The sequence below is a fragment of the Pseudomonas sp. T1.Ur genome (assembly GCF_023516725.1).
Classification (GTDB): domain Bacteria; phylum Pseudomonadota; class Gammaproteobacteria; order Pseudomonadales; family Pseudomonadaceae; genus Aquipseudomonas; species Aquipseudomonas alvandae.
The window spans coordinates 2276860-2738232 of the sequence record NZ_JAMGSN010000001.1 but is presented as its reverse complement, the minus strand read 5'-3'; the positions used below and the strand labels follow the sequence as shown (position 1 = coordinate 2738232).

The following is a 461373-nucleotide window of genomic DNA, read 5'->3' as shown; positions in this document are numbered from 1 at the left end:
TGAGCGAAGAAGATGACGTTGCCCAGGACCGGGAATTGCAGCTGGAACAAACCATGCTCGGCGAGTTGCTGCAACTGATGACCGACCCCGCCTGCGACAAACAGCAGCGCACGCCAAGCTCCACACGCAGCTACATCGTCGAAAAGTGCCATCGCCTGGCGACCGCGCAGCTGAACAACGTGCCCAGCGTCGATGAATTGTGCCAACGACTCCAGGTAAGCCGGCGCACCGTGCAGAACAGCTTTCGCGCAGTCGCCGAGACGACGCCGATCAATTACCTGCGTTCCGTCAGGCTCAATGGCGTACGCCGGACGTTGATGTCGACCCGGGCGTCCCATCTGTCGATCGGCGATGTCGCCGCCCAGTGGGGCTTCTTTCACCTCAGTCATTTTGCCGCCGAATACCAGGCCCTGTTCTCAGAGTTGCCATCCCACACCGCCCGCGCTGCCATTGCCGATTACGCGCGTGCCGATTTGGGTTAATGAGGCACTGAGGGAGAGGCATAGGATCGACTCCGGCGTGCGGCACCCACGATAAGGCTATCCCGTCGTGGTCCGCGCCGATCCTGCAGCGAATACCTCATCCCATAAGGTCAACAAGACATGAGCGTACCTCTCCTGGTCAACAGCTCCACCGAGCTCAAGCGTGGCGCCCTGGGTGTCGGCTTCATCATCTTTTTCGTGGTCTCGGCGGCGAGCCCGCTGAGCGTCATTGCCGGCGGTTTTCCCATCGGCATCATGCTCGGCAACGGCGCGGGTACTCCGGCACTGCTGATCCTGGCCTTGCTCGTGCTACTGGCGTTTTCGGTGGGCTACACCACCCTGGCCCGACATCTCACCCACGCGGGCGGTTTCTATGCCTTCACCTCCGTGGGCCTGGGCGGAATGGCCGGTGGCGCAGCGGGGGTGCTGGCGATGTTTGCCTACAACATCCTCCAGGTCGGCTTGTACGGTATGTTCGGCGGTGTCGTCAGCGGCACGATGCAGGGTATGTTTGGCCTGCTGCTGCCCTGGTGGGCGTATTCGCTGATGGCCATGGCCAGCGTCGCGATCCTCGGGTACCGCAAGATCGATCTGTCTGCCCGGGTGCTGTCAGTCATCGTGGTTGCTGAATACCTGGCGATCCTGGTCCTGGATTTCGCCATCCTGAGATCCGGGGGCGACAGCGGCATCAACCTGGACGCGTTCGATCGCGGCCATGTGTTCAGCGGCACACCGTCCATCGGCTTGTTGTTCTGCTTCGCGGCGTTCATTGGGTTCGAAGCCACCACGATCTACGGCGAGGAGGCGAAGAATCCCCAGCGAACCATTCCGATTGCCACTTACTGCTCGGTGTTGTTGATCGGCGGCTTCTACGCGCTGTCGGTCTGGTCGATGGTGGTGGGCGTAGGCGCGGACAAGATTGTCGCCACGCTCCAGGCCCTGCAGGATCCGACGACGTTTATCTATGGCCTGTCCGACCATTTCGTCGGTCCCTCCCTGACCCAGGTCATTCGTGTGCTGTTCATGATCAGCATCTATGCCGGATTGCTCGCCTTTCATAACGCCGCAGCCCGCTACTTCTTCGCCATTGGCCGTGATGGCTTGCTGCCGAGCCGGTTGGGCACGACCCACCGTGTCCACCAGAGCCCCCACATGGGCTCGGCGTTGCAGAGCTTGATCTCCGCCGTGGTCGTGCTGGTTTTCGCCGCGATGGACGCAGATCCGATCCTGCAACTGTTCGCCTGGCTGTCCAACCTGGCGACGCTGTGCGTGATCCTGCTGATGGCGCTCACCTCCGCCGCGGTCGTCGTTTTCTCCCTGCGTCATCCCGAACTGAAGCTGGGGCTCTGGCGAGGGGGCCTCTTCCCCGGTTTTTCTTGCCTGGTGCTGTTGGCGGTACTGGTGATTGCCGTGGTGCACTTCGATGTACTGACGGGGGCCAGCAAGGCGCTGTCCTACAGCCTTTGCGCCATTATCCCGGCTGCCTTGCTCGTGGGCGTGTTCCTGGCGGCTCGCCTGCGGGAGGCGACGCCGCAGCGGTACCTGGCATTGGGTTGCCACAAGCTGTAGCGGCTCCGATGATCCGCTAGCAAAATTAATGAACATGGTGGGGTTCGCGGTCCTGGTGCCGGTCACGCTGGCCTACAACACGTGGGGGTTCTGGGTGTTTCGCGGTAAGGTCAAGGCGGAGTCACCGCAGGAGTAGTCGGTTGATTTGGCTTGAGGTCCAGCATGTAGAGAGCGTACAGCAGCCCCGGTAGGTGGCTGCTGTTGATGATGCGCTCTTTTTCAGGGCTTGGTCTTGCCGAGTTGCTTGCCCGTCTCAGTGACGATAGCTTGAAGACCCAGCTCGTTAATCTTCTTCCAGTCGCTGTCTGTGGCCAATTGCATGCTGTCACGAGTGTTGGTTGTCACTTCCAGCGGCACGGTGCCCGGCGCTTCGATTTTCAGACGGGCTTTGTTGTTCACGGCCACGGTGAAGGCGCCAGGAGAGAACCACGACCAGTATTCGATGATGTGTACATTGACCGGCGTAGCGCTCGGCGTTGGCGTGGTCACGATTTGATAGCCTGCCTGCTGATAAGCTGTGGCCACAGCATTACCTACCAGTTGTGACACGGTCCGCCCGGAAGGAAGCACCACATCACCAAGCCCTTTGCCAAAACCGTTGCGTTTGCGGCCGATGGCTCGCTCGGTGACGCTGGAGTCGTTTACTTCATCGTTTTTGAGGGAAGGAATATCCGCGCTGCGTGGCTTGATTTCGAAAACCCGTTCATCCAATGCATTGATGTAAATCTGCTGGCCTTGGCCTGAAGCGGCCACTTGCGGTACCGGGCCGATTACATCTACCTCGGAACGGTTGGTCACGCATCCTGCGAGTGAAGCGAGAACGATAACGGCGGCGGTGGTTTTGAAATACGACATGAGTGCTCCTCTGCGGTGGGGTCTTCCTTGGGCCCTGGTCGTTTTCGGGCGCCAGGGCATAAGAGTGTCTTGCGGTTTGCGAAAAAGGGTTGAGAGCGCGGCGCTACAGGCTATCCGGATCGCCAAAGAACATCTGAATACGCGAACGCAGCCAGCGCTCCCCCGGGTCGTTGTCCTGTGACCCGCGCCAGGCCATGTGCAGTTCAAAGCTGCGCACCGGGATCGGCGGGTCTTCGGCACGGACGCCGCCGGCGGCGGTCAGTGCGTCGGCGGTGTAGTCGGGGACGATGGCGATGATGTCGGTGCCTGACAACAGTGTGCTCAAGCCGTTGAACTGCGGCACGGCCAGCACCACATGGCGCTTGCGGTCGAGTTTTTCCAGTTCTTCATCGATGAACCCGCTCAAGTCACCTGCGAAGGACACCAGGGCGTGGGGGCGGGCACAGAACTCGTCCAGGGTCAGCCGTCCCGGCGCGGTGTCGGCCCGTAGCACTTTGGGCATGCTGCGCCGCAGGACCTTGCGCTTGGCATTGGCCGGCAGGTCTTCGGTGTAGCTGACGCCGATGGAGATCTCGCCGGATGCCAGCAAGCCCGGCATCAGGATGTAATTGACCCGGCGCACCACCAGCACGATGCCTGGCGCTTCGGCCCGCAGGCGCTTGAGCAGCATCGGCAGCAGGGCGAACTCGGCATCGTCAGACAGACCGATGCGAAACACCGAGGTGCTGGTGGCCGGGTCGAATTCCGCCGCCCGGCTGACCGCCGTCGAAATCGAATCCAGGGCCGGAGAGAGCAGGGCGAAGATCTCGACCGCCCGGGCCGTGGGTTCCATGCTGCGCCCGGTGCGCACGAACAAAGGATCATCGAACAGGCTGCGCAGGCGCGACAACGCGGCGCTGATGGCCGGCTGGCCGAGAAACAGTTTCTCGGCGGCGCGGGTCACACTGCGTTCATGCATCAATGTTTCGAACACGATCAACAGGTTCAGGTCGACACGACGCAGGTCATTACGATTCATCTGGGGTCCTGGCAGATTCGGCAAGCTTGACGTGGACGGCCATATGGGAACAATGGCCGGCATGAATCTTACGGGGAAAGGCTGGTACTCTGCATTGGGTAAATGCATTTTCTTAAGGATAAGGCTTACAGGACTGGTTCGGTTTTCTTGCTGCGGAATCAATGACAGGCATGTCGACTATTAATAGCCACTGATGGTCTTGGGTACAAAGCCCGGATAGAGTTCATGGCATTAGAGGTTACTTTGACGAGGTTTGCGATGTCCCGCACGATCCGTTTTCACAAGTTTGGTGGTGCCGAGGTGCTCAAATGCGAAGAGCATGCGGCGGCTCTTCCTGCGCCAGGAGAAGTGCAGGTCCGTGTCGAAGCGATCGGCATCAGCTGGTATGACACCCTTTGGCGCCAGAACCTGGCGTCCTCCCAGGCCCGCCTGCCATCAGGGCTGGGACATGAAATGGCCGGCGTGGTCACTGCCGTCGGCGAGGGTGTCGACGATCTGGCCGTGGGTGACAAGGTCGCCAGCTTCCCCGCCGAGAGTCCGAACGATTACCCGGTGTACGGCGAGGTCATCGTATTGCCGCGCACCGCCCTGACCCGTTATCCCGACGTGCTCAGCCCGATCGAAGCCGCCGTGCATTACACGCCGCTGCTGATCGCCTATTTCGCCTACATGGACCTGGCCAGGGTCAAGCCTGGGCAATTTGCCCTGGTGACCGACGCCAGCCATTGCGCCGGCCCATCCTTCGTACAGCTGGGCAAAGCCCTGGGTGTGCGGGTGATCGCAGCCACCAAGACGGCCGACGAGCGTGAATACCTGCTGTCGCTGGGGGCTGAAAAGGTCATTGTCACCGAAGAGCAGGACTTGCTGATGCAGATCAACAAGCTCACTGACAGCCGTGGCGTCGATGTCGTGTTCGACGGCCTTGGCGGGCCGCAGATGTCGCTGCTCGGCGATGTGTTGGCACCCCGTGGAAGCCTGGTGCTGTATGGCCTGCAAGGCGGCAACCAGACGCCATTCCCGGCCTGCGCGGCGTTCCAGAAGAACATCCAGTTCTTCGTGCACTGCATCGGTAACTTCACTGGCAAGCCGGAACTGGGCATTGTCCAGGACCAGGTGGCGTTGCAACGCGCGTTGCGCGACATCAATCAACTGACCGCCGACCGCGTACTGTTGCCACTCAAGACTCGGGTGTTCCCGTTCTCCGAGTTCGTCGAGGCCCACCGCTACATGGGCGAGTGCCCTTGCCGTGAGCGCGTTGCCCTTCAGATCGTCGATCCCGCCTGATCTGCCCCCTTGCGCAAGAGTCATTGTCTACGGCTCTTGCGCGATCTCCCGCCGAATCGGCCCAGTATTTCTCCTGTCATCGCGCCCGCTTGACGCCGAGCGTAGCTGCGCCTGGACGTGCGTTGTCGAGGCTGCTGCCCAATCGCCCAAGATCACTGACCTGCAAACCCAACTGAACTGGTTTTTGCCGTCAATCTGTATCTTCTAATCATTATTTAAGTCTTGATAATTGAACGCTTGTTTCTATCAAGGATGAATTCATGGCGAGATATAGATATCTAAAGTTCATGCCTGCAAGTGCATGGTCTGGCCGCATTCTGTCTGCTTTAAACCTATCTATCAATATTCGGAGGGCATGCGTCGGCGCATGCGGAGTTGCGGCTAGGTTTGTTCTTTATTTTACGTATCCATTGTCTGTAGGGCGCTGTAAGAAGTTTCCTAGGACGCTACTTGAATGCGGCGATGCTCAATAAAACAAGGGGGGTAAAGGAGAGGTGCCTCAAGCAGGTAGGACGACTTTTATATGTGTGACAAATAATTACCAGAGGCAAGGTGTGAGCGGACTGCTAATACTGTTTGCAATAACAAAGTCTTTCATCCAGGCCAGCCCGCCTTGCAATCCGGTCGGTGCGGGTGTGGCGCCGATAATCGAATTTCCAGGTAAATGGCTATGAGTGCAATTCATGAACAGGCAATGACCTACGTATACCAACAGATGTTGCAACGTTTGCTGGATTTCTATTCCCGCGCGGAACGCACCGCCATACAGCTTTTGGTTCAGCGTCTGATCGTGGCAGCTGGCGGCGCCGAGCGCGTCGGCGATTATCGTGTGCTGATGGTCCAGAATGGCAGCCGGGAAAGCTTTTACGTCCTGACGGCCTTGCGGGCGGCGCAGCTGACCATCGCGGGCCGGTATCCGGCGACGTTCGGCCTGCGCGTCGTGACTCCCCGTATGGGCGATATCTCACAAGCCACCCTGGAAAACATTCATCATTGCTACAGCGCGCTGTTCGTCTACGACGACCCTCGCGTGGAGCTGTTGATGGCCGACAACCGTGAAGTGACCTCCTTCAATCATCGGAAGCCGTTATCGACGGCAGCGCGGGATGCCAACCGTACGGACCTGTTGATGTTCGGCCATCTTCGCTCGCCTGATAGCCTCTTGGGCCTGGGCGACGAGGGCTACCTGGCGATGGCGGAGTTCTACAGGAACATGGCGCGCTGGGGGGCGGGGGTGGATTCATGGGTCAGCAGCGACACGCCACGGCAGCAGAAGCAGTTCATGGTCGGGCTTCAGCGTGCGTCCAGGAGATTCGGCCTGGTCATTGATCCGAGCGGTGGTTTCGATGGCCTCTTTGCACAGCTCGATGCCATGGGTGGCGAGCTTTTCCGACAGTTCTACGGCCAGGAAAACATCGAGCCATGGCGTCCCGAAGGGCGTTTCGAGGCGTGTCGACGGTTGGGGCGCGTCAGCATCGATGATCTGATCGTCGATCGGCTGGAAGAGAGCAGTTGGGCGTTGTTCGGGGAGTTCCTGGGAGTGCGACCCGATGGGCTCATCGCACCGACGCTGGATCATGAATACCTCAGCCCGTACCTGTCGGCTCATTTGTATGGCCTGCAAGCCTGTTACCTGCAAGGACGCAGCTATGAGCATGGGTATGGTGATTATGTCCAGCGCACGATCATGCTCATGCATCGCAAGCAACTGCCCATGCATGTCTGCCAGCAGGTCCAGGAACTGTTCGGTTCGCCTTCGGTCATGCCTGAGCGCCGCGCCCAGGCCGCCGCCGAGGCACAGGAAACCTTGGGGCTTAGCGAAACGCAGTTGGTGTGCATGTTGTATGCGCCCTTTATCGAAAACGGCGCGGGCCTGGAAAATTACTTGCGTTGTTGCCATCCCGACATGCTGTTCGCCCTGCCGGAGCTGCGCAGCGCCATAGAGGGTGGGCCCGCCACTGAGGAGGCGAAGCAATGGTTGTACGAGATCAGCGGCCTGTCCGTCGCCTTGCTCAACAAGGTGTACCAGTCCCCCATTGCTGTGGCGGAGCAGCCAATCGTGACCGTGTCCGCCCGCCGGTCTGTGCCTGAGGTGCCCGACTCGAGCGAGGACGAGCAGGGCGTCCATGACCTGTACGAACGCTGGGCGCGCTGAGGAAGGAGGCTTGAGGGATTTCGTTTTCAACACCGAGGCTGGGCCGGCAGTGGCACGTTTCATGGGGCTTGCCTTATGAAGGGAAGTCGTGAACCCGATTTTGCCTACCAGGCGGTCTACAGGTACCTGACAAACCTGATCAATGAACTGGGCGCCGATCCTCGGGTGCGCTTGCCGTCGTTGCGCCAATTGGCCGAGCGATTGAGCGTGTCCATATCCACCATCCAGTACGCATATTCCTTGCTGGAAAAGGAAGGGCGAGTGTATTCGATCGCCAAATCCGGCTATTACGCGTTGCCAGTGCCTTGTGTGACCGCCCTGGGTGACGGTGACGACTTGCTCGAAACCTTGTACGTCAATGCGCGTCGGCCAGGCATGCTGGTGCTGGGGGCTGATGAACCGGCGTCATTGCAGTCGCTGGACAGTCCACTCCTGTTGCTTGAGCGCGAGTTGTTGCGCCAGTACCCGCGTGCATCCCAGATGCCTTCGCAGCCCTGGGGCGAGCAGGAGCTGCGCATGGCGCTGGCGGCTCGCTACACCTCTTCGCCCGCCCGATGCTGGAGCGCCGACGACGTCTATATAGGCGCTGACCTGCGTGGGGTGCTGGAAATCCTGATCGCCGTGCTGACATTGAAAGGGGCGACTGTCCTGGTTGAGTCGCCCTGTGACTGGACTGTCCTGCGTTTGCTCCAGGCGGCCGACATCCAAGTCATCGAGCTGCCATTGATGGCGGGCGGGGACGTTGATGTCGAACAACTGGAACAGTTGCTGGCGAGCGAAACAGTGCCGCTGGTGGTGCTGTCTTCGGTCCTGAACATGCCCATGGGCACGGTGAAAAGTGAAGCCAACCGTCGAGAGGTGGCGCGTCTGCTGGAGCGGTGCGGTACCTGGGTGCTGGAGAACGACAGTTACACCGATCTCGTGTTCGAGCCAGGCAGCCCTCCGTTCCGGGACCTGGTGGATCCGGACCGGCTGATTGTCTACTCCACGTTCGAAAAGACCATCGGTCCCGAGGCGCCCTACGGTTATGTGCTGTCGCGGCAACTGACATTGAAGCTGCAACGACAATTTCTCTTGCGTGCGTTTCGCCTGTCGCCGATTCGCCAGAAAGCGATCGCGCGCTTGTATGGCAACGGTCGGATCGACCAGCACCTGCTGGTGTTGCGGCGCCTACTGCGGGAAAACGCTGCTTCGACAATAGAATTGATGCGTGATCGGCTGGGCGACTGCCTGCATTGGGTCGAGCCCGAAGGTGGCGCAACGGTGTGGGCTAGGTCATCGCGACAGGTCGACCTGCGTGGGGTATTCCAGCGATTGCTTGGCAGGCGCATCGTCATCGCGCCGGGGGAGTTGTTCAGTCTCCAGGGCCTCTACAGCCAGCATTTGCGCCTGACCCATGCATTCCAGGGGGCGGACGATCCGGACGCCGCGTTCCATGCGTTGGCCGAAGCATTGAGGCATGAACAATCATGATCGCAGGGCGATGGATCGAACCCGTCGCGTCATGGTCGAACTGTCAGTAAACTGCACCCATTTTCGAGCCACTCCATTCCGAGGTTTTGCATGACAGTCAGTCCATTTGCGGGCAAGCCGGCACCGGCAGAGTTGTTGATCGATATCCCGCGACTGGTGACGGCCTATTACACCGGCCGGCCCGACGCATCGGTGGCGACCCAGCGCGTGGCTTTTGGCACCTCGGGGCATCGCGGCAGTTCTTTCGACCTGGGTTTCAACGAGTGGCACGTGCTCGCCATCAGCCAGGCAATCTGCCTGTTCCGAGAAGCCCATGGCATCGACGGCCCGTTGTTCGTCGGTATCGACACCCATGCACTCTCCACGCCTGCGGGCGCCAGCGCGTTGGAAGTGCTGGCCGCCAATGGCGTGACCGTGATGATCGCCGAAGGTGACGAGTACACCCCCACGCCAGCGGTTTCCCATGCCATCCTGTGCTACAACCGCGGCCGCACCACTGGCCTGGCCGACGGCATCGTCATCACGCCGTCCCATAATCCACCGCAGAGCGGCGGCTACAAGTACAACCCCACCAATGGTGGTCCGGCAGATACCCATATCACCAAGTGGATCGAAGCCAAGGCCAACGAGCTGCTGGCCAACCAGTTGGCGGGCGTCAAGCGCATCAGCTACGAGCAGGCGCTCAAGGCCGAGACCACCCACCGCCACGATTTCCTCAATACCTACGTCGCCGACCTGGTCAATGTCATTGATTTCGATGCCATCCGCGAAGCTGGCTTGCGCCTGGGCGTAGATCCATTGGGCGGTGCAGGGGTGCGCTATTGGCCTGCGATCGCCGAGCACTATCGCCTGGATCTGGAAGTGGTCAATACACAGGTGGATTCGACGTTCCGCTTCATGACAGTCGACTGGGACGGGCAGATCCGCATGGACCCGTCGTCCAGCCACGCCATGCAAGGGTTGATCGGCCTGAAGGAGCGTTTCGATGTGGCCTTTGCCTGCGACCCGGATCACGACCGTCACGGCATCGTGACGCCAAGCGGCGGCCTGTTGGCGCCGAACAATTACCTGGCGGTGTCCATCGATTACTTGTTCCAGAATCGTCCCCAGTGGCGGGCTGACGCCGCCGTTGGCAAGACGGTGGTCAGTAGCGGCCTGATCGATCGGGTTGCCAAGCGCCTGGGCCGACGCCTGTATGAGGTGCCGGTGGGCTTCAAGTGGTTCGCCGATGGGCTGTTCGATGGCTCCCTTGGCTTCGGCGGCGAAGAAAGCGCCGGGGCCTCGTTCCTGCGCAAGGATGGCGGAGTGTGGAGTACCGACAAGGACGGCCTGATCCCGGCATTGTTGGCTGCGGAGATGACAGCTCGCACCGGGCGTGATCCAAGCCAGGCCTACCGCGCCCTGACGGATGAATTGGGTGAACCGTTCTCGGTGCGTGTCGATGCCAAGGCGAGTCCTCAACAGAAGGCGTTGCTGAGCAAGCTTTCGCCGGATCAAGTCCAATCCACCGAGTTGGCGGGCGAGACGATCCAGAGCATCCTCAGCCATGCGCCAGGCAACGACCAGGCTATCGGCGGATTGAAAGTCATGACCGAAAATGGCTGGTTTGCGGCGCGTCCATCCGGTACCGAGGACATTTATAAAATCTACGCCGAAAGCTTCGTCAGCGACGATCACCTGAAACAATTGGTGGTCGAAGCCCAGGCGTTGGTGGACGGTGCCATTTCCGGGCAGTAACTGAGCGTCGTATCGCGACCAAGCTCGTTCCCATGCAGCCATGCATATCCTTGTGGGAGCGAGCCTGCTCGCGAATGCGTCGCCACGAAGCGCCGCGATACCAACCTGCCATACCACTTTCACTTCATCGCCTAAATCCCTGAGATACAAGCTTTTGGCTGGAAACCGCTAGCGAATCCAGACACCATAGTCGCCATGGTTCTGAACACCGGAGTCCCCAGCGTGTCGCTACACAGTCCCGATCTGCCCCCTGATCTCCTGCCCTTGGCCCAGATGCCCTGGTTCAAACGCCTGGCTGCGCGTTTTTTCGGCCACGGCCTGACGCGCCTGCGCGCGCAACACCGCGCATCATGGCTACACGGGCAGGCCGACGGCTTTCGCAGCGGTCATACCGCCGGTTTTGACTATGGCTACAAGGAAGGCAGGGCCGAGGGGCTGGAAGCGGGGCGCCAGGTCCTGTTGATCCGCGACTCCCGTAGTACCGAGCACCCGGCCCCGCAAGTCGATGACCTGTTGTTCGACGATTGGCGATTGCCGCTGACCGCCGAGCTGAAGAAACGCATCAAGGCGGACGTGGCGCGATTGCTACCAGCCCATGCGCAGCCCAGCAGCGGGCAATGGAAAATGATTTTCAGCGACACGCCGGCCACTTCAGTGGTGGCGGGCGCAGGCGCGGGCAAGTCAACGACCCTGGTGCTGCGTATTGTGCTGCTGTCGCAGTACCTGGGGTTCGAACTGGGCTCAATGACCGTGGTGACGTTCACCCGGGAATCGCGAAAGGACTTTATCCAGAAACTCATCGAGATGTTTGCCCTGTGGGGGCGCACGGTCAGCCAGAAGGAAGCCCGGGAGCTGGTGCGCACCTTCCACTCGCGTATCTTGCCCATGGTCCGCAGCCTGCCGGGATTCGAGCGGCTCCAGGCCTTCGAGACCCTGAGTCACCGCGCCGGAGCGGATGACGATGACGCCGGCAATCCGTTCGATTTGCGCATCAACGATGCCCAGCGCCAGCAGCTCAATGCCTGTTATTACAACCTCTATCAGCGTGACGAGCGTTTCCGCGAGTTGATCCAGCCGCTTTCCCATCATGCCCTGCAGCTCAAGGAACTGGAGCGCGACCACCCGGATGTGCAGAAACGCGTGGCCGTGACGGAATTGGCCGCCCAGCGCGATGAAGCGCTCTGCGACGCAATCGAAGACCTGTGGTTTCGTGCGGGGGCTTGGCCGATCAAAGGCATCGAGCCGAAACGCCAGGTGTTCGAAATCAATGGGGCGAGATTTTATTGCCATGGCTACATCAAAGCCCTTGATGCCTGGGTGATGCTGGGATTCGATCCGCGGGAGAACCCGCAGCTCAGCCGTCCCGGTGCCAAGCTGAGCGTGCGTGCGGAATGGGCCGTAAAGCGCACCTTGTTTCAAGCTTTCTGTCGTAAACCGCTGATTTGGCTTGATAAATACGACGACTTAAAACGCCTGTTGTCCACCGTGGCTGGGGATGCCAGCGCGGGTCCCGGGTTTGACTACAAGGTCAAGGGCGAGCTGGCGTCGGCCCCTTTGCTGGACTGTTTTGTTGCGGCGGCGGGCTTTATCGAGAACCTTGGCCTGGATGTACCTGAAGCCGTGGGCAGGATGTGTTTTTCCAGTAACGACCCGGATCGGTATTTCTTCGAGGCGTTGAGTCGTTTCTGGCGTGCGTTCGAAGATCATCTGCTGGATCAATCGCCTCCGGTCATGACCTATAACCGGATGTTTGCGTTGTTCAGCGAACACTCTCCGGAAAACTTCAAGCTGCTTGATGACACCCTGTTGAGGCCGTTGTCGCATTTGATGATCGACGAATTCCAGGACGTTTCGCCGCAGATCGTGTCCTGGCTAAGGGCGAGCCTGCGGGAGGTGCGCAGCCCTGCATACCGGGCGAGGCGCCCAGCGTTCTTCCTTGTTGTGCGTGGGCGATGACTGGCAGTCGATCTATGGCTGGCGCGGCAGCTCGCCGAGTTTTTTCATGGATTTCAACAAGCAGTTCCCGTCGCCGGCCAACACCCGGGTGATGCTCACCGACAACTACCGCAGTCACCAGCACATCATTGACGCGGCTGAGCACATCGTACGCGGAGCGGCTGCTATCCCCGGCAAGAAAGCCAAGGCCAGCGGCACGCCTCGTCCGCCAAGCCCGGTGACGGTGTTGGACAGGGACGATGAAGGCTTGGCACGACGGCTCGATGAACACTACCGCAACGGCGATTCGATCTTGATGCTGTATCGAAGAAGTAGCGATAAGCTGCTGATAGATAAGCATATTGGTTCGATAGTTAATGTGGATTCTAGCTTGCCCTACCCGCAACGGCGCCTCAGGCAAATGACTTATCACAGCGCCAAGGGGCTTCAGGCGGATGCGGTATTCCTGCTCGGGGATTGCCAGCACCTGACCAGCTCGCCCTACAAGAATCAGGTCTACCGGATGGCCGGGTTGGGACAGGACGGTGACGCGCAACCCTATGATGCAGCGCAAAAGGATGAAATCCTGCGCCTGGCGTATGTAGGTATCACGCGGGCGGTTCAGCATTGCTATTGGTACGTCGACGGCCAGGATAGCCAGGCGGCCAATGCACCCAAGGCGTCGGACCGGATTGGGGTGGGCAAGCCGTTTTTCAACGATCATCGCCGTGCTCGCGGCTGATACGCTGGCGACCGTTCGGTGACCCACAAAAAAGCCCACATGAAAATGTGGGCTTTTTTTGTCAGGAGGCAAATCGTCGCAAGCCAACCGGCGGCACAAAGGCTTCAAGCTCGGCTTCCACCGCTTCGATGATTCGCTCCACGTCGGGGGCATTCATCACCGTCGCGCAGGGGATGCCGGCGATTGCAATCATGGTTTCGCCGCTGGCACGGTCAAACAGCCGGGCGACCATACTGCCTGGCGCGTCCATGCTGGCCTCGAAACCCATGGGATGGAAATGCCAGCGCATCAACTGGCAGGCGTTGGGGAACGTAACCTTGCTGAAAGATCCTTTATTCATCTGTAGCCCGCCTTCTTCATCAAGCGCTTCCGTTTGCTCATGTCAGGAAGGAAGAGCCCTCATGGCTCTACCAGTGAGAACTAAAAATAGCACCTGAAAATGAACGCCACGTGGATTTTTTCAGTCCGTTTGGCGATTGGTTCATTTTTTTTGACCTGCGTCATGACCTAAGGACAAATGTTCAGAGTGCCATCATGGTCGTCCCGCAGTGTCCTGAAGAGCAGCCAATGGCTCTGGCTCGCGGTATTTGAAGGCGATGAAGCCTGCCAGCACCATCAGCGAAAGGGCGGCGGCGAAGGTGACGTGCAGCCCGTCGGCAACAGCCTGGGGAGAGGCGGAGGGAGTACCGTTGGTCGGCAACAGGGCCGCGAAGACTGCGCCGAGTACCGCTGCGCCACTGAAGAAGCCGAGGTTGCGCGATAAATTGAGCAGCCCGGCGATCACGCCGCGTTGGCTGGCGGGAATCTCGGCCATTACCGCCGCATTGTTTGCCGTTTGGAACATCGCGTAGCCCAAGGTCGTTACCGTGATCGCCGTGACGTAACCGGCGATGCCAAGCGCCGGGGGAACCAGCGACAGCAGCAGGCAACCACCCGCCATGGTCGCCAACCCCAGGAGGCGCATGGGACGCCCCCCAAACCGATCGGCGAGGCGACCGGCAGGCATGCCGGCGAGGGCGGCGACGGCTGGCCCGACGGCCAATACCAGACCGACAATGGCCGACGGGAGCCCCAGCGCGATCGACAAGTAGAATGGCCCCACCAGCAAGGTCGCCATCATGACCGTTGCCACCAGCGCGCTGGTCGCCAGGCCCGATACCAGCAAGCGATCGCCGAACATCGTCAGCGGGATCAGCGGCGATGGGCGCCGACGCTGCGTCCGAACGAACCATCCACCACTCATAATGGCCGCCGCCAGCAAGCTGACATTCAACCCACCGAAATGCCCGCCACCCAAGGTCATGGCCAAGGCGTAGGCGCCAAGGGCTGCGGCGAGCAAAAGCGTGCCCGTGACGTCGAAACGCACCTTCTCGACATGGGCGGCTTGCCCGGCGGGCAGGGACCGCCAGGCCAGCAGTAAGGTCACCAGCCCGAGCGGTACGTTGACCAGGAACAGCGCCTGCCAGCCAAACCCGGTCATCAATACGCCGCCCAGGGAAGGGCCCAGCGCGGTGCCTACCGCGGACAGCGTGGCGAGCAGGCCCATGGCGCTGCCAACCCTGGCCTTATCGACCGTTTCGCCGACCAGGGCCAGCGTCAGCGTCATCATGATGGCGGCCCCCAGCCCTTGCAGTGCCCGGGCGGCGATCAACAGCCACAGCGACGGCGCGAGGCCGCACAATGCTGACGCAAGCGTAAACAGCGCGATTCCCGCCAGTAACAGCTTGCGTCGGCCAATCAAGTCGCCCAGGCGTCCGAGGCTGACGATCAGCGTGGTGATCGCCAGGAGATAGGCCAGTACCACCCACTGAACGTGCTGGAATGAGGCGTCAAACGCTTGGGCCAACACTGGCAACCCCACGGCGGTGACGCTGGCACCCAGCGACGCCAATAACGTTGACAGCGCCAGGCTGGCCAAGGCCTGGCGCGCGGGAGCAAGCGGTTGCGGGCCGCTCGTGGGTGGCAGGCTTGGTTTCGTATCGGCTGGTTTCATCATGTTTCCTCGCAATCCGGTTCGCCTATAAAGCGCTGCGAGAACGGTACGCGGTGGCATAACATGGCGGAAGACGCACGAGTTGCATGTTATAGCTGCATGAAACGCTATCCATCCTATCCAGGGGCCCGATGATGTCCGCTACCGATCTCAACTTGCTTGTCACGCTGGACGCGCTCTTGTCTGAAGGCAGTGTGGCCGGTGCCGCCCGGCGGCTGCAGCTCAGCCCTTCGGCCATGAGCCGGGCCTTGGCGCGGTTGCGCCAGGCCATGGGTGATCCATTGCTGGTGCGGGCGGGGCGCGGATTGGTTCCGACCCCGCGAGCGATCGAGTTGCGTGAGCAAGTCAGCCAATTGGTGCAGGGCGCTCAGGCCGCGCTACGTCCGGTGCAGGCCACGGACCTTCGGAGGGTGAATCGAACCTTCACGTTGCGCACCCGGCAAGGCTTCGTGGAAAACTTCGCGATCGAGCTGATCGAGCGGATTGCCCGGCAGGCGCCGGGAATAAGGCTGCGGTTTGTCGAAAAGACCGACAGGGACAGCACGGCGCTGCGCGAGGGCAGCGTGGATCTGGAGACCGCCGTCGTAGACGAAGACACCCGCCCGGAACTGCTGACGCAAGGGTTGTTCGGTGACCGTATCGTTGGCGTCGTGCGAGCAGGGCATCCCCTGAGCAGGATCGACGTAAGCGCCGCTGATTATGCGGCGGGCGAGCACATTGGCATTTCCCTGCGTGGCTTGGAACACGGCTCCATCGACCAGGCCCTTGGCGCCTTGGGTTTGTCCCGAAGCCTCATCACCACCGTGCCGGGTTTTTCCACCGCGCTGGGGTTGGCGCGGTCCAGTGACATGATCGCCAGCGTGCCGGAACGCTACAGCACCCGTTTGCGCCTTGGCATGCACACGTTCGCGTTGCCGTTCGTGCTCCCCGGCTTTACGGTAGCCATGCTCTGGCATCCGCGCATGGACGCCGACCCCGTGCATCGCTGGATAAGGAGCTGCCTGCGAGAAGTGTGCGCGAGCACGATCGAACCGTTGTGAAAAGAGCGGTGGTCAGGTGGATAAAAAAAACCTTCATCGAGAGGGATTCGATCAGTCTCCCTTGCGTATCGTTGCCACTTCGTCGGCGCGGACCCGGACTTTCTTGCCCGAAATGTCTTCGAACTCATAGAAGCCATCGGCGGTGCGGGTATTGGGCGTGTCCTCGGTCAAATACTGGGTGCCGTTCTGCAGTGTCACCACGGTGGGTGTCGAACAGCCGGCCAAAGCCAGGAACGCCATGGCAGCCAGGGGCAGGCCCAGAAACCTGATGTTCATAATCCATAACCTCTTGATCAGAAGGGCGTGGCCGGTCTGATTCGACCGGGCCATCACTGAGTTAACCGCCATTTGTCCCGCTTGCCGTAGGAAAGTTCATCGCCGCTTGAGGGATTTCACCTTTAATACTAGGAGACCGCTCATCTTTTGCAGTTGCCTGGGCCCTCGGTAGCTGATATCTGTACGCATAACCAGTATCCAACCTGTGTGACGCCCGCTCCCGTGACAGCCAACCCCCTCGACGATCCCTTCTACTACCTGAACAACTTCCAGCGCGTACTCGCCTGGCTAAGCCAGCGTTACGCGGATGTGCTCAGCGTTGAAGAACAGCAATTCATCGATGCTTTCGCGGCATTGCCGCGTTCGTCCCAAGGCCTGCTGGTGCGGCTGGTAATGCGCAAGGGCCTGCATTTTCGCCACAGCAAGCTTCACTACGCGGAAATCGGCGAGATCAGCGCCGCCGTAGCGCCGTTGTTGGCCCTGGGCTGGGTCGAGGAACAGGCCAACCTGAGCCTGGCCGAGTTGTTCGATGTGCTGCTCAAGCCGGAAATTCTCTTGTGCCTGGGCCACTTGATCGAACAGCCCAAGGCCAAAAAGGCCGAGTGGTTGCTGGCCCTGGCCGATTGCTTCAGCCAACCCCAGCCATTTCGCGACTGGTGCCCACAGCTTGAAGAACGACTGTTCAGTATCACGGTCATGGACCTGTGCGATCGCCTGCGATTGATGTTTTTTGGCAACCTCTACCAGGACTGGTCGGAGTTCGTGCTGGCGGACCTGGGCATCTTTATTTATGAAACCGTCGAGTTCAGCGCCGAGTCCCGGGGGCTGCGCAGCCGCCAGGACATCGATGCCTGCCTGTTCTTGCATGACTGCCAGCAACGTTTCGAAACCGGCGAACCGCTCGAAACGATCGTCGATCACGTCAGCGCGTTGGCCTTGGACAATCCGTGGCTGGAGCGACGCCGGGGTAAATTGCTGCTCCAGATGGGCCAGCATGGCGAGCGTATCGGCGATTTTGCCTTGGCGTTGTGTATTTATCGCGACTGCACTTATCCCGGCGCGCGGCTGCGGATGATTCGTGTGCTGGAGCGCATTGGCGAACACACGCTGGCCCTGGAACTGGCCGAGACGGCGGCGCAATCGCCGCAAAGCGCGGCGGAGTGCCAGGCCTTGCTGCGGATCGTGCCCCGGCTGCGACGCAAGCTGGGTGGGCCGCCGGTACCGCGCGCCGTCGCCCGGGAAGTGGAGCGGTTGGATCTGCATTTGCCTCGCGTCGATCCCATGTTGTCGGTGGAATATTGCGTCCAGGCCCACCTGCACGAAGAAGCCGCTCCGGTGCACTACGTCGAGAACAGCCTGGTCAATTCGCTGTTCGGCCTGCTGTGCTGGCCGGCGATTTTCGCGCCGCTGCCGGGGGCTTTTTTCCATCCGTTCCAGCGCGGGCCGGTGGACCTGCTCAACGAGGATTTCCATGAGCGCCGCGCCGAGCTGTTCGCGGCGTGCTTCGCCGAGTTGGATGACGGTCGCTACCGGGACACCATCCGCCGTCGTTACGTGCAAAAGTGGGGCGTACAGTCACCGTTCGTGTTCTGGGGCTCGCTGTCCGAGGCGCTGCTGGACCAGGCCCTCGACTGCCTCCCGGCGGAACACCTCAAGCACTGGTTCAACCGCCTGTTGCTGGACATCAAGGCCAACCGCGCCGGCATGCCCGACCTGATCCAGTTCTGGCCGCAGCACAAGACCTATCGCATGATCGAAGTCAAAGGCCCCGGCGATCGCTTGCAGGACAACCAACTGCGCTGGCTGGAGTTTTGCCATGAGCACCGGATGCCCGTCGCCGTCTGTTACGTGCAATGGGCGGAGCAGGGTGCATGACCGATCTGCCGAGCTACAGCATTGCCGTGCGGGCGTTGTGTGAGTTCACCGCCAAGGTCGGCGACCTGGATCTGCGCTTCACGCCGTCTCCCACCGCGCTGGAGGGGATTGTCGGCCACCGCACCGTGGCCTCGCGGCGCAGCGAGGGTTATCAGGCCGAGGTCAGCCTCGAGGGCGTCTACCACACCTTGAGGGTCAAGGGCCGGGCAGACGGCTACGATCCTGGGCGTAATTGCCTCGAAGAGGTCAAGACCTACCGGGGCGACCTGGGCAAGCAACCGGACAACCATCGCCAGTTGCATTGGGCCCAGGCGAAGATCTACGGCTGGCTGATGTGCCAGAAATTGCAGTTGCCGAAAATTGACGTCGCGTTGGTGTATTTCGACATCGTCAGTGAAAAGGAAACCTGCCTGACCCACAGCTTCGAAGCATCGCAGCTCCAGATATTCTTCGAACAGCAGTGCGCCCTGTTCCTGGCCTGGGCCGAACAGGAAATGCACCACCGCCAGGCGCGCAACCGAGGCGCCCAGGCCCTGGTATTTCCCCATGCCGGCTTCAGGCCCGGGCAACGGCACCTGGCCGAGTCGGTGTTCAAGGCCGTCAGCACCGGTCGTTGCCTGATGGCCCAGGCGCCGACCGGGATAGGCAAGACCGTTGGCACGCTGTTCCCGATGCTCAAGGCTTTGGCGCCCCAGCGACTGGACAAGGTGTTCTTCCTCACGGCGAAAACCCCAGGACGCAAACTGGCCCTGGACGCGGCCCGGCTGATTACCGACAGCGCCCCGGCAATGCCATTGCGGGTCTTGGAGATGATTGCCCGGGACAAGGCCTGCGAGCATCCGGACAAAGCTTGCCACGGCGAATCGTGCCCGCTGGCCCGTGGCTTTTATGATCGCCTGCCACAGGCCCGTGCGGCGGCGAGCCAGGTAACGCTGCTGGATCAGGCGGCCTTGCGCGACATCGCGCTGGATCACGACATCTGCCCGTACTACCTGAGCCAGGAAATGGCCCGTTGGGCCGACGTGGTGGTGGCTGACTACAACTATTACTTCGATTTCAGCGCCTTGCTCTTCGGCCTCGCCCAGGCCAATGGCTGGACCGTCGCCACCCTGGTGGACGAAGCCCACAACCTGGTGGAGCGCGGACGGCAGATGTACAGCGCGACCCTCGACCAGGCGGCGTTGACGGCACTGTTGAAGACCGCTCCCGAGCCGCTGAAGAAAGCCCTGCAGAAGGTCAATCGCCAGTGGAACGCCCTGCATGCGCCGCAGATCGCCGTTTACCAGGCCTATGAAAAACCGCCGGACAAGTTGCTCCAGGCATTGGGAGCCTGCACGACCGCTATCGGTGATTACCTCAACGACCATCCGCAGGGGTTGGACAGTGGCCTGCAAGCCTTCTATTTCGACGCCTTGCAGTTCGGCCGGGTCGCCGAGTCATTCGATGAGCACTTCCTGTTCGACATCCACAAGCGCGAATCCGCGCGCCAGCGCAGCCTGTCCGCCTTGTGCCTGCGCAACGTGGTGCCGGCCGGTTTCCTGCGGCCAAGGTTCACCGCGTCGCGCAGCAGCGTACTGTTTTCCGCGACGTTGAGCCCCCGACGCTACTACGCCGACATGTTGGGTACGCCAGCGGACACGGTGTGGATCGACGTCGAATCGCCGTTCCAGGCCGAACAACTGGATGTCCAGGTGATCAGCCGGATTTCCACCCGGTTTGCCCACCGCCAGGCCTCCCTCGAGCCGATCGTCACGTTGATGGCCCGCCAGTTCGATGAGCGTCCCGGTAATTACCTGGCGTTCTTCAGCAGCTTCGATTACCTGCAGCAGGTGGCGGGATTGTTTGCCGAGCGATTCCCACACATTGCCACCTGGAGCCAATCGCGCGGCATGGGGGAAGCGCCCCGGCAAGCGTTTGTCGACCGGTTCATGGAGCGCAGCCAGGGCATCGGCTTCGCCGTGCTGGGCGGCGCGTTCGGCGAAGGCATCGACCTGCCGGGCTCACGCCTGATCGGTGCATTCATCGCGACCTTGGGGCTGGCCCAATTCAACCCGGTCAACGAGCAGATCAAGCAGCGCATGGCGGCCATTTTTGGCGATGGTTATGACTACACCTATTTGTATCCTGGCTTGCAGAAGGTCGTGCAGGCGGCTGGCCGCGTCATTCGCACCCAGCAGGATCGCGGGGTGGTGATGCTGATCGATGACCGGTTCGCAGAGGCGAAGGTGCAGCGGTTGCTGCCGCAGTGGTGGTCGGTCAAATCGGAACAACGCGCCCCAACCCGTGGGGGCGAGCCTGCTCCGGGCGGCGTTCCGACGAAGACGCCAGCACATCCAACATCGCTGCAAGCTGATCCTCCGCTTTCGCGAGCAAGCTCGCTCCCACAGGGGTAGTGGGTGTTCAGGAGCTTTGTATTAAGCGCAGGACCATTGTGGGGGCGAGCCTGCTCCGGGCGGCGATCCGACGAAGACGCCAGCACATCCAACATCGCTGCAAGCTGATCCTCCGCTTTCGCGAGCAAGCTCGCTCCCACAGGGATAGCGGGTGTTCATGAGCTTTACGTTCAGCGCAGGACCATTGTGGGGGCGAGCCTGCTCCGGGCGGCGTTCCGACGAAGACGCCAGTACATCCGACATCACTGCAAGCTGATCCTCCGCTTTCGCGAGCAAGCTCGCTCCCACAGGGATAGCGGGTGTTCATGAGCTTTGCATTCAGCGCAGGACCATTGTGGGAGCGAGCTTGCTCGCGAAAGCGGCCGCATATTCAGCACTGACGCAAGCTGAACAACTGCTATCGTCGGATCGCCGCCCTGAGCAGGCTCGCGCCCACTAGGATCCTATAGCCACACATAAATCAGGTTTTTCCTGACGCGACACTTGTTCCATACTCCACGCAAATTCCCTCGGATGCCTCGGCCGACATGCTTGAGAACGACCCCAAGACCCCTCGCATCAACGAAGAACAGCGCTTTCGCCTGTTGATCGACGCGGTGGTCGACTATGCCATCTACATGACCGATCCGTCGGGCATCATCACCAGTTGGAACTCCGGCGCCCGGCGCTTCAAGGGCTATGAAGAGTCGGAAATCCTGGGGCAGCATTTTTCCCGTTTCTACACCGACCAGGACCGTGCCGACGGCCTTCCGCAACGCGCCCTGGACACGGCCGTGCGCGAAGGGCGCTTTGAAGGCGAAGGCTGGCGCGTGCGAAAGGACGGCACGTTGTTCTGGTCCCATGTGGTGATCGATCCGATCATCGACAGCCAGAGCGGCACATTGCTCGGCTTCGCCAAGATCACCCGCGACCTCACCGATCGCAAGATGGCCGAGGAAACCCTCAAGCAAAGCGAACAGCAGTTTCGTCTGCTGGTGCAGAGCGTCACCGACTACGCCATCTACATGCTTGACCCTGACGGCCGCGTGACCAACTGGAACCAAGGCGCGCAGCGCATCAAGGGGTACCTGCCGACCCAGGCCATCGGCCAGCACTTCTCGATGTTCTATACCCCCGAGGACCGCGAGGCGGGTGAGCCGCAGCGCGCCCTGAGTGTTGCCGCCACCGACGGTCGTTTCGAAAAGAGGGGGTGGCGGGTGCGTAAGGATGGCACGCGGTTCATGGCCCATGTGGTCATCGATGCGATCCGCAGCGACACCGGCACCTTGCTCGGATTTGCCAAGATCACCCGCGATATCACCGACGCCACCAAGGCCCAGGAGGCACTGGAGCAAGCCCGCGAGGCCCTGTTCCAATCGCAGAAACTTCAGGCCATCGGACAACTCACCGGGGGCATTGCCCATGACTTCAACAACCTGCTGACGGTGATCCTCGGTAACCTGGAGATCGTGCGCAAGCGCATGCCCGACGAGCCGAAGCTCGCCCAGTTGTTGGATAACGCAACCCAGGGCGCGCTGCGGGGTGTTTCGCTGACCCAGCGCATGCTGGCCTTTGCCCGCCGGCAGAAACTGACCTCCGAACCGGTGGAATTGGTCGCGCTGGTGCAGGGCATCAGTGGCTTGCTGCAAAGCTCACTGGGACCGTCGATCCATATCCAGGCCCAATTTGCCGAGGCCTTGTCGCCGGTGCTGGCCGACGTCAACCAGTTGGAACTGGCGATCCTCAACCTGGCGACAAACGCCCGGGACGCCATGCCGCAAGGCGGTCGTATACTGATCCAGGCGCAGGAAAGGTTGGGAGAGGAGGTCGGGGCACCGGACAGGCAGCTGGCGCCTGGACGCTATGTCTGCCTGGCGATCACCGACGAAGGCGAGGGGATGGATGAGGCGACACTGGCCTTGGCCGTCGATCCGTTTTTTACCACCAAGGGCGTCGGCAAGGGCACCGGCCTGGGGCTGTCCATGGTCCACGGCCTGGCCGAGCAGTTGGGCGGCCGGCTGATGCTCAAGAGCGAAAAAGGCGTCGGTACCACCGCTGAGCTGTGGCTGCCGGTGGCTGGCGACGCGGTAGCGGACAAGCCAACGGCCATGGAAACTGCGGCGCCGCCGGTCAATGGCCTGAAGGTACTGGTCGTGGACGATGACAGCCTGGTCCTGACCAGCACCCGGTTGCTCATCGAAGACCTTGGCCATCAGGTCGTTTGCGCGTCGTCGGGCGCCCAGGCACTGGAACTGTACGAGCGTATCCAGGATTTCGACCTGGTGATCACGGACATGGCCATGCCTCAGATGGACGGGGCGCAGTTGGCGAGATTGCTGCGCGACCGCCAGCCGACCCTGCCGATCATCCTCGCCACTGGCTACGCCGAACGGCTGGAGGGCTTCGCTACGCAACTGCCACGATTGATCAAGCCGTTCAAGCAAATTGATCTGGTGCAGGTCATTGGGCAGACGATGAAGTAAGTGTCCATCAGCGGCTACCGGGTGTTTTTCCTGAACCCGCGCAAATTCATCGCGCACAGGCAGAACTGCAGGACGATCAGCGCGTAGGCGCTTGTGTGCAGGCCCCAGATGACCCAAAGGATGTTGCTGACGATAAAACAACTGAACCCCGCCACTCGCCGACGGGGCTGGCGCGAGCCGATCAGCCAGGCGGCCAGTACGGTGACCGCCATCGCTGGCCATTGGACCCATCCCAGGTAATCCACGCTTTTTTCCTCTTGCCTTTGATGTTCTACAGACCTTGGCGATGGCGTGGAATGCGGTTTTTTTTAAACGCTTTCAGAACGGTCCCAGTTTGAGCGGGTATTGAATGACGATGTACAGCCTGTCGATGTCATCGCCGGCCTGGGCGCTGTTGGCGCGGTGAGTGACGTGGGAGAGCTGCAGCGACAGGTCCTTGGCCGGGCCTGACGGCACGACGTAGCGCAGGTCGAGGTCGCGTTCCCAATGGCGACCGCCGTCGCCCTGCTGCGGGCTGAAGGTTGCGGAATCGCTGTCGAACGGATTGTAGGCGCCGCCCTCGGGGGCATGGCTGCCATCGATCCCGCTTCCCCTCACGTAACGGGCCATGAAATTCAGGCCGGGGATGCCGAGGGCTCCCAGGTCGAGGTCGTAGCGCGCCTGCCAGGAGCGCTCGCCCGGGCCATTGAAATCGGCATACTTGATCGAATTGGCGAGGTAGATGGAGTCGCCGCCGACGAAATCGAAAGGCGTGTCGCCGTGGACTTGCTGATAGGCCAGGGTGAATGCCTGGGCGTCGAGCCGGTATTTGCCGGAGAGGCTGAAAGCGGTGTTGTCGATGCTGCCCGCACTGGCCCGACCCTGGTCGCGGGTGTAATACAGGTTGCCGTCGAGAAACAGGTCGCCAACCGTCGAATGCAGATTGCCGTAGTACTGGCGCCAGGTGTCGCTCAGTTCGGAGGCATAGAGCGCGCCACCGACCGTGCGGTCGCTGAACAGATCGGCGCCGATGAAGTCGATGCTGGCGTGGCGGGTGGTCGCCCCGTAGCCGGAAAAATCGCCCCTGGCGGTGGACGCGTCCTGATTCTTGAATGCATTGAAATGGCCGGCCTGCAAATCGACCCCGTCCAATTCCCGACTGGTGAGCAGCGCGCCGCTGGCGTATTCCGGTTGCAGGCGTTTGTCCGCTGTATCGAATACCGGCGTCGCCACGGTCATCTCACCGAGTGCCAGGGTGGTGCGCGATACCTTGAGTTTCAGCGCGCCGCCGGCACTGGAATATTCATCCTCGCTACGACCGTCGTCGTCCAGCGGCAACAACCCGGTGCCGGCATGGCCCTTGCCGCCGTCCAGCTTCAAACCCAGGAAACCATGGGCGTCGACGCCTACGCCGACGGTGCCTGGCGTGAAGCCGGACTCGAACGTGGCGATGAATCCCTGGGCCCATTCCTGCTTGTAGTTCTTGCCCGACGGGTTCGGGGAGCGGTAGTCGTTGTTGAGGTAGAAGTTGCGGCCGAGGACCTCCAGCGATGCCCCGTCCAGGAATCCCGGCGCGGTTTGTGCGGCCATCGCCGGGGCATGCCCGGCGAGCAAGGCGAGGAGCCAGAGCGGCTTCAAGGTGGTTGTCGTTTGCCTGGCGGCGAGGGCGTATTTTAAGGCGGGCGGCATGCGTGGTTTCCGTGTGAAAGGATTGAAGAGCCGGACTAGGCGGGTTGCGCGCGCAGCACCCGCGACCGCCAGGCAAACGGACTGATGCCTTCGCTGTGGGTGAAGATGTGGCAGAAATGCGCCTGGTCGCAAAAGCCGCATTCCTGACTGATTTGCGTCAGGGTCAGGTCGGTGGTCTGCATCAGGTGCTTGGCCCGGATAATGCGCTGGGCACGGATCCAGGCTTGTGGGGACTGGCCGGTGCTGCACTTGAACGCCCTGGAAAAATGGCTGCGGGACAGGGCGCAGGCTTCGGCCAGCCGGGCAATTTCCAAGGTGTCGCTCAGGCCGTCGAGAATCATCGCCTTGACCCGTTTCTCTCGCCAGGGAGAGAGACCTCCCGTGGTGGTCCGGCGTGCGGGACTGATGGGTGCGCTGGCGGCGACGAGCGATGCATGGGCCATGAGATGAATTCCGTGTCCACGGGAGACGTGCAGGCGTACCGCACGATCGGGTATGCGCCTCCCGCTTCAAAAAAGTCTGAACGAAGAGGCATTCTTGGTGAGGTCACGTGGACGCGCGAGTTAAACGTTGTTAATTGCGTTCACCTCGGCGTCGCCGGGTAACAAGTCAGCACATGGCTGCAATTTCCCGGGAGCAGGCGCGTGCATGATCGGCACCGTCTGGCTGCCGGAAGGGTGGCCGTTTGCTGATTTGCTCAAGGTGAAGCTATGAAACGATCTCTGGTGCGCACATTCCGCGGGGCTGGCCTGGCATTGGCCTTGACGTCCGCCGTCGCCATGGCCCAGGCGCCGCTCCAGGGCACCCAGGTGCCCGGCTACTACCGGTTGGCGGTGGGCGATTACGAAGTGACGGCGCTGTTCGACGGCTATAACGATCTGTCGCCCAAGCTGCTCCAGGGGATGACCCAGGATCAGGTCCGCGCGTTGCTGGCACGGCGCTCGATTGAAACGCCCGGCGTACAGACCGCGTTCAACGCGTTCCTGATCAATACCGGCAAGCAACTGGTCCTGGTGGACACCGGCGCCGGCCAATGCATTGGCGCCACCGCTGGCATGCTCTCGGCCAACATGCGCGCCGCTGGCTATCGCCCGGAGCAGGTCGACGCCATCCTGCTGACCCATTTGCACCTGGACCACGTCTGTGGCCTGGTGGATGACAAGCAACAACCGATATTCGCCAACGCCACGGTCTACACGGCCAAGGCCGAAGCCGACTACTGGCTCGACCCACAAGCGCTGGTCAAGGCGCCCGTTGGTGCCCGCGAGTTCTTCAAGATCGCCCAGGATTCCACCGCGCCCTACGTCGCGGCCGGTCGCTTCAAGACATTCGCCAACGGTCAGGCACCGGTGCCTGGCGTCGATGTCCAGCTCGAGGCCGGGCATACCCCGGGCAGCACCACCTATCGCTTCACGTCCAATGGCCAGAGCATCCTGTTCATGGGGGACCTGGTGCATAACCTGGCGGTGCAGTTCGAACACCCCGAGGTGTCGATTCGTTTCGACGTCGACAATCAGCAAGCCATCAAGAGCCGCGCCAAGGTGTTCAAGGACGCGGCGACCAGCAAGACCTGGGTCGCGGCGGCGCATCTGCCGTTTCCGGGCGTGGGCCACATCACCGCGGTCGACAAGCATTTCCAATGGGTGCCCGTCGAATACGGGCCTTACCAGCGGGCGGCAAAGGTGCCGATGATCGAATAAGCATTTGATTTGCGACAGCGGTCACACGATCAACGGGCCTGACAGCGCTCCAGAAAGCGGGGCCCGTGCCGACTCAAGGGGTATTGCCTATAGTTTCTGCTTCACAGGGACGCCCGCTGCCGCAACGGAACATGATCATGACCCCACCTCCATCCTCTCCAACCTTCCGGTCCCTTGGGTGCGCTGAATGCCGCGACCATGAGGCGCTGGGGTTCGATTTCACCATGGCATTCCAACCCATCTTCAATGTCCGCACGCGGTCCGCGTTTGCCTATGAGGCGCTGGTCCGGGGCGTTAACGGGGAATCGGCAGCCCATATCCTGGGGCTTGTGAATGACAGCAACCGTTACCGATTCGACCAGGCGTGCCGTGTAAAAGCGATCGAAGAAGCCGCGCGGCTGGGGATCCTCGACATTCCCGATTGCCTGCTCAGCATCAACTTCCTGCCCAACGCCGTGTACCGGGCCGAGACGTGCATACGTGCGACGTTGGAGGCCGCGCGTCAAAGCAATTTCCCGTCGAACCGGCTCATGTTCGAAGTCACGGAAGGCGAACGGGTCGATGATCCCGACCATCTCAAATCGATTTTCCAGGAGTACGAACGCCAGGGTTTCACCACCGCCATCGACGATTTCGGTTCCGGCTACTCCGGGCTCAACCTGCTGGCACTGTTCCAACCCCAAGTGCTGAAGATCGACATGGCGTTGACCCGAGGCATCGACCAGGACCCTGTCAAACAGGCGATCGTCGATGGGATCCTCCTGGTTGCGAATCGGTTGGGGATTACCGTGATTGCCGAGGGCGTCGAGACGCCGGAAGAAAGCGCCGCACTGCTGGCGCTGGGCATCGAGCTGATGCAGGGGTTCCTGTATGCGCGGCCTGAGATCGGTCGGCTGGCGGTGGGGCGGTTCGATTGACCGTGAGGTGGTCCCTGTAGGAGCTGCCGAGCGAAGCGAGGCTGCGATCTTTGGATCAAAAGATCGTCCGAACGCGGCCCGAGGCTTCGCCAGCTCCTACAGGGTATGTTTCAAGGTCGGGTTGAGGCTGACGGTGCTGGCGACAACGGCGGCGTCCGTGGCGGAATCATCCGTTTCGATCCCAGCGACTCGAAGGCCGAAGCCAGTTGCAACAGCTTCGAGTCGTCATAGGCCTTGCCGGCGAACGTCAAGCCCACGGGCATGCCGATGTCCGCCATGACGCCCATCGGCACGGTGACGGTGGGCACGCCCAGGTGGCGGATGGCGAGGTTGCCGTTGGCGACCCAGACCCCGTTGCTCCAGGCGATGTCGGCGGACGCTGGGTTGACGTCCGCATCCGCTGGCCCGACGTCCGCCACGGTGGGGAAGATCACCGCATCCAGGCCCAGCCGTGCCATCCAGTCTTCCAGGTCGATCCGGCGAGTTTCTTCGAGGCCGCGCAAGCCCTCGGGCAGGGTGGGGATCTGGTCCCACGGCGTGATGCCGCGCTGGGCCATCTTCACGTACTCGTCCATGCCGGCGGCCAGGTCGTCCTCGCGGTTGGGCAGGGTGCCGGGGTCGTGGGGGAAGATCAGCGGTCCGTCGACGTCCGCCAGGCGATTGAGTTTCGGATCGCCGTTGGCCCGCAGGAAGTCATCGAACGCCCAGGCCGACAGGTCCCACAACTCATGGTGCAGGAATTCCTTGGACACCAGGCCACGGGTGAACACGGTCGGCGCGCCGGGACGGTCGCCCTCGCAGTTGGACACCAGCGGGAAATCCACCTCGATCACTTCGGCGCCTCGGGCCTCCAAGACTTTGCGTGCGGCTTCCCACAGGGCAATCACCGAGGGGCGCGTGATGATGCGCTGCCCCGTCGGGCCACCGATGCCGGGTTTCTCGGCGGTGCCCGCCTCGGGATCGGCGTTGATGTACATGCGCGGCACGCCCAGGCGTACGCCCGCCAGCGTTTCCGGTTTGGCGGCAAGGCTTGAATAGGAGGCGGGACGAACCGAATCGACGGGTGGAATCGGCACCCAGGGTTGCAGGCGCCACAGGTCGCCTCGGGTCTCAGGGTCGTTTGCCACCACCACGTCCAGCACTTCGAGTAGGTCGGTCATGGTCCTGGCGTAGGGCACGACCACGTCCATGGTCGGCGTCAGCGGCCAGTTGCCGCGCACCGAGATCACCCCGCGCGACGGCGTATAGGCACACAAGCCATTGTTCGAGGCCGGGCCGCGTCCGCTGGACCAGGTTTCTTCCGCCAGGCCGAACGCGGCGAAACTGGCGGCGGTGGCGGTGCCCGCACCGTTCGAAGAGCCCGAGGCGAAAGGCGCCGTGAGGTAGGCGGCGTTATAGGGGCTTTCGGCGCGGCCATACACGCCACGCTGCATGCCGCCGTTCGCCATGGGTGGCATGTTGGTCTTGCCCAGGCAGATGGCCCCGGCGGCGCGCAGCCGCTCGATGGTGAAGGCATCGCGATAGGCGATCAGGTCCTTGAAGGCCGGGCTACCCGAGGCCGCGGTCAGGCCCTTCACCAGGTAACTGTCCTTGGCCGTGTAGGGAATGCCGTCGAGCGGACCCAAGGTCTGGCCCGCGGCGCGACGGGCATCGGACGCCCTGGCTTCTTCCAATGCAGCGGGGTTGCGAACCACCACGGCATTGAGTGCGGTGGGCGTTTCGGGGCCGTCGTAGGCATCGATCCTGGCCAGGTAGGCCTGGACCAACTCGACCGCCGTGGTCTGGCCGGATTCGAGCGCGGCCCGGAGTTGGGCGATGGAGACTTCGGTGATTTCAATCATGCTGTGACCGCTGCGGCTGTTGAATGACGTGAGGCGAGGCTCGGTTCGAACGGAGTTCTGGTGGCTTCACGTCTTTCGAAATGGGTTCTGACATCGGGTGGAGACTGTACTACGAGCGTGGCCCGGGGGCACGCCATCGAACGAGAATAACTGCGCAACGTGGCGAGAGAGCTTGCTCCCGCTGGGCTCGGTAGGAGCTGGCGAAGCCTGCGATCTTTTGATCTTTTGATCTTTTGATCTTTTGATCTTTTGATCTTTTGATCTTTTGATCTTTTGATCTTTCGCTTGAAATTCAAGTGTCCTTGGAAAGATCGCAGCCTCGCTTCGCTCGGCAGCTCCTACAGGCTCTGCGGGAGCAAGCTCCCTCGCCACGGGGGGAGCGTTGCCAGCGATTAGTGTGCAACTGGGCTTTCGCTCGTATGCGGAAAACCCTATATTCGCGCCACCCTCTATGAGCCCCTACCATGACTATCAAAATCGGCATCAACGGTTTCGGTCGCATCGGGCGCCTTGCCCTGCGTGCGGCCTGGGGCTGGCCTGAGTTCGAGTTCGTGCAGATCAATGATCCGGCGGGCGACGCAACGACCCATGCCCATCTGCTCAACTTCGATTCGGTGCATGGCCGCTGGCACCGTCAGGCCGACGCCGAGGGCGACAACCTGGTCATCGACGACCAGCGCATCATGGTCACCGCCAACAAGGCGATCGGCGACACCGACTGGTCGGGTTGCGATGTGGTGATCGAGGCCAGCGGCAAGATGAAGACCGTTGCGGTGCTCCAGGCTTATCTCGATCAAGGCGTAAAGCGTGTGGTGGTCAGTGCTCCGGTGAAAGAGCCGGGCGCGTTGAACATCGTCATGGGCGTCAACCATCAATTGTTCATGCCGGAACAGCATCGCATCGTGACCGCCGCGTCGTGCACCACCAATTGCCTAGCGCCCGTGGTGAAGGTGATCCACGAAAAACTCGGCATTCGCCACGGTTCTATCACCACCATTCATGACTTGACCAATACCCAGAGCATCCTTGACCAGCCGCACAAGGATCTGCGCCGCGCCCGGGCTTCGGGCATGAGCCTGATTCCCACCAGCACCGGCTCGGCCACCGCCATCGCCGAAATTTTCCCAGAGCTGCGCGGACGCCTCAACGGCCATGCCGTGCGCGTGCCGTTGGCCAATGCGTCGCTGACCGATTGCGTCTTCGAGGTCGAGCGTCCCACCACGGTCGAGGAAGTGAACCGCTTGCTCAAGGACGCCGCTGAAGGCGCGCTCAAGGACATTCTCGGTTTCGAAGAGCGTCCACTGGTGTCCATCGACTACCGCACCGATCCGCGTTCCTCGATCATCGATGCGCTGTCGACCCTGGTCATCAACGGCACCCAGGTCAAACTCTATGCCTGGTACGACAACGAATGGGGCTACGCCAACCGTACCGTCGAACTCGCCCGGATGGTCGGCCTGGCGGGCTGAGGAGCCGCGATGAAAGTCTTGTCGACCCTTGCGCCGGAAGTGCGGCAGTACTTGCTCGTCACGGGCAATTACTGGGCGTTCACCTTGACCGACGGCGCCCTGCGCATGCTGGTCGTGCTGCACTTTCACGCCCTGGGCTACAGCCCTTTGCAGATTGCCGCGCTGTTCCTGTTCTACGAATTCTTCGGCGTGATCACCAACCTGCTGGGCGGCTACCTGGGCGCTCGCCTGGGCCTGAACCGGACGATGAACGTCGGCTTGGGCCTGCAAGTCGTGGCGCTGCTGATGCTGACGGTGCCTTCCGCGTTGCTCACCATCGCCTGGGTGATGAGCGCCCAGGCATTGTCGGGAATCGCCAAGGACCTGAACAAGATGAGCGCCAAGAGCTCGATCAAGCTGTTGGTGCCGGGTGGGCAGCAGGGCAGGCTTTATCGATGGATCGCGATCCTCACCGGCTCGAAGAACGCGCTCAAAGGCGTCGGGTTTTTCCTCGGTGGGGCGCTGCTCGCCGTGCTCGGATTCCAAGGGGCGTTGCTGGCGATGGCGGCGGTGCTGGCGCTGATCTGGGTCGGTAGCCTGATCCTGCTGAAAAAGGACCTGGGTAGGGCGAAAGCCACGCCGAAGTTTCGCGACATCCTGTCCAAGAGCCGCGCGATCAACGTGTTGTCCGCCGCGCGGATGTTCCTGTTCGGCGCCCGGGACGTGTGGTTCGTGGTGGCCTTGCCGGTTTACCTGAGCAGCGTCTTTGGCTGGGATTTCTGGACAGTCGGCGGTTTTCTCGCCGCCTGGGTCATCGGCTACGGCATCGTGCAGACCCTGGCACCGAACCTCACTGGAAAGAAGCGCGGGCAAGTGCCGGATGGACGCGCCGCGTGCCTCTGGGCGCTTGCGCTGGCGGGTCTCCCGGCAATCATCGCCCTGGGGCTGTCTCATCAAGCGGTGCTGTTGGGCGGGCTCATGGTCTTCGGTGCGCTGTTCGCGGTGAATTCGTCGCTGCACAGCTATTTGATCGTGGCGTATGCCAAGGAAGACGGTGTATCGCTGGACGTGGGTTTCTACTACATGTCCAACGCCCTCGGTCGGTTGGCCGGGACGGTGCTGTCCGGCTGGGTTTATCAAGGATACGGGTTGGCTGCATGCCTCTGGGTCTCCAGCGCATCCGTGCTGCTGGCTGCGCTGATTTCGCTGGCGTTACCTCGTCACATGTCTCCAATGTCAGTCAATCGATCAAACTGAGCAGGGCCCAACGGCCATGCCGGTTCTGCAGCGACAGTTCAAGCGCTGTGGCTGTCGGGTGCTGAACCTGCCGACTTGAGGGGGGTGGGAGCGAGCCTGCTCGCGAAAGCGGTGGGTCAGTTGGCAATAACAGTGAATGTGCCAAAGTTTTCGCGAGCAGGCTCGCTCCCACAGGATTTTGCGTCGTCCTCTCACCCTGCCCACTTTGACAACGCGGGCGGGTTTTCGCAAAAGCGACCCGATGCTAGCGCCAAGTTACGACGCACGGCGAGCGGCAGGTTCTTGACAGCAGGGTGGCAAGGGACAAATACTGCCGCCTAAATTCATATAGATGACTAGATAACAAGGCGAATAAAATCTTATGAACACGCTATCCAGCGATACCCGCCTGCCGCTCTACCAACGTTTGCGCGACCAGTTGGCCGAGCAGATCGCCAACAATCGCTGGCGTCCGGGAGAGGCGATTCCTACTGAGGCGGCGCTTTCAGCCGAATACGCGCTGTCCACCGGGACGGTGCGCAAGGCGATCGATGCGTTGGTTGCCGAGGGCATCCTGGAGCGCCAGCAAGGGCGCGGTACCTTCATTCGCCGGCCGCAGTTCCAGTCGTCACTGTTCCGTTTTTTCCGTTTTCAATCCGCTTCCGGTGAACGCCGGGTTCCAGAGAGCCAGATCTTGTCGGTAGAACCCGTGGCGGCGCCTTCGGCGGTGGCCCAGGCGTTGGGATTGCCGGTGGACGCGCCGGTCATCCGCATTGTCCGGCTGCGTCTGCTGGAGGTGGCGCCGGTGCTGGCCGAGGAGATCTGGCTGCCGCGCAGTCGGTTCCAGGCGCTGCTGGAGATCGACCTGAGCCAGAAGGGCCCGCTGCTTTATCCGATCTATGAAGAAACCTGCGGGCAGGTCGTGGCCTACGCGCAAGAAACGCTCACCGCCGAGTCGGTCAACGAGGTGTACGCCCGTTTGTTGCAGGTCCCGGTGAACAGCCCGGTGGTAGTGATCGAGCGCCTGGCGCGGGATTACGCCGGCAACCCGCTGGAGTGGCGCCGTTCCCGCGGGCATGCCGAGCATTTCCGCTACAGCGTCGAGATCCGCTGACCTTGCCGGGCTAGCGAATCCTGCGGCGACCAGTCGGTCGTCGCTGCCCTTGTCGTTTTGTTGTTCCTGACTGGCCTTGCAGCGGCACGGTACGCGCTCGGCTGCCTTTCGTTCCATTTATAAGGATAAAAATCATGTTCAGCTGGTATCGCCAAATCACTTCGCGGGAGCGTAAAACGTTTTGGGCGTGTTTCGGCGGATGGTCGCTCGACGCGCTGGAAGTCCAGATGTTCGGCCTGGCGATACCGGCGCTGATTGCCGCGTTCGCCTTGTCCAAGGGCGATGCCGGATTGATCAGCGGCGTCACGCTGGTCACCTCGGCCCTGGGCGGTTGGGTCGGCGGCACGTTGTCCGATCGTTATGGTCGGGTGCGCACGCTGCAATGGATGATCTTGTGGTTTTCCTTCTTCACGTTCCTGTCGGCGTTCGTCACCGGTTTCCACTCGTTGTTGATCGTCAAGGCCTTGCAGGGCTTCGGCATCGGTGGCGAGTGGGCCGCCGGCGCGGTGTTGATGGCCGAGACGATCAATCCAAAATACCGCGGCAAGGTCATGGGCACGGTCCAGAGTGCCTGGGCGGTGGGCTGGGGACTGGCGGTCGGGGTCTTTACGCTGATCTATTCGTTCGTACCGCAGGACATGGCCTGGCGGGTGATGTTCATCGTCGGCCTGCTGCCGTCGTTCCTGATCATCTGGGTGCGCCGCAACGTCGAAGAGCCGGACAGCTTCCAGCGCCTGCAAAAGGAACAGGCCATCCCGCAGAGTTTCTTCAAGTCCCTGGCCGGCATCTTTCGTCCCGAGTTGATTCGCGTCACGTTGTTCGGTGGATTGCTCGGGCTGGGCGCCCACGGTGGCTATCACGCGGTGATGACTTGGCTGCCGACCTTCCTCAAGACCGAGCGCAATCTGTCGGTGCTTAACTCGGGTGGCTACCTGGCGGTGATCATCTTTGCCTTCTGGTGCGGTTGCGTGGTCAGTGGCTTGTTGATCGATCGCATCGGCCGACGCAAGAACATCCTGCTCTTCGCGTTGTGCTGCGTGATCACGGTGCAGTGCTACGTGTTCATGCCGCTGAGCAATACCCAGATGCTCTTCCTGGGCTTTCCGCTGGGCTTCTTCGCGGCGGGCATCCCGGCGAGTCTCGGGGCATTCTTCAATGAGCTGTACCCGGCGGACGTACGCGGTGCCGGCGTCGGGTTCTGCTACAACTTCGGCCGGGTGCTGTCGGCGGTGTTCCCGTTCCTGGTCGGCCACATGAGCGACTCGATGTCCCTGGGCTCGGCCATCGGCATCGACGCCGGCATTGCCTACGGCGTGGCGGTGCTTGCGGCGCTGTGCCTGCCGGAAACCCGAGGCCGGAGCCTGGAAGCCACTGCGCCCGCGGCGTCCGACCTGGCCCCCGGCGGCGAGCGCGCCCGGGCCTGATTATTTCTTATTTACGCTAGATGAAGACTCATGGTTGATCTCACCAAGACGCCGGTTACCGGCATCGATTGCCACGCTCATGTGTTCAGCCGGGAACTGGAGTGGGCGGCGGTGCGGCGCTACACACCGGACTACGACGCCACGCTCGGGCAATACCTGGGTCATTTGCAAACCCACGGTCTCAGCCACGGCGTGTTGGTCCAGCCGAGCTTTCTCGGCACGGATAACCGCTACCTGCTGGCCGCCCTGCGGCAGGCGCCGGAGCAGTTGCGCGGGGTTGTGGTGGTGGAGCCGGGTATCGGCCGCGCTACGCTGGAGCACATGGCCCGGCTGGGGGTGGTCGGCGTTCGCTTGAACCTGATGGGCAAGGCCTTGCCCGATTTTCGCGAAGCCGCCTGGAAGGAATTGCTTGGCGATCTCGCGACATTGGGCTGGCACGTCGAATTGCATGCCCCGGTGGCGGAGCTGCCAAGCCTGATTCGTCAGCTGATTCCGTTTGGCGTGCAGGTGGTCATCGACCATTTCGGTCGCCCGGATGCGCGTCTGGGCATCGACCAACCCGGTTTTGCCGAGTTGTTGGCGCTGGGGCTCGGCGGACACGTATGGGTGAAGGTCTCGGGCATCTATCGGCTGGCGGGGACGGACCGGCAGAACCTGGAATTTGCCCGTGCCGCGCTGGCTTTGCTGGAGCAGAGTTTCGGCCGCCAGCGTCTGGTATGGGGCAGTGACTGGCCGCACACACAACATGAGGCCAGCGTCGGCTTCGATACCGTGACGCAGCAGCTGCGGGCGTTGGAGTGTGCGGGTCCGCTCATGCGTGCGCTGATGGTCGAAACACCGCGTGCATTGTTCGGGTTCTGATGTCAGCGGAGGTGCCGTCGAATTTTCCTGAACTCGCGGGTTGGATAGGGATCTAGAATCCATTGCAGCTGCATGAAAAAATCCGCGCCGGCGTATGAAAGGATTTATCCGGGCTGGGATCGCGCCTCGGGTTTTGACCGCAAGCGCTGTGTAGCAGGCATTCAGCCAGGCGGATTGAGGATCAGTAATGTCGAATATTGAAGCGTTTCCCCTGGAGACGCGCACGCCGAGCGAGTACGAAAGTCTCGTGTCCATGGGGGCCAACGCGCTCGATGCGATTCCCGGCGCAGTGTATCTCTGCGACCGCCAGGGCTGGCTGGTCCGCTACAACAGCGAGGCAGCAACCCTGTGGGGACGCACGCCAATAGTGGGTGAGGGCGGCGACCGGTTTTGCGGTTCCTATCGTCTCTACCTGCCCGACGGTACGCCGCTGGCGTTCGAAGACTGCCCGATGGCGTCGGCGCTTGAAGACGGCGCGGCGACGCGTAACCATGAAGTGCTCATCGAACGTCCGGACGGAACGCGGATCGTGGCACTGGTCAACATCCGCGCCTTGAAAGATGCTCATGGAATCATTCAAGGGGCAATCAACTGTTTCCAGGACGTCTCGGCGCACCACGCCCTGGAGCAAGAGCTGCGGCGCAAGAATGCCGACCTGGAAGACTTCTTCGAAAACAGCGCCGTCGGCCTGCACATCGTCAGTGGCGACGGCATCATCCTGCGTGCCAACAAGGCCGAATTGGCCCTGCTGGGGTATTCGGCGGACGAATACATTGGCCGGCCCATCGCTGATTTTCATGTCGATGAACCGGTGATTGGAGACATCCTGGGCAAGTTGAACAGTGGCGAGTGCCTGGAAAGCTATCCGGCGCGATTGAAGGCCAAGGACGGTTCGATCAAGTACGTCACCATCACCTCCAACGGTCGGTTCGAGGACGGCAAGCTGTTCAATACGCGCTGCTTCACGGTTGACATGACCTGTGTCCACCTGGCCGAGGCGGCGCGCCAGGAGAGCGATGATCGGCTGTCCGCGACGTACGAAGCGGCAACGATCGGGATCGCCGAGTCGGGGGCGGACGGCCGACTGCTGCGGGTGAACGATGCCCTCTGCAACATGCTCGGTCGTTCGCGGGAGGAGCTGCTGGACATGACGTTCCTGGACTACACCCACACCGACAGCCACGACCAGGACGCGGCCCTGTATGCACGCCAGGTGGCGGGCGAGCTGGACCATTACGTGCTGCGCAAGCGTGCCTTCAAGCCTGATGGCGAGACCGTCTACCTGGACATCCACAGCTCCTCCGTGCGGGATACGCATGGCGGGTTCCGCTATGGCGTGCGGGTACTCCAGGACGTCACGCTGGCGCGGCGGATGGAAAACCAGGTCCGTGAAAGCGAACGGCACATGCGCAATCTGCTCGAGGCACTGCCGGCGGCGGTCTACACCACCGACGCCCAAGGACGCATCACCTTTTTCAACCGGGCGGCCATCGAATTGTCGGGGCGCACGCCTCAATTGGGCGACCTGTGGTGCGTGACCTGGAAATTGTTCAACACCGACGGAAGCTTCCTGCCCCACGACCAATGCCCGATGGCCGTCGCCCTGAAGGAAAACCGACCGATACGCGGGGTCGAGGCCATCGCGGAGCGTCCCGACGGCAGTCGCGTGCCGTTCACGCCATACCCGACGCCGCTGCACGATGCCGAGGGCAACCTGGTGGGTGCGATCAACATGCTGGTGGACATCACCGAGCGCAAGCAGGCCGAAGACCGCCAGAAAACCCTGATCGACGAGCTCAACCATCGGGTCAAGAACACCCTCGCCACCGTGCAATCCCTGGCGGCCCAAACCTCACGCAACGCAGAAAGCGCCAAGGAGGGCTACAACCGCTTCGAGGCACGCCTGCTCGCCTTGTCGCGCGCTCACGATCTCCTGACTCGGCGGCACTGGGGGCAGACGCCCCTGGCGTCACTGGCCCAGGAAGTATTGCTGCCGATATTCGGCGCCGAGCCCGGCCGTGTCACGATCGAAGGCGATGCCATCGATGTCGATACCCGCGTAGCGCTCAGCCTCACGATGACCCTCAACGAACTGGCAATCAACGCCCTCAAGTACGGCGCGATGTCCGTCGAGACAGGCAGGCTGTCGGTGAATTGGAACGTCCAGCCGCAATCGAGCGGTGTGTTGCTGACCGTCGATTGGCGCGAGCAGGATGGACCGCCCGTATCGTCGCCAGAACACGAAGGGCTGGGTTCGCGATTGATGAAACGCTGCATCGAGCGCGACCTGGGCGGGATATTCGTGCTGACCTATGCCCCAGAGGGCGTTCTCTGTCGCTTCTCGTTCACGGTCATTGAGCATTGCGCATGACCCTCTTTGCGGGTATCAGGGTCCTGCTCGTGGAGGACGAAGGCACGGTCGCGATGTTGATCGAGGAAATGCTTGAGGACCTGGGATGCGCGGTGGTGGCGTCCGTGCCACGCCTCGCCCTGGCTCGAGAGAAGGCAGCCACGGCAGAGGTCGACCTGGCGATCCTGGACGTCAATCTCGCCGGGGAACGGGTCTTCCCGGTGGCTGAAATCCTGCGTGGGCGTGGGGTTCCGTTCCTGTTCAGCACCGGATACGGCGCGAGCGGCCTGCCCGAGGAGTTTGCGCAGTGCCCGGTGTTGCACAAGCCGTTTTCAGAAAACGAATTACAGCTGAAGATAGCCCTGACATTAAAAAAACCAACACTGTCCAAGGAGCAACCATGAGTTTGTACGGCCAATACGATTCGCAGAATATCTTCGCGATGATTCTTCGCGGCGAAGCACCTGCCTACAAGATCTACGAGGATGCCGATGTATTGGCCTTCCTGGATATTTTCCCCCAGTCGCGCGGCCATGTGCTGGTCATTCCCAAGGCGTCCCAGGCACGCAACATCCTCGAAGTGGAACCCGCTGTCCTCGGCACGTTGATGTCAGCCGTGCAGCGCCTGACCCGCGTGATCGTCGACGAATTGCAGCCGGACGGTGTGCAGATCGCTCAGTTCAACGGCGCACCGGCCGGGCAGACGGTCTATCACATCCACGTGCACATCATTCCGCGCTGGGAAGGGCAGGCGCCCGGCGCTCACGGGCAAGGGAAGGCCGATCCGCAGGAGCTCGAGGCGTTGCAGGCGCGGTTGGTGGAGCGTATTCGTTCGGCGGGCTGAGGCCGTAGCGCTTGCCTGGTTTGGACGCTAACATCCGCGCTGACCTCCCAACACCGCGGACCCCACTCGATGAAATTGCGCCTGCTGACCGCTGCCTTGTTTTTCGCCTGCACCCTGGCCCATGCCGCCGAGCCGAAAATCCCCCAAGCCCTGGAACAGCAGGTTGGGCACTTGGTGGCGTTGCTCAAGGACAGCTACGCCACCGGTTACCCCGAAGCGACGCTGGTGCAGACCCTGGACACCGGCGAGGACAGCCAGGTCACGCTCGCGGTCTTTACCCTCGAGGGCTTCGGGATGGGTAACAACTACAGCCAGTACCTGGCGGTCTTCAATCCCGAGGAGAACGAAGAAGGCGTGCCGCATTACAGCCTGTTGGACGTGATGCGCATCGGCGGTGACAGCTGGCGGGCGATCGATAAGCTGGACGCCAAGCTGGTCAGCGACCCGGCGGGTGAGCAGACCTTGATCGACATCCCCGTGATGGAAAACACCGACGACGATGCGCCGAATTTCCCCAGCAGGGCGGCGGTCATCCACCTTTCACTGGACGGCTCACCCTCCCTGCGGTTGATGGAGATCAAATAAGGCGATTTTGTGATGCCGCTATTGCAGCGGAACATACACATCGGTTTGCCATTGATCCTGTGGCGTCTCCGGGTAGACGCTCAGGTAGTGGAAGAACAGCGGCTGGTCCCGCAGCTCCTCGCCGCTCGCCGGAAGCCAGTCGCGGTAGATCGGGTAGACCGTTTCGCCGATGTGATCCGGTGAGCCCGCGTGGCGAACCACGACATAGCGGCCGCCGGGTATGACAAGCGGCTGGACGCCAAACTCATTCGGCGCCACGTCCTCGTCAATCTCGCCACAGATCGCGAAGCGGAAGGCCTGCGGCGGTGTGGTATCGGGATTGCCATAAGGAATGCCGAAAGTGCGGCTTGTCGCCACCGGCGATTGTCCGCTGCGCATGCGCCACTCGATGAACTGGCGCACGCTTTCGTTGACGAGCCCGGTCGGTCCGCGGTGCTCAAGCGCTGCTACCTTGATTTCAGGGCATTCGACGATTCGAACGTGCATGAGGATATTCCTTGAGAAATGTGGGATGGCAAACACCGTATTCCAGACCTGCCAGTTCGGGTTCTTCCTGAACACACTCGGCGCCATGCCGAACGCTCGCCCGAACGCCCGGCAAAACGCCTCGGGACTCTGGAAACCCGCATCCAGTGTCGCGTCCAGCACCGAGTAACGTGGGTTTGCGATCAGGCGATGTGCCGCGCGTCGCAGTCGCATCAGTTGCACATAACGTGAAACGGGTACGCCCGCGAACGCAGTAAACTGCCGATGGAAGTGAAACACCGAGAAGTTCGCCACATCACTCAACGCCTTCACCGACAGATCCCCTTCGAGATTGGCATCGATGTAGGCCAGTACGGCCTCGAAGCGTTTTGTGTACGCGAAATCGCTCGATAGTTCAGGCACGGAGAAAAGCTCTTGGAAGTGCGGTAGGCGTAGGGTCGACGATTGGCCATGGGCCTGCCTAGCCGCGTTTGCTCAAAAGAGCGTAGCTCGGCCGTCGAGGTTGGGGGCGTTCGCCAACGAGCGTCAATGACGATCAGGGTTTATACGGATTTATGTAGTTTTGATATGAGTCCTATGCCATTGGCACGGTTTATCGATCAATGCTGCGTGGGTAGTTTGTTCTCGACGATATCCATCGAGAGGCAACCCAATGAAGGCAAGCACCTTGTATTTCGCGTTATGCGCGGCGGCGCCTTTTGCCGACGCCGCCGGCCAGGAAGGCGCCGGCGGGGCGCGCACGTCACAGCAGATCAGCCGAGCGGGCAGCCAGGCCTCGGCCGCAGGGCCTGAGGATTATTTCACCGGTCGCGTGCGGGTTGATCCGTTGTTTCCTGCCACAGGCGAATTCAATGCCTCCGCGGCCTACGTCAGCTTTGAACCTGGCGCGCGCTCGGCTTGGCATACACATCCCGCCGGCCAGCGATTGGTGGTGGTATCCGGCGTTGGCCTGACGCAGGAGTGGGGCAAGCCGGTGCAGCAGATTCGCCCGGGAGACGTGATTGTCTGTCCGCCGGGCGTCAAGCATTGGCACGGCGCTGCGCCAGACAGCGCCATGACCCACCTGGCCGTGACCGGCACGGTGGATGGCAAGAATGTGCAATGGATGGAAAAAGTCAGCGAAGAGCAATACGGAACCGGCGCAACACCGACGCCGCCGACCGCGCCGGATAACGTGACGGTTTCACAAACCCTGTCGGCCAAGCAGCAAGCCATCCCGCTGATTGCCGCCGCCATGGCGACGAGCAACATGCCGGCGCTCAATACCGCATTGAATCAAGGGCTGGATGCGGGCCTGACCGTCAGCGAGGCCAAGGAAATCCTGGTGCAGCTCTACGCCTACAGTGGTTTCCCCCGTAGCCTCAACGCGCTGGGTGAACTGATGAAAGTCGTGGAGGCGCGCAAGCAACGTGGCGTGCAGGACGAGCCGGGGCGTGAACCCGCTGGCTCGATTCCCACCGGCGACGCATTGCTGGCGGCAGGCAAGGCCAATCAGACGCGCATTGCCGGCGCCCCCGTCCAGGGGCCGTTGTTCGACTTCGTTCCGGTCATCAACCAATACCTGCAGACGCATTTGTTTGGCGATATTTTCGAACGCGACAATCTGGACTGGCAAAGCCGTGAGCTGGCGACGGTCGCCGCGTTGGCGGTTACCCCTGGCGTGGAGTCACAACTGCGCTCGCACATGGCCGCCAGCCTGCGAGTCGGCCTGAGCGCGGCGCAATTGCGGCAAGTGATCCAGTTATTGGAAGAGCAGGGCGACGCCGCTGCGGCCAAGCGTGCTGCTCAAGCGTTGGACGCCAGTCAGTCCTCGTAACGCAAGGCGTCGCGCAACAGCGTGAAGGCCGGCGAATTCTGGCGGCGGCTGGGGTAATAGAGGTGATAGCCGGAAAACGGCTCGCACCAATCCTCCAGCACGCGGATCAACCGGCCTTGCGCCACGGCGTCCTCTACCAGATCCTCAGGCATGAAGGCCAGGCCCAATCCCTGGATCGCGGCCTCCAGGCGCATGGCAATCGTGTTGAATACCAGTTGGCCTTCCACCCGTACTTGCACTTCCTGAGCGTTTTTCTCGAATTCCCAGACGTAGAGGCCACCATGAGTCGGCATGCGCAGGTTGATGCAATTGTGGGCCGTAAGGTCATTGGGGGTCCGAGGCACGGCGTGCCGGGCGAAATACGCCGGGGAGCCCACGACTGCCATGCGCATGTCCGGGCCGATGCGCAGGGCGATCATGTCCTTGGCGACCTGGGGACCCAGCCGCACCCCGGCGTCGAAACCCTCTGCGACGATATCCGTAAAGCCGTAGTCAACGATGATTTCGATATTGAGGTCGGGATTGTCGGGTAACAGCTTGGCGAGAACGGGCTGCAAAACAGTGATTGCCGAGTGCTCGCCCGTGGTGATGCGCAACTTGCCGGCCGGCTTGTCGCGAAACTCACTGAGCATCGCCATTTCCTGGTCGATCTCCTCAAGCCTCGGCGCGACCACCTGCAATAGTCGTTCGCCCGCTTCGGTCGGCGCGACGCTGCGCGTGGTCCGCGACAACAACCGGACCCCCAGGCGGTCCTCCAACTGACGCATCGCCCGGCTCAGCGCGGGTTGCGACATGCCGAGCTTGGCGGCGGCGCGGGTGAAGCTGCGCTCCTGGGCGACGACGGAGAAGATGGCGAGTTGGTCGTAGCGTTCTGTGGTCATTGATCCGCCTCGGGTATGAGCAGGCAGGGATTATGAACAGGAATGGCTGGAATGACCCAGCCCCGAATCATCGAAAACGCAGGGCTACGTACATTCCACATGCACGCGGTAGCGAATATGTCGATCAAACCGGTCTTCGGGGTTTTCGTAAGCTTCCAGTTTTTCCAGGAATCCGGTGCGCTCGAGACTGGCCAGGTCGTCGAGCGTCCAGTCAAAAGGGAAATCGCCGGAGAACGTCTTGCCTTGATGTTCAATCCAGTGATCGACCGGGAAGGGCATGTAGCCGAGCCATTCGGATTGATAGGTGATTTGGTCGCAGTCGCCTGCGATCACAATGGCGCGGATCCGATGCTTGATGAAGGCTACACGTTCATCCATGGTTTTTCCGATCCTGGTTGATGCTCGAATTCATTTCAGATTGTTCTGGAAGAAACTCGTCAACTTGTCAAACGGAATCAGATCGACCCGATCATACAGATCAACATGCCCGGCCCCAGGAATGATCACCAGTTCCTTGGGCTGGCCGGCGAGCTTGTAAGCCTCTTCGCTGAACTCCCTGGAATGCGCATCGGCGCCGGCAATGAACAACATCGGGTGAGGCGAGATGGTCTCGATGTCATTGAGTGGGTAGAAGTTCATGAACTTGATGTTGCTGGTCAGCGTTGGGTGCGTGGTCAGGTCCCTGGACGAGCCGGAGGGTGTGAACTCGCCGCGCGGGGTGCGGTAGAAGTCGAAGAACTCCCGTTGGATCGGGTGAGTATTGTCATCCAACTGATGCACCGTACCGCTGGTGTACAGCGTTTCGCCGCCAGCGAACTCCACACTGCGCTGCTGTGTCGCTTGAGCGATGACGGCCCGGCGCTGATCGAGCGTCTGGGAATGCTTCAACCCGTTGCGATTGACGCCGCCCATGTCGTACATGCTCACGGTGGCGATGGCTTTCATGCGCGGGTCGATCTTGGCGGCGCTGATGACGAAGCTGCCGCTGCCACAGATGCCAATGGCGCCAATGCGTTCCTTGTCGACGAAGGGCTGGGCGCCGAGGAAGTCCACCGCCGCGCTGAAGTCCTCGGCGTAGATGTCCGGCGAGACCGCATTGCGCGGCTGGCCCGCGCTTTCGCCCCAGAAGGAAAGGTCCAGGGAAAGGGTTACGAAGCCTTTTTCCGCCATCTTGGTGGCATAAAGATTCGCGCTCTGCTCCTTCACCGCGCCCATTGGATGGCCCACGACAATCGCCGGATTGCTTGTCTTGCCGTTGAGTTTTTTCGGGATGAACAGGTTGCCTGCTACCTTCATTTGATACTGGTTCTTGAAGCTGACCTTTTGCACGGTGACTAGGTCGCTGGTGTAGAAGTTGTCTGCGCCGTTGGACATATCGGCTCCTATTGCTGAAAGGGAACTGAACAGAAGGGTTAATAAAACGATGATCTTTTTCATGGGGAATCCTGTCGGTGCGCAGTAGTCAGTTCTGGGAAAACGTCACCTGAACACCCCGTCGGCCCAGCGCTTGCGCCAGTTTTGCGGCATCGCCTATATGCCCCAGGCGGGTGTAGGCGTAGGTCGAGTCGAAGGTCGTATAGAAGACGACCAGGGTGTCGGTGCCGTACAGCATCAGGTCGCCGTTGCGGATCGTTCCCGGCTTGCTCGCTTGGGCGGGGAGCGTCTGGGGAAGGGAGGCGTATTTCTCGTTGCGGTTGAGATCATTCATCTCCAACGTCAGCGGTAATAACGTGACAAATGCACGGGTGGCCGCGTTGTCGGTCAAGGTAATGGCAAAGCGTTGTTCGCCCACGGTCATCCACATGTCAGGTCGCTCCGTTATCGAAGGTGCCGATGCGGCATCGGAGATTGTCCCGTAGCTGCCAAGCACCCAGGCTGACGCCAGCAAACCCAGCCAGACCGGTCTCATCGCGATGCCCCGAATTCGTTTCTGTTCATGGAAACAATGGTGACGCGCGGACACTTGCGCGACTAGCTAATGAATGCTTAAAGAGGCTATAAGCAGGGCTAATCAATAGCGTTTGAAGTGTTTTGCCATGGTCAGAAGAAATCTCAACGATCTACTGTCTTTCGTGACGGTGGCGCGCGAAGGCAGTTTCACCCGTGCCGCCAATGCACTGGGCGTTACCCAATCGGCGCTGAGCCAGGCCATCAACGGCCTGGAGTCACGCTTGCAAATCAGGCTGCTGACGCGGACCACCCGCAGCGTTTCGCCAACCCTCGCCGGCGAACGCTTGCTTCAGGCCATCGGCAATCGCTTCGACGAGATAGAGACCGAGCTGGACAGGCTCACGGAGCTGCGCGACAAGCCCGCCGGTACCGTACGCATTACCTGCGGCGATCATGTCCTGCGCACGACCTTGCTGCCGAAGCTGACCGGGCTGCTGCACGAATACCCGGACATCAACGTCGAGTTTGATGTCAGCTACGGGTTCCGCGACATCGTTGCGGACCGTTTCGACGCGGGTGTGCGCCTGGGCGACACCATCGACAAGGACATGGTGGCCGTGCCCATCGGCCCTCCCTTGCGAATGGCCGCCGTGGCTTCGCAAGCGTACTTCGCCAGCCACGCCATCCCCGGGCATCCCCGCGACCTGGTGAACCATCGCTGTATCAACCAGCGCATGCCGACCTCCGGCGGGCTTTATGTCTGGGATTTTGAGCAACGCGGCAAGCAAGTGAACGTGCGCGTGGACGGCCAGCTCATCTTCAATACGTCGACGCACATCGTGCAGGCGGCAGTGGCCGGGCTGGGCATTGCCTACCTGCCGGAAGAAGAATTTGAACCGTACCTTCAGGAGGGCCGGTTGGTTCGCGTCTTGGAAGACTGGTGCCCGCCGTTTCCAGGCTACTATCTGTACTATCCCAGCCGACGGCAGCCTTCGCCTGCGTTTACCCTGGTTGCGAATGCATTACGCAACGTTTGAAAACAAACGCTACGCCAGTCAGCCGGAACCTATGCATCGTCTCAAGCGGGGTAGATCGATAGGTCATTTCGGCGTGGGAATTCTGGTCAGGATGTGTTGCTTTTGTGGCGAGACGGGAGTCCTTTTTCTTGGAGATCTATGCGCTGGTAAGAACTGCTGCTGCACTGAAACCGGGCGCTCCAATACCTCTAAAGAAACGTTACGGCTTGGGGCAAGCCGTAACGTTTAGTAACTCACATACTAGCCCTTATGAGAATCTCGATATCCACCAGGCAATATAGGTTTCAAGGTGATTGTTTGACCATGATATGTATTACAATCCTTGGTGGTTGGTCAGGTGTTTTACAGTCAATGTCTCGGACTTACTTGCTGGATGCCTTTCGAATACCGCGTCTGATGCTTTCGGAAAGTAGGAAATGGCAAATAATCGTTCATTTATAAAGCTGAATTGCGCAGGGTCAGTGTGTTGTCTACTTTGTAGTTGGGCACTTCAAATATTTTCAAAGAGAATCTTTTTCGCAGAAAACCGCTGTTTTTTCTGAGCTTTCTAGAATTACAGGCTTGTAGCCTTCCGTCTTAAGAAAGCTCAACGTCTGATCAACAAAGCTGCAGCTAATTAAGTTATTTATCAGCGGAGGTGGAGAACCCTCGCAAGCGCGTTCAATATTCACGGGTTCTTGGTATCTGAGTCCAATGGCAGCAAAAAACACAGTCGCCAGAGCAATCAGTGCTAATGTTTTTTTTGACGCTTTAAGAATATTAATAGTATGCACCTTCAGAGCTTGCCTCTGTCCTTAAAATTCCATTGTTAAAAAATGCCATGCAACTTTGGGGGGCAGTTTTCAGGAGAGTTGTTGCCCTTGGCTGCGCATATGCCTGCTTGATTGTTAAAGTCATCCATGGCTCTCTCGCTGGGATTTTGCCCAAAATTTGATATGTCATTTGCCCAGCCTGCTAACTGACTTACTGTTTCTCCTCAGTTCGATGAGGCGATCATGCAGGATGCAACACAATGTCTGTACGCATCTTGAGGCCCATTGTGCATGCCTGGCAATTTACTATTTTGCGCTTCGGCTTCAGCTTTTGCGGACCACTCAAAAATAGATTCCAAGCCTAATGGGTCAACGTGTTCTCTAGTTTCGCTTCGCGGATTTGGTTCTGGTTGGATCTATTAACATTCTCTTGGTATACCCTCCATTGGGTCAGGTAGGCGCTCAGGATTAAATCTATCCAATATTTCAAGGGGGGGCGGGTAGACGTAGGGTAAAAAGACCGAAGAATTTTTTAAACCGCCTCATGACGAGGCGGAATTGGATGTAGGATGCATTCTGGAGTCGATATAAGTATCAGAGTGAAGCGATCAATCTTCGCAAACAAATGATGTATGGGTTAAGTCGACAATCGTCATGGCAATTAGATCTTCGCGACTGAACGCCTCAGATGTACCCGATTGCATGTCGCTTATTGTCGCGCAGGAATATCGGTATTCTACCCAGTCCAAAAGCAGCGCTTTGACGTCAGAGTACAGGATCTTTACTGGTCCATTTGGGTTCTTGTTATCGTCATAGACTGCTGACCAGTTCTGTTCAGTGTCGTAATGTTTGGTTAGCCAGAGTTTTCCATAATCAGTGGCTACACATATTGAAGTTGTCCCGCCGTCGGAAAATGCTTGAATGTCGCAGACATCAAAATTTCCATTTCTCTTGGAAAGTTCCGAAATTACATAGGTTGGTTCTAAATTTTCGGCTAGGCAGATTTGTGCGAATAGCCCGACTAATAGATATCTGAATGGCTTCATGGGTGGCTTCTCGGCTCAAAATGCTTCATTGTGCCTGGAGTGCTTGGTCTTCCTAGCCAGTCAATGTTTTTTGGTCCGGCGGAGCCATCCAAGTTGTAATAATAAAAAGTAGTTGGTGCGGAAACGCTTGCTTCTAGAATATTTGCTAGCTCCTGCGCTATCGGGGTTTGCCCCGCTCCAGTGTTACAGGATCTCAACTCTATAGGCATCTTCGGAGTGTATTGTCCGCTAGCAAGAATTCGCTCAGCTAGCTGTCCGGCGTTCAGCGAATTTCTGATGCCTTGCCTGTCGTCATGGACTTTAATCTCGTTGCCATGGCCGTAAATAATTAACGTGCCTGGCTTGTCTTTGTCTTTTTTATAGGCGTTGTTTATGATGTGGTCTTTTTTGGGGTTGGAAAGGTTGAGCTTCTCCAGGCCATAAAAGTCTACATAAGTAATAGGGTTTCCTTCGACATACCCAAAGGCATTTAGCCCGCCGTTCAACCCAATCGGATCACTCTGCACATAGCGTCCAGTCTTCGGGTCGTAGTCACGAAAATAGTTATAGTGGAGTCCAGTCTCGACATCGTAGTACTGACCGGGAAAGCGCAGATTGATTTCCAGTTGTCCGCCGGCTTCCTTTGTACCAAATGCATCGGAAACCCACTCCCATACCTTGGTTCGCGCCGCGTTCGTTGCGATCCGCGGTGTGTTGAGGTGGTCGCTATGGAGGTAGAACTCGGCGCTGTTTGCTGGCGCGCCCGTTGCACCGTAGCTCACACTGATCCCGCCCAAGGGCACTCCTTCGAGCCAGATATAGAACTGACTTTTCAGCTTCTTGCCTTGCTTGTCGTATAAATGCTCGCCAAGAAGTTCGTCATTTAATCCGTAGATAAACGTTGTGGTGCCTTGAGAGGTGATTTTCTGGCTGCGTTGGCCGAGAGCGTTGTAGCGGAACCGAGCCTTGACAGCACCCTTGATTTTCACTTTGCTCAGGCGATTCTGCTCGTCGTAGGAAAACTGACGATTGGCGCGGTCTGCGGTCAGGTTGCCTGCCGCGTCGAAATCTACCGAGTGGGTGCCTGCATGCGTCAACCGATTATTGCTCGCCCCATACTGATAAGACGTGCCAGCGGTGACACGCAACTCGCCGTCAATCAATGTGCTGAGTGCTTTTCGGGTGCGGTTACCCGCGGAATCATAAACGTAGGTCATCCGGTTGAAAGCAGTAGATTCTCCTATCAGGCGATCCAGTGGGTCATAGCTGTAGTCATGGTTGTCGACTGAGTCGCGTTGCATTTGAGTCATGTTTCCCTGGCCGTCGTAGGTATAGGCATTACTCTGGCCTGCAACGGTTTGAGCGGTCAGCCGGTAGTCCAGATCGTAGGTACGTTGAAGCGTAGTCCCGTTGGCCCAGGTCAGGTTTTTAAGCGGACCGAAAGGTTGATACGTGATGTTGCTGGCGAACGCGGTCGGCTGCCCCGTGCCGCGTCGGATCTGGACTTGGCTGATTTGTCCTGCGGTGTTGCGCGAGTAGACGATGCTGAAACCTGTTGGATAATCGATCCTGCTCAACCGATTGGCGACATCGTATCCATAGCCGATTTGTTCTGGCTGAGTCGCTGTGTTTGCAGGCGCTGTTTGCCTTTGGGTTGTAACGTTGCCTTGGGCGTCGTAGGTGTAATTCAGCACCCCGTTGACGTCCTCCACGGCTGTCAGTCGGCCGATGCCTTTGTTACCGGCGGCAATTGAATCGTAGTGGAACTGAACGTCCAGTGCCGGGTTCGTCGGATAGCGGCGGGCGGTCAGGCGATTGAGCGCATCGTAGGTAAAAGTCGTGACCACACCACGCGCGTCCACTTGTTGCGTCACGTTGCCTGCGGCATCGTGCTGGTAGTGAGTGGCGCCGCTGTCAGGGCTGTTTATCCGCGTCAGGTTTCCCAGGCCGTCATATTGATATTGAGTGGTTACACCACGTGGGTCGCGGACTTGCGTGAGGTTATCTTGAAGGTCGTACTCAAGTTGAGTGATGCCATTTAGCGGGTCAGTATTCGTCACCAATCGGTTCAGTGGGTCAAAGGCTCGTTGATGGCTGTGATCGCGGGGGTTGGTCAGCTCGATTGGATTATCGTTGAGGTCGTACTGTGTCCGGCTTGTCTGGCCGGCCGCACCCACTGAGCGCAGCAAACGCCCCAGTTCGTCATACACCCATTGATGTTGTTTGGTCAGATGACCGGTCTTGTCCTTGATTCGTACCGCAGTCCGGTTCCCCATCGGATCGAGATCAAATTCGATCTGCTCCCCTGCGTTATTGGTCACTCGAATGAGCCGCCTTGCCTCGTCCCAGGTGTAAGTCGATAAGCTATTGTCTGCGCGGATGATCTTGGTGATGTCGCCCACGGCATTGTGTTCAAAGCGAACAGTGCCGGTAGCGGTACTCAACGACCTTACCCAGCCTTGCGGTGAATAGGTCAGGTTTGTAAGAACATCATTGGAATCGACAACTGTCTTAGGTTTGCCGGTGGTGTCAAAGTTGGAAAACGTGGTGGTGTGCCCGAGCGCGTTGATAATACGCGCCAGACGTCCTTTGGGATCGTATTCGTAGCGGGTAATGTCGCTTACATCTGTCCGGGGGCCGTTCGAAGACTCCAGCAGCCCTTGAGTGGTGTAGGTAAACGACCAGCCTCGTTCGGCAGCTTGGCAAAGAGGAAGGGTGGTAGTGGTTGCGCCCAAAGCGAGAGCGAACAGAGCAACCTTGCATGTCAATGTGTTCATATTCAGATCCTTCTGAATTAACGTGAAATGATTGTTTTACTGAGCTGGCGCCCTTGAGTGTCGTAGGTGTATTGAATGGAGCGATCCGGTTCGTTGATGCGCACTGGGGAATACAGCGTTGGGTGCCATTCGGTGGTGATCGTTCTTGCTTGAGAAGTGCCGCTCGCTTCCGTGCGAGAGGTTTCCAGACCACGGTCGTTGTAGAGGTAGGTGGTTATATTGCCATTGTTGTCTGTTTTTGTTGTCAGCAGACCGCGGGTGTCGTAGGTGAACGTTGAGTTGCTATCGGGACAGTTGACCGATGGAAAACCTGTAATGGATTTGATGCGTTTGATGCCTTGAGTCACGTCAAATTGATAGTGCGTCTGCTTGCCCAACGCGTTAGTGACCGTGGACGATCCATCACTGTTGTAACTGACCAGAACTTTTTCAGCTCCAGCAGCATGCTCACTTGAAGTGGCGCGTCCTTGTTCATCATAGGTCCATGTGGCGTAACGCACCCCGCGTTCATCGATAATGCCGGTCAGCAGTCTGCTGTCGTTGGGGTCTTGATAGAGGTATTGTTTGTTTTCAGTGTGATTTGGATGTTTTTTGGTCATCGAAGTAAGTTGTTTGTGATTATTATAGGTGTAGCTAATATTTACGTTGTCCGCCGTGACGGTAAGAGGTTGTTTGTTTACGTCCTCAGTAAACGTTAAGGTGTTGCCAAAGCCATCGGTGACAGTTGCGACGGTATTTAAGTATGTGATGTTCAGTGTGCTGCCTGATTTGATAAGCGTTATGAGCCTTCCGTCACCGTCAAACTCATATGCATGGTTGTTAGAGGCATGATAAATCCAACGGTTTGAGAGGCGGGTGAGCTTGCCTGTTTCTGGTGGTTTACCCTTATACGACGCACCTTCCTTTTCGAAGTGGGAGCGATTTCCGTCATGATGAATAAGCGTGATCAGGTTCTCTTCAAAACTTAATCTGGATGAATAGCCATGTCGCCATACTCCGTCGGCGCTTCTGTAGGACTTTGAAAACTCGAGTGGATTTAAAGCTGAATGTGAGTTCGAAACAGAGTAGTCATTTTCGAATTGTGTTTTATAGCCTGTTGCGAAATTTATCGGATTTCCTGTGAGGCTTAAAGGGCAGCTGTTGTCCACCCCTTGGGCTTCGCATTGTTCAGTGAATTTATTAAAAATTTTACCGGCTTCGCATGAGTTGCCATGCCTGTATATCGATATGGCTAGATTGTCCTCCGGTCCGTCACCATAGAAAAGGTTACAGGTCCATTGGTTTTCCCATGAGGTGGGAGTGGCAGAGCCGTATTCATACAGTTCGTACCCAGTGTTTTCGTGCAGAAATCGACAGGCCAGTTCTGGGGATAGATGATTTTTCTGTGGTCCCTTCCAGTCCCAAGCTTCTGGTTGTATGTGCCAATAATACTCTGCGAATGTGTCCAAGCTGAGGGCGAGCAGTAAGAGGGATAGAGCACATGAGCTCAGTTTTCTAAGTAACATTTGGCGTCCTTGCGTTTTTTGGGTTGTTTAAATTCCTTGAATGATCTCTTGATGCGAGACTGTGAAACGATACATATATAGTGCGTCTGTAACTTTATGTTGTTGCCTGGCGAAGCGCGTTCCACACCAACAGTCTGGAAAACGCCCAGTAGCTGCCCATTCCCACCGATAGCTGAGGATCGCCTAAACTCACTTGTGCATTTGCCTTCCGTGGATGCAGGACAACTTTTCCCGTCTGGTCGCTTTCAGAACACGTTTAGTCGTCCATGTGCAATCGCCACCCCCCGGGAATGGCAAGCTGTGAAGATGCCCCGGACCCAGTGCGCCAAAGACACTTGGCCGGAGAGCGAGAATGGCGATCGGAATGCCACGCTACCGTGACGTGGGCCGCACGCCGCCGCCAAGACTCCGAACGAACAGCGCCACGCGGCGCTGTCGTTCGAGATGCCGAGGTACGTTTATGCCTGATGAGACGCTTCACCTGCCTCTGATCCACTGCGTGCTGGCGCGCGAGAAGGACACCCCCGGTGCCTTGTTGCCGATCCTCCATGCCATCCAGGAAGGTTGCGGGTACGTTCCCGACGCCGCCATCCCTGAAATCGCCCATGCCCTCAACCTCAGCCAGGCTGAAGTGCGCGGCGTGATCAGCTTCTACCACGACTTTCGCACCTCGCCACCGGCGCGCCACACCCTGCGCCTGTGCCGGGCCGAGTCGTGCCAGAGCATGGGGGCCGAGGGCCTGGCGGCGCAGTTGCGCGAACAGCTTTCGCTGGACGATCACGACACCAGCGCCGACGGGGCCATCAGCCTGCGACCGGTCTATTGCCTCGGCGCCTGTGTCTGCTCGCCGGCCCTGGAACTGGATGGGGAACTGCACGCACGGCTGACCCCAGAGCGCCTGCGTCAATTGGTGAACGGCTGCCTGGAGGATGGTCCATGCTGACCCTCTGCATTCCCCGTGATTCAGTGGCCCGTGCCGTTGGTGCGGACAAGGTGGCCGATGCGCTGGTCCGCGAGGCCGAGCGGCGTCAGTTGCCGCTGGAGGTGTTGCGCACCAGTTCCCGTGGGCTTTATTGGCTGGAACCGTTGGTGGAGCTGGAGACGCCTGAAGGACGCTTGGGGTTTGGCCCGGTCACGGCCCAGGACGTACCGGGCCTGCTCGACGCGCTGGCGGGTGATCCTGGCAGCCATCCATCGGCATTGGGATTGGTTGAGCACATTCCCTACCTCAAGAGCCAACAACGCCTGTTGTTTGCCCGTGCCGGCATCACCCAGCCGTTGTCCCTCGACGACTACCGCGCCCAAGGCGGCTTCCTCGGCCTGGCCCGGGCGATCCAGACGGAGGGCACCGAGGTGGTTGCCCAAGTGCTGGATTCCGGCCTGCGTGGCCGAGGCGGCGCGGCGTTCCCGGCGGGCATCAAGTGGCGCACCGTGCGCGACGCCCCGGGGCCGCAGAAATACGTGGTCTGCAATGCCGACGAAGGCGACTCCGGCACCTTTGCCGACCGCATGCTGATGGAAGGCGACCCGTTCCTGCTGATCGAAGGCATGATCATCGCCGGCATCGCCGTGGGCGCGACGATGGGCTACATCTACGTGCGCTCGGAATACCCGGACGCCGTCAGCACCCTGAACCAAGCGCTGCGCATCGCCCGCGAGGCCGGTTACCTGGGGGTGGATGTGGGTGGCAGTGGCCGGGCCTTCGAACTTGAAGTCCGGGTCGGCGCCGGCGCCTACATCTGTGGCGAGGAAACCGCGCTGCTCGAATCCCTCGAAGGCAAGCGCGGCACCGTGCGCGCCAAGCCACCGCTGCCGGCGTTGCAAGGGCTGTTTGGTTTGCCGACGCTGGTGCATAACGTGGTGACGCTGGCCTCGGTGCCGGTGATCCTGGAGAAAGGCGCGCAGTTCTATCGTGACTTTGGCATGGGCCGTTCCCTGGGCACCATGCCGTTCCAATTGGCCGGCAACGTGCGTCGTGGCGGCCTGGTGGAGCGGGCGTTCGGCCTGAGCCTGCGCGAATTGGTGGAAGAGTACGGCGGCGGCACCGCCAGCGGTCGTCCGCTGAAGGCGGCGCAAGTCGGCGGGCCGTTGGGTGCCTGGGTGCCGCCGGCGCAGTTCGATACGCCGCTGGACTATGAAGCGTTCGCCGCCATGGGCGCGATGCTCGGCCACGGTGGCGTGGTGGTCGCCGATGACAGCCTGGACATGGCCAGGATGGCCCGGTTCGCCTTGCAGTTCTGCGCCGAGGAATCCTGCGGCAAATGCACGCCGTGCCGCATTGGTTCGACCCGTGGCGTCGAGGTGGTGGATCGCCTGCTTGCCAGCACCGATGCCAATGCCCGCCAGGAACAGGCGTTGTTGCTGCATGACCTCTGCGACACGCTGCAATACGGCTCGCTCTGCGCCCTCGGTGGGATGACGTCCTACCCCGTCGCCAGTGCCCTCAAGCATTTCCCCGCCGACTTCGGTCTGGCGACTACGGAGGCCGACCAATGATCACTCTCTTCGATCCAGCCAGCGACATCGACCTGGGCACCCCGGCCCGCGAAAGCGACGTGCAGGTCAGCCTGACCATCGACGGACGGGAAATCAGCGTTCCCTCCGGCACCTCGGTCATGCGCGCGGCGGCCTTGCTTGGCACGACCATTCCCAAACTGTGCGCCACTGACAGCATGGAAGCCTTCGGTTCCTGCCGCATGTGCCTGGTGGAAATCGACGGCATGCGCGGCTACCCGGCCTCCTGCACGACGCCTGTGACCGCCGGCATGGTGGTTCGCACGCAAACGACCAAGCTCGCCACGCTGCGCCGCAACGTGATGGAGCTGTACATTTCCGACCACCCGCTGGACTGCCTGACGTGCCCGGCCAACGGCAACTGCGAATTGCAGACCGTGGCGGGGCAGGTGGGCTTGCGCGAGGTGCGCTATGGCTACGAAGGCGCCAATCACCTCGCCGAAGCCAAGGACGTGTCCAACCCGTATTTCGATTACGACCCGAGCAAGTGCATCGTCTGCAGTCGTTGCGTGCGTGCCTGCGAGGAAATCCAGGGCACCTTCGCCCTGACCATCAGTGGACGGGGCTTCGATTCCCGGGTGGAAGCGGCCGGCGGTGACAATTTCCTCGATTCTGAATGCGTGTCTTGTGGCGCCTGCGTCCAGGCCTGCCCGACGGCCACGCTGATCGACAAAAGTGTGGTGGAGATCGGCCAGCCGGAGCGCAGCGTCATCACCACTTGCGCCTATTGCGGCGTGGGCTGCTCGTTCCGCGCCGAGATGAAAGGCGAACAACTGGTGCGCATGGTCCCGGACAAGAATGGCCAGGCCAACCACGGCCACTCCTGCGTCAAGGGCCGCTTCGCCTGGGGCTATGCGACGCACCCGGACCGCATCACCAAGCCGATGATCCGCAAGCACATCAACGACCCGTGGCAGGAAGTCAGCTGGGACGAGGCGGTCACCTACGCCGCCAGTGAACTGCGGCGCATCCAGCTCAAGTACGGGCGCGACTCCATCGGCGGCATCACCTCCAGCCGCTGCACCAACGAAGAAACCTACCTGGTGCAGAAACTGGTGCGCACGGCGTTCGGCAACAACAACGTCGATACCTGCGCCCGGGTCTGCCATTCGCCGACCGGCTATGGCCTCAAGCAAACCTTGGGCGAGTCCGCCGGTACACAGAATTTCGATTCGGTGATGAAAGCCGACGTCATCCTGGTGATGGGCGCCAACCCCACCGACGCGCACCCGGTGTTCGGCTCGCAACTCAAGCGCCGCCTGCGCCAGGGCGCGCGGCTGATCGTCATCGACCCACGGCGCATCGATTTGGTGGATTCGCCCCACGCCCGTGCCGAGCTTCATTTGCAACTGCGTCCGGGCACCAACGTGGCGATGCTCAATGCGTTGGCCCATGTGATCGTCACCGAAGGCCTGGTTGACGAGCCTTTCGTCAAGGCGCGTTGCGAGGCGACGGACTTTGCCCGCTGGCGCGATTTCGTCAGCCTGCCGGAAAACGCCCCCGAGGTACTCGGCCCGGTCTGCGGCGTGCCTGCCGAACAGATCCGTGCCGCCGCGCGGGTCTACGCCACGGGTGGCAACGCGGCCATCTACTATGGCCTCGGCGTCACCGAACACAGCCAGGGCAGCACCTCGGTGATGGGCATCGCCAACCTCGCCATGGCCACCGGTAACATCGGTCGCGAAGGCGTCGGCGTGAACCCGCTGCGTGGGCAGAACAACGTCCAGGGTTCGTGCGACATGGGCTCGTTCCCCCACGAACTGCCCGGCTACCGGCACATCTCCAACGAAGCGGTCCGTGCCCAATTCGAGCAGGCCTGGAACGTGACCCTGCAACCCGACCCCGGCCTGCGCATCCCGAACATGTTCGAGGCGGCGCTGGACGGTACCTTCAAGGCGCTTTACTGCCAGGGCGAGGACATCGCCCAGAGTGACCCGAACACCCAACACGTGACCGCTGCACTGTCCGCGCTGGAATGCGTGATCGTCCAGGACATCTTCCTCAACGAGACGGCCAAGTTCGCCCACGTGTTCCTGCCGGGCAGCTCGTTCCTGGAGAAGGACGGCACCTTCACCAACGCCGAGCGCCGCATCTCCCGCGTACGCAAGGTGATGGACCCGTTGGCCGGCAAGGCCGACTGGGAAGCCACCATCGCCCTGGCCGAGGCATTGGGCTACAAGATGGACTACCGCCATCCTTCGGAAATCATGGACGAAATCGCCCGTTTGACGCCGACCTTCAGCCGCGTCAGCTATGCCGAACTGGAGCGTCACGGCAGCCTGCAATGGCCGTGCAACGACGCCGCGCCGGACGGCACGCCGACCATGCACATCGAGGCGTTCGTGCGAGGCAAAGGGCGCTTCATGCTCACCGGCTACGTGCCCACCGAAGAGAAGGTCAACAGCCGCTATCCGCTGTTGCTGACCACTGGGCGCATCCTCAGCCAGTACAACGTCGGCGCCCAGACCCGGCGCACCGACAACGTTGCCTGGCATGAGGAAGATCGCCTGGAAATCCATCCAACCGACGCCGAGAACCGCGGGATTGTCGATGAAGACTGGGTCGGCATCGGCAGCCGCGCCGGGCAGACCGTGCTGCGGGCCAAAGTGACCGAGCGGGTGGCGCCGGGCGTGGTCTACACCACGTTCCACTTCCCCGAATCGGGGGCCAACGTGATCACCACCGACAACTCCGACTGGGCGACCAATTGCCCGGAATACAAGGTGACGGCGGTGGAAATCGTGCGGGTCAGCCAGCCTTCGGAATGGCAAAAGCGTTACCAGGCCTTCAGCGATGAACAAAGCCGCCTGCTCAAGGAACGTCGCCATGCCGAAAAAGCCGAGGTGCGCCGATGAGCTCGCAGAACCTGATCAAGATGGCCAACGAGATCGCCCGGTATTTCGCGACCGAGCCTGACCAGGCGCTGGCGGTGAACGGCATCCGCCAGCACATCAAAAGCTTTTGGACGCCGGGGATGCGCCGGGACTTGGGGGCATGGCAGGAAAAACATCCGGATGCGGTGCTGCATCCGTTGGTGTTGGCGGCGTTGAAAGAGCCGGAGGGGGCCACCTGACACACAGGGGAACGTAATCCACTGTGGCAAGGGCGCTTCTCCCGCCGGGCTCTGTAGGAGCTGCCGAGCGTAGCGAGGCTGCGATCTTTCCGAGTTCGATTGAATTTCGCGCGAAAGATCAAAAGATCGCAGCCTCGCTTCGCTCGGCAGCTCCTACAACGCAGCCCAGCGGGAGCAAGCTCCCTCGCCACGGTGCAAGGCTCAGGCTTTGGGCTGCTGCGCCATCCAGTGCGTCATCTCTTGCGCAATAAAGTGATTCACCAGGTCGCTGTACATCTTCTCGATGGCATCCGGGTCCAGTCCCTCGGCCTCGGCCCATTCCCGCCGAGTCGCCAACATTGCCTTGAAGCGCTCCGGGGCGCGTACCGACGTCGCCGATGCCTTGAACTTCGACGCCGCGAGCACGTATTGAAAGCGTTTGCCTAACAGCTTGATGACGGCCTGGTCGAGGGCATCGATTTCTTGGCGGATCTCCTCCATGCCGGTGCATTGCGCAGGGGATAGCGGGTTTTTTACTTCCATTTGGTCAACTCCATTTGCGTTTCCCTGTGGCAGCGAGCCTGCTCGCGATGGCGTCGGTCCATTCAGCTTTTAGGCAAGCTGATCCACCGCTATCGCGAGCAAGCGCGCTCGAAGTGGGGTATCTCACTTGATATCAGCCAGCACGGTCAACGGGGAGGGGAAACGAGGGGCTGTTGCGACGTGTTTCGATAGGCAACCCTGACCGGCATGTCGTCATGGCGGATAGCATGCCGGCCAGGGTTGTTTACTGCTCAGCGAAGGGTCAACTGACCGTGATGTACGGGTCCCACGTGTGGGTTGGGCCGATCTGGTTCAGGTTGCGGTCCAGCAGGATGAACGTGGCCTGGTACCAGAGCTTCCCAGGATTGAGCGCGATGGATTGCCAAAAAGTATAGGTCACGTCGGTCTTGGAAATACCGCGGCTGACGCCGTTGTCCAGGTAAGGCACGGGAATCCCCGGGATGTTGTAGGACACGGGCTTGGACATCGCGCCAGGATAATAGCCGCCCTGGTTTTTATCGCCTTGCTCGACATCCGTAATGAGCGCGACGCGATCGAAGTTGCGCGAAAGGGTGGTGGCGCGCCAGCGAATGATGTCGCCGGGGTTCACGTCGATCCACAGTTCATTGCCACCTTCGCCCTGGTTGCCGGTGGCGTGTGAGTCGATCGCACTGCGTGTGACAAGCATCGCGATGGCGCCAGGTACGTCGCCGGTGTTGATCAGGTGATCGGCATCTACCGTGACCAGGACGTCAATCGTTTGGGTTGCTCCAGACATTTTGTAGCTCCTTGTGGTGTGACGTGAGGACCGCGCCTTGTAAAAAGCGTCCGGATCACCCGGTCCCTGGGTGCGGTCTGGAGGGAACGATAGGTGCTGGCTTTATGGAGTCAAATTTCGGTTTCTTGACGTGGGCAAAGCGCAGCGAAGCCTAGCGTCGGCATGTCGTTGATTGGCTTGAAATGCCGATTATTCGTCGATGAAAGCGAGTGATAGTCGGTCGCTGGAAATCGGCAAAGGCGTACGGTAAGTGTCGTCAATCATCCCGTGGGGATTGTCCTCAGCTGCCCCCCGTGGCGAGGGTTGTTTGAATAATCGGTCTGACGCGCACCTGTGGGAGCGAGCTTGCTCGCGATGACATTCGACCAGTCAATATCTGTGGTGGCTGATACGGCGCCATCGCGAGCAAGCTCGCTCCCACAAAAAGGGGTCAGCCTTCGAGACCGCGTTGTTCGATGACGCCGAATACGTCTGTCGCATCCTGCACAAGGATCCGGGCGACGTTGGTCAGGGTGTTGATGTCGCTGGTGGAGGAGTCGCGCAGGCTGGAGCAGGCCACCAGCGTCAGGAAATCGAGCGTGGCGTGCAGGCGTTCGCTGACGCAGGCGTGGAGTTCGGGCAGTGGGGCGCGGCTGTCGATCAGTAGGACGGGGTGGGTGGTGGCGGTTTGGGTAAGGGGCGTGTAGCGGGCGGACGGTTCATTCGTTGTCATAAGGTTGCACTCATTCGATAGAAGGAATCGCCACCTTTTTGCTGCGAATCAAATGGGTGGCAGTTGCGCGAGGGTTCGCAGACCGAGGAACCAATCCAAAACTCGGCAGACCCGAAAGTCTCCCGCGCACAACCGCCATAAAATGAACGCGGGCAAGTTTGCCTGAATTTCATTTGACGGTATTGAATTTGTTCATTCGGGCTGCGAAACCCAGCCACCAGCCAAAGCCAGCGACGCCCCAACTATAGAAGCCGATCCCACCCCCCACAACCGACCTGTAGGACGCCCCCGATCCCCCGTGGCGAGGGAGCTTGCTCCCGCTCGGTGGCGCAGCCGCCGCAAAACCGGGCGATGCGGTGTGCCTGGAGAAATGGAGTCGCTGATTTGGGGCCGCTTCCCAGCCCAGCGGGAGCAAGCTCCCTCGCCACGGGTTGTCATTTCCTACGAGATTTTCGGACCGCCTCGCCTCATCGCAAGTCCCGAAAAAACCCCCGAATATCCTCCGCCAGCAATTCGGGCTGCTCCAGCGCAGCAAAATGACCACCCCGGGGCATCTGCGTCCAACGCTGGACGTTATAGCCACGCTCCACCCAGCTGCGTGGCGGCAGCGGCAACTCCTTGGGGAACAGCGCGACCCCCAACGGCGGCTTTATTCGCTCACCGCTGGCAAGCACCAGAGGCCGGCGGCTGCCTTCCACATACGGCCGAAACGACGAGCCGATGCAGTTCGTCAGCCAGTAGAGCGTCACGTTGGTCAGCAGCCACTCGCGATCGACGGCGGCGCTCGGGTCGCACCACGACATGATTTTTTCGCCCATCCAGGCCAGCAGTCCCGCAGGCGAGTCATTCAAGCCCACGGCCAGGCTTTGTGGCTTGGTGCGCTGGATGTGTGCATAGGCACCTTCGGCTTCGCTGAAGGCCGCGGCGCGTCGCTGGAACGCCGTCTCTTCTTCGCTCAGAGGCGGGTCGGTTTCGCCCAGGGGCGGGCGGTAGGCGCCGGGGATGTAGTTGAGGTGGATGCCGGTCAGGCGTTCGGGAAAACGCAGGCCCAACCAACTGGTGACCGCCGCGCCCACATCGCCACCCTGGGCACCGAACCGCTCATAACCGAGCCCGGCCATCAGCTCGCGCCACAAACCGGCCACTTCATAAGGCCCGCAACCGGTTTGCTTGAACGGCGCGGAAAAGGTGTAGCCGGGCAAGGACGGCACCACTACATCGAACGCGTCGGCGGGGTCGCCACCGTGGCTGGCGGGGTCCGTCAGCAGCTCGATGATGCGCTGCATCTCGATGAAAGAGCCGGGCCAACCGTGGGTGAGCACCAATGGCATTGGATTGGGCCCAATCCCGTGCTGGTGGACGAAATGAATCTCTTGCTCGCCCAGGGTGGCGACGAACTGAGGCAGGCGATTGAGCGCTGCTTGCTGGGCGCGCCAATCGAAGGTTGTCGACCAATGGGCGAGGAGGTCGCGCAGCACGTCCGCGTCCATGCCTTCGCTCCAGCCCACGCCCGCCAAGGGCTGCGGCAAGCGGGTGTTTCGCAGGCGATCTTTCAAGTCAACAAGCGCACTTCCAGGCGTGTCGATGACAAAAGGTCTGGCGAACATGTCTTCCTCCAAACAGCTGGATCAGGACGCTAAGCGTGCTTTCTGCCGGGTCCAGGCCAGTTTTATGGCTTCGATGTTCGGCACGAACCTGGACATATGCCGAACCCCTACCACCGGAACCTTACGGTCGTTGATGGTGGCGGTAAATCCGTACGTGGCGCGGTAGGACGAAGAGTCGACAGGGTCGAGCGGTTCTTCGTTCCCGAATGCCTCCCACAGGATCCGCGCCGCCGAAGGGCTGCCCAAGCCATTGCTGTAGGCGACGATCAGCTCAGGCTCCGCGAGGGGGACGGTGACGCGCCGGAAGAAATCCATGGATTTGCGGGTCAACGACTCCAGGCTGGCCGCGGAGGACTGGCGAGCCACTTTCTGGATGGCTGCGGCGTCGGCGGAGCACAGCAGCAAGGCGTTGGTGTAGATCGTGTCGCGCCAGTCGAAGCCCAGCTCGGCAGGCAGTTGCGTCAGGCGACGGGCCAGGGTCTTGGTGCCCCAGCCGCCTGCCAATCCATGGGCGACGTTGGAAAAGGACGGTTGGTCATAGCCGGCGTGGATGGCTCCCGCGTTGGTGTGAATGGCGTCGGCGAGCGAGCCGTTGAAGCCGACCATGATCAAGCGCTTGCGACTTGCTGGCGCGGCAAGCAACTCGAAGGCACAGTCAAAGGGACGGGCCGGGAAGTCGCCGATATCCAGCTCTTCCAGTGCCGCAAGAATGAAATCGCGGGTTCTCAGCGGCATGGTTGTATCCGTTCGTGGCTCGTAAGGCGCGGGCGCGGGCCAAGGCAGGCGACTGCAGTCGTTTTTGTCCTGGCCCGGTGGCAGGCCTGTCAGGCGCCTAGGGTAGGCGATTTGAACAGGCATCGGCAATTGGCTACGCCCCCGTTCAACGCTGCTTCGACCCCCCACCAATCTGCCAGACATACGGCGGTTCCGTCCCATTGATCTCCCAATCTCCGATGATGCGCTCCTTATAGATCAGCGGATTATGCGACGCCGCTGTCCGGGCGTTGCGCCAGTGGCGGTCGAGGGCTTTGCCGGTGCTGGTGGCGGATGCGCCGAGGGCGTTGAACAGGTCGCTGGTGGCGCGCAGTGTCAGGTCGGCGACCACCGCTTGGGCCTGGGCCGATTCGAGTTCGGCGAGGATGTTGGCGGTGTGCTCGGCTTCGGTGTCCTGGCCGAAACGACGTTCATAAGCCCGTTGCGAGGCGCTGGCGGCGCGCAGGGTGGTGGCTTCGGCGGCGTAGACCTGGGCGCAGGCCTTGCCGATCACTTGCTGCACTTGGACGTCCTGGCTCACTTCGCTGGCATTGCCGGTGCTGAACACGCGGGTGCGTTGGCGCACGTGTTCGCTGAAGTCCTGGACGGCGGCGCGGCCGGCGCCCGTCTGCACGGCGAGCAGGACCAGTTGATAGAACGCGGTCTGGTATTTGAAACGGCTGGAGAAATCGATGAGGTTTTCAGCCTCGACCACGGCGTTCTCGAACACCGATGTGCCGCTGCCGGTGGTGCGCTGGCCGAAGCCGTCCCAATCGTCGCTTTGCTTGACGCCTGGTTGGTGGACATTGACGGCGGCGATCACGTCGGCGCCGTTGTCGTCGCGTTGGGCATAGAGATCGATCCAATCGGCAAAGATGCTGCCAGTGCTGTAGTACTTGGTGCCGTTGGCCACCCATTGATTGCCCTGGCGGGATATGCGGGTGATGACCTGGCCGAGTTTGACCGCACCGATTTCGGTCCAGGCGTTGCCCACCAGGTCACCGTCGACGAAGCGCTTGAACCAGACATCTTGGGGGCTGCTGGCGTGGGCGTTGAGGCGATCCTCGACAAAGGCGAAGTGGCCGCGCAGGGCCTGGGGCAGGTTGGAGTCGGCCTCGGCCAGTTCGATCAGCAGCTGCAACAGCTGCGGCAACGAAGCCCCGGCACCGCCGAATTCGAGCGGAACCCGGACGGCGCCGAAGCCGGCTTCCTTCAGCCATTTCACCTGTTCGAACGGCAGGCTGCGTGACTGTTCACGTTCCAGGGCGCCTGTCTGGATCCGCGCAAAAATCGGCCGGAACCGCTCTGCCAGGGCTTCATAGTCGGTGCCGGTGGAAAGGACAGGGGGCAGGTGTTGTTGCTGTGCGGTCATGGCGTTGTTCCTTCTGATGGCGAGAGGGCGGGCAGGGCGTAGGCTGCCGTTGTCGAGGGGCATTGCATGCTCCATGCCCAGCGCCAGGAGCCAACGAAAACGGGGTGTTCGCCGGGTTTCCCGGCACAAAGGCTGTCGTCCTGCGGACAATCTGTCCGGCGACTGTGTGCCAGGCAACAGTCAGTCCTTTGGGCAGCGGCACGCCGGGTGTTGGCTGGGCAACAGTGATCCAACAGCCTGCCTGCCGCACGACAGTCATCTCGCTGAGTGAGCTGGTTAACTCGTTGATAGAAAAGGATAAATACAAGTGGCACGGTTGCTGCTCTAGCCGTTGTACAGAGGCGACGACGCCTACATCCAACGAGCTGGGAGTACACGCAATGAGCCAGGACACGATCAAGTTTGCCTACTGGGTGCCTAACGTCAGCGGCGGACTGGTGGTCAGCAAGATCCCGCAGCGCACCGACTGGGGGATCGATTACAACCGCAAGCTGGCGCAGATCGCCGAGGACGCTGGTTTTGACTATGCCCTGACCCAGATCCGTTTTACCGCCGGCTACGGCGCCGAATACCAGCACGAATCGGTGGCGTTCAGTCACGCGCTGCTGGCGTCCACCACGCGCCTCAAAGTCATCGCGGCGGTATTGCCGGGACCCTGGACGCCTTCGGTGCTGGCCAAGCAGATCGCAACCATCGACCAACTGACCGGCGGGCGCGTGGCGATCAACGTGGTGTCCGGCTGGTTCAAGGGCGAATTCACCGCCATCGGCGAACCCTGGCTGGAGCACGACGAACGTTATCGCCGCTCCGAGGAATTCATCACCACGCTCAAGGGCATCTGGACCACCGACAACTACACCTTTCGCGGTGATTTCTATCGTTTCAACGGCTACACCCTCAAGCCCAAACCGCTGCAACAGCATCCGGAGATTTTCCAGGGCGGCAGCTCCCGTGCCGCGCGGGACATGGCCGCCCGAGTCTCGGACTGGTACTTCACCAACGGCAACACGGTGGAAGGGGTCAAGGCCCAGGTCGATGATCTGCGGGCCAAGGCTGCGGCGAACAATCACACGGTCAAGGTCGGCGTGAATGCTTTCATCATCGCCCGCGACACCGAGGAAGAAGCCCGCGCCGTGCTGGCCCAGATCATCGAGCAGGCCGACCCCGAAGCCGTCAACGCGTTTGGCGATGCGGCCAAGCAGGCCGGCAAGGCCAGCCCGGAAGGCGAGGGCAACTGGGCCAAGTCCAGCTTCGAAGACCTGGTGCAGTACAACGATGGCTTCAAGACCAACCTCATCGGCACGCCTCGGCAAATTGCCGAGCGCATCGTGGCGTTGAAAGCCGTGGGTGTGGATCTGGTGCTCGCCGCGTTCCTGCATTTCCAGGAGGAAGTGGAGTATTTCGGCCAACGAGTCCTGCCATTGGTGCGTGAGCTGGAGCAGCAGAAAGTCACGGTCAAGACGGCGGCGGTCGCTTAGGCGCGGAGGCAGCATGGGCAAGCTCACCGATACCCTCGACACGTTGCCGCATTGGCTGCATCGACAAGCACTCGAGCATGGCACGGACGTCGCGCTGCGTCACAAACACTTGGGCATTTGGCAAGTGCGGACCTGGCGGCAACTGGCCGATGAGGTGCAGAGCTTGGCGGGTGCTCTGCAAGCGCGGGGGTTCTCGGTGGGCGCGACCCTGACGATCATCAGCCGCCCGACGCCGCAAGCGATCGTGGCGGCGTTGGCGGCGCAATGGCTGGGTGGCGCGGCGAGCCTGTTCGATCCCCTGGACGCACCCGTCGGACAAATAGAACTGCTCGGTGAATTGCAGCCGGATTTCGTGCTGGCCCAAGGGCACGAGGAGTTGTTGCGCCTGGGCGCGGCACAGGTGACGCCCCGCGTGCTGATCTACCTGGACAAGCGTGGATTGTCAGGCTCGGAGCCGTTTGACCAGGCGTTGGACTACGCCGCGTTGATCGCTTCGAAGACATTCGCTGGCCCGGTCCCGCTGGCGCACGCGCAGCAAACGGCGTTCGTGTTCTATCGCCGGAACCAACAAGCCACCGAAGCACAACGCATCCGCCACACAGAACTGCTGCAACACGGACGACAGCTGGTCCAGCGCGAAGGCCTGCGGCGGCACGAAGAGGCGCTGGCTGCGCGGGGTTTTGCCTCGGGTGGCCAGGCACGCTACCTGCTCGCGCCCTGGCTGGTCGCCGGTTTCCGCTTGAACTTCCCGGAAAACCTCGCGACCCGTGACCGCGATCGACGGGAGCTGGGCCCGACGCTGGTGGCCGGCACGCGCGAGACCTATGAACGTTTGCACGGCTACACGCTGGAGCGCCTGCCGCCACCGGGCGATAGGGCCCGCAAGTGGGTGGATTGGGCCTTGGCGGCACGTCCGGGCCTGTTGCGGCGGGTCGTGGGCCATTGGCTGGTTCGCCGGCCGCTGCGCGATGTCCTGGGTTTTTCACGCACTCATGCGCCGCTGGTGGTGGGTGATGCATTGCAGCCGGGGACACAAGCGTTTTTCGAATCGCTGGGGATCAAGGTTCGCCAGTGGGGGGATTCGACCGAATGGGAAGTGCCGTCGATTCCGCTGGCGTCCGTTACGAATGGACGGGACGAGCCTCATCCACAACGCGTCTGGAAGGAGGCGACGACATGACACAAACGGCCGCCACGCACCTGCTGGAGCTGGACAATATCTCGCTGTCATTCAAAGGCGTCAAAGCGGTCACCGATATCAGCTTTTGCGTCGCAGCCGGTGAGATCTGCGCCTTGATCGGCCCGAACGGCGCCGGCAAGAGTTCGTTGCTCAACATCATCAGCGGTGTCTATCAACCCCAGGAAGGGCGCATACGTTTCGACAATCGCGAGCGTCGTCGCATGCGTGCCCACGATGTGGCGGTGCGTGGCGTTGCCCGGACCTTCCAGAACATCGCGCTGTTCAAGGGCATGAGCGTGCTCGACAACGTGCTCACCGGACGCAACCTCAAGCGCCGCAGTTCATGGATCGAGCAGGTGTTGCGAGTCGGACGCGCGCCTGCCGAGGACGACAGCCAGCGCGAAGCGGCCGAGCGGGTCATCGCATTCCTGCACTTGCAACCGTGGCGTGATGCGTTGGTGGGGACCTTGCCCTACGGCTTGCAGAAACGCGTGGAACTGGCCCGGGCCCTGGCGGCGGAGCCACGCCTGTTGCTGTTGGACGAACCGATGGCCGGGATGAACGCCGATGAGAAGCTACAGATGAGCCGTTTCATCGTCGACATCAACCGAGAGCTGGGCACGACGGTGCTGCTGATTGAACACGACATCGGCGTCGTGATGAACATCAGCGATCACGTGGTGGTGCTCGACTACGGTCGCAAGATCGGCGACGGCTCGCCCGAAGCGGTACGGCAGTACCCCGAGGTCATTTCGGCCTACCTCGGTACCCGACACTGATTTATTTGAATCCGACGCCTTCCCGTCCGGGAGGGCCGGCAGGTTGCGCCCGCGAAACAGGAAAACGCGATGGAATTTTTCTTTGAAGTATTGATTGGCGGGTTGCTCGCCGGGGTGATGTACGCCTTGGTGGCCATTGGTTTCGTGCTGATCTACAAGGCCTCCGGGGTGTTCAATTTCGCCCAGGGCGCGATGGTGCTGTTTTCCGCGCTGACCTTCGTCAGCCTGTTGGAACGCGGTGTGCCGTTCTGGCTGGCGTTTCTCATCAGCCTGGCGGCCATGCTGCTGATTGCCGTGGCGGTGGAGCGCGTGGTGCTGCGCCCGCTGGTCAATCGCTCGCCGATCACGCTGTTCATGGCGACCCTGGGACTTTCCTATGTCATCGAAGGTTTTGCCCAGGCGTTGTGGGGCGCACAAGTGCATGGGCTGGACCTGGGCATCAGTGACGAACCGCTGGAGCTCGGTGGAATGCTGCTGTCGCAGTTCGACATTTTTGCCGCACTGACCGCCGCGTCACTGGTGGTGTTGTTGTCCTGGCTGTTCAACAAGACCCGCTTGGGGCTGGCGCTGCGGGCCGTGGCCGATGATCCCCTGGCAGCGTTGGCCGTGGGCATCCGCTTGCAGCGGGTGTGGGTGGTGGTGTGGACGGTGGCGGGATTCGTCGGGCTGGTGGCTGGCCTGCTCTGGGGCGCTCGGCTGGGGGTGCAGTTCTCGCTGTCGCTGGTGGTGCTCAAGGCCTTGCCAGTGTTGATCATCGGCGGCTTCACCTCGATCAGCGGGGCGATCGTCGGCGGGCTGATCATCGGCGCCTCGGAGAAACTGGCGGAGGTGTACCTGGGGCCGATCATCGGCAGCGGCATCGAGAACTGGTTTCCCTATGGGTTGGCGCTGCTGTTCCTGCTGGTGCGTCCGGCGGGGCTGTTTGGCGAACGCGCCATCGAACGCGTCTAGGAGGGCTGCAGCATGTTTTATCGAGAAGCAGGCCAGTTCAACACCCGTTATGCCCAGGATCGCCGTAGCTTCCCCTTACGCCAGGATCGCCATGGCCTCGCCGCGCTACTGGCCGTTGCCTTTGTCGTGGTGCCGTGGGTGGGAAATGACTATTGGCTCAGCGCAATCCTGATTCCCTTCCTGGTGCTGTCCCTGGCTGGGCTCGGGCTGAATTTGCTCACCGGCTACGCGGGCCAGTTGTCCCTGGGATCTGCGGCGTTCATGGCCGTGGGGGCGTTTGCCACCTACAACCTCGAAGTGCGCGTCAGCGGCTTGCCGTTATTGATCAGCATCGCCCTGGGCGGGCTGACGGCGGCGCTGGTGTCCGCGCTGTTCGGCTTGCCAAGTTTGCGGATCAAGGGTTTCTATCTGCTGGTCTCGACCCTGGCGGCGCAGTTCTTCGTGGGCTGGGCGCTGACCCGGTTTAGCTGGTTTTCCAATGACAGCGCATCGGGGGTGATCAGCGCGCCGCGCCTGGACATTTTCGGTGTGAACCTGGACGCGCCGGCCGGTCGTTATCTGTTGACCCTGACGGTGGTGGTGGCGCTGTTCTGGCTGGGCAAGAACCTGGTGCGCAGCGAGTTGGGACGCCAGTGGATGGCCGTGCGCGACATGGACACCGCAGCGGCGGTGATCGGTATTCCCCTGGCGAAAACCAAGTTGCTGGCCTTTGCCCTCAGCGGGTTTTACCTCGGTGTGGCCGGCGCGCTGTGGGCCTTCGCCTACCTGGGCACCGTCGAGCCCCATGGCTTCGATCTCAGCCGCTCGTTCCAGATCCTGTTCATCATCATTATCGGTGGCCTCGGCAGCCTGTTGGGCAACTTCCTCGGGGCGGCCTTCATCGTCCTGTTTCCGGTGCTGCTTTCCAACCTGGTGTCGCTGCTGCCCGGCGGGCTGATTGACGCCGGCCAGTTGGAGAACCTGCAAAAGATGTTTTTTGGCGCCCTGATCATCCTGTTCCTGATCAAGGAGCCGGAGGGCCTTGCGCGCCTCTGGCAAGGTTTTCGCGAGCGTGCGCGGCGGTGGCCGTTGCGCTACTGAACAGCTCCATTGCGTTGATTCTCTATGGCTTCATAACAAGGAAAATCCGATGTCCAAACGATCGATCGCCAGCCGCCTCGCGCTGGCCCTGACCCTCACCGCCGCAGCGTTATCCGCCCAGGCTGGCAATGAACAATACTTCCCGCTGCAAAGCTATCGCGTCGGTCCCTACGCGGCCGGTGGCACCGGCTTTTTCGGTGGTTTCATCGACTACCTCAAGTACGTCAACGCCAGCGGTGGCGTAAACGGGGTGAAGCTGACCTGGAGCGAGTGCGAAACCGAGTACGTGGTGGAGAAGGGCGTCGAGTGCTACGAACGCCTGAAGAAAGGATTGAACGGCGCGCCGGCGGCCGCCACCAACCCGTTGTCGGTGGGCATCGCCTACGCCACGCTGGACCGTTCGACGGCCGACAAATTGCCGCTGATCACCATCAACCACGGCCGCACCGACTCCACCGACGGCAGTGTGTTTCCCTACGTCTTCCCGTTGCAATTGAACCCTTATTCCGAAGTGTCGGCGATTATCAACTACATCGGCCAGCGCGCCGGCGGGCTGGATAAGCTCAAGGGCCTGAAGATCGTCACGCTCTATCACGGCTCGCCGTACGGCAAGGAAACCAACGAGGTGTTGCAGGTCCTGGCGGACAAATACGGCTTTGCGCTGACTTTGCTGGAGGTGCCGCATCCGGGCAATGAGCAACAGTCGCAGTGGCTGAATATCCGCCGGGAAAAGCCCGATTGGGTGATCCTGCGCGGCTGGGGCGTGATGAACCCGGTGGCGCTGAAGACCGCGCAGAAAGTCGGGTTCCCGGCGGACCACATCATCGGCAATATCTGGAGCAACTCCGAAGACGACGCCGCGCCGGCCGGTGCCGCCGCCAAAGGCTTCATCGCCATTACCACGCACCCGTCTGGCACCGATTTCCCGGTGCTGCAAGGCATCAAGAAAGACGTGGTCGACGCGGGCCACGGCGACTTGGCGGACCCGAAGCGTTTCGGCACGGTGTATTACAACCTGGGCGTGGTCAACGGCATCCTCAACGTCGAGGCCCTGCGCATCGCCCAACAGAAATTCGGCCAGCAACCGTTGACCGGCGAGCAGGTGCGTTGGGGCTTCGAGAACCTCAGGTTGGATGATGCGCGCCTGAAGGAGCTGGGCGCCTTGGGGCTGGTGCAGCCGCTGCGGTTGTCCTGCTCGGACCATGAAGGGGGCGGCGCGGTGCGCTTCCAGCAGTGGGACGGTACGCAATGGAAACTGATCAGCGACTGGGTGCAGGCCGACCGTGCCTTGCTGCGGCCGATCATCGAAGCCTCGTCGCACCAGTACGCTCGGGAAAAGGGCATCACGCCGCGTGATTGCAGCAAGGAGTCCTGACGATTTGGGTCGCGACCAGGTGCCAGCGTCGGGGCTGGTGGTCTACTCCGCCCTGTAGGAGCTGCCGAGCGAAGCGAGGCTGCGATCTTTTGCGGATGACGATATCTCAAGAAAGATTAAAGGATCGCAGGCTTCGCCAGCTCCTACAGAGTCCAGCAGCCCTGTAGATACCGTCTTAAGTCTCACCGGGCAAGCGCAAGTTTCGGGTCATATGGCAGTCCTGACTTGAGCACTCCGTAAACGAAGTGCAGCAGTTTGCGCATTGCCGCGCAGATGATTTGTTTGGGGGCCTTGCCGTTGGCCTCCAGGCGTTCTTTCATCGCCATGATCGCCTTATTGTGTTTCAGCGCCACCATGCCAGGCATGTAAAGGCCTGCACGAAGCCGTGCTGACCCGATTCTCGAAATTAGGGTATGACCTTTAAGCTTTCCTGATTCTTGCAGCTTGGGATTCAGCCCCGCAGCGGCGACCAATTGGCGAGGATCGCTGTATTTGCGCAAGTCGCCCAGTTCGGCTAGCAATCGCTCAAGCGTTTTTTGTCCGATACCGTCGATGGTTACGATCAGATCCCGCATCTGACGCATATCCGGGTCGTCATCGATGTGCTTTTTGATCGCCTTATGTGTTTCAACGATCTCTTTTTCGATATGGCGCAGAACGGAGTTGATCGAGTCTTTGACCTTTTCGTCAGACACGTCCAGACGATTAAGCTCCATTTGTTCCATTTCCTGAAGGTCATCCAGGCGGCGCACCATAGCTTTCAACTGGCGATACTTCAGTGGCTCAGGTGCCCATGGCTGAAGCTTCTGATCCTTTTCCCGGGCGAAGTCGGCGATGAGTTTGGCATCGCTTTTATCGGTCTTGATGCGGCGCAGCTCGCTGTCAGCGTACGCTTTGGTCGTAGCCGGGTTCACGACGCAGATTCGGAAGCCTTTGTTGTAAACGAACTCGGCGAGCTCCAAGTGGTAGACGCTGGTGGCTTCCATCACGATCAGGGCCGAACGCTCGACGTTTGTGTCTAGCCAAGCCTCAAACTCTTTAAAACCTTTTGGATTGTTGGCCAGCTTGGCCTTGGTTTTGTGCTTGCCGTTGGGCAGGTGTGTAGCGATATCAAAAGTGTTCTTTGCAACGTCGACGCCAACGAAACCAGACATGATCGTTTCTCCACTTGTTCCCTTTTGCGATCATCACGTCACTCGGTCCAACCTTGCGAATGCGGGCTCTAGCCGGAGGCGGGCCCAAGATACCGTGCGAACTGTACGAGTGAGTGTGGAGGGCTGGAGCACGATCTACATCACAGGCAAAAAGCCTAAGGAGCTGCGCGGCTTCCAAGTCCCTCCCTCGATGATCAGTCGAGAACTATCGCTCCTGACGGAGCGATAGTCGAGATACAAGGAGCTGCCGAGCGAAGCGAGGCTGCGATCTTTTGCGGATGACGATATCTCAAGAAAGATCAAAGGATCGCAGGCTTCGCCAGCTCCTACAGAGTCCAGCAGCCCTGAGCTGCCGAGCGAAGCGAGGCTGCGATCTTTTGCAGATGACGATATCTCAAGAAAGATCAAAAGATCGCAGGCTTCGCCAGCTCCTACAGAGTCCAGCAGCCCTGTAGGAGCTGCCGAGCGAAGCGAGGCTGCGATCTTTTGCGGATGACGGCATCTCAAGAAAGATCAAAAGATCGCAGGCTTCGCCAGCTCCTACAGAGTCCAGCAGCCCTGTAGGAGCTGCCGAGCGAAGCGAGGCTGCGATCTTTTGCAGATGACGATATCTCAAGAAAGAGCAAAGGATCGCAGGCTTCGCCAGCTCCTATGTATGGACTCGCCCCCACTGTCAACCTGCGTTTGAACACCGATACCCGGTTGCATCTATGTATAAGGCCTGTTCGAGGAAGCATGATCAGCTTCTGGCCAACATTGGGTGAGCTCGCGGTATGCCGATTACAGTGAGGCCTCAAGGGCCGGTAGGAGCTCAGGCATCTATCCGCGACGGTCTGACCTGGGGTCAATGTTCCTTAGCAAGGGTTGAGGCGGCTCAGCGCCCCGGTGGCACAACTCGGTAAATTAATGGTCCATCGCAGCCTCCGGACTAGACGCCGGTTGGCGACGATAGGTTTCTTCGTTTTGAAGCAATACCCAAATGATTCGTAGGTTACGGTTGGCCAGTCGTACAGCCGCGCCTTTTTGTCCATGACGGTTCAACCAGCGCCGCAGTCGCCGATCATCTGGATGATCCGAATCCGGCCGCACCTGTTTCAACACCGCGTGCGCCCCTTGGATCGTCAAGCTTCGCAGGTAGGCATCACCACGCTTGCACATCTTGCCCAGTCTCACCGTCTGCCCGCTGCTGTGTTGTTCGGGCACTGTGCCGAAATAGGCAGCAAATTGCCGGGCATTTTGGAACCGCTCAGGTTCGGTCTGCTTGGCCAATACGGCGGTGGCGATGATGGGGCCGATGCCGCGTACCGTCATCAGCCGTTTCGCTGTTTCATCTTCACGAGCCGCGACTTCCAGCCGCCCCGTCAGCATACGGATACGTTCGCTCATCTGGCTCCACTCGCCCAGCAACTCGGCGATCAGCTCGCGCAACATGTCCGGTAATGGCTGGGTGGCATCCTCCAGTAGCCGTGGAATATTGCGGCCAAGGGAGGTTTCGCCTTGCGCAATGGCAATACCATGCTCGAGCAGCAAACCGCGCATCTGATTACCCAGGGCGGTACGCCGTCGCACGTAACCCTGCCGGGCCCGATGCAGTGCCTGCATGGCCAACTGTGCCGTACTTTTGACCGGCACGGCTGCAATGCCCTTGTCCCGACCTGCCCGCAATATCGCCAGCACATCATTTCGATCATTCTTCGCGCCGCTGCGATGCTCGGCCACACGCTGCGCTGGCAGAATCCGCACCGCATTGCCCTGTTGCTGCAACTGCCGCGCCCAGGCCTGCGCCCCTGGTCCCGTTTCCATCAACACTGTCAGGCCTGTGGGCAATTGGTGCAGGAACTTCAAAAAGGCTTCACGCGACTTGATTCGTTGTTCGTAAATCACCTGGCCGAGAGCGTCTTCTCCGGCCACCTGGAACACGTTCTTGGCAAGGTCCACCGCCAGGGTCGAACAGGCCGATACATCGGCTGGAGACAGACTGGTTTTGGTCGTATGCTTCTTCACGGGCTCGCCCTCGCTGTCGTTGGCTTCTTAAGAATGCCACCGTGGCGCTACAGACGCCTCGGCTTGGGCGAGTCCATCCAATTACAGAGTCCAGCAGCCCTGTAGGAGCTGCCGAGCGAAGCGAGGCTGCGATCTTTTGCGGATGACGGCATCTCAAGAAAGATCAAAGGATCGCAGGCTTCGCCAGCTCCTACAGAGTCCAGCAGCCCTGTAGGAGCTGCCGAGCGAAGCGAGGCTGCGATCTTTTGCAGATGACGATATCTCAAGAAAGATCAAAAGATCGCAGGCTTCGCCAGCTCCTACAATCCAGCAGCCCTGTACGAGGCTTCGCCACCTCCTACAGAGTGCAGCGGGAGCAAGCTCCCTCGCCACGGGTGAGCGTTGGCTCAAGTCGACAGGTTCACCACCCGTCCATCCCGCGTGCTCAACGCCCCCCGGCGTCGATTGACCACCAACTCACCGATCCGGATCAGCAGGCTGCGGGTGACGTTGCGGCTCAGGCCCAGCAGGCTGGCGGTGTGAACCTGGTTGCAACTGGCGTAGCGGTAAGCGGTGCGCAGCAGGGCGGCTTCGACCTTTTCATGGACATCGCCGTGGGCTTGCTCAAGCAACTGCACAAAGGCTTTTTCCAGCAACGCCTCCGCCGTTTGCGGCGCGCTGTCCTGCAGCGTGTCCTGGCGCTCGATGCGGAAATTGGACAGGTGCAGGTCCTGCTCGCCGATCACCCTGTTGCGGCAAATCAGCAGGGTGTGATGGATGACGTTTTCCAGTTCGCGAATATTCCCCGGCCAGGAATAATCGAGCAGTTTGCGCTGGGCCTGGGCATCCAGCGTGACTTCGCCATGCCCGAGCCGACGGCTGTATTCGGCGATGAAATGACGGATCAGCGGCAGGATGTCGCCGGGCCGTTCGCGCAAGGGCTTGAGCACCAGGCTGACCACATTCAAGCGGTAATACAGGTCCTCGCGAAAATGCCCGGCGTTGATGGCTTTCTCCAATTGCACGTTGGTGGCCGCCAGCACCCGCACGTTGATCTTGATGCTCTTGCGCGAGCCCAGGCGGACCACTTCGCGTTCCTGTAGAACCCGCAGCAACTTGACCTGGATCGGCAGCGGCAAGTCACCGATTTCATCGAGGAACAGCGTGCCGCCATCGGCCTCTTCGAACCACCCGGCCTTGGCCGTCAATGCCCCGGTGAACGCACCTTTCTCATGGCCGAACAGCTCGGCTTCCACCAGCGTCTCGGAGAACGCCCCGCAGTTCACCGCCACGAATGGCTTGTCGCGTCGGGCGCTGAGGTTGTGGACGTGGCGCGCCACCAATTCCTTGCCGGTGCCGGTCTGGCCGATGATCAATACGCTGGCGTCGCTGGGCGCCACTTGCTGCAAGTGGGCCAGCAAGGCCTGGGAACTGGGGTCTGCGAACACTTGGGCCGTGGCACGAATCGAGGTGGCCAGGCCGGGCGAGGGGGGAAGCGTGAGGAGCTGCATGACGGTGGCCCGTTTGGTGAGGGAACCTTAATCTAAGTGATCTAAAAAATATAAAACAAATAACATCAAGTTATAAGCTTAAGGCTTGGGCGCTGATCGCACAGTGGTCGAGCAAAATATTGTTATCGATAAAAACATTTATTGACTAAATAAATACATCGGATAATTATTTCCTCGCATCTGCTTTGACGCAGAGTCATTTCCAGGGGCGACCCGATGAATCAGAACACCATGCCTACACTGGCCAGCCTTTATGTACAGGTCTACGAATCTCCCACCCAAGCGAGCATGGCACCCACGTTCATGCAGGGCTTTCCCGCCGAACCCCAGCGCCGCGTCACTTGGCACAACTGGATGCGCCCGCCGTTCAACCAATGGGGGTTTCGCCACCTCGCGCGGCTGCGGCCTTCGATCGATGTGCCGGCAGGCACCGGCCCGGCCAGCCTGTTGCAGCAGGCGCCACGGGCATTGGATCAACTGCATTTCGACAGCGAATGCGGCTTGAGCGTCAGCGTCATCGACCATCTTGTGGCCAGCCAGACAGACGCGTTCCTGGTCATGCAGGGCGATACCGTGCTGTTCGAGCGCTACTTCAACGGGCAACAGCCCCATGACCGCCATGTCATGTTCTCGGTGACCAAGTCACTGATCGGTACGCTGGGTGAGCAGTTGGTGAGTGAAGGTTTGCTGGATCCGGCCCGACCTGCCGCCGACTACGTGCCGGAACTGGCCACCAGCGCCTTCGGCGACGCGACGGTGCTCCAGTTGTTCGACATGGCCGTCGGCATCGCCTACAGCGAAGTCTATGAAGACCCGGATTCGGAAAGCTCCCAGTACGGCTACGCCTGCGGGTTCCAGCCGGCGCCGGCCGAATACGCGCAGTTCGAGTCGCTTTATCAATTTTTGCCGTCATTGAAGAAGCGCGGCGGTCACGGGGGCTTCTTTCATTACGTCACGGCGACGACGGAGGCGCTGGCCTGGGTGATGGAGCGGGCGTCAGGCCAGTCCTGCGATCAACTGCTGGCGAAGGTCTGGGGCCAGCTGGGCTGCGAGCGCGATGGCTATTTCCTGGCCGACCCGTGGGGGCGCAGCGTGGCCGGTGCCGGGTTCAACGCCACCTTGCGCGACATGGCGCGTTTCGGTCGATTGCTGGCCAACGAGGGCCGCCATGACGGCCGGCAATTGCTCTCGGCGCAGACCGTCGCCCGCATCGCCGCCGGCGCCGACCCGGCGGTCTACGCCACCTCACCGGACTTCGCCGAATGGACCCCCGGCGCGTCCTACCGCAGCCAATGGTACGTGTTCAACGACCATAGCCAGGCGCTCATGGCCGGCGGCATCCACGGCCAGTATCTGTTCATCGACAAGCCTTCCGGTGTGGTGATCGTCAAGCAGTCGTCGTTGAAAGAGGCGGTCAGCCCGTTCGATGGCGACAGCGTGCGCATGTTGCGTGCGATCGCGGCGGAGCTTACCCGCTGAGCTGATCTACGCCCCGACCAGAAATCACGTTTCGTTCACCTGGCCTCGCCAGGTGTTGGCGACGTTCTGCGCCGCCATTCACTGCCCTGTAACAACAATAAATCAACAGGAGCTACTTATGGTTTGCACGACCCATGTGTCCCGGACGCTGCTGGCGCTCGGGCTCCCCCTGGCGACCCAGGCCGCCTTCGCGGGTTACGCCTTCGAAGACGGCAACCTCAAGGGCGAAGTCAATCTCACCGTCGGTGCCGCGGCGATTTCCAGCCGCAACGTCAATTTCGGCGCGGGCCGCGTCGACATGCGCAGCGGCAGGAACGACGGCACGAAAATCGATTGGCAGGAGTTCTACGTCAAGCCCGGCGTCAAGCTGGAATACGCCTTGCAGCCGGACTTCACGCTGTTGGCCGGCGGCTCGCTGGTGGGCGCGACCAACACGGGAGACGGCGATGCCGGTGGCTTCACCCGCGGCTCCGACGGCAAGGTCGACACCGAGGCGTTCTACGGCGGGGTCCGCACCGGTGAATGGACCGTCACCGCCGGCCGCCAGAACTACATGATCGGTACCGGTTTCATCGTGATGGATGGCAACCTCGATCAGTTGAAGGATGGCGCCTACTGGCTGGCCCCACGGACGGCGTTCAAGGACTCGGCCGTGGTTGCCTGGGATCACGGCGCGCTCAAGACCCAAGGCTTCGTCCTCGGGACAGACAGCGACCTGGGTGACTTTCGCATGAGCGGCGTGAACCTCGACTACAACGTCCAGGACCAGGTCACGCTCGGGGCCACCGCGTTCAAGGTCAAGGCCATGGGGCACAAGGATCCGGCCTCGCCGAGACATCGCGACGGCATGCTGGTGTACAACGTCAGGGCGTTGAACGCCAGGATCCCGGGCGTTCCCGACCTGACGCTGAATGCCGAATACGCCTTGGAACGCGGCAGCGGCGAAGGCGTGGATTACGACGCCAAGGCCTGGTACGGCCAGGCTGACTACGCCTTCAACCACCTGCCTTTGACGCCCGTCATTGGCTACCGCTACGCGAGTTTCTCCGGTGACGGCAACCTCACGGACAACCGCCAGCAAGCCTGGGAATCCTTGAGCAAAGGGTTCGTCGACTGGAGCACCTGGCTGATCGGTGACGTGGTCGGTAACTACCTGCTGTTCAACAGCAACGAAAACGTCCAGCAGTTCTCCCTCAAGACCCACCTCGACGAAACCCTCACCCTGGGCGCGATCCACTATCAATTCTGGCTCGACGAAAAAAACTACATGGGCGCGGCGGTCAGCGATCGGCGCTTTGCCGACGAGAGCGTAATCTTTCTCGATTGGGCGGCTTCGAAGGCGCTGACGACTTCACTCTCGTACAACTGGGTCAAGCCACTGGCGGCGGCCCGGCAGGTGTTTGGCGACGATCAGGAATTCAGTGCGCTGGAACTCTACCTCACCTACCGCTATTGATGCCGCGAGCCGTCGCGGCCGCGCTGGAGTCAAAAATGAAGAATTCGACCATGAAGAGTTTGTTGTCCAAGACGCTGCTGGGTGCTGTCGTTTCGATGCTGGCCAGTGGGGCGAGCCTGGCCGAGGAGCGGACCGTACGGATCTACAACTGGATCGAATACCTGCCGCCGGAAATCCTCAAGAGCTTCGAGGAGGAAACCGGCATCCGCCCGATCTACGACGTTTTCGACAGCGTCGAGACACTGCAATCCAAGCTGCTGACCGGCAACTCCGGCTATGACGTGGTGTACCCGAGCAGTTCCAACATCAGTCACTTGATTGCCGCCGGCGCCGTCCAGCCCCTGGACCGCAGCCAGTTGCCAAACTGGAAGCACCTCGATCCGCAGTTCATGAAGTCGCTGGAAGCGGTGGGCGACTCGGGCAACCTTTATGCGGCGCCGTACCTCTGGGGCACGACGTTGATCGGCTACAACGTCGACAAGGTTCGCCAGGCACTGGGTGCCGATGTGCAGATGGACAGCTGGGACATGATTTTCAAGGAAGAGAACATGGCCAAGCTCACCCATTGCGGAGTCGGTTTCCTCGATGCCGCCAACGAGATCGTGCCCATCGCCCTGCATTACGCCGGGCTGGACCCCAACAGTGAAAAGCGCCAGGACTATGCCCAGGCGCAGGCCACGATGTCGAAGATCCGCCCCTACGTGACCTATTTCAATTCGTCGCGCTATGGCATGGACCTGGCCAACGGCGAGATCTGCGTGGGCGTGGGTTGGTCCGGCGGGGTCGCCCTGGCCACGCGACTGGCCGACGCCGCAGGGAAGGGCGTCAAGGTGGCGATGGCGCTGCCCAAGGAAGGCGCACCGATGTGGTCGGACGTGATGATGGTCCCCGCCAATGCCCCGCATACTGCCGAAGCCTACGCGTTCATCAACTACATCTTGCGTCCCGACGTCATCGCGCGGATCAGCAACAAGATCGGCTACCCCAACCCGAACCTGGACGCCACGCCGCTGGTGGATGCAGAGATCCGCAACAACCCGGCCATGTATGTGCCGGACGAAGCACGCAAGACGCTGTTCGCCTTGGCGCCGGTGTCACCCGCCGTCGAGCGGATCCGCACCCGCACCTGGACCGCCATCAAGACCCATCGCTGATCAGCGCAGCCCGGCGTTGTGACGCCGGGCTCGCTCAGGCCCGCATGCCCTGAAACAGCAGTTCAGTGATGCGCCGGACCTGGGAGGAGTGCGCCTCGACGTCCGGCGGTTCCTGATTGACCAGGCGGAACAGTTGCAGGTGCGAGTAGTCGTTGAGCAGGAACGCGGCGAGCTCGACATCCAGGTCCGGGCGCAGCTTGCCGGCGTGCTGCAGTTCCCTGAGCAAGCCACTGATTTCGGCCCTGAGGGCATCGTTCATCGCCCGATAGCCTTCGGGCAACCCGTTGCCGCCACCGAACAGGATCAACGGCAGCAACTCCCGCCAGAGACTCGGGTGCATCACTTCCAAGGCATAACCGGTGAGCAACCGCTCCAGGTAGCACAGCGCCTCGACGGGGTCGTCCATCTCGGGAATCTGGCTGCGCGTGTCCTTGAGCGCGCGCTGGTCGGCGTCGTGGAGGATCTCCAGGATGATTTCCTGCTTGTTGCCGAAGTACTTGAACACCGTAGGCGCCGAGACCCCAGCCTGGCTGGCGATCTGCTCGATGGTGGTGTTCTGGAAACCCTGGCGCTCGAACAACGCCACCGCCGCCTTGCTGATGGCTTGGCGGCGTTCGGCTTTCTGACGTTCACGCAGTCCGGTCACGAAGAGGTCCTTGTTGAAAAGAGGGATCGAGGGCTAGCGCAAGCCCCATGTGGGAGCGAGCTTGCTCGCGATAGCGTTGCGTCAGTTGCGTATAAGGTGGCTGACACAACGCTATCGCGAGCAAGCTCGCTCCCACAGGTTCTTCCGCAGGTGCAGTCATGCTGACAGGGGCCTCCCACAGCATCCGCCCAAAATACTTAACTGGATAAAAACTTTAAAGCACATATTCGAAAGCGTCGTGCTGGCCCGTCTGGCGACGCAGGCCCGAACGTCACCCACCCACACGAATACGTGGCGTAACGGACATCCCAACGCGCAGCTTCGTCGCGCCGGGCTGGTCAGGATTGATGCGGATGCGCACGGGCAGGCGCTGGACGATCTTGGTGAAGTTGCCGGTGGCGTTGTGCGGTGCGACGGCCGAATAGCTGACGCCGCTGGCCGGCCCGAGGCTCTGTACCGTGCCCCGCAGCGCCTCTCCCGGCAAGGCATCCACGTCAATTTCCACGGTTTGTCCGGCCGCTACGCGCGCCAGTTGCGTCTCGCGAAAATTTGCCGTGATGTACACGGCATCGAGGGGGACTATCGCCAGCAAGGGGTTGCCTGTATTGACGAAGGCACCGACCCGGACCGATTTCTGTCCGATCGTGCCGCTGATCGGCGCTGTAATCCGCGTGTAGGAAAGCTTCAGTTCGGCAATCGCTTGCGTGGCTTCGGCGTGGGCAAGGGTCGCCGCGGCTTTTTCCAAGTCGGCCTTGAGCACGTCCACTTGTTGCCGGGCAGCCTGCAGACCTGCCTCGCTTCTGTCCCGGCGTGCCTGCTGGATGCTCAGTTGTGCTTCAGCCTGTTGCCGCGCCTGCACGGTGCCTGAGCCATCGTTGGCCAGGTTGCGATACCGCGTCTGGTTGACCGCCGCCAGCTTGAGTTCGGCCTCGCTCGCCGCCAGTGCGGCTTGTGCCTGGCGAATGGCGGTGGCCTGCCGGGCCAGGTGTGCTTGCAGGCTCGCGATGCCGGCGCGGGCGCTGGCGACCTGGGCTTTGGCGGCGTTCACGGCGGCGATGAAATCTCGATCATCGATGGTCGCGAGCAAGTCGCCTTTGTTCACCGTCTGGTTGTCTTCGATCAACACCGAATCCACCGTGCCGGACACTTGAGGCGCTACCGTCGTGAAGTCGGCGAGCACGTAGGCGTCGTCAGTCGACTGGACTGAGGCCGCGGATTCGGGACGATTGATATAGACAGCCCCGCTGATTGCTACGGTGAGCAGCAATGCACTGATGAACTTGGCTTTCTTTGGTAATGCCATGATGGGTCAACCGTTTGAGGACGTTGGGGGCGAGGCGGCCTGGATGACAGGGGCCGGGATGAAGCTCAGGCGCAGCACGAGAGGAATCAGCAACAGGGCCAGCACCCCAAGCACGCGGTAGGCATCGGCGATCGACAGCACCAGCGATTGCTGGCTGACGAGGGTCGTCAACTGCTGCGGCGCTGGTATTGAAGGCAAGGCGTTACCGGCCAGGGCGGCCTGGTCGAGCAACATCTCTGCGTGAAAGCGTCCGCGCGTGACCATCAATTGCCCGACCAGCGCAGCGCCGGCCAGTGATCCAAAGGCACGCAAGGTATTGATGGTGCCGGACACGTACGGCCCTTCGGCAGGCTGCACCACGCTGGTGATCAGGAACAGCATCGAGACGACGGCCATGGGTTGTCCCAGGGCTTGGAGCGCTTGCGCCAGCACGAACTGGTCGCGGTTCCAGTCGCTGGTCAATTGCGCGCCACACAGGCACGCCAGGGCAATCAGGATCAGCCCGCAGGTGAAGACGAGGCGGGCATCGACCCACTTCTGGTAGAGAACCAGCGCAACCAATGGGCCGAGCACCAGCTGCGGCAGCGCGACAATCAGGCCGATGGACGCCATCTGGTACGTCCGATATTCCTGTAGCGGGCCGAGATAGCTGGCGGGCAACAGGGAGCCGGACGTCAGCACCACGAGCAGGGAAAGGAATAACGTACAGCCCAGTCCGAGGTTGCGGCGCCCGAGAATCTGCAACTTGATGAACGGTGACGGGTGATACCACTCGGTCAACAGGTAGATCGCCAGCAGCGCCAGGCCTGCCGTCAGCGACGAAGCCACCAACGGCGACTCCAGCCAGTCCAGCCGTATTCCCTGGTCCAGGGCGATCGCTATCAGGCCCAGGCCGGGCACTGCGCAGGCCATGCCCAACCAGTTGGCTTGTCCGAAGCGGTGGGCCTGGACGGGCTCCTTCGGGAGTCCCCAGCCGATCAGTCCTGCGGCCAGGCAGGTCAGGGGAATGATCTGCCAGTACACCCAGCGCCAATCCTGCAGGCCATCCGTCCAGTAACCGGCGAGCCAGATGGACAGGTTGGGCGCGAACGTCGCGGTCATTGCGTACAACGCCAGCCCGTACAGCCGTATGGGGGGCGGCAGGAACTTCAAGGCCGCCATCATCAGCAACGGAATCGTCATGCCGCTGGCGACGCCTTGTGCGAAGCGCAGCATCAGCAGCAGTTCCAGGTCGCGAACAAAGGGCAGCATCACAGCCAGTATCGTACAGGCAGCCAGCACCCACAGTTCAAGGCGACGGACCGAGAAGGTCACGGCGAACCATGCGGAAAAGGGCATGGCGATCAGCTCTCCGGCGCTGTAGGCCGTGGTAAGCCAGGAGGCGTCGTCCAAGCCAAAGCCCAGTGCGCCTCTCAAGTCCGCCAGTGCCAGCGCGCCGACCCGGATGTTCAGTCCCGCCATCATCGCCGCCAGGAAAATCCCCAGCAGACCGACCAGCGGCCGTTTCGAGTCCCTCGCCTGGGGGCGTTCGCTGACGGACACGACCGCGGGCGACAGGGCCATGTCGTTCATCGAACCTGCTCCGGAGCCCAACCGCCACCCAGGGATTTATAGAGATTGACCACGGTGAGGGTGGCATTGGTCGTGCTGGCATTGAGACGGGTCTGGCTGGCGAGCACGTTGAGTTGCGCAGTGAGGACGCTGAGATAGTCGGCGGCGCCTTGTTCGTAACCGCGCTCGGCGGCGTGGAGTGCCTGCCTGTTCTGCTCGTATGACACCAGCAGCTCCTCATGCTCGCGCTGTTGGGCAGCCCAGGCATCCAGGGCGTTGTCTATTTCATGCCAGGCTTGCAACACGGTCTGTCGATAGGCGAGCGCGGCGGACTTTTGCTGTGATTCGGTCAAGGTCAGGCGCTGTTTCAAACGCCCGCCCTGGAAAATGGGCAAGTAAACCGTCGGCCCGACGGAGAACGCGCGCGAGTCCCAGCTGGTCAGGTCACCGCTGTTAAACGCTTCCACGCCGACCCGTCCTTTCAAGCCAATGCGCGGATAGAAATCAGCCTTGGCGACGCCGATGGCAGCCGTGGCAGCGTGCAGTTGCGCTTCGGCGCGCAGGATATCGGGACGCCGGTGGGCCAGTTCGGACGGCACGCCGAGCGGAACGCGCGTAGGCAGCGACGGCAGGGGCATGACTTCGCGCAGTTGCGCATCGAGGGCGCGGGGCTGTTCGCCCAACAGCAGCGCCAGGGCATTCATCTGGGCGTTGCGACGCTGGGCCAGTTCAGGCAACAGGGCCTTGACCGCTGCCAGTTGCGCGCGGGCGGAGGAGGTTTCGAAGTGCGTCGCCACGCCATTGCGTTCGCGGCTTTCGGCCAGGGCCAGGGTGCGTTCGGCAACGGCCTGGTTCTGCCGGGCAATGTCCTGTTGCGCCTGGGTCCCGCGCAACTGCAAGTAGGTCCGCGCGACTTCGGCGGATAAGGCCACCCGGGCGGCTTCGCGGTCATACAGCGTGGCCTCGACAGTCGCGGCCGCGCCTTCGCGCAGGCGCTGGGCGCGGCCCCATAGATCGATTTCCCAACTGGCGTCGAAACCCAGTTGCCAGAAATTCTGCGGGGCGGTGGGGGCACCGAGCGCCGCGGATTTGCCGTTCTCGCTCAAACCCTCACGGGCATAGCTGGCATTGGCGCCGACCTGCGGCAGCAGTTGCGACGCGGCGATGCCCAGTCGTGCACGGCTTTGCTCGATGCGTTCGGACGCCATTTGCAGGTCGAGGTTTCCTTCCCGCGCCCGGGCCTGCAACTGAGTGAGCAGCCCATCGTTGAACAGCAGCCACCATTGCACGGGCACTTCGCCCGACGTGGGGAAGGGGCCGGTAGGCGCCTGGCGAGGCTCCAGTTGCGCAGCGTCCAGTGCGCCTTCAGGCCGGACAAAGTCCGGGCCGACCATGCAACCTGCCAGGCAAGCAGCGCCGAGTGCGGCAACGACGCCGCAGAAACGCCTGGAAAAGTGTTGAGGTAAATCATGAGAGCCCGACATAGCCTGTTCCCCGGAGCGTTGCACGCCGCTCGAATAGCGTTCGCGGTGGGGCGAAAATCCAGAACGGTGATTTGCACACCGCCAGTGCATGTTATGAGCGGGCTCCTCGGGGCGCACTTCTGCATCGGTTCAGCGAAACCATACGTGGGTGCGAGAGGCGTTATACGAAGGTATATGGATAGCGGGGAAGTACTCGCCAGGACGGTCAGTGGCGCTGACCCAGGGCGCTGGCGATACAGTCCAGCAGCCTGTTGGCATCGCAGGGCTTGGGCAGGCAGGCGACCAACCCTGGAACATTGGCGGCCAGTTGCGGGTAAGCGGTAATGAACAGCGTGGGGATGCGCCAGCCTTTTTCGACCAGATGCCGATGCAACTCGATGCCGCTCATGCGCGGCATTTGTATGTCGCACACCAGGCACTGCGTCTGCCCGGGCCCTTTCGCGTCGAGGAACTCCAGGGCTCCGGGATACGTGCGCACGGCGTAACCGCTGGATCGCAACAGGTTATCGAGCGCCGCGCGAACGGATTCGTCGTCATCGACTACCGCAATCGTGGCCTGGTCGTGCAGGGGGGTATCTGGCATGAGGATCGCTCGTAATGGCGCCTGTCTTCACTTCACCATACGCGGTCCCGCCGGGTGCAAAAGTATACCTGTGTATACCTTGCTAAGACCAAAGGAGCGACGCTGGATACCTGGAGAGTAATGATCGCGGCGCAATTTCAAATAGACTGGCGCGGCATCGTCGACTGGCCTGGCTATCGACGGCCAGGCCCAGTGGTCACCTGCGATCCGAAAAAAGTTTGGGAAGGAAACTGGCGAAGCGCTAATCTTGCGATGGCAACACGATCCGTCCCGGACCCCGACACGGCGTTTTTCTGTCGAGTCGCGGCGCCGCCATGGAAGCCGCATCAACGCGGTAGCATCGGCAATTGCGACATGACACTGGATGCCAGCTCGACGGCAAATGTGATTGAGACATATTTTTGCGCCAGTGCCGATGGATAACCAGCATGCAAATACAATGGGACGACGGCGAGCGTATCTTCACTCGGGAGCCACGCTCGGTGGAAGCAGGCGACGGCAGTGTCCTGGTGGCGCGGCCCGCCACGGGGCAACCTCGTCCGGACTGTCTCGACCGTCTCGCCCATGAGTTCGACTTGCGGGACGAGTTGGACGCCGCATGGTCGGTGAAGCCTGTGCAGCTGGTCCGCGAAGGCGCCCAGGTGCAACTGGTGCTCAGCGACCCAGGCGGCTTGCCCCTGGTGCACTTGCTGACATCGCCCTTGGAAATCACCCGGTTCTTGCAACTGGCAGTGAGCATCGCCGTGGCATTGGGCAAGCTGCATCAGCGCGGCCTGATCCATAAGGACATCAAGCCCAGCCACATCCTGGCCGATTGTGATGACGGACAGGCCAGGCTCACCGGGTTCGGCCTGGCGTCGCGCTTGCCTCGCGAGCGGCAGGCTCCTGAAACCCTGGCCGGCACGCTGGCCTACATGGCGCCCGAACAGACCGGAAAAATGAATCGCTCGATCGACGCGCGCAGCGATCTTTATTCCTTTGGTGTCACGCTTTACCAGATGTTGACCGACTCGCTGCCATTCACTGCCTCTGATCCGATCGAATGGGTGCACTGCCATATCGCCAAACAACCCCTGTCGCCTTGTGAGCGGATTGCAACCATTCCCGAGGTGCTTTCCCGGATCGTCATGAAGCTGCTGGAAAAGACCGCCGAGGAGCGCTACCAGACGGCTGCAAGTGTCGAGCATGACCTGCGCCAGTGCCTGGCGCAGTGGCGGCAAGGGCAGTGCATCGAGGCTTTTGCGCTGGGTGAGCAGGGCAGTTCCGACCGGTTGCTGATTCCAGAAAAACTCTATGGGCGAGAACGCGAAGTCCAGGCGCTGGTCGATGCGTTCGGCCGCGTCGTCGACAGCGGCGTGACGGAACTCGTCTTGGTGGCGGGCTATTCCGGTATCGGCAAGTCCTCCGTGGTCAATGAACTGCACAAGGTGCTCGTGCCGCCACGGGGACTGTTTGCCAGCGGCAAATTCGATCAATACCGGCGGGATATTCCCTATTCGACGCTGGTTCAAGCGTTCCAGAGCCTGGTGCGCATGCTCTTGGGCAAGAGCGATGCCGAACTGGCCGGTTGGCGAGACGCGTTGCAGGCGGCGTTGGGCCCTAACGCACGGCTGATGACGGACCTGATTCCCGAGCTGCGGCTTATCCTCGGCGAGCCCCCTGCGGTCCCGATACTTGACCCCCAGCAGGAGCAGCGGCGCTTCCTGCTGGTGTTGCGGCGTTTTATCGGCGTGTTCGCCCGACGAGAGCATCCGCTCGCGCTGTTCCTCGACGATCTGCAATGGCTCGATGCGGCCACGCTGGACTTGCTGGACGACTTGTTGACCAGCGACGATGTACCCTATCTGCTGCTGGTCGGGGCCTACCGCAGCAATGAGGTCGATGAGTCACATCCGCTGGCCGGCAAATTGAAGGCGCTGCGTGGCGCGGGCAAGGTCGGCGAACTCACGCTGGCACCGCTTGCCAAGGGCCATATCGAGCAGTTGATTGCCGACGCACTGCACGATCAGCCGGCGCGTATCGAGCCCCTGGCGCAGCTTGTGTTGGACAAGACCGCTGGCAACCCTTTCTTCGTCATCCAGTTCCTGCAGGCGCTCGCCGACGAGGGGCTGTTGGCGTTTGATCACGGCGCCCGGCAGTGGTGGTGGGACCCGGACCGTATTCACGCCAAGGGCTACACCGACAATATCGTGGACCTGATGGTCGCTAAGCTGGCCCGCCTGCCAGCAGAAACACTACAAGCCCTGCAGCAACTTGCCTGCCTGGGCAGTGCTTGCGGGCTCAAGTCGCTGGCGATCGTGCTGGCAATCCCCAGGACGCAAATCCGAGCGGTCCTCTGGGAAGCGATTCGCCAGGAGTTGGTCGAGCGACGTGAGGGGACGTACGGGTTTGTCCATGACCGCATCCATGAAGCCGCCTATTCGATGATTCCTGTCGCGTCACGGCCCCAGCTGCATTTGAAGATCGGCCGGACGCTCGCCAGGCAAACATCCTCCCAGGCCCGTGACGAGGTGATCTTCGACATCGTTGGCCAGCTCAACCTCGGCGCCGCGTTGCTCACGGACCCCGCCGAGCGCGAGGAACTGGCGGCGCTCAACCTGCTGGCTGGCCAACGGGCCAAGGCGTCAACGGCCTATGCGTCGGCACTCAACTACCTGGCCACCGGGGTCCGGCTGTTGGGCGACGACTGTTGGGCTCATCGACACGGGCTTGTTTTCGCCCTGGAACTGAACCGGGCCGAATGTGAATTCCTGACCGGCCAGCTCGCCATCGCCGACGAGCGCCTGACGATGTTGTCGGACCGTGCCGTGACGTTGAGTGAGCGCGCCAGCGTCGCGTGTCTGATGATGGACGTGTATTTGCTCATGGACCGCAGCGATGGCGCGGTCGCGGTCTGCCTCGCCTACCTGCGGCACGTCGGTATCCAATGGTCAGCCCAGCCGAGCGACGAGGCGGTGCGCGAGGAATACGACCGGATCGGAGCGCTGCTGGGGGATCGCGCGATCGAGGACCTCATCGACCTGCCGCTGATGGAGGACGCGACGTCGCTGGAAACCGTCAATGCCCTGGGCAAGCTGTTCGCCCCAGCCTTGCAAAGTGACGCGAACCTGGCGGACTTGTTGATCTGCAAGGCGATTACCCTCAGCCTGGAATGGGGCAACTGCGACGCGTCATGCGTGCTCTACGCCAACCTGTTCAGGGTCGCGGGGCGGCGCTTTGGTGACTATGAGGTCGGCTTCCGATTTGGCCAGCTTGGCTGCGACCTGGTCGAACAGCGTGGCCTGACACGGTTCGAGGCCAGCACCTATCTGTGTTTCTCATGCTTCGCGGTGCGCTGGATGCGGCCCGTGGGCGAATGCCGCGACCTGTTGCGTCGTTCGTTTGCGGCGGCGAACCGGATCGGCGACCTGCCGTATGGCGCCTATGCGGGTAATAACCTCACCGCGGACCTGCTTTTTGCCGGCGAGTCGCTGGCCGAAGTGCAAGGGGAGGCTGAACGAGGGTTGGCTTACGCCAAGAAGGTGCAGTTCGGGCTGGTGACTGATTTTATCGCCACCCAATTGCTGTTGATCCGGATGCTCCGGGGCCAGACGCCAACGTTCGGCCGGCTGGACGATGACGGACAGGACGAGCCAACGACGGAAACCCATTTGTCCGGCAATCCCGACCTGGTCCTCGCCGAATGCCTGTACTGGGTGCGCAAGCTGCAGGCCCGCTACATGGCCGATGAGCCTGTAGCGGCATTGGCCGCCGCCGAAAAGGCGCAGCGGTTGCTCTGGGTATGCCAGGCGTTTTTTGAAGAGGCCGAATTCCATTTTTTTGCCGCCCTGGCCCATGCTGCCGTCTGCGCCGACGCCCCTGACCATGAACGGGGGCAACACGTGGACGCGATGATGGCAGCGCATCGACAGCTCCAGGCTTGGGCGCAACAGTGCCCGGACAACTTCGCGAGCCGCGCCGCGCTGGTGGGTGCCGAGATTGCCCGCGTCGAAGGGCGCCTGATCGAAGCCGAGTTGCTTTACGAACACGCCATGGAGGCCGCCCGGGAAAGCGGTTTTGTGCCTATCGAGGCGCTCGCCAACGAACGGGCTTCACGGTTCTATGCGGGGCGCGGCCTCGACAAGATCGCTCGCATGTACATGCAGGATGCCCGCTATGGCTATCTGCGCTGGGGGGCTGATGGCAAGGTCCGGCAGCTTGAAGCACGATACCCGTGGCTGAGGGATAAAGAGCCCGCGCCTGATCCGGCCTCGACGATGGCCACGCCCGTGCAGCAGTTGGATATCGCGACGGTCCTGAAAGTCTCCCAGGCCGTGTCGGGTGAAATCGTCCTGGAGAAACTGATCGATCGGGTCATGGCCACGGCCATCGAACAGGCCGGCGCCGAACGCGGCTTGTTGATCCTGGCCGGCGACGGGGGGCACCGGATCGCAGCGCAAGCGACGACGGGCGGCAACACCTTGCAACTGCATGATGTTCCGGTCAGTCCGGAGCTGTTGCCGGAGTCGATTCTTTACCATGTGCTGCGAACCCAGGAGAGTGTTTTCCTCGACGACGCCACGGCCCCGGTCGCCGCAGCATTTGCCACCGATCCCTACCTGCTTGCGCGACGCGTGCGCTCGGTGCTGTGCCTGCCGCTGATCAACCAGGCCACGCTCGTCGGCGTGCTCTACTTGGAAAACAGCCTTGCCGCCCACGTCTTCAGTCCGACGCGTATCGCCATCTTGAACCTCGTGGCGTCCCGTGCGGCCATCTCATTGGAAAATGCCCGTTTGTATCGTGAGGTGGCCGAGCGCGAAGCGAAAATCCGTCGCCTCGTCGATGCCAATATCATCGGTATCCTCGTGTGGAATGCCGAGGGCGACATCATTGAAGCGAACGATGCTTTCCTGCGCATGGTGGGTTACGAACGCGATGACCTGGTCTCCGGTCGCCTGCGCTGGCGGGACCTGACGGTGCCCGAGTATCGAGAGCTGAGCGAGCGCTCATTGGCCGAGGCCCTGCTGACCGGACAGGCCTGTCCGTACGAGAAGGAATATTGGCGCAAGGACGGCAGTCGTCTGCCGGTCATCGTTGGCCTGGCCGTGTTCGAAGCCGGCAGTGGGGAAGGCGTGGCCTTTGTGCTGGACCTGACCGAGCGCCGGCAGGCGGAAGAAAAAATTCGTGAAAGCGAACGCCGCTATCGCGAGGTGCAGACGGAGCTGGCCCACGCGAACAGGGTGGCGACCATGGGGCAGTTGGTCGCCTCGATTGCCCATGAAGTCAATCAGCCGATTGCCGCGACCATCCTCAATGCCGACGCGGCGTTGCGTTGGCTCAATGCCCAGCCGCCGGAGATCGAGGAGGTCAGGCAAATACTGGGACACCTGGTCCTGGACGCCAATCGGGCCGCCGACGTGCTGGGACGGATTCGCCAGCATATCCGCAAGGCGCCGCCACAGAAGGGGCCCGTGGACATCAACGCGGCGATTGAGGAGATGATCGAGTTCAGCCGCTTTCAGATCATCAAGAGCGGCGCTTCGATACAAACACAACTGGCCGACGCCTTGCCTGCCATCGAGGGCGATCGCGTGGAGTTGCAGCAAGTGTTGCTCAACCTGATCATGAACGCGCTGGAGGCCATGGGCGGGGTCGATGAAGGCGATCGGCACCTGTTGATCTGCTCCGCGCGGGAGGATGGCGGATACGTCAGGGTGACGGTGAGCGATTCGGGACCGGGTTTCGCCCTGGAATGCACCGAGCAGGTGTTTACGTCGTTCTACACCACCAAACCTACCGGGCTCGGGCTGGGCTTATCCATCTGCCGATCGATTATCGAGGCCCACGGTGGCAGCTTGAGAGCCGGTGCCCATCCACCCCGTGGTGCCACGGTGGAGTTCACACTGCCTATCCAACGCAACTGAACGCCTGAAGCCCTCATACCTAGGTTTACCGAGCGCATATCAATCGATCAGCGAAGCAATCCCTTGTACAAATGATCCCCGCCAACCCGCGCGATAGATTGATTGCACGGGTTGCGGAGTATCTGGCAATGAAACTGACAGCCATCGCAGCGGAGGAGTTTTCGTCCCTTCGTTCAATCGTGCTTATTTGCCTGGCGCTGATCACGACGAATGTTTTCTATCGTTTGAGCGTGCCCATGTCGCCGGGTTGCCTGTCCCTGGAGCGTCGCCAGTGCGCTGGGCGGGCCGGTGCATTGGCGAATGTCCCGTTGGCGCCGGTCGATGTCATGGCCGCCGACCGGGTGCCGTTGGGTGCGCACCTGGTGAGCCCGCGCCGGTTCTATCTTCATCACGGCATTTACCTGGGCGACGGAAAAGTCGCCCACTATTCAGGGCTCGGCGGCTCGCTGAAGGCGGGGCCGATTGAAGTCACTGGTCTTGAACGTTTCGCCAGTGGCAAGCCCGTCTGGATAGTTCGCGAGGCTGGCCAGTATCGTGCCGATGAAATTGTCCATCGGGCGCGTTCGAGACTGGGAGAAAACCGGTACCGGCTGTTCTCCAATAACTGCGAACATTTCTGCACCTGGTGCCTGACCGGGAAAAGCTACAGTGTGCAACTCAATGCTTGCTGGCGTCGTCCGCGGGCGTTTCTGGCATCGATCACGGCCTTGGGAGACAACCTCGTCGCGTAGCGCCTGGATCAGGCGTGGCACGCGTTGGGGCTGAAGGCGCTGTGCTAGACTTTTTTGTCCATTACGCGAGGGGAACGTGCATGAGCGGCAACTCCAAATCCAATGAGCCGGGCAGCGACAGTTCCGTAGTGTTCGTCATCGATGATGACGCCTCCATTCGCAATGCGCTGAGCAATCTCTTGCGCTCTGTTGGCATGCGCGTCGAGACGTTTGCCTCCACCGCAGAGTTTCTCCAGCGGCGCCAGTCCGACGGTGCCAGTTGCCTGGTACTCGATGTTCGACTGCAAGGCAGTAGCGGGCTCGATTTCCAGAGCCAGTTGGCGGCGGCGAACATCCGGATTCCCATCATCTTCATCACCGGTCATGGTGATATCGAAATGTCCGTCAGGGCGATGAAGGCAGGGGCCATGGACTTCCTGGCCAAACCTTTCCGTGAACAGGATTTGCTGGATGCGGTGTCAGCCGCGCTTCAAGCCGATGTGAAGCGCAGGAGCGTCGAGCGGCAGCTCTCGGACCTGCATGCCCGATATCAATCGCTGACGGCTCGCGAAAAAGAAGTGATGTCCCTCGCTGCGAAAGGCCTGATGAACAAGCAGATCGCCGGGCAGATGAACTTGAGTGAAATCACCGTGAAAATCCACCGGGCCCATGCCATGAAGAAAATGCAAGCCAAGTCGTTCGCCGATCTGGTCCGGATGGCTGAGACCGTGGGCGCAGGGCCTGCGTAACGGGCAAAACGCCATGCCGGTTTTGGCGAGATCAGGCAAAAAGGCGGCGCGCACAGGTAACTGACTCGGGAGTGTAGGCGGGTAACGTGGCTCGACTTTTTATTGCAGAGCCAATTCGCGAGGGATCGGATCAGACATCCAGGGTGTGCCGCTTTCAGGAGGAGCGAAAACCAAACGCACCCGCCGTCCTTCGACACGCCTCAACGTCGAAAAGAGAATAAAAACCATGACCAGCCCGACCTTCAAGGATTCGAACGGCCACCTGGCGCAGGGCTTCAAGCCTCGTCACGTCACCATGCTTTCAATTGCCGGGATTATCGGCGCAGGCCTGTTTGTCGGGTCAGGCCATGCCATCGCCGCCGCAGGCCCCGCCGTGATGCTGGCGTATCTTTTCTCAGGTTTGCTGGTGGTACTCGTCATGCGCATGCTGGGCGAGATGGCCGTCGCCCGACCGGACACCGGTTCCTTCTCCACCTACGCCGACCAGGCGATCGGACGTTGGGCCGGCTTCACCATCGGTTGGTTGTATTGGTGGTTCTGGGTGTTGGTGATTCCCATCGAGGCACTGGCAGCCGGTCATGTGCTGAACCAATGGTTTCCCTCTATTGATGCCTGGCTGTTCGCCTCGGTGTCGATCATCGCCCTGGCCGTGACGAACCTGTTCAGCGTGTCCAAATACGGGGAGTTCGAGTTCTGGTTCGCCATGGCCAAGGTGGTGGCGATCATCGGTTTCATCTCCCTGGGCTTCGCGGTCCTGATGGGCTGGATTCCCGAGCGCGAGGCCAGCGGCTTGAGTCGCTTGATGGAGGAATACGGCGGCTTCGCGCCCAATGGCTTGTCGGCCGTAGTCGGGGCCTTCATCACCATCATGTTCAGCTTCATCGGCACGGAAGCGGTGACGATCGCCGCCGCAGAGTCCAGCAACCCCGCACAGAACATCGCCAAGGCCACCCGCTCGGTGATCTGGCGCATCGGCGTTTTCTACCTGCTGTCGATCTTCGTGGTCATTTCCGTGGTGCCGTGGAACGATCCACAGTTGGCGTCGGTGGGCTCCTATCAACGGGCCTTGGAACTGATGAACATTCCCCACGCCAAGTTCATGGTGGACGTGGTGGTGCTGATCGCCGTGGCCAGCTGCATGAACTCCTCGATCTACATCGCCTCGCGCATGCTTTATTCCCTGGGCCGGCGTGGCGATGCGCCGAAGGCGGCGCAAGTGACCTCGGCCGCTGGGGGGCCCAGGGCGGCGGTGATTGCCAGTACGGTGTTGGGGTTGGGCATCACCGTGTTCAGCTATTTCATGCCGGCCGGGTTGTTCCAGTTCCTGCTCGCCAGCTCCGGCGCCATCGCGTTGCTGGTGTACCTGGCGATCGCCGTGTCGCAGTTGCGCATGCGCCGCAAGCTGGTCCGGCAAGGCGTCGAGCTGGGCTTTCGCATGTGGTTGTTCCCGTGGCTCACCTGGGCGGTGATCTTGTTCATCTGCGCAGCCCTGGCGGTGATGATGGTCACGCCCGAGCACCGCAGCGAGGTGAGCACCACCCTTGGCCTGGCCTTGGTCATTTCCTTTGTCGGCCTGGTGACCTCGCGGCAATCGCCGCAGCCTGGAGAAGCGGTTTCCCTTGGCTAGCATCAAGACCCTGTGGGAGCGAGCTTGCTCGCGATAGCGGTGTATCCATCAGCATCGATTTAGCTGACCCACCGCCATCGTCGGATCGCCGCCCGGAGCAAGCTCGCTCCCACAGGGACCTGCGTCTCATCCCCTCGTTTTTCACCGTCCCCCGAAAATCCCTCATTCCCCTCTGGCACTTACCCTTGGCTGCGTTGTCAGTAGTTGGCGCCCGTACGGGTGGAGTTCGCCACAGATGGCGACAATGTCAGCAGGATGACGCTCTTTTTTTGACGCCTTCGGGCGAATGACTCGCATGGATTGCACCGGGACCGTTATTTCTTTTGCGGGTTGACACTCTATGGGTTTGCTCCTTGATCCACGGCACGACATCGACGCCGCATTGTTGAGTTATCGCCGGGTGTTCTGGTCCCTGGCGTTGTTCAGTGGCGTGATCAACCTGCTGGTGCTGGTGCCGTCGCTCTACATGATGCAGGTCTACGACCGGGTGCTCACCAGTCGCAACGAAACCACCTTGTTCATGCTGACCTTGATCGCACTCGGGCTGTTCATGTTCAGTGCATTGATCGAGTGGGTGCGCGGCGAGGTGATGATTCGCATGAGCGCCGGGCTGGACGACGCCTTGGGCGAGCGGATCTTCGACGCGGCGTTTGCCCGCAGCCTGCGCGAGCACAACGCCAACCCAGCGCAAGTGCTCACCGACCTGGCCACCTTGCGGCAGCTGATCACCGGCCAGGGCCTGATTGCCTTGCTCGATGCGCCGTGGTTGCCGATCTTCCTGCTGGTGGCGTTCATCTTCCACCCCTGGTTCGGGGTGCTGACCCTGGTGCTCGCCTTGACGCTGATCGGCCTGGCGCTGTGGGGCGAACTGGCGACCCGAGGGCGCCTGGGGGAGGCCAACCGGCTGGGCGTGCAGTCGTCGATCTACGTCAACAGCACGCTGCAGAACGCCGAAGTCATCCAGGCCCTGGGCATGCTCGGGCCGCTGCGCCAGCGTTGGAGCCTGCTGCAACAACGCATCATCGCGGCACAGGCCCACGCCAGCGATCGCGGGGCGCGCATCACCTCGGCGACGCGTTTCGTGCGGATTTCCGGGCAATCCCTGGCCTTGGGATTGGGCGCGCTCCTGGTGCTCGAAGGACAATTATCGGCGGGCATGATGATCGCCATGTCGCTGCTGTTGGGGCGGGCCCTGGCGCCGGTGGAAATCGCCATCGGCTCGTGGAAGCAATTCAACAGCGGTCGCCAGAGCTACCAGCGCCTGAGCCAACTGCTGGCGCAACACCCCCGCGATCGCTTGCGCATGCCGCTGCCGCCGCCGACCGGCGCGCTGCGCCTGGAGCAGGTGTATGTGGGGCCGCCCGGGGCTTCGCAGCCGATCTTGCGGGGCATCAATTTCAGCCTGGGCAAGGGCGAAGTGCTCGCGGTGGTCGGCCCCAGTGCCAGCGGCAAGTCGACCTTGGCTCGCGCATTGGTGGGCGTGTGGCCGGCCATCGGTGGATCGGTGCGCCTGGACGATGCCGAGATCAGCCAGTGGTCCCATGACGCGCTGGGCCCATACCTCGGCTATCTGCCCCAGGACATCGAGCTGTTCGATGGCAGCGTCGCCGACAACATCGCGCGTTTCGGCGAGCAGGACGCCGACAAGATCATCGCCGCCAGCCGCCACGCGGGCATCCACGAAATGATCCTGCGATTCCCCAAGGGGTACGACACGCCGCTGGGCCCTGGCGGGCTTGGCTTGTCCGGCGGCCAGAAGCAACGCCTGGGCCTGGCCCGCGCGCTGTATGGCAGCCCGTCGCTGATCGTGCTCGACGAGCCCAATTCCAATCTGGATGAAGCCGGCGAACTGGCGCTGGTGCAGGCCATCGGCGTGCTCAAGGCCGCCGGCAGCACCGTGGTGTTGATCACCCATCGGCCCAACGTGCTGGCGGTGGTCGATCATATCCTGGTGTTGAAGGACGGCACTCAACAAGCGTTCGGCCCTCGGGACCGGGTGCTCAAGGCACTGATGCCGGGACCGAGGCCGGCGGCTGTGCGGGAGGCAAGCAAGGATGCGTGATTTGAAATCGGCCGCACCGGCCCACGGTGAGCATGGCCTGAGTGTAGTGAGCAGCAACACCTTGCCCAGTGCCAGCACTGATGCGGGCGGGGCGGCGCGCTACGGCGTGGTCTTCCTCGCCCTGGCCCTTGGCGGCTTTCTGCTTTGGGCGTGCCTGGCACCGCTCGACCAGGGCGTGGTGGGCAGCGGCACCGTGGTGGTGGCGGGTGAACGCAAGGCCGTGCAGTCGCTGGTTGGCGGGGTCGTGGAAAGACTGCTAGTCAGTGACGGTGACCGCGTCAGCCAGGGGCAATTGTTGGTACAGCTCAACACGGTGCAGGCGCAATCGCAGCTGGACGTGACCCTCGGCAAGCTGCTCAACGATCGCAGCATCGAGGCGCGGTTGATGGCCGAGCGTTTGGGCGCCGATGAAATCCAGTGGCCGCAGCAATTGCTGGAGCGCGCCGACGAGCCCCGCGTCAAGGCAGCCATGGCCCTCCAGAGCCAACTGTTCCTGACCCGTCGCGCCGAGCTCGGCAGTCGCTTGCAGATCATCGAGCATGAAATCGGCGCCTTGCAGCAGCAGTTGCAGGGCTATGAAGGCGTCAAGCGCAACTACGATGCGCAGATGCGGTTCCAGCAGCAGGAACTCGTCGGCCTGCGTGACCTGGCCCGGGAAGGCTACGTGCCGCGCAACAAGCTCTTCGAGGCCGAGCGCAACGCGGCGCAACTGGCCGGGCAGATTGCCTCTGGTATCGGTGATGTCGGCCGCACGCGCCAGGCCATCAATGAAAGTCGGCTCAAGGCGTTGCAGGCGCAGCAGGAATTCCGTCGCGACGCTGAAACCCAGCTTAGCGAGGTGTCGGCCGAGGCCGCGGGGTATGCCGATCAGATCCGGGCCTTGCAATTCGAAGTCGACAACGGCGCGATCCGCGCGCCCGTGGCGGGGCAGGTCATGGACTTGGCCATCCACACGGTGGGCGGCGTTGCCCAGGCCGGACAGACGTTGATGCAGGTGGTGCCATTGGATGCGCCGATGGCGATCACCGCGCGTTTCGAGCCGCTGATGGCCAACAAACTGCGTCCCGGTTTGCCGGTGCATGTGCATTTCACCGCGCTGCAACGGGTGGACACGCCGACCGTGACCGGCACGGTCACCACCGTGTCGGCGGACCAATTGATCGACCAGCAGACGCACCAGCCGTACTTCTCCGCCAAGGTCGAGATTCCCGCCGAGACCGTCGTCTCGCTGCAGGACGCCGGGCTGCTGGTGCGCCCGGGGATGCTCGCCGACGTCACCGTGGTGACGGGTGAACGGACCTTGATGAATTACCTGATGAAACCGTTGCGCGAACGCTTGCTGGCTGCCTTCAAAGAGGAATGAGCATGACCGACCGTTGCCGTTACGGCGTCCGTGTGCTGTTGAGCTTGTGCACCAGTTGGGCGGTGATCGGCCCGGCCTGGGCGGCCGAGGGTGGGCTGAGCCTGACGGCCGCCTATGACGCTTCACGCCTCAACGACCCAACCTTGCAGACCGCGACCCATGCCTTCGACGCGTCGCGCCAGGAAGAGGCGATTGGTCGGGGTGGGCTTTATCCGCAGGTGTCGTTGTCGTCGCGCTATGGGTATGGCGGGCGTACCGATGGCGGTGACGACCGCAGCTATGTCAACAGCAACGACTACCAGGCGAACAGCGTGACGTTGGCGGCGCAACAACCGCTCTATGACAAGGGGCGCTGGGCGGCCTATCAAGAAGGCAAGGCCCGGGGCGCGCTGGGCAGCCAGCAGTTCGACGTGGCCGGCCAGGCCTTGTTCGATCGGGTCGCCAAGGGCTATTTCGATGTCGCCCGAGCCGAGAACGAACTCAAGCTGATCGCCCAGCAAAAAGCCGCGATCCGTGGCTTGGTCCTCCAGAGCAAAAAACTCTATGAGGGCGGCCAAGGGGCGATCACCGACATCGACGAAGCCCAGGCCCGGCTCGATCTGGTGGAGGCCCAGGAAACCGAAGCCCAGGCCCGTCGCGTGGCGGCGTTGCGGGCGCTGTCCGGGCGGGCGAGCGTGCCCATCGACGACATCCAGCCGATGCGCGAAGAGTTGCCCGCCGGCACGCCTATCCCGCCGGAGCAGGATTTGCCGTACTGGACGGCGATCGCCCGCGAAGCCAGTCCTGAGTTGGCGGCACGGTTGGCGGCTGTGAAAGTCGCCGAGGCCCAGGCCGACAGCCAGCGCGCCGGGCACTATCCGACGTTGTCACTGACCACGCAGTTGACCCGGCGGGAAACCCGCCAGTACCAGGAACTCGATCCACGCCAGGACTCGTATTACGTTGGGGTGCAGTTGGACATTCCGCTGTATCGCGGCGGCGCGGTGCGCGCTTCGGTGGCCAAGGCCGAGGCACAACTGGCCGGCGCCCAGTCCGACTATGATGTACAGCGTCAGCAACTGGCCGAGTCCATCGAGACCGATTACCTGGGCGTGGTGGCGGGGTTCGCCAAGAGCAAGGCCATGCAACGGGCGGTGGAATCCAACCAGCGGGCGCTGACCTCTACCGAAAAGGGTTTCCAGGGCGGCGTGCGTTCGACCGTCGACATCCTCGATGCCCAGCAACGACTCTTCCAGGCCCGCCGGGACTTGCTCAGCACCAAGCTGGACATGCTGCAAAGTTATGTGAGCCTGCACACCCACACCGGCCAGATGAACCGCGCGGTGCTGGAACAGGTGCAAAGCCTGTTCTGAAATCCTGGCCGATGGTGCAATGCTCTTGTGGCGAGGGAGCTTGCTCCCGCTGGGCTCTGTAGGAGCTGGCGAAGCCTGCGATCTTTTGATCTTTGATCTTTGATCTTTCGCTTGAGATCCGACGGCCCTTGGAAAGATCGCAGCCTCGCTTCGCTCGGCAGCTCCTACAGGCCCAGCGGGAGCAAGCTCCCGCGCCACAACAGCATCGGGGTATCAATTACCAGTGGTAGAAACAGGTTGTTGTGGCGAGGGGATTTAGCGAAGCGTCGCACCAGCCCCCAAGCCAAGCACTGCGGTGTGTCAGGTTAGTTCCGACTGGCCTTTTTTGGGGCTGCTGCGCAGCCCAGCGGGGATGAATCCCCTCGCCACGGGGATTGCGGGCGGCATGACCTACCGTGGCGAGGGAGCTTGCTCCCGCGCCACAACAGCATCGGGGTATCAATTACCGGCGGTAGAAACAGGTTGTTGTGGCGAGGGGATTTAGCGAAGCGTCGTACCGCCCCCAAGCCAAGCACGGCGGTGTGTCAGGTTAGTTCCGACTGGCCTTTTTTGGGTCTGCTACGCAGCCCAGCGGGGATGAATCCCCTCGCCACGGGGATTGCGGGCGGCATGACCTACCGTGGCGAGGGAGCTTGCTCCCGCTGGGCTGCGAAGCAGCCCCAAAAGCTCACTCAGGCAGTGAAGTCGCTGGCATGCAGCTCCTTGACGCCCACCAGGGCGAGTTCGAACTCGGCGGTGGCGTCGGCGTTGGTACTGCCGTAGAGGATGCCGTCGACAAACCGCAACTGGCCGGTGGCGTTGGTGGTGTCGAAGGCGTTGCTGCCGATGAAGGTGAACGCATCGTGGGTGGCGGTCAGCGGGTTGGCGTCCAGGCCGGTGAGGTCCAGCTTGTCCAACTCGGTGGTCTTGAACCCGTTGATCACGTCCCGTGCCGCACCGACGCCCATGTCCGACAGCGCGCCAAACGCATACGTATCGGCGCCCGTGCCCCCCGTGAGGTTGTCGGTGCCCGCACCGCCGATCAAGCGGTCATCGCCCGAGCCGCCCACCAAGGTGTCGTTGCCCGCGCCACCGTCGAGGATGTTCCCGGCGCTGTTGCCCGACAGGGTGTCGGCGTAGGCACTGCCGGTCAGGTTCTCGATGAACTTCAAGGTGTCCAGCCCCGAACCCACCGTGTTTTGCTGCGCGGAGGTCGATAGATTCACGGTCACCCCGGCCAGGGCCCGTTCGAACGACACCGTGTCGTTGCCATCGCGTCCGTCGAGGATGTTATTGCCGGCACCCGCGAACAGCGTGTTGTCCAGCGCGTTACCGGTCCCGTTGGCGGCACCGGCGCTGTCGATGTACAGGTTCTCGACGTTGTTGCCCAAGGTGTAGGCCGCCAGGCTGCTGTGGACGCTGTCCTTGCCGCCGGACACCGGATTGCTGCTGGTCTCGATCACCGTGTCGCTGGCGTTGTCGACGTAGTACGTGTCGTTGCCGTCGCCGCCGCTCATGCTGTCGGCCCCCGCAGCGCCATCGAGCACGTTGTTGGCAACGTTGCCGGTGATGAAGTTGCGCCGCTCGTTGCCGGTTCCGTCGATGTCCGACACCCCAGTCAGCACCAGGTTTTCCAAGTTGGCGCCAAGGGTCCAACTCACCGACGCCTGCACCGTATCGATCTGCGAGGTCGAAGTGTTGGTTTCCACCACGCTGTCGAACGCGTTGTCGACGATGTAGATGTCGTTGCCATCGCCACCGGTCAAGGTGTCGGCGCCCAGGTCGCCGTCCAGCGTGTCGTTGCCGGCGCTGCCCACCAGCGTATCGTCCTGGTCGGTACCGAAGATTTTCCCGCCTTCGTTCTGCGCGCCGTCGAAGATGTCCTGCACGCTGTTGTTGTCGTTGGGGTTGCCCTGGAAACCGAGGTCATCGGCGATGTAGTCCGCCAGGCGCTGGCCGACGATTTCCGCCGACTCCTCGTGCAAGTGCCAGACGTCATCGGGATACACCAGCGGGTCGACTTCGTAGCGCAAGGGCAGGTCGGTATAGTCCACGGCCAACTTGACGTCGGCGCGCTCGGCGGCGATGGCTTCCTGGGTGGCGCGGACATAGCCGACACCGTCGACGATGGCGGCGATCTTGTCTTCGGCATAACCACGGGCACGTGCCGCGTCCTGCTCGTAGTGACCGGTCTCCATCATGTACACGGTGAAATTGCCGAACTGGGCGTGCAGGTAATCGAAGACCTTCAGCGTCGCCGCCTTATAGGCCGCCGCGGCCGCTCCCTTGTCCGTGGCCCGGGCGATTTCCTGGGCGGCTTCTTCGCCCTGGCCCCAGATGATGCCCATGGTCACGTTGTCGATGGCCTTCAGTTCGGTGAGCTGGTCGCGCAGCAACGTCACGGCCCGCAACAATGCCGGCCCGGGTTGATTGGTGTCGGTCAGCCACCAGCACAGTTTCAGCTCCTCTGCACCCAAGGTCGACAAGCCGTTGACCGTGCTGCCACCCACCGCGATATCGATCCCGTTGCCGTCGGCATCGGTGAACTGGCTGCGCACGTCATAGGTGGTGTACTTGTCCAAGTCGTTGACCAGCATCGAGGTGCCGGATTGATCGTCGTCTTCGGTCATGCGCAGCAGGCGTGCGTTGGATTGGCCGAGTGTTGGCAGGTAGAGAATGTCCTGCTGGGCGCGTTCGCCGAAGACGAAATCACTGGCGGTAAGGGTGTTGAGGTAGTTGCCGTTCAGCGCGATCTCGAAACGGTTGCCATCGGCGTCGGCCTCGCTCGATTTCACGTAGGTCTTGTCGCCGGCGGCGTTCAGGGTCATGTAGAGCGTGCCGTTGCTGCCATCGCCGAGGCCGGTGAAGCCCAGCGCGGACACGTCGATCTTGTCCACGCCGACGGTGAAGTCGTAGATCGTGTCCGTGGCCGTGACGCCTCCGGTGTCGTAGTCGCGGTAGCTGTCGGACAGGTTGCTGTAGCGGAACGTGTCGGCGCCGTCGCCACCATACAACGAGTCGCGTCCGGCGCCGCCGTCGACGATGTCCGCCCCCGTGCCGGCCTTGATGGTGTCGCTGCCGCCCAGGCCGAGGATCAGGTCGGCGCCGGCCGTGCCGTTGAGGGTTTCGGCATTGGCGGTGCCGGTGATGGTGTTGGCGGGGGAGTCGGCCACTGTCAGGGCAAAACTGTCACTCACCGATGCACCCGAAGGATCGGTGGCCTTGACCAGCACGTCGTAGTCGCCGGCGGCGGTGTTGGTTGGCGTACCGCTGAAGGTCAGGTTGGTGGCGTTGAATGTCAGCCACGAGGGCAGGGCGCTGCCGTTGGCGAGGGTCGCGGTGTAGGTCAGCACATCCTGGTTGGCGTCGCTGAAGCTGTTGCTCGCCACGGTGTATTTGAACGGCGTGCTTTCGCTGGCGTTCTGGTCCAGCAGCGGGATGACCACCACCGGTGCCACGTTGGTCGGGGTGTTCTGGTCGGCGAAGACGAAGTGATTGGCCGTCAGGCTGCTGACGAAGTTGCCCGCCATCGAGATTTCGAAGCGGTTGCCGTTGGCATCGACCGTGAGGTCCTTGAGGTAGGTGCGGTTGGTCGACGAACTGTACGTGACCTGCAGGGTGCCGTTGAGTCCATTGCCCAGGCCCGTATAGCCAAGCGCGGCGACATCGATCTTGTCGGCGGCCACGTCGAAATCGAGGATCTGGTCGCTGGCGCTGGTGGAACCGGTGCGATAGCTGTCGAGCTTGGAGGTGTAGCGGAACACGTCGGCGCCCGCGCCGCCGGTGAGTTTGTCGACGCCAGTGCCGCCCACCAGGATGTCGTTGCCGGCGGCGCCGTTGAGCGTGTCGTTGCCGGCGCCGCCAAAGATCTGCTCGTTGGCGACAGTGCCGGTCAGCGTGTCGTTGTTCGGCGTGCCGTTGATCACCACGGAGGTGGGCACGTCCTGCACGGCGAGGGTAAAGCTGTCGCTGACCGTCGCGTTGCTGCCATCGGTCGCGGTGACCTGGATCGAGTAGGTGCCCGACGCAGTGTCCGGTGGGGTGCCGCTGAACGTGCGCGTGGCGGCGTTGAACGTCAGCCAGCTGGGCAGGGCGCTGCCATCGGCCAGCTTGGCGGTGTAGCTGAGGCTGTCGTTATCCGGGTCGGTGAAGGCGGTGGCCGGCACCACGTAGCTGAAGGGGGTCTTCTCGGTGGCGTTCTGGTCCAGCAACGGCGTCGCCACCACCGGGGCCTGGTTGACCGGTGAAGACGTGGCGAAGACGAAGTTGGCGTTGGTCAGTTTGTCGAGGTAGTTGCCGTCCAGCGCCACCTCGAAGCGATTGCCATTGGCATCCGCCTCCAGCGACTTGATGTAGGTCTTGGTGCCGGCGCTGTTGAGCACCAGGTAGACGGTGTTGTTCTTGCCATCGCCCAGGCCGGTGAAGCCCATGGCGGAAAGGTCGATCTTGTCGGCGGCGATGTCGAAGTCGGTGATCAGGTCGCCCAGGTTGGCGCCGCCGGTGTTGTAGTTGCGGTAGCTGTCCAGCCGGTTGGAGAACACGAAGGTGTCCGCCCCGGCGCCGCCCGTGAGGGTGTCCATGCCGGCGCCACCGTCGAGCTTGTCGTCGCCCGCGCCACCGCTGAGGCTGTCATTGCCGGCCAGGCCGAGCAGGGTGTCGGCCGCATCGCTGCCCAGCAACGAATCGCTGCCGGCGGTGCCGGTGATGACCCGGTTGAAGATGAAGTTGCTGGCCGTCAGAGTGCTTGCCAGGTTGCCCGACAGAATCAGCTCGAAGCGATTACCGCTGGCATCGGCGTCGAAGTCCTTGATGTAGGTGCGGTCGTTGCTGGCGCTGTAGCTGATTTGCAGAGTGCCGCCACGGCCATTGCCCAGGCCGGTGAAGCCGAGGCCGGCGAGGTCGATCTTGTCCTGGGTCACGTCGAAGTCGGTGATGGTGTCGTCGAAACTGGTCGTGGCGTTGCGGTAACTGTCGGACTGGCTGGCGAAGCGGAACGTATCGGCACCGGTTCCGCCGGTCAGTTTGTCGACACCCGCGCCGCCCACCAGAATATCGGCCCCGGCTGCGGCATTGATGGTGTCGTTGCCGGCCGCGCCGTAGAAGATTTCGCTGGCGCTGGTGCCGGTGAGAATGTCGTTGCCCGCCGTGCCTTGCACGGTGGTCATCGGTACCGTGGCGCTGACGTAGCTGCCGTCACCGTAGACCAGCGTCGCGCCCTTGCTGGTGTGGCTGATGGTGTTGGCGATGATCGCATTGCGATCGGTGCCGTCTTCGTTGCGCTCGGCGACGCCGTAGGTGGACAGGTTGCTGCCGCTGATCACGTTGCCCTGGATCAGGTTGTCGCTGCCGTTGAAGTATTTGCCGGACACGCCGAGGGTATCGTCGTAGGACTGGATGATGATCTCCGGCACCGCGCTGCCCAGGGCGTTGTTGTTGAGCGTGTTGTCGATGATGTCGACGTGGTTGCTGCCGTAGATGCGGATGCCGGCGCTGGTGTTGTCGTGGATGTCGACGCCGGTGACGGTGACTTCGCTGGAGAGCTTGACCAGCACCCCTTCGGCGCCGTTGCCGTACACCTCGCCGCCGGTGATGGTGATGTTGCTGGGCGAGGGGATGTCTTCGCTGCCGCGCTGCACCACGATGCCGTTGCCGCCGTTGTTGTAGGCGACGTTGTTGGTGAGGGTGAAATCGTGGGTGCTGGTGACGACGTTGAAACCGTGGCGGTCGTTGTCGTAGGCGACGTTGTTTTCGAAGGTGCTGTCGCTGAGGAAGTCGGCGACGAAGCCATCGAGGCCGTTGCCGTGGGAGACGCTGTTCTTGATGACCATGTTGACGGTCTGCTCGTGGGGGTCGAAACCGTAACCGGAGCAGTCCTTGATCTCGACGCTGTCGAGGGTGACGTTGGAGTCGTAGCCTTCTTCGCCGGGGATGTAGCCGTTGAACCAGCCATCCACCTTGCCGGTGGTGGCGTCGCGGTTGCCGTCGATGGTGAGGTTGCTGACACCGAAATCGTGGGTTTCCTCGCCATAGGCCGAACGGATGATGCCGGTGATCTTGGTGTCTGAACCATCGGCCAGCTTGACCGTGGTGTCGCCCATGCCGTCGCCGTACAGGTAGACGTTGCTCTTGAGCATCAAGCAGCCATCGGACGGTTCCTCGCCCCCCGAAACGATGTAGGTGCCGGTGGGCATGTAGACCTGCCCACCGCCTGCGGCTGCCGCCGCATCGATCGCACTTTGAATGGCCGCCGTGTCGTCAGTAACGCCATCTCCTTTGGCGCCAAAATCTTGTACGTTGAAAATCATGGACTTATCTCCGTATCAGGCTAAAAACCTCGTTGGATGCCAATATTCCATCGGCGACCACGGTGTTATGACCCAACGGAGTGAAAAAGTTGTGACCGCGTATCGGGGAAGTGTCAAAAAACTGATAAACGGTTATGCGGAATTTCAGATGTGTAACATTTCCTTGACGCTTTCCTGGGCAAACATGGAAACCTTGTGGGAGCGAGCTTGCTTGCGATAGCGCTGTATCGGGCACTTTGATGTAACTGATCCGACGCTATCGCGAGCAAGCTCGCTCCCACAGGGTTGCGGTGGTTCTCACAGGGTTGCGGTGGTTCTCACAGGGTTGCGGTGGTTCTCACAGAGCTGTGGTGGTTTCTCACAGGGCGGACCCGCGGTCTGGCTTTTCCTTGATTGGCATCAACCCCACCACAACGCCTGCGCGATACCCTCGAATCAACCATTCGCCCCGCCGAAGAAGGGCTGCCATGACTTATCCGCTGTTTCTCACCCTGCACCTGTTCGCCGCGCTGATCTTCATCGGCACGGTGTTTTTCGAGGTGTTGTTCCTGGAAAACATCCGCAAGCAGTTGCCCAACAAAGTGATGGTGCTGCTGGAACAGGGCATCAGCCGGCGTGCCCGGCAGTTGATGCCATGGGTGTTGCTGGTGTTGTTTGGCGCGGGCATCGCCATGGTCTGGCTGCGTTATCGGCCGGTGCTGGCGGCGCCGCTGCAATCGTCGTTCGGCGTGTTGCTGGAGCTCAAGATCCTGCTCGCCGCCAGCGTATTGGGGCATTTTCTCTGGGCCATGTGGCTGTTTCGAAGCGGGCGCATGAACGCGCGCTACGTCCAGTTCATTCATACCAGCGTGTTCTTGCACATGGTCGCGATCGTGTTGTTGGCCAAGGGCATGTTCTACCTGAGCTGGTAGTGGCTGCGGGACGCTTGATACAGGTCAAGGCGCCCACACGGGATAAGCCCGACACTGTTGCCGTGCGAGCCACTCGGAGATTGTCATGTTCGACCTGTTCCATTCCCCCGGTGACCGTCCCTTGGGGCGCGCCCCTGCGGTGGCGGACTTCGATTGTCCGGTCGGTACACGCAAATTCCACGGTGGCATCGGCTCGCTCGACTTGCTCAGGGGCTTGCGCGCCAGCCGGCAGAAACGGCGTCCGCTGTCGCTGACGGTGCACCTGCCGTCACGCTTGAGGCTGGCCTCCTGCTCACCCCTGGCCAGCGTGTGCCAGTGCGGTGAAATCGACGGCTACCTGCAACGCCTGACCTACGAACTGGGCTTGGTCGCCTGCCACCTCGGCACTGGGCGACGGGTCGAGCAGTTTTGCCTGACCGGCGGAACCCCGGTGATTACCCATCTGCAACGGTTGATGAACGACCTGCGCAAACGCTTCGATTTCTGCGAAAGCGGCGACCACAGCATCGAAGTCGACCTGCACCATACCGACTGGTCGACCATGGGCCTGATCCGCGACCAAGGCTTCACGCATGTCAGCATCGGCGTGCCCGACATCGGCGTCGACAGCGAGCTCTCGGTCGATTGCTACCAGAACCCGGCGCCGATCCATTCGCTGATCGATGCGGCGCGGACCTTTGGTTTTCGCTCCATCAACATTGACCTCGGCTACGGCCACGCTTGGCAGACGCCCCAGAGTTTCGCCCAGAAACTGGCGACCTTGATCGAGCTGGAGCCGGATCGCCTGCACGTTTTCGATTATGCCCGCGCGCCTTATCGCTATCGTTCGAAGAACGCCGGAGGCGCCGGGGCCTTTTGCAGCGAGGCCGACAAAGACGCCATGCGTCGCGCTTGCTGCGAACAGCTGGTCGCGGCGGGTTATCACTACATCGGCCTGGGTCAGTTTGTCCGGGCTGACGATGACCTGGCCGTGGCCCAGGAGCACGGCCGACTGCATCGCAACTGCCAGGGATTTACCCGGCATGGTTGCTGTGACCACGTCGGCCTCGGCTTGGCGGCCATCACCCAGATCGAACAGCTTTATGTGCAGAACACCGATGACCTGCTGCGGTACTGCCAGCAGCTCGACGCCGGGCAACTGCCGGTGTGTCGTGGCTGGCGCTGCGAAGCGCAGGACCAGATCCGGGCGACCGTCACCGAACAGTTGTCCTGCGACCTGGAGCTGGATATTCCCGCCGTCGAGTCGCGTTTCGGCCTGGTGTTTCGCGACTATTTCGCGGTCATCTGGCCACAGTTGGAGCAGTTGCACACTCAGGGATTGATCGAGCTGTCGAGCCGTTTCATCGGCATCCTGCCTGCCGGGCGCCTGAGCGTGGACGCGATCTGCAACCTGTTCGATCCCGCACCGGAAAACGCTGGCCAAAACTCTTTTGAGAAGTTGAACCCTTCATGAACGCTGCCTCCGGTTTCAATCGCGCCCTGGTCGAAAAATACGATCGTCCGGGGCCGCGCTACACGTCGTATCCCACCGCGCCGCAGTTCCACCCGGCGTTCGCCATGGACGAATATCGCCAGGCCGCCCAGCGCAGCAACCAGGCCCTGGTGCCCAAGCCGCTGTCGGTGTACATCCATATCCCGTTCTGCCAGAGCCTTTGTTATTACTGCGCCTGCAACAAGATCATCACCCGCAAGACCCACCGCGCCGCCGAATACCTGACCTACCTCAAGCGCGAAATTGCCTTGCAGGCCACCTTGTTCGAGCGCTCGCGCAAGTTGACCCAATTGCACTTGGGCGGCGGCACGCCCACCTACCTGACCCACGAGCAACTGGCCGACCTGATGGACTGCCTGCACCAGTCGTTCGACATGGACGACAGCGACGCCCACGAGTTTTCCATCGAAGTCGACCCGCGCACGATCGATGCCGAGCAGGTCCAGGGCTTGCGTCAGTTGGGGTTCAATCGCCTGAGTTTCGGCATCCAGGATTTCGACGCCCAAGTGCAGGCGGCCGTGAACCGGATACAAAGCGAAGCGCAAGTCGCCGAGCTGGTGGCGGCCGCGCGGCGGGCGCGGTTCAAGTCGGTCAGCGTCGACCTGATCTATGGCCTGCCGTTGCAGACCATCGCCAGTTTCGACGTCACCCTGGACAAGATCATCGCCCTGCGTCCCGACCGGATCGCGGCGTACAGCTACGCGCACCTGCCGCAGCGGGTGAGGGCGCAACGGATGATCCGACCCGAGGACATGCCGCCACCCGAGCGCAAGCTGGAGTTGCTGGAACTGACCATCAATCGCCTGACCGAGGCCGGCTACGTGTACATCGGCATGGACCACTTCGCGCTGCCGGACGACGAACTGGTGCGCGCCCGTGCCGAAGGTACGCTGCAACGCAATTTCCAGGGGTATTCGACCCACGCCGATTGCGATTTGATTGGCCTGGGCGTGTCCTCGATCGGCAAGGTCGGCGACAGCTACAACCAGAACGTGAAGGAGCTTTCGCAGTATTACGCGCGCCTGGACGAAGGCATGTTGCCGGTCCAGCGCGGTTATCGCCTGAGCGATGACGACCGCTTGCGCCGCGAGGTGATCAGCGAACTGATGTGCCACGGGCGGATTGATTTTGGCCGGATCGAGGCCGGTCACGGCATCCGTTTTGCCGACTATTTCGGCGAGGCGCTGGATCGGCTCCAAGAACTGGTAGGGGATGGGCTGCTGGACATTCGCGCCGACTCGCTGGTATTGCTGCCCCAAGGGCAACTGATGATGCGCAACGTAGCCATGGCCTTCGACGCGTACCTGGCGGGGGAGCAGACGGTGCAGTATTCGCGTACGGTTTGATGCCCTGTGACGGGTTCGCTTTGGTGACGAGGGACCATGCTCGCTAAGGTGCGCTGTAGGAGCTGCCGAGCGAAGCGAGGCTGCGATCTTTGATCTGGCATTACGCTGTAGGAGCTGTCGAGCAAAGCGAGGCTGCGATCTTTGGATCTGGCATTACGCTGTAGGAGCTGCCGAGCGAAGCGAGGCTGCGATCTTTCGGAGGACACTTGAATCTCAAGCGAAAGATCAAAAGATCGCAGCCTCGCTTCGCTCGGCAGCTCCTACAGCGCCTGGCGGGGGCAGGCTCCCTCGCCGCAGGGGTTCTGTTTCTCATTCGAACGGCTCAGCGCAGGGCCTTTCTCAGGAACGGCGCCGTGCGGCTCTCCTCGCACGCCGCCACCACCTGCGGCACACCGCTCACCACGACCTTCCCACCCTGCGTCCCGGCCCCCGGGCCGATGTCGATGACCCAATCACTTTGCGCCACCACCCGCATGTCGTGCTCCACCACGACCACCGTGTGGCCTTCGTCCACCAGGCGATTCAGTTGCACCAGCAAGCGGTCCACGTCCTGGGGATGCAGGCCATTGGTGGGCTCGTCCAGCACATACAGTGTCGCGCCCCGGGCCTTGCGTTGCAGTTCCGTCGCCAGCTTGATCCGCTGGGCCTCGCCGCCGGACAGCTCGGTGGCCGGTTGGCCGAGGCGCAGGTAGCCCAGGCCGATGTCCTGCAGCACCTGTAGCGAACGCCTGGCTGCCGCTTGTTCGGCGAAGACTTCCAGAGCCTGGTTCACCGTCAGTTGCAGCACTTGGGCGATGTCCAGGCCTTGCCAGCGCACCGCCAGGGTCTGCGGGTTGTAGCGGGCGCCGTGGCAGGTTGGGCAGGGTGCGTACACGCTGGGCATGAACAACAATTCCACGCTGACGAAGCCTTCGCCTTCGCAGGTTTCGCAACGGCCCTTGGCGACGTTGGAGGAAAACCGCCCGGCGTCGTAGCCCAAGGCCTGGGCCTGTTCGGTTGCGGCGAAGAGCTTGCGCACGTGATCGAACAGTCCGGTGTAGGTGGCGAGGTTAGAGCGCGGCGTGCGGCCGATGGGTTTCTGATCGACCTGGACCAGGCGCTTTATCCCTTCGAGCCCGGCGGTGACCTGGCCACCGCTGGTCTGCACCGGTTCGTCTTCCAGACTTTGTTCCTCGGCCTCGACGGTGGCGCTGGGCTGGCCCAGGTGCGCGCCAACCAGATCCAGCAAGGCCTGGCTGACCAGGCTCGACTTGCCCGAGCCGGAAATGCCGGTCACCGCCGTGAAGCATCCCAGGGGAAACGCCGCGCTGAGGTTATCGAGGTTGTTGCGGGTGATGCCTTCCAGGCGCAGCCAATCCTTGGTTTTGCGCGGGGTTCGTGCGGTGGCGTGTTCTTCGGCGAACAGGTAGGCGCGGGTCTTGGACTCGGCCACCTGCCCCAGGCCTTCGGGCGGACCGCTGTACAAAATCCTGCCGCCTTGCTCGCCCGCGTCGGGGCCGACGTCGATGAGCCAGTCGGCGCGGCGCATGGTGTCCAGGTCGTGCTCGACCACGAACACCGAATTGCCCGCCGCCTTCAGGCGTTGCAAGGCGCCGAAGAGGGCTTCGCTGTCGGCCGGGTGCAAACCGGCGGAGGGTTCGTCCAGCACGTAGATCACCCCGAACAATTGGGAGTTGAGCTGGGTCGCCAGGCGCAGCCGTTGCAGCTCGCCGGAGGACAGCGTCGGCGTGCTGCGTTCCAGGGCCAGGTAGCCGAGGCCGAGGTCGATCAGCGTGACGATGCGTTCGAGCAGTTCGGCGGCAATGCGCTGGGCGGCCAGGCGTTTTTCCAGGGACAGGTTGGGCGTGTGGCGCGCGTCGGGCCCGCCGGCGTGCGGGTTGTCGCCCCTGGCTGCGCGTTGCTCGCGGGCTTCGCGGGTCTGGCGGTGGGTGAGCACATCGCCGGGCTCTTCGGGCTGCTCCAGATACTCGGGCGCTGCGACGGCCTTGAGCACTTCGGCCAATTCCAGCAACGACAGGTTGGATAACTGGGCGATGTCCAGCCCGGCGAAGGTAACCGTCAGCGCCTCGCGCTTGAGGCGCTTGCCGTCGCAGACGGGGCAGGGGCTCGCGCGCATGTATTGGGCCACGCGCTTGCGCATCTGCGCGCTTTGCGAATGCATGAAGGTGTGCAACAGGTAGCGCCGGGCGCCGCTGAAGGTGCCCTGGTAGCTGGGTTCGAGTTCTCGCTTGAGGGCTTCGCGGGTCTGGGCCGGGGTGAGCCCGGCGTACACCGGGACGGTGGGGGTTTCTTCGGTGAAGAGGATCCAGTCGCGTTGTTTCTTCGGCAGGTCGCGCCAGGGAATATCGACGTCATAGCCGAGGGTTACCAGGATGTCCCGCAGGTTCTGCCCTTGCCACGCCATGGGCCAGGCGGCCACGGCGCGCTCGCGGATGGTCAGCGAAGGGTCGGGCACCATGGTGGCTTCGGTCACTTCATGGACCCGGCCCAAACCGTGGCACGCCGGGCAGGCGCCCTGGGGCGTGTTGGGCGAGAAATCCTCGGCATAGAGCATCGGCTGGTCGGCCGGGTAGCTGCCGGCGCGGGAGTAGAGCATGCGGATCAGGCTCGACAACGTGGTGACGCTGCCCACCGAGGACCGCGCGCTCGGCGTGCCGCGTTGTTGCTGCAACGCGACCGCGGGTGGCAGGCCCTCGATACTGTCCACGTCGGGCACGCCCACCTGGTCGATCAGCCGCCGGGCGTAAGGCGCGACCGACTCGAAATAACGACGCTGGGCTTCGGCATAAAGCGTGGAGAAGGCCAGCGAGGATTTGCCGGACCCCGACACGCCGGTGAACACCACCAGGGCATCGCGAGGGATGTCGACATCGACGTTCTTGAGATTGTGCTCGCGGGCACCGCGCACCCGGACGAAACCGGTGCCAGCGGCAGGAGCGGGGGCGGAGCGTGGGGGCATCAGAAGTTCCTTGTGGATGTAGGTGCATTACAGCGGTGGGGAGTGGACTGCATCACAGCGCTGACCATTATGCGACCGGGTTCGACCGCTTGCGTGCGAAAAGAATTCCCGCCGTCTGCGCCGAACCGCTTTCGTGGTGAGGGAGCTTGCTCCCGCTGGGCCCTGTAGGAGCTGCCGAGCGAAGCGAGGCTGCGATCTTTCCGAGGACACTTGAATCTCAAGCGGAAGATCAAAGATCAAAAGATCAAAAGATCGCAGGCTTCGCCAGCTCCTACAGGCCCAGCGGGAGAGCTCCTGTGGGTGAGGGAGCTTGCTCGCGCTGGGCTGCGCGGTAGGAGCTGCCGAGCGAAGCGAGGCTGCGATCTTTCCGAGGACACTTGAATCTCAAGCGGAAGATCAAAGATCAAAAGATCAAAAGATCGCAGGCTTCGCCAGCTCCTACGGGCCCAGCGGGAGAGCTCCTGTGGGTGAGGGAGCTTGCTCGCGCTGGGCTGCCCGGTAGGAGCTGCCGAGCGAAGCGAGGCTGCGATCTTTCCGAGGACATTGAATCTCAAGCGAAAGATAAAAGATCAAAAGATCAAAAGATCGCAGGCTTCGCCAGCTCCTACGGGCCCAGCGGGAGAGCTCCTGTGGGTGAGAGAGCTTGCTCCCGCTGGGCTGCGCGGTAGGAGCTGCCGAGCGAAGCGAGGCTGCGATCTTTCCGAGGACACTTGAATCTCAAGCGAAAGATAAAAAGATCGCAGGCTTCGCCAGCTCCTACGGGCCCAGCGGGAGAGCTCCTGTGGGTGAGGGAGCTTGCTCGCGCTGGGCTGCGCGGTAGGAGCTGCCGAGCGAAGCGAGGCTGCGATCTTTCCGAGGACACTTGAATCTCAAGCGGAAGATCAAAGATCAAAAGATCAAAAGATCGCAGGCTTCGCCAGCTCCTACAGGGCCCGGCGGGAGCAGGCTCCCTCGCCACGGGGATTGGGGTGGCTGGAAAAACGGGTTATCAACGCCGAGTTGATTTCAATCAAGGGCCGAGGGCAGGGGCGGGCCGCAGAATGGTCGCCAAGATCCTGCCTTCAAGCCCTGGCGCTCATGACCCGTCCCTTTGCGATGCTGCACCCATCCCGTTCCTGGTTTCCCGGGCTGTTCCTTCTGCTGCTGATGTTCGCCGGCATTGTCCAGGCCAAGGACTACGGTGAAATCGAGCAACAACGCATCCATCACGTCCTGGGGCAGGTCGATTCGACCTCCGAGCCCGAGGGGGCATTCAAGGTTCGCAAACTCTCCGCCGGCGGCAAGGTCCTGGGCTATGTGTTCCAAAGCCTGGATGTGGTGAGCATCCCGGCCTATTCAGGCAAGCCGATCAACGTCCAGGTGATCCTCGATCCCACGGGCGTGATCCTCGACGCCTACGTGCTGGAACACCACGAACCGATCCTGCTGATCGGCATTGCCGAAGAAAAGCTCCACGCCTTCAGCGCGCGCTACAGCGGCATCAAGGTCAACCAGCGCGTGGTGGTGGGGCATTCCAGCGATCCGAACGCGGTGACGGTCGATGCCATCGCCGGCGCCACCGTGACGGCCATGGTGGTCAACGAAGTCATCATGCGCGCCGCCCACGACGTCGCCGTGTCCCTGGGCCTGGTCAAGGCCGATGTCGGATTGGCCGTGGCACCGGCTCGCGTGCGGAGCGATTTCTACCAGCCCTCCGATTGGGCCACCTTGACGGGCAACGGCGCGGTGCGGCGCCTGCACCTGACCCGTGGCCAGGTGGACGCTTCGTTCAAGGGCACCGAGGCCGAACAGGTGGAAACCGCCAGCGGCGCTCAAGTCGACGACACCTTCATCGATCTCTACGTCACCCATCTCAACCCACCCACCATCGGCCGCAATCTGCTGGGCGAGACGCAGTACCGCACGCTGATGGCCGAGCTCAAGCCGGGCGAGCAGGCGATCGCGGTGATGGGCAGCGGCCGCTATTCGTTCAAGGGCTCGGGCTATGTGCGCGGGGGGATTTTCGACCGGGTGCAATTGCGCCAGTCCGGCGACACCATCAGCTTCCGCGACCTGGATTTCCAGCGCCTGAATGACGTCGCTGCCGCCGACATGCCGGACTTCGACGAGATGGCGATTTTCATCATTCGTTCCGTCCACCGTTTCGACCCGGGCGCGCCGTGGAGCCTGGAACTGCTGGTGCGCCGCCAGACCGGGCCGATCAGCGGCACGTTCAGCAGTTTCGAAATCGGCTACCAACTGCCCGAGCCCTATCTGGAGCGGCCGTTGCCGACGGCCGAGCAACTGGCGGCGGCCGCAGAAGCCAGCCGGCCGATGTGGCTGACCCTCTGGTACCAGAAAAGCGTCGAGATCGGCGTGCTCGGCGCCGCGTTGCTGGTGCTGACGGCGATCCTGTTTTTCCAGGACTCCCTGGCCCGGCGTCCCAGACTGCTGCATTGGGTGCGTCGCGGTTACCTGGTGTTCACCGTGGTGTTCCTCGGTGGCGTCGCGCTGGCGCAGTTGTCGGTGGTCAACGTGCTGACCTTTGTCCATGCGTTGTTCGAAGGTTTCCGCTGGGAACTGTTTCTGACCGATCCGCTGATCTTCATCCTCTGGGTGTTCACCGCCGCCAGCATCCTGCTCTGGGGGCGCGGGGTGTTCTGCGGCTGGCTGTGCCCGTTCGGCGCGTTGCAGGAATTGCTCAACGAGCTGGCGCGCAAGCTCAAGGTGCCGCAATACGAGCTGCCGTTCGCCGTTCATGAGCGCCTATGGGCAATCAAGTACATCATTTTGCTGGTGCTGTTCGGCGTCTCGCTGGAGTCGATGGCCACCGCCGAGCGACTGGCCGAAGTGGAACCGTTCAAGACCGCCATTACCCTCAAGTTCGACCGCCAGTGGTGGTTCGTCGCCTACGCGGCGGGGCTGCTGGTGATCAACCTGTTCACCCGCAAAGTCTACTGCCGCTACGTCTGCCCACTTGGCGCCGCGCTGGCGATGCCAACCCGGCTGCGCCTGTTCGACTGGCTCAAGCGCCGCAAGGAGTGCGGTAACCCGTGCCAACTGTGCGCCAAGGAATGCGAGATCCAGGCGATCCACCCCGACGGCCGGATCAACGCCAACGAATGCCATTACTGCCTCGACTGCCAGATGACCTGGCACAACGAAAACAAATGCCCGCCCTTGATCAACAAGCGCAAGAAACGTGGCAAGCCAACCTCGACCGACCCGCAACGGATCCCGGTGGTGCAGGTGGAGCCGACGCCTTGAACGGCGCGCAAGACCTGGCCCCGACCCTTTCATTCTTCACGGAGCACACACAGCATGAGCGATAAAAAAATCCCGACGCCTGACGCAGTGGAAGAACCCAGGGGCGTCAGCCGACGGACATTCCTCGGCACTGGCGCGGTCACTGGCGCAGTGTTGGCGGGCGCCACCGCACTGGGGGCCGGAACGTTCACCCGCGAGTCCTGGGCGGCAGCGGCCAAGGAGGCCAAGTCGAAGATCCACGTCGGCCCCGGCGAGCTCGACGAGTACTACGGTTTCTGGAGCGGCGGCCACCAAGGCGAGGTGAGGGTACTGGGCGTGCCGTCGATGCGCGAGCTGATGCGCATCCCGGTGTTCAACGTCGATTCGGCGACCGGCTGGGGCCTGACCAACGAGAGCAAGCACATCCTCGGTGACAGCGCCAAGTACCAGAACGGCGATTGCCATCACCCGCACATCTCCATGACCGACGGCAAGTACGACGGCAAATACCTGTTCATCAACGACAAGGCCAACTCGCGGGTCGCGCGCATTCGCCTCGACATCATGAAGTGCGACAAGATCCTCACCGTGCCCAACGTGCAAGCGATCCACGGCCTGCGCCTGCAAAAGGTGCCGTACACCAAGTACGTGTTCGCCAACGCCGAGTTCGTCATTCCGCACCCCAACGACGGTCACACCTTCGACCTGCAGGACAAGAACAGCTTCACGATGTTCAACGCCATCGATGCCGAGAAGATGGAGATGGCCTTCCAGGTCATCGTCGACGGCAACCTGGACAACTCGGACGCCGACTACACCGGCAAATACGCCGCCAGCACCTGCTACAACTCGGAGAAGGCCTACGACCTGGGCGGCATGATGCGCAACGAGCGCGACTGGGTCGTGGTGTTCAATATCCCGCGCATCGAGGCGGCGATCAAGGCCGGCAAGTTCATCAACCTGGACGGTTCCAAGGTGCCGGTGGTGGACGGTCGTAAAGTCGATGGCAAGGACAGCGAGTTCACCCGCTACATCCCCGTGCCGAAGAATCCCCACGGCCTCAACACCTCGCCCGACGGCAAATATTTCATCGCCAACGGCAAGCTTTCGCCGACCGTCTCGATGATCGCCATCGACCGCCTGGATGACTTGTTCAACGACCGCTACAAAGACCCGCGCGAAGTGATCGTCGCCGAGCCGGAACTGGGCCTGGGGCCGCTGCACACGACGTTCGACGGACGCGGCAATGCCTACACCACGCTGTTCATCGACAGCCAAGTGGTGAAGTGGAACATGGACGAGGCCATCCGCGCCTACAAGGGCGAGAAGGTCAATTACATCAAGCAGAAACTCGACGTGCAGTACCAGCCCGGGCACAACCATGCGTCCCTGACCGAAACCAGTGATGCCGACGGCAAGTGGCTGGTGGTGCTGTGCAAGTTCTCCAAGGACCGCTTCCTGCCCACCGGCCCGCTGCACCCTGAGAACGACCAACTGATCGACATCTCCGGCGACGAAATGAAACTGGTCCACGACGGCCCGGCCTTCGCCGAGCCCCACGACTGCATCCTCGCGCGGCGCGACCAGATCAAGACCCAGAAGATCTGGAACCGCAACGACCCGTTCTTCGCCGAGACCGTGGCCCGGGCGAAGAAGGACGGCATCAACCTCGAGACCGACAACAAGGTCATCCGCGACGGTAACAAGGTGCGGGTCTACATGACCTCCATGGCCCCGGCCTACGGCCTGACGGAGTTCACCGTCAAGCAGGGCAACGAGGTCACGGTGACGATCACCAACATCGACCAGATCGAGGACGTGTCCCACGGTTTTGTCATGACCAACCACGGCGCAAGCATGGAGATCAGCCCGCAGCAGACCTCTTCCATCACCTTCATGGCCGACAAGCCTGGCCTGCATTGGTACTACTGCAGCTGGTTCTGCCATGCGCTGCACATGGAAATGGTCGGGCGCATGCTGGTTGAAAAAGCCTGAGTCAGTCATCGAGGAGGCAGGTGCAATGACCGCGAACACGCCGCATTCAAACCTTCGTCTAGCGGTCATTGCCCTGATGTGCTGCCTGTTCTCGGGCGGCGCGTTCGCCACGCCTCGACCGATCACCGACCTGCCACTGCAGGCCGAGGGCGACCAGCAATGGCGCCTTCCGGCCGGTGAATACCGTGGCTCGTTCAGCATCGATCAAGCCATGACGCTCACGTGTGCGCCGGACGCGGTATTCCAGGGGCAGGGCGAGGGCAACGGCCTGGTGATCCGGGCGCCGAACGTCCAGGTCCACGGCTGTACGTTCCTGGATTGGGGCCATGACCTGACGGCCATGAACGCCGCCGTGTTCATCCAGCCTGCTGGGCAAGGCGCGGTGGTGCGAGCGAACCGCATGCAGGGCCAGGGCTTCGGCATCTGGGTCGATGGCACGCGGGATGTCAGCCTCATCGACAACCGTATCCAGGGCGACCCGGGCCTGCGTTCCCAAGACCGTGGCAACGGCATCCACCTGTACGCGGTGCGTGGCGCCCGGGTCATCGGCAACCAGATCCGCGACACCCGCGACGGCATCTACATCGACACCTCCAACGGCAACCTGCTGCAGGGCAACACCCTGGAGGATCTGCGCTACGGCGTGCATTACATGTTCGCCAACGACAACCAACTGCTGGGCAACATCACCCGGCGCACCCGCACCGGTTACGCGCTGATGCAAAGCCGTCAGCTGACGGTGATCGGCAACCGCTCCGAACAGGACCAGAACTACGGGATCCTGATGAACTACATCACCTATTCGACCTTGCGCGACAACTTCGTCAGCGATGTGCGCGACGGGTCCACCGGCGACACCATGATCACCGGCGCCGAAGGCAAGGCGCTGTTCATCTACAACTCGTTGTTCAACCGTATCGAAGGCAATCATTTCGAGCGCAGCGCCGTGGGCATCCACCTCACTGCCGGCTCGGAGGACAACCGCATCGCCGGCAATGCCTTCGTCCATAACCAGCGCCAGGTCAAATACGTCGCTACACGGCTGCAGGAATGGTCGGCGGAGGGGCGCGGCAATTACTGGAGCGATTACCTGGGCTGGGACCGCAACAGCGACGGCCTCGGTGATGTGGCCTATGAACCCAACGACAACGTTGACCGGCTGCTGTGGCTGTATCCCCAGGTTCGCTTGCTGATGAACAGCCCGGGCGTCGAGCTGTTGCGCTGGGTGCAGCGGGCGTTCCCGGTGATGAAGTCCCCCGGTGTGATGGACAGCCACCCGCTGATGCAAGCGCCCATCCAATCTCTTCAACGCAACGTTGCCCAGGAGGACGCGTCTTGAACGTCGTCGAAATCGAAGGCGTCAGCCAGCGTTATGGCGACGTCGCCGTGCTGCACGGGCTTGACTTGACCCTGGCCCAAGGCGAAGTGCTCGGCCTGTTCGGGCACAACGGCGCAGGCAAGACCACCACCATGAAATTGATTCTTGGGTTGTTGCAGCCAAGCTCGGGAGCGGTGCGGGTCTTCGGCCGCGAGCCCAGCGACCCGAATGTGCGGCGGATGCTTGGCTATCTGCCGGAGAACGTCATGTTCTATCCGCAGTTGAGCGGGCTGGAAACCTTGCAGCATTTCGCCCGGCTCAAGGGCGCGGCGCCTGAGCAGGTCGAGCGATTGCTTGAGGAGGTAGGGCTGGCGGGCGCGGCACGACGGCGGGTGCGCACCTATTCCAAAGGCATGCGCCAGCGCCTCGGGCTGGCCCAGGCCTTGCTCGGCCAGCCGCGCCTGCTGCTATTGGATGAGCCGACCGTGGGCCTGGACCCCATCGCCACCCAGGACCTTTATCAGTTGCTCGATCGCCTGCGCTGGCAGGGCACCAGCATCATTCTTTGCTCCCATGTCTTGCCGGGCGTGGAGGCGCACATCAACCGCGCCGCGATTCTCACCCGGGGCCGGCTGTTGGCCCTGGGCAGCCTGGCGCAATTGCGCGAGGACGCGGAGCTGCCGACGCTGATCCGCGCTTCGGGCCTGTCCCGGGCGGACTGGCTGCGCCAGCACTGGCGCAGCGAAGGGCACGTCACCCAGGGCTGGGGCGCCGAAGGCGTGCAGGTGTCCGCGCCGGACGGCAGCAAGTTGGTGTTGCTGCGCCAGTTGCTGGCCCAGGACGACCCGACGGATGTGGAGATCAAGCCTCCCTCGCTGGAAGATTTGTACCGCCACTACATGACCCGCGCGGCGACCGAGGAGGCCGGCCAATGAACCCGATCTGGAACATGGCCCGCAAGGAACTCAGCGACGGCCTGCGCAACCGCTGGCTGTTGGCGATCAGCTTGTTGTTCGCGGTGCTGGCGATCGGCATCGCCTGGCTCGGTGCGGCGGCGTCCGGCCAATTGGGCTTCACCTCGGTGCCGGCGACGGTGGCGAGCCTCGCCAGCCTGGCGACGTTCCTGATGCCGTTGATTGCCTTGCTGCTGGCCTACGACGCGATTGTCGGCGAGGACGAAAGCGGCACGTTGTTGCTGTTGCTGACGTATCCGCTGGGCCGCGGGCAGCTGTTGTTGGGCAAGTTTGTCGGCCATGGGCTGATCCTGGCCCTCGCGACCCTGATTGGCTTTGGCTGCGCGATGCTGGCCATTGCGGTGCTGGTGGATGACGTGGAGCTGAGCCTGCTGCTCTGGGCCTTCGGTCGCTTCATGCTGTCCAGCACGCTGCTGGGTTGGGTGTTCCTCGGATTGGCCTATGTGCTGAGTTGCCTGTCGGCGGAGAAATCCACCGCGGCGGGGCTGGCGCTGGGCGTGTGGTTTTTCTTCGTGCTGGTGTTCGACCTGGCGCTGCTGGCGTTGCTGGTGCTGAGCGAGGGCCGGTTCAGTCCGGACCTGTTGCCTTGGCTGTTGCTGTTGAACCCGACTGATGTGTATCGCCTGATCAATGTGTCGGGGTTCGACGCCGCCTCCAGCGGGGCCGGCGTGTTGACGCTGGGCAGCGATTTGCCGGTCGCCGGGCCTCTGCTGTGGCTGTGCCTGGGATTGTGGTTGGTGGTGCCGTTGTGGCTGGCCTATCGGTTGTTCAATCGCCGATGCCCCTGAGTTTCTGGTCTTGATGAGGAAGGAAGTAATGAACAGGGTTTATCTCAAGGCGAGTCGTGTCCTGGCCGGGGTTCTGGTGTGCCTGGCGCTGGTGGCATGCGACAAGGCTTCATCGCCGCCCGTTGCCCAGGCGGGGCTGGCTTTTCATCCTGGGGATGAATGCCATGTGTGTGGCATGGTCATCACCGATTTCCCCGGGCCCAAGGGCGCGGCGGTCGGTGCCGGCGGGACGAAGAAGTTCTGTTCCCCGGCGGAAATGCTCGGCTGGTGGCTGCAACCGGAAAACCACCGCGCCGACGTGAAGCTGTATGTCCACGACATGGGCCGCAGCCACTGGGACGCACCGGACGACGCCCACCTGATCGACGCCCGCACCGCCTACTTCGTGATCGGCTCCGGGCTCAAAGGCGCCATGGGCGTGGTCCTGGCCTCCTTCTCCAACCCCGAGGCGGCACAAAAACTTGCCCACGAGACCGGCGGCAAAGTCCTGCGCCTGGAAGACATCGACCAGAAATTGCTGGGCCAGACCGGCGCCATGTCATCAATGAGCCATTGACCGCTTCCTCGCCCACGGGTATTCCAATCGCTTTGCAGTACACAGGCCGACACCGATCCCGTGGCGAGGGAGCTTGCTCCCGCTGGGCTGCGCAGTAGGAGCTGCCGAGCGAAGCGAGGCTGCGATCTTTCTGAGGACACTTGAATCTCAAGCGAAAGATCCAAAATCAAAAGATTGTCCGAACGCGGCCCGAGCCTTCGCCAGCTCCTACAGAGCCCAGCGGCAGCCCCCAGGATGCCAGGTCAGTGCGAGGTGCCCTCGGCAAACTCGATCTTGTTGCCCACGTTGTATTTGCCTGACGGTTTGTTCATCGGCAGGCGTTTGATCTCCTTCAGGGTGTTGCTGTCGTAGACAATCAGCGCACCCTCGGTATCCCAGATGCTCAGCAACAGGTAGCGGCCGTCGCGGGTGAATTCGACATGGGCGGCGGTTTTTCCGGGCATCGGGCGCAGGGTGTGGGCGATTTCCAGGGTCTGTTTGTCGATCAGGTGGATGGCGTCGTTGTCGGGGCCGAAGAACACGTCGGTCCAGGCATAGCGGGAATTGACATGGCTGCGCAGGAAGAAGCCCGGCCCCAGGGTGGGGATCTGCTTGATGACTTTCCAGGTGTCGAAATCGATCACCGAAATGAGCCCCTTGCTGATATTGGGCGTGGCGAACACCCAATGCCCATCGCGTTTCCAATAGGTGCCCGAACCCAGGTGCGGCATGCCCGGCAGCGCGATATCCGTGACGATCCGCCCGGTGTCGAGGTCGATCACTTGCCCGCCCTGGGCCTTGCGCGAGGTGGCGAGCAGTTGCCGATAGTCGGGCGAGAAGGAAAAGTCATCCAGGTAATCCTCGGCCTCGATGCGCCTCGGCACAAAGTCCGGGTTCGGACCGGTGGACAGCTCCCAGACCTCCTTCACGTCCTTCAACGCGACGATGAAGCTGTCCCGTGGCGGCGCCGTATAGACCGCGCTGACCCGCGATGCCTGGCCGTCCAGCCCGACCGTGGCAAGGCTCTTGACCAGCGACAGGTCACGGGCATCCAGCACCACCAGATTACCCGGCAGGGTGTTGCCCACCAGCACCCAGCGCCCGTCCTTGCTCACCGCCAGGTTACGGGTGTTGAGCCCGGCGCGGACCTCGGCGATGAGCTTGAGGTTGTGCAGGTCATACAGGCTGATCCAGCCGTCCCGGGAGGCGAAATACACGAAACGGCCATCTGGCGAGAACTTCGGGCCGCCGTGCACGGCAAAGTGCGAGGCGAAACGCGCCAGCACCTCGAAGCGATCGCCGTCGACGATATCGACATGGTGATCACCAGCCTCCACCACCACGAACAGGTTCAGCGGGTCGGCGTTGTGCTGGGGTTTGTCCGGCAAGGTGGCGAGATCCGCCAGCAGGCGATGACTGCGGCGGGTGTCGTCCTCGTTCCAGGTCGGCTCGACGGCGGGCGGGCGCTGGAGATAGTGGGTCAAGCCATCGATCTGCACGGCATCCAGCACCGTGCCGAAGGCGGCCATCTGGCTGGCGGGGCGGCCGTTTTCGATGACCTGGCGGATTTCGGCGGGCTTGATCCGGCTCAGGCTTTGCGGCAACAGCGCCGGCCCGGCCCCGCCGATGCGATTGACGCCGTGGCATTGCTGGCAGTGCTGCTGATAATTGCGTTCAGCCAATTCCAGGTCCGGCCCGCTGACATCGGCGCCGTGGACCGCGCTGATCCACAGCATCGGGGTGAACCACCAACCCTTCATGACGCCACCTTCGAGGCATAGGGTTGGGCCGGTGGCCTCGGATGGATACGGGCCGGGTGCTGCACCGGCTGCTGGGCAAACAGGCCGACGACCTTGCCGATCACGGTCAAGGTGGGCAGCCCGTCGGCGCAGGCCTGGGCCATGTGCGGCAATTCACCCAGCGTGCCGCGCAGCACCTGTTGGTCAGGGCGCGTGCCGTTGCTGATCAACGCGGCCGGGGTGTCGGCTGTGAGCCCAGCGGCCATCAAGCGTTCGGCAATGGTGCGCAGGTTCGACAAGCCCATGTAGAACACCAGCGTCTGGCTGTCATCGGCCAGGCTGTGCCACGGCAAGTCCAGTTCGCCGTCGCGCTGCAAGTGACCGGTGATGAATCGGCAGGAATTGACCAGGTCGCGATGGGTCAGTGGAATGCCGGCATAGGCCGAGCAACCGGCCGCGGCGGTGATGCCGGGCACCACTTGGCAGTCGATGCCACGGGACAACAGGTACTCCAGCTCTTCAGCGCCACGGCCAAAGATGAAGGGATCGCCGCCCTTGAGCCGGACGACTCGCTGGCCCTGGTCCGCCAGATCGGCCAACAGTTGGTTGATCTGCGGCTGGGGCAGGCTGTGGCAGCCGGCGGCCTTGCCGACGTAATGCCGGGCGCAAGCCAGTGGGATCAGGCTGAGCAGTTGCGGGCTGATCAAGCGGTCGTAGACCACCGCGTCGGCTTGCATCAGCAGGCTCCAGGCCCGCAACGTCAACAGGCCCGGATCACCGGGGCCGGCGCCGACCAGGGCGACCTCGCCCGGTCGGAAGGAAGATTGCAGGGCAGCGGGCAAAACGATGGGGGCAGGCATGGGACTTCCTTGGTTCGTCATCAGGTTCGCCGTCGGGCTATCGGGCTATATCGGGTTCATTGCCACGCTGGGAATCGCGTGCACGCCGATTTCTTCATCGCTCAGGTGGCAACCGGGGTCTTGGCCCCACAGGTCGCCGTCGGCCCAGGCGCGGGTGCGGGTGTTGCCGTTGCAGATCGCCAGCCAGCGGCATTGGCCGCAGCGTCCGCCGACGGCGCGCGGGTGCTCGCGCAGCTTGACGAGAAGCGGCTCGGGGCGCTCCAGCCAGAGGGTCTTGAACGGCGTCTGGCGGACATTGCCCACCGAGTGCTGCCACCAATACGTGTCGGGATGGACCTCGCCGGTGTTGTCGATGTTGGCGATGCCGGCGCCGGATGCATTACCGCCCCAGGCCCGCAGCATCTGCTCCAGTGCGGCTTGGTGTTGGGGCAGGCGCCGGGCGATCCATTGCAACAGCAGGATCGCGTCGGCGTCGTTGTTACCGCTGACAAAGTCTGTGTCGCGGCCCTGTTCAACGTCCGCCCAGGCGCGCTCGAAAATCAGATTCATGGCCTCGCGGCTCATCTGCTGGTGGGCATCGAGCTTGCGACTGCGCTTGCCGCGACCGCTGTAGTTGAGATGGGACAGATAGAACTTCTGCACATCGTATTCATTCATCAGTTCCAGCAGGGTGGGCAGCTGCAGATGGTTCTGCTGGGTCAGCGTCGTGCGTAGACCCACCCGGATCCCGCGCGCACGGCAGAGCCGGATCGCCGCCATGGAACTGGCGAAGCTGCCCTTGAGTTGCCGGAATTCATCGTGGGTCGCTTCCAGCCCATCGATGCTGATGCCCACGTAATCGAAGTTCGCCGCCGCGATCTGTTCGATGTTGGTGGCGTCGATCAGCGTGCCGTTGCTGGACAGGGCGACGAAGAAACCCCTGGCGCGGGCATAGGCGCTGAGCTGGAACAGGTCCTCGCGCAGCAACGGTTCGCCGCCGGACAGGATCAGCACCCGCACGCCAGCGTCGTGCAGGTCGTCGATCACGTGGAGGGCTTCGACGGTGTTCAGCTCATCGCGAAACACGCTGTCGGCGGAGGTTGCGTAGCAATGCTTGCAGGTCAGGTTGCAGCGCCTGAGCAGGTTCCAGATCACCACCGGCGCGCGCAGGCTGCCGGGTGGCGCGACGCGTGGGGCGGGGCATTGCCCGGCCAGGGCGCGCAGGTAATGGCTGATCCTCAACATAAAGCGCTCCTTCGGTTGGCGTGCAGGCTCAGCGCGCGGCGGGCGTCAGGCGCAGGCCGGTTTTTTTCAGGATCCGGCTGCTCACCAGCATGTCGTCGGCGGCGCAGGCATCCCCCAGCAGATAGCGCAGGTGCTCGCGGTAGCTGTCGATTTCCTCGCGGCTGCGCCCGTGGACCATGGCGAACAGGTTGTAGCGCCAGCCGGGCCGGCGCGGTCGGCGGTAGCAATGGCTGACGAAGGGCTGCTCACCCAACAGCGCGCCGAGGCGCGGCATGTCGGCGTCGGCGACATCCCAGACGGTCATGCCGTTGTGGCGGTAGCCGAGGCGATAGTGGTTGGGCACGGCGGCGATGCGGCGGATCGCGCCTTCAGCCTGCAGGCGCTTGAGCAGGTCCAGGGTGGACTCGACGCTCAGGCCCAGTTGTTCGGCGAGCCAGCTCCAGGGATCTTCCAGCAACGGCAGGCCGGCCTGGGTCAGTTCGACCAGGCGCAGTGCCAGCGGGGTTTCCTCCACGTGCAATGAATCAAACCGGGAAATACAGGCCGACATGGTAGGTCTCCTCCTTGGGCAGGTTCAGCGGCACCAGGCCAGTCAGCCGTTCGATGCGCAGCAGCGTGTCGGCGATCGCCTGTTCGCTGGGACAAGCCAGCACGAACCACATGTTCCAGGCGTGCTCGCGGCGGTAGTTGTGGGCCACTTCGGGCATGTCGGCGAGCAGCTCGGCGATGCTGTCGAAACGCGCTTCGGGCACGGCCAGGGCGGCCAGGGTGAACGCGCCGCCGAGGCGATCGATGTCGAACATCGGGCCGAAACGGGTCAGCACGCCTTCATTGAGCAGCTCATGCAGGCGGTCGAGCAGCTCGGCGCTGTTGCTGTCCAGCTCGCGGGCCAGGTGCTCCCAGGGATGGCGCACCAACGGCAAGCCCAATTGCAGGCGATTGATCAGGCGACGGTCGAGATCATCCATCGATCGAGGCTCCGGCCGGTGCGGCGAAACGCCCGCCGCATTGCTTGAACAGGTGCGTGCTGAACAGCAATTGGTGGGGCAGGTCATCCAGCAGATGTTCCTGGAGCAACGCCTGCACCTGGGCCTCGACGCGGTCGCGCTGGCGCCCGTGGATCATGCAGAACAGGTTGTATTGCCACTGGGGCAGGCGTCGTGGCCGTTGGTAGCAGAGGTTGATGCCCGGCGCTTGGCTAAGGCGTCGCCCGACTTCATCGACCAAGGCGTCGGGCACGTCCAACACCAGCATGGCGTTGGCGGAAAACCCCAGGGCCCGATGGTTGACCACCAGGCCGACGCGGCGGAACAAGCCTTGTTCGTGCCATAACCGCATCTGCTCGAGCACCTGCGCTTCACTGGCCTCGATCTGTTCCGCCAAGGCCTGGAAGGGGCGCGAGGCCAGGGGCAGGCCGGTTTCCAGCAGACGGCGCAGCGCCAGGGATTGTGGCTCGTTGAGCGTGATGTTCATGGGGCGGTCTCCAGGGCGAAGCCCAGGTCGATGCGGTAGGCGGTGAGCATGGGCAGGTCCAGCGGCGTGAGGCCGGTGTCCTGCTCCAGTTCCCGGAGGATGGTGTCCAGGTGAGCGCGATCGGGGCCGGTCAGCACGAACCAGAGGTTGTAGCGATGCTCCCGCGCGTAGTTGTGATTGACTTCCGGGTACTGGCTGACGCGCGCCGCCACTTGATGCAGGCGTTCCGGCGGCACGGCGAGGGCGGCGAGGGTGCTGGCGCCAGCCCGGGTGTGTTCGAACACCGGCCCGACGCGCGACAACGTCCCCGCCAGTTGCAGGTGCTGGAGGCAGTCGATGACCTGCGTCTCGCTGCAACCGAGGGTCTCGGCCATGGCCTTGTAGGGTTCGGCACACAGCGGCAAGCCGTGTTGAAAGCGGTCGATCAAGCGGCGGGCGAGAGGGCTGGGTGTCATGGTCAATACCCTGGCTTGTGCGCACGGCTGCTGAAGAAAATGCCGCTGGGGCTCAGCGACGGCAGCGTGCCGATCCGTTCCAGTCGATACGGATCCCAGACTTGCACTTCACCGCCATCCCGGACGGACAGCCACAACTGGTCGCCGCGGGCGGTGAATTCCATGTGCAGCACCGCAGGCCCGGGGCGCAGGTCGGCGACGATGGCGTGGGTCTGGGTGTCGATGACCTGGACCCGGTCGTTGTCCGGGTAGGCGAAGTTGACCCAGAGCTGGCGTCCGTCCGGCCGCGCCGTGACGAACACCGGTTGCCCGGCGACGGCGATGGCATCGACTTGTTGCCAGGTCGTGGCGTTCATCACCAGCACCTGATGGTGGCCGACGGCGGGCACGAAGGCTTGTTGGTCGGCCATGGCCCAACCTTCCAGGTGGGGCATCTTGTACACCGGCAGCCGCGCCTCGCCGCGTCCGTAATGCCCCAGCACGCGCTTGACCCCATGCTCCGGATGCCAGAGATCGAGTTGCGCCATGCCGTCCTCGCCGAACAGCCCGGCCATGTAGTAACGCCCGTCCGGGGTGATCAGTGCGTCATAGGGTTGCTGGCCGACGCCGGTGAAACGCTCGACGCGCGGCGTGGGGCCGTCGCTGAAGTCGGCGGTCCAGATCTCGCCGGTGTCGAACAGGCTGAACACGAAACGCTGGCCCGGCGCGTCCACCAGGCCCACCACCCGGGAGCGTTTGCCGGCGTCCGGTAGCGGCGTGGCCGGGATGTCGGCGATCTGTTCCAGGGTCCGGGCATCGAATACTTTCACGCCGCCGGGTTCGTAATTGGAGACGGCGATCAGCTTGCCGTCCTGGCTGATCGCGCCACCGATGCTGTTGCCGCCCTGGAGGATGCGGCGGTCGATGCGGGCGGCCAGCAGGTCGACTTTACTCAGTCCGCCATCGCGACCGAACACGTAGGCGTAGCGCTGGTCACGGGAGAACACCACCGAGGCATGGGAAAGATCGCCCAGGCCTTCGACGCGGGCGAGCAGGCTGCGGCCGTCGCTTTCGATGATCTGCAGGCTGCCGCTGGCGCGTTCCACCACCACGCCCAGGTCGCCGGTGCCGCGCAGGGTGGGCTGGGCGCAACCGGCGAGGAGGATGGCGGCGGCGGTGACAGACAGGAGGGAACGGATCATGGGGCGGGTTTTCCTTGAAGAAGCCGGTCCACCAGCCAGCGAATGTCGTCAGGGCCCAGCAGTGGCGCCCAGCCGGGCATGGCGCTGCCGGGACGGCCCAGGGTGACGGTGGCGATGAGGCTGTCGCGGGATTTTCCCGCCAGGGCTTCACGGGTCAGCGGCGGGCCGAGGCCGCCGGTCATGCGCAGCCCGTGGCAGGCGCCACAGTCCTGGTCCAGAAGATGTTGGAGTTGGGCCTGGCGCGGCGGGTCGGGAGCAGCCAGCGCGCAGGCGGGGATAAGCAGGAGGAGGGCGGTGATCGAGGGGGTGAAGCTGTGTCGTTCCATGACGGCCTCCTGAATGAATTGCATCGCTTTCGTGGCGAGGGAGCTTGCTCCCGCTGGGTTGTAGGAGCTGTCGAGCGAAGCGAGGCTGCGATCTTTTGATCTTTCGCTCCAGGCCCCGGCAGGGGAAAGATCGCAGCCTCGCTGCGCTCGACAGCTCCTACACAGCTCGGCAGCCCAGCGGCCTCGCCACGGGTTGTGTGGTTACTTAAGGGTCAAGACCCAAGCCGCCAGGGTCTTGGCTTCTTCTTCCGTCACCGGATTGGCCGGCATCGGCATCGGTCCCCAGTTGCCTTGGGTGCCTTCCTTGATGTGTTTGGCCAATACGTCCTGGGCCCCGGCGACGCCGGCGTTTTTGGCCGCGACGTCCTTGAGCGCCGGGCCTACCACCTTGGTGTCGATGGAGTGGCAGGCCGCGCAAGGCTTGCTCTTGAACAGTGTCGGGCCATCGTCGGCCAGGGCCGGCAGGCTATAGGCGGCGGTCAAGGCCAGTGCGATCAGAATAGGCTTCATGGTTTTTCCTCTTATTGATGGGGCTCAATAGATGTCGTGTTGGGTGTTGTAGACGTTGAATTTCCCGGTCGGGGTGATCAGGCGCTTGTCCTTGATCACGTTCTTGAGCTTGAGGGTCTTGTCGTCGATCACCACCAGCGCCGACTCGTCTTCCTGGCCGCTCCAGACCGAGAACCAGACTTCATCGCCGGCCTTGTTGTATTCCGGTTGCACCACGCGCAACGCGCCTTTCTTGATACCGGCGTATTCGGCGATTGGCAGCACGGTGTAGCCGGCGTCGAGCTTGTCGATGTTGAACACCGCCACCGATTGGCTGAGCTTGGCGTCCGGGCTGAGGGTGGTGTCGACGTACAGGTGACGGGATTGTGGGTGGGTCTTGATGAACAGCGAACCGCCGCCCTGGCCCTGCAGCGAACCCACTTGTTTCCAGGCGTATTGCGGGTGCTTGACCGGGTCGGTGCCGATCAGCGAGACCCCGGCATCGCCCAAGTGGCTGGTGGCCCAGACCGGTCCGTAGAGCGGATGGTTGAAGTTGGCGCCGCGTCCCGGGTGCGGGGTCTTGCCAACGTCCACCAGGGCGGTGAGCTTGCGTTCCTTGGAGTCGATCACCGCGACCTTGTTGGAGTTGTTGGCGGCCGTCATGAAATAGCGATGGCTGCTGTCCCAACCGCCGTCGTGCAGGAACGGCGCGGCGTCGATGCTGGTGATGGTGAGGTTCTTGATGTCCTGGTAGTTGACCAGCATCACCTTGCCGGTTTCCTTGACGTTGACGATGAACTCCGGCCATTCGTGGGAGGCGATGATCGCCGCGACGCGGGGTTCGGGGTGGTATTGCTGGGTGTCGACGGTCATGCCCCGGGTCGAGACGATCTGCTTGGGCTCCAGGGTCTCGCCGTCCATGATCGTGAACTGCGGCGGCCAGTACGAACCGGCAATCGTGTACTTGTCTTCGTAGCCTTTGAACTTGGAGGTTTCCACTGAGCGGGCTTCGATGCCCACCTTGATTTCGGCGACCTTGGTCGGCTCTTTCGGCCACAGGTCGATCATGTCGATCTTGGCGTCCCGGCCGATGACCAGTAGATAACGCCCGGAGGCTGAAATGCGCGAGATGTGCACCGCGTAACCGGTGTCGATCAGCTTGACGATCTTCTTGCTGTCGCCGTCGATCAGGGCGATCTTGCCGTCGTCGCGCAGGGTCACCGAGAACAGGTTTTGCAGGTTGAGGTTGTTGAGTTGCTTGGTGGGTCGGTCCTCGGGCTTGACCAGGACTTTCCAGGTCTTGAGGGTTTCGGCCATGCCCCATTCCGGCGGTGTCGGCGGGGTGTGCTGGATGAACTTGGCCATCACCGTGATCTGGTCCTTGGTCAGGGCGTTGGAGGTGCCCCAGTTCGGCATGCCAGCGGCGGAGCCATAGGTGATCAGCGCCTCCAGGTAGGCCTGGCCGCGCGCCTGGGTGATGTCGGGTGTCAGGGGCTTGCCGGTGGCGCCCTTGCGCAGCACGCCGTGGCAGCCGGCGCAGCGCTGGAAGTAGATTTCCTTGGCCGCGTCGAAGTCGGCCTGGCTCAGGTCCGGCGCGCCGTCGGTCTTGACCATGCGCGGGCTGTCCTGCGAGGTGGCCTGCGCAGGGGGTTGGTCGGCGAAGACGTAAGGGGAGGCCAGCACTGTACACAGCGCCGTGACCCTCATCGCCCACGATTTTTTGTGGCTGATCAGCATTCCATTTCTCCTCAGGCATGACCCGCGCTGCCCCGTAAATGTCGTCCGGCGCGCAGATTCTTGGTGCGCTGCAAGGCTATGCCGGGGGAGATGGTTAACCGCTTGACGGCGATCAAGTTTGCCGGCCGCAAGCCTTGCCAGGTTGTCGCAGGGCCTCGTAGTTTGAGTGGCAATCCGCTGTCTGATCAGGCCATCCCATGAACGCAATCCATACCGCGCACCACCCCGACGAACCCTTCTATCAAGCCCAGGACAACGAACAGGCGTTGTTCGAACAGGCCTGGCGCCACGGCATGCCGGTGCTGATCAAGGGGCCGACGGGCTGCGGCAAGACCCGTTTTGTCCAGCACATGGCCCATCGCCTGAAATTGCCGCTGTACACCGTCGCCTGCCACGACGACCTCAGCGCCGCCGACCTGGTCGGCCGTCACCTGATCGGCGCCCAGGGCACCTGGTGGCAGGACGGACCGTTGACCCGGGCGGTGCGCGAGGGCGGCATCTGTTACCTGGATGAAGTGGTCGAGGCGCGCCAGGACACGGCGGTGGTGCTGCACCCGTTGGCGGACGATCGTCGGCAGCTGTACCTGGAGCGCACCGGCGAGGTCTTGCAGGCGCCGCCGTCGTTCATGCTGGTGGTGTCGTATAACCCCGGCTACCAGAACCTGCTCAAGGGCATGAAGCCGAGCACGCGCCAGCGTTTCGTGGCGATGCGTTTTGGCTACCCGACGGTGGCCGACGAGGAACGCATCGTCGCCCGCGAGGCCGGCGTCGACATGGCCTTGGCCGCCCAAGTGGTGCGCTTGGGGCAGGCGCTGCGCCGGCTCGACCAGCACGACCTGGAGGAGGTCGCGTCCACCCGTTTGCTGATCTTCGCGGCCCGCATGATCGGCGCCGGCATGGACCCGCGCCAGGCCTGCCTGGCGTGCCTGGCCGAACCGTTGAGCGATGATCCGCAAACCGTGGCCGCGCTGATGGATGTGGTCGATGTCCATTTCGGCTGAACGTGTGGGCGCGGCCCGGCGATTGCCCGGTGATCTGGCGATGTGGTTCTTCATCCTCGCCGAGCTGTCGGTATTCGCGCTGCTGATCCTCGCGTTCACCGTCGCCCAGGCGCTGCACCCGCAGATGTTCAGCGAAGGCCGCCAGTTGCTGGACCGCTCCACGGGCCTGGCGATGACCCTCAGCCTGCTGACCGCCGGGCTGTTCGCCGCCCTGGCCCTGGAGCAAGCCCGGCAAGACCGACCGCGTCGAGCCGCGCTGTTGCTGTGTGGCGCGTTGCTGCTCGCCAGTGGCTACGTAGGGATCAAGCTCGGCGAGTACGCGCACCTGCTGGCGAACGGCCTCGGCATGGAGCACAACACTTTCTTCACCTTGTACTGGATCCTCACCGCGTTCCATTTCCTCCACGTACTGCTGGGCATGGTCATCCTCGCATGGCTGGCCGAGGGCTGCCGCCAGCGGCGCTACGGCGCACGACAACACAGCGGGTTGGAATCCGGCGTGCTGTATTGGCACATGGTGGACCTGGTCTGGGTGCTGCTGTTCCCGGTGGTCTACATCCTCGATTGAATGGAGATGCCCGTGTCGACGTCCCGTGTATTGATCATCTGCTGGGCCATGCTGGCCGTGCTCAGCACCGGCACCGTTGCCTTGGCCCAGTTCGCTGCCAACGGGCTGGCGACCATCGCCATCCTGGCAGTCGCCGTGACCAAGGCCTGGCTGATCGCCGACGGCTTCATGGAACTGCGCCATGCCCCGCGGTTGTGGAGGCGGTTGGTGTTGAGTTGGGGGGTGGTGCTGGCGGTGGGGGTTTCGTTTGGGGTTTGAGTCCCTGCGCAACTTCCGGTGGGACGGTCGCTGACAGCCAGCTGGGGCACGAGTCATCCATGGAACATCCACTCAACCTTTTCCGGGCCAACTGTCTCCCGATCCGGGAGCAGGAAACGGCTCTCCCACTTACGTACGTTTAGCGTTGGCAGGATCTCGCCCTGTTCGAAGCGACGGATGACGTCGTAAGCGCCGGCGATCCAGTAGCCGGTATGCGGGCAGGCCTGGCCGCTGTGGCAGGTCGGTGCGGGCTGGGGGATCGTGATAAACGCAGGTGAGCTGGGCGTGGGTCTGCCGGTGGCGGGTTCGAGACCTTTGGCCTCGGCCAGCTCGCGGATCAGCGCCTCGCTGGGTTTCTGCGGTGGGACGTTGGCCAGGCGGGCTTCGAGCCATTGCAGCTTGCCGTCCCACTCGGGCAGCTCGGCGGGTGGCAGGGGGAGGATTTCGTTGATTTCGGGGACGGTGGGATTGGCGTAGGAGTAGTTTGCCAGGATTCGCCAGATGGTTTTGTAGCGTTCGGCGCGTTCGAGGTCTTCTTGTTGGCCGAGGTAGTACAGCTCATTAGTAATGGGTGGTGCGCGAAACGCCTCTTCCAAACGCCCCGCAGCGTTCTCATTACCGGCTGCGGTTCCCAACTGAAGTACCTCAAGCGCCTGTAGGTATTGTCCCTTGTGCTGATGATCAATGCCCAACGCAACAGCCGCTTTACCTTGACCTTGCTCAGCAGCGCAACGATACATTTGTGTCGCTATTTCCGGCGCAACGTCAATCGGATCAAGTTTATCTCCCACAAGATACTGGGCCTGGGCGTTGCCCTCATCGGCTGCTTTACGGAAGTAACGCAACGACATCTCGGGGTCCTGATGCAGACCCGCCGAGCCCTGCTGCAGGAAAATCCCGACGAAGTAGTAGCCCGTCGCCACGCCCGCATCGATTAATTGTTGGCTCATACGCAAATGTTGGGCGCCACTGAGCTCGAAACGACCGCGCATCGCACCGTTCTGTAGGTTGATATTGGCTTTGAAATGGCCGTTCTCTGAGGCGATGCGATACAGCCGCTCGATCTCTAGATCTACGGTTTTGTCCTGCTTGAGCTGGTTGTTCTTTTGCAACCAGCGTGCGTACTGAAACAGGACATCACTTTCAGCGGACGGCGCAGGGATCGTTTCGTGTTGGCAGGTAAAGGCGAGCTTGGCGTTGATCTCGGTTAGAGGTTTCACGGAAGGGTCCTTTTTAGGAAAGTTAAAAGTGCCATCGGTGCCGCAAGCGGCCAGCAGCAGGCAGGGCAATAGGAGGAGCAGGCGCATCAGTCGAGATCCTTCAGGATGGCCTTGTCGTAATAGAACTCGACGAGTGAAGCGTCGGGCTTTGCCTTATTTTTCTGGAGACGTTTGTTCTTGTCGATGATGTCCTGCCAAGCCTTAAACGCCTCCCCCGCATCATCCTGCGACCCCCTCTTATCCGTATGCAGATCCCACAACCGCCGCCGCAACGCCTGGGTCACGCTCATCCACTCATGGGCAATGTTCAGTTCACTGTCCACCTGCATGCTGCGGGTGTTGATGTTGGCCGAACCATGGGTGGTGAACACGTCGTTGATGATCATCAGCTTGGAGTGGATGTACACCGGCATCCAGGGTTTGCCCGCCGGTGAGTCGGGGGCGACCAGGGAGCAGATGTGCACCTTCAAGCCGGGTATTTCCTCGGGCAGGATCTTGCTGTCCTCGATCTTTTTTTTCTTGTAATCAAGCTGGGCCTGCCATAGGGCCTGTTCCAGTTGGCCGATACGGTCATTCGGGTCGGCGCGGGGCATGGGCGGGAATGCCCTTTCCATTTTTTGGATGCGCCTCAGCTTGGTAACGCCTGGGATGGTGTTGGCGCGCCCGAGGCTTTCGAGCATGCGTTGGGTGTTCACGGTGCCGGCGCCGATGCCGTCGTCGGTGGCGTTGGTGATCACGAACAGATGCAGCGCACCGTGCAGGCCAGGGTCGCGCCCGCCCTGGGTCTGGGTGGCGGCGACCGACTTGATGAATTCGGCCAGCGGTGGCCAGCGGAAATACTGGTTTTCGATGTAGATGAACTGGGTCGCGTTGTTGACGGCCTGCATGTAGAGCCGCTCGATGTCGCGTTTACCCTCCTGCGGTTGGGTGCGCAGGATCTGCGCCATTTGCGGCATGCCGTGGGTGCGCTGTTGCGGCCCGACCTTCATGGCTTGGCGCGAGGCGAGCAGGTCTTCGCCGGTTTCCTTGCGCCAGGCAGCGGCGAAGTTGTGGTGCAGGTGTTCCAGGATCGGCCCGCTGAGCTGGCAGGAAATGTCCTGGCGCGGCGTATCGCCGCGTGGGCCACGGTTGGGGGCGGGCTTGCTGTCCTGGCTTCGGTTCAGTGCCGAATGCTTGTCCGTGTCCCAGTACTCGTCGAGCATGTTGTGGCCCATGATGAAACCGACCGCGCAGTCCGGTAACTCATAGTCGACCAGGACGCTTTTCTGGTGGTGGGTGGCCGTCCACCTCAGCGTTTGGCGCATCTTGGTGCTGATTTCGCTGTCGAGGCTCGCGTATTTCACCCAATGGGCGATCTCACCCCTTTCATCGAGGTTGAATCCGCGACTGACAAACACCGGCAGTCCGCTGGCGGTGCGTTGCGCGGCCTTGTCGTCGGCGACCGCGCACGTCGCAAACCATTGGCGATCGAAGGCGTATTGTTCTTCGGTAGTGCGTTGCATCACCCGGTCCATGAGGCGGATCGAGCCTTTGCCGGGCAAATTGGCCTCACCGCCAAAACCGGCGGTATTGAAGGGCATTTCCCAACCCAGCAACCGTACCTCGACGCCTTCCCGCGCCTTGGCCATGAGCAGTTCGCCAATGCTCGGCGCCTTGCCGTCGCGGATGAAATACATCGACGGCTGGAAGCCCCAGCAGATGATGTCGATGCTCTTTTGGGCCTGGGCAATGGCCTGGTGCACGGCGGTGAAGGTTTCCTCGCCATTGACCAGTGCTTGATAGCTGGCGATCACCGGATGGTATTCAGTGTTGTGGACGTACCACGGCGGGGTGCAAACGGCTTCGTTGGTGTACTTTAAGCAAATGGGTACCACGATCTCTGGCAAATTCATGGGTGAGTTTCTTCCTTTTTATTCGAGACCGTCATCAGGGTGGTAGGGCGCCTGAACTCGGGTGCACGGATTAGTCCTTAAGTCAGAAGCGAGCCTGCCCCACCTCAACGACTTACTCCACCAACGCCGTCCCGCTGTTACAACTTTGGGAAATTTCCGAAGGATCCATCACTCCAGGCTGTAGGCCCGGAACCCTCCAAGCCGAATCCCGCCCGCAACAACCCACCAAAACCATCGGAGATTCTTGATCGCCATCAAGCGGTTCCGGACCCCTCGCTTTCTAGAATGGGCACGCCAAGCAATGAGGAAGTGACCATGTCAGATACCTTCACCAAAGGCATGGCCAGGAATATTTACTTCGGGGGAAGCATCTTCTTCTTCCTGATATTCCTGGCCCTGACCTACCACACGGAACAGACCTTTCCGGAGCGCAGCCACCAGGCGCAGTTGACGGAGTCGGTGATACGCGGCAAGGGCGTCTGGGAGCGCAACAACTGCATCGGCTGCCACACGCTGCTGGGCGAGGGCGCGTATTTCGCGCCGGAGCTGGGCAACGTGGTGAACCGGCGTGGGGGCGAGGAGGCGTTCAAGCCGTTTCTCCAGGCGTGGATGAAGATGCAACCGCTGAACGTCCCGGGCCGTCGGGCCATGCCGCAGTTCAACCTGAGCGAGCAGGAGGTCGACGACATCGCCGAGTTCCTCAAGTGGAGCTCGAAGATCAACACCAATGGCTGGCCGCCAAACAAGGAGGGCTGAGAGATGAGCATGGCTAATCCGCATCTGAAATTCGCCTCGCAGGCCGTCGCCAAACCTTATTTCGTGTTTGCCCTGATGCTGTTCCTCGGGCAGGTGCTGTTCGGTTTGATCATGGGCTTGCAATACGTGGTCGGCGATTTCCTGTTCCCGCTGATTCCTTTCAACGTGGCCCGCATGGTCCACACCAACCTGCTGATCGTCTGGCTGCTGTTCGGCTTCATGGGCGCGGCGTACTACCTGATACCGGAGGAGGCCGATCGCGAGCTGCACAGCCCGAAACTGGCGCTGCTGCTGTTCTGGGTGTTCGCCGCTGCAGGTGTGGCGACGATCCTGGGCTACCTCTCGGTGCCTTATGCGACGCTGGCGAAGTTCACCGGCAATGACCTGCTGCCGACCATGGGCCGCGAGTTCCTGGAACAACCGACGATCACCAAGATGGGCATCGTCGTGGTGTGCCTGGGCTTCCTCTACAACATCGGCATGACCATGCTCAAAGGTCGCAAGACCACCGTCAGCATGGTGATGATGACTGGGCTGATCGGCCTCGCGGTGTTCTTCCTGTTCTCCTTCTACAACCCGGAAAACCTCGCCCGCGACAAGTATTACTGGTGGTGGGTGGTGCATCTTTGGGTGGAAGGCGTGTGGGAATTGATCATGGGTTCGATGCTCGCCTTCGTCCTGATCAAGATCACCGGCGTGGACCGGGAAGTGGTGGAGAAGTGGCTGTACGTGATCATCGCCATGGCGCTGATCACCGGCATCATCGGCACCGGCCACCACTTCTTCTGGATCGGCGCGCCCGAGGTCTGGTTGTGGGTCGGCTCGATCTTCTCGGCGATGGAACCGTTGCCGTTCCTGGCGATGGTGGTGTTCGCCTTCAGCATGGTGAAAAACCGCCGTCGGCATCACCCGAACCGAGCCGCTACGTTGTGGGCCAAGGGCACCACGGTCACCGCGTTCTTCGGCGCTGGCGTCTGGGGTTTTCTCCATACCCTGGCCCCGGTCAACTACTACACCCACGGTTCGCAACTGACTGCGGCCCACGGTCACCTGGCCTTTTACGGCGCCTACGCGATGATCGTGATGACGCTGATCAGCTACGCCATGCCTCGCTTGCGCGGCTTGGGTGAAGCGGCGGACGAGCGCTCGCAACGGCTGGAGATCTGGGGCTTCTGGCTGATGACCTTGTCGATGGTGATGATCACCTTGTTCCTCACCGCGGCGGGTGTCGTGCAGGTGTGGCTGCAACGCTGGATGACGGATGGCAGTGCCTTGCCGTTCATGGCGACGATGGATCATTTGAAGCCGCTGTTCTGGGCGCGACTGGTCAGCGGCGTCGGGTTCCTGGCCGGGTTGCTCTGCTACCTGTTCAGCTTCCGTCAACGCGGCCGTGCGGCGCTGCGGGCGCCGGCGGCGGTGGTGCCTTCATGAATCACCACAACGACTAAGCCGGACCCATTTGTGGCGAGGGGATTTATCCCCGCTGGGGCGCGAAGCGGCCCCCTACATGCTGTCTGAAACACCGCAGTAGCAGACATTTCTGGGGCTGCTTCGCCGCCCAGCGGGGATAAATCCCCTCGCCACAATGGGTTCCGCTTAAGAGGAAATAACCATGGCATTCACCCTCGAGTTGGAAGAATGGGTCGGCAGTGTCTGGCACCGTTTCATCACCCGCCGGGCCAGTGCCGATTTTCCCGAGGCACGGGTCGAGTTGGTTCCGCGGCAACGCTCCCTGCAGGTGCTGTTTCGCGCCACGGGCGGTGCCCGGCACCTGGGCGTCGAAGCGGTCAGCGACCGTGATCTTTTGCTGCGCCGCAACCTGTTGCAGCAGATCGCCGGCACCTGCAAGCAAGTGCCCCTGGCCTGGTGCGATGGCGACAACCTGCGACTGCCGGCAAGCCTGGCGGCGTTTCCCGATGTCGAGCTCAACCAGGAGCTGTATCGCTGGTTGGCGCTGCTGGCCGCGCAGTCAGGGCCGATGACGCATTGGGGACGGGACAACCAGCGCTGGACCCTGGCGGTGTTGAAGCGCTACCCGGCGCTGCGCCCTCGCTATCGGCGATTGGTGGAGGCGCACCTGTCCTTGCGTCCCGCCCCTGAATCACTGAACGCCGCCGAAGCGGCCCTGGAGCGCGCGTTGTGCCAAGCCTTGCGCGAGCCGGGCAGTGTCGAGCATTTCCCCCGCAGCGAACGGGCGGCCTGGCCGTTGCCGTTGTGGCTGTATCCACCGCAACACCTGGCCAATCCCCAAGCCGCTGACCTCGAAGAGTCCGAACAATACCTGGCGACGCCGCCCGGCGAACAGCAGGGCGGTCGCAAGCGCGCCGAACGCATCGACGACACCACCCGCGACGGCGGCCTGCTGATCGTGCGCCTGGAAAACCTGTTCAGTTGGACCGAGCACGTCGACCTCGATCGATGGTCGGACGACAGCGAAGACCCGGACGCCGCCCGCGTCGCTGAAGACCTGGATCAACTGACCCTTTCCCGCACGCGCTTGCGCAAGGGCGGCGGCTTGAAACTGCACTTGGACTTGCCACCGGCGGATGTCGATGACGTGCCGCTCGGCGAAGGCATCCTCTTGCCCGAATGGGACTATCGCAAGCAGCGCCTGCAGGACGATTTCGTCAGCGTGCAAACCTTCGTCCCGCGCGACTGTGAACCCCAGCCATTGCCCTTGCGCCTGCGAGGCCCGGCCCAGCGCCTGCGTCGCCAGTTCGAACATCTGCGCAACGATCGCCAATGGTTGCGCCAGCAAACCCAAGGCTCGGAACTGGACCTGCAAGCCTGGCTGGACTTTCACGTCGAGCGCCAGCACGGCCAATGCAGTGAACGCGGGCTGTTCATGGACCAGCGCCAGACGCGCCGCGACCTGGCCTGCCTGCTGCTGGCCGATCTTTCGATGTCCACCGATGCCCATCTCAATGACGAGCACCGGGTCATCGATGCGATCCGCGACAGCCTGTTGCTGTTCGGTGAAACCTTGTCGGTACTGGGGGATGATTTTGCCCTGTACGGGTTTTCCTCCCTGCGCCGGCAGAACGTGCGGATGCATGAACTCAAGGCGTTCAACCAGCGCTACGACGACCAGACCCGGGGGCGGATCCAGGGCCTCAAGCCGGGTTACTACACGCGCATGGGCGCGGCGATCCGCCAGGCTACCCAGCGCATGGCGGGGTGCAAGCGGCGGCGCAAATTGTTGCTGTTGATCAGTGACGGCAAGCCCAATGACCTGGACCTCTACGAAGGTCGCTACGGTGTCGAGGACACGCGCCAGGCGGTGCTGGAGGCCCGGCGCCAGGGACTGACGCCGTTCTGCATCACCATCGATCGGGAAGCGGGGGATTATCTGCCGTACATGTTTGGCGCCAACGGCTACACGCTGATTCGCCAGCCCGAGCAACTGCCGCTGCGGTTGCCGCAGTTGTATCGGCAGTTGACTCAGGATTGAGGATTCAAGCGATGCTGCGCGGCAGCCAGAAGAACATGACGATGCAGAAGATCGTCAAGCCGACGCAGAACCAGGTGAAGCGCCGCAGCCGACGCTCACCGGCCAGCGCCGCTTCGGCCGGCAGGGGCATGCCGCATTGGCGGCACTCGGTTTGGCCGATGGCATTGGCGTGTTGGCAATACAGGCAAGTGGGCTGCGCGATCATTCGAACTGCTCCAGGCGCGGGCGGTCGAGAATGGCGATCTGGCGACCGTCCTGGGTGATGATCTTTTCATCGATCAGGCGCCGGATGATCCGCGAGAACGTTTCCGGTTGGATCGACAGGTGCCCGGCAATCAACTGCTTGGCCATCGGCAATTCGAACTGGCTGTCGACGGTTTGCAGGCGCACCAGTTGCGTGAGCAGGTAGCGCACCACGCGGTGGGTGGCGTTCTTCAGCGACAGGGTTTCGATCTCGTTGACCCGCTGGTGCAAACGTACGCAGAGCTTGCCGAGCAGGGCGAAGGTCAGCCGGCTGTTGCTTTGCAGCAGGCGCATGTACGTGGCGTTGGACAGCCGATACAACTGCGTCGGGCCCACGGCTTCGGCGGACGCGACGTAGTTGGGCGTGTCCATCAGCATCATGGCTTCGGCGAAGGTCTGGCGCTCGCCAATCACCTCGAAGACTTTTTCCTGGCCGTCCGGGGTCAGCCGGAAGATTTTCACCGCCCCGGAGATCACGAAGTAGAACGCTTGCGCCGGTTCGCCCTGGCGAAACAGCGGATCACCCTTGTCGATGTTCAGCAGTTGGCTGTGGCTCATCAACTCGTCGAGTTGTTCCTCGTTCAGCGGCTCGAACAAATGATGGCTGCGCAGAATCTGGTGATGGACGCGGTGGAGCACCATGGCGTGAATCCTTGTGATAGCAAAAAAGTGATCGGGGTCAGACCAGGCTCAGGGACAGGCCGCTGGCAAGCGCCACGACGCAGGAGAGCACGACGAACCAGGTGAGCGGCAGGACGACGGATTTCATGGATGACCCCGGAAGTAGAAGGTGATGCCGTGCTTGAGCAAGAGCCGGGCCATGCCTGGAGGCTTCAGTTCATGGGGCGTTGGGGTTGGGTAGGGTAGAAATGACCCCAGGCTTGAAGGGTGGAAATCACCATGACGGGGTTAAAATAACCACTCCCTGTGGGAGCGAGCTTGCTCGCGATAGCGTACTAACATCCAACATCAATGCCGACTGATCCATCGTCATCGCGAGCAAGCTCGCTCCCACAGGTTTCCCGATCAAGTTGCGAATGGGTTCGGCAAGCCCCTTGCAAGCATCTGGCCGAGGCATGAGTTGCCGATGCGCCGGCTTGATCTGAGACAAGGCCGGTCCGTGTCGATAGCCCATCATTCGAGCCGTGATTTGTCGCACCTCGCGGGCGTTCCAGCGGGGGCAAAGGAGTGGTGTATGCAAGTGCTTGACCGTCGCAAGGCCATGGCCATCCCGCCGTTGTGGCGCCTGGCGTTCCGGCCGTTCTTCCTGGGCGGCTGCGTGCTCGCGCTGCTGGTGGTGCCGCTGTGGCTGGCGGTGTTCAGCGGGCGGCTGACGGCCTGGCAGCCGGCCGGTGGCTGGCTGGCCTGGCACCGTCATGAATTGTTGTTCGGTTTCGGCCTGGCGATCATCGCCGGGTTCCTGCTGACGGCGGTGCAGACCTGGACGGGTACGCCGGGGCTCAGCGGCAAGCGGTTGGCAGCGCTGGCGTTGGTGTGGCTGGGGGCGCGATTGGCCTGGTTGGCCGACGCGCCGTTGCCCTTGCTGGCGGTCCTGGAGCTGGCTTTCGCCTTGGGCGTCGCCGCGTTGATGGGCCTGACGTTGTGGCGTGTGCGGCAAAAACGCAATTACCCGATCGTGCTGGTCTTGCTGCTGCTGGCTGCCGCCGACGGCTTGTCGGTGTACGGCCTGATCCAGCACAACGAGGGTTTGCAGCGCCAGAGTGTGCTCACCGGCCTGTGGTTGGTGGCGGCGATGATGGGGCTGATCGGCGGGCGCGTGATTCCGTTCTTCACCCAACGCGGCCTCGGTCGCGTGGAGGGCGTGGCGCCGTGGCCGTGGCTCGATCGCTTGCTGCTGGCGGGGTCGGCACTGGTGGCGCTGCTGTATGCCTTCGGTCCGGCGCTGGCGCCCACTCTCTGGATCGGCCTGTTGTTCGCCGCGTTGGCGGTGGGGCACGGGATCCGGCTGGTGCGTTGGCATGACCGGGACCTGTGGCGGGTGCCGCTGCTGTGGTCGCTGCACCTGGCCTACGCCTGGCTGGCGGTGGCCTGCCTGGGCATGGCGCTGTGGCACGTCGGCGTGCCGGTGAACCCGAGCCTGGCGGTGCACAGCCTGACCATCGGCGCCATGGCCGGGTTGATCCTGGCGATGATTGCCCGCGTCAGCCTGGGCCATACCGGGCGCGCCCTCGAACCGCCGGCGGGCATGACGCTGGCGTTCATCCTGTTGAACCTGGCGTGCCTGAGCCGCGTGCTGCTGGTGCTGCTGTTGCCGTTTGCCGCGCTATGGCTGGCGGGGGTGTGCTGGACGTTGGCGTTTGGCCTGTACGCCTGGCGCTATGGGCCGATGCTGCTCAAGAGCCGGGTGGATGGGCATCCTGGATGAGTCGTCTGGGCGGAGGGGATCGATAATGTATGGGATCTTGCTGGTCACCCACTTGCTGGCGGCCATTGCCTTCATCGGTACGCTGTTCTTCGAGGTGTTCATCTGGCATGCCGCCCGCAGGCCTTTGTCGCAGGCGGCCAGGGAGGGCGCAGACCAGGCGATTGCCCAGCGCTCGCGGCGCGTACTTCACGGCGTGGTGCTGGTGCTCTACGGCGCCGGCATCGCCCTGGCCTGGCAGCATCGCGGCGCCTTGAGCCTGCCGTCGAGCAGCTTCGGCCTGTTGCTGAGCGTGAAGATATTGCTGGCCCTGAGCATCGTCGGGCATTACGTCTGGCTGGCCTACTGGCTCAAGAGCGGCCGGCTGACACCGAGCCGGGCCTGCTGGCTGCGGCGCAGTATCCTTGGGCATATGGTGTTGATTGTGGTGTTGGCGAAGGCGATGTTCTATTGGCAGTTTTAAAGCTGAAGAAAACACCGCCGAATCCTGTGGGAGCGAGCTTGCTCGCGATAGCGGTGGACCAGTCACTTCAAGGCTGGCTGACCTGACGCATCGCGAGCAAGCTCGCTCCCACAGGGGTAATGCGGGGGCTGATAAATCAGTGAGCAGGCTTCATCGCATTGACGAACAACACATTGTTTTCCAGGTGGATGTGCTGCATCAGGTCATCGCGAAATTCCACCAGCCCGCGGTACAGGGCGCGCCAGGTGTTGCAGGCGTCGGCGGGCGGGGTGATCTGATCGGTCAGGGCGAGCAGGGTTTCCAGCGCTTCGCCGTGCTGGTCGTGCTCATAGCGCAGCACTTGGATTGGCGCCGAGGCGCGTTCTCCCAGGCCGCGTTGCAGCATGGGGAACAGCACTTGTTCTTCCTTGAGCATGTGCCCTTCGAGTTCCTGGTACATGTCCTGCAGATGATCGGCCAGGCCATTGGGACACGTGGCGCGTTTGCCGTGGACGGTTTCGACGCGCCGGGCCAGGCGAATGAGTTCCGGCAGTTGTTCGCGATGGCGGGCGTGGTAGCGTTCGAGGAGGTGGCTGATCAATAGCGCCTGGGGTTCATCACGCCAGTCGTGGCCCCGTTCGCCGGCGGCTTGCAGGGTGCGCAGGGCATCGGCGATCAGCAGCGGGTTCAGGCCTTTGCTGAGCGCCGCTTCGCGCAAGGATTTTTGCCCGCCGCAACAGAAGTCGAGGCTGTAATGATGGAAGGTACGGGTAGCACCGGGAATGTCGCAGGCCAGTTGGCCGAGGCTTTGTTCCAGCAGGTCGAGGCTCATCATGTTTCCTTGGGTTGAATCCCGGGAGGGACAGATGACCGCTCACGTTGCAGCCGACGTGCCAGATTCAACCCGTTGAAAAACAAGCGATAAATTTTTGCCAGGGTGATTGTCACCCTGGCAGTGAAGGGTCAAACGAACCCTGGAGGGTCATCACTACCATGCTGCGTGAAAGCCTGGCCGCCGACCTGATTGTCGAGCTGCCCAATGCGGTGCGATTGCAGCGCCTGGTGCAGACCCTGCGCGAATACTTCAACAGCGGCGCCGTCGGTTTGCTGCGCCTGGACGAGGACAGCCTCCGGCCCGTGGCGACTGTCGGCCTGGTCCATGAAGCGCTGGGCCGGCGTTTCGTGATCGCCCAACATCCGCGGCTGGCGGCGATCATGGCGTCGCGCGAACCGACCTGGTTCGAGCCTGACAGTCGCTTGCCGGACCCTTACGACGGCTTGCTTGATCACCACGTCGGCGAACCGTTGCCGGTGCACGACTGCATGGGCGTGAGCCTGTACGTGGAAGGCCAGCTCTGGGGCGCGATCACCCTGGATGCGTTGCACGCCGGTACGTTCGACAGTCGCGCCCGGGAAGAGCTCAAGCGTTGCACCTTGCAGATCGAGGCGGCGGTGCGCGTCACGCGGTTGGAGCAGGAGAACCGCAGCCTGCGGGCATCACGCAGTGACCCGGCGGACCTGCGCCTGCCGACCGAAGAGGGCGAAATCCTCGGCCGCAGCGAGGGCCTGCAGCAATTGCTCAACGAACTGGACGTATTGGCCGACTCGGAACTGCCGGTGCTGCTGCTGGGCGAAACCGGCGTTGGCAAGGAATTGTTCGCGCGCCGCCTGCACCGCCTCTCGCGGCGCGGGCATAAGCCGCTGGTGCAGGTCAATTGCGCGGCACTGCCCGAGTCCTTGGCCGAAAGCGAGTTGTTTGGCCACGTCAAAGGCGCGTTTTCCGGCGCCACCACCGACCGCGCCGGGCGCTTCGACGCGGCCAATGGCGGCATGTTGTTCCTCGATGAGGTCGGCGAGTTGCCGTTGAGCGTGCAGGCCAAGTTGCTGCGCACTTTGCAGAACGGCGAGATCCAGCGCCTGGGGGCGGACAAGCCGCTGCATGTCGATGTGCGGATCATCGCCGCGACCAACCGGCACTTGCCCGACAGCATTCGCGATGGACTGTTTCGCGCCGACCTGTATCACCGGCTGTCGGTCTACCCGGTGCCGATCCCACCGTTGCGCGAGCGCGGCCACGATGTGCTGATGTTGGCGGGGCATTTTCTCGAACTGAACCGTACGCGACTGGGCTTGCGCGGGCTGCGCCTGTCGCCGGCGGCCGAACAGGCGTTGCTGGCGTACAGTTGGCCGGGGAATGTGCGGGAGCTGGAGCACGTCATCAGTCGCGCGGCGCTGAAAGCCTTGAGCCGTGGCGCCAATCGCGGGGTGATCATGACCCTCGAACCGCAAGTGCTGGATCTGGACGTCAGTGCCAGCGCCGTCGCCATCGATACGCCAGAGGAAAGGGTGGACACGCCGTTGCGGCCCCTGAGCGTCACGGTGGACGAATGCCAGCGCCAGGCGATCTTGAGGGCCTTGGAGCGTTGTGGGCAGAACTGGGCGGGGGCGGCGCGGTTGTTGGAGATCGATCCGAGCAATTTGCATAAGTTGGCGCGGCGGTTGGGGCTCAAATGATTTTTGGTCATCTGGTCTTGAGCCCTGCACTGACTGTAGGAGCTGCCGAAGGCTGCGATCTTTTTGGCTGATCTTCCACTTCAGATTTTCACTCCCTGGGAAAAGATCGCAGCCTTCGGCAACTCCTACACGGAGGTGAGGCCATTGATGGTGATCAAGTTTGCCTTGGGTAGCCAGGCGCACACTGGCCCAAACCCACAGTGGAGATCACCGCCATGCCCCTTTCCCTGGCCAACATGCGCCGCCAATACACCCGCGATGGGCTGGACGAAGCCCAGTCGCCCGACGATCCCCTGGCGCTGTTTGGTGTCTGGATGCAACAGGCCCGCGAAACCGAAAATCCACCCGTGGAAGCCAATGCAATGGCCCTCGCGACAGTGGACGAGCAGGGCCGGCCACACTGCCGGGTGTTGCTGCTCAAGGGCTTCAACGCAGACGGCTTTTCGTTCTTCGGCAACTATGAGAGTGGCAAGGGGCGCGACCTGGCGGCCAACCCCTGGGCGGCCATGACCTTTTTCTGGCCGGCCCTGGAGCGACAGGTGCGCCTCGAAGGTCCGGTTCACAGGCTCGACCCGACGCTGTCGGATGCCTACTTTCATTCCCGTTCCGTCGCCAGTCGTCTCGGCGCCTGGGCTTCGCCGCAAAGCCGTGCGCTGAATGATCGTGCTGCACTGGACGCCTTGCTGGCGGACACCGAACAACGTTTCGCCGATCAACCGGTGCCACGTCCCGAGCATTGGGGCGGTTATTGCCTGCGTCCCGAGCGTGTCGAATTCTGGCAGGGCCGTGCCGATCGTCTGCATGACCGTCTCGACTACCGCCTGCGCAATGGCGCCTGGCAGCGCAGCCGCCTGGCGCCCTGAATGGATGCCATGTCGGCGCTGCCTGTAGAAGCTGCCTGTAGGAGCTGTCTGTAGGAGCTGCCGAGCGTAGCGAGGCTGCGATCTTTTGATCTTTTGATCTTTGATCTTTTGATCTTTCGCTTGAGACTCAAGTGGCCCGGAAAAGATCGCAGCCTCGCTTTGCTCGGCAGCTCCTACGCAGCTCTACGCAGTTCCTACGCAGCTCCTCGGGGATAGGATCGTTCCTGCATGAGGTGCCAAGGGAGGTACCTCCATGGAGGAATAGGCCCGGCATGGATTGCAGTTCAGGCTGGGCCATCTTTTTCTGACAGGACGGCTGGCCATGGCCCATCTGACCCAACGCGTTTTCCAACCGCTGAACATTGCGGTGCTGACCATCAGCGACACCCGCACCTTCGAAACCGATTCGTCGGGCCAGACCCTGGCCGACCTGCTGCAAAGCGCCGGTCACAACCTGGTCGACCGCGCCCTGGTGAAGGACGACATCTACCAGATCCGCGCCCAAGTCTCGCAGTGGATCGCCGACCCCAAGGTGCAGGTGGTGCTGATGACCGGTGGCACCGGTTTCACGGCACGCGACAACACCCCCCAAGCGGTGGCGCCGCTGCTCGACAAGCAGGTCGATGGCTTCGGCGAATTGTTCCGCCAGGTGTCGCTGGCGGAGATCGGCATGTCTACCCTGCAATCACGGGCGTTGGCCGGCATGAGCAACGGCGTGCTGGTGGTGTGCTTGCCGGGTTCGCCGGGTGCTTGCCGGACCGGCTGGGAACAGATCCTCGTCGGGCAACTGGACAGCCGCACCGGGCCGTGCAATTTCACTCCGCACCTCAAGCCCCAGGACGGCATCGCCCCGACCGCCTGCGAGACACGCCCATGAGCGGCAAGGTGTGTGACTGCGGTGTATTGACGCCTGTGGATGAGGCGATCCGGCATCTGCTGGACCAGGCGCCGCCGCCTCCACTGATGCAGCGGGTGGGCCTGGATCAGGCCTTGGCGCGGGTGCTGGCCACGGATGTCCTGTGTCCAATGGACCTGCCGGCCTGGGACAACAGCGCGATGGACGGCTACGCCTTGCGGGCCGAGGACTTGCCGATGGACGGTGGCGTCCTGGCGCTGGCCGGGCGGATCGCGGCGGGCGACGGGCCGGGCGAGCCGCTGTCGGCGGGCCGGGTGGTGCGCATTTTCACTGGTGCGCCGTTGCCGCCGGGCGCCGACACGGTCGTGCCGCAAGAAAGCTGCCGGGTCGAGGGCGAGCGGGTCTGGCTGCCATCGGTCAATCGCGGCGACCACGTTCGCAAGGAAGGCGAGGAGCTGCGCCGGGGCGATCGATTGCTCGGTGCCGGCACGCGCCTGCGGGCCCAGGAACTGGGGTTGCTCGCCGGTGCCGGGATCGATCGGGTGGAGGTCTTCCGTCCGTTGCAGGTGGGCTTGCTCAGCAGCGGTGATGAGCTGCGCGAGCCGGGCGAGCCGTTGGCGCCGGGGCAGATCTACAACAGCAATCGCCACAGTCTCGCCGCGTTGTTGCGTGGCTGGGGCCTGGAAGTCCATGACTTCGGTGTCATGCCCGACCAGCTGTTGGCCAGTCGCCAAGCGTTGCGCCTGGCTGCCGCCGAATGCGATGTGCTGATCACCTCGGGCGGTGTCTCGGTGGGTGAGGAGGATCACCTCAAGCATGCCATCGAAGCCTTGGGCAGCATCGATCTCTGGCGCCTGGCGATCCAGCCCGGCAAGCCCCTGGCGTTCGGTGACGTGGAGGGCAAGCCGTGGATCGGCCTCCCGGGCAATCCTTCGGCGGCGCTGATTACCGCGTTGATCGTCGTGCGGCCATTCCTGTTCCGGGCCCAGGGCATGCGGGACGTGCTACCCACGCCGCTGCGGGTGCCTGCCGGCTTCGACTGGTTGAAGCGCAACCGGCGCCGGCAATACCTGCGGGCCCGATTGGTCGCGGGCATCGACGGCCAGTTGTGCATCGAACTGCACCCGCAGCAAAGCTCGGCGATGCTGACGGCTGCCTGCTGGGCCGATGGCCTGGCGGTGGTCGAGCGCGAGACGCAAGTGCACAAGCACGACCCAGTGATGTACCTGCCATTCGCAAGCCTGATGCATTGACGGCAATTGACTGCCGTCAAGGTCGCCGCCGGTTGGCTGGCTAGACTGTCGGCGCCCTTAGTTTTCTCACGAGGATGCCCCATGCAACTGGTTTGCCCGGCAGGGAATCTGCCAGCCCTCAAAGCGGCGGTGCGCCAAGGCGCCGATGCCGTTTATGTCGGCTTTCGCGATGACACCAATGCCCGGCACTTCGCCGGGCTGAACATGGACGACAAACAGTTCGACGCAGCGGTCGCACATATCCGTCAGCATCAACGCAAGCTTTACGTGGCGGTCAATACGTATCCGCAACCCAAGGGCTGGGAGCGCTGGCAGCGTGCGGTGGATCGCGCCGCCGATTTCGGCGTGGATGCGTTGATCGCCGCCGACCCCGGCGTGCTCAGCTACGCCAGCCAACGTCATCCTCGGTTGGCGCTGCACCTTTCGGTACAAGGCTCGGCCACCCACGCGGCGGCGCTGGCGTTCTACGCGCAGCGCTATGACATTCGTCGCGCCGTACTGCCGCGCGTGCTGTCCCTGGCCCAGGTCCGGCAGGTGGCGGCGGGCAGCCCGGTGCCGATCGAGGTCTTCGGTTTCGGCAGCCTGTGCATCATGGCCGAGGGCCGTTGCCACTTGTCTTCGTACATCACGGGCGAATCGCCGAACCTCTGCGGCGTCTGCTCACCGGCCAAGGCGGTGCGCTGGAGCGAGGACGCCGATGGGTTGAGCGCCCGCCTGAGCGAAGTGCTGATCGACCGTTACACCCCTGAAGAACCGGCCGGCTATCCGACCCTGTGCAAAGGCCGCTTCCTGGTGGGCGGCAAACGCTTCCACGCCCTGGAAGAACCCACCAGCCTCGACACCCTCGACCTGCTGCCGGAACTGGCGGCCATCGGCGTCGAAGCGGTGAAGATCGAAGGTCGCCAGCGCAGCCCGGCGTACGTCGAGCAGGTGACCCGGGTCTGGCGCGCCGCGCTGGATGCCCACCACGCCGCGCCCCAGCGTTTCCGCGTGCGGGAAGAATGGCGCCAGGTGCTGGCCGGTCTGTCCGAGGGCAGCCAGACCACCCTGGGCGCCTACCATCGATCATGGCAATGAGGAAGGCCTGATGAAACTCAGCCTGGGACCGGTCCTGTTCTACTGGGACAAAGTGCAACTGGGAAATTTCTACACCGAAATGTCGGCCCTGCCGCTGGACGTGATCTACCTGGGGGAAACCGTCTGCTCGAAACGCCGGGCCTTCTCGCTGGATCAATGGTTGGGCCTGGGGCGCGAGCTGCAAGCGTGCAGCCAGGCGCAGATCGTGTTGTCGAGCCTGACGCTGATCGAGGCGGCCTCGGAGCTGTCTTCGCTGCGCCGCTTGTGTGACAACGGCGACGTGTTGGTGGAAGCCAATGACATGGGCGCCGTGCAGTTCATGGCCGAACGCAAACTGCCTTTCGTGGGCGGCCCGGCGCTGAACCTGTACAACGGCCACGCCCTGGGGCAACTGCTCGACAGTGGCATGATTCGCTGGGTGCCGCCGGTCGAGTGCTCGGCGGCGCTGATCGCCGATGTGCTGGAGCAAGTGCGGGACATGGACCGTGACCTGCCGGAAGTGGAGATCTTCGCCTACGGTCATCTGCCCCTGGCCTACTCGGCGCGCTGCTTTACCGCCCGCGCCGAAAACCGGCCCAAGGACGACTGCCAATTCTGTTGCATCAACTACCCCGACGGCCTGGCGTTGAGCAGCCAGGAAGGGCAGCAATTGTTCACCCTCAACGGCATCCAGACGATGTCGGGCGAGGTGACGAACCTGCTGGCCGATTACCCCGCGCTGACCGCCTGCGGCGCCGACGTGCTGCGCCTCAGCCCGCGCGCCCAAGGCATGGCCGACGTGGTCATGGCCTTCGACAAGGTCCGCCAGGGCGAGGCACCGCCGCTGTTCGTGGACGGTTGCAATGGTTACTGGCACGGCCACGCCGGCATGTTGAAAGTAGAGGAGGCGGGCCTGTGCTAAGTCCGAAGAAATGGTTGCTCAAAGGCGCCGACCGGGTGCTGCCACTGGTAGGCAAAGTGCCGTTCGTGGTGCAGCGGCTGGCATTGCAACAGGCGCTCAACCGCTGTCTGGCCGAGCCGCTGCGCGAGGGCGGGTTCGAGGTGCTGCGCGACCGCTGGTTATGTCTGCGGGTGCTTGACCTGAAGTTGCGCTGGTACCTAACCCTCGGCCGCGACGGCCTGCGCATCGCCGAACGGGCCGACGCGCAAGTGTCCATCAGCGGCAACTGGCGGGAGTTTCTCTTGCTTGCCAGCCGTCAGGAAGATCCGGACACGCTGTTCTTTCGGCGGCGGTTGGTCATCGAGGGGGATACCGAGTTGGGGCTGGCGCTGAAGAACCTGATCGACAGCCTTGATCCGGACGTCTTGCCGCCGTGGTTGTGGCGCAATCTGGAACGGGCGGGGAAAGGGTTGGCGACTGTGTGATGAAGGCCTCTGACGCACTTCCCTTGGTGTATTCATGTTCCGGTTGTTCGAACGTGGCGCAATTGGCCAACACCGTTGCGCTGCGCCTGGACCGTGCGGGCCTGGCGGAGATGTCGTGCATTGTCGGGGTGGGTGGGCAGGTGCCGCCGCTGGTCAACAAGGCGCGCTCGGGGCGGCGGATCGTTGCGTTGGATGGATGTCCGTTGCAGTGCGTACAGGCTTGTCTGCGATTGCAGGGTTTGACGGCGGATGTGCATGTGATCCTGAGCCAGCTGGGGTTGCGCAAGCGGTTTGGGGTCGATTGCGGTGAGCCCGAGCTGGAGCTGGTGTTTTCGCAGGTGATTGCGTTGATGGATATGGGGTAGGCATACCCCCTGACTCTTGATAATCGCCGGTTCCTGTGGGAGCGAGCCTGATCGCGAAGAGGCCCGTACATTCGACATCTTCATCGCCTGTTGCACCGCCTTCGCGAGCAAGCTCGCTCCCACATGGGATCTTCAGCGGCCGCAAACTCTCTGCACGCCACCGCCCCACTGTGGGAGCGAGCTTGCTCGCGAAGAGGCCCGTACATTCGACATCTTCATCGCCTGTTGCACCGCCTTCGCGAGCAAGCTCGCTCCCACACGGGATCTTCAGCGGCCGCAAACTCTCTGCACACCACCGCCCCACTGTGGGAGCGAGCTTGCTCGCGAAGAGGCCCGTACATTCGACATCTTCATCGCCTGTTGCGCCGCCTTCGCGAGCAAGCTCGCTCCCACACGGGATCTTCAGCGGCCACAAACTCCATGCACACCACCGCCCCACTGTGGGAGCGAGCTTGCTCGCGAAGAGGCCTGTACATTCGACATCTTCATCGCCTGTTGCGCCGCCTTCGCGAGCACGCTCGCTCCACAGGAGGAATGTGGTCTGCCTCACGACTACTGCTGATAGGCCTCCAAGTCATCCTCGGACAAGATACGAATCTGCCGTCGCTCCATGGCAATCAACCCCCCATCCACCAACCGATGAAGAATCCGCGAAAACGTCTCCGGCTGGATCCCCAGTTTGGAAGCCACCAGTCGCTTGGACACCTGCAACACCACCTGACCATCAGACGGATCACGCTCCTGCAGCAGGAAGTTGATTACCCTCCGACTGGCGCTGGCCAAGGTCAGGTTATCGATGTCCTTGAGCCGCTGATGCAAATGGATGCTCATGCTCGCCAGGATCGCCAGGCAGACCTTGGGTTGGTCTTCCAGGGCCTTGCGGTAATGGGTGCCCTCGATACTCACCAGCACGCTGTCCTTGATCGCCGACGCGCTGACCGGGTAGCAGCGGGCCTGGCTGAAGAGCAGGGCTTCGGCGAAAGTCTGTCCGGGCTGGATGATTTCCACCAGGTTCTCCTGGCCCTCGCCGGTGACCCGGAAGAGTTTGATCTGGCCGCTGACCAGCAGGAAAAACCGCTTGGCGGGATCGCCCTGGTGCATGAGCGTGCTGTTGCAGGGCAGCCGCTTGAGCACGGCCAGGTTGCACACGTCCTCGAAGACCCGCTCCGGCAATTGGCTGAACAGGTGATGACGTCGCAACAGTAGAACGATGGAAGGGTGGGTCAGCATGGCGTACCTCCGCGTGCCGTCATGGTAGAGCCCAAGGCCCCGTTGGCCTATGCCTCGGCAGGCCTACCTCGGAAGAGGGAGGGGGGCTAACTGTTGACGCGGACCTGTGGCGAGGGAGCTTGCTCCCGCTTGGCTCTGTAGGAGCTGCCGAGCGAAGCGAGGCTGCGATCTTTTCACTGCCAATTGAGTCAGGAGCGAAAGATCAAAAGATCGCAGCCTCGCTTCGCTCGGCAGCTCCTACACGGCTCCTACACGGCTCCTACACAGCTCCTACAGAGCCCAGCGGGAGCAAGCTTCCTCGCCACAGATTGTGTGTTTTCCACTGGTATTAGCCCGCCCCGCGCAAATGCTCCATCGCCCAAACCGCCGCTTCGACCCGCGAACGCAAGCCGAGCTTGTGCAGCAGGTTCTTCACATGCACCTTCACCGTGCCTTCGGTAATGCCCAGCTTGTGGCCGATGACCTTGTTGCTGAAGCCCCCGGCGATCGTCCTCAACACCTGGCGCTCGCGTTCGGTCAGTTCCACGTCGGCCTGGCGTGGCGGGGAGCGCAGCGCCTGGGCCATGACGCGGGTCAGGCCGGGGCTGATCACCAGGGCGCCGTTGAGGGCGTCGCGGATGTACTGGATCAGCAGCTCGGGCTCCATGTCCTTGAGCAGGTAGCCGTTTGCATCCAGGCGCAGGGCGTCGCGGATGTCATCCTCGGCGTCGGACACGGTGAACAGCAGGACCTTGCCGGTGTAGTCCATCGCCCGCAGGCGGCGCAGGGTCTCGATGCCGTTCATCTGCGGCATGTTGTTGTCCAGCAGCACCAGGTCGGGCTTGAGCGGTTCGATCAGCGCCAGGGCTTCTTCGCCGTGGCTGGCTTCGCCAACGATGTGCAGATCGTCTTCGAGTTCGAGCATCTGGCGGATCCCGCGACGCATCATCGGATGGTCGTCGACCAGCAGCAGGGTGTGACGCAAAGGGGCGTTCATGTTGCGATGCCTTCGGAGTGATGGCCCAGGAATTCCGGTTGGAAGCGCACCTGGAGACGGGTGCCCTGGGGCGTTCGGGAGAGTATGTCCAGTTGGCCGCGCAGGCTGCGGGCGCGTTCGTTCATGATGTTCAGGCCGTGGTGTTCGCGCTGGTCCACTTCGCCGCTGAAACCCCGGCCATCGTCTTCGATGGACAGGCGCACGGTCTCGCCTTCCTGGCGCAGTTCGAGCCAGGCGTTCTCGGCATGGGCGTGGCGCAGGCAGTTGGACAGGGCTTCGCGGGTGATCTGCAGGATGTGGATCTGCTCGCTGGCCGACAGCTCGAAGGCCAGGGTGTCGATGAACAGGTGCACATGGAAATCGCCGCGGTTGGAGAACTCTTCGGCGGTGTCCTTGAGTTCCTGTATCAATCCGTCGTCGCGGATCTGCAAACGGAACGTGGTGAGCAATTCGCGCAGTTGGCGGTAGGCGTTGTTGAGGCCCTCACGCAGTTCGCCGGTGACGTTTTCCAGGGTCTGCACCGGTTCGCCGCGACGCATCAAGGTCTGCATGCGGCTGACTTGCAGTTTCATGTACGACAAGGCCTGGGCCAGGGAGTCGTGCAATTCCCGGGCAATGATCGTGCGCTCGTCGAGCAGCAGCAGGCGATGGTCCTGTTCGCGCTGGCGCTTGAGGGACAACGTTGTCCCGATCAAATTCGCCAAGGCCTGGATCAAGGCGATTTCCCAAGGCTGCGCAGCGTGGCCGTCGACGAAATGCGCCTTGAGTTCACCCAGCTCAGTGCCCTGGTTGCTGATGCTGAAAGCCTGCGGGCGCGCCGCGTTGTGTTTGTGGCAACTGGCGCAATCGCTGGTGGCGCAGACCTGGCGGCTGGCGGCGCCATGCAAGGCCAGCAGGTGCCGGGCCGGTGCTTGTAGCTGTCCTTGCAGGCACAGCGTCAGGCGCAGGCCAGGCAGGCGCTGCTGGAAGCGCCGGATCAACTCATCCAGGCCTTCGGCGTTGGCCTGGCGTGTCGCCAGGCTGCGGCTGCTCTGGTAGAGCAATTCAAGGGCGGCGTTGGCCTGTTGCAGGTTCAGGGTCTTTTGCTGCACCTGGGCTTCCAGGGTGCGGTGGGACTCCTCGATGGTCTCGGCCATGGTGTTGAAACTGGTCGCCAACTGGCCCAGCTCATCCTCGGACTGATGGTTGACCCGCACCTGGAACTCGCCACGGCGAAAACGCTGGGTGGCGTCCACCAGTTCCTGCAAGGGCGTGACCACGCCGTACTGCAACTCATACAGGCCGATCAGCAGGATGATCATGGTGCTGAACAACGCGATGCCCTGGATCGCCTGCTGCCAGCCTTGCTTGTGTTCGCTCTGGCGCTGCAGCAGGGTGACGAACTGGTCCAACTGCTCGACGAAGGAGCTGGCGCTCGCTTGGAAAAACGCCGAGTCGCCGTGCTCGATGGCGGGGCGCAAGGTCTGGTTCCAGCGCTGCATGAGGGCGCGATAGCTTTTGTGCAGGGAGGTTTCCGGCCCGTCTTCCAGCACGGCGCGCAGGGCCGGGCTGTCGAGGCGTTGCTGCAGGCTGTCGACGACCGAGGGAATGTCCTCGGCGTCGCCAGCGGCGAGTTTCCAGCTCAGGTGGTAGGTCTCCATGCGCACGGAGCCAGCGGTATTGATGGCCGCCGCGTCGCCCTGGCTGAACCAGGCGATCAGTCCGGCGCTCAACGAGCTGGCCAGCGCGAGGATGGCGATGAGGATCACCGCCAGCCCGGCGCGAGCGGGCAGGGAACTGCGCAGCCAACGCATCATGGACGCTGGCTCCTGGAGAAAATTGGTAGACCGAGCATCAAGCGCGCCCTGGGTCGTGGGGTGTTGCAGCCGATCCTGGGCGCACTACCTCTAAAGAGTTGTCGGCCGTTCCGTTTCCATAAAAGCCTTGGCCGACTTGCTCAAGACATTGATAAACAAAGGGTTCTATCGATATCAGGATCTACCTCCTTGGAGGTAGACGGGCCAAGCATAGGCCAATGCCCCCTTGGCGCTCGTTGATCCAGGTCAAGTTTTCGCGGGGTAGGCATCACTAGTCTGCGCTCAACGAATTGACTGGGGTGCAGCGTGATGCGAGCGCAAGTGCAACAAGGGCTGGTACTAGGGATGAGTACCCTGGCCTTCACCGTGTGCTTCATGGTCTGGATGATGTTTGCCGTGCTCGGCGTTCCGATCAAGGAACTGCTCGCCCTCAACGAAACACAATTTGGCCTGCTGGCCGCCACGCCGGTGCTCACCGGTTCGCTGGTGCGCTTGCCCCTGGGCCTGCTCACCGACCGCTTCGGCGGACGCATCGTGTTTTTCCTGCTGATGCTGTCCTGCGTGTTGCCGCTCTATTTGATCACCCTGGCCACGGCTTATTGGCAGTTCCTGGTGCTGGGCCTGTTCGTCGGCCTGGCCGGCGGCTCGTTCTCGGTGGGCATTGCCTACGTCGCGAAATGGTTCGACAAGCATAACCAGGGCTTCGCCATGGGCGTGTTTGGCGCGGGCAACGCCGGTGCCGCGGTGACCAAGTTCCTCGCCCCGGCGCTGATCGCGCTGGGCACCTGGCACCTGGTGCCGAAGGTGTTCAGCGCGATCCTGTTCATCACCGCCTTACTGTTCTGGTTTCTCACCGCCGAGAAAAAACAACACCGCAGTGCCGGCGGCGCCACGCTGCGTGAGCAACTCAAGTCGCTGAAAGATCCTGCGGTGTGGCGCTACTGTCAGTACTACTCGATCGTCTTCGGCGGCTACGTGGCCCTGGCGTTGTGGATGACCAAGTACTACGTGCAGGAATACGGTTTCAGCCTGCAAAGCGCGGCGCTGCTGGCGGCGTGTTTTTCGCTGCCGGGCGGCGTGCTGCGGGCCGTCGGCGGCTGGATGTCCGACCGTTGGGGCGCCCAGAGCGTGACCTGGTGGGTGTTGTGGGTGAGCTGGATCTGCCTGTTCCTGCTGTCTTACCCGCAAACCCAACTGCAAGTGCAGACCGTCAACGGCATCGTTGATTTCCACATCGGCCTCAACGCCACGCTCTTCACCGTGCTGCTGTTCGTGATGGGCATCGCCTTCGCGTTCGGCAAGGCCTCGGTCTTCAAGTACATCGCCAACGACTACCCGCAGAACATGGGGGCGGTGTCCGGCATCGTCGGCCTGGCCGGCGGCCTGGGTGGTTTCGTGCTGCCGATCATGTTTGGCGCCCTGGTGGACCTCACCGGCGTGCGCTCGTCCTGCTTCATGTTGCTCTACGGCGTGGTCTGGGTCTCGTTGATCTGGATGTACCTCAGCGAGGTGCGCAAGCGCCCGCTGCTGGGTAAACAACCGCCGGCCAGCCCATCCCCGTTTTCCAGCATTGCCCAAGGAGAAGAACATGTCCGTTCTGCAAACGCCTGAAAAAGGCCCGGTCATCCATGACTGGCGCCCGGAAGACCCAGCCTTCTGGGGCCGCAGCGGCAAGCAGACCGCCCGGCGCAACCTGTGGATTTCCATCCCGGCGCTGCTGTTGGCCTTCGCCGTGTGGATGGTCTGGAGCACGGTGATCGTGCGCTTGAACGCCATCGGCTTCAGCTTCAGCACCGACCAGCTGTTCTGGCTGGCGGCGCTGCCGGGGCTGTCGGGCGCGACCTTGCGCATCTTCTATTCGTTCATGGTGCCGATCTTCGGCGGTCGGCGCTGGACGGCCCTGAGCACCGCATCCCTGTTGATCCCGGCCCTGTGGATGGGCTTCGCCGTACAGGATTCGTCCACGCCCTACAGCGTGTTCGTGCTGATCGCGCTGCTGTGCGGTTTTGGTGGCGGCAACTTCGCGTCGAGCATGTCCAACATCAGCTTCTTCTACCCGAAATCCCAGCAGGGCACCGCCCTGGGCCTGAACGCCGGGCTGGGCAACCTCGGTGTGTCGGTGATGCAGTTCTGCGTGCCGCTGGTGATTTCCTTCGGGGTGTTCGGCTTCATGGGCGGCCAGCCGCAGGTGTTGGCCGACGGCAGCTCGCTGTGGCTGCAGAACGCCGGGTTCATCTGGGTGCCGTTCATCCTCGCCGTGACCCTGATTGCCTGGTTCGGCATGAACGATTTGTCCAGCGCCCGCGCATCGTTCAGCGAACAGGCGGTGATCTTCAAGCGCAAGCACAACTGGCTGATGTGCTGGCTGTACCTGGCAACATTCGGCTCGTTCATCGGTTTCTCCGCCGCATTTCCGCTGCTGATCAAGACCTCGTTCCCCGAAGTCATCGCCCTGAAGTTCGCCTTCCTCGGCCCGCTGGTGGGTGCCCTGGTCCGGCCGTTGGGCGGCTGGCTGGCGGACAAGCTCGGTGGCGCGAAAGTGACCCTGTGGAACTTCGTGCTGATGATCGTGATGGTGTTCGGTGTCCTGCACTTTCTGCCGAAAGGCGGCGAGGGCGGCAGCTTCTACGGCTTCCTCGGCATGTTCATGTTGCTGTTCATCACTACCGGCGTGGGCAACGGTTCGACCTTCCGCATGATCCCGGTGATCTTCCGCACCCTGCATGAAAAATCCGCGCTCGGTAAGAAGCCCGAGCAGCGCGAGCTGGCCCTGAAGAATGCCGGCAAGGAATCGGCAGCGGTGCTGGGTTTCAGCTCGGCCATGGGCGCCTTCGGAGCCTTCTTCATTCCCAAATCCTTCGGCACTTCGATGGCCCTGACCGGCGGCCCGGAGATGGCCTTCTACATGTTCGTCGGCTTCTACCTGAGCTGCATCGTGGTGACCTGGTGGTGGTACGCCCGCAAAGGCGCGGCGACCCCCTGCTAAGACGAGTTCAACTATTGCGGGCGGGGCGCAGACCCCGCGGAGCAAGCCTGAGAGGAAGACACTGTGAGTCATTTACTGGATCAACTGCGGTTTTTCAACCGCAAGCAAGGCGAGTTTTCAGACGGCCATGGCGAGACCCGCAAGGAGTCCCGCGACTGGGAGAACGTCTACCGTTCGCGCTGGCAGTACGACAAGATCGTGCGTTCCACCCACGGGGTGAACTGCACCGGTTCGTGCTCGTGGAAAATCTACGTCAAGAACGGCCTGATCACCTGGGAAACCCAGCAGACCGACTACCCGCGCACCCGCAACGACCTGCCCAACCACGAGCCTCGCGGCTGCCCACGTGGCGCGAGCTATAGCTGGTACATCTACAGCGCCAACCGGCTCAAGTACCCGAAGATCCGCAAGCCCTTGCTCAAGCTGTGGCGCGAAGCCCGGCAGACCCTGCCGCCTGTCGAGGCGTGGGCGAGCATTGTCGAGGACAAGGCCAAGGCCGACTCGTACAAGAGCAAGCGCGGCATGGGCGGTTTCATCCGTTCCAACTGGGAAGAAGTCAACGAGATCATCGCCGCCGCCAACGTCTACACCATCAAGGAACACGGCCCGGACCGCGTGGTCGGCTTCTCGCCGATCCCGGCCATGTCGATGGTCAGCTACGCCGCCGGCTCGCGTTACCTGTCGCTGATCGGCGGCGTGTGCCTGAGCTTCTATGACTGGTACTGCGACTTGCCGCCCGCCTCGCCGATGGTCTGGGGCGAGCAGACCGACGTGCCGGAATCGGCCGACTGGTACAACTCCAACTACATCATCGCCTGGGGCTCCAACGTCCCGCAGACCCGTACCCCCGACGCGCACTTCTTCACCGAGGTGCGCTACAAGGGCACCAAGACCGTGGCGATTACCCCGGACTATTCGGAAGTCGCCAAGCTCACCGACCTGTGGCTCAACCCCAAGCAGGGCACCGACGCCGCGCTGGCCCAAGCCTTCAACCATGTGATCTTCAAAGAATTCCACCTGGACAAGCCGAGCGCCTATTTCACCGACTACGCCAAGCGCTACACCGACCTGCCGGTGCTGGTGATGCTCAAGCCGATGCTCGGCGTCGCGCCGGGTTCGGGTTACCAGCCGGACCGTTTCCTGCGGGCCAGCGACCTGACCGACAACCTCGGCCAGGACAACAATCCGGAATGGAAAACCATCGCCCTGGACGCCAGCGGCGAGCTGGTTTCGCCCCAAGGTTCCATCGGCTATCGCTGGGGTGAGAAGGGCAAATGGAACATCCTGCCCCGTGAAGGCGGTGAGGGACGTGAGATCGACCTCAAGCTGAGCTTGATCGGCGGCGATATCGCCGAGGTGGCGTTCCCGTACTTCGCCGGCGAAGCCCAGGAGTACTTCCAGCACGTGGCCGGCGACGCGGTGCAGTTCCGGCGGGTGCCGGTGCACAGCGTGGTGCTGGCCGACGGCAGCGTGGCGAAAGTCGCCACCGTGTTCGACCTGTCGGCGGCCAACCTGGCGATCGACCGTGGCCTCGGTGGCGCCAACGTTGCCAAGGACTATGACGACGCCTCGGTGCCCGGCACCCCGGCCTGGCAAGAGCAGATCACCGGTGTGAGCCGCGAGAAGGCGATCCAGATCGCCCGCGAGTTCGCCGACAACGCCGACAAGACCCGTGGACGCTCGATGATCATCGTCGGTGCGGCGATGAACCACTGGTACCACATGGACATGAACTACCGTGGGCTGATCAACATGCTCATGCTCTGCGGTTGCATCGGCCAGACCGGTGGCGGCTGGGCTCACTACGTCGGCCAGGAAAAACTCCGCCCGCAATGCGGCTGGCTGCCCCTGGCCTTCGGCCTGGACTGGAACCGTCCGCCACGGCAGATGAACGGCACCAGCTTCTTCTACGGCCACAGTTCGCAATGGCGCCACGAGAAGATGAGCATGCACGACGTGCTCTCGCCCCTGGCCGACAAGTCGCAATTCCCCGAGCACGCCCTGGACTACAACATCCGCGCCGAACGGGCCGGCTGGTTGCCGAGCGCGCCGCAGCTCAACACCAACCCGCTGAACATCTGCCGCGATGCCGCCGCCGCTGGTCTTGATCCGAAGGACTATGTAGTCAAGTCGCTGCAGGACGGTTCCCTGCGTTTCGCCTGCGAACAGCCGGACAGCCCGGTGAACTTCCCGCGCAACATGTTCATCTGGCGCTCCAACCTGCTCGGGTCTTCGGGCAAGGGCCACGAGTACATGCTCAAGTACCTGCTCGGCACCAAGAACGGCGTGATGAACGAAGACATCGGCCAGGTCGGCGACTGCAAGCCCACCGAAGCCGAATGGGTCGACGAGGGCGCCATCGGCAAGCTCGACCTGGTGACCACCCTGGATTTCCGCATGTCCTCGACCTGCGTGTACTCCGACATCGTCTTGCCGACCGCCACTTGGTACGAAAAAGACGACATGAACACCTCGGACATGCACCCGTTCATCCATCCGTTGTCGGCGGCCATCGATCCGGCCTGGGAGTCGCGTTCGGACTGGGAAATCTACAAAGGCATCGCCAAGGCGTTCTCGGCCATGTCGGTCGGCCACCTGGGTATCGAGAAAGACCTGGTCACTGTGCCGTTGATGCATGACAGCGTCGGCGAACTGGCCCAGCCGTTTGGCGGCACCGACTGGAAGAGCGCCGGGGTGGCGCCGCAACCGGGCAAGAACGCGCCGAACCTGCAAGTGGTCGAGCGCGACTACCCGAACATCTACAAGCAGTTCACCTCCCTCGGCCCGATGCTGGAAAAACTCGGCAACGGCGGCAAGGGCATCAACTGGAACACCGATACCGAGGTGAAATTCCTCGGTGAGCTGAACCACAAGGAAGTCGACGCCGGCATCAGCCAAGGCCGGCCAAAAATCGACAGCGCCATCGACGCTGCCGAAGTGATCCTGTCCCTGGCACCGGAAACCAACGGCCATGTCGCGGTGAAAGCCTGGGCGGCGCTGTCGGAATTCACCGGCATCGACCACAGCCACCTGGCCGTGTCGAAGGAGCACGAAGCGATTCGCTTCCGCGACATCCAGGCCCAGCCGCGCAAGATCATCTCCAGCCCGACCTGGTCCGGCCTGGAAGACGATCACGTGAGCTACAACGCCGGCTATACCAACGTCCATGAGTCGATCCCATGGCGCACCATCACCGGTCGCCAGCAGTTCTACCAGGATCACCCATGGATGCAGGCGTTCGGCGAGCAACTGATGAGTTATCGGCCGCCGGTCAACACCCGCACCATCGAAGGCGTGAAAGGCAAGCGCAGCAACGGTCAGCCCGAGATCGTCCTGAACTGGATCACCCCGCACCAGAAATGGGGCATCCACAGCACCTACAGCGACAACCTGCTGATGCTGACCTTGAGCCGTGGCGGACCGATTGTCTGGCTCTCGGAGATCGACGCCCAGCGCGCCGGGATCGAGGACAACGACTGGATCGAATGCTTCAACGCCAACGGCGCGCTCACCGCCCGGGCGGTGGTCAGCCAGCGGGTCAAGGAAGGCATGGTGATGATGTACCACGCCCAGGAACGGATCGTGAACGTGCCGGGCTCGGAAACTACCAAGACCCGTGGCGGCCACCACAACTCGGTGACCCGCGTGGTGCTCAAGCCCACCCACATGATTGGCGGCTACGCCCAACAAGCCTACGGCTTCAACTATTACGGCACGGTCGGTTGCAACCGCGACGAATTCGTCGTGGTGCGCAAGATGGTCAAGGTCGATTGGCTCGACGGTTCCAGTGGTGATGATTTGCCGCGTCCACTGCCGACTGATATCGAGGAGAACTGAGATGAAGATTCGCTCACAAATCGGCATGGTCCTGAACCTGGACAAATGCATCGGCTGCCACACCTGCTCGATCACCTGCAAGAACGTCTGGACCAGCCGTGAAGGCATGGAATACGCCTGGTTCAACAACGTCGAATCCAAGCCGGGCATCGGCTATCCCAAGGAATGGGAGAACCAGGACAAGTGGAAGGGCGGCTGGGTCCGCAACGCCGACGGCTCGATCAACCCGCGCATCGGCGGCAAGTTCCGCGTGCTGGCGAACATCTTCGCCAACCCGGACCTGCCGAGCCTGGACGACTACTACGAGCCGTTCGACTTCGACTACCAGCACCTGCACACCGCGCCGCTGGGCGAGCACCAGCCCACCGCGCGACCACGCTCTGTGGTGTCCGGCAAGCGCATGGAGAAGATCGAGTGGGGCCCGAACTGGGAGGAAATCCTCGGCACCGAGTTTGCCAAGCGGCGCAAGGACAAGAACTTCGACAAGATCCAGGCGGACATCTACGGCGAGTACGAAAACACCTTCATGATGTACCTGCCGCGCCTGTGCGAGCACTGCCTGAACCCGGCGTGCGCGGCGTCGTGCCCGAGCGGGGCGATCTACAAGCGCGAGGAGGACGGCATCGTCCTGATCGACCAGGAAAAATGCCGCGGCTGGCGCATGTGCATCAGCGGCTGCCCGTACAAGAAGATCTATTTCAACTGGAAGAGCGGCAAGTCGGAAAAATGCATCTTCTGCTACCCCCGTATCGAAGCCGGCATGCCAACGGTCTGTGCTGAAACCTGCGTCGGCCGGATCCGTTACCTCGGCGTGCTGCTGTATGACGCCGACCGGATCAGCGAAGTGGCAAGCACGGCCAACGAGCAGGACCTGTACGAGAAACAACTGGAGATCTTCCTCGACCCGAACGACCCGGCGGTGATTCGCCAGGCCCTGGCCGATGGCGTGCCGCAGTCGGTGATCGATTCGGCCCAACGTTCGCCGGTATACAAAATGGCCGTGGATTGGAAACTCGCACTGCCGCTGCACCCGGAATACCGCACCTTGCCGATGGTCTGGTACGTGCCGCCACTGTCGCCGATCCAGAACGCAGCCGCCGCCGGCACCGTGGGCATGAACGGGGTGATCCCGGACGTCGACAGCCTGCGGATCCCGCTGCGCTACCTGGCGAACATGCTCACTGCTGGCGATGAAAAACCGGTCAAGCATGCCCTCAAGCGCCTGCTGGCGATGCGCGCCTACAAGCGTTCGGAACAGGTCGATGGCGTGCAGGACTTGCAAGTGCTCGCCGATGTCGGCCTGAGCGTGAACCAGGTGGAAGAGATGTACCGCTACCTGGCGATTGCCAACTACGAAGACCGTTTCGTCGTGCCCAGCGCCCACCGCGAAGACGCCATGAGCGACGCGTTCGCCGAGCGTTCCGGTTGTGGCTTCAGCTTCGGCAGCGGTTGCAGCGGCAGCTCCGACACCAACATGTTCGGCGGCAAGAAAGCCAACCGCCGCGACGTCATCAAGACCGTGCAGTTGTGGGAGGAGTGAGCATGCGCATTCTCAAGGTGATTTCGTTGCTGCTCGATTACCCGACCGAGACCCTGGTGGCCGGTCGCGACGAGCTGGAGCAGGCGATCGTGCAGGCGCGGGAAATCAGTCCCGCCCAGCGTGCCGGTTTGTTCGAGTTGCTGGAGCTGGTCTGCGGCCAGGACCTGATGGACGGCCAGGAGCACTACGGTGCGCTGTTCGGCCGCGGTCGTTCACTGTCGCTGCTGCTGTTCGAACACGTCCATGGCGAGTCCCGCGACCGGGGCCAGGCCATGGTCGACATGATGGCCCAGTACGAAGAAGCCGGGTTCGCCATCGGCGTCAAGGAACTGCCCGACTACATCCCGCTGTACCTGGAGTTTCTCTCCACCCGCGAAGACTTGGAGGCCCGCGAGGGCCTGGCCGATGTGGCGCACCTGCTGGCCTTGCTCGCGGCGCGCCTGGAAGAGCGTGAAAGCGCCTACGCCAGTTGCTTCCGCGCCTTGCTGCAGATCGCCGGGTCCGAGCCACAGGCGGCGGTGGCCGAGATGCTCGAACAAGTGAAGGCCGAGCACAGGGATGACTCCCTCGAAGCCCTGGACAAAGTCTGGGAAGAAGAGGCGGTGGATTTCATGAAGGCCGAGCAGCAAGACCGTTGCAGTTCGATGCCGAGCGCGCCGGGCCGGGCCCGGGAAGAAAGTGCGGTGCCGTTGCACTGGGTGGATTTTCAGCATGAAGGGCTGGCCGCCGCGCCAGCCGGGGAGGTGGGCAATGTCTAAATGGGATCTGTTGTTGTTCGGGGTGTATCCGTATGTCGCCCTGGCGATTTGCCTGATTGGCAGTTGGGCACGGTTCGACCTGTCCCAGTACACCTGGAAGGCCGGTTCGAGCCAGATGTTGAACAAGCGCGGCATGCGCGTGGCCAGCAACCTGTTCCACGTCGGCGTGCTGTTCGTGCTGGCCGGGCACTTCGTCGGCTTGCTGACGCCTTCGGCGGTTTATCACCACTTCCTGAGCACCGAGAACAAGCAGTTGCTGGCGATGGTTTCCGGTGGCTTCTTCGGCGTCCTGGGGCTGATCGGCTTGCTGATGTTGCTCAACCGCCGGCTGACCGATCCACGGGTTCGCGCTACCTCCAACACCTCGGACATCCTGGTCCTGGTGGTGTTGCTGGTGCAGTTGGTGCTGGGCCTGATGACGATCGTGGCGTCGACCGCACACATGGACGGTTCGGTGATGGTGATGCTGGCTGACTGGGCGCAGAACACCGTCTTGTTGCGTCCGGTTGAAGCCGCCACCTCGATGGCGCCGGTGGGCCTGGTCTACAAGCTTCACGTGTTGCTGGGCCTGACCCTGTTCGTGCTGTTTCCGTTCACCCGCCTGGTGCACATCGTCAGTGCGCCGGTCTGGTACCTGGGGCGTCGTTATCAAATCGTTCGGCAGAAGTTCTGAGGAGAAGATCATGGCGAGTGGATGCGGATGTGGTGGCGGTAGTGGTGGTGGCGGTTGCGGTTCCTCGGCTAAGGCCGCGCCGATAGTCGATATCGAACCGGTGGGGGCGGTGGCGTTCGAGCTGGCCCAGGCCGGGCCGGTGGCGGAAGATGAAGCGCCGCAACTGATTGCCAGCAGCGAGCAGGAGTGGCCGATCATCAGCGTCAATGGGGTGTCGATCGCCCCGCAGGCGATGGCCCAGGAGCTGCAATATCACCCGGCCGAAAGTCGTGAGGAGGCGGTCTACCAGGCCGCCCGTGCCTTGGTGATTCGCGAATTGCTCCAGCAACGCATCGCCGAGCTGGGCCTGGCGATGCAGGTCGGCGCCGGTGAAAACGAAGAGGAAGCGGCGACGCGGTTGCTGTTGGAGCGCGAAGTGCAGGTGCCACAGTGCGACGAGGCGACCTGCCGGCATTACTACGACAGCAACCGTGCACGCTTTCACAGCGCGCCGTTGCTGGCGGTGCGGCACATCCTGCTCGAATGCGCGCCGGACGATGCCGAGGCCCGCAGCCTGGCCCACGTCCAGGCCGAGTTGCTGCTGGAACGGCTCGATCAGTTCCCCGGCAGCTTCGCCGAGTTGGCGTTGAAGTATTCGGCGTGTCCGTCCAAGGAGCAGGGCGGTTCGCTGGGGCAGATCAGCAAGGGCCAGACCGTGCCGGAACTGGAGCGCCAGTTGTTCACCCTGCCGGCGGGCCTGGCGAGCAAGCCGTTGGAAAGTCGCTATGGCTGGCACGTGATCAGCATCGACCAGCGCATCGACGGCCAACCGTTGCCGTACGAGGCGGTGGCGACGGCGATTCGCACCCAGTTGCAACAGGGCGTTTGGCAAAAGGCGCTGGTGCAGTACCTGCAAACCCTGATCGGCGCGGCGGATATTCGCGGCATCCATCTTCAGGGCGCCGACTCGCCGCTGGTGCAGTGAGCAGCGGTTCAACCGGGAGGTGCGCATGAATGCGGTGTTGCAGGATGGGTTTGGACGCCAGATCGATTATTTGCGGATGTCGGTGACCGATCGTTGTGATTTTCGCTGTGTGTATTGCATGGCGAAAAACATGACCTTCCTGCCGCGCCAGCAAGTCTTGACCCTGGAAGAGTTGCAACGCCTGGCGCGGCTGTTCGTCGGCCTGGGGGCGAAGAAGATTCGCCTCACCGGCGGCGAGCCGCTGATCCGACCGGGCATCGTCGGGCTGTGTCGTGACATCGCGGCATTGCCCGGCCTGCGGGAGCTGGTGATGACCAGCAACGGCTCGCAGCTCGGACGGTTGGCCCGGCCGCTGGTGGATGCTGGCGTCAAGCGGATGAACATCAGCCTCGACAGCCTCGACGGCGAGCGTTTCCGGGCCATCACCCGCAACGGCGATCTGGATCGGGTGCTGGCCGGCATCGAGGCGGCAACCGGCGCGGGATTCGAGCGGATCAAACTCAACTGTGTGGTGATGAAGGGGCGCAACTTCGATGAGGTGCCGGCGTTGGTGCAGTACGCCATCGACCGGCGCATCGACATCAGCTTTATCGAGGAAATGCCCCTCGGCGACGTGGGGCGGTCCCGGGGCGAGTCGTTCTGTTCCAGCGATGACGTCCGGGCCGAGATCGCCCGTCATCATCGCCTGCTCGACAGTGCCGAGAGCAGCGGCGGACCGGCGCGCTATGTGCGCCTGGAACGCCACCCGGATACACGGATCGGTTTCATCTCGCCCAACACCCACAACTTCTGCGCCAGTTGCAACCGCGTGCGCATGACCGTCGAAGGGCGCTTGCTGCTGTGCCTGGGGCAGGAGGACTCCCTGGACCTGCGGGGCCTGCTGCGGCGTTATCCGTTGGATGACCAACCGATCGTTCAATCGATCAAGCAGGCACTCAAGGGCAAGCCATTGCGTCATGACTTCAACCCGGGTGGGGAAGTGCAGATTGTGCGGTTCATGAACATGAGTGGGGGGTGAGCCGTACACAGGTCCCACAAAGGGACCTGTGGTGGATACAGACCTTGCAGTCACCCCGAAACCAATGTGGGAGCGAGCTTGCTCGCGATGACGGTGGGTCAGCTTGCATTGATGTTGAATGTGCTGGTCTCTTCGCGAGCAAGCTCGCTCCCACAGGGGATCTGTGGTGCTTGCAAAAATGACTTTTCGAGCCTGAATGTGGGTCGCTTCCGATTCTTGATGTCGATCAATTGCAACCCTGCCTTTTGTCCGTACTCTCCACTGCATATTGTGTTTAAAGATTTCAAAAAGCCTATATGTAGTGTCTGGAGCAAAAATGCAGAGCACGTTGATCTCAGTAGGGTGTAACCGCTTGCACAAGCGCGATGGCAGTGTGGTCGCCTTTGACGCGGACAAGATCCGCCAGGCGTTGATCGCCGCCGGCAAGGCCACCGGTGAATACGCCGAAGCCGAGGCCGAAGGCTTGCTTGAGGCAGTCTTGGCGAGGTTGGAAGGGCAGACGCGCTTGAACGTCGAGCAGATCCAGGACCGCGTCGAGCGCGTGCTGATGGACGCCGGGTATTTCCTGTCCATGCGCGCCTACATCGTCTACCGCGAGCAACACGGGCGCCTGCGTCGGGACCGCCGCACGCTGGTGGAAGTCGCCACGTCGATGAACGAATACCTCGATCGCGAAGACTGGCGCGTGCAGGCCAACGCCAACCAGGGTTATTCCCTCGGGGGGCTGATCCTCAACGTGTCGGGCAAGGTCACCGCCAATTACTGGCTCGACGAGGTCTACAGCCAGGCCATCGGCGAGGCGCACCGCGAGGCGGATTTGCATATCCACGATTTGGACATGCTCGCCGGCTACTGCGCCGGTTGGTCCTTGCGCACCTTGTTGCATGAAGGCCTCAACGGTGTGCCCGGGCGGGTCGAGGCCGGGCCGCCCAAGCACCTGAGCAGCGCCTTGGGGCAGATGGTGAATTTCCTCGGCACCTTGCAGAACGAATGGGCCGGTGCCCAGGCGTTCAGTTCGTTCGACACCTACCTGGCGCCCTATGTGCGCAAGGACAACCTCAGCTACGACGACATCCGCCAGTCATTGCAGGAATTCATCTACAACCTCAACGTACCGTCGCGCTGGGGCACGCAGACGCCATTCACCAACCTCACCTTCGATTGGGTCTGCCCCCAGGACCTGCGGGAACAGATCCCAGTGATCGGCGGCGAAGAGATGCCGTTCGCCTACGGTGACCTGCAAGCGGAAATGGAGCTGATCAACCGCGCCTACATCGAGGTGATGCAGGCCGGTGATGCGAAGGGCCGGGTGTTCACCTTCCCGATCCCGACCTACAACATCACCCATGATTTCCCCTGGGACAGCGAGAACGCCGACCGCCTGTTCGAAATGACCGCACGCTACGGCTTGCCGTATTTCCAGAACTTCCTCAATTCGGACATGCAGCCCAACCAGGTGCGGTCGATGTGCTGCCGCTTGCAACTGGACGTGCGCGAGCTGCTCAAGCGCGGTGGTGGCTTGTTCGGTTCGGCGGAACAGACCGGTTCCCTGGGCGTGGTGACGATCAACTGCGCGCGCCTGGGCTACCTGTACAAAGGCAACACCAGCGGGCTGCTGCAACGCATCGATACCCTGATGGAACTGGCGAAGGAGAGCCTGGAGGTCAAGCGCAAGGTCATCCAGCATCACATGGATGCCGGTTTGTACCCTTACACCAAGCGTTACCTCGGCACCTTGCGCAATCACTTTTCCACCATCGGCGTGAACGGCCTGCACGAAATGCTGCGCAATTTCACCGATGACCAGGAGGGCCTGCACACCGAAACAGGCCGGGCCTTCGCGCTGAAACTGCTGGACCACGTGCGCGCCACGTTGCTGCGCTTCCAGGAAGAAACCGGCCACCTCTACAACCTCGAAGCCACGCCCGCCGAAGGCACCACGTATCGCTTCGCCAAGGAAGACCTCAAGCGCTATCCCGACATTCTCCAGGCCGGCAGCCCGGTCGCGCCTTACTACACCAATTCCTCGCAACTGCCGGTGGGCTTCACCGAGGACCCGTTCGAAGCCCTCGAGCTGCAAGACGAACTGCAATGCAAATACACCGGCGGCACCGTGTTGCACCTGTACATGGCCGAGCAGATTTCCTCGACCCAGGCCTGCAAACAACTGGTGCGCAAGGCCCTGGGACGTTTCCGCCTGCCGTACCTGACCATCACGCCGACGTTCTCCATCTGCCCGGTGCACGGCTATCTGGCCGGCGAACACGAGTTCTGTCCGAAATGCGACGAAGCCTTGCTGCTGCAACAGCAGCACCCGGGCAGCGTCCACTGAATCGATCCATCGACCGCAAGGAGCTTTAACCATGAGCGCAGTACAAACGATCCCACAGGCACAGCGTCAACGTTGCGAAGTCTGGACCCGGGTGATGGGCTATCACCGCCCGGTGGCAGCTTTCAACCCGGGCAAGCAATCCGAACACCGCGAGCGGGTGCACTTCACCGAACGCGCGGCCGGGCGTCCATGAGTCGAGTGCTACGGGTCGGGGGCATGGTGCCCCTGACCACCCTCGATTACCCCGGCCAACTGGCCTGCGTCCTGTTCTGCCAGGGCTGTGCCTGGCGCTGCCGCTACTGCCATAACCCGCAACTGATCCCGCCGCGCGGCAGCGAGGAAGTGGAGTGGTGTCGGGTGCTGGCGTTCCTGCAACGCCGCCAGGATCTGCTCGACGCCGTGGTGTTCAGCGGCGGCGAGCCAACCTTGCAGGACGGCCTTGCCGCGGCTATGGACGAAGTACGGCAGATGGGCTTTCGCATCGGCCTGCACAGCGCCGGCATCAAGCCAGCGGCTTTCGCCAAGGTGGTCGGACAGGCCGATTGGGTCGGCTTCGACATCAAGGCCTTGCCCGAGGACGCCCTGGACGTGACCCGCGTCGAAGGCAGCGGCGCGGCGAACTGGCGCAGCCTCGATCATCTGCTGGACAGCGGCGTGGACTATGAATGCCGCACCACCGTGCATTGGCATCTGTTCGACCCCGACCGACTGCTGGCCCTGGCCCGTCGCTTGAGCGAGCGCGGCGTCAATCGTTTTGCCGTGCAGTTGGTACGCACCGCGCGGATGCTCGATCCCCACCTTTCCAGCGTTTCGGCACACGCCTTGCAGCCTGAGCTGTGGGCCGCCTTGCGCGAGTTGTTCCCCTCGTTCGTTTTACGCAGTTGAGCGACAGCGGGAATCCATCGTCGACAGCGGCCCGGGATGTCCGGGCCACATTTTTTTCCAACGGTTTTCAAATGCGCTGCCAGTCGGCAGGTAGTTGAACAGGGAGCATTTGACATGACCAGAATCACCACTGCCCAACGTATCGTGATCGGCTTTGCCATCGCGCCATTGGCGTTGATCGCCCTGGCACTCTACGCCTTGAACGACTTGGCGATGCTGCGTGACCAGGCGGTGCAGATCGTCCGGCAGGATTGGCCGAAGATCGATCCGATCATGGTCATCGCCACGGGCGTGCGCGACAACGCCAGGAACACTCGGGATCTGTTGATCGACAAGAACAACACCCAGGTCCAGCAATCCATCGACACCACCCGCCAGCGCATCACCCAGGCTTTTGCGACGCTGGAGCCGCTGTTCGATCAACCCGAAGGCAAGGCCGCCTACGCTGAGCTGAAGAAGCGTCGCGAAGCCTACGTGGCGGCGTTTGTCCAGGTGCAGGCGCTGATTCGCCAGGGCGCGACGGACGAGGCGATGACGCAGCTCAAGCAGGGCGTGATCCCGGCGGAGCTCGAGGTGTACAAGAGCCTTGAAGCGATGATGGCGATGCAAGGCAGGATTTTTGGCGAGCGCGAACAACTGGCCCAGGCGCGCTACAGCGAGGCGCGACGCAACATGCTGGCGTTGGTGCTGGCGTGCCTGGCCGTGGTGAGCACCGTCGCGCTGCTGGTGACCCGCAGCGTGACCCGTCCGCTCGGCGGCGAGCCCAATGATGCAGCGCGAGTGCTGGGCCACATTGCCCGTGGCGACCTGACGATCCGGGTGCCGGTGGGCGTCGGGGCGAACGACAGCGTCATGGGCAGCATGCACGAGATGCAGCAGAGCCTGAACACGATGGTCCGGCAGATCGCGGCGTCGGTGGATCGGGTCGCCAGTTCGTCCGAAGAGTTGAGCGCGGTGAGCAGCCAGACCAACAGCACGTTGCAGTTGCAAGGCCAGGAGATCGAACAGGCCGCGGCGGCGGTGAACCAGATGACCGCGGCGGTGGATGAGGTGGCGCGCAACGCCGTGAGCACCAGCGAAGCCTCGCGACTCTCCGAGCAGACCGCCCAGCGCGGCCGAGAGCAGGTCCAGGAAACCGTCGCGTCGATCCATGCCTTGGCCGATGGCGTGACCGACACTTCCGGGCGAATCCAGCAACTGGCGGGACGCGTCCAGGACATCAGTTCGGTGTTGGATGTGATCCGTGGCATTGCCGAACAGACCAACCTGTTGGCGCTGAACGCGGCCATCGAAGCGGCCCGTGCCGGGGATGCCGGACGCGGGTTCGCGGTGGTGGCCGACGAGGTGCGGGCCCTGGCCCATCGCACCCAGGATTCGACCCGGGAAATCGAAGACATGATCGGCAACATCCGCCAGGACAGCGAGCAGGCCGTCAGCGCCATGCAAGGCAACAGCGAGCGGGTGCGGACCACGCTGCAAGTGGCCCAGCGCTCGGGCGAGGCACTGGATGAAATCGCCCGTTCGATCTCGCAGATCAACGAACGCAATTTGATGATCGCCAGCGCCACGGAACAGCAGGCGCTGGTGGCCCGCGAGGTGGACCGCAACCTGGTGGGCATCCGCAACCTGTCCGAGCAGGTGCTGCTCGGTGCGCGCCACACCGACACGGCGGGCCAGGACCTGGCGCAGATGGCGGGGTCGCTGCATCAGACGGTGGCGCGGTTCAAGGTATAGGCAGGGTGGGGCATTGGCTTTGTGTTTGAGCCTGGACACGGTGGACGCCGCGAATCCCTGTGGGAGCGAGCTTGCTCGCGAAAGCGGTGGATCAGTTTGCATCGGAGTTGAATGTGCCGACGCCTTCGCGAGCAAGCTCGCTCCCACATTGGTTTTGTGTTTGAGCCTGGACATGGTGGACGCCGCTCCCACATTGGTTTTGTGTTGAGTCTGGACATGGTGGACGCCGCGAATCCCTGTGGGAGCGAGCTTGCTCGCGAAAGCGGTGGGTCAGTTTGCATTTGTGTTTGATGTGCCGACGCCTTCGCGAGCAAGCTCGCTCCCACATTGGCTTTGTGTTTGAGCCTGGACACGGTGGACGCCGCGCATCCCTGTGGGAGCGAGCTTGCTCGCGAAAGCGGTGGGTCAGTTTGCATCGGAGTTGGATGTGCCGACGCCTTCGCGAGCAAGCTCGCTCCCACATTGGTTTTGTGTTGAGTCTGGACATGATGGACGCCGCGCATCCCTGTGGGAGCGAGCTTGCTCGCGAAAGCGGTGGGTCAGTTTGCATTTGTGTTTGATGTGCCGACGCCTTCGCGAGCAAGCTCGCTCCCACATTGGCTTTGTGTTTGAGCCTGGACACGGTGGACGCCGCGCATCCCTGTGGGAGCGAGCTTGCTCGCGAAAGCGGTGGGTCAGTTTGCATTTGTGTTTGATGTGCCGACGCCATCGCGAGCCAGCTCGCCCCCACATTGGTTTTGTGTTGAGTCTGGACATGATGGACGCTGCGAATCCCTGTGGGAGCGAGCTTGCTCGCGAAAGCGGTGGGTCAGTTTGCATCGGAGTTGGATGTGCCGACGCCATCGCGAGCAAGCTCGCTCCCACATTGGTTTTGTGTTTGAGCCTGGACACGGTGGACGCCGCGAATCCCTGTGGGAGCGAGCTTGCTCGCGAAAGCGGTGGATCAGTTTGCATCGGAGTTGGATGTGCCGACGCCTTCGCGAGCAGGCTCGCTCCCACAGGGGGCGTTGGTGGCTTCGTGTTACCACCCCCAGAACTGCAACCACCAGCCATAGCCCACCAAGCCGCTCGCCAGGACCAGGCAGGCCATGGCGGGCAGCCGGCGGATCGGCCCGGCGCCGTCGCGGCCGAGCACTTTCCAACCCAGCAGCAAGCTCCAGCCGATCGCAGCGACCAGCAGCATCGCCCGGGCTGGCTGTACCCATTCCAGCAACAACCCTTCATAGCGCAACAGCTTCACCGTGGTGGCCGACAAGCCCAGGAACAACCCTGCACCGCCGAGGGGCGCCAGAGTGATGGCTAAGGGCCAATATTGTGCAGCATCACCCGCAAGTCGAGCCGCCAGGCGCATCAGCAGCATCAACGAAGTGCCCATCAACAACGCACTCATGCCCAGATAGGCAACGATGCAAAAACCGTCCAGCCAACTGAAGCTGTCGTTGAGCTGCGGATAATGCGTCAGCAGCCACCACGGCGCGTTGTCCAGCAACGGCCAGGTCACATCGCGCGATACCAGCCATTGGGCGAGTGCCTGCTTGAGGGCGATGAACCAAGGGCTGACGGTCCACTGGAACGCGCCCATCGCCAGGCCAATGACCCCGAAGAACAGCAAGCGCACATCCCAGGGCGAGACCGTGGTTGGGGTGGCCTGGAGGATTTCCTGATTGCTGGAGCGAGCAATCAGCCGCACCGCGTCGCGCTGGCCGCTGCAGCGGCCACAGGCATGGCAATCGGCGGCGCCGCGCATCCGACGGATGTCGAGCAAGGGCGCGCAGTTGGGCGGTGGGCGGCGGGGTCCGAGGTTTTCCAGCCAGCGTCTTTCATCCACATGGAAGTGCACGGGGGCGAGGCGGGCGAGCAGGGCGAAGACGCCGCTGACCGGGCACAGGTAACGGCACCACACCCGTTTGCCACGGGCGAACAGCAACCCCACGACGATCGCCGCGACGGTCGAGCCACCGAGGATCAGCAGCGCCGCCTGGGCATAGTCATAGACGCTGATCAACTGACCGTAGAGCGTGGTCAGGCAGAACGCCAGGGTCGGCCAGCCGGCCCAGCGCAATCCCCGTGGCACGCCGAGGCCACGGCCGTATTGGCTGGCCCATTCGCTGAGGGCGCCTTCGGGACACAGCACGCCACACCAGAGCCGGCCGAACAGGACGATAGACAGCAACACGAACGGCCACCAGATCCCCCAGAACAGGAACTGTGCCAACAACGTCAGGTTGTCCAGGAGATGCGCCTGGCTGTCCGGCAACGGCAACATCGCCGGAAGCACCAACAGCACGGCGTAGAACAGCACCACCGCCCATTGCACGGTGCGGATGGTCGCGCCATGGCGGCGCATGCCATCGCCGAGGCGCTGGAGCGCCGGGTTCAGGTCGGGCATGGCAGGTTTTCCACCTTGCGCGGCCGCAGCCAACCGGCGACGACCAGCCAATAACCGAGCCACACCAATAGCGTCAGCAGGCTGGGGCTGGCGCGATAACCGGTGAAATCCGCGAGAAAACCACCGAGGCCATGCCCGTCAGCCAGCACGGCGCTGCTGTCCCATAGCGAATCGCCAATGGCGCGGTACATTGCTTCGGGCCAATCCATCGCCAACAGTTGCCCGCCGATCCGCTCGACGCCGCTGACCAGAAGCGCCGAGCCCAACAGCAGCAGGATCGCTTCGCTGATGGCGAAGAAGCGCGGCCATGAGATGAATCGGCGGCTGACGTGGAGCAGGGACACGGTCAGCAGCGACAAGACCAAGCCGGCCACCGCGCCGACCGCGAACAACCCCAGTGACGGACCTTCCAGCCGGGCGCCAGCGCCGTAGAGAAAAACCACGGTTTCGCTGCCTTCGCGGCTGACGGCAAGCAACGCCAGCACCAGCAGCCCCATCCCACCCTGGCGCCCCAGGCGTTGGTCGGCCTGACGCCCGAGGTCATGCTTGAGCGTGCCGGCGTTGCGATGCATCCAGCCGACCATCTGCACGATCAGCAGGCTGGCGACCAGCGCCAACGACGCCTGGAACCACTCGTTGGCGCCGCCGCTCATGGCTTCGCCGGCCAACAGGATCAGACCGGCCAGCACGCCCGACAGCAACAGGCCGAGGGCGGCGCCTCCCCAAACGTAGCGCAGCAGTCGGTCGGCCTGCTGCTGGCGGCTCACCCAGGCCTGGAGAATGCCGATCACCAGCAAGGCCTCGACGCTTTCGCGCCAGACAATGAACATCGATTGCGTCATTCGAGCGTCTCCTGACGATTACCGGGCGAGAATGCCGCCCTCGGGCAATTGCGGGTTGAATTCATCGAAGAACGGGTAATGGCCGGGGCGCAGCGGGTGGATCACCACGAAGCTGGTGACGCCGGGGGACAGGACCTTTTCGACCCGCAGCGGCGTGCTCTCGAATTCCGCCGGGCCTTGGCCGATGTTCTTCAACACGATCTTGAAACGCTGGCCGGCCGGAACCTCCAGCAGTGGCGGGGTGAATTGCCCGTCGCGGATGCTCAGCTCGTAGGTGAGCAGTTCGGCCTTGGCGATCGATGGCAGCGACAGACCGACCAGCATCAGCCAGATGAATCGGCGGCTCATGTTCAGTACCCGCCTTTTTTCCCGATCCCGGCGTAGACGAATTCGTAGCGCAGTTCGCAGCGCTCGAACCACGGCGCCACGCCGGTTTCCTTGTCGGTATGACGACCCAGGGACGCATGGCCACCCGGCGGCAGGACGGTGAAGGTCAGTTGGTATTTGCCCGGGCCGAGCAGCTTCACGTTATCGCCATAGTGCGGCCCGTCATTGGCGACCATGGCGTGGAAATCGCCCTTGAGCGCGGTGTCGTTGCCTTGTTTTTTCAGCTGGAACGAGACATTGAGGTAGGGCACGAAGCTGCCTTCCTGGAAGCCCTGCTGGTTGTCCGCCGTGGCGCGGATGTCGGCCTCCAGGTGCACATCGGAATCGGCGGTGGCGCGCATCATGCCCGCGGGGGCCATTTCGATCGGTTGCAGGTACACCGCGCCGACTTCAAGCCCGGGGCACAGTTGCGGTTCGCCGATGGGGTATTCCTTGGCCTGGGCCAGCGGTGCGAGACACAACAGGGCGAGGGACAGGGGAGTGAGCGTGCGCATGGTGACTTCCTGGTTGGCTAATTGATGGCGCCGAGTCTAGGAAGCTTCGCTGCGAATAATAATGATTCTTGTCAATTTTCAGCGTGAATTTTCCCCGGATCGCCGTTCTTGACCGGAATCAAGGGACACCGCGCGGCGCCAGGGTAGGGTGGGGTACATCCATCCGGCATGCGGGGTCGTCATGGCAAAGCCCTTTCCCATCAGTCCCAAACATCCCGAGCGCATCTGCTGGGGTTGTGACCGTTACTGCGCGTCGACCGCGCTCGCATGCGGCAACGGCGCCGACCGCACGATGCACCCGGCGGAGATGATCGGCGAGGACTGGTACCTGCATGGGGATTGGGGGATAGACGTGGTGGATGTGACGGACAAGGCCGCGGATGAAACCGCTGGTCAGCTGACTAAATGATAAAACCCGTGGCGAGGGACCTTGCTCCCGCCGGGTTACGGTAGGAGCTGCCGAGCGAAGCGAGGCTGCGATCTTTTGATCTTGATCCTTAGGCTCAACTGGCCTCGAAAAGATCGCAGCCTCGCTTCGCTCGGCAGCTCCTACAGTGCACCGAGCGGGAGCAAGGGTTAACGCCAGCTCTAGAGCTTCGGCAACTGCCCGATCCGCCCCATCATTTCGGTCACGACCTGCAGGTCCAGCAGGAACTGCTCCACGGTCTTGAACTCGTTGTCGTTGTGGCCGGTGTACTTGACGTCGGGCATGGCCAGGCCGAACTGCACACCGTTGGGCAAGTCATGGACCGACGTAGCGCCGGCAGACGTACCGAATTTGTGCTCCATGCCCAGGTTCTCCGTGGCGACGGCCAGCAGCGCCTTGACCCATTCGCCTTCCGGGTTGCGGTACATCGGTTCGTCGATGGAGTTATCGAAGGCCACCGCGACCTTGGATTTCTTGGCCCAGGCGGAGAGCTTGTCGTTGAGCTCGGTCTTCAACGCTGCGATCGGCTTGCCCACGGGCACCCGCAGGTTCACGGCAAGCTTGAAGGCCTTGTCATCCATCCCGACATAGGTCAGCGAGGCGGTCAGCGGGCCCATGAATGCGTCGGAGAAACCGATGCCCAGTTTCTTGCCCAGGTAATCCAGGCCCCAGTTGTCGGTGGCGTAACGCGCGGCGTCGGTGATGTGGTTGTGCTTGAGCGCGACCTCGCCGTCGAGGCCGTTGATGAACACCAGCATCCTGGCGACCGGGTTGACGCCAGACTCCGGCTCGGAGGAATGGGCGGAAACGCCGGTGAAGGTCAGCTTGACGGTCTTGTCGACCACCTCGCTTTTGACCTCAAAGTTCCCGCCATTGGCCTTGGCGTAGTCGGTGCCGGCCTTGCGCAGGCTGGCGGCCAGTTCGGCGGGTTTGTTTGTCGCAAAGGTTGCCACCGACGTCGACGGGATCTGGTTGGTCGCCATGCCACCGGTCAGTCCGATGATTTCGGCGCCGTTGCCCTTACCCGCGCGACGCGGGAAGTTCGCCATGACCGTGCCATAACCTTTCTCGGCGATCACCACCGGGTAGCTGCCATCCAGCGCCAGGTTGTAATTGGGCGTCGGGTTGCGCTCGAAATAATAGGGAATGGCGTCGCCGGTGGTTTCTTCGGTGGTGTCGATCAGCAGCTTGAAGTGACGCGCCAGCGGCAGTTTTTCTTCCTTGATGATTTTCATGGCGTAGAGCGCCACGACGATGCCGTTCTTGTCATCCTCGGTGCCTCGGCCGTACATGCGATCGCCCACCAGGGTGACCTTGAACGGATCGAGCTTGGTGCCGTCCTTGAGCACCCAGTTTTCCGGCGTCACTGGCACCACATCGGCATGGGCGTGGATGCCGACGACTTCGTCGCCGCTGCCTTCGAGGGAAATCTCATAGACGCGGTTGTCGATGTTGCGGAAGTCCAGGTTGAAGTCGTTGGCCAGGCGCTTGATCTTGTCGGCGATCTTGAGGAACTCGGGGTTTTCATGCTGGGCCACGCCGTCCTTGCGATAGGTCGGGATTTCTACCAATTGGCGCAAAGTCTCGGTGGCGGCCTTGCCGTATTTCACCCGGGCGTAGAGACCCAGCAGCCGATGGATTTCGTTCTGTTGCTCGGCGGACAGGGTTTTGTTGCCTTGGAAGGCGTTGATGGCCGGGCCGAGGTTGGCGGTCTTGGCCAGGTCACTCTTGGCGACGGTGGCCAGGAACTGGCGGAAATCGCTGACAGAGGTGTCGGCAAAACTCGTGACCAGGGTCGCGCTTTGTTGCGCGGTGATGTTGGCGTTGGCCGACAGTGGCAAGGAAGAGAGGGCGGACAGGACAAGGGTGGCGATAGCAAGACGCTTGAACGGGAAGTTCATGGTGGCAGGCATTCCTTTGCAGGGGAAAAGTGTCGTTTGATGAAACAATCACTTACAACCTAGCATCATGAACGCGGGTTGGGGGAGCCCTAGGAACGGAATATGTCGCCGGAAAAAGCGCAAACGGCGCAGAAATGAAAAATCCCTTGTGGGAGCAAGCTCGCTCCCACAGGGTTCGGTGGTGACTGGACTCAATGCGTCCCGCGCGGAATCGTCTTGAGCAAATCTTCCGGGCTGATATGCCCCACCACCGGCTGCGCCGTGCTGCCCGGCAACGGCAGGTCGAGGATGTGCCCCTTGATCTTGCCCACCACGTGCATTTCGCAGGGCTTGCAGTCGAACTTCAGGGTCAGCACTTCATCGCCGTGAATCAATTGCATCGGTGCAACCTTGGTGCGCACGCCGGTGACGCCCTTGGCTTGCTTGGGGCAGAGGTTGAACGAGAAGCGCAGGCAATGCTTGGTGATCATCACCGGCACTTCGCCGGTTTCCTCGTGCGCCTCGAAGGCCGCGTCGATCAGTTTGACGCCGTGGCGGTGGTAGAAGTCCCGGGCCTTCTGGTTGTAGACATTGGCGAGGAACGACAGGTGTGATTCCGGATACACCGGCGGCGGCGTGGTCTCGGCCTTGCGCCCGCCCCGTGGGTGCGTCGCAACCCGTGCTGCGGTCAGGGCTTCGATCACCTCGCGGCGCAACGCCTTGAGCTGGGAGTTGGGAATGAAAAACGCCTGGGGCGCGTCCAGTTTGATCGACGTGGCGTGATACTCGGTGGTGCCCAATTGGCCGAGCAGGTCCTGCAATTGCTCCAGGGCTTGCTCCGGCTTGTTCGCCAGGCCGAAGGGACCGTCGAGGGCCACGCTGGCGCTGATGCCTTCTTCGCTGGTAGCGGTCAGCGCCAGGCGCTCTTCGCGCAACTGTGCGACCCAGGCCAGGCCCACGCGACGCTCGGCGGAGGTCTTGAGCAACGCTTGCTGCCAGTTGTGATCGAGGTTGCGGTTCAGCGGATGGTTGGGCCGCAACTGGTACATGCCGGCCGGCATTTCGTTGGGCTCGACGCGGTAGCGGTAGCGCTTCTGGCCTTCGTCGTCGAGGAACTCGCCCTTGGGCTCGGCGATGTTGGCCCGGAAACCCACCACTTCGCGCTTGACCAGCACGTTGAGGCCGTCGCCGTTGGACAGCGGGTCAGAGGTCACCACTTGCAGGTCACGCTTGCCGACTTTCTCCACCACGCCCACCGGTACGCCGGTGAACGTCGGCGAATCGAAGGCGCCGATGTCGATCTTGCGCTCGCTGACGAAATAGTCAGTGCTGCCACGGTGGAAGGTCTTGTCCGGGTCCGGCACGAAGAAATGCGCGATCCGGCCACTGGAGGCGCGGGCCAGGTCGGGGCGGTCTTCGAGGACATCGTCCAGGCGCTGGCGATAGTAGGCGGTGATGTTCTTCACATAGGCCGCATCCTTGTAGCGGCCCTCGATCTTGAACGAGCGCACGCCAGCCTCCACCAGGGCGCGGATGTTGGCGCTCTGGTTGTTGTCCTTCATCGACAGCAGGTGTTTCTCGTAGGCGACCACCCGGCCCTGGTCATCTTTGAGGGTATAGGGCAGGCGGCAGGCCTGGGAGCAATCGCCACGGTTGGCGCTGCGGCCGTTTTGCGCGTGGGAGATGTTGCACTGCCCGGAAAACGCCACGCACAGCGCGCCGTGGATGAAGAACTCAATGGCCGCGTCGGTCTCGTCGGCGATGGCGCGGATTTCCTGCAGGTTCAGCTCACGGGCCAATACCAGCTGCGAGAAACCGGCCTGGTCGAGGAATTTCGCCCGGGCGAGGGTACGAATGTCGGTCTGGGTGCTGGCGTGCAGCTCGATCGGCGGGATGTCCAGTTCCATCACGCCCAGGTCCTGGACGATCAGCGCATCGACGCCGGCATCGTAGAGCTGGTGGATCAACTGGCGGGCCGGCTCCAGTTCGTTGTCATGCAGGATCGTGTTGATCGTGGTGAACACCCGGGCATGGTAGCGGTGGGCGAACTCCACCAACTGGGCGATATCGCTCACCTCGTTGCAGGCGTTGTGACGCGCGCCGAAACTCGGGCCACCGATGTACACGGCGTCGGCGCCATGCAGGATGGCCTCGCGGGCGATGGTCACGTCGCGGGCGGGGCTGAGCAATTCCAGATGATGTTTAGGCAAGGACATGTTTTTTTTAGTCAGGCTGGTCACGGTCGAAGCGCGCATTGTAGCCGCCAGGCGCCGGATCGGCACCTGCGCAACCCGACATTGGGTGACATGAGGCGATATGCGGTTGATCGCGCTGTGTCAGGGCCGGGATGCACCGGCACTGCACCAGCGGTTTCGCCCGGTGTTCTTCGCCAGGTACAAAAACGCGTCTGCGGCCTTGATCAGCATGGCCGGGGTTGCGTCCTCGTTGCTTGGCTGGCAGGTGGTGATGCCGGCGCTGATGGTCACGATCCCCAAGGGATGATCGCCATGCTCGATGTTCAAGGCCCGGACGGCTTCGAGGATTTGCTGTGCGACCTTGGCGGCGCCCGGACTGTCCGTGTTGGGCAGCAACACGGTGAACTCCTCGCCACCATACCGGACCGCCAGGTCACCCGGCCGCTTGATGGTCTGCCCGATCGCGCCGGCAATGGCCCGCAGGCAATCGTCACCGGCCGCGTGCCCGTAGCGGTCGTTGAAGCGCTTGAAGTAATCGACGTCGAGCATGATCAAGGCCAGGGACGAACCCTGGCGCTTGGCCAGGCGCAGCTCATCGGCCAGGGCGATGTCCAGCCGCCGACGATTGCCCAGCCCGGTCAGGCTGTCGGTCAGCGCCATGTCGCGCATGGCCTGGTGAGCGCTACGGATCTGCTTTTCCATAGTCATGCGGTAGCGCAGCTGGCTCAGCACAATGAGGCCGAAAGCCACCAGTACCGAGATCAGGAATACCAGTACCAGGCTGGTCTTGAGCAGGTCGCGACGCCAGGGGCCGATGATTGAATCCCGGGACAGGCCGGCCTCCACCACCAACGGGTAGGTGGTCAGGGCCCGGTAGCCGTAGAGGCGCTCGGTAGCGTCGACGACGGCCCTGGCTTCGGCGACGCCCTGGTTGGAGGTGGGCAAATGCTCCCGGAAGATCACGCTGTTGACCAGGCTCTTGCCGATCACCGAGGCGACGAAAGGCCGGCGCACCAGGATCGTTCCACTGCGTGTCGCCAGGACCAGCGCACCCTTGTCGTCGATCTTGAAATCACCGTAATAATCGACGAAATAGCTGACCTTGACGGTCCCGAGCAGCACGCCCGCGAACGAACCGTCAGGATTGTTCAGGCGCCTGGAGACTGGAATGATCAAATCGTTGGTGGAGCGGCTGTTGATCACCTCGCCGATGCGTACGCCCCGGTCGCCGTGGGTGCGGTGGTATTGGAAATAGTCGCGGTCGGCATTGTTCGCCGTTTCCGGGATCACTTCCTTGTCCGTCGCCAGCCACTGGCCATCTGGCCCGTAGATGAACAGCCCGTGCAACTGCGGCATGATCGCCGCCTGTTGCACCAGCAGCCTGTGGATGCGCGGGATGTCCATGTTTTGTAGACCATCGCCTTCCACCCGCTCGGCAAGGGCGGCGGTGGCGACGTCCACTTGTCGAATGGTGTCTTCGGCGTGTTGGGCGGTCGCCCGTGCCAGGTTGTTCACCGAATCGCGGGCAGAGGCAAAGGCCGCGCGATAATCACGCCATGTTCGCCAGCCTTCGACGGCCAGGAAGGCGATGATGACCACGAGCATGAAGCTGACGGTCAGCCGAAATGCCGCACCGGCTCGCACAGCCTGCTGGGAGAAGGCTTCATCGGGGCTTTCGATTTTTGGCTCTGGCTGCTTGCGTCCGAGCATTGACATATCCTTTCCACGACAGGTACGCGCCTCTGCGCGGAGCCTATCCTATTCGATTTCAGCATGTTAGCTAACTGCGACGAGACAGATACAGCCCACGACACACGCTGCAAGAGGATGGTTCATGAAAGTTGGCGTCATTTCGGATACCCACGGCCTGCTGCGCCCCGAAGCGCTTGCGGCGCTGCAAGGTTGCGAGCGGATCATTCATGCCGGTGATATTGGCAGCCCGCAGATTCTGGAAGCCTTGGCGTCCATTGGCGAGCTGCACGTGGTGCGGGGAAACAATGACCTGCCGGCCGATTGGGCAGGGCACATCGCCGACTGCCTGCAATTTGACCTTGGCGGATGGCAAGTGCTGTTGGTCCATGACATCGCCGACGTGCCGACGCCCCTTGCCCCGGACGTAAGGCTGGTGATCACCGGCCATTCCCACAAGCCGATGATCGAGTGGCGGGGCGAGCGGCTTTACCTTAACCCCGGCAGCGCCGGCCGGCGGCGGTTCAAGCTGCCGGTGACGCTGGCGCTGCTGGAGATCAGCGAACAGGCGATCGAGCCGCGGATCGTGCCGTTGCTGCCGTAACGGGCACGGTTTACCTGAAGTACTTGTCGACGTAGGCCTGGATTTCCTGGCGCATGAAGCGCCCGGATTCATCTGCGCGTTCCTCCCAGCCGAACACGCACGCGGTGACGATGCCGTCGAAGCCGGTCTTGGCCAGCTCGCCAAAGAACAGGTCCCAGTCGATCTCGCCCTGGTGCATGTCCATGTGCTGGTGCACCGTCACTTTGGCGCCGGGCGGGTTGACGATATAGCGCAGGCCGGACGAGGCCTTGTGATTGTAGGTGTCGGCGATGTGCACGTGGGCAATCATCGACCCGGCTTCGGCGATCATGGCTTTCATGTCATCGCCGAAGTAGAACGTGTGGGGCGTGCAATAGAGAAACTTGACGTTGTCCGAGCCAAGGGTCTTGAGCATGTCCAGGGCCGGGTGCAGCGTCTCGCACCAGTCCTCCGGATGGGGCTCGACGTTGAGCGTGACGCCTTCGGATTCGAAGATCGGCACCAGTTCCTCCATCGACCGCCACCAGGCCGCTTCGCTCGACTCATGGCTGTGCACGCCACCACAGCAACTGACCTTATGCCCGCGATCCGGCGACGGCCCGCGGCCGAATTCGGAGTTCATCGTGGTGCAGCCCATCTCCACGGCGACCTGGATCGCTTCTTTCCAATAGTTCACCGCAGCCCGGCGCTCGTCCTCGTGCGGGCTGGCCCAGCGGTACATCGGCAGCAGCGAAGCCAATTGCAAATCGTGGTCGCGCAGGGCTTTCTTGAATTCGGCGATGCGTTCCTTGTGGGCCCGCGGGCGTACCCACCACGGCAAGAAATCTTCCCGTGGCGACAGCTCGAGGTATTCGTAGCCGAGCTCGGCGGTCTTGCGGCAGAGGTCCGGCAGGCTCAAATGGCGGTGCATGTAGGGATCGAGGGCGATTTTCATTGTTGTTCTCCATTTATCTACGTTGATGACCTGTGGCGAGTGGATTCAGCGACACGTCGCACCACCCCGCTGGACTGTGCCCGTAGGAGCTGCTGTAGGAGCTGCCGAGTGCAACGAGGCTGCGATCTTTCCCCAAACACTTGAGTCTCAAGCGAAAATCAAGATCAAGATCAAAAGATCGCAGGCTTCGCCAGCTCCTACAGCGGGATCAAGCTCCCAATGATTCGACGGCACCGGCTAGTAGGCGATCCAGGTTGAATCGTTATTAGCCGATTCCACGCAACGCTCGACCCAGCGCACGCCGTCCACGCCGGCGTCGATGTCGGGGTAGCGCAGCGCAGCCAGCGCCTCGGTGTCGCCACGGTTGGCGGCGTCCATGGCCAGGGCGAAGCGCCGATAGAGGTTGGACCAGCCTTCGAACAGCCCTTCGGGATGGCCGCCACCGATGCGGTCATCTTGCAACGCGTCGGGATGCAAGTAACCCATGCCGCGCTCCAGGGTTTGCGCGGGTTGGCCCTGGATTTCGAAACTCAGTTGGTTGGGGCGTTCGTCCCACCATTCCAGGCTCGCCCGGGAACCGATCACGCGGATTTTCTGGCCGTGCATGGAACCGGCGTTCACCGCGCTGGACCAGACCATGCCCATCGCGCCGCTTTCGTATTCCATCAAGGTGTAGGCGTTGTCCTCCAGCGGGGCCCGGCTGGCGACGAAGCTTTGCCGGCTGCACATCAAGCGTTTGATCTTGAACTCGGGCAGCATGACTTTGGACAGGTACAGCGGATGCGTGCCCACGTCGCCCAACACATAGCTGGGCCCAGCCTGGCGTGGGTCGACGCGCCATTGCGTCGCCTGGTTCTGCGCCTCCACCGGTGCGCTATGGAAACCATGGGCGAACTGCATGTGCACCATGCGAATCTGCCCCAGCTCGTGGGCGGCGATCATCGCCCGCGCCTGCTCAATCAACTGGTGCCCGGCATAGCCGTAGGTCAGGCCGACGATGCGGCCCTTGGATTTCGCCAGGTCCCGCAGCGCCTCGGCCTCGTCCAAGGTGAAGCACAGCGGTTTCTCGCAGACCACATGCAAGCCGGCCTCAAGGGCCGCGCGGGTAATGGCGTAGTGCGTGCCGTTGGGGGTGGCGATCGACACCGCCTCGATGCCATTGGGCCGCTGCGCTTCCCGCTCGAACAGGCTCAGGTAGTCCGGATAACAGCGCGCCGGGTCGATGCCCAGCCGTTGGCCGAAGGCCCGGCCACGCTCGGGGTCGATGTCCAGCGCGGCGGCGACCAGGTCGAAGTTGCGGTCGCGCAGGGCGGCCGAGCGGTGGATATAGCCGATCTGGCTGTGCTCGCCGCCGCCGACCATGGCCCAGCGGAGGGGGCGTGCAAGGATGTTGCTGCCGTTGATCATGAGGACTCCTTTTCCTTTAAAAACCGATGCGGGAGAGGTAGGCGCGGCTGGCCGCCACGTCTTCCAGGCTGCTGGCGGCATTGCGCGGGTCGCGTTCCTGTTCGACGGTGATGCAGCCTTGGTAACCGAGCTCATGCAGGAGGCGATGCAGCGCCGGGTAATCGATGACGCCACGCCCGATCGGGCACATCACGCCCCGGGCGCAGGCGGCGAAGAAGCGGATGCGTTCGTTCAACACCTGGTCGAAGACCGTCGGGTCGATGTCCTTGAAATGAATGTAATCCACGCGATGAGCGTAGGTACGCAGCGATGCGAGCGGGTCCATGCCTGCGTAGTAGAGGTGCCCGGTGTCCAGGCACAATCCAGCGATGTCGTGGGGAATGTCATCCACCAGCCGCGCCAGCTCATCGGCGAATTCGATGTGGCCGCCCGCGTGAGGATGGATGACTGCGCGGATACCGTAGGCGTGCCAGGCGATGTCGGCGATGGCGCGGATGTGCGCCATCATGGCGTTCCAGCGCGCGTCGTCCAAGCGTGGCGCGCGGTCCGAGTGGCCGGCCGCGTAGTCGCGTTCGTCGTGGCCCCAGTCGATGATCACCAGGTAGGGGCCGCCGAAGCGTTGGCCGGGTTGCGGTTCGATGGGCGGCAACTGTTTGAGCAACCCGCAAATGGCGTGGGCCTGGCGCAGCAACTCCGGCAGGTTGGCCGGGCTGACCAGGTCATCGAAAATCGTCCCCGCGACGATGTGCAGGCCGTGCTCCGACAGCGCTGGGCTGAGGGTCCCGGCCTCCAGCGGCAGATAGCCGCAAGGCCCCAGCTCGATGCCGCGATAACCGGCCTCGGCGGCTTCGCCCAGCACCCGTTGCCACGGCGGCAGGAACGGGTTCTTGATGTCATCGACGCCCCAGCAGCAGGGCGCCGTGCAGATGTGAATCGCCATGGAAGCACTCCGGCTGTGTTGTTGTTTTTGTCTTGCCCTGATGCTATTGCCTCGGTGCGGAGCGGGCCATGGGGTGTTGGCTTAATGTGTCAAAACCCCTCATGATGCCGAAAAGAGGTGTCAAGACATGTCAAGGCAGCCCCGCCGAAAACTACGCCCCACCATGGCCGACGTCGCCCGGGAAGCCGGCGTGAGCCTGTCGACGGTGGACCGCGTGCTGAACCTGCGCGCCGATGTCCGCGCCGACACCGCCCAGCGCATCGCGGCAGCGGCGGGGCGCTTGGGCTTTCATGCCAAGGGTGTGATCGAGCAGCGCGTGCTCAACGACCGTCCCACCTTGCGCTTGGGCTTCCTGTTGCAGAAAAGCGGCGTGCCGTTCTACCAAGGGCTGGCCCACGCTCTGTCAAACGCCGCCGCCACCTGCGCGCGGGCGCGCATTCGGGTGGTCATCGGCTACCTCGACGACCTCGATCCGACCAACGTGGCGCAACGCATCCTGGCCCTGCGCGACCAAGTGGACGGCCTCGGCGTGGTGGCGGTCGATCACCCCAGGGTGCGCGAGGCGGTGGCCCAATTGCGTGAGACAGGCATATCGGTGGTGGCGTTGCTGTCGGAATTATCGAGCAGCGCTGGCACCGGATACGCCGGCCTCGACAACCGCCTTACAGGCCGTACGGCTGGCTGGTTCATCAGCCGCCTCGCCAGGCAGCCGGGCCCGGTGGCGGTGATGCTCAGCAGCCAGCGTTTCCAGTGCCAGGAGTTGTGCGAGTTGAGTTTTCGCAGCTACCTGGCGGAGCACTCCAGCGAGTGGGAACTGCTCGCCTCGCGCCTGACCCTGGAGGACGACGAATTTGCCTATGGCAACACCGTCGACCTGCTCACGGCAGAACCCGACCTGGCGGGGCTCTATGTGGCTGGCGGCGGCATCGCCGGGGTATTGCGCGCCCTGCGTAGCCTTCAGGAACAACAGCTTCGCCTGCCCGTGGTGGTGTGCCATGACCTCACGCCGCTGACCCGCGACGCGTTGAAGACCGGACTGGTCCAGGCGGTACTTTCCCATCCGGTGATCGCCTTGGCGGAAGAGGCCGTCGATGCCTTGGTCGAGGCTGCGACGGCCACGTCGGCAGGGCCGGTGGCGAGGCGGGTGGTGCCGCTGCAGGTCGATGTACCGGAAAGCGTCTAGGGAAACATGGCTGGACATGCCAGGCAGCATTCCCGGAGTGCGCCACGCATGCCATCATTACGCCTCTATTGTCGCGACAAAACGGGAACGAAATGGAAATCGAAAATCTGAAGCGCTTTTTGGATGCGGGAACAACCTTCACTTTTGGTAACTCAGCCACGCCTCATACCGCCAACGACTTCTGGCAATGGGCGTTTTCCAATATGGACGTGCCGGTTTTACGCGGTGTGCTGATCGAATATCTCGTGGCCAAAAAGCTGATCGCTGACAACGACAGTATTGTCGGCGACACGGTCAGGGCGCTGACCACCTATACGCCTCGCAAAGGGGATTTGACCCGTAGCATCGAGGAGTTCTATCAGGTTCAGCCACACGGTGACGTGTTTGATTTGCAACTGAGCTGGGGTGTTACGCTGGAAATCAAGAGCACGAGATCACCGGATAATTGGCGGCTTAACAAGACCTGCCGCTGGAATATCATCGACGACAAGAACCTCAAGGAGGCGGTTTTTCCTGCCCAGTTTTATATCCTTGCGCAGATGGATTCTCAGGTGAGCTTCAATGACAGCGCACTGGATCTGGGGACCATCACGTTCCATGTGCGTACCGGTGAAGAGCTGGACATCTTGGCCTCCAAGCAACAATCGTTGGGGTTTACCAAGTTCGTAGGCGACGAGAACGGTCGGCGCTCGTGTTCCTATGAGCAATTGCCTGCGTTGCTGTTTGGGTTACTGGCGGAACGCCTTGCCCGCGTCCAGAGCAAGCTCATTCCTGGCTGGAAGCTTAAGCCACTTGCCCGTGAGGGAAAATTCATGCCGTTGGCGGTGGAAATTGCGGGCACCGTCGAAGCTGGCTGGTATTGGCAGGTTGAGGTGAAGGGCAAGTGGACTGCCGTGCTGATCGAACCGATTCCGTCGCCTTGGCTGCCGGACGAGACACCGGGGTGGCGGGATTGGGAAGCAGCGGGTTTCGCTTATGTTCCGGAGCATGTCCCGGTGACTGAGCCGGAAGATGCGATTGCGTGAAAGCCCAACCTGCTGTTGGGCGTGATGCGCGTCGTTCAAAGGATGATGTACAGGTGGCGAGGGAGCTTGTTCCTCAGGATGGACTGTTGTGTACCTGAGTCCTGTGGCTGCCGCATATCCAAATGTGGGAGCGAGCAAGCTCGCTCCCACAGGTTTTTATGTTGATGCATGTGCCGCATGTCCGCCCCGGATCCAATGTGGGAGCGAGCTTGCTCGCGAAAGCGGTGGGTCAGTCAGTGATGATGTTGGCTGTAATACCGCCTTCGCGAGCAGGCTCGCTCCCACAGGGCGCTGTGGTGTACATGAGTGCTGTGGTTGCCGAATACCCACAGATCTCAGGGCCGCTTCGCGACCCAACGGGAGCAAGCTCCCTCGCCACGGTTATCGGCTTTAAACGCGGTCTCTGGTGAAGCGACGGGGCAGCCCATTGTCAGTTGTCATGGCTGCCTTTCAACCATCGCCAGGGTCGGATAATCCGTATAACCAGCCTCTTCACCTTGATAGAACGTGGCGGGATCGGGCGCATTCAACGCTTCACCCAAGCGGAAACGCTCCACCAGGTCCGGGTTCGCCAGGAACGGTGTCCCAAACGCTACCAGGTCAGCGCTGCCCTGGCTGATCGCCGCCCCCGCACGTTCAGCGCTGTAGCCGCCGTTGGCGATGTACGGCCCGCCAAAGCGTCGCTTGAGTTCGAGGAAATCGAACGCGCCTTCGCCCAGTTCCACGATGTGCAGGTATGCCAGGCCATAGCGGCTAAGCATCCGGGCCGCGTAGTCGAAAGTCGCCTGGGGATGGCTGTCAGTCATCGAGAAGTAGCTGAAGATCGGCGACAGGCGAACGCCAACGCGGCTGGCGCCAAACACTTCGATCACCGACTCGACCACTTCCTTGAGAAAGCGCGCGCGGTTTTCAATCGAGCCGCCGTAGGCGTCGGTGCGCCGGTTGGTGCCGTCACGCAGGAACTGGTCGATCAGGTAGCCGTTGGCGCCGTGGATTTCCACACCGTCAAAACCGGCGAGCTTCGCGTTCAGGGCGGCCTGGCGGAAGTCGGCGACCACCCCGGGGATTTCATCCAGCGTCAACGCCCGTGGCAGCTCATACGGCTTGGGACCCTCGGCGGTGTAGATCTCACCGTCGGCCTTGATTGCTGAAGGGGCCACGGGCAGGGCGCCGTCAGCCTGGACCAGGGAGTGGGACAACCGGCCCACGTGCCAGAGTTGCAGGTAGATTTGCCCACCCTGGGCGTGAACGGCGTCGGTCACTTGTTTCCAGCCGGCGACCTGCTGGGGCGTAAAAATCCCGGGGGTGCGCAGATAACCCTTGCCTTGGGCCGAAACCTGCGAGCCTTCGGTAACAATGAGTCCGGCGCTGGCCCGCTGGCTGTAGTACTCGGCCATGAGCGGCGTCGCGACATCGCCGTCGCCTGCGCGGCTGCGGGTCATGGGCGCCATGATCATGCGATTTTTCAAGGACAGCTTGCCGACTTGGACGCGGGACAGCAGAAGATCAAGACCGATGTGGCTCATGGGGCACCTTTGATTGTCAGGATTGAAAAGGGGTATCGAGGGACGGCTAGGCCAGCCGCCCTTGTTGTTTCAACTGGGCGCCGATGCGGCGGATTTCGCTTTCGCCCTGTTCCAGTGCGGCCACGCTGGTGTGGACTGAGTAGTGCCCCATCACCAGGTCGTGGGGATGCTTGACCGCCGAACCGAGCACGAAGGAGGTCGCGCCCCGGGCAACGATGTCGATGGCTGCGGCGGAGTCCTGGAAGATCACCATTTCCCCAGCAGTGATATTTGCGCCCGCGTCGAGGCTGCCGCTGTTGACGGCCAGCCACGCAACGTCGTGTCCGGCCGGCGGTGTGTAGCGCCAGTGCTCCTTGTCCTTGAGCTGCACGGCCAGGTAGTTCATGCCGGCGGGCGCGGCAACACTGCTGCGCGCGGCGCCGTATTGCCCAAGCAGGACCAGCGCCGGACCTTCCCGAGGAATCTCGGATGGGGCGAGATAAACGCTGTGGGCCGGGGCATTCTCCTGGGCCGGCGGCAACGCTACCCAGAGCTGGAAACCGCGTATGGCGGAGCCGCCAACGGGCCGGGCGTCATGCCAGACGCCGTTACCGGCTTGCATCCACTCCATGCCGCCACTCGGTAGCGTGCCGGATTTGCCGGTGGTGTCCTCATAGGCCACTTCGCCCTCGATCATGTAGGTCAGTGTTGCGATCCCGGAATGAGGGTGCATGCCGAAGCCGCGTGGCATGCCCTTGGCGTTTAATTCGAACAGGTCGAGGAACACGAAAGGTTTGCACAGTTGGCCGAGATCGCCGGGGCTCATGAGCCGGGTGATGGGGCCATGGCTGCTGCCGCGAGTGTGGTGGACGATGGTGCGCGGTGGTGTCGCGACGATGCTGTTCATGAAGGTCCTCGCCGTTCTGGGGCACGTTGGGTTCGATGGGCAAAGCGTAAGCGGCTTCCAATGGATTGATTAGTCGATACAATCGGATTGAACTCATCCATAAAACGAAGGAATGCCAATGCTGGACCTGAACGACGTGGCGCTTTTTGTCCAAGTGGTGCGCAGCGGCAGTTTTGCCGAAGCGGCCAGGCAGTTGGGCATGCCTTCGAACACCGTCAGCCGGCGCGTCCAGCAATTGGAAGCGCAACTGGGTTCACGGTTGCTGCAGCGCTCCACCCGCAAGCTCACGCTGACCCACGCGGGCGAGGGGTTTTACGAGCGTTGCGTGGGCGCGGTGGACGGCTTGATGGACGCGGGCCAGGCATTGATGCACGGCAGTGACGAACCAGCCGGCCTGGTGCGGATCGCCGCGATGGCGGATTTCTTTGACTTTTTCCCGATGGAATGGATTGCCGACTTCCTCGCCGCGCACCCGCGGGTGCAACTCGATTTCGTGCTCAGCGATGCCCGTGTCGACCTGATTGCCGATCGCATCGATGTCGCGTTTCGAGGCGGTGTGCTGCAGGATTCGGGGTACGTCGGTCGGCAACTACTGAGCAATGCCAGCGACGGCATGGTCGCCAGTCCGGCCTACATCGCTGCGTGGGGCATCCCGGCGTCGCTGGACGACCTGGGTCGGCACTACAGCGTGAATTTTCCCCATCCCAGTGGGCTGAGCCAGTGGCAACTCATTGGTCCGGATGGTCATGAAGTGGAGGTGCAGATACCCAGCCGCTTCAACGCCAACACCGCCCAGGCGTTGCGCAAGGCTGCGGTGGCGGGCCTGGGCATTGCCGTGCTGCCGTCGGCGCTGAGCGCCATGGATCTCGAAGCCGGCCGGCTGGTGCGCGTGTTGCCGCAGTACCAACGCAGCGGCTTCGGCTTGAACGTGCTTTACCCCAGCCGACGACAACTGCCCTTGGCGGTCTCGGCGTTCATCGGGTTGGTGATGGAGAAACTCGAACTCAAGGCGTTCCCGGCCCGGCCGAGCTGAGCGCACCTTTTCGGTACTTCTTGACCGTGGATTGCCCTCGGTTGGCGCAACGCCGGCCCGAGCAGTTTTTTCCTTCCCTGCCGCAATAAAAAGCCTCGTTTCGCAAATTCCTACCTGCCAACACAATCGCCTCGACAGCTCATTTCAATAGCTGCAATCGCAGAACAACAAGAAACGATACCCGAGGCGGCACCGCGCCGACCTGAGCCAAACCTACTGCCGGAAGTGCCCAGACATGCCCGTTGAAACCCTACGCATCGATACGCTTGTAATAGGCGCCGGCCAGGCCGGTGTTGCCATGAGTGAACATTTGAGCCGGCAAGGCGTGCCGCATCTGGTGGTCGAGCGCAACCGCATCGCCGAGGCCTGGCGCACATCACGCTGGGATTCCCTGGTTGCCAACGGTCCGGCCTGGCATGACCGCTTTCCCGGGCTCGAATTCGCCGGCCTGGATCCCGATGCCTTCGCCTCCAAGGACCAGGTGGCCGAGTACTTCGAAGCCTACGCCCGTAAATTCAACGCGCCGATCCGCACCGGGGTGGACGTGCGCAAAGTCGAGCGCACTGGCGGACGCCCGGGTTTCACCGTTGATACGTCGGACGGCCAGATAGAAGCGACCAACGTGGTGGTCGCCACCGGGCCCTTCCAACGCCCCGTCATCCCGCCCATCGCGCCGGAGATAGCCACGGTCACCCAGATTCATTCGGCGCAATACCGCAACCCCGCGCAGTTGGCCGAAGGCGCCGTGCTGGTGGTCGGTGCTGGGTCCTCGGGGGTGCAGATCGCCGATGAACTGCAGCGCGCCGGCAGGCAGGTCTACCTCTCGGTGGGGGCTCACGATCGTCCGCCACGGGCCTATCGCAACCGGGATTTCTGCTGGTGGCTGGGGGTGTTGGGCGAGTGGGATGCCGAAGCGGTCAAGCCGGGCAAGGAGCACGTGACCATCGCCGTGAGCGGGGCGCGGGGCGGCCACACCGTCGACTTTCGTCGGCTGGCCCACGAAGGCATCACGCTGGTGGGCCTGACCCGGGCCTTCAACGGCAGCGTGGTGAGTTTCGAGTCCAACCTTGCCGAGAACATCGCCCGTGGCGATGAGAACTACCTGGCCTTGCTCGACGCTGCCGATGCCTATATCGAGCGCAATGGCCTGGACCTGCCGCCCGAACCCGAGGCGCGCCGGTTGTTGCCCGACCCTGAATGCATGACCCATCCGATCCAGGAACTGGACCTGGCCGAGGCGGGCGTCACGACCCTCATCTGGGCCACCGGGTATTCGGTGGATTACAGCTGGCTGAAGGTCGATGTGCTGAAAGCCGACGGCAAGCCTCGCCATCAGCGCGGCGTCAGCAGCGAGCCGGGCCTCTATTTTGTCGGCCTGCCATGGCTGTCGAGGCGCGGCTCGGCGTTCATCTGGGGCGTGTGGCATGACGCCCGGCATATCACCGACCACATCGTCAAACAGCGCACGTACTTCGACTACCGCGATGCGTCCCAGCGCGTTTCGCAACCTTTGAAAACCAGCCTGACGGGAGTTCGTTGATGCCTACTCATACTCGCATCCGCATGTTCAACACCAAGGACACGTACCCGAACCAGACCCTGGACAACGACCTCTGCCAGGCCGTGCGCGCGGGCAATACCGTGTACGTCCGTGGACAGGTCGGCACCGATTTCAACGGCCAGTTGGTCGGCCTCGGCGATCCGCGGGCCCAGGCCGAACAGGCCATGCGCAACGTCAAGCAACTGCTGGAAGAAGCCGGCAGCGACTTGAGCCACATCGTCAAGACCACCACCTACCTGATCGACCCGCGCTATCGCGAGTCGGTGTACCAGGAGGTCGGCAAGTGGCTCAAGGGCGTGTTCCCGATTTCCACTGGGCTGGTGGTCAGCGCCCTCGGCCAGCCTCAGTGGCTGATGGAAATCGATGTGATCGCGGTCATCCCCGAATAAGGAGCACGACATGACGTTTTCCATCGTCGGACGCTGCGCTGAAACCGGCCAGTTGGGCATCGCCATCAGCTCGTCGAGCATTGCCGTCGGCGCCCGTTGCCCCTGGCTGCGGGCCGGGGTTGGCGCGGTGTCGAGCCAGAACATCACATTGCCTGCGCTGGGCCCGCAGGTGCTCGACGAATTGGCCGCCGGTTCGCGGGCCCAAGAGGCGCTGGATCGTGCCCTGGCGCGTAACGGCTACAGCGAGTACCGACAGGTGGCCGTGGTGGATGCCCAGGGGCGCACGGCGGTTTTCAGTGGTCGCCACGCCTTGGGTGTCAATGGCGCCGTGGTCGGTGAGCAGTGTGTGGCGGCCGGCAATCTGTTGGCCGGCGACGACGTCATCGCCGCGATGGTCGCGGCATTCGAGCAAGGCGAGGGCAGTCTTGCGTCCCGGCTGTTGGGCGCATTGCAGGCGGGACAGGCCGCCGGTGGCGAAGCCGGGGCGGTGCATTCGGCGGCGTTGTCAGTGGTGGATGACCTGACCTGGCCAATCGTCGATCTACGGGTGGACTGGGCCGAGGAAAACCCCATCGGCGAACTGGCAAAACTCTGGCTCGCCTATCAGCCGCAGTTGCAGGATTACCTCACGCGCGCCCTCGATCCAACCCAGGCGCCCAGCTATGGAGTGCCGGGCGATGAGTGAGTTGCGCAGCCGCGCATTGCTTGCCGAGCTGGTGGGCTTTGCCACGGTCAGCCGCGATTCCAACCTGGCCTTGATTGAATTCATCCGCGACTACTTGCATGGGCTGGGCGTGAGCAGCGAGCTGATCTACAACGCCGAGCGCACCAAGGCCAACCTGCTGGCGAGCATCGGCCCTTCGGTGCCGGGCGGCGTGGTGTTGTCCGGGCATACCGATGTGGTGCCGGTGGATGGGCAAGCCTGGACGGTCGAGCCGTTCCGCCTGAGCGAGCAGGACGGCAAGTTGTTCGGGCGCGGCACGGCGGACATGAAAGGCTACCTGGCTTGCGTGCTCGCGGCGGTGCCGACTTTTCTCGCCAGCCCGCTGCGGCGTCCGGTGCACCTGGCTTTTTCCTATGACGAAGAAGTCGGTTGCCTGGGTGTGCGCAGCCTGCTGGAAATCCTGCCGCAACGGGTTCCGCAACCGGCCTTGTGCCTGATCGGCGAACCCACCGAGTTGCAACCCGTGCTGGGCCACAAGGGCAAGTTGGCAATGCGTTGCCATGTCAAAGGCGCGCCTTGTCATTCCGCCTACGCGCCTTACGGGGTCAACGCTATCGAACAGGCGGCGCGCCTCATCGGCCATCTGGGTGCGATCGGCGCGGAGCTGGCCGAGCCTTCGCAGCACGACGTGCGCTTCGACCCGGCCTATTCGACGGTGCAGGTCGGCGTGATCCAGGGCGGCACGGCACTGAACATCGTCCCCGCCGATTGCCGCTTCGACTTCGAGGTACGCGCCTTGCCGGACTTCGCCCCGCAGCGGGTGGTGGAGAAATTGCAGGACTACGCCGAACAGGCGCTGCTGCCGAGGATGCGGGCGGTTCATGCCGACACCGCGATCCGTTTCGAGGCTTTGTCGGCCTACCCCGGCCTGGCGACCGCGGCGGACAGCGAAGCCGCGCGCCTGGTGGCCCAGCTGTGTGGCAGCGACGCCTTTGGCACCGTGGCATTCGGCACCGAAGGCGGGCTGTTTCATCAGGCCGGCATTGCGACCGTGGTCTGCGGTCCCGGCAGCATGGACCAAGGGCACAAGCCCGACGAGTACGTCAGCGTCGAGCAAATGGCCGCCTGCGATCGGTTGATGGATCGCCTGGCGATTCACCTGAGCGAGCCCGATGGACGGGACCCAGGATGAACAGTTTTGTAATCGCTGTAGACCACGCCGCCCGCGCTTACGGTCACTTTTGAGTCCCGTCGCCGACTCGTGCGGGCGAGCCGGCATTTTCGAGGAACCGCTTCATGTCCAGATCCTTGCGTTGCAACATTGCGTGTGCCCTGGCGTTGCTGAGCACCAGCGTCCTGGCCGCGCCACAAAGCCTGACCGTGATTTCATTCGGCGGCGCCACCAAGTTGGCCCAGGACAAGGCCTACTTCCAACCCTTCAACGCCAGCGGTGCGGGAAACATCGTGGCGGGCGAATACAACGGCGAGCTGTCGAAAATCAAGGCGATGGTCGCGGCCGGGCACACCAGTTGGGATGTGGTCGAAGTGGAAAGTCCCGAGCTGCTGCGCGGTTGTGAAGAGGGCTTGTTCGAAAGACTCGACCCGACGGCCATCGGCAAACCCGGGGATTTCGTTCCGGGAGCGCTCACCGAGTGCGGGGTGGCGACGTATGTCTGGTCGATGGTCCTGGCTTATGACCAGAGCAAACTCGCCAAGGCGCCGACGTCCTGGGCGGACTTCTGGAACGTGAAGACGTACCCGGGCAAGCGCGGTTTGCGCAAGGGTGCCAAGTACACCCTGGAAATCGCCTTGCTGGCGGATGGCGTCAAGACCGAGGACGTCTACAAGGTATTGAACACACCGGAGGGCGTCACACGGGCATTTGCCAAGCTGGACCAGATCAAGCCGAACATCCAGTGGTGGGAGGCAGGCGCCCAGCCGGCGCAATGGCTGGTGGCCGGGGACGTGGCGATGAGTGCCGCCTACAACGGTCGCATCGCCTCGGCGCAGAAGGAAGGCATGAAACTGAGCATCGTCTGGCCGCAGAGCCTGTATGACCCGGAGTATTGGGCGGTGGTCAAAGGCACGCCTAACAAGGCCCTGGCCGAGAAGTTCATCGCCTTTGCCAGTCAGCCGCAGACGCAGAAAGTCTTCTCGGAGAACATCCCGTACGGACCGGTGCATCGCCAGACGTTGGCCCTGCTGCCCGCCGAGGTTCGGGAACAATTGCCCACCGCCGAGGCCAACCTGGCGCAGGCGCAAGCCGTAGACGCGGAGTTCTGGGTCGATCACGGCGAGGAGCTGGAGCAGCGTTTCAACGCCTGGGCGGCTCGCTAGAAACCGCTGTTGTGGTGAGGGAACCTGCTCCCGCCAAGCCCGTAGGAGCTGCGGAGCGAAGCGAGGCTGCGATCTTTTGATCTTGAAAAGATCGCAGCCTCGCTTCGCTCCGCAGCTCCTACGGGCTCGGTAGCTTCTACGGGCTCGACAGCTCCTACAACCCAGCCCAGCGGGAGCAAGCTCCCTCGCCACAGGGGATTTGGTTCGCCGGCCTACGCCAACCACTCCTTGAACTGCTCCTTGCAATAATCCACGAACAACTGCGCCGGCTTGGTCAGGTGCGCGCGCTTGAGCCAACCGGCCACCAGTGCCGAACCCGTCACGTCCTCGGCGATACTCACGCATACCACGTGCTGTCCGTCGTAGGTGCAGGTCGATTGCGGGCGGGTCACCAGCACGGCGAAGCCAAATCCCTGGCCGACCATGCCGCGCACCATCTCGATAGAGGGCGAGCTGAAGACGATGTTCGGCGTCAGGCCCAGCTCCTCGAAAATGCTGACGAAATAGGTACGGCTGGGCTGGACGTCCAACAGGATCATCGGCTCAAGCACCAGGTCGCGTAGCGATACCTGCGACTGATTGGCGAAGCGATGCCCGGCCGGTAGCAAGGCATAAGGCCGTTGCGGCGCCGTCAGCGCTTCGGTTTCGATCGTGCTGTCGAGGTCGTGCTCATAAAAGATCGCCAGGTCGAAACGCCCACCGGTCAGGCCCTGGACCAGCTCCTGCTGCTCGCCATCCTGCACGCGGATCTCCACGCCGGGAAAGCGCTCGCGAAAACCAGCGATCAGCCGTGGCAAGTAGAGCGGGGCGACGGTTTCGAAGCAACCGATGTCGATCTGCCCGCTGACCACGTCGTTGTCGGCCAACGCGTTCTGCTCGAATTCCCGGGCCATGCGCAACAGCTCCTGGGCCTTGCGATAGAACCGCGCACCGGCCGGTGTCAGCGAGACGCCCTGGGCGTGATGACGGATCAGCAACTGCACGCCGAAGCTGTCTTCCAGGCCCTTGACCGCCGTGGCAATCGACGGCTGGGCAATGTACAGCTTGCGAGAGGCCTCGGCGACGCTGCCACATTCCACGGTGGTGACGAAATACTTCAACTGACGCAAGGAGTAGGACGCCACGGCACACCTCGATCCGGATGGTTTCGGCTACCTTACCGTGAGCGGCCGGTGCGGGGCGACGGGCGTTGCCACGGATTTAGCTGGGCAGTGGCGATATCCAGGCTGGGTTGACGCGCGAGCAGAAAAAACGCCCGCCGAAAAAACCTTGGCAGGCGTCTGGGAAAGACCGGCACAGAAGGAGGGACTGGCCGGGGTAGGGCGGATGCTTCAGGCCATGAGCATCAGGCCACCGGGATTGATGGATCAGCGGCGGCCAGTGCAGCGGCGCGGTCGGCGGCGGGCGGATAGATCCACACCGAGTTGATCTGGTGCTTGAGCTCCTTGGCTTCCCGACCGACCAGCTTCACCTGGCGATCCCAGCCTTCGGTGTACACCGCGCCCCAGGCGCCGAGGTCCAGGCACGTCACGTATTTGGGCTGGCTGTAAGTCATCGGCGCGACGCCGAGCAGGTCGGCGGCCACGTTGTTGCCCGCGTAGCGGCCCAGGGCGATGGCATGCTGGCAGGACATGCAGGCGAAATTGCCCAGGTCGTCGGTCGCGGCATAGGCGACGTCGCCAGCGGCGAAGATGTCGTTCTGTCCCAGGACTTTCAGATGCCCATCGACGTGCAGGCGGCCCTGGCGATCGTGGGTGCCAGGGACTTGTTCGGTCAGTGAGCTTGCGCGAAAGCCGACGGTCCAGATCACGGTCCTGGATTCGATCCGCTGGCCGTCCGACAAGGTGACGCCGCCGGCATCCACCGATTCGACCGTGGCATTGAGGATCCACTCGATGCCCAGGTGGTCGGAGGCTTCGATGATCGATGGGCTGATCCCTTCGCCCAGCGCGGCACCGATTGTCGGCCCACGGTCGACGACGATGACGCGGATGTTGGCGTCGCTGCCCAGGACGGCGCGCAGGCGGGCGGGCATTTCGGTGGCGGTTTCGATCCCGGTGAAACCGCCGCCGGCCACCACTACGGTATTGCGAGCAGGGCTATCGGGCAGGGTTGCGAGGGATTTCAGATGGGCTTCAAGGCGCGCCGCCTGTTCGATCTCGTCGACGTCGAACGCGTGTTCCAGCATGCCTTCGAGGTCAGGTCGCATCACTTTGCTGCCCGCCGCGAGTACCAGCCGGTCGTAGCTTCGCGAGGCGAGGCCGCCGAAAACATCCCGGTAGCCAACTTGTTTGCGGTTCACGTCGATGCTTTCGGCGACCCCGTGGATGAAGTTCACGCCGACCGCATCGAACAACTCGCCCAAGGGCGCCATCATGGTATGGACCTCGGGTTCATAGAAACGCGGGCGGATGCGCAACTCCGCCTGGGGCGCCAGGACGCTGATCTGGACGTCATTGCGATCATGCTGGTCGAGCAGGCGAGCGGCGCTGAGTGCGCTCCATACACCGCCAAAACCGGCGCCGACGATCAAGATGTGCTGTTTCATGATGTGCTCCCAAAGACGAAATCGATACGTTGAATTGTTTGTTTCAGCGTGACCGTGTGGCGAACGAGTTGAAGGGCTTGGCCTGGCGTTTGGAATCGCAGGCGTATTCAGCTTCGGTTCGCTGTGGGAGATGGTATGTGGCGGCGAGAGGTGGGGCACTTCTACATAGGGTCAGTGCGGGTATGCGTGGGTGTGAGGGGACTATACGAAGGTATGGGCGAAGGTAGGGAAGAATGTATGGAAAAACACCCATTAACCCCCACGAAACAGATCCCGGGAATCCAACAGCCGCCAGGCAATTTCAGGCCGCCTCTCCAGCCCCCGCCGAATCGCAGCCGGAATCGACTGGCGAATCTTGCGGCACAGCCCTGGCTGTTCCTGAAACTCGATGGCAATACCGCGCATGGTGCGCACCTCGTTATGCCCCGGCTCGATCGTCAGGCGCACGCCCAGGTTCTCGAACAGCCGCTGCTGCAGCCGCTCCAGCTCGTCCAGGCTCTGGATATTCTCCAATCGCTCAAGCAAGCGCTTCTCTTCCTGGCGATTCAGGCAAAGGATGCGCAAGTCGCTGCCCGGCGTTTGCAGCAACGCATCACGCCCGCAATCACATACGCCAGGCGGGCAGGGGGGACGGATCGGAATCGACGCGGTCATGGGCTCCACAAGGTCTGCGACACAACAAAACCGCCTTTTGGCGTAGGGGCGACCCAGGCAATGTGATGCCTGGCGGCGCGTCGGTCAACCCTTCGGACGGGCCGCCTGTCCGCGTGCCGGCCAGGCCCGCTCGTCAGTTTCGCCAGGATCCGATTAAATTTTTCAGCGCCAGTCGTGTTCAAGAAGACAAACACGTCGCGGCCCGCTTCGTCAGTGGGCCGAACCTGGAAAAGGAGACCCCCTTCAATGCAACCCTATCCGTCCACCTTACCGCTGCTGGAAGAGCTGCTGATGGCCCGTGGGCCCGGCGGGCAGGAGCATGAAGTGCGCGACATCTGCCTGCGGGAGCTGGAACCGCACTGCGACGAAACCTGGGTCGATCCGGCCGGCAATGTCATCGGCCTGATCAAGGGAAACCCGCCAGGCGCCGAAACGAATTTGCCGATCCGGATCATGGCGCACCTGGACGAAATCGCCATGCTGGTCAAGCGTATCGAGCCCGACGGCACATTGCGGGTGGTCTCGCTGGGCGGCGCCAATCCGATCAATTTCGGGGTGTGCCCGGTGGACATTCTCGGTGACCGGGACTTCATTCCGGGTGTGTTGTCATTCGGATCGATGCACAGTACCGGGGAAACCCATCAGGGGGCGGATGTCCTGGCGGGAAACGTCAATTGGGGCGATGTGCATGTGATTACCCGTTGTTCCAGTGAGCAACTGCAGGCCCACGGCGTGCGCCCCGGCACGCGAGTGGTGTTGAGCCAGCATTGGCGGCGCCCGTTCCGGGTCGGTGATGCCATCGCCGCGCATTTCCTCGATGACCGCGCGCCCATGGTCGCCAGCCTCCAGGCCGCCACGTTATTGGGCAGCCGCCGCGAAGCGCTCACGCACGACGTGTATTTCGTGTTCACCACGCAAGAAGAGGAATCCAATGCCGGCGCGCTCTACGCCGCCAGCCACCTGCCAGGGGATGCGACGGTTGCCGTTGAGGTCGGCCCCGTGGTCGCGGAATACGCCACCCGCCTGGGCGTCGATCCGATCATCAACACCGGCGATAAAAACGGCTGCTACCACCGTGGGATCGTCGACCAGTTGTACCAGGCCGGCAAGCGCTGCGGGCTAACGCCACAATTCGCGCTGCTAGCGGATTTCGCCAGCGATGCCAGTGCGATCATGAGCAGTGGGGTGTCGGCCCAAGGCGGCTGCATTGCGATCCCGACGGAAAATACCCACGGTTACGAACTGATCGTGGACGGGAGTATCGAGGCCTGCGCGGTGACGTTGCTGGAGTTTTTGCTGAATCGAACCAAAGACTGACAAAAAACAGTGTGGGAGCGAGCTTGCTCCGGGCGGCGTTCCGACGATGGCGGCCGGCCAGTCAACAGAGGTGTCGACTGCCAGCTCATCGCGAGCAAGCTCGCTCCCACAGGTTGGGGTCAGGTCAGGTTTTGGTGTTACAACCCCAGGTCGGAAAGCCCCGGGTGGTCGTCTGGCCGACGCCCCAGGGGCCAGCGGAATTTACGTTCGCTTTCCTTGATCGGCATGTCGTTGATGCAGGCGTAGCGGTTGAACATCAGGCCCTGCTCGTCGAATTCCCAGTTCTCATTGCCGTAGGAACGGAACCAGTTGCCCGAATCGTCGTGCCATTCATAGGCGTAGCGCACGGCGATGCGATTGTCGGTGAAGGCCCAGAGTTCCTTGATCAACCGATAATCCAGTTCCTTGGCCCACTTGCGAGTCAGGAAAGCCTTGGCTTCTTCCCGGCTATGGGCGAATTCAGCGCGGTTGCGCCATTGGGTATCGAGGGTATAGGCCAGTGAAACTTTCTGCGGATCGCGAGAGTTCCAGCCGTCTTCGGCCAGGCGAACTTTCTCGATGGCTGTTTCACGGGTGAACGGCGGCAGCGGTGGACGAACTTCGGCAGTGGACGACATGGCGAATCTCCAAATGATGAATGCATGACTGTCTTACAGGGGGCTTGCAGGTACGCGCGTTGCTTATTCAATGGCCAACAAAGTCTTCAGGACGTCCTGTGCCTGATCGGCGGCGTCATGGTCGCCCATGACCAGCGCGAGGGTGATGGCGCCGTCGATCAGAATGAGCACCTGCCGGGCCAGTCGCTCCGGGCGCTCGATGCCTTGCTCGACACACAGGCCGGTCACGTAGTCGAGCAACTTTTGCTTGTGCATTTTCGCCACCTGGCGAACCGGATCCCGGGGGTCGCCGGTTTCGCCGCTGGTGTTGATGAACGCGCAGCCGCGGAAGCCTTCGCTCTCGAACCAGCCCTTGAGCACCGGGAACAGGCTGAGCAACCGTGCGAGCGGTGTCGGCGCCTTGTCCACTTCGCCGCTGAACCATTGCATCCAGCGTTCGTCGCGGCGCTTGAGCGCAGCAACGACCAGATCGTCCTTGTTGGCGAAGTAGCGGTAGATACTTTTCCTGGAGACGCCGGCGGTTTTTACCAAGAGATCCATGCCGGTGGCAGCGATGCCACTTTTGTAGATCAATTTTTCGGCGACATCGAGGATGATGTCTCGTGTTTCACTGCTATTGATTTCATTCATGGTTCTAAAAGTAGAATGATCGTTCTCCTTGGTCAAATGTTTTTTTTCATCGGGCGGGGGAGGCCCAAAGCCGTCCATCATGGTGTAAGCTCGTCGGTTCTTCGGATTTGACCTTTTGCGAGCCCTATGCCGTCGCTTTTCAAACGCTCCCTGCTGCCCAAGCTGCGCAGCTTTGCACTGACCGCCGATGCCGTGACCATCCTTGATGGCGCCGCCGAGTTTCGCCGTTGCCTGCTGGAAAAAATCGCCCAGGCCACCCAGCGCATCTACATCGTCGCCCTGTACCTGCAACAGGATGAGGCCGGCCAGGAAATCCTCGATGCCCTGCATGCCGCCAAGACCGCGCGTCCCGAGCTGGAAGTGGTCGTGGTGGTGGATTGGCTGCGCGCCCAGCGCGGGTTGATCGGGGCCAAGAAGCAGCCCGGCAACTCGGCGTGGTATCAGGAACAGACGCGTACCCATGCCAGCGAAGTGCCGATCTACGGCGTGCCGGTGCAGACCCGCGAGCTGTTCGGCGTGCTGCACTTGAAGGGCTTCGTGATCGACGACTGCGTGCTCTACAGCGGCGCCAGCCTGAACAACGTCTACCTGCACAAATTCGATAAATACCGCTACGACCGCTATCACCTGCTGCAGAACACCGCGCTCGCCGATTCGATGCATCACCTGGTGCAGCACGGCCTGGTTGCCTCCCGGGCGGTGCATCGCCTGGACTTGCCGAACCTGCCCAGCACCCGCAGTTTGCGCAAGGACATTGGCGACCTGCGCAGTCGCCTCAAATACGCGGCCTACGACACCACGGCTGGCAGCCTCGATAAAAGTGGCCTGTCGGTCAGCCCGTTGCTGGGCGTCGGCAAGAACAACCCGTTGAGTCGAGTGATCGGTGAACTGATTGCCAGCAGCCGCCAGCAACTGACCATCTGCACGCCTTACTTCAACCTGCCGCTGGCGGTGACCCGGGAGATCAACCGGGCCCTGGCCCGTGGGGTGCGGATCGACATTATCGTCGGCGACAAGACCGCCAACGATTTCTACATTCCGCCAAGCGAGCCGTTCAAGATCATTGCCGCATTGCCCTACCTGTACGAAATCAGCCTGCGCCGCTTCGCCAAGCGGCACCAGCGCTACATCGACAGCGGCCAGTTGAACCTGCACCTGTGGCGCGACGGCGACAACACCTACCACCTCAAGGGCATGTGGGTCGACGAGCGCTACACCTTGCTGACCGGCAACAACCTGAACCCAAGGGCGTTTCGCCTGGACCTGGAAAACGCCCTGTTGCTGGACGACCCCAAGGGCGAACTGCTGGCGTCGCGGCAGGCCGAGCTCGAAAAGATCTATCGCCACACCCACCGCATCGAACGCTACCTGGACCTGGAAACCCTGCCGGACTATCCGGCGGCGGTGGGCAAGTTCCTCAAGCGCGTCAGCCGGGTGCGGATAGAGCGATTGCTTTATCGGATCCTGTGAACACCCGTGCCATGGCGGAAAAAGACACCATCTCCATCCAGTTGGTGCGCGAGGCGCTGTTGCAAAGCTGCGCGCCTGGCGCCGCAACCGATGAAGTCCTGGAAAAGGTCGGCATAGCCCCGGCCTTGCTCAATGATCCCCAGGCCCGGGTGCCAGCCCATGCCTATGCACGGCTCTGGCGCCTGCTGGCCCGGCGCCGCGATGACGAGTTCTTCGGCATGGACCCGCGCAAGCTCAAGTCCGGCAGCCTGGCATTTCTTTGCCAATGCGCCATGGCCCAGCCGACGTTGGCCGCTGGCTTGACGGCGGGGCTGGGTTTCCTGTCGCTGATGCTTGAACACCTGCCCGCCCAATGGGTTCGCCAGCAGAGCCTGGCGGAAATTGTCCTGCTCGAAGAAGACCAGGCGCCACGTCGGGCGTTTACCTATTTCACCTATTGGATGATCGTCCACGGCGTGGCTTGCTGGCTGGCCGGGCGGCGCATCCCGATCCTGTCTGTCGAGTTGCGTTGCCCGGCGCCGGATTTCTGCGACGATTATCGCGTCATGTTCTCCCAGAACCTGCGCTTCGACCGACCTCGCACAAGGATGATCTTCTCCGCCGAATGCCTGGACCTGCCTATCCGGCGCAGCCCCGAAGAGCTCAAGCGCTTCCTGGCCCAGGCGCCCGCGAACATCCTGGTCAAGTACCGCGACCCGCAAAGCCTCTCCAGCCGCATCCGGCATGATTTGCGCCAGTTGCCTGCTGAACAGTGGCCGGAAACCGAGGCACTGGCCCAGCAGCTGTGTGTGTCAGCGTCGACCCTGCGCCGCAGGCTGGCGGAGGAGGGGCAGACCTACCAAGGCCTCAAGGACAGCGTGCGCAAGGAGTTGGCCATCACCTGGCTGGCCGAGCCGTCCATCAGTTTCGTGGAGATTGCCTCGCGCCTGGGGTTCGCCGATGCCAGCTCGTTCTACAAGGCGTTTCGCAAGTGGTCCGGGTCCAATCCAGGGCATTACCGCAGCCTGATTCTCAACGATCCTCACTGATCCCCCTGGATAGGCGCAGGGAGTTCTTGTGGGAGCGAGCTTGCTCGCGATAGCGATTTAACAATCAACAGTTGTGTCGTCTGACCCGCCGCCTTCGCGAGCAGGCTCGCTCCCACCTAGGTTTTTGCCACATAGGGTTCACTGGGCAAACCGGCACGCTCATAAAACCGTCATCTTTTATTGCTACAAGGCTCTGCAGCGCCCGGAAAAGCCGGGCCATCAGCCAGGGTAACGTATGCAAGTGACCGTTTTGGGTAGCGTATGAAGGTGCTGGTCACGGGTGCTGCGGGGTTCATCGGGTTTCATGTGGCCAAGCGGCTGTGCAGCGATGGCCATGAAGTGATCGGCATCGACAATCTCAACGACTACTACAGCGTCGAATTGAAACAGGCGCGCCTCGCGCAGTTGGCGCAACGCCGCAACTTCCGCTTCCAGCGGCTGGACGTGGCGGACAAGGCGGCCCTGACGGATGTTTTCGCGCAGAACGCCTTTGAATACGTCATCCATTTCGCGGCCCAGGCGGGCGTTCGTTATTCCATCGACAATCCCGACCTGTATGCACAAAGCAACCTTGTGGGTTTTCTCAACGTCCTGGAGGCCTGCCGAGCCCATCGGCCGGCGCACCTGGTCTACGCGTCGAGCAGCTCGGTCTATGGCTTGAGCGAACGCCTGCCCTACGCGACGACCGATCCGGTCGACCAGCCGGTGTCATTTTATGCGGCGACCAAGCGCGCCAATGAGCTGATGGCCCACGCCTACTCGCATCTCTACGGCATTCCCACCACCGGCCTGCGCTTTTTTACCGTGTACGGGCCATGGGGGCGGCCGGACATGGCGCCGTTCAAGTTCACCGACGCCATCCTCAAGGGCCGCCCCCTCGATGTCTACAACGATGGCGCGATGTCGCGGGATTTCACTTATATCGACGACATCGTCGAAGGCCTTGTGCGCTTGCTGCCGCTGCCGCCAACCGATGAGGCCGGCGTGCCCAACAAGGTCTACAACATTGGCTTCGGCGGCCCGGTGAAACTTCTGCAGTTTATCGAGTGCATCGAAGAGGCTCTGGGCATGCGCGCGGTCAAGCATTTCCTGCCGTTGCAGTCCGGCGACGTGGTCGATACCTGGGCTGACACCCGTGAGCTTGAGCAGCGCGTAGGTTTTCGCCCGCAGGTCCCGGTGCCCGTTGGCGTGCAGTCGTTCGTCGATTGGTACCGCCACTATTACCGCGTTTAACCCACCCATTCCCCGTAATCTTGTTGGAGCGTCATGCAGGAAACTCCTTATGTGTCGGTCCTGATTCCGGCGAAAAACGAAGCCGGCAACCTCATTCCCTTGCTGGAAGAAGTGCGTGCGGCCCTGGCCAACGAGGTCTTTGAGGTCATTGTGGTCGACGATGGCAGCACCGACGCCACCGCGGCCGAGCTGCGTGCGCTGCAACGCGGCGGCTATCCCCAGCTGCGGGTGCTCAGCCATGCCCGTTCCCTCGGCCAAAGCACTTCGATTTTCCACGCCGCCGAGGTGGCGCGCGGGCATTGGTTGGCGACCTTGGATGGCGACGGTCAGAACGACCCGGCGGACTTGCCGAAGATGCTCGACCTGGTGCGCGGTTCGGAGGGTTCGCCCGCAGGTGTGAAGTTGGTGGCCGGGCATCGCGTCAATCGCCGGGACACGGCGAGCAAGCGCTGGGCGTCGCGATTCGCCAACAAGCTGCGCGCCAGCCTGCTCAAGGACCAGACGCCGGACACTGGATGCGGCATCAAGCTGATCGAGCGCCAGGCATTCCTGCGGCTGCCGTATTTCGATCACATGCACCGTTTCATTCCGGCGCTGATTCGTCGCCACAACGGCCGGATGCTGGTCCAGCCGGTCAACCATCGTGAGCGCGGCGCCGGTGTCTCCAACTACGGCAACCTCGATCGCGCCCTGGTGGGCATCCTTGATCTGTTCGGTGTGTGGTGGCTGATAAAGCGCACCCGCCTGGACACCCACGCACAAGAAACCGAGGTTTGACATGGGCAGAGAATCGTTGTGGCTGGCCGTCGGCTTCGGGGGGCAGCTGGCATTTACCGGGCGTTTCGCCCTGCAATGGTTGTACAGCGAGTACAAGAAGCGCAGCGTGATTCCCGTGGGTTTCTGGTACTTGAGCATCATCGGCAGCGCGTTGTTGCTGGCCTATGCGATCTACCGCCAGGACCCGGTATTCATTGTCGGCCAGTCATTCGGCTTCATCGTCTACTTGCGCAATCTGCAACTGATTGCCAAGCATCACGAGCGCGAAAACCGTGAAGTGGCGGGGAAGGGCTGAGACGGTGAGGATACGATTGTCCAGCGCGCGACTGGAATGCCTAGCGTGGGGAGCGCTGGCCTTGATCATGGTCGGTGCCGGCCTGGGCTGGCGCCAGCCGATGAATGTCGACGAAGAGCGCTTCCTCGGCGTCGCCCTCGAAATGCTGCAAAACGGCTCGTGGTTCATTCCCCATCGCGCCGGTGAAATCTACGCGGACAAACCACCGCTGTTCATGTGGACGGTGGCGTTGTTCGTGCAGTTGACCCATCTGCCCAAAGTCGCGCTGTATCTGCCTGCGCTGCTGGCCGGCGCAGTCACCACGGCGTGCCTGTATGACCTGGGCCGGCGCCTGTGGGGACGGCGCATGGGAAGCATCGCGGCGCTGTTGTTCCTGGCGACTTACCAGACCTACAGCATTCTGCGCACGGGCCAGATCGATGGGTTTCTTGCGCTCTGGACCCTCCTGGGCATCTACGGTTTGTGCCGGCACCTGTTGCTCGGCCCGGCCTGGGGCTGGTACTACGCGGCCTGCGCGGCGATGGGGTTCGGGATCATCAGCAAGGGCGTGGGATTTCTGCCGGCGTTGATGCTGATTCCCTACGCATATGCGCTGCGCAAGGGTTGGAAGGGCGTAGTGCCGATGCCCGGCAAAGCGTTGGCCTGGTGGCTGGGGCTGGTCGTTGCGTTGGCGGCCATCGCGGTATGGCTCGGGCCGTTGCTGGTGATCGTCGGGCAGGGCAGTCCTGACAGCCTGGCGTATGTCCAGGAGATCTTGTTCAAGCAGACGGCCGGGCGTTATGCCAACGCCTGGGAGCACCGCGAACCATTCTGGTATTTCATCGTCCAGGTGATTCCAAAATACTGGTTGCCGGTGTTTTTCTTGCTGCCCTGGCTGGTACCGGCGTGGCGCAAGCAGCTCATCAAACACGACGGCCGGGTGTTGGTGTTGCTCGGTTGGGTGATCCTGGTCCTGCTGTTCTTCAGCCTGAGCAGCGGCAAGCGCAAGCTGTACATCTTTCCGGCGTTGCCGGCCTTGATCCTGTTGGTTGCACCGCTGGTGCCGTGGATGCTCCGTCGTTGGTTCGGCAAGCGGCCGAGGGGCAGGATGGCGTTCGCCGCCTTGACCGCGGTGTGGCTGTGCGCCTGGTTCGTGCGCGGTTTCATTGAGCCCTACAAGGAAGGCGTCAACCCCCATGAGACCTTGATGCGTGATGTGGCGCGACTGACGGGCAACAGTGAGTTGGTGCTGGTGGGCTGGCGGGAAGGCCACTGGTTGTTCGCGCAACAGCCCATCGTGCATTTCGGTTTTCATACCGGCGATGCCCTGGAACAGTCCGCTTCCTGGCTGCGCAGCCATCCGCAAGCGTTTGCCTTGGTGCCGGAACGGGACCTGGCGCGTTGTTACGACCCACAAAAGGCCCGCCGGGTCGGCGATACCTCCCGGGCCAAGTGGTTCCTGGTGGGGGTCGATGCGGACAACCAGCGCTGCCAGCCTCCGGCGCCGGAAAAGGCCTATTCCTTTGCCTGGAAACAGCCTTTGTAGCGGCCGTAATGTTGTCCACTCAAGAAAAACGCTGACCCCGTGGCGAGGGAGCTTGCTCCCGCCGGCCCCGTAGGAGCTGGCGAAGCCTGCGATCTTTTGATCTTTTGATCTTTCGCTTGAGATCCAAGTGTCCTCGGAAAGATCGCAGCCTCGCTTCGCTCGGCAGCTCCTGCCGCGCGGCCCAGCGGGAGCAAGCTCCCTCGCCACAGGTGTTTGGTGGGACGGGGGTGCTTACAAAACCAATGCCGGCCACAAAACCGATGTGCGCGAGCCTGCTCGCGAAGAGGCCATGCCTGGCAACACCGACTTAAGTCCATGGCCAAACCAGTCAAGCAACTTGATGGCTTTGACCATTGCCCCCCAAGCCCTTCGGCGCGAGTATTTGCCTGCTATTCACGGTTCCCCCACCAATAAAAAGTACAGAGGGATTCTGGTCATGCGCGATTATTCGTCCGCCACGTCGCAGTTCGATTACCTGCACACCGTCAATGCCGCGTTGCACGGCTCGCTTGAGGCTCTCAACGCTTGCGTGGAATGTTGCGACCGGCATGCGTTGCCGGGTCGCATCGCCTTGTTCTGGGAGGGCCGTGACGGCAGTGACGCGACCTGGACTTACCGTGACCTGCAAGACAACGCCGCGCGTTTCGCCAATTTCCTGCGCGCCCAAGGCGTCGGCAAGGGCGACAAGGTTGCTGGCCTGTTACCGCGCAACGCCGAATTGCTGATCGTGGTGCTCGCCACCTGGCGCATCGGCGCCGTGTACCAGCCGCTGTTCACCGCGTTCGGTCCCAAGGCCATCGAACACCGCCTCGGCAGCTCCGGCGCGCGGATCGTGGTCACTGACGCGGTCAACCGTCCCAAGCTCAACGAAGTCACCGGTTGCCCCACCGTCGTCACGGTCGGCGGTGCAAAGGGCGAGGGCATTGTCCGCGGCGATTACAGTTTCTGGGCCGAGATCGCGAACCAGTCCAACCAGTGCGAACCCCTGATGCTGACCGGCGAGGATCCGTTCTTGCTGATGTTCACCTCCGGCACCACCGGCCCGGCCAAGGCGTTGTCGGTGCCGCTCAAGGCGATCGTGGCGTTCCAGAGCTACATGCGCGACGCCGTGGACCTGCGGCCGGAAGACGCGTTCTGGAACGTCGCCGACCCGGGCTGGGCCTACGGCATCTATTTCGGCGTGACCGGCCCGTTGGCGTTGGGACACCCGATTACCTTCTACGACGGCCCGTTCACCCTGGACAGTACCTGCCGCGTCATCAACAAATACGGCATCACCAACCTGGCGGGTTCGCCCACGGCCTATCGCCTGCTCATCGCCGGCGGCGAGCAGTTCGCCCGGTCGATCAAGGGCAAGCTGCGGATCGTCAGCAGCGCCGGTGAGCCGCTGAACCCGGAAGTGATCCGCTGGTTCGCCGACAACCTGGACGTGGTGATCCACGACCATTACGGCCAGACCGAACTGGGCATGGTGCTGTGCAATCATCATGGCCTCGACCACCCGGTGCACCAGGGTGCGGCGGGTTTTGCCTCGCCAGGCCACCGCATCGTGGTGCTCGATGAAAACCATCAGGAACTGGGCGTCGGTCAGCCGGGCATTCTTGCCGTCGACCGCAGCCAATCACCGATGTGCTGGTTCGCCGGTTACGAAGGGGGCCCGACCAAGGCCTTCGTCGGCGATTATTACCTGAGCGGCGACACCGTCGAGTTCAACCCCGACGGCAGCATCAGCTTCGTCGGGCGCAGCGATGACGTGATCACCACGTCCGGCTACCGGGTTGGCCCGTTCGATGTGGAAAGTGCGCTGATCGAGCACCCGGCCGTGGTCGAGGCCGCCGTGGTCGGCAAGCCCGATCCGGAACGTACCGAGCTGGTCAAAGCCTTCGTGGTGCTCAGCGCCCAATACCGCGCCGCGCCAGAGCTCGCCGAAGAATTGCGCCAGCACGTGCGCAAGCGCCTGGCGGCCCATGCCTATCCCCGTGAAATCGAATTTGTCAGCGACTTGCCGAAAACCCCGAGCGGCAAGTTGCAGCGCTTTATCTTGCGCAACCAGGAAATCGCCAAGGCCCAAGAAGCCGCGGCGCAGAACGTTTCAGCTTGAATCCAAGGAAACCATGATGCAGATCGACAACAAGATATTCCTCGTCAGCGGCGGCGCTTCGGGCCTCGGTGCGGCCACCGGTGAAATGCTGGTCAAGGCCGGGGCCAAGGTGATGCTGCTGGACGTCAATGCCGACGCCGTGGCTGCCCAGGCGCAAAAGCTTGGCTGCCAGAGCGTGGTCGCGGACATCAGCAACGAAGCCGCCGCCGAAGCGGCGGTCAAGGCCACGGTCGATGCGTTGGGTGGCCTCAATGGCTTGGTCAACTGCGCCGGTATCGTGCGCGGCGAGAAGATCCTCGGCAAGAACGGTCCCCACGCCCTCGCCAGTTTCAGCCAGGTGATCAACGTCAACCTGATTGGCAGTTTCAACCTGCTGCGCCTGGCCGCGGCGGCCATTGCCGAGACCGAAGCCAACGCCGATGGCGAGCGCGGTGTGATCATCAACACCGCGTCGGTGGCGGCCTTCGACGGTCAGATCGGCCAGGCAGCCTATTCCGCGTCCAAGGGTGCGATCGCCAGCCTGACCCTGCCAGCCGCCCGCGAACTGGCGCGTTTCGGCATCCGCGTGATGACCATCGCCCCCGGTATTTTCGAAACCCCGATGATGGCCGGCATGACCCCTGAAGTGCGCGATTCCCTGGCTGCCGGCGTACCGTTCCCGCCGCGCCTGGGCAAACCCGCTGAGTACGCGGCGCTGGTCCGGCATATCATTGAAAACAGCATGCTCAACGGCGAGGTGATCCGTCTCGACGGCGCCTTGCGCATGGCCGCCAAATAGGAGGATTAGTCATGTCCCACGATCCGATTGTCATCGTCAGCGCCGTCCGCACCCCGATGGGCGGTTTCCAGGGCGAATTGAAAAGCCTCACCGCGCCGCAGCTGGGTTCCGCCGCCATCAAGGCCGCCGTGGAACGAGCCGGCATTGCCCCCGAGGCGGTTGAAGAGGTGTTGTTCGGCTGCGTGCTCGCCGCCGGGCAAGGCCAGGCGCCGGCACGGCAGGCAGCGCTGGGCGCCGGGCTGGACAAATCGACCCGTTGCACCACGCTGAACAAGATGTGCGGCTCAGGCATGGAAGCGGCGATCCTCGCCCATGACATGCTCGTCGCCGGCAGCGCCGACGTGGTGGTGGCGGGCGGCATGGAAAGCATGTCCAACGCCCCGTATCTGCTGGACCGCGCTCGCGCCGGCTTGCGGATGGGCCACGGCAAGGTGCTCGACCACATGTTCCTCGACGGCCTTGAAGACGCCTATGACAAGGGCCGCCTGATGGGCACCTTTGCCGAGGACTGCGCCGAGGCCAACGGCTATAGCCGTGAAGCCCAGGATGCCTTCGCCATTGCCTCCACCACCCGCGCCCAGCAAGCAATCAAGGACGGCAGTTTCGATGCTGAAATCGTCCCGTTGCAGGTCATGGTCGGCAAGGAACAGGTCACTGTGCGTCACGACGAGCAGCCACCCAAGGCGCGGATCGACAAGATCCCCACGCTCAAGCCAGCCTTTCGCGACGGCGGCACGGTCACGGCAGCCAATGCCAGTTCGATTTCCGATGGCGCCGCGGCCCTGGTGCTGATGCGCCAGAGCCAGGCGCAACAGCGCGGCTTGAAACCACTGGCGGTCATTCACGGCCATGCGGCCTTTGCCGACGCCCCGGGCCTGTTCCCCACGGCGCCCATTGGCGCGGTCAAGAAGCTGATGGGCAAGACTGGCTGGTCGCTGGACGAGGTCGACCTGTTCGAGGTCAACGAAGCCTTCGCCGTGGTGGGCGTGGTGACCATGGACAAGCTGGAAATCCCCCACGACAAGGTCAACGTCCACGGCGGCGCCTGCGCACTGGGGCACCCGATCGGTGCGTCCGGCGCACGCATCCTGGTGACACTGCTGTCGGCCTTGCGTCAGAAAGGCCTGAAGCGCGGCGTCGCGGCGATCTGCATCGGCGGCGGCGAAGCCACGGCCATGGCCGTTGAATGCCTGTACTAAGGAATCACCATGCTCCCGACTGAAGAACAGACCCAAATCCGCGACATGGCCCGGCAGTTCGCCCAGGAGCGTTTGAAACCGTTCTCGGCTGAATGGGACCGCGAGCACCGTTTTCCCAAGGAAGCCATCGCTGAAATGGCCGAGCTGGGTTTTTTCGGCATGTTGGTGCCGGAACAATGGGGCGGTTGCGACACCGGTTACCTGGCCTACGCGATGACCCTGGAAGAAATCGCCGCCGGCGACGGGGCGTGCTCGACCATCATGAGCGTGCACAACTCGGTGGGCTGCGTGCCGATCCTCAAGTTCGGTACTGATGAGCAAAAAGCCAAGTTCCTCACGCCCCTGGCCAGCGGCGCGATGCTCGGCGCCTTTGCCCTGACCGAACCCCAGGCCGGCTCCGACGCCAGCAGCCTGAAGACGCGGGCGCGGTTGGAGGGCGACCATTACGTGCTCAATGGCAGCAAGCAGTTCATTACCTCCGGGCAGAACGCCGGGGTGGTTATTGTGTTCGCGGTCACCGATCCGAGCGCCGGCAAGCGCGGCATCAGCGCGTTCATCGTGCCCACCGATTCACCGGGCTACAGCGTGGCACGGGTCGAAGACAAACTTGGCCAGCACGCCTCCGACACCTGCCAGATCCTTTTCGAGAACCTGAAAGTTCCGGTGGCCAATCGCTTGGGGGACGAGGGCGAGGGCTACAAGATCGCCCTGGCGAACCTGGAAGGTGGGCGGGTCGGCATCGCGGCACAGTCGGTGGGCATGGCCCGCGCGGCGTTCGAAGCGGCGCGCGACTATGCCCGCGAACGCCAGAGCTTCGGCAAACCGATCATCGAACACCAGGCCGTGGCGTTCCGCCTGGCGGACATGGCGACGCAGATCGCCGTGGCGCGGCAGATGGTTCATCATGCCGCCGCGCTGCGGGATGCCGGCCAGCCCGCGCTGGTGGAAGCGTCCATGGCCAAGCTGTTTGCCTCGGAAATGGCCGAGAAGGTCTGCTCCATGGCGCTGCAAACCCTGGGCGGCTACGGTTATCTCAACGATTTTCCGCTGGAGCGCATCTACCGCGACGTGCGGGTCTGCCAGATCTACGAAGGCACCAGCGACATTCAACGCATGGTTATTTCGCGCAACTTGTAGAGCTGCCGCAGGCTGCGATCTTTTGGTTTTGATCTTTCGTTCAGGAATCAATTGGCAGGAAAAGATCGCAGCCTTCGGCAGCTCCTACAAGGCATCGAGCCAACATTCCGCGCTTAACAGGAGTTATCTATGAGTTACGAAACGATTTTATTGGAGATCCAGGACCGCGTCGGCCTGATTACCCTAAACCGTCCCCAGGCGCTGAACGCCCTCAACGCGCAGATCGTCAGCGAGCTGAACCAGGCCCTGGACAGCCTGGAAGCGGACCCGAAGATCGGATGCATCGTGCTGACCGGCTCGAAAAAGGCCTTCGCCGCCGGCGCCGACATCAAGGAAATGGCTGAGCTGACCTACCCGCAAATCTATTTGGATGATCTGTTCAGCGACAGCGATCGGGTCGCCAACCGCCGCAAGCCGATCATCGCGGCAGTGAACGGTTTTGCCTTGGGCGGTGGCTGCGAGCTGGCGCTGATGTGCGACTTCATCCTGGCCGGTGACAACGCCAAGTTCGGCCAGCCGGAAATCAACCTCGGCGTACTGCCGGGCATGGGCGGCACCCAGCGCCTGACCCGTGCGGTGGGCAAGGCCAAGGCCATGGAAATGTGCCTGACCGGGCGCTTTATCGATGCGGTGGAAGCCGAGCGTTGCGGCATTGTCGCGCGCATCGTGCCGGCTGATGAGCTGCTGGATGAAGCACTGAAAACGGCGGCGTTGATTGCTTCCAAATCCGTGCCCATCAGCATGATGATCAAGGAAAGCGTCAACCGTGCCTTTGAAGTCAGCCTGTCCGAAGGCGTGCGCTTCGAACGCCGGGTATTCCACGCCGCGTTCGCCACGCAGGACCAGAAGGAAGGCATGGCCGCGTTCGTGGCCAAGCGTGCCGCGGAATTCCAAGACAAGTAGCGCAACTGGCGCCTGCGACGGCGGCGGTAGATTCGGCATGGATGCGGCAGACCTACCGCTTTCGCGAGCAAGCTCGCTCCCACAGTGGGTATGAGGTGTACGCGATACGGCGTACACCACCGAACCCTGTGGGAGCGGGCTTGCCCGCGAAGGCGGCGGTACATTCGGCGTGGGTGTGGCAGACCTACCGCTTTCGCGAGCAAGCTCGCTCCCACAGTGGGTATGAGGTGTACGCGATACGGCGTACACCACCGAACCCTGTGGGAGCGGGCTTGCCCGCGAAGGCGGCGGTACATTCGGCGTGGGTGTGGCAGACCTACCGCTTTCGCGAGCAAGCTCGCTCCCACAGTTGGCCTGAGGTGTACGCGATACGGCGTACACCACCGAACCCTGTGGGAGCGGGCTTGCCTGCGAAGGCGGCGGTAGATTCGGCATGGATGCGGCAGACCTATCGCTTTCGCGAGCAAGCTCGCTCCCACAGTGGGTATGAGGTGTACGCGATACGGCGTACACCACCGAACCCTGTGGGAGCGGGCTTGCCCGCGAAGGCGGCGGTACATTCGGCGTGGGTGTGGCAGACCTACCGCTTTCGCGAGCAAGCTCGCTCCCACAGTGGGTATGAGGTGTACGCGATATCCGTGTACACCTCAAAAAACCTGTGGGAGCGAGCCTGCTCGCGAAGCTTTACACCAGGTAGTGCTTCAGCTCCCGGGCAATCACCATTCGCTGAATCTCGCTCGATCCCTCATAGATCTGGGTAATCCGCGCATCCCGGTAGTAACGCTCCACCGGATAATCCTCCAGATACCCATACCCCCCATGGATCTGTATCGCCGACGAGCAGACTTTCTCGGCCATTTCCGAAGCGAACAGCTTGGCTTGCGACGCTTCCGACAGGCACGGCTTGCCCGCGCTGCGCAACCGGGCGGCGTGGAGGATCAGCAGGCGGGCGGCGTTCAGGCGGGTGTGCATGTCGGCCAGCAGGTTGGCGATGCTCTGGTGCTCGATGATCGGTTTGTCGAACTGCACCCGATCGCGGGAATAAGCCAGGGCCGCTTCGAACGCCGCGCGGGCGATGCCCAGGGCTTGGGCGGCAATGCCGATGCGACCACCTTCCAGGTTGGAGAGGGCGATGGCCAGGCCTTTGCCACGGGCGCCGAGCAGGTTGGCCTCGGGCACGGTGCAGTTGCTCAGCGTCACCGCGCAGGTATCTGACGCGCGGATGCCCATTTTGTGTTCGCAGCGGTCAACGTTGAACCCCGGCGTGTCCGTTGGCACCAGGAATGCCGAAATGCCTTTCTTGCCCAGTTCCGGGTCCGTCACGGCAAAGACAATCGCCAGTTTTGCCCGCTTGCCGTTGCTGACGAACTGCTTGGCGCCGTTGATCACCCACTGACCGTCCCGCAGCTCGGCGCGGGTGCGCAGGTTGTGCGCTTCCGAGCCAGCCTGGGGTTCGGTCAGGCAGAAACAGCCAATCGCCTGGCCGCTGGCCAGGTCCGCCAACCAGGTCTGTTTCTGTTCATCGGTGCCAAAATTGAGGACCGGCCCGCAACCCACCGAGTTGTGGATGCTCATCAACGCCCCGGTGGCGCCGTCACCCGCGGAGATTTCTTCCACGGCCAGGGCATAGGCGACGTAATCGACATAGGTACCGCCCCATTCTTCGGGCACCACCATGCCCAGCAGGCCCAATTCGCCCATCTTCGCCACCAGAGCGTCATCGATCCAGCCAGCCTTTTCCCAGGCTTGGGCATGGGGGGCGATTTCACCGCGGGCGAAGTCACGGGCCATGTCGCGGATCATCACTTGTTCTTCGGTCAGCTCAAGGTCGTGCATGTTCAATTCCCGTGGTAGTCGAAGCCGTCGAAGAAACTCGCGACCTGTGCGGCGTCCAGCGCGTCCAGGGTCGGTGGGTTCCATCGTGGGTTCTTGTCTTTATCGATCAGCAAGGCGCGCACGCCTTCGATCAGGTCGCCGCGCGCGAACCATTGGCGGTCCAGGTGCAGCTCCAGGGCAAAGCAGTCTTCCAGGCTCAGGTGCCGGCCACGACGCAACATCTCCAGGGTCACCGCCATCGCCAGGGGCGAGCGGGTCTCCAGGAGTTCGGCGGTTTTCAGTGCCCACTGATGGCTGTTCGCGACGGTGACCTGGCGCATCTGCTCGACCATGCTGGGGACGTCGGGCAGGGCGAAGAAATGATCGATGGCCGGTCGCAGGTCGGCCAAGGGCGGGGCAGGAAGCTGTTGCACAGCGATTTTTGCCAGCAGGCTTTGCAAGTCCTTGAGTGCCGTGTCGCGCCATTCCAGCCGATCGAGACGCTCATCGAGCTGGGTGAGCTTGCGGCTGTCGAGGTACCAGTCGGCCAATCCGCAATACAGCGCGTCGGCGGCACGAATATGCACGCCGCTGACGCCCAGGTAGATGCCCAGCTCGCCGGGAATGCGCGGCAGGAAATAACTGCCGCCCACGTCGGGGAAGTAGCCGATGGCGACTTCGGGCATGCCCAGGCGGCTGCGTTCGGTCACGATCCGCAGGTCGGCGCCTTGCGCCAGGCCCATGCCACCGCCCAGCACGAAGCCGTCCATCAGGGCGAGGATCGGTTTGCGATAGTGGTGGATCGTCAGGTCGAGGGCGTATTCCTCGACGAAGAAATCTTCATGCAGGGTATCGCCCTGCTTGTGGCTGTCGTACAGCGAACGGATATCGCCGCCGGCGCAGAACGCCTTGTCACCAGCGCCGCGCAGGACCACGGCGCGGATCTGCGGGTCGTGGGCCCAGGCATCGAGTTGTTGCTGCATGCTGCGCACCATGCCCAGGGTGAGGGCATTGAGGCCGGCGGGGCGGTTCAGGGTCAAGTGGCCAATATGGTTGCGGACTTCGACCAGCACCTCGTAAGGCGCGGTTTCGACGCGGTCCGCAGCTTGGGATGAAACCTGAGCTGTCATCGCTAACTCCCTGCTTTTATTGTTCTTTATAAATAATGTCGCGCGTACCCGGTCGGGATCGTAACAGTGCAAATTTGCATTGCACAACCGGGATACGTGCAGGTCCTGTCTGCATATTTATAGCAGCCACAGGCTCAACCGCGACCCGACAGTACCTCCGTGATGCTGCGGCGCTTGGCATGACGCTCGCTGGCGTGGATCAATTGCTCCAAGTCTTCGGGGGTTACGTCGAAGAATGCTTCCATTTCCTCAAGTGCCGACTTCAAGTCTTCAGCGGTGATGGCCTGGCGATCGACGGGGGGATGGTCGGCCGGTATCACGGCCACCGGCTCGCTGGCGCGCTTGGGATAGCGCACGCGCGTCAGGTTGTTGTAGGCCAGCGCAAAGGCGAGCAGGCCAGAGCCGGCCAGCATCGCCGCCCCCACTGCCTGCCAGTCCAAGGCAATGATCGACGGATCGGCCAGCACCAGCGTTGCGGCCAGGGCGCCCGCTGGCGGATGCAGGCAACGCAGCCAGCACATCAATATCAGCGCCATGCCCGCCGCCAGGCAGGCGCTTTCCAGCGTGCGGCCCAGCACATGGGCCACCAACAACGCGAGGACCGAGGCACACAGGTAACCGCCGAAAATCGACCAGGGCTGGGCGAGGGCGCCCGATGACACCGCGAACAGCAGCACAGCCGAGGCGCCGAGTGGGCCGATCAGGTGCTGCGCCACCTCAAGGCCGAACACCTGGCCACAGAGCCAGACACTGAACAAGGTGCCGAAGGACATGCCGATGGCGGCACGGCTCCATTCGGTAGGACGGGTATTGATAGCCGCGGGGAACCAGCGAGAAAACATTCAGCAACATCCAAAAAACGAACAAAAAAAGGGGCTTACGGGGTAAATCCAAGAAAGCCCTTTAAGTGTTCCAACAGTTGGGGGAGGAACGGTGCACAGTGTGCCGTCCGCCCCCTTGGGTTACAAATTCATATTAATGCTGGTTGAGTGCATTAATTTTGAAGTAATGAATCAGGCGCTTTTGGAAACCTCAAGCCACGCCTGCTGTGCAATCGGTAAATTGCAGGATTGCCCGCGCCCCATCGGGAAGTAGATAAACCCCTTGTCCGCCATGCGTTCCGGGTCGTACAGGTTGCGACCGTCGAAAATCACCGGGGCCTTGAGCCGTTGCTGGATCAACTGGAAATCCGGGGCCTTGAACGGCTGCCATTCGGTGCAGATGATCAGGGCGTCGGCCCCCGGCAAGACCGATTCCGGGGTGCCCATGAGCATCAGTTTCGGCTCGTCGGGGTAGAGCAACTGGGTTTGCTGCATCGCCTCGGGGTCGAACGCGCGAACACTCGCCCCGGCCGCCCACAGCGATTCCAGGAGCGTGCGGCTCGGTGCGTCGCGCATGTCGTCGGTGTTGGGCTTGAAGGCCAGGCCCCACAATGCGAAGGTCTTGCCCCGCAGATCGCCTTTGTAGAACGCCTTGATGCGCTCGAACAGCTTGTGTTTCTGGCGCAGGTTGATGGTCTCCACCGCTTGCAGCAGGTCGCTGGAGCAATGGGCTTGTTCGGCCGTGTGGATCAAGGCGCGCATGTCCTTGGGAAAGCACGAGCCTCCGTAGCCGCACCCGGGATAAATGAAGTGGTAGCCAATCCGTGAGTCCGCGCCAATGCCCAGGCGCACGGACTCGATGTCGGCCCCCAGGTGCTCCGCCAGTTCAGCGATCTGATTGATGAAGCTGATCTTGGTCGCAAGCATGCCGTTGGCGGCGTACTTGGTCAGTTCCGCGCTGCGCAGGTCCATGAACAGGACTCGATCGTGGTTGCGGTTGAACGGGGCGTACAGGTCGCGCATGGTCTCGCGCACTTCATCGCGCTCGCAGCCGATGACGATGCGATCGGGGCGACGGCAATCGGCGACCGCCGAGCCTTCCTTGAGAAATTCGGGATTGGAGACGATATCGAACTGCAACAGGCGCCCGGCCTTGAGCAGGCACTTCTCGATATGCGCCCGCAGGATATCGCCGGTGCCCACCGGCACGGTGGACTTTTCCACGACGATCAGCGGTTGCTCGCGGTAGCGGGCCACCGCCTCGCCAACGGCCAGCACCTGGCGCAGGTCCGCAGAACCGTCGTCCCTCGACGGCGTACCGACCGCAATGAACAACACCTGGCCATGCTGTACGGCGAGTGGCTCATCGCTGGTGAAATGCAGGCGCCCGGCCTCCAGCCCCTCGCGCACCAGCGCTGCCAGGCCAGGTTCGAAAATACTCACCAGGCCTTGTCGCAGGTTGGCGACCTTGTGTTCGTCAATGTCCATGCACACCACGTCATGGCCAACCTCAGCCATTACCGCGGCTTGCACCAACCCAACGTAACCACTGCCGAACACACTGATTTTCATGGCGGACTCCCTGGATCATCCTGAGCGGTGGGCACCGCCGCAGTTCGCCGCAGTGCGCTCGCCCCAGAATAAGTCGGGGATGTTTCAGTTCACTGACAGTCCGGCGCTGTGCTCAGGCGTGGCTCGGCACCAGGCGGTACTCCGCCGGGAGTTGCGCGACATAATCGTCGACCACTTCCCGGGTCAGGCTGACGATGTCTTCGACGCGCTCCATGCCCGCACCGGTCCGCCAACTGGCGACGATGTCCATGACCGAGGGTAGCGGCACGCCGTCCACCAGGACCAGCGAGCCCTGGTTCAGTTCACCCACCACCAGCGCCGCAGGCATGGCGCCGATGCCAAAGCCATCGCGAACCAGGCGAGTGATGGCTGACGCCGAGTTCACGCAGTTGATACGCGGCGAGACAAGGTTGGCCGAATGCAACATGTTGAGCAAATCCTGATGCGGCCGGGAATTGCGCGAGAAGGTCACGATACGTTCCTGCGACAGGTCCTCCAGCGAGGCGTAGTGGCGGTCGTAGACGGAACCGGTACGCGCCACCCAATGCATCGGATAGCGGGTCAGCAAGGTGTTGCGCACGCTGTCCAGGCGCAGGATGTCAGTCTGGAAAATGATGTCCTGGTAGCCCTTTTCCAGTTGCGAGCACAGGTTGCTCGCGGTGTCGGCGGTGAGCTCGATTTCCAGCGCCGGATAACGCTCCATCAGCCGTGTCACCAACGGGCTGAGCCACGTGTGGATGACGGTGTCCATCGCACCGATCCGAATCCGGCCGCGCACCTGGCGCGGATCCTTGATCACCGCTTTCATGCTCTGCATGGTGACCATGATCCGCTCGGCATACTCCAGCACGCGCTGGCCTTCGGCGGTCAGCGACACACCTTTGGAGTCACGCACGAACAGGCGCACGCCCATTTCGTCCTCCAGGGCCGCGATCCGGCTGGAAATCGACGCCTGGGTGGTGAAGAGCTTTTCCGCCGTCAGCCGGAAGCTCTTCAGGCGTGCGACCCAGACAAACGTTTCCAGAAACTTGATGTTCACGTCGGCGGTTCCTCGAAACTGAAGGACAGGGCGTTGGGCTTCCCGAAGGCAGATCAGCCCGCTGAGATGTATTGGACCACGTCTTCAAGCGCCGTTGAATCCGGCGCCGTGCCCACGGCGGCATTCGGGGCGCACCACGGGTATTCCAGGTGCGAGGCCCAGTTCATCACCGCCGGCAACTCGGCTGCCGGCAAGGTTTTCATGTGCTCGATGGTAATGACCAGTCCCTCGGCCAGGGAGGACGAGGGGCTGAACCGCCAGTCATATCGCCCGCAGCCGACGCGGACCTCGCCATTGTGCTTGTCCGACATCGCGACCAGCCATTTGCACTGGAATGTCTCGATGTTGCCGGCAGGCGGTGCCTCCAGGCAGAACGTGTAGACGTTTTCGAACGTCTGGTTGAAACGGCTGACCAGGACGTCACCGATCGCGCCACGGCCTTCGACGTGATCCGGGAATGAAATGGAACCGGTGCGAACCACCATGTCGAGGATCGCCCCGGCGGTGAAGGCCTGGTCCAGCAGGTGCGGACGGTTGCCATCCTTGGCGTGGATGTAGTGCTCGATCGATCGTTGCGCAGTGGTCATCAGTTTCAATCCGTTAAAAAGGTCTACAGGGCGCTGTTCAGGAGATCCGTCACCAGCATGCACCCGGGGGCATGGGTGATGCACAGCGGCGGACGAGAAGCCTGGACCACGGATTGGGGCGTTACGCCGCAAGCCCAGAAGACCGGTATCTCATCCGCCTCGATCGGCACCGCGTCACCGTAGTCCGGCCGGTCGAGGGCGTGGATGCCGATCAACGCGGGGTCGCCGATGTGCACCGGCGCGCCATGGACGTTGGGCATGCGCCCGGTGATCTGGATCGCCTGGATCGCAGCAGCGGCTTTCATGGGCCGCATGGTCACGACCATTTTGCCAGACAGGCGCGCGGTAGGGTGCGTGTCGATGTTAGTGCGGAACATGGCGACGTTACGGCCCAGGTCAATGTGCCGCAGGCGTATGCCGGCCTCCAGCAGCGGTTGTTCGAAAGAAAAGGAACAGCCCAGGGCGAAGGCGACCAGGTTGTCCTGCCACAGGTGCTCGATGTCCAGCGGCTCTTCGCTCAACTCGCCGTGGTGGTAGACGCGATAGCGCGGCACTTCATGGCGGATATCGATGGGTGCGCCCAGGTTGCGCAGGAACGGGTCGCCGGGTTCGCTCACGTCCAGCACCGGGCAGGCCTGGCGATTGAGTGTGCAGTAGCGCAGGAATTCATCGGCCCAGTCACCCGGCAAGATCACGATGTTGGCTTGCACCCGCCCTTGGCCCAGGCCGCTGGTGTGGCCGTGGTATCGACCGGCCGCAATGTTCTGGCGCAACGCGTGCGGGGAACATGACTGCAGTTGTTCGAATGACAGGGCTGATGAACTCATCGCGGGGTCTCCATAGCGTTTTTGTTAGAGGCCCCTTTGTAGAAAACCCGGACGACGGCGTCCAACAAGGAAAATTGCTACCCCCTGACAAGTAAAAGTTATTCGCCCGTCGACAGGCCGGGCGCCGCCACCATGCGCTGCGGTCCGACGTCCGTGGCGTATTGGCAGACGACCTGGCGGCTCATGTCCACGATACTCTCGATCAGCTCCAGGCCCACGCCCGCACGCCATGACGCGACGACATCGAGCTGGGGCAGGGGCGCGCCGGGCTCCAGCTGGATCAATTCGCCACGGGCCAGGGGCTTGGCCACCAGCGCCGCCGGTAAAGCGCCAATGCCGAAGCCGTCGCGTATCAGTCGGGTCATGGCCGACACCGAGTTGACGCAACTGACCCTCGGCGTGTTCACGCCGTGGGCGTACAGCAGGTTCAATACGTCCTGGTGCGGCCGCGATTGCTTGACGAAGGTGATGATGCGTTCATTCGCCATCTCGGCCAGCGAGGCATAGGGCCGGGCATAGATCGACTGGCTGGCGGCGATCCAGTGCATCGGGTAGTGCCCCAGTTCGAGATTGCGCACGCTTTCGTGGCGGACCAGGTCAGTCTGGAAGGCGATGTCCAGGTAACCCTTCTGCAACTGCTCGCAAAGATTGCGCGCCGCGTCGGCGGTGATTTCGATTTCCACGGCGGGAAACGCCTGCATCAGCATGGACATCAACGGACTGAGCCAGGTGTGGATCACCGTATCCATCACGCCGATGCGCACCAGGCCTTGTTGCGGGGTGCTCTTGTCCAATGACTGCTTCAGGGCGCGCTGGACTTCGAGCATCTGCTCGGCGTATTCGAGCACTTTCGTGCCTTCCGGCGTCAACGACACCCCGCGCGAATCACGCACGAACAGGCGCAGGCCCAACTCGTCCTCCAGCGACGCGATCCGACTGGAAATCGCCGCCTGGGTGCTGAACATCTTTTCGGCGGTCAGGCTGAAGCTTTGCAGCCGGGCGACCCAGACGAAGGTTTCGAGGAACTTGAGGTTCATGGGGGTTCTCTTGGCGTTTGTCGTTCTTATGGTTGCAATTGTTACTCCAGGTCGGGCCCGGATGCGCATCAAATTTTCTTATGCCCGAGGGCGCCTTTTTTCCGTTTGACGCTTGCCTGCGCCACTGCGAAGAATCCGCCCCGACGCTGACACCGTTCGCTTCAAGAACCCGAACCCCGTGGCGAGGGAGCTTGCTCCCGCTTGGGCGCGTAGCGCACACAAAATGGGTCTGCTGCGCCCGAGGCGTCGGACGGCCCAGCGGGAGCAAGCTCCCTCGCCACGGTACAGACACTGCCCCCAACAATAAACGAGGCGCGTACGCCGTCCCCGAAGGGATCGTTCGCGCCCATAAAAAGGAGCACGCCATGCCCCGTTTCATCGACACCCGCTGGAGCCGTTCACCGGTCGGTCCCTTGCTCGGCCTGGGCCTGATGGGAGCGCCGATGGCCCACGCCGACTTCATCGCCGACAGCAAGGCCAGCCTGGAAGCCCGCAACTTTTATTTCAACCGCGATTTCAGGCAAGAAGGCGCCCGGGACAAGGCCGAGGAATGGGCCCAGGGCTTCCTGTTGCGCATGGAGTCGGGGTACACCGCCGGCACCGTGGGGTTCGGCCTGGACGCCTTGGCGATGGCCGGTTTCAAACTGGACTCCGGCGGTGGCACGGCTGGCACGAATCTGCTGCCGGCGGATTTGTCCGGCGGCTCCCAGGACCGCTACGGTGAAGTCGGCCTGACCGCGAAGATGCGCATGTCCAACAGCACGCTGAAAGTCGGCACCTTGCAAATCAAGGATCCGGTGGTGAATGCCAACGATACGCGCCTGTTGCCGAGCACCTTCAAGGGCGGGCTGTTGAACGTGCAGGAAATCGACCGCTTGAAACTCACCGCCGGGCAGCTCACCCAGATCAATCTTGTCGATTCCACCGACTACCAGGACATGACCGCCAACCGCATTGGCGGCACAAGCGACAAGTTCCAGTTCACCGGCGCGGACTACCAGTTCCTGCCCAATCTCACGGCGCAATACCGTTACGGCAAGCTGGAGGATATCTATCAGCAGAACTACCTGGGTTTCATCCACACCTTGGACTTGGGCGCCGGCCAGTCATTGAAGAGTGACGTGCGTTATTCCCGCAGCACCGAGGACGGCAGTTTCCGCAATATCGACAACCAGGTATTCGGCGCGCTCTTCACCTACAGCCTCGGCGGTCACGCATTCGGCTTGGGTTATCAGCGCATGAGCGGCGACGATCCGTTCCCCTACATCTCCCGCAGCGATCCGTACCTGGTCAACTTCGTGCAGATCGGCGACTTCGCCAATATCGACGAACGCTCGTGGCAAGCCCGCTACGACTACAACTTCGCCGCCCTCGGTGTACCGGGCCTGACGTTCATGACCCGCTACATCAGTGGCGACAATGTGCAGCGCAGCACACCGGGGGAAGGCCAGGAATGGGAGCGCAACACCGACATCGCCTACGTGATCCAGGACGGCACGTTCAAGGGGCTGGGATTCAAGTGGCGCAATGCAACGGTACGCTCGAACTTCGGCAACGACCTGGATGAGAACCGGCTGATCGTCAGTTATACGATGGCGTTGTGGTGACGGCCCGACCGGACCGTCAGGCCTTGACCCAGCGCTGACGGCTCCAACTGCTCAAGGTATCGACGGTGAAGACCAGCAACAGCATCGCCAGGATCACCGTGCTGCCCTGGGCCTCCTGGAACAGGCTGAGGCTGACATAAAGCATCTGGCCCAGGCCGCCGGCGCCGACGAATCCCAGCACGCTGGCCATGCGAATGTTGTTTTCCCAGCGGTACAAGGTGTAGGCCAACAGTTGCGGCATCAGGTTGGGCAGGGTGCCGTAGCAAAACGCCCACAGTGCGCTGCCGCCTTGCAGGCGAATCGCGTCGGCGGGTTGTGGCGGGGTGTTTTCCAGCGCTTCGGCAAACAGCCGGCCGAGCACGCCAACGGTGTGCAGGGCCAACGCCAGGGTCCCGGCGTTGGGACCGAGCCCGGCGGCAAACACCATCAACGCCGCCCATACCAGTTCCGGAACCGCGCGCAAGGCGTTCAAGACCAGGCGAGACGCGCTTCGCAATGGCCAGCCAAGTCGCCCGGCGGCCGGCAGCGCCAATGCCAGGCCCAGTACCGCCGCGAGCAGCGTGCCGAGGGCAGACATGGCGATGGTTTCCAGCATGCCGTGGGCGATTGCCTTCAGGTAGGCCGGGCTCAGGTCAGGGCTGAGAAAACGCTGCGCATAAGCGCTCATTTGCTTGAGGTTCGAGTGCTCGCCGAGCGCGGCCAGGTCGATGCCCAGATAGACGAACGAGGCAACCACGGCCGCGGCGAGGCCCAGCAGTAACAGCATGTTGAGCAGGCGATTCATGCCAGCCTCCAGCGCAACAGGCGGCTGAGCTGGTCGGCGAACAGCACCAGCACCAGGAAGGTCAGCAACAGGCTGGCGACTTCACCGCCCGCGAACATGCGCAGCGACAAGTCCATCTGCTGGCCGAGGCCGCCGGCACCGACGAAGCCCATCACCACCGAGGCGCGGATGGCACATTCCCAGCGGTACACGGTGTACGACAGCAGTTCGGCCACGACATTGGGCAGGATCCCGTAGCAGAACGCCGCAAGCCGACCGCTGCCGGCTTGCATCAGCGCGTGCGCCGGACGCTGGTCGACCGACTCGAAGATTTCCGCGTAGACCTTGCCCAGCATGCCGCTGTAGGTAATGGCGATGGCCAGTACACCGGCAGTAGGGCCAAGACCGACGGCGCGGACGAAGAGCAAGGCCCAGACGATCTCCGGCACGCTGCGCAGGAAGATGAGCAGGCCACGGACCGGCCAACGCAGCCACTGGCCCCTAAGGCCGGGCCTGCCGGAGCGGTAGGCGGCCGACAACGACAGTGCACGACTGGCGAGCAGACTCGCGGGAACTGCCAACAGCAGTGCCAAGGCCATGCCGGCGGTGGCGATGGCGATTGTCTGCAACGTGGCCTGCAGCAGCAATTCGATGAACGCTTCGTCATGGGCCGGCGGCCAGAATGCCGCGACGAACCGACCCATTTCGCTCTGGCTGTCGCTGGCCAGCAATACGCTGAGGTCCAACTCGCTGAAATGAATGCCCGGCCACAGCAGGGCGACGGCCAAAAGGCCGAGGAGTAGGCGAGGGCGGGCAGCAGGGTCCCGGACGTCGTGCTTCAGCATCGCGGAATCTGCACGCTCGAAGGTGGCGCAGGCTTCGACATGGACGCCAGTTGCTCGTTGGCATAAAGCGCGTCAAGCCGATTGCGGTCGACGGCTTCGGTGGGCAAGTCGAACAGGATCTGACCGTCGCGCAGGCCGATGATCCGGGAGAAGTGCGCCAGCGCCAGTTCCACTGCGTGCAAACTGGTGACCAGGGTCACGGCGTGTTCCCGGGCATGCTGGCAGAGCACCGAAAGCGTATGTTCGGCCAGGACCGGGTCCATTGCCGACACCGGTTCATCCGCCAGTAACACCTCGGGCGCCTGGTACAGCACCCGGGCGATGCCGACGCGTTGCAGTTGGCCGCCGGACAGTTGCTGGCATTGGGCGAACAGCTTGTCGCCCAAGTCCAGGCGGGCCAACGCCGCCCGCGCCCCCGGGATGTCCAGTGGATGCAGCAGGTTGAGCAGACTCTTGCCCAGGCCCCACTGGCCCAGTTTGCCGGCCAGCACCGCCGTGACCACCCGTTGGCGCGGTGGCAGCGGCGGCGCTTGATGAATCAAGCCAATGCGTGCGCGCAGGCGTTGGCGCTGGCGGGCAGACAGGTGCCAGGCATGCTCGCCCAACACCTGTACCTCACCGCTCCCTGGTCGCAGGGCGGTCGCCAGCACATTGAGCAGGCTGGATTTGCCCGCGCCAGACGGGCCGATGATAGCGACCTGTTCACCCGCCTCGATGTGCAAGTCCACGCCCCGCAGCGCCTGGGCGCCGTTGGCGTGGATGACGCTGGCCTGGGTCAAGCGCAATGTCATTTCAGCAGGTCGGCGGCGCGAGCGGCTTCTTCGATGCCCTTGTAGTTCTCGGGCTTGGTTTCGATGAAGCGGCTGGCGGCTTGCAGGTCGAGGATTTCCTTGTCTTTCGGATTGGCCGGGTCGAGCGCCAGGAACGCGGCCTTGAGCTTGGCCGCCAGCGCCGGGTCGAGGGTCCCGCGCACGGTCCAGTTGTAGTCGAAGTACGCCGGAGTGGTGGCGAAGACCTTGACCTTGCTGGTGTCGACTTTGCCGGCAGCCACCAGTTTTTCCCAGACGCTGGCGTTGAGTACACCGGCATCGACCTTTCCCGCCTGGACCCAGGCCGCAGTCGCGTCATGGGCGCCCGAATAGCCAACGCGGCTGAAATAGGTCTCCGGCTTGATGCCGTCCTTGAGCATGAAGTAACGCGGCATCAGGCTGCCCGAGGTGGACGAGATCGAACCGAAGGCGAAGCTCTTGCCCTTGAGGTCGGCGAGGGATTTCACGGCGGGGTCGGCGGTGATGAATTTGCTGGTGAACTGGGCGTCCTGTTCGCGTTGTACCAGCGGAATGGCGTTGCCGGTCTTCAGGCGAGCCTGGACGAAGGTGAAGCCGCCCAGCCAGGCCAGGTCGATCCGGTCGGTGGCCAGCGCCTCGACCACGGCGGGGTAGTCGCTCACCGGGACGAACTCGACTTTCATGCCGATCTGCTGCTCCAGGTAAGCCCCCAGTGGCTTGAACTTGCGCAGCAGTTCGGTCGGCGCCTCGTCAGGGATCGCGCTGACTTTCAGGGTGTCGGCGGCCTGCGCCAGGACAGCGCTCACGGTCAGGGTGAAACCGACAGCCAGTGCCAGGGTACGCTTGAGCATGAAAATCTCCGGTGCATGGAAGCATGAATGTTCAAGCGCCGGGCATTCTTGCCGGGCGCGTTGTGAGGGTAGACGAATGGCGGCGATTTTGATCGTTTCCGGTGACCAGGTAAATCTTTATAGTCGCTTGCCCTCATCCTCTTTCTGGAGCATCCACGACATGCTCAGCGCCGAGCTGAAGTCTTTCCATATGGTCGCCCGCCTGGCCAGCGTCACCCAGGCGGCCAAGAAACTCGGGCTGAGCCAGCCGACGGTGACCACGCAGATTCGCAATCTGGAGGCCCAGTACGGCGTCGAACTGTTCTTTCGCGGCGGTCGCCGGCTGACCCTCAGCGACGAAGGCGCGCAGTTGCTGCCGATGGTGCAGAAGCTGTTGCAGCAGGAAGCCGACATCGAGTTTTTCCTGCGCAACAGCGGCCAGGTGCAAGGCACGCTGCGAATCGGCGCCACGGCCCCGTACTACGTGCTCGATATCATCAAGGGCTTTCGCGAGCAGTTTCCCCTGTGCGAAGTGACCCTGGAAATCGGCAACTCGCTGCAGGTCATCGAGGCGCTGGAAGAGTACCGGGTGGACCTGGCCGCGTCCTCGCAACGGGTGGAAGATTCTCGCCTGACCCGATTGGTGCTGGGCCACGACCCTCTCGTCGTGGCGGTGCACCGCAGCCACCCGTTGGCGAGCCATGATCGCGTGGCGCCCAGCGCATTGGCCGGGTACTGCCTGCTGATGCGTGAAAAAGGCTCGACCACCCGCACGCTCACTACAACGCTGCTGCGAGAAGCTGGCGTTGCGATTGGGCCACTGTTGGAGATTGGCAGCCGTGAGTCGATTCGCGAAGCGGTCCTGCGCAACATCGGCATCAGCGTCATCGCCCGTCATGAGGTGCCGGAGAACCCGCTGCTCAAAGTGGTGGAGCTGGAGGGCGCGCCATTGATCGCCGAGTACCTCTATTGCCTGAAGGAGCGCCGCCAGGCCCGGCTGCCTTCGGCGTTCCTGGGCCTGGCACGGGAAACGGCCGAGTCCTGAGCCGACTACGCAAATTTGCCGATGGCACTATCGGCAGCTTTTAGCCAACTGCAATCAAGCCTTCGTACTGCCTGCCTACCATGACCCTCGTCGAGTTGACCGCTCATCGAGGTAACGTCATGACAAGAACACGCTCCGTAGACATGCAGATACGCGACATCCATAAAAGCTTCGGCGCCTTCAAGGCCCTGGATGGGGTGTCGCTGGACATCGCCGCCGGTGAACTGGTGTGCTTGCTCGGGCCGTCCGGTTGCGGCAAGACCACCTTGCTGCGCTGCATCGCCGGCCTGGAGCGGCAGGATCGCGGCACCCTGATGATCGGCGCGCGGGATGTCTCCAGCCTGGCGCCGCAAGCGCGGGACTACGGCATCCTGTTCCAGTCCTACGCGTTGTTTCCCAACCTCACGGTGGAGCAGAACGTCGGTTACGGCCTGGCGGGCAACAGCCGCGAGACGATTCGCCGCCGGGTCAATGAGATGCTTGATCTCGTCGGGCTGTGTGGCAGCGAGAAAAAGTACCCCGGCCAACTTTCCGGCGGCCAGCAGCAACGGGTCGCCCTGGCCCGTGCCTTGGCCCCGGCGCCCTCGCTGTTACTGCTCGACGAACCGATGTCGGCCCTCGATGCGCGGGTGCGTGAGCATTTGTGCACGGAGCTGCGCGGGCTGCAAAAGCGCCTGGGCATTACCACGTTGATGGTCACTCACAACCAGGACGAGGCGATGCTGATGGCCGACCGGATCGCGGTGATCAACCAGGGCCGCGTCGAACAGTTTGCCAGTGCTCAACAGATCTACCGCGCGCCGGCGACGGCTTTTGTCGCCGATTTCATCGGCCAGGGCAACTGGCTGCCGTTCGAGCGCGGCCAGGATGGCCAGGTGCGGGTTGGCGAACTGAACCTCACCCTGGGCGGCAATGATATCCAACCGCGCGGTCGCCTGTTCTGCCGTCCGGAAGCCGTCCGGATCAATCCGACGACCCCCGAACACAACCTGTTCGACGCGCAACTGCGGGAGCTGACTTTTCTCGGCAATCGCTGCCGGCTGAGCTTCGAGCTCGACGCGCTGCCAGGCCATGGTCTGTTGGCTGAGTTGGAGCCGCACGCCATGCCTCCGTTGACCGGCGCCCACCTGAAGGTCGCGCTGCCGCCCCAGTGCTTGCAGGTTTTCGCTTGATATGGACGTCACGATGACAATCAAGGCGACCGCATTCCAGCCACGCCAGGTGGCCGGTGATTTCGCCGATCGCCTGTTCATTCGCGGCGGTCAATGGCTGCTGCTCATGTTGCTGGTGGTGGCGGTCCTGCTACCGCTGCTCGCCATGCTGTGGCGTGCCTTCAGCGGTGACGCCAGCCAGGGTGGGGGCCTGCACGCCGCACTGGCATTGTTTGCCAGCGCGAACTTCCGCTGGTTGCTGGGCAACAGCCTGACAGCTTCTCTGACTGTGGCGATGATCGTGGTGCCGCTGGCCTACGCGTTCGCCTATGCGTTGCAGCGCACCTGCATCATCGCCAAGCCGCTATGGCGGGGGATTTCGCTGCTGCCGCTGCTGGCAACTTCGATGCTGCCGGGAATCGCGCTGATCTACCTGTTCGGCAACCAGGGGCTGCTGCGCGGCTTCATGGCGGACAACATCTATGGTTTCTGGGGCATCGTCCTCGGGCAGGCGATCTACACCTTTCCCCATGCATTGATGGTGCTGATGTCGGCGCTGGCGTTGGCGGACGCGCGGCTGTTCGATGCGGCCTCGAGTATGGGCGCCTCGCCTTGGCGGGCATTTCGCAGCATCACCTGGCCCGGCAGTCGGCAGGGCGTATTTGCCGCGTTCTGCCTGGTGTTCACCTTGTGCATCACCGATTTCGGCGTGCCGGTCACGGTGGGCGGTGACTATCAAGTGCTGGCGCTGGAAGCCTACAAGGCGGTCGTTGGGCAACAGCAATTCGGGCGCGGGGCATTGATCGGCCTGATCCTGCTGGTGCCGGCCTTGCTCAGTTTTGCGGTGGACGTGTGGCTCCGTCGCAATCAACGCGAGGCCATGGGCGGCCGCGCCCAGGTCTATCACCCTCGGCCATCAGCGGGGCGGGACGTGGCTTTCCTGGGCGTTACGGCAATGGTCTGCTGCGTGTTGCTCGGGGTGTTCGGCATGGCTGTGTACGCATCGCTGGTGCAGTTCTGGCCCTACGATTTGTCCTTGTCGCTGGATAACTACGGTTTTTCCGACCTGCCCGGCGGCTGGCTGGCCTATCGCAACAGCCTGATGCTGGCCGCCTGCAGCGCCGTGTCCGGCAGCCTGCTGATCTTCACTGGCGCCTACCTGATCGAGAAAACCCGGCAAAGCGCATTGACCCGAATCCTGCGGCTGCTCAGTTTCGTGCCCATGGCGGTCCCCGGCCTGGTCCTGGGCCTTGGCTATGTGTTCTTTTTCAATCTGCCGGGTAATCCGCTCGGCAATCTTTACGGCAGCCTGGCGCTGTTGGTGGTCTGCACCGTCGCTCACTTCCTGACGACCGCGCACATGACAGCCAGCACGGCCCTGCGCCAGCTCGACGCCGAATTCGAGGCTGCCGCGCTGGCGCTCAAGGTGCCGTTGGCGCGGCATTTCCTGCGGGTCACGCTGCCCATGTGCCTGCCGGCCTTGCTCGACATTGTCCGCTATCTGTTCGTCTCGGCGATGACCACGGTCTCGGCGGCGATTTTCCTGTACAGCCCTGACAGCGTGCTGGCCGCAGTGGCGGTCCTGAACATGGACGACGCCGGCAACGTAGGCGGGGCCGCCGCAATGTCCACCTTGATCCTGCTGACCTCGGCCAGTGTTTCGTTGCTGCTTGCGACTTTCTCGCGGCGCCTGCTGCGTCGCTCCCAGGCCTGGCGCCAGCCGGCGCCGGGCCTTTGAAAACCTGTTGGAGATTCTGATGCACTACCAAACGCCAACCCGCCTGCAAGCCGCCATCCTCGATTGGGCGGGCACCGTGGTGGACTTCGGTTCGTTCGCCCCGACGCGAATCTTCGTCGAAGCCTTCGCCAGTTTCGACATCGAGCTCAGCCTGGAGGAGGCCCGTGGCCCGATGGGCATGGGCAAGTGGGATCACATCCGTGCCCTGTGTGATCAACCCGCCGTGGCCGAAAGATTTGTCCGTCGGTTCGGGCGCACGCCGAGCGATGACGACGTGACCGCGATCTACCAACGCTTCATGCCGATGCAGATCGCCAAGGTCGCCGAGCACTCGGACCTGATCCCCGGCGCGCTGGAAAGCATCGCCGCACTGCGCCAACGAGGCCTGAAAATCGGCAGTTGTTCCGGTTATCCCAGGCAGGTCATGGACAAGGTCGTCGAATTGGCCGCAACCAAGGGCTACAGCCCCGACCATGTGGTGGCCACCGATGACGTGCCCAAGGGCCGGCCGAGTCCGGCGCAGGCCTTGGCCAACGTCATCGCCCTGGGCCTGGACGATTTGGCCGGCTGCGTGAAGGTCGATGACACCGAGCCCGGCATCCTCGAAGGCCGCCGGGCCGGGATGTGGACCGTGGCGCTGCGTTTTTCCGGCAATTTCCTTGGGCTTGACTGGGCACAGTTCCAGGCCCTGTCAGCCCGGCAGTTGGCTGCCGAGCGCACGCGCATCGACGGACTGTTCGCCGCGAGCCGCCCGCATTACCTGATCGACACGATCGCCGGGTTGCCCGCCGTGATCGATGACATCAACGCCCGACTGGCCCGCGGCATGTTGCCGTCCCACACCTGAAAGCCCCACTGACCGATACGGAGCCGTACCATGTCCAAACGCACTGCCTTGGCCGCCGGCCTGCTGGCCGCTTGTGCTTTTCAAGCCCAGGCCAATACCGAACTGACGGTTTACACGGCCCTCGAAGTCGAGCAGCTCAAGGCCTACAAACAAGCCTTTGAGCAGAAGAATCCAGGCATCGAAATCAAATGGGTGCGCGATTCGACCGGCATCGTCACCGCGAAGCTGCTGGCAGAGAAGGATCGCCCACAAGCCGACGTGGTCTGGGGCCTTGCCGGCTCCAGCCTGGCCATCCTCAAGCAGCAAGGCCTGCTGGACGCCTACAGCCCGGCAAACCTGGGCCAGATTGCAGCAAGCTACCGTGACGCCGACACGCCGCCAACCTGGGTCGGCATGGACGTCTGGGCCGCGTCCATCTGTTTCAACACGGTGGAAGCGCAGAAGCTCGGGTTGCCGAAACCCACCCGTTGGGAAGACCTTGCCAACCCGGTGTACCAAGGCAAGATCGTGATGCCCAACCCCGCGTCGTCGGGCACCGGTTACCTGGATGTCAGCGCCTGGCTGCAGACATTCGGCGAAGCCAAGGGCTGGGCCTACATGGACAAGTTGCACGCCAACATCGGCCAATACACCCACTCCGGTTCCAAGCCCTGCAAATTGGCGGCTTCCGGTGAGTTCCCCATCGGTATTTCGTTCGAATACCCGGCCATTCAGCTCAAGCGCAAGGGCGCGCCACTGGACATCGTGCTGCCCGCCGAAGGACTGGGTTGGGAAATCGAAGCCACTGCCGTGATCAAGGGCACGCCGCACCTGGAGGCAGCGAGGAAACTGGCCGATTTTTCCGCCAGCCGCGAGGCCATGGATCTGTACAAAGCCAACTTCGCTGTCCTGGCACAACCGGGCATCGCCGAGCGCTTGCCGGAGTTGCCAGCGGACTATGAGCAGCGGCTGATCCGCAACGATTTCAACTGGGCGTCGGAAAACCGCGACAACATCTTGGCCGAGTGGCGCAAGCGCTACGACGGCAAGTCCGAGCCTGTCGCCAAGTAATTCGCCTATTCCAAGGCCCGAGGTGTCGAGCGGGCCTCACCTGGTCATAGAAAATTCAAGGAGTCTCCATGTCTGAGCACGACTGCGACCTGCTGGTCGTCGGCGCGGGTATTCTCGGTCTGGCCCACGCTTGGGCCGGTGCCAAGCGCGGCCTCAAGGTCAAGGTGTTCGAGCGTAGCCATGCACCGCTGGGTGCCTCGGTCCGCAACTTCGGCCAAGCGTTGGTCGGCGGCCAGGCACCGGGCGCCATGCTTGACCTGGCACGCCAGGCAAACGGTTTGTGGAAGACGTTGGGGCAGGCCGCCGGCTTGCATCTGCACCAGCAAGGCTCGTTGCTGTTCGCCCGGACGGAAGCCGAGGAGGTGTTGCTCGAAGCGTTCGTGAACGGGCGCGGCGCGAGTTTGGGTTATCGCACCGAACTGCTGCGCGGCGATGCCCTGGAGGCCCTGTATGAAGGCCGTTTTGCCCATCATCGTGCCGCGTTGCTTGGCCTTGATGACCAACAACTGTATTCCCGCGAGGCGCTACCGCAGATCGTCGAGTATCTGGCCCGGGCACTGGGCGTCGAGTTCCATTTCTCGACGCTGGTACGCGATGTCGAGACCCACCGTGCCGTCACCAGCGCCGGTCGGTTTACCGCCAGGCACATCGTCGTTTGCTCGGGCCATGACTACCAGACGCTGCTGGCCGAGCCACTCGCCGCGCTGCGACCGCAGGTGTGCGGCCTGCAAATGCTGCGTGTACGCCCGCGTCAGCCGCTGGCCCTGCGGCATGCGCTGCTGACAGGGCTGAGTTGTGTGCATTACGGCGCCTTTGCCGACCTGCCCGAAGCGGATGCCATCCGCGCGCAGATCCGCAGCCAGCAACCGGAGCTGGAAGCCCATGGCATCCATTTGCTCATCAGCCCGACACCCTACGGTGACCTGATCATTGGCGACTCCCATGTCTACGGCAGCGATATCTCGCCGTTCAACGCCGAACAGGTGGATCGGATCCTGATTGACCTGGCCCAGGACACCTTGGGCGGCGAAGTCGACGTGCTGGAGCGCTGGCAGGGCGTCTATGGCGCGCGTGGGCCGGGGCCGTTCAGCGTGGTTGAAGCGGCGGACGGCGTCACCGCGGTGGTGATGCATACCGGGCTGGGCATGAGCGTCGGCCTGGCGCTTGGCGAGCGAACCGTCGCCGCACTGTTGGGCGAAGCCGGGCCGATCGTCCCGAGGCACAGCACGGCGGCTTGATTGGCGATCGCCCAGGGCTGGCGTCGCAGTGAAGGCTGAGGGGGGGGCAGGGCTGCCTGCTTTACGTCATCGCCGTTACACTACGGCCCCTCCCTTACGCCAGGTAAACGCGGGATGCGTGCTTTCTTCAAGGTTGTGCTCTTCTTTATGCTTCCCGCGGCCCAGGCCATCGCCGAGCCGCTGTCTTTTTCCTTCAGCGCCGGCAGCGGAGCCTACCTCGTCGAAGTGCTGTTCCCCCAGCCGCCCGAAGATCGAAAGCAACTGGCTCCGTCGGTCATCACCGTGCGCACCCCGTCCACGCAAGAGGTCTTGCAGCAATTGCAGACCCAGGCCGGCAATATTCCCCTGGACCGCGATGGCAAGGACAACGGCTGGATGCTCGGCCGATTCAGCCTGGTGTATTTCGATGATTTCAACTTCGATGGCCGTCTGGACCTGGCGATTCGCAACGGTGACGATCCTGAAGTGGCCTACAAAGGAAACTACGATGTCTATCTGCAGGACCCGGAGAACAACCAGTGGGTTCTGAACCGGGCGTTGACGGACCTGGCAAAGGAAAGCAGCGGCGGAATGTTTGCGGTCATCCCGAATGAAAATCTGTTTTCCCAAACCGACCGCGACGGCCATTGGACGCGCACGTGTCGGTGGAGAATGCAGGGCGACGAATTGGTCCGCCTGCATTGCGACACCGAGGACAACATCCAGCCGACCGAATACGACGATACCTCCAGCATGCCGCGCGGTTACACCCGGCGCACCGTCGGCGATTGGAAGGACGGCCAATGGCGCGAACAATCGACCCTGGACGGGCCGGCCAGTGAGGATCCGCAGTTGTTTGCCGGCAGCCTGCAAGACCATGTCCCGCTGGAGATCTGGTACCAGAAGCAGGGCGCGGTGGTCATTGGAGAAGTGCGCTACCTCAAGGCGACCGGCACCGAGTCAGTCAGGCTGGTGGGGACTCGGGAAGACGAGGGCGACGACGAATTCGTCAATCTCTACGCATATGCCGATGACGGGCGACGGATGGGCGAATGGCGCATCACTCGGGAAAAGGTCGATCCCTATCCTTACATCGCCACCTGGACCCCAGCCGGCAAGGACAACGACCGCCCGCAGACAGTGGTGTTGCACGAGGATGAGCGCGAGTCGGATAACGACAAGACCGGCGATGTCGAGTTGGACCAACGCAGCGGCCATTATCAGATGCGGCAGGACTCGATGGGCCGCGACGGTGATCTGGACCTGAAGATCCTGCCGGATCGCAGCGCCGATGGGAAAGAAATGGCTGAATTCAGGGTCACCGTAAAGGGCATCGTGACCGAACTCCAGATTGTGCCGATGGAAACCGAAAACCTCATTGTCGTGTCGCAAGCGCAAACAACCGGCAAGAATGGGCCGTACAACATCCAACTGGTAAAGAATTTCGCGGTCATCAACCACAACGGGCCGCTGGAAAGCCAGGACATGCTGACGGGCATGTACCTGAAACAGCCGCTGGCTGGCGAAAGCGGCGCCTTGCCGAAGCAAGGCGCCGGTCTACCGCGTCAGAGCCAGTAACGCAGGCCCAGCATCACGGATTGGGCCTCGTACTCGGTGCTCACGTCGCCTTGGGGCAAGCGCTCGATGTCACCGAAATGCGCTTCGCGCGTCTTCAGGCACCGGTAATCCACCGACATGGACCAGTGCTCGGTGAACTCGTACCCCACGCCGGCACCCAGTTGGTAAGCCGACACCGTGTCACGATGGGTACCGCCGAATTCGACACCGCCGGCCTCCAGGCCGCTGACCGTGAGGGTGGCATAGCCGAGGCCGCCACCGACGTAGGGTGTGAAACGGTCGAACGGCGCCGGCAGGTTCAACACGTCGTACCAGAGATTGGCCATCAAGGTCGTGGCTTTCTCTTCGCCTTTGCCGTCGATACTCCCGCCGCCCTCATAGACCCGGTTGTTGAATTGGGTCAGCGTGTTCTTGCGATAGCCCAGTTCAATCTCCGGCCTCAGCCCTACAGGGAAGCGCCAGCCCAAGGCCAGGCCAGTGGCGTAGCCGGACTCGGTGGGTTGGTTGAACTCCATCTCGACGAAATCCAGGTCGTTCTGGGTCAGGTCCTGCTCAGCGACCCAGTTCGCGCCGCCCATCAGACTGGCGTAGGGGCCCAGCGTGTCGGCGAAGCTGGACGCCGGGACAATGAGGCCGATGCCGATCATGCTCAGCGCCAGGTATTGGGTGTTTTTCAGTAGGTTCATGCTCGGTCCAAATGTGCCGTTATCAAAAAAATTGCGGTAGCTCGCGCTCGGGACATGACGTCCCGAGCCGGTCATACCAGATGCAGGTGCGTTTCAGCGTGATCGCCGCCGGGGGTGCAGGCGGCGTCCGCCCGCAGCTCAGCCAACGCCTTCAGGTTGTTCAAGGCCGTGGTCATCGCCACCGTCAATGCCTTGCGCATCAGCCCTCGGTACAGAAAGCTCAAGGGGCCGGAGATCTTCGCGCTATGGATGACCTGGGTTTCATTGGGCGAGAGCCTGCGCAGCCGATGATCGAATTCGAGCTTCATCCAGAGCAGTTTCGCGCTGTTGCGATAGCTTTCCTGAGGCAGCACCGACTCCAGTTTCAGTGGCATCTTCAGGCCATTGTTCAGGACGCAAATGCCCTGCGTCCCCGGTTGAAATGGGCCTTTGAGTTCACAATGGCGGACATCGGTGTCCCATAACGGCGATTCGGAGAAGTTGCTCCAGATTCGCCATATGACCGGCGGTGGTGATTTGACTATGACTTGTACGTTGACATCGCTCATGGGATTACCTTGGCTGCTGGGGGCACGGTCGTGCTCGAAAGTGGACATCGAGCCACGCTTCAGGCGGCAGGCGCGGCTTGGCTCAGCACTTGCGCGGTGATATTCGCCTGGCCGATTTTTTCGCCCCGGTTGAACAGATCAATGTGGATGCGGTTGGTCTTGAAGGACTGCAACTGCGCTTCCATACCGGCTTGCGGTGCCAGCGAAAGCGGGCTGTTGCGGGGGATGGGCCGGTCCAGGCTGAAACTCAGGGCCAACAGGTTCATAGGGACATTGAGGGGGATCTGCAGATGGCCGTGGGCGATCTGCATGTAGCATTGGCGCGCGATTTCGAGGAAATACACCATCGAAAAATGCGCAGGGTCGCCCTCATGGAAAAAATGCCCCTCGGGCAGCTTGACCGTGTCCACGCTCAAGCCTTGGGCCACCGTGCTCATTTCGCTGACGATCACGTTCTCTTCCCTGGCCTTGTGCAGGAACGCCTTGTTGCCACACCGGCGGGCGGTGAATTCGCCGGGCGGTGTGGTTTCGAAGGCCGAGCTGTAGGCCATTCCCAGCACGCACGTGCACATCAGTTTTCCGCCCTGCATGACCTTCGCCTGGAAGACATGGGCGTCCTGGTCTTGCTCCACGTGCAGGTCGATCACACCTTCCTTCTGCACGTATTGCTGGAACTTGATGCCCAGTGTCTTGACGTAGGCGACGCGGCCATTGAGCGGGGGCATGGTCTGCTCGATCAATTGCATCACGCCTTCGAGCAAGAGAATGCCGGGCACGTGATCCAGCGGGTGGTCGAAGAAATAAGGGTGCGCCTCATTCACCCGCAATTGTGCGCGCAGCGAACGCGGGCCCCGTTGCACGTGGCTGATCACTGTGTTTTCGGGACGACGAGGCCATTGCGTCGGCCGCTGGCCCGCTGGGCCCTGGTGCAGGGCGAAAAGCCCTTCCATCGCGCGGACGCGAACGCGCAACCCGGCCAGGACCGTGCTCGTCAGCATGTCGCTGAGCTGCAATACGTCGACGCCGTCGTGTTGCGGTTCCCGGACGATTTGGCCGGGGCGCGCAGGCGCGGCGAGCGGTTGCAGCGAGCGCGGCGTCTCGTGAGCGAAACGCAGGGTGAACGGGTGCTTGGGGGGAGGGGAAAGCTCGGCCGGCAGCGGTTTCCATTCCCGGAGTTTTTCGGTGAACAGCCACATCACCGGCTTGGCGCCTTCGCGAACCTCGATCACCGTGTGCGCCGAGGCACTCAACATCACGGCCAACAGGGTCTCGATACCGCTGGCTTCTCCCAGGAAACCGGTCATTTGTCGCAGCGGTCCGTTGGCCCGGGCCATTTCGGGTTGCAGCTCGCAGACCTCGACGTGCGGGTACTGGTCGCGTTTTTTGCCTGCCAACTGGCACGCTTCGTCCAACGACGTCGCGGCATGGGCGAGGACCGCCGCACGAATCACCAGCAGCGGCGTATCACCGGAATCGGGCTGATAGGGACGCAGGGCGACCACGCCGAGTCCTTCGCCTTGTACCGCTGTACTGCGCAGGGCGCGATCGATCTCGATTTCACCGCTGATAAACCGCCCGGCGCCCAGCAGCAAGGTGGAAATGCCTTGCTCGAACCATTGCCGGGAAGCCAGCAGCGTCTGCCAGAACAGACCTGGGGTGCCGGCCAACGTCTGGTGGAACCCCTTGAAGTCGAATATCTGCGCCGGATAACCGGAGAGCATGTTCGGCAACATGGTCGCCACGTCCGTCACCTCCACGCCGGGCGGTGTGCCTTGGCTTCGAGCGTAGAACTGCTGGGCGCTGCTGTAGGCATTGCTGAATCGTTCGCCGCCCATGTTGCAGCACATCACCATGGCGGTGTCGGCTGACCCCGCCACGCCTGGCAAGCGCCGCAGCAGATGGTTCACCCGGTCGGCGACCAGTAGCTTGAACGGGTCGACATGGGCCAGGGGCTTGGGGCCCATGCCGAAACCGGCGATGTCGATGAGCGGGTCCCGGGCGAGGAACTTCCCGGATAACGGCCGGCTCAGGTCGCCGTTGTAATCGACGAAGCGCCCGTAAGGAAAGAGCACGGCGGGCGTGGCTGGCTGGTCGAGCTGATGTTGAAATGACTGCAGTGAATCGCAACCGCTGAACGCAGCTTCAGCCTCGACCACGGCGAGATCGAGTTTCAACACGCCCGGGACAGCCTGGGCGGCTGGCGCGTGCCCGTCGTCGATGTATTCATCCACCACCAGGTGCGCGTTGGCGCCGCCAAAGCCGAAACTGGAAATCCCGATCCGGATGGCCGATTGGCGATCAGCCAAGGACTGCGGTTGCCGGGTGGCAAGTCGCAGGCAGGTTCCGTCGACTTTTGCGCTGGGGCAGTAGTCAGGTTGGGGCGGGACGCTCCGGTGACGCAGGATCATCAGCGCCTTGGCGAGCGAGGCGCCTCCCGCGGCGGCCAACGGATGGCCGATGACGGACTTGATCGAGCCGATGGTCAACTTTTCGCCGGTGTTGCGATGGGCGGCGAAGAAGCTGTCCAGGGAGGCCAACTCGGTCGCGTCACCCAATGGGGTGCCGGTGCCGTGGGTCTCGATATAGTCGACGCTGCCTGGGTCCAGGTCGCTGTAGGCACGCTCATAGGCACAATATTGAGCCTGTTTGCCCGGCGCGAACACCGAGCCTTCGGCGCCGTCGGCGGACAAGCCCAACGCCCGCAGGACCCCCAGCGGCTGCCGCCGGGCGGCCAATGCCTGGGAAACTGGCTCGACCAGGAACGCCGCTGCACATTCTCCGGGCACGATGCCGTCGGCGTCCTGGCCGAACGCCTGCATGCTGGCCCGGGCGGAAAATGCCGTCAGCTGCGAGAAGCCAAGGAACAGCGCGGGCGGCAGGACCGTGTTCAAGGCCATCACGATCGCGTTATCCGCCTGGCCGCTGCTGAGCAAGGCCTTGGCCATGTCGATCGCATAAGGGAAGGAACTGCAGGCGGTATCCACCGACAACACCGGCCCGCCCAAGGCGAAAGCGCCGGCCAGTGCGGCCACTTGTTCGCCCGGCGTGAACCCGACAGGCGCGCCGGAGCTGTTCGCGGTTCCTGTCGCGAAATAACTTTCGTCGCACCATGAAGTGGCGACCACCAGCGCCGTGCGCTTCGTATCCAGTACCGAGCCTTGGGCCGCCAACTGGGCGAGCAGCGTCTGGAGGACTTTCTTGCCGATCGCCACCTGCCGGCCATCGTGGCGCGAGGGAATCGATGCATCGTCGGTCAGGCAAAAGGCACTGTCCAGGTAGGTGCGGTCCTTCTCGCCAGCCTTGGCCGAAAATATCGTGCTTTTATCCAGCTCCCAACGTGCCGGCATGGCCTGGATGGGGGCTATCTTGCCTTGGACGAGCACATTCCACAGGGCATCCGTCGAAGGCGCTCCCGGGAATTCGCCAGCCATCGCGCTGAAGCACAAGTCACCCACTGTCGTTACCGCGCCACTCATTGCTATCTCCTGATTCACTAAAGCTGGGTGACCTGTCGGTCACCCGGTTTCCATTCCATGTGTTGGCAGCGCCTGCCAGCGGGCTTCAGCCCATTCTTTGCAGCAGCGACAGCGCGTCCTGTGGCGTGCGGCGCGACATCAGTGCTTCGCCGGCGAACTCACTGTCGGGGCAGCGTTGGGCCATCGACTGGCAAAGCGCCTCCCGATCAAAACCGTTGAGCCCCAACTGGGCAAAGGGCGTCTCGACATCCAGCGCCGATGGCGCGTCCGCGACCAGTGGCGAGAGGGCGCCGAGCAACACCTCGTCGATCGCCGTCGATTCATCTGTGGTGGCGGTTGCAGGCTCATCGGCAGCGCTGCGTGGCGCGTCATTGGCAAGGGCGTCTTCGATGAGCGCAATGGTTTGCTGCGCACATTTGGCGTTGGCCAACTCGCTGCTCCGGGCCTTGAGCTGTGGCCACAGGGCGACGACCGACTCGAGGAAATCCAGCTGCACCAGAGAATCCATTCCCAGGCTTTCATAGCTTTGTTGACGATCGAGCTGATCGACGGTGAAACCGGTGATGCCGGCCAGTTGGTCGAGGACCCAGGCTTGGACGTCCATTGCCGGCGCCTGCGGGTTGGCCTCAAGCCTGGCGAGCAAGGCTGTCGGTGTCGGCGCATCGAAAAGCTGCGAAGTGAGGTCTTTCTTTTCCGGGAAGTGCTGGGCCAACGACTCGAAGATATCGACCAAGCCCAGCGAGTCGATGCCCAGGCTTTCAAAGCTCTGGTCGAAATCGATCTGCTCGCTTTTGAAACCCGTGACCGTGCTTATTTCCGCACGCAGCCATTGCGCATAGGTGAGTGCAGGCAGTTGTTCGGCGACCGGAGCCGCGGCTAGCACCGATGGCTGCGAGATAACCGGCTCGAGTGCAGCGACGCTGTCCTTGGCAGGCGCTTGGACACCGTGGGCGTAGACGCCCTCGAGTACCTGCTGGTGAGCGTTGAAGTAATGCGCGGTGACGGTTTCGGCCTGCTCCAGCAGGCGCATCAGGATGGATTCCTTTGCGATATTGGATTCGCAAAGGGAATCAATGATTTTTTCGGACAGTGAAAAATAGCTGTGGGCTATTTTCCCGTTGGACACGATGAACTCCTGCACAACGTCGTTGAGCTGCAAGCGCATAAGGTTCTCCTTAACCATAAGTGAGTAGGTTCTATTCAGTCATCAAGGCATGGCCCGGGGCTGGGCCATGAGAATCAGCAGGGCAGATCGGCAGTCACGACTTGAAGTGGGAGCTCCACCGCATCGATTTCGGAAAAGGCTGTCTTCCCGGCGCCCTTGAGCAACCCGGACCTCACGCTCAGGTAAGTCATCAGCGTTATTGCATCGGCGCCCTGGAAGGCGATGTAGCCATCGGGTCGGATCAGCATCAACGTGCCTTCCTTGGCGTGATAACGCTTGTGCAGGCGCCAGTCAGGGTCCAGCAGGGTGGATTGCTCGGCGGGCAACCCGACGCTGCTCAGGGCATCGACCACGCAGTAGGCCTTGATCGCCGGGTAGTCGCGCTCCACCGAGGCGGCCAGCGAGTAATGGCTTGGCAACAGGGGCGAAAATTGATCCGCTGCGCTGAAGATCAGTAGGGTGAAGGTCCCCTGGAACAGATCGATCAGGCGTTTGGGCGGCATGCCCTGGTGCTGCCACAGCTCGACATCGGGCGCCAGTTGTCCCGAGCGAGGGGCGGGGGCCTGGAACGGGGTTTTCTTGCCTTTTCTGGCCCAGCTGCTGCGCTGCTTTTTGGTCAGCGATTCCTGGATGTGTTCGCTCTTGCCATAGTGGTATTGGTGGCCGGAAATCATCGACGGCAGCTTGCGCTGGATCTTCTGGCGGTTGCTCAACAACGGCAGGACATTGTCACGCAACCAGACCAGGGCAGGGTGCCTGACCGTGATGAGCCCCGTGAGCCGATGCGCGGTGTTTTCCACTTCCAGGGCAACCGGGTAGCGTTCATCGTTGTAGCTTTCCAACAGCGACGGATCGGCGAGGCCCTGGTCCACGTAGGCCATTTTCCACGCCAGGTTATAGGCTTCGGAGATGCCCAGGTTCATCCACTGGCCACCGATCGGGCTGCCGATATGCGCGGAGTCGCCCACCAGGAAGATCGAGCCTTGCTGCAACGATTGCACTCGGCGATGTTGGAACGAGGCAATGGTGGTCGAGGAGATGTTGGACAGGGTCATCTTCTGCCCGCGTCCTTCGCACAGCCGTTGGAAATTCTCCAGGGTCAGGGGCGGGCGCTCGCCTTCGGGCGGCAGGTTGTAGGGCATCTCGATAAAGAGGCGATAACGCGATTGATCGCTGATCGGCGCGACCGCTACATACCCATCCTGCGCGCCAAGGAAAAACGCGCCTTCGTCCTTGCTGCCGGACCATTCGATGTCGGCGTCGGCGAGCATGAAGAAACGGTCGTAGGAGGAGCCCTCGAACGTCATGTCCAGGCGTTTTCGGATGTTGCTGCGCGCACCGTCACAGGCCACTGCCCAACGGCTGGTGATGGACTCTTCGCTGCCGTCGGCGTGACGCAGCGCCATGTGCACGGCGCCTGGCTGGTTTTCGATATCGACCAGTTCAGTGTTCCATTCCACATCCGCACCCAGCAGGTTCAGACGCTCCAGCAGGATCTTTTCAGTCTGCGGCTGCGGCAAGCTGAGGAGGAGGGGATAGGTGGCGTCCAGGTAGGAAAAGTTGTAGTTCAGCACCCGCTTCGCGTTGGACTGGACCGAAAACTGGTTGATGGTAAAACCGTCGGCCAGCGCCTGCTCGGCAATGCCGAGGTCGCGGAAGATTTCCAGGGTCCTGGAATGAATCGCCATCGCCTTGGTCGCGGTCGAGGGGCCGGCGTTTTTTTCAATGATGCGAAAAGCCACGCCCCATTGCTTCAACATGATTGCCAGGGACAGGCCAATGGGGCCGGCACCGACGATCATCACCGTCGCAGCGTTGCCCGGCTGTTTGAAATGCTTGGGGGCCAAAGTGCTCAGAGTGTTCATCGATCAGTACCAGTTTCTGTAGAAGGGAGAGTTGGCAATGCCGAGCAGCGCGTCGTCCCCGGACGAGTCGCCGTAGGCGTAGATGTAATAGTCATCGAGGTTGCTCAAGCAGTCCCGCAGCCGCGCTACTTTTTCCCGGTCGACACAATTGGTGCCGGAGATTCCGCCCGTCAGCTTGTTCTTGGCCGTCGCCAACCGGGTTCCGCATACGTGGTCGAAACCCACCGCCTGGCCCCACGGGATCAGGTAGTTCTCCGGCGAGTTGCTGACCAGCGCCGTCATGTGCCCCATGGACTGGTGCCATTGCAGCCGGCGCAACGCTTGCGGCCTCAGCCAGAGAGGCAATTGCTCGGAGATGAAAAACCTGGCGTGCTCGCGCTCTTGCTCTACCGTCAGGCCGCCGAGGTAGCAGGCGATAAAGGCCAGGCGCGCTTGCATCAACGGCGTAATGCCCAGGATGACGCTGAGCATTTTGGGCAACAGGGGAATGATCCTGAGCCAGAACGCCCGGGTCCCGACGATGAAGCGCATGTAGCGCCAGAAGGTGTGCCTGTCGGTCAACGTGCCGTCGAAATCGAAAACGGCCAATACCGGTCGTGTGCTGTCAGCGTGCATGAAGCGCTTCCTTGAGAGGGACAATCTCTATGATTTTTGGCAATTTGAAACCGGAGAGGTAACGCGAGAGCAGGGTGGTCACGCTGTTCTGGCTCAACTCACCGTCGCCTTCCACGGACAAGTGCAAGACATTGACGTCCTTGTGGTCCGGGACGATGTAGGCCCTGGCGCGCACCGCGTCGGGGTGCTTCAGGGCGACGGATTCGATTTCCGCCAGATCGACCATCTGCGCTTTTATTTTCGAGATGCGCAGGCGTTGGCAATAGAAAAAGACATGGCCTTCTTCATCTCGCCAGACCAGGTCGCCGGTGTGCAGCCAGCCGTCTCGGAAGAATCGCGCATTAATCTCTGGCGCGGCGTCATACCCCGGGATGACCATCGGCCCGCGTATCAGCAGCTCGCCGATACGCCCAGCGACGACATCCTGGCCTTGCGCGTCGACCACCCGCAGTTCGACACCACTGATCGGTCGTCCCATGGCGCCGCGATGAACCTCGCCGACAGAGCTCTGGACAATCACCGGCATGCTTTCGGTCAGCCCGTAGCCTTGCAGTACAGCCGCGCATCCCAACAACTTGCCGAGCTTCTCGCCTTCATCGGCCGGTAGATGACTGCCGCCGGAATACATCATCAATTGAGGATGCAGGGGCAAACGCGGACCTTTGCGCTTGGCGAGTCGTGAATTGAAATAACGAATAACGTCGGGCACCAGGCAGGCAAAGGTGACCTGGTGTTCGGACAACACTTGCGCCAAGTCCCGATTGAGCAGGGTGTTGGTCATCAGCAACGTGGCGCCGATGCTCAGCGGGAATACCATCATCACCGACAATCCGAAGATGGCGTACAGCGGCAGCGTCACCAGGTGGACCGACCCTATGCCTTGGGGATGGAACTGTTCATGCAGGCCATCGCTCGACTGCGTCAGGTCGAGGTAGCGGTGACAGACCGCCAGCGGCTTGCCGATGCCACGGTAGGTGAACTGCATCGAGACAATCGGGTTATCGTCTGGCTGCGACAGAGGTTGGGGCTGGCGTGGCAACGTCGCTTCAACTGTGGCGTTTTCAAGCGACGACAAGGGCTGCTCGTCGCCATTGCTCACGATCAAGGCGTGGGCCGGCTGGAATATCTCTCGGTGTTGCTCGAACAGTGTGTCTATCGTGACGATCAGTGATGGCTTGGAAATGTCCAGGACATTACCCAGCTCGAATGCCGTCAGTTTGTAGTTGAGAATCACCGGGACAGCGCCATGGCCGATCACCGCCAGGTAATAGGCGATGAAATCAACCCCGTTGGGCAGCACAAGGGCCACTTTTTCCCCAGGCGACACATTCAGTGCGTGGAGAAAGCCATTGCATTCTTCAGCCCTGATTCGCAGGTCCCGGTATGTGACGGTTTCGTCTGCATCCAAGTCCCGGATAGCGATGTGCTCGGGATACGAATGGGAAAAACCGACGAAACGATGCAGAAAACCTTCTTTATGGGTAAGGCTTTTCATTCACCAACCTCTCAATCCTTGAAGTCATGGTTAGATAAAAAGTACTGCAGAGGCAGGCTACTGTTTGAATGGGTTCAATTAACGTGCAGGTAATTGTTTTTCCGATACCACTCCAACGTATCGGTCAGTGTTTCCGTGACGGGACGGAATGCACATTTCAATTCGCTGGAACTCTTGCTGTGGCTGAAGTGCGTTCTTCCTTGCTCTTGCTCTATAAGCTTGACCGTGGAAGTACTGATCAGCACAGGCTTTTTCGTGACGCGGTAATAGCACTCATACACAAAGGCAATGAGCCGTAGCATGAATAACGGAACGGGGCGCTCCGGTGCTTGTACGCCGCTGACACTGGACAGCGCCCGGAAGATACTCTTCATGTCCATATGATTACCGGCGGCCAGATAACGCTCACCCGATCTGCCGCGGGTAATCGCCGCGATTTGATGTTCCGCCACGTCCCGGGCATCCACCACCGAAAAACTGCCTGGAAGAACGCCTGGTAACTTTTGTCCGACAAAATCCAGCAGGAACTGGCCCGATGAGGTGGGACCAATGTCGCCAGGGCCGAACATCCAGCCGGGCAACACCATCGCGACAAACATGTCCGGGTGCAACGACAGGAACTCCCGGACCTTCTGCTCGGACAGGATCTTGCTCAGGTAGTAATCGTCAGCTTCCGCTTCATCACGTGACATGGTTTCGTCGATCACCTCGTCCCTGTTGCCCTTCAGGACCGCGATGGACGAAGTGTGGACGGCACGGCGAATCCCGGCGGCATAAGCGGCCTGCAACAAGTGCTCGGTGCCGGTCACATTGGTGTCATACAACTTCTGCCAGTGTTTTCCGCCTTTATAACTGTCACGGAAATACGCGGCGGTATGAAACAAGGCGTCGCAACCTTCAAGCGCAGGGCTGAAAGCCCCAACATCGAGCATATCGCCTTCAACCAACTCAACAGGCAGGTCACCGAATTGCTTCCTGGCTTTTTCAACGGAGCGTACAAGGGCCTTGACCTTGATGTTTCGTTTCAAGAGCGCATGGACGACATTATTTCCGAGCAGGCCTGTAGCGCCTGTAACAAAGGCATATTCCATTAAAATCCAGCTCCTTTGAGGTACCTGTCCGGGCACGGTGGGCGTTGAACAGGTGTCGGACGATCCAACGGCGCAAGTAAAAACCATTCGGTATCTGGAAATCAAGCGGTATTTAGCGGAAAGACCAAAGAGGAGGTGTCTAGCTCGGGCCTGAGACGGCAAGTCTCAACGTTTTCGCCATGCGAGTGACGCCATTTTTCAGGCACTCCAGCGATTTTTCACGCTGGGGGGGAAGGGTGCATGACAGCGCCCGCCTCTGGAATCCGGCCGAAAATTGTCTTCCTGCCAAGGTCTGTTACAGCCTGGAATGCGTCGCTATTAGATGCCACTTCCAAAACTTTAAATGCAAACAGCCAAGGTGGGTGGTAAGGTAGAAAACACCTGTTTTGCTGGCTGACTCGTTGATTCGTTTCATCTAGTTACAAATATATACATCGGGCCAAAGGAGCCGAGGGCGTGATCAAGAAGAGATTGGGGCGAGAGGAAAGTCAGCAAGTTACAAGAGACAAGTTATTCGACACTGCGACTGATCTGATGATCAAGAAAGGCTTTCATGCCGCCAGCGTGAATACAATTTCCGAAGAGGCCGGCTATTCGAAAGGTGCATTCTTTTCAAACTTCTCAAGCAAGTCGGAACTGCTGCTTCAACTTACCCAGCGCTTCAAGAGAGTCGAGATAGATCGCTTGGGCAGCACCTTGGCGGCGGGCTACACCGCAGAGCAACTGACTCAGGGCCTGAATGCCTACATCGACACGCTTAAAAACAATACCAACTGCGCCATCCTCGACGCCGAGATGCAGTTGATCGCTTTGCGTGATGAAGAATTCGCAAAGCATTACTACGATCTGCATGAAGAAAACAGCGAAGCGCTGGGGAAACTGATCACGATCATCTTCAATCACGCCGGCAAGAAGCCTCCATTGGCATACGCAGCGCTGGCGCGAACTTTCACTGCATTGTCGGAAGGCTTGATCCTGCAGGGCCATAAAGATCCGGCTGCGGAAATCAAGCTGGTGCTCAACTCGCTGATTCAAACGGCGGAGCCGTTGTAGACGTGAGACCTGGCCAGATAGAGGACGATCAAAACGCAGATCCCCAGGGCGAAGACGCTGTTCTGCAGGATGTCGTTACGGCAGGAACGGAACCCACCAAAGTCCGTGCCTTGAAAGCTGCCTGTAACGGTGACCAATCTTAAACATGAATGTGCGCATAATGTATATTATGTTAAACAGGATGTTTATGCGCTTGCCCCACCTATGAGCAAATGTACTGCGTTGTGACAGATCCCAGCGGCTTGACGCACACTGAGGCAGGACCAAGCCTGCCCCAGCACACAAAGACTATTTGATCACCACCGGATTGACCGGTGATCCGGTAGCACGATGGACTTTCAACGGTGCAGCCACATAGAGAAATGTGTACTGCCCGTCTTCGGCACAATTTTCAGCCAACTTTTCCAAGTCACAAATCTCCGTAAAGGCGATACCAAGATTGCGCATCAAGGCACAGTGCAGAGGCAGCGCCACACCGGATACCGGGTCGGTCGTGACTTCGTTGGCGATGGTATCGGTGACAAGGTTTGGAATCTCCTTGTCGTGGAACCATCGGACAAGCTCCTCCGAATACGTAAGACCTGGCTCGCAGAACCCGTCATAAAACGCCTCGCCTTGTTCATAGAAGGCCTGGAGGAAGTTAGTTCTGATAATCAGGATGTCATGAGGCTCGATCGTGTGGCCCTGAGATTCTGCGCATGCCTCAAGATCTAGATGGGTAAATGTCTCGCCTTTATCCAGCATGCGTTTGCCACGATGCCTTGCCATGTCCAGCAATACGGCGCGCCCGACAACACCTCGCTCGCCGATAGGTGCGACACTGGCCTTGTCGAGACCTCCCACCGTTGTTCGCGCGTCGTAGCCGTTCCATATTTTTCCGCCGTACCAGAGGTGGCCAAGCGCATCATATTGGGTGGATCCTTGCAGGAATGCGTCGATCTTGTCATCGGCGTAATGCAAGCCGCCGGGGTAACAAGGGCCATGATTATCGTCCCAACTCGACTCGTCGAGAATCATGGTGCGTTCTGCCGGGGTACGGCCTGGCCAGACCGGATCACCGGCGGGATTGCCGATCATGCGCTGCAACGTAAACACATTTCCCGTCTTGATGTGCGCAACTCCGCGCAGGACTTCTTGCGTGGTCAGATAATTCAGCGAGCCAACTTCGTCTTCCGCTCCCCATCTGCCCCAGTTAGAAGGCGCGTCCTGTAATAGTTCATCCATTGTGGGAACTGCAGTGGTCATGACGTTTTCCTTTTTTATTTCCGTGATTATCAAAGCGCACGACAAATGCGCCTTGTGTCCATACCGTTCAGGGCATACAAACCCGATCAATCAGCCATAGCCTCCCCCACTACCCGCTTGTTCACCATAACCGGCTCGACATCCTTGCCCGGCTTGCCACCCACCGCCTTCAGATCCTTGGCAAACGTCCCATCCACCTCTCCCTTGAAGAAATTCTTGCCATAAATCAGCAAGCACAACACAACGCCAATCCCGAATGCCCAGCTCGCGCCTTTGATCGCCAGTACCGCGCCGATCACGCCGGCGATACCCAGGTCGCGCTGGCTACGCGCTTCAAGGATGCCCAGGCGCACGCTCACGTAACCCTGGATCAGCAGCGTCAGCGACAGGGCAACGCCGAGAATCGGCTGCACCAGCGTCACGACCGGCAACAGCAGCAGACCGCTGTTGGTCCCCCAACGGAACGACCCGACACCGCCGATGATCGACTTCATCGCCTTCGGCCCACCTTTGAAGCGCTCGATCACGACCACCAGCATCGCCGCCCATTTCGGGCCGCACATGGCGACGTCCGGGCCGAAGATGCTCATGAATGCATTGCGTGCGCCAAAGATCAGGTGCGCGCGGTCGGCGTTGTAGTCGACGACTTCGTCAGTACGGACGGTTTCTGCTTCATCGAGGAGCGATTTCGCGCTGAGCACGTCGCCGAAGACGATGATGTAGGCGGCGAGCATGGTCGGCAGCGCGGAAAGGAACATGGACAGTGGAGGCATGCCCAGGCCGAACACGGTGTAGTTGTTCCACAGGCCGGCGAAATCCGGTTGGCTGATGCCCCACTGGAGACTTGGCCATGGCGCTTCACCGAACAACGGGGCAATCACCACGGCCAACAGCACGATCGGCAAGATGCCAAGCTTGGCGAAGTTCCACCAGAAACGGTTGCGTTGCTTGAGCTCGTTGAAGTGCTGGGAAAAGATCAAATAGAAGGCGATACCGACCGCAATGGAAATGGTCCAGGGCAGCACATTGAATTTACCGCCGACCTGGAACACTGCGATCACCGCGCTCAAGCCCGCGCCGACGATAATTCCGGACTTGATCGCCGAGGGCACATATTCCACCACCTTCTTCGCCATGCCGGTCGCCCCCAGGGCGATTGAAAAAATCCCCAGCATCAACTGAAAGGCAATCAAGGCATGGACACGCTCCGGGCCCATCGGAAACTGCGCGCAGTACGCCATCAACAGCGGCACCGCCGGGGTGATCCATCCGGGTACGGTCGGGTCGCCGAGCAAATGGTGCGCGAGGTACAGCAGGCCGTTGAGCATCACGACGGCGAGCGCGACTTCGAAGGGCATGCCGAGCAGTTCGGTCATCAGCGGAATCGCCGCCAGGTCCACGGCGCACATGAGCAAGCCCTGGAGATAGTCTGGAAGCTCGATCTTGTAGTGAATAAATGGCAACCGGACCTTGAAGGGACCCAGCGGGATGTACGGGCTTTCGCTCCGCTGTGCAGGAGTATCAGACATTGAGTTCACCTGTTTTATTGGTCTTGTAATGGCGGGCGCACGCTCCGGCAGCACCGGAGCCGTGAGTGACGGAGATCAATAGGCCGCGCGATAGATCTTCTCGATATCGGCGGCGGTCAGCTTGCGAGGGTTGTTGCGCATCAGCCGGTCGATCTTGCTGGCTTCTTCAGCCATCGCGGGGATGGCATCCTCGGGCACGTTGAAACTGCGCAGGCCGGACGGGATGTCGACGGCGGCACATAGATCGGCCATGGCCCTGACAGCCTGGTCCGCGGCATCCTTGTCGTTCAGGTCCGCAACGCGCAGGTCCATGGCTTCGGCGATGTCGCGAAAACGTTCGACACAGGCTGTCTTGTTCCACTCCATCACGTACGGCAGCAGCAAGGCGTTGCTGACGCCATGAGCGATGTTGAATCGCCCGCCCAGCGGGTACGCCAGCGCATGCACCGCCCCTACCCCCGCGTTGCCAAACGCCATGCCGGCCATCAGGCTGGCGGTGGCCATGTCTTCCCGAGCCTGCAGGTTGGTTGGATTGGCATAGGCCTTCGGCAGCGCTTTGCTGATCAGCCTGATCGCGCCCAGGGCGATGGCGTCGGTGATCGGCGAAGCGTTCACGGAAATATACGACTCGACCGCGTGCACCAGCGCATCGACACCACTGGCCGCCGTCACACTGCGTGGGCAGGTCAGCGTCATGGCCGGGCTGACCAAGGCCACGTCGGGCAGCAGGTAGTCGCTGACGATGCCTTTCTTCAACTGCGCTTGCTTGTCGGAAAAAATCGCGACGTTGGTCACTTCCGAACCGGTGCCAGCGGTCGTCGGGATGGCAATCAGCGCAGGGCCCTTGCGTTTCACCAGATCGACACCGAACAGGTCGCTCAGCGGACCTGCATGCCCGGCAAATGCCGCGACGCCCTTGGCGATATCGATGGCGCTGCCGCCGCCCACGGCGATCAATCCATCGTGGCCGCCCTCTCGATAAGCACGGGTGCAGTCTTCGACGATGGCCACTTCAGGCTCCGGCTTGACCTGATCGAAAACGCCGTAGGGGCGATCGCCGAGTTGTGCGAGCGCCAGGTCAACGGTCCCGGAATTTACCAGGATGACGTCTGTGACGATCAGCGGATTCTTGACCTCCAGGCGCGTCAGTTCTGCGCAAAGCTGCTCGATTGCGCCGGGTCCGGTAATCAATTTGTTTGCGATCTTGAAAGCAGAGATATTCATCGGGCTCGTCCAGTTGATGTTGTTTTATTGGAAGACGTGCCACAGGAGATAGCGAAAGGCGTGCCAATGCCCGCAAGGCCCATATTGCACGGGGCCTTGCGCGATTTTCACGAGCGCAGGAGGGTTTTTACGGATCAATAGCGATTAGTTTTCTGATCGATTTGGCCGGGCCTGATCAGCATCCTAATCAGACTGTTCCCAGCGCTTCATTTTCTGCACCACGGTCGCCTGGCTCACCCCCAACGCCTTGGCCGCAAGGCGCGTGGTCTTGTGCGCGAGCAGCGCGGCACGAATCGCACTGCGCTCGGCATTTTCCAGAACCTTGCGCAGCGGCAGGCCAGTGTCACGGGTGTTGGGTGGATTGAGGTCGAGGATCTCTTCCGGCATATCAAGCGCCTCGACAGTGCCGGTCTGATTGGTCACCACCAGTCGCTCGACCAGGTTGATCAACTCGCGGATGTTGCCGGGCCAATCGTAGTCGCACATCAGGTCGAGGGCCTCGAGACTCCATTGGACCTGGCGTTCGTAACGAGCATTGAACCGGTCGAGGTAGTAATGCAGCAGCGGCGCGATCTCCTCCCGACGCTCGCGCAGTGCCGGAATGTGGATCGGCACCACATTGAGCCGGTAATACAGGTCAGCCCGGAAACGACCCTGCGCCACCTGTTGCTTGAGGTCATGGTGGGTGGCGCTGATGATGCGCACATCGACCTCCTTCAGCTCCAGGCCACCCACCGGAATGAAGCGGTTTTCTTCGATCACCTTGAGCAGCTTGACCTGCACCGGCAACGGCAAATCACCGATTTCGTCGAGAAACAACGTGCCGTGATGCGCCAGCTCCAGCAGGCCACGCTTGCCTTTGGGGCCCGCGCCGGTGAACGCTCCGGGCACATAGCCAAACAACTCGGCTTCGATCAGGTTTTCGGGCAGTGCGCCGCAGTTGAGCGCGAGGAAGGGTTCGCTGGCACGCGGGCTGGCGTTATGGATGAATTGTGCGACGAGGGTCTTGCCGACGCCGGTTTCCCCTTGGAGCAACACCTTGACTGAGCTGCTGGCAACCTGGCGAGCCAGCGAGAGGACGCGGCCGGACATCTCCTGATCGGCCATCAGCGGCGAACGCAGGAGATTGTCTCGTTGGCCGGCATGAAGCTTCGCGGTGCTGTTGCGCAGTTGCTTGAGCTGTTGCAGCTCATCGCGCTCATGCTTCATGCGTAGCAGTTCCGTCATGTCGCGCACGGTACTGACCACATATGAAATCCGCTTTCCAGCGTCGAGAATCGGCGTGGCGCTGACGAGCAGCTTCTTGCCCTGGCTCAGGCTCTGCATCACCGACACCGGCCGACCGCCCTGCAACACCCGCAAGGTGGCCGATTGCGAAATGACGCCCTCCTTCACCAGCTCCTGCATGGATCGGCCGATAAGATCCGCGCCGCTGAGCCCGGTCAGGCGTTCATAGGCCTGATTGACCTTCAGCGTCTTGCCGTCGCCGTCGGTGATGTAGACGCCGTCATGCAGAGCGTTGAGCAGTTCTTCGAAACTGGCGTCGTTGAGGTTCACCGGAGACGATCCTTCCAGGGGGACGTGGCCGTCAAGTGTAAACGCAGAGTTGTGGTTTGAGGCGATACAAACGATGGGCGCTGACTCAACGGGCTGACTGGAAACCGTCTAGGGACGGGAGCGCTTGCCGCGTATCCCGGTCATCCGGAACGGTCGACCGGGAATGATGGAAAGGCTGAGGGCGGTACGGAGCACCTGCCCTCCTCCATGGGTGCCGTCGATCAGGGTCAGGTCCTGGCTCTCCGATCGAATCCGAAAATTCCTGGCTCGCTTCAATATCACCTGGAGCCAGCTCCAGGAACTTTCAGCGCCGCGTCACTGAGCGTCTGGACGATTGTGCCGATGCCTTTCTTGATCCCGTGCCGAATAATGAAGTGTTGCGTGCAACAAACAATCAAACGGTAACTTTCAAATCCACGCCCAGTGCCTCGGCAAATGCCTTGACCAAGGGACTGCGCACGATGTTATGGCGCAGGATCAGGCTGAACGGCGTGACAATATTGATCAGGTCCGGACGAACCGCGCGAAACTCTCCCCGCGCCACCATCGGCGCGGCGTAATGCTGGGGCAGGAAGCCCAGGAAACGGCCCGTCTTGATCAGCAGCGCAACGGCCTCCACCTGGGTGGCCGACGCGGAAAAGCTGTCGTAGCGGGCGAATTTCAATTTGTCGCGATGAACCGCGTAGCGATGATTGATGCACTCATGCTCCTTGAGCACATCTTCGCCCATGTCCGCATCCGCCATGGAAAACAGCGGGTGACCGACGGCGCAATACACTTCCGAGCGCTCTTCATAGAGGGCGTAATAATCGAACTCTTCGCGCTTTTGATAAATCGGCACGATTCCCGCTACCAACCGTCCCTCGACGACACCCCTTTCAACTTCATCAAGTTGCGTGGCCTGAAGTTGAAACCTGACCTTGGGCGACTGCTCATTGATTCGTCTAAGGGCGGCAACTAACGGGGAGTTGACATCGGAAATAGTGTTATCAATAACCCCCACGCCCAAGTCCCCTACAAGTTCGTTTTGTGCGGAACTAAGCCGGTCGCGAAAGTTGTCGACCGAGGCAAATAAATCAATCGACGCCTGATACACCAGACGTCCTTCTTCCGTCAGGTGAAAACCCTCTCGCCCCCGTGTGCAAAGGCGCATTCCGATGCGGATTTCCAGGTCGGAAATCTGTTTGCTGATGGCTGCCAGCCCCACATTCAGCTCATTCTGCGCGGCGCTGAAGCCGCCCGCCTCGACCACGGCCTTGAAGACTTTGAGCAGTTTGAAGTCCAGCCCGCTGAGGGCCAGTGGCGCCCGTTGCGGCGCTTTCGGCGGCGGGTTTCCGGAATTGGAAAGTGGGGTTTCCATAATGCTTATTTACCTCTGGCGCCCTATTCAACAACCTGTGTCCAACAACAAAAACACGCTGGCCTAATAATAATGATCACAGAAAACCAGGCTTGGCAACTGCCAATAAATCCCGAGGATCAGCGCCAAACCGCTGATCTGGAAACATTAAAAGCTGACACTTCGATGTAGGAGCTGCCGAAGGCTGCGATCTTTTGATCTTGATCTTTTATGGGCCAACCAAGACCAAAAGATCGCAGCCTTCGGCAGCTCCTACGTGAAATATCGCTTCCGCCTGATGGCACATCGATTTCAGTTCGCGTTACCGACGAGGAAAACAACAATGTCCCAAACCACCGACCGTCTCTGGGGTGCCCGTTTCAAAAGCGGCCCTTCCGAAGCCTTGGCGGCCCTGTCCCGTTGTCCTGAACGTTACTTCCGGCTCACTCCGTACGACCTCGCCGGGTCCAAGGCCCATGCCCGGGAATTGCAGCGCGCCGGACTGCTGAGCGAGCAGGAAACCCTGACGATGCTCGACGCGCTGGAGCGTATCGGCGCGGATTACCGCGCTGGCAGCATAGCCCCGACCCTGGATGACGAAGACGTCCATACCTTCATCGAGCGGCTGCTGACCGAGCGCCTGGGTGCCCTGGGTGGCAAGCTGCGGGCCGGTCGTTCGCGCAACGACCAGACCGCCAACGACCTGCGGCTGTTCCTGCGTGACCATGTGCGCACCCTGGCCGTAGAGGTGCTGGGCCTGCAGCAGGCGTTGGTGGACCAGGCCGAGCAGCACGTCGAGAGCATCTGCCCCGGATTCACCCACCTGCAGCAGGCGCAACCGATCGTGTTTGCCCATCACTTGCTGGCACACGCCCAATCGATGCTGCGCGACGTGCAGCGCCTGGTCGACTGGGACGCGCGCACGTCGCTGTCGCCGCTGGGTGCGGCGGCGATGGCGGGCTCGGCAATCGCTCGCTTACCTCAGCAGTCGGCAAAGGAAATGGGTTACAGCGGTGTCTGCGAGAACTCCATCGACGCCGTGGCCAGCCGGGATCACGTCGCCGAGTTCCTGTTCATCGCCAGCATGCTCGGCATCAACATCTCGCGCCTCGCCGAGGAGTTCTGCCTGTGGTCGTCACGGCAGTTTCGCTGGGTTGAACTGGACGATGCCTACGCCACCGGCAGTTCGATCATGCCGCAGAAAAAGAACCCGGACATCGCCGAACTGGCGCGGGGCAAGGCGGGTCGGCTGATCGGCAACCTGACCGGGCTGTTGTCCACCCTCAAATCGTTGCCGCTGTCCTACAACCGCGACTTGAGCGAAGACAAGCACGGCGTGCTCGACAGCGTCGACACCCTGCTGCTGGTGCTGCCAGCCATGGCCGGGATGGTTGCGACGATGAAGGTCAACGTCGAGGAACTGCGGCGCCAGGCACCGCTGGGCTTTACCCTCGCCACCGAAGTCGCCGACTGGCTGGCGGTGCGCGGCGTGCCGTTCAAGGAAGCCCATGAAATCACTGGGGCACTGGTCCAGGCGTGCGAGAAACACAGCATCGAATTGTGGGACGCCTCCGCGGCGCTGCTGGCGGAAATCGACCCGCGGCTCACCCCGGAAGTCCGCGAAAGCCTGACCCTCGAGGCCGCCATCGCTGCGCGCAGCGGCTGGGGAGGCACCGCGCCGCAACAGGTGCGTGAACAGATCGGTCGCCTGAAAACCGCCCTCGCCGCCCAGCAGCGGTGGACCGAGGACTATCAAGGATTTCGTCTTTGAACCAACGCCACTAAACCTGTGGGAGCGAGCTTGCTCGCGATTACGGTTTCACTTTCAACATCAACCTGGCTGATCCACCGCTATCGCGAGCAAGCTCGCTCCCACAGTGATGGCGGCGAAACCAAGTACGGAGAACCAACATGAGCCAGACACAGGCAGAACGACTCCAGGCGGAGCGCAAGCTGGCGGAAAACCAGTTCGACATCACCCAGTACGACCATGTGCCCCGGCGCTACTACGGGCGGATCTTCTTCGCCACGGTGATTGTCATCGCGCTCATCGGCTTGGTGCGCGCCTTCGCCGAAGGCAAGATCGAGTGGTCCTACATCGGCCAGTTCCTGACCTCCCAGGCGATCATGTGGGGCTTGCTCAACACCATCGTCATGGCGGTGCTGGCGATGGCGCTGGGCATCGTGTTCGGCGTGATCACCGCGATCATGCGCATGTCGGCCAACCCGATCCTGCGCTACGTGGCGTTGACCTATACCTGGCTGTTTCGCGGCACCCCACTGATCCTGCAACTGCTGTTGTGGTTCAACCTGGCGCTGATCTTCCCCACCATCGGCATCCCCGGCCTGTTCGAGATGGACACCGTGAGCCTGATGACGCCGTTCGTAGCTGCGCTGTTTGGCTTGAGCATCAACCAGGGCGCCTACACCGCCGAAGTGGTGCGCGCCGGCCTGCTCTCGGTCGACACCGGTCAGTATGAGGCCGCCAAGTCGATTGGCATGCCGCGCCTGCAAGCGCTGCGCCGGATCATCCTGCCCCAGGCCATGCGCATCATCATCCCGCCGGTGGGCAACGAGTTCATCAGCATGGTCAAGATGACCTCGCTGGCGAGCGTCATCCAGTACTCGGAACTGCTCTACAACGCCCAGAACATCTACTACGCCAACGCCCGCGTGATGGAGCTGCTGATCGTCGCCGGGATCTGGTACCTGGCCACCGTCACCGTCCTGTCCTTTGGCCAAAGCCGCCTGGAGCGTCGTTTCGCCCGCGGCGCCGGCAAGCGTTCTTGAGGAGCCCCCCATGAGAAGCATCGTCAAGGCCGTGGGCCTGAACAAATATTACGACCAGTTCCACGCGCTGAAGGACATCGACATCGAAGTCGAGCAAGGCGAAGTGTTGTGCATCATCGGCCCTTCCGGTTCGGGCAAGAGCACCTTGCTGCGCTGCGTCAACCAACTGGAAAAAATCGACAAGGGCGGCTTGTGGGTCGACGGTGAACTGGTGGGTTACCGGATCGTCGGCAACAAGCTGCACGAACTCAACGAAACGCAAGTGGCCCGCCAGCGCCTGTCCACCGGCATGGTGTTCCAGCGTTTCAACCTGTTCCCGCACATGACCGTGCTACAGAACATCATCGAAGGGCCGTGCCAGGTGCTCAAGCGCTCCCCGAAAGAGGCGAATGAAGAAGCCCTGGAATTGCTCGCCCGCGTCGGCCTGGCCGACAAGCGCAACAGCTACCCGATCGAACTGTCGGGCGGCCAGCAGCAACGCGTTGCCATTGCCCGCGCGCTGGCCATGCGGCCCAAGCTGATGCTGTTCGATGAACCCACTTCGGCACTCGACCCGGAACTGGTCGGTGAGGTGCTGTCGGTGATGCGCGATCTCGCGCAGACCGGCATGACCATGATCGTCGTCACCCATGAACTGGGCTTCGCCCGCGAGGTTTCCAATCGCATGGTGTTCATGGACGAAGGGCAGATCGTGGAGGCTGGAAGCCCCGAAGAAATACTAATAAGTCCGCAAAACCCTCGCACCCAGAGCTTCATTTCTGCCGTTCGAACCTAAGCGCCGGTTGGCGCTCACAACACTCATAAGAGAACGACCATGAAGAACTTCATCATTCCCGCAGTACTCGCAAGCGTCATGGCCCCAGGCTTCGCCTTCGCGGCCGAATTGCCGGCCAGCATCAAGGCCAAGGGCGAGATCGTCGTAGCGATCATGCCGAACTACCCGCCGATGGATTTCAAGGATCCGGCCACCAACACCCTCACCGGCTTTGACTACGACCTGGGCAATGCCCTGGCGGAGCGCCTGGGCGTGAAGATCAAATGGCAGGAAACCGGCTTCGAACAGATGATCAACGCCCTGACCACCGACCGCGTGGACATGGTGCTGTCGGGCATGACCGACACCGCCGAGCGTCAGGCCAGCGTGACCTTCATCGACTACTTCACCAGCGGCCCGCAGTTCTACACCTTGCAGAAAAACAAGGACACCAACGAGATCGTCGACCTGTGCGGCAAGAAAGTCGGCACCAGCCGCCGCACCAACTTCCCGGCGGAAATCGCCGCGTGGAGCAAGGCCAACTGTGAAGCCGCCGGCAAACCCGCAATCAATGTGATCGGCACCGAAGGCTCGGCCGATGCCCGTGCGCAACTGCGCCAGAGCCGCATCGACGCGGCCATGCAAGGCAGCGAAACCCTGCCGTACCTGAAGACCCAGGAAAAGGACATGTACAAGACCGTGGGCCTGCCAATCTCCGAGCAGTACAGCGGCATGGGCGTGAGCAAGAAAAAACCTGAGCTCAGCGAGGCGGTGAAGGTTGCGCTGCAAAGCATGATCGATGATGGCAGCTACCAGGCGATCCTCAAGAAGTGGGACTTGGAGTTGGGTGCGATCAAGACGGTGACGATCAACGCTGGGAAGTGATCACACAGGCAACATCAATCCAGTGTGGGAGCGAGCTTGCTCGCGATAGCGGTGTGTCATTCACCAAACATGTTGAATGTATGGGCCTCATCGCGAGCAAGCTCGCTCCCACAGGGGGCTGATGTTTTTCGATGAACAATGGAGCACCACCGATGTCCTCCCTACCCACCTGGCCCGACCAGCACAAATCCTGCCTGGCCCTGGCCTTCGACCTCGACGGCCCGACCGGCGATGCCATGCTCAATGGCTCGATCTGGCGCAAGCCCGAGTACTTCGGCTTCGGTGGCTACGGCCCTTACCGGGCGCTGCCACGCTTGCTCGATCTGCTGGATGAGTTCCGTATCCCGACGACCTTCTTCGTCCCGGCCTGGGTCGTGGAGAACTGGCCGAAACAGTGCCAGGCGATCGTCGAGCGCGGCCATGAGGTGGCTTATCACGGCTACAAGCACGAGTCGTTCTACGCCCTGACGCTGGAACAGCAAAAGGACGTGATGAAAATCTCCCGGGAGGTGTTCTGGCAGCACTTGAATATCCGCGCCGAAGGCTTTCGTACGCCGTCCGGCGATTGGCGCGCCGAAACCCCGGCCATGCTGGTAGAGGCCGGTGTGACCTACTCCAGCAGCATGCGCGGCGATGACCGGCCGTACCTGGTGAACGTGCCGGGGTTCGATACGCCGTTGGTGGAGATTCCTGGTCGCTGGGAAATGGACGATTACGCTTCCCTCGCCTACACCCGCGCGCCGAACTTCCCTTCCGGGCTGGATCGCACGGCCAGTTACGCGCTGACCCTGGATAACTGGTGTCGCGAATACGACGGCGCCATGGATGAAGGGTTATGCCTGACCACCCTCTTCCACCCCAAGATTACCGGCAAGCCGGGTCGCATCCTGCTGCTGGAAAAACTCTTCGAACACATGCGCACCCGCGATAACGTGTGGTTCGCCACCTGCCGAGACGTCGCCCAGTGGTGGCTCAAGGAGCATCATCATGGCTGACTCGATCTGGCCGAACGGCCATCGCTGCGCCGTGGTACTGACCGTGGATTACAACGACATCCACGGCATTCTCACGCAGGCCCCGGAAGTCGCCGGACGTGACAAGACCCTGTCGGTGTGGCGCTACGGCACCCAACGCGGCGTCGAGCGGTTGCTCGACCTGTTCCAGGAACTCGGCGTCCCCAGCAGTTGGTTCGTTCCCGGTATCGTTGCCGAGGAAAATCCCGGGCACCTCCAGGCGATCCTGGCCGACGGCCATGAAATCGCCTGCGCCGGTTATCGCCATCAGGACTACGACACACTGGACCTGGCGGCGCAAAGCGACGACATCGCCAAGGGCTGCGAAATCCTGGCCAGGCTGACCGGCCAGCGCCCGGTCGGCTTTCGGATCCCGGCGGGCAATGGCGCGCCGGGGTTCATCGAGGTCTTGAAGGGCCAGGGCATTCGCTGGTCCTCGTCGTGGCGCGGCGATGACTTGCCGTTCGCCCACCCGACTGCACCCGGCGTGATTGAAGTGCCATTGCATTATGAACTGGAGGACGAGCCCTACTTCGCCTTCAACCTGAGCCCGGCGGTGCCACCCGCTCAGTCGCGGATCGCCTCCTACAGCCACACCTTGGGCAACCTGCAGATGGACTTCGCCGGGTTTCACCGGTTTGGCCTTTGCTATGTGCTTCGCTTGCACCCGGAAATCATTGCCACGCCAGGACGAATAGGCGTGCTGCGTGAATTGATCAAGGGCATCCAACAACACGACGACGTGTGGATCGCCACCGGCGCCGAGGTCGCGCAGTGGTGGGCCGCAACCGCAGGGCCGGTGGCTGAGGACCATCCGGCGTCGGTCTATGAGCGACATTATCGGGACTATGTTCCATGGGGCTCTATTCCATGAGCGAACGCTTGCAACGCCTGGCGCAATGGTGTGTTGACCTGCGATTCGAAGATCTACCACCTGCATTGGTGGCACAAGCCAAGCGGCACATCCTCGATACGTTCGGCGCCGCGCTGGCCGGCGCCGACAGCGGTGTCGCCGAGCAGGCGCGCACGGTCTTCGCGGGGGAGGCAGGAAACGTGCCGGCCTGGGGCACTGGCGCGAAGGTTTGCGCGTCTCAGGCGGCGATGCTCAACGGCGTGGCCGCCCATGCCCTGGAGCTGGATGATACCGGTGGTTGCGATCACTCCGGCGCCGTCGTCCTGCCAGCAGTGATGGCGGCAATGACGTTGATTCCACAGCCAATAACCGGTCGCGAGTTCATCAACGCGGTCGTGATCGGCTACGAAGTGGGCCGTCGGGTGCTCGAAGCGTGCGGGGGTTATTCCGCCCACAACGGCGCCGGCTGGCATTCCACCGCGACCTGCGGCGTGTTCGGGGCAGCCGCCGCCTGCGCACGTGTCCTCGGCCTGGATGCGCGCCAGACCCTCGCGGCCCTGGGCATTGCCGGCAGTTTCAGCGGCGGCTTGTGGGCGTTCATCCACGACGGCTCGCAAAGCAAGAAACTGCACAGCGGACGTGCCGCGGAAGGTGGCCTGCTGGCGGCGCGATTTGCCCGGCAAGGCATCACCGGCCCGACACAATTGTTCGACGACGTCTGGGGTGGTTTCCTGAAAACCCTGGCTCCGGCAACGTCAACGCCCGAAGCGCTGGATGCAGGTCTCGGCGTGGCCTGGAAGCTCACCCGCTGTTCGATCAAGCCCTACGCGTCGTGCCGAGGCACGCATTCGGCCATCGATGCGCTGGGCCTGCTGCTGGGTCAATTGAACGTACGAATCGATGAGGTTGAGGACGTACAGGTTTCGCTGAGCGGATTTCTGCACGACATGTGTGGCGGCCGAGAGGTCACTACCCTTGCCGGCGCGCAAATGAGCCTGCCGTATGCCCTGGCCGCGCGACTGGTACAAGGGCATTGCCGATTGCAGGCCTACGACGACCTGCAACGCAACGATCCACGCATGGGCCAATGGATGTCGCGCATCCACCTTGAAGTTGACCCGCGACTGTCCGAGGATGGCGAGCCGCTGGTCACGCTGCGGACCGTGGACGGTCGGCAGGCGAGCCTGTGCGTAGACGTGCCATTGGGTGCGCCAGGCAACCCATTGGATGATGTGGCCCTGGAGGAGAAGTTTGTCGACTTGGCGACGCGTGTGATGCCACCCGAACAGGCGGCTGGACTGATGGAACAACTGCGCTGCATTGAACAGCTGCAATCCGTGCGCACACTGGAACGGTGACTGGCTTGATCATACTGGCTCCGGTTCGCGGATCATCGCGGCGCACGCCAACATTTGAATAAGGACATTTGCATCACCGTGGCCACTTACTCGCTCGTTATTCGACGCTTGATGATCGTGTCACTGACCATCGTCGTCAGCCGCGCCATTACCAGCCCTTTGCTCACGCTGTTCTTGAGCAACAAGTTGGGCCTGGACCAACAGGACGTCGGCTTGCTGCTCGGCATCGCGGTGTTCACCGCCACCCTGTTGGCCCTGTACGGCGGCTACATCATCGACCGCCTGGAGAAGCGCCGGTTGCTGATCCTGGCGATGCTCTCCAGCGCCATCGGCTTCGTGCTGCTGACCTTCGCCGAAAACCTCTACCTGACCACCCTGACCGTCGTCATTACCGAGACGGCGTCCGCGCTGTTCCTGATCGGCTCCAAAGCGATCCTCAGCGAAAACCTGCCCATCGGCCAGCGCGCCAAGGCGTTTTCCCTGCGCTACACCCTGACCAACATTGGCTACGCCACCGGTCCCATGCTCGGCGTGGTGATTGCCGGCGTCTATCCGATTGCGCCGTTCCTGATCGCCGGCGGCATCGCGTTTTCCAGCATCTTCCTGATGACCGGCATCCCCAGCGACGCAGCGTCAAGACCGGCCCTGGCGCCACCGCCCAGTTTTCTCAAGACATTGAAGACCCTGAAAAACGACCGCACCCTGATCATGTTCACCTGCGGTTGCCTGCTCAGCACCGTGGTACACGGCCGCTTCACGCTCTATCTGTCGCAGTACCTGCTGGTGACCCATGACGCCAAACGCGCGCTGCAAATCATGGCCGCCCTGCTCGCCTGCAACGCCATCACGGTCATCCTGCTGCAATACCAGATCGGCCGGTTCCTCGACCGCGAAAAGCTGCGCTATTGGATCGCCGCCGGCACCAGCCTGTTCATCCTGGGCCTGGTCGGCTTCAGCCTGGCGGATGACATGGTGAGCTGGTGCGTGGCCATGTTCATCTTTACCCTCGGTGAAATGATCATCTACCCGGCCGAGTTCCTGTTCGTCGACACCCTGGCCCCGGAAGAACTGCGCGGCAGCTACTACGGTGCGCAAAACCTCGCCGCCCTCGGTGGCGCCTTGAGCCCGGTGATCTGCGGCTATCTGCTGCTGCACACCCCGGCCCCGACCATGTTCTATGCCCTGAGCGCATTGACCGCCATGGGTGGGCTGCTGTGTTACCTGAGCGGCCGCCGGGTGGCTATTGTGCAGACGTGATGCGCTGGTCAGGTAAACGGGGCTAGCGCCCTCGCCTACTCCACCGCTTCAACCACGCCCTGATCCTCGCCCAGGAACCCGCCACTCTGATGAAGCCAAAGCCGCGCATACGTCCCCTTCTTGCCGAGCAATTCGGCGTGGGTGCCTTGCTCGATGATGCGCCCTTCATCCATGACGATGAGCCTGTCCATGGCCGCGATCGTCGACAACCGATGGGCAATGGCGATCACGGTCTTGCCCTGCATCATTTCATCGAGGCTTTCCTGGATCGCCACTTCGACTTCTGAATCCAGGGCGCTGGTGGCCTCGTCCAGCAACAGGATCGGGGCATTCTTGAGCATCACCCGGGCGATGGCGATGCGTTGACGCTGGCCGCCGGAAAGCTTGATGCCGCGTTCACCGACGAGGGTGTCGTAGCCGCAGTGGCCTTGCTTGTCGCTCAGTTGACGGATGAATCCATCGGCTTGGGCGCTGGCGGCGGCGCTGCGGATTTGTTCGTCCGTCGCGTCAGGTCGGCCATAGGCGATGTTGTCGCGGATGGATCGGTGCAACAGCGAAGTATCCTGGGTGACCATGCCGATGGCGCTGCGCAGGCTGTCCTGGGTGACGTGCGCAATATTCTGCCCGTCGATCCGGATCTCGCCGCTGTCCACGTCGTAGAAGCGCAGCAGCAGGTTGATCAGCGTTGATTTACCGGCACCGGAGCGGCCCACCAGGCCGATTTTTTCGCCCGGGCGAATGCTCAGGCTCAGTCCGTCGAGGACTTGGCGTTCGCCGTTGTAGTTGAAGCTCACGTTGTCGAAGGTCACCGCGCCACCGGTGGTGACCAGCACGCCGGCGTCCGGTGCATCCTGCACCTTGGGCCCGCGCGTCAAGGTCGCCATGCCATCCTGCACGGTGCCGATGTTCTCGAACAACGAGGTCATTTGCCACATGATCCAGTGCGACATGCCATTGATGCGCAACGCCATGGCCGTAATCGCCGCGACGGCGCCAGTGCCCACTTCGCCTTGGTGCCACAGCCACAGGGCATAACCGCCTGAGCCCATGATCAACGCCACCACCAGTGCCTGGTTGACGATCTCGAATTGGCTGACCAGACGCATCTGGCGAAAACCGGTCTGCTTGAAATCTTCCATGGCGGCGCGGGCGAAATGGGCTTCGCGCCTGGAGTGGGAGAACAGCTTCACCGTGGTGATGTTGGTGTAGGCGTCGGAGATACGCCCGGTCATGGATGATCGCGCATTGGCCTGCTCCTGCCCGACTTTCTCCAGGCGCGGCACGAAGTAGCGCATGGCAACGCCGAACAGGACCACCCAGGCAATGAAAGGCAGCATCAACTTCAGGTCAAAGCCGCCAGCCAACGCGATGATTGCGATGAAGTAAACGCCGATCCCGGGAATGATCTCGATGAGGGTGAACAGCACCTCGCGCACCGACAGCGCCGTCTGCATCACCTTGGTGGTCACCCGGCCGGAGAACTCGTCGGAGAAGAACGAAAGGCTTTGTCGCAGCATCAGCCGATGAAAATCCCAGCGCAGCCGCAACGGCAGGTTGATCGCCAGCACCTGGTGCTGGACCATCGTGCGCAACGCGACCAGGCCAATGCTGGTGACCAGCATGGTGCCGATCCCCCACAACACCCGGCTTTCCTGCCCGGCCGCATCGCCACCTGACTGCCAGGTGGAGAGCAGGTCCACGACTTGCCCAAGGAAAGAAAACAGCCAGGCTTCGTAGATCGACACACCGGCGCTGAGCAGTGCGAACGCAAGGACGTAACCGCGAGCGCCCCGCGTGCAGGCCCACAGGAACCGGGCCAGACCGTCGGGTGGCGGTGGGACTTCGTCGGGCGGGAAAGGGTCGAGCCGTTGTTCGAAAGCGTGAAGCATGGTGATCTCCCAAAACGATCTGACAGGGAGATTCTGGCATTTAACGATGGGTTTGAGGACATTCGAGGGGCCATCACCTTATGTGCCTAGGTCATCCGTCCTATAGGCAGTTTCCAGGAATGACTGCTATAACCAATTCCAGATGCCATCTGCACGTAAAAGGAGTTTTGCGTGCGCGCCATGAATGATTTCGAGACTGATAGGGAGATCGCCTCAGTGGTGGATGTTCTTCGATTTGATCAAAACGCCACGTTCCTGCACGCCGCCTACCTGATTACCGAGCCGTCGCGACCGGGCAACGGGCCCTTTGCGGTGATCCGCGCAGCTTGGAAGCCGTGATGGCAATCACCCAGAACAATCGCCTGGTCCAGGTCGACAGTCCCCTCGGCGCGGACACCCTGTTGTTGCAAGGCATGGATGGCAGCGAGGAGCTGGGGCGTTTGTTCCACTACGAATTGGATCTCACCTCGGAAGACCGGGCGATCAAGTTCGATCAAATACTCGGCAAGCCGATGGGCCTGACCCTCGAGCTTTACGACGGCGGCAAACGCTACTTCCACGGCATCGTCAGCCATTGCCGGCAGTTGACGGGCCACGGCCAATTCGCCGGTTACCGCGTCAGCCTGCGCCCCTGGTTCTGGCTGCTCACGCGCACCTCCGATTGCCGGATTTTCCAGAGCAAGACCGTGCCGGACATCATCAAGCAGGTGTTCCGCGACCTCGGTTTCTCGGACTTCGAAGACAGCCTGAGCGGCAGCTACCGCGAGTGGGAATATTGCGTGCAGTACCGCGAGACCAGCTTCGATTTCGTCAGCCGGCTGATGGAGCAGGAAGGCATCTATTACTACTTCCGCCATGAGAAGGCCCGTCATGTGCTGGTCCTGGCCGACGCCTACGGCGCGCATTCCACGGCGGCGGACTATGCCTCGGTGCCCTTCTACCCGCCCGATCGGCAGATGCGCGAGCGCGATCATTTCTATGATTGGCAGATGGCCCGGGAAGTGCAACCGGGTTCGCTGGCGCTGAACGACTACGACTTTTTGCGTCCCCGCGCCAGCCTCGAGGTGCGTTCCAGTGTGCCGCGCAATCACAGCAACGGCGAATACCCGCTCTATGACTATCCCGGTGAATACGTCCAAAGCAACGACGGCGACCACTACGCGCGTACCCGTATCGAAGCCATTCACAGCCAGTTCGAGCGCGTGCAGTTGCGCGGTCGCGCCCGCGGGCTGGGCTGCGGCCATTTGTTCACGCTGACCGGCTACGACCGCGCGGACCAGAACCGCGAATACCTGGTGGTCATCGCCCGCTATCAGATCCGCCAGGAAGCCTATGAAAGCGGCCAACCGGACCAGGCCGAACAGTTCGTCAGCGAGCTGGACTGCATGGACGCCAGCCAGGCCTTCCGTCCCCTGCCCCTCACACCCATGCCCATCGTTCGCGGCCCCCAGACTGCCGTGGTGGTCGGACCCGGTGGGGAGGAAATCTGGACCGACCAATACGGCCGGGTCAAAGTGCATTTCCATTGGGATCGCCATGACCAGTCCAACGAAAACAGCTCCTGCTGGATTCGCGTGTCCCAGGCCTGGGCGGGCAAGAACTGGGGATCGGTGCAGATTCCGAGGATCGGCCAGGAAGTCATCGTCAGCTTCCTCGAAGGGGATCCGGACCGGCCGATCATCACCGGCCGGGTCTACAACGCCGAACAGACGGTGCCCTACAAGTTGCCGGCCAATGCCACCCAGAGCGGGGTGAAAAGCCGATCGAGCAAGGACGGCACCCAGGCCAACTTCAATGAAATCCGCATGGAAGACAAGAAAGGTGCGGAGCAATTGTTCATCCATGCCGAGAAGAACCAGGACATCGAGGTCGAGAACGACGAGACCCATTGGGTCGGTCACGATCGCAGCAAGACCATCGACAACGACGAGACCGTGCGCGTCAAACACGACCGCACGGAAAGGGTCGACAACAATGAGACGATTTCCATCGGCGTCGATCGTACCGAGGATGTCGGCAACAACGAAAAGATCACCATTGGCGCCAATCGCACCGAGCGCGTGGGCAGCAACGAGACCATCACCATCGGTGCGGACCGCACGGAAAAGGTCGGCGCCAACGAGAAAATCAGCATCGCCAGCAATCGCACCGAGGACGTCGGTGGCAACGAGACCATCGGCATCGCCGGCAACCGCAACGAGACGGTCCAGGGTAACGAAGGTATCGAGATCAGCGGCAACCAGAGTACCCAGGTCGGCCAGAACGAATCCCGCAACGTCGCCCAGAACCGCAACACGGGCATCAAGCAGAATGACAGCCTGGACGTGGGCAAGCATTTCACGCTCAACGCCGGCGACTCGATCAGCCTGACCACGGGCGCGGCCAGCATCACTATGAAGAAAGACGGCAGCATTGTGATCAAAGGCAAGAACATCACCATTGACGGCTCCGGTGCCATCAACATCAAGGCGAACAAGAACGTGGTCGTCAAAGGCCAGAAGATCCTGCAGAACTAGCCACGGAGTGGGCGTCATGACCGTTGAACATGATCTTGTGCATTCCTCCACCGCCACTTCGGCGCGCGTCGACGGCGTCGTGATTGGTGTTTTGCTGGATGTGCCCGCGTTGCAGGCCCCGGTGGTCGCCTTCCCTGGCTGCCCCGCCGATGCGGGCCTTGCCGCGCGCACTACCACGCCCCTGACGCGGGAGGACATTGGTGTCCAGGTCGCCTTGATGTTCGAGGCCGGCGACCTTGCGCGGCCGCTGGTGATCGGTCGCATCCAGCGCTTGCCGGATACCGCGGTGCCCGCCGTGGCCCACCTGGACGGCGAGCGCCTGGAGTTCTGCGCGGAGCGGGAAATCGTCCTGCGCTGTGGCAAGGCCAGCATCACCCTGACCCGTGCGGGCAAGGTGATCATCCGCGGCACCTACCTCTCCAGTCGCTCCAGCGGGGTCAACCGCATCAAGGGCGGTTCGGTGCAGATCAACTAGACAGGTCGTCGCTCGATGGAACTGCTCAACGCCAGCCAATTGCAAGTCGCCTATACCCTGGGCATGGCACCTGACGGTCGCGAATCCTTGGTCATTGTGGCCAAGGGCACATTCGATCTGCCGCTGGATGGCCGCGCCGCGACCCTCGCCGACATCCAGCAACCCTTGCTGATGGCCGATACCTTCCTCGGCGAGCCGGGCCTCAGCGCCCCACGCCAGGAAATGGACTTCGCCCCGTTCAAGCCATTCTGCGATGTGCTGGTGTATGGCAAAGCCCATGCGCCAGGTGGGCGGCCCGTGACCCAGTTGACGGCAGGCCTTCGTGTCGGCCGGGTCAGCAAAGCCTTTTCGGTGCTGGGTCCACGGCAATGGCAGCCGGGATTGATGGGCCTGTCGCCCGGTTCACCCCAGGCTTTTACGGAGCAGGACATCACCTACGCCCACGCCTTCGGTGGCTCCCGCTCCATCGCTAACATGCCCGAAATACGTGATTGCCATCCGCAGAACCCGAGCGGTTGCGGCTGGTACCCAGGCGGCACCGACGACATTGACATCGTTGGCAGGCCGATGCCCAACACCGAGGAGCTGGGCAAGCCCATCGACTCGCCGTCCGGCGACTTCCACCCGATGGCCCTCGGTCCCATTGGCCGTAGTTGGCCACAACGCGCCCGTTTTGCCGGCACCTATGACGATGCATGGTTGGCCGACAGCTTTCCGTTCTTGCCAACGGATTTCGATAACCGTTATTTCCAGGCCGCGCCTGTCGATCAGCAAACCGAATACTTGCGCGGCGGCGAAGAAGTGCTGTTGCTGAACCTCACCCCCCAGGAAAGAGCGGGCTTTCGTGTGCCCGAAATGGACGTGCCGGTGACCTTTTTCAAGAACAAAGGTGGCCACGAAACAGTCTCGGCGGTGATCGACACCTTGTTGATCGACACGGAGACTCGCCAGGTGCTGTTGACGTGGCGCATCGCCCGTCCGCTGCGACGCAACATCTTTGAAATTGCCCAGGTCCTGGTGGGTACGATGCCCACGGCCTGGTGGCGAGCTCGCGAACTCGGCAAGGATTACTACCCGTCGCTCGATGCCCTGATAAAAGCCAAGCGGACTTCCGAGGACGCCCACTGATGGCCGCCCTGTCCATCATCGGCTCGGGGATGGTCAGCGCCGTCGGCCTCAGCGCAGCGGCGAGCTGCGCGGCAATCCGCTGCGCCATCGACCACTTCCAGGAAACCCGCTTCATCGATCGCGCCGGCGAATGGATCATGGGGGCCAGCGTGCCGTTGGAACAGCCCTGGCGCGGCCGCACGAAGCTGATCAAGATGGCCGCGCGCGCCATCGCCGAGGCGTTACAAAGCCTTCCTGGGATTGCCCCGGAGAAGATTCCGCTGCTGCTGGGCGTGGCTGAAGCCGAGCGTCCCGGGCGCCTGAACGGCCTCGACATGGCGCTCTTGCGTGACATCGAGGTTGAATTGGGCCTGCGCTTTCATCCCGACTCCATCATCATTCCGAGGGGCCGGGTCAGTGCGGCCGTGGCCCTGCTCAATGCGCGAACGTTGATCCACCAGGGCGGCCATCGCCACGTGCTGGTCGCTGGCGTCGATTCGTTGCTTTGCGGCCCTACCCTGGCCGCCTTCGAGCAACGCGAACGCTTGCTGACCAGCAAGAACTCCAACGGTTTCATTCCCGGCGAAGGTGCCGCAGCGGTGGTGCTGGCCGCTCCCATCGCCGAAGAAACCCCGCAACTGACCTGCATCGGATTGGGTTTCGGTGTGGAACCGGCCACGGTGGAATCCGAAGATCTCCCGCTGCGCGCCGAAGGCCTGACCCAAGCTGTGCGCGCCGCCCTGGGCGAAGCCGGTTGCGGGTTGGAACAAATGGATTACCGCCTGACGGATATTTCCGGCGAACAGTATTACTTCAAGGAGGCGTCGCTGGCCCTGAGCCGCAGCCTGCGGGTGCGCAAGGAATTCTTCCACCTCTGGCACCCGGCCGACTGCATCGGCGAAGTCGGCGCCGCCATCGGCCCGGCGATGCTTGCCGTGGCGCTGGCCGCCAGTCGCAAGGGTTATGGCGAAGGGCCGAACATCTTCTGCCACCTGGGCAACGACGCCGGCGAACGCGCCGCCGCGCTGCTCAGCTACCGGATCGTGAGGGCTGCCTGATGGCCAACGACGTGTTTGCCAACAACATGGAGGTTTCCTGCAAGGCGGCGGACGGCAAATCCATCGCCTGTTTTCCAGACGTCTGCTTCACCCCGCCCCAGGCGCCGCCCACCCCGCTGGGCGTGCCCATTCCCTACCCCAACACGGGCATGGCGAAGGACACGACCAAAGGCACCCGAACGGTAAAGATCACCGGCAAGGAAGTGATGCTCAAGGACAAGAGCTACTTCAAGACCAGCTATGGCGACGAGGCGGGGAACGCGCCCAAAAAAGGCATCGTCACCAGCAGGAACAAGGGCAAGGTGTATTTCACCTCTTGGTCGATGGATGTGAAATACGAGGGCAAGAACGTCGTCCGACACCTGGACCTGACCACCCATAACCATGCATCCCAACCCGGCAATACGGTGCCTTGGCCTTATTCGGACCGAATGGACATCGCCAAGGACCTGGCGCAATGCGAGGGCGAGAGGAAACAGGTGAATAGCGCGTGCGACACCCGTAAGAAAGTGGTCTGCCCGGATACCACAACGCTCAAAGACGCTCTTAAGACGCGTAACGCCGCGAAGAAAAAAGCGGGCGACGGATTTTCAGATGATCCTGCGTATCTGGCTGCACATACTGGCGTGCTGAAGGAGTATTCCTCATTGGCCAGGACCATCAACGATGACACTTGCCAAAGGGCCTTGCGCTGCTTTCTCGCCCCGTACAAGCCCAACAGGTGTTGCCCGGGACAAACCGGAGATCACCTTATCGATTCGGCCTCCTTCACTGACGGCCCGGCCTTTGCGGGCCAGCCCAGGAACCAGCATCCGACAAAAGCCGGCTGGAGCGAATACGAGACCGACAAGGCCCCGGTCATGTGCGTGGAGGGCCCGAACCAGACCACCGCCACCCATGGCCAGATGCATACCCGGCGTGGGGTGGTAGCCCTGAGATCGGCCGACGCGAAAGGCGAATGGCCAAGGTCCAAGGCCACGGAGACAGGGGCCTTGGCAGCGAGGAAAACCTTTCCGGACTCCAACTGCTCCCAGGAATGCCTCGAAGCTCAGTTGAACAAGTACCACGACCAGGCGAAAAGCCCGGGCAAGGAGAAACCAATCAATGCCAGGGCTTCCATGACCAGTAACCAGCATGAACGTGACAAGGCTATCAATGAGATGTGCCCTGAAAGTCCGAACCCTTAAAATCACTCGTACAAGGATGAGACCCATATGGATCCTCGTGACCCGCGCCTCAGCGGGCTCAGCATAACGACTGGGGTCGTTCGACACTCAGACCTCTTCTATTTAATGGCCACGAACGACCTCTCCATCAGCGAGGGCTACACCGGTTCAATACTGTTCACTCTGTATCGTGGAACCTTGTACGCCGGCACTGTCCCATGGCTTGCCTGCTCCGGAACGGTTTGCCATGTGCCAGCAGAGCGTCACTTGATGCTGGGCGTTGATGGATCGGTCGAAGCCAGTGGCGCAGGCACCAAGACTGAAGAGGCCATCGCGAAGTCTGGATTCGAACCCGCCAAACGCGGCCCCCTGCGCGAAATCCGCGGCATCGCCAAAGGTCGCGCCTACGCCGTAGGCACCTGCCGCCAAGCCTATGTGCGCGACGGCGAAGACCAATGGCGATGCATCGACCAGAGCGCGCAGGTCGGCGATACGCCCATCACCGACACCAGCTTTGAATCCATCGACGGCTTCAGCGAGCAGGACATCTACACCGTCGGCTGGGAAGGCGAAATCTGGAAATATGACGGTGCCGTCTTCACCCAGCAGAACAGTCCGACCAACCTTGCGCTGTATAAGGTGCGCTGCGCGCCGGACGGTTTTGCCTATGCGTGCGGCCAGCTCGGGACCTTGCTGCGCGGCCGCGACGATCAATGGGAAGTGATCGAGCACGACAGCACGCGGGAAGACCTCTGGGGCATGGAATATTTCCAGGGCCAGCTGTATGTGTCTTCCACCCATTTCGTCTACCGACTGGAGGGCGACACGCTCAAACCCGTCGATTTTGGCGATGACGCGCCGGGCACGTGTTACCACCTGAGCGCAGCCGACGGGATCATGTGGTCCATCGGGCCGAAGGACGTCATGGAATTCGACGGTTCGAACTGGAAACGGTGCCTGCAAATTGATTGATCAGGCCAAGTCGCCCTTCCGGATCGAAAGCCCATGAGCACGTTGCCCGTTGTGCTTGACGTGCACGTTGAAGAGGCAGGTTTCCTGGCGGTCCTGCGCGACTACGCACTACGCGCGCCCCACTACGACCTGGATGAACTGGGCATGTTGGACGATCGCATCGAAGCACACCTCGATGGCCTGCGCGTCGCCGGGCCGGCTGGACTTGAAGCCCTCTTGGAGCAGCTTGGCCCGCACGCCGTCGGCGAGATGTTCGCCAGCGTCGTGCTGGCCTTCGAGAGGGCTGATCCGAAAGTGCTGGCGCGGCTCAGTGAGCAGTTGCGAGATGCGGTAGAAACGGAACGCGGTTATCTGATGGCTTTGGGCTGGCTTGACTGGGGGCGCGTATCGCCCTGGATCGACCGCATGCTCGCCGCCCCAGAACCACTGTTTCGCCGCCTGGGCCTGGCGGCGTGTGGCATGCATCGTCACGACCCGGGTCCAGCCCTGCTGGCCGGACTGTCCGATCTCGAGCCAAGCGTACTGGCACGTGCTGCCCGTACCGCCGGGGAGCTGCGCCGGCATGATTTGCTGCCGGTCATTCAACTCCACCGATTGCACCAGCACCCTGCCACGCGCTTTTGGTCCAACTGGGCGGCGGCGCAAATGGGCGATCAGCAAGCCCTTGAGCCGCTGCGGCTGTTCGCCGAGCAACCGGGCGAGTTTCAGTACCGCGCGGTCTGCGTGCTGCTGGCCTGGCAAGCGCGCGAACCGAGCATCGCCTGGATACGCCAGTGGGTACAGGATCCCCGGCAGCGGCGCATCGGCATCCAGGCCCTTGGGCTCTTGGGTGATCCGGTCAGCGTACCGTGGTTGATCCAGCACATGGCCGACGTGCCTCATGCACGGGTCGCTGGCGAAGCCTTCAGCCTGATCACCGGGGCTGACCTGGCCCTGCTCGATCTGGAGCTACACGTCTTGCCGGATCTCGATGCGGGCCCGAACGACAACCCCGAAGACCCGCACGTCCTCATGGACCCCGATGAGAACCTGCCCTGGCCAAACCCCCAGTCTGTCGAGGCGTGGTGGCAGGCCAATGGTGCAGATTTCCAGGTGGGGACTCGCTACATCCTGGGACAGGTGCAGAACGAATGCAGTTTTGTGCAGGCGCTGGTCCGTGGCCAGCAACGTCAACGCATCGCCGCCGCCTGCGGTCTCGCACGGTTTCGGCCGGGCGAAGCGCTGTTCCCCACCAGTGCGCCGGCCTGGCTGCAAAAGCGGCTGTTGAAAATGACGGACAGCCCAGGTAACTGGCATCGTTCGCATCTCGCGAACCCAAGCGCCCCATAAACGCCAAGCCTCGAATCGTGCTCGGAGCGCTTACTTCACCTGCAATCGATGCATCTCTGCGCCCTCTCCCCGCAAACGCTCAAGATACGCTTCGGTATCCAGCAGTTGATAGGGAAAGTAGAGCCCCGCCGGGGTTGCCGGCTGGCCGTCCAACCCGAGCAGGCGCTCAAGGTTCATGGCAACGCTGAGTCCAGTCAGCGGCGCAGTGCCTGCCGGGTGGACGACGGCATGACGAGTGCGCAGCGCGTCGCCTCGAAGATCCTCGCCAGCGAGTTCGATGATGATCTCGGTGGACATCGGATGTCCTTTGCGCCGGCTGGAGCTCACCCCGATGCCAATGTTGAACTGGACATTCGGTGCTCCCGTCGCAGCCGCCAGGCCGACGACATCGATAGAAGAAAAACCCGTGGCTTCGATTGCCGTGCCGTCCAGCGCATGGAAGCGCGCCTTGGCGTCCTCCCCTTCGCGCCAGACAAAAGATCCGTCGCGCCTGGTCAGCGCGGCGGGGAGCATCTTGTTCAGGTGTTCGAAATCGCTGGCAACGGTCGGGCCGCCCGTGTCCTGCTCATCGACCAGCGCACTGATCCGGATATCGTCGATCCGGCCGAACTCACGGGCAATGCTCAATGTCGACACCGTCGTTGCGCCGACCATCCACTCATAACCGAGGACAATCGGCGATGCGCCTGGTGTATGCATGTACATCGCAATCTCCGGGGCGATCTCGAATATGCCGGAGGATATGCTCAGGTGCGGCACCGCGCGCTGCTGCGCAAAGCGTAATCCGGCGAGGGCGTGGTCCATGTAGAAGACCACCACTGCGCTGACCTGGCGATCGCCGAGGCCAAGGTCGTCGGCACGGGCGTCGATCACCACGGCCTGCGCCCCGCCCAGTTGCTCCGCAGTCGCCCGGGCCTTGGCAAGGTCCCGTCCGCCGATCAACAGCGGTACATCTGGATGAGCGGCGCGCAGCGCCTGGGCAGTGTGGTGGCCGATAGCGCCAGAACCGCCCATGAACAGGATAGGATTGAGTGGCATCGTTCTGTCCTCCTTGTTTTCGGGTTAACCTACCTTTGGTAACTTAACACGGCGTCACCGGGCTACCTACCCCTGCATTGATACCGGGCGTCGTCAAGCCGATGCCCAACCCACTTCAATCCCCGACCGGATTCTGTCAGTGTGTTGTGTCTGCCGCTTCGCCTCGTCACAGGATGTTTCCATGCGAAAGGATTACTTGGCTTTTTTTATCTCGCTGTTTCTATCGAGGCTGGCGGACCAGATCCTGTTGTTCATCGTGCCGCTGGTAGTGTTCCAGACCACCAACAGCGCTTCATTGGCCGGGTTGGCGTTCTTCGTTGAATCACTGCCGCGCTTTCTCGCTTTCCCATTGTGCGGTGCCCTGTGCGACAAGTACTCGCCGATCAGGATCCTGCACATCAGCCAGGTCTATCGGGCGCTGCTTTGTCTGTTGGCGATGGCGCTCTACGGCGTTTTTGGCGGCATCGCCTGGGTCGTGGTGCTTTCAGCCGTCTGTGGCGTGCTGACCACCCAAGGCATCATGGCCCGCGAAGTGCTGATGCCGTATGTCTTCCGGCATTACAGCTACACCAAGACCTTGTCTTATTCGCAAATTGCCGACCAGACCGGACTGGTCCTCGGCCCATTGGTGGCGGCATTGTTGTTGGATGTCTGGGCATGGCACTGGGTGGTGCTGTGGGTCGCCGCGTTGTTCCTGCTCGCCGACCTGGGCATGCGGGTATGGCAACGACTCAGCCGGGTAAGCCTGGAAGTGTATGAGCAGCATCAGGACATCTGGCTACAGCCCCTGCGGATCGCCTTCGGGCATATCCGCAACCTGGCGGAACTGAAAAAGATCATTGCGCTGGCGGTGGGCGTCAACCTGATTGTCGGCGTCACCTTGGCCACTTCGGCCGCCATGGTGATCGGCGAGTATGGTGCAGGCAAGGACCACTACGCCGGCTTGCAGGCGGCTGGCGCCGCAACCACCCTCTTTATCCTGTTGCTCCTCGCGCGAGTGACCCTGCCCCTGCGGGTCTTAGGGGGAATTGGCTATTCGATGATCGCCGCAGGCGGGGTGATCAGTGCGCTGAGCCCAAACCTGTCGGGCTATGTCCTGGGGTTCCTGTTGATCGTCGGTTTCGACAAGATGTTCAACGTCTACATGCGCACCATTCGCCAACGGGTCATTCCGCCCCAGGACTTCGGCAAGACCGTCGGGGTGATCACGTTGCTCAACAACCTGTCACAGCCACTGGCCGGTTTGCTCGTGGCGCTGCTGGCGGCGCCTTTGGGGACGCAGCAGGTCATCCTGGTCCTGGCAGGGCTGACCGTCCTTGTGGGAGTGGCCGCCCTGTGGTGGTTTGCGAAAGTGGACCGCTTTACACCTGCTGAGCAAGCAGGTCGAGCGTCCGACGATCTGGCTCCCCCGAATAAAACTGATCGAGCGCCTGTTGATACAGGGGAGATCCCGGCTGGGCGCTGATGAACAGCGTAAGGCAGGAACGAAACTTCAAATCATCAGGTGAGCCGAATATCCGCTCGGCGCTGGTGCCACTGTGTTGCAAGACCGTCTTCACGGTCTCCTCCAGTCGGGGTCCGAGTACATCGTGTTGCAGGTATGCGCGAGCCTCGGCAAGGCCGGAAATCCCGAAGAGGCTGGCCATTTCGGAACGGCCGAGTCCTTGCAGTTGAGGAAAGATGAACCACATCCAGTGACTCCGCTTCCGGCCAGCACGCAGTTCGTCCATGACGCGACTGAACAGCGGACGCTGCGCCTCGACGAAACGCGCCAGGTTGAAAGGGTCTTGCATGGTCGATCCTCCTCCGCCGTTAAGCATGCCAGCAAAGGGCGACCCGGCTGGCCGCCCCCCCAGTCGCCTCAAGCGCTCACTTCCTGCTCCAGCCGCTTGAGCAGCGCCTTGGCCGCCGCTTCCGATGAAGCAGGGTTCTGGCCGGTGATCAGGTGGCCATCCTCGACGACATAACTTCCCCAGTCCGCGCCCTTAGAGTATTCGCCGCCTTTGGCCTTGAGCATGTCCTCCACCAGGAACGGCACCACCTGCGTCAGGCCCACCGCCTCTTCCTCGGAGTTGGTGAATCCGGTGACTTTCTTGCCTTTCACCACGGGCTGGCCATCCGGTGCGTTGACGTTCTTGAACACCCCCGGCGCGTGACAGACGGCGGCGATGGGTTTGTTCGCGGCATAAAAGGCTTCGATAAGCGTCTTGGAGTCGGTGTCCTCGGCCAGGTCCCACAGGGGGCCATGGCCGCCCGGATAGAACACGGCATCGAAGTCATAGGGATCAACCTCACCCAACGGCACCGTGCTTGCCAATGCGGCTTGAGCCTGGGTATCCGTGGCAAAGCGACGCGTTGCGTCTGTCTGGGCAGCTTCCTCGTCGCTCTTGGGGTCCAGCGGTGGCTGCCCGCCCTTTGGAGACGCCAGCGTGACCGTCGCCTTGGCGTCGACAAACACGTAGTACGGAGCGGCGAACTCTTCCAGCCAGAACCCCGTCTTCTTGCCGGTGTCGCCCAACTGATCGTGGGATGTAAGCACCATTAGAATCTTCATGTGAACTTGTCCTCCGAGCGGGAATGGGCGACGTGCGCTCGCCCTGCATTAGTGTCAGAGGCTGCGCGGGTCTATACGTTCAAATGAGCGTAGCGAGGTGAGGAAATAGTTCAGCGAAGGAGGATGACGCTCTTCACGCCCTCGCCGAAATAGCCGCCAAGCGGAGCTCCCTTGAAGCGGCGTAATCTGCCTGTCGTCCGAGTTGCCAACCCAGGTATCCCCATAACAACGCGCAGCACGCCCCCACCATCGCCGCCACGCCTGCACCTTGACCGATCTGATCGAGCAGGCTCTTGGCCCAGCCACTCACGGCATCGCCGGCGCGATAGACCACGGTGTCGATGAAGTTCTTGGCTTTGTATTTGCTCTCGGCGTCCAGCGGCGCAAATAACATTTCCCTGCCGGGCCTGACAAACGCGTACTCGCCGATTCGTCGCACGATCATCAAAAGTGCAAGCAGCGCGAAGCCGGGCGCGAGGGCGAGGCCCAGTAAACCGACGCACATGAGCAACGGCACGACCGCCAGCAAAGCACGCACGCCCAACCTCGGCGCGATACGACCGGTGATGAACAATTGGGACAGCAATGCGCCGGCCTGCACGATGATATCGAGGGTGCTGAAGATACGAACCTGCGATGCGCGGTCCGGGTAGTGCTCGGCGACCAGGCGCGCCTGCTCGAAATAGAGAAACGTGCTGACCGTCGCCAACAACACCACGAAGCCGGCGATTCCCACCAGATAAGCCGATCTGAACACCGCGACCATCCCGCTGAACGGATTGCCGCCCAGTGGTTGTCGCGGGTTTTGCGTGGGTGCTGCACCGGGTCGCCCCGCCCCACCCTGTCCCCGCCAGCTCATCAAGGTCCGTTTCAACACCAGCGTGGCACCGAGCAACACAGCCGCCAGCAGCATCAAGCCTGACGCTCCCACCGCGTCGATCAACAGCGCGCTCAGCGCCGGCCCCAGCAGGCCGCCGACGCTGGCGCCGGCGGCGATGAATGCAAACAGGCGCTTGGCCTGCTCGCTGTCGAATACATCCGCCATCAAGCTCCAGGCCACTGAAACGACGAACAGGTTGTATACCGATATCCAGACGTAAAATACCCGGGCGAGCCAGACACTGTCCGGCAGGAACTGGAAAAACTCGACGAACATCAGCAGATTGATGCCGAAGAAACCATATACCCAATCGATCAGGCGCAGTCGCGGCACTCGGGAACTGAGCCAGGCGAATAACGGAACGGCTGCCAGCATGACCAGGAAAGTCGCGGTGAATAGCCATTGCAGGTTTTCCACGCCCGCCGCAATGCCCATCGATTCGCGGATCGGACGCAGCATGAAGTAACCGGTGAACAGGCAAAGGAACAACAGGAACCCGCACAGCGCCGGACGCAGTTCACCGTCGCGGGCGTTGAGGGCAAGGCTCAGCCGGTGCAGATAGGAAATCGTACTCATGGAAACTCCAGGGAGACGGCTACGGGGTCGGCGCGGGACGGATGCCCGCGCCCTGGATAGCATCAGCGATAGGTAACGCCGGTCAGGCGCTCGGAGGTCGCCCAGAGTCGTTCGGCATCCGCTTCGTTGGTCGCGGCCGGTGGCGTCTTGGCGAACCCCAGCGGACCGCGTTTTTCGCCATCGCCGGTCGGCCCGTAATAGGCACCGCCAACGGCCTGCTCGGCAGTCGCCGCATACAACGTGGGCAGCGCGCCTTGAGCCGCGGAGTGGTACGCATCGCGATCCTTCGCCCAGCGCTGGCCGAACTCACTGTTGACTCCCGGGCCCCGGGCGATCAGTTCGGTGACGGCCACGCCGGGATGCGCAACGATGCTGCGGATCCCCCACTTCTGTGCGTCACTGCGCCGTTGCAATGCGAACGACCACTGCAAGATGGCCAGTTTCGACTGCGCGTAGGCCGCATAAGGGTCGTATTTGTGCTCGGACTGCAGGTCGTCGAAATTCACTGCGCCGCGCGTGGCCGCGATGCTGGAAAGGCTCACCACGCGGGCATCGTCGCTTTGCCGCAGGAGCGGAACCAGCAGGCCGGTCAGCGCGAAATGTCCGAGGTAGTTGGTTGCCAGCTGAAGCTCGAAGCCATCGGCGGAGGTGCCCCGCTCGGGCGGCGCCATGATGGCTGCATTGTTGATCAACACGTCCAGGCGCGGCAGTCGCTGGTTGAGACGCTCGGCCAGGCCGCGCACCGAAGACAGGTTGGCCAGGTCCACGGACTCGAACTGCAACTTGGCGTCCGGTACGGCCTCGCGGATACGCTTGATGGCGTCCGCGCCCCGCTCCGGGTTGCGCGCCGCGATGATGACCTCGGCCCCCGCCCGCGCAAATGCCAGGGCGTCTTCATAGCCCATGCCACTGGTGCCGCCGGTCACCAGGACAATCCGGCCCTTCTGTGAGGGCATGTCGTGGGTCGACCAGTCGGGTTGGGGCGCCACCCGATCCGATGCTTCGGTGCTCATCGCACTGAGGAGCGCGACGCCTGCGGTCAACGTTCGGGCCAGATTCATGAGCTGGTTGAAGGTCTGGAAAAGGCCGGCTGCCGGGCTGGTTGTTGTATTCCACATGGTTGGGTTCCTTGATTGTTCGGTTGATGAAACGGCGCGGTTGGGCTCACTGGATGGCACAGGCCTCGGCCAGCTGGAGAATGCTGACGTGGCGGATTTCTCCCTGCGTATCCACGTAGGTCATCTTTGCCTCCACCACCTCGCACACCGGCGGTTCCGGCGCCTCGATGCGAATGGCCTGGGCGATGTCCAGCGGCATGCCGTATTCATAGGCCGGAACCTGGGTCTGTTCCTTGGCAAACAGAGGCGAACCGCTCAACGTGATCACTGCCAGCAGGCTGGCGACCGAAAAGTTTTGAATGTTCATGGTGTACTCCACTGTCCTGACCGGGATGGTGGTTGCACTCTAGGAGGGGGACGCTGACGTCAAGGTGACGGGTGACTGACAGGAACATGTCAAACGCGAGCGCGAATGGCGGTGCATCAGTCGAGGAAAGTGCCGGATGTGCCGGCGTCTTCGCGAGCAAGCTCGCTCCCACAGGGGGGTGTGGCGGGCATGGGTTTCAGGTTCGCTGGAGATCCAGTGTGGGAGCGAGCCTGCTCGCGAAAGGGGTGGCTCTGTCCCATCAATGCCGGATGTGCCGTCGTCTTCGCGGGCAAGCCCGCTCCCACAGGGATTGGTGGCGTACGCAAATGGCGCGTACACCTCAGCTCCAATGTGGGAGCGAGCCTGCTCTCGAAAGGGGTGGCTCTGTCCCATCAATGCCGGATGTGCCGCCGCCTTCGCGGGCAAGCCCGCTCCCACAGGGATTGGTGGCGTACGCAAATGGCGCGTACACCTCAGATCCAATGTGGGAGCGAGCTTGCTCGCGAAAGCGGCGGTCCGGCCTACGGAGACGCTGAGTTGATTAACGCGCCGGCTGGCTCGTCAGAGAGAACCCGAAGGTATTGACCCCGTCCTTGCTATGGGCAAACACCCGCCCGCCGTGCATGGAGGCTACCGCCCGCACGATGGAAAGCCCCAGGCCATGATGTGCGTCGCTCCTGGCCCTCGCGGCGTCGGCTCGGTAGAAACGCTCGAACAGGCGCTCCAGATGCGCATTTTCAATGGGCTCACCGGCATTGGAGACGCTGACCTGCGCCTGCATGCCATGGCTGACCAGGCTCACTGTGATCGTGCTGGTCGGCACCGCGTATCGTGCGGCGTTCTGGATCAGATTGGCCAGGGATCGGTGGAACAGACGTCGGTCGATACGCACCCGCATATCGCCTTGGATCACCACGCTCAGCTGTTTGTCGTGCAAGACCGGTTCCAGGTATTCCACGGTCTTCGACGCTTCTTCACAGAGCGACACGTCGCTGAGCTCAGTCGCTCGCTGCCCGCTTTCCGCTCCCGCCAGGAACAGCATGTCATTGACGATGGTGCCCATCCGCTCCAGCTCTTCGAGGTTCGATTGCAGCAAGTCCTGCAATTCATTCACGTCTCGTCCGTGGGCCAAGGCGACTTGGGTCTGGCCGATCAGGTTGGTCAAGGGCGTGCGCAGTTCATGGGCAACATTGGCGTTGAATCCTTCGAGCTGGCACCAGGCGGCTTCCTGGCGCGCCAGGGCGCCGTTGAACGACACCGCCAGTTCCTGCAATTCCCCAGGCAGCGCCTCGGTGTCCAAGCGCTGTTTGGAATCCCCCGGCGGCAGGCTGTTGGCCTGGCGACTCAAGCGCCGGACGGGTGCCAGGCCAAAACGGGCGATCCAATAGCCCAGCAGTGCGACCAGCACCACGCCTAGCGCCGACGTGAGGATCAATGTCTTGGTGAAGTGATCCAGGGTATTCATGAACGGCGTTGAGTCGAGCCCCACGATAAAACGCAACTCCGGGCGGCTGCCCATGGCGGCAATGGTCTCGACCAGCAGGACCATCGGGCGGTCCCGGCCAGGTAGGGTGACGCTGGAAAATCCATCCGGGTGCGTCGACCAGTCCCGGCCATCCGGCATCGCGCCGCCATAGCTGTACGTCGGATTGTCAACCAGGACCCAATAGCGCACGCGTTCGTCGGCGGGCGTCAGGCCGTCGAGCTTCTGCCGCAGCCCCACCCAGAATTCCGGAGAATCATATTTCGCCAGCACCGGGTCGAGAACCGAGTGGCGCAGGGTCAGCTCGTTTTGCATCTGGTCTTCGAGCGATTGCTTCAAGGAGCAGCGCAACAACGTCGCGCAGACGGCGGTAATGAGCATGACCGCGAGGGCGAACATCAGGGCGAGCCGCTTGGAGATCGAGCTTTTCATCACAGCGCACCGACTTGCCTGTCACTTGCTTCGCGGCTCTCCAGCACATAGCCCATCCCCCGGACGGTATGCAGCAATTTGCGCGGATACGGCGCGTCAACCTTGGCACGAACGCGCTTGATCGCCACTTCGACCACGTTGGCGTCGCTGTCGAAATTCATGTCCCAGACCTGCTCGGCAATCATCAATTTGGACAGAATCTCGCCCTGGTGCCGGGCCAGCAGGCTCAACAGACAGAATTCCTTGGCCGTCAGGTCCAACCGCGCCCCGGCACGGCTGACCTTGCGCGCCTGCAGGTCGACCTCCAGGTCGTCGATGCGCAGGTGCGTGGGATCGACCGCATCATCGGCGCGCCGCCGGATCAATGCCTGGACGCGCGCGACCAGTTCGGCGAAGGAAAAGGGCTTGGCCAGGTAGTCATCGGCGCCCTCTCGCAACCCTCGGACGCGGTCGTCCACCGTGCCCCTTGCCGACAACATGATGACCGGGGTCTTCTTGCGCAGACGCAGCCCCTGCAACACGCCGTAGCCGTCCTTGCCCGGCAACATGACATCCAGGATCACCACGTCGTATTCCATTTCCAACGCACAGTGCAGGCCATCGATGCCATTCGTCGCGACATCGACAATGTAGCCGAGCTCGCTCAAGCCACGATGAACATAGGAAGAGGTTTTTTCTTCGTCCTCGACAATGAGCAAGCGCATCAGGTATCTCCTCTCCGGAAGCGGGGGCAACCCATAGAGTCTAGACAGTGAAGGTGTCCGGAGACTGACCGCTTCCTGACATTCTTGTCAGAAATCGTGTCCGCAATGCCATACTGGCGCGTCGCCCCTGACACCGGTGGCCTTGCGCCGTAGCACCCATAAAAACAAACAGGAGAATGCCATGCCAGACACACCCGGAAAGAACCCCGTGGCACTGATCAGCGGGGTTGGCAGCGAGATGGGAATCGGTATGGCGATCGCACGGAGGCTGGGCGCCGCCGGTGCCAGGTTGATCGTCACCGCCAGCAGCGCGCGCATCGCGCAACGTGTCGAAGAGCTGCGGGGCGAAGGCCTTGAAGTCGAAGGACGGGCCCTCGACCTCACCGATGAACGACAAGTCCGTGAGTTCGGCTTGTGGGCCGAGTCAGTGTGGGGGCGGATCGATGTGCTGGTGAACAACGCGGGCATGGCCATGCAAGGCAGCCCCGAGTCGTTTGCCGAGGTGGCGACCATGGACCTGGAAACGTGGAACCTGTCGCTGGCCCGGAACCTGACAACGGCGTTCCTGCTGACCCGCGCCGTCCTGCCCGGCATGCAGGCGCGCAATTATGGCCGCATCGTCAATATCAGCTCCACCACCGGCACCCGCTGCAGCAACCCCGGCGAGGCCGCCTATAGCGCCGCGAAGGCGGCCATGGTCGGCATGAGCATGGGCCTGGCGCTGGAAGTGGCCCGCCAGGGAATCACGGTGAACTGCGTCGCGCCCGGCTGGATCGCTACCGGCTCGACCAACGCCGAAGAAGCCCACGCAGCGGGCTACACGCCCATGGGCCGGGCGGGACGCCCCGAAGAAGTCGCCGCCCTGGTGGCTTTCCTGGCATCCGCTGAGTCCAGCTACATCACCGGTGAGGTCATGGTGGTGGATGGTGGCAACTGTCTGGTGGAGAACAAGGCGCCCGGGCGCTGATTCACGAAACGAGGTCGATAAACCCGTGGCGAGGGAGCTTGTTCCGGCTCGGAACTGTAGGAGCTGGCGAAGCCTGCGATCTTTTGATCTTTTGATCTTTTGATCTTTTGATCTTTTGATCTTTCGCTTGGGACTCAAGGGTCAGGGGAAAGATCGCAGCCTCGTTTCACTCGGCAGCTCCTACGCAGCTCCTACGCAGTTCCTACGCAGCTCCTACGGATCCAGCGGGAGCAAGTGCCCTCGCCACAGGAGTCGTGAGTGGATCAGTGGCGCAAGAGCCTGCGCAGCGGCACGCCGTCCTTGAGCACCGGGGATTTGATGACGATGTAACTGAAGTACTTGGAAATACCGATGTTCTTGTCCAGCAGCCCTTCGATCACTTCTTGATAATGCTGGATGCTGCACGTCATGAAACGCACCAGGTAATCGTAGCCACCGCTGATCAAATGGCACTCAAGTACCTCGTCGACCAGGCGAATGTTGGATTCAAACTTGGCGAAGTCTTCGCGTTTATGGTCGCTGAGGGTGATTTCGGTGAAAACCGTCACCGAATCGGTGATCTTGGCCAGGTTCAGGTGCGCTCTGTACCCGGAAATGTAGCCGGCCGACTCAAGGCGCTTGACCCGCTGCAGGCAAGGGCTGGAGGACAGCCCCACGGCATCGGCAAGGCTGACGTTGGTCATTCGACCGTCCTTCTGAAGTTCGACAAGGATACTGATATCAATTCGGTCTAGTTTGATTAAACCTTCCATCGGGTACCCCATTATTGCCGTTCAGTGACAGTGGTTTTAGCAAATTCAACGTCGCAAAGATAGCTGATGCTGGGCCACCAGATCCGCCATGCTGGTGATGTAGAAATCGGCGGATTGTTCTTCGGTGGATTGTTCCGGGCCACGGCGGATCAGGCATAGACCTGCCGACTTCTGTAAGCGCTCGGAGGCCTTGGACACCTGCATGATGTGCTCTGGCTGGAGCGTGTTCGCCAACAACCAGGCTTCGTCTTCCAACGGATTGTTGGCCCGTGAATGCAGGTCCTCGGGGGGAATGCCCAAGCGCTCGCAGAGGCTGTCACGGTCTTCGGCGTCACGGTCGCAGTACACCAGCAGTCGATAGAATTTGCGCAGGTACAACATGGCACCGGGTGCGTCTTCGAACAGCGACCAGGTACTGGCCGAACGGGCAAAACTCATGCCCTCCTCCCAGTTGGCCTTGAGCTCCAGGCGCTCGGCCAACTGACGGTGGGCAAAGCACAACAGGCCACTGAAGCCCAGCTCGGAAAAGCGCGGATAGAGCCCGCGCACCGCCGCGTCGAACTCCGCCAGCACCGCTTCCCTGGCAAGCGCGCCCGGATGGCTTTCGAGCAAAGGTTGCAAGGCCGTCCAGATACCGGAGTCCCGATCGACCAGGACTTCGTCGCAATCAATCAGCAGCGCGCGATAATCAGTCAGGTGCATGTGTGTCGCCTCCCGTGATGCATCCATGTGCTCCAAAGGCCTTCGGTGGGCGCAGGGTCACTGGCCGCCGACCGAGACCAGGAATCAGCTCAACACCCGTGACAACGCGGCTTCAAGAATGGCGAGGGCTTCGTCGATCTGATTTTCTTCAGTGACCAGGGGCGCAAGGAAACGCAGTACATTCCGGTACACCCCGCATTTGATCACCAATAACCCGCCCACCCTGGCCTGATCAATGAGTTGTTGGGTGAGTTCGGCATCAGGGCTGCGCGCCTCATCCTCCTTGATCAATTCGATGGCCAACATGAAACCCGTACCGCGCACGTCACCGATACGTGGGTAACGGGCCTGCAAGCGCAGCAGGCCCTGGCGCAAACGTTCGGCCAATAGCTTACCGCGCTCGAGCAACCGGTCCTGCTCGTACGTGTCGATCACCGCCAACGCGGCCGCACACGCCAGGGCGTTACCGCCATAGGTGCCACCGAGTCCGCCGGGCAGTGGCGCATCCATGATCTGCGCACGCCCCACGACGCCCGACAGCGGCAAGCCGCCGGCGAGGCTCTTGGCGACGGTCACCAGGTCCGGCTGGATCCCGGCATGCTGGAAACCGAACCAGGTGCCGGTGCGGCCGAAACCGGTCTGGATTTCGTCGAGGATAAGCACGATGCCATGTTGCTCGGTCAGGCTGCGCAGCGCCTGGAGAAATTCCGGCTGCGCGGAAAGGAAACCGCCATCGCCCTGCACCGGCTCGATGATGATCGCCGCGACTCGATCCGGGGCGACTTGGGTCGCCAGCAATTCGTTCAGGGCCTGCAAGGCCATGTCGCTGCTGAAACCGCGATAGGCGTTCGGGTACGGCGTATGAAAGACCTCCGGAGCGAGAGGCCCGAAGTTCTGCTTGTACGGTTGGCTCATGCCGGTCAGCGTCGTGCCCAGCAAGGTACGCCCATGAAATCCGCCACGAAAGGCGATCACGGCTGGCCGATTGGTGTGGGCGCGAGCGATCTTCACCGCGTTCTCCACCGCTTCGGCGCCAGACGTGAACAGCGCCGCCTTGTAGGCGTCCTGGCCGCCAACCAATGCGCACAGGCGCTTCACCAAGTCGAGATAGGGTTTGTAGGCCACCACCTGGAAACAAGCATGGCTGACCTTTTGCAACTGGGCCTGCACTGCGGCGATCACGTTCGGGTGATTGTGACCGATATTCAAAACGCCGATGCCGCCGACGAAGTCCAGATAACGCTTGCCGTCCACATCCCAGACCTCAGCCCCCTGAGCCCGGTCGATGACCAGCGGATGCGCGGTGACCAATCCCCTAGGCACGAATTGATCACGTTGACGGAGCAAGTTCGGGGTTTCTTCGACTTTACTGTTCATGGCATCTCCCACAGTGAACCGGGCAACCGGGAAACGGCTGCGATGTGTTCCACAGGTTAAGCGTTCGACGCAATGGTCTAAGCCGAAGTTGACCCCTGGGAAATTCGGATCGACTGTTTTCACCCCGCCAAACAGCAGAATCCATCAGTCGGCTCCGGGCCCATGGAATCTGCCGATAAAAGCCTTCAACACCGCAGTGGCAGGCCGTTACGCCGGCGCTTTCGAAACATCCTGCTTCGCCACTCGGGCATGCTGGAGGTTCCCGATCCAGTGTGAGAAGTCATCCATGGCCCTGCTTTATAAAGCCGACCCGGTACGCGGTGAACAATGGAAACGTCTATTCGCCGAGCACGCTCCGGACATCGAATGGCGTACCTGGCCGGACATCGGCGATCCGCGTGATATTCGCTACCTGGCCGCCTGGCAGGCGCCGGACGACCTCGAAACCCTGTTGCCGAACCTGGAGGTGTTGTTCGCGCTATCGGCCGGGGTCGACCAGCTCGACCTCGACCAGTTGCCTGCTTCCCTGCCGGTGGTACGTCTACTCGACCCCGGCATTACCCAAGGCATGTGCGAATACGCCAGTTTCGCCGTGCTCGGGCTGCACCGGGATATGCTCCGCTATCGCCAGCAACAGCTGGCCCGGTGCTGGCAGGCACATCTGCTGCAGCCGGCCGCCAATCGCCGGGTCGGTGTGATGGGGCTCGGCACCCAGGCCCGGCAGATTCTCAGCACCTTGCAGACCTTTGGTTTTGCCTTGTCAGGCTGGGCGCGTAGCGAGCATCACATCGCCGGGGTGGACTGCTTTGCCGGTAGCGAACAGCTCCCGGCTTTCCTCGGCCAATGCGACATCGTGCTGTGCGTCTTGCCATTGACCGAGCAGACCAAAGGGATTCTCGACCGCCAATTGTTCCGGCACCTGCCAAAGGGGGCCGCCCTGGTCAACATGGGCCGTGGCGGACACCTGGTAGAAGCGGATCTGCTTGATGCGCTTGCCAGCGGCCAGCTCAGTGCGGCGGTGCTCGATGTATTGCAACAGGAGCCAGCGGCGCCGGATCACCCGTTCTGGGACCACCCGCAAATCTGGCTGACGCCGCATATCGCGGCGATGACCCAACCTGAAAGTGCCTTTGGCGTATTGCTGGACAATATCCGTCGGCATCAACGCAATGAATCGATGCTCGGCGAGGTTGATCGCAAGCGCTGTTATTGATCTGGGCTTGCCTTTTTCTTCGACGCAGATCGCTGGAATTTATTGCTGTGCGTGCTGCAGATTTGAGCAATAACTGCGGCCATGGAAGACGCCACTCACGCAATCTGCCGAATCACTGCCCGCCCCTTGCCAGGCCAAATGGCAGGTGAGATACACACACTTTCAGCGGCGAAATCCCACCGGTTTTCGGCCCTGTCCACGGAGCTATGTCATGCCAAACTCGCAACGCCCCGCGTATACCTTTCGCCCCATGACCGGCGCCGACCTGGAATCGGCCCACGCCTTGTCCGTGCAATTGAAATGGCCTCACCGCCTGGAAGACTGGGCCATGCTGCAACGCGTCTCCCAGGGTTTCGTCGCGCAGGACGACGGCCGCCTGATCGGTACCGCGTTCACCTGTGCGCAAGGCGACTACGCCACGATCGGCCTGGTGATCGTCAGTGACGAATACCAGGGCCAAGGCATCGGTCGCAGGCTCATGGAGCTGGCACTCGAGGCATGCGGGTCGAAAATCCCGATGCTCAACGCGACGCTGGCCGGCGCCCCACTTTATGCCAGCCAGGGCTTCGTTGATTTTGGACATATCCAACAGCACCAGGGCCACGTGCTTGCCCCCGCGGTTCCTGCTCTGCCAACTGGCGAACACTGCCGCGAATTGACCAACGCCGATCGACGCCAGCAAATCGAACTGGCAAACGCGGGCAGCGGCTTGGACCGGCACACCGTGCTCAACGACCTGTTCGACAGTACCGAGCACGCCGTCGGTATCGAGCGCGATGGCCAGCTACGCGCCTTCGCCCTCCTGCGCTCTTTCGGTCGTGGTCGTTATATCGGCCCGGTCGTCGCGGAAAATCCACAACAGGCCAGGCATCTGATCGCGGTGCTGTTGGCCCAGGCACCGGACGCTTTCTTGCGCATGGACATCCCTTCCGACTGCGGGCTGGGGCCCTGGCTTGAAGAAGCCGGACTGAAGCACGTCGACACCGTTGCACAAATGGCCCGTGGTACCCCGCCGCAGGCCAGTGGCGGCGTCCATCAGTTTGCCCTGGTGACCCAGGCCATCGGCTGACCGCTTTCTTTCATCGGTAATAACCCTCGGAGACACCGCATCATGCTAGAGCCCACCGCCGTGCTGTTGGCACATGCCGACGGCCGCCCGGCCTCAACCGCGTTCACTTCCGGTTCATTGAGCGCCAACGACCCTTTCGACCGGCGCATTGCCTATGTCGCGGCGGATGACATCGTTGCCGGCGTGGTCCACGCGAGTGGCGAATTCAGCGTCGATGAATATCCCTACAGCGAAACGATCGTGGTGCACGCGGGACAGGTCACCCTGCGGAGCCAGGAACAGACGCTCCGACTCAATCCGGGAGACAGCGCGGTGATTGCCCGTGGCACGTCGATCCGGATCGAGGCACAACCGGATTCTCTCTGGGCATTCTGCGCCGATATCCAACCTGCCGAAGTGGGCAATGTCGGGCTGACATTCCTTGCGCCACACACCTTGCTCTCGCCCTCGACGCCACCGAGTGAAGAGATCCTGCTGAGTCCGACACCGCAATGCCGTTCGAACAATCTATTTATCGAAGAAGCGACGAACCTGCGCATCGGCATCTGGGACTCGACGCCCTACACCCGCCGGGCCAAGCCGCACGCGATGCATGAATTGATGCATTTGATCGAGGGCAATATTGTTCTTCAGCTTGCGGATGCGACGGGGTTGGCGGTGGATATTGGGGACACGGTGTTTGTGCCCCGAGGGGCTCCCTGCGCTTGGAAAAGCGAGGTTTATGTGCGCAAGGTTTATGTTTGCAAGTAGGGGGTTCCACGCTTTGCCCTGTGGGAGCGAGCTTGCTCGCCACAAGAGCGGTGTTGATAACCCGCTGTTCCATCCACCCCAATCCCCGTGGCGAGGGAGCTCGCGAAGGCGGAGTGTCAGTCGATGAAGATGCTTCATGTACCGGCCTCTTCGCGAGCAAGCTCGCTCCCACACTGACCTGCGGCGTATGTGCATTGGATGGCTGCCGAAAATCCAATGTGGGAGCGAGCTTGCTCGCGAAAGCGGTGGTTCAGCCAAATAAATCCTGGCTGATGCCCCGCTCTTGCTCTTGCTCTTGCTCTTGCTTTGGATCTTGATCTTGATCTTGATCTCAGCGCCCCGTTAAACCACGCTGGCCGAACGCAGGTCTTGCGCAGTGGGCCCACGGAGCAAGGCCGGAGTGAGGGCACACCGAGCCTAGGCGAGGTGCCGAGTGGTGGGGCAAAGCGCTTTTGCTTACTTTTGGCGCTTCTCCAAAAGTGAGCCGCTGTAAGAGCGGAACCGTCAGCAGCCGTTACAAAAATAACGGATATACACGCCATCCAACCGAAAATCACCCCCGAACCCACCGCTCCCGCCGACTCAACTCAAGCTTTTTTGCAAACACCTCCCGCGGCAACAACCACCAAGCCAACGCCGGCAACAGAATCAAAGCCCCCAACATATTCACCAAAAACATGAACGCCAGCAGAATCCCCATGTCCGCCTGGAACTTGATCGGCGAAAAAGCCCAGGTCGACACCGCCACAGCCAACGTCATCCCCGTCAACAACACCACTTTGCCCGTGAACAGCAACGCCTGGTAATACGCCTGGGCCAAGGTATCGCCGGCGCGCATCCGAGCCAGGATCACACTCAACACATACAACGCATAATCGACGCCAATGCCCACGCCCAGCGCGATCACCGGCAGCGTCGCCACTTTCACCCCCATGCCCAGCCCCACCATCAGCGCCTCGCACAGGATCGACGTGAGCATCAGCGGCAGCATCGCGCAAAGGGTCGCGCGCCAACTGCGGAAGGTCACCAGGCATAACAGGCTGACCGCACCGTAGACCCAGAACAGCATCTCGCGCATGGACTTCTTCACGACGATATTGGTCGCCGCTTCGATCCCCGCGCTGCCGGCCGCTAGCATGAACTTGACCTCCGGCACCGGGTGCTCGGCGATAAATTGCTCACTGGCCTCCACCACCCGGCCCAAGGTGTCGGCCTTGTGATCGGCCAGGTAGACGTACAGCGACAGCATCGAACAACCCTGGTTGAACAGCTCCCGCGGCGCGCGGGTTTGCACGGCCCCCAAGGCGCCGTCATTGGGGATCAGCTCATACCATTTGAAGTTGCCTTCGTTATAGCCCGCCGTGGCGATCTTGCTCAGCGCCGCCATCGAAGTGGTGGATTCCACACCGGGCAGTTGCTCCAATCGCCAGGACAGCGCATCGACCGCCGAAAGGCTGGCGTAACGGGTGCATTGATCCTCCGGGGTCTTGATCATGACCACGAAGATGTCCGAGCTGGCCGCATAGTTCTGCGTCATGAACAGCGCATCGCGGTTGTAGCGCGAATCGGCACGCAGCTCCGGCGCGCCAGGGTCCAGGTCGCCGATTTTGAGGTGAAGGCTCACGGCAAAACCAAACGCGGCCAGCAACAAGCCAACCAACATGGCGCCAATGGCCCAGCGCCGCTGGGTGAACAGATCGAGCGCACGCCACAGTGGATGCTTGATCTGCGCCTGCTGTTCGGTGGCTTCCGCACTCAGGCTGCGTTGCGCCGCCGACGGGCTGACGCCGATGTAGCTGAGCAGGATCGGTAGCAGGATCAGGTTGGTGAAGATCAGCACCGCTACGCCGAGGCTGGCAGTGATCGCCAGGTCCTGGATCACCCGGATGTTGATCAGCAGCAGCACCGCAAAGCCCACCGCATCACAGAGCAACGCCGTGATGCCGGCGGCGAACAATCGGCGGAAGGTATAGCGTGCGGCGACCACCCGGTGGGTGCCACGGCCGATGTCCTGCATGATGCCGTTCATCTTCTGCGCGCCATGGCTCATGCCGATGGCGAACACCAGGAACGGCACCAGCGCCGAATAGGGGTCCAGCTCATAACCGAGCAAGGCCAGCAGGCCCAATTGCCAAAGCACTGCGGCCAACGAACAGATCACCACCACCAAGGTGCTGCGCGCACAACGGGTGTAGCCGAACAGCACCAGTACCGTCACCAGTACCGCGACTACGAAGAACAACAGGACTTGGGTCATCCCTTCGATCAGGTCGCCGACGATCTTGGTAAAACCGGTGATATGAATCCGCAGGTCAGCGGTCTGATACTTGTCTCGCAGTACCTCCAGTTGCCGCGAGAATTCGCCATAGTCCAGCGCCTTGCCGGTCTGTGGATTGACCTCCAGCAACGGCACGAAGATCACACTGGACTTGAAGTTGCCGCCGACCAATTGACCCACTTCGCCGGAGCGGGCCACGTTGGTCCGCACTTGTTCAAGGCTGGTCGCCGACCCATCGTAGTCATCGGGAATCACCGTACCGCCGTCCAGCCCCTCTTCCGTCACGGCGGTCCAGCGCGTGGTCGGTGTCCACAGTGATTTCATGTAGGGACGATCCACACCCGGCAGCAGGTAGAGTTCGTCGTTGAGCTTGGCCAAGGTGTCGAGGTAATCCTTGGTAAAAATGCTCCCTTCCCTGACTTCCACAGCGATGCGCAACGAGTTGCCCAGGCCGCTCAGCTCATTGCGATTCTCGAGGAAATTGGCAACGTAGGGATGCTCGGTAGGAATGGTTTTTTCATAACTGGCGTTGATACCGATGCGCGTGGCTTGCCAACCGAGCACCAACGTCACCAACAGGCACAGGAGGACCACCAGCGGTCGATGGTTGAAGATCGCCCGCTCGGCGAAGTTGCCCGACGCCCGGTCGAAGTCTTCCTGGCGGCCGATCACGGTTTGGGTTTTGTCGTCTTTCAAGGTTGACTCCTGTTGCGCGAGCCGTGGCTCGATAGCGCTACACCGTGAAGTTTCAAGGTTTACCGGACGCCCGCGGGTCCTGGTCAGCGGCCACACCGCTCAAGCCGACGCTGGCCAGGCTGCCGTCGATCGCCTGTTGCACGGCAGCGACAGTGCCACCGCTGCGAACCTGGCGTTTGTCAAAACTGCGGCCCTGGTCATGACTGAAGAGAAGCTCGCCATTCTGGCTGGCCAACAACAGGCTGCCGTCGCGCAGTTCCACGGCAGCCGCCAGGGTCGATTCGAGACCGGTATCAAGACGTCGCCAGCTGTTGCCACGGTCATCGGAGCGCCAGGCATTTCCCCGCAGGCCGTAGGCAATCAAGGCCCCGTCGCGCGTCGCGAGCAGGCCGAAAAAGCTGCCTTCGTAGGGGGATTTCAACGCCTGGAATGATTGGCCGCCATCGGTCGAACGCAACAACAGGCCGCGCTCTCCCGCCAGCAACAGATCGTTGCCCAGGGCGCGGATGCCATACAGGTTCAGCCCTTGGGGATTGTCGACATGTTGCATCCAGGGTTGCCAGCTTCGCCCGCCGTCGTCGGTGCGGTAGATCTGGTTGTAGGCACCTACCACGTAGCCGTGCAGGCGGTCGCTGAAGTACAGGTCCAGGAACGGTTTATCCGGTCCGTCATCGAGCATGTGCCGGGCCTGGGCCAGGTTGCCGGCACCGCCCGGTTGATGGGCGTCGCGCTCGGCAACGTGCACCGCCAGCGCGATGGCACGTTCACCGTCGAGTTGTTTTTGCCAGGTTTCACCGCCGTCCCGGGTGTGCAGCACCACCCCCAGGTGACCAACCGCCCAGCCATGCTCGGCATCGACGAATTGCACCGCCGTCAGGCTGACGCTGACCGGCACCTGGGCCTGGCGCCAATTGGCGCCAGCGTCATCCGAAAGCAGCACGATCCCACGCTCGCCGACCGCCACCAGGCGTTCGCCGGCCCGGGCCAGCCCGAGCAATACCGCGCGCCGGGCCTTGGCCGTCGGTGTCGCCGATTGCTGCAGCACCGCCAATGTCGTGGCCTGTGCGGTCCAGGGCACGCTCGCCAACAGGCAACACACCAGGGCGCAAACGCCCCATAGCGGACTGCGGTTGGCAACGATTCTTTCAACGCTCATGTCTTTATCTCGCCCGGAAAATCTTCAGCGGCCGCGGTGCATTCCAGCGACACGGCCGCCACAGGTTCAGCGCATGTTTTCGTTGGCCATGGCGTCTGGCGTGAAATACGACGCCGAAGGCTTGGCGACTTTCTGGTACTGAACCGCCAGGTCGTTACTCGATGAGTTGAGGAAGTAGGCCCCGGTGTCGAGGTTGTAGCTGCCCCACATGACCTGTGCGGTCAGGGCCGGCAGGTCTGGCGCCAGCAGCGTCAATGAATACATCTGCCGACCGAGTTTGCCTTGGGCGTCATAACCGTCGGCCATCAGGATCTGCCAGGAGTCTTCGTCGACGTAGTAGGTGCGGCGCGGCACGACATGGCGCTTGCCGGATTTGAGCGTGGCCTCGACCACCCAGACCCGATGTTTCTCCCAGCGCACCAGATCCGGGTTGAGGAAGTTCACCCTGACCAGGTCGTCGCTCTTGGCCAGTGCCGCGCGGTTATTGTTGTAAGGGACGATCAGCTCTTTCTTGCCCACCAGCTTGAGGTCGTAGCGATCGGTCGGCCCGAACAGCATGAACGCTTCGTCGAACAGGCCGACGCCCGAGGTCACGAAGTCCGGCGTGTCATAGGCAATGTTTGGCGCCCGGCGAACCCGGCGCTGGCCGACCAGGTACTGCCAGGCCGCGCGGTTGGCCGGGTCCAGGTCCCAATGGGTCATCAGGCCCTCGCCGGCCTTGGACGACGGCAACTCGGTGAACAGCTTGCCCAGCAGGTACTTGCCCGAATAGTTCTCCGGGCTGCCGCCTTCGACGTAGTAGGGAAACTGGTACGTGTACTGGGCCCGGGTCGCCTGGACTTTCTTGCCGCCAGCGGTCATCAGCCAGGTATCGAACGGCGAGCTGATGGTGTCGCCGCCCTGCCAGGACAAGCGGTAGTTCCACAACACTTGCGCGCCGTTTTCCGGGATCGGGAACGGAATGCCACCGTAGGCGTTGGAGACTTTTTCGCTGTCCACGTCCAGCGTGGCGCGGGTGGCATTCTTGCCGGTGTTGTCATAGACCCATTGCGGCGCAGCCGCCGAGCGATGGGTCGGGTACACGTCGAGGCGATAGTCCGGGTATTTCTTGAGCAACAGCTTGGTGCCTTCGGCCAGTTCGCCTGCGTACTGTTCGATGTTCGAGGCCTTGATTGCGTACAGCGGTTTCTCCCCGGTAAATGGGTCCGGTCGTTTGTCTCCCGGCTTATAGCCGGGCGCAACCTGGGTGTAGCCGCCCTGCCAGGCCGGAATGCTGCCATCGGCATTGGCGGCACGCTCGCCGCCGAAGGGGGTCAAGTCGGTTTTCAGGCGCGCGGCCTGCTCAGGCGACACCGCCGCCTGCGCCAGGCCCGTGCTGGCGAGCGCCAGGGTCAGCAGGCAGGTGTTCAGGAATGTTGTGTTCTGCATGGCGAATCCACCTTATTAGAATGAGGTTTTCACGTAGAGCGAGACGAAGTCGCGGTCGGCCAACGACTGTCCGTAACTGAAATTGCCGTCCTCGCGCAGCCCGGCTTTGGGTGCGCCAAAGAAATTCACGTAGTTGAGACCGACATCCCAGCGTTGCAGGTAGGTGGCCTTGAGCCCGACGCTCCAGTCGCCGGAATGGGTATTGCCGAAGCCGGATTTGTTGACCGCCGATGAGCGTCCATCGAGCACAATCCCCATCCCGATCGGTACGGTCAGGTCGATCCCGTCGATGATCTGGAAGTACGCCGGCTCCATCAGGACGCGGAGCGCCGTGGCATCGCGGGTGGTGTTGGAATCCAGCGCGGCGGCGTTTTCAGTCACGCTCAAGGTGCGGTTCCACGCCAGTTCAGCCAGGGCCGAGCCACCGTCCCAGAACGCGGTGGGCGACAGCAGGTAAATCGCCGACAGGTTGGCATGAGCGGTCTTGCCCCTGGCAAACAACGCATTGTCGCCACCATCGGCTTCGACGCCGGGGGCCACCACTTGCAGGTTGCTCACCAGCGGCGCGTTCCAGCGCACCGAGGTTTCACCGGCGAAGTTGAACGGACCGTAGGCCGTGGAGAAGCTCATGCCAGCGGTCTTGATGTCTTCGGCATAGACCTGGCGATAGGAACCCAGGATCGGCAATCCGCTGGCCGCCGCTGCCGGGCCGTCCAAATAGGCGTACAAGCCGATTGGGGCTTTGTCGTGGTACTGGGCCGCGTAGAAACCCAGCTCCAATTCAGTGCCGCTGGGTTTGAAGCGAATCTGCATACCGCCCTGCCCCGAGTTACGCGGTTTCAGGTCGCCGCCGTTCACCGTGTCGTTGCCGAACACTTCGCGCAGTGGACCGCTGCCGTAGCCGATGGGATCGGCATCGCTCAGGTAGCTGCCCGCGCCGGGCAGGTTGGAACGTTCCCACTCGAACTGATAGTAGGCGCCCACCGACAACTGCGGGTTGATCTGCAACTGCCCGGAAATCTGATTGACCGGCCTCAGGATTTCCTTGAATTGTGTGCCCGGCACGCTGAGCAGCTTGACCACATCGGTCGGCCCCTGGGCATTGGCGATGCCGTTGCCGCCGTAGAACAGGCTTTCGCCATAGATCAGGCTGTGTCGGCCCAGGCGCGCGACGCCTTGGGAGTCTTCGCCCAGATCGCCGCGCAAGAACACGAAGGCGTCGAGGATTTCCGCGTCGCGACCATGAAGCTTGCGGGTTTCGCTGAGGAAATGCGGTTGTTCGCTGCTGTCGGTGTCCTGGTTGTAGATATCGTCGTACCAGGCCGCGCCGCTCACCCGCAGCCCGTAGTTTTGCCGGCTGAGGTCCATTTCGGAAAACAGGTCCAGGCGGTTGGAGACCAGGCCACTGCTGAAATTCTTGTCGCCCTGGCTCTGGATCGACGGGTACAGGCCGTTGGCGGTGGGCGCGTTGGTCAAGCGACTGTCCTGCCCGTGCAGGCGCCAGGCCTGGCTGTACTTGATGGTGTTGTCCCAGCGCAGTTTCCAGTCGGAATCGCCCAGGTCCATTTGCATGGCCTCGACCGTCTCGACCATCACACCGGCGCTGCATAACGCTAGGAACAGGGCGCACTGCTTGAAACCAAAGCAATCTTTGACGTTATCCATGGAGGCTTCTCGTTATTGTTATTTTTGGAGAGCGGCTTGCACCGCGTTCTTCGGATGAGCCTTTCAGATGTAGGTGGACGCCAATCCGCCATCGACCGGCAGGTTGACGCCGTTGATCCAGCGCGATTCGTCGGCACACAGGAAGGCGATCACCGCCGCCACCTCATCGGCGTAGGCAGGACGTTTCATGCGATGGGCATCGGCCTGGGTCCGGGCCTCGCCAAGCATGCTCACGAAGTCATCGAGAATGGGGGTGAAGACCGGGCCTGGCGCGACGCTGTTCATGCGCACCGAATGCTCGAGGAACCAGGGCTGGGCCTGCACATAGGTCCAGACAATCAAGGCTTCCTTGAAGTACTGGTAGCAGGTCGGGTCCGGCACTGGATGCTCGGCCAGCCAGGCTTGCCCGGCGGCGAAACCTTCGATGCGTGCCAGCGCCTTGTGCTGGTCCAGGCGCAACGGCCACTCGGCACCCAGGATCGAGGCGACATTGACGATGCTGCCGCCCGCGTTGATGCGCGGCAGCAACGCTTGGCTCAAGTGACGCAACCCGAGGTAGTTGACCCGCGCCAACAGTTGCGGATTGGCGGTGCCCGGCACCCCGGCGATGTTGCACAGGCTGTCGAACCGCGCAGGTAGCTGCGCCAGCAGCCGGTCGATGTGTTCGGCGCTGCTCAAGTCGCCCTGCACAAAACCGTCCAGGGTCATGTGCGGCGCCTTGAGGTCGATGCCGATCACTTGGGCGCCCTGGGCACGCAGCAGGCTCGCCGTGGCGGCGCCGATGCCCGACGAGACGCCGGTCACCAGCACAATCTTGTTGTCGAGTTTCATGTTGAGTCCTCTTGTTATTGTTGTCTGCTCGCGGGGCCTTCAGCTCATCCGCCCCGATACAACCGGCCTGTCAGAACGGGTAGTTCGGTGCCTTGTCCTTGACCGTCACCCACTGCCATTGGGTGTACTCATCCCAGTCCGCCGGGCCGCCAACATTGCCGCCATTGCCCGAGGCGCCGCGCCCGCCGAACGGGTTGATGCACTCATCGGCGACGGTCTGGTCATTGATGTGCAGCAGGCCGCACTGCAAGCGCTCGCCGATCGCCATGGCCCGGCCCACCGACGGTGAAATGACCGCCGCCGCCAAGCCGTACTCGGTGCGATTGGCCAATTCGATGGCTTCGTCATCGGTGGCGAAGCTGACCACCGTTGCCACAGGCCCGAACACCTCCTCGTCGAAGGCCCGCATCCCGGGCTTCACGCCGCTGAGCACGGTGGCCTGATAAAACAGCCGATCGTGATTGCCGCCGGTTTCCAGCCGCGCCCCGGCGCGCACGCTGTCGCTGACGATGTCATGGACCCGTTGCAACTGGCGCTGATTGATCAGCGGTCCGAGCGCCGCTTCGCCCTGGGCGGCATTGCCGACGGTCAAGGCCTGGGCCTTCTCCACGAGTCGGCGGGTCAGCTCTGCGGCAATGGATTCATGGGCGAGGATCAAACCGGTGGCCATGCAAATCTGGCCTTGGTGCAGCCAGGCGCCCCAGGCCGCGTTGCGGGCCGCAAGGTCGAGGTCGGCGTCTTCCAGAATGATCAGCGGGTTCTTGCCGCCCAGCTCCAGCGCGACTTTCTTCAGGTTGCGCCCGGCCACTTCAGCGACCTTGCGGCCGGCACCGGTGGAACCGGTAAACGCGATCATGCGCACATTGGGATCACGACACAGCGCCTCCCCGGCGTCCGCCGCGCCGGGCAACACTTGCAGCAAGCCCTTGGGCAAGCCTGCGGCTTCGAACAACCGGGCAATGAGGAAACCGCCACTCACCGGGGTCTGCGGGTCCGGCTTGAGCACCACCGCGTTGCCCGCCGCCAAGGCCGGCGCGACAGAACGCATGGACAGCACCAGAGGAAAGTTGAAAGGCGAAATCACCCCGACCACGCCATGGGGCTGGCGACGTGCATAAGACAAGCGCCCGGCTTCGCTGGGCAGCACCACCCCGTGGGCCTGGGACAACATGCCAGCGGCCTGATGCAACAATACGATCGCTTCGCGTACCTCATGCTGGCCCTTGAACAGCGCCCCGCCGGTTTCCCGGGCGACGTACAGCGCCAGTTCGTCAAAGGCCTGCTCGGCCACGTCGGCGGCCTTGCGGAAGATCGCCGCGCGTTGCCGTGGGCCCAGTGCCGCCCATGCCGGTTGGGCCAAGGCAGCATCGCGACAGGCCTTGGCAATGTCGGCGGTGTCGGCGGTGGCGCTGTACATCAGCCGCTCGCCCGTGGCCGGTTCGATAATCGAATGCATTGGGCCCGAGGCCTTCACCCAATCACCGTTGAAAACACATTCCGACTCGATCACCTGGGACAGCAGTTGGCTTTTGGATGCAGACATTTAAAACTCCCGGCTCTTTGTTGTTGTCATCGTTTGCCGCACCTGGAAGGCATCGAGGCAAACGCCGTACGGGTGCCTGAGCAAGCGCTGTGCCGGTTTGTGCCGGAGCGCTTGATAAACCTGGCGCAGGGCTCTGGCCTGGGGATCCCAGGCTGACACGGCGCGCATGGGCTATTCGCCAACCTGGCCGTTGGCCAGCCACCGCTTGTTCATTTGATAAAGTTATGCTTAATAACTATCTCGCCAGGTGATCATTTCGATCACCCCGCCATCAGGGGCATAACAATGAACAATCCCCACTGTCCGCTGCCGGATCATCGCTTCGCCGCCGAACCGTTTCGTCCCAGGGGCGACAGCAACTCGCTGGACGACAGCAGCTCCCCCACCCCGGCGGAGTTGGCGGACTGCCTGTTCTTTTCTCCCGACGATGGGCGCATCTGGCTCAACGACCAGCGCATGTTGCTGCTGCACAGCTCGTCGTTCGGCGCCTTGCGCCGGGAAATCATCGGGCGCCAGGGGCTGGAGCAGGCGCGCGGCATGCTCACTCGCACGGGCTATACCTCCGGCGCGCGGGACGCCCGGCTGATTCGTGAACGCTGGCCACGGGCCGATGCCGCCGCCGTGTTTCGCGCCGGCACGCATCTGCATACGCTGGAGGGCATGACCAAGGTCGAACCCCTGCACTTCAAGTTCGATGCGGACTCGGGGTTCTATGAAGGCGAGTTTCTCTGGCACCACTCCTGCGAGGCCGACGAGCATGTCGCCGCCTTCGGCACCGGGCAGGATCCGGTGTGTTGGACGGAACTGGGCTACGCCATCGGTTTCGTCAGCGGCTTGTTTGGGCAACTGGTGATCTTTCGCGAAGTGGAATGCCGGGGCATGGGGCATGAGCGCTGCCGGGTCGTTGGCAAGACCGCCGAGCAATGGGGCGACATCGAGCGCGACCTGAGTTACCTCAACGCCTCGCAACCGGCAGTGGCCCTGGAGTCGGGCGCACGGACCGAGGGTGTCGCCAACAGCGTCCCCCTGCCGGACAGCGAACAGCCCTTGATTGGCGCCAGTGCGACATTCAATGCCGCGACCCAGGCCCTGCAACGAGTGGCCCTGACCCCCGCCACTGTCCTGGTCAGCGGCGAGTCCGGGGTGGGCAAGGAGATGTTCGCGCGCCAACTGCACCAACTGAGCCGGCGCCGCGACGGTCCGTTCATCGCACTCAACTGTGCGGCCATCCCGGACAACCTGATCGAAGCCGAACTGTTCGGCGTCGAGCGCGGTGCCTACACCGGGGCCACTCATTCTCGTCCCGGCCGGTTCGAACGGGCCAACGGTGGCACGTTGTTCCTCGACGAGATCACCTGCCTGAGCCTGGCTGGCCAAGGCAAGCTACTGCGCGCATTGCAAGAACGGGAAATCGAGCGAGTCGGCGGTGGACATGGGATCAAGGTCGATGTGCGGGTCGTCGCGGCAACCAACATCGACATGCGCAAAGCCGTGGCGCAGGGAGATTTTCGTGAAGACCTGTTCTACCGGCTCAACGTCTACCCCATCGCCCTGCCGCCCTTGCGCGATCGCCGCGATGATGTCCCTCTGCTGATCAATGCCTTTCTCAAGCGATTTTGCCTGGAATATGGCCGTACCCCCGTGGGCCTGACCATGCGCGCCTTGAAGACGCTGTTGCGTTATGACTTCCCCGGCAACGTGCGGGAATTGCAGAACCTCATCGAGCGCGGCTTGATTGCCAGCGAAGAAGGCCAGGCCATCGACCTTGTTCACCTGTTTCGCGATGAGCGACTGCCCGTGGACGCGTATTCGGTCGATGGCAACGGCGGGCTCTCGCCATCGGCCGAGACAGCGAGCGGTGGCACGACCGGAACATCGCTGCTGCAATCCCTTCGCCAATCGGGAGCGGACTTCAGCATTGATGGCCTGGAATCACGCCTGATCAACGAAGCCCTGCAGATGAGCGACGGCAACCTCGCCGCGGCGGCTCGGTCGCTGGGGCTGAGCCGGGCGCAGTTCGCCTATCGGTTGAAAAAGCATCAACTCGCGAGCGACGCATGAGCCAAGTCCAGGCATGTGGCAAGGGAGCCGGCTCCCGATAGGCCCTGTAGGAGCTGCCGAGCGAAGCGAGGCTGCGATCTTTTGCGGCTGACGGTATCCCAACGAAAGATCAAAAGATCGCAGGCTCCGCCAGCTCCTACAGGGCCCCAACGGGAGCTAGCTCCCTCGCCACGGATTTTGTTGAGGCTCAGTCCGGCGTGCCCGCCGTCATGACGCTGCGGCGATAGTCGCTGGGCGTCTGTTTCGTTTCGATGCGGAAGTGCCGATTGAAGTTGGACAGGTTGTTGTAGCCGACTTCAAAACAGATGTCCGTCACGGCCATTTCACTGTGGGACAGCAACCGACAGGCACGCTGGACACGGAGCTTGCGCATCAGGTCGATGAATCCGTGACCGGTGATGCGTTTGAAGAATCGTGAGAAGCCAGGTTCACTCATGCCCAGTTGGCGCGCGATCACCGACACTCGAAGGTCGCCGGTGAGTTCAGCTTGCAGGTATTCGAAGGCTTTCTGGATGCGCGCCGAGCTGCGGGCATCCAGGGCTGGCGCATAGCACGGGCTTGCCAGGCATTGGACCTCGCGCTCACTGGCACGGCCAAGGGTGTCGAGCAGTTCGAAAAACAATGCCAGGCGCGCCAGCCCCTGGGCCGGTCCGATCGCTTCGAGCAGGTACGCCGCCCGGCGCGCGGTGTCGCCGCTGAAGGCCAGCCCTCGCCGGGCGCGCTCGAACAACCGGTGCAAATCACCCAGCTCCGGCAGCGCCTGACGCATCGACATCAGCGTGGCACCGTCGAACTGCAACACCACGTCGCGCCCAGCCAGGCACTCGCCTGGCGCCAGGTCCCCCATCCAGTCGTGGGGCAAATCCGGACCGATCATCGCCACATGGCCGGGGCCGAATGGCCCGATGTAGTCACCTGCCAGGAGCCTGCCGCTGCCGTGGCGAATCAGGTGGATCTCGAATTCCGGGTGATGGTTCCAGCGCGCCATCGCGTAGGGATAGTCATGCTCGTACCAGCGAAAGCTGTGTTCGGGCTCGGGCAGGATGACTTCCAGTTCGGCTGGTCGCTGGTCGTACAGGAGCGTTCGGTGATCAGGCATGTCGCGCCTCTTTATCGTTATAGGCGGCACCTTACGTCGATCGCACGGCGGTACGCCAGCCTTGAACCGACCGGCCACCGATACTTTTTTAACAGTGCGCGCCAGGGTTAAAAAAGTACCTGCAGTCGATCCCTTTCGCATTTGTCGGCCTTTGGCCGCGCTGATGTAATCGGCTTGCCATTGACGGCTGGCAGGTCGGTCCTGCCTCCATGGCTTCACAACAGGACAGGATCACCCCATGAAACGACTGCAAGGAAAAAGCGCGCTGGTCACCGGTGCTGCCCGTGGTATTGGCAAGGCGTTCGCCCAGGCCTATGTCGATGAAGGCGCCACCGTGGCGATCGCCGATATCGACCTGGATCGGGCCCGGGAGACTGCCGCTCAATTGGGCGACAACGCCTATGCCGTCAGGATGGACGTGACCGATCAGGCATCAATCGACCAGGCCATCGATTCCGTCGTGGCCCGGGCAGGCAAGCTGGACATCTTGATCAACAATGCGGCGCTGTTCGACCTGGCGCCCATCGTCGAGATCACCCGCGAGAGCTACGAGCGACTGTTCTCCATCAACGTCGCCGGCACCCTGTTCACGCTGCAAGCCGCCGCGCGGCAGATGATCCGCCAAGGCCACGGCGGCCGGATCATCAACATGGCCAGCCAGGCCGGCCGACGTGGCGAGGCCCTGGTGGCGGTCTACTGTGCCTCCAAGGCCGCCGTGATCAGCCTGACCCAATCCGCCGGGCTGGATTTGATCAAGCACCGGATCAATGTCAACGCCATTGCGCCAGGGGTGGTGGACGGTGAGCACTGGGAGGGCGTCGACGCACTGTTCGCCCGCCATGAAAACCTGCCCCTGGGCGAAAAGAAGCGTCAAGTCGGGCAACAGGTGCCTTATGGCCGGATGGGCACCGCCCAGGACCTCGTCGGCATGGCGATTTTCCTGGCTTCGGCCGACAGTGAATACGTGGTGGCCCAGACCTATAACGTCGACGGCGGTAACTGGATGAACTGACACGCTGGAAGTTTTATGGCCTTGAGACGACGAAAATGGACCTATTCGCCTGAAAATTGATCCCACTACTTGAGGATCATCCCGAACGGTACCCAACGGTGCCGTTCCAAGGGATTTCGAAAGAGCGTGAATACCGTTGCCCCAGCGGGGCAAAAATTGCGCATCATAGGCGCCGTCCGCTCAAGGGAGATTTACATGCGTGCCATTTTTTCCGTCATGCGTCTTGCCGCGCTGTCGCTGGGACTGGCCTTTGCCGCCAGCGCCGTAGCCACCGAAGAGACGCAACTGGTCGAGTCCATCAATCTTTACCGCAGCCAATCCCAAAGCTGCGCGGGCCAGGCGTCCCTGGAGCTGCCGCCGCTGGCAATGGATTCACGGTTGATCCTGTCGGCCAATGGCATCGGCGATTTGCAGCAAGCGTTGGCGCGGGCGGCCTATCCGATGGTGAACGTGCAGGCTATCAGCCTGTCCGGTCCACGGGACGCCCAGGCTGCGATGAAGGCCGTACAGGAAAGTTTTTGCCAAGTCGTGCTGGACCCGCAGTTCGTGGACATCGGCGTGAGCCGCCTGGACCGGGAATGGCGCATCGTGCTGGCTCGCCCGTTGTTGTCGGCGCGCCTCGGGGATTGGCAGGCCGAAGGCCAGAAATTGCTCAAGCTGATCAATAGCGCCCGCGCGCAGCCACGCCGCTGCGGCACCGAAGCGTTCGCCGCCACGACGCCGCTGGCCTGGAACGCCGACCTGGCCCTGGCTGCGGTGAATCACACCCGCGCCATGGCCAACAACAATTTCTTCGACCACAAGGACCGCGATGGGCGCATGCCGGGCGATCGCGCCGAACTGGCCGGTTACCTGGGCCAAGCCATCGGCGAAAACATCGCCGCGGGGCAGGATACCGCGTTGAAGGTGGTGGACGGCTGGCTGGCGAGCCCGGGGCACTGCGCCAACCTGATGAATCCGCAATTTCGCGAGTTGGGGGCCGGGTATGCGATGGACCCGAAGAGCGATGCGGGGATTTACTGGACGGCGATGTTTGGCACCCAATGACGGTGCTCGGCGGGCTTACGCCTTCGCGAGCAGGCTCGCTCCCACATGGATTGTGGCATTCCCCTGTGGGGGGTGTTCGTTCAAAGTGCCCTGGATAACTGTGGCGAGGGAGCTTGCTCCCACTCGGCTGCGAAGCAATCGTGAACCGGCGGTTGCGGTGTCACTGGAGCGTGTATTCGACAATGTCGGGGCCGCTTCGCGACCCAGCGGGAGCAAGCTCCCTCGCCACGGGGCCATCGTTTTTCTCAAGTGACCAGCCTTACTGTGGGAGCGAGCCTGCTCGCGAAGGCCGCGCATCGGCCCTCATCCCTGCCGCAATACCCGCCGCACATGCCCCATGAACTGACTCAACGACGGTGACGGAGCCACGGGCTTGCGCTGCAGCAAGCCAATCGAGCGTTTTGCCGGCTGCTCAATCGCAGTGACAGCGCACTGTTCGCCGATGTTGAATACCGCCGTGCAACTGGCCGGCAACAGCGAGAATCCCAAGCCTTCGCGAACCAGGGCCGTGGCGGTGCTCATGTGCGCCACTTCCCACGCCGGCACCGGGTCAACGTTCAGATAACGCAACGCCGCGTCAGCCAATGGACGGATACTGGTGTCCGGCGTCAGGGCGATATAGGGCTGCTGCTTCCAATCGCGGTGATGGTCCTGGTGGCTGAGCAAGACCAGGTTGTCATCCAGCAGGCGCTCGAAGCTCAGGCCAGACAGGTCGTCTGGCAGCGAACTGATGCAGGCGTCCACCTCGCCGCGCTGCACCCACCCCATGATCTCCCCGGCGCGGCCATCCAGCAGATGCACATTCACGCCCGGATGCTCACGCTGGAACGAGGCGATGACCACCGGCAGGAACGACGCCGCGGCGGTGGGCAAGGCTGCCAGCCGGAGCGTGCCGCGGCTCAAGCTGAGGGTGTCGCGGGCGTCGCGCACGGCATCGTCCATGTCCCGCAGCATGCGCCGGGCCTGGGGCAGGAAGTGCTCGCCGGCCGGCGTCAACTCGACGCTGCGGGTGTTGCGTGCAAGTAGCTGCAACCCCATGGTTTCTTCCAGCTTGCGAATGCTGTAGCTCAACGCCGGTTGGGACAGGTGCAATTGTTCAGCGGTGCGGGTGAAGCTGGAGGTTTCAGCGATCAGGATGAAGGCACGAAGCTGGCGGAAGGATACGTTCATGGCCCGCTCATAAAATTAATGGATCAATTGATTCTACCTTTAAAATTCACAGAACAATCCAGCCTCTCCACTATAGGGCCACCCCTCAGTGGAAAACGGACATGACAAAAACAATTCTCGTCGGGTGCGGCGCCGGTTTTGCCAATGATCGGCCTGATGCCGCCCTGCGCCTGGCCCAGGACCTGGCGCAACGCAGCGGCCCGCGCTACATCATGCTGGAGCTGCTGGCGGAGCGGACCCTGGCCGAAGCGCAACTGCGCAAGCGCCTCGACCCACAGGCGGGCTACTCCGCCCGGCTGTTCGATTTTCTCGAACCCATGCTCGACCTGTGCATCGAAGCCGGCATCCCGATCATCACCAATGGTGGCGCCGCCAACCCGAGGGCGGCCGCACAGCGACTGCGCCAAACCTTGGCGGGCCGCTTCCCTGGGCTGAAAATCGCATGCGTGCTGGGTGACGACCTCTTGGGCGAAACACCTGCGCGCTACGAACGATGGCTGTCGTGCGATCCGCAGGAACAGCCTGTGTCCGTGAATGTCTACACCGGCGCCGACGGTATCGTCCAGGCCTTGACCGAGGGCGCCGGCATCGTCCTGTGTGGCCGTGTCGCCGACCCCTCGCTGGCGGTGGGTGCGATCCGTCATGGGTTGGGTTGGAAAGCCGACGATTGGCAGAAGATCGCCGTGGCGACGGCGGCCGGACACTTGTTGGAGTGCTGCACCCAGGTCACCGGGGGCTATTTTGCTCATCCCGGGATGAAAGACATTCCAGACCCGGCCAATCTCGGCTGTCCAATTGCCGAAATCCGGGAGGACGGCCGCTTGATCATCGGCAAGACCCGCGACAGCGGCGGCCGGGTCAGCGAGCAAACCGTGAAGGAACAACTTCTCTACGAAGTCCACGACCCTCGACGCTACCTGACGCCGGACGTTGTACTGGACCTTGGCGAAGCCCGCGTGCAGGACCTGGGCGAAGACCGCGTCGAGATCAGCGGCCTGCTCGGCCATCCACGCCCCGAAACCCTGAAGGGCCTGGCGGGCGTGCGCGGCCTGTGGTTTGGCGAGGCGGAAATATCCTATGCCGGCCCCGGCGCCTTGGCACGTGCGGCACTGGCGCGAGAAATTCTGCTGGACCGTTTCGGCCGATTGGCACCAGGCGTGCAGCCCTGGATCGATCTTTCCGGTGTCGCCAGCCTGTTCAACGACCAGGGCGGGCGCTACCTGCAAAAGCAGCTCGCCCAGGCCCCGGCCCTGGAGGATGTACGCGTACGCATCGGCCTGACCCACACCGACCGACCGCTGGTGGAAACGCTGTTGGCCGAAGTGGAATCGCTCTACACCAACGGGCCGGCAGGCGGCGGTGGCGTGCGACGACATCTCGTCGAGGCCGTGACCACGCGAAGTTTCCTGCTGCCGCGGGATGAAATCCACACGACCCTGGAGTGGTACTGATGAACCTCGTCACCCTCGCCGATTTTGCTCACGCCCGTGCTGGCGACAAAGGCAACATCCTCAGCATCGCGGTGTTTCCCCACGACGCGGCCCACTACGCCTGGTTGCTGCGGGCGCTGACCTGCGAGCGGGTCGCCGAGCAATTCGCGACGCGACAACCCTCCAGGGTGCACCGCTATGAACTGCCGAACCTGAACGCGCTGAACTTCGTCCTCGAGGATGCCCTGGAGGGCGGTGTGAACCGCAGTTGCGGCCTGGACCGCCACGGCAAGAGCCTGAGTTACCTGCTGTTGGCCTTGCGGCTGCCCGGCCCGACGGACTGACCGATCCAGTGCCTGCGAACCATCCGACAACAATAAAAAGAGAGGCTGCAACATGATTACAACCCTGGGTTTCCTGATGATGCTCGCCATCATCGGCTTGATATTGCTGCGCCGGATCAGCCCGGTGGTGGCGTTCACCACCCTCCCCGTGATCGTCTGCCTGCTCGCCGGCTTCAACCTGGGGCAGATCGGCGAATTCATCAAGGCCGGCCTGATCACGGTGGCGCCGACCGCCGCGCTGTTCCTGTTTGCCATCCTGTTCTTCGGCATCATGCGTGACCGGGGATTGTTCGATCCGCTGGTCAACCTGTTGATCCGCAGCACCGGCGGCAAGCCGCTGGCCGTGGCGTTGGTGACGGTTTTGGTGACGTCCGTGGTGCATCTCGACGGCGTCGGCGCCGCCACGTTCCTGCTGACTATTCCGGCGCTGCTGCCCTTGTACAAACGGCTGAACATGAGCCCGGCGATGTTGCTGTGCCTGGTGGGCACCACGGCGGGTGTCATCAACATGGTGCCCTGGGGCGGTACGACCGCCCGCGCCGCCGCCGTGTCAGGCCTGGATGCCACCGCGCTGTGGCTGGGCTTGCTGCCGGTGCAGATGGTGGGCCTGGCGTGCATGCTCGGGGTGGCGACCGTGTTGGGCTTGCGTGCCCAGCGTCGCCAACCGATGTCGCTGGGTGCGGCCGCGACGTGTGATGTAGACGGCCTGCAAACCCAAGGCCGCGAATTCAGCCTCTCTCCCCGGGAGCTGCGCTACTGGCTGAACGTAGCCCTGACCGGCGGCATCTTGGTGTGCCTGTTCACCGGCATTTTCCCCTTGTATGCGTGTTTCATGGTGGGCCTGGGCATCGCCCTGCCCTTGAACTTCCCATCCCTGGACGCCCAGGCCGATCGCCTCAAGGCCCACGCGTCCGATGCGCTGCAGATGGTCCTGGTGATGATGGCCGCCGCGGTGCTGCTGGGTGTGCTGTCCGGCGCGAAGATGTCCGACGGCATGGCGTTGGCGCTGATCAATATCCTGCCTGCCGGCTCTGCCCAGTACCTGCACGTGATCGTCGGTTTCTTTGGCGTGCCCTTGGGCATGATCTTCTCGCCGGACGCCTACTATTTCGCCCTGCTGCCGGTGATCAAGGACGTGGCCGCTGCGGCTGGCGTTCCCCTCGAAGCCGTGGCACGGGCCATGTTGATCGGCGAGAACACCGGATTCTCCATCAGCCCGGTCGTGCCCAGTGTGTACCTGGCGCTGGCGCTGTCCGGCGTGGAACTGCGCAAGCACATGGCCTATACGTTTTTCTGGGCCTGGGGCGTCAGCCTGGTGATGCTCGCCTTCGCCGTGGTGACCGGCGCGGTACAGGTCTGAGCGGCGTGGAGCGAGCTTGCCCGCGAAGGCGGTGACACAGTCGATGAGGATGTTGGATATACCGGCCTCTTCGCGGGCAAGCCCGCTCCCACAAAGTCCGCGGCGGACATACATTCTGCGGCTTCTTGCAAATCCAGTGTGGGAGCGAGCTTGCCCGCGAAGGCGGTGACACAGTCGATGAGGATGTTGGATATACCGGCCTCTTCGCGGGCAAGCCCGCTCCCACAAAGTCCGCGGCGGACATACATTCTGCGGCTTCTTGCAAATCCAGTGTGGGAGCGAGCTTGCTCGCGAAGGCGGTGTCACAGTCGATGAGGATGTTGGATATACCGGCCTCTTCGCGGGCAAGCCCGCTCCCACAAAGTCCGCGGCGGACATACGATTCTGCGGTTCTTGCAAATCCAGTGTGGGAGCGAGCTTGCTCGCGAAGGCGGTGTCACAGTCGATGAGGATGTTGGAAGTGCCGGCCTTTTCGCGAGCAGGCTCGCTCCCACAAGGGGGTAACCGGGCGCGCATAAAAAAACGCCGCTCATTTGAGCGGCGTTTTTGTACTTGACCGGATAGCGTCCGGTTTACAGCGCCATGTCAGCCGCTGGATTGGCTTCCCGAGCAGCAGCCGGCTTGACCGGAGCTACAGGGGCCGCCGCCTTGCCGATGGCCGGTGGCGGGTCCAGTTGCAGGACTTCGCTGGTGTAGGCCCATTCCTGCGCGACGCGCTCAGGGTTGTCATTGAGCTTGGTGCCGTAGCTCGGCACGATCTGGCGCAGTTTTTCCTGCCAGGCCGGGGTGGCTACCTTGTCCTTGAAGACCTTCTCAAGCACGCTCAGCATGATCGGCGCGGCGGTCGAAGCGCCTGGCGACGCACCCAGCAGGCCAGCGATGCTGCCGTCCTGGGAAGCCACGACTTCGGTGCCGAGCTTCAGCACGCCGCCCTTCTCTTCGTCACGCTTGATGATTTGCACACGCTGGCCGGCTTGCCACAGGCGCCAGTCTTCCTGCTTGGCGTCCGGGAAGTATTCCTTCAGAGCATTGAAGCGGTCTTCGTCCGACAGCATCAGTTGGCCAGCCAGGTATTCCACCAGCGGGTACTGTTCGATGCCGACCTTGGTCATCGGCCAGACGTTGTGGGTCGTGGTGCTGGTCAGCAGGTCAAAGTACGAACCGTTCTTCAAGAACTTGGTGGAGAACGTGGCGAATGGGCCAAACAGGATCACGCGCTTGCCGTCCAGCACACGAGTGTCCAGGTGTGGAACCGACATCGGCGGTGCGCCCACCGAAGCCTTGCCGTAGGCCTTCGCCAGGTGCATCTGGGCAACGGTCGGGTTTTCGGTCACCAGGAACGAACCACCCACCGGGAAACCGGCGTATTCACGGGCTTCCGGAATGTCCGACTTCTGCAGCAGGTGCAGCGCGCCGCCACCGGCACCGATGAAGACGAACTTGGCGTCGGTCTCGGTTTCGGTACCGTCTTTCAGGTTCTTGTACGAAACGCGCCAGGAGCCGTCTTCGTTACGGGTGATGTCTTCCACTTCGCTGGACAGCTTGAGGGAGAAGTTCGGCTTGGATTGCAGGTAAGCCGCGAACTGGCGCGTGATTTCGCCGAAGTTCACATCGGTACCCAACGGACTCCAGGTGGCCGCGACCTTCTGGCTCGGGTCACGCCCTTGCATCATCAGCGGAACCCACTTGCTGATCTGCGCCGGGTCTTCGGAGTACTGCATGCCGGCGAACAGCGGGCTGGCCTGGAGTGCGTCGTAGCGCTTCTTCAGGAACGCGATGTTCTCGTCGCCCCACAGGAAACTCATGTGCGGCGTGGAGTTGATGAACGAGCGCGGATTCTTCAGCACGCCGTTCTTGACCTGCCAGGACCAGAACTGACGGGAAATCTGGAACGCTTCGTTGATCTCGATCGCCTTGGAGATATCGACCTTGCCGTCCTTTTCCGGCGTGTAGTTCAATTCGGCCAACGCGGAGTGACCGGTACCGGCGTTGTTCCAGCCGTTGGAGCTTTCTTCGGCAACACCGTCCAGGCGCTCGACCATTTCCATGGTCCAGCCCGGCTCCAGCTCATTGAGCCAGACACCGAGGGTCGAACTCATGATGCCGCCACCAATGAGCAAGACATCGACTTTTTTCGGCTCGGCGGCGTGCGTGGTCGCAAGACCCATCGCCATCGCCAGGCCCAGCAGCGCCGTGTGTGTTTTCTTCAACATGTGTGTATCCCCGGGATAAAACGCTATTCCGTCCCACAGTCCTGTTCGTGTATCAACCTCGCCCAATGCCAGCTCGGCGGACGGGTATCGAATGGACTGGAGGATGGACCTACAGGGGCCGAACGAATCGGCCTCGCATTTATGTCTCTCCGGCGCTGACTTCTTGTAGGTCTTGGCTTCAGCTGGGTGAGTGACACTGCAAAACGGTCTAGATCGGGCCTGCCGTGGCCGTGCCCGATTGTCGCAGCGGGGGCAGTTTACAGAATGAACCAAACAGACCGAAGCGCATTTTTGCATTCCTGACAAAAACGCCGACAAAGTGGCGGCGTTTTAATGGCTCGCTTGCGTCCCGTAAATGCTGTGGCCCTGCCAAATCACAGGTACTTGAGGATTGAAATATCGCGACGGCGTTGTTTCAACGAGGCGAACCAACGCGTCGGAAAAAACAGCACGACGCCCAGCACGGCGCTCCACAACCAGACCATGGGCAACTGATCGAAGCCGAAATAGGCACCTTGATTGGTCCCCCAGATGAAGACCGCCACCAGGTACATGGCCTTCAGCACGTAGAGGTGCAACAGGTAGAAGAACATTGGCGCGCCGCCATAAATCGCCAATGCCGCGGTGCTTCCCCGTGACTGGATTTTTTCGAAGAGCCCCAGCAGGATCAAGCCCAACCCAAGCGTTGGCAGGAGGAACATCAAGGATGGTGGGTACTTCGTCCCGCTCATGAAACTCATGAACGTGCGCAACGCATCGCCGGTCTGGACCCAGGGTTTGTCGCCGTAGACGTTGACATAGCGAATCAACATGAAGGCGATCAACAGACCGATGCCGACTGTAAACAACCGCCGCATCCTCACGCGCGGTTCTACATCCGCAGCGAACCAAGGCCCGATGCCCCACCCCAGCAGGATCACGCCAATCCACGGAAGCACCGGATAGGTGGTGCGCGCACGGGTGAATTCGGTGATATCGATGAACGCCCGTTGATGAAGAATCGACCACGGTACGAAAAACGGCGAGTCCGGCCCCAGCACAATGCCGTCCAGCAGGTTATGCCCGGCGACGATGGCAACCCCAAGCACAACCAGCCAACTGCGCTTGAAGTGCAGCAGCGCCGCCAGGATGATCATGCAGATCCCGATGCACCAAATCACTTGCAACCACAGTGTCTTCGGCGGGAACTCGGCGTTCCAGGCAAAACACACGAACGTCAGTTCCAGGAACACCAGGAACAGGCCGCGCTTGAGCAGGAACACCGACGTCTCGCCGGCCGTGTGTTTCTGACTGTAGAGCCACGCCGATAAACCGGTGAGAAAGATGAACACCGGGGCACAGAGCGTGCTGAGCAAGCGGGTGAAAAACAGGTCCGGTGTCACGCTCAGGGCATCGATGGGATCGGTGACCTGGCGATGCAGGAGAAAGGTCTCGCGCACATGGTCAACCAACATCAGCAGCATGACGAATCCCCGCAGGGCGTCGATGGCGAGCAGGCGTGTGGCGGTTTTTGCCGTGCTGGATGCAAGGGTCGGCGGGAAGATAGCGGCTGGGCTTGTCGCGCTTGTGGATAGGCTCATCGGGGTACTCGGGCAGTCGTTGGTCCGTGCAAGCCAGGAATGAGAATTCCTGCCAAACGAAAGCGGATAACATAACACATATTATCGTATTCACCCGAAGAACCTGTGGGAGCGAGCTTGCTCGCGATAGCGGAGCGTCGGTCGAAGCTAATCGGCCTGTGCCACCGCCATCGCGAGCAAGCTCGCTCCCACAGGTTTTGTCTAGGCTTGGCTACCCAAGCAACTGGCTCAACACCGCCCGCAACTTACCTGGCTTGACCGGTTTGTTCAGCAGCGGTGCGTTCAGTTTGCGCAGGGCGCGGCGGCACTGGTCGCTGCGGTCGGCGGTGATGATCACGGCGGGTATCGCCTGCTGGAAGTGCTCGCGCAGATGCCTGACCACTTCGCAGCCGACCACCCCATGATCGAGGTGGAAATCCGCCAGCACCAGCTCCGGAGCGCGGCCTTGGAGGGCGTCGAAGGCAGCCGCTTCATCGGTGGCGGTCAACACCTCGCAGCCCCACTGTTCCAGCAGCGCCGCCATGCTTTGCAGGATGCTCACTTCGTTGTCGATGACCAGCAGCCGGCGTCCCGGCAGCGGGTTGCCCGCCACGGCCTGCACCGGAACCTGGGACATGGGCAGCGGCCGTTCGGCTGACAGCGGGACTTCGATGCTGAACACCGAACCGCGTCCAGGCCGGGAGCGCACCTGCACCCGATAGCCGAGGATATGGGCGATGCGCTCGACGATCGCCAGCCCCAGGCCGACGCCCTTGCGATCCGCCGCCCGTCCGACGTCCAGTTGGTTGAACTCGAGGAAAATCGACTCCAGGCAATCGGCGGCGATGCCGCGCCCCGTGTCCCAGACCTCCAGGCTCAAGTGCCCTCCCCGACGCCGCGCCGCCAGGAGAATGCCGCCCTGGTCGGTATAGCGACAGGCATTGCTCAGCAGATTGCGCAGGATGCGGGTCATCAGCCGCAGGTCAGTCAGCACCGCTTCGTCGCCGAACCGCACGCGCAGCTCCAGGCCTGCGGCACCGGCCACCGACTGGAACTCGGACGCCAGCGGCGCCAACAGCTCATCCAGCCGATAAGGCGCCAGGTCTGGCTTGACGGCGGCCTGATCCAAACGGGAAATATCCAGCAGGTCGGCCAGCAGGTCTTCGGCGCCTTCGAGCGCCTGGTGCGTGCGCTCCACAAGCACGTGCTCGGCACTGGGCAGTTGTCGCTCGCGCAAGGTCGCAATCAAAAGCCGCGCGGCGTTGAGGGGTTGCAACAGGTCATGGCTGGCGGCGGCCAGGTATTTATCCTTGCTGCGGTTGGCCGCTTGGGCCGCGTCCCGGGCATCGCGCAACTGTTGCTCGACCCGTTTGCGCTGGGCGATCTGCTGCTGCAGGTTGTGGTTGGCCTCCAGCAGCGCATCGGTGCGCTCGGCCACCCGCTGTTCCAGTTGATCGTTGAGCTGTTGCAAGCGTTGCCGGGCCTGCTCCAGCTCATCGAGGCGCGCCGCCAGTTCGGGGTAATGACTCTTGCGTGTCGAGTGGTTGCCCAACCCCAGCAACCCGGCCAGGGCTTTCTGCTGCTCGTCAGAGGGCTTCGCCATAGACGACCTCGACATCCCGCTGGCTCGACTCCCGAGGGTTGGTAAGAATGCACGGGTCATGCATCGCATGTTGCGACAGGAACGGAATGTCCGAGGTGCTGACGCCATGCAAGCCCAAGGTCTCATGGAAACCAATGGTGCGCTTGAGGGCGATCAGGTGTTCCACCAGCCGGGTGCGGATCTGCCTGTGGTTGAGCCCACGGCAATCGATGCCCAGGGTCTCGGCGATCACTTTGAAGCGGTCCGGCGCCGAGGTGTAGTTGAACGCCACCACATGTTCCACCAGCACCGCGTTGCACAAGCCGTGGGGCAGGTCGAGAAAGCCGCCCAGGCTGTGGGACATGGCGTGCACCGCGCCGAGGATCGCGTTGGAGAACGCCAGCCCGGCCTGCATGCTGCCGAGCATGATCTTTTCCCGCAGGGCGACGTCCGCCGGGTTGGCGATCATCTGCACCAGGTTGTTGTTGATCAGGCGCATCGCTTCCAGCGCATGGGGATCGGTCAATGGTCCGTGGCCGGTGGAAACGAACGCCTCGATCGCATGCACCAGGGCGTCGATGCCGGTACAGGCGGACAGGAACGGGTCCATGCTCAAGGTCGTTTCCGGATCGATCAACGACACGTCCGGCACCGCTGCCTTGCTGACGATGGAAAACTTCATGCGCTCTTGCTGGTTGGAGATGATGACGAACTGCGACACATCGGCAGAAGTGCCGGCCGTGGTGGGAATCAGGATCAGCGGCGGACTGGGCACTTGCAGCGTGTCCACGCCTTCGAATTCAAGAATGTTGCGGCCATGGGCGACCACGATCCCGATCGCCTTGCCGCAGTCCATGGGGCTGCCGCCGCCAACCGCGACGATCACGTCGCAATGGTTCTCGCGGTAGGTCTCGGCACCGAGCATGACTTCCTCGACCCGAGGATTGGGCGAGACGTCGCTGTAGATGCAGTAGTCGATGCCCTGGGCTTGCAGGCTGGCTTCGACGTCACCGACCCAACCGGCGGCGATCACCCCGGGATCGGTGACCACCAGCACCTTGCGGGCGCCGAAGGTCTTGGCGTAGTTGCCAACGTTGTGCCGACAGCCGGCACCGAACATGATTTCAGGGGAAACGAACTTGCGCAGCGGGCTGAGGCTCATCTTTTCAGTTGCGGGGCTCATGGGTAAGCCTGTTGTTATTGTCGAGGGATACGTTGAGCCTAAAGCATCCCGCCGTTAATGCAATCCGACCAATGGGTAGCCCGGCCTGAACGCGTCAAGCCGGGCCAGGCACTCATCGGTTGGCGAAGTACATCGTCACTTCAAAGCCAATACGCAGGTCGGTGTACGCGGGTTTAGTCCACATGGGTCTTTCCTCTTCTTGTACCGGGCGATTCCGGCAGGCTCATTAATGCACGGGGCGATCCGGGCCCGAATGCTACTTTCGAAGCGGTGGGTGGGGTGCGTTGGTATTACAGGAGAAGCAGTGTAGGAGCTGCGCAGGAGCTGCGTAGGAGCTGCCGAGTGCAACGAGGCTGCGATCTTTTCCCAAACACTTGAGTCCCAAGCGAAAGATCAAAAGATCGCAGGCTTCGCCAGCTCCTACAGGGATCACGGCAACCCTGTTTGCGCTTCCCAGGGTCAGAAGAACCCCAACGGATTCACGTCATAGCTCACCAGCAAGTTCTTGGTCTGCTGGTAATGGTCGAGCATCATCTTGTGGGTTTCGCGGCCGACGCCGGATTTCTTGTAGCCACCGAACGCAGCGTGCGCCGGGTACAGGTGGTAGCAGTTGGTCCACACGCGTCCGGCCTTGATCGCCCGGCCCATGCGGTAGGCGCGGTTGATGTCGCGGGTCCAGAGGCCGGCGCCGAGGCCGAACTCGGTGTCGTTGGCGATCGCCAGGGCTTCGGCTTCGTCCTTGAAGGTGGTCACGCCCACCACCGGGCCGAAGATTTCTTCCTGGAACACGCGCATCTTGTTGTGGCCCTTGAGCAGGGTCGGCTGGATGTAATAACCGCTGGACAGATCGCCCTCAAGGCGTTCGGCCGCACCACCGGTCAGCAACTCGGCGCCCTCTTCCCGGGCGATGTCCAGGTACGAAAGGATCTTGTCGTATTGCTGCTGGGACGCCTGGGCGCCGATCATCGTCTCGGTGTCCAGTGGATTGCCGCGCTTGATCTTGGCGATCTTCTTCATGACTTCGGCCATGAACGGCGCATAGATCGATTCCTGCACCAGGGCGCGGGATGGGCAGGTGCAGACTTCGCCCTGGTTGAAGAACGCCAGCACCAAGCCTTCGGCAGCCTTCTCGATGAACGCCGGCTCGGCTTGCATGATGTCTTCGAAGAAGATGTTCGGCGACTTGCCGCCCAGCTCCACGGTGGACGGGATGATGTTCTCGGCGGCGCATTTCATGATGTGCGAGCCCACCGGGGTCGAGCCGGTGAAGGCGATCTTGGCGATGCGCTTGCTGGTGGCCAGGGCCTCACCGGCCTCGCGGCCAAAGCCGTGGACGATGTTCAGCACGCCCGCTGGCAGCAGGTCGGCGATCAGCTCGATGAATACCGTGATCGACAGCGGCGTCTGCTCCGCCGGCTTGAGCACGATGCAGTTGCCAGCGGCCAGGGCCGGAGCGAGTTTCCAGGCGGCCATCAGCAGCGGGAAGTTCCACGGGATGATCTGGCCGACCACGCCCAGCGGCTCGTGGAAATGATAGGCGGTGGTCAACTCGTTGATTTCGGCAGCGCCGCCCTCTTGGGCGCGGATGCAACCGGCGAAATAGCGGAAATGGTCAGCCGACAGCGGCACGTCGGCGTTCAGGGTTTCACGCACGGCCTTGCCGTTGTCCCACGTCTCGCTGACGGCAAGGATTTCCAGGTTCTGCTCGATGCGGTCGGCGATTTTCAGCAGCACCAGGGAGCGATCCTGCACGGAGGTCTTGCCCCACGCATCGGCGGCGGCGTGGGCCGCATCCAGTGCTTTGTCGATATCGGCTGCGCTGGAGCGCGGGAATTCGCCGATGACTTCGCCGTTGACCGGCGACGTGTTGGTGAAGTATTCGCAGTTGACCGGCGCGACGAACTCGCCGCCGATGAAATTGCCATAGCGCGGCTTGAAGGAAACGACGGCGCCTGGGGTTCCGGGTTGTGCGTAGATCATGATGGGCCTCTGCCTGGTCGATGCCTGTCGCGGGACAGGCGATAGGCCGATGGTAGAGAGCCCCGTGCGGTGGACGAATGCGTCATTGGCAGGGGGCTCTCTCGTTATTTGGTCGTAGGTTTCAAGCGATAAGCGCAACTGTGGAGCTGCGCAGGAGCTGCGTAGGAGCTGCGTAGGAGCTGCGTGGGAGCTGCGTAGGAGCTGCCGAGTGCAACGAGGCTGCGATCTTTCCCCAGACACTTGAATCTCAAGCGAAAGATCAAAAGATCAAAAGATCAAAAGATCAAAAGATCGCAGGCTTCGCCAGCTCCTACAACCAGCTCCTACAAAGAGCCGAGCGGGGGCAAGCGCCCTCGCCACGGTTCTTGGCAGGCTTTAGCGCTTGGCCACAAGCTCCTTCGGCAACTTGAAGGTCCAGAGCATGCCGCCCTGGTTGAAGTCCTTCACGCGCTTGGCCACTTCGCCGCCCCACAGCGGCACCGCACCACCCCAGCCGGACACCACCGAAACGTACTGCTCGCCGTCCATTTCCCAGGTAATCGGCGAGCCGAGCACGCCGGAGCCGGTCTGGAATTCCCAGACCTTTTCCCCGGTCTTGGCGTTGAAGGCCTGCAGGAAACCTTCAGGCGTACCGGTGAACACCAGGTTGCCCTTCGTGGTCAGGACCCCGCCCCACAGCGGCGCGAAGTTCTTGTGGCGCCAGACTTCCTTGCCGGTCTTGGGGTCGATGGCCCGCAGCACGCCGATGTAATCTTCGTTCAGCGGCTTGATGGTGAACCCGGCGCCGAGGAACGCCGCGCCTTTCTTGTAGGCGATGCCTTCGTTCCAGATGTCCATGCCCCATTCGTTGGACGGCACGTAGAACAGCCCGGTGTCCTGGTTGTAGGCCATCGGCATCCAGTTTTTCGCGCCGAGGAACGCCGGTGCCACGAACACCGAACTGCCCTTGGCTTCGCTGCCCGGCGCGCCCGGACGGCTGGCCTCGTTGTAGATCGGCCGGCCATCCTTGTCCAGACCAGTGGCCCAGGTGATCTTGTCGACGAACGGGAAGCCGCGGATGAACTTGCCGTTGGTGCGATCAAGCACGTAGAAGAAACCGTTGCGGTCGGCGGTCGCCGCCGCCTTGATGTCCTTGCCGCCTTCCTTGTAGTTGAACGAGATCAGCTCGTTGACGCCGTCATAGTCCCAGCCGTCGTGGGGTGTGCTCTGAAAGTGCCACTTGATGCTGCCGTCGTCCGGGTTCAGGGCCAGGCGCGACGAGGAGTAGAGGTTGTCGCCAGGACGCAGGTGCGAGTTCCAGGGCGCCGGGTTGCCGGTGCCGAACAGCAGCAGATTGGTTTCCGGGTCGTAGTAGCCGCCCAGCCAAGGCGCGGCGCCGCCGGTTTTCCAGAGATCGCCGGGCCAGGTCTTGCCCGCCTCGCCGCCGGAAATGCCGTTCTCCACGGCCTTGCCGTCCTTGTAGACGTAGCCCATGTGGCCTTCCACGGTCGGCCGGGTCCACAGCAGTTCACCGTTTTTCGGGTCGAATGCGCTGATCTGGCCGACGACGCCGAACTCGCCGCCCGCCACGCCCGTGATGAGCTTGCCGTTCACCACGAGCGGCGCGGCGCTGATGGAGTAGCCTTCCTTGTGGTCGGCGACTTTCTTGCTCCACACCACTTTGCCGGTGTCCTTGTTCAAGGCCACCAGCTTGGCGTCGAGGGTGCCGAAGAACACCAGGTCGCCATACAGCGCCACGCCACGGTTGATCACGTCGCAGCACGGGCGAATGTCATCGGGCAGGCGCGCGTCGTATTGCCAGAGTTTCTTGCCGGTGCGCGCATCCACCGCGAACACCCGCGAGTAGGACCCGGTGAGGTACATCACCCCGTCCTTGATCATCGGCTGGGCCTGCTGGCCGCGCTGCTTTTCACCGCCAAAGGAGAACGCCCAGACCGGACGCAGGTCCTTGACGTTATTGACGTTGAGGGTGTCGAGCGGGCTGTAGCGCTGGCCCTGGACACCCAAGCCGTTGGTCACGACCTGTTGCGGGTTCTTCGGGTCCTGGAGAATTTCCTGGTCGGTCACGGCGGCCAACGCCGAGCCGGACAGCAGCATGGCACTGAGCAGCAGGTTCACGGCGAAGGGCTGGCGACGTGCGGGATGAATCATGGCGGCTACCTCTGCGGTTATTGTTATACCCGGGAAATTTTCCCGGTCTGCCACAGATTCTTGGCCTCGGCGGCGACGCCAACAATTGCCCGCTGTGTTGAGTTTTCTAGTTCCTTGGTACATGTGGAAGTAAGCAAATACCCCGTGGCGAGAGAGCTTGCTCCCGCTGGGACTGCGTGTAGGAGCTGTCGAGCGAAGCGAGGCTGCGATCTTTCCCCAGACACTTGAATCTCAAGCGAAAGATCAAGATCAAAAGATCGTCCGAACGCGGCCCGAGCCTTCGCCAGCTCCTACAGGGCCCAGCTCCCAGCCATAAAGGTGTGGGGTCAGTCAGGGTCGTGGGTGTCCACCCGCTTCATCCCCGCCCGCTCATAACGCGGATAAAGATGACTGACGCTGCGAATCAGCTCATACCGGCTCAGGCTGATCCCGGCGAAGCGCTCGGGGATGGGGCTGCGGATCATCTCGGCCATGTCGTCGCCCCGGGCCGCGCCGTCGCGCATCAGTTGATCGAGCCAGCCCAGGTAGTCGCGCATCTGCAAGAAAGGCCGGGCATCGCTGGCCACCGGGCCGTGGCCGGGGACGATCAGCTTCCAGGGCAGTGCCTGGAGGGTGTCGAGGTCCTTGAGCCAGACCTCCAGGCCGGGGCTGTTCGGGGTGGTCAGGGCTCGTTCGTAAAACACCAGGTCGCCGGCGAACAGCACGCCGGTGGTTTCATCGAGGATCGCCAGGTCTGCCCCGGTGTGTCCAGCCAACGCCAGCAGGCGCAGCGTATGATCGCCGACCTTCAGCGAACCGGCGCTCAGCGCCTGGGTCGGCAGCACCACCTCGGTGCCGCGCATCCAGTCGCCTACCAGCCGGTACATGTTTTCCGCCAGCGCGTCACCCTGCTGTCGCAGCAGGTCGGTGGTGCCGGGCAGCGCACCGATGGGCACATCGCTGAAGGCCTGGTTGCCCAGCACATGATCCGGATGATGATGAGTCAGCAGCACCTGGACCACCGGTTTGTCCGTCGTCGCGGCAATGGCCTGGCGCAGCGCCTCGCCATAGCGCTTGGACGGCCCGGTGTCGATGACCACCACCCCGGCCTCGGTGACGATGAACCCGGTGTTGACGATGTTGCCACCGTTGGCCTTGGCGAAATTATCCGTGCTGCCTTCCAGCAACCAGGTGCCCTCGGCGATCTGCCGCGGCTTGAGGGAATAATCGGTGGCGGACCATGCCGGCAGGCACAGCCCAAGACAGATCAGCAACAACCAGCGCATGGCGCGCTCCTTTGATCAGGGGATGGCCGCCTCGAACTGGTTGCCGCTGTTGTCGCGCAGCACCAGGCGGGTCTGGCCCGGGCCTTGGATGTCGAGGCCCAGGTTGGGGTTTTCGCTGACCGCCGGGAACAGCTCCAGGCGCGCCAGCAGCTTGCCGTCGGCGTCCAACAGTTGCGCCTGGTTGAGGAAAAATTCCGGGATGCCGTTCACCAGGCCGTTGTCCATCGGATGGGCGATCTGCAAGCGCAGGCGATTCGAATCCCCACGCGGGTAGCGCCCGCCCAGCACCTCACCCAGGTGCTCTTCCCAACCCGGTTGGGTGCGCACCACGCTGGGCGCGGTGCAGCCGCCACCCGCCGCATCGATCAGGGTCGAGCCGACGTGCCACAAGCCGTCGCGGGTCTGCACGGCGGCGCGCAGCGGAGTCGCTTGCTCGATACGAATGCGGATCGACAGCCACGGCAGCACCCGCTCCGAGGGCTGGAAATCAACGATTCTAGGCAGCGGGTTGAGCTCGGCCCAGGCCAGCACCCGCACGACGTCGCCGGTGAAGGCTCGCGCGTCTATTTCCAGTGGCACCTGGCGCGCGTCCTCGGCAAAGGGCGGCGCCAGCACCCGCACCCGCTCGTCGAACACGAACGGCGCATCCGCCAGCAACTGTTTGTGATAGAAGGCCCACATCACCGACGGCACCGGGTCCTTTCCCGGCTCGATCGCGCTCGCCATCAACGGCAGGCAACCCAACAGCAGGCCAAACGCTCGCCAGTTCATCCCGCGCTCCTATTGGTACATCTCGGGTACTTCGTAACGCAGGCCATAGCGGGCATACACGGTCTTGAGCGTGCCGTCGCGAATCAAACCTTCCAGAACCTCTTCCACCGCGTAGGCCAACTGACGGTTGCTTTCATGCACCGCCATGCCGATCTCCCAGCGCTGCTTGCCCATGTTCGGGTAGGCGTTTTCAGCGAGGGCCAACTGCGGATCGGCAGCCTGGTGCACTTGCCAGTCGATCTCCCCGCGCATCGCCATGACGGCATCCACTTCGCCGGCCTGCATGGCCCCGAAGGCTTTGGCGACACTGGGGTAATGGTGGGTCTTGGCGCTGAGCATGCCGTTGAACACCGAGGTCAGGTAGAACGACGGCACGCTGTCGACTTCGACGCCGATGGGGTGCTGCTGGAACACCGCGACGCTGCCCACCGAGTCCAGCCGGCGCTGGTCGTACGCCACCTGCCAGCATTCCTGCTGATACGGCCCGAACATCACCACTTGGGCATTTTCCAGCTCACCGATGTCGTTGCGCCTTTGCACGTAGTCGTGATCGTACGGCACGCGCATCATCAGGTCGGCCAGTTGCCGGTCGTGCAATGGACTGCTGCGCCAGATGTAGTCGCGCAGGTCATCGTCGAGCTTTTCGCCGGGCGGCGCCCAGATCAGTTCCAGCCGCACGCCCATGGCCTTGGCCAGGGCCTGCGCCACCTCCACATCGACGCCCCGGGGCTGGCCCTGGTCTTCGAAACTGTAGGGGGCAAAGTCCTTGTAGACCGCGACCTTCAATTCGCCGGCCGCGATCATCTGGTCGTAGCTGCGCACCTGCGCCTGCACCGCCTGGACACACAACAGCAGGCCGCACATCACCCACGCGAACAGGCGCATGGCAATCACTCCTCGACGTGCACGCTGTCCAGATAGGTCCGCACCGCCCACAGCGCTTCCTGGCTCAGGTAGTCGGCCATCTTCGGCATATAGACGCGACCATCACGCACGGCGCCGTGGCGCACGCGCTCGACGAACCACTCATCGCCGGCTTCGGCGGCGTCAAGCATGCGCAAATCCGGGGCGATCCCGCCGGACTTGGCTTCCAGGCCATGACAGGCCGCGCAGTTCTGGTTGTAGGCCGAAGCGCCGATTTCCACGGCCTTGTCCCGCTCGGGGGAGTTGCGATAAGGGTTTTGTGCGACCCAACCGTCGGCATCCACCGGCAGGTTGGTGTCCTTGATGGGCGTCAGCCCCTTGGTTTCCACTGCCTGGGGCACTACGTTGCCATGGGCCCATGCGGAGCCAGCGCCGGTCAGCCCCATCAGCAGTGCGGTAGCGATGATGGCGTTGCGTTTTGTTGTCATTGTTATGCCCTCGAAATTGCACGCAAGACCTCTTTGCGGAGGCCATGCCGTCATCTTAGGAACCGCCTGCCCACAGCCGAATGCTGCTTTGGTGGTCGCGGTCTAGTTCCTTGGTAGCAGGTCGTCCGACGCAAGTCGCAAAGAGGGGCGATCTGGGAAGTCTTCCCGGCAAGGGCGGGACTTTTTCCGTATCGGACGAGGCATGCGAGACCCGACCCTAGTCAGGCCAAAACCTCACTGGGAAATCCCACCATGACAATAAAAACCCGACCTGCCCTCTCCTCCCTGGCCGTTGCCCTGCTGCTGGCCGGCAGCCTGACCCTGGGCACCCAGGCGCACGCCGCCGTGTCCTGGGAGGACATCGCCAACGATCACCTGACCACCCAGGACGTGCTGCAATACGGCATGGGCACCAACGCCCAACGCTGGAGCCCGCTGGCCCAGGTCAATGACAAGAACGTGTTCAAGCTGACCCCGGCCTGGTCCTATTCATTCGGCGACGAGAAGCAACGCGGCCAGGAATCCCAGGCCATCGTCAGCGACGGCGTGGTGTACGTCACCGGCTCGTATTCGCGGGTGTTCGCGCTGGATGCCAAGACCGGCAAGCGCCTGTGGACCTACAACCACCGGCTGCCGGACAACATTCGCCCGTGCTGCGACGTGGTCAACCGCGGCGCGGCCATCTATGGCGACAAGATCTATTTCGGCACCTTGGATGCCCGCGTCGTCGCCCTGGACAAGCACACCGGCAAGGTGGTGTGGAACAAGAAATTCGGCGATCACGCCGGCGGCTACACCATGACCGGCGCCCCGGTGCTGATCAAGGACAAGACCAGCGGCAAGGTCCTGCTGATCCACGGCAGTTCCGGCGATGAGTTCGGCGTGGTCGGGCAACTGTTCGCCCGTGATCCGGACACGGGTGAAGAAGTCTGGATGCGCCCGTTTGTCGAAGGCCACATGGGCCGTCTCAACGGCAAGGACAGCACCCCGACCGGCGACGTCAAGGCGCCGTCCTGGCCTGACGACAAGACCACCGAGACCGGCAAGGTGGAAGCCTGGAGCCACGGCGGTGGTGCGCCTTGGCAGAGCGCCAGTTTCGACGCCGAGACCAACACCATCATCGTCGGCGCGGGCAACCCCGGCCCATGGAACACCTGGGCGCGCACGGCCAAGGACGGCAATCCCCATGATTACGACAGCCTCTACACCTCCGGCCAGGTGGGTGTTGATCCAAGCACGGGTGAAGTGAAGTGGTTCTACCAGCACACGCCCAACGATGCCTGGGACTTCTCCGGCAACAACGAGCTGGTGCTGTTCGACTACAAGGACAAGGACGGCAAAGTGGTCAAGGCCACCGCCCACGCCGACCGCAACGGCTTCTTCTACGTGGTGGATCGCCACAACGGCAAACTGCAGAACGCCTTTCCCTTCGTCGACAACATCACCTGGGCCAGCCACATCGACCTGAAGACTGGTCGCCCGGTGGAAAATCCCGGCCAGCGCCCGGCCAAGCCACTGCCGGGAGAAACCAAGGGCAAGCCGGTGGAAGTCTCGCCGCCGTTCCTCGGCGGCAAGAACTGGAACCCCATGGCCTACAGCCAGGACACCGGGCTGTTCTACGTACCGGGCAACCAATGGAAAGAGGAGTACTGGACCGAGGAAGTCAGCTATAAAAAAGGCTCCGCCTACCTGGGCATGGGTTTCCGGATCAAGCGCATGTATGACGATCACGTCGGCAGCCTGCGAGCCATGAATCCCACCACCGGCAAGGTCGTGTGGGAGCACAAGGAACCGCTGCCGCTGTGGGCAGGCGTGCTGGCGACCAAGGGCAACCTGGTGTTCACCGGCACCGGCGACGGTTTCTTCAAGGCCTTCGACGCGAAAACCGGCAAGGAGCTGTGGAAGTTCCAGACCGGCAGCGGCATCGTCTCCCCGCCCATTACCTGGGAGCAGGACGGCGAGCAGTACATCGGCGTGACCGTCGGTTACGGCGGCGCCGTGCCGTTGTGGGGCGGTGACATGGCCGAACTGACCAAGCCGGTGGCCCAGGGTGGTTCGTTCTGGGTGTTCAAGATTCCGAGTTGGGATAAGGCGACAGCGCAGAAATAACCCGACCTCCACCACAAGCCCTTGTGGGAGCGAGCTTGCTCGCGATAGCGCAGTGTCAGTCAACATCAATGCCGGCTGAACCACCGCCATCGCGAGCAAGCTCGCTCCCACAGTTAACACCGAGTTCCTGCCATGAGATTTTTGCCATTACTGCTCCTGTTCATCGGCGCCGTTGCCCATGCCGATGACCCCGACACCCCTCTGACAATCAAAGGCTGCCTCATCGCCGAATCCAGCCAATGCCCCGGCGCCAACCTGCGGGGCGCTGACTTGGCCAACCAGGACTTGCGCAAGATGAACCTCGCCGGCGCGGATCTGCGCGATGCCGACCTGCGCCACGCGCGGCTGGACCTGGCCAATCTCGAGAAAGCCCAGCTACAGGGCGCCAACTTGACTCGCGCCAGCCTGCAACAAAGCAACCTGCGCCTGGCGGACTTCAGCGGTGCCACGCTCAAGGCGATCCAGGGCTGGGGCCTGTTTGCCCAGGGTGCGCAATTCCAGCGCGCTGATCTGACGGCGGCGTACCTTCAGTTCGCCCGTTTGTCCGGCGCGCGCTTGCAGAATGCCAACCTGCAAGCCGCCGATCTGGAAATGGCCTGGCTGAGCAAAGCCGACCTCAAGGGCGCTGATCTGCGCGATGCCAATCTGCAAGAGGTCAAGTTGGGCGAAAGCAATCTGGAACAGGCCAACTTGAGCGGCTCCCGCCAGCATTATGGGAATTTCCAGGATGCGAATATGCAGGGCTGTGTCGGGTGCCCAACGTCTTGGGATCGCTGAACACCCCGTGGCGAGGGAGCTTGCTCCCGCTGGGACTGCGTGTAGGAGCTGTGTAGGAGCTGTGTAGGAGCTGCCGAGTGAAACGAGGCTGCGATCTTTCCCCAGACACTTGAATCTCAAGCAACAGATCAGAAGATCAGAAGATCAGAAGATCGCAGCCTTCGGCAGCTCCTACAGGGGCCCCCAGCGGGAGCAAGCTTCCTCGCCACAATTGATCTTCATCGCCTGGTTTCAGCCGGCCACCCGCACCACGCCCATATCAATCCCCAGATGCACCAACTCGGCATGGGAGCTGACCTGCAACTTGCTCTTGAGCAACGTCAGGTGGTTGGACACGGTCTTGGCGCTGATGCACAGCTGTTCGGCAATGGTCCGCGCGGGGGTGCCCTTGGCGAGCATGACGAAGATTTCCAGCTCGCGTTGGGTCATCGATTGCAGGCGCGGATCGCCGTCGTGGCGGGGAGTGGCGCAGGCCAATTGCGTCGCCAGGGCCTGCTCGATGTAGGCATGGCCCGCCAGCACCCGTCGCACCGCCTCCACCAATACCTGCGGTGCCGAATTCTTCGTCAGGTAGCCCGCTGCGCCGGCATCCAGCGCCTGGCGAACCAACGGCAATTCATCGTGCATGCTGAAGAACAACACCCGCAGTTGCGGCAGGCGCTGACGCAAGCGCCGGGTGGTTTCCAGCCCGCTGATGCCCGGCAGGCCGAAGTCCATGATCACCAGGTGCGGCACCTGCTCCTGCACCTGGCTCAACGCCTCTTCGCCCGAAGCGGCTTCGCGAACCTGCAGTTCCGGCATCAACGCCCGCAACAGGCTGGCATAGCCCTGCCGGACCACGGCGTGATCGTCGACCAACAGAATATTCATGACGCCTCCAAGGGAATGTTCAAGGCCAGCGCCCAACCCGCGCCGGGCCGACTCATGATCCGCAGTTCACCGCCGAGACTGCGCGCCCGTTCCGACATCGAATGCAGGCCGACGCCGGCGCGAGCGGGCTGCTGGGCACCGCAACCGTTATCGCGCACCCATAGCCGCAGGCGACCGGCGCGGTGCTGCATGCGGATCCGTACCTGGCTGGCGTCGGCATGCCGGGCGATGTTGGTCAGCGCTTCCTGCAACAGGCGGTACAGGTGGGCTTTGTCCGGCCCGGCCAATGCCGGTATCGCGCCATCGACCCGCAACTGACAGGCGATGCCATGGTTGTCCTGCCATTGCCGGGCCAATAATTCGACAGCCTCGTACAGGGGCAGATGCTGTAGCACCACCGGGTACAGGTCATTGACCAAGGCGCGAAAGCCTTGCTGCAAATGATCGCAGTGTTCTTCCAACTCGTTGGCGGTCTGCTCCAGCGCGGGCGGTTGATGAATGACCAGGCGCAGCAGGCAGGCCCGTGCACGGATGCCCGCCACGTATTGGCCCAGATCGTCATGCAAGGTTTGCGCGAGGGACTTGCGTTCCTGCTCTTGCACAGCCAGCAGCGCCTGGGTCAGCCGGGCATTGTCCGCCCGGGTCTGGGCCAGGGCGGCAGTCATGCGGTTGAAATGCTCCGCCACCTGCTGGGCCTCCGAAATGCCCGCTGCCCGCAGGTTCACCTGCAGATCCCCGGCGGACACCTGGTGCAGCGCCTGCAGCAATTCGTCCAGCAAGCGCATGCCCCGGCGCACCGCCCAGCGGATCGCCAGCAAGCTGAGCAGCAAGGCCATCGCGCAAACGCCGAACAGTTGCACCAGGGAATCGAGGATCTCATCCACTTCATCCACGGGGTCCACGGCGATCCAGGCCCGACGACCGTCCTGCAACTCAACGACCTGGGCGGCAGGACCATCGATCAACAGTCGACGCCCCAACCAGGCGTTCACGCCAGGCTCTTGCGCCGGCGAGTTTTCCCCGGGTGCCAACCAACGCACCCGCACATGACGCAGGCTGCCGGTGAGCCGCGACTGAAGGCTGGCCGGGTCGCGCTGGGCGGTTTCGCGAAGGTAATGCACCACCGACTCGGCCGATTGCAATTCGCGCTTCACGTCGGCCGTGGCCTGGTGCAACAGCAGCGTTGCACAGGCCAGGGTGACCAGGGCGAAGAACGCCGAGACCCAGAGGTTGATTCGCCAGAGGGCTGACATGGCTAGTGCTCCGCCCCTTGACTCACACCGATCCCTTGTGGGAGCGAGCTTGCTCGCGATAGCGGTGGGTCAGCCGGCCTCAATATTGAATGTGCCGCCATCATCGCGAGCAAGCTCGCTCCCACAGGGGACGGGGCACGCCAATCCACTCCGATCAAACTCAGGATCAGCAACAACGGCAACAGCAGCGTCTTGAATATTCGCACGGTCTGTCCGCTCCCTGATGAATGGCAATTGAAGCATCCTAAAACCCCGGCGCCTGGGGCGAGCTACTACCTTGGTACTGCCCCGGCGGTACTTTCTGCATATTTCCCCAGGACCACGGCCTTCCTATGCTGGCGCTACCTGCAATGGAGGACGTCATGCACCGGCTTGTCAGTTACGCCCTGGTTTACCTGTTGGCTGCGGCAACCGCCCAAGCAGGCGACGCCGTGCCGTTGCAGGTGCGCATCGGCTACCTCGGCTACCGGCCCGACCCCGGCCCGCTGTTGTCCAACGTCATCGCCGAACCCACTGACGCCGGGCTGCGCGGCGCCGAACTGGCGATCATCGACAGCAACAGCACCGGACGCTTTCTCAAGCACGACTACCGCCTCGAAAGCGCCAACGTCGACAGTCCCCAGGCATTGCTGGAGGCCGCCCGTGCCCAGCATGCGCAAGGCCTGCGGTTGTTCGTGGTGAATGCGCCGGGCGAAAGCCTGCGCCAGCTCAGCGCCGCCCTCCCCGACAGCCTGCTGTTCAACGCTGGCAGCCCTGATGACAGCCTGCGCACCACCGACTGCCTGGGCAACGTCCTGCACACCCTGCCCGACCGCGCGACGCTCGCCGATGCCTTGATCCAGTTCAGTGTCGTGCGCAAATGGCAGCGGGCCTTGCTGATCGTCGGCCAGACAGCCGAAGACCAGGCCTACGCCGCTGCGTTGCGCCGAGCCATGAAGCGCTTCGGCATGAAGATCGTCGCCGAAAAGCCTTGGCAGTTCGACAACGACCAGCGTCGCAGCGCCCAGGCCGACATGCCGCTGTTCACCCAGACCGCCGAATACGACGTGGTGCTGGTGGCCGACGAGCGCGGCGACTTTGGCGAATACGTGCCCTACCAGACCTGGTTTCCGCGCCCGGTGGCCGGCACCCAGGGGCTGACGCCCACCGGTTGGCACAAGACGGTCGAGACCTACGGCGCGGCGCAACTGCAAAAACGCTTCGAAGCCTTGGCTGGGCGCTGGATGAACGACCGCGACTTCGCCGCCTGGATCGCCGTGCGCAGCATCGCCGCCGCCGTCAGCAAGTTGCGCCAGGACGACCCGTTCGCGATCCGCCAACTGGCCCTCGGCGATCAGTTGCCGCTGGATGGATTCAAGGGCCGCAAGCTCAGCTATCGCCCCTGGAACGGCCAGTTGCGCCAACCGATTCCCCTGGTCCAGCCGCGAGCCTTGGTCAGCACCTCGCCCCAGGACGGCTTCCTGCACCCCTCCAACGAAATGGACAGCCTGGGCTTCGACCAGCCCGAAGTGAGCTGTCGCTACCCCTGATCGATAACAACAATAAGGAAAACGCCATGCGCCGCCCCCTGCTCAACCCGGCCTTGCTTTGCCAAGCCCTCGCCCTGGGCGCCTCGCTGCTCCTTGCCGGTCCCGCTGCGGCCAGCATTGCCTGGGTCTCCAATGAAAAAGACAACAGCCTCAGCCTGATCGATCTGCAGAGCCTTGAGGTCGTCGAGACCTTGCCGGTCGGCCAACGCCCCCGGGGCCTGTTGCTGTCCCATGACAACCGCCTGTTGTACATCTGCGCCAGCGATTCGGACCGCGTCCAGGTGATGGACGTCGCCACCCGCAAGATCATCAAGGAGCTGCCGTCCGGCAAGGACCCGGAACAATTCGCCCTGCACCCCAACGATCGCTGGCTCTATGTTTCCAACGAAGACGATGCCCTGGTCACGGTGATCGACACCCAGACCTCCGAAGTGCTGGGCCAGATCGGCGTGGGTGTCGAGCCCGAAGGCATGGCCGTCAGCCCCGACGGCAAGTGGGCGGTCAACACCAGCGAGACCACCAACATGCTGCACTGGATCGACACCAGCACCCAGACGTTGGCGGACAACACCTTGGTCGACCAACGGCCGCGCTTCGTCGAGTTCAATCGCGACGGCACGCAGCTCTGGGCCTCGGCGGAAATCGGCGGCACCTTGACCATCCTCGACGTTGCCACGCGCCAAGTCCTGAAAACCCTGACCTTCCAGATCAAGGGCGTGCATCCGGACAAGGTACAACCGGTGGGCATCAAGCTCAGCGCCGACGGCAAGCTGGCGTTCGTCGCCCTGGGCCCGGCCAACCATGTCGCGGTGATCGACGCCAAGACCTTCGAAGTGCTGGACTACCTGTTGGTGGGCCGGCGCGTCTGGCAACTGGCGTTCACCCCGGACCAGAAGCAATTGCTGGCGACCAATGGCGTCAGCGGCGATGTCTCGGTCATCGACGTCCAGAGCCGCAAGGTGCTCAAGTCGGTGAAAGTCGGACGCTATCCCTGGGGCGTGGTGGTGACGCCATGAACGCCTTGGAGGTCAGCGACCTGGGCTTCGCCTACGGCGCCCGGGAGGCCTTGCGCCAGGTCCATTTCAGCGTGCCCGCCGGACACTTCGCCGCGCTGCTCGGACCGAACGGTGCGGGGAAGTCGACGCTGATTGCCCTGCTGACGCGCTTGTACGACGTGCAGCGCGGCGAGATCCGGGTCGGCGGTCATTCGCTGCGCACTTCACCGCGCCAGGCCTTGCGCCAGTTGGGCGTCGTCTTCCAGCAAAGCACGCTGGACCTGGACCTGAGCGTCGAGCAGAACCTGCGCTATCACCTCGCGCTGCACGGTATTTCGCGGCGCCAGGGCAGCGCGCGGATCGACGCCGAGCTGGCCCGCCAACATCTGACGGAGCGGCGCCACGAGCGGGTGCGCAACCTCAACGGCGGCCATCGACGCCGGGTGGAAATCGCCCGCGCATTGCTCCACGAACCGCGCCTGTTGCTGCTAGACGAGCCGAGTGTCGGCCTCGATCCGGCCAGTCGCCAGGCCTTGGGGCAGCATATTCGCCAGTTGTGCTACGAACAGGGCATCAGCGTGCTCTGGACCACTCACTTGCTCGACGAAGTGCAGCCCAGCGATGACCTGCTCATTGTGCATCAGGGCCGGCTCGTCGCCAGCGGTCGGGCCGAAGACGTGAGCGAGGAACACGGCGGCAGCCTCGGCTCGGCCTTCCATCGTCTGACCGCCTCGGGGGTGGCCGCATGAATGCTTATTGGCAATGTTTCAGTGGCATCGTCATGCGTGAATGGCTGCGTTTCGTCTTGCAGCGCACGCGGTTGCTCAGTGCCCTGGTGCGACCGTTGTTGTGGCTGCTGGTGTTTGCCGCCGGCTTTCGGGCGGCGCTGGGTATCGCCATCATCGCGCCGTACGACACTTACATCCCCTACGAGGTGTACATCGTGCCGGGGCTGGCCTGCATGATCTTGCTGTTCAATGGCATGCAGGGTTCGCTGTCGATGGTGTACGACCGGGAAATGGGCAGCATGCGCGTATTGCTGACCAGCCCCCTGCCCCGGGCCTTCCTGCTGGCGAGCAAGTTGCTCGCGACCTCGCTGATCTCGCTGTTGCAGGTCTACGCCTTCCTCGCCATCGCCTGGCTCTACGGCGTCCAGCCTCCGGCCGTGGGCCTGCTGCTGGCATTGCCGGCCCTGCTACTGGTGGCGCTGATGCTCAGCGCCTTGGGGCTGTTGTTGTCCAATGCGATCCGGCAACTGGAGAACTTCGCCGGGGTGATGAATTTCGTCATCTTCCCGATGTTTTTCCTGTCTTCAGCCCTGTACCCGCTATGGAAAATGCTCGAGGCCAGCCCCTGGTTGTACTGGCTGTGCGCGGTGAACCCCTTCACCCATGGCGTGGAACTGGTGCGGTTTGCGTTGTATGGGCAATTCAACCTGCTGGCGATGACCGTGTGCGTGGGCTTGACCCTGCTGTTCGCGCTGCTGGCGGTGTGGACGTTCAATCCGCAGCATGCGGCGTTGCGCAAGGCTAGCTGAACGGTCCAGCACACACGGCCCCTGTGGGAGCGAGCTTGCTCGCGATAGCGGTGAACCAGACACATCAATGCTGACTGAACCGCCGCTATCGCGAGCAAGCTCGCTCCCACAGGGCAATGTGCGGATCTTCAGGTCGGAAATTACTACTTTAGTACCGGTTTTCCTGTCTATGGTCGCATTCACAAGACCTCGACCCTGGCATGTAATGGGCGCATAACAAAAAGGATAAATCCCATGCCCCGTTTGCTGGCGATCGTCTTGCTGGGTCTGTCGCTGAATGTCGCCCAGGCCGACACTGCGCTGTTTTCCCCGCTGGGCTATCGCATTGCCCAATACCGCAGCCCGACGCCCGCCTCCGCCGAAGGCGCGCAAACCCTCGACACCGACGCCTTGCAGAATCTGCTCGGGCAACTGCCTGCCCCGGTGTTGATCGACGTCTACCGGCGTCCCTGGGTCCAGGGGCGTTTCATCGACACCGAGCCCCACGCCAACGTCCCCGGCAGCCTGTGGCTGGCCAACACGGGGGACGGCGAGCTGGATCCGACCTGGCAGGACTACTTCACTTTCCACCTGCGCAAGGCCACCGCCGGACGCCTGGATCAGCCATTGGTCTTTTACTGCCGCTCCGATTGCTGGTTGAGCTGGAACGCGGTAAAACGCGCCGCGACCATGGGCTATAACCATTTGTACTGGTACCGCGACGGCCTCGATGCCTGGGAGGCGGCCAACCTGCCCCTGCAAGCCGCCCGCCCCGAACCTTTTCCCTGATGTGAGCGACCTGCGTGCAACTGCCCCAACACGACAATAACGAGGTGAATGGCCATGTATAAAATCCTGATAGCCGACGATCACCCACTGTTTCGCGAAGCCATCCACAACGTCATCAGCGACGGTTTCGCCGGCAGCGAGGTGATGGAAACCGCCGACCTGGACAGTGCCCTGGCGCTGACCCGTGAACACGACGACCTGGACCTGATCCTGCTGGACCTGAACATGCCCGGCATGCACGGCCTCAATGGCCTGATCAACTTGCGCAACGAGGCGCCGACGATCCCGGTGGTGATCGTTTCCGCCGAGCAGGACAAGCAGATCGTCCTGCAGGCCATCACCTATGGCGCGGTGGGTTTCATCACCAAGTCTTCGCCGCGCTCACAAATGACCGACGCCATCGAACAGATCCTCAATGGCAACGTGTACCTGCCGCCGGACATCATCCGCACCCAGAAGAGCCCGACAGGCCGGCGCCTGAACGAAACCCCGGCGTTCCCGCCCGAACTGCTCCAGGCCCTGACCCGCAAGCAACTGCTGGTACTCGAACGCATGACCAAGGGCGAATCGAACAAGCAGATCGCCTACACGCTGGACATCGCCGAAACCACGGTCAAGGCCCACGTCTCGGCGATCCTGCGCAAGCTCAACGTGCATAACCGGGTGCAGGCGATTCTCAGTGCGGGGGATATTGATTTCGGGGCGTACCTGCGCCGGTAATCCCACCCTGAATCCCCACCCTGAACCCCACCCTGTAGGAGCTGGCGAAGCCTGCGATCTTTTGATCTTTCGCTTGGGACTCAAGTGTCCTTGGAAAGATCGCAGCCTCGTTGCACTCGGCAGCTCCTACGCAGCTCCTACGCAGCTCCTACGCAGCTCCTACGCAGCTCCTACGCAGCTCCTACGCAGCTCCTACGCGGCTCCTACGCAGGGCCTACAGGGCCTGGCCTAACAGATGACTCATCGCAATCTTCAACTTCATCGGCCGCACCGGCTTGTGCATCAGCGTGTGGCCGAGCTCGCGGATCTGCTGCTTGAGTTCGTTGCTGTAATTGGCGGTGATCATCATTGCGGGAATCGGTGAGGGGCGGCAGGCATTGATCCGCGCCACGGCGTCCACGCCGTTCTGGTCGTGATCCAGGTGGTAGTCGGCGATCAACAGGTCCGCGTCGGCACGGTAGTCGTCCACCTGCCGCGCGAGGTCCTGTTCCGACAGTGCCGTCACCACCCGACAACCCCAACCTTCCAGCAAAGTGCGCATGCCCGCGCAGATCGCCGCGTCGTTATCCAGTACCCAGATCCGCGCCCCGCGCAGGCGTTCGAGCATGGGCTCGCTCATGTCCAGGCACGGCAGCGGCTTGGGCGCGGTGGCGCTGAGGGGGACTTCGATGGCGAATACCGAGCCTTTGCCCGGCCATGAACGAACCTGGATCCGATGCCCGAGGATCCCGGCGATCTTCTCGACAATCGCCAACCCCAGGCCCAAGCCACGGTCCTGGTCAGGACGCTGGACGTCACCGCGCTTGAACTCCTGGAAAATCTCCTCCAGGCGATCCTGGGCGATGCCGATGCCGGAGTCCCACACTTCGATCGAGACACGATTGCCGTGGCGGCGGCATCCGAGCAGTACGCGTCCTTTCGGGGTGTAGCGCAGCGCGTTGCTCAGCAGATTGCGCAGGATCCGCGCCAACAGTTGGATGTCGCTGCGCACCAGCACCGAGCAGGGTATGAATCGCAACTCCAGGCCCTCGCTGCGGGCCACTTGGCGATATTCGGCTGCCAGGTTGCCGAGCAATTCGCACAAGGCGAACGGCGCGACGTCGGCCTTGATCACGCCAGCATCCAATTTGGAGATGTCCACCAGGGTGCCCAACAGGTTTTCCACGTCCTGCAGCGAATTGCTCACGTTGCGCACCAGGTGCGCGTTCGCCACCGGCTCGCGGCGTTCGAGCAAGGCGCTGGTGAACAGCCGCGCCGCATTCAATGGTTGCAGCAGGTCGTGACTGACCGCCGCGAGGAATTTGGTTTTCGACAGGTTCGCGCGTTCGGCCTCGCGCTTGGCTTCGCGCAGGCGCAGTTCCACCCGGCTGCGCTCGTCGATTTCGCGCAGCAACTGCTCGTTGAGGGTGGTCAGTTCTGCGGTGCGCTCCTGCACCCGCTGCTCCAGGTTCTGATAAGCCTGGTGCAGTGCCTCGGCGGTGCGACGGCGTTCGGTGATGTCGCGGATCAGCACGAAGATCCCCACCACTTCGCCGTTGGCCAGCACGTTGGGCACATAGGAGCGCAGCATGTAGCGCTCCTGGTTGTTGATGTTGGTCTCGGCGAATTCGAACGTCACGCTCTCGCCCGCCAACGCCCGGGCCACGTAGGCTTCCAGGCGCTGGTAATGCTGTTCGCTGTGGGCTTCGCGCAGGCTCTGACCGAGCATCACGCCGCGCGGCCAGCAATACCACTGCTCGTAGACCTTGTTGGTGAATTCATAGACCAGATCGGCATTGAGGTAGGCGATCAGCGCCGGCACGTGGTCGGTGATCAGGCGGATCCAGCGCTCGCTCTCGCTCAACGCCTCGGCATGCTGGTAACGCTCGGTGATGTCGGTGAAGGTGTTGACGTAACCGCCAGTGGGCAGCGGATGGGTGCGGATCTCCAGGACCCGGCCATCAGAGAGGCGCTGTTCGCACTCCTGGATCCGCCGGCCACTGCCGTCGCGACTGGCCGGCGTCAGCAGCTGCAATTCGCTGTCGGCGATCACCTCGTTGAACGGTCGATGGGCCGCCACCGGGGCCAGGCCAGTGAGCTCCAGGAAACGCCGGTTCCACAACTCCAGCACGCCTTGGGCGTTGACCATCGCCACGCCCTGGGACAGGTTGTCCACGGCGCGCTGCAACAGATGGGACTTCTGCGCGACGGCCTGTTCGCGGCGCACGGTTTCGCTGAGTTTGACGTCGGTGATATCGGTGAACAGAATCACCCGCCCGCCTTCCTGGGTCGGTCGTTCGCTGACTTGCAGCCAGCGTCCGTTCTGCAAGCGATACAGCACCGGCTCGTCTGGCTGGCCGCGGGTTTCCTCGCTGAACAAACCGTTGGCGGTCATCAGGCGCTTGACCTCGCCAAGGCGCATCCCCGCGATGATCCGCACCCGGCTGTGGGCCCAGAACGCCTTGAAACGGCTGTTGAACAGAACGATGCGTTGTTGCTCGTCGAACAGCACGAATGCATCGGAAATGCTTTCGATCGCATCGATCAAGTGCCGATGGGCCGTTTCCGCCCGCAACCGTGCTTCGCCGAGCAAATGATTGCCGGCCTTGAGCTCAGCCATGGCCTGGTTCAACGCATCGGTACGCTCACGCACCTGCTCGGCCAGCACCACCGAATGCTGGAAGGCTGCGTACGGGTCGCTGCCCCGGGTCACGCCGGATTCCACCCGTTCGATCAGCGCGTCGTTGATGCGCCGCAACTTGTGGTTTTCATGCTGCAGGGCGGCGAGCTGCGCCTGCAGCTCAGCGATGTCCGGGGACGCGATGGCGGGCAATGGCAACTCCGGTGAACGTCTGGTTGATATGCATGCCATTGAACTGTTCTCCATAGGTGTTGAACCCCATCACCCGATGTTCACGCAGAAATTGGCCGATCTGCTCCAGGCCGTCGCGCCCTTCCAACTCCAGGCGCCGGAGAAAACAGTCGCAGCCGATGGTCAGCAACAAATCGCCGAGGCGCGCCTGCAAGCCGTCGAACAGGTCTTGCAGGTTATGCAGCAAAGGTCCCGGATCCATGGCGGTCAGGACGATGCCGTTCTCCACCGCGCAATAAAAACTCAGGCTCAGGTCCGAATGGACTTGCTGGATGGCCCGCACGTAGTACTGGTCGTTGATCCGCACCGCCAAGGGGTGGGCGGCGAATACCCGATAGTCCAGCGCACTCACGGGTACGCCGATGTGCCGCGCGTATTCCTCGGCGGCAGGCTCGGCGTTGAGCTCGTAGACCCGCCGCGAGGTGCTGTCGGCGCCGGTCACCACCAGTTTTTCCTGCCGGGGCAGGATGTGGTGGGTGGTGAACACCTCGAATTCGAGCCAGGTGTTGATCAGCACCACCACCGCTGCGCCGCTGTGGAACTGGCCTTCAAAGTACACGTGGGTGTGGGTCAGGTAGTTGTCATCGCCGGCCGAACCGCCGAAATGCGAGATGTCCCCCAGCGCGGCGCTCAAGGCTGCCAGCACCATTTCCTCACGGCTGGACAGGCCGTCCAGCAGGGTCAAGGCGAAACTGTGGCCCTTGATCGGCGCCAAGGCGTTGCTGCGGCAACCGCTCGCCAGCCGCTCGACCATCTGCTGGGCGTCGATCAGGCTGAAGTGTTCCATCTCGCCGATCAGTTCGGCGGCGATGGAGAAATGCCGGTGGTCGAAACCCACCGCCGTCACGCAATTGCGGCCGTAGCCTTGGGGGGTGATTTCCCCGGCGCTGGTGCAGCCCACCAGGCGAATCCCGCCAAAGCTTCGGGACAGGGCCTGGGCCAGGGCTGGCAAATGGTATTCGGCGGAACAGAAAAACAGCACGAACCCCAGGTACGGGTGCAACAACTGTCGCGCCAGTTCCTGGGCCACTTGTTCGACGTCCGTTGCCTGGGACATGGCGCTGACCACACCCTCGCTCTGGGCCTGCTGCATCTGCGCCTCCGACGGTGCGTGATAGAGCCTCGAGTGTACAAATCCGCGCCCGGCCCACGAATGCTACTTGGGTAGCGGGTGGACACTTCCATGGGAGGAGAACCGTGGCGGCCCCGGCCGCGATGCGCACGGTCGGGGCCGACAGGGAATTCATAGAGTTTGTACAAGAACACTTCTGGCAAGGGCGCTTGCCCCCGCTGTGTAGGAGCTGCCGAGCGAAGCGAGGCTGCGATCTTCTCCAGGCATTTGAGCGCCAAGCGGAAGATCAAAAGATCGCAGCCTTGCTTCGCCCGGCAGCGCCTACAGGGCCCGGCGGGAACACGTTCTCCTGCGGGCCGTCATCGTTACCAGGTCAACACCGCCCCCACCGCAAAGGTGTCGGTGTCTTCGTTCTGCGCGCTGGTGTCATGGCCATCGATTTCGAACTGGTTGTATTCGGCCACGAGCTTGAGGTTGTCGTTGATGTCGTGGAACAACGCGATACCGCGTGTCTCGTAATCGGCGCCGCTGCCGACCACGCCGTTGCCGTCGTCATCGGTCTTGCCGTAGGACAACGCCAGCCGATTCTTGCCCAGTTTGTAGGAGCCCTGCAGCAGGTAGCCCTTGCTGTCGACATTGCGCAAGGTGGCTTCGCCGGCATTGTTGGTGAAGAACGGGTTGATGCCCTTGGCCTGGAACCCGGAACCGGTGAGCGACAACCCGCCCATCTTCGCCTGCACGCCATACCCCAGGCCTTTGGACGTGACCGACTCGACGTTTGAATCGGTGTTATCGGAGGTCTGGTAGCTGCCGTTGAGCCAGCTGTAGATCTTTGCCCCGGCCAAGTCGAATTGGTAGGTGATCTCGCTCTCGGTGCGCGGGTTTTCCTGGTACGCCTTGCCGGTGGCGCTGCTGTCGTTGGTGTCCACCGGGTCCATGATCCCCACCGCCACGCGCAGCCCTTCCATCACCGGGGTGCGGTAGGTGATCTGTGACGTCGGGAACGGGTACGGATAACCGCTGCCGATATTGCCGAACGACACGCCGCCACCGTCCACCAGGCCCAGGGTGTCACTGACCTGGCCGTAACCGGCGAGCAGCTCGTCAAGCAGGATGTTGGAACGGGCGAACAAGCCGAAGTCCTTGCCGATCAACACCTCACCCCACTCCGGGTTGGCGACGGTGCCGTAGAACTGCCGCACATCAATGGCGGTGTCGGTGCCGTTGGTTTCGCTGTCGTTGATGGTCACCCAGAACGAGGCACGGGCGCCGAGCTTCAGGTCGTCGACCTGCTTGCCCATGTTGAAGCCCAGGTAGTTGGGCAAGAAGCCCATCTTGACCCGCGCCTGACGCCGGTCGAACTGATCCCCGGCGCGGTCCACGTCGCTGTTGACGTAGAAGGCGTTGATGTAGCCGTCGGTGGAAAAGGTCGTCTGGTCCTTGTCGTACAGCATGATTTCGGCTTGGGCCCAGGGCATCGAGCCGAGGGTCGAGAGGCCGGCGATGACCGCAGGCAAAAAACGCAGGCGGGTATTTTTATTGTTGTGCATGGCGCGCTCCGCAACAGGGGACGGGATGTCGGAGGCGATTATCGAAAGGCGCCAGGGCGCGTCATACGCTGCCTTGGAGGGGATTGGCGGCTGCTTTGGCAGCGCAGGACCGGCGCGGCAGTTTGGGCGTAAGACCCCGACGCCGCCCGGGCGCGGTACTTTGGGTGTGGGCCGGTGGGGTGGCCTGGAGGTGGTGCTGTAGGAGCTGGCGAAGCCTGCGATCTTTTGGTCTTGATCTTTCGCTCTCGACTCAATTGTCTGGGACAAGATCGCAGCCTCGTTGCACTCGTCAGCTCCTACAGCGCCAGCGGGGCGGTGCGACGTTTCGCTAGATCCCCTCGCCTTCGGGTCAGAACCTCGGCTTGACGGTCTGCCAATCCGGCCGATAGCGCCGCATCTGCCGCACATCATCGCGCTGGCGAATGCCGCAACGAAGGAACTGCTCATGCAGCTTGCCCAGTTGATCCCGGTCCAATTCCAGGCCAAGGCCCGGCGCCCGGGTGATCTTCACGCAGCCGTCGACAAACGGCAGCTTGCCGCCCTTGATCACCTCTTCATCCGGCTCCTGCCACGGGTAATGGGTGTCGCAGGCGTAATCCAGGTTCGGCACCGACGCCGCCACGTGGGCCATGGCCATGAGGCTGATGCCCAGGTGCGAATTGGAGTGCATCGATACGCCGAGGCCAAAGGTGTCGCACATTTTCGCCAGCACCTGGGTGTCCCGCAGCCCGCCCCAATAATGATGGTCGGCCAGGACAATCTGCACGCTGTCCTGGGCCACGCTGCGGCGGAACTCGTCGAAATCGGTGACCACCATGTTGGTCGCCAGCGGCAGCCCGGTGCGCTTGTGCAGCTCGGCCATCCCTTCCAACCCAGGTGTCGGGTCTTCGTAGTACTGCAAGTCGTCCCCCAGCAGCTCGGCCATGCGGATCGAGGTCTCCAGCGACCAGTTACCGTTGGGATCAATGCGCAGCGGCAGCCCCGGGAACGCCCGCCTCAGCGCCTTGATACAGGCGACTTCATGCTCCGGCTCCAGGGCACCGGCCTTGAGCTTGATGCTCTTGAACCCGTACTCCTCGATCATCCGCCGCGCCTGGGCGACGATCTGCTGTTCGTTCAGCGCTTCGCCCCAACTGTCCGCCGGGTATGGCGAATCGATGTGCTCGGCGTACTTGAAAAACAGATAGGCACTGAACGGCACTTCATCGCGAATCGCACCGCCCAGCAGATCCACCAGCGGCACGTTCAGGTAATGCGCTTGCAGGTCCAGGCAGGCCACCTCGAACGCCGAATAGGCATTGCTGACGGCTTTGCTCGCATGGGAGCCTGGCGCCAATTCCGCCCCGGCAACGCTGGCCGGTTTATGGGCCGCCACCGTGGCCTGGACGATAGCCCGCAGCTGGTTGAGGTTGAACGGATCCATGCCGATCAATTGGTCCTGGACTTGCTGCTGGATCGCCAAGGCCGGCGCATCGCCGTAGCTCTCGCCAAGGCCGATGTAGCCGTTGTCGCTTTCGATCTCGATGATCGAGCGCAGCGCAAAGGGCTCATGAATGCCGCTGGCGTTGAGCAGCGGTGGATCGCGAAAAGCGATGGGGGTCACGGTGACGCGTTTGATCTTCATGCAGCGGCTCCCGATGGGCCAGGGTTCAAGGCTTGGTTTTTATCCGGCAGGCCGGAAGGTGAATCCGGTGTGCCGCGCCCCGGTTGGGTGCGGGCAAAAAAGATCACGACGGCGGCGACCAGGGAGGTGATCGCCAACCCATACAGGCCGCCCTCGATGGAACCGGTGGTCTGCTCCAGGAAGCCAAAGGCCGTCGGCGCGACGAAACCGCCGAGGTTGCCGATGGAGTTGATCAGGGCGATCACCGCCGCCGCGATGCGGGCATCGAGGTAGCCTTGGGGAATCGGCCAGAACAGTGCCGAGGCGGCCTTGAAGCCGATCGCCGCGAAACAGATGGCGACGAAGGCGAAGATCGGCCCGCCCGTGGTGGAAATGAACATACCGAATGCAGCGATCACCAGCGTCACCGCGACCCAGGCCTGCTGGAATTTCCATTTGCTCGCCAGGGCGGCGAAGCCATACATCGCGACGATGGAAATGATCCACGGAATGGAATTGAGCAAGCCGACCTGGAAATCCCCCAGGTTGCCCATCTTCTTGATCATGCTCGGCAGCCAGAACGTGGCGCCATAAATGGTCAGGGCGATAGAGAAGTAGATGAAGCAGAACAGTGCGATCTGCCGGTCGGCCAGCAACTTGAACATCGAGGGCTTGACCACCTGTGCGGCCTCACGCGCTCGCTGCTCTTCGGCGATGGTCGCGATCAGCACGGTTTTTTCTTCCGCCGTCAGCCACTTGGCCTGGCTGGGATGCGATTGCAGCCAGCACCAGACGAACCCGCACAGCACGATGGACGCGCCGCCTTCGATCAGGAACATCCATTGCCAGCCATGCAGGCCCAGCCCGCTGACATGCAACAAGGCGCCGGTCACCGGCCCCGAGATCACAGAAGCAATGGCCGAACCGCTGAGGAAAATCGCCATCGCCTTGCCACGCTCACTGGCCGGCAGCCATTGGGTGAAGTAGTAGATGACGCCGGGGAAAAACCCCGCCTCCGCCGCGCCAAGGATGAAGCGCAGCACGTAGAAACTGGTTTCACCCCGCACGAACGCCATGGCCATCGCGGCCGCGCCCCAGGTGAACATGATGCGGGTCAGCCAGGCCCGGGCGCCGTAGCGCTGCAGGAGCATGTTCGACGGCACTTCGAACAGCGCGTAGCCGACGAAGAACAACCCGGCACCCAGGCCATAGGCGGCGGCGCCGATACCCAGGTCGGTCTCCAGGTGGCTGCGGACGAAGCCGATGTTGACGCGGTCGATGTAGTTGACGATGAACATCACCACCACCAACGGCAGGACGTGACGTTTGACCTTGGCCGCCGCGACGGCCAGGGTCGAGTCCGGTACGTGATTCACAGCGGGCCTCCCGATCTTGTTTTTGTGGGGATTGTTTGTAAGGAACGGCCCGATGATGGACGCCGCCGATTGTTCCCGTCTAATCTAACTTGGCATTTGATTGATACCGGGATTGAATCAATGTTTGAATTGGCCCAACTGCGCTGCTTCACCACCGTGGCGACGGAACTGAACTTCCGTCGCGCCGCCGAACGCCTGAACATGACCCAGCCGCCCTTGAGCCGGCAGATCCAATTGCTGGAACATCACTTGGGTGTCGAGCTATTCACCCGCAGCACTCGCAGCGTCGCCCTCACTGCCGCCGGACGGGCGTTTTTCATCGAGGCGCAGAACTTGTTGCAACAGGCGCAGCAGGCCGCCGAGGCCGCCAAGCGTTTTGCCCAGGGTGACATCGGCTCGGTCACCATCAGCTTCGTCGGCAGCGCGGTGTATGAATTCCTGCCCAAGGTCATCGCCGAGGCGCGGCTCAAGCAACCGCAGGTTAAAATCGTCCTGTCGGAGATGAACACCTACCAGCAACACGAAGCCCTGCGCGCCCTGCGCATCGACCTGGGCATCGTCCGCTCGCCCCTGCTGGAAACCGGCTACGCCACCGAATGCCTGGTGCGCGAACCGTTTGTCCTGGCCGTGCCTGCGGGTCATCCACTGGCCGACGCCGAGACCGTCAGCGTGCAGGACCTGGATGGACAACCGTTCCTGATGTACTCGCATTCCGCCTACCCGCCGTTCAACGAACTGCTCACCGGCATGCTCCGCTCGGCCCGGGTCGCCCCGCAGTTCGTCCAGTGGCTCGGCTCCTCGCTGACCATCCTGGCGCTGGTCAACGCCGGCATGGGCCTGGCGCTGGTGCCCCGTTGTGCGACCAGCGTCGTGTTCAGGCAGGTGGTGTTTCGTGAGATTGACTTGGGTGATGGGGTGCAGAGTGAGCTGCACCTGGTGTGGCGCCAGGACAATGACAATCCGGCGTTTACGATGTTGCTGGAGGGGATTCGCGGGGCGGTTCGGGAGGGACTTTAGGCAAACTCGCGGACCTATCACCGTTACCCCCTGGGCGAGGGAGCTTGCTGCCCGCAGAACTGCATCGTAGGAGCTGCCGAGCGAAGCGAGGCTGCGATCTTTTGCTTTTGGGAAGATCGCAGCCTCGCTTCGCTCGGCAGCTCCTACAGGCCAAGCGGGAGCAAGCTCCCTCGCCACATTGATCGGACCCTATTCCAGTCTCCCCTGACAAGTTGTACGATGACCGACGAGCCTAGATGCTCGAACTCCTGATACTTACAAAAACAAGGAAAGACACATGAAAAAAGCATCATTGCTGATCGGTTTCGTTTGCCTGTTCAGCGGCTACGTAGCCGCCGCCCCCGCATCGGCCGAGAAAGAGGTGGCCGAGGCTGTCGACCACCTGACCCAGGCCATGCTGCACAAGGACATTCCCCAGCTCCAGGCCTTGGCCGCCGAGAACCTGACCTACGGCCACTCCAGCGGCAACATCCAGGATAAAAAAGCCTTCATCGCCGACATCGAAACCGGCAAGAGCGCGTTCAAGACCTTGGAAATGCAAAACCAGAAAATCACCGTTTCAGGCGATGTAGCCATGGTGCGCAACCACTTCTCCGCCCAGGCGCTCAAGGGCACCGAGGTGGTGCCGACCGAAATCGAGAACTTCCAGATCTGGCAGAAGCAGAAGAATGGCAAGTGGCTGCTGATTGGTCGGCAGGCGTTCCGTTTCTAAGCGTCGGACAGAAATCTCTGTGGCGAGGGAGCTTGCTCCCGCTGGGTCGGTCCGACGCTTCGGGCGCAGCGGCCCCAAGATTTTGCGGTTGCTGCGCAACCGAGCGGGAGCAAGCTCCCTCGCCACGGGGGGCTGGTGAGGCGGGCCGTTACTTCAATCCGCCGCCCACTGCTGCCGGTGTTCCAGCAGGAAATCCACAAACGCCCGCACCCGCTGCGGCACGTACCGGCCGTGGGGATACAACAGTGTGAACGGCCGCGAGCGCCCGGCGAACGGCGCGAGTACTTCCACCAATCGCCCGTCCGCCAATTCCTGCTCGACGATAAATCGATAGGTCTGGAACAGCCCGGCACCGTGCTTGGCCAGCGTCACCCCGCCCAGGACATCGTCGGAACAGCAATACCCGCCCTGCCCGAACACTTCCTTCTCCTTGCCCTCGACGTTGAACAACCAGGAGATCCGACGACCGCTGCTGGGTAGCTCGAACTGGATGCACTCATGCAGGTCCAGGTCCTCCAATGTCTGCGGCGTGCCGACCCTGCGCAGGTAATCCGGGGATGCGACCACCGCCAGTTTCGCGTCTTCCAGCAAACGGGCAATCATCGAGGAGTCCGGCTGGGCCCTCACCCGAATCGCCAGGTCATAGCCCTCGGCAACGAAATCGATATTACGGTTGCTCAGGTGAACGTCCACGCTGACTTGTGGATAGAGCGCGCGAAACGCGGGCAGCAACGGCAGGATCCGGTGATGGCCGTAGGTGGTGGGCACGCTGATGCGCAGTTGTCCGGACGGCACCGTTTGCGCGCCCATGACTTCCTGCTGCGCTTCGACCAGTTGCGTCAACGCTTGGCGGCATTGCTCGAAAAAGGTCCTGCCGGCGTCGGTCAGGCGGATGCTGCGGGTGGTGCGCACGAAAAGCCGCGACCCCAGGCGTTCCTCCAAGCGAAAGATCGAGCGGCTGACCGCTGCCGGAGTGACGCCCGCCACCTGGGCCGCCGCCGTGAAACTCCCCGCCTCGGCCGCCAGGCAGAACAGTTCGATACTGCCCAACTGCAAGTCTTCGAAGTGACGCTTCATGATTTATTACACCGCGTATCAACTGAAGATTCCCGATGCCTGTTTATCAGGCCGTGGCGTATAAATACAGTGGTCCTCGATTGCCCGGGGTCTTTCCCGAGCACATTTCGTCAACTGGAGTGCAACATGCCTTTCGTCAATGTTCGGATCACCCGCGACGGCGTTACCCGCGAGCAGAAAGCCCAGGTCATTTCCGAAATCACTGAAACCCTGCAGCGCGTGCTGGGCAAGGACCCGCACCTGACCCATATCGTGATCGAGGAAGTCGACACGGATAACTGGGGGTATGCGGGCATGACCACGACGGAGTACCGAAGTAAACCCAAGGAATAAGGCTTCACATTACCGAGCCCGGTCCAATGACCGGGCTTTTTCTTGCCCGCTAACCTGCGGCCTCTGTGGGAGCGAGCTTGCTCGCGATAGCGGCAGGTCAGCCGGCTCACATATGGCTGATTAAATGCCATCGCGAGCAAGCTCGCTCCCACAAGGAATTGTGTGGATTCGATGGATTAATTACACCAAGTATCAACTCAAGTACCAGAACCCCCATTTATCAAACCCGGGCGCATCAATAACCTGATCACAACCAACGCCCAGACAGGCGCAGCGGTTCCAACTCAACGTGATCAGGAGTCAACATCATGAGCAATCCGAAAACCGTCATCATCACCGGCGCTTCCAGCGGCATCGGCCTTGGCCTGGTCAAGGCGTTCCTGGCGCGCGGTTACAACGTGGTGGGCAATGCCCGCTCCCAGTCCGGCCTGGACGATGCGGCTGGCCAGCTGGGTCATCCTGCGAGCTTCGTCGGCGTGGCCGGTGACATTGCCGATCCGGCGACCTCTACCGCCCTTGTCGGCAAAGCCATCGAGGCGTTCGGCGCGGTGGATGGGCTGGTCAATAACGCCGGTTTCTTCCTGCCTAAACCCTTCGTCGAATACAGCCCCCAGGACCTGGAATCGCTGCTCGACACCAACCTCAAGGGCCTCGTCTACGCCAGCCAGGCCGCTGCCGCGCACATGATCAGCCGCCAGCAAGGTTTCATCATCAACATCTCCGCCTCGGTGGCCCTGCAACCGAACATCCAGGTGCCGGCAGCGCTGCCCGTGCTGATCAAGGGCGGCGTCAACCAGATGACCCGCGCCCTGGCGCTGGAATTGTCGCCCCATAACATCAAGGTCAACGCCGTGGCGCCCGGCATCATCGACACGCCGATGCATGACCCGGCACACCGTGATTTCCTCAATAACCTGGCCCCGGCCGGCCGGGTGGGCACCATCGGCGAAATCGCCGAAGCCGTGTTGTACCTGGCGGGTGCCGACTTCACGACTGGCGCGATCCTGCCGGTGGACGGCGGCATGAGCACCGGCAAGTGGTAAAAACACGAAACCCCGAAGGCAGGACCTTCGGGGTTTTTCAATGGCAGCCTTGATCTACAGCGTGTAGGAAATCCCCGCCTGCACCGTCCGCGGTGCGCCCGGGTAGGCGTAGACGCCACCAAACGCGCCTTCTTCATAATCGGCGTCGAACAGGTTCTTCAAGTCGAGGTTGAGGCGGATGCGCTCGTTGACCTTGTAGTAGCCGAGCAAGTCGACGACGGTGTAGTCATCCATGGTGAAAGTGGTGGCTGCGGTGTTGCCGGCTCGTTCATCGACATACTTCGCACCGAGTCCCAGGCCTAGCCCTTTCAGGCCGCCGTCCTGGAATTCGTAGACGTTCAACAGGCTGAAGCTGTTCCTGGGCACGTTGAGCAAGCGAGTCCCGGTGGGAATGTTGACGTCCTTGGTCACTTCGGCGTCCACATAGGCGTAGCCACCGATCATGCGCCATTGCGGCGTGAGGTTGCCCGCCACGTTCAAGTCGAAACCACGGCTACGGACTTCGCCGGCGGCGACGTTGAAGGTCGAGTCCAGCGGATCGGGGGTCTGCACGTTGCGCTTCTCGATCTGGTAGATCGCCGCATCGACGCTCAACTGACGATCCAGGGCCTCCCACTTGACGCCCATTTCATAGGACTTGCCTTCTTCCGGCTTGAATCCACCACCCTCGCGGCGGGCGCCGTTGTTGGGTTTGAACGAGCGGGCGGTGTTGGCATAGACGGCGACCGTATCGGTCAGGTCGTAGATCACGCCCAGGCGCGGGGTGACCGCATTGTCGGTGACTTCCCAGTTGCGGCTGCCGGGGCGTGCCTGGGGGACAAAACTCTCATATTCATGCTCGAACCGCTCGAAACGCGCCCCCGCCAATACCTTCAGCCGCTCTGTCAGCGCCACCTGGTCCTGGACGAACACACCGAAGGTCTTGAGATTTTCCTGGTCGTCGGTGGGCTTGCGCGTCAATGCCGGGCGCGGCTGGCCATACACCGGATCGAAGATGTCGATCGGGTAGGCAGCGGAGCCAGCGGCAGAACGCTGGATGATGGACTCGTATCTATAGTCTTCGTATTCAACGCCGGTCAGCAGCGTATGTTCGAACCCACCCGTGGAAAAATGCCCGGTGAGGTTGAGCTGGGTATCACGGTCGGTCCATTCCAGCTTGCGGTAGTTGAAGTTACGGCCCAGGGTGCGCCCGTCGGCGGCGATGCCGTTGCCCTCCACCGCGTTGCCTTGCAGGGTGCCGTCGAGCCATTGCGTACCGCCGGCCAGGGTCCAGTCGTCGTTGAGCATGTGCTCGAAACGCACCTGCAGCATGTTGTTGTCGTTGTGCAGCTTGCCGACGTCTTTTTCACCGAAGAACGTATCCCGGGACGCGGTGCCGCGCTGGCCGGGGTAATGGGTCAAGCCACGGTCCAGCGGCGCATTGTTGCGCATGAAATCGCCTTCGAACGTCAGGCGCGTGGTGTCGTTGACCTGCCAGCTGACCACGGGAGCGACGCCATAGCGCTCGGTCTCGACGTGATCGCGGAACGTATCGCCGCCCTCGCCCACCACATTCAGGCGATACGCCAGGCGGCCTTCTTCATCCAGCGGACCCGACGTATCCAGCGTGCCGCGACGCATGCCCTGGTCGCTCACCTGGCTGCCCAACGTCACCGTGCGCTCGGCCAACGGCTGCTTGGACACCACGTTGAACGTGCCGCCCGGATCGCCACGGCCATAAAGCATGGTCGCCGGGCCACGCAGGACTTCCAGGCGCTCGATGGTGTTGGCATCGGGCATGTTCGGGTAACCCCGGTTGATCGGGAAACCGTTGCGGTAGAACTCCCCCGTGGTAAAGCCGCGCACGGTAAACGTGGTCAGGCCCTGGCCGCCGAAATTGTTCCCCCGGCCAACGCCGCCGGCATAATCGAGAGCGTCTTGCAGGCGCGTGGCGCTGAGGTCTTCGACGACGTCGCGGGACACGACCGAAATCGACTGTGGGGTTTCATGGATCGCGGTGTCGGTACGCGTGGCGCTGGCCGAGCGCGTCGCGTGATAGCCCTTCACGGGGCCCTGTGCAGTTTCGAAATCCGAGCTGCCGACGATGTCGGTGGCCTGCAACTCCAGTGGCGCCCTGGCCGCCGTGCCGGGTTCTTCTGCCCAAGTGGAAATGGAATAAGCCTGGAGCACACACAATGAAACGAGTATCCGACGCATCGACACACAATCCTGACGAAAGAACGCCGGCCCCCACAGGGACCGGCAAGAATGTGTCGCGAAAGATACAGTAACTCATTCCTATTTGATATCTATTCCCATTAGCACTGCCGTTCCAACTGTGGATTCCAGGCCGATCTGTCTGAAAAATGCCTGGGCCCGCACGTCCTGGGTAAACGCGACGTTGAGCCGCAGCCAGTCACACGCCTGCCCTTCCGGCAGGAATGCCGAACCCTGGGACAGTTGGATCTGCAACTGCTCGGCAATCTGCCGCACCCGTTCAGCCTGCACATGCCGGGGCCGGGCCCAGACGAACAATCCCCCACTCGGCTCGGCAAACACCTCCCAGTGAGCCGGATCGAGCAGGCGCAACGTGCTCGCCATCTGCTTGTTCAAGCGCACGCGCAAGCGCTGGAGCAGCTTGCGATAGGCACCGTTGGCCAGCAGCGTCGCCACGACGTTTTCCGCCAGCAATGAACAGCCGATGCCGGTCACCATCTTGACTTCAGCCAGACGCTTGATGATCTCGGGCTGCGCGACGACGTAGCCGATGCGCAACGAGCTGGACAAGGTCTTGGAAAAGCTCGCCAGGTAGATCACCCGGTCCAAGGCATCGAGGGATGCCAGGCGCGACGTCGGGCCGTTCTGGAAATCCGCGTAGATGTCATCCTCGATGAGCCGGAAGTCATGCAGCGTCGCCAGTTGCAACAGGCGATAGGCAACGCTGGGGGCGAGGCTGGTGCCGGTGGGGTTCTGGTACATGCTGTTGATGAAGAAATACGCCGGTTTGTGCGCGCCGAGCAACCGCTCCAGGCTGGCGATATCCGGGCCTTGGGCGGTCCTGGGCACCGCCAGGGTCTTGACCCCGTGCAGCTTCAGCAGGTTGAACAGGTTGTAGTAGCCGGGGCTTTCCACCAGCACCAGGTCGCCAGGCTTGAGGAGCGTGCGTACCAACAGGTCCAGGCCGTGGCTCGCGCCCTGGGTGGTGAGGATCTGCAGCGGATCGACGTGAATGTCGATCAGGGCCAGGCGCTTCTGGATGTGCAGGCGCAGGTGAGCCGAACCCAGCGGCGTGCTGTAGTTGAACAGTGCCTGATTGTCGCTGCGCACCACCTGGCGGATCGCCTGGCCCAGGTCCGTGTCGTCGCGCCACGCGTCCGGCAACCAGCCACACCCCAGCTTGAGTTGCGTCGATTCGTTATCGAACAACCGCCAGCCAAGCGCGTCTTCGATGTCCGGCGCCGAAGCCTCGGGCATCTGCTGGGCCACGAAAAATCCCGAACCGTGCCGGGACTCCAAGACGCCGCTGGCGACCAATTGGTCGTAGGCCTTGATCACGCTCGACAGGCTCAAGCCGTTTTCAGTCGCCAGTTGGCGGATCGACGGCATGCGGGCACCCGGGCGGATGCCATGGATGCTTATCCACTCCGTCAGACTGGCAACCAGTTGCCGGACCAACGAACCCGTGGCGTTGCGATCGATGTTCAGGTCCATGGCGCGGGCTCTCGGCTAAGTGTTCTCGAATTTCCGGCGAACAGTTAAACATAAAAGCCCCGCGTCTGTTCCTTGTTTGCTCTCGGCCCCACCGGGATAGTCCATCCAGACTCCACACCCTCAAGGATCCCCTCTTGGACACACAGCAACGACACTCATGGGGATTGGCGTTCGGTCTTTGCCTGATCACCCTCGCCGTCAACCTCCAGGCGCCGCTGTATACCACCTATGCGCAGCTTTCCGGTTACGGCGCGGGCGCCACCGCGGTGGCATTTTCCGGTTATGTATTGGGCGTGTTGCCAGTGCTGCTGGCGTTCGGCGGACTGGCCGACCGGGTGGGCCGCAAACCCCTGATCGTGACGGCGCTCTGCCTGTCGATGCTGGCGACGGTGATCACAGTGATCTGGCCGAACCTGATCGCACTGGGCGTGGCGCGCCTGATGATGGGCGTCGGCACCGGCTTGGCTTCGGCGACGTCCACGGCCTACATGGTGGAATTGATGCCGACGTGCGATGCCCGGTCGCCGGCCAATCGGGTCACGGCCAGCACCTCCCTGGGTTTTGGCCTGGGCGCGGCGTTGACCAGCCTTTTCCTGTTCGCCCATCACAGCGTCACGCCGGGCAGTTTCTGGTTACAGTTGGCGTTGGCTGCGGTGGCGATCATCGTGGTTGCGCGACTGCCGGACCCCGCCCCCAGATTCAAGCACGCAGCGATGTTGCGCCTGCCGTTGTTTCCTGCCGGCAGCCTGCCCTACAGTTTTTCCATGCTGCTGGCCTGGGCGACGTCGGGGCTGGTGATCGCCATCCTGCCATCGGTGCTTGCCGCCCATGACTTGCAGCGTTGGTCAGGGCTGTCGACCTTTACCGTCATCAGTTGTGGGCTGATCTTCCAGCCCTGGGTGAAACGCATGCAACCGGCCAGGGCCACGGGATTGGGGCTGTTGGTCTTGCCGTTGAGCTACGCGCTGCTCGCCTGGGGCGCGAGCCAGGGTTCGCTGGCCGCCGTGTTGCTCGGTGCGCTGGGCGCGAGCAGCGCGTGCTACGGCTTTTTGTACCTGGGTGGATTGTCGGCGATCACCGCCATGGCCGGTGCGCAAAAAGCCCGGGTCAGCGCGGGATTCTTCCTGTTTGCCTATGTCGGGTTCAGTATCCCGGTCGTGGTGACTGGATGGCTGGCCGACCATTTCGGCGCTGACGTGGCGCTGGCGGTGTTTGGCCTGGCACTGCTGGCAGGCGCAACGATTACCGGGCTGCGCATCGTCCGGACAGAGGCCTTCGTCGCCCAACCCTCCCACGGTTGAACGCAATATCTTGCTCCCGCTATGTAGGAGCTGCGTAGGAGCTGCGTAGGAGCTGCCGAGCAAAGCGAGGCTGCGATCTTTCCAAAGACACTTGAATCTCAAGCGAAAGATCAAAAGATCAAAAGATCAAAAGATCAAAAGATCGCAGCTCCTACAGGGCCAGCGGAGCAAGCGCCCTTGCCACAACGGCAGACGTCACTCGACATCGCGACAGGCAGGTCGTATACCATATCCCCACCTCAGCCAAACGATCGCCACCGTGACTTTATCCAAGTTCAACCTGCCCGACCTAGGCAACACCCCGTCCACTTCGGAAATCATCACCCGTCACCTGCGCGACGCCATCGTGGCCGGGCATTTCGCCGAGGACGAGCCGATTCGCCAGGATGACATCGCCCGCCAGTTCAACGTCAGCAAGATTCCCGTGCGCGAAGCGCTCAAGCGCCTGGAAGCCGAGGGCCTGGTGATGTTCCAGCGCAATCGCGGGGCGATGGTCACGCGGATTTCCGAGGCGGAACTGGCGCAGATGTTCGAGGTGCGGATGCTGCTGGAGGACAAGGTATTGCGCTTGGCGATTCCCAACATGACCGAAGCCACCTTCGCCCGCGCCGAAAGCATCTGCCAGGAGTTCATCGGCGAGGACGATGTCGGTCGCTGGGCCGAGCTGAACTGGCAGTTGCACGCCTGCCTCTATGAGCCGGCACAGCGGCCCTTCATGGTGAGCCTGATCCGCTCGGTCCACGACAAACTCGAGCGTTACCTGCGTATGCAGATGAGCCTGTCTGCCGGCAAGGAGCGCGCCGACCATGAACACCGCGAGATTCTCGACGCCTGCCGCGCCAGGGATGTGGAGCGCGCGGTGAAATTGCTGGACGAACACATCGCCGGCGTCTGCAAGACCCTGTTCGAGTTCTTGCCGTCGAGCCGGTGATTGCTTGGGACTGTGCTGATTTCGTCATCACCGACGGATAAATCCATCAAGCCGCCAGCCCCGGCGCGCGCCACGCTTGTGTCCACTCATCTGAATGGACGTGGCGCCATGAAACGCATCACCGTGATCGACTCCCACACCGGCGGCGAACCGACCCGACTGGTGACCGATGGCTTTCCCGACCTGGGCCAGGGCAGCATGGCCGAGCGCAGGCAGCGCCTGGCCGAGCAGCACGATGCCTGGCGCACCGCGTGCGTGTTGGAACCCCGCGGCAGCGATGTGCTGGTGGGTGCGTTGCTGTGCGAACCGGTGGATCCGGCCGCCTGTGCCGGAGTGATTTTCTTCAACAACAGCGGCTACCTGGGCATGTGCGGCCACGGCACCATCGGCCTGGTCGCTTCGTTGGCCCATCTGGGCCGGATCGGCCCCGGCGTGCACAGCATCGAGACGCCGGTGGGCACGGTGCAGGCGACGTTGCATGAGGACCGCTCGGTCAGCGTGCGCAACGTGCCGGCCTATCGTTATCGCCAAGCCCTGCGCCTCGATGTGCCGGGCATCGGGCCGGTGACTGGCGATGTGGCGTGGGGCGGCAATTGGTTCTTCCTGATCGCCGACCACGGCCAGCGTGTGGCCGGCGACAACCTCGACGCACTCACCGCCTACACCTTTGCCGTGCAACAGGCCTTGGAATATCAGGGCTTTCGCGGCGAGGACGGCGGGCTGATCGATCATATCGAGCTGTTCGCCGACGATCCCCAGGCCGACAGCCGCAATTTCGTGCTCTGCCCTGGCAAGGCCTACGACCGTTCTCCCTGCGGCACCGGCACCAGCGCCAAACTGGCCTGCCTGGCGGCCGACGGCAAACTGCAACCCGGACAGATCTGGCGCCAGGCCAGTGTCATCGGCAGCGAATTCGAAGGGTCGTACGAGCGTTCGGGCGAGCGCATCGTGCCGACCATTCGTGGCCGGGCCTACATCAGCGCTGAAAGCACATTGATTATCGAGCCGGACGACCCCTTCGCCTGGGGCATCCGTCCGTGAGCGAAGGCCATGTCGCAGACGTGATCGTCATTGGCGCCGGCATCATCGGCGCGGCCTGCGCCCGAAGCCTGGCCCAGCGCGGTTTGCAGGTGCTGGTACTGGACGCTGGCTGGCACGGTGCAACGGCGGCCGGCATGGGCCACCTGCTGGTGCTTGATGACAACCCGGCGGAGCTGGCCTTGAGTCAATATTCCCTGCGACGCTGGCGAGAGTTGGCGCCTGCGCTGCCCGATGCTTGTGCCTGGCGCAACAACGGCACTTTATGGCTGGCAGCCAATGCCGAGGAAATGGCCGTCGCCCACGGCAAATACCTGAACCTGATGGCCCATGGCGAGGCCTGTGAACTGATTGGCCGCGCCACCTTGCAACAGCGCGAACCGGAACTGCGGGCGGGCCTGGAAGGTGGGTTGCTGATCAAGGGCGACGGCATTCTCTACGCCCCCGCCGCCGCCCGCTGGATGCTCGATCACGCCAATATCAGCCAGCAGCGCGCCGAGGCCAGCGCAGTGGACGGCCACCGTGTGCGCCTCGCCGACGGACGTTGGCTCAGCGCCGAAGCCGTCGTGCTTGCCAACGGCATCCAGGCCACCGAGCTGTGCCCGGAATTGCCGATCGAGCCCAAGAAGGGCCATCTGTTGATCACCGATCGCTACCCCGCCACCGTCACTCACACCCTGGTTGAGCTGGGTTATGTCACCAGCGCCCACAACGCCAGCGGCCCGTCGGTGGCGTGCAACATCCAGCCGCGCCCGACCGGACAACTGTTCATCGGCGCTTCGCGGCAGTTCGGCAACGTCGATCCCGAGGTGGAAGGCTGGATGCTGGCGAAGATGCTCAAACGCGCCGTTGACTACATGCCGGGTCTCGCGCACCTCAATGGCATCCGCGCCTGGACCGGTTTCCGCGCGGCGAGCCCCGACGGCTTGCCGCTGGTAGGGCAACACCCGCAGCGCAAAGGCCTGTGGCTTGCGGTGGGCCATGAAGGGCTCGGCGTCACGACCGCACCGGCCACCGCAGACCTGCTGGTTGCCCAGCTCTTCAACGAAACCGCGCCGCTGGCCGCTCAACCTTACCTGCCGCAGCGATTCTTGGGAGAACCGGCCCATGCCTGAAGCCCGACACAGGTGCGCGAGGCTCTGTAGGAGCTGGCGAAGGCTCGGGCCGCGTTCGGACGATCTGTTGATCTTTCGCTAAAAACCTCAGTTTTCAGGAAAAAGATCGCAGCCTCGCTCCGCTCGACAGCTCCTACAGGCCCGGCGCGAGCTTGCTTCCTCGCCACAGGTTTCGAGTGTGCTCAAGATATTCGCGTATCCAAAGAGGATTGGCCCCATGCCTGACGTGTTCCTGGATGGCCGCCTGCTGTCATTCCCTAACGGCACCACCGTTGCAGCCGCGTTAGCGTTGGGCGCTGACGGCTGCAGCCGAACCTCGGTGACCGGCCAGCGGCGCGCGCCTTTGTGCGGCCTGGGTATCTGCCAGGAATGCCGGGTGATGATCGACGGCCGCCGGCGCCTGGCCTGCCAGACCTTGTGCCGCGACGGCATGCACGTGGACACCCGACCATGACCGAGTTTGCCGACATCCTTATCATCGGCGCCGGGCCCGCCGGCATGGCTGCGGCCCTGGCCGCAGCGAGCAGCGGCGCACGCATCGTGCTGCTGGACGACAATCCGAACCCTGGCGGACAGATCTGGCGCGATGGACCCCACGCCCACTTGCCGGCCGAGGTGCGACACATGCGAGAGCGCTTGCGCGCCTGCGCCAACGTGCACTGCCACGCAGAGACCCGGGTCATTGCGATCGCCGGCGACAAGACCTTGCTGGTGGAAAATGCCGAGCAGGGTTGGCTGATCGCTTATGACCGCCTGATCCTGTGCACCGGCGCCCGGGAATTGCTGCTGCCCTTCCCCGGCTGGACGCTGCCCGGTGTTACCGGTGCCGGCGGCTTGCAAGCATTGATCAAGGGCGGCCTGCCGGTGAGCAACGAGCGACTGGTGATTGCCGGCAGCGGCCCACTGTTGTTGGCGAGCGCAGCCACGGCAAGACGTCACGGGGCCCAAGTGCTGCGGATCGCCGAGCAGGCCAGCCGCGGCGCAGTTGCCGGATTCGCTGCGCAACTGCCCCGCTGGCCGGGCAAGTTATGGCAGTCATTCGGCCTGTTCGATGCTCACTACCGCACCGGCAGCCATGTGCTCGAAGCCCTGGGACGGGACACGCTCGAAGGCGTGCGTCTGCGGCAACAAGGCAAGACGGTGGAGTTGGCCTGCGACCGTTTGGCCTGTGGTTTCGGGCTGATTCCCAATACCCGGCTGGGCCAGGCGCTGGGGTGCGCGCTCGACGGACAGGCGCTTGCGGTTGATGAACGCCAGGCCACCACGCGGGACGACCATTACGCTGCGGGCGAATGCACCGGTTTTGGCGGCAGCGAACTGGCCTTGGTAGAAGGTGCCATCGCCGGCTACGCCGCTGTCGGCAAAAGCGCTGCCGCCCAGCAACTGTGGCCGCGCCGCGCACGCTGGCAGGGTTTCGCCCGGGCATTGAACAAGGCGTTTGCCCTGGATGGCCGTTTGAAAAGCTTGGCGCGGAGCGATACGTTGGTCTGTCGCTGTGAGGATGTTCCTTACGGCGATGTGGCCGGCCACGGAAACTGGCGCGAAGCCAAACTGGCCAGCCGCTGCGGCATGGGGGCCTGCCAGGGCCGGGTGTGCGGTGCCGCCCTGGAATACATTTTCGGCTGGACACCGCCCATACCTCGTCCGCCCTTCGGCCCGGCGCGAATCGAAACCTTGCTGAACCTGGAAGAAGCCCCGCCCACCTGAACCCACTCAGACTCTTCTGTGGGAGCGAGCTTGCTCGCGAATACGTCGGCACATCTGGTATTGATGCAAGCTGACCCACCGCTTTCGCGAGCAAGCTCGCTCCCACAGGGATTTGAGGCGGACTTTTGAATGTTGCAGGCACCGCAGGACCCATGTGGGAGCGAGCCTGCTCGCGATGGCGGCGTGACAGACAGCACATTTTCGACTGACACTGCGCCGTAGCTCCCACAATAAAAGACGACGCCGGCCATGCACCCCTCGCTCACATCCCTAACCCCCTGCGACATGGACACCCTGCTACGCAGCCTGCAAGCCATCGCGCCGTTGCTCGATACCCTCTCGGACACCGTGTTTTTCATCAAGGACAACCAAGCCCGCTACGCCTTCGTCAACCAGAGCCTCGCCCGGCGTTGCGGCTTCAAGCACTGCGATGACCTTGTGGGCCTCACCGCCGAGCAGGTATTCCCCGAACGCTTCGGGCCGCTGTACACCGAACAGGATCGACGCCTGCTCGCCAGCGGACGGGAGCTGGCCGACCAGCTCGAATTGCACCTTTATTACGGCAACCAGCCGGTGTGGTGCCTGACCCACAAGCTCGCCTTGCGCGAGCCCTCGGGCCGGATCGTTGGCCTGGCCGGGATCTCCCGTGATTTGCAATCGCCACAAGCCAGCCATCCGGCCTTTCAGAAACTGGCGGCGGTGGATGCGCATATCAAGCTGCACTTCGCCCGTTCCATCAGCCTGGCGGAACTCACCGCCATTGCCGGCTTGTCGGTCGCGCAATTGGAGCGACACTGCAAGCGCATCTTCCAGCTCACGCCCCGCCAGATGATTCACAAGGCGCGCCTGGAGGAAGCCTCGCGACTGTTACTGGAGCAGGATTTACCCATCACCGAAATTGCCCTGCGCTGCGGCTACACCGATCACAGTGCGTTCAGCCGTCAGTTCCGCGCGCTGACGAGCCTTTCCCCCAGCCAGTACCGAGAAAACCAGCGCTGACGTTGTTCCTTTACAGGGCAGCCTCCCACTCACTGCTCCCATCTGTAACACCGTCATTCAGCCCCGCTCGCCTGGCACCACGGGCGCAGGTCCAACAATTGCCCACTTATCAAAGCCTTACCTGAAACCGAGCTGGCAGCATAAAACAGGCACGTCGATTGCTTATCTAATATCGTATACGAAATCCTCAATACGATATCTCACCGCATTTATTCGACAGCGAGGCCTTTATGAAAAACCGTGCATTAGCCGCAGCCCTCAGCGTTGTCCTTTTCCCCCTGATTGCCCTTCCCGCCCATGCCGACAAACTCGACGACATCATCGGCTCGGGCAAGCTGCGTTGCGCCGTCACACTGGATTTTCCGCCGATGGGCTTTCGTGATGAAAGCAACAAGCCGGCAGGATTCGACGTGGATTATTGCAATGACCTGGCAAAAGTCCTTGGCGTAGACGCCGAAGTGGTCGAAACGCCGTTCTCCGATCGAATCCCGGCGCTGATTTCAGGCCGCGCCGATGTCATCGTCGCTTCCACGTCCGACACCCTGGAGCGGGCCAAGACCGTCGGCCTGACCGTGCCCTACTTCGCCTTCCAGATGGTGGTGCTGACCCGCGACGACACCGGCATCAACAGCTACGCCGACCTCAAGGGCAAGAAACTCGGTAACACCAGCAGTACCTACGAAGCGATCGCCCTGGAGAAGGACCAGAAGAGTTGGGGCAGCGGCAGTTTCCGCGCCTACCAATCCCAGAACGATACGCTTCTGGCCGTGGCACAAGGACACATCGATGCCACCGTGGTCACCAACACCGTGGCCGCCGCCACCATCAAGTCGGGCAAGTACAAGGGGCTGAAAATCGCCGGTAATGCGCCTTACGTCATCGACTACGTGTCCCTCGGCGCCAAGCGCAGCGAGTATGGCCTCATCAACTACCTCAACCTGTTCGTCAACCAGCAAGTGCGCACCGGTCGCTACAACGAGCTGTTCGTCAAATGGGTCGGCACGGAAATCCCGCCGGCCAACCTGACCGTACCCCAGGTCTATTACTGAGGAGCCCGGCATGCCAAGCACGCCTATCTGCTTGCAAGGTCGCATCCTGGTGGAGGGTGCCGCCCAGGGCACCCTGCTGTTCGCCGACGTTGGCCTGAGCTTTTGGGGCGGAGTCGATCCGGCCTCGGGCGAAGTCATCGATCGCCATCACCCCCTCAGCGGCCAGCGCCTTTCGGGTCGGGTGTTGGCGATTCCCAGTGGACGCGGTTCCTGCACCGGCAGCAGCGTGCTGATGGAGCTCATCAGCAACGGCCATGCGCCAGCCGCCCTGGTGCTGGCGGAGGCCGATGAAATCCTTGTCCTGGGTGTGCGGGTGGCCGAGGTGATCTTCCAGCGTTCGCTGCCGGTGTTATGCATTGGCCGCGAGGCGTTCGAGGGTTTGCGGGGGCAAGGATTCGCGCGCATCGAGGGAAGTTGCCTGACGTTGTCCGGGCGCCGACCCAATGACCGATGGTACGGGGCGGATATCGCCTCGCAACCGTTCACGCCCTCCTCCGTCCGCTTGAACGAGCGGGACCAGGCGTTGCTCGATGGCGCGCACGGCAAGGCTGCGCAAGTGGCAATGGGAATCGTCCTGCGCATGGCCGAGATCCAAGGCGCCGATGAACTGCTGGACATCACCCAGGCGCACATCGACGGCTGCATCTATACCGGTCCGGCCAGCCTGCGCTTTGCCGAACAGTTGGTGCAATGGGGCGCGAAAGTGAGCGTGCCCACGACGCTCAATTCGATTTCCGTGGACCAACGCCGCTGGCGCGAACTGGGTGTCGACCCGGCATTGGGCGAACCGGCCAGCGCCTTGGGCGACGCCTACATGGCCATGGGCGCGCAGTTGAGCTTCACCTGCGCGCCCTACTTGTTGGAGACCGCACCCGCCGTCGGCGAACAAATCGTCTGGGCCGAATCCAACGCAGTGGTCTACGCCAACAGCGTGCTCGGTGCCCGCACGCAGAAGTACCCGGATTTTCTCGACATCTGCATCGCCCTGTGTGGCCGCGCGCCGTTGGCCGGCTGTCATCTCGACGATCAGCGCAAGGCCGGGCTGATCGTCGAAGTCCCCAGGCTCGATTCAATGGATGACAGCTTCTACCCGCTGTTGGGCTATCACATCGGCAGCCTGGCGGGCCGCCGCATCCCGCTGGTTCGGGGGCTGGAAAACGCCGCCCCTACCCTCGATGACCTGAAAGCGTTTGGCGCCGCGTTCGCCACCACCAGCGCGGCGCCGCTGTTCCACATCGCCGGGGTGACGCCAGAGGCCATGGACCCGGCCGGGGTGCTGGATCGCGACGCCGTGTTACCCACGGAAACCGTCGACATGGCGGGACTGCTCGCCAGCTGGCGCGAGCTCAACAGCGCCCGGCACAGGCACGTGGACGTGGTGTCCCTGGGCAATCCGCATTTTTCCCTCAGCGAATTCGCCGCCCTGGCACGCCTGTGTGCGGGGCGGATCAAACACCCCGACGTGGTTCTCGCGATCACCTGCGGTCGGGCCGTGCTGGAGCAGGCGCGCCAGGCCGGTCACCTGGAAGCGATCCAGGCCTACGGCGCAACGCTGGTCACCGACACTTGCTGGTGCATGCTGGGCGAACCGGTGATCCCGCCGGCCGCCACCACCTTGATGACCAACTCCGGCAAATACGCGCACTACGCACCGGGCCTGGTGGGTCGTGGCGTGCATTTCGCCAGTTTGGCCGAGTGCGTCGAGGCCGCCTGCACCGCCACGGCCAGCGGCGAGCCGCCGCAATGGCTGCAACCCTCCGCCCCTAAAGGGAACCCGAGCCATGTTTGACTACAGTTTCCAATGGCGCCCGGCGTTGCGCGCCCTGCCCGATATGCTCACCGGCGCCTGGGTCACCTTCGAAACCGCCGCACTGTCGATGATCTTCGGCGTGCTGATCGCCCTGGTCCTGACGGTGATGCGCCAGGCGCGTCATCCGTTGCTGCGGGGTGTCGGCAACGGCTGGGTCTCGATCGCCCGCAACACGCCGTCGTTGTTCCAGATCTACATCCTCTACTTCGGCCTCGGCTCCCTCGGGCTGCACGTCAGCTCGTGGTTCGCCCTGCTGGCAGGAATCACCTTCAACAACGCCGGCTACCTGGCGGAGAACTTTCGCGGCGGCCTCAAGGCCGTGCCGGGCACGCAGATGCGCGCCGCTCGCTCCCTGGGCATGAGCGCGTTCCAGGCCTACCGGATGATCATCGTCCCGCAACTGCTGCGCATCGTTTTCTACCCGCTGACCAACCAGATGGTCTGGGCGGTGCTGATGACGTCCCTGGGCGTGGTGGTCGGCCTGAACAACGACCTCACCGGGGTGACGCAGGAATACAACGTCAAGACGTTCCGCACCTTCGAATACTTCGCCCTCGCGGCGGTGCTCTATTACCTGATCGCCAAGCTGATCGTCGGGCTGGCCCGACTGTTGTCCTGGCGCTTGTTTCGTTATTGAGGAGGGCTGGTCATGTTTTCCACAAGCCTTACCGTCAACGACCTGTTGTATCTGCTCGACGGTGCCTGGGTCACGGTGCAGTTGACCGCCTGGTCGATCCTGCTCGGCACCCTCGCCGGCTTGCTGTTCGGCCTGTTGCGGGCGCTGTTGCCCCGGGTGAGCTTGCCGCTCGCCTGGGTGCTGGATGCGTTTCGCAGCGTGCCGCTGCTGATCCAGTTCGTGCTGTTCAATTCCTTGAAGAGCATCGTCGGCCTGGACCTCAGTGCCTTTGCGGTCGGTTGCATCGTGCTGGGGGTCTACGCCGCCGCGTATTTCACCGAGATTGTCCGGGGTGGCGTGCTGGCGGTGCCGCTGAGCACCCGCCGAGCCAGCCGGTCCTTGGGGCTGAGCTATCTGCAGGACCTGCGTTTCATCGTCCTGCCGATTGCCACCCGCGTCGCTTTTCCCGGTTGGCTGAACCTGGTCCTGGGCGTCATGAAGGACACCGCGCTGGTGATGTGGATCGGCATCGTCGAGCTGCTGCGGGCTTCGCAAACCATCGTCACGCGTATTCAGGAACCCCTGCTGGTGCTGTGCATCGCGGGCCTCATCTACTACGTCATGAGCCTGGTGGTCGCCCGCCTCGGCGCTCGCCTGGAAAGAAGGTGGCAGGAAAATGATTGAGATCGAAAACGTGCACAAATCCTTCGGCAACCTCGAAGTGGTCAAGGGCGTCAGCCTGACGGTGGACAAGGGCGAGGTCGTGTCGATCATCGGCGGCTCCGGTTCCGGTAAATCGACCCTGCTGATGTGCATCAACGGCCTGGAGCCGATCCAGAAAGGCAGCATCCGCGTGGACGGCGTGGAAGTCCACGACAGCGCCACCGACCTCAACCGGCTGCGGCAGAAGATCGGCATCGTCTTCCAGCAATGGAACGCCTTCCCCCACCTGACCGTGCTGGAAAACGTCATGCTCGCGCCGCGCAAGGTATTGGGCAAGAGCAAGCAGGACGCCGAGGCGCTGGCGGTCAGGCAGCTCGAGCATGTGGGCCTGGGGGACAAGCTCAAGGCCTTCCCCGGCAAACTCTCCGGCGGACAGCAGCAGCGCATGGCGATCGCCCGCGCCCTGGCGATGTCGCCGGACTACATGTTGTTCGACGAAGCCACTTCGGCCCTCGACCCGCAACTGGTCGGTGAGGTGTTGGACACCATGCGCATGCTCGCCGAAGACGGCATGACCATGGTCCTGGTGACCCACGAGATCCGCTTCGCCCGGGACGTGTCCGACCGGGTGGCGTTCTTCTGCAACGGCCGGGTGCATGAAATCGGGCCGCCGGACCAGGTGCTCGGTAATCCGGTGCAGCCGGAGACGGCGGCGTTCCTGAAATCGGTGAAATAGCGGATGGCCTCATCGCGAGCAAGCTCGCTCCCACACTGGTTTTGTGTAGGCCTCAATGACCTGCCAGTCACCAAAGAACCCTGTGGGAGCGAGCTTGCTCGCGATGAGGCCCGACTAGACAACACAAGGATTTGACCCATGCGCTCATCCAGAATCATCCATGTAGTCAGCTGCCACGCCGAAGGCGAGGTCGGCGATGTCATCGTCGGAGGCGTCGCCCCGCCTCCCGGCGCCACGGTCTGGGAACAATCACGCTGGATCGCCCAGGACCAGACCCTGCGCAACTTCGTCCTCAACGAACCCCGTGGCGGGGTGTTCCGTCACGTCAACCTGCTGGTGCCGGCCAAGGACCCGCGGGCACAGATGGCCTGGATCATCATGGAGCCCGCCGACACCCCGCCGATGTCCGGCTCCAACTCGCTGTGCGTCGCCACCGTGCTGCTGGACAGCGGCATCCTGCCGATGACCGAACCCCAGACGCGCTTGATATTGGAGGCACCGGGCGGCTTGATCGAAGCCGTCGCCGACTGCCGCGACGGCAAGGTACAACGGGTCGAGATCAAGAACGTACCGTCGTTTGCCGACCGCCTCGATGCCTGGATCGAAGTCGAGGGCCTGGGCTCGCTGCAAGTGGACACCGCCTATGGTGGCGACAGTTTTGTCATCGTCGATGCCCTGCGCCTGGGTTTCGCCATCCGCCCGGACGAAGCCGCCGACCTGGTGGCCGTGGGACTGAAAATCACCCGGGCCGCCAATGAACAACTGGGTTTCGTACACCCATTGAATCCCGACTGGTCGCACATCTCGTTCTGCCAGGTCGCCGCGCCCATTGAGCGGGAAAACGGCGTCGCCACCGGAGCCAATGCCGTCGTCATCCAGCCCGGCAAGATCGACCGTTCGCCCACCGGCACCGGTTGCTCGGCTCGCATGGCGGTGCTGCACGCCAAGGGCCTGATGCAGGTGGGCGAGCGCTTTGTCGGCCGCTCGATCATCGGCTCCGAATTCCACTGCCGGATCGACTCACTGACCGACGTGGCCGGCCGCCCGGCGATCTACCCGTGCATCGCCGGACGGGCTTGGATCACCGGCACGCATCAGTTGCTGCTCGACCCGGCCGATCCATGGCCCCAGGGCTATCGGCTCTCGGATACCTGGCCCGGCGCATGACTTCCAGATTCACCCAAAACCGTAGGAGCTGCCGAGCGTAGCGAGGCTGCGATCCTTTGATCCTGGGATTCAAGCGTCTGGGGAAGATCGCAGCCTCGCTTCGCTCGGCAGCGCCTACAGGGCCCATCGGGAGCGAGCTCCCTCGCCACAAAAGCAACCACCTCTATCCGTATACGAAATACCAAAAGGAGACACCCATGAGCAAACGCATCAACTGGAGCGGCGTATTCCCCGCCGTCACTACTCAATTCAACGATGACTTTTCCATCAACCTGGAAAAAACCCATCAGGTCATTTCCAACGTCATTCGCGATGGCGTGTCCGGCCTGGTGGTCTGCGGCTCGGTGGGGGAAAACACGTCCCTGAGCGCCGAGGAAAAAATTGCCGTGACCGAAGTCGCGGTGGACGCCTCCCGGGGCCGGGTGCCGGTGATTTGCGGCGTGGCCGAGTTCACCAGCGTGCAGGCAGCCAAGGTCGCCAACGCCGTGCGCAAGGTCGGTGTCGACGGGGTGATGCTGATGCCGGCGCTGGTCTACGGCTCCAAGCCGTTCGAGACGGCCGAGCATTTCCGCTACGTGGCCCGGCATGCCGACGTGCCGCTGATGGTCTACAACAACCCGCCGATCTACAAGAACGACGTCACCCCGGACATTCTCATCTCGCTGGCCGACTGCGACAACGTGGTGTGCTTCAAGGATTCGTCCGGCGACACCCGCCGCTTCATCGACGTGCGCAATGAAGTCGGCGATCGCTTCGTGCTGTTCGCCGGTCTCGACGACGTGGTACTGGAAAGCCTCGCCGTAGGCGCCGAAGGTTGGGTGTCGGGCATGTCCAACGTGTTCCCCAAGGAAGGCGAAACCATTTTCCGCCTGGCCCGCGCCGGACGCTTCGCCGAAGCCATGCCGATCTACGAATGGCTGATGCCGATCCTGCACCTCGACGCCCGTGCCGACCTGGTGCAGTGCATCAAGCTGTGCGAAGCCATCGCCGGCCGCGGCAGCGCCCTCACCCGCCCACCACGCCTGGCCCTGCCGGAAGAAGACCGGGTGTATGTGGAGCAGATCATGGCCAAGGCGCTGGCCAACCGGCCGATGCTGCCGGATGTGGGGCTTTAAGCCCGGGCGCAGAGACTCGGGCATGTGAGAAACCCTGTGGGAGCGAGCTTGCTCGCGATAGCGGTTGTCCAGCTTGCATCCCTATTGGATGTCCCGACGCTATCGCGAGCAAGCTCGCTCCCACAAGGAATTGGGTGCGAACGCCTGACCAACCGACCAGCAACACGGCGCCATGGCCAGTCTTTGCTACGCTTCCCCCCGGCGAAACGACGCGCACGGGAGGCGTCCCATGAATTATTTCCTGGCCCAGGCCCTGAACAACCAATGGGCCAACCACAGGCTGCTGGACGCCTGCGCGCAGCTGAATACGGTGGAATACGAGGCCTACCGCACCAGCTTTTTTCCCTCCATCCAGGCCACGCTCTGCCATATCCTCGAAGTCGATCGTTATTACCTCACCGCCCTGGAAGGTGACGTGGCGGGTCAGGAACAGGATTTTTCCGCGACGCTGGCGTTCGCCCAACTCAGGGAAAGCCAGGACCGAGCCGACCGGCAACTGGCGGCATTCTGCGAAAACCTGAGACACGAGGATCTCGCCCGTGCCGTTGATCTGGTGCGCGCCGACGGCAGGGTTCGCGAACGGATCGACCGCTTGCTGCTGCACCTGTTCGAGCACCAGATCCATCACCGTGGCCAGGTCCACACCATGCTCAGCGCCACCCACGTCGACCCGCCACAGCTCGACGAGTTTTTTCTTGATTGCGACCGACCGTTCCGTCGACAAGAGGAACAGCGGCTGCAACTCGATGAAACCCGCGTCTGGCGGGACTATCGAGCCGACTGAAAAATCAAAAAAATGCGATGGTCGCGGTCGACCATCGCCAAATCGCCCACCTCAGGCGCCCTCAGATCCGTGCGGGTGACACGATGATTTTCACGTTGTGTTCCTTGTTGTTCACCAACTCCTCGAAGCCTTGGCCGACGATCTCTTCCAACTGGATGCGCCCGGTCACCAGCGGCGAGATGTCCAGGCGCCCGTCGGCGATGAAGGCAATCACGTCGGCGAACTCACCGTTGTAGGCCAGCGCGCCAAGCACTTGCTTCTCGGTGGATACCAGCTCGAAGAAGTTGAATTCGCTGGGCTCCTCGAAGATGCCCACCAACACGCATTTGCCGGCCTTGCGGATCAGGTCGATGGCGAACTTGGCGGTGTGCTTGTTGCCGATGCATTCGAAACTGACATCGGCGCCCAGGCCACCGGTGAGGCGCCGAACCTCGGCCAGGGCGTCACATTCGTTCGGATCGAGCACGTGGCTGGCCCCGACTTCCAGGGCCTTGGCCTTGCGGGCGCCGGACATCTCCAGAGCAATGACCTGGGCAGCGCCGGCGGCCTTGGCGCACATGATCGTGCACAGGCCGATGGTCCCGGCGCCCACCACCACGACGTTCTGGCCCAGCAGGCTGCCGGCCTTTTTCACCGCGTGCATGCCCACCGCCAGCGGCTCGATCAACGCGCCAGCCTCGGCGGGGAAATTGGCTGGCAGTTTGTACAGCAGGTTCGCCGGGACGTTGACCAATTCGGCGAACGCGCCGTTGTTCATCAGCCCGGTAAAGGCCAGGTTCTCGCAGATGTTGTAAAGCCCGTGGGTGCAGTAATAGCAGGTGCCGCAATGCTGGCAGGCATCGGCGGCCACCGGCTCGCCGACGCTGAAGCCTTCGACGCCAGCCCCCAGTTCGACGATTTCGCCGCAGAACTCATGGCCAAGGATGCACTGCCCCTTGATCCCGGTCAGCGGGTGCGGCGCGTCCACCGGGATGAACACCGGCCCGGCCACGTATTCGTGCAGGTCGGAGCCGCAGATGCCGCACCATTGCACGCGGATCTGCACCCAACCGGCGGGGGGAGATACCGGCAGCGGCACGTCTTCGACGCGGATGTCGTTGCGGCCGTGCCAGACGGCGGCGCGCATGCTGCGGGTCGGCTTGATTGAAACGTTCATAGCGTTGCCTCCAGATATTTTTGTAGGGCGACGATTCAATCGCCGCCCGCTGGGTCAGTGCTGTCCGATGAATTCAAGGATCAATCGATTGACCTGTTCGGCCGCTTCCATCTGCACCATGTGGCCCTGGCCCGGCAGCACTTCGACCTGGGCACTCAACCCTTCGGCGTGGGCCGCCGGGATGATCGCGTCGTCGCTGCCCCAGATGACCAGGGTCGGGACGTGACCGGCCTGCACGACTTCGCGCAGGTCCGCCTGCTGGCGGCCGTCCTTGAACAGGCTCCCTGCCAGTTCGCGCAGGGCCGTGTCCACGCCTTCCAGGCGCTTGTACTTGAGCATGTCGTCGAGCATCTGCCGGTTGACCAGCTCGGCATTCGAGAACAGTTGCACCAGCTGCGGCTTGAGCGCGTTGCGGTTGGCCGCGTCGACGAAGCCTTGCAGGTAGCTGCCGTTGATCTCGGCACCGAGGCCGGCGCTGCCGATCAAGGTCAGGGAACGCAACCGCTGCGGCATCAGGCGCGCGGCATTCAGCGACACGGCCCCGCCCATGGAATGCCCCACCAGATGGGCCGCGTTGATGTCCAGGTGATCGAGCAACGCCAGTACCACACCGCTAAGCTCGTCCAGATCCCCGCGTTGCAAGGCTTTCGAAGATTCGCCGTGGCCCGGCAGGTCCAGGGCGATGACCCGACGCCCGGCTGCCAAGGCTTCATGGTTGAACAGCCAGTTATTCAAGTCGCCGCCAAAACCGTGCACCAACACCAGCGGCGTGCCGCCCTCGCCGCGCTCGAAATAGCGAATCACCCGGCCGTCCACCTCGACTTTCTGCGGTTTCGGGCCGCTGTCTTCATCCGCCGCGTCGCCGGGCACGAAGTTGGATTGGAACTGCTCGATGACCGCGTCGATCTCGGCGTCGCTGGCCTCGCCTTCGACGACGATGCCGAGCAAGGCGCCGACCGGCAGGGTTTCATCCTGGCGAGCCACCTGCCGGCGCAACACGCCGGAAAATGGCGCTTCGACGCTGCTGGAGATCTTGTCGGTCTCGACGTCCATCACCTCATTACCCTTGGTGATGGCCTGGCCCTCCTCCTTGAGCCAGGCGTCGACCCGGCCCTCGGTCATCGACAGGCCCCACTTGGGCATGGTCAGGGTAAAAATCTGGCTCATCAGTGCTTGCTCCACTCGATCACGTTGAGCACGGCTTGTTCGATTTTGGCCGCGTCAGGGATGTACAGGTCTTCCAGGGAATCGGAGAACGGCACCGGCGTGTGCGGCGCGGTGACCATTTCGATCGGTGCCTTGAGCGCGCCGAAGGCCTTTTGCGCCACCAGCGCCGAGATGTCGGTCGCCATGGAGCAGCGCGGGTTGGCCTCGTCGATCACCACCAGGCGTCCGGTCTTCTCGATACTTTCCAGGATGCTGTCCTCGTCCAGCGGGCTGGTGGTGCGCAGGTCGATCACCTCGCAGTCGATGCCGCGCCCGGCCAGGTTGCGCGCCGCGTCCATCGCCGTATTGACCAGTCGCCCGTAGGACACCAGGGTCACGTCCTTGCCGTCGCGCAGGAAGTTGGCCTCGCCGAACGGCACGGTGTAGAGCTCTTCCGGCACCTCGCCCTGCATGCTGTAGAGCAATTTGTGCTCGCAGAAGATCACCGGGTCGTTGTCGCGGATCGCCTGGATCAGCAGGCCCTTGGCGTCATACGGCGACGACGGGCAGACCACTTTCAGGCCCGGAATGTGCGTCCACAACGAGGTGAGCATCTGTGAATGCTGGGCCGCAGCGCGCAGGCCAGCGCCGACCATGGTGCGGATGACCAGGGGCGTGGACGCCTTGCCGCCGAACATGTAGCGGAATTTCGCCGCCTGGTTGAGGATCTGGTCCAGGCAGCAGCCGGCGAAGTCGACGAACATCAGTTCGCACACCGGCCGCACGCCGCAGGTGGCGGCGCCGACCGCCGCGCCGACATAACCGATTTCCGACAACGGCGTGTCCAGCACGCGCCCCGGGAATTGATCGTAAAGTCCCTTGGTGACGCCGAGCACGCCGCCCCAGGCATCGTTTTCTCCGGGTGCGCCGGCACCACCGGCCACGTCTTCACCCATGATGAACACGCTGGAGTCGCGACGCATTTCCTGGGCCAGGGCTTCGTTGATTGCCTGCTGATAGCTGATTTTTCTCGCCATGATGGGATTCTCTCTTGTTGTTTTATAGAGGGGCGTTCAGGGATAGCTGACGTAGACATCGGTCAGCAGGTCGGACGCCGCCGGCTTGGGATCGGACTTGGCCTTGTACACGGCGTTTTCGATCAGCATCTCCACCTCCTTGTCGATCTGGTCCAACTGCTCGACGGTGAGCAGCCCGGCCCGGGTCGTGCGGTCGCGGAACTGCATCAGGCAGTCCTGGTTTTCGCGGAAATGCTTGACCTCGTCCGGTGCCCGATAGGTCTGGGCATCGCCCTCGAAGTGGCCGTAGTAGCGGGTCAGCTTGACCTCGATCAGCGACGGGCCTTCCCCGGCACGGGCGCGTTCAACGGCGGCCCCGGCGGCTTCATGCACGGCAAAGAAGTCAAAGCCGTCGACGGTCACGCCGGGCATGCCGAAGCCGGCGGCGCGGTCGGCGATGTGGTCGCAGGCCACCGACCAATTGGAGGCAGTGGCCTCCGCGTAGCCGTTGTTTTCCGCGATGAACAGGCACGGCAGGTTCCACACCGAGGCCATGTTCATGGCTTCGAACACCGCGCCCTCGTTGGAGCCGCCGTCGCCGAAAAACACCACGGCGACGCTGTCGGTGCCCTTGAGCCGCGCCGCGAGGGCAGCGCCGACCACCAGTGGCGCACCGGCGCCGACGATGCCGTTGGCGCCGAGCATGCCTTTCTCGAAATCGGCGATGTGCATCGAGCCGCCCTTGCCTTGGCAGACCCCGGTTTTCTTGCCGTAGATCTCGGCCATCATCCCGTAGACGTCCACGCCCTTGGCGATGCAATGACCGTGGCCACGGTGGTTGGAGGCGATGCAATCATCGTCCCCGAGGTGGGCCATGACGCCGGCGGCCGAGGCTTCTTCGCCGGCATACAAATGGACGAAACCGGGAATCTCGCCGGTGGCGAACTCCACGTGCAGGCGCTCTTCGAAGGCGCGGATGGTGCGCATGACCTGATAGGCGTGCAGCAATTGATCATGGGTGAGCGATGTCGACATTTTTATTCTCCAGGCGTGTCTTCTTGAAGGTTCAAGGGGTGTTGCGGGTGCTCGCGGCCGATGGCCAACAAGCGTTGTTGCGCGGCGTAGGTGAGCACCGCGTTGACGTCGATGCTCAGCGGGCCGCCGGCATCGAGGGTGACCGTGGGCCGGTCATGGACGTTGAATTCGATTTCCCGCTCGCCGTCCAGGGCCAAGGTGCCGGCGGACAGCGACAAACCATGGGCGACGCCGGGTTCCAAGGGGCCGGCGGCGAGCACGCCGCAGCCTTGCAGCAAGCCCGGTGCGAGCGGCACCAACAGCGCCTCGGGGGATTGCGGGTCCAGGCGCATCCAGGCACCGCCCGGCGCCTGGCGTGACACCGGGAACCACAAGCCGCACAGCGCCGACAGACCAATGGACTGCGGCTCTGCGAACGTCACGAAGACTTCGGCCAAGTCCTGCGCCCGGCTGATCGCCCTCGCGCCGACAAAGCGCAGCGGCGACACGGCGACGTCCACCAGGGCGACCTCGCGCAAGCCACGCTCGGCATCGCAGACCAGCAAGCGTTTGTTGCGGCGCAAACCGATCTCGCCTGGAACTCGCCCGCTGGCGTACAACCCACCGGCCAGCCCGGCGCTGGTGGCCTCGCGCAGTTCGGGAAAGGCATTGTTGGTGCCGGTGGAAAGGGTCAGCAGAGGAATGTCGCCAACCTCAGCCGCCACGGCTTTGTGGGTGCCGTCGCCGCCGAGCACGGCGATCAACGCCACCTCGCGCTCGGCCATCAGCCGCGCGGCGCGGCGGGTGTCTTCGACGGTCTGGCGCAGGGTCAGGTCGAGAAATTCCAGGGCCGGCCAGTGGCTGCTGCGGGCCTGGCGGCTGTGGCTGTTCTTCAGCACGGCGGCGGCCATGCCGATCATGTCGGTGGGCATCAGCACGTGTTCGATGCCGGTGGCGCCGAACGCAGCCAGCAGGCGCTGGATCACCGAGACCTTGTCGGTACTGGAGAATAATCCGGCATTGGCGGTCAGGCGCCGCACGTCGCGGCCCGACGCAGGGTTGGCAATGATGCCGACGGTGAGTGGACGGCGGCTCATGGCGCCACCGTGGCGGGAACGGTCAACGGGCTTGACGGGCAAGTCATAGGCACCTCTTTTTATTATTGGAAGCCCAACGGGATGGGTCCAAGGCCTAGAGCAAGGCCGGTGCCAATTGCTGAAGATCCGGCGCAAAGCCGCGAGACAGAGCGCTCGCGGTGTTGCATTGGAAGGGTTGCCTACGAGTCCCATGAGACGCCGCATGCCAGCCTGCACGGCCCGATGGCGAGACGCTGAGACGTCGCGTCTCATCCCCAGGCCTGCGCTCCGTCGGGCTTGTCTGCGCCCGGCGATCAGCGCTTAATGTGCCGACAACGACAAGAAGCTGAACCGGAGGCCTCTATGCTTTCCGCTCACTCCCGGGCGCATGTGGATTGCGTCAGCCGCGTGCTGAAGAACGCCGCTCAACTGCCGCAATTGCCCGTGCCGGACCTGATCCTCGACTCCTGGCGCCGCTCCATGGAGCAACATCACCTGGACCCCGGCTCCCTGCAGGGCCCGCGGATCCTGTCCCACGACGTGCTCAAGCAATGCCGCGAGCGCTCGGAACTGTTTCTCAATATCGCCAGCGACGAAGTGGCGCGCCTGCATGGCCGGGTGCGCGATGCCGACTATTGCGTGCTGCTGACCGATGCCCAGGGCCAGACCATCGACTACCGGGTGGAAACCACCCTTCGCAATGACTGCCGCAAGGCCGGGCTGTACCTGGGTACGTGTTGGTCGGAAGGTGAAGAAGGCACTTGCGGCGTGGCGGCAGTGCTCACGGCCAAGACGGCGGTGACGGTGCACAAGCGCGACCACTTTCGCGCAGCGTTCATCGGCCTGACCTGCTCCGCCGCGCCGGTCTTCGATCCCCGAGGGGAATTGCTCGGCGTGCTGGACGTCTCGGCGGTGCGATCGCCGGATGATCGCCGCTCCCAGCACCTGATCCGGCAGATGGTGGTGCAGAGCGCCCGGGAGATCGAACAGGCGTTTTTCATGAGCAGCGCCCAGGGTTACTGGGTGCTGCGGGCCCATCGCAACGCGGGGTACGTCGACAGCCAGCCGGATTTCCTGCTGGCCTGGGACGACGATGGCTGCCTGCAAGCCCTGAACCCGGCGGCACGCCAGTTCTTGATGCAGCGTTACGGCCAACTGCCTCAACACATCAGCCAAGTCTTCGACGCCCAACTGCTGCACCGCGCCCGTGACGAAAGCCTCTATCCGCTCGATGTCGATTTGCACGGCCGCTTGAGCGCGCCACGGCGCCGGGCCACGCCTCGCCAGCGCGCCGCGATGACGCCGACCGAACTCGATCCACGCCTCGCCGACAGCCTGACCCTGGCGGTACGGGTCAAGGATCGCAACCTGCCGGTGCTGATCCAGGGCGAGACCGGCTCCGGCAAGGAAGTCTTCGCCCGCCAGTTGCACCAGGCCAGCCAGCGCCGCGACCGACCTTTCGTGGCCTTGAACTGCGCGGCCATACCGGAAAGCCTGATCGAGAGCGAGTTGTTCGGTTATGTGGCCGGTGCCTTTACCGGCGCCTCGGCCAAGGGTATGCAGGGCCTGTTGCAGCAGGCCGATGGCGGCACGCTGTTCCTCGACGAAATCGGTGACATGCCGCTGGCCTTGCAAACCCGCCTGTTGCGGGTGCTGGCCGAAGGCGAAGTGGCGCCGTTGGGGGCCTCACGGCGCAAGGCCGTGGACATCCAGGTGATCTGCGCGACCCACCGCGACCTGGAGGCGCTGGTGGCGGCCGGCGAGTTTCGCGAGGATTTGTATTTCCGCCTCGGCGGCGCCCGTTTCCAACTGCCACCCCTGCGCGAACGAACGGATCGGCTGGCGTTGATCAATCGCATCCTGGAGGAAGAATCGACGTTGTGCGGCGGTGCGGTGCAACTGAGCGGCGCGGCGCTGGAATGCCTGCTCGGTTATCACTGGCCGGGCAATGTCCGCCAGTTGCGGCATGTGCTGCGCTATGCCTGTGCGGTCTGCGAGGCGAGCGTGATCCAGCTCAGCCATTTGCCCGAGTCATTGCACAGCACCCATGATGCCGATGATGGGCCGGAGCCCAGCGCCAGCCCTGAACGCCAGGCGTTGCTGGACGCCCTGGTGCGCCATCGTTGGAAACCCACCCCGGCGGCGCGGGCCCTGGGTATTTCCCGGGCGACGCTGTATCGACGGGTGCATCAGCATGGGATCGAGATGCCTGGCAGGCGTCCGGGCTGAAGGCTTAGCGTCGCGCCAGCTCATGGCGCACGCATTGCTCGTAGTAGGTCTGCTTGACCGCCACCGGCTTTAGCCGCGAAGTGCTGTTGTAGGTCTGTTCGGTAATGCCCAGCGCGGTCATGCGCATCCAGGGCCGGGGAAACTTGCGCACCTGCAACTTCTTGCGTGCCCCGTACAGGCTGACCCCGGACAGCTTCGACGCCTGGGCGCCCGCCGCGATGTCCGAACCCCAGCGACACACCGACTGCTGGTTGGCCGTCAGCGCCCTGGCTTGGGCTTCAAGCGAAACGGCGGCCATGAGCATGGCCGCCGCGATCCAGATAGAAACACGCATAGGTTTGTCGTCCAACTTTCTGAAATGAAAGGAGTTTGACGTCAGTTTGAAAAGCAAGGGGCCAGCATTCACGTGCCGTTCATCACCTTGCTCACTAACCTAGAAACGCTTGCATAAATATGCATTAACTTAATGATAGATAAAGTTTTTATTGAGACCCGCGGTCTGTAGGAGCTGGCGAAGCCTGCGATCTTTTGATCTTTTGATCTTTTGATCTTTTGATCTTTTGATCTTTCGCTTGAGATACGAGTGTCTGGAAAAAGATCGCAGCTTCGTTTCACTCAGCAGCTCCTACGCAGCTCCTACACAGCTCCTACACAGCTCCTACGCAGCTCCACACGCAGCTCCTACGCGCAGCTGCGACACAGTGCCTGCGCAGTTTCCTCGCCACAGGTTATTGGCCAGCCTTTGCCTCCTGCAGCAATTGCTGGATCACTTGCTCCTGCTCGCCATACCGCCCTTCGCCGAAATGGCTATAGCGCACCTGCCCCTTGGCATCGATGAAGTAATGGGCCGGCCAGTACTGGTTGTTGAAGGCGCGCCAGATTGCATATTGGTTATCGATGGCCACCGGGTACTGGATGTCCAGCTTGCGTACCTGCTCGCGCACGTTGTCGATGATCTTCTCGTAGCCGTATTCCGGGGTGTGGACGCCGATGACCACCAGCCCGTCCTTCGCATATTTCTTCGCCCACTCGTTCACGTACGGCAGCGTGTGCTGGCAGTTGATGCAGTCGTAGGTCCAGAAATCCACCAGCACCACCTTGCCCCGCAACGACTCGCTGCTCAGCGGCGGCGAGTTGAGCCATTGCACCGCGCCGTCCAGCGCCGGCATGGCGCCTTGGGATTCGAGCGTTGGCATCGTGCTCGCGCCAGCCTTGCTCACCACGTAGTCGATGGCCTTGGGCACGTTCTCCAGCAGGCTTTTTTCCAGGCTGGCCGACTGTTGCGATGACGTCGCGGCCAGTAACCGGTCATCCGCCCCGGTGCCGATTGCCACGGCGGCCAACAGCACCAGCGCCCCAGTGGCGCGGCGCAGCCAGGCGGTGATCGGCAGCGAGAGTTTCAACTGGCCGACCAAGCCGCGGCCGGCCAGGATCAAGGTTCCCAGCGACAAGGCACTGCCCAGGCCATAAGCGAGCAACAACAGGCTGGTCTGGGCGCTGGCACCTTGCAGCATGGCCCCGGTCAGGATCACGCCAAGGACAGGGCCGGCGCACGGCGCCCAAAGCAACCCGGTGGCAACACCGATCAACACCGACGCCACAGGCCCGGCCATCCGCCCGGCACCGGCGTCAAGACGATTGCCCAGGCTGACCAGTGGCCGCGCCAGCCAAGTGCCCACCCGGCTGAACATCAGCGACAAGGCAAACAGCACCATCACCACCAGGGCGACTTGTCGTCCGGCAACGCTGGCACGCAGCACCCATTCGCTGCTGACCACAGCCAGGCTGGACACGGCGGCGAAGGTCAACACCATGCCACCCAGCGTCAGCAACACCGAGCGCCGCGATTGATTGGCCCGGGCGAACAGGAACGGCACCACGGGAAGAATACAAGGGCTGAGGATCGTCAGGATCCCGCCGAGAAATGCGATCAGAAGCATGGCAACACCTCAAATTAAAGACTGGCCAAGAACCCGTGGCGAGGAAGCTAGCTCCCGCTGGGCGTGTAAGAACTGCGTAAGAGCTGTGTAGGAACTGCGTAGGAGCTGTGTAGGAGCTGCCGAGTGAAACGAGGCTGCGATCTTTCCCCAACCCCTTGAATCTCAAGCGAAAGATCAAAAGATCAAAAGATCAAAAGATCAAAAGATCAAAAGATCGCAGGCTTCGCCAGCTCCTACACCCCTACAGCCCCAACGGGAGCAAGCTCCCTCGCCACGAGAGAAGGTCAATTCTGGTTGGTGCAGTTATCTGAAAACTTGCGATAGTCCAGTTCCTGCTCATGCCCCGTCGAATCCAGATAGGTCATGCGGGCGTTCACCACGCCGCAGGCCGGTTGCGGGTCTTCGCTCAGGGACAGCACCTTGCGCACATCCAGGTGGGTGCCATAGCTGTAGGTGTGCGGCTGGATGTTGCTTTCGGCCCGGGCCGACAGGGTGCAGATGTTCAACGCGGCGAACAGGCAGGCGGCGTAGATGGCTTTGGTGTTCATGGCGGTGTCCTCGATTCAATGGATGTTTGTTCAGAGGCCGGTCGTGTTGCCTCGATGGATGCCATTGAATGCCCCCCAGGTATCGCGCCTGTATCGAGCCGGGGGCCTTTTTGCATCGCTGTGTATCCGCCGCGCGCCAGATACACTGCAATACAAACCGTCCCAGGCCAGGCCGGCTGCTGGCTGTAGACTCACCCACAACAAAACGCCAAGGGGCAGAACACCATGGATCATGTCGATCATGTGTTAATCGTGGATGACGATCGCGAGATCAGGGAACTGGTAGGCAACTACCTGAAAAAGAACGGCCTGCGCACCACCGTCGTGGCGGATGGCCGGCAAATGCGCGCCTTCCTGGACACCACCCCAGTGGACTTGATCGTGCTGGACATCATGATGCCCGGCGACGATGGCCTGGTGTTGTGCCGGGAATTGCGCGCCGGCAAGCACAAGGCCACGCCGGTCTTGATGCTGACCGCTCGCAACGACGAGACCGACCGCATCATCGGCCTGGAGATGGGCGCGGACGATTACCTGGTCAAGCCCTTCGCCGCCCGCGAACTGCTGGCCCGGATCAACGCCGTGCTGCGGCGCACGCGGATGTTGCCACCCAACCTGGTGGTCACCGAGAGCGGGCGCCTGCTGGCGTTTGGCCGCTGGCGGCTGGACACCACGGCCCGGCATCTGCTGGACAGCGACGGCACCATGGTGGCCCTGAGCGGCGCCGAGTACCGGTTGTTGCGGGTATTCCTCGACCATCCGCAGCGGGTGCTCAACCGCGACCAGTTGCTGAACCTGACCCAGGGCCGTGACGCCGACCTGTTCGACCGCTCCATCGACTTGCTGGTCAGTCGCCTGCGCCAGCGCCTGTTGGACGATGCTCGCGAACCGGCGTACATCAAGACCGTGCGCAGCGAAGGCTATGTGTTCTCGCTGCCGGTGGAGATCCTCGAGGCCTCGGTATGAGTTTGCCGCTGCGTTGGCCGCGCACCCTCGCCTCGCGCCTGTCGCTGATCTTCTTGATCGGCCTGGTTCTGGCCCAGGGCTTGTCGTTCGGCGTCCAGTACTACGAACGCTACGAAAGCGCCAAGAACACGATGCTGGGCAACCTTGAGACCGACGTCTCGACATCGGTGGCGATCCTTGATCGCCTGCCTGCCGCGGAGCGCCCCGCGTGGCTGCCAAAGCTGGCGCGGCGCAACTACGGCTACGTGCTCGACGAAGGCCAGCCCGGCACGCCGATGCTTCCCGACAACGCGCCGATATCGGTCAGCTCGCTCCAGGAAGCACTGGGCGAATCCTATGCGCTGACCTTCAACCAGATCCCAGGTCCCAAGATGCACTTCCAGGCGCACCTGCGCCTGAAGGACGGCAACCCGCTGACCATCGACGTGCGCCCGGCCATGGCGCCGCTTTCACCTTGGCTGCCGATGGTCTTGCTCGGGCAACTGGCGCTGTTGATCGGCTGCACCTGGCTGGCCGTGCGCATCGCCGTCAGCCCCCTCACGCGGCTGGCCCAAGCGGTGGAAACCCTGGACCCCAACGCCCACGGCGTACGCCTGGACGAAAAAGGCCCGACCGAAGTGGTGCACGCGGCCAAGGCCTTCAACGCCATGCAGGACCGCATCGCCGCCTATCTGAAGGAACGCATGCACCTGTTGGCCGCGATTTCCCATGATTTGCAGACACCCATCACCCGCATGAAGCTGCGGGCCGAGTTCATGGACGATGGCATCGAGAAGGACAAGCTTTACAGCGACCTGGGCGAGATGGAGCACTTGGTGCGTGAAGGCGTGGCCTACGCCCGCAGCATCCACGGCGCCACCGAAGCCAGTTGCCGGATCAGCCTGGATGCGTTCCTTGACAGCCTGGTGTTCGACTATCAGGACACTGGGCAGGATGTGCAACTGTCCGGCAAGAACGCCGCCGTCATCGACACCCGTCCCCATGCGTTGCGTCGGGTGCTGGTCAACCTGGTGGACAACGCCTTGAAGTTCGGCGGCGCGGCGCAGATCCAGGTCCAGCCCGCCGCCAACGGGCAATTGGCGATCCAGGTATTGGACCGAGGCCCCGGCATCAGCGAGCCGGAACTGGCCGAAGTGCTCAAGCCGTTCTACCGGGTGGAGAGCTCGCGCAACCGGGAAACCGGCGGCACGGGCCTCGGCCTGGCGATCGCCCAGCAGCTGGCGAGTGCCATGGGTGGGTCACTGACCCTGAGCAATCGTGACGGTGGCGGGTTGTGCGCTGAATTGCGCTTGGGTTGCGATACTTCCGCCTGAAGCCCACTGAATTCCTTATGGGCATCCCTTGTGGGAGCGAGCCTGCTCGCAAGACGGCAGCAGGTTCTACCTGGATGTCGCCTGTCACACCGCTATCGCGAGCAAGCTCGCTCCCACGGGGTTTTGCGGTGTATTCCGATTTCGTGGGCACTTGGAACCTGTGTGGGAGCGAGCCTGCTCGCGAAGACGGCAGCAGGTTCTACATGGATGTTGCCTGATACACCGCTATCGCGAGCAAGCTCGCTCCCACGGGGTTTTGCGGTGTATTCCGACTTCGTGGGCGCTTGGAGCCTGTGTGGGAGCGAGCTTGCTCGCGAAGACGGCAGCACGTTCTACATGGATGTTGCCTGATACACCGCTTTCGCGAGCAAGCTCGCTCCCACGGCTTTTGCGGTGTATTCCGACTTCGTGGGCGCTTGGAGCCTGTGTGGGAGCGAGCCTGCTCGCGAAGACGGCAGCAAGTTCTACATGGATGTTGCCTGATACACCGCTTTCGCGAGCAAGCTCGCTCCCACGGGGTTTTGCGGTGTATTCCGATTTCGTGGGCGCTTGGAGCCTGTGTGGGAGCGAGCCTGCTCGCGAAGACGGCAGCAGGTTCTACATGGATGTCGCCTGTCACACCGCTTTCGCGAGCAAGCTCGCTCCCACGGGGTTTTGCGGTGTATTCCGATTTCGTGGGCACTTGGAACCTGTGTGGGAGCGAGCCTGCTCGCGAAGACGGCAGCAAGTTCTACATGGATGTTGCCTGATACACCGCTTTCGCGAGCAAGCTCGCTCCCAGGGTTTTTTGTGCAAGGTTCGGTATTGGGTTTGTATATCAGTGTGTCAGCCGCCGCACGGCATACACAAACTTGCACATTCCCCCTCTTCCAGACACACCCCGCTTACAGCCACTTGAAAGACTCCTCCTGTCCCCGGCCACCACGATGCCGGGCCATCCAAGGAGCTTTCCCATGCCTAACGCCACCGCAACGCCGCCTGTTTTCCGTTACCAGGGCTGGTCGCTGTTCAACCTGCTGGCCGCCCTGGTGCTGCTGATGACCGCGCTTATCCTGATCATCAACCCGGACCTGACCGAAGGCGTGCGCAGTGCCATTCGCGCCACTGCCCGCTCATCCTTCGTCCTGTTCCTGCTGGCCTTCACGGCCTCGGCGTTTGCCGTGCTGGTGCCCTCGCCCTTGGGCAAGTCCCTGGTACGCGAGCGGCGCTTCATCGGGTTGGCCTTTGCCTTTTCCCATCTGGTCCATGCCTTGTTGATCTACTGGTACGGCCAGCTCAACACCGAGTTCTGGCCCGGCCGGACCACTCTCGGCAACGTGCCCGGCACCGTCGGCTACGTATTCATCCTGTTGCTGGCGCTGACGTCGTTCAAAAGCACCACGCGGCTGATCGGCGCTACGGCCTGGAAGCGCCTGCACACGACCGGCATGTGGGTACTGGCGGCGATCTTTGCCTATTCCAACTTCAAGCGCATCCCGATGAGTGCCTGGTACGTGCTGCCCTTCGGCCTGATCTGCGCCGCCACGGCGGTCCGCCTGGTGGGCAAGCTGGCCCAGGCCAACAAGCGCCAATCCTTGCAACGCGCGGCCTGAGCGAAGGAGAACGATCATGTACACGACTGTCTCGAAAACCTTGAACAGCCTGCACCTCAACCTCGATCACGCCGGTGCGTGGCTCGCACCACTGGGGCTACGCCTGTTGCTGGCCTGGGAGTTCTTCGAATCCGGCCTGGAGAAATGGAACGGCGAAAACTGGTTCGCCGAGATCCAGTCGGCCTTTCCTTTCCCGTTCAACCATGTGCCGGCCAGTTGGAACTGGGAACTGTCGATGTGGGCGGAGCTGATCTGCGCCCTCGCCCTGTTGATCGGCCTGGGCACGCGGGCTTCGGCGCTGGTGTTGATGGTGGTCACGGTGGTCGCCACCGCAGCCGTGCATTGGCCGGCGGACTGGTCCAGCCTGAGCGAGCTGGCCCAAGGGTACGCGATCACCAACAAGGGCTATGGCAACTTCAAGTTGCCGTTGATCTACCTGGTGGCACTGCTGCCGTTGCTGTTGCAGGGTGCCGGCCAGTTGAGCGTGGATGCGCTGCTCAAGTCGCTGACTTGGTCAAAAAAATCGAAACCTTGAAGGACTTGCGTCGGTCCAGTCCTGTATGAGCCAACGCGCTGCGTATCGCTGTCATGGCGGTCGCAGCGCATCAAGACAGCCCATCAGGACGAGGAACAGACATGAGCGTGACCGTCGGTGATTTTCTGGTTGAGCGCCTTTATGAATGGGGCGTTCGTCGCATCTACGGCTATCCGGGCGATGGCATCAACGGTGTGTTTGGTGCCTTGAACCGGGCCAAGGGCAAGATCCGTTTCATCCAGGCTCGTCATGAGGAAATGGCCGCGTTCATGGCCTGCGCCCATGCCAAGTTCACGGGCGAGCTGGGGGTCTGTATCGCGACGTCTGGCCCTGGGGCGTCGCACCTGGTCACTGGCCTGTATGACGCGCGCATGGACCACATGCCGGTCCTCGCAATCAGCGGCCAGCAGGCGCGCAATGCGTTGGGTGGGCACTATCAGCAGGAATTGGACCTGGCGAGCCTGTTCAAGGACGTCGCCGGCGCGTTCGTCCAGCAAGCCAGCGCCCCGGCCCAGGTCCGCCACTTGCTCGACCGTGCGGTACGCACCGCGGTGGGCGAGCGCCGGGTCACCGCGCTGATCCTGCCCAACGACCTGCAGGATCTGGAATACACACCGCCGCCCCACAAGCACGGCACGCTGCATTCCGGGGTCGGCTATCGCAAACCCAAGGTCGTGCCCTACGAGGAAGACCTGCGTCGGGCCGCCGACGTGCTCAATGCCGGCAAGAAAGTCGCCATCCTGGTGGGCGCCGGGGCGCTGCACGCCACGGACGAAGTGATTGCCATCGCCGACAAACTTGGCGCCGGCGTCGCCAAGGCCTTGCTCGGCAAAGCCGTGGTGCCCGACGAACTGCCCTGGGTCACCGGCTCCATCGGGCTGCTGGGCACCGAGCCCAGCGACAACCTCATGGCCGGTTGCGATACCCTGCTGATGATCGGCTCCGGTTTTCCCTATGCCGAATTCCTGCCCGGCGAGGGCCAGGCGCGTGGTGTGCAGATCGACCTGCAGCCCGACATGCTCAGCCTGCGCTACCCCATGGAGGTCAATCTGCAAGGCGACAGCGCCGACACCCTGCGGGCCTTGCTGCCGTTGATCGAAGAAAAGACCGACCGCGCCTGGCGCAAGAAAATCGAAGGCTGGCGGACGGACTGGGACAAGACCCTGGAAAAGCGCGCCCTGGTGTCGGCCAAGCCGATCAATCCGCAACGCGTCACCTACGAACTGTCCCCCCGACTGCCGGACCGCGCCATCATCACCAGCGACTCCGGTTCGTGCGCCAACTGGTATGCGCGGGACGTCCAGATCCGTCGCGGCATGATGTGCTCGCTTTCCGGCGGCCTTGCCTCCATGGGCGCCGCCGTGCCCTACGCCATCGCCGCCAAGTTCTGCCACCCGGATCGTCCGGTCATCGCGCTGGTGGGCGATGGCGCGATGCAAATGAACAACATGGCCGAGTTGATCACCGTCGCCAAGTATTGGCGCACCTGGACCAACACCACCTGGATCTGCGCGGTCTTCAACAACCAGGACCTGAACCAGGTGACTTGGGAACAGCGGGTCATGGAAGGCGACCCGAAATTCGAGGCGTCCCAGGACATTCCCGACGTGCCCTACCATCTCTTCGCCGAGTCCATTGGCTTGAAGGGCATCCTCGTCGATCAGGAAAGCGACGTGGCTGCCGCCTGGGAACAGGCCTTCGCCGCCGAACGCCCGGTGCTGATCGAGTTTCGCACCGACCCCGACGTGCCCCCCCTGCCGCCGCATATCAAGCTGGAACAGGCGAAGAAATTTGCCTCCACCCTGCTCCATGGCGATCCGAACGAAGGTGGCATTGTCGTCGAGACCGCCAAGCAGGTGCTCGGCGCGTTGCTGCCGGGCCATCGCAAGGACAAAGAGTGATCATGCAGACCCGAGCGAGCCGTTATGAGCTGATTTTGCTGGGAAGCTTCATCGCCCTGTGGGCGTGGTTGGCCATCGCCCCGATGAAACGCAGCGACTGGCTGGCGGAGAACCTGCTGGTCTTCGCGCTGCTGGTGGTTCTGGTGGCGGTCCATCGCCGGTTCAGCTTCTCCCGGCTGTCCGCCTCGCTGGTGTTCGTGTTCCTCTGCATCCACGAGGTCGGCGCCCACTACACCTACGCCAAAGTCCCTTACAACGAATGGTGGCAGGCCCTGGCCGGCGGGCCGTCGCTGGACCAGCTCCTGGGTTTCCAGCGCAACCAGTTCGACCGGCTGGTGCACTTCAGCTATGGCCTGCTGCTGGGCTACCCGGTGCGCGAGGCGCTGTTGCGGGTCATGCCCGCCCGGGGATTTACCGGCTACTTCCTGGCCTGGAACCTGATCCTGTCGTCCTCGGCCATTTATGAGCTGATCGAATGGATCGGCGGCGCCTACATGGGCGGCGATACCGCCAAGGCATTCGTCGGCGCGCAACAGGACCCGTGGGACTCGCAAAAGGACATGGCCCTGGCGGCATTGGCGGCAGGCGTGGCGCTGGTTGCAGCCGCCGGGGTCAATTATTTCCAGCAGCGGGACTTTGCCTTGGAATGGGCCCGGCGCGACAGGGCCAGCACTTGAAGCCCCGTGCCCCCGGGAAAAATGGTGCAACTGGTCAGCAAATTCTTACTTTTATTAAGTTAATCAGACAGTCAGCCGATACAAGGTGAGTGCGGGGGATCTCGCGTTTAGCTGATGGCTTGTTTTTATGATTGAAGATGCTGGCAATAGCTCCACGGTGGCTTCCGGCGAGCGACCAACCCGAAGTTTCACCCGCCGCACCTTTCCGGCCATCATGCTGTTGCTGTTCATCATGTCCGCGCTGGCCATCGCGGTGCTGCTCAATATCACCCAGACCCAGGACGAACAGGCCCGTGAACAGAGCCTGTTCTTCGCCCAGCGGGCCATCGACGGCATGCGTACCGGCATCGGCCGCGACCTGAGCGATTACTCGAAATGGAGCGACGCCTACCGCCACCTGCACGTGGAGGTCGATAAAGACTGGGCCTATGACCAGGAAAACGTCGGCAGCAGCGTCTTCTCGCTTTATGGCTACCAGGCGGTGTTCGTCATTTCCCCTGCTGGCAAGACGGTTTACTCGGTGATCAATGGCGAAATGAGCGAAGTGGCCGCCGACACCTGGCTCACCGGTGACTTGCGGGCAATCGCCAAGAAGGCCAGGGCCGCGGAAAATCGTGATGAGGTGATCGTCGAACTGCTGCATCACGAGGACGCGCCTGCCTTCGTCGCCGTCTCGGCGATTACCACCGGCACCGACAATAGCGTGCGCGAGATTCCCGGCCCGTCCAGCCTGATGCTGTTTGTCAAAGTCCTCGACGCCGGTGCGCTGCAGAACCTGTCCCGGGACTTCGCCCTGCCCGGTGCGCATATCGCCCACACGCCCGGCCCGAAAGACACCGCCCAGGTATTGCTCGACAGCCTGACACGCGAAGCCTTGGCCTGGCGCCCTGCTACCCCCGGCAAGGATTTGCGCAAGGTCCTGCTGCCCTTGCTCGGATTGGCATTGTTGGTCCTCGCGATCATGGCCCTGGCGGTGTTGCGCCATGCGCTGATCATGCTCCGCGCCCAGGAGCGCCAGTACGTCAGTCTCCTGGCCCATCGCAAGGCGCTGGAACGCAGCGAAGAACGTTTCCGGGACATTGCCGAGGTATCGTCCGACTGGCTGTGGGAAGTCGACTCGAACGGAACATTGACCTATTTGTCCGAGCGCTTCGAACAGGTCACTGGATTCCCCCCCTCCGAGTGGCTGGGCAAACCGCTGCACAGGCTGTTGCACCCCCATAACGGCTCGATCTCGATTGCCCATTGGCTGCTCGGCGGCGCCAACAGCGTTACCGCTACGCCGCTCTTGTGCGAATACACCGCGCGCAACCAACGCATACGCACCTGCAAGCTGTCGGTACGGGCCATCGAGGCCGGCGCGCAGGGCTTTCGCGGCACCGCCACCGATATCACCGAAGAGCTGCGGGCGCTGGCGCAGATCAAGCACCTTTCCCTGCACGACCCACTCACCGGCCTGGCCAACCGCAACCGGTTGTTCGACTGCCTCAGCGAGCACCTGGTCCAGGCGCACCCTACGCCGCTGGCGGTCCTGAACCTGGACATGGACAGATTCAAGCCGGTCAACGACTCCCTCGGCCATGCCGTGGGCGACAAGGTGCTGAAGGAAGTTGCCCATATCCTCCAGCAGAACGTGCGCGGCACCGACCTGGTGGCCCGCCTCGGCGGCGACGAATTCGTCATCGTCATGCCCAACCCGGGTAGTGCGAGCGATCTCGACCAACTGTGCGGGCGCCTGATCGAATGCATGCAGCGCCCGATGCACCTGGACGGCAATACGCTGTACCTGGGCATGAGTATCGGCGTCGCCTGGTCGCACCCGGCGGAACAGCGTGTCGACGAGCTGTTGCGCCAGGCGGACATCGCCCTGTACGCGGCCAAGGCCGCCGGTCGCAATACCTGGCGCGTCTACGAAGAAGCCATGGGCAACGTGGCCCGCGACCGTCGACGCTATGAGCAGCAATTGCGCGACGCAATGCAACAAGACCAGCTTGAATTGCGCTACCTGCCGCGTTTCGACGTGAATGCCGAACAGTTGCATGGCTTCGAAGCCCAGGCCTTCTGGCACCATCCCGAACGAGGTGAGCTGGGCGGCGTCGACTTCATTCCGGTCGCCGAAGCGTCCGGACAACTGGAAGAACTTGGCAGTTGGATGTTGATCCATGCCTGCGAAGAGGCAACGACCTGGCCCAACGCACTGAGCGTGTCCGTCGCGGTATCGCCGCGTTGGTTCAGCAGCAGTTTCCTCTTCAACCAAGTGCACAAAGCCCTGGAGACGAGCGGCCTGCCTGCCCAGCGCCTGACGCTGGAAGTGGCCGAAGGGGTGCTGCTGACCGATCATAAGACGCTCGCCAATACCCTGCATGCGCTCAAGGCGCTGGGCGTGCGCATCAATATCGACAAGTTCGGTACCAATATTGCGTCTCTGCGGGAAGTCCTTGACCAGCCGTTCGACGGCATTCGCTTCGATCGCAATATCCTCGCGCAGCTGGGCCTGGAGCATGATCAGGAGGGTGTGCTGGCGATGATTCGGTTGAGCCGCAGCGTCGGGTTGATGGTGACGGCCGAGGGTATCGAGAACGCGCGGCAGTTCAGTCAATTGCGCAGTGTGGCGTGTGACCATGTGCAAGGGCCGTACTTCGGCGCGGCGTTGGCTCGCTCGGAAATGGCTTCGTTCTTTACCACGCCGCGGTGGCTTTAGCCTTCAGAAAGCTTTTTGTGGGAGCGAGCTTGCTCGCGATGACGGCGGTTCAGTCGCTTTATGTGTCGACTGACACACCGCCATCGCGAGCAAGCTCGCTCCCACAGGGGAAATGCGATCATCAAGTCGGCTCCCAGACCGCCGCGCAAGAACAACCTAGCCCCCCGGACTCTGTCGAAAGCTCACCGCGAACCGGTTCCAACTGTTGATCGTACTGATCGCCAGTGTCAGGTCCACCAGTTCTTCTTCGCTAAAACTGGCGCAGGCCAGCGCATAGACGTCATCTGGCACCTGGCTTTCGGCCAATAAAGTGACCGCCTCGGTCCAGGCCAGGGCAGCCCTTTCGCGGTCGCTGAAAAAGCCGCTGTCGCGCCATACCGCCACCGCATAGAGACGTCGCTCCGTCTCGCCCTGGCGGCGCGCGTCCACCGAGTGCATGTCGGTGCAGAACGCGCAGCCGTTGAGTTGCGAGGCGCGAATCCTGATCAGGTTCAGCAATGCCGGGTCGATGCTCAGGCGACTGGTCAGCGCTTCCAGGCCGATCATCGCCCGCATCGCCCCCGGGGATGCACTGTAGTAATCGAGACGCGGGCTCATGGTGGGCTCCGTAGTGGTTGGTAAAACCACGGTAGGACGTCGGAGCCCTCCGCGACAGGTCCAATTCTGCGGTAAACGCCCACGCAACTTCTCCGCTGCGGCGCATTGCGGGTAATCTTGCGTCACTGGCCCTTGCCGAAACGATCACCCAGGAGCCCACGGGTATGGAACTTCATGTCGTCATCAACGGCCGCAAGGACCTGACGGGCCAGTTGTATCGACAATTGCGCAGCGCCATCGAAAGCGGTCGGCTGGCCGCCGGCACGCAACTGCCGCCCAGTCGCCTGCTGGCCGAGCAACTGGGCATTTCGCGCAAGACCGTTTCCGACACCTACGCGCAACTGACCTACGAAAACCTCCTCACTGGCGTCATCGGCAAGGGCACCTATGTCAATGCGCGCCCGGCCAGCATCGTGCGTAAGCAAAGCCATCGCGAGCTCGCCGGCGCCGATGTCGTCGAGACCTGGCGCAACATGCCGGACCTGCTGCGCCACCCGCCGCCCGAGAGCGCGCTGCGCTATGACTTCATCGGCGGCGCGACCGGCAAGGGCCAGTTTCCGCTGGACGACTGGCGTCGCTGCACCGCCCATGCCCTGCGCCAGATCGCCAACGCCAAGGGTTTCTACAGCCAGCCCGAAGGCTTGCCGGCGCTGCGCAACGCCATCGCCCGGCACATCGCATTTTCCCGCGGGGTCAACTGCCAGGACGACGACGTGGTGGTGTGCAACGGGGCGCAACAGGCCCTCGACCTGATTTCCAGGGTACTGACCCGCCCCGGCAGCCTGGTCGCCATGGAGGACCCCGGCTACCCGCCCGCTCGCCTGCTGTTCGGTTCCCATGGCGCGACGGTGGCCGGGGTGCCGGTGGATGAGCAAGGCATGCGCGTGGACTTGATTCCGGACGGCACGCGGCTGATCTACGTGACGCCGTCCCATCAGTTCCCCTTGGGCATGCCCATGAGCCAGCCCCGGCGCGAGGCCCTGCTGGCGCGAGCCTATGAACTCGGGGCGATCATCATCGAAGACGACTATGACAGTGAATTCCGCTATGAAGGCCGACCCACCGACTCGTTGCAGAGCATGGACGAGCGCGGGATCGTGGCGTACGTCGGGACCTTTTCCAAGACCTTGCTGCCGGAGCTGCGGCTCGGCTACGCGATCCTGCCACCGGCGATTCTCGAGGCGGTGATCCTGGCCAAGCGCCTCACCGACCAGCACACCTCCACCCTGCCCCAATGGGCACTGGCGAAGTTCATTGCCGAGGGCTGTCTGCTCAAGCACATCCGCCGCTGCCACGCGCTGTATGCCGGCCGGCGCGAGCGGATCCTGGCGCGCATGGCCGACGACCTGTCGCCCTGGTTCGAGGCCGTGCCCACCACGGCGGGTTTCCATATGGCCGTGCTGTGCAAGGTGCCCATCGACCTGCCATTGGTGATTGAATTGGCGAAGAAAGCCGAAGTCGGGCTCTACAGCCTCGACGGTTTCTTTAACGAGGCGCCGGTGCGTCCAGGCCTGATGCTGGGTTTCGGCGCCATTGAACTGCTCGACATCGATATCGCCCTGAACCGTCTGCGAGACATCCTGCAGCAGGTTGCCTGATCGATTGGACTTTGCATTTATCCGCCCATTGGCTGTTTTAGCCTTGCCCCGTCGGGCCTATCCTGCTCGGATGTGATTAGATCCCGTTCCACTTGATTCAGGAGCCAGGACAATGTCTCGCCAAGTGATCAACACCGTTCAGGTGCAGGCCGCCGCCGGGCGCTCGGAAGAACTGGGCCGGCAGTTGCAGCAAATCGTCGAAACCCTGCGAGCCTTGCCAGGCTGCGACGCCTACATGGTCGACCGCTGCCCTGAGGACAATGATCGCTGGAACGTCAGCGCCCGCTGGCGATCGGAAGCGGACATGCAGGCCCACTTCAACTGCCCCGAAGTGCAGGGCTTCATCAGCTTGCTGGAAAGCCGCCTGGCTCGAAGCGTGGACTTCAACAGTTTCCCGGTGGTGTGAGCGCGCTCATCTCTTGCGTGCCGAGGGCGCCTGCTCCCGCTGGATCCTGTAGGAGCTGCCGAGCGAAGCGAGGCTGCGATCTTCTTCAGGCACTTGAGTTGCAGGATCAAAAGATCGCAGCCTCGCTTCGCTCGGCAGCTCCTACATAGCGGGAGCAGGCGCTTTCGCCACGGTGGTCTACCCATCTTTCAAAAAATTGGACGTTTGTCTCCGGTATCTTGGGGCTTAGGGTGAAGGCGAACTCACTCCAAACCACACAGGTCCCGCCCCATGAAAACGCTCTACCTGATCGCCGCCCTGAGCCTGCTTCCCATTGCCCCGCTCTACGCTCACGAAACCGGGCCGTCGGAGAAGGTCCAGGTGCTGCAAGAGAAGCTGCTGAAAAACCTGCCCGGCAAAAAAGCCATGATGCTGACCGTCGATTATGCGCCGGGCCAGTCGTCCATCGCCCACAAGCATGACGGCACCGCCATGGCCTACGTGCTCGAAGGCGCTATCACGTCCCAGGTCAAGGGGGAACCCGCGATCACCTACAAGGCTGGCGAGTTCTGGTACGAAGCCGCTGGTTCCGAGCACCTGGTGTCGAAGAACGCCAGCGCCACCCAACCGGCCAAGCTGCTGGTGTTCATGGTGATGGGCGAGGATGAAGCGGTGCTGATTCCGCTGAAGAACTGACCCTGTCGCAGCTTTCTCACCTCAGGGCACCTTGTGGGAGCGAGCAAGCTCGCTCCCACAGGAGGTGAGCCGCGTGCTTTAGCTACGGCGAGCATTGACCGCAGGCACCCGCGCCCGCCAAGGCTGGGCCCTTTCCAGTTGGGCGGCCAGGGCGAGCAAGGTGCTCTCCTCGCCGAACCGGCCGGCGAAATGCGCACCCACGGGCAGGCCGTTGGCGCTCCAGGCCAGCGGTACCGACATCGCCGGTTGCCCGGTGGCATTGAACAGCGCGGTGAATGGCGAATAACTGTGGACGCGCTCGATGAGCTGTTCGAGGCTCACGCAAACGTCATGCACCTCCAACTCACCAATGAGCACCGGCTCCCGAGTCAGGACCGGGCTGAGGATTACGTCGTAGTCCTGCATGAACATCGCGAACCGGCGACCCAAGGCATGGATCCATTCCACGGCGCCGGCATACTGCGCGCCACTGACGTTGCCCTTGTCCCGCAGGATGATCCGGGTGCGCACTTCCAGTTCCTCCGCCTGCACCGCAGCCCCGCGCATCTGGCCCAGCACCTCGACGTAATGCCGCGTGCTGGCGCCAATGATGGTGAAGACCTGGTCGAGAAACTCCGGCAACGCCACCGGCAGATTCACCGGCTCGACGCGGTGCCCCAGGCTTTCACACAAGCGGGCGGCCTCGCCCAGTGCCTGCAAGCTTGGCGCGGACGTGGCCCAGGGGCCGACGTGTTCGACCAGGGCGATGCGCAACGGCTTCGGATCACGTTGCACGGCCGTCACATACGCCAGCGCCTGGACCGGCGCGGCATAGGGCGCGCCCAGGTCGATCCCGGCGGTGGCGTCCAGCAGCGCGGCGCTGTCGCGCACCGACAGGGTGATGGCGTGGGGCGTGCCCATGCCGGCCCAACCTTCGCCGATCATCGGTCCCGACGGCAGCAGTCCACGGCTGGGCTTGAACCCGAACACACCACAACAGGATGCCGGCACCCGCAACGAACCGCCGCCATCGTTGCCGTGGGCGAACGGCACCACCCTTGCCGCCACCAGCGCCGCCGCGCCACCGCTGGAGCCGCCGGCGCTGCGCTCGGTATTCCACGGGTTGCGCGTAGCGCCGAAACGCACGGACTCGGTGGAATAGGACGTGCCGAACTCCGGCGATGTGCTGGTGCCCATCACCTGGCAGCCGGCCCGCCTCAATCGCGTGACCACGTCCGATTCAAAATCCGCACGACAGTCCCCCAACGAACGGGAACCGTTGGTCATCGCCGCGCCCTGGACCGGGGAAAACAGATCCTTGATCAAGGTTGGCACGCCAGCGAACAGCCCTTGCCCGGCTTCCGGCGAACGCGCCGCCTCCCGTGCCGAATCGTACAGCCGCTCCGCCACGGCGTTGAGTTGCGGCTCGACCCGTTCCAGGCGCTCGATGGCGGTCTCCAGCAGTTCGCCGGGCTGGACCTCACCGCGCCGGACCCACTCGGCCAGCCCCATGGCATCTTCGATGTCCATCAATGAGTGAATGTCTTGCAGGCTCATGTTTTCAGTTTCCTTGCTTCAGGACGATTGACGAGATTGGGCGATGCGCGCCTGGCCATTACCCCGCGCGCGCAAGCCGACAGCCACCCACAGCAGCGCAGCGGCAAGGCCGGCGAAGGCCAGCCATTGGATCGATTGACGCAAATCACCGGCATAGGCACCGACGAACGCCACCACCAACGGACTGATGAACTGGCCGATATAGAGGAACGATGTGAAACCACCCAGGCCACGGCCGCGAGTGCGGGTGGTCAGGGCATTCATGACGGGCGCCATCACGTTGGGCACCAGCAGCCCGGCGCCCAGGCCCTGGACGAACACCGCGAGCAGCACGGCGTTGTAGCTTTGCGCTCGCACCAACAGGCAGAGGCCGAGCCCCATCAGCGCCAACAACAGCGCGTTGCAACCGGCAATCCCGAAACGCCGACGCAGCAACGGCCAGCCCAGAGAACCACCGAGGGTCGCCAGCAGGCTCAAGCCCGCCGACAGCCCGATCATCGTGCTAGACGTCACGCCCAGGCCGACCAGCAGCGTCGGCGCCTGGATCGGCATCACAAACGTCAGGACCATGCCCCATACGATCATCAGGTAGCCCACCAGCAATTGCGGAACCGCCACCTTGGTCGGCGCTGAATCGCCAGCCTGCGGTTCAGTCACCGGCGACTTCGTCACGGGTGGCTCCCACAGGACTTTCATCATGGCGGGCACCAACAGCAACGGCAGCAGATACAAGAGAAACGGCGAGCGCCAGGAATGCTCCCCAAGTGCCCCGCCGACGACAAAAAACAGCGCCCCGACCAGGCCGATCGTCACCACCTGCCGGTTGACGTAGCGCAAACGTTCCTCGCCGTGCCAATAGTCGGCAATCAACGTGGCGCAACAGGTCATCACCGCCGCCTCGGCACAGCCAAACAGCAACCGCGCGATGACGATACCCTGCAGGTTGTCGAGCAGCGCCGGCAACGCGCCGAGCAAGGCGTAGAGCAACGTGGCGATCACCAGCAGCGCCTTGCGCCCGATCCGGTCGGCCAACCAGCCGGCAAGCGGCGCGCAAAGGGCAATCGCCAGCGCCGGCCCGGTGATCGCCAACGGCACCAGCAGATCGGCGCGAGGCTCAAGGGGGCCGAACTCGGCGCCCAATCGGGGAAGTATGGGCGTGACCATCACCGAGCCCATGATCGTCAGGCTGCTGCCCAGCATCAGCACCCACCCTTCACGCCGGCCAACCGCCTGGCGCGACGCAGCCGTTGAAACGGAACTTGATTGCTTCATGGCGAGCCCCTTAGAAACTGTGGGAAATGCGCAGCGCGGTGGTGTAGCCTTCGGCGCGGTTTCGTGCATCGAACTCTTTGTACACATGCAGCCAGACCGGCGGCATGCCCGGCTTGAAATAGCCCACCGCCGGCCCGGCGGCCATCACCCGTGCGCGATTGCCCGCCTCCAGCCCCGGGGCATCGTCGTCGGTGAACTGGCGGTAGTAATAGCCGCCCACACCCAGCGTCCAGGGGCCCACATGCTGGCCCACGGCGAATTCGTGGCGATACTCGACGCCATTCTTGTAGTCGGTTGCGTGGTTGCGCGTGTTGACGTCGACTTCAAAGCTGGACGACACCTCGAAACCGGTGTCAGAGAGGTAGGTCGCGTTGAGAATCGGCGAGAACGTCCAATGATTGAGGCCCGGCGAGATCAGCCGGTCCTCGTCGTAATCGCCGGTCGGCGCCTGGATCTGCAACTGGGCGTTGATGAACAGGTTCGGTGACAGCGTCCATTGCAGGATCACCGGCAACACCTGGATGTCGGCGAGGCGAAACGGATCGGCCTCCAGGTCCAGCGGCCCGACCGGGGTCTGTACCCGCACCGAAGCATCCATCTTGAAGAACGGCACCACCGCGCCATAGCCGTACTTGGCGCCCAGCACGGTGGAGTCGGTCATGTGCAGGTAGGCAACGCCGATGGACAGCACGTCGAGGGAGAGATTGTTGTCCCGCGAGCGGCCGTGGCGATCCTTTTGCACATTGGCCGAATAGAACGCCGTGCGCAGCCCGACAGTCCCGAAGGGGGTGGCGGGCGGCATCATGCCGGCGCCGAAATCGTAGACCCCGTACGCGGTGGTCGGCGCGCCGTTCTCGGTACCGTTGGCCACGGCGCTGGCGCCAATCAGCCCGAAGGCGAACCACGCAAGACGCCGCAGATTGTTCTTTTTATTCTGATTCATCGAATGCCCCATCCCAGCTGTGTGGTGTGGGGTCATCCTAGGGAGCGGGTGCGCGAGCCGTTATCCGTTTTCAGCACAGATGCGTGCGACGCAGGGTTTGCGAAGGGGTTTCGCCAAACAGGGTGCGATAGTCACTGGCGAATCGGCTCAGGTGCCAGAAGCCCCAGCGCGCCGCCACTTCTTGCACGCCTTGGGTACCGAGGCGCAGTTCGCGGCGCACGGCATTGAGGCGCAGCGCACGCAAATAGGCCACCGGGTTGATGCCGAGGGTTTCCTGGAAGCAATACTGCAATTTGCGGCGGCTGGCACCGATGTGGTTGCACAGGTCCAGGATCGACAGCGGCTCGTCGAGATGGGCCAAGGCATATTCCCGAGCCCGGTCGACCATGCGCTTGCGGGCCGTCGGGGGCAGCGGCGGTGCCTCGTCCGGCGCCACCAGTTCGAGGAAATGCAGCATCACCGTGTCGCGCAGGCCACGGCGGATCGACTCGTGGCCCAACAATGACGCGCGTCCCTGCCCGCCCCCTTCCAGCTCATCGAACAAAGCGGCCAGTTCAGCCGGCAAGGTTGAATCGCCGAGACGGTAACACTTGGGAAGATCGGTAATTCGAAAGGCGCTGCCCTGGCGTTCCAGCAGGTGTTCCAACGCTTGCTCTTCGACCGCGACACCCAGCAGGTCCAGATGCTGCGGCGTACGCAGGTCCGGCAAGTTCCGCCCACGCGCCACCATCAGGCTGGGCTCGACAATCGGGTGGCCGGAACAGAACACCGGGCCGTCGGCGCTCAGCGGCACGCTGAAAGTGATCGCACCCTCCCACGCCATGCCACGCTTGGTCATGGCCTGATTAGAGCGGTCGCGCACCAACTGCATCCACTGCGAACGAAACTCGATCAGTTCGCCCTCGAAGTGTCCCGGCGTCAACTGGTCGTAGCTGACCTGCCATCCGCCCATGTTCCGCGCGTGTTCGTCAATGTCGCCGGTGCGGAACCGATTGATCGGCTGCGTCGGCAGTGCATTCGCCATATCGTCGTTCATTAACCCGACCTTCGAGATTTCCAGGGTTCATGGATCGAAGGTCAGGCAAGTTCCATTCCGCCCGGCAGGCCGCTCGCTCGATTGTGCCGAAAACGGCTAATCAACTGCCGGCGCCGCCGTGGGCCTCCTCGAAGAAATAATCCTTCCAACTGTCGGCCTTGTTTTTCAACACACCCAGCTCATGCAGCTTCTCGGCATAGATGTAGGTGCGCTGCGGCACGACGGTGAAGTCGATTTCCGGGTCGGTGACGATGCTCTCCACCAGGGGCAGCGGCAGCTTGGATTGCTCCACCCGGATATAGGTCTGGGCGGCAGCGGCCTTGTCAGCCTTGATGAGGGTTTGTGCTTCGACAAGCGCGTCGTAGAACGCCTTGTAGGTCATCGGATTTTCGTCGTGGAATTTTTCCGTGGTGTAGAGCACATTGAACGTCGCCGGCCCGCCGAGCACGTCATAGGAACTGAGGACTTTGTGCACGTTGGGGTTCTGCAGCGCCTGGTACTGGAACGGCGGGCTGGAGAAGTGCGAATTGATTTCCGACTTGCCAGCGATCAGCGCGGCCGTTGCGTCCGGGTGCGGGAGGCTGACCGAGATATCGTCGAATTTCTTGTAGCGGTCGTTGCCGAATGCCTTGGCCGTCTCGATCTGCAACGTGCGCGACTGGAACCCGACCCCGGCCGCCGGCACCGCGATCCGGTCCTTGTCGGTGAAATCCTTGAGCGACTTGATCGCCGGGTTGTTGGTCAGCAAATAGTTGGGCATCGAGCCCAGCGATGCGATGGCCTTGACGTTCTGCTTGCCCCGGGTCCGATCCCAGATCGTCAGCATCGGTGGCACGCCCGCCGACACCACGTCGAGGGCGCCGGTAAGCAAGGCCTCGTTCATCGCGGTCGCGCCGGAAATGCTGTTCCAGTCCACCTTGATATCAATGCCCTGGGCCTTGCCGTGCTTCTCGATAAGCTGCTGGTCGCGCACGACGTCGAGGATCAAATAACCGATGCCGAATTGCTGGGCGATGCTGATCTTGCCTTCCGCATGGGCCAACGGCCCTATCAGCAAGCTTGCCGCCAAGAAAACAAGTGGTACGGGGCGCTTGAACGCCATGGCCGGGGCCTCTCGTGAATGAAGTCAGGCACCGACTGTAAAGCTATAAAAAACAAAATTTAAATACCTGTATCGCATATGCATATCACTGGGTGATGCAATGCGCCATTGACAATGGGCAGGCAGAGGATTAATCAGCCAGAGGCACCCGGCGCTGCGCTGCGCACCGCCTCCCTTCTACTGCGCCAGAACCGAGCAGACGCGACCATGAACGAGATGACCCAAGACATTCGCATCGCCGCCGAGTCGATGTCCCAACCGCGCGCGCTGGTCTTCCTCGCCTACCCGCAGATGGGCCTGCTCGACCTGACTGGCGCCCAGACGGTTTTCTGGGCGGCCACCAAAGCCATGGCTGAACGCGGCCTGCCCGGCTACCGGATGCACACCGCGAGCCTGGACGGTGGGTTGATGCAGACCGCCGAAGGCCTGGTGGTGCTCACCTCTTCCCTGCGTGAATTCGACGACGTCAGCGTCGACACACTGATCGTGCCGGGTGCCCCGGACATTCGCCAGGCAATGCTTGATTGTGTCGACCTGGTGGACTGGCTGCGCGCCGCCTCGACCAAGGCCCGGCGCACGGCGTCGGTGTGCAGCGGGACCTTCCTCATGGCCCAGGCTGGCTTGCTCGATGGTCGCCGCGCCGCCACGCACTGGGCCATGTGCGAGATGCTCAAGAGCGGCTTCCCCTTGATCGAAGTCGACCTCGACGCCATTTTCATCCAGCAGGACAAGGTCTGGACCTCGGCGGGTGTCAGCGCCGGCATCGACATGGCCCTGGCGCTGGTGGAGGCCGACTGCGGTCGCGATGTCGCGCTGCAAGTGGCGCGGGAACTGGTGGTGTTTCTCAAGCGGCCCGGCGGGCAGGCGCAGTTCAGCCAGTTACTGCTGTCGCAAACCGAGGACAGCGCCGGGTTCGATGAATTGCACGCATGGCTCGCCGAGCACCTGGACGAGGCCGACCTGACCATCGAGCGACTGGCGCAGCAGGCGCGGATGAGCCCGCGCAATTTCGCCCGGGTCTATAAGCGCCAGACCGGGCGAACCCCGGCCAAGGCCGTGGAGATGTTCCGCCTCGAAGCCGCGCGAAGATTGTTGGAGGACTCCGAGCGCAACATCGACCAGATCGCTCGCTCGTGCGGCTTCGGCGACGAAGAGCGGATGCGTCATACGTTCCAGCGGCATTTGGCGATTTCACCTCGTGAGTATCGCAACCGTTTCTCCCGTTGAGGCGAACGGCGCCATCCCTTCAAGCCACCTGCCGGGCTTGAGGGCGTGAATCGGCCCCCTCGGCAAGGAACGCACAGCACCGGGAGCGCAACCAACACTCGCCCGGATCATTATGGGAGGTCCCGCGCCAGACCATCGTCAGTTCATGTTCCGGCAACAGGATTGGCGCCGCCTCCGCCCGCAAGCCCGTCGCCATCGCCATGGCCTGTGCAACATAGTCGGGCACGATGGCGATCATGTCGCTGTCGGCCAGCAACCTCGGCAACGCACTGAACTGGGGCACCGTCAGCACGACCCGCCGATGCCGGCCCGCCAGGCTCAACGCGCGATCGGAGTCATCGATCACGTGCCCCATGGACGAAACCACCGCATGGGGCCGGCGACAGAATTCATCCAGGGACAATTCGCCGGCGCGCGAATCGGCCCGCAACAACATGGGCCGGATCGGCCGCAACACCTTGCGCCGGGCATTGGCCGGCAGCTCCAGGGTGTGACTGATCCCGACGGTGATCTCGCCGCATGCCAGCAACTGGCACATCTGCCACTGATCGGCGCGGCGCACCACCAGCGTCGTGCCGGGCGCTTCGACACGCAGGCGATGCAACAAGTCCGGGAGCAAGGCGTATTCGACGTCATCGGACAGGCCGACGTGGAATGTCGCATCGCTGGTGGCGGGGTCGAACGCCTGGCAGCGACTCAAGGCGGCGGCGATTCCGTCCAGCGCCGGGGACAGGTTGGAAAAAATCTCCTCTGCCCGCGACGTCGGCTCCATGAACCGGCCCGCGCGAATGAACAAGGGGTCGTCGAACATCACGCGCAAACGCGCCAGGGCGGCGCTGATGGTCGGTTGACCGAGGAACAGCTTCTCGCTCACGCGGGTGACATTTCGCTCGTGCATCAAGGTTTCGAAGACAACCAGCAGATTGATGTCAGCACGACGCAGGTCATTTCTGCTCATCATGGTAGCCATTCCAGGCACAGGGCCAATGATTCAAGGAAAGTCGCACCCGGAGCGTATTGCAGGGCCGACGGCGGCGGAATGTTTGAAGGTTACGCCAAGGCCCGGCGCACGTCTGTTGTACCGGAGGACAGCCCGCCCACGCTTAGGGTCGAGCCACCGATACCTGGGTATATGGGAAGACTGCCAGGGTTGGCGGGATTTCAGGGTTTTATGTCCTACCACCGGCCGAGGGCACCTTTTAAGATCAGGACCGATGCCCTGTTTCCTCCGTCGCCGGGGGTTGGATCAGTAAAACAAAAGGCCTGCAGCGTGCCCACACCCGCCATGATGTTCAAGAGCGTCTACCACAGCCTGCGGTCCAACCCTTGCCCCAAGGCGTCGGGGCCCTCGATGGGCATCAGCACCCACCCGCTGGTCAATGCCCTGGGCTGGGCAGTCGGCCTGGTGGTGGCCTGCGGGATTGTCATCATCAACTCCGAAACCCACTCCGACCTGGCGCCAACGCTGCTCTACATCACCTTGCTGTTGATGGCGGCGAATCTGTTTTCCATCAACCTGGTGATCACCGTCGCCCTGCTGTGCATGTTCCTGTTGACGGCGATGTTCCTGTACAACGGCGGCTATCATCGCTGGGATTCGACCACGGGGTTCTTCCGCTGCCTGACCGCCCTGTCGGCCATCGGGTTCCTGGCGCTGCGCAGCAAACAGGCCTCGGACAGCCTGCGGCATAACCAGGCATACCTGATCGAGGCCCAGGCCCAGTTGGCCCACGCCACCCGGCTGACCTCCCTGGGGGAAATGGCCGCCTCCATCGCCCACGAAGTGAACCAGCCGCTGACGGCCATCACCAGCAGCGGCGAAGCCTGTCGCCGCTGGCTGGAGCGCCCGGTTCCCGACCTCAAGGAAGCCCTCGACTCGTTGGACCGGATCGTCGCCAACGCCTCCCGCGCCAGCGACGTCATCAATCGTACCCGGGCGATGGCGCGCAAATGCGACCCCCTGCGCCGGCCCGAGTGCCTGGAGCCGATCGTCAGGGAATCGCTGGACCTGGTGCGCCACCAGTTGGCCCAGCACAAAGTCAGCGTGAAGCTGGAGCTCGCGACGACGCCCAGCCACGTCAGCGCTGACCGGGTGCAATTGCAGCAGGTGATCATCAACCTGATCAGCAATGCGTGCCACGCCATGGAGACCATTGCGGTACGGGAGCGAACCCTTTATGTGCGCACCTGGCCCCAAGGACGCGAGGTGCTGCTGGAGGTGGCGGACCAAGGCATTGGCATCGCCGCCGAGGTCCTGCCCTCGTTGTTCAATCCGTTTTTCACCACCAAGGCAAACGGCTTGGGCATTGGCCTGTCCATCTGCCGCTCCATCATCGACTTTCATGACGGCAGGATCTGGGCCACCAGCGAGGCAGGCCGAGGCACCTCCTTCATGTTTTCGCTGCCATTGATTTCCAACGCCTGACTTGTCCCGGACGCCGACCATGCCCCCAAGCCACGCCACTCACCCTGCCCCCGCGCATGACCCCATCGTCTACGTGGTCGATGACGATGCATCGCTGCGCGAAGCCCTGCGCAGCCTGCTGCGTTCCATTGGTCTACGCGTCGAGCTGTTCGACTCGGTGGCGGACTTCATGGACCATCCGCGCCCCGACACGCCCAGTTGCCTGCTGCTCGACGTGCGCCTTCGTGGCACCAGCGGGTTGGATTTCCAGCAGCAATTGGCGCGCGCCGACATTCATTTGCCGATCGTATTCATGACCGGCTACGGCGACATCGCCATGACGGTGCGGGCGATGAAGGCCGGTGCGGTGGACTTCCTGACCAAGCCGTTTCGCGAACAGGACATGATCGATGCGGTGTCCCTGGCCCACCAGCGTGACCGGCTGCGTCGCGAATCCGAGCGCAACCAACAGGCGCTCCATGAACGCCACGCCACCCTGACCCTCCGGGAACGCCAGGTGATGGAGCTGGCCGCGTCGGGGCTGATGAACAAGCAGATCGCCGGGCAGATCGGCTTGAGCGAGATCACCGTCAAGATCCACCGTGGCCAGGCCATGCGCAAAATGGGCGCACGTTCATTTGCCGACCTGGTGCGCATGGCCCAGGCCCTGGAACCGGGTCGCGACCGTTGAACGTTCATACCCACGTATACTAGCCGCGGCTTTTGGACAGCGTATCGTGCAGTGACAGGGTCGCCTTCATGGCTACCTGACATTACTGCCAGGTTTCGAAATGTCCGACACCGCAATTGTTTCAGTTATCGATGACGATGAATCGGTTCGAGTTGCATTGGATGGTTTGCTGCGCTCCCACGGTTACCGCGTCAAGACTTACCCCAGCGCCCTCGATTTCTTGTCTTCGGCTGGATTTGAAAACACCGCATGCCTGCTGTCGGACATCCAGATGCCGGGGATGACCGGGATTCAACTGTGCGACGAGCTCGGTGCCCGTGGCATTGGGATTCCGCTGATTTTTATCACGGGTTTGCCTGTTGTGCCGCCGTTGGCCAAGACAGGGCCTTGCGGGCCGGTGGCGGTATTTCCGAAGCCGTTTGATTGTGGTGAGTTGATGGCTTGTATTGAATCGGTGATGCAACGGTTGGCGTGAGGACTGCCTTTGTGAGAGCGAGCTTGCTCGCGAAGAGGCCAGCACATCCAACCTCTTCATCGACTGTGGCACCGCTTTCGCGAGCAAGCTCGCTCCCACATTTGGACTTTCAGCGGCCACAGCAGTGATGTACACCACAGCCCCTGTGGGAGCGAGCTTGCTCGCGAAGAGGCCAGCACGTCCAACCTCTCTATCGGCTGTAAAACCGCTATCGCAAGCAAGCTCGCTCCCACATTTGGATATTCAGCGGCCACAGCAGTGATGTACACCACAGCCCCCTGTGGGAGCGAGCTTGCTCGCGAAGAGGCCGGTACATCCATCATCTCTATCGGCTGTAAAACCGCCATCGCGAGCAAGCTCGCTCCCACATTTGGACTTTCAGCGGCCAAAGCAGTGATGTACACCACAGCCCCCTGTGGGAGCGAGCTTGCTCGCGAAGAGGCCAGCACATCCAACCTCTTCATCGACTGTGGCACCGCTTTCGCGAGCAAGCTCGCTCCCACATTTGGACTTTCAGCGGCCACAGCAGTGATGTACACCACAGCCCCCTGTGGGAGCGAGCTTGCTCGCGAAGAGGCCAGCACATCCATCATCTCTATCGGCTGTAAAACCGCCATCGCGAGCAAGCTCGCTCCCACATTTGGATATTCAGCGGCCAAAGCAGTGATGTACACCACAGCCCCTGTGGGAGCGAGCCTGCTCGCGAAGAGGCCAGTGCGTGTGACTAAAAATCCACGGTAGCCGAAACCAGATAAGTCCGAGGCGTCGCCAAGGTCAGCCCCGGTTCACTGTCATCCGAAGCCCCCGCCGAACTCCAATACCGCTTGTCCGCGACGTTCTCGATATTCGCCCGCAAGGTGATCTTCTTCTCATCAACCTTGAAGGCATACCGCGCCCCAACGTCGAAACGTTCCCAGGAGTCGATCTCCTTGGTATTGGACGGGTCCAGGTATTGCGAGCTGGAATAGATCCCTCGGCTGGTCAGGGTCAACCCCTGCACAGTCGGCACATCCCACTCCGCGCCGAGGTTGACGTTGTACTCCGGCGTCGCCGGCGCCCGGTTGCCGTCGAAGGCGGGGTTGGTGGTGTCGGTCAGTTCGCTGTCGATGTACATCACGCCGCCAAGCAGTCGCACGCCTTTGAGCGGTTCACCGAATACGCTCAGTTCCACGCCGGTATTTTCACGCTTGCCGTTCGGACCGAAGTCGTTGGTCGTGGCGTCAGTGGCATAGGCCGGCTGTTTGATCCGGAACACCGCGGCGGTGACCGCAAGCGCGCCGGCATCGTACTTGGCGCCCACTTCGACCTGGCGGCTGATGAACGGCGGGAAAATCTCGTCACGGTTATCGGCAGACGTCGGCGCGATCTTGCCCTGGCTCAGGCCTTCCATGTAATTGGCGTAAAGGGACAGCTTGTCGGTCGCCTTGAACAGGATCCCACCCGACGGCGAGACCTTTTCTTCGTCATAGGCCGTACGGCTTTTGACACCATCGGACCAGTCATCGACCTCCACGCGTTGCCAGCGGGCGCCGAGGGTCAGCAGCAGGCGGTCATCGAACAAACCCAGGGTGTCGGACAGCGCGACGCCGCTGAAGTGGTTCTCGGTATAGACCTTCGGATCGGGACGTGTGGGGACGTTTGGCGTCGGTGTCTGCACCGGGTTGTACAGGTTGCTCCGACCGTTGGCATAACGGGAGCCGCCGTTTTCGAAATCCATGTAGAAATAGCTGGCGGCCAGGTTGAGCTCATGGCTCACCGGCCCGGTATGGAACCAGTTGCGCACACCGGCGTTGGCAGTACGGACATTTTCGTCCCGGGTAAAGTCGCGAGGCGACACGGTGAAGTCGCCAGCGGCGTTGCTGACCAACACGTTGTGCCGCAGGAAATCATGATTGCTTTTACGGGCTCCCGCGCCACCGTAGAGCATGACGGAATCGTTGACGTCGAACTCGGCATTCACCGCGCCGAAGGTGTCTTCGGTACGCGCCTTGCTCCAATGCTGGGCGTAGTTGCGACGCACGTCGCTGGCGTGGGGAATCGGCGCCGCGGCGGCCACCTGGACGCGCTCCTGGGGCGCATCGGTATCACGTTCGGCGTGGCCGATGTCGGTCGAAAGGCGCAGGCGCTCGCCACGGAAATCCAGGCCCAGCACCGCCATCTCGCGGTCGACGCTTTGATGATCCCAATCGGTATCGCCGGACTGTTTCACCCCGTTGAAACGAACACCGAACTGGTTGTCCTCGCCGAAGCGGCGACCGACGTCCACCGCAGCGCCGGGTTGGCTGTCGGAGGCGTAGCTGCCCGTCAGGGACGTGATCGGCTGGTCAGTGGCACGCTTGGGCACCACATTGATCCCGCCGCCGACGCTGCCACGCGGCGAGATTCCGTTGATGAGCTGGGTCGGCCCCTTGAGGATGTCGACGCGATCGGCCATCTCCATATCGATCGTGTAGGTCGGCAAGATGCCGTAGAGGCCGTTGTAGGCGACATCGCTGTTGAACAGGCTCAACCCACGGATGGTGAATTGCTCATAGCGGCCACCCGCCGGGTTGGTGGCCCGCACCGAAGGGTCGCTGGCAACCAGATCACCCAATGTCCGGGCCTGCAAGTTCTTCACCGTCTCGCCGGTGTAGGTGGTCATGCTGAACGGCGTTTCCATGAAGTCCCGGGAACCGAGCAACCCCTGTGAACCACGGCGCGCCACCTGACCGCCAGCGTAGGGTTCATCGCCCACCGAACCGCTGGTGCCGAGAATCGAGGTCGGGGCCAGTTGCAGGCTACTGCCTTCGGGCGCCGGGACCAGGATGTAGGCCTGCTCCCCGACAGGCTGCAATTGCAGGCCCGACCCTTGCAGTAACCGCGCAAAACCGTCCTGCACACCATATTCACCGGAGAGCCCGGCGCTGTCGCGACCGCGGACCAGGGCCGGGTCCACCGACAGATTGACCCCCGCCAACCCGGCGAAACGAGTCAAGGCAGCACCGAGGCTGCCGGCCGGCACTTGATAGCTGCGCCGGGCGCTTTCTTCTGCCTGGCTGGGCGCGATGAAAAACGGGCTGGCACTCAGGCTCATCAGCAAGCCCAGCTTCAACAAGGGATGTCTCAACAGGGGACGCCAGCCGGCGACGGCCGGGCGTAAGTGCAACGGTGTGACTGCGGACATGGGAGAACGCTCTCGTTTTTTGTTCAGTTGCCAGGAATGACAAGCGAGACAAAAAAAGGGGACAGGCTTCAGGCGATGTTTTTTCGCCGCGTCAAGGTGACCCAGTAGCGGGTGCGCATCTGCACCTCCAACGGCAGGCTGGCCGAGAGCAACGCGAGGATGCGATCGGTGTTGTCCAGGCGGAAGCTGCCGGTGATACGAAGCGATTCCAGGGTTTCGTCCCAGCGCAACACGCCCGGACGATAACGGTCCAGCTCACGGAGGAAATCCCCAAGGGGTTGGTTGTGCGCCACGAGCAATCCGTCGCGCCAGCCCAACTGTGCCACGTCGAACCTGTCGACTGGCCCCGCGCCAAAGGCTTGCAGATCGACTTGCTGCCCCGCTTCCAGCCTCACCGATGGACCGCGCAACGGCTGCAACAGCACCGAGCCGCTGAGCACCGAGGCCTGGCAGGTGCGCTCATCCAGGCGGATACAGGCTTCGCCTCGATCGATCGTGATGACGCCATACGGTCCTTGCACCGCCAAAGGCGTGGTTCCGCTGACCCTGAGGGAAATCTCGCCGCGCACCAGCACCAGGCGCCGGGCCTTGAGGTCCAGGTCCACGGCGCTGTCGGTGTTCAACTGCAAGGTGCTGCCATCGGCCAAGGTCCAGCGGCGTTGCTCACCGGTGGCGGTGTGCAAGTCGGCGCGCCAGGCGTCCAGCGGCAGTTCGCGGCCCAACAGCCAGGCCGTTGGCACCAGGGCGGCGACGCCCAGTGCGCGCTTGAGCACGGCGCGGCGGGCCAGCGCCGGACGATCAAGGGTGGCCATGCCCAACGAAGGCGGTACCCCGGCAAATCGCTGGCGCAGTTGCTGGGCCTTCTGCCACGCGGCTTCGTGCTCGGCGTGGCTATCACGCCAGCGTTGCAGCGCGACGTGGTCGACGCCCTTCTCGCCGGACTCGATCATCGCCAGCCACCGGGCTGCCGCGCGAGCGGCTTCGCGGGCCTCGGGCGTCGGCGCCTGGCGAGTCAAAGGTCCACCAGCAGGCAATGCTCATAAGCCTGCGCCATGTAGCGCTTGACGGTGCGCTCGGACACCTGCAGGCGCTCGGCGATGTCCCGGTAGCCCAGCCCTTCGAGCTGGCTCCACAGGAACGCCCTGCGCACCAGCGGCGGCAGGCCGTCGAGCAGTTCATCCAGGGCGTGCAGGGTCTCGAGCAGCAACCAACGTTGTTCCGGCGACGGTACGCAGGCTTCCGGCAGGTTCGCCAAGGCGTCGAGATAGGCTTGTTCCAGGTTGCGGCGGGTATAGAAATTGCTCAACAGCCGCTTCCCCACTGTGAGCAGATAAGCCCGCGGTTCATGCAGCTCGGCCAATGGCTGGGTACTGGACAGTACACGCAGGAACGTATCCTGGCGCAGGTCGGCGGCATCCCAGGCGTTTCCCAGGCGGCGCCTCAGCCAAGCCTCCAGCCAACCGCCATGGTCGCGGTACAACGCGTGGAGAGCGTGCTCCGCCGGCTTTGCTGCATCAAGCATGTGAGGAAGCCCTGGACTAGAATGTCGTGAATGAGACTGATTCTAATTAATATCCGCAGTCTATTCCAAGGCTTTAATACGCGAATGTATGAAACCGGCGCCCTGGATCACCAGGGCGCCGCCGATCTCAATGGCTGGCGTGGAGTGTCTTCGGCACTTCGGGCATGGCCGACGAATGATGGTTGATGATCTTCCACTGCCCGTCGAGTCGCTCGTAGAGGAAGGTGTAGCGCGCCTGGACTTCGCGCTTGGTACCGTCCGCCTGGGTCAGGGTGAAGGTATAGACTCCGCTGTCCATCGCGGCGTCTGGCCCAAGGTGACGGATTTCCCGGTAATTGATCACGCCCACCGGCTTGCCGGTCAGGAAGTGTGCGAAGTAATCCTGGATCTGCGCCGGCGTGCTGCGAACTTTGTTGGAAACAGTCGGTTGCAATATCGCGTCCGGCGCGTAGAGCGCTGTCACGGCACTGGCGCTGCCGGTTTGCAGGGCCGCGTTCCAACGGTCGAACAGCCCGGCTATTTCCCGGTCAGTTTGCTTCTGCGGTTGCTCGGCGACGGTGCGGTATACGAACGGCACTGTTTCCACGGCCTGGACAAATGGCGCGGCCAGCAGGAAAAAAGCGGCGATGGCACAGGTTTTCATTTTCATCGTTGTGTTCCTTTGGGTTTCAATGGCCCCACTTTGCCGATTCGCTCAGCGCTCGCCATCGGCCAACCGGTGCCGATCGCCTATGCCATTCGGCAGATAGGCTGAGTGCCGATCGCAAGGTCTAATGACGCCATCCCCAACCAGGCCACTTCCCGTCCATGCTGGAGTTTCCCATGCAAAGCCCACCCCACGACCCCGGCAGTGCCCTGGCGATCCGTAGCCAATACCGCCAGTCGCAAAGCCGCGCGGCACGCCTGGGCCTGTTGTTGGGCACCGGCCATGAGTTGACCCGCCTGCCCTTGGTGCAGATGCGCCAGCGGGCGGTGCAGCGAGCGTGCGCATTCGTCGCCATGGACCATGGCCTGTTGCTGGAGTGGACGCCGGAATCCACGCTGCAAACCGTTGCCAGCCACGGTAGCGCCGAGGGGCTGGGCCTGCTCGCCAGCCTGGCGCAGCCCTCGGCGCCCGAACCGCAGTGGTTGGACTGCCCCGGCAAAGCCCTGGCGCAGGTCTTGCGCGTGCCGTTGCGAGGTGCCGACGGCATCGTGTTTGGTGCCCTGCTGCTGGGCAACAGTGTGCCCTTGGGGGCCCCCGACAACGAAGACATCGAATCACTGCAATTGCTCGCGACGCTACTGGCCGCGCACCTGGAGAACAGCCGTCTGCTCCAGGCGTTGCAAGCACGGGAGCGGACGATGTCCGAGCTGGTCCATCGACTGTTCAGCGCCCAGGAAGACGAACGCAAGCGCGTGGCGTATGACCTTCATGACGGCCTGGCGCAGAACCTCGCGGGGCTGCACCAGCGTCTGCAAGGTTTCGCCGGGCGCTGCCCGCCACTGCCGTCGGCGCTGGACGACGAACTCCAGGCCATCCTCGACCTGGCCCAGCGCTGCGTCGGCGAGAGTCGGCAATTGATTGGCGGCCTTCGCCCCCATGTGCTGGACGATTTCGGCTTGTACAGCGCCATCGACAAGGAAGCCGATCGCCTGCGCGGCGCCGGGCTGGCGGTGGACTGGGCCGAGCACAGTGCCGCGCGGCTGCCGGCAAACGCCGAGATTGCCCTGTTCCGCATCGCCCAGGAGGGCATCAACAATATCCTCAAGCATGCACGGGCCCGGCATGTCTGCCTCGGCTTGGCGGTGCGTGATGGACGGGCCACGTTGCGGGTCGAGGACGATGGCTGCGGATTCACCCTCGGACCGCCCATCGACCCCCAGGGCTCCCGCCACCTGGGCCTGGCGGCGATGCAGGAACGCGCCAGCCTGCTCGGTGGCCATCTGGACTGTCGCAGCGAACCCGGTGGCGGCACTCGTCTGTCGGCCAGCGTGCCGCTGCCCGCCCAAGGAGCCCATTCATGAAGCGTCCCTTGCGCCTGCTATTGGCCGATGATCACGAAGTCACCCGCACCGGTTTCATTTCCATGCTGGCAGGCGTCGAAGGGTTCGAAGTGGTCGGCCAGGCCTGCGACGGCCAGGAGGCACTCGACTTGTGCGAGCGGCTGCAACCAGACATCGCCATCCTCGATATCCGCATGCCGGTGCTCAACGGCCTCGGTGCGGCGCGCATCCTCAAGCAACGCCAGCCACAGATCAAAGTAATCGTCTTCACCATGGACGACAGCCCCGACCACCTGGAAGCCGCCATCGCAGCGGGTGCCGTCGGCTATTTGCTCAAGGATGCGAGCCGTGCCGAGATGCTCGATGCGCTGAAACGGGTCGCCCAGGGCGAGGAGGCCCTGAACAGCGCGGTCAGCGCCCGCCTCTTGCGGCGCATGGCCGAGCGCGGCGCCAGCGGTGCGCCGCAGGTCCAGGCCCTGACGACCCGGGAGCGACAGGTGCTCGGCCTGGTCGCCAGTGGGTTCAGCAACCGTGAGATTGGTGAAAAACTTGGCATCGCCCCCGGCACCGCGAAAGCCCACGTGGAACGGGTCATCGGCAAGCTTGGCGCCGCCGACCGGACCCAGGCCGCGGTACGCGGTGTCGCCCTTGGGCTGGTCGCGCAACCTTCCGGACAATGGCCATGAGGTTTCTCGCCGCCCGCCGTTGGGCCAACCTGCCCTTGCGCGGCAAGGCCTTGGTGGTGATCTCCCTGCCGCTGGTGGTCCTGCTGCTGTCCTTGGTGCTGATCTACATCACCGAGCGCCAGACTGCCCGCGCCGAAGAAGACGTACGACGCGTGCTGCTGGTACAGGGCGACATCCAGGCGGTGCACACCTTGCTGGCCGAAGCGGCCGCCAGCGTGCGTGGTTATCTGCTGACCCGCCGCGAAGATTTCCTGCCCGGCTATGAACAGGCCACGCCCAAGATCCAGGCCGCATTGCAACGCTTGGACCACAATATCCGCGACGCCAGGATGCGTGAGCACCTCAAGACCATCACCCCGCTGATCACCGAAAAGCTCGCCGGGCTGCTCGCCTTGCGCACCGGCAAGGGCGACGACACCGCAACCATCACCGCGATCCTGATCGAAAACAAACAGGTCCTTGACGTGTTGCGCGAACAGATCAGCGCCATGCGCATACGCGAAGACGCCCTGCTCGCCGAACGCAGCGCCGCCGCCTCGGCCACGCGCATGCGCCTGTTGTTCGCCACCCTGCTGGCGGCGGTGTGCGGACTGTTTGGCGCCATCGTCGCGGTGCTGTTCCTGTCCAAGGGCATCGTTGCCCGGGTCCAGAAGGTGCAAGGCAACGCCCAACGCCTGGCGCTGGGCCAACCCCTGCTGCCACAGCCGCCGGAGCGGGATGAAATCGGCCAATTGGGCACCCGCCTGGTGGAGGCCGGGCAGTTGCTGGCCGAGCGCGAGCGCGCCTTGCGCGATAACGAAGAACGCCTGCGGCTGATCATCGATGGCGTGAAGGACTATGGGATTTTCGCCCTGGACGCCCAGGGCCACGTCATCACCTGGAATGTCGGCGCCGAGCGGATCAAGGGCTATACCGAACAGGAGGTGCTCGGCCGGCATTTCTCGCTGTTCTACCTGGCCGAAGAATGCCCGGCGCACCCGGACATGGCGTTGCTCGAGGCGACCCGCGACGGTCACTACATGGAAGAAGGCTGGCGCTGCCGCAAGGACGGCAGTCGCTTCTGGGCCAGTGTGGTGATCACCGCGCAATACGACAGCACCGGCGCCCTGCGCGGCTTCTCGAAAATCACTCGCGACATTACCGACCGGCGTGCCGCCGAGATCGCCCTGCGCACGGCCCGTGAAGAAGCCGAGAGCGCCAGTCGCGCCAAGAGTGAATTCCTGTCGCGCATGAGCCATGAACTGCGCACGCCGCTGAATTCCATCCTGGGTTTCGCGCAACTGCTGGACATGGATTCCGTTGCCGGCCAGCGTCCCCACGTCAGTCACATCCTGCGGGCCGGCCAGCATTTGCTGGCATTGATCAACGAAGTGCTCGACATCGCCCGGATCGAAGCGGGCCGCTTGCCGCTGAACATCGAGCCGATCGGATTGCCGGCGGTGCTGCACGAAGCGTTGACCCTGGTGTCGCCAATGGCCGCCGACGCCGGCATCCACCTGGCCGAGCTTCCCTTGCTGCCCGACGGCAGCGGCGTGCTTGCCGACCGCCAGCGCCTGGTCCAGGTGCTGCTGAACTTATTGTCCAACGCCATCAAGTACAACCAACCGGGCGGCGAGGTGCGCATCGAGGTCCTCATCGAAGCCCCCCAGGTCAGCATCGCCATCAGCGACACCGGGCATGGCGTCGCCCCCGAGCTGTTGGACCAACTGTTCAAGCCATTCGAACGCCTCGGTGCCGATCCCCAGGTCGAAGGCACCGGCCTCGGCCTTTCCCTGAGCAAGAGCCTGCTGGAGATGATGCAAGGCAGCCTGCAAGTGCGCAGTGATCCGGGACAAGGCTGCTGCTTCACCCTGCAACTGCCCTGCGCCCATGTCTCCGGCGCTCAGTTGCCCCCCATGGTTGCGCTGGAAGTGGCGCGACCGCGCACCGAATTCGACGGCAAGGTGTTGTGCATCGAAGACAACCTGTCGAGCCTGGCCCTGATCGAAACCTTGATGCAGCGCCGTCCGGGGATCCAGTTGTTGTCGAGCATGCAAGGCCAGATGGGCCTCGACCTGGCTCGCCAGCACACGCCGCAATTGATTTTGCTGGACGTGACATTGCCTGACCTGGATGGCCTGGAAGTGCTGCGCCGCCTGCGCCAATCCCCGGCCACCGCGTCGACGCCGGTGCTGATGATCACCGCCGACGCCAGCGACCTGACGCACCGCGCCTTGCACGATGCGGGGGCGACGGCGATCCTGACCAAACCCATTCATATCCAGGCCTTTCTCGGCCATCTCGAACGTTATCTACCGGAGTCCGCATGAATCGCGATTTGCGCATCCTGATCATTGACGATCAGCGCCCCAACCTAGACCTGATGGAGCAACTGCTGGCCCGCGAGGGGCTGCACAATGTGCTGAGCAGCACCGAGCCGTTGCGCACCCTCGACCTGTTCAACAGTTTCGAGCCGGACCTGGTCATCCTGGACCTGCACATGCCCGCATTCGACGGCTTCGCCGTGCTGGAGCAACTCAACCGGCGGATCCCGGCCAATGACTACCTGCCGATCCTGGTGCTGACCGCCGACGCCACCCGCGACACCCGCTTGCGCGCGTTGGCATTGGGCGCGCGGGACTTCATCAGCAAACCCCTCGATGCGCTGGAAACCATGCTGCGCGTGTGGAACCTGCTGGAAACCCGGGCGCTGTATAAATCATTGCGCACCTTGGTCCCCGCCCAACAAATCGAATTGCTGCGCCAGCACCGGCCCACCACCGAGGCCCGCCAGGCCGAGACCCCTTGAGCACGCGCCAGACCCATAGCCTGGGCTACCGCGAGGGGTTCTACTTGATTCGGTAGTGAAACGTATTCCTGACCGCCGGCACCGTGACCGCCCTGCCATCGACGATCCGCGGCTGGTAGCGGAATGCCTGGGCGGCTGCCAGGGACGGTCGGATGAACAATGGGTGGCAGCCATTGAGCACCTTCGGGTTTTCGATCTTCCCTTCCGGCGTCACGCTGTATTCCACGGTGCAATCGCCTTCCAGCCCTTTGTCCAATGCCCGTTGCGGGTAGTCCGGGGCCTCTTTGCTCAGGGGCAGATAGCTGCGGCTGTCGGCGGCCAGGCGCGCCTGTTCGGCACGACGTTGCTGGGCGAGCGCTTCGGCCTGTTGCGCCTGGCGGTGTTGCTCGACAACCTGCTGCTCGGCGGCCTGCTGTTCGGCTTCGTGCCGGCGGCGTTCGTTTTCCAGCCGCTGCCGTTGCTCATCGGCCTGTTGCTCGCGCTTGCGTTCCTCGACCCGCTTGCGGGCCACGGCTGCCTGCTCCAGCTTCCTTGCCTGAAGCTGCGGATCAGGCGTTGTCTCGATCGGCTTGGGGCGTGGAGCCTCGACCGGCGGCGCCGGCGCTTCGATCGGCTGCGGCGCGGTAACTGCCACGGGCGCGGGCGCCTGGGGAACCGGCGCCGGTGGCAGGATAACCAGCTGCGTACGCAGTACCCGAGGCGCCTCGACGGGCGGCGTCTCCACCGTCCAGCCCGCCGCCAGCAACACGACAACGGCGGCGTGCAACGCCACGGCACCGCCCGCGGCCAAGCCATTTCTCCAAAAACCGTCACGCCCCAGCGCGGGCCAACCCGTGGACGAACCGTGCATGATCATCGCTGTCATCGTTCAGCCTCGGTCACCAGCCCCAGGTTGCTCACCCCGCCTTGCTGCAGGGCCGCCATGGCGGCGACGACCCGGGCGTAATCGGCGTGGCCATCGGCTCGGATATAGACCTGGGTATCGCTGTGCTCGGCGACGACCTGCGCCACCTTCACGCGCAGTTGCTCCAGGTCCACCGCGCTGTCGGTCTGCTGGCGCGTGTCCAGCTCACCGCCGAGGTTCCAGTAGTAACCGCCCTCGGCTTTCACCGACAACGTCAGGATCCGCTGGCGGCTGTCGTTGGCCAAGGCTTCGCTGGCAACCTTGGGCAGCTCGATCTTCACGCCTTGGGTCAGCATCGGCGCGGTGACCATGAAGATCACCAGTAGCACCAGCATGACGTCGATGTAAGGCACCACATTCATTTCGGCCTTGGGCCCGTGCTTGCGTTGCGGCTTGACTAACATCTGCCCTCTCCCCTCATGCGGCCGTCGCCAGGTTCACCGAGGCGCCGTGCAACGTGTGATGCAAGCGCGCCTGCAATTCGTTGCCAAAGGCGTAATAACGGGTCAGCAACGTCTGCCCGCGCGCAGCCAGTCGGTTATACGCAACCACCGCCGGAATCGCGGCAAACAGGCCGATGGCCGTGGCGATCAAGGCTTCGGCGATGCCCGGCGCCACGGTGGAAAGACTGGCCTGCTGCACCTGGGACAATCCGAGGAAGGCATTCATGATTCCCCAGACAGTGCCGAACAGGCCGATGTAAGGGCTGACCGAGCCGACGGTGGCGAGAAACTGCAGGCCTTTCTCCAGCTCGATCTCCTGTTCGCTGATCGCCACCTGCAGTGAGCGCTCGACGCCCTCGAGCACCACTGCGGGGCTCCCTGAAGGCAGGCTCAGCTGGGTGAACGCTTGGTAACCGGCGTGAAAAACCGGCAACACGCCGCCGTCCTCCCCTCGGGCCTGGGCGGTCTCGCGGTACAGCGGCAGCAGATCGGCGCTGCTGCGAAAGCGCTGGAGGAAACCGTTGAATTGGCGCTCGCTGCGCTGCAGCACGGTGCTGCGCTGGATGATCAGGTACCAGCTCAGCAACGAAGCCAATAACAGTGTGAGCATGACCGCCTTGACCAGCAGGCTCGCGTCGCTGATCAAGCCCCAGATCGTCATGTGTTCCAGTGTGGCTTGCATGGGTTGAACTCCTGTCGGGCTGCTATTGCATGAAATGTTCGTGACCGGTTGATGACGGAGCCCCTCAAGGCAGGCCTAGCGTTTTCGCCACGTCGGCCCAGGGCACGAACTTGAAATTCTGGGCTTGCTCGGGCATGCGCTTGCGCCCGTCCTGGACCACCAGCAGGCCTCGGCTCCAAGCCCCACCGAGGTTGGCCGAAACCACCTCCAGGCCGTCGGTTTCCGAAGCACCGTCGATTCGCGCCGCGGCGTTCAACCCGACCCTGAAGGTTCCACGCACGGCATAGGGCGGCTGGGCATCGAGCACCACGTAGCTGTCGTTGCCCTGGCTGGAAATCACCAGGTAGTCGTGGCCGGCGCTTTGGTACAAGGCGATGCCTTCGACGTCAGCGTGCAGTTGCGCACCGACCTTGATCACGCTGCCCAGGGTTGCCGGTTGATCGGCACGGGCATCCATTGTCCAGACGCCGACGTCTTCCTCGCCGAGAAACAACCATTGGCGCTGATCGTCGGCCACGCAGCCTTCGGGCTGGCTGTCGACACTGAACTGGCGCACCAACTCGCCCTTGATCGAGCCGTCCGCAGCGTGCAAGCGGTATTGCAGGAATTGCCCATCCTTGCCATTGGCGAAGGCATACAACTCGCCGCTGTCGGGCTGGAACAGGCAGATCCCGTAGATGTCCTTGAGCGGCGTCGGGACTTCGCCAGCTTCACGCAACTCACCGCTGGCGCGATCGATGCTGAACAGGCTCAGGCTGTTGCGATCCCGGTTGCTGGCGACAGCCAGGTCGACGGTCTGCGACCCCAGCTTGAAACCGCTGCGCACATCGACATTGTTGAGGCGCCCCACCGGCAGCTCTTGCAGCAACTTGCCCTGCAGGTCATAAGCCAACAGGCCCTGCTTCTTGTTGGTGCCGAGCACCCGGCTCATGGCGGGTGCGGTCGGGTGGACCCAGATGGCCGGGTCGTCCGCCGCATCACCCTGACGGGCGACCGGCTCGCTCTGGGCGATGGCGGCCACGTTGGGCAATTTCGGCATCGACGGCACCGGCGCGGGCTGCCAATTGATGTCACCTTGGTAGAGACGACCGTTGTCATCGTCACGCAGCAACAGTTGGGCGCCGGTTTTCGTCAGGCGCACGGCGAGGCTTTCCGGCTCCTTCAGGCCCGTTAGCGGCACGCCGGCCTGGGCAACCCACGCCTGGCCTTGCTGCTGGTACAGGTGCAACTGCGCCGCTTGCGGGTCCACACCGAACAGCCCCCCGGGCAGCGCCGCCATGGCGCCGGCCACTTGGCGGATATCACCGAACGGTGCCCGCATCGCCACGGGCACCCGCACGGACTCCGCCTCGGAGGACGCTGGGTAAGCCCACCACCCCACCCGTTCTTCATTGACGAACAATTGGTTGGCGTCGTCCTGTACCTGGCACGCCGTCGCATCCGGCGGCAGCGGCAGGCCACGCACCCGTTGCGCGGTCTCGCTGAGCTGCTCGCCATGGCCCACCAGCCACTGCTCGCCCCGGCCTTCTTCACCCACGAGGAACACGAACAGATTGCTCGCCTCGTCGCGGTACAGGCACAGGCCGTTCACCGGAAATTCCCGCGCCGGCAGATAAAGCGGTGTGCCCCACTGGCGCTTCTGCGGATCAAGGCTGACCAGCAGCGCTTGCTGGCGGCCGCTATCGAGGCTGGTCACCACCACGTTTGCGCCAAGGGTGCGGGTATCGAGGCTATCGAACGCGCCGTTGAAGCGGGTCAGCTCGCGCCCTTGATCATCGAGCAGCAGCAACCCATCGCGTCCGGCCAGCAACCGCCCGGTGGCGGCCTCGCCAGGCACGAACGCCACCGCGTTCGCCGACAGGTCCTGTGCCCAGGGTTGCAGCTTCAGGCTCGGAGCGGCCTGTGCGTGGCTGGCAAACAGGCCGACCAGCATCGCCAGCAGTGGGTGCTTGGGTTGAAAAAATGTTGTACTCAACAGAAAAAATCCTTTGTCATTGCCGAACTTGAACGGCTCGCCACAGGGGATCCTGGGGAGTCAGAAATGGGTAAAGGTCAGCCCCAGCTTGTAGGTCGGTCCGTATTCCTCGTACTGGCCGTTGTAGGAACGGTGGCCGGTGTAGACGAAATACGGCTCGTCAGTGAGGTTCTGGGCTTCCAGGCTGACTTGAAGATTCTTGGTCAGCGAATAGCGGGCGCTGAAATCGACAAAGGTCTGGGCGTCGACATACAGGTCATGGTCGCGGTCGCTGATGGAGGCCAGCTCATACAGGTAGGCCGACTTGTAGTTGGCCGACAGGCGCAGGCTGAGTGTGTCGTTTTCCCAACCCAGCATCAGGTTGCCGACCGTGTCCGACTGGTTTGGCAGGTCGATGTTGCGCTTGCGCCGGGTGCCGCTGGCCTGGTCGAACCCTTCGATTTGCGCATCGGATCGGCTGAACGTCGCGTTGCCGCCCAGCAGCAGGCCGTTCCAGGGCGCGGGCAGCCAATCGAATTTTTGTGAGTAAGCGAGCTCCAGGCCATAGAGCTTGGCGCTGTCGCCGTTGGCGAAGCTGTGGGCTTCGGCGAAGTCGGTCCAGGCGCCGGTGCCGGCCAGGTCGGTGTTGTAGACGAAGTTCTGGATGTCCTTGTAGAACACGAACGCCGAGACGGTGCCGGCGCGGCCCATGAAATGCTCGATGCCCAGGTCCAGGTTGCTCGATTCCAGCGGCTTGAGGTCCGGGTTGCCGAAGGTGGCCTCGTCATCGTCGATGACAAAGCCCGGCGCGAGTTGGCCGAAGGTTGGCCGGACCACAGACTTGGTCCAGGCCGCGCGCACCTGGGTGTTCTTGTCCAGCTGATACCGCGCGTGCAGGCCTGGCAGCCAATGGTGATATTGGCGGCGGGTAGCGGTGTCGGTGAAGACCCCGTCGGTGACGCCGGTGCCCTTGGCCTCGAACTGGGTGCCCTCGTAGCGCATGCCAGCGATGAAGCGCCAATCGTCGATATCGACGGTGTTCATCAGGTAGGCGGCGTTGATGTCTTCGCTCATCTTGAAGTCGTTGACCCGCGACTCCTGCTCATCGAAGAAAGCATCGCGATCGAGACCTCCCAGCAGTTGCTTGATCGCATCGGCACTGATACCCGGGCCGAACCGGCCGAGGCGGTAGTCCACGGTGCCCTTTTGGAACTGGCCAAGATTGAGTTGCTCGTCGGTGAAGCCCAGGTCGTCGAAATCCTCGTAGACCCAGGCGTCGAGATCGTTGTCCTTGTCGCGCCGGCTGACCTTGCCGCCGAACTTCACTTGGGAGGCGTAGCCTTTCAAGTCGTAATCGCGGGCCAGATCCAGGCGCAGGTTCTTCTCGGTGTCGGTGGTTTTCTGTTGCTCCCACTCCACCTTGTCGAGGCTGAAATTGTTGGGGTCGTAGAAGCCCGGGCCAACGATTGGCCGCGGCTTGTCGCGGTCGTAGAAACCGCCGTCGAAGCCATCGATGCCCTTGAACGTGGCGCCGGCGATGTGGCCGGGGCTGTCCTCGCTGGACTCGCTGTAGCCGGCCTGGCCACTCAAGGTCCAGAGACCGAACCAGCGCTCGCCGCCCAGGACATAGGATTGGATTTCCTGGGTCTCTTCACGCTGCTTGAGTTTGCGTTCCCCCTCGGCTGGCCCGATTTCGCCCGGTGCTTGCGGGTTGTCGAAGGCAATGCTGGCGGCGTTGCGGGTTTCGGTGTCCTTGTAGCGGCTGTACAGCGTGCGCAGGTAATAGCTGCTGAAATCGTCAGGCTTGTAGTCGAAATTCAGCCCGCCGCCGGCGCGCTCGCGGCGGATGTCGTAGTCGCGCTGCTCGAATTCTTCGAGCCGTGAGCCTTGCTCGAAGTCCCAGGCACCGCCGGTTTCGACGTTGTCCGAACCGAAGTCACGCTTCTGCCAGCTCAGGGCGGCAGCGACGCCGAAGTTGTCGATCCCGTCGCCCAGGCTGAAACGATCGCTGATGGCGCCGGAGAATTTCGGGCTGGTCTGGGCGGTGTTCTTGTCATAGCTGGCTTCGCTGCTGCCGGTGTAAAACAGGCCTTCATGATCGAAAGCCGAGAGGCTCTTGACGTCCACCGTACCGCCCAGTGAGTTGGCGTCCATGTCCGGCGTCAGCGTCTTGATCACCGACAGCGACTGCACCAGTTCCGAGGGCAGCACGTCGAGGGCGACCGCGCGACGCTCGCTCTCCGGGGCGGGCACCAGCGTGCCGTTGATGGTCACGCTGTTGAGGTCCGGCCCCAACCCCCGCACGCTGACGAAGCGGCCCTCGCCCTGGTCGCGTTCGACGCTGATGCCCGGCAGGCGCTGCACCGCTTCGGCGACATTCTCGTCCGGCAACTGCGCCACGCCGTCGGCGTGCACCACGCTCTTGATGCTGTCGGCGCTGCGTTGCTCCTTGAGGGCCTGGTCGATACTGGCGGCCTGGCCGACCACCTCGACGTGCTCGGTGGCCGATGGCTCGGCAGCGCTCAGTCGCTCGCTGGCCACCGCCATGGCCAAGGCGGTGAGCGTAAAACCGACGAGCCCGGCGGTGATGGTGCGGTGCTGCATGGTGGTCCTCCCCCAGGAATCCGAAAATCCGCCAGGCAACGGCCCGGCAACTGGGAGGGCACGCTAGGGGTGGGGAATGACGGTTCTGTGACAGGGCTTGGCTGGAGGGGCTGCAATCAGCTGATTTAGGGGGGCTGGCGAGCCTGAATGAGCTGAAATGACCTACTGGAACCGCGCTCGGAAACTCCGTGGCGAGGGCGCTTGCTCCCGCTGGGCCTGTAGGAGCTGGCGAAGCCTGCGATCTTTTGATCCAGAACCTTCGCTCTCAACTCAATGGGCTTTGGAAAGATCGCAGCCTCGCTTCGCTCGGCAGCTCCTACAGGGCCCAGCGGGAGCAAGCTCCCTCGCCACGGGGCGGTGTTGCCGAAAAAAATCCGAATAACCGATGAGCTGATTCGACCCTCCCCCGCTCCGTCGCCCGCCGTCACCGCCCTGTCACATTCATCTGCTGTGCTGGCCGCATTCCGCTTCTGGCAAAGGATTCCGGCCATGTTTTCCACGCTGCGCCCGCATCGCCTCAAACTCGCCCTGCTACTGCTGGCCGCCAACCTCGGCCTGATCCTGCACTTGGCCAACGGTTCGATCAAACCCGTGGAGCAATGGGTCTGGCTGGACATTCTCGGCGAGGGTGGCTCGGCGCTGCTGGCGCTGGTGTGGCTGGGCCTGGTCCTGAAAAGCCGTCCCGCCGGGCGGGTGACCAACTACCTGGTCCTGGGCCTGGGCTGCATTTTCTTTTCCTGGTGGATCGACAGCCTCGACGAGTTCATCCACCTGCCCGACACCATCACCTGGGACCATTGGCTCGAATCCGGACCGATGCCGGTGGGCATGATCCTGCTGACATTGGGCATTTACCATTGGCACCGCGAGCAACTGGCGATCAACGGGCAGATGGAGAAGCGCGAGCGGCTGTTCCGCGAGCACCGTCTGTTCGACAAACTCACGCCTTTGGGCGGCGCGGACTTTCTCAAGCATGAGCTGACCGCCAGCCTGGACGACAGCCGGCGCCGGCAGCAGCCCCTGTCGCTGTTGGCCCTGGACCTCGACAACTTCGCCGCGATCAACCAGCGTTTCGGCCACAGCGAAGGCGACGCCGTGCTGCAAGCCGTCAGCCAATTGCTGGTGATGAACCTGCGGCGCCAGGACCTGGTATGCCGCCTCGCCGGTGACCGCTTCGTCGTGCTGCTGCCCGACACGGGCGAAAGTCAGGGCCTGCGCCAGGCCAAGGAGCTGGAACAGGCGGTTCGCAGCCTCGCCCACAAGACCCGGCAACACGGCGAGCGCTTGCAACTGGCGGCCAGCACGGCGGTGGTGATGGCGTTCGACGAAACCCCTGAAGCCTTGCTCAAACGCCTGAACCTGACGCTGGCCCAAACCCGGCACACGCTGGCGAAAAGCGCCTGAGGCTGGCCGATGACCCTCAAGACCCATTGGTACGAATCCGACAGCCGCTTCATTGCGGGGCACTATCAACCGGCGACGCTGATCGACCTGGCGCTGTCGCGGGACATCGACAGTCATCGCCTGCTGCGCGGCACCGGCCTGTTCCACGACGATATCCTCGCAGGTCGAAGCCGCATCAGCCCGCAACAGTTTCTCGGCCTGATCGATAACAGCCGACGGCTGCTGGATGCCAGCGACAGCAGCTTCCTGTTCGGCCAGCGACTCTTGCCCGGCCACTACGGACCGGCCAGCCATGCCCTGCGTCACGCCCAGAATCTGCATCAAGCACTGGACACACTGATCGACTATCAACCGCTGCTCAGCCCGTTGGCCGCACCTCGTTTGTTGCTGGACGAGCATTACGCTTACATCCACTGGCTGGACAGCTGCGGCGCCGATGAGCAATGGCGCTTCGTGCTTGAAGCCAGCATGACGTCGATGGTGGCGATGAGTGCCTGGCTCAGCGGTGAACGGCTGCCCTGGCAATGCAATTTTCGCCATGACGAGCCGCGTTACGTCGAACAATATTGGGTGCACCTGGGCGAGAACAGCCAGTTCAATCGACCGCTGGATATGATGCGCCTGCCCCGTCATTGCCTGGCCCAACCCTGGCCCGACACCTCGGCAACCGCTGGCCAAGTCGCGCGGATCGAAGCCCGGGGGCAGGTCGACCAATTGGGTTTCGCGTCGAGCTTCCTCGACTGCCTCTACGACTATCTGCACGCCCATGTACAGCAAACACCAAGCCTGGAACAGACCGCACAGGCCTTTGCCATGAGCCCGGCGACCCTCAAGCGCAAGTTGCACAAGCACCACACCGGGTTCCAGCAACAGGTGGACCGGGTGCACACGCACGTGGCGCTGTACCTGTATCAGATCAAGGGGTTCAGCAACGAGGAAGTGGCGCAGTACCTGAGCTTCAACGATACGGCGAACTTCCGCCGGGCATTCAAGCGCTGGACCGGCAGTACGCCGAAGCTGATCCGGCAGTTGCTGGCGTTGGGATAGGCGCCGGCGACCCTCTGGGGGCGATGGGTGTCTGTGGCGAGGAAGCGTGCTCTCGCTGGACCGGTGCGAACGCCTCGGGTGCAGCAGGCCCAGGATCCTGCGGCCGCTACGCAGCCGAGCGGGAGCAAGCGCCCTCGCCACAAGGGCACTGCTGGAGCCGATGCAGACTCAATGCCCGCGAATGTAGTGCTCCAACTGCCGGATCAGGTCCGCTTGCTCGACGAGAGATTCCTTCACCAGATCGCCAATGGACAGCAGTCCGATCAACTCGCCGTTATCCAGCACCGGCAGGTGTCGCAAGTGGCTGTCGGTCATGACTGCCATGCAGCGATCGATGCTCTGCTGGCTGTCGGCGGTTATCACCGGTGTGCTCATGATGGTGCGCACCGTAGTGCCCACGGATGAGCGGCCCTTGAGCACCATTTTGCGTGCGTAATCCCGCTCGCTGAATACCCCCACCACCTGCCCGTCTTCGATGACCGGCAGTGCGCCGACGTTTTTCTCGGCCATGATCTGCAACGCTTCGAGCACGGTCTGCTCCGGTGCGATGCTGTGGACCTGCTGGTTCTGCACGCTCTTGAGTCTTACCAGTTGGGCGGCGGTTTTCATTGCTAATCCCCAATCTCAAAATAGAAGCTGCGTAGAAGCTGCGTAGAAGCTGCGTAGGAGCTGCGTAGGAGCTGCGTAGGAGCTGCCGAGTGCAACGAGGCTGCGATCTTCCCAAGGGCACTTGAATCTCAAGCGAAAGATCAAGATCAAGATCAAGATCAAGATCAAGATCAAGATCAAAAGATCGCAGGCTTCGCCAGCTCCTACAGAGTTCAGCGGGAGCAAGTTCCCTCGCCACAAGGGCACCGAAAGACCACAATTGCGACGGTCAGTCCTCGCCAATCTCCACCACATCCCCATTCAAGCGCACCGGCCAGACCCGCAGGCGCTGCTCGGGGTATTCCAGGCAATGACCGTCTTCCAGGCGGAAATGCTGCTTGTACATCGGCGAGGCAATCACCAGTTCGCCCTTGATATTGCCCAGCAATCCGCGACCGATGACGTTGGCGCCGGACTTCGGGTCGCGGTTGTCGACGGCGTACAAGGGCTTGTCCGCGTGCTCCGGCAGATAGAGCAACGCCACTTGGCTGCCGTCGTGCCAGGCGACCACGCCGGAGTTGGGCACCAGGTCTTCGCGGCTGCACAGGGCGCGCCATTGCTGGGGTTGTTGAGCGATACGAACGACGTTTGACTGGCTCATCAGAGCACCTCCTCGGTGACGGGAATCAGGTGAAGTTCACCGGCATGCACCGGCCGGCGCTGGCCGCGCTCGCGGACGAAGTGGACGTCCGGATCGCCGCGCTTGTCGTTGACGAAGGTCCGGAAGCGCTTGAGTTTTTCCGGGTCCTTCAAGGCGTTGGCCCACTCGCATTCGTAGCGGTCGACCACCAGCTGCATCTGCGCTTCGAGCTCGGCACCCAGGCCCAGGCTGTCGTGGATGATCACGTCCTTGAGGTAGTCCAGGCCACCTTCCAGGCTTTCACGCCAGACCGAGGTGCGTTGCAGCTTGTCGGCGGTGCGGATGTAGAACATCAGGAAGCGGTCGATGTAGCGGATCAGCGTCGCGTCGTCCAGGTCGGTGGCGAACAGCTCGGCGTGGCGCGGACGCATGCCGCCGTTGCCGGCGACGTAGAGGTTCCAGCCCTTTTCGGTGGCAATCACGCCGACGTCCTTGCTCTGGGCTTCGGCGCATTCACGGGTGCAACCGGACACGGCGAACTTGAGCTTGTGCGGCGAGCGCAGGCCTTTGTAGCGGTCCTCGAGGGTCAGGGCCATTTGCACGCTGTCCTGCACGCCGTAGCGGCACCAGGTGCTGCCCACGCAGGACTTCACCGTGCGCGTCGACTTGCCGTAGGCGTGGCCGGTTTCGAAGCCGGCTTCGATCAGCTCGGCCCAGATGTCCGGTAACTGGTGCAACTGCGCGCCGAACAAGTCGATGCGCTGGCCGCCGGTGATCTTGGTGTAGAGGTCATATTTCTTCGCGACGACGCCGATGGCGATCAGTTTGTCGGCGGTGATTTCCCCACCGGCAATGCGTGGTACCACCGAGTAGGTACCGTTCTTCTGCATGTTCGCCATGAAGGTGTCGTTGGTGTCCTGCAATGGCACCAGGTGCGGATCCATGATCGGCTGGTTCCAGCACGACGCCAGGATCGAACCCACCGCGGGCTTGCACAGGTCGCATCCGGTGTGGCCGCGACCGTGTTTGGCCAACAGCTCTTCGAAACTGATGATCCCCTCCACGCGCACCAGGGCATACAGCTCCTGGCGGGTGTAGGCGAAGTGTTCGCACAGGCTCTTGTCGACACTGACGCCCCGGGCAATCAATTCGTGCTCGAACACTTGCTTGACCAACGCCGCGCAGCCGCCGCAACCGGTGCCGGCCTTGGTGTCGCACTTGAGCTGGCCAAGATCGGTGCAGCCACCGTCGATGGCCGAGCAGATCGAGCCTTTGGTGACGTTGTGGCACGAGCAGATGGTCGCGGCTTCAGGCAACGCCGCCGGGCCGAGTGTCGGGGCGCCTTCGGAGGACGGCAGGATCAGGCTGGCCGCGTCCTTGGGCAAGGCGATGCCGTTCTGCATGTACTGCAAGAGCGTGTCGTAATAGCTGTTGTCGCCGACCAGTACGGCGCCAATCACGCGCTTGCCGTCAGCATCGACCACCAGGCGCCGGTAGCTGGCGCTGGTTCCGTCGATGAACTGGAAGCTGCGCGAGCCCGGCGTATGGCCGTGCGCGTCGCCGATGGAACCGACGTCCACGCCCAGCAACTTGAGTTTGGTGGACATGTCGGCGCCGGTGAAGGCCTCGCCGGCTTCCCCACAGAGGCGCGCGGCGACGTTGCGGGCCATCTGGTAGCCCGGCGCGACCAGGCCAAAGATGCTGCCATTCCATGCCGCGCATTCACCGATGGCATAGATGTCCGGGTCGCTGCTCTGGCAATGGTCGTCGATCACTACGCCGCCGCGCGGGCCGATCTGCAACTCGCATTGACGGGCCAAGGCGTCCTGGGCGCGGATGCCGGCAGAAAAGACGATCAGGTCGGTTTCGAGGAAATCGTCGCTGCCGAAGTTCATCCGATAGCGGTATTGCTCACCCGCGCTGATGGATTGGGTGCCCTTGGACAAATGCACGCCGACGCCGAGTTTCTCGATGCGCGCCTTGAGGGCCAGCCCGCCCTGCTCGTCCAGTTGCACCGGCATCAGCCGTGGGGCGAATTCGACAACGTGGGCTTCCAGGCCAAGGGTTTTCAAAGCGTTGGCCGCCTCCAGGCCCAGCAGGCCACCGCCGACGACCACGCCACGACGGGCGTTGCTGGCGGCGTTACGGATGGCGTCGAGGTCTTCGAGGGTGCGGTAGACCAGGCACGAATCGCCTTCGGCGCCCTGGATCGGTGGCACGAACGGGTAGGAACCGGTGGCGAGCACCAGCTTGTCGTAGCGGATGCGTTCCCCGGCGGTGACCACTTCGTGCGCCTGGCGGTCGATGTCCAATACCGGCACGCCCAGGTGCAACGTGACGCCGGGGGTCTGGTACAACGAGGCTTCGCCCAAGGCCAGCGATTCGGCGTCCCGGCCGGAAAAATACTCGGACAGGTGCACGCGGTCGTAGGCACGCATCGGCTCTTCGCTGAAGACATGCACGCGGTAATGGTTGAGGGCGCCGCGCTCGATCAGTTGCTCGACGCAGTGGTGGCCGACCATGCCATTGCCGATCACGATCAGCGTTTGCAGCTTGTTCAGGGAAGCAACGTTGGAATTCATAAAAGCACCCGACAAAAGCCCATCACGGTTTTTTGAAAGCAAAAAAAAGACGCCTGAAACCTTGCGGTTCCAGGCGTCTTTGCCTGTTCTGTGCGGTATCGATCCGGCGACTGCGCCCTGATCTACCGTTATCCCCCGGCCTGCTGGCACTCGATCTTCGTTGACCGACGGGGCTGCCCACTCGATTGTGTTCACGGTGGGCCTGGACAACGTCTTGCAGCGAGCGTGCCAAACCTTGCCTGACCTGCCGCGACAACCTCATGGGCATCCCACAATCCCCTATGGGAGCGGGCTTGCCCGCGAAGGGGCCCGCCCTGTCACCTCAAGCTAACCGACGCCAGCTACCGTTTCGCTAGCACCACCCTCTGCCTTGCGATGGTGCGGCAACCCACCTGCGGCTTCATAAAAGTGCACCCCTTCAAGCCCGCCGGCAAAAATCCTGAACCATCGCCGACCCCGATTTTCACAATAAGTGAGGAGCCCGTCCGGTCGCCGCACAAGCGACTCGCGACGCCCGGGCAGAGGCTTGCTGTCCAACCCGAAACGAAGGAGATTCAACGATGAAAATCAATGAAATCATGAGTCGGGAAGTCCGCACGATCTCGCCTGATACCCCGCTGCGCGAAGTCGCGCTGATCATGCGCCAGGCCGATATCGGCGCGCTGGTGATCAATCAGAACGACCGCATGGCCGGAATGGTGACCGACCGCGACCTGGTGGTTCGAGCCATGGCCGAAGGCATGAACATGGACACCCCGGTCAGCCGGATCATGAGCGATGAGGTGCGCTATTGCTTCGATGACGAAGAGATCGACCACGTCGCCAAGAACATGGCCCAGATCGAAAAACGCCGCCTGCCGGTGGTGAACCGTGACAAGCGCCTGGTGGGCATGGTCTCGCTGGCCAACGTCGCCAGTTGCAACGCTGACAAGGTCAGCGCCAACCTGTTGCGCGGCGTCGCGCAACCCCACTGACCCTTCGAAGGAGCTGCTGAGCAAGCACAATGGATGAGCGAAACCCACCTGTGGTGGTGATCTGTGGTTCCACCGCCGGCGTCGGGCGTGCCACCGCACACCGATTCGCTGCCGCGGGCTACCGAGTCGGGCTGCTGGCCCGGGGTGAGCAGGCCCTGGCGGCGACGGAAGACGAACTCAAACAACTGGGCGCGAAATGCCTGGGGATCAGCGTCGATGTCGCCGACGCCGAAGCGGTATTCTATGCGGCTCAACGAATGGAGCGAGAACTGGGACCGGTCGGCGTGTGGGTCAACTGCGCGATGGTCACGGTGTTTTCGCCCATCCGCCAGTTGAATGCCGAGGAAGTCCGCAGGGTGACCGAGGTGACTTACTTGGGAACCGTCCACGGCACCCTCGCGGCGCTGGACCTCATGGGCCGACGCAATCGCGGCGTGATCATCCAGGTCGGGTCCGCACTGGCCTACCGCGCCATACCGCTGCAGGCGGCCTATTGTGCAGCCAAGTTCGCGGTGCGAGGTTTCACTGATTCCTTGCGCTGCGAACTGCTTCACGAGCACAGCGATATCAAGGTCTGCATGGTGCAACTGCCTGCGATCAACACACCGCAGTTCGATTGGGCGCGCAACAAGTTGGGCAAGCGTGTGCAACCGGTGCCGCCGATTCATGACCCGGATGTGGCCGCCCGGGCGATATTCAGCGTGGTCAAGCGTACGCCCAGGGAACTGTGGCTGGGTGCGGCCTCGCTCAAGGCCATCGTCGGCACGTGCCTGATGCCAGGACTGCTCGATCGCTTACTGGCCCGTAACGCCTATTCAGGACAGATGACCAACGAGGATGACGACCATCAGCGCCCGGATAACCTGTTCGAATCCCAGGAGCCCTTGCATCGTACCCGTGGTCGGTTCAGCGGCCGCTCACGGGACTCCGCGTTGGCCCTGAGTTCGACGCAAGTATCGGCGCTGCTGCTCGCCACCGGCGGTTTGCTGGCAGTCGTGCTGCTATTGTTCTGAGCCGACGCGGCGGAACCACCGATAGCCGTATCCGTGCAAGGCCAGGCCCGATTGTTTCGTGGTCGGGTACGGACTGTCGGACAGCACTTCTTCGAACCCCTCCAGGTCCATTTCCCGCAACCGCACCGTGACCGCGTCCTTGCCGAGGTTCGCCAGCATGATCGAGGTGGCCTCGCAGGCATGGGCGATGGCGAATACCGCAGGATGGTCGACCGTCAGCAGTTGCGCCTCGCCGTCGCCCACTTCCTTCAGCTCTGCGCGAGTCCGCAATAAATGACGTGTCCGGCTCAACAGCGATTCGGGGTCTTTCAGTTGGCCTGCAACGTTCAAATGCGAATAGGCAAACGGCCCTTCATCGATCACCGGGACAGTCGGCCGCCGGGCCGAGGAAAATCCGGCGTTGGCCTGGTCGTTCCATTGCATGGGCGTGCGCACCGACAGGCGCTCCGGGCGGGACAGGTCGTCGCCCATGCCGATTTCCTCCCCATAGCGCACGATCGGCGTGCCAGGCAGCGACAACAACAACGCCTGGGCCAACGCCTGGCGACACACGTCACCGTCGAGCATTGGCGCCAGGCGTCGGCGGATACCTCGGCCATACAAGCGCATGTCCGGCTCCGGGGCGAACGCCTGCATCACCTCTTCGCGCTCCTGCTCGCTCAGGCGCTCCAGGTCGAGTTCGTCATGGTTGCGCAGCCACACCGCGTAGTTCGCGCCGTCCGGTGGCGCGGGCCGCCGGGTGATCGCCCGTTGCAGGGGTTCGGCTTCGCCGCGGGCCAGGGCCAGGAACAGGTGATTGTTCACCCAGAAATCCAGCACCAGGCCCAGGCGCTCCCCGGTGCCGAAATAATGGCTGTAGCGCTCGGGCTCGACGTCCACTTCGCCCAATAGCACCCCTTCGGGATTGATCTCGGTCATGCACTTGAACAACCGATCCAGCACCCAGACACCCTGCTCTTCATCGCCACCTCCGGCCTGTTCCACCAAGTGGGAAGCGGCGTCGAGGCGAAAGCCGGCGATACCGAGTTCGAGCCAGTGGACCATGACCCGCTCGATCTCCTCGACGACCCGCGGGTTCGCCAGGTTCAGGTCCGGTTCGTGGCGATAGAACAGATGCCGATAGTATTGCCCGGCCTGCTCGTCCCACTGCCAGATGCTGTCTTCCACGGAGGGAAAGATCGGCTGGTTGCCGTCGTCCACCGGCGTGTCGGACCACAGGTAGTAATCCCGGTAGACGCTGTCCTTGTCCCGTCTCGCTCGAAGGAACCACGGGTGCTGGTCGCTGGTGTGTTGCACCACCAGTTCGAGAATGACGCGCATGCCGCGCTCGCCGGCCTGGACGATCAATTGGCGCAGGTCTTCCTCGCTGCCAAAACGCGGGTCCAACGCCATGAAATCACTGACGTCATAACCGGCGTCCTTGAAGGGTGACCGATACAACGGCATCAGCCAGAGCGCACCGACGCCCAACGCTTGCAGGTAATCGAGTTGCTGGATGATGCCCCTCAAGTCGCCACGGCCGTCGCCGTTGCTGTCGTAGAACAAGGAAGGATCGATCTGATAGATCAAGGTATTGCGGTGCCAGTTGGCTTTCATCGGGCACTCCTTATCGACACAGGATCAATGCCTGCTCGGCGGCCAGTCGACCGCTGAACGGCTGGCCTTCATCCGTCCCGTCGCTGGCGACTTCCACGCGCCAGCGGTCGGCCAGGGGAAAGGTGTGTTCGCTGTCGGCAAAGTTGATGCAGACCAGGCGCTCGTCGCCCTCGCACTGGCGACGATAAGCCAGCACTTGCGGATGCGACGGCAGTTCTTCCCAGCCGCCCAGGCGCAGCGCCAGGCTGTTGCGCCGGCAGGCCAGCAAGCGTCGGTAGAGCGCCAGCACCGAATCGTCGGCACGGTCCTGCGCCTCCACCGACAGCCCATCGGCGTCCGCAGCAAATGGCAACCACGGCGCCTGTCCCGACCAGCCGTGAGGCGCTTGCTCGGTCCATGGCAATGGTGCCCGGCTGCCGTCCCGTCCGCCGGGATCGACGCGGGTCTGGGCGGTCACTTGGGTATCTTCCAATCCCAGTTCTTCGCCCTGATAGATGAATGGCGTGCCGCGCAGCGTCAGCAACATCACCGCCGCCGCCCGGGCCCGGCGCAATGAGCCGCCGTAGCGACTGCGATGACGACTGTTGTCATGATTGGACAGCACCCAGGTGGGCCAGGCCTGCAAGGGCCCAAGGTCGTTTTCCACTTCGCGGATGCACATGCGAAACACCACCGGGTCCCAGGGCGCGTCCAGCGGCGGGAAGTTGAAGGACATATGCAGCTCGTCGCTGGCGCCGTAGTAAGCCGCCACCTGCGCCGTGGAGCGGATGTTCACTTCGCCGATCAGCACCCGCTCGCCGGGGTAGCTGTCCACCAGGCGCCGCAGCCCGCGCAGCACTTCATGGCTGTAGGGCTGGTCATTGATCTTGACCATGGTTTCGCCGGCCATGCAGCGCGGGTCGTCGGCGAAGCTCTGGTCCTTGCCGACGCAATGCACCACGTCGACGCGAAACCCATCGACGCCGCGTTCGAGCCAGAAGTGCAACACCTGGTGCATGGCGGCGACGACTTCGGGGTTGTGCCAGTTGAGATCCGGTTGTTGCGGCAGGAAGAAGTGCAAGTAGTACTGCTGGCTGGTCTCGTCCCAGGTCCAGGCGCTCCCGCCATCGATCGAGGCTCGCCAGTTGTTCGGTTGGTCGCGCCAGATGTACCAGTCGCGCTTGGGGTTGTCGCGGCTGGAACGTGACTCGATGAACCATGGGTGTTGGTCGGAGGTGTGGTTGGGCACGAAGTCGAGCAGCACTTTCAAGCCGCGTTCGTGGGCCTGGGCAATCAGTGCGTCGAGGTCCGCGAGGTTGCCGAACAGGGGGTCGACGTCGGTGTAGTCGCAAATATCGTAGCCCGCGTCACACATCGGCGAACGATACACCGGTGACAGCCACAACGCGTCGACGCCCAAGCGTTGCAGATGGTCCAGGCGTGCCGTCAAACCGGGAAGATCGCCAATGCCATCGCCGTTGGCATCGGCAAAGGAGCGAGGGTAAACCTGGTAGATCACAGCGTTCTTCCACCAGGGCGAATGGAAGGAGTTGGGCATGTCGCCTCCTCTGATCGCAGTGTTTGGTGGGCAAGACCGCGGCCCCGCCTGATGCCCCTGTTATCAGGGGACATCAGTTAAGAACCGGAAAAGGCGCCTGGGGTTCGTTTTTTCTTGATGGGAGGTGAATCAGCGGGAGATCGGTTGAATGTCCTGCCGCCATCGCGAGCAAGCTCGCTCCCACAGGTCTTGCAAACGACACGAACCCTTGTGGGAGCGAGCTTGCTCGCGAAGACGGTGGGTCAGCTTGAGGAATTTCCAGCGGCCCGCTCGACCATCGCAACGATGGTCACGAACAACTCTTGCTTGGCCTCGTCCGCGCTGATGTCCCCATTGGCCGCCGCATCGGACAACGCCTCCGCCGCCCCCAGCATCGCCCGCAGGCTCGCTTGGGAAAGACGCCCGTTCCCGGCGAACGGTTCGAGTACCGACCGGCATTTGTCCAGGAAGATCCTTTCGTATTCCCGCTTGATGAGCTCCAGCTCCGGTGAACTGCTCAGGGCTGCGCTGACGCCGGGAATCTCGCGGCCCTGAAGCAGCACGCACTCGACGAAGGCATCGGCAATCACCTGTGAACGGCTTTCCAGGATGGGCTCGCTGGCCTCGAGCGCTGCGTCCATCAGCGCCGTCTGGCGCGCATCGAAATCCTGGTACAGCGCGGCCAAAAGCCCTGATCGGGTGATGAAATGATCGTAGACGATCGGTTTGGTCACGCCGGCCTGTTCCGCGAGCCGGGCGAGCGTCAGTGCTTCGCTGCCCTCCTCGCGCACCAGCCGCCAGGCCACATCCAACAATTGCCGTTGCCGATCCGCGCGGGCCAGGCGTCGACGGGGCGCCGCGGAAGACGATGAATTTTCTTCAGTGCTTGACATGCTAACTTTACCAACCGTAACTTACTGTTCGTAACTTAACCAAGCATACTCGCTTGACGTTGTGTGATGCCAGAAGGAGATTCGCTATGCACGCGCTTATCGTTGTTGCTCATCATGACCCACGCTCCCTGACCCATGCGCTTGCCCAGGCCATCGGCGACGGGATCACCCAGGCCAACCCCGCCAATACCTTCGAGATTGCCGACCTGGCCGCCGAAGGTTTCGACCCACGCTTTGGCCTCGCCGATCATGCCGTCCACCGTCGCGAGGCCAGGCCACCCGCGGATGTGCTGGCTGAACAAGCGAGGATCGACAAGGCCGACGCGCTCGTGCTGGTCTACCCGATCTACTGGTGGTCGATGCCAGCGTTGCTCAAGGGTTGGATCGATCGAGTGTTTTCCAATGGCTGGGCATTCGATTACAAGCCAGGAGAGTCGTTTACCCAGAAGCTCCAGCGATTGCGGGTCCATCTTGTAGCGCTTGGAGGGGCCGATGCCGATAGTTTCCAACGTCATGGCTACGACCAGGCGATGGTCACGCAGATCGACCACGGCATCTTCGATTACTGCGGTGCGCGGGTGGTGAGTTCCGAACGCTTGCTGGAATCGGAAACCCTCGATCCGAGAGCTCATTTGCAAACCGCGCGTAGCCTTGGCCAGCGGCTGTTTTCAAAGGTCGAAGAGACCGCGCGCATGCAGGCTGGCGCCGAGTGCGCGTGATCAGAGCGCACGTTGACCGGCCGCAGACAATGCGCCATCCCGTTGGTAGATATCCGGGATGTAGACCGCCTGCCCCTGGCTGTCCGCCTGCACCGTCCAGTAACCCAGCAGGATCGGCAGGGGCTTGGCCAGCCTGAATTCATGAGTCAGCTCGCTGGCCAGCAATGTATCGGTCCGGGTGCGCTCGACCGGGGTCACCAACAGGTCCCGCAGGTGCATGACTTGTTCGATGCGCACGCAGCCCGAACTGAACGCCCGCGGGCCCTTGTTGAACAGCGCCTGGCTGGGGGTGTCATGCAGGTACACCGAAAACGGATTGGGAAAGCGGACCACCAATTTGCCCAAGGGGTTTTTCGCACCGGCATCCTGGCGCAGCATCAGGTCGCCAGGATGTTCCCAATCGATATTTTCCACCGCCAGCGGCAAGCCATCCCGATCGAGCACCTTGAGGTTATGCCGGGCGAGGAACTCCGGATCGCGGCGAATCTCGGGCAGTTTGTCTTCACGCATGATCGTCGGCGGGATGGTCCACGTGGGGTTGAGCGTCAGGCGGGTGATGCGCGATTTGATCAAGGGTGTCTGGCGTTCGGCACGCCCCACCTGGGTTCGGGTTTGCCACACGGGCGCGCCGCCCTGGTAGACCGTCAGTTGCGCCGCCGCGACGTTGACCAGCACGCTGTCGGGCTCCAGGTCCTGGGCCAGCCAACGCATGCGCTCCAGGTTGATGCGCAACTGCTCGCGGCGCATGGCCGGGCTGATATTCAATTCGGTGACGGTCCAGGGCCCGACGACCCCATCGGCTTGCAGCGAATGATGAAGCTGGAAGCTTTTCATCGCCTCCACGAGGCTCGCGCTGTAATGCTCGTCGACGTCGAGCGGTGGCACGCTGAGGTAGCCTTCGTTGAACAGGCGCCGGGCCAGGGCCGGTACGCGGGCGTCGCGCTTGTCCGGTTGCAGCAAGGGGCCGCTGGGCACCGATTGCCAATCCGCCAGGGGCTGCTGTCGTTGTCTTGCGTAAAGTTCGCGCAAGTCGCGATAAAGCGCCAGGCTCGGCCGCGCCAACTCGAAAGCCTCTGCCGGGTCTTGCAGGCCCGCCACGGCGAAATGCAACACCATGGCCTGCCGGTCCGGCAACTGGGGATTGGCTTTCCAGATCGGCTCCAGGCGATTCTGTGGCAGATGGCCGAAACGCAATTCATGCAGCGCTTGCAGGTAGCGTTGGCTGATGGCGATGTCGGTACAGGCCGCGTTGGCGTAACGGCCCTCGTCCGGCAGGTTGTAACGGGCCGGATCGAGTCCGTCATCGGCCAGTTGCCGTAGCTGGGCTTGCAACGCCTGCAACCGCCCGTCGTCCGTCCAGATCGCCTGGCCTGCGTTTTGCTGGTATAGCGCCTGCAGGCTCATCACCGTCGGAAAGTCGACGCCACCGGCCAATTCTGGGCAATTGACCGACAGTTGCGCCAGTGTAGTTTGCGCCTGGGCCGGATCGCCGTCCTCGGCCGTAGCGACCAATGGCGCAACGAGCAAGAAAAGGCTCAGGTAACATGCGGACTTTTTGAACAACTGCTTTACTCCAATCCATGGCCGTCTCGTTGACGGTGAATTTTGCGACAGGTACGACCCGCCATCATGCAGACAAACAAAACCGGACGGGATGCCGCAAACGAACGCCACCGCAAGCTGCCTTCACCTGTATCGGCCTTCTTGCGCCGACTCTGCCTGGTCGTGACCGGCCTTGGCATCCTGTGCAGCCCGGCGCTGGCCGAAAAACTCAACGCCCAGCCGCTTTACAACAGCCTCGCCCACGCCGCGCCGGAACTCAATCCCCAAGCGCTGAAAAGTGCCCTGAGTGCGATGCAGTGCGCAGTTGCCAACGGTGCTCGACAGGCTCGCCATCTGGCGGTGATCGACTATTCGCAACCTTCGACGGCCCGGCGCTTGTGGATCTTCGACCTGCGCCAGAAAAAGCTGGTCCTGCGCGATCTCGTGGCCCACGGGCAAAAATCCGGTGAGAACTTCGCCACCCAGTTTTCCAACCGACTGGGCAGCTATCAATCGAGCCTGGGGCTGTTCCGCACCCAGGAAAGCTATCAGGGCACCCACGGTTATTCGCTGCGCATGGATGGCCTGGAACCCGGGTTCAATGACCAGGCGCGCGACCGGGCGATCGTCATCCACGCCGCTGATTACGTGAATCCGCTCTGGAGCGTGCGCCAGGGGCGCATCGGCCGCAGCCAGGGCTGTCCCGCCGTACGTCCGCAAGTGGCGCGGCAAGTGATCGACAAGCTCAAGGGTGGGCAATTCATGTTTTCCTGGTACCCGGACCCGGCATGGCTCAAGCGCTCGCCCTATCTCAATTGCCAGCCGCAGCAGGTGGCGAGCATCCTGGCGACCAGCGGTGGCTAGCAGCCTCTGGTGACGAGGGAGCTTGCTCCTGCCGGGCTCTGTAGGAGCTTGTAGGAGCTGCGTAGGAGCTGCCGAGCGAAGCGAGGCTGCGATCTTTTGATCTTTTGATCTTTTGATCTTTTGATCTTTTGATCTTTTGATCTTTTGATCTTTTGATCTTTTGATCTTTTGATCTTTTGATCTTTTGATCTTTCGCTTGAGATTCAAGTGGCTGGGGAAAGATCGCAGCCTCGCTTCGCTCGGCAGCTCCTACGCAGCTCCTACAGACCCAGCGGGAGCAAGCTCCCTCGCCACAGGGATTGCAGTGCATGGGTTCGTGGTTAAAATGCCGGCCTTTCGAGTTGCTGGCGTTTTTATCTGATGAACCCTCAAGCCCTTCAAACATTGCAGAGCCATTTGCTGACGGCGCTGGAATCGGCGCCCGACGAAACCCGTCGCCTGTTCCATGGCCGTGGGCGCTGCTGGCCGGGGCTGGAACAGATCACCGTCGACTGGCTGCAAGGCGTCGTGTTGGTCTCGCTGTTCAAGGAACCCGATCCAGCGCAACTGGATGACCTGTTCGCCACGCTGCGCGCCCTCGCCGCCTCGCCCGCCTGGCAACACAGCGGGGCCCATACCCTCGCGATGCAACATCGATACCTGCCCGACAGCCTGACCCAATGGTTGGTGGGCGAACCGATCGATGAATGGACCCTGACCGAAGGCGGCCTGCGTTATCGCATCGACCTGGGCAAGAAGCAGAACAACGGTCTCTTTCTCGACATGCGCCATGGCCGCGACTGGGTGCGCGCCAACGCCCAAGGCAAGCGCGTGCTCAACCTGTTCGCCTACACCTGCGGTTTCTCGGTGGCGGCCATCGCCGGCGGTGCCCGCCACGTGGTCAACCTGGATATGTCCCGCGCAGCCCTGAGCCGTGGGCGCGACAATCACCGACTGAACGGCCATGACCTGGGCCAGGTGAGCTTTCTGGGGCACGACTTGTTCAAATCCTGGGGCAAGGTGATCAACAGCGGGCCCTATGACCTGGTCATCATCGACCCGCCCACGTTTCAGAAAGGCAGCTTCCTGCTGACCAAGGATTATCAGCGCGTGCTGCGCCGCCTGCCGGAGCTGCTGACCGCCACCGGTACGGTGCTGGCCTGTAGCAACGACCCGGCGACCGGTCCTGACTTCCTCATCGACGGCGTCATGCGTGAAGCGCCCGGCCTGATATTCGAAGAGCGACTGCCAAATCCTCCGGAGTTTCCAGATACGGACCCCGCCTGTGGCTTGAAGGCCTTGGTGTTCAAGCGTGAGGACCCGGCCATCGGCTGAAAACTGCGTGCCGGGATTACACATTTCCACTATTTGATGGATCTTGCTCGCGACTAGACTGTTTCACGTTGCCTGCAGCGTGCACCGATCCGGTTGCACCTGCGGCAACCTCGAACCCGGACTGTTCAAGGATTGAAGAACCATGACGCAATCACATCCCTCTGACCCGCGCCAGCGCTGGCGCGCACTGGTCGTCTTGTGCCTGGGCGTGCTGATGATCGTGCTCGACGGTACGGTGGTGAACGTCGCCCTGCCCTCGATCAAGGACAACCTGCAATTCAACGACACCAACCTGGCCTGGGTCGTCAATGCCTACTTGCTGACCTTTGGCGGTTTCCTGCTGCTCGGCGGTCGCCTCGGCGACCTCTATGGCCATCGCCGGCTGTTTACCCTGGGATTGGCGGCGTTCACCCTCGCGTCGCTGGCCTGCGGACTGGCGCCATCGCAGTCATGGTTGATCACGGCCCGTGCCGTTCAAGGCCTTGGCGGCGCGGTGGTCACGGCGGTGGCCTTGTCGTTGATCATGGACCTGTTCACCGAGCCCGGTGAACGCGCGCGGGCGATGGGCGTGTACAGTTTCGTCTGCGCTGCGGGCGGCAGTATCGGTGTGCTGCTGGGGGGGTTGCTGACCGACCTGCTGAGTTGGCACTGGATCTTCCTGGTCAACCTGCCTGTCGGCCTGATCGTGCTGGGCCTGTCCCTCAAGTTGTTGCCCGCCGTGCGCGCCGAAGGCAGCGGGCAGCTGGATGTTGCCGGCGCGGTGACCGCCACCCTGTCGTTGATGATCGCCGTGTACGCCGTGGTCAACGGCAATGAACAGGGCTGGACCTCCCTCCACACGCTGGGCCTGCTGGCGGCCTCGGCCTTGTTGATGCTGGGCTTCATCGTGCTCGAACGCCGGGTTGCGCATCCCTTGATCCCGATGGGCCTGTTTCGCCTGCATAACCTGCGCACCGCCAATCTGCTCGCCGTGCTCTGGGCCGCGTCGATGTTCGCCTGGTTTTTCCTGTCGGCGCTCTACCTGCAATGGGTGCTGGGCTATACGCCGATGCAAGTGGGATTGGCGTTCCTGCCAGCCAACGTGATCATGGCGATTTTTTCCCTGGGTCTGTCCGCGCGACTGGTGATGCGCTACGGCACACGAACGCCGCTGGCAGTAGGCCTGCTGCTCGCCGCCATCGGCCTGGCGCTGTTTGCACGGGCGCCGCTGGACGGCCAGTTCGTCGGCGACGTTCTGCCGGGCATGTTGCTGCTGGGGTTGGGCGCGGGGATGGCGTTCAATCCGATGTTGCTGGTGGCGATGAGCGACGTGGAACCCAAGGACTCCGGCCTGGCATCGGGCGTCGTCAATACGTCGTTCATGATGGGCGGCTCGGTGGGCCTGGCGGTTCTGGCAAGCATTGCCGCGTACCGGACCAAGACGGCCGCGTCCGATCTCGCGCCGCTGGTTGCGCTCAACGACGGGTATCAGATGGCGTTTTTGATCGGCGCAGCGTTCGCGCTGACCGCAGCCGTACTGGCGGGCCTGCTGCTGCGAAGCACCACGACGGGACAGCAGGCGAAGGTCGACTCCGGAGCCCACCCTGCCCCCTGACGGCACCGGGCGGCAACGGCAGTCATCAAATGATGCCTGTCGTTGCTTGCGGTGCCGTCGAGTCTCAGGCGGCCATCCGCTCACACGCTTCGGCGCAGGACTGGCAGGCCTTGGCGCAATCCTGACAGTGGCCCGCTTCATGTTTCGCGCATTCTTCGCCACAAGCCCGGCAGATGCTCGCGCAGACGATACAAAGATCCGTCGCCACCCGACTGTTACGCTGCATCAGCGTTGCCGCGAGACGGCACAGGTCGGCGCAGTCACGGTCCAGCTCGATGCAACGGGCCATCATCTGAACGTTTTCTTCTTGCAGGCAAGCGCTGGCGCACGCCTCGCAGGTGATGGCGCAGGCGAGGCATTCGTCGATACAGGTTTGATAACGGCTGTTCATGGCACTCTCCTCTTTTGAAGGTCGATTCAAAAAATGCATACCGCCTGTTCAGGCAGGTATAAGCGTGCGACTCGGCGCATGAACCGGGGGTTTCAAAAGAAAAATTACATTTTCGTCAGCTGGACCGGCGCCTGCCGTTCATCCTGCGTCCGGCAATCAGATCACCAGCGTCAACCACGCCGACACCAGTAGCAACACCGCCATGACGCGGTTGAACCGCCCCATCGCCACGGCGGAACGGCAGAACCTCGCGGCGCCGCGCCCCAGGTAGGCCCAGGCCGTCATGCAAGGAATGGATATCGCAAAAAACGCCAGGGATAGCCAGAGCACGCGTACGGTACGGTCCGCCTCGGCGCCGGCGAATACGCTGACCACCGCCAACGCCATCATCCAGGTTTTCGGGTTCACCAGTTGCAACCCGGCGGCGCCCGCCAGGCCCAGCCGGGCGCCTTCCACCGGTTTGTCGGGGTCAATGGCCTCGGCGGGCGCGCTGAAGATCTGCCAGGCCATCCAGCTCAACCAGGCGATGCCGGCCCAGGACAACGCTGTCTGGATCGTCGCGTGCCGGGCCAGCACGTCCCCCAAGCCGGTGCCGACCACCAATACCAGCAACGCGGCGGCGGCACAGGCGCCGAGGATGATCGGCCAGGTGGTCGTCAGGCCAAAGCGGGAACTGTGGCTCAACACCAGGATATTGGTCGGGCCCGGGGTGATGGAGGCGACAAAGGCAAACAAGGCAAATGGCAGCAACTGGTCCATGGAGCAATTTCTCGGCAGAGGATCGTAGGGCTGATCATCCCGATGCCGGCGTAGTCAGTCTGGAACAATTGAGCAGCGCTTGCGGTAGTCCGCCGGGCTCATGCGATAGGCGCGCTGGAACCAGCGGCCCAAGTGACTCTGGTCGGCAAAGCCAAGCATGGCTGCCACCGCCACGGCGCTTTCGCCACGGGCCAGCAACCGCCGCGCCCGGGCCAGGCGCAGCTGGATCAGGTAGGCATGGGGCGCCAGGCCGAAAGCGGCCTTGAACGCGCGGCTCAGGCGAAAACGATCGACACCGGTGGCCCGCGCCAGGTCGTCGAGGCCAATGTCTTCGCTCAGGTGGCTGTGCAGATAATCGCGGGCCTGCTGCGCAACCAACGGCAGGCGCGGGTCGGGATTGATCCGTGCGCGCCAGTGCAAGTGTTGGGTGAGGTTCGCCAGCAGCGTGTCGAGGGCGGTCTGGCGGACGATCAGAATGTCTTGCTCGTGCAGGCTCTGGAAAGCCGTGGCGGTGGCGCTCGCCAGACGCGCGTCATCATTGAGGGTGGCGGCAAAGCCGAGCTGGGCATTGTCCGGCGCTTCATCGAACAAGGAGCGCAGCTCACGCTCGAGCCAGTGCGGTTCGAGGTACAACGTGCGGTAGGTGAAACCGTGTTCGTGAGGTGCGTTTCCGTCGTGCAGTTCGCCGGGTTCGAGCAGGAACACTTTGCCCGGTGTGCTGTTGTGTTGCTGCCTTCGGCAATGGAACTGTTGCACGCCCTGCTCCGTCACGCCCACCAGGTAGGCATCATGCCAATGCGGATCGTAGGCATGCCCCTCGAAATGCGCGCGCACGGTCTCGATGCCGGACGTGGCGTCCTGCTTGAGATCGATCCAGTTGCGCGCGGTCATGGGCTGTCTCGTTTATGTATCGGCTGGGTGAGATTAAACGACGTGGAGGGGCTGGTCTGGAAGATTTGTGCAGTTTCACTCCGGTGTTGCGTTTCTCCTGTGAGAGCGAGCCCGCTCGCGAAGACGGTGTATCAGTCGATGAAAATGCCGGATGCATTGGCCTCTTCGCGAGCAGGCTCGCTCCCACAATAGCTAGCGGGCTAACGGAGATCCAAGGGCTCGCCATCACGCATCCGGCGTAATCACCGGCAACACGGTCTCCACGGCCAACCGCGCCAGTTCCGCATCCTCTTCGGCCTTCACCCCGGAAACCCCGATGGCACCAATGCACTCGCCATCGTGGCGGATGGTCACGCCACCTTCGAGCATGCCTTGCAAGTGAGGGGCGCTCAGGAAGGCCAGGCGACCGCCGTTGATCATGTCTTCGAAGGCCTTGCTGTCACGCCGGCCCATCGCGGCGGTGCGGGCCTTTTCGGTGGCGATGTAGGCCGATAAGGGCGAGGCCCCGTCCAGGCGCAGCAGCCCCAGGGGGTGCCCGCCATCGTCTACCACACAGACCGATACGGCCCACTGGCGCTGGTGAGCCAGCTCCTTCGCCGCCACCAGCAACTGAGCAACGTCCTGCTCGGTGAGTACCGCTTTGGTTTTCATGAATGACTCCGCGGCTGCGCAAAAAAATGAGTGTCGAGTATGTCGTTCGATAAGGCATGTGCCAATTAATTCGATGCGTTGTCATTCGCTCGACACCTCGCCCGCCTCAATGGATCCAGTAAACGACGCCAGCCATCTAATTTCCCCATAAAACATTGACAAACAAATTAGTTAAGAGAGTTAATGGATCCACAGATAAAAACAAAACCCGCCTGGAGATCCGCTCATGTACCCCAAGAACACCTGGTACGTCGCGTGCACGCCTGATGAAGTTGCCGAGAAGCCGCTGGGGCGGCAGATCTGTGGCGAAAAAATGGTTTTCTACCGAGGGCACGAAGGCAAGGTCGCGGCGGTCGAGGACTTCTGCCCCCACCGTGGCGCCCCGCTCTCGCTGGGCTATGTTGAAAACGGCAACCTGGTGTGTGGCTATCATGGCCTGGTCATGGGGGGTGACGGCAGGACCGTCGAGATGCCCGGCCAGCGGGTACGCGGTTTTCCCTGCAACAAGACCTTTGCGGTGCAGGAGCGCCATGGGTTTATCTGGATCTGGCCGGGTGAGCAGGCACTGGCCGACCCGGCGCTGATCCCGCATCTGGAATGGGCGGAAAGTGACGAATGGGCGTACGGCGGCGGCCTGTTCCACATTCACTGCGACTATCGCCTGATGATCGACAACCTGATGGACCTGACCCACGAAACCTACGTGCACGCGTCCAGCATCGGGCAGAAGGAAATCGATGAGGCGCCGCCAGTGACCACCGTCGAAGGCGACGAAGTGGTCACCGCCCGGCACATGGAAAACATCATGGCCCCGCCGTTCTGGCGCATGGCGCTGCGCGGCAACAACCTCGCCGATGATGTGCCGGTGGACCGCTGGCAGATCTGCCGCTTCACCCCGCCCAGCCACGTGCTGATCGAAGTCGGCGTGGCCCATGCCGGCAAGGGCGGCTATCACGCGGCGCCGCAGTTCAAGGCGTCGAGTATCGTGGTCGACTTCATCACCCCGGAAACCGAGACGTCCATCTGGTACTTCTGGGGCATGGCGCGGCATTTCCAGCCCCAGGACGAAGCGCTGACCGCCAGCATTCGTGAAGGCCAGGGCAAGATTTTCAGCGAAGACCTGGAGATGCTCGAACGCCAGCAGCGCAACCTGCTGGACCATCCGCAACGCAACCTGCTCAAGCTCAATATCGACGCCGGTGGCGTGCAGTCGCGCCGGGTGCTGGAGCGCTGGATCGCCCGGGAGCGGGAGCAAGACGCGGCCTTGATCGCCAGCACGCGCCAGCCGCAACACGCGGAGCAACAGCCATGATCGAAGTCCAAGTCGCGGCGCGGCACGACGAAGCCCTGGACATCTGCAGCTACGAGCTGACACCTGTCGACGGCCAGCCACTCCCGGCCTTTACCGCCGGCGCCCATATCGATGTGCATTTGCCCGACGGGCTGATCCGCCAATATTCGCTGTGTAATCATCCTGAAGAACGGCATCGCTATCTCATCGGCGTGCTCAAGGATCCCGCGTCCCGGGGCGGCTCGCGCAGCCTGCATGAGCAGATCCGGCCAGGCATGCGCCTGCGCATCAGTGAACCGCGCAACCTGTTCACCCTCGCCGCCGAGGCGCGGCGCAGCCTGCTGTTTGCCGGAGGGATCGGCATCACGCCGATCCTGTGCATGGCCGAGCACCTGGCCCAGAGCGGCGCCGCGTTCGCCCTGCATTACTGCGCCCGCTCCAGGGACCGCGCCGCTTTCGTCGAACGCTTGCAGCGATCGCCTTATGCCGACCGGGTTTTCCTGCACTTCGATGAAGACCCCGCCACGGCGCTGGATGCCGCTCGGTTATTGGCTTCGCCCAGTGATGACCTGCACCTCTACGTGTGTGGCCCCGGCGGTTTCATGCAGCACATTCTCGACACCGCCAAGGCCCAAGGCTGGCAGGAACCCAACCTGCACCGGGAATACTTCGCCGCTGCCCCGACCGACACCCGCGCCGATGGCCGCTTTTCGGTGAAACTTGCACGCAGCGGCGAGGTTTTCGAGATACCGCCGGACAGGAGCGTGGTCCAGGTGTTGGAAAGTCATGGCGTCGAAATCCCGATCTCGTGCGAGCAAGGCGTCTGCGGCACCTGCCTGACCCGAGTGCTGGAAGGCGTGCCGGAGCATCGGGACATGTTCCTCACTGAAGCCGAGCAAGCCTGCAACGACCAGTTCACGCCGTGCTGTTCAAGGTCCCGGACGCCGTTGTTGGTGTTGGATCTCTGAGTCCGCAGCCCTCTACAAAACCCTGTGGGAGCGAGCTTGCTCGCGATAGCGGTGTGTCAGCAACGTCTTTATTGCTGAACCTCCGGCCATCGCGAGCAAGCTCGCTCCCACAGATGTTTGCGCCTCTAGTCAGGCCGCAGGATCACCTTCATCCGCTCATCCGCCAGCGTCGAGCCAAACACCTCGGCGTAACGCAGGGTGGCGTTGGCATGCTCGCGCATGATCGCCTCGGCACGGGCGCCCTGGCGATTGACCAGTGCATCGAACACCGAGTGATGCTGCATGTGGGCATAGTTGAAGCGCCGGTACTCGCCGGCCATGTTCTGGCGATCGACCGCCAGGGCGGTGACGGAGGCGAATGGCAGGTGATCGTTGCGCGCCAGGGCGTCGGCGATGGCCGGGTTATGGCTGCCTTCGACGATCACTCGGTGAAAGCGCATGTTGAGGTCGTGGTAGACCTCCAGGTCTTCTTCGGTCACATAGCCCTTGGCGAACAGTTCGTCGCCTTGCACCAGGCACTGTTCGAGCGCGCGCCGAGCCTCGTCGGATAAACCGCGTTCGGCCGTCTGCCGCGCAGCAAGGCCTTCGAGCACCCCACGGACTTCCACCGCACCGGCAATTTCATCGGCGCTGACGGAGCGCACCTGAAAACCACGCCCGCCAAAACGCACCAGCAGCCCTTCCTGCTCCAAGGTGCGAAACGCCATGCGCACCGGCATGCGCGAGACGCCGAACAATTGCGCCGTGGGGATTTCCATCAAGCGCTCGCCCGCAGCCAGTTCGCCAGAAGCGATCATCCGACGCAATGCGACCAGCACCGTTTGGCCGGGCTTACTCATTCAGGTGATATCCAGAGAAGAGAGAGCCGCCATAGTAATTGCAATCAAATGTGGGAGCGAGCCTGCTCGCGAAGGCGGAGCGTCAGTCGACAATGACGTCGGCCATGACGACGCCTTCGCGAGCAGGCTCGCTCCCACAGGGAAGTGTCAGCCGGTAGTTCCGGCGCGCAAGACCGTTGGGTCTTCTCCCCGATACAGCGCCTCGACCTTGGCCGCGCGCCATTGCAACACGGCGCGCTGGTTGATCGAGCCTTTGTCGGTGATTTCACCACGGTCGATGGAAGCCGGTTCGTCCAGCAGTGCGATCCATTCCACACGACTGGCGTTGCCATTGGCATCACGGTTCAGGCGCCGCAACCAATCGGCAAACCATTGGCGCACCGGCGGGCTCGCCAGGACCTCGGCGTCGCTGGCGTCCGGGGCCAGGCCCGAGAGACGACGGCAATCATGCAGGCGCGGAAACACCAGCGCACCGAGGTGCGGGCGATCCGGCGCCGTCACCACCAGGTCCTGGACGTAAGGCGTTCCCTCAAGCACCGCGCGGTTGCGCAACGGCCCGACACTGACGAATACCCCGGAAGAGAGCTTGAAATCCTCGGCAATGCGCCCGTCGAACATCAGCCCCAGTTGCGGGTTCGCGGGATCGGCGAGCTTGATGGCATCGCCCGAGCAGTAGAAGCCCGCGGCGTCGAACACCTCGGCAGTCTGCTGCGGCGAGCGCCAATAGCCGGGCATGATGTGGGGGCCGCGAAAGCGTCCTTCGAACTTGCCATCCACCGGCACCAGCCGCACTTCGCAACCGGGCGCCGGCAGACCGATGTAGCCGGCCATGGACAGCGGTCCGGTGGTGAAGGTGCAGGACGGCGATGCTTCAGTCATGCCCAACCCAGCCATCATGCGGATCCGTTCGCCGCAGTGTTGCTCGGCGACTTTGTCGAGTCGATCCCAGGTGCTTTGGGAAAGGCCCGCTGCGGCGAAGAAGAACAGGCTGATGCGCTTGAAGAAGCGTTCGCGCAACTCGGCGTCCTGTTCCAGGGCGCTCACCAGTTCTTCCCAGCCCTTGGGCACGGTCAGGTAGGCCGTCGGGGAAATTTCCTTGAGGTTGCGCAAGGTTTCAGCGAACCCCTGGACGGTGGGCTTGCCATCGTCCAGATAAAACGTGCCGCCGTTGTACAGCACGATGCCGACGTTGTGGCTGCCGCCAAAGGTATGGTTCCACGGCAACCAGTCCACCAGCACCGGCGGCGCTTCGCCGAACACCGGGAAGGTCTGCAGCAACATCTGTTGATTGGCGCAGAGCATGCGCTGGGTGGTGATCACCGCTTTGGGCAGTTTGGTGGAACCTGAGGTGAACAGAAACTTGGCGACGCTGTCCGGCCCCGTGGCGGCAAAGGCACGCTCAGCCTCGACCCCTCCGGGTTGCGCGAGCAGGCTGGCGAAGCTTGTCCCGGTCCGGCCGGATAGGCCTCCACGCACCGTGACCAGGGGAACATCCGCCGGTAACACGGCGTTGATTGCCCGCTCGAACGGCGCGGCATCGCTGACGAACACCAGCCCCGGCTGCAACAGCTCGCAGACATGCCGCAGCTTGGCGAAGTCCTGGGACAGCAGCGAATAAGCCGGCGACACCGGGCAATAGGGAATCCCTGCGTACATCGCGCCCAAGGCCATCTGCAAATGCTCGATGTCATTGCCCGACAGCAGCGCCAAGGGTTTTTCCGCCGATAAACCATAGGCCAACAAGCCTTGCGCGATGGCCCGCACGCTGTCGAGCATCTCGGCATAACTGACGTGACGCCAGTCGCCCTTGTTTTCCCGCGCAGCGATAAAGGTCTGGTTCGGCCGTACCTCGGCCCAATGCACCAGGCGATCGAGCAGGCGCGATGGCAGCGGCGCCAAGGGTTCGAGGGAACGCATGTGCAGGACGCCCTGCTCTTCCTTCACTTCTACGGCGGGGTGACCAATCGACACCTGGCGATAGCGCACAGGCTCGGGCCGGGAGGATGATCTGGACTCGGAACTCACGGTGCATCTCCTCCATCAAGGCACGCTCGGGTCGCGCACGGCGAGCGGAACGTGGCAGCACGTGGCTGCGGCCTTGTCATTGTTATGTCTGGCCTGCATCGGGCGATGGCTTTCGCGGCACACCGCCGGCAATGCGACGGATTTTCAGATCGGGTAATGCCGCGGACCGTTCTGCATCGTCACCCAGCGCAACTGGGTGAAATGCTCGATGGACGCCTTGCCGCCAAAACTGCCGTAACCGCTGGACTTGACGCCGCCAAAGGGCATTTGCGCTTCGTCGTGTACGGTCGGGCCGTTGATGTGGCAGATACCGGACTCGATTCGTTGGGCCAGGGCCAGCGCACGGCTGGTGTCGCGACTGAAGATCGCCGCCGACAAACCGAACTCCGAATCATTGGCCAGGCGCAGCAGCTCTTCATCACCCTCGCCGCGCAGCAGCACCGCCACCGGCCCGAAGGATTCTTCGCGATACAGGCGCATGTCCGGCGTGACACCGTCGAGCAAGGTCGGCTGCAAGATGCTGCCGTCCAACTGGCCGCCCGCGACCAACTTCGCGCCTTTGGCCAGGGCATCGTCGATCAGGTCCTTGATGCGCTGGCCGGCACTGGCGTCCACCAGCGAACCCAGCACCGAATCACTGGCCCCCGGATCCCCCGCGCGCAAGGTGGCGATCTTCGTCACGAGGCGTTCGATAAAGGCGTCGGCAATGCTCGCATCGACGATCAAGCGCTCGGTGGACATGCAGATCTGGCCCTGGTTGAAATACGCCCCGAAAGCCGCGGCTTGCACCGCCGCATCCAGATCGGCGTCGTCCAGCACCAGCAGCGGCGCCTTGCCGCCCAGCTCCAGCAATGCCGGCTTGAGGTGACGCGCCGACAATTCGCCGACGATGCGACCGACGTGGGTCGAGCCGGTGAAATTGACCCGCCGCACCGCCGGGTTGGCGATGAGGCGTTCGACGATCGCCGGTGCATCCGCCGGCGCGTTGCAGATGACATTGACGACGCCGTCACCGAGGCCGGCGTCCTGCAATACCTGACCGATCAAACGGTGCACCGCCGGGCTGATTTCCGATGCCTTGAGCACCACCGTGTTGCCGCACGCCAACGGCATCGCGATGGCGCGGGTGGCGAGAATCACCGGGGCGTTCCACGGCGCGATGCCCAAGACCACGCCGCACGGCTGACGCAAGGCCATGGCGAAACTGCCGGGCACGTCCGAGGGGATGACTTCGCCATTGATTTGAGTGGTCATGGAGGCCGCTTCGCGCAGCATGTTCGCGGCGAGGTGCACGTTGAAGCCGTACCAGTTGGCCATGGCGCCGGTCTCGCCGGCGGCAGCGATGAATTCGCCGCTGCGGGCCTGCAACTGCTCGGCCGCGCGCATCAAGCGGGTACGACGTTCGTTGGGGGCCAGCGCGGCCCACGCAGGGAAAGCGGCTTGCGCGGCAGCCACGGCGGCGTCGGCGTCTTCCAATGTGGCGGCAGCCACGCGAGACACCGCTTCACCGGTCACCGGGTTGCAGCGCTCGAAGGTCCGGCCATCACGGGCCGGGCACGACTGGCCGCCGATCAACAGGGGCACGTCCAGCATGTAGATGACTCCTTCTTATGATTGTTATGGAGGGCAGCTTCAAGCTGCAAGCTGCAAGCTGCAAGCTGCAAGCTGCAAGCTGCAAGCTGCAAGCTGCAAGCTGCAAGCACAACTCGAACCGATTCTACTTGCAGCTTGAAGCTCCAAGCTCGCAGCTGCCGTTATCGCTTATAGGTTTGCAGGCCCGGCTTGATGCTCTTGTCGTCGAGGAACTGCTTCATCCCCTGCTCGCGTCCACCTTCGGTGTCGAGCAGGCGCGACTGATCCAGCTTGGCGTAGAGGTAATCCTCGTTCTGCTCCCACGTCAGTTCGCGGCAACGCTTGAAGCCATGCTTGGCCGCGCGCAGGACCACCGGGTTTTTCTCCAGCAGGTTGCGCGCCAGCTCGACGGTGACTTCCCGCAGTTGCGCCAAGGGCACGCTTTCGTTGACCAGGCCCATCTCGGCGGCTTTCTGCCCACCGAAGGTCTTGCCGGTCATGATGTAGTACAGCGATTGGCGATGGCCCACGGTGTCGGCCATGGCTTTGCTGACCAGGTTGCCGGGCGGGATGCCCCAGTTGATCTCCGAGAGGCCGAAGGTGGCTTCGTCGGCGCAGATCGCCAGGTCGCACGCCACCAGCGGGCTGAAACCGCCACCGAAACACCAGCCATTGACCATGGCGATGGTCGGCTTGGCGTACATGCGCAGCAGTTTCCACTGCCATTGCGAGGCTTCGCGGCGGATTTTTTCCTGGAGGATTTCCGGCCCGGCATCCACTTCGCGGAAGTACTCCTTGAGGTCCATGCCGGCGGTCCAGGCTTCACCGGCGCCGGTGAGCACCAACACGCCGGCGGCGGGATCCTGCTCCAGGGTTTCCAGCACATCGACCATCTCGCGGTTGAGGGTCGGGCTCATGGCGTTGCGTTTTTCCGGACGATTGAGGATGACCCAGGCGATGCCGTCGTCGATCTCGACCTTGACCGTTGTCCAGCGACCTTCGTAGTTGCTCATGGCGCGTGCTCTCTTGTTCTGGGCTGAAGATGATCAAAAACTAAACCTGAATATTAGTTATGTCAATTAACTATTAACCGATTTATCTAGAATTTTCAGCGCGTCCAGAAACGGCGCCAGACAACAAATATGCGAACGACCATAGCCATCGTCCGACAACCTCGGCAAACTGGATAGCCTTGTTAACCACTGACTTTGAGGATGCACCTTTCGATGGCCAAGTCTTCCAAGCTTGCCGAACCGGCCGCCGAGGCACAGCCCGACATTGGCGACACGCAACCGCCGATGGATTCCGCGCTGGACGAGCTGATCGGCTACGCCTTGCGTCGCGCCCAGTTGAAGCTGTTCCAGAACCTGATCGGCCGTCTCGCCCTTCACGACCTGCGGCCCGCCCAGTTTTCGGCCCTGGCGATCATCGACCAGAACCCGGGGCTGATGCAGGCCGACCTGGCCAAGGCACTCGCCATCGAGCCACCGCAAGTGGTGCCGTTGCTGAACAAACTGGAAAGCCGGGCCTTGGCCGTGCGGGTGCGCTGCAAGCCAGACAAGCGTTCCTACGGGATTTTCCTGAGCAAGACCGGCGAGACACTGCTCAAGGAACTCAAGCAGATCGCCACGGAGAGTGATCTCGATTCCACCGCTGCGCTTTCAGGTGCCGAGCGCGAGGAACTGCTGCGGTTGTTGAAGAAGGTTTACCAATAATCCTGTGGCGAGGGCCCCCTCTGGGTTGCCTGTAGGAGCTGCGTAGAAGATGCGTAGGAGCTGCGTAGGAGCTGCGTAGGAGCTGCCGAGTGCAACGAGGCTGCGATCTTTCCTCTGCTCATTGAGTCGTGAGCGAAAGATCAAGATCAAGATCAAGATCAAGATCAAGATCAAGATCAAGATCAAGATCAAAAGATCGCAGGCTTCGCCAGCTCCTACAGAGCCCAGCGGGAGCAAGCTCCCTCGCCACAAAAGCGTTGCATAGCCCTTCAGTACTTCACCAAATCGGCACGCTATACGTCACCAGAAACCGCGTCTGGTTTTCATCGCGAAACGCCGCCGTGCCCGGGAAATCATTGCGATAGATCGACTTGCGCGCCAGCAGCCCGACGTTTTTCAGCGGACCGCTCTGGATCACGTAGCCAAGCTCCACCTGGAACTCTCGCTCCTTGCGATCCTCGGCGTTGAGGGCCGCCAACTCAATGTGATCGCCACGCACGTAGCGCAACCGGGTTCGCAGGCCTGGCACGCCCACGGCGGCGAAGTCGTAGTCGTGGATCGCTTGCCAGGTGCGTTCCTTGGCATTGAGGAAGTCCGAGCTCATGGTCATCTCGCTCAAGCCCATCAGCTCGGTGCCAGACACATACGGCGTCGCGGTATCGCCGCTGGCGTGCATGTAGCCCAGGCTGACGCGATGGCCGCCCAGGCGATAACCCACCAGCGCCGATACGTTGCGGTTATCCACCTTGCCGGCCTTGGCGGCGCCATCGTCGTCGCTGAAAAAGCTGCGCAGGTCGGTGGTCAGCACGCCGTCGCCCAGCGGCAGGTTGTGCAGCAATGCAAAGGTGTTCTGTTGGTACAGGTCAGCCACTTCGGCGTGGTAGACGCGCAGGCTGAGGTCCTTGCCGACCTGGTAATCGCCTCCCACATACGCCATATGGGACGTGGTCGCCGCGCCGTTGAAACGGCGATTGGGCGAGGCAATGGTCATGGGCTGGTAATCGGTGGAGTCGCGCCGGGCGATGCGGTCGATATAGCCGGTGTTCACTGTCAAGCCATCGAAGTCCTTGGAACTGAGCGTCGTCCCGCGAAACGTCTGCGGCAACAACCGCGAAGGGCTGGCGAAAGCGAACGGCAGGAAGATCGACACGTCGCCGGTCTTCACGGTCGTTTGGGCGAAGCGCAGTTTTCCGGTCAGGCCCAGGCGCGAATACTCGTCCGCGGCGCGCTTGTCGCTGCTGGACACCGGCAACAGTTCGGTACCGCTGCGATCCGGCGATGAGTCGAGCTTGATGCCGAGCAATCCACGCGCATCGAGGCCAAACCCGACCGTGCCCGGGGTGAACCCCGACTCCATGTTCATGAAGATGCCCTGGGCCCATTCCCGGGCCGCCGTCTTCGCGCCGTCGTCCTTGTAGTCGCGGTCCAGGTAGTAATTGCGCAAGGTCAGCGTGCCATGGCTGTCGTCGACGAAGCCGTCGGCCCACGACGCGGCGGAACACAGGCTCAGACCGACCAGGGCGAACAGGTGAATGATCGGTGATACGGCGGGCACGTGGGCGTACCGGATAACGTTCGGCATGTTCGATGTCCATTTTTTGTTGTTGTTTTTCTATCGAGGCGAGCGCCGGATGGCGGCCCCGCGGACAAAGAATGGAAATGATCGAGGCGCCTCGTCAATTGAGAATGTCCGATAATCGAACGTTAATATCTTTAACCAGTTTTCCAAAGAACAGGCTCTTTCCAAGCAAACCTTTGATTTGTCGAGTGATCTGCGTCTATTTCGCGGCCAGCACAGGACGATTCATTTTTTAGTTAGCTTTGTTATCTTAATCGCACCTGCTGGTTGCTTTGCGCCACAGTCCTGACAAGAACAATAAGAGGATTCGCCATGAACCATTCGCCGCGCCGGGCGACGTTGACCATCGCCTTGTGTTTCATCGTCGCGTTGATCGAGGGGTTCGACCTCCAGTCAGCCGGCACCGCTGCCGCGGGCTTGCGGCAGACGTTCAGCCTCGACCCGAAAATGATGGGATGGGTGTTCAGCGCGGGCATCATCGGGTTGCTGCCGGGTGCATTCTTCGGCGGCTGGATCGCCGATCGCATCGGTCGCAAGAAAATCCTGATCGCCGCAGTCCTGCTGTTCGGCGTGTTTTCCCTCAGCACTGCTTATGTCGAACAATTTTCCAGCTTGCTCGTGGTGCGCTTCATGACCGGACTCGGGCTGGGCGCCGCCCTGCCCAACCTCATCGCCTTATGCGCCGAAGCGGTAGGCGAACAGCGGCGCGGCACGGCCATCAGCGTGATGTACGCCGGTGTTCCCCTGGGCGGCGCGCTGGCCGCGGTGGTTGCGATGACGTTTGGCGAGCACTGGCAGATGACGTTCTTCATCGGCGGCCTGGCGCCCTTGCTCGTGGTGCCGCTGATGCTGTTGTGGCTGCCGGAGTCGAGCGCCTTCAAGCAGGTCCGGCATGTCAGCGGCGAAGCCCGCAGCTCCATCGGCCAAGCGTTGTTTGGCGAAGGTCGAGGCATGACCACGCTGGGTCTCTGGTTGAGCTATTTCTTCACCCTGACAGTGATGTACATGTTGCTCAACTGGCTGCCTTCGCTGCTCCTGGAACAAGGCTTCAGCAAACCGCAGGCCGGCCTGGTGCAGATGTTGTTCAACATCGGCGGAACCCTCGGCTCACTGCTCGGCGGCCTGCTGCTGGACCGTTGCAACGCGTTCAAGGTCGTGCTCTTCGTTTACGCCGGGCTGTTGAGCGCCCTGGCCGGGGTCGGGGTATCGGTCGGCATCGTGCCGATGGGCATTGCCGGGTTCGCCGCCGGGTTGTTCGTCATGGCCGCGCAGTTGGTCCTCTACGCCTTGGCACCGCCCTCCTACCCCACGGCCGTCCGTGCGACAGGTGTCGGAGCTGCGGTGGCCATCGGACGCCTGGGCTCGGTGGCCGGGCCGCTGGCCGCTGGCCAGATCCTCGCGGCCGGGGCCGGTACCAGCACCGTATTGCTGGCGACCTCCCCGGGACTGGTCATTGCGACGCTGGCCATCCTCAGCGTGATTCGCAACGCGGGCGGACCACGGGTCAGTACGGTGAACTCGGCGGCGGAGCACTCCTGAAAACAGGAACAGCGGGATACACCGTACTACCGCCTTCGCGAGCAAGCTCGCTCCCACATTGGATTTGCGGCGGTCACAAGATGCGCATACGCCGCAAAATCCTGTGGGAGCGAGCTTGCTCGCGAAGAGGCCGGCACTTCCAGCATCGCCATCGACTGTGACACCGCTTTCGCGAGCAAGCTCACTCCCACATTGGATTTGTGGCGGTCAAAAGATGCGCATACGCCGCAAACTTACAGGGGCAATGCGCCCCGCTCAAAGCGCCGAAGCAATAGCCTCCCCGACATCCTGGGTCGAACCCCGGCCCCCGAGGTCGGGCGTAATCGGCCCCTCGGCAATCACCTGTTCAATGGCCCTGAGAATCCCATCATGTGCCGCACGATAGCGTTCATCGCCATTGCCCAGGAAATCCAGCATCAGGGCCCCGGACCAGATCATCGCGATCGGGTTGGCAATGTTCCGTCCATAGATGTCCGGCGCCGAACCATGCACCGGTTCGAACAGCGAGGGAAAGCGTCGCTCCGGGTCGAGGTTGGCCGAAGGCGCGATACCGATCGTGCCAGCACAGGCCGGCCCGAGGTCGGACAGGATGTCGCCAAACAGGTTCGACGCCACGACCACGTCGAAACGATCCGGTTGGAGCACAAACCGTGCACAGAGGATATCGATGTGTTGCTTGTCCCAGGTGACGTCCGGGTACTGCTGCGCCATGAGCGCCGTGCGTTCGTCCCAGTACGGCATGCTGATGGAAATGCCGTTGGACTTGGTCGCCGCCGTCAGGCGTTTGCGTGGTCGGGCCTGGGCAAGATCGAAGGCGAACTTGAGGATCCGGTCCACGCCGCGTCTCGTGAACACCGACTCCTGCAGGACGAATTCATGCTCGGTGCCCTCGAACATCTTGCCGCCGACCGAGGAGTATTCGCCCTCGGTGTTTTCACGAATCACCACGAAGTCGATGTCCCCGGGTTCGCGTCCGGCCAACGGGCACGGCACGCCGGGAAACAGCCGCACGGGACGGATATTGACGTATTGGTCGAAGTCCCGGCGAAACTTCAGCAGCGAGCCCCACAGCGAAATGTGGTCCGGGACCTTGTCCGGCCAACCCACGGCACCGAAGTAGATCGCGTCGAAGTCCTTGAGTTGTTCAAACCAGTCGGACGGCATCATCTGCCCATGTTCCAGGTAGTAGTCGCAGTGGGCCCAGTCGAGCACTTCGATGTTCAAATCCAGTTGCCACTTTTTCGCCGCCTGCTCCAGCACCCGCAGGCCTTGCGGCAAGACTTCCTTGCCGATGCCATCGCCGGCAATCGCGGCGATCCTGAATGACTTGCTCATCAACCCAATCTCCTCTGTCCAAACGGTGAAGGGATCACAGCCCACCGATGTGGAAGGCTTTTACTTCAAGGTATTCGTCCAGGCCGTACTTGCTGCCCTCGCGGCCCACGCCGGACTGCTTGATGCCGCCGAAGGGGGCAACGTCCATGGAGATTAGCCCGGTATTGAGGCCGATCATGCCGAACTCCAGCGCCTCGCCGAACCGCCATGAACGGCGCAAATCCTGAGTGAAGAAATAGGCACCCAAGCCATAAGGCGTTGCGTTGGCCAGGGCCAGCGCCTCTTCTTCCGTGCTGAAACGCATCAATGGCGCGACCGGACCGAAGGTTTCTTCATTGGCAAGCAACATCCCCGCGTGCGCCTCACCGAGCACCGTTGGCCGGACGAACTGGCTTTCGCCGTCGGGGATGCCTCCGCAGAGCAGGCGCGCGCCCTGGCTCAACGCCTCATCGATATGCCGGGCGACCTTGCTGACCGCCGCCGCATTGATCAGCGGGCCCATGTTCACCTCGGCGTCAAGGCCATCGCCGACCTTCAGCTTGCCGACCTCCTCCACCAGGCGCCGGGCGAAGCGATCGTAGATGCCGTCCTGCACGAGAATCCGGTTGGCACAGACGCACGTCTGCCCCGCGTTGCGGAATTTGCTCAGCATGACGCCGGCCACGGCCTGCTCCAGGTCAGCGTCGTCAAACACGATGAACGGCGCGTTTCCCCCCAGTTCCAGGCTCAGACGCTTGATGTGTTCAGCACTTTGGCGCATCAGCAGCCGACCGACCGCAGTGGAGCCGGTGAACGAGATCTTGCGCACCGTCGGGTTGCCGGTCAGTTCTTCGCCAATGCCGGCGGGCAGGCCGGTCACCACGTTGAAGACCCCGGCCGGAATGCCGACCCGCTCAGCCAAGACCGCCAGCGCCAAGGCCGACAGTGGTGTCAGGTCCGAAGGCTTGACCACGATTGTGCAGCCGGCGGCCAGGGCCGGCGCGCACTTGCGGGTGATCATCGCGTTGGGGAAATTCCAGGGGGTGATTGCGGCACAGACACCCACCGGCTGCTTGAGCGTCAATAAGCGACGATCACCGCTGGGGGCCTGCATGGTTTCGCCGTAGACCCGCCGTGCTTCTTCGGCGAACCATTTGACGAAGCTGGCGCCGTAGCGGATTTCGCCCATGGCCTCGGTCAGCGGCTTGCCCTGTTCACAGGTCAGGATCAGCGCCAGATCGTCGAGGTTATCCAGCATCGCCTGGTACCAGCGGTCGAGCAACGCCGCCCGCTCCACCGCCGGGCGCGCCCGCCAGGCCGGCCAGGCACGCTCGGCGGCCTCGATGGCGCGCCGGGTTTCGCTGGCGTGTATCGCCGGTACCCGAGCGAGTACCTCGCCGGTGGCCGGGTTGATGACGTCCAAGGTAGCGGCGCTGTCGGCGCCGACCCACTGGCCGTCGATGTAAGCGAGTTCCACCAGCAGGCTGGGGTCTTTCAGGCGATTCTTGAGCATGGCGTGGAGTCCTGTTCTGAGACAGTCTCCAGTCTATGGAGTCGTCCTGGACGAGGATGCTGAAAACGCCGCTCCTACAGCCGTGAATGCTGAATTTCAGCCTTCGACGGCACGCTTTACCGCGACACTACTGAAGACGCATCGAACCCAACAACCCGTGTAGAAAACGTTCGCCCGCTTCCATCTGGCTGACCTCGATGAACTCGTCAGGCTTGTGCGCCTGTTCTATCGAACCGGGGCCACAGACCACCACCGGTACGTCCAGGCGTTGCTTGAACAACCCGCCCTCGGTGCCGAACGAGACTTTGGCGGTGCCGGTGTCCGGGGCGGCGAAGTTTTTCAGGAAACGTACCGCTTCGACACTCGGGTGGGTGTCGAGGCCTGGATAGACATTCAAGGTCTCGATGTCGATGTCGGCCACGCTGGAAAGCTTCTTGGCTTCGCTCACGATCAGTTCGGCTCGCTCGCGCATCTGTTCCAGGAACCCGTCCAGGTCGTCCGCTGGCAGGTTACGCACTTCGAAATCCAGGGTGCACAGGTTTGGCACGATGTTCAGCGCCTTGCCGCCGACTATCTGCCCGACATGCACGGTGCTGTAGGGCACGTCGTAGTCGGTGTCCCGGGCGCCCTGCTCTTGCAATTGCTGCTGGCTCAGGCGCAGCGCGGCGATGAAATCGCAGGCCACGTGGATCGCATTGACCGAGCGCGGTGCGAGGGAGGAATGCGCTTCCAGGCCGCGACAGTAGGTGCGGTAGGAGCCCTTGCCCTTGTGCCCGAGCACGAACTGCATCTGGGTCGGCTCGCCGATGACGCAGAGGAACGGCCGGACCGGTGCCAAGTGCAGCACATCGAGCAAGCGCCGCACCCCGACGCAACCGATCTCTTCGTCATGGGACAACGCCAGTTGCAATGGCCGGCTCAGGGGCTCTTCCGTGGCGGCGAGCATGGCGTCGATGGCCAGCGCAATGAAACCCTTCATGTCGCAACTGCCACGGCCATAAATTCGCCCGTCCCGCACCGTCGCCTCAAACGCCGGGACAGTCCAGGCCTGCCCCGCCGCCGGCACCACGTCGGTATGACCGGACAGCAGGATGCCCGGCACATCCCGTGGCCCGGCGCTGGCAAACAGATTGGCTTTCCTGCCCGTTTCATCCTTGACGATGAGCGACTCGATGCCCTGGGTCAGCAGCAGGTCGCGTACATACTCGATCAAGGCCATGTTCGACTCCGAGGAGACGGTATCGAAGGCCATCAGCCGTTTGAGAATGTCCAATACCCTGGGTTTCATGCGTACGCCGCCACGGTCAGAGGGTTCGATTGTTGGGTTTTTATCAGTTCGGCGCTGTCATGGTGGCAGAGAATTTCACTGCCTCCGGCAATGGTCCGCCGCTCTGGCGCGACACAATTGCACAGGCCATCCACCCTCACCGGACAGCGGCTGAGGAAGGTACACAAACCGGCCACATTGGCTCGAGGACCTAAGGCCGGCAATGTCTGGCAGGTCGTTGCGCCGCAGCTTTCCAGCCAGCCCTGGCGCAGTTCCGGCACGGAATGGATCAACAGGTCGGTGTAGGGATGGAACGGTGCGTGTGCGTAGGCTTCGCGGGTTCCGGCCTGGATCTTGTGGCCGCTGTACATCACCACGATGTCGTCACACAGGGCCCGCACCGTGGAAATGTCGTGGCTGATGAACAGATAGGACACGCCGAGCTGCTGGCGCAGGTCGCGCAGCAGTTCCAGGATCGCCGCCCCGACCACCGTGTCCAGGGCCGAGGTCACTTCGTCGCAGAGGATCAGGTCCGGCTTGGCCGCCAAGGCCCGGGCCAGGTTGACCCGTTGTTTCTGCCCGCCGGACAGTTCGTTCGGCCGCCGGTCCGCCATCGCGCGCGGCAACCGCACCAGGTCCAGCAGCTCACCGATACGCTCGCGCAATGCCGCGCCCTTGAGACCGAAATACATCTTCAACGGACGGCTCAGGAGGGTGCTGACGCTGTGCATCGGGTTGAGCGCGGTGTCGGCATTCTGGAAAACCATCTGGATGCGCCGGAACTGCTCGTGAGTCCGTGACGACAGGCTGCCACCCAAGGGTTGGCCGTCGAAGGTCAAGCCGCCAAGGGCCGGTGTCAACAGCCCCGCCACCACTCGGGCCAAGGTCGATTTGCCAGAGCCCGACTCGCCAATCACGCCGATGGCCTGGCCACGGCGGATCGTCAGGTCGATGTCTTCGAGCACGCGAATGGCGGGCATGCCCTGGGCATTTTTGTTGCCGTAGCCAGCGGTCAGTCCCTGGATGACCAGCAAGGGCGTTTCTTGCGCGATGTCGGCAGGTGGACGAATCGTCGTGTCCGGCCGCGCCGCCGCCAGCAAGCTGCGGGTGTATTCGTGGGACGGGCCCTGGAGCAACGGTGCCGTGGCACTGTGTTCGAAGATTTCACCGCCGTTGAGTACGACAATCTGGTCAGCCATCTGCGCCACGACCGCCAGGTCGTGGGACACGTAGACCGCCGTCGCCCCGCGCTCATGGACCACCCGTTTGAAGGCCCGCAGCACGTCGATCTGGGTGGTTACGTCCAGCGCCGTGGTCGGTTCGTCGAGCACCACCAGCAACGGATCGCTGATCAGCGCCATGGCCGCCATCACCCGTTGCAGTTGGCCGCCGGACACCTGGTGCGGATAGCGTTGGCCGATGCGTTCCGGGTCTGGCAGGGCCAGGTCGCGGAACAGCTCGACGGCCTTGGCTTCAAGCTCGGCCCGGCTGCCCAGGCCGTGGATCAATGCGCCCTCCACCACTTGGTCAATGAGTTTCTTCGCCGGATTGAACGCCGCCGCGGCGCTCTGGGCGATGTACGACACCCGGTTGCCTCGCAGCTTCTGCAATTGGCTGTCATTCAGCGCCAGCATGTCATGCTCGCCGACGTGCACGCTGCCGCCGGCCAACCGGCAACCGCGCCGGGCATACCCGAGCAGCGCCAGGGCAATGGTGGTCTTGCCGGAGCCGGATTCACCGATCAATGCCAGCACTTCTCCTTTTTCCAGGGAAAAGCTGACGCCCTTGACGATATCGACCTCTCCACGCTCGCCACAGGCCACCACTCGCAAGTCCTGGACTCGAATCAATTCGCTCATCTCAATGACCTCCCGAACGTCGATTGCGTCGCGACGACACCCGGTCGATGAACAGATTCACGCCGATGGTCAGGGTGCCAATCGCCAGGGCCGGTATCACGATGGCCGGCGCGCCCTGATTGAGGCCACCGATGTTTTCGCGCACCAGGGAGCCAAGGTCGGCGTCCGGCGGTTGCACGCCGAGCCCGAGGAAACTCATGCCGCTGAGCAGCAGCACGATGAAGCCGAAGCGCAGGCCCAGGTCCGCCAGCACCGGGTTGAGGATGTTCGGCAGGATTTCCACGCAGGCGATGTACAGTCGGCGCTCGCCCCGGGTGCGGGCCACTTGCACGTACTCCAGGGCTTCGATATTCACCGCCATGCTACGGGCGATGCGAAAGGCGCCGGGGGTGTAGCTCAACACCGCCGTACAGATCAGCAAGGTGACCGAGGAGCCGAAAGCCGAGACCATGATCAACGCGAGCATCTTGCTCGGAATCGAAATGAACGCGTCCATCAAGCGGCTGATCAGTTCATCCAGCCACTTCGGCGACACCACCGACAGCAAGGCCAGGCTGGTGCCCAACGTGCTGGACAATACCGCCGCCACCAGCGCGAGGCCGACGGTAAAGCGGGCGCCGACGAGGATCCGGCTGAGCATGTCGCGGCCCAGGTAATCGGTGCCGAAGGGATACGCGGCGCTGAAAGTATCGAAGACGTTGTCGGAGACCACCTCACCCACCGGGTGCGGCGCCAGCCAGGGGCCGAATATCGCCACCAACAGCCAGATGGCACACATCGCGGCGCCGGCCAGGCCCAGCCAGGACGCGCCATGGGGGTCTTTGCCCACCCCCAGCGCCGCGGCCGCAGGCGGGGATTTCACAATGAGATTGTTCATTGGTTTCTCAGCCTCGGATTGGAAAGAATCGCGCACAGGTCGGCAATCAGCACCAACGCCAGGTACGCGGTACAGAACAACATCGTGCAGCCCTGGACCAGGGCCATGTCGCGGTTGGTCACGGCATCGACCATCAGGCTGGCGATGCCGGGGTAGTTGAAAATCGTTTCGACGATCACCACCCCGCCCAGCAGGTAGGACAGGCTCAGGGCGATGGCATTGGCGATGGGCCCGATGGCATTGGGCAAGGCATGGCGAAGTACGATGCGGACATTGCTCACGCCTTTGAGCCGGGCCATTTCCACATAGGGGCTGTCGAGCTGATCGATGACCGCCGCCCGGGTCATGCGCGACATCTGCGCGACAATCACGCAGCACAGCGTCATCACCGGCAAGGCGTAGGTGCGCATGAATTGCCAGGGTGAGGTGATGTCACTGGCGTAGGACAACGCCGACAGCCAACCCAGGTTCACCGCGAATATCAGCACCGCCAGGGTGGCCACCAGAAACTCCGGCACCGCCACCATGGTCAGGGTGAAAAAGCTCAGGAAACTGTCGATGCGCCCGCCCCGGCCCATGGCCGAGCCGATACCCAGCGTCAACGCCACCGGCACTGAAACCAATGCCGTGGCCGCCGCGAGCATCAAGGTGTTGGGGACCCGGCCGGCCATCAGATCGATGACCGGCATGGCATTGGAAATCGACATCCCCAGGTCACCGCTGAGCAGGCTCGTCAGCCAGTGCAGGTAACGCAACACACCAGGCTGGTCGAGGCCCATTTTCGCCCGCAGGGCGGCGACCTGTTCCGGCGTTGCGAACTGTCCCAGGGACTGTTGCGCCGCGTCGCCCGGCAACACCGCCGTGATGGCGAACACCACCATGGACACAATCAACAAGGTCAGCACCGCCGCCCCCAGGCGCCGGCCAATCAACCACAGTGTGTTGCTATTCATCACCCGTCCCTCATGCAATGCAGCGCGAACCCGAGGTTCATCAGGCGTCCAGCCAGACTTGCTCGGCGAACATGTAGCCCATGAAACCGCCCAACGGGTTGGCGCCATAGCCTTTGACGCGCTGGTCGGCGCCGTCGATGTTGCTGATGAACACCGGCACGCCGATACCGCTGTGTTCATGCACCAGGGCTTGCATGTCGCCGTACATCTTGCCGCGCTTGGCCTCGTCGGTTTCCCCTCGCGCCTGTACCAGCAGTTGGTCGAACTGCTCGTTTTTCCAGGCCGATTCGTTCCACGGGGCCGTCGACTGGAAGAACTGCGAGAAGATCATGTCGGCATTCGGACGCGGGTTGATGTTGCCGAAGCTCAGCGGGTGCTTGGCCCAATGGTTGGACCAGTAGCCATCGCTGGGCAGCCGGTTGACGTCGAGCTTGAGCCCGGCCTCCTTGGCCGATTGCTGCAGCAACACGGCGACATCCACCGAACCGGTCGCGGCGGGCGAGCACATCAGCGGCATGCTGATGCTTTCCATGCCGGCCTTCTTGAGCAGGAACTTGGCCTTTTCCGGATCGTAGGCCCGTTGTGGCAACTCGGCGTTGTAGAAACGCGCGCCGGGTGCGATGGGGTGATCGTTGCCGACCCGGGCGTAGCCACGGAAAATCGCCGACTTGATCTGCTCACGGTCCAGCAACAGCTTCATGGCCTGGGTGAACTCCGGGCTTTGGCCCGGCATCTGGTCCTGGCGGATGATCAGGTCAGTGTAGTTGCCCGACGGCGAATCGATGACCCGGTGCTTGGCGCTGGCCTTGATACGTGTGGTCGAGCGCGGATTGACCTCGTTGACGATGTGCACGTCGCCCGACAACAGTGCGTTGATCCGCGACGATTCGTCGGCGATGCCGATGAATTCGATTTCGTCCAGGTACGGCAAGCCGGGTTTCCAGTAATTGGCATTGCGCGCCCCCACGGAACGCACGCCGGGCTTGAATTCCTTGACCTTGAACGGACCGGTGCCGATGCCCTGGCTGAAATCGCTGGTGCCCTCGGGCACGATCAGCATGTGCGAGACGGCCAGCACCGACGGCAATTCAGCGTTGGGGCCGCTCAACTGTATCTGCACTTCATGGGTGCCGACGGCTTTCACATCGGCGAACTGCGACGCCAGCGGCAGGACCTTGGAGCCGGTGATCGGGTCCTTGTGGCGCAACAACGAGAACACCACGTCGGCGGCGGTCAGGGCCTTGCCATTATGGAAGGTCACTTCCGTGCGCAGGCTGATCACCCAGAGGGTGGCGTCGGTGGTTTCGATGCGCTCGGCCAGCTCCAGTTGCGGGACCATATGACTGTCGAAACGCGTCAGCCCGTTATAGAACATGTAATGGCGCACGTAATCGGTGGAGGACGAACCTTTGGCCGGGTCCAGGGTATCGGCGGTGGAACTGGTCGAACCGGCGACGCGGATCCGCCCGCCCGGCTTGCCTTTGCCAGGGCTTGCGGCCTCCTCATCGGCGAACAGCTTGCCGGCGGTGCCGAACAGGCTGCCGGCGCCCGCCACCGCTACCCCGGCCAATCCGAGCATTTGCAATGCATTGCGGCGCGACATGCCGCGATTGAGCCCTTCGAAAATGCGCAGACTTTCCGTACCTGTTACCAACTGGGTGTCGATACTGTTTTTCTTGTCAGTCATGTCAGTTCTACCTTTCGGAAGTGATAAGGCTCGATGGCTCGCGATTAACGCAACGTTGTGAAACGTGAAGCGTCCCCCATTAACTCAATGCAAATAGTCTTGAAGCCGGTAATACGCCCCCACGAACGGCAGGAACCAAGGCTTGCCGAAATGCCCGGGGATGGCCGGCCAATCGAGCTCGCGCCAAGGGTTGGCCTCCAGGTTGCCAGCCATGACGTCGGCCATGACCTGGCCCATGTGCACCGACATCTGCACGCCATGGCCGCTGTAGCCCATGGAGTGATAAACCCCGCCGTGCTGGCCGGCCCGGGGCAACCGATCGGAAGTCATGTCCACCAACCCGCCCCAGCAATAATCGACTTTTACCTGGGCCAGTTGCGGGAACATCTGCACCATTGCGGCATGCAGAACCTTGCCGCTCTTGGCGTCGGACACGCTGTCCGACATGGCGAACCGCGCACGCCCGCCAAACAGCAGGCGGTTGTCCGGCGTCAGGCGAAAGTAATTTCCGATCATGCGGCTGGTGACATACGAGCGATGGGCCGGCAGCAGGCTGTCGACCAAGGCCTGGGGCAGCACCTCGGTGACGATCACGAAACTGCCCACCGGCACGATCCTGCGCCGATACCAGCCCAACCCGCCCTGTTGGCAGGTGCCGGTGGCCAGCAGGATTTGCGTGGCCTGCAGCGAACCCTTGGTGGTGTTGACCCGATAACCGCCCGCACTGGCTTTCCAGTCCGTTACGGACACGCCCTGGAAAATCAATGCGCCGTGACGCGCGGCGGCCTCGGCCAACCCGACCCCGAAACGCCCGACATGCATCTGCACGCCATTACGCTGCAGCAGGCCGCCATGAAATTGGGCCGAGTCGACTTCAGCGCGGGTCTCCTGCGCGGATAACAACTCGACCTCGGCATCGACCTCGCGGCGAATCAATTCGCACGTGCGCGCCAGGCCTTCATAATGCATCGGCTTGGCGGCCAGCTTGAGCTTGCCATTGCGCGTGAGGTCGCAAGCGATCCGCTCCTGCTCCACCAGCGAGACAACACTCTGCACCGCGCTTTCATAAGCCTGGTAATAGGCGCGCGCCTTATCGGCGCCGAGGCTGGCACTCAGGGCCGCGTAGTCCTGGGCAACGCCGGTGTTGCACTGGCCGCCATTGCGCCCCGATGCCTCGCCAATCACCCGCCCGCCTTCCAGCACCGCCACGCTGGCCCCCTTCAAGGCCAGGGCCCGGGCCGCCGCCAGGCCGGTGAAACCACCACCGACGATGGCCACGTCGACCTGTCCGGGCAACGCGCCGAGCTGGGCACCGGTAAACGCCGGTGCGGTATCGAGCCAATAGGACTCACTGCCCATGTCAAAACCCCTTTAGCCTTGAAGAGAGCTCAGAAACTCAGAGACCGACCAGCCCGGCCAATCCGCCGATGTCCGGGATCTGGTGGTAACCAAAGGCCGCGTTCGCCGGGTGTTCATGACCACGGGCCACGAAGGCTTTGTGCTTGATTTTCATGTCGTGGGCCGACATCAGGTCGTAGCGGAAGCTCGAAGACACGTGCAGGACGTCCTCCGGCCCGCAGCCGAGGTTATCGAGCATGTACTCGAAGGCGGCCAAGCGTGGCTTGTAGGCTTGGGCTTGTTGGGCGGTGAAGACTTTATGGAACGGCGCGCCGAGCTTGTCGACGTTGGACATGATCTGCTCGTCCATCGCGTTGGAGAAAATCACCAGGGGAATCTTGTCGGCGATTTTCGACAGGCCGGCCGGCACGTCGGCATGCGGGCCCCAGGTCGGTACGGCATCGTAGTAGAGCTGGCCTTCGCCTTTGTACTCGACACCCCAGCGTTTGCAGACCCGCGCCAGGGCCGTCTTGAGGATCTCATCGTAGGGCCGCCAGTCACCCATCACCTGGTCCAGGCGATACGCCGAGAAATCCTTGACGAACTGCTCCATTTGCTCGGCAGGGACCCGGTCGGCGAACAGCTCGCGCGTCAGGGTGCCCATCTGGAAATTGGTCAACGTGCCGTAGCAGTCAAAGGTAATGAACTTGGGGCGAAGGAAGCTCATGAGTGCAGTCCTGAGTGATGGTGGAGGTCATGAGGGGCAAGCGATTGCACCGTTCTGGTGGTGGAGGTGCGACGCTGCATCACGGATTTATTACAGCATCATGAGACCGCGCATATACCGTTAAAAGTATAGGTCGCTTGGCACAAACCACCGTTTTTCAGGGCCCGCTCAGCAGACTGTGCGGGATGCGCCATGCCTGGGCATCTGGGCCTTTTTCAAGGCATCCGGGGCCATTTATGGTGCGCGCAAAGCCTCTCGAACCGCGGCGTGCGGCAGAATCTGCGCCGGCACAACGAGAACGGGCGCATCCCCTGCGGGTGCGCCCGTTTGTCGTCTTGCCAGTGAGATTTGCGCGTCTCTAGAACTCCGCGACCTTGCCCCAGGACGAAGACTGGAAACGGTCTGGATGATAGGGTCGCGGGTCAACCAAGGGGGCCATGTCAGTGACCATATCGGCGATCAGATGACCCGCGCCCGGGCCGATGCCGAAACCGTGGCCACTGAACCCCGCCGCCAGCAGCAGGCCTGGGAGCTCCGCCATTTCCCCGATCCCTGGGACACCGTCAGGCGTGCTGTCGACATAACCGGCCCAGGCCCCGGTGATCGATGAGGCCTTCAGCATCGGCACCAGGTCGATCGCACGTTTGTACGTCAACTCAACCACTCGGGCATCTGCCTTGGGATCCAGGATCCGCATCCTCTCCATCGGGGTGGGCTGGTCCAGGCGCCAATGGCCCAGTCCTTCGTGCCCCGCCTGGAAACCCTGCAAGCCACCGGGCGCCAGCTTGCGCCAGCGGCGCTGGAACATCGGCAGGAACTGCGGGGCGAAACGCAGCAGTTGCGGCGTCGGGTCAACCCGCCCCCTGCCACTGATGGCCAGGGTGAAGCCGCCATCCGAGCGCCGGGTCATGGAAATGTCGGCGGTGTGCAGCGCATCCGGGATCTCCGGGGCGCCCTTGGACACCGCCATCACGGTCTGGCGAATGGTCGCCTGGGGAAAACGGATGCCGTACTGGCGACAGAAGGACGAGGCCCACGCACCGCCCGCGAGCACCGCAAGAGGGGTGCGAATGGTGCCTTTCTCAGTCACGACGGCGGACAACCGCCCTCCTTCGGTCTCGAGGCCACGCGCCGCGCACCCTTGATGCACCGTGCCGCCCAGCTTGATGATTGCCCGCGCCACCGCCGGTGCCGCGCGGGAGGGATCCGCGGTGCCGTCGGTCGGTGAAAACACCCCGCCTTTCCAGGGTTTGCCCGTCACTCGCCCGTGCTGAGCAGCCTGTTCCGCCGTCAACATATGGGTTTTGACATTCACGGTCCGGGCGAACTCACCCCATTGCGCCCAGCCGTCCAGCTCCTTCTCGCTGTCGCTCAAGTAGAGCAAGCCACAGCGCTTGAAGCCGGTGTCCTCGCCGGAGTCCGCCGCGAACTGTTCCCAAAGGTCCAGGCTCTTGGTCGACAGGGGCAGCTCACGGGCGTCTCGATTCTGCTGACGGCACCAGCCCCAGTTCCGACTCGATTGCTCGGCACCGATCCGGCCTTTTTCCACCAGGGCGACTTTCATCCCGCGCTTGGCCAGGTAATAGGCGGTAAAGGTCCCGATGATGCCGCCGCCAATCACGACCACATCAGCGTGCGTCGGCAGCTCGGAACTCGTCTCTACGGAAGTTAACGGTGCAGGCATTTGTCAGGATGTCCATTGAGGGCCGGGAAGTAAAAAGCACATCGTCTTCACGGCTTTATTACAACACCGGGAAACCGCGCATAAACGGTTAAAAGCATAGGCTCCCTGGTACAAACCACCGTTTTACGAGACCTGTTCAGCAGACTTTGCGGGGCGCCACGAACGCGGGCATCGGTGTGCTTGAAATCGACGAGTTGCTCGTTGGAAAACAAAATCCACTCGACAAAGGGCCGTCAAAGCCCCGATGGGTCATTTGAGAACAGCGAGGAAGCTTGCTCCCGCTGGGCCTGTAGGAGCTGCCGAGCGAAGCTGCGAT

General features: G+C 62.4%; 383 protein-coding genes and 1 pseudogene (1 of these 384 only partly in view). 197 read left to right on the top strand and 187 right to left on the bottom strand.

What is annotated here, in order from left to right:
• Both M8Q45_RS12225 and M8Q45_RS12220 read left to right on the top strand, forming a co-directional pair.
• Positions 1-482 carry the 3' end of a helix-turn-helix domain-containing protein gene (locus tag M8Q45_RS12225; RefSeq protein WP_249874963.1) on the top strand. It extends 496 nt beyond the left edge of the window, so only the last 482 of its 978 coding nucleotides appear in the window; its start codon lies beyond the left edge, outside the window; it ends in the stop codon at positions 480-482.
• A 120-nt stretch (positions 483-602) separates the two neighbouring features.
• On the top strand, positions 603-2051 hold the full coding sequence (locus tag M8Q45_RS12220) for an APC family permease (protein WP_249874962.1): 1449 nt from the start codon (positions 603-605) through the stop codon (positions 2049-2051).
• Between the two features lie 219 nt (positions 2052-2270).
• On the opposite strand, the gene M8Q45_RS12215 is transcribed toward M8Q45_RS12220, so the two are convergent.
• Positions 2271-2906: a flagellar biosynthesis protein gene (locus M8Q45_RS12215; RefSeq protein ID WP_249874961.1), complete on the bottom strand. Its 636-nt coding sequence runs from the start codon at positions 2904-2906 to the stop codon at positions 2271-2273.
• Between the two features lie 103 nt (positions 2907-3009).
• Positions 3010-3924, bottom strand: a complete 915-nt coding sequence (locus M8Q45_RS12210) for a LysR family transcriptional regulator (RefSeq protein ID WP_030138713.1) — start codon at positions 3922-3924, stop codon at positions 3010-3012.
• 258 nt (positions 3925-4182) lie between these two features.
• On the opposite strand from M8Q45_RS12210, the gene M8Q45_RS12205 reads away from it, so the two are divergent.
• The 5 genes and pseudogenes from M8Q45_RS12205 to M8Q45_RS12185 all read left to right on the top strand — a co-directional run bounded on the left by M8Q45_RS12205 (position 4183) and on the right by M8Q45_RS12185 (position 13250).
• Positions 4183-5208, top strand: coding sequence for a zinc-dependent alcohol dehydrogenase family protein (locus M8Q45_RS12205; protein WP_030138714.1), 1026 nt, complete (start codon positions 4183-4185; stop codon positions 5206-5208).
• A 670-nt stretch (positions 5209-5878) separates the two neighbouring features.
• A complete protein-coding gene (locus M8Q45_RS12200) occupies positions 5879-7363 on the top strand; it encodes a hypothetical protein (RefSeq protein ID WP_249874960.1) in 1485 nt (494 codons plus the stop codon).
• 75 nt (positions 7364-7438) lie between these two features.
• Positions 7439-8836 carry an aminotransferase-like domain-containing protein gene (locus M8Q45_RS12195; protein WP_249874959.1) on the top strand — a complete coding sequence of 466 codons (1398 nt, stop codon included), beginning with the start codon at positions 7439-7441 and terminating at the stop codon, positions 8834-8836.
• Positions 8837-8926: 90 nt separating this feature from the next.
• Positions 8927-10573 (top strand): phosphoglucomutase (alpha-D-glucose-1,6-bisphosphate-dependent), encoded by a 1647-nt coding sequence (gene pgm / locus M8Q45_RS12190; RefSeq protein ID WP_249874958.1) that lies wholly within the window; start codon positions 8927-8929, stop codon positions 10571-10573.
• 222 nt (positions 10574-10795) lie between these two features.
• Positions 10796-13250: pseudogene (locus M8Q45_RS12185) on the top strand (UvrD-helicase domain-containing protein).
• A 61-nt stretch (positions 13251-13311) separates the two neighbouring features.
• Here M8Q45_RS12185 and M8Q45_RS12180 read toward each other — a convergent pair.
• Both M8Q45_RS12180 and M8Q45_RS12175 read right to left on the bottom strand, forming a co-directional pair.
• Entirely contained in the window at positions 13312-13590 is a 279-nt protein-coding gene (locus tag M8Q45_RS12180; RefSeq protein WP_003201764.1) for a DUF1652 domain-containing protein, read from the bottom strand.
• 192 nt (positions 13591-13782) lie between these two features.
• On the bottom strand, positions 13783-15243 hold the full coding sequence (locus tag M8Q45_RS12175; protein ID WP_249874957.1) for an MFS transporter: 1461 nt from the start codon (positions 15241-15243) through the stop codon (positions 13783-13785).
• A gap of 134 nt (positions 15244-15377) precedes the next feature.
• Here M8Q45_RS12175 and M8Q45_RS12170 point away from each other — a divergent pair, with 134 nt between their 5' ends.
• On the top strand, positions 15378-16283 hold the full coding sequence (locus tag M8Q45_RS12170) for a LysR family transcriptional regulator (RefSeq protein ID WP_249874956.1): 906 nt from the start codon (positions 15378-15380) through the stop codon (positions 16281-16283).
• 51 nt (positions 16284-16334) lie between these two features.
• Here the strand turns inward: M8Q45_RS12170 and M8Q45_RS12165 are convergent, their stop codons facing one another.
• Positions 16335-16559, bottom strand: a complete 225-nt coding sequence (locus M8Q45_RS12165; protein WP_249874955.1) for a YgdI/YgdR family lipoprotein — start codon at positions 16557-16559, stop codon at positions 16335-16337.
• A 222-nt stretch (positions 16560-16781) separates the two neighbouring features.
• Here M8Q45_RS12165 and M8Q45_RS12160 point away from each other — a divergent pair, with 222 nt between their 5' ends.
• The 3 genes from M8Q45_RS12160 to M8Q45_RS12150 all read left to right on the top strand — a co-directional run bounded on the left by M8Q45_RS12160 (position 16782) and on the right by M8Q45_RS12150 (position 23289).
• The gene (locus M8Q45_RS12160; protein ID WP_249874954.1) at positions 16782-18434 is read left to right on the top strand and encodes a VRR-NUC domain-containing protein; all 1653 of its coding nucleotides are present in this window, start codon (positions 16782-16784) and stop codon (positions 18432-18434) included.
• Complete coding sequence (locus M8Q45_RS12155; RefSeq protein WP_249874953.1) at positions 18431-20827, top strand: ATP-dependent DNA helicase; 2397 nt, start codon at positions 18431-18433, stop codon at positions 20825-20827. The genes M8Q45_RS12160 and M8Q45_RS12155 overlap by 4 nt, the downstream gene beginning before the upstream one ends.
• Before the next feature lie 527 nt (positions 20828-21354).
• Positions 21355-23289, top strand: a complete 1935-nt coding sequence (locus tag M8Q45_RS12150; protein ID WP_249874952.1) for a hybrid sensor histidine kinase/response regulator — start codon at positions 21355-21357, stop codon at positions 23287-23289.
• A 14-nt stretch (positions 23290-23303) separates the two neighbouring features.
• Here M8Q45_RS12150 and M8Q45_RS12145 read toward each other — a convergent pair whose 3' ends face one another.
• From M8Q45_RS12145 to M8Q45_RS12135, 3 genes are all read right to left on the bottom strand, one after another.
• Positions 23304-23534 (bottom strand): hypothetical protein, encoded by a 231-nt coding sequence (locus M8Q45_RS12145; protein WP_249874951.1) that lies wholly within the window; start codon positions 23532-23534, stop codon positions 23304-23306.
• Positions 23535-23607: 73 nt separating this feature from the next.
• Positions 23608-24957: an OprD family porin gene (locus M8Q45_RS12140; RefSeq protein ID WP_249874950.1), complete on the bottom strand. Its 1350-nt coding sequence runs from the start codon at positions 24955-24957 to the stop codon at positions 23608-23610.
• Positions 24958-24992: 35 nt separating this feature from the next.
• The gene (locus tag M8Q45_RS12135) at positions 24993-25400 is read right to left on the bottom strand and encodes a helix-turn-helix domain-containing protein (RefSeq protein ID WP_249874949.1); all 408 of its coding nucleotides are present in this window, start codon (positions 25398-25400) and stop codon (positions 24993-24995) included.
• Positions 25401-25667: 267 nt separating this feature from the next.
• Between M8Q45_RS12135 and M8Q45_RS12130 the strand changes: the two genes are divergently transcribed.
• Both M8Q45_RS12130 and M8Q45_RS12125 read left to right on the top strand, forming a co-directional pair.
• Positions 25668-26657, top strand: coding sequence for an MBL fold metallo-hydrolase (locus M8Q45_RS12130; RefSeq protein WP_249874948.1), 990 nt, complete (start codon positions 25668-25670; stop codon positions 26655-26657).
• Positions 26658-26794: 137 nt separating this feature from the next.
• A complete protein-coding gene (locus tag M8Q45_RS12125) occupies positions 26795-27574 on the top strand; it encodes an EAL domain-containing protein (RefSeq protein WP_249874947.1) in 780 nt (259 codons plus the stop codon).
• Positions 27575-27684: 110 nt separating this feature from the next.
• On the opposite strand, the gene M8Q45_RS12120 is transcribed toward M8Q45_RS12125, so the two are convergent.
• Complete coding sequence (locus tag M8Q45_RS12120; RefSeq protein WP_249874946.1) at positions 27685-29415, bottom strand: amidase; 1731 nt, start codon at positions 29413-29415, stop codon at positions 27685-27687.
• 464 nt (positions 29416-29879) lie between these two features.
• On the opposite strand from M8Q45_RS12120, the gene M8Q45_RS12115 reads away from it, so the two are divergent.
• From M8Q45_RS12115 to M8Q45_RS12075, 9 genes are all read left to right on the top strand, one after another.
• Positions 29880-30884, top strand: a complete 1005-nt coding sequence (locus tag M8Q45_RS12115) for an ArsJ-associated glyceraldehyde-3-phosphate dehydrogenase (protein WP_249874945.1) — start codon at positions 29880-29882, stop codon at positions 30882-30884.
• A gap of 9 nt (positions 30885-30893) precedes the next feature.
• On the top strand, positions 30894-32120 hold the full coding sequence (gene arsJ, locus M8Q45_RS12110; RefSeq protein ID WP_249874944.1) for an organoarsenical effux MFS transporter ArsJ: 1227 nt from the start codon (positions 30894-30896) through the stop codon (positions 32118-32120).
• A gap of 361 nt (positions 32121-32481) precedes the next feature.
• Positions 32482-33213 (top strand): GntR family transcriptional regulator, encoded by a 732-nt coding sequence (locus M8Q45_RS12105; RefSeq protein ID WP_249874943.1) that lies wholly within the window; start codon positions 32482-32484, stop codon positions 33211-33213.
• 134 nt (positions 33214-33347) lie between these two features.
• On the top strand, positions 33348-34637 hold the full coding sequence (locus M8Q45_RS12100; RefSeq protein ID WP_198797326.1) for an MFS transporter: 1290 nt from the start codon (positions 33348-33350) through the stop codon (positions 34635-34637).
• Positions 34638-34667: 30 nt separating this feature from the next.
• The gene (locus M8Q45_RS12095) at positions 34668-35498 is read left to right on the top strand and encodes an amidohydrolase family protein (RefSeq protein ID WP_249874942.1); all 831 of its coding nucleotides are present in this window, start codon (positions 34668-34670) and stop codon (positions 35496-35498) included.
• A gap of 187 nt (positions 35499-35685) precedes the next feature.
• A complete protein-coding gene (locus tag M8Q45_RS12090; RefSeq protein ID WP_249874941.1) occupies positions 35686-37869 on the top strand; it encodes a PAS domain-containing sensor histidine kinase in 2184 nt (727 codons plus the stop codon).
• Positions 37866-38252: a response regulator gene (locus tag M8Q45_RS12085; RefSeq protein ID WP_249874940.1), complete on the top strand. Its 387-nt coding sequence runs from the start codon at positions 37866-37868 to the stop codon at positions 38250-38252. The genes M8Q45_RS12090 and M8Q45_RS12085 overlap by 4 nt, the downstream gene beginning before the upstream one ends.
• A complete protein-coding gene (locus M8Q45_RS12080) occupies positions 38249-38692 on the top strand; it encodes an HIT family protein (protein WP_249874939.1) in 444 nt (147 codons plus the stop codon). The genes M8Q45_RS12085 and M8Q45_RS12080 overlap by 4 nt, the downstream gene beginning before the upstream one ends.
• 69 nt (positions 38693-38761) lie before the next feature.
• The gene (locus M8Q45_RS12075; protein ID WP_249874938.1) at positions 38762-39277 is read left to right on the top strand and encodes a hypothetical protein; all 516 of its coding nucleotides are present in this window, start codon (positions 38762-38764) and stop codon (positions 39275-39277) included.
• A gap of 18 nt (positions 39278-39295) precedes the next feature.
• On the opposite strand, the gene M8Q45_RS12070 is transcribed toward M8Q45_RS12075, so the two are convergent.
• Positions 39296-40165: an AraC family transcriptional regulator gene (locus M8Q45_RS12070; protein WP_249874937.1), complete on the bottom strand. Its 870-nt coding sequence runs from the start codon at positions 40163-40165 to the stop codon at positions 39296-39298.
• Positions 40166-40415: 250 nt separating this feature from the next.
• Here M8Q45_RS12070 and M8Q45_RS12065 point away from each other — a divergent pair, with 250 nt between their 5' ends.
• Positions 40416-41579, top strand: a complete 1164-nt coding sequence (locus M8Q45_RS12065) for a (R)-mandelonitrile lyase (protein ID WP_249874936.1) — start codon at positions 40416-40418, stop codon at positions 41577-41579.
• On the opposite strand, the gene M8Q45_RS12060 is transcribed toward M8Q45_RS12065, so the two are convergent.
• The 4 genes from M8Q45_RS12060 to M8Q45_RS12045 form a co-directional block, all read right to left on the bottom strand.
• Positions 41567-42460, bottom strand: a complete 894-nt coding sequence (locus tag M8Q45_RS12060) for a LysR family transcriptional regulator (RefSeq protein ID WP_249874935.1) — start codon at positions 42458-42460, stop codon at positions 41567-41569. The two genes, M8Q45_RS12065 and M8Q45_RS12060, sit on opposite strands and share 13 nt — an antisense overlap.
• Before the next feature lie 84 nt (positions 42461-42544).
• Positions 42545-42838 carry a hypothetical protein gene (locus M8Q45_RS12055; protein ID WP_249874934.1) on the bottom strand — a complete coding sequence of 98 codons (294 nt, stop codon included), beginning with the start codon at positions 42836-42838 and terminating at the stop codon, positions 42545-42547.
• A 30-nt stretch (positions 42839-42868) separates the two neighbouring features.
• Positions 42869-43897 (bottom strand): alpha/beta hydrolase, encoded by a 1029-nt coding sequence (locus M8Q45_RS12050; protein WP_249874933.1) that lies wholly within the window; start codon positions 43895-43897, stop codon positions 42869-42871.
• A 25-nt stretch (positions 43898-43922) separates the two neighbouring features.
• Entirely contained in the window at positions 43923-44369 is a 447-nt protein-coding gene (locus M8Q45_RS12045; protein WP_249874932.1) for a cyclophilin-like fold protein, read from the bottom strand.
• Positions 44370-44496: 127 nt separating this feature from the next.
• On the opposite strand from M8Q45_RS12045, the gene M8Q45_RS12040 reads away from it, so the two are divergent.
• Positions 44497-45387 (top strand): LysR family transcriptional regulator, encoded by an 891-nt coding sequence (locus M8Q45_RS12040; RefSeq protein WP_249874931.1) that lies wholly within the window; start codon positions 44497-44499, stop codon positions 45385-45387.
• Between the two features lie 500 nt (positions 45388-45887).
• Here M8Q45_RS12040 and M8Q45_RS12035 read toward each other — a convergent pair whose 3' ends face one another.
• The 4 genes from M8Q45_RS12035 to M8Q45_RS12020 form a co-directional block, all read right to left on the bottom strand.
• Positions 45888-46160: a hypothetical protein gene (locus tag M8Q45_RS12035; protein WP_249874930.1), complete on the bottom strand. Its 273-nt coding sequence runs from the start codon at positions 46158-46160 to the stop codon at positions 45888-45890.
• A gap of 587 nt (positions 46161-46747) precedes the next feature.
• Entirely contained in the window at positions 46748-47185 is a 438-nt protein-coding gene (locus tag M8Q45_RS12030; RefSeq protein ID WP_249874929.1) for a hypothetical protein, read from the bottom strand.
• Positions 47182-49941, bottom strand: a complete 2760-nt coding sequence (locus M8Q45_RS12025) for a DUF8616 domain-containing protein (protein WP_249874928.1) — start codon at positions 49939-49941, stop codon at positions 47182-47184. The genes M8Q45_RS12030 and M8Q45_RS12025 overlap by 4 nt, the downstream gene beginning before the upstream one ends.
• Positions 49942-49958: 17 nt before the next feature.
• Complete coding sequence (locus tag M8Q45_RS12020; RefSeq protein ID WP_249874927.1) at positions 49959-51446, bottom strand: DUF6531 domain-containing protein; 1488 nt, start codon at positions 51444-51446, stop codon at positions 49959-49961.
• 460 nt (positions 51447-51906) lie between these two features.
• Here M8Q45_RS12020 and M8Q45_RS12015 point away from each other — a divergent pair, with 460 nt between their 5' ends.
• The 4 genes from M8Q45_RS12015 to M8Q45_RS12000 are packed head-to-tail and all read left to right on the top strand — an operon-like array spanning position 51907 to position 57033.
• Positions 51907-52389 carry a formate dehydrogenase subunit gamma gene (locus tag M8Q45_RS12015; protein ID WP_249874926.1) on the top strand — a complete coding sequence of 161 codons (483 nt, stop codon included), beginning with the start codon at positions 51907-51909 and terminating at the stop codon, positions 52387-52389.
• Complete coding sequence (locus M8Q45_RS12010) at positions 52383-53942, top strand: formate dehydrogenase beta subunit (RefSeq protein ID WP_249874925.1); 1560 nt, start codon at positions 52383-52385, stop codon at positions 53940-53942. Before M8Q45_RS12015 ends, M8Q45_RS12010 begins: the two co-directional genes overlap by 7 nt.
• Positions 53939-56815, top strand: a complete 2877-nt coding sequence (gene fdhF / locus M8Q45_RS12005) for a formate dehydrogenase subunit alpha (protein WP_249874924.1) — start codon at positions 53939-53941, stop codon at positions 56813-56815. Before M8Q45_RS12010 ends, fdhF begins: the two co-directional genes overlap by 4 nt.
• On the top strand, positions 56812-57033 hold the full coding sequence (locus M8Q45_RS12000) for a formate dehydrogenase subunit delta (RefSeq protein WP_217859353.1): 222 nt from the start codon (positions 56812-56814) through the stop codon (positions 57031-57033). Before fdhF ends, M8Q45_RS12000 begins: the two co-directional genes overlap by 4 nt.
• A 201-nt stretch (positions 57034-57234) precedes the next feature.
• On the opposite strand, the gene M8Q45_RS11995 is transcribed toward M8Q45_RS12000, so the two are convergent.
• The 6 genes from M8Q45_RS11995 to M8Q45_RS11970 all read right to left on the bottom strand — a co-directional run bounded on the left by M8Q45_RS11995 (position 57235) and on the right by M8Q45_RS11970 (position 62777).
• A complete protein-coding gene (locus M8Q45_RS11995) occupies positions 57235-57555 on the bottom strand; it encodes an isochorismate lyase (protein WP_249874923.1) in 321 nt (106 codons plus the stop codon).
• A 262-nt stretch (positions 57556-57817) separates the two neighbouring features.
• On the bottom strand, positions 57818-58333 hold the full coding sequence (locus tag M8Q45_RS11990; RefSeq protein WP_249874922.1) for an AidA/PixA family protein: 516 nt from the start codon (positions 58331-58333) through the stop codon (positions 57818-57820).
• 430 nt (positions 58334-58763) lie between these two features.
• Positions 58764-59045 carry a fructose-bisphosphate aldolase gene (locus M8Q45_RS11985; protein WP_181287059.1) on the bottom strand — a complete coding sequence of 94 codons (282 nt, stop codon included), beginning with the start codon at positions 59043-59045 and terminating at the stop codon, positions 58764-58766.
• A gap of 467 nt (positions 59046-59512) precedes the next feature.
• Positions 59513-60652, bottom strand: a complete 1140-nt coding sequence (locus M8Q45_RS11980) for an epoxide hydrolase family protein (protein WP_249874921.1) — start codon at positions 60650-60652, stop codon at positions 59513-59515.
• A 21-nt stretch (positions 60653-60673) separates the two neighbouring features.
• The gene (locus M8Q45_RS11975) at positions 60674-61387 is read right to left on the bottom strand and encodes a hypothetical protein (protein ID WP_249874920.1); all 714 of its coding nucleotides are present in this window, start codon (positions 61385-61387) and stop codon (positions 60674-60676) included.
• Positions 61388-61532: 145 nt separating this feature from the next.
• Positions 61533-62777, bottom strand: coding sequence for an acyl-CoA dehydrogenase family protein (locus M8Q45_RS11970; protein WP_249874919.1), 1245 nt, complete (start codon positions 62775-62777; stop codon positions 61533-61535).
• 380 nt (positions 62778-63157) lie between these two features.
• On the opposite strand from M8Q45_RS11970, the gene sfnG reads away from it, so the two are divergent.
• From sfnG to M8Q45_RS11940, 6 genes are all read left to right on the top strand, one after another.
• Complete coding sequence (gene sfnG, locus M8Q45_RS11965; protein ID WP_249874918.1) at positions 63158-64255, top strand: dimethylsulfone monooxygenase SfnG; 1098 nt, start codon at positions 63158-63160, stop codon at positions 64253-64255.
• Between the two features lie 13 nt (positions 64256-64268).
• A complete protein-coding gene (locus M8Q45_RS11960) occupies positions 64269-65435 on the top strand; it encodes an AMP-binding protein (protein WP_249874917.1) in 1167 nt (388 codons plus the stop codon).
• Positions 65432-66214: an ABC transporter ATP-binding protein gene (locus M8Q45_RS11955; RefSeq protein WP_249874916.1), complete on the top strand. Its 783-nt coding sequence runs from the start codon at positions 65432-65434 to the stop codon at positions 66212-66214. Before M8Q45_RS11960 ends, M8Q45_RS11955 begins: the two co-directional genes overlap by 4 nt.
• A 69-nt stretch (positions 66215-66283) precedes the next feature.
• Entirely contained in the window at positions 66284-67165 is an 882-nt protein-coding gene (locus M8Q45_RS11950; RefSeq protein ID WP_249874915.1) for a branched-chain amino acid ABC transporter permease, read from the top strand.
• Between the two features lie 12 nt (positions 67166-67177).
• A complete protein-coding gene (locus tag M8Q45_RS11945; RefSeq protein ID WP_249874914.1) occupies positions 67178-68245 on the top strand; it encodes a branched-chain amino acid ABC transporter permease in 1068 nt (355 codons plus the stop codon).
• A 49-nt stretch (positions 68246-68294) separates the two neighbouring features.
• Positions 68295-69620 carry an ABC transporter substrate-binding protein gene (locus tag M8Q45_RS11940; protein WP_249874913.1) on the top strand — a complete coding sequence of 442 codons (1326 nt, stop codon included), beginning with the start codon at positions 68295-68297 and terminating at the stop codon, positions 69618-69620.
• Positions 69621-69802: 182 nt separating this feature from the next.
• Here M8Q45_RS11940 and M8Q45_RS11935 read toward each other — a convergent pair whose 3' ends face one another.
• The 3 genes from M8Q45_RS11935 to M8Q45_RS11925 all read right to left on the bottom strand — a co-directional run bounded on the left by M8Q45_RS11935 (position 69803) and on the right by M8Q45_RS11925 (position 74268).
• Positions 69803-70774, bottom strand: a complete 972-nt coding sequence (locus M8Q45_RS11935; protein ID WP_249873132.1) for an IS110 family RNA-guided transposase — start codon at positions 70772-70774, stop codon at positions 69803-69805.
• A gap of 903 nt (positions 70775-71677) precedes the next feature.
• A complete protein-coding gene (locus M8Q45_RS11930; RefSeq protein ID WP_249877317.1) occupies positions 71678-72751 on the bottom strand; it encodes an IS110 family RNA-guided transposase in 1074 nt (357 codons plus the stop codon).
• Positions 72752-73164: 413 nt separating this feature from the next.
• Positions 73165-74268: a sigma-54 interaction domain-containing protein gene (locus M8Q45_RS11925; protein ID WP_249874912.1), complete on the bottom strand. Its 1104-nt coding sequence runs from the start codon at positions 74266-74268 to the stop codon at positions 73165-73167.
• 216 nt (positions 74269-74484) lie between these two features.
• On the opposite strand from M8Q45_RS11925, the gene M8Q45_RS11920 reads away from it, so the two are divergent.
• The 3 genes from M8Q45_RS11920 to M8Q45_RS11910 all read left to right on the top strand — a co-directional run bounded on the left by M8Q45_RS11920 (position 74485) and on the right by M8Q45_RS11910 (position 78357).
• Complete coding sequence (locus M8Q45_RS11920; RefSeq protein ID WP_249874911.1) at positions 74485-75747, top strand: serine hydrolase domain-containing protein; 1263 nt, start codon at positions 74485-74487, stop codon at positions 75745-75747.
• A gap of 118 nt (positions 75748-75865) precedes the next feature.
• Positions 75866-77203 carry an alginate export family protein gene (locus M8Q45_RS11915; protein ID WP_249874910.1) on the top strand — a complete coding sequence of 446 codons (1338 nt, stop codon included), beginning with the start codon at positions 75866-75868 and terminating at the stop codon, positions 77201-77203.
• A gap of 50 nt (positions 77204-77253) precedes the next feature.
• Positions 77254-78357 carry a polyamine ABC transporter substrate-binding protein gene (locus M8Q45_RS11910; RefSeq protein ID WP_502940560.1) on the top strand — a complete coding sequence of 368 codons (1104 nt, stop codon included), beginning with the start codon at positions 77254-77256 and terminating at the stop codon, positions 78355-78357.
• Between the two features lie 34 nt (positions 78358-78391).
• Here the strand turns inward: M8Q45_RS11910 and M8Q45_RS11905 are convergent, their stop codons facing one another.
• The 5 genes from M8Q45_RS11905 to M8Q45_RS11885 form a co-directional block, all read right to left on the bottom strand.
• Complete coding sequence (locus tag M8Q45_RS11905) at positions 78392-79003, bottom strand: TetR/AcrR family transcriptional regulator (protein ID WP_249874908.1); 612 nt, start codon at positions 79001-79003, stop codon at positions 78392-78394.
• Positions 79004-79274: 271 nt separating this feature from the next.
• Entirely contained in the window at positions 79275-80306 is a 1032-nt protein-coding gene (locus M8Q45_RS11900) for an HlyD family secretion protein (protein ID WP_249874907.1), read from the bottom strand.
• Between the two features lie 6 nt (positions 80307-80312).
• Entirely contained in the window at positions 80313-81878 is a 1566-nt protein-coding gene (locus M8Q45_RS11895; RefSeq protein ID WP_249874906.1) for an MFS transporter, read from the bottom strand.
• A complete protein-coding gene (locus tag M8Q45_RS11890) occupies positions 81875-83341 on the bottom strand; it encodes an efflux transporter outer membrane subunit (RefSeq protein ID WP_249874905.1) in 1467 nt (488 codons plus the stop codon). Before M8Q45_RS11890 ends, M8Q45_RS11895 begins: the two co-directional genes overlap by 4 nt.
• A gap of 205 nt (positions 83342-83546) precedes the next feature.
• Positions 83547-83924, bottom strand: coding sequence for a response regulator transcription factor (locus M8Q45_RS11885; RefSeq protein WP_198797356.1), 378 nt, complete (start codon positions 83922-83924; stop codon positions 83547-83549).
• 428 nt (positions 83925-84352) lie between these two features.
• Between M8Q45_RS11885 and M8Q45_RS11880 the strand changes: the two genes are divergently transcribed.
• The 7 genes from M8Q45_RS11880 (at position 84353) to M8Q45_RS11850 (ending at position 97690) form a co-directional block, all read left to right on the top strand.
• Positions 84353-89827, top strand: coding sequence for a trifunctional serine/threonine-protein kinase/ATP-binding protein/sensor histidine kinase (locus M8Q45_RS11880; protein ID WP_249874904.1), 5475 nt, complete (start codon positions 84353-84355; stop codon positions 89825-89827).
• A gap of 128 nt (positions 89828-89955) precedes the next feature.
• Positions 89956-90558 carry a lecithin retinol acyltransferase family protein gene (locus M8Q45_RS11875; protein WP_249874903.1) on the top strand — a complete coding sequence of 201 codons (603 nt, stop codon included), beginning with the start codon at positions 89956-89958 and terminating at the stop codon, positions 90556-90558.
• An 80-nt stretch (positions 90559-90638) separates the two neighbouring features.
• Positions 90639-91286 (top strand): response regulator transcription factor, encoded by a 648-nt coding sequence (locus M8Q45_RS11870; protein ID WP_249874902.1) that lies wholly within the window; start codon positions 90639-90641, stop codon positions 91284-91286.
• A 226-nt stretch (positions 91287-91512) separates the two neighbouring features.
• Entirely contained in the window at positions 91513-92913 is a 1401-nt protein-coding gene (locus M8Q45_RS11865; protein WP_249874901.1) for an amino acid permease, read from the top strand.
• A 340-nt stretch (positions 92914-93253) separates the two neighbouring features.
• Positions 93254-94975, top strand: a complete 1722-nt coding sequence (locus M8Q45_RS11860; RefSeq protein ID WP_217859382.1) for a type I secretion system permease/ATPase — start codon at positions 93254-93256, stop codon at positions 94973-94975.
• Complete coding sequence (locus tag M8Q45_RS11855; protein ID WP_249874900.1) at positions 94968-96338, top strand: HlyD family type I secretion periplasmic adaptor subunit; 1371 nt, start codon at positions 94968-94970, stop codon at positions 96336-96338. Before M8Q45_RS11860 ends, M8Q45_RS11855 begins: the two co-directional genes overlap by 8 nt.
• Positions 96339-96340: 2 nt before the next feature.
• A complete protein-coding gene (locus M8Q45_RS11850; protein WP_249874899.1) occupies positions 96341-97690 on the top strand; it encodes a TolC family outer membrane protein in 1350 nt (449 codons plus the stop codon).
• A 671-nt stretch (positions 97691-98361) separates the two neighbouring features.
• Here M8Q45_RS11850 and M8Q45_RS11845 read toward each other — a convergent pair.
• Entirely contained in the window at positions 98362-103974 is a 5613-nt protein-coding gene (locus M8Q45_RS11845) for a putative Ig domain-containing protein (protein WP_249874898.1), read from the bottom strand.
• Positions 103975-104441: 467 nt separating this feature from the next.
• Between M8Q45_RS11845 and M8Q45_RS11840 the strand changes: the two genes are divergently transcribed.
• The 3 genes from M8Q45_RS11840 (at position 104442) to hemN (ending at position 107723) form a co-directional block, all read left to right on the top strand.
• On the top strand, positions 104442-104885 hold the full coding sequence (locus tag M8Q45_RS11840) for a CopD family copper resistance protein (protein WP_249874897.1): 444 nt from the start codon (positions 104442-104444) through the stop codon (positions 104883-104885).
• Positions 104886-104970: 85 nt separating this feature from the next.
• Positions 104971-106338 carry an oxygen-independent coproporphyrinogen III oxidase gene (locus tag M8Q45_RS11835; protein WP_249874896.1) on the top strand — a complete coding sequence of 456 codons (1368 nt, stop codon included), beginning with the start codon at positions 104971-104973 and terminating at the stop codon, positions 106336-106338.
• Entirely contained in the window at positions 106335-107723 is a 1389-nt protein-coding gene (hemN, locus tag M8Q45_RS11830) for an oxygen-independent coproporphyrinogen III oxidase (protein WP_249874895.1), read from the top strand. The genes M8Q45_RS11835 and hemN overlap by 4 nt, the downstream gene beginning before the upstream one ends.
• A gap of 322 nt (positions 107724-108045) precedes the next feature.
• Here the strand turns inward: hemN and M8Q45_RS11825 are convergent, their stop codons facing one another.
• Positions 108046-110682: an excinuclease ABC subunit UvrA gene (locus tag M8Q45_RS11825; protein ID WP_249874894.1), complete on the bottom strand. Its 2637-nt coding sequence runs from the start codon at positions 110680-110682 to the stop codon at positions 108046-108048.
• Between the two features lie 1095 nt (positions 110683-111777).
• Here M8Q45_RS11825 and nosR point away from each other — a divergent pair.
• The 6 genes from nosR to M8Q45_RS11795 are packed head-to-tail and all read left to right on the top strand — an operon-like array spanning position 111778 to position 119538.
• Positions 111778-113928: a transcriptional regulator NosR gene (gene nosR, locus M8Q45_RS11820; RefSeq protein WP_502940558.1), complete on the top strand. Its 2151-nt coding sequence runs from the start codon at positions 111778-111780 to the stop codon at positions 113926-113928.
• A 54-nt stretch (positions 113929-113982) separates the two neighbouring features.
• Positions 113983-115902 (top strand): TAT-dependent nitrous-oxide reductase, encoded by a 1920-nt coding sequence (gene nosZ / locus M8Q45_RS11815; RefSeq protein WP_030138792.1) that lies wholly within the window; start codon positions 113983-113985, stop codon positions 115900-115902.
• Positions 115903-115927: 25 nt separating this feature from the next.
• Positions 115928-117241, top strand: a complete 1314-nt coding sequence (locus M8Q45_RS11810; RefSeq protein WP_249874892.1) for a nitrous oxide reductase family maturation protein NosD — start codon at positions 115928-115930, stop codon at positions 117239-117241.
• Positions 117238-118155, top strand: coding sequence for an ABC transporter ATP-binding protein (locus tag M8Q45_RS11805; RefSeq protein WP_249874891.1), 918 nt, complete (start codon positions 117238-117240; stop codon positions 118153-118155). Before M8Q45_RS11810 ends, M8Q45_RS11805 begins: the two co-directional genes overlap by 4 nt.
• The gene (locus M8Q45_RS11800; protein WP_249874890.1) at positions 118152-118982 is read left to right on the top strand and encodes an ABC transporter permease; all 831 of its coding nucleotides are present in this window, start codon (positions 118152-118154) and stop codon (positions 118980-118982) included. Before M8Q45_RS11805 ends, M8Q45_RS11800 begins: the two co-directional genes overlap by 4 nt.
• 28 nt (positions 118983-119010) lie before the next feature.
• On the top strand, positions 119011-119538 hold the full coding sequence (locus tag M8Q45_RS11795; RefSeq protein ID WP_249874889.1) for a nitrous oxide reductase accessory protein NosL: 528 nt from the start codon (positions 119011-119013) through the stop codon (positions 119536-119538).
• A 242-nt stretch (positions 119539-119780) separates the two neighbouring features.
• Here M8Q45_RS11795 and M8Q45_RS11790 read toward each other — a convergent pair whose 3' ends face one another.
• The 11 genes from M8Q45_RS11790 to nirS all read right to left on the bottom strand — a co-directional run bounded on the left by M8Q45_RS11790 (position 119781) and on the right by nirS (position 129001).
• Positions 119781-121277, bottom strand: coding sequence for a nitrite reductase (locus M8Q45_RS11790; RefSeq protein ID WP_249874888.1), 1497 nt, complete (start codon positions 121275-121277; stop codon positions 119781-119783).
• Positions 121274-122116: a uroporphyrinogen-III C-methyltransferase gene (gene cobA, locus M8Q45_RS11785; protein ID WP_249874887.1), complete on the bottom strand. Its 843-nt coding sequence runs from the start codon at positions 122114-122116 to the stop codon at positions 121274-121276. Before cobA ends, M8Q45_RS11790 begins: the two co-directional genes overlap by 4 nt.
• A gap of 45 nt (positions 122117-122161) precedes the next feature.
• Complete coding sequence (nirJ, locus tag M8Q45_RS11780) at positions 122162-123340, bottom strand: heme d1 biosynthesis radical SAM protein NirJ (protein ID WP_249874886.1); 1179 nt, start codon at positions 123338-123340, stop codon at positions 122162-122164.
• Positions 123341-123368: 28 nt separating this feature from the next.
• Positions 123369-123890 carry a siroheme decarboxylase subunit beta gene (gene ahbB, locus M8Q45_RS11775; protein ID WP_249874885.1) on the bottom strand — a complete coding sequence of 174 codons (522 nt, stop codon included), beginning with the start codon at positions 123888-123890 and terminating at the stop codon, positions 123369-123371.
• Complete coding sequence (locus tag M8Q45_RS11770) at positions 123865-124308, bottom strand: Lrp/AsnC family transcriptional regulator (RefSeq protein WP_249874884.1); 444 nt, start codon at positions 124306-124308, stop codon at positions 123865-123867. The genes ahbB (M8Q45_RS11775) and M8Q45_RS11770 overlap by 26 nt, the downstream gene beginning before the upstream one ends.
• Positions 124301-124813, bottom strand: a complete 513-nt coding sequence (gene ahbB, locus M8Q45_RS11765; RefSeq protein ID WP_249874883.1) for a siroheme decarboxylase subunit beta — start codon at positions 124811-124813, stop codon at positions 124301-124303. Before ahbB (M8Q45_RS11765) ends, M8Q45_RS11770 begins: the two co-directional genes overlap by 8 nt.
• Complete coding sequence (locus M8Q45_RS11760) at positions 124810-125268, bottom strand: Lrp/AsnC family transcriptional regulator (protein WP_249874882.1); 459 nt, start codon at positions 125266-125268, stop codon at positions 124810-124812. Before M8Q45_RS11760 ends, ahbB (M8Q45_RS11765) begins: the two co-directional genes overlap by 4 nt.
• A 2-nt stretch (positions 125269-125270) precedes the next feature.
• Positions 125271-126449, bottom strand: a complete 1179-nt coding sequence (locus M8Q45_RS11755; protein WP_249874881.1) for a cytochrome D1 domain-containing protein — start codon at positions 126447-126449, stop codon at positions 125271-125273.
• Positions 126446-126775, bottom strand: a complete 330-nt coding sequence (locus M8Q45_RS11750) for a c-type cytochrome (RefSeq protein WP_249874880.1) — start codon at positions 126773-126775, stop codon at positions 126446-126448. Before M8Q45_RS11750 ends, M8Q45_RS11755 begins: the two co-directional genes overlap by 4 nt.
• 201 nt (positions 126776-126976) lie before the next feature.
• Positions 126977-127285 carry a c-type cytochrome gene (locus M8Q45_RS11745; protein WP_030137677.1) on the bottom strand — a complete coding sequence of 103 codons (309 nt, stop codon included), beginning with the start codon at positions 127283-127285 and terminating at the stop codon, positions 126977-126979.
• A 24-nt stretch (positions 127286-127309) separates the two neighbouring features.
• Complete coding sequence (gene nirS, locus M8Q45_RS11740) at positions 127310-129001, bottom strand: nitrite reductase (protein WP_502940284.1); 1692 nt, start codon at positions 128999-129001, stop codon at positions 127310-127312.
• A gap of 197 nt (positions 129002-129198) precedes the next feature.
• Here nirS and M8Q45_RS11735 point away from each other — a divergent pair, with 197 nt between their 5' ends.
• From M8Q45_RS11735 to M8Q45_RS11725, 3 genes are read left to right on the top strand one after another with little or no spacing between them, the layout of a single operon-like run.
• Positions 129199-130002, top strand: coding sequence for a CbbQ/NirQ/NorQ/GpvN family protein (locus tag M8Q45_RS11735; RefSeq protein WP_249874879.1), 804 nt, complete (start codon positions 129199-129201; stop codon positions 130000-130002).
• Positions 129986-130570: a cytochrome c oxidase subunit 3 family protein gene (locus M8Q45_RS11730; protein ID WP_249874878.1), complete on the top strand. Its 585-nt coding sequence runs from the start codon at positions 129986-129988 to the stop codon at positions 130568-130570. Before M8Q45_RS11735 ends, M8Q45_RS11730 begins: the two co-directional genes overlap by 17 nt.
• A gap of 12 nt (positions 130571-130582) precedes the next feature.
• Positions 130583-130828: a cytochrome C oxidase subunit IV family protein gene (locus tag M8Q45_RS11725; RefSeq protein ID WP_249874877.1), complete on the top strand. Its 246-nt coding sequence runs from the start codon at positions 130583-130585 to the stop codon at positions 130826-130828.
• 53 nt (positions 130829-130881) lie between these two features.
• Here M8Q45_RS11725 and M8Q45_RS11720 read toward each other — a convergent pair whose 3' ends face one another.
• Together M8Q45_RS11720 and M8Q45_RS11715 are read right to left on the bottom strand one after the other, a co-directional pair.
• Complete coding sequence (locus M8Q45_RS11720; RefSeq protein WP_249874876.1) at positions 130882-132135, bottom strand: SEL1-like repeat protein; 1254 nt, start codon at positions 132133-132135, stop codon at positions 130882-130884.
• Positions 132135-133940, bottom strand: a complete 1806-nt coding sequence (locus M8Q45_RS11715) for a phospholipase D-like domain-containing protein (protein ID WP_249874875.1) — start codon at positions 133938-133940, stop codon at positions 132135-132137. The genes M8Q45_RS11720 and M8Q45_RS11715 overlap by 1 nt, the downstream gene beginning before the upstream one ends.
• Positions 133941-134255: 315 nt before the next feature.
• Between M8Q45_RS11715 and M8Q45_RS11710 the strand changes: the two genes are divergently transcribed.
• The 3 genes from M8Q45_RS11710 to M8Q45_RS11700 all read left to right on the top strand — a co-directional run bounded on the left by M8Q45_RS11710 (position 134256) and on the right by M8Q45_RS11700 (position 138147).
• Positions 134256-134696: a c-type cytochrome gene (locus tag M8Q45_RS11710; protein ID WP_249874874.1), complete on the top strand. Its 441-nt coding sequence runs from the start codon at positions 134256-134258 to the stop codon at positions 134694-134696.
• A gap of 3 nt (positions 134697-134699) precedes the next feature.
• Positions 134700-136127 (top strand): cbb3-type cytochrome c oxidase subunit I, encoded by a 1428-nt coding sequence (locus M8Q45_RS11705; RefSeq protein ID WP_249874873.1) that lies wholly within the window; start codon positions 134700-134702, stop codon positions 136125-136127.
• A 181-nt stretch (positions 136128-136308) separates the two neighbouring features.
• Entirely contained in the window at positions 136309-138147 is a 1839-nt protein-coding gene (locus M8Q45_RS11700; RefSeq protein ID WP_249874872.1) for a nitric oxide reductase activation protein NorD, read from the top strand.
• Positions 138148-138151: 4 nt separating this feature from the next.
• Here the strand turns inward: M8Q45_RS11700 and M8Q45_RS11695 are convergent, their stop codons facing one another.
• Positions 138152-138352: a protein DnrP gene (locus M8Q45_RS11695; RefSeq protein WP_249874871.1), complete on the bottom strand. Its 201-nt coding sequence runs from the start codon at positions 138350-138352 to the stop codon at positions 138152-138154.
• On the bottom strand, positions 138349-139032 hold the full coding sequence (locus M8Q45_RS11690) for a Crp/Fnr family transcriptional regulator (protein ID WP_030137667.1): 684 nt from the start codon (positions 139030-139032) through the stop codon (positions 138349-138351). The genes M8Q45_RS11695 and M8Q45_RS11690 overlap by 4 nt, the downstream gene beginning before the upstream one ends.
• 553 nt (positions 139033-139585) lie before the next feature.
• Between M8Q45_RS11690 and M8Q45_RS11685 the strand changes: the two genes are divergently transcribed.
• Both M8Q45_RS11685 and M8Q45_RS11680 read left to right on the top strand, forming a co-directional pair.
• The gene (locus M8Q45_RS11685) at positions 139586-140776 is read left to right on the top strand and encodes an NnrS family protein (protein WP_249874870.1); all 1191 of its coding nucleotides are present in this window, start codon (positions 139586-139588) and stop codon (positions 140774-140776) included.
• A 25-nt stretch (positions 140777-140801) separates the two neighbouring features.
• Positions 140802-141236, top strand: a complete 435-nt coding sequence (locus tag M8Q45_RS11680; RefSeq protein WP_249874869.1) for a hypothetical protein — start codon at positions 140802-140804, stop codon at positions 141234-141236.
• A 136-nt stretch (positions 141237-141372) separates the two neighbouring features.
• Here M8Q45_RS11680 and ytfE read toward each other — a convergent pair whose 3' ends face one another.
• Positions 141373-142047, bottom strand: a complete 675-nt coding sequence (gene ytfE / locus M8Q45_RS11675; RefSeq protein ID WP_249874868.1) for an iron-sulfur cluster repair protein YtfE — start codon at positions 142045-142047, stop codon at positions 141373-141375.
• Between the two features lie 161 nt (positions 142048-142208).
• On the opposite strand from ytfE, the gene norR reads away from it, so the two are divergent.
• The 8 genes from norR to M8Q45_RS11635 all read left to right on the top strand — a co-directional run bounded on the left by norR (position 142209) and on the right by M8Q45_RS11635 (position 149508).
• The gene (norR, locus tag M8Q45_RS11670) at positions 142209-143729 is read left to right on the top strand and encodes a nitric oxide reductase transcriptional regulator NorR (RefSeq protein ID WP_249874867.1); all 1521 of its coding nucleotides are present in this window, start codon (positions 142209-142211) and stop codon (positions 143727-143729) included.
• 215 nt (positions 143730-143944) lie between these two features.
• Positions 143945-144592 carry a pyridoxamine 5'-phosphate oxidase gene (gene pdxH, locus M8Q45_RS11665; RefSeq protein WP_249874866.1) on the top strand — a complete coding sequence of 216 codons (648 nt, stop codon included), beginning with the start codon at positions 143945-143947 and terminating at the stop codon, positions 144590-144592.
• 322 nt (positions 144593-144914) lie between these two features.
• Positions 144915-145469, top strand: coding sequence for a molybdenum cofactor biosynthesis protein B (moaB, locus tag M8Q45_RS11660; RefSeq protein ID WP_249874865.1), 555 nt, complete (start codon positions 144915-144917; stop codon positions 145467-145469).
• A complete protein-coding gene (locus M8Q45_RS11655) occupies positions 145466-146701 on the top strand; it encodes a molybdopterin molybdotransferase MoeA (RefSeq protein WP_249874864.1) in 1236 nt (411 codons plus the stop codon). The genes moaB and M8Q45_RS11655 overlap by 4 nt, the downstream gene beginning before the upstream one ends.
• Positions 146702-146782: 81 nt before the next feature.
• Positions 146783-147778, top strand: a complete 996-nt coding sequence (gene ubiU / locus M8Q45_RS11650) for a ubiquinone anaerobic biosynthesis protein UbiU (protein ID WP_249874863.1) — start codon at positions 146783-146785, stop codon at positions 147776-147778.
• Positions 147779-147788: 10 nt separating this feature from the next.
• Positions 147789-148679: a U32 family peptidase gene (locus M8Q45_RS11645; protein ID WP_249874862.1), complete on the top strand. Its 891-nt coding sequence runs from the start codon at positions 147789-147791 to the stop codon at positions 148677-148679.
• Positions 148673-149143, top strand: coding sequence for a ubiquinone anaerobic biosynthesis accessory factor UbiT (gene ubiT / locus M8Q45_RS11640; RefSeq protein ID WP_249874861.1), 471 nt, complete (start codon positions 148673-148675; stop codon positions 149141-149143). The genes M8Q45_RS11645 and ubiT overlap by 7 nt, the downstream gene beginning before the upstream one ends.
• Complete coding sequence (locus tag M8Q45_RS11635) at positions 149143-149508, top strand: putative zinc-binding protein (protein WP_249874860.1); 366 nt, start codon at positions 149143-149145, stop codon at positions 149506-149508. Before ubiT ends, M8Q45_RS11635 begins: the two co-directional genes overlap by 1 nt.
• A 552-nt stretch (positions 149509-150060) precedes the next feature.
• On the opposite strand, the gene M8Q45_RS11630 is transcribed toward M8Q45_RS11635, so the two are convergent.
• From M8Q45_RS11630 to M8Q45_RS11620, 3 genes are all read right to left on the bottom strand, one after another.
• The gene (locus M8Q45_RS11630; protein ID WP_249874859.1) at positions 150061-150738 is read right to left on the bottom strand and encodes a Crp/Fnr family transcriptional regulator; all 678 of its coding nucleotides are present in this window, start codon (positions 150736-150738) and stop codon (positions 150061-150063) included.
• Positions 150739-151066: 328 nt separating this feature from the next.
• Positions 151067-151714, bottom strand: a complete 648-nt coding sequence (narL, locus tag M8Q45_RS11625) for a two-component system response regulator NarL (protein ID WP_030137654.1) — start codon at positions 151712-151714, stop codon at positions 151067-151069.
• Positions 151711-153510 (bottom strand): HAMP domain-containing protein, encoded by a 1800-nt coding sequence (locus M8Q45_RS11620; protein WP_249874858.1) that lies wholly within the window; start codon positions 153508-153510, stop codon positions 151711-151713. Before M8Q45_RS11620 ends, narL begins: the two co-directional genes overlap by 4 nt.
• 309 nt (positions 153511-153819) lie before the next feature.
• On the opposite strand from M8Q45_RS11620, the gene M8Q45_RS11615 reads away from it, so the two are divergent.
• From M8Q45_RS11615 to M8Q45_RS11560, 12 genes are all read left to right on the top strand, one after another.
• A complete protein-coding gene (locus M8Q45_RS11615; protein ID WP_283939034.1) occupies positions 153820-155121 on the top strand; it encodes an MFS transporter in 1302 nt (433 codons plus the stop codon).
• Positions 155099-156496 carry a NarK family nitrate/nitrite MFS transporter gene (locus tag M8Q45_RS11610; RefSeq protein ID WP_249874856.1) on the top strand — a complete coding sequence of 466 codons (1398 nt, stop codon included), beginning with the start codon at positions 155099-155101 and terminating at the stop codon, positions 156494-156496. The genes M8Q45_RS11615 and M8Q45_RS11610 overlap by 23 nt, the downstream gene beginning before the upstream one ends.
• Positions 156497-156559: 63 nt before the next feature.
• Positions 156560-160333 (top strand): nitrate reductase subunit alpha, encoded by a 3774-nt coding sequence (locus M8Q45_RS11605; protein ID WP_249874855.1) that lies wholly within the window; start codon positions 156560-156562, stop codon positions 160331-160333.
• Between the two features lies 1 nt (position 160334).
• Complete coding sequence (gene narH, locus M8Q45_RS11600) at positions 160335-161873, top strand: nitrate reductase subunit beta (protein WP_249874854.1); 1539 nt, start codon at positions 160335-160337, stop codon at positions 161871-161873.
• Positions 161874-161875: 2 nt separating this feature from the next.
• Positions 161876-162631 carry a nitrate reductase molybdenum cofactor assembly chaperone gene (gene narJ / locus M8Q45_RS11595; RefSeq protein WP_249874853.1) on the top strand — a complete coding sequence of 252 codons (756 nt, stop codon included), beginning with the start codon at positions 161876-161878 and terminating at the stop codon, positions 162629-162631.
• On the top strand, positions 162624-163304 hold the full coding sequence (gene narI, locus M8Q45_RS11590; RefSeq protein ID WP_198798235.1) for a respiratory nitrate reductase subunit gamma: 681 nt from the start codon (positions 162624-162626) through the stop codon (positions 163302-163304). Before narJ ends, narI begins: the two co-directional genes overlap by 8 nt.
• A 10-nt stretch (positions 163305-163314) precedes the next feature.
• The gene (locus M8Q45_RS11585; RefSeq protein WP_249874852.1) at positions 163315-164268 is read left to right on the top strand and encodes a peptidylprolyl isomerase; all 954 of its coding nucleotides are present in this window, start codon (positions 163315-163317) and stop codon (positions 164266-164268) included.
• 25 nt (positions 164269-164293) lie between these two features.
• Positions 164294-165286 (top strand): GTP 3',8-cyclase MoaA, encoded by a 993-nt coding sequence (gene moaA, locus M8Q45_RS11580; RefSeq protein ID WP_249874851.1) that lies wholly within the window; start codon positions 164294-164296, stop codon positions 165284-165286.
• 316 nt (positions 165287-165602) lie between these two features.
• Positions 165603-167618 carry a ribonucleoside triphosphate reductase gene (locus M8Q45_RS11575; protein WP_249874850.1) on the top strand — a complete coding sequence of 672 codons (2016 nt, stop codon included), beginning with the start codon at positions 165603-165605 and terminating at the stop codon, positions 167616-167618.
• A gap of 31 nt (positions 167619-167649) precedes the next feature.
• Positions 167650-167811: an anaerobic ribonucleoside-triphosphate reductase gene (gene nrdD / locus M8Q45_RS11570; protein WP_030137643.1), complete on the top strand. Its 162-nt coding sequence runs from the start codon at positions 167650-167652 to the stop codon at positions 167809-167811.
• Positions 167808-168503, top strand: a complete 696-nt coding sequence (locus tag M8Q45_RS11565) for an anaerobic ribonucleoside-triphosphate reductase activating protein (protein WP_249874849.1) — start codon at positions 167808-167810, stop codon at positions 168501-168503. Before nrdD ends, M8Q45_RS11565 begins: the two co-directional genes overlap by 4 nt.
• A gap of 114 nt (positions 168504-168617) precedes the next feature.
• Positions 168618-170237 carry a methyl-accepting chemotaxis protein gene (locus tag M8Q45_RS11560; protein ID WP_249874848.1) on the top strand — a complete coding sequence of 540 codons (1620 nt, stop codon included), beginning with the start codon at positions 168618-168620 and terminating at the stop codon, positions 170235-170237.
• 1021 nt (positions 170238-171258) lie between these two features.
• Here the strand turns inward: M8Q45_RS11560 and M8Q45_RS11555 are convergent.
• Genes M8Q45_RS11555 through M8Q45_RS11540 form a run of 4 tightly spaced genes read right to left on the bottom strand, consistent with a single transcriptional unit; the run spans position 171259 to position 174349 of the window.
• Entirely contained in the window at positions 171259-172626 is a 1368-nt protein-coding gene (locus M8Q45_RS11555; RefSeq protein WP_249874847.1) for a 4Fe-4S binding protein, read from the bottom strand.
• A complete protein-coding gene (locus tag M8Q45_RS11550; RefSeq protein ID WP_249874846.1) occupies positions 172614-173468 on the bottom strand; it encodes an FTR1 family iron permease in 855 nt (284 codons plus the stop codon). Before M8Q45_RS11550 ends, M8Q45_RS11555 begins: the two co-directional genes overlap by 13 nt.
• 18 nt (positions 173469-173486) lie before the next feature.
• Entirely contained in the window at positions 173487-173816 is a 330-nt protein-coding gene (locus M8Q45_RS11545) for a cupredoxin domain-containing protein (RefSeq protein ID WP_249874845.1), read from the bottom strand.
• A gap of 2 nt (positions 173817-173818) precedes the next feature.
• Positions 173819-174349, bottom strand: a complete 531-nt coding sequence (locus M8Q45_RS11540) for an iron transporter (protein ID WP_249874844.1) — start codon at positions 174347-174349, stop codon at positions 173819-173821.
• A gap of 181 nt (positions 174350-174530) precedes the next feature.
• On the opposite strand from M8Q45_RS11540, the gene M8Q45_RS11535 reads away from it, so the two are divergent.
• Entirely contained in the window at positions 174531-174758 is a 228-nt protein-coding gene (locus M8Q45_RS11535) for a DUF3079 domain-containing protein (protein WP_249874843.1), read from the top strand.
• Positions 174759-174937: 179 nt separating this feature from the next.
• Here M8Q45_RS11535 and M8Q45_RS11530 read toward each other — a convergent pair whose 3' ends face one another.
• The 3 genes from M8Q45_RS11530 to M8Q45_RS11520 all read right to left on the bottom strand — a co-directional run bounded on the left by M8Q45_RS11530 (position 174938) and on the right by M8Q45_RS11520 (position 180561).
• The gene (locus tag M8Q45_RS11530; RefSeq protein ID WP_249874842.1) at positions 174938-176677 is read right to left on the bottom strand and encodes a dipeptidase; all 1740 of its coding nucleotides are present in this window, start codon (positions 176675-176677) and stop codon (positions 174938-174940) included.
• A gap of 191 nt (positions 176678-176868) precedes the next feature.
• Complete coding sequence (locus M8Q45_RS11525; RefSeq protein ID WP_249877315.1) at positions 176869-178872, bottom strand: peptidase U32 family protein; 2004 nt, start codon at positions 178870-178872, stop codon at positions 176869-176871.
• Positions 178873-178992: 120 nt separating this feature from the next.
• Positions 178993-180561, bottom strand: coding sequence for a sensor domain-containing diguanylate cyclase (locus M8Q45_RS11520; RefSeq protein ID WP_249874841.1), 1569 nt, complete (start codon positions 180559-180561; stop codon positions 178993-178995).
• A gap of 124 nt (positions 180562-180685) precedes the next feature.
• Here M8Q45_RS11520 and M8Q45_RS11515 point away from each other — a divergent pair, with 124 nt between their 5' ends.
• On the top strand, positions 180686-181144 hold the full coding sequence (locus M8Q45_RS11515; RefSeq protein WP_249874840.1) for a metallophosphoesterase family protein: 459 nt from the start codon (positions 180686-180688) through the stop codon (positions 181142-181144).
• Between the two features lie 10 nt (positions 181145-181154).
• Here the strand turns inward: M8Q45_RS11515 and M8Q45_RS11510 are convergent, their stop codons facing one another.
• The 3 genes from M8Q45_RS11510 to M8Q45_RS11500 form a co-directional block, all read right to left on the bottom strand.
• Complete coding sequence (locus M8Q45_RS11510) at positions 181155-182057, bottom strand: sugar phosphate isomerase/epimerase family protein (RefSeq protein ID WP_249874839.1); 903 nt, start codon at positions 182055-182057, stop codon at positions 181155-181157.
• Positions 182058-182294: 237 nt separating this feature from the next.
• A complete protein-coding gene (locus M8Q45_RS11505) occupies positions 182295-183464 on the bottom strand; it encodes a Gfo/Idh/MocA family protein (RefSeq protein WP_249874838.1) in 1170 nt (389 codons plus the stop codon).
• Positions 183465-183480: 16 nt separating this feature from the next.
• Positions 183481-184404 carry a TIM barrel protein gene (locus M8Q45_RS11500; RefSeq protein WP_249874837.1) on the bottom strand — a complete coding sequence of 308 codons (924 nt, stop codon included), beginning with the start codon at positions 184402-184404 and terminating at the stop codon, positions 183481-183483.
• Positions 184405-184531: 127 nt separating this feature from the next.
• Here M8Q45_RS11500 and M8Q45_RS11495 point away from each other — a divergent pair, with 127 nt between their 5' ends.
• Positions 184532-185587, top strand: coding sequence for a LacI family DNA-binding transcriptional regulator (locus tag M8Q45_RS11495; protein WP_249874836.1), 1056 nt, complete (start codon positions 184532-184534; stop codon positions 185585-185587).
• A 92-nt stretch (positions 185588-185679) separates the two neighbouring features.
• A complete protein-coding gene (locus tag M8Q45_RS11490) occupies positions 185680-186612 on the top strand; it encodes a hypothetical protein (protein ID WP_249874835.1) in 933 nt (310 codons plus the stop codon).
• Positions 186613-187049: 437 nt separating this feature from the next.
• Here M8Q45_RS11490 and M8Q45_RS11485 read toward each other — a convergent pair whose 3' ends face one another.
• Both M8Q45_RS11485 and M8Q45_RS11480 read right to left on the bottom strand, forming a co-directional pair.
• Positions 187050-188138, bottom strand: a complete 1089-nt coding sequence (locus M8Q45_RS11485; RefSeq protein ID WP_249874834.1) for an alkene reductase — start codon at positions 188136-188138, stop codon at positions 187050-187052.
• A gap of 46 nt (positions 188139-188184) precedes the next feature.
• Positions 188185-189024: a pirin family protein gene (locus tag M8Q45_RS11480; RefSeq protein ID WP_249874833.1), complete on the bottom strand. Its 840-nt coding sequence runs from the start codon at positions 189022-189024 to the stop codon at positions 188185-188187.
• A 118-nt stretch (positions 189025-189142) separates the two neighbouring features.
• Here M8Q45_RS11480 and M8Q45_RS11475 point away from each other — a divergent pair, with 118 nt between their 5' ends.
• The 6 genes from M8Q45_RS11475 (at position 189143) to M8Q45_RS11450 (ending at position 195008) form a co-directional block, all read left to right on the top strand.
• Positions 189143-190057, top strand: a complete 915-nt coding sequence (locus M8Q45_RS11475; RefSeq protein WP_249874832.1) for a LysR family transcriptional regulator — start codon at positions 189143-189145, stop codon at positions 190055-190057.
• Positions 190058-190292: 235 nt separating this feature from the next.
• Positions 190293-191597 carry a flavin-containing monooxygenase gene (locus M8Q45_RS11470; RefSeq protein WP_249874831.1) on the top strand — a complete coding sequence of 435 codons (1305 nt, stop codon included), beginning with the start codon at positions 190293-190295 and terminating at the stop codon, positions 191595-191597.
• Positions 191597-192007, top strand: a complete 411-nt coding sequence (locus M8Q45_RS11465; RefSeq protein ID WP_249874830.1) for a RidA family protein — start codon at positions 191597-191599, stop codon at positions 192005-192007. Before M8Q45_RS11470 ends, M8Q45_RS11465 begins: the two co-directional genes overlap by 1 nt.
• 10 nt (positions 192008-192017) lie before the next feature.
• Positions 192018-192692 carry a DUF1028 domain-containing protein gene (locus M8Q45_RS11460; RefSeq protein WP_249874829.1) on the top strand — a complete coding sequence of 225 codons (675 nt, stop codon included), beginning with the start codon at positions 192018-192020 and terminating at the stop codon, positions 192690-192692.
• Positions 192685-193863 (top strand): acetylornithine deacetylase, encoded by a 1179-nt coding sequence (gene argE / locus M8Q45_RS11455; protein ID WP_249874828.1) that lies wholly within the window; start codon positions 192685-192687, stop codon positions 193861-193863. Before M8Q45_RS11460 ends, argE (M8Q45_RS11455) begins: the two co-directional genes overlap by 8 nt.
• A 104-nt stretch (positions 193864-193967) precedes the next feature.
• Positions 193968-195008, top strand: a complete 1041-nt coding sequence (locus tag M8Q45_RS11450; protein ID WP_249874827.1) for a gamma-aminobutyric acid-binding protein — start codon at positions 193968-193970, stop codon at positions 195006-195008.
• Between the two features lie 212 nt (positions 195009-195220).
• Here M8Q45_RS11450 and M8Q45_RS11445 read toward each other — a convergent pair whose 3' ends face one another.
• The 3 genes from M8Q45_RS11445 to M8Q45_RS11435 all read right to left on the bottom strand — a co-directional run bounded on the left by M8Q45_RS11445 (position 195221) and on the right by M8Q45_RS11435 (position 198210).
• Positions 195221-196132 (bottom strand): LysR substrate-binding domain-containing protein, encoded by a 912-nt coding sequence (locus M8Q45_RS11445; RefSeq protein ID WP_249874826.1) that lies wholly within the window; start codon positions 196130-196132, stop codon positions 195221-195223.
• A gap of 221 nt (positions 196133-196353) precedes the next feature.
• Positions 196354-197556: an NAD(P)/FAD-dependent oxidoreductase gene (locus M8Q45_RS11440; RefSeq protein ID WP_249874825.1), complete on the bottom strand. Its 1203-nt coding sequence runs from the start codon at positions 197554-197556 to the stop codon at positions 196354-196356.
• Between the two features lie 252 nt (positions 197557-197808).
• Positions 197809-198210, bottom strand: a complete 402-nt coding sequence (locus M8Q45_RS11435; protein ID WP_249874824.1) for a hypothetical protein — start codon at positions 198208-198210, stop codon at positions 197809-197811.
• A gap of 246 nt (positions 198211-198456) precedes the next feature.
• Between M8Q45_RS11435 and M8Q45_RS11430 the strand changes: the two genes are divergently transcribed.
• Positions 198457-199527: a M42 family metallopeptidase gene (locus M8Q45_RS11430; protein ID WP_249874823.1), complete on the top strand. Its 1071-nt coding sequence runs from the start codon at positions 198457-198459 to the stop codon at positions 199525-199527.
• Between the two features lie 137 nt (positions 199528-199664).
• On the opposite strand, the gene M8Q45_RS11425 is transcribed toward M8Q45_RS11430, so the two are convergent.
• Together M8Q45_RS11425 and M8Q45_RS11420 are read right to left on the bottom strand one after the other, a co-directional pair.
• Positions 199665-200144 (bottom strand): nuclear transport factor 2 family protein, encoded by a 480-nt coding sequence (locus M8Q45_RS11425; RefSeq protein ID WP_249874822.1) that lies wholly within the window; start codon positions 200142-200144, stop codon positions 199665-199667.
• A gap of 63 nt (positions 200145-200207) precedes the next feature.
• Positions 200208-200774, bottom strand: a complete 567-nt coding sequence (locus tag M8Q45_RS11420) for a TetR/AcrR family transcriptional regulator (protein ID WP_249874821.1) — start codon at positions 200772-200774, stop codon at positions 200208-200210.
• A gap of 126 nt (positions 200775-200900) precedes the next feature.
• Here M8Q45_RS11420 and pssA point away from each other — a divergent pair, with 126 nt between their 5' ends.
• The 11 genes from pssA (at position 200901) to M8Q45_RS11365 (ending at position 213220) form a co-directional block, all read left to right on the top strand.
• The gene (gene pssA, locus M8Q45_RS11415) at positions 200901-202244 is read left to right on the top strand and encodes a CDP-diacylglycerol--serine O-phosphatidyltransferase (RefSeq protein WP_198796515.1); all 1344 of its coding nucleotides are present in this window, start codon (positions 200901-200903) and stop codon (positions 202242-202244) included.
• Positions 202245-202255: 11 nt separating this feature from the next.
• Entirely contained in the window at positions 202256-203272 is a 1017-nt protein-coding gene (locus tag M8Q45_RS11410; protein WP_249877314.1) for an AraC family transcriptional regulator, read from the top strand.
• A gap of 261 nt (positions 203273-203533) precedes the next feature.
• Positions 203534-204505 carry an NAD-dependent epimerase gene (locus M8Q45_RS11405; RefSeq protein ID WP_249874820.1) on the top strand — a complete coding sequence of 324 codons (972 nt, stop codon included), beginning with the start codon at positions 203534-203536 and terminating at the stop codon, positions 204503-204505.
• A 33-nt stretch (positions 204506-204538) separates the two neighbouring features.
• Entirely contained in the window at positions 204539-205282 is a 744-nt protein-coding gene (locus M8Q45_RS11400) for a glycosyltransferase family 2 protein (protein WP_249874819.1), read from the top strand.
• Position 205283: 1 nt separating this feature from the next.
• On the top strand, positions 205284-205577 hold the full coding sequence (locus M8Q45_RS11395; protein ID WP_030138848.1) for a lipid-A-disaccharide synthase N-terminal domain-containing protein: 294 nt from the start codon (positions 205284-205286) through the stop codon (positions 205575-205577).
• 67 nt (positions 205578-205644) lie between these two features.
• Entirely contained in the window at positions 205645-207102 is a 1458-nt protein-coding gene (locus tag M8Q45_RS11390) for an ArnT family glycosyltransferase (RefSeq protein WP_249877313.1), read from the top strand.
• A 436-nt stretch (positions 207103-207538) separates the two neighbouring features.
• On the top strand, positions 207539-209203 hold the full coding sequence (locus M8Q45_RS11385) for an AMP-binding protein (RefSeq protein ID WP_249874818.1): 1665 nt from the start codon (positions 207539-207541) through the stop codon (positions 209201-209203).
• A gap of 16 nt (positions 209204-209219) precedes the next feature.
• Positions 209220-209981 carry an SDR family NAD(P)-dependent oxidoreductase gene (locus M8Q45_RS11380; protein ID WP_030138851.1) on the top strand — a complete coding sequence of 254 codons (762 nt, stop codon included), beginning with the start codon at positions 209220-209222 and terminating at the stop codon, positions 209979-209981.
• Between the two features lie 11 nt (positions 209982-209992).
• A complete protein-coding gene (locus M8Q45_RS11375) occupies positions 209993-211180 on the top strand; it encodes an acetyl-CoA C-acyltransferase (RefSeq protein ID WP_249874817.1) in 1188 nt (395 codons plus the stop codon).
• Between the two features lie 9 nt (positions 211181-211189).
• Positions 211190-212317, top strand: a complete 1128-nt coding sequence (locus M8Q45_RS11370) for an acyl-CoA dehydrogenase (protein WP_249874816.1) — start codon at positions 211190-211192, stop codon at positions 212315-212317.
• A 129-nt stretch (positions 212318-212446) separates the two neighbouring features.
• The gene (locus tag M8Q45_RS11365; protein ID WP_249874815.1) at positions 212447-213220 is read left to right on the top strand and encodes an enoyl-CoA hydratase; all 774 of its coding nucleotides are present in this window, start codon (positions 212447-212449) and stop codon (positions 213218-213220) included.
• Positions 213221-213904: 684 nt separating this feature from the next.
• On the opposite strand, the gene M8Q45_RS11360 is transcribed toward M8Q45_RS11365, so the two are convergent.
• The 8 genes from M8Q45_RS11360 to M8Q45_RS11325 form a co-directional block, all read right to left on the bottom strand.
• Entirely contained in the window at positions 213905-215056 is a 1152-nt protein-coding gene (locus tag M8Q45_RS11360; RefSeq protein WP_249874814.1) for an acyl-CoA dehydrogenase family protein, read from the bottom strand.
• Positions 215057-215058: 2 nt separating this feature from the next.
• Complete coding sequence (locus M8Q45_RS11355; RefSeq protein ID WP_249874813.1) at positions 215059-216165, bottom strand: enoyl-CoA hydratase/isomerase family protein; 1107 nt, start codon at positions 216163-216165, stop codon at positions 215059-215061.
• Between the two features lie 134 nt (positions 216166-216299).
• Positions 216300-217007: an HPP family protein gene (locus tag M8Q45_RS11350; protein WP_249874812.1), complete on the bottom strand. Its 708-nt coding sequence runs from the start codon at positions 217005-217007 to the stop codon at positions 216300-216302.
• Between the two features lie 171 nt (positions 217008-217178).
• The gene (locus M8Q45_RS11345) at positions 217179-218558 is read right to left on the bottom strand and encodes a UDP-glucose dehydrogenase family protein (RefSeq protein ID WP_249874811.1); all 1380 of its coding nucleotides are present in this window, start codon (positions 218556-218558) and stop codon (positions 217179-217181) included.
• Between the two features lie 112 nt (positions 218559-218670).
• Entirely contained in the window at positions 218671-219597 is a 927-nt protein-coding gene (locus M8Q45_RS11340) for a LysR family transcriptional regulator (RefSeq protein ID WP_249874810.1), read from the bottom strand.
• A 53-nt stretch (positions 219598-219650) separates the two neighbouring features.
• Complete coding sequence (locus M8Q45_RS11335; RefSeq protein WP_249874809.1) at positions 219651-220184, bottom strand: hypothetical protein; 534 nt, start codon at positions 220182-220184, stop codon at positions 219651-219653.
• Positions 220185-220207: 23 nt separating this feature from the next.
• On the bottom strand, positions 220208-221011 hold the full coding sequence (locus M8Q45_RS11330) for a putative hydro-lyase (protein ID WP_249874808.1): 804 nt from the start codon (positions 221009-221011) through the stop codon (positions 220208-220210).
• A gap of 98 nt (positions 221012-221109) precedes the next feature.
• Positions 221110-222048 (bottom strand): LysR family transcriptional regulator, encoded by a 939-nt coding sequence (locus M8Q45_RS11325; RefSeq protein WP_249874807.1) that lies wholly within the window; start codon positions 222046-222048, stop codon positions 221110-221112.
• Positions 222049-222413: 365 nt separating this feature from the next.
• Between M8Q45_RS11325 and M8Q45_RS11320 the strand changes: the two genes are divergently transcribed.
• The gene (locus M8Q45_RS11320) at positions 222414-223655 is read left to right on the top strand and encodes an OprD family porin (protein WP_283939032.1); all 1242 of its coding nucleotides are present in this window, start codon (positions 222414-222416) and stop codon (positions 223653-223655) included.
• Between the two features lie 16 nt (positions 223656-223671).
• On the opposite strand, the gene phnE is transcribed toward M8Q45_RS11320, so the two are convergent.
• The 4 genes from phnE to M8Q45_RS11300 are packed head-to-tail and all read right to left on the bottom strand — an operon-like array spanning position 223672 to position 226902.
• The gene (phnE, locus tag M8Q45_RS11315) at positions 223672-224439 is read right to left on the bottom strand and encodes a phosphonate ABC transporter, permease protein PhnE (protein ID WP_249874806.1); all 768 of its coding nucleotides are present in this window, start codon (positions 224437-224439) and stop codon (positions 223672-223674) included.
• Positions 224436-225263 (bottom strand): PhnE/PtxC family ABC transporter permease, encoded by an 828-nt coding sequence (locus M8Q45_RS11310; RefSeq protein ID WP_249874805.1) that lies wholly within the window; start codon positions 225261-225263, stop codon positions 224436-224438. Before M8Q45_RS11310 ends, phnE begins: the two co-directional genes overlap by 4 nt.
• Complete coding sequence (locus tag M8Q45_RS11305) at positions 225257-226054, bottom strand: phosphonate ABC transporter ATP-binding protein (RefSeq protein WP_249874804.1); 798 nt, start codon at positions 226052-226054, stop codon at positions 225257-225259. The genes M8Q45_RS11310 and M8Q45_RS11305 overlap by 7 nt, the downstream gene beginning before the upstream one ends.
• Positions 226051-226902 (bottom strand): putative selenate ABC transporter substrate-binding protein, encoded by an 852-nt coding sequence (locus M8Q45_RS11300; RefSeq protein ID WP_249874803.1) that lies wholly within the window; start codon positions 226900-226902, stop codon positions 226051-226053. Before M8Q45_RS11300 ends, M8Q45_RS11305 begins: the two co-directional genes overlap by 4 nt.
• Before the next feature lie 160 nt (positions 226903-227062).
• Here M8Q45_RS11300 and M8Q45_RS11295 point away from each other — a divergent pair, with 160 nt between their 5' ends.
• From M8Q45_RS11295 to M8Q45_RS11265, 7 genes are all read left to right on the top strand, one after another.
• Entirely contained in the window at positions 227063-227926 is an 864-nt protein-coding gene (locus M8Q45_RS11295) for a LysR substrate-binding domain-containing protein (RefSeq protein WP_249874802.1), read from the top strand.
• A 119-nt stretch (positions 227927-228045) separates the two neighbouring features.
• A complete protein-coding gene (locus tag M8Q45_RS11290; protein WP_249874801.1) occupies positions 228046-229098 on the top strand; it encodes a putative 2-aminoethylphosphonate ABC transporter ATP-binding protein in 1053 nt (350 codons plus the stop codon).
• A 13-nt stretch (positions 229099-229111) separates the two neighbouring features.
• Positions 229112-230815, top strand: a complete 1704-nt coding sequence (locus tag M8Q45_RS11285) for a putative 2-aminoethylphosphonate ABC transporter permease subunit (protein ID WP_249874800.1) — start codon at positions 229112-229114, stop codon at positions 230813-230815.
• A gap of 19 nt (positions 230816-230834) precedes the next feature.
• Positions 230835-231662, top strand: coding sequence for a phosphonoacetaldehyde hydrolase (phnX, locus tag M8Q45_RS11280; RefSeq protein ID WP_249874799.1), 828 nt, complete (start codon positions 230835-230837; stop codon positions 231660-231662).
• A 30-nt stretch (positions 231663-231692) separates the two neighbouring features.
• Positions 231693-232712, top strand: a complete 1020-nt coding sequence (locus M8Q45_RS11275; protein ID WP_249874798.1) for a putative 2-aminoethylphosphonate ABC transporter substrate-binding protein — start codon at positions 231693-231695, stop codon at positions 232710-232712.
• A 68-nt stretch (positions 232713-232780) separates the two neighbouring features.
• The gene (locus M8Q45_RS11270) at positions 232781-233950 is read left to right on the top strand and encodes a TIGR03364 family FAD-dependent oxidoreductase (protein ID WP_249874797.1); all 1170 of its coding nucleotides are present in this window, start codon (positions 232781-232783) and stop codon (positions 233948-233950) included.
• A 114-nt stretch (positions 233951-234064) separates the two neighbouring features.
• Positions 234065-235507 (top strand): XAC2610-related protein, encoded by a 1443-nt coding sequence (locus M8Q45_RS11265; protein WP_249874796.1) that lies wholly within the window; start codon positions 234065-234067, stop codon positions 235505-235507.
• Here M8Q45_RS11265 and M8Q45_RS11260 read toward each other — a convergent pair.
• The 8 genes from M8Q45_RS11260 to M8Q45_RS11225 all read right to left on the bottom strand — a co-directional run bounded on the left by M8Q45_RS11260 (position 235495) and on the right by M8Q45_RS11225 (position 246448).
• On the bottom strand, positions 235495-236193 hold the full coding sequence (locus tag M8Q45_RS11260) for an outer membrane protein (protein ID WP_030138875.1): 699 nt from the start codon (positions 236191-236193) through the stop codon (positions 235495-235497). The genes M8Q45_RS11265 and M8Q45_RS11260 overlap by 13 nt on opposite strands.
• A 71-nt stretch (positions 236194-236264) precedes the next feature.
• A complete protein-coding gene (locus M8Q45_RS11255; RefSeq protein ID WP_249874795.1) occupies positions 236265-236741 on the bottom strand; it encodes an SRPBCC family protein in 477 nt (158 codons plus the stop codon).
• A gap of 59 nt (positions 236742-236800) precedes the next feature.
• Positions 236801-240217 carry a polyketide synthase family protein gene (locus M8Q45_RS11250; protein ID WP_249874794.1) on the bottom strand — a complete coding sequence of 1139 codons (3417 nt, stop codon included), beginning with the start codon at positions 240215-240217 and terminating at the stop codon, positions 236801-236803.
• An 85-nt stretch (positions 240218-240302) separates the two neighbouring features.
• Positions 240303-241382, bottom strand: coding sequence for an acyl carrier protein (locus tag M8Q45_RS11245; protein WP_249874793.1), 1080 nt, complete (start codon positions 241380-241382; stop codon positions 240303-240305).
• 74 nt (positions 241383-241456) lie between these two features.
• Positions 241457-243247: an FAD-dependent monooxygenase gene (locus M8Q45_RS11240; protein WP_249874792.1), complete on the bottom strand. Its 1791-nt coding sequence runs from the start codon at positions 243245-243247 to the stop codon at positions 241457-241459.
• 3 nt (positions 243248-243250) lie between these two features.
• Entirely contained in the window at positions 243251-243862 is a 612-nt protein-coding gene (locus M8Q45_RS11235; RefSeq protein WP_249874791.1) for an HAD-IB family hydrolase, read from the bottom strand.
• Complete coding sequence (locus M8Q45_RS11230; protein ID WP_249874790.1) at positions 243852-245357, bottom strand: class I adenylate-forming enzyme family protein; 1506 nt, start codon at positions 245355-245357, stop codon at positions 243852-243854. Before M8Q45_RS11230 ends, M8Q45_RS11235 begins: the two co-directional genes overlap by 11 nt.
• Positions 245358-245431: 74 nt before the next feature.
• Entirely contained in the window at positions 245432-246448 is a 1017-nt protein-coding gene (locus M8Q45_RS11225; protein WP_249874789.1) for an SDR family oxidoreductase, read from the bottom strand.
• Between the two features lie 456 nt (positions 246449-246904).
• Here M8Q45_RS11225 and M8Q45_RS11220 point away from each other — a divergent pair, with 456 nt between their 5' ends.
• Positions 246905-247501, top strand: coding sequence for a TetR/AcrR family transcriptional regulator (locus M8Q45_RS11220; RefSeq protein ID WP_249874788.1), 597 nt, complete (start codon positions 246905-246907; stop codon positions 247499-247501).
• Positions 247502-247789: 288 nt separating this feature from the next.
• Here the strand turns inward: M8Q45_RS11220 and M8Q45_RS11215 are convergent, their stop codons facing one another.
• From M8Q45_RS11215 to M8Q45_RS11190, 6 genes are all read right to left on the bottom strand, one after another.
• Positions 247790-248746 carry a cyclase family protein gene (locus tag M8Q45_RS11215; protein ID WP_249874787.1) on the bottom strand — a complete coding sequence of 319 codons (957 nt, stop codon included), beginning with the start codon at positions 248744-248746 and terminating at the stop codon, positions 247790-247792.
• Positions 248747-248832: 86 nt separating this feature from the next.
• A complete protein-coding gene (locus tag M8Q45_RS11210; RefSeq protein ID WP_249874786.1) occupies positions 248833-250275 on the bottom strand; it encodes a hypothetical protein in 1443 nt (480 codons plus the stop codon).
• Between the two features lie 75 nt (positions 250276-250350).
• Entirely contained in the window at positions 250351-251499 is a 1149-nt protein-coding gene (locus M8Q45_RS11205; protein ID WP_249874785.1) for an iron-containing alcohol dehydrogenase, read from the bottom strand.
• A 183-nt stretch (positions 251500-251682) separates the two neighbouring features.
• The gene (locus tag M8Q45_RS11200) at positions 251683-253056 is read right to left on the bottom strand and encodes a sigma-54 interaction domain-containing protein (RefSeq protein ID WP_249874784.1); all 1374 of its coding nucleotides are present in this window, start codon (positions 253054-253056) and stop codon (positions 251683-251685) included.
• A 108-nt stretch (positions 253057-253164) separates the two neighbouring features.
• Positions 253165-253338, bottom strand: a complete 174-nt coding sequence (locus tag M8Q45_RS28410) for an RNA 3'-terminal phosphate cyclase (RefSeq protein ID WP_349654621.1) — start codon at positions 253336-253338, stop codon at positions 253165-253167.
• Between the two features lie 112 nt (positions 253339-253450).
• The gene (locus tag M8Q45_RS11190; protein WP_249874783.1) at positions 253451-254416 is read right to left on the bottom strand and encodes a LysR family transcriptional regulator; all 966 of its coding nucleotides are present in this window, start codon (positions 254414-254416) and stop codon (positions 253451-253453) included.
• 322 nt (positions 254417-254738) lie between these two features.
• On the opposite strand from M8Q45_RS11190, the gene argH reads away from it, so the two are divergent.
• From argH to M8Q45_RS11150, 8 genes are all read left to right on the top strand, one after another.
• Positions 254739-256166, top strand: coding sequence for an argininosuccinate lyase (gene argH, locus M8Q45_RS11185; RefSeq protein WP_249874782.1), 1428 nt, complete (start codon positions 254739-254741; stop codon positions 256164-256166).
• Between the two features lie 140 nt (positions 256167-256306).
• Complete coding sequence (locus M8Q45_RS11180) at positions 256307-257185, top strand: amino acid ABC transporter permease (RefSeq protein WP_030138893.1); 879 nt, start codon at positions 256307-256309, stop codon at positions 257183-257185.
• Between the two features lie 10 nt (positions 257186-257195).
• Positions 257196-257960 (top strand): amino acid ABC transporter ATP-binding protein, encoded by a 765-nt coding sequence (locus tag M8Q45_RS11175; RefSeq protein WP_030138894.1) that lies wholly within the window; start codon positions 257196-257198, stop codon positions 257958-257960.
• Between the two features lie 39 nt (positions 257961-257999).
• Positions 258000-258824 (top strand): ABC transporter substrate-binding protein, encoded by an 825-nt coding sequence (locus tag M8Q45_RS11170; protein WP_249874781.1) that lies wholly within the window; start codon positions 258000-258002, stop codon positions 258822-258824.
• A gap of 152 nt (positions 258825-258976) precedes the next feature.
• Positions 258977-259819, top strand: a complete 843-nt coding sequence (locus tag M8Q45_RS11165) for a polysaccharide deacetylase family protein (RefSeq protein ID WP_249874780.1) — start codon at positions 258977-258979, stop codon at positions 259817-259819.
• Positions 259812-260711 (top strand): polysaccharide deacetylase family protein, encoded by a 900-nt coding sequence (locus tag M8Q45_RS11160; RefSeq protein WP_249874779.1) that lies wholly within the window; start codon positions 259812-259814, stop codon positions 260709-260711. The genes M8Q45_RS11165 and M8Q45_RS11160 overlap by 8 nt, the downstream gene beginning before the upstream one ends.
• On the top strand, positions 260708-262048 hold the full coding sequence (locus tag M8Q45_RS11155) for an MmgE/PrpD family protein (RefSeq protein ID WP_249874778.1): 1341 nt from the start codon (positions 260708-260710) through the stop codon (positions 262046-262048). The genes M8Q45_RS11160 and M8Q45_RS11155 overlap by 4 nt, the downstream gene beginning before the upstream one ends.
• Before the next feature lie 78 nt (positions 262049-262126).
• Entirely contained in the window at positions 262127-263305 is a 1179-nt protein-coding gene (locus M8Q45_RS11150; protein ID WP_249874777.1) for an MFS transporter, read from the top strand.
• A 35-nt stretch (positions 263306-263340) separates the two neighbouring features.
• On the opposite strand, the gene M8Q45_RS11145 is transcribed toward M8Q45_RS11150, so the two are convergent.
• On the bottom strand, positions 263341-265194 hold the full coding sequence (locus M8Q45_RS11145; RefSeq protein WP_249874776.1) for an ABC transporter ATP-binding protein: 1854 nt from the start codon (positions 265192-265194) through the stop codon (positions 263341-263343).
• Between the two features lie 171 nt (positions 265195-265365).
• Here M8Q45_RS11145 and M8Q45_RS11140 point away from each other — a divergent pair, with 171 nt between their 5' ends.
• From M8Q45_RS11140 to M8Q45_RS11105, 8 genes are all read left to right on the top strand, one after another.
• Positions 265366-265533 carry a hypothetical protein gene (locus M8Q45_RS11140; RefSeq protein ID WP_249874775.1) on the top strand — a complete coding sequence of 56 codons (168 nt, stop codon included), beginning with the start codon at positions 265366-265368 and terminating at the stop codon, positions 265531-265533.
• Positions 265533-267710, top strand: a complete 2178-nt coding sequence (locus tag M8Q45_RS11135; protein WP_249874774.1) for a type VI secretion system Vgr family protein — start codon at positions 265533-265535, stop codon at positions 267708-267710. Before M8Q45_RS11140 ends, M8Q45_RS11135 begins: the two co-directional genes overlap by 1 nt.
• Positions 267711-267726: 16 nt before the next feature.
• Complete coding sequence (locus M8Q45_RS11130) at positions 267727-268185, top strand: DUF6484 domain-containing protein (protein WP_249874773.1); 459 nt, start codon at positions 267727-267729, stop codon at positions 268183-268185.
• Positions 268186-268200: 15 nt separating this feature from the next.
• Complete coding sequence (locus M8Q45_RS11125; protein ID WP_249874772.1) at positions 268201-269313, top strand: DUF2169 family type VI secretion system accessory protein; 1113 nt, start codon at positions 268201-268203, stop codon at positions 269311-269313.
• Positions 269310-270350, top strand: coding sequence for a beta-ketoacyl synthase N-terminal-like domain-containing protein (locus M8Q45_RS11120; RefSeq protein WP_249877310.1), 1041 nt, complete (start codon positions 269310-269312; stop codon positions 270348-270350). Before M8Q45_RS11125 ends, M8Q45_RS11120 begins: the two co-directional genes overlap by 4 nt.
• A complete protein-coding gene (locus tag M8Q45_RS11115; RefSeq protein ID WP_249874771.1) occupies positions 270350-271537 on the top strand; it encodes a PAAR-like domain-containing protein in 1188 nt (395 codons plus the stop codon). The genes M8Q45_RS11120 and M8Q45_RS11115 overlap by 1 nt, the downstream gene beginning before the upstream one ends.
• A gap of 228 nt (positions 271538-271765) precedes the next feature.
• Positions 271766-272488, top strand: coding sequence for a hypothetical protein (locus tag M8Q45_RS11110; RefSeq protein WP_249874770.1), 723 nt, complete (start codon positions 271766-271768; stop codon positions 272486-272488).
• Between the two features lie 33 nt (positions 272489-272521).
• Positions 272522-273817 (top strand): TIGR02270 family protein, encoded by a 1296-nt coding sequence (locus M8Q45_RS11105; RefSeq protein WP_249874769.1) that lies wholly within the window; start codon positions 272522-272524, stop codon positions 273815-273817.
• 30 nt (positions 273818-273847) lie between these two features.
• Here M8Q45_RS11105 and M8Q45_RS11100 read toward each other — a convergent pair whose 3' ends face one another.
• On the bottom strand, positions 273848-274855 hold the full coding sequence (locus tag M8Q45_RS11100; RefSeq protein ID WP_249874768.1) for an NAD(P)-dependent oxidoreductase: 1008 nt from the start codon (positions 274853-274855) through the stop codon (positions 273848-273850).
• Positions 274856-275036: 181 nt separating this feature from the next.
• Between M8Q45_RS11100 and M8Q45_RS11095 the strand changes: the two genes are divergently transcribed.
• Positions 275037-276320: an MFS transporter gene (locus tag M8Q45_RS11095; RefSeq protein WP_249874767.1), complete on the top strand. Its 1284-nt coding sequence runs from the start codon at positions 275037-275039 to the stop codon at positions 276318-276320.
• Here the strand turns inward: M8Q45_RS11095 and M8Q45_RS11090 are convergent.
• From M8Q45_RS11090 to M8Q45_RS11060, 7 genes are all read right to left on the bottom strand, one after another.
• Positions 276217-276648 (bottom strand): DUF1810 domain-containing protein, encoded by a 432-nt coding sequence (locus M8Q45_RS11090; RefSeq protein ID WP_249874766.1) that lies wholly within the window; start codon positions 276646-276648, stop codon positions 276217-276219. The genes M8Q45_RS11095 and M8Q45_RS11090 overlap by 104 nt on opposite strands.
• Before the next feature lie 68 nt (positions 276649-276716).
• Entirely contained in the window at positions 276717-277409 is a 693-nt protein-coding gene (locus M8Q45_RS11085) for a type 1 glutamine amidotransferase domain-containing protein (protein WP_249874765.1), read from the bottom strand.
• 133 nt (positions 277410-277542) lie between these two features.
• Positions 277543-278865 (bottom strand): NTP/NDP exchange transporter, encoded by a 1323-nt coding sequence (locus M8Q45_RS11080; protein ID WP_249874764.1) that lies wholly within the window; start codon positions 278863-278865, stop codon positions 277543-277545.
• Between the two features lie 62 nt (positions 278866-278927).
• On the bottom strand, positions 278928-279983 hold the full coding sequence (locus tag M8Q45_RS11075) for an SDR family oxidoreductase (protein ID WP_249874763.1): 1056 nt from the start codon (positions 279981-279983) through the stop codon (positions 278928-278930).
• Positions 279984-280029: 46 nt separating this feature from the next.
• Positions 280030-280290 (bottom strand): DUF2790 domain-containing protein, encoded by a 261-nt coding sequence (locus tag M8Q45_RS11070; RefSeq protein WP_249874762.1) that lies wholly within the window; start codon positions 280288-280290, stop codon positions 280030-280032.
• A gap of 541 nt (positions 280291-280831) precedes the next feature.
• Entirely contained in the window at positions 280832-282205 is a 1374-nt protein-coding gene (locus M8Q45_RS11065; protein ID WP_249874761.1) for a heavy metal sensor histidine kinase, read from the bottom strand.
• Positions 282205-282909, bottom strand: coding sequence for a heavy metal response regulator transcription factor (locus M8Q45_RS11060; RefSeq protein WP_249874760.1), 705 nt, complete (start codon positions 282907-282909; stop codon positions 282205-282207). Before M8Q45_RS11060 ends, M8Q45_RS11065 begins: the two co-directional genes overlap by 1 nt.
• Before the next feature lie 181 nt (positions 282910-283090).
• Between M8Q45_RS11060 and M8Q45_RS11055 the strand changes: the two genes are divergently transcribed.
• Positions 283091-283876, top strand: a complete 786-nt coding sequence (locus tag M8Q45_RS11055; RefSeq protein WP_249874759.1) for an SDR family NAD(P)-dependent oxidoreductase — start codon at positions 283091-283093, stop codon at positions 283874-283876.
• A 263-nt stretch (positions 283877-284139) separates the two neighbouring features.
• Here the strand turns inward: M8Q45_RS11055 and M8Q45_RS11050 are convergent, their stop codons facing one another.
• From M8Q45_RS11050 to gabT, 3 genes are all read right to left on the bottom strand, one after another.
• Positions 284140-284628 (bottom strand): Lrp/AsnC family transcriptional regulator, encoded by a 489-nt coding sequence (locus M8Q45_RS11050; protein WP_008146530.1) that lies wholly within the window; start codon positions 284626-284628, stop codon positions 284140-284142.
• Between the two features lie 45 nt (positions 284629-284673).
• Positions 284674-285330, bottom strand: a complete 657-nt coding sequence (locus M8Q45_RS11045; RefSeq protein WP_249874758.1) for an HAD family hydrolase — start codon at positions 285328-285330, stop codon at positions 284674-284676.
• A gap of 84 nt (positions 285331-285414) precedes the next feature.
• Positions 285415-286707, bottom strand: a complete 1293-nt coding sequence (gene gabT, locus M8Q45_RS11040; protein WP_249874757.1) for a 4-aminobutyrate--2-oxoglutarate transaminase — start codon at positions 286705-286707, stop codon at positions 285415-285417.
• A 286-nt stretch (positions 286708-286993) separates the two neighbouring features.
• On the opposite strand from gabT, the gene M8Q45_RS11035 reads away from it, so the two are divergent.
• From M8Q45_RS11035 to M8Q45_RS11025, 3 genes are all read left to right on the top strand, one after another.
• Positions 286994-287920, top strand: coding sequence for a 2-hydroxyacid dehydrogenase (locus M8Q45_RS11035; RefSeq protein WP_249874756.1), 927 nt, complete (start codon positions 286994-286996; stop codon positions 287918-287920).
• Positions 287921-288131: 211 nt separating this feature from the next.
• Positions 288132-288989 carry a GNAT family N-acetyltransferase gene (locus M8Q45_RS11030; protein WP_249874755.1) on the top strand — a complete coding sequence of 286 codons (858 nt, stop codon included), beginning with the start codon at positions 288132-288134 and terminating at the stop codon, positions 288987-288989.
• Positions 288990-289031: 42 nt separating this feature from the next.
• Positions 289032-289739: a cupin domain-containing protein gene (locus tag M8Q45_RS11025; protein ID WP_249874754.1), complete on the top strand. Its 708-nt coding sequence runs from the start codon at positions 289032-289034 to the stop codon at positions 289737-289739.
• A gap of 553 nt (positions 289740-290292) precedes the next feature.
• Here the strand turns inward: M8Q45_RS11025 and M8Q45_RS11020 are convergent.
• From M8Q45_RS11020 to M8Q45_RS10995, 6 genes are all read right to left on the bottom strand, one after another.
• Positions 290293-292713 carry an efflux RND transporter permease subunit gene (locus tag M8Q45_RS11020; RefSeq protein ID WP_249874753.1) on the bottom strand — a complete coding sequence of 807 codons (2421 nt, stop codon included), beginning with the start codon at positions 292711-292713 and terminating at the stop codon, positions 290293-290295.
• A gap of 52 nt (positions 292714-292765) precedes the next feature.
• A complete protein-coding gene (locus M8Q45_RS11015; protein ID WP_249874752.1) occupies positions 292766-293869 on the bottom strand; it encodes a WD40/YVTN/BNR-like repeat-containing protein in 1104 nt (367 codons plus the stop codon).
• Positions 293870-293935: 66 nt separating this feature from the next.
• A complete protein-coding gene (locus tag M8Q45_RS11010; RefSeq protein ID WP_249874751.1) occupies positions 293936-295297 on the bottom strand; it encodes a DUF1329 domain-containing protein in 1362 nt (453 codons plus the stop codon).
• Between the two features lie 15 nt (positions 295298-295312).
• On the bottom strand, positions 295313-296962 hold the full coding sequence (locus tag M8Q45_RS11005; protein ID WP_249874750.1) for a DUF1302 domain-containing protein: 1650 nt from the start codon (positions 296960-296962) through the stop codon (positions 295313-295315).
• Between the two features lie 63 nt (positions 296963-297025).
• Complete coding sequence (locus tag M8Q45_RS11000) at positions 297026-297793, bottom strand: coniferyl-alcohol dehydrogenase (protein ID WP_249874749.1); 768 nt, start codon at positions 297791-297793, stop codon at positions 297026-297028.
• A gap of 70 nt (positions 297794-297863) precedes the next feature.
• Positions 297864-299336, bottom strand: coding sequence for a benzaldehyde dehydrogenase (locus M8Q45_RS10995; protein ID WP_249874748.1), 1473 nt, complete (start codon positions 299334-299336; stop codon positions 297864-297866).
• Between the two features lie 285 nt (positions 299337-299621).
• Here M8Q45_RS10995 and M8Q45_RS10990 point away from each other — a divergent pair, with 285 nt between their 5' ends.
• Positions 299622-301397 carry a sigma-54-dependent Fis family transcriptional regulator gene (locus M8Q45_RS10990; protein ID WP_249874747.1) on the top strand — a complete coding sequence of 592 codons (1776 nt, stop codon included), beginning with the start codon at positions 299622-299624 and terminating at the stop codon, positions 301395-301397.
• Between the two features lie 187 nt (positions 301398-301584).
• Here the strand turns inward: M8Q45_RS10990 and M8Q45_RS10985 are convergent, their stop codons facing one another.
• Positions 301585-302496 (bottom strand): AraC family transcriptional regulator, encoded by a 912-nt coding sequence (locus tag M8Q45_RS10985; RefSeq protein ID WP_249874746.1) that lies wholly within the window; start codon positions 302494-302496, stop codon positions 301585-301587.
• Between the two features lie 238 nt (positions 302497-302734).
• Between M8Q45_RS10985 and M8Q45_RS10980 the strand changes: the two genes are divergently transcribed.
• Positions 302735-303508 carry an L-iditol 2-dehydrogenase gene (locus M8Q45_RS10980; protein ID WP_249874745.1) on the top strand — a complete coding sequence of 258 codons (774 nt, stop codon included), beginning with the start codon at positions 302735-302737 and terminating at the stop codon, positions 303506-303508.
• 195 nt (positions 303509-303703) lie between these two features.
• Positions 303704-304555 (top strand): CAP domain-containing protein, encoded by an 852-nt coding sequence (locus tag M8Q45_RS10975; protein WP_249874744.1) that lies wholly within the window; start codon positions 303704-303706, stop codon positions 304553-304555.
• A 303-nt stretch (positions 304556-304858) separates the two neighbouring features.
• Here the strand turns inward: M8Q45_RS10975 and M8Q45_RS10970 are convergent, their stop codons facing one another.
• The gene (locus M8Q45_RS10970; RefSeq protein WP_249874743.1) at positions 304859-305725 is read right to left on the bottom strand and encodes a LysR family transcriptional regulator; all 867 of its coding nucleotides are present in this window, start codon (positions 305723-305725) and stop codon (positions 304859-304861) included.
• A gap of 101 nt (positions 305726-305826) precedes the next feature.
• On the opposite strand from M8Q45_RS10970, the gene M8Q45_RS10965 reads away from it, so the two are divergent.
• Genes M8Q45_RS10965 through M8Q45_RS10955 form a run of 3 tightly spaced genes read left to right on the top strand, consistent with a single transcriptional unit; the run spans position 305827 to position 308859 of the window.
• Positions 305827-307176, top strand: a complete 1350-nt coding sequence (locus tag M8Q45_RS10965; RefSeq protein ID WP_249874742.1) for an acyclic terpene utilization AtuA family protein — start codon at positions 305827-305829, stop codon at positions 307174-307176.
• Entirely contained in the window at positions 307176-307499 is a 324-nt protein-coding gene (locus tag M8Q45_RS10960; protein WP_249874741.1) for an AtuA-related protein, read from the top strand. The genes M8Q45_RS10965 and M8Q45_RS10960 overlap by 1 nt, the downstream gene beginning before the upstream one ends.
• Before the next feature lie 52 nt (positions 307500-307551).
• A complete protein-coding gene (locus M8Q45_RS10955) occupies positions 307552-308859 on the top strand; it encodes a CitMHS family transporter (protein ID WP_249874740.1) in 1308 nt (435 codons plus the stop codon).
• Positions 308860-309431: 572 nt separating this feature from the next.
• Here M8Q45_RS10955 and mqo read toward each other — a convergent pair.
• From mqo to pedF, 11 genes are all read right to left on the bottom strand, one after another.
• Positions 309432-311072 (bottom strand): malate dehydrogenase (quinone), encoded by a 1641-nt coding sequence (gene mqo, locus M8Q45_RS10950; RefSeq protein ID WP_249874739.1) that lies wholly within the window; start codon positions 311070-311072, stop codon positions 309432-309434.
• Positions 311073-311446: 374 nt separating this feature from the next.
• The gene (locus M8Q45_RS10945; RefSeq protein ID WP_283939030.1) at positions 311447-312652 is read right to left on the bottom strand and encodes an acetyltransferase domain-containing protein; all 1206 of its coding nucleotides are present in this window, start codon (positions 312650-312652) and stop codon (positions 311447-311449) included.
• Positions 312653-312863: 211 nt separating this feature from the next.
• A complete protein-coding gene (locus M8Q45_RS10940) occupies positions 312864-314234 on the bottom strand; it encodes a hybrid sensor histidine kinase/response regulator (protein ID WP_249874738.1) in 1371 nt (456 codons plus the stop codon).
• Positions 314218-315375: an alcohol dehydrogenase-like regulatory protein ErcA gene (gene ercA / locus M8Q45_RS10935; protein WP_249877308.1), complete on the bottom strand. Its 1158-nt coding sequence runs from the start codon at positions 315373-315375 to the stop codon at positions 314218-314220. Before ercA ends, M8Q45_RS10940 begins: the two co-directional genes overlap by 17 nt.
• A gap of 133 nt (positions 315376-315508) precedes the next feature.
• Positions 315509-315580, bottom strand: a complete 72-nt coding sequence (pqqA, locus tag M8Q45_RS10930) for a pyrroloquinoline quinone precursor peptide PqqA (RefSeq protein ID WP_003243383.1) — start codon at positions 315578-315580, stop codon at positions 315509-315511.
• A 275-nt stretch (positions 315581-315855) separates the two neighbouring features.
• Positions 315856-317376, bottom strand: coding sequence for an acetaldehyde dehydrogenase ExaC (gene exaC / locus M8Q45_RS10925; protein ID WP_249874737.1), 1521 nt, complete (start codon positions 317374-317376; stop codon positions 315856-315858).
• A 375-nt stretch (positions 317377-317751) separates the two neighbouring features.
• The gene (locus tag M8Q45_RS10920) at positions 317752-319527 is read right to left on the bottom strand and encodes a PQQ-dependent methanol/ethanol family dehydrogenase (protein WP_249874736.1); all 1776 of its coding nucleotides are present in this window, start codon (positions 319525-319527) and stop codon (positions 317752-317754) included.
• Positions 319528-319853: 326 nt separating this feature from the next.
• Entirely contained in the window at positions 319854-320792 is a 939-nt protein-coding gene (locus M8Q45_RS10915) for a quinoprotein relay system zinc metallohydrolase 1 (RefSeq protein ID WP_249874735.1), read from the bottom strand.
• 15 nt (positions 320793-320807) lie between these two features.
• Positions 320808-321563 (bottom strand): quinoprotein dehydrogenase-associated SoxYZ-like carrier, encoded by a 756-nt coding sequence (locus M8Q45_RS10910; protein ID WP_249874734.1) that lies wholly within the window; start codon positions 321561-321563, stop codon positions 320808-320810.
• Positions 321564-321572: 9 nt separating this feature from the next.
• Complete coding sequence (locus M8Q45_RS10905; protein ID WP_249874733.1) at positions 321573-322448, bottom strand: substrate-binding periplasmic protein; 876 nt, start codon at positions 322446-322448, stop codon at positions 321573-321575.
• Positions 322449-322453: 5 nt separating this feature from the next.
• Positions 322454-322915 carry a cytochrome c-550 PedF gene (gene pedF / locus M8Q45_RS10900; protein WP_181288356.1) on the bottom strand — a complete coding sequence of 154 codons (462 nt, stop codon included), beginning with the start codon at positions 322913-322915 and terminating at the stop codon, positions 322454-322456.
• Positions 322916-323167: 252 nt separating this feature from the next.
• On the opposite strand from pedF, the gene exaA reads away from it, so the two are divergent.
• Together exaA and M8Q45_RS10890 are read left to right on the top strand one after the other, a co-directional pair.
• Positions 323168-325024: a quinoprotein ethanol dehydrogenase gene (exaA, locus tag M8Q45_RS10895; protein WP_249874732.1), complete on the top strand. Its 1857-nt coding sequence runs from the start codon at positions 323168-323170 to the stop codon at positions 325022-325024.
• A 132-nt stretch (positions 325025-325156) separates the two neighbouring features.
• Positions 325157-325801, top strand: coding sequence for a pentapeptide repeat-containing protein (locus tag M8Q45_RS10890; protein ID WP_249874731.1), 645 nt, complete (start codon positions 325157-325159; stop codon positions 325799-325801).
• 231 nt (positions 325802-326032) lie between these two features.
• On the opposite strand, the gene M8Q45_RS10885 is transcribed toward M8Q45_RS10890, so the two are convergent.
• Positions 326033-326671, bottom strand: coding sequence for a response regulator (locus M8Q45_RS10885; RefSeq protein WP_249874730.1), 639 nt, complete (start codon positions 326669-326671; stop codon positions 326033-326035).
• Complete coding sequence (locus M8Q45_RS10880) at positions 326668-327924, bottom strand: HAMP domain-containing sensor histidine kinase (protein WP_249874729.1); 1257 nt, start codon at positions 327922-327924, stop codon at positions 326668-326670. Before M8Q45_RS10880 ends, M8Q45_RS10885 begins: the two co-directional genes overlap by 4 nt.
• Before the next feature lie 362 nt (positions 327925-328286).
• On the opposite strand from M8Q45_RS10880, the gene M8Q45_RS10875 reads away from it, so the two are divergent.
• From M8Q45_RS10875 to M8Q45_RS10850, 6 genes are all read left to right on the top strand, one after another.
• Complete coding sequence (locus M8Q45_RS10875) at positions 328287-329453, top strand: lanthanide ABC transporter ABC transporter substrate-binding protein PedA1 (protein ID WP_249874728.1); 1167 nt, start codon at positions 328287-328289, stop codon at positions 329451-329453.
• Positions 329454-329479: 26 nt separating this feature from the next.
• Complete coding sequence (locus tag M8Q45_RS10870; protein ID WP_249874727.1) at positions 329480-330469, top strand: YVTN family beta-propeller repeat protein; 990 nt, start codon at positions 329480-329482, stop codon at positions 330467-330469.
• The gene (locus tag M8Q45_RS10865; protein WP_249874726.1) at positions 330466-331197 is read left to right on the top strand and encodes a lanthanide ABC transporter ATP-binding protein PedB/LutE; all 732 of its coding nucleotides are present in this window, start codon (positions 330466-330468) and stop codon (positions 331195-331197) included. Before M8Q45_RS10870 ends, M8Q45_RS10865 begins: the two co-directional genes overlap by 4 nt.
• Positions 331194-331985, top strand: a complete 792-nt coding sequence (locus tag M8Q45_RS10860) for a lanthanide ABC transporter permease protein PedC (protein ID WP_249874725.1) — start codon at positions 331194-331196, stop codon at positions 331983-331985. The genes M8Q45_RS10865 and M8Q45_RS10860 overlap by 4 nt, the downstream gene beginning before the upstream one ends.
• Positions 331986-332219: 234 nt before the next feature.
• Complete coding sequence (locus tag M8Q45_RS10855) at positions 332220-332753, top strand: PQQ-dependent catabolism-associated CXXCW motif protein (protein WP_249874724.1); 534 nt, start codon at positions 332220-332222, stop codon at positions 332751-332753.
• Between the two features lie 54 nt (positions 332754-332807).
• Entirely contained in the window at positions 332808-333473 is a 666-nt protein-coding gene (locus M8Q45_RS10850; protein ID WP_039588789.1) for a response regulator transcription factor, read from the top strand.
• A 214-nt stretch (positions 333474-333687) separates the two neighbouring features.
• Here M8Q45_RS10850 and nahK read toward each other — a convergent pair whose 3' ends face one another.
• The 5 genes from nahK to M8Q45_RS10825 form a co-directional block, all read right to left on the bottom strand.
• On the bottom strand, positions 333688-336324 hold the full coding sequence (nahK, locus tag M8Q45_RS10845) for a hybrid sensor histidine kinase/response regulator NahK/ErcS' (protein ID WP_249874723.1): 2637 nt from the start codon (positions 336322-336324) through the stop codon (positions 333688-333690).
• Positions 336254-337417: a nitric oxide-sensing protein NosP gene (nosP, locus tag M8Q45_RS10840; RefSeq protein WP_249874722.1), complete on the bottom strand. Its 1164-nt coding sequence runs from the start codon at positions 337415-337417 to the stop codon at positions 336254-336256. The genes nahK and nosP overlap by 71 nt, the downstream gene beginning before the upstream one ends.
• 344 nt (positions 337418-337761) lie before the next feature.
• Positions 337762-338946 (bottom strand): porin, encoded by a 1185-nt coding sequence (locus M8Q45_RS10835; RefSeq protein WP_249874721.1) that lies wholly within the window; start codon positions 338944-338946, stop codon positions 337762-337764.
• 349 nt (positions 338947-339295) lie between these two features.
• On the bottom strand, positions 339296-340570 hold the full coding sequence (locus M8Q45_RS10830) for a glucarate dehydratase family protein (protein WP_249874720.1): 1275 nt from the start codon (positions 340568-340570) through the stop codon (positions 339296-339298).
• A complete protein-coding gene (locus M8Q45_RS10825) occupies positions 340567-341925 on the bottom strand; it encodes an MFS transporter (RefSeq protein ID WP_249874719.1) in 1359 nt (452 codons plus the stop codon). The genes M8Q45_RS10830 and M8Q45_RS10825 overlap by 4 nt, the downstream gene beginning before the upstream one ends.
• Positions 341926-342045: 120 nt before the next feature.
• Here M8Q45_RS10825 and M8Q45_RS10820 point away from each other — a divergent pair, with 120 nt between their 5' ends.
• Together M8Q45_RS10820 and M8Q45_RS10815 are read left to right on the top strand one after the other, a co-directional pair.
• Positions 342046-342942 carry a LysR family transcriptional regulator gene (locus M8Q45_RS10820; RefSeq protein WP_249874718.1) on the top strand — a complete coding sequence of 299 codons (897 nt, stop codon included), beginning with the start codon at positions 342046-342048 and terminating at the stop codon, positions 342940-342942.
• 277 nt (positions 342943-343219) lie between these two features.
• On the top strand, positions 343220-343654 hold the full coding sequence (locus M8Q45_RS10815; RefSeq protein WP_030140739.1) for a nuclear transport factor 2 family protein: 435 nt from the start codon (positions 343220-343222) through the stop codon (positions 343652-343654).
• A 153-nt stretch (positions 343655-343807) separates the two neighbouring features.
• Here M8Q45_RS10815 and M8Q45_RS10810 read toward each other — a convergent pair whose 3' ends face one another.
• Positions 343808-344731: a LysR family transcriptional regulator gene (locus M8Q45_RS10810; protein WP_249874717.1), complete on the bottom strand. Its 924-nt coding sequence runs from the start codon at positions 344729-344731 to the stop codon at positions 343808-343810.
• Positions 344732-344857: 126 nt separating this feature from the next.
• Here M8Q45_RS10810 and M8Q45_RS10805 point away from each other — a divergent pair, with 126 nt between their 5' ends.
• Together M8Q45_RS10805 and M8Q45_RS10800 are read left to right on the top strand one after the other, a co-directional pair.
• The gene (locus M8Q45_RS10805) at positions 344858-345064 is read left to right on the top strand and encodes a tautomerase family protein (RefSeq protein WP_030140737.1); all 207 of its coding nucleotides are present in this window, start codon (positions 344858-344860) and stop codon (positions 345062-345064) included.
• A gap of 308 nt (positions 345065-345372) precedes the next feature.
• Positions 345373-346107, top strand: a complete 735-nt coding sequence (locus tag M8Q45_RS10800) for an SDR family NAD(P)-dependent oxidoreductase (RefSeq protein WP_249874716.1) — start codon at positions 345373-345375, stop codon at positions 346105-346107.
• A 54-nt stretch (positions 346108-346161) separates the two neighbouring features.
• On the opposite strand, the gene M8Q45_RS10795 is transcribed toward M8Q45_RS10800, so the two are convergent.
• Positions 346162-348303, bottom strand: coding sequence for a TonB-dependent siderophore receptor (locus tag M8Q45_RS10795; protein ID WP_249874715.1), 2142 nt, complete (start codon positions 348301-348303; stop codon positions 346162-346164).
• 81 nt (positions 348304-348384) lie between these two features.
• Complete coding sequence (locus M8Q45_RS10790; protein ID WP_249874714.1) at positions 348385-349797, bottom strand: aminotransferase-like domain-containing protein; 1413 nt, start codon at positions 349795-349797, stop codon at positions 348385-348387.
• A 134-nt stretch (positions 349798-349931) separates the two neighbouring features.
• Between M8Q45_RS10790 and M8Q45_RS10785 the strand changes: the two genes are divergently transcribed.
• From M8Q45_RS10785 to M8Q45_RS10715, 15 genes are all read left to right on the top strand, one after another.
• On the top strand, positions 349932-351098 hold the full coding sequence (locus M8Q45_RS10785; protein WP_249874713.1) for an MFS transporter: 1167 nt from the start codon (positions 349932-349934) through the stop codon (positions 351096-351098).
• A gap of 259 nt (positions 351099-351357) precedes the next feature.
• A complete protein-coding gene (locus tag M8Q45_RS10780) occupies positions 351358-352029 on the top strand; it encodes a GntR family transcriptional regulator (protein WP_181288376.1) in 672 nt (223 codons plus the stop codon).
• Positions 352030-352137: 108 nt separating this feature from the next.
• Positions 352138-353070: a 4-hydroxyproline epimerase gene (locus M8Q45_RS10775; RefSeq protein ID WP_249874712.1), complete on the top strand. Its 933-nt coding sequence runs from the start codon at positions 352138-352140 to the stop codon at positions 353068-353070.
• Positions 353067-354182: an NAD(P)/FAD-dependent oxidoreductase gene (locus tag M8Q45_RS10770; RefSeq protein WP_249874711.1), complete on the top strand. Its 1116-nt coding sequence runs from the start codon at positions 353067-353069 to the stop codon at positions 354180-354182. The genes M8Q45_RS10775 and M8Q45_RS10770 overlap by 4 nt, the downstream gene beginning before the upstream one ends.
• Positions 354183-354399: 217 nt before the next feature.
• On the top strand, positions 354400-354636 hold the full coding sequence (locus M8Q45_RS10765) for a 2Fe-2S iron-sulfur cluster-binding protein (protein ID WP_249874710.1): 237 nt from the start codon (positions 354400-354402) through the stop codon (positions 354634-354636).
• The gene (locus M8Q45_RS10760) at positions 354633-355889 is read left to right on the top strand and encodes an NAD(P)/FAD-dependent oxidoreductase (RefSeq protein ID WP_249874709.1); all 1257 of its coding nucleotides are present in this window, start codon (positions 354633-354635) and stop codon (positions 355887-355889) included. Before M8Q45_RS10765 ends, M8Q45_RS10760 begins: the two co-directional genes overlap by 4 nt.
• Positions 355890-356138: 249 nt before the next feature.
• Complete coding sequence (locus tag M8Q45_RS10755) at positions 356139-356888, top strand: AraC family transcriptional regulator (RefSeq protein ID WP_249874708.1); 750 nt, start codon at positions 356139-356141, stop codon at positions 356886-356888.
• Between the two features lie 230 nt (positions 356889-357118).
• Positions 357119-357937: an ABC transporter substrate-binding protein gene (locus tag M8Q45_RS10750; RefSeq protein ID WP_181288382.1), complete on the top strand. Its 819-nt coding sequence runs from the start codon at positions 357119-357121 to the stop codon at positions 357935-357937.
• A 10-nt stretch (positions 357938-357947) separates the two neighbouring features.
• A complete protein-coding gene (lhpI, locus tag M8Q45_RS10745; RefSeq protein ID WP_249874707.1) occupies positions 357948-359726 on the top strand; it encodes a cis-3-hydroxy-L-proline dehydratase in 1779 nt (592 codons plus the stop codon).
• Positions 359719-360384 (top strand): amino acid ABC transporter permease, encoded by a 666-nt coding sequence (locus M8Q45_RS10740; protein ID WP_249874706.1) that lies wholly within the window; start codon positions 359719-359721, stop codon positions 360382-360384. Before lhpI ends, M8Q45_RS10740 begins: the two co-directional genes overlap by 8 nt.
• 12 nt (positions 360385-360396) lie before the next feature.
• Positions 360397-361047 carry an amino acid ABC transporter permease gene (locus M8Q45_RS10735; RefSeq protein WP_249874705.1) on the top strand — a complete coding sequence of 217 codons (651 nt, stop codon included), beginning with the start codon at positions 360397-360399 and terminating at the stop codon, positions 361045-361047.
• A complete protein-coding gene (locus M8Q45_RS10730) occupies positions 361040-361762 on the top strand; it encodes an amino acid ABC transporter ATP-binding protein (protein ID WP_249874704.1) in 723 nt (240 codons plus the stop codon). The genes M8Q45_RS10735 and M8Q45_RS10730 overlap by 8 nt, the downstream gene beginning before the upstream one ends.
• Positions 361763-361900: 138 nt before the next feature.
• On the top strand, positions 361901-362929 hold the full coding sequence (locus M8Q45_RS10725; RefSeq protein WP_249874703.1) for a trans-3-hydroxy-L-proline dehydratase: 1029 nt from the start codon (positions 361901-361903) through the stop codon (positions 362927-362929).
• 197 nt (positions 362930-363126) lie between these two features.
• A complete protein-coding gene (locus tag M8Q45_RS10720) occupies positions 363127-364044 on the top strand; it encodes a dihydrodipicolinate synthase family protein (protein ID WP_249874702.1) in 918 nt (305 codons plus the stop codon).
• Between the two features lie 229 nt (positions 364045-364273).
• Positions 364274-364828, top strand: a complete 555-nt coding sequence (locus tag M8Q45_RS10715; protein WP_249874701.1) for a DinB family protein — start codon at positions 364274-364276, stop codon at positions 364826-364828.
• Positions 364829-364889: 61 nt separating this feature from the next.
• On the opposite strand, the gene M8Q45_RS10710 is transcribed toward M8Q45_RS10715, so the two are convergent.
• The 5 genes from M8Q45_RS10710 to M8Q45_RS10690 all read right to left on the bottom strand — a co-directional run bounded on the left by M8Q45_RS10710 (position 364890) and on the right by M8Q45_RS10690 (position 370257).
• Positions 364890-365954: a 2,3-butanediol dehydrogenase gene (locus M8Q45_RS10710; RefSeq protein WP_249877307.1), complete on the bottom strand. Its 1065-nt coding sequence runs from the start codon at positions 365952-365954 to the stop codon at positions 364890-364892.
• An 84-nt stretch (positions 365955-366038) separates the two neighbouring features.
• Positions 366039-367151: an acetoin dehydrogenase dihydrolipoyllysine-residue acetyltransferase subunit gene (locus M8Q45_RS10705; protein WP_249874700.1), complete on the bottom strand. Its 1113-nt coding sequence runs from the start codon at positions 367149-367151 to the stop codon at positions 366039-366041.
• On the bottom strand, positions 367151-368167 hold the full coding sequence (locus tag M8Q45_RS10700; RefSeq protein WP_249874699.1) for an alpha-ketoacid dehydrogenase subunit beta: 1017 nt from the start codon (positions 368165-368167) through the stop codon (positions 367151-367153). Before M8Q45_RS10700 ends, M8Q45_RS10705 begins: the two co-directional genes overlap by 1 nt.
• A gap of 36 nt (positions 368168-368203) precedes the next feature.
• Positions 368204-369181 carry a thiamine pyrophosphate-dependent dehydrogenase E1 component subunit alpha gene (locus M8Q45_RS10695; RefSeq protein WP_030140715.1) on the bottom strand — a complete coding sequence of 326 codons (978 nt, stop codon included), beginning with the start codon at positions 369179-369181 and terminating at the stop codon, positions 368204-368206.
• 2 nt (positions 369182-369183) lie between these two features.
• Entirely contained in the window at positions 369184-370257 is a 1074-nt protein-coding gene (locus tag M8Q45_RS10690) for an ATP-NAD kinase family protein (protein WP_249874698.1), read from the bottom strand.
• A 342-nt stretch (positions 370258-370599) separates the two neighbouring features.
• Here M8Q45_RS10690 and M8Q45_RS10685 point away from each other — a divergent pair, with 342 nt between their 5' ends.
• Positions 370600-372465, top strand: a complete 1866-nt coding sequence (locus M8Q45_RS10685) for a sigma-54-dependent Fis family transcriptional regulator (RefSeq protein WP_249874697.1) — start codon at positions 370600-370602, stop codon at positions 372463-372465.
• Between the two features lie 4 nt (positions 372466-372469).
• Here M8Q45_RS10685 and M8Q45_RS10680 read toward each other — a convergent pair whose 3' ends face one another.
• The 3 genes from M8Q45_RS10680 to M8Q45_RS10670 all read right to left on the bottom strand — a co-directional run bounded on the left by M8Q45_RS10680 (position 372470) and on the right by M8Q45_RS10670 (position 374953).
• On the bottom strand, positions 372470-372763 hold the full coding sequence (locus tag M8Q45_RS10680; RefSeq protein ID WP_407683303.1) for a hypothetical protein: 294 nt from the start codon (positions 372761-372763) through the stop codon (positions 372470-372472).
• Between the two features lie 430 nt (positions 372764-373193).
• Positions 373194-374405 (bottom strand): cytochrome c biogenesis protein DipZ, encoded by a 1212-nt coding sequence (locus tag M8Q45_RS10675; RefSeq protein WP_249874696.1) that lies wholly within the window; start codon positions 374403-374405, stop codon positions 373194-373196.
• A 284-nt stretch (positions 374406-374689) separates the two neighbouring features.
• Positions 374690-374953, bottom strand: a complete 264-nt coding sequence (locus M8Q45_RS10670; RefSeq protein ID WP_249874695.1) for a DUF2790 domain-containing protein — start codon at positions 374951-374953, stop codon at positions 374690-374692.
• A gap of 225 nt (positions 374954-375178) precedes the next feature.
• Between M8Q45_RS10670 and M8Q45_RS10665 the strand changes: the two genes are divergently transcribed.
• The 7 genes from M8Q45_RS10665 (at position 375179) to M8Q45_RS10635 (ending at position 384638) form a co-directional block, all read left to right on the top strand.
• Positions 375179-375919, top strand: coding sequence for a response regulator (locus M8Q45_RS10665; RefSeq protein WP_030140709.1), 741 nt, complete (start codon positions 375179-375181; stop codon positions 375917-375919).
• Positions 375916-377232, top strand: a complete 1317-nt coding sequence (locus M8Q45_RS10660; protein ID WP_249874694.1) for an ATP-binding protein — start codon at positions 375916-375918, stop codon at positions 377230-377232. Before M8Q45_RS10665 ends, M8Q45_RS10660 begins: the two co-directional genes overlap by 4 nt.
• Before the next feature lie 953 nt (positions 377233-378185).
• On the top strand, positions 378186-378824 hold the full coding sequence (locus tag M8Q45_RS10655; protein WP_249874693.1) for a ferric reductase-like transmembrane domain-containing protein: 639 nt from the start codon (positions 378186-378188) through the stop codon (positions 378822-378824).
• A 16-nt stretch (positions 378825-378840) separates the two neighbouring features.
• The gene (locus M8Q45_RS10650; RefSeq protein WP_249874692.1) at positions 378841-379359 is read left to right on the top strand and encodes an HvfX family Cu-binding RiPP maturation protein; all 519 of its coding nucleotides are present in this window, start codon (positions 378841-378843) and stop codon (positions 379357-379359) included.
• Positions 379360-379460: 101 nt separating this feature from the next.
• Positions 379461-381260 carry a thiamine pyrophosphate-requiring protein gene (locus tag M8Q45_RS10645; protein ID WP_249874691.1) on the top strand — a complete coding sequence of 600 codons (1800 nt, stop codon included), beginning with the start codon at positions 379461-379463 and terminating at the stop codon, positions 381258-381260.
• Positions 381261-381262: 2 nt separating this feature from the next.
• Entirely contained in the window at positions 381263-381937 is a 675-nt protein-coding gene (locus M8Q45_RS10640) for a DUF2238 domain-containing protein (RefSeq protein ID WP_249874690.1), read from the top strand.
• Positions 381938-382064: 127 nt separating this feature from the next.
• Positions 382065-384638 carry a bifunctional diguanylate cyclase/phosphodiesterase gene (locus tag M8Q45_RS10635; RefSeq protein ID WP_249874689.1) on the top strand — a complete coding sequence of 858 codons (2574 nt, stop codon included), beginning with the start codon at positions 382065-382067 and terminating at the stop codon, positions 384636-384638.
• Positions 384639-384794: 156 nt separating this feature from the next.
• Here M8Q45_RS10635 and M8Q45_RS10630 read toward each other — a convergent pair whose 3' ends face one another.
• The gene (locus M8Q45_RS10630) at positions 384795-385235 is read right to left on the bottom strand and encodes a carboxymuconolactone decarboxylase family protein (RefSeq protein ID WP_249874688.1); all 441 of its coding nucleotides are present in this window, start codon (positions 385233-385235) and stop codon (positions 384795-384797) included.
• A 164-nt stretch (positions 385236-385399) separates the two neighbouring features.
• Here M8Q45_RS10630 and pdxR point away from each other — a divergent pair, with 164 nt between their 5' ends.
• The 3 genes from pdxR to M8Q45_RS10615 all read left to right on the top strand — a co-directional run bounded on the left by pdxR (position 385400) and on the right by M8Q45_RS10615 (position 387914).
• The gene (gene pdxR / locus M8Q45_RS10625; RefSeq protein WP_249874687.1) at positions 385400-386833 is read left to right on the top strand and encodes a MocR-like pyridoxine biosynthesis transcription factor PdxR; all 1434 of its coding nucleotides are present in this window, start codon (positions 385400-385402) and stop codon (positions 386831-386833) included.
• Positions 386834-386945: 112 nt separating this feature from the next.
• Positions 386946-387239, top strand: a complete 294-nt coding sequence (locus M8Q45_RS10620; protein ID WP_249874686.1) for a putative quinol monooxygenase — start codon at positions 386946-386948, stop codon at positions 387237-387239.
• A gap of 270 nt (positions 387240-387509) precedes the next feature.
• Positions 387510-387914: a cupin domain-containing protein gene (locus M8Q45_RS10615; protein ID WP_030140699.1), complete on the top strand. Its 405-nt coding sequence runs from the start codon at positions 387510-387512 to the stop codon at positions 387912-387914.
• Between the two features lie 78 nt (positions 387915-387992).
• Here M8Q45_RS10615 and M8Q45_RS10610 read toward each other — a convergent pair whose 3' ends face one another.
• From M8Q45_RS10610 to M8Q45_RS10590, 5 genes are all read right to left on the bottom strand, one after another.
• Positions 387993-389450, bottom strand: a complete 1458-nt coding sequence (locus tag M8Q45_RS10610; protein WP_249874685.1) for an amidase — start codon at positions 389448-389450, stop codon at positions 387993-387995.
• Positions 389451-389468: 18 nt separating this feature from the next.
• Positions 389469-390722 carry an MFS transporter gene (locus M8Q45_RS10605; RefSeq protein WP_249874684.1) on the bottom strand — a complete coding sequence of 418 codons (1254 nt, stop codon included), beginning with the start codon at positions 390720-390722 and terminating at the stop codon, positions 389469-389471.
• Between the two features lie 10 nt (positions 390723-390732).
• Entirely contained in the window at positions 390733-391665 is a 933-nt protein-coding gene (locus M8Q45_RS10600) for a SphA family protein (RefSeq protein WP_249874683.1), read from the bottom strand.
• Positions 391666-391735: 70 nt separating this feature from the next.
• Positions 391736-392701 carry a helix-turn-helix domain-containing protein gene (locus M8Q45_RS10595; RefSeq protein WP_249874682.1) on the bottom strand — a complete coding sequence of 322 codons (966 nt, stop codon included), beginning with the start codon at positions 392699-392701 and terminating at the stop codon, positions 391736-391738.
• A 100-nt stretch (positions 392702-392801) separates the two neighbouring features.
• Positions 392802-393803 (bottom strand): ABC transporter substrate-binding protein, encoded by a 1002-nt coding sequence (locus tag M8Q45_RS10590; RefSeq protein ID WP_249874681.1) that lies wholly within the window; start codon positions 393801-393803, stop codon positions 392802-392804.
• Positions 393804-394010: 207 nt separating this feature from the next.
• Here M8Q45_RS10590 and M8Q45_RS10585 point away from each other — a divergent pair, with 207 nt between their 5' ends.
• The gene (locus M8Q45_RS10585) at positions 394011-395030 is read left to right on the top strand and encodes a GlxA family transcriptional regulator (RefSeq protein ID WP_249874680.1); all 1020 of its coding nucleotides are present in this window, start codon (positions 394011-394013) and stop codon (positions 395028-395030) included.
• A gap of 19 nt (positions 395031-395049) precedes the next feature.
• On the opposite strand, the gene M8Q45_RS10580 is transcribed toward M8Q45_RS10585, so the two are convergent.
• Entirely contained in the window at positions 395050-395991 is a 942-nt protein-coding gene (locus M8Q45_RS10580) for a LysR family transcriptional regulator (protein ID WP_283939029.1), read from the bottom strand.
• 390 nt (positions 395992-396381) lie between these two features.
• On the opposite strand from M8Q45_RS10580, the gene M8Q45_RS10575 reads away from it, so the two are divergent.
• From M8Q45_RS10575 to M8Q45_RS10565, 3 genes are all read left to right on the top strand, one after another.
• Positions 396382-397455, top strand: coding sequence for a sensor histidine kinase (locus M8Q45_RS10575; RefSeq protein WP_249877305.1), 1074 nt, complete (start codon positions 396382-396384; stop codon positions 397453-397455).
• 19 nt (positions 397456-397474) lie between these two features.
• A complete protein-coding gene (locus M8Q45_RS10570; protein ID WP_249874679.1) occupies positions 397475-398125 on the top strand; it encodes a response regulator transcription factor in 651 nt (216 codons plus the stop codon).
• A 100-nt stretch (positions 398126-398225) separates the two neighbouring features.
• The gene (locus M8Q45_RS10565) at positions 398226-398600 is read left to right on the top strand and encodes a response regulator transcription factor (RefSeq protein ID WP_249874678.1); all 375 of its coding nucleotides are present in this window, start codon (positions 398226-398228) and stop codon (positions 398598-398600) included.
• Between the two features lie 724 nt (positions 398601-399324).
• Here the strand turns inward: M8Q45_RS10565 and M8Q45_RS10560 are convergent.
• The 4 genes from M8Q45_RS10560 to M8Q45_RS10545 form a co-directional block, all read right to left on the bottom strand.
• Complete coding sequence (locus tag M8Q45_RS10560) at positions 399325-401763, bottom strand: TonB-dependent receptor (protein ID WP_249874677.1); 2439 nt, start codon at positions 401761-401763, stop codon at positions 399325-399327.
• Between the two features lie 68 nt (positions 401764-401831).
• On the bottom strand, positions 401832-402779 hold the full coding sequence (locus tag M8Q45_RS10555) for a FecR domain-containing protein (RefSeq protein ID WP_249874676.1): 948 nt from the start codon (positions 402777-402779) through the stop codon (positions 401832-401834).
• Positions 402776-403285, bottom strand: a complete 510-nt coding sequence (locus M8Q45_RS10550) for a sigma-70 family RNA polymerase sigma factor (protein WP_249874675.1) — start codon at positions 403283-403285, stop codon at positions 402776-402778. The genes M8Q45_RS10555 and M8Q45_RS10550 overlap by 4 nt, the downstream gene beginning before the upstream one ends.
• A 127-nt stretch (positions 403286-403412) precedes the next feature.
• Positions 403413-403934 (bottom strand): SgcJ/EcaC family oxidoreductase, encoded by a 522-nt coding sequence (locus tag M8Q45_RS10545; RefSeq protein WP_249874674.1) that lies wholly within the window; start codon positions 403932-403934, stop codon positions 403413-403415.
• Positions 403935-404107: 173 nt separating this feature from the next.
• On the opposite strand from M8Q45_RS10545, the gene M8Q45_RS10540 reads away from it, so the two are divergent.
• The 4 genes from M8Q45_RS10540 to M8Q45_RS10525 are packed head-to-tail and all read left to right on the top strand — an operon-like array spanning position 404108 to position 408745.
• On the top strand, positions 404108-405292 hold the full coding sequence (locus M8Q45_RS10540; RefSeq protein WP_249874673.1) for a sensor histidine kinase: 1185 nt from the start codon (positions 404108-404110) through the stop codon (positions 405290-405292).
• Positions 405289-405957 carry a response regulator gene (locus M8Q45_RS10535; protein ID WP_249874672.1) on the top strand — a complete coding sequence of 223 codons (669 nt, stop codon included), beginning with the start codon at positions 405289-405291 and terminating at the stop codon, positions 405955-405957. The genes M8Q45_RS10540 and M8Q45_RS10535 overlap by 4 nt, the downstream gene beginning before the upstream one ends.
• Positions 405954-408266: an ATP-binding protein gene (locus M8Q45_RS10530; RefSeq protein WP_249874671.1), complete on the top strand. Its 2313-nt coding sequence runs from the start codon at positions 405954-405956 to the stop codon at positions 408264-408266. Before M8Q45_RS10535 ends, M8Q45_RS10530 begins: the two co-directional genes overlap by 4 nt.
• Positions 408263-408745, top strand: coding sequence for a response regulator (locus tag M8Q45_RS10525; protein WP_249874670.1), 483 nt, complete (start codon positions 408263-408265; stop codon positions 408743-408745). Before M8Q45_RS10530 ends, M8Q45_RS10525 begins: the two co-directional genes overlap by 4 nt.
• Before the next feature lie 40 nt (positions 408746-408785).
• Here the strand turns inward: M8Q45_RS10525 and M8Q45_RS10520 are convergent, their stop codons facing one another.
• The 5 genes from M8Q45_RS10520 to M8Q45_RS10500 all read right to left on the bottom strand — a co-directional run bounded on the left by M8Q45_RS10520 (position 408786) and on the right by M8Q45_RS10500 (position 415332).
• On the bottom strand, positions 408786-409610 hold the full coding sequence (locus M8Q45_RS10520) for an energy transducer TonB (protein ID WP_249874669.1): 825 nt from the start codon (positions 409608-409610) through the stop codon (positions 408786-408788).
• On the bottom strand, positions 409607-410053 hold the full coding sequence (tolR, locus tag M8Q45_RS10515) for a protein TolR (protein WP_249874668.1): 447 nt from the start codon (positions 410051-410053) through the stop codon (positions 409607-409609). The genes M8Q45_RS10520 and tolR overlap by 4 nt, the downstream gene beginning before the upstream one ends.
• A gap of 13 nt (positions 410054-410066) precedes the next feature.
• Entirely contained in the window at positions 410067-410774 is a 708-nt protein-coding gene (tolQ, locus tag M8Q45_RS10510; protein WP_249874667.1) for a protein TolQ, read from the bottom strand.
• Positions 410775-410838: 64 nt separating this feature from the next.
• Positions 410839-412707 (bottom strand): phytase, encoded by a 1869-nt coding sequence (locus M8Q45_RS10505; RefSeq protein ID WP_249877304.1) that lies wholly within the window; start codon positions 412705-412707, stop codon positions 410839-410841.
• Between the two features lie 102 nt (positions 412708-412809).
• Entirely contained in the window at positions 412810-415332 is a 2523-nt protein-coding gene (locus tag M8Q45_RS10500) for a TonB-dependent receptor (protein WP_249874666.1), read from the bottom strand.
• Positions 415333-415821: 489 nt separating this feature from the next.
• On the opposite strand from M8Q45_RS10500, the gene M8Q45_RS10495 reads away from it, so the two are divergent.
• Both M8Q45_RS10495 and M8Q45_RS10490 read left to right on the top strand, forming a co-directional pair.
• Positions 415822-416736: a GGDEF domain-containing protein gene (locus M8Q45_RS10495; RefSeq protein WP_249874665.1), complete on the top strand. Its 915-nt coding sequence runs from the start codon at positions 415822-415824 to the stop codon at positions 416734-416736.
• 9 nt (positions 416737-416745) lie between these two features.
• Complete coding sequence (locus M8Q45_RS10490; protein ID WP_249874664.1) at positions 416746-417783, top strand: AraC family transcriptional regulator; 1038 nt, start codon at positions 416746-416748, stop codon at positions 417781-417783.
• 168 nt (positions 417784-417951) lie between these two features.
• On the opposite strand, the gene M8Q45_RS10485 is transcribed toward M8Q45_RS10490, so the two are convergent.
• From M8Q45_RS10485 to nirB, 3 genes are all read right to left on the bottom strand, one after another.
• Positions 417952-418392, bottom strand: a complete 441-nt coding sequence (locus tag M8Q45_RS10485) for a CBS domain-containing protein (RefSeq protein ID WP_249874663.1) — start codon at positions 418390-418392, stop codon at positions 417952-417954.
• Positions 418393-418660: 268 nt separating this feature from the next.
• The gene (gene nirD, locus M8Q45_RS10480) at positions 418661-419032 is read right to left on the bottom strand and encodes a nitrite reductase small subunit NirD (protein ID WP_249874662.1); all 372 of its coding nucleotides are present in this window, start codon (positions 419030-419032) and stop codon (positions 418661-418663) included.
• Positions 419032-421593 (bottom strand): nitrite reductase large subunit NirB, encoded by a 2562-nt coding sequence (nirB, locus tag M8Q45_RS10475; protein WP_249874661.1) that lies wholly within the window; start codon positions 421591-421593, stop codon positions 419032-419034. Before nirB ends, nirD begins: the two co-directional genes overlap by 1 nt.
• A gap of 560 nt (positions 421594-422153) precedes the next feature.
• On the opposite strand from nirB, the gene M8Q45_RS10470 reads away from it, so the two are divergent.
• A complete protein-coding gene (locus M8Q45_RS10470; RefSeq protein WP_249874660.1) occupies positions 422154-422567 on the top strand; it encodes a CBS domain-containing protein in 414 nt (137 codons plus the stop codon).
• A gap of 29 nt (positions 422568-422596) precedes the next feature.
• The gene (locus M8Q45_RS10465; RefSeq protein WP_249874659.1) at positions 422597-423580 is read left to right on the top strand and encodes an SDR family oxidoreductase; all 984 of its coding nucleotides are present in this window, start codon (positions 422597-422599) and stop codon (positions 423578-423580) included.
• Here M8Q45_RS10465 and M8Q45_RS10460 read toward each other — a convergent pair.
• The 3 genes from M8Q45_RS10460 to M8Q45_RS10450 all read right to left on the bottom strand — a co-directional run bounded on the left by M8Q45_RS10460 (position 423569) and on the right by M8Q45_RS10450 (position 427585).
• Positions 423569-425176 carry an alpha-amylase family protein gene (locus M8Q45_RS10460; RefSeq protein WP_249874658.1) on the bottom strand — a complete coding sequence of 536 codons (1608 nt, stop codon included), beginning with the start codon at positions 425174-425176 and terminating at the stop codon, positions 423569-423571. The two genes, M8Q45_RS10465 and M8Q45_RS10460, sit on opposite strands and share 12 nt — an antisense overlap.
• A gap of 10 nt (positions 425177-425186) precedes the next feature.
• Entirely contained in the window at positions 425187-426713 is a 1527-nt protein-coding gene (locus M8Q45_RS10455) for an alpha-amylase family glycosyl hydrolase (RefSeq protein WP_249874657.1), read from the bottom strand.
• A gap of 242 nt (positions 426714-426955) precedes the next feature.
• On the bottom strand, positions 426956-427585 hold the full coding sequence (locus M8Q45_RS10450) for a TetR/AcrR family transcriptional regulator (RefSeq protein ID WP_249874656.1): 630 nt from the start codon (positions 427583-427585) through the stop codon (positions 426956-426958).
• A gap of 86 nt (positions 427586-427671) precedes the next feature.
• Here M8Q45_RS10450 and M8Q45_RS10445 point away from each other — a divergent pair, with 86 nt between their 5' ends.
• Positions 427672-428304, top strand: coding sequence for an NAD(P)H-dependent oxidoreductase (locus tag M8Q45_RS10445; protein ID WP_249874655.1), 633 nt, complete (start codon positions 427672-427674; stop codon positions 428302-428304).
• Here M8Q45_RS10445 and M8Q45_RS10440 read toward each other — a convergent pair whose 3' ends face one another.
• Positions 428305-429867 (bottom strand): L,D-transpeptidase family protein, encoded by a 1563-nt coding sequence (locus tag M8Q45_RS10440; protein WP_249874654.1) that lies wholly within the window; start codon positions 429865-429867, stop codon positions 428305-428307.
• A gap of 162 nt (positions 429868-430029) precedes the next feature.
• Here M8Q45_RS10440 and M8Q45_RS10435 point away from each other — a divergent pair, with 162 nt between their 5' ends.
• The 3 genes from M8Q45_RS10435 (at position 430030) to M8Q45_RS10425 (ending at position 433618) form a co-directional block, all read left to right on the top strand.
• On the top strand, positions 430030-430710 hold the full coding sequence (locus tag M8Q45_RS10435) for a murein L,D-transpeptidase catalytic domain family protein (protein ID WP_030140664.1): 681 nt from the start codon (positions 430030-430032) through the stop codon (positions 430708-430710).
• Between the two features lie 360 nt (positions 430711-431070).
• Positions 431071-432024 (top strand): class I SAM-dependent methyltransferase, encoded by a 954-nt coding sequence (locus M8Q45_RS10430; RefSeq protein ID WP_249874653.1) that lies wholly within the window; start codon positions 431071-431073, stop codon positions 432022-432024.
• Positions 432025-432166: 142 nt separating this feature from the next.
• A complete protein-coding gene (locus M8Q45_RS10425; protein WP_249874652.1) occupies positions 432167-433618 on the top strand; it encodes a DHA2 family efflux MFS transporter permease subunit in 1452 nt (483 codons plus the stop codon).
• Between the two features lie 64 nt (positions 433619-433682).
• Here the strand turns inward: M8Q45_RS10425 and M8Q45_RS10420 are convergent, their stop codons facing one another.
• From M8Q45_RS10420 to M8Q45_RS10405, 4 genes are all read right to left on the bottom strand, one after another.
• On the bottom strand, positions 433683-434009 hold the full coding sequence (locus M8Q45_RS10420) for a four-helix bundle copper-binding protein (protein ID WP_249874651.1): 327 nt from the start codon (positions 434007-434009) through the stop codon (positions 433683-433685).
• A 156-nt stretch (positions 434010-434165) separates the two neighbouring features.
• Positions 434166-434768 carry a LysE family translocator gene (locus tag M8Q45_RS10415; protein WP_249874650.1) on the bottom strand — a complete coding sequence of 201 codons (603 nt, stop codon included), beginning with the start codon at positions 434766-434768 and terminating at the stop codon, positions 434166-434168.
• Between the two features lie 54 nt (positions 434769-434822).
• Positions 434823-435659 (bottom strand): AraC family transcriptional regulator, encoded by an 837-nt coding sequence (locus M8Q45_RS10410; RefSeq protein WP_030140659.1) that lies wholly within the window; start codon positions 435657-435659, stop codon positions 434823-434825.
• A gap of 225 nt (positions 435660-435884) precedes the next feature.
• Positions 435885-436310 (bottom strand): GlcG/HbpS family heme-binding protein, encoded by a 426-nt coding sequence (locus tag M8Q45_RS10405; protein ID WP_198796400.1) that lies wholly within the window; start codon positions 436308-436310, stop codon positions 435885-435887.
• 226 nt (positions 436311-436536) lie between these two features.
• Between M8Q45_RS10405 and M8Q45_RS10400 the strand changes: the two genes are divergently transcribed.
• Both M8Q45_RS10400 and M8Q45_RS10395 read left to right on the top strand, forming a co-directional pair.
• On the top strand, positions 436537-437622 hold the full coding sequence (locus M8Q45_RS10400; protein WP_249874649.1) for a Rieske 2Fe-2S domain-containing protein: 1086 nt from the start codon (positions 436537-436539) through the stop codon (positions 437620-437622).
• Entirely contained in the window at positions 437619-438569 is a 951-nt protein-coding gene (locus tag M8Q45_RS10395; RefSeq protein ID WP_181288797.1) for a PDR/VanB family oxidoreductase, read from the top strand. The genes M8Q45_RS10400 and M8Q45_RS10395 overlap by 4 nt, the downstream gene beginning before the upstream one ends.
• A gap of 125 nt (positions 438570-438694) precedes the next feature.
• Here M8Q45_RS10395 and M8Q45_RS10390 read toward each other — a convergent pair whose 3' ends face one another.
• From M8Q45_RS10390 to M8Q45_RS10375, 4 genes are all read right to left on the bottom strand, one after another.
• Positions 438695-439408 (bottom strand): GntR family transcriptional regulator, encoded by a 714-nt coding sequence (locus M8Q45_RS10390; RefSeq protein ID WP_249874648.1) that lies wholly within the window; start codon positions 439406-439408, stop codon positions 438695-438697.
• 147 nt (positions 439409-439555) lie between these two features.
• Positions 439556-441433, bottom strand: coding sequence for a feruloyl-CoA synthase (locus M8Q45_RS10385; RefSeq protein ID WP_249874647.1), 1878 nt, complete (start codon positions 441431-441433; stop codon positions 439556-439558).
• Between the two features lie 144 nt (positions 441434-441577).
• Complete coding sequence (locus tag M8Q45_RS10380; protein WP_249874646.1) at positions 441578-443026, bottom strand: aldehyde dehydrogenase; 1449 nt, start codon at positions 443024-443026, stop codon at positions 441578-441580.
• A gap of 161 nt (positions 443027-443187) precedes the next feature.
• The gene (locus M8Q45_RS10375; protein WP_249874645.1) at positions 443188-444018 is read right to left on the bottom strand and encodes a p-hydroxycinnamoyl CoA hydratase/lyase; all 831 of its coding nucleotides are present in this window, start codon (positions 444016-444018) and stop codon (positions 443188-443190) included.
• 213 nt (positions 444019-444231) lie between these two features.
• Between M8Q45_RS10375 and M8Q45_RS10370 the strand changes: the two genes are divergently transcribed.
• Positions 444232-444720, top strand: coding sequence for a MarR family winged helix-turn-helix transcriptional regulator (locus tag M8Q45_RS10370; RefSeq protein ID WP_249874644.1), 489 nt, complete (start codon positions 444232-444234; stop codon positions 444718-444720).
• A gap of 277 nt (positions 444721-444997) precedes the next feature.
• Here M8Q45_RS10370 and M8Q45_RS10365 read toward each other — a convergent pair whose 3' ends face one another.
• The gene (locus M8Q45_RS10365; protein ID WP_249874643.1) at positions 444998-446302 is read right to left on the bottom strand and encodes an OprD family porin; all 1305 of its coding nucleotides are present in this window, start codon (positions 446300-446302) and stop codon (positions 444998-445000) included.
• 309 nt (positions 446303-446611) lie between these two features.
• Here M8Q45_RS10365 and mhpT point away from each other — a divergent pair, with 309 nt between their 5' ends.
• On the top strand, positions 446612-447838 hold the full coding sequence (gene mhpT / locus M8Q45_RS10360) for a 3-(3-hydroxy-phenyl)propionate transporter MhpT (RefSeq protein ID WP_249874642.1): 1227 nt from the start codon (positions 446612-446614) through the stop codon (positions 447836-447838).
• A gap of 255 nt (positions 447839-448093) precedes the next feature.
• Here mhpT and M8Q45_RS10355 read toward each other — a convergent pair whose 3' ends face one another.
• From M8Q45_RS10355 to M8Q45_RS10310, 10 genes are all read right to left on the bottom strand, one after another.
• Complete coding sequence (locus tag M8Q45_RS10355) at positions 448094-449173, bottom strand: tartrate dehydrogenase (RefSeq protein ID WP_249874641.1); 1080 nt, start codon at positions 449171-449173, stop codon at positions 448094-448096.
• A gap of 34 nt (positions 449174-449207) precedes the next feature.
• The gene (locus M8Q45_RS10350) at positions 449208-450665 is read right to left on the bottom strand and encodes an NAD-dependent succinate-semialdehyde dehydrogenase (RefSeq protein WP_249874640.1); all 1458 of its coding nucleotides are present in this window, start codon (positions 450663-450665) and stop codon (positions 449208-449210) included.
• A 127-nt stretch (positions 450666-450792) separates the two neighbouring features.
• Positions 450793-451953 (bottom strand): acetylornithine deacetylase, encoded by a 1161-nt coding sequence (gene argE / locus M8Q45_RS10345; RefSeq protein ID WP_249874639.1) that lies wholly within the window; start codon positions 451951-451953, stop codon positions 450793-450795.
• Positions 451950-453791, bottom strand: coding sequence for an ABC transporter ATP-binding protein (locus M8Q45_RS10340; RefSeq protein WP_249874638.1), 1842 nt, complete (start codon positions 453789-453791; stop codon positions 451950-451952). The genes argE (M8Q45_RS10345) and M8Q45_RS10340 overlap by 4 nt, the downstream gene beginning before the upstream one ends.
• Position 453792: 1 nt before the next feature.
• Positions 453793-454668, bottom strand: coding sequence for an ABC transporter permease (locus M8Q45_RS10335; protein WP_249874637.1), 876 nt, complete (start codon positions 454666-454668; stop codon positions 453793-453795).
• The gene (locus M8Q45_RS10330; protein ID WP_198798386.1) at positions 454665-455621 is read right to left on the bottom strand and encodes an ABC transporter permease; all 957 of its coding nucleotides are present in this window, start codon (positions 455619-455621) and stop codon (positions 454665-454667) included. Before M8Q45_RS10330 ends, M8Q45_RS10335 begins: the two co-directional genes overlap by 4 nt.
• 40 nt (positions 455622-455661) lie before the next feature.
• Positions 455662-457308, bottom strand: a complete 1647-nt coding sequence (locus tag M8Q45_RS10325; RefSeq protein ID WP_249874636.1) for an ABC transporter substrate-binding protein — start codon at positions 457306-457308, stop codon at positions 455662-455664.
• An 84-nt stretch (positions 457309-457392) separates the two neighbouring features.
• Positions 457393-458667 carry an NAD(P)/FAD-dependent oxidoreductase gene (locus M8Q45_RS10320; RefSeq protein WP_249874635.1) on the bottom strand — a complete coding sequence of 425 codons (1275 nt, stop codon included), beginning with the start codon at positions 458665-458667 and terminating at the stop codon, positions 457393-457395.
• 37 nt (positions 458668-458704) lie between these two features.
• The gene (locus M8Q45_RS10315) at positions 458705-459373 is read right to left on the bottom strand and encodes a haloacid dehalogenase type II (protein ID WP_249874634.1); all 669 of its coding nucleotides are present in this window, start codon (positions 459371-459373) and stop codon (positions 458705-458707) included.
• Between the two features lie 358 nt (positions 459374-459731).
• Positions 459732-461057 (bottom strand): NAD(P)/FAD-dependent oxidoreductase, encoded by a 1326-nt coding sequence (locus M8Q45_RS10310; RefSeq protein ID WP_249874633.1) that lies wholly within the window; start codon positions 461055-461057, stop codon positions 459732-459734.
• Positions 461058-461373: the final 316 nt, after the last annotated feature.

Bases quoted from the DNA above. Each gene is read 5' to 3' on its own strand.
- M8Q45_RS12220 (WP_249874962.1), top strand. From the start codon at position 603: ATGAGCGTACCTCTCCTGGTCAACAGCTCCACCGAGCTCAAGCGTGGC.
- M8Q45_RS12215 (WP_249874961.1), bottom strand. From the start codon at position 2,906: ATGTCGTATTTCAAAACCACCGCCGCCGTTATCGTTCTCGCTTCACTC.
- M8Q45_RS12210 (WP_030138713.1), bottom strand. From the start codon at position 3,924: ATGAATCGTAATGACCTGCGTCGTGTCGACCTGAACCTGTTGATCGTG.
- M8Q45_RS12205 (WP_030138714.1), top strand. From the start codon at position 4,183: ATGTCCCGCACGATCCGTTTTCACAAGTTTGGTGGTGCCGAGGTGCTC.
- M8Q45_RS12200 (WP_249874960.1), top strand. From the start codon at position 5,879: ATGAGTGCAATTCATGAACAGGCAATGACCTACGTATACCAACAGATG.
- M8Q45_RS12195 (WP_249874959.1), top strand. From the start codon at position 7,439: ATGAAGGGAAGTCGTGAACCCGATTTTGCCTACCAGGCGGTCTACAGG.
- pgm (WP_249874958.1), top strand. From the start codon at position 8,927: ATGACAGTCAGTCCATTTGCGGGCAAGCCGGCACCGGCAGAGTTGTTG.
- M8Q45_RS12180 (WP_003201764.1), bottom strand. From the start codon at position 13,590: ATGAATAAAGGATCTTTCAGCAAGGTTACGTTCCCCAACGCCTGCCAG.
- M8Q45_RS12175 (WP_249874957.1), bottom strand. From the start codon at position 15,243: ATGAAACCAGCCGATACGAAACCAAGCCTGCCACCCACGAGCGGCCCG.
- M8Q45_RS12170 (WP_249874956.1), top strand. From the start codon at position 15,378: ATGTCCGCTACCGATCTCAACTTGCTTGTCACGCTGGACGCGCTCTTG.
- M8Q45_RS12165 (WP_249874955.1), bottom strand. From the start codon at position 16,559: ATGAACATCAGGTTTCTGGGCCTGCCCCTGGCTGCCATGGCGTTCCTG.
- M8Q45_RS12155 (WP_249874953.1), top strand. From the start codon at position 18,431: ATGACCGATCTGCCGAGCTACAGCATTGCCGTGCGGGCGTTGTGTGAG.
- M8Q45_RS12150 (WP_249874952.1), top strand. From the start codon at position 21,355: ATGCTTGAGAACGACCCCAAGACCCCTCGCATCAACGAAGAACAGCGC.
- M8Q45_RS12140 (WP_249874950.1), bottom strand. From the start codon at position 24,957: ATGCCGCCCGCCTTAAAATACGCCCTCGCCGCCAGGCAAACGACAACC.
- M8Q45_RS12135 (WP_249874949.1), bottom strand. From the start codon at position 25,400: ATGGCCCATGCATCGCTCGTCGCCGCCAGCGCACCCATCAGTCCCGCA.
- M8Q45_RS12130 (WP_249874948.1), top strand. From the start codon at position 25,668: ATGAAACGATCTCTGGTGCGCACATTCCGCGGGGCTGGCCTGGCATTG.
- M8Q45_RS12125 (WP_249874947.1), top strand. From the start codon at position 26,795: ATGACCCCACCTCCATCCTCTCCAACCTTCCGGTCCCTTGGGTGCGCT.
- M8Q45_RS12120 (WP_249874946.1), bottom strand. From the start codon at position 29,415: ATGATTGAAATCACCGAAGTCTCCATCGCCCAACTCCGGGCCGCGCTC.
- M8Q45_RS12115 (WP_249874945.1), top strand. From the start codon at position 29,880: ATGACTATCAAAATCGGCATCAACGGTTTCGGTCGCATCGGGCGCCTT.
- arsJ (WP_249874944.1), top strand. From the start codon at position 30,894: ATGAAAGTCTTGTCGACCCTTGCGCCGGAAGTGCGGCAGTACTTGCTC.
- M8Q45_RS12105 (WP_249874943.1), top strand. From the start codon at position 32,482: ATGAACACGCTATCCAGCGATACCCGCCTGCCGCTCTACCAACGTTTG.
- M8Q45_RS12100 (WP_198797326.1), top strand. From the start codon at position 33,348: ATGTTCAGCTGGTATCGCCAAATCACTTCGCGGGAGCGTAAAACGTTT.
- M8Q45_RS12095 (WP_249874942.1), top strand. From the start codon at position 34,668: ATGGTTGATCTCACCAAGACGCCGGTTACCGGCATCGATTGCCACGCT.
- M8Q45_RS12090 (WP_249874941.1), top strand. From the start codon at position 35,686: ATGTCGAATATTGAAGCGTTTCCCCTGGAGACGCGCACGCCGAGCGAG.
- M8Q45_RS12085 (WP_249874940.1), top strand. From the start codon at position 37,866: ATGACCCTCTTTGCGGGTATCAGGGTCCTGCTCGTGGAGGACGAAGGC.
- M8Q45_RS12080 (WP_249874939.1), top strand. From the start codon at position 38,249: ATGAGTTTGTACGGCCAATACGATTCGCAGAATATCTTCGCGATGATT.
- M8Q45_RS12075 (WP_249874938.1), top strand. From the start codon at position 38,762: ATGAAATTGCGCCTGCTGACCGCTGCCTTGTTTTTCGCCTGCACCCTG.
- M8Q45_RS12065 (WP_249874936.1), top strand. From the start codon at position 40,416: ATGAAGGCAAGCACCTTGTATTTCGCGTTATGCGCGGCGGCGCCTTTT.
- M8Q45_RS12060 (WP_249874935.1), bottom strand. From the start codon at position 42,460: ATGACCACAGAACGCTACGACCAACTCGCCATCTTCTCCGTCGTCGCC.
- M8Q45_RS12055 (WP_249874934.1), bottom strand. From the start codon at position 42,838: ATGGATGAACGTGTAGCCTTCATCAAGCATCGGATCCGCGCCATTGTG.
- M8Q45_RS12050 (WP_249874933.1), bottom strand. From the start codon at position 43,897: ATGAAAAAGATCATCGTTTTATTAACCCTTCTGTTCAGTTCCCTTTCA.
- M8Q45_RS12045 (WP_249874932.1), bottom strand. From the start codon at position 44,369: ATGAGACCGGTCTGGCTGGGTTTGCTGGCGTCAGCCTGGGTGCTTGGC.
- M8Q45_RS12040 (WP_249874931.1), top strand. From the start codon at position 44,497: ATGGTCAGAAGAAATCTCAACGATCTACTGTCTTTCGTGACGGTGGCG.
- M8Q45_RS12030 (WP_249874929.1), bottom strand. From the start codon at position 47,185: ATGAAGCCATTCAGATATCTATTAGTCGGGCTATTCGCACAAATCTGC.
- M8Q45_RS12025 (WP_249874928.1), bottom strand. From the start codon at position 49,941: ATGAACACATTGACATGCAAGGTTGCTCTGTTCGCTCTCGCTTTGGGC.
- M8Q45_RS12020 (WP_249874927.1), bottom strand. From the start codon at position 51,446: ATGTTACTTAGAAAACTGAGCTCATGTGCTCTATCCCTCTTACTGCTC.
- M8Q45_RS12015 (WP_249874926.1), top strand. From the start codon at position 51,907: ATGCCTGATGAGACGCTTCACCTGCCTCTGATCCACTGCGTGCTGGCG.
- M8Q45_RS12010 (WP_249874925.1), top strand. From the start codon at position 52,383: ATGCTGACCCTCTGCATTCCCCGTGATTCAGTGGCCCGTGCCGTTGGT.
- fdhF (WP_249874924.1), top strand. From the start codon at position 53,939: ATGATCACTCTCTTCGATCCAGCCAGCGACATCGACCTGGGCACCCCG.
- M8Q45_RS12000 (WP_217859353.1), top strand. From the start codon at position 56,812: ATGAGCTCGCAGAACCTGATCAAGATGGCCAACGAGATCGCCCGGTAT.
- M8Q45_RS11995 (WP_249874923.1), bottom strand. From the start codon at position 57,555: ATGGAAGTAAAAAACCCGCTATCCCCTGCGCAATGCACCGGCATGGAG.
- M8Q45_RS11990 (WP_249874922.1), bottom strand. From the start codon at position 58,333: ATGTCTGGAGCAACCCAAACGATTGACGTCCTGGTCACGGTAGATGCC.
- M8Q45_RS11985 (WP_181287059.1), bottom strand. From the start codon at position 59,045: ATGACAACGAATGAACCGTCCGCCCGCTACACGCCCCTTACCCAAACC.
- M8Q45_RS11980 (WP_249874921.1), bottom strand. From the start codon at position 60,652: ATGTTCGCCAGACCTTTTGTCATCGACACGCCTGGAAGTGCGCTTGTT.
- M8Q45_RS11975 (WP_249874920.1), bottom strand. From the start codon at position 61,387: ATGCCGCTGAGAACCCGCGATTTCATTCTTGCGGCACTGGAAGAGCTG.
- M8Q45_RS11970 (WP_249874919.1), bottom strand. From the start codon at position 62,777: ATGACCGCACAGCAACAACACCTGCCCCCTGTCCTTTCCACCGGCACC.
- sfnG (WP_249874918.1), top strand. From the start codon at position 63,158: ATGAGCCAGGACACGATCAAGTTTGCCTACTGGGTGCCTAACGTCAGC.
- M8Q45_RS11960 (WP_249874917.1), top strand. From the start codon at position 64,269: ATGGGCAAGCTCACCGATACCCTCGACACGTTGCCGCATTGGCTGCAT.
- M8Q45_RS11955 (WP_249874916.1), top strand. From the start codon at position 65,432: ATGACACAAACGGCCGCCACGCACCTGCTGGAGCTGGACAATATCTCG.
- M8Q45_RS11950 (WP_249874915.1), top strand. From the start codon at position 66,284: ATGGAATTTTTCTTTGAAGTATTGATTGGCGGGTTGCTCGCCGGGGTG.
- M8Q45_RS11945 (WP_249874914.1), top strand. From the start codon at position 67,178: ATGTTTTATCGAGAAGCAGGCCAGTTCAACACCCGTTATGCCCAGGAT.
- M8Q45_RS11940 (WP_249874913.1), top strand. From the start codon at position 68,295: ATGTCCAAACGATCGATCGCCAGCCGCCTCGCGCTGGCCCTGACCCTC.
- M8Q45_RS11935 (WP_249873132.1), bottom strand. From the start codon at position 70,774: ATGTCTGGTTTCGTTGGCGTCGACGTTGCAAAGAACACTTTTGATATC.
- M8Q45_RS11925 (WP_249874912.1), bottom strand. From the start codon at position 74,268: ATGCAGCTCCTCACGCTTCCCCCCTCGCCCGGCCTGGCCACCTCGATT.
- M8Q45_RS11920 (WP_249874911.1), top strand. From the start codon at position 74,485: ATGAATCAGAACACCATGCCTACACTGGCCAGCCTTTATGTACAGGTC.
- M8Q45_RS11915 (WP_249874910.1), top strand. From the start codon at position 75,866: ATGGTTTGCACGACCCATGTGTCCCGGACGCTGCTGGCGCTCGGGCTC.
- M8Q45_RS11910 (WP_502940560.1), top strand. From the start codon at position 77,254: ATGAAGAGTTTGTTGTCCAAGACGCTGCTGGGTGCTGTCGTTTCGATG.
- M8Q45_RS11900 (WP_249874907.1), bottom strand. From the start codon at position 80,306: ATGGCATTACCAAAGAAAGCCAAGTTCATCAGTGCATTGCTGCTCACC.
- M8Q45_RS11895 (WP_249874906.1), bottom strand. From the start codon at position 81,878: ATGAACGACATGGCCCTGTCGCCCGCGGTCGTGTCCGTCAGCGAACGC.
- M8Q45_RS11890 (WP_249874905.1), bottom strand. From the start codon at position 83,341: ATGTCGGGCTCTCATGATTTACCTCAACACTTTTCCAGGCGTTTCTGC.
- M8Q45_RS11885 (WP_198797356.1), bottom strand. From the start codon at position 83,924: ATGCCAGATACCCCCCTGCACGACCAGGCCACGATTGCGGTAGTCGAT.
- M8Q45_RS11880 (WP_249874904.1), top strand. From the start codon at position 84,353: ATGCAAATACAATGGGACGACGGCGAGCGTATCTTCACTCGGGAGCCA.
- M8Q45_RS11875 (WP_249874903.1), top strand. From the start codon at position 89,956: ATGAAACTGACAGCCATCGCAGCGGAGGAGTTTTCGTCCCTTCGTTCA.
- M8Q45_RS11870 (WP_249874902.1), top strand. From the start codon at position 90,639: ATGAGCGGCAACTCCAAATCCAATGAGCCGGGCAGCGACAGTTCCGTA.
- M8Q45_RS11865 (WP_249874901.1), top strand. From the start codon at position 91,513: ATGACCAGCCCGACCTTCAAGGATTCGAACGGCCACCTGGCGCAGGGC.
- M8Q45_RS11860 (WP_217859382.1), top strand. From the start codon at position 93,254: ATGGGTTTGCTCCTTGATCCACGGCACGACATCGACGCCGCATTGTTG.
- M8Q45_RS11855 (WP_249874900.1), top strand. From the start codon at position 94,968: ATGCGTGATTTGAAATCGGCCGCACCGGCCCACGGTGAGCATGGCCTG.
- M8Q45_RS11850 (WP_249874899.1), top strand. From the start codon at position 96,341: ATGACCGACCGTTGCCGTTACGGCGTCCGTGTGCTGTTGAGCTTGTGC.
- M8Q45_RS11845 (WP_249874898.1), bottom strand. From the start codon at position 103,974: ATGATTTTCAACGTACAAGATTTTGGCGCCAAAGGAGATGGCGTTACT.
- M8Q45_RS11840 (WP_249874897.1), top strand. From the start codon at position 104,442: ATGACTTATCCGCTGTTTCTCACCCTGCACCTGTTCGCCGCGCTGATC.
- M8Q45_RS11835 (WP_249874896.1), top strand. From the start codon at position 104,971: ATGTTCGACCTGTTCCATTCCCCCGGTGACCGTCCCTTGGGGCGCGCC.
- hemN (WP_249874895.1), top strand. From the start codon at position 106,335: ATGAACGCTGCCTCCGGTTTCAATCGCGCCCTGGTCGAAAAATACGAT.
- M8Q45_RS11825 (WP_249874894.1), bottom strand. From the start codon at position 110,682: ATGCCCCCACGCTCCGCCCCCGCTCCTGCCGCTGGCACCGGTTTCGTC.
- nosR (WP_502940558.1), top strand. From the start codon at position 111,778: ATGCTGCACCCATCCCGTTCCTGGTTTCCCGGGCTGTTCCTTCTGCTG.
- nosZ (WP_030138792.1), top strand. From the start codon at position 113,983: ATGAGCGATAAAAAAATCCCGACGCCTGACGCAGTGGAAGAACCCAGG.
- M8Q45_RS11810 (WP_249874892.1), top strand. From the start codon at position 115,928: ATGACCGCGAACACGCCGCATTCAAACCTTCGTCTAGCGGTCATTGCC.
- M8Q45_RS11800 (WP_249874890.1), top strand. From the start codon at position 118,152: ATGAACCCGATCTGGAACATGGCCCGCAAGGAACTCAGCGACGGCCTG.
- M8Q45_RS11795 (WP_249874889.1), top strand. From the start codon at position 119,011: ATGAACAGGGTTTATCTCAAGGCGAGTCGTGTCCTGGCCGGGGTTCTG.
- M8Q45_RS11790 (WP_249874888.1), bottom strand. From the start codon at position 121,277: ATGAAGGGTTGGTGGTTCACCCCGATGCTGTGGATCAGCGCGGTCCAC.
- cobA (WP_249874887.1), bottom strand. From the start codon at position 122,116: ATGCCTGCCCCCATCGTTTTGCCCGCTGCCCTGCAATCTTCCTTCCGA.
- nirJ (WP_249874886.1), bottom strand. From the start codon at position 123,340: ATGTTGAGGATCAGCCATTACCTGCGCGCCCTGGCCGGGCAATGCCCC.
- ahbB (WP_249874885.1), bottom strand. From the start codon at position 123,890: ATGTCGGCCTGTATTTCCCGGTTTGATTCATTGCACGTGGAGGAAACC.
- M8Q45_RS11770 (WP_249874884.1), bottom strand. From the start codon at position 124,308: ATGGATGATCTCGACCGTCGCCTGATCAATCGCCTGCAATTGGGCTTG.
- ahbB (WP_249874883.1), bottom strand. From the start codon at position 124,813: ATGAACATCACGCTCAACGAGCCACAATCCCTGGCGCTGCGCCGTCTG.
- M8Q45_RS11760 (WP_249874882.1), bottom strand. From the start codon at position 125,268: ATGACACCCAGCCCTCTCGCCCGCCGCTTGATCGACCGCTTTCAACAC.
- M8Q45_RS11755 (WP_249874881.1), bottom strand. From the start codon at position 126,449: ATGATCCGTTCCCTCCTGTCTGTCACCGCCGCCGCCATCCTCCTCGCC.
- M8Q45_RS11750 (WP_249874880.1), bottom strand. From the start codon at position 126,775: ATGGAACGACACAGCTTCACCCCCTCGATCACCGCCCTCCTCCTGCTT.
- M8Q45_RS11745 (WP_030137677.1), bottom strand. From the start codon at position 127,285: ATGAAGCCTATTCTGATCGCACTGGCCTTGACCGCCGCCTATAGCCTG.
- nirS (WP_502940284.1), bottom strand. From the start codon at position 129,001: ATGCTGATCAGCCACAAAAAATCGTGGGCGATGAGGGTCACGGCGCTG.
- M8Q45_RS11735 (WP_249874879.1), top strand. From the start codon at position 129,199: ATGAACGCAATCCATACCGCGCACCACCCCGACGAACCCTTCTATCAA.
- M8Q45_RS11730 (WP_249874878.1), top strand. From the start codon at position 129,986: ATGTCCATTTCGGCTGAACGTGTGGGCGCGGCCCGGCGATTGCCCGGT.
- M8Q45_RS11720 (WP_249874876.1), bottom strand. From the start codon at position 132,135: ATGCGCCTGCTCCTCCTATTGCCCTGCCTGCTGCTGGCCGCTTGCGGC.
- M8Q45_RS11715 (WP_249874875.1), bottom strand. From the start codon at position 133,940: ATGAATTTGCCAGAGATCGTGGTACCCATTTGCTTAAAGTACACCAAC.
- M8Q45_RS11710 (WP_249874874.1), top strand. From the start codon at position 134,256: ATGTCAGATACCTTCACCAAAGGCATGGCCAGGAATATTTACTTCGGG.
- M8Q45_RS11705 (WP_249874873.1), top strand. From the start codon at position 134,700: ATGAGCATGGCTAATCCGCATCTGAAATTCGCCTCGCAGGCCGTCGCC.
- M8Q45_RS11700 (WP_249874872.1), top strand. From the start codon at position 136,309: ATGGCATTCACCCTCGAGTTGGAAGAATGGGTCGGCAGTGTCTGGCAC.
- M8Q45_RS11695 (WP_249874871.1), bottom strand. From the start codon at position 138,352: ATGATCGCGCAGCCCACTTGCCTGTATTGCCAACACGCCAATGCCATC.
- M8Q45_RS11690 (WP_030137667.1), bottom strand. From the start codon at position 139,032: ATGGTGCTCCACCGCGTCCATCACCAGATTCTGCGCAGCCATCATTTG.
- M8Q45_RS11685 (WP_249874870.1), top strand. From the start codon at position 139,586: ATGCAAGTGCTTGACCGTCGCAAGGCCATGGCCATCCCGCCGTTGTGG.
- M8Q45_RS11680 (WP_249874869.1), top strand. From the start codon at position 140,802: ATGTATGGGATCTTGCTGGTCACCCACTTGCTGGCGGCCATTGCCTTC.
- ytfE (WP_249874868.1), bottom strand. From the start codon at position 142,047: ATGAGCCTCGACCTGCTGGAACAAAGCCTCGGCCAACTGGCCTGCGAC.
- norR (WP_249874867.1), top strand. From the start codon at position 142,209: ATGCTGCGTGAAAGCCTGGCCGCCGACCTGATTGTCGAGCTGCCCAAT.
- pdxH (WP_249874866.1), top strand. From the start codon at position 143,945: ATGCCCCTTTCCCTGGCCAACATGCGCCGCCAATACACCCGCGATGGG.
- moaB (WP_249874865.1), top strand. From the start codon at position 144,915: ATGGCCCATCTGACCCAACGCGTTTTCCAACCGCTGAACATTGCGGTG.
- M8Q45_RS11655 (WP_249874864.1), top strand. From the start codon at position 145,466: ATGAGCGGCAAGGTGTGTGACTGCGGTGTATTGACGCCTGTGGATGAG.
- ubiU (WP_249874863.1), top strand. From the start codon at position 146,783: ATGCAACTGGTTTGCCCGGCAGGGAATCTGCCAGCCCTCAAAGCGGCG.
- M8Q45_RS11645 (WP_249874862.1), top strand. From the start codon at position 147,789: ATGAAACTCAGCCTGGGACCGGTCCTGTTCTACTGGGACAAAGTGCAA.
- M8Q45_RS11635 (WP_249874860.1), top strand. From the start codon at position 149,143: ATGAAGGCCTCTGACGCACTTCCCTTGGTGTATTCATGTTCCGGTTGT.
- M8Q45_RS11630 (WP_249874859.1), bottom strand. From the start codon at position 150,738: ATGCTGACCCACCCTTCCATCGTTCTACTGTTGCGACGTCATCACCTG.
- narL (WP_030137654.1), bottom strand. From the start codon at position 151,714: ATGAACGCCCCTTTGCGTCACACCCTGCTGCTGGTCGACGACCATCCG.
- M8Q45_RS11620 (WP_249874858.1), bottom strand. From the start codon at position 153,510: ATGATGCGTTGGCTGCGCAGTTCCCTGCCCGCTCGCGCCGGGCTGGCG.
- M8Q45_RS11615 (WP_283939034.1), top strand. From the start codon at position 153,820: ATGCGAGCGCAAGTGCAACAAGGGCTGGTACTAGGGATGAGTACCCTG.
- M8Q45_RS11610 (WP_249874856.1), top strand. From the start codon at position 155,099: ATGTCCGTTCTGCAAACGCCTGAAAAAGGCCCGGTCATCCATGACTGG.
- narH (WP_249874854.1), top strand. From the start codon at position 160,335: ATGAAGATTCGCTCACAAATCGGCATGGTCCTGAACCTGGACAAATGC.
- narJ (WP_249874853.1), top strand. From the start codon at position 161,876: ATGCGCATTCTCAAGGTGATTTCGTTGCTGCTCGATTACCCGACCGAG.
- narI (WP_198798235.1), top strand. From the start codon at position 162,624: ATGTCTAAATGGGATCTGTTGTTGTTCGGGGTGTATCCGTATGTCGCC.
- M8Q45_RS11585 (WP_249874852.1), top strand. From the start codon at position 163,315: ATGGCGAGTGGATGCGGATGTGGTGGCGGTAGTGGTGGTGGCGGTTGC.
- moaA (WP_249874851.1), top strand. From the start codon at position 164,294: ATGAATGCGGTGTTGCAGGATGGGTTTGGACGCCAGATCGATTATTTG.
- M8Q45_RS11575 (WP_249874850.1), top strand. From the start codon at position 165,603: ATGCAGAGCACGTTGATCTCAGTAGGGTGTAACCGCTTGCACAAGCGC.
- nrdD (WP_030137643.1), top strand. From the start codon at position 167,650: ATGAGCGCAGTACAAACGATCCCACAGGCACAGCGTCAACGTTGCGAA.
- M8Q45_RS11565 (WP_249874849.1), top strand. From the start codon at position 167,808: ATGAGTCGAGTGCTACGGGTCGGGGGCATGGTGCCCCTGACCACCCTC.
- M8Q45_RS11560 (WP_249874848.1), top strand. From the start codon at position 168,618: ATGACCAGAATCACCACTGCCCAACGTATCGTGATCGGCTTTGCCATC.
- M8Q45_RS11555 (WP_249874847.1), bottom strand. From the start codon at position 172,626: ATGCCCGACCTGAACCCGGCGCTCCAGCGCCTCGGCGATGGCATGCGC.
- M8Q45_RS11550 (WP_249874846.1), bottom strand. From the start codon at position 173,468: ATGACGCAATCGATGTTCATTGTCTGGCGCGAAAGCGTCGAGGCCTTG.
- M8Q45_RS11545 (WP_249874845.1), bottom strand. From the start codon at position 173,816: ATGAGCCGCCGATTCATCTGGCTGATGCTGGTCGGTCTGTCGCTGCCA.
- M8Q45_RS11540 (WP_249874844.1), bottom strand. From the start codon at position 174,349: ATGCGCACGCTCACTCCCCTGTCCCTCGCCCTGTTGTGTCTCGCACCG.
- M8Q45_RS11535 (WP_249874843.1), top strand. From the start codon at position 174,531: ATGGCAAAGCCCTTTCCCATCAGTCCCAAACATCCCGAGCGCATCTGC.
- M8Q45_RS11530 (WP_249874842.1), bottom strand. From the start codon at position 176,677: ATGAACTTCCCGTTCAAGCGTCTTGCTATCGCCACCCTTGTCCTGTCC.
- M8Q45_RS11525 (WP_249877315.1), bottom strand. From the start codon at position 178,872: ATGTCCTTGCCTAAACATCATCTGGAATTGCTCAGCCCCGCCCGCGAC.
- M8Q45_RS11520 (WP_249874841.1), bottom strand. From the start codon at position 180,561: ATGCTCGGACGCAAGCAGCCAGAGCCAAAAATCGAAAGCCCCGATGAA.
- M8Q45_RS11515 (WP_249874840.1), top strand. From the start codon at position 180,686: ATGAAAGTTGGCGTCATTTCGGATACCCACGGCCTGCTGCGCCCCGAA.
- M8Q45_RS11510 (WP_249874839.1), bottom strand. From the start codon at position 182,057: ATGAAAATCGCCCTCGATCCCTACATGCACCGCCATTTGAGCCTGCCG.
- M8Q45_RS11505 (WP_249874838.1), bottom strand. From the start codon at position 183,464: ATGATCAACGGCAGCAACATCCTTGCACGCCCCCTCCGCTGGGCCATG.
- M8Q45_RS11500 (WP_249874837.1), bottom strand. From the start codon at position 184,404: ATGGCGATTCACATCTGCACGGCGCCCTGCTGCTGGGGCGTCGATGAC.
- M8Q45_RS11495 (WP_249874836.1), top strand. From the start codon at position 184,532: ATGTCAAGGCAGCCCCGCCGAAAACTACGCCCCACCATGGCCGACGTC.
- M8Q45_RS11490 (WP_249874835.1), top strand. From the start codon at position 185,680: ATGGAAATCGAAAATCTGAAGCGCTTTTTGGATGCGGGAACAACCTTC.
- M8Q45_RS11485 (WP_249874834.1), bottom strand. From the start codon at position 188,138: ATGAGCCACATCGGTCTTGATCTTCTGCTGTCCCGCGTCCAAGTCGGC.
- M8Q45_RS11480 (WP_249874833.1), bottom strand. From the start codon at position 189,024: ATGAACAGCATCGTCGCGACACCACCGCGCACCATCGTCCACCACACT.
- M8Q45_RS11475 (WP_249874832.1), top strand. From the start codon at position 189,143: ATGCTGGACCTGAACGACGTGGCGCTTTTTGTCCAAGTGGTGCGCAGC.
- M8Q45_RS11470 (WP_249874831.1), top strand. From the start codon at position 190,293: ATGCCCGTTGAAACCCTACGCATCGATACGCTTGTAATAGGCGCCGGC.
- M8Q45_RS11465 (WP_249874830.1), top strand. From the start codon at position 191,597: ATGCCTACTCATACTCGCATCCGCATGTTCAACACCAAGGACACGTAC.
- M8Q45_RS11460 (WP_249874829.1), top strand. From the start codon at position 192,018: ATGACGTTTTCCATCGTCGGACGCTGCGCTGAAACCGGCCAGTTGGGC.
- argE (WP_249874828.1), top strand. From the start codon at position 192,685: ATGAGTGAGTTGCGCAGCCGCGCATTGCTTGCCGAGCTGGTGGGCTTT.
- M8Q45_RS11450 (WP_249874827.1), top strand. From the start codon at position 193,968: ATGTCCAGATCCTTGCGTTGCAACATTGCGTGTGCCCTGGCGTTGCTG.
- M8Q45_RS11440 (WP_249874825.1), bottom strand. From the start codon at position 197,556: ATGAAACAGCACATCTTGATCGTCGGCGCCGGTTTTGGCGGTGTATGG.
- M8Q45_RS11435 (WP_249874824.1), bottom strand. From the start codon at position 198,210: ATGACCGCGTCGATTCCGATCCGTCCCCCCTGCCCGCCTGGCGTATGT.
- M8Q45_RS11430 (WP_249874823.1), top strand. From the start codon at position 198,457: ATGCAACCCTATCCGTCCACCTTACCGCTGCTGGAAGAGCTGCTGATG.
- M8Q45_RS11425 (WP_249874822.1), bottom strand. From the start codon at position 200,144: ATGTCGTCCACTGCCGAAGTTCGTCCACCGCTGCCGCCGTTCACCCGT.
- M8Q45_RS11420 (WP_249874821.1), bottom strand. From the start codon at position 200,774: ATGAATGAAATCAATAGCAGTGAAACACGAGACATCATCCTCGATGTC.
- pssA (WP_198796515.1), top strand. From the start codon at position 200,901: ATGCCGTCGCTTTTCAAACGCTCCCTGCTGCCCAAGCTGCGCAGCTTT.
- M8Q45_RS11410 (WP_249877314.1), top strand. From the start codon at position 202,256: ATGGCGGAAAAAGACACCATCTCCATCCAGTTGGTGCGCGAGGCGCTG.
- M8Q45_RS11405 (WP_249874820.1), top strand. From the start codon at position 203,534: ATGAAGGTGCTGGTCACGGGTGCTGCGGGGTTCATCGGGTTTCATGTG.
- M8Q45_RS11400 (WP_249874819.1), top strand. From the start codon at position 204,539: ATGCAGGAAACTCCTTATGTGTCGGTCCTGATTCCGGCGAAAAACGAA.
- M8Q45_RS11395 (WP_030138848.1), top strand. From the start codon at position 205,284: ATGGGCAGAGAATCGTTGTGGCTGGCCGTCGGCTTCGGGGGGCAGCTG.
- M8Q45_RS11390 (WP_249877313.1), top strand. From the start codon at position 205,645: ATGGTCGGTGCCGGCCTGGGCTGGCGCCAGCCGATGAATGTCGACGAA.
- M8Q45_RS11385 (WP_249874818.1), top strand. From the start codon at position 207,539: ATGCGCGATTATTCGTCCGCCACGTCGCAGTTCGATTACCTGCACACC.
- M8Q45_RS11380 (WP_030138851.1), top strand. From the start codon at position 209,220: ATGCAGATCGACAACAAGATATTCCTCGTCAGCGGCGGCGCTTCGGGC.
- M8Q45_RS11375 (WP_249874817.1), top strand. From the start codon at position 209,993: ATGTCCCACGATCCGATTGTCATCGTCAGCGCCGTCCGCACCCCGATG.
- M8Q45_RS11370 (WP_249874816.1), top strand. From the start codon at position 211,190: ATGCTCCCGACTGAAGAACAGACCCAAATCCGCGACATGGCCCGGCAG.
- M8Q45_RS11365 (WP_249874815.1), top strand. From the start codon at position 212,447: ATGAGTTACGAAACGATTTTATTGGAGATCCAGGACCGCGTCGGCCTG.
- M8Q45_RS11360 (WP_249874814.1), bottom strand. From the start codon at position 215,056: ATGCACGACCTTGAGCTGACCGAAGAACAAGTGATGATCCGCGACATG.
- M8Q45_RS11355 (WP_249874813.1), bottom strand. From the start codon at position 216,165: ATGACAGCTCAGGTTTCATCCCAAGCTGCGGACCGCGTCGAAACCGCG.
- M8Q45_RS11350 (WP_249874812.1), bottom strand. From the start codon at position 217,007: ATGTTTTCTCGCTGGTTCCCCGCGGCTATCAATACCCGTCCTACCGAA.
- M8Q45_RS11345 (WP_249874811.1), bottom strand. From the start codon at position 218,558: ATGAAAATCAGTGTGTTCGGCAGTGGTTACGTTGGGTTGGTGCAAGCC.
- M8Q45_RS11335 (WP_249874809.1), bottom strand. From the start codon at position 220,184: ATGACCACTGCGCAACGATCGATCGAGCACTACATCCACGCCAAGGAT.
- M8Q45_RS11330 (WP_249874808.1), bottom strand. From the start codon at position 221,011: ATGAGTTCATCAGCCCTGTCATTCGAACAACTGCAGTCATGTTCCCCG.
- M8Q45_RS11325 (WP_249874807.1), bottom strand. From the start codon at position 222,048: ATGAACCTCAAGTTCCTCGAAACCTTCGTCTGGGTCGCCCGGCTGCAA.
- M8Q45_RS11320 (WP_283939032.1), top strand. From the start codon at position 222,414: ATGCCCCGTTTCATCGACACCCGCTGGAGCCGTTCACCGGTCGGTCCC.
- phnE (WP_249874806.1), bottom strand. From the start codon at position 224,439: ATGAATCGCCTGCTCAACATGCTGTTACTGCTGGGCCTCGCCGCGGCC.
- M8Q45_RS11310 (WP_249874805.1), bottom strand. From the start codon at position 225,263: ATGCTGAAGCACGACGTCCGGGACCCTGCTGCCCGCCCTCGCCTACTC.
- M8Q45_RS11305 (WP_249874804.1), bottom strand. From the start codon at position 226,054: ATGACATTGCGCTTGACCCAGGCCAGCGTCATCCACGCCAACGGCGCC.
- M8Q45_RS11300 (WP_249874803.1), bottom strand. From the start codon at position 226,902: ATGCTCAAGCGTACCCTGGCACTGGCTGTCGGTTTCACCCTGACCGTG.
- M8Q45_RS11295 (WP_249874802.1), top strand. From the start codon at position 227,063: ATGCTCAGCGCCGAGCTGAAGTCTTTCCATATGGTCGCCCGCCTGGCC.
- M8Q45_RS11290 (WP_249874801.1), top strand. From the start codon at position 228,046: ATGACAAGAACACGCTCCGTAGACATGCAGATACGCGACATCCATAAA.
- M8Q45_RS11285 (WP_249874800.1), top strand. From the start codon at position 229,112: ATGACAATCAAGGCGACCGCATTCCAGCCACGCCAGGTGGCCGGTGAT.
- phnX (WP_249874799.1), top strand. From the start codon at position 230,835: ATGCACTACCAAACGCCAACCCGCCTGCAAGCCGCCATCCTCGATTGG.
- M8Q45_RS11275 (WP_249874798.1), top strand. From the start codon at position 231,693: ATGTCCAAACGCACTGCCTTGGCCGCCGGCCTGCTGGCCGCTTGTGCT.
- M8Q45_RS11270 (WP_249874797.1), top strand. From the start codon at position 232,781: ATGTCTGAGCACGACTGCGACCTGCTGGTCGTCGGCGCGGGTATTCTC.
- M8Q45_RS11265 (WP_249874796.1), top strand. From the start codon at position 234,065: ATGCGTGCTTTCTTCAAGGTTGTGCTCTTCTTTATGCTTCCCGCGGCC.
- M8Q45_RS11260 (WP_030138875.1), bottom strand. From the start codon at position 236,193: ATGAACCTACTGAAAAACACCCAATACCTGGCGCTGAGCATGATCGGC.
- M8Q45_RS11255 (WP_249874795.1), bottom strand. From the start codon at position 236,741: ATGAGCGATGTCAACGTACAAGTCATAGTCAAATCACCACCGCCGGTC.
- M8Q45_RS11250 (WP_249874794.1), bottom strand. From the start codon at position 240,217: ATGAGTGGCGCGGTAACGACAGTGGGTGACTTGTGCTTCAGCGCGATG.
- M8Q45_RS11245 (WP_249874793.1), bottom strand. From the start codon at position 241,382: ATGCGCTTGCAGCTCAACGACGTTGTGCAGGAGTTCATCGTGTCCAAC.
- M8Q45_RS11240 (WP_249874792.1), bottom strand. From the start codon at position 243,247: ATGAACACTCTGAGCACTTTGGCCCCCAAGCATTTCAAACAGCCGGGC.
- M8Q45_RS11235 (WP_249874791.1), bottom strand. From the start codon at position 243,862: ATGCACGCTGACAGCACACGACCGGTATTGGCCGTTTTCGATTTCGAC.
- M8Q45_RS11230 (WP_249874790.1), bottom strand. From the start codon at position 245,357: ATGAAAAGCCTTACCCATAAAGAAGGTTTTCTGCATCGTTTCGTCGGT.
- M8Q45_RS11225 (WP_249874789.1), bottom strand. From the start codon at position 246,448: ATGGAATATGCCTTTGTTACAGGCGCTACAGGCCTGCTCGGAAATAAT.
- M8Q45_RS11215 (WP_249874787.1), bottom strand. From the start codon at position 248,746: ATGACCACTGCAGTTCCCACAATGGATGAACTATTACAGGACGCGCCT.
- M8Q45_RS11210 (WP_249874786.1), bottom strand. From the start codon at position 250,275: ATGTCTGATACTCCTGCACAGCGGAGCGAAAGCCCGTACATCCCGCTG.
- M8Q45_RS11205 (WP_249874785.1), bottom strand. From the start codon at position 251,499: ATGAATATCTCTGCTTTCAAGATCGCAAACAAATTGATTACCGGACCC.
- M8Q45_RS11190 (WP_249874783.1), bottom strand. From the start codon at position 254,416: ATGGAAACCCCACTTTCCAATTCCGGAAACCCGCCGCCGAAAGCGCCG.
- argH (WP_249874782.1), top strand. From the start codon at position 254,739: ATGTCCCAAACCACCGACCGTCTCTGGGGTGCCCGTTTCAAAAGCGGC.
- M8Q45_RS11180 (WP_030138893.1), top strand. From the start codon at position 256,307: ATGAGCCAGACACAGGCAGAACGACTCCAGGCGGAGCGCAAGCTGGCG.
- M8Q45_RS11175 (WP_030138894.1), top strand. From the start codon at position 257,196: ATGAGAAGCATCGTCAAGGCCGTGGGCCTGAACAAATATTACGACCAG.
- M8Q45_RS11170 (WP_249874781.1), top strand. From the start codon at position 258,000: ATGAAGAACTTCATCATTCCCGCAGTACTCGCAAGCGTCATGGCCCCA.
- M8Q45_RS11165 (WP_249874780.1), top strand. From the start codon at position 258,977: ATGTCCTCCCTACCCACCTGGCCCGACCAGCACAAATCCTGCCTGGCC.
- M8Q45_RS11160 (WP_249874779.1), top strand. From the start codon at position 259,812: ATGGCTGACTCGATCTGGCCGAACGGCCATCGCTGCGCCGTGGTACTG.
- M8Q45_RS11155 (WP_249874778.1), top strand. From the start codon at position 260,708: ATGAGCGAACGCTTGCAACGCCTGGCGCAATGGTGTGTTGACCTGCGA.
- M8Q45_RS11145 (WP_249874776.1), bottom strand. From the start codon at position 265,194: ATGCTTCACGCTTTCGAACAACGGCTCGACCCTTTCCCGCCCGACGAA.
- M8Q45_RS11135 (WP_249874774.1), top strand. From the start codon at position 265,533: ATGGCAATCACCCAGAACAATCGCCTGGTCCAGGTCGACAGTCCCCTC.
- M8Q45_RS11130 (WP_249874773.1), top strand. From the start codon at position 267,727: ATGACCGTTGAACATGATCTTGTGCATTCCTCCACCGCCACTTCGGCG.
- M8Q45_RS11125 (WP_249874772.1), top strand. From the start codon at position 268,201: ATGGAACTGCTCAACGCCAGCCAATTGCAAGTCGCCTATACCCTGGGC.
- M8Q45_RS11115 (WP_249874771.1), top strand. From the start codon at position 270,350: ATGGCCAACGACGTGTTTGCCAACAACATGGAGGTTTCCTGCAAGGCG.
- M8Q45_RS11105 (WP_249874769.1), top strand. From the start codon at position 272,522: ATGAGCACGTTGCCCGTTGTGCTTGACGTGCACGTTGAAGAGGCAGGT.
- M8Q45_RS11100 (WP_249874768.1), bottom strand. From the start codon at position 274,855: ATGCCACTCAATCCTATCCTGTTCATGGGCGGTTCTGGCGCTATCGGC.
- M8Q45_RS11095 (WP_249874767.1), top strand. From the start codon at position 275,037: ATGCGAAAGGATTACTTGGCTTTTTTTATCTCGCTGTTTCTATCGAGG.
- M8Q45_RS11090 (WP_249874766.1), bottom strand. From the start codon at position 276,648: ATGCAAGACCCTTTCAACCTGGCGCGTTTCGTCGAGGCGCAGCGTCCG.
- M8Q45_RS11085 (WP_249874765.1), bottom strand. From the start codon at position 277,409: ATGAAGATTCTAATGGTGCTTACATCCCACGATCAGTTGGGCGACACC.
- M8Q45_RS11080 (WP_249874764.1), bottom strand. From the start codon at position 278,865: ATGAGTACGATTTCCTATCTGCACCGGCTGAGCCTTGCCCTCAACGCC.
- M8Q45_RS11075 (WP_249874763.1), bottom strand. From the start codon at position 279,983: ATGTGGAATACAACAACCAGCCCGGCAGCCGGCCTTTTCCAGACCTTC.
- M8Q45_RS11070 (WP_249874762.1), bottom strand. From the start codon at position 280,290: ATGAACATTCAAAACTTTTCGGTCGCCAGCCTGCTGGCAGTGATCACG.
- M8Q45_RS11065 (WP_249874761.1), bottom strand. From the start codon at position 282,205: ATGAAAAGCTCGATCTCCAAGCGGCTCGCCCTGATGTTCGCCCTCGCG.
- M8Q45_RS11060 (WP_249874760.1), bottom strand. From the start codon at position 282,909: ATGCGCTTGCTCATTGTCGAGGACGAAGAAAAAACCTCTTCCTATGTT.
- M8Q45_RS11055 (WP_249874759.1), top strand. From the start codon at position 283,091: ATGCCAGACACACCCGGAAAGAACCCCGTGGCACTGATCAGCGGGGTT.
- M8Q45_RS11050 (WP_008146530.1), bottom strand. From the start codon at position 284,628: ATGGAAGGTTTAATCAAACTAGACCGAATTGATATCAGTATCCTTGTC.
- M8Q45_RS11045 (WP_249874758.1), bottom strand. From the start codon at position 285,330: ATGCACCTGACTGATTATCGCGCGCTGCTGATTGATTGCGACGAAGTC.
- gabT (WP_249874757.1), bottom strand. From the start codon at position 286,707: ATGAACAGTAAAGTCGAAGAAACCCCGAACTTGCTCCGTCAACGTGAT.
- M8Q45_RS11035 (WP_249874756.1), top strand. From the start codon at position 286,994: ATGGCCCTGCTTTATAAAGCCGACCCGGTACGCGGTGAACAATGGAAA.
- M8Q45_RS11030 (WP_249874755.1), top strand. From the start codon at position 288,132: ATGCCAAACTCGCAACGCCCCGCGTATACCTTTCGCCCCATGACCGGC.
- M8Q45_RS11025 (WP_249874754.1), top strand. From the start codon at position 289,032: ATGCTAGAGCCCACCGCCGTGCTGTTGGCACATGCCGACGGCCGCCCG.
- M8Q45_RS11015 (WP_249874752.1), bottom strand. From the start codon at position 293,869: ATGAGCGTTGAAAGAATCGTTGCCAACCGCAGTCCGCTATGGGGCGTT.
- M8Q45_RS11010 (WP_249874751.1), bottom strand. From the start codon at position 295,297: ATGCAGAACACAACATTCCTGAACACCTGCCTGCTGACCCTGGCGCTC.
- M8Q45_RS11005 (WP_249874750.1), bottom strand. From the start codon at position 296,962: ATGGATAACGTCAAAGATTGCTTTGGTTTCAAGCAGTGCGCCCTGTTC.
- M8Q45_RS11000 (WP_249874749.1), bottom strand. From the start codon at position 297,793: ATGAAACTCGACAACAAGATTGTGCTGGTGACCGGCGTCTCGTCGGGC.
- M8Q45_RS10995 (WP_249874748.1), bottom strand. From the start codon at position 299,336: ATGTCTGCATCCAAAAGCCAACTGCTGTCCCAGGTGATCGAGTCGGAA.
- M8Q45_RS10990 (WP_249874747.1), top strand. From the start codon at position 299,622: ATGAACAATCCCCACTGTCCGCTGCCGGATCATCGCTTCGCCGCCGAA.
- M8Q45_RS10985 (WP_249874746.1), bottom strand. From the start codon at position 302,496: ATGCCTGATCACCGAACGCTCCTGTACGACCAGCGACCAGCCGAACTG.
- M8Q45_RS10980 (WP_249874745.1), top strand. From the start codon at position 302,735: ATGAAACGACTGCAAGGAAAAAGCGCGCTGGTCACCGGTGCTGCCCGT.
- M8Q45_RS10975 (WP_249874744.1), top strand. From the start codon at position 303,704: ATGCGTGCCATTTTTTCCGTCATGCGTCTTGCCGCGCTGTCGCTGGGA.
- M8Q45_RS10970 (WP_249874743.1), bottom strand. From the start codon at position 305,725: ATGAACGTATCCTTCCGCCAGCTTCGTGCCTTCATCCTGATCGCTGAA.
- M8Q45_RS10965 (WP_249874742.1), top strand. From the start codon at position 305,827: ATGACAAAAACAATTCTCGTCGGGTGCGGCGCCGGTTTTGCCAATGAT.
- M8Q45_RS10960 (WP_249874741.1), top strand. From the start codon at position 307,176: ATGAACCTCGTCACCCTCGCCGATTTTGCTCACGCCCGTGCTGGCGAC.
- M8Q45_RS10955 (WP_249874740.1), top strand. From the start codon at position 307,552: ATGATTACAACCCTGGGTTTCCTGATGATGCTCGCCATCATCGGCTTG.
- mqo (WP_249874739.1), bottom strand. From the start codon at position 311,072: ATGTTGAAGAAAACACACACGGCGCTGCTGGGCCTGGCGATGGCGATG.
- M8Q45_RS10945 (WP_283939030.1), bottom strand. From the start codon at position 312,652: ATGAGCCTATCCACAAGCGCGACAAGCCCAGCCGCTATCTTCCCGCCG.
- M8Q45_RS10940 (WP_249874738.1), bottom strand. From the start codon at position 314,234: ATGGCGAAGCCCTCTGACGAGCAGCAGAAAGCCCTGGCCGGGTTGCTG.
- ercA (WP_249877308.1), bottom strand. From the start codon at position 315,375: ATGAGCCTCAGCCCGCTGCGCAAGTTCGTTTCCCCTGAAATCATGTTC.
- exaC (WP_249874737.1), bottom strand. From the start codon at position 317,376: ATGATCTACGCACAACCCGGAACCCCAGGCGCCGTCGTTTCCTTCAAG.
- M8Q45_RS10920 (WP_249874736.1), bottom strand. From the start codon at position 319,527: ATGATTCATCCCGCACGTCGCCAGCCCTTCGCCGTGAACCTGCTGCTC.
- M8Q45_RS10915 (WP_249874735.1), bottom strand. From the start codon at position 320,792: ATGCGCTGGTTGTTGCTGATCTGTCTTGGGCTGTGCCTGCCGGCATGG.
- M8Q45_RS10910 (WP_249874734.1), bottom strand. From the start codon at position 321,563: ATGAACTGGCGAGCGTTTGGCCTGCTGTTGGGTTGCCTGCCGTTGATG.
- M8Q45_RS10905 (WP_249874733.1), bottom strand. From the start codon at position 322,448: ATGCGCCTGTTCGCGTGGGTGATGTGCGGCCTGCTGTTGTGTGTCCAG.
- pedF (WP_181288356.1), bottom strand. From the start codon at position 322,915: ATGACAACAAAACGCAACGCCATCATCGCTACCGCACTGCTGATGGGG.
- exaA (WP_249874732.1), top strand. From the start codon at position 323,168: ATGACAATAAAAACCCGACCTGCCCTCTCCTCCCTGGCCGTTGCCCTG.
- M8Q45_RS10890 (WP_249874731.1), top strand. From the start codon at position 325,157: ATGAGATTTTTGCCATTACTGCTCCTGTTCATCGGCGCCGTTGCCCAT.
- M8Q45_RS10885 (WP_249874730.1), bottom strand. From the start codon at position 326,671: ATGAATATTCTGTTGGTCGACGATCACGCCGTGGTCCGGCAGGGCTAT.
- M8Q45_RS10880 (WP_249874729.1), bottom strand. From the start codon at position 327,924: ATGTCAGCCCTCTGGCGAATCAACCTCTGGGTCTCGGCGTTCTTCGCC.
- M8Q45_RS10875 (WP_249874728.1), top strand. From the start codon at position 328,287: ATGCACCGGCTTGTCAGTTACGCCCTGGTTTACCTGTTGGCTGCGGCA.
- M8Q45_RS10870 (WP_249874727.1), top strand. From the start codon at position 329,480: ATGCGCCGCCCCCTGCTCAACCCGGCCTTGCTTTGCCAAGCCCTCGCC.
- M8Q45_RS10865 (WP_249874726.1), top strand. From the start codon at position 330,466: ATGAACGCCTTGGAGGTCAGCGACCTGGGCTTCGCCTACGGCGCCCGG.
- M8Q45_RS10860 (WP_249874725.1), top strand. From the start codon at position 331,194: ATGAATGCTTATTGGCAATGTTTCAGTGGCATCGTCATGCGTGAATGG.
- M8Q45_RS10855 (WP_249874724.1), top strand. From the start codon at position 332,220: ATGCCCCGTTTGCTGGCGATCGTCTTGCTGGGTCTGTCGCTGAATGTC.
- M8Q45_RS10850 (WP_039588789.1), top strand. From the start codon at position 332,808: ATGTATAAAATCCTGATAGCCGACGATCACCCACTGTTTCGCGAAGCC.
- nahK (WP_249874723.1), bottom strand. From the start codon at position 336,324: ATGGCATGCATATCAACCAGACGTTCACCGGAGTTGCCATTGCCCGCC.
- nosP (WP_249874722.1), bottom strand. From the start codon at position 337,417: ATGCAGCAGGCCCAGAGCGAGGGTGTGGTCAGCGCCATGTCCCAGGCA.
- M8Q45_RS10835 (WP_249874721.1), bottom strand. From the start codon at position 338,946: ATGCACAACAATAAAAATACCCGCCTGCGTTTTTTGCCTGCGGTCATC.
- M8Q45_RS10830 (WP_249874720.1), bottom strand. From the start codon at position 340,570: ATGAAGATCAAACGCGTCACCGTGACCCCCATCGCTTTTCGCGATCCA.
- M8Q45_RS10820 (WP_249874718.1), top strand. From the start codon at position 342,046: ATGTTTGAATTGGCCCAACTGCGCTGCTTCACCACCGTGGCGACGGAA.
- M8Q45_RS10815 (WP_030140739.1), top strand. From the start codon at position 343,220: ATGAAAAAAGCATCATTGCTGATCGGTTTCGTTTGCCTGTTCAGCGGC.
- M8Q45_RS10810 (WP_249874717.1), bottom strand. From the start codon at position 344,731: ATGAAGCGTCACTTCGAAGACTTGCAGTTGGGCAGTATCGAACTGTTC.
- M8Q45_RS10805 (WP_030140737.1), top strand. From the start codon at position 344,858: ATGCCTTTCGTCAATGTTCGGATCACCCGCGACGGCGTTACCCGCGAG.
- M8Q45_RS10800 (WP_249874716.1), top strand. From the start codon at position 345,373: ATGAGCAATCCGAAAACCGTCATCATCACCGGCGCTTCCAGCGGCATC.
- M8Q45_RS10795 (WP_249874715.1), bottom strand. From the start codon at position 348,303: ATGCGTCGGATACTCGTTTCATTGTGTGTGCTCCAGGCTTATTCCATT.
- M8Q45_RS10790 (WP_249874714.1), bottom strand. From the start codon at position 349,797: ATGGACCTGAACATCGATCGCAACGCCACGGGTTCGTTGGTCCGGCAA.
- M8Q45_RS10775 (WP_249874712.1), top strand. From the start codon at position 352,138: ATGAAACGCATCACCGTGATCGACTCCCACACCGGCGGCGAACCGACC.
- M8Q45_RS10765 (WP_249874710.1), top strand. From the start codon at position 354,400: ATGCCTGACGTGTTCCTGGATGGCCGCCTGCTGTCATTCCCTAACGGC.
- M8Q45_RS10760 (WP_249874709.1), top strand. From the start codon at position 354,633: ATGACCGAGTTTGCCGACATCCTTATCATCGGCGCCGGGCCCGCCGGC.
- M8Q45_RS10755 (WP_249874708.1), top strand. From the start codon at position 356,139: ATGCACCCCTCGCTCACATCCCTAACCCCCTGCGACATGGACACCCTG.
- M8Q45_RS10750 (WP_181288382.1), top strand. From the start codon at position 357,119: ATGAAAAACCGTGCATTAGCCGCAGCCCTCAGCGTTGTCCTTTTCCCC.
- lhpI (WP_249874707.1), top strand. From the start codon at position 357,948: ATGCCAAGCACGCCTATCTGCTTGCAAGGTCGCATCCTGGTGGAGGGT.
- M8Q45_RS10740 (WP_249874706.1), top strand. From the start codon at position 359,719: ATGTTTGACTACAGTTTCCAATGGCGCCCGGCGTTGCGCGCCCTGCCC.
- M8Q45_RS10735 (WP_249874705.1), top strand. From the start codon at position 360,397: ATGTTTTCCACAAGCCTTACCGTCAACGACCTGTTGTATCTGCTCGAC.
- M8Q45_RS10730 (WP_249874704.1), top strand. From the start codon at position 361,040: ATGATTGAGATCGAAAACGTGCACAAATCCTTCGGCAACCTCGAAGTG.
- M8Q45_RS10725 (WP_249874703.1), top strand. From the start codon at position 361,901: ATGCGCTCATCCAGAATCATCCATGTAGTCAGCTGCCACGCCGAAGGC.
- M8Q45_RS10720 (WP_249874702.1), top strand. From the start codon at position 363,127: ATGAGCAAACGCATCAACTGGAGCGGCGTATTCCCCGCCGTCACTACT.
- M8Q45_RS10715 (WP_249874701.1), top strand. From the start codon at position 364,274: ATGAATTATTTCCTGGCCCAGGCCCTGAACAACCAATGGGCCAACCAC.
- M8Q45_RS10710 (WP_249877307.1), bottom strand. From the start codon at position 365,954: ATGCGCGCCGCCGTCTGGCACGGCCGCAACGACATCCGCGTCGAAGAC.
- M8Q45_RS10705 (WP_249874700.1), bottom strand. From the start codon at position 367,151: ATGAGCCAGATTTTTACCCTGACCATGCCCAAGTGGGGCCTGTCGATG.
- M8Q45_RS10700 (WP_249874699.1), bottom strand. From the start codon at position 368,167: ATGGCGAGAAAAATCAGCTATCAGCAGGCAATCAACGAAGCCCTGGCC.
- M8Q45_RS10695 (WP_030140715.1), bottom strand. From the start codon at position 369,181: ATGTCGACATCGCTCACCCATGATCAATTGCTGCACGCCTATCAGGTC.
- M8Q45_RS10690 (WP_249874698.1), bottom strand. From the start codon at position 370,257: ATGAGCCGCCGTCCACTCACCGTCGGCATCATTGCCAACCCTGCGTCG.
- M8Q45_RS10685 (WP_249874697.1), top strand. From the start codon at position 370,600: ATGCTTTCCGCTCACTCCCGGGCGCATGTGGATTGCGTCAGCCGCGTG.
- M8Q45_RS10680 (WP_407683303.1), bottom strand. From the start codon at position 372,763: ATGGCCGCCGTTTCGCTTGAAGCCCAAGCCAGGGCGCTGACGGCCAAC.
- M8Q45_RS10675 (WP_249874696.1), bottom strand. From the start codon at position 374,405: ATGCTTCTGATCGCATTTCTCGGCGGGATCCTGACGATCCTCAGCCCT.
- M8Q45_RS10670 (WP_249874695.1), bottom strand. From the start codon at position 374,953: ATGAACACCAAAGCCATCTACGCCGCCTGCCTGTTCGCCGCGTTGAAC.
- M8Q45_RS10665 (WP_030140709.1), top strand. From the start codon at position 375,179: ATGGATCATGTCGATCATGTGTTAATCGTGGATGACGATCGCGAGATC.
- M8Q45_RS10660 (WP_249874694.1), top strand. From the start codon at position 375,916: ATGAGTTTGCCGCTGCGTTGGCCGCGCACCCTCGCCTCGCGCCTGTCG.
- M8Q45_RS10655 (WP_249874693.1), top strand. From the start codon at position 378,186: ATGCCTAACGCCACCGCAACGCCGCCTGTTTTCCGTTACCAGGGCTGG.
- M8Q45_RS10650 (WP_249874692.1), top strand. From the start codon at position 378,841: ATGTACACGACTGTCTCGAAAACCTTGAACAGCCTGCACCTCAACCTC.
- M8Q45_RS10645 (WP_249874691.1), top strand. From the start codon at position 379,461: ATGAGCGTGACCGTCGGTGATTTTCTGGTTGAGCGCCTTTATGAATGG.
- M8Q45_RS10640 (WP_249874690.1), top strand. From the start codon at position 381,263: ATGCAGACCCGAGCGAGCCGTTATGAGCTGATTTTGCTGGGAAGCTTC.
- M8Q45_RS10635 (WP_249874689.1), top strand. From the start codon at position 382,065: ATGATTGAAGATGCTGGCAATAGCTCCACGGTGGCTTCCGGCGAGCGA.
- M8Q45_RS10630 (WP_249874688.1), bottom strand. From the start codon at position 385,235: ATGAGCCCGCGTCTCGATTACTACAGTGCATCCCCGGGGGCGATGCGG.
- pdxR (WP_249874687.1), top strand. From the start codon at position 385,400: ATGGAACTTCATGTCGTCATCAACGGCCGCAAGGACCTGACGGGCCAG.
- M8Q45_RS10620 (WP_249874686.1), top strand. From the start codon at position 386,946: ATGTCTCGCCAAGTGATCAACACCGTTCAGGTGCAGGCCGCCGCCGGG.
- M8Q45_RS10615 (WP_030140699.1), top strand. From the start codon at position 387,510: ATGAAAACGCTCTACCTGATCGCCGCCCTGAGCCTGCTTCCCATTGCC.
- M8Q45_RS10610 (WP_249874685.1), bottom strand. From the start codon at position 389,450: ATGAGCCTGCAAGACATTCACTCATTGATGGACATCGAAGATGCCATG.
- M8Q45_RS10605 (WP_249874684.1), bottom strand. From the start codon at position 390,722: ATGAAGCAATCAAGTTCCGTTTCAACGGCTGCGTCGCGCCAGGCGGTT.
- M8Q45_RS10600 (WP_249874683.1), bottom strand. From the start codon at position 391,665: ATGAATCAGAATAAAAAGAACAATCTGCGGCGTCTTGCGTGGTTCGCC.
- M8Q45_RS10595 (WP_249874682.1), bottom strand. From the start codon at position 392,701: ATGAACGACGATATGGCGAATGCACTGCCGACGCAGCCGATCAATCGG.
- M8Q45_RS10590 (WP_249874681.1), bottom strand. From the start codon at position 393,803: ATGGCGTTCAAGCGCCCCGTACCACTTGTTTTCTTGGCGGCAAGCTTG.
- M8Q45_RS10585 (WP_249874680.1), top strand. From the start codon at position 394,011: ATGAACGAGATGACCCAAGACATTCGCATCGCCGCCGAGTCGATGTCC.
- M8Q45_RS10580 (WP_283939029.1), bottom strand. From the start codon at position 395,991: ATGATGAGCAGAAATGACCTGCGTCGTGCTGACATCAATCTGCTGGTT.
- M8Q45_RS10575 (WP_249877305.1), top strand. From the start codon at position 396,382: ATGGGCATCAGCACCCACCCGCTGGTCAATGCCCTGGGCTGGGCAGTC.
- M8Q45_RS10570 (WP_249874679.1), top strand. From the start codon at position 397,475: ATGCCCCCAAGCCACGCCACTCACCCTGCCCCCGCGCATGACCCCATC.
- M8Q45_RS10565 (WP_249874678.1), top strand. From the start codon at position 398,226: ATGTCCGACACCGCAATTGTTTCAGTTATCGATGACGATGAATCGGTT.
- M8Q45_RS10560 (WP_249874677.1), bottom strand. From the start codon at position 401,763: ATGTCCGCAGTCACACCGTTGCACTTACGCCCGGCCGTCGCCGGCTGG.
- M8Q45_RS10550 (WP_249874675.1), bottom strand. From the start codon at position 403,285: ATGCTTGATGCAGCAAAGCCGGCGGAGCACGCTCTCCACGCGTTGTAC.
- M8Q45_RS10545 (WP_249874674.1), bottom strand. From the start codon at position 403,934: ATGAAAATGAAAACCTGTGCCATCGCCGCTTTTTTCCTGCTGGCCGCG.
- M8Q45_RS10540 (WP_249874673.1), top strand. From the start codon at position 404,108: ATGCAAAGCCCACCCCACGACCCCGGCAGTGCCCTGGCGATCCGTAGC.
- M8Q45_RS10535 (WP_249874672.1), top strand. From the start codon at position 405,289: ATGAAGCGTCCCTTGCGCCTGCTATTGGCCGATGATCACGAAGTCACC.
- M8Q45_RS10530 (WP_249874671.1), top strand. From the start codon at position 405,954: ATGAGGTTTCTCGCCGCCCGCCGTTGGGCCAACCTGCCCTTGCGCGGC.
- M8Q45_RS10525 (WP_249874670.1), top strand. From the start codon at position 408,263: ATGAATCGCGATTTGCGCATCCTGATCATTGACGATCAGCGCCCCAAC.
- M8Q45_RS10520 (WP_249874669.1), bottom strand. From the start codon at position 409,610: ATGACAGCGATGATCATGCACGGTTCGTCCACGGGTTGGCCCGCGCTG.
- tolR (WP_249874668.1), bottom strand. From the start codon at position 410,053: ATGTTAGTCAAGCCGCAACGCAAGCACGGGCCCAAGGCCGAAATGAAT.
- tolQ (WP_249874667.1), bottom strand. From the start codon at position 410,774: ATGCAAGCCACACTGGAACACATGACGATCTGGGGCTTGATCAGCGAC.
- M8Q45_RS10505 (WP_249877304.1), bottom strand. From the start codon at position 412,707: ATGCTGGTCGGCCTGTTTGCCAGCCACGCACAGGCCGCTCCGAGCCTG.
- M8Q45_RS10500 (WP_249874666.1), bottom strand. From the start codon at position 415,332: ATGCAGCACCGCACCATCACCGCCGGGCTCGTCGGTTTTACGCTCACC.
- M8Q45_RS10495 (WP_249874665.1), top strand. From the start codon at position 415,822: ATGTTTTCCACGCTGCGCCCGCATCGCCTCAAACTCGCCCTGCTACTG.
- M8Q45_RS10490 (WP_249874664.1), top strand. From the start codon at position 416,746: ATGACCCTCAAGACCCATTGGTACGAATCCGACAGCCGCTTCATTGCG.
- M8Q45_RS10485 (WP_249874663.1), bottom strand. From the start codon at position 418,392: ATGAAAACCGCCGCCCAACTGGTAAGACTCAAGAGCGTGCAGAACCAG.
- nirD (WP_249874662.1), bottom strand. From the start codon at position 419,032: ATGAGCCAGTCAAACGTCGTTCGTATCGCTCAACAACCCCAGCAATGG.
- nirB (WP_249874661.1), bottom strand. From the start codon at position 421,593: ATGAATTCCAACGTTGCTTCCCTGAACAAGCTGCAAACGCTGATCGTG.
- M8Q45_RS10470 (WP_249874660.1), top strand. From the start codon at position 422,154: ATGAAAATCAATGAAATCATGAGTCGGGAAGTCCGCACGATCTCGCCT.
- M8Q45_RS10465 (WP_249874659.1), top strand. From the start codon at position 422,597: ATGGATGAGCGAAACCCACCTGTGGTGGTGATCTGTGGTTCCACCGCC.
- M8Q45_RS10460 (WP_249874658.1), bottom strand. From the start codon at position 425,176: ATGAAAGCCAACTGGCACCGCAATACCTTGATCTATCAGATCGATCCT.
- M8Q45_RS10455 (WP_249874657.1), bottom strand. From the start codon at position 426,713: ATGCCCAACTCCTTCCATTCGCCCTGGTGGAAGAACGCTGTGATCTAC.
- M8Q45_RS10450 (WP_249874656.1), bottom strand. From the start codon at position 427,585: ATGTCAAGCACTGAAGAAAATTCATCGTCTTCCGCGGCGCCCCGTCGA.
- M8Q45_RS10445 (WP_249874655.1), top strand. From the start codon at position 427,672: ATGCACGCGCTTATCGTTGTTGCTCATCATGACCCACGCTCCCTGACC.
- M8Q45_RS10430 (WP_249874653.1), top strand. From the start codon at position 431,071: ATGAACCCTCAAGCCCTTCAAACATTGCAGAGCCATTTGCTGACGGCG.
- M8Q45_RS10425 (WP_249874652.1), top strand. From the start codon at position 432,167: ATGACGCAATCACATCCCTCTGACCCGCGCCAGCGCTGGCGCGCACTG.
- M8Q45_RS10420 (WP_249874651.1), bottom strand. From the start codon at position 434,009: ATGAACAGCCGTTATCAAACCTGTATCGACGAATGCCTCGCCTGCGCC.
- M8Q45_RS10415 (WP_249874650.1), bottom strand. From the start codon at position 434,768: ATGGACCAGTTGCTGCCATTTGCCTTGTTTGCCTTTGTCGCCTCCATC.
- M8Q45_RS10410 (WP_030140659.1), bottom strand. From the start codon at position 435,659: ATGACCGCGCGCAACTGGATCGATCTCAAGCAGGACGCCACGTCCGGC.
- M8Q45_RS10405 (WP_198796400.1), bottom strand. From the start codon at position 436,310: ATGAAAACCAAAGCGGTACTCACCGAGCAGGACGTTGCTCAGTTGCTG.
- M8Q45_RS10400 (WP_249874649.1), top strand. From the start codon at position 436,537: ATGTACCCCAAGAACACCTGGTACGTCGCGTGCACGCCTGATGAAGTT.
- M8Q45_RS10395 (WP_181288797.1), top strand. From the start codon at position 437,619: ATGATCGAAGTCCAAGTCGCGGCGCGGCACGACGAAGCCCTGGACATC.
- M8Q45_RS10390 (WP_249874648.1), bottom strand. From the start codon at position 439,408: ATGAGTAAGCCCGGCCAAACGGTGCTGGTCGCATTGCGTCGGATGATC.
- M8Q45_RS10380 (WP_249874646.1), bottom strand. From the start codon at position 443,026: ATGCTGGACGTGCCCCTGTTGATCGGCGGCCAGTCGTGCCCGGCCCGT.
- M8Q45_RS10375 (WP_249874645.1), bottom strand. From the start codon at position 444,018: ATGAGCAACTACGAAGGTCGCTGGACAACGGTCAAGGTCGAGATCGAC.
- M8Q45_RS10370 (WP_249874644.1), top strand. From the start codon at position 444,232: ATGGCCAAGTCTTCCAAGCTTGCCGAACCGGCCGCCGAGGCACAGCCC.
- M8Q45_RS10365 (WP_249874643.1), bottom strand. From the start codon at position 446,302: ATGCCGAACGTTATCCGGTACGCCCACGTGCCCGCCGTATCACCGATC.
- mhpT (WP_249874642.1), top strand. From the start codon at position 446,612: ATGAACCATTCGCCGCGCCGGGCGACGTTGACCATCGCCTTGTGTTTC.
- M8Q45_RS10355 (WP_249874641.1), bottom strand. From the start codon at position 449,173: ATGAGCAAGTCATTCAGGATCGCCGCGATTGCCGGCGATGGCATCGGC.
- M8Q45_RS10350 (WP_249874640.1), bottom strand. From the start codon at position 450,665: ATGCTCAAGAATCGCCTGAAAGACCCCAGCCTGCTGGTGGAACTCGCT.
- argE (WP_249874639.1), bottom strand. From the start codon at position 451,953: ATGAAACCCAGGGTATTGGACATTCTCAAACGGCTGATGGCCTTCGAT.
- M8Q45_RS10340 (WP_249874638.1), bottom strand. From the start codon at position 453,791: ATGAGCGAATTGATTCGAGTCCAGGACTTGCGAGTGGTGGCCTGTGGC.
- M8Q45_RS10335 (WP_249874637.1), bottom strand. From the start codon at position 454,668: ATGAACAATCTCATTGTGAAATCCCCGCCTGCGGCCGCGGCGCTGGGG.
- M8Q45_RS10330 (WP_198798386.1), bottom strand. From the start codon at position 455,621: ATGAATAGCAACACACTGTGGTTGATTGGCCGGCGCCTGGGGGCGGCG.
- M8Q45_RS10325 (WP_249874636.1), bottom strand. From the start codon at position 457,308: ATGACTGACAAGAAAAACAGTATCGACACCCAGTTGGTAACAGGTACG.
- M8Q45_RS10320 (WP_249874635.1), bottom strand. From the start codon at position 458,667: ATGGGCAGTGAGTCCTATTGGCTCGATACCGCACCGGCGTTTACCGGT.
- M8Q45_RS10315 (WP_249874634.1), bottom strand. From the start codon at position 459,373: ATGAGCTTCCTTCGCCCCAAGTTCATTACCTTTGACTGCTACGGCACG.
- M8Q45_RS10310 (WP_249874633.1), bottom strand. From the start codon at position 461,057: ATGCCTGCACCGTTAACTTCCGTAGAGACGAGTTCCGAGCTGCCGACG.